The sequence below is a fragment of the Candidatus Villigracilis affinis genome (genome assembly GCF_016705895.1).
Lineage (GTDB): Bacteria > Chloroflexota > Anaerolineae > Anaerolineales > Villigracilaceae > Villigracilis > Villigracilis affinis.
Genome location: NZ_JADJKT010000036.1, coordinates 1 through 461,373 on the forward strand (window position 1 = coordinate 1; position 461,373 = coordinate 461,373).

Genomic DNA, 461,373 nt, shown 5'->3' on the forward strand with positions numbered 1-461,373 from the left:
CTTGTTCTATTACAATCCTCCGCATGTCTATCTGGGCTCGACTCCTGGCCGTGATAGGCTTGCGTCCCATATCCGCCCCTCGCAAATACAAGGTCAGTGAAAGCATGCAAGTCACCCTGGCCACTCTCGCACAGCACGAAGGGCGTCCTGAAGATGAGTTGATCCAAGACCTGCTGGCCGCTGGCCTCACCCAATACTATTCCTCCGATGTGTTATTGCAGCAATGGGAAACCCTCTCTCCACGCGAGCGCGATGTGGCCGCGCTGGCTTGTTTGGGCTGCACCAACAAGGAGATCGGGAGAAGGCTCAGCATTTCGCCAGAGACGGTCAAGACCCATTTGCGGAATGTGCTGATCAAGTTCAACCTGCGCACCCGTTCAGAGCTAAAGCTCAGCCTGCAGAAATGGGATTTCAGCGCCTGGGAATAACGTCCACTTGTATCTTTGCCTGTCTCGGTCACTCACCCCACATATAGCTCCCCTGCTCGGTTAAACAAATCTCCACCCACAAATCCCCCGTCAGGGGATTTTTTGATTCGTCTCCATCCATGTATCGTATTCCAATGGATCTCATTCCCCAACTCAAAACAGGCAGACTGGTGGTTGCCCTCACCAATCACAAACCAATTATCGCGGACCTCATCTCCGAACTTGCCCTGCGCGGACCCGTCACCGTGTTGGATGGCGGCAACTGTTTTCCTGCATACCGAATCGCCCAACTCGTTCGCAGGAAAAGCTTGCAGGTGGGTGTTATTTCCAAGCGAATCTTCGTGCAGCGCGCCTTCACTTGTTATCAAATGGTCAGCCTGTTGGAAAATGCATCCGCACTGAGCCAGCCACACATTATTCTCAATCTATTATCCACTTTTCAGGATGACCAGATACATCCAAAAGAGGCGGAGAGGCTGCTCACGATTTGTCTCGCTCATATCGAGCGGCTTTGCCTTGCCGCACCCGTAGCCATCACGCTTGAACCCGTCATTCTCGCAGAAAAGGAGTTCCTTTTGAAGCGCATCTGCGAGAAAGCCGATGAAGTCTTTACCCACCCGCCAGCATCCATTCCACAGGAAGAACAGCTTTCCTTCTTTCGGGGCGGATGAGCATGGGACGCACCCTCAGCACCATCACCCAATATCTGAACGAGACAGAAGCCATGCTGTCTTCGTTTCGTCGCGCTTTGCGCAAAAGCGACCAATACATTTTCGATGGCATCTTTGCCTCGGCCCGCAAGCACATCACCGCCATCAGCCAATCTGATTCGCTGCTGCCGTTCGAGACCATCCTGCTGGCCATGCTGCTTGAACAATCCAAAGAGATCGCTGCTCTTCGCCACGAACTTGAACAGAGGAGACATGGATGAAATCACAGGCTGGCTTTTCGATGTGTACAGCCACACTGAAAGCGGCGTTGTTCTGTGGGTCATTGCTGATTCTGGCGAGAGGCTTCAACTGCGCATGGAACTACCCATGGTCATGTATTTGGCGGGAGATTTCAAATTGCTGCGCGCGGCGTGGGTCTTTCTCAAAGGCAGGGCGGAACTCGCCCGCGTCAGGCGGCGGGATTTGTTCATGGGTGAACGCGATGTGATGCAGGTCACGTTTGCAGATAACGGCGATCTCATTCAAGAGTTGCAAAACCAATTTCCATCTTTGGATTATTACGACGCAGACATTCCCATCTCGTTGAGATTCATCGCGCTGACGGGAGTCCACCTGCTTGGGCGTTGCCGCATCAGGCTGGACCGTGAGCGGATTCAGGCCATCGAGCCTTTGGACTCCCCGTGGGAGTTGTCGCCAGAGCCGATTCCCTTGCGGGTGATGGAACTCTCTCCAGATGCTGATCCTGCCTTTCGTACGCCGAGCAGGTTGAAGGTCAGGGTGGAGCGGGGCGAGTCCTTCATCCAGATGGAACCGCAGCGCGCTTTCATGATCAGCCTGCAAGCGGACCTGCGTCGCTTCGATCCCGATCTGATCCTCACGGATCATGGCGATGGCTGGTTGATTCCAAAACTTGCGGAGTTGGAAATCAATCGAGATCGGGCGCGTGGGATCCAAACCAAAAAAGCGGACAGTTACTTTGCGTACGGGCAGACCATCCATCGCGGGGCGCAGAGTCATTTGTTTGGGCGCTGGCACATTGACCGCAGGAATGCGATGATGTTCAACGAATATGGGCTGGAGGGTGTGCTGGAGCAGACCCGAGTGACGGGCATCGGCGTGCAGGAGATGGCGCGCAAGTCACCTGGCGCAGGGATCACGGCCATGCAAATGCTGACGGCATTGAAGATGGGTGTGTTGATCCCGCTGCACAAGCAGCAGGCCGAGGGCAGAAAAACGCTGGCAGATTTGGTTCGCGCGGACAAGGGCGGGTTGATCTATCAGCCGATCCTCGGGGTGCATCGAGATGTGGCGCAGATCGATTTCGCTTCGATGTATCCGAGCATCATGGTGCATCACAATATCTCGCCTGAAACCATGGATCGGGAAGATATGGAGAAAGGTCTGATCCCGCAGACTTTACAACCTCTGCTTGAAAAGCGTTTGAAACTGAAAGCGCTGATTTCCAACTTGGAAAAACGGGATTGCCAGATGAAGGTGCTGACACAAAGGGCAGCCGCGCTGAAATGGCTGTTGGTGGTGTGCTTTGGGTATTTGGGATACAAGAATGCGCGTTTTGGGAAGATCGAATCGCACGAGGCAGTGACGGCCATCAGCCGCGAGTTGATGCTGCAGGCAAAGGAAGTGGCTGAGGAACTGGGCTTTACCGTCCTGCACATGTATGTGGACAGCCTGTTCGTGCAAAAGAGCGGACTGCAAGACAAACAGGCTGTTGAGCCGTTGTTACAGGCGATTGCAAAACAAACAGGAATTCCGATCATGACGGAGGGTGTGTATCGCTGGGTGTGTTTCCCACCTTCCAGACGGGATGCGCGCATCGCTGTGCCCAATCGCTATTTCGGCGTATTGACGAATGGGGATATAAAATTCCGCGGCATCGAAGCCCGCCGCAGAGACGTTCCCTTTTGGGTGAAGAAGATTCAACTGGAGGTTTTGACTTGTCTGGCGAAAGCCAAAACGCTGGATGAGGTCTCTGATTTTCTGCCTGAAATACAAGAACTGATCTGCAAGGCGAAGCGCGATCTGAGGAGCGGACTTATTCCGTTGGAGGAATTGGTGGTGACGCAAAGTTTGAGCCGAGCCGTGGAAGGCTATAAAACACCATCCCCCGCTGCACGGGCGGCAATGCAATACCAGCGTGCGGGTCATGCCGTTGCACCAGGTCAGTTCATGCGCTTTGTGTTCATTCGCGGCAGGGAACGGGTCCGCGTTTGGGAGTTGGGTGTGGATAGAAGGACTGTGGATGTAAAGAGGTATTGCATTTTGCTGGATCGCGCGGTGGCAGGGTTGGTGGGAGAGTTTGAGAAAGAGGAGGCAAGGTTGGCATTTTAGTTGTTGTTCCATACGGAACCATACATAAAAGAATATAAGGAGCACCCCAAAAGGGCACTCCTTATATTCTTTTATTAAATGCAGGCTAAATCTCAGTTACGGCACGTTTACCGTAAAGCCCCACACGAGGCGCCATGGGCAACGGGGAGGCTGGGGTAAAATAAGATATTATTGGTGTGGTTACAGTTAATGAGGAGTTGGCGGTTATGGCAAACACTCAACAGCCATCTGGCAAGCAGTCCGATTTATCAAGTATCTTAAAGACAATCTGGGCGCCAATTGTAAGTTTGGCGGGCACGGTCACGCTGGTCGTTCAGTTTATCGAACTCTGGCGTGGCGATCAAAACACTGTTACATTAATTATTGCGATCATGGGGGCGTTATTAATCCTTGCAGGATTGATCTGGGTGGGGTTCGGCAGAATTACTTTTGAAGTCCCTGATTTTGTTTCGCCCGGAAAGAATAAACTGAAAAGCGATTGGCGATATTCAAAAGGCATTCGCCAGCTGGCTTTTGCTGGCATAATTGCATATTTCATTACTGGAGGAGTGAGTGGCTATTTGTTAGTCCGTCATCGTCAGGAACTTGAAGCAAAGACGATCATCCTGATTGCAAAATTCGATGGCCCCGAAGAAAATTACGGTTTGACGGATGAACTTCTAGAACAACTCGATGATGCTCTTACGGGTTACGAAGATGTACAAGTCGTTCGTCTTGGTGAAGTTGTTACTGTTGAGAAGGGTAGCAAGTATGCGCGAAAAATTGGGGAAAGGTATTTGGCCGATATAGTTATTTGGGGATGGTACCGCCCAACTGAAAATCCAAATGTAACCATTCATGTGGAAAACCTGGTTCCAAAGCAAATAGAAATAATTGATGCCAGTGAGCAATTAAAACCAGCCTCCAGTTCAAGGGAACTGGAAAGTTTCGTGCTTCAACAAAGCATTGGTGAACAAATGAGCTCCATGGTTCTCATTATCAGCGGATACGCCTACTACGTAGCAGAAGACTATCAGGAAGCCTTGAGTCGTTTTGAGCGAGCATTAGCTTTGCAGGCGCCCTCAAATGAATTAATCAACCTTGCGGATATTTGGTTTTACACAGGGGAAATTCACTACAGTCGCAATCAATTACAGCAAGCCATAGCAGATTACACTGAGGCATTGACGATTGACCCAGAATACATTTGGGCCTTCAGCAGTCGCGGATATGCATACGCCAATCTTGGGCTGGATGAGATGGCAATTGCAGACTATACCAAGACAATAGAGTTGAACCCGCAATGTGCCTGTATATATTATTACAACCGCGGTGTTGCCTACGGTCACCTCAAAGAATATGAAAAAGCCATCGCAGACTACACCATGGCAATCAAGCTTGATCCAACAGATGACTGGTCTTACAACAACAGAGGAAATATTTATGACCGCCTTGAGAGATACAATGAAGCCATTGCCGACTATACCAAGGCAATTGAATTAAGTCCAAACGATGAACTTTACTACCAAAATCGCGGAGAAACATACACAGACCTTGGAAAATACGACAATGCTCTTAATGATTTCAACAAAGCCATTGAGCTTGCTCCAGAAAACGCCCATGGTTTTAATGCACGAGCGATTGGCTATGAGGAGATGAAAGAATATGAACATGCGCTGGCTGATTACAACAAGGCCATTCAATTGGACCCGGAATACCCCAGTGCATACTACAACCGAGCTTTGCTTTATGAAATTCTAGAACGATACGAAGACGCACTTGCCGACTACACAAAAGCCATTGGATTGAATTCAAAAAGCGCCTTGTACTACAACAGCCGAGGCGATCTTTATTACAACCACTTTGACAAATACAACGAAGCAATGGAAGATATCAACAAGGCAATCAACCTAGACCCAAAGTTTGTTGGAGCCTATCATAGCCGAGGTCGCATCTACGAAATTACTGGTGATTATGAACAAGCACTTGCTGACTATGGCGAGATCATCAAACTCGATCCGAAATACAAATTTGCATATTTGGGCCAGGGAAATATTTATTATCTTCTTCGTCAGTATGATAATGCGATTTCGGAGTATACAACTGTCATTGGACTGGACGAAAAGTATGCAGTCGCCTTTTACAGTCGTGCCAATTCTTACTTTGGACTTGGGCAGTATGAAAAATCAATTATTGATTACACAACAGCCATTAAAATTGACCCCAAATATACAAACGCCTATTACTATCGTGCCAGCTCTTATTATATGTCTGGACAGTATGATAATGCGATTGCGGATTACATTCAGGTTATTGCTCTTGACCCTGGATATGCAGCCGCCTACTGCTATCGCGGGTTTTCTTGTGCAGCTTGGCCAAAAGGATAATGCGCGAAAAGACATCAAACATTGTTTGGAATTGACAACAGATAATCAGTTAGCAACTTTTGCAGAAGACCAATTGAAGTTACTTGTCCAACCTTAATGCAGTAAAACCAGGGCGCATATACCGCTGTAAACCACGGCGAAGGTCATTTTGGGCGGGTTGACGGGCAAAACCCACTATTCCTCATCACGCTGGTCGCTTACGGAGGCAAGATCATCCAGAGCGGTAACATAGTGGTCGTACTCGCTTTCCACCACTCTTTCCAACTGCGGCTACGGTTGAGACACAACTTCCTCGGGCACATCGGGAATCACAATATCAATCGACTCAAACACGGCTTCACCAATGGATTCTATGCGTTCCGCATCGGTTGTCTCTAAAGCAAATTGAATCACAAAATGTTGCGGAACAGATTGTGAAAGTGGCTCGACCCTGGCAGGTTCTGATCTTGGAATATAGGATGATGGCCCGAGGGCTGGTCGAATCCGCAACGGGTGGATTGACAAGCGATTTGCAGTCAGACACGTCGCCAAAGATACGGAATGATCATCAACAGACGGTCGATGGAGTTTCCATTCACCAGCTATAGATCCGGGATCCACGCCTGGGAATTGGAGCAGGCATTGGACCCCGGAAGGTTGGATACGAAAGGATATTTCAGCTTGCAGGATCGGACATTGCCGGATCCCGTCAGGTCATTTCAACACTAGTCCAAATGTGCGGGGATGGTGAAGTTCACCTGAAAAGGCGTCCTTCCGCTGATCGGATTGAGAAGCACCACATAACGCCCGGCGGACAGGTTCAGCTTGACCGGGTCGATCGTAATGGTCGTCTCGAAATGCTGCGGTTTCAAAGTACAGGTTTTGGCCTGAACGCCGCGCACCTGCACCATAATTTGTGTTGCAGATCGGGTGTGTGGGTTTGGTCCCATAAGCACTGGCTTGCTCACTTCCAGCTTGTAGCAACCAGCGGGCAATACGCCGCGGACAAGGATGCGGGGCGGATATCCCCGCAGGAGTGTGGCTTTTTTGATAAGGGCCAGGGTGGTAATGGGAGAGGGTTGCTCTCCCTGTGCCTGGGCCGGAGCAGCCTGCAATCCCATGCCCATCAAGAGCATAAGGATCAGGCCTGTCATTAGAATTTTCTTGAACATGTTGTTCTCCTTGATTGTATAAAAGTGATGGTCGGGACTCAATTGCCCGGCCAGCCGATCTGTCCCTGCCCTTCGCGCACGGCCCAATAGATGAGCCCGCCCCAATTCCAGGAGCGCTGATAGATCGGGTTGTCCACATGGTTGTTTTCATCCATGCGCCGCAGGGTCAGGTTGTTATCCCAATAAGATTCGAAGGTGCCGTCATGGTTCACATCCGCCAGCAATGCAGACGGAAGTCCCTGCACCGCGTAAGGAGGGATCTCGCCGCCATCCCCGTGCCGACGCCACTCATAGCCCACGGTCTCACAGGTGGTGCCACCTGATTCATGGAAGCACTCCCTGACAGCCGTGTATTCGTAGTAGCGCAGATCCCAAAACAATTTATAAGGCGCACGCCCACTGCCAACATACAGCGGAATGTCACCGGGCAGTTCCTCCAGCCCTTCAATACTTTCCGCAGTGGGGCCACCGCCGGCAGCGGGATGGGAAGGCACCTCCCATTGGATCAGGGTGGGGGTACCGGTCCCGCCTTCGTCCGACAAAGTCAGACCGTCAATATTGGGCAGGTCCACGGACATCGGACCGGAAGGACGCAGGGTCAGGGTCAGGCGCAGATCGCGCCAGTCTCCCTCCTGCGGGTTGCCCGGCGATCCGCCCCCGTAGGCGATGTAGTCCACGCTGCCTGAACCGGAGGACTCCGACAACCCGCCATTGCGTACCGCGGTGGGCCAGCGCACCAGAGTTGCAGGATAAGGCCGCAGGTCAAGATAGATCTCGGGGAAATGCACACGGGCGCGCAAATTCCAGTCAAAGACTCCACAGGTAATTCCTCCGGAGGTCACAGAAAATTCATCACAAGGATGGTCCGGCAGCGAAAGCGCCAGCGGACATTCGGCGGTTCCCATGCTGGTGCCAAAGAGGACCGCACCGCTGCAATCGTCCACCCGGTAATCCCAGACGCTGCATTGGTTTTCGCCGAGAGAGGGCTCGGGACGATAGACCGTCTCTTCACGGACGGCGCCCGGTGTGCAAACATATTGTCCGGGGTCGCCCGGATCGCCGCCATTGCCGGGGTCGCCCCCTCCACCCGTCGTGCAGACAATGCTGCCGTCCGATTCAAAATGACAAGAGGGCGCGGACTGCGCATCCACGATGTGGGTATAAGGCTGCAGGATGCAGGCAAAGATCAGGAACAGAAAAAATCCAATCCGTTTCATGGCCGGGCCTCACTCAATCCTTCGGTCAGGGAATTCAGGATCATTCGTCCCTCGCTCTCATCGGTCTTCATCTGCCAGTCCTGCGGCGGAGGCTGCATGATCAGGTGATGGGTATTCAGGAGCCAGCTTGCATCCCAGGGCTGGGAGTCGTACATCGTGGCAACCGTCAGGCGCTCCCGTGCATTGATCTGCGCGGAAACGATCTCTTGTTTTGGATCCTCCTGGGTGCCCAGCCAGACCCACAGGCCATCCCCCACGTAACCGAAGAGTAAAAAGGAACGCATGGGAACGGCATCGGATGTGTACACATGACCATCCAATGCATAAACAATATGGGTGTTCTCGGCATCCTCCACCACCATGCAGATCACCGCATATTCCCCGCCCCATGTTTCCATGCGATTTCCAACAACACTGGAGGTCCTGAAACAACCGCGCAGGGCATACGTCACCGCAGCTTTGCCTTCGGCATTAAGTCGCCATTCGGTAAAGTCGGGGTTGGGGGGAATGAAACCAACCGGCACCGCAATCGGTTCCCTGCTTTCGGTAGGGAGCAACACCTGATCCAACCGCCTCATCGGCATTTCAGCGAATCCAAGTTGTCGGGTCGCCTCCGCGCGGCTGTAGCCCTCGCGTATCGCCAACGCCCAGGCGATGGTCTGCTCCAGCCCTCGATACACACAGGCAGGCTGGATGACGGCATAGGTTTTGCTGATATAGGTCGGGGTCAGGGACCAATCCATTGCATCGGTTGGGCACCCGCCTTGCTCAGGTTCAGATTCGGGCGGAGTGGTCGGTTGTGCGGTCAATAAAACAGGTTCTGCGGCAGCCTGCACCCTGCTCATCAACAGGTAACGATTGAGCGCCGCCATGCCACCTGTCGCCAGAAGCAGGAGCAGGATCAATCCGCTGATGATGGTGTGGGCACGCAGTTGCATGTGCCCGGCCAGATCCCGGTAGGTCAATCCGTTCAGGATCGTTTTCCAAAGTGACTTCATTATTATGGTTGACTCCAAAAATTCATTGATCGCCGCGGGTAACGCCATGTGCCAGATACCCAATGGCACGCACCGTCACCCAGCGGGCGGGCAGCAGATATCCCGCCGAACGCGTTCTGGCTGTCACAAAACAGGCGGGCCGTCCCTGATGACTTCCACAGGAAACCGAGAGCAGCTGGGCGCTGCCTGGCCGCTGGGCATTGAAATACTCTGCGGCAATCTCGTTGCCCGCAGCGTTGGCCGTGATCGTGCCATCCGGCAGAACCGTGATCTCCTGCGCGCCTGCATGGGCGGCGAGGTCGGCGGCTCCCACGGTCTCCATGACCCGCGCATTGGTCACCATGTAATCCAGGATGCCCAACAAAAACAGCGACATCAACGGAAGCAGGATCGCAAACAGCAGTGTGGATTGTCCGCGTTCGTTTCGTCTGGACTTCACTGCCATCTCGCTTTCCAGGCTTCGGATCGGGACATAAACCACGCATCATTCCAGCCGCCCGCACTGGATCCAATCAATCCGTTGAAAAGAATCGGCGCCTGATAGGAAACCAGACACTGACCGACGGACCCGGGCCCATCCGGCGGCGAAACCTGCACACGGTAGTTCACGCCTTGCGTTGCAGACCAGTCTGCGTTCAACGTTTCCCATGCGATGCGGACTGCATTGTGTTGGGCACGTGCGGGATCAGGGGATTGCGACAGGAACTGCGAACAGGCATAGGCGGCGGCGGTGGCGGCGGTCCGCGCACGATGGAGCGGGATCCAGGACAACAGACCGAACGCCATCAGGATGGCCAGAATGGCAAAGAGTGCAGTTTCGGGCATGGCCTGACCCCGTTCAGAAATTCTCTTCATTCGATGCCTCCCGCAGCGGGTGGTCCGGGGTAAAAGCGCCATAACCGAAAATACGCCGCGGCCCGCTGGGACTCGGTGAGGCGGATTCCAAAAAGCCAGCCGCGTGAATCCTCCACGCTGATCAACGAGCGGACCTGACGCGGGCCTTCCTCGCCTGCCATGATCTGATCCGCCAGGTCAGGCCATAACACGGTATCCCTGGCAGCCTCCGTGACCGGGGTCTCAAAGGAACCGCTGGCCACGCCTGTGACGAACACGCCCCAGTCCGCGGCGGCGGAACGGAAGGCTGCGAAGGCGGCAAAGGTCATGCCGAACAGGAGCAGGATCAACACCGGTAGAACCAGGGCGAACTCGGCGATGGCCTGTCCCTTTTCTTTCCTGCAATACATCTATCCGCCTCGCGCCATGCGCAGGGCATCAATGCCCGCCTGGAAGGCCGCGATCAATTCGGTTTTGTATTGCGAGATCACGGCAATGGCGACCACACCCACCGCACCCAGGATCAGGGCGTATTCTGCAAAATCCTGTCCCTCCTCTTCACGAACAAAGCGTTTCAACAACTTGAACATGGTGAACTCCTTTCGGGATAAAAAACGAATGTCTGTCAGTTGGAATCATATAGAATCAGGCATGGGGGTCGTCAGGGCGTGTCGGTATGGGTTGCCGCAGGCGGGGTTTCATCTGATGCTGTTGATGAAATGAATAACCTGCAAAAGGATGTCCGAATCAAAACATCGTTCTGGCGTACCCCGCGGTATTGGCTGTATCAGCAATGGAGCAGGGTGCATGATTTTTTCATGCGGAATTTCAGTTCACAGTGGAATGCCCCCTGCCCGTTTTGCGGTGAAACTGATCATCAAACAAAGAATCGTCCCAATCCGCAAAGGATGGGATTTTGAAAACAAATAAAAGGGAAGCTCCAGAGCAAGCTCTGGAGCTTCCCTTTTATTCATACATGTGTGACGCTAGTACCCAACAGGCAAGCCTTCAGCCCAATCCTCTCCAAGGCGAATCTCAAGGTCAACGGGTGAGGTTGGGTCTGGTTGAATCACAATCTGTTGACTCGCCACCCCAAAGACTTCCGCCAGATATCGCAAGGCATACAGTTTTGAAGAATACAGGACCAGTTTGGTGTGCCCGGATATGCCAGTGGGCGGACCGTACTCCACGATCTGCATTCCCCGGGCCGTCAAATAATTTGCGGTCCTCCTGTCCAGGTCCGCCGTGTAGGTATTATTGACAATGCGGATCCGCGCTCCATCCGTAGGAGCCAATTCAACAGGATCCCCCAGCGCCAGTGGACTCAGCGGCCCGCCGGGGACGAAGATCTCATCACGCAGGATACGGACCAGATCAGGGATCGGGCGCAAGACATTGGCCGGCACTCCATCGATGGTCGTGTCCGCTGGGATCGCCATGCTTGAATCGATCACTCCCGTTTGGATGGCCTCAACCGGAATATCCCTGGCAAGCAACGCCAGCTTCATGACATCCTCCAGCTGCATGTTGGTGCGGACTCCGGAGGAGAACTCCATGTATAGCTCCGGCATCCGCGACAGGAGGGTCGGGAAATATTCCGGAGCAAGCACCTTGTCACGGATCGCCAGGATGACCTGCTGCTGGCGTCTGGCGCGGCCCACATCCCCGCCGCTGCAGCCCTGGGTTTCGTAACGGCAGCGGGCATAGGCCAGGGCGCGCTTGCCGGTCAAATGGCGGAAGTCTCCGGGGATCAGCACAAAATGATCCTGTCCTGAACCGGCCGGGTCCAACACCATTTGTTCCTCCACATACACATCAATGCCGCCGATCAGGTTGACGAACGACACGAAGGTCCCAAAATCCACCTGGACATAATAGTGAACCGGCACCCCGATGAACTGGGAAACGGTTTCCATCGCGAGGCCCGCTCCGCCACCCGGCAGTCTGGCATTCTCCCCAATCGCCCAGGCCGTGTTGATGCGGCTGTATCCGGAGCCAGGGATGTTGACCCACAGATCGCGCGGAATGGACAACATGCCTGCCGTCCTCGAGACCGGGTCCACGGTCAGGAGGAGGATCGTATCCGTGCAAAGCGGGCAGCCTTCGTCTGCAGCGCTGCCGCGCAATCCAAAGAAGGCGATATTGACGCGGCTGCCGCCATCCCAGGCAGGCATCCCCATCTCCGCCGCAGACACATCGGATGGGAGGATCTCATGCGATGGTTCCACGTTATGAAGAACCGGCGCCCCAGGCGGCTGGATCGATTCCACCGCACAATCCGCTGGTGGAATGCCGGGCAGGGGCGTTAATCTCCAGCAGGCGGTCAGATTGCGCATGATGAAAAAAGCGCTAATGGCGGCCAGCAGGGCAAAGACCCAGTACGCCATTGAACGCCAATGGGAACGACCAACTTCGAGTGATCTGGATGAAGGGGACATGACCTTACATCAACCCGGATCCCACACCTGCACTTGCGCCAGGTGCAAGTGTGAACGGCGCAATGATCGCCAGCACCAACCCCAGCACCGCCAGCACACCGAACAAGCCGGCGCGCTGGCGCACGAGGGCAGCCCGCGCTTCCGTGACTTCCACCACGGAACGATGCACGGACTCCTGCAGCCCCTGCACGCTGGACAGGATCGGGCGGTTGTTGGCGAAGAAGTCGTGGATGTCGCGCAGGAAGAGGTTGGCCTCCACATCGGCGGGATCGGGAAGATGGGCGCGGGTGACTTCCACTGCTTTTGTAAAATCCTCCACTTCCATGCGCGCCACCAGCAGCCCGAGCAGGTTGCAGAACGGCCCGCCCACCGTGGAGGCGCGTCGCAGTGCCTCCTGCACCCCCACGCCGGAAGACAGCAGGGAACCCAGCACAGACAGGCCGATCAACATATTGTTACGCAGCGCCTCGGCGCGTTTCGCTGCCAGTGCCTTCATGCGGACATAGGGACGGCGCAGTCCCAAAAAGACAAAGACCAGGGCGAGGATGGGCGCTGCCACCAGCAGGTCCAGCGCCGCCATCGCCCCGGCCAGCAAACCACCCACCAACAGAAAGATCGAGAAATCTCGAATAGCCGCAGCATAGAATTCGCCCGGGGTGTCATGGGGATAACCGGCCCGCCTCAACAGTCCGATCACATCGTTCATGTTCTTCGCCTGCCCGGGATCAAAGCGGCCGGGCAGGACCGCCACCAGCAACGCCTCCCATGTGGATCGCCGCTGGGTATGCGGCTGGGAGCTGAAGTTCATCAGGCGGTTGGCGCCAAAGGGATTGAAGGCGGCTTGAAAGGCAGTCAGCAGTTCAAACGCGAGCACGCTCAGGCTCAACGCGCCAAGGAATGCAAGAAAGGTCATGGGGAGTCTCCTTTTGGAATGTCGAGGTGGAAGTCTAATAACTTCTGCAGCGGGGCTTCGCCGGGCTGTCGTCCGCGGAAGGGCTTGCTGTACAGGGCCTGTTTCAAGGCCTGCAGGTGTTGTTCATTGCGGAGCACATCCCGTGGGGGATGCGGCACGGCATGGGCCAAAGCGCCGCTGCCGGTCTCCCAACTTGTGCCGCCGTATTCCCGCGGCCAGAGCGGATGGGTGCACATATCCCAATCGCCTGGCAGTCTGTGATTCTTCAAGGCGCGGTGCCATTGCCAGAGGGCTTCGAAACGCGGTCCCCACAAGCCCCAGACCATGTCGAGCTGCAGGGACTCGTCCCGCAATAAATTCAAGGTCTCCGTGCAATGGTGGCAGATCGGGATGGCGTTCTCCGGTCGCTGGTAGCGCCAGAGAAGTTCCAGCGGTGCATTCGGGGCGGGAGAAAGGACCGGCCTCCAGGAGGCGGGCTTGCCGCAGCGCATGCAGTGATTGGGAAACTCGTGCCGCCAGGGAACACCGGCCACCGAGGCCGCCACGATCTCATCCAGGTAAGGCTCTTCGGCCTTCAGGACGGAGTGGGAAAGTTTCACCGCGCCGTTCGGCAGGTTCCAGACGCTGGAAAAATCCAGGATGAAACCAGCCGAGCTCACGATCTGTCCGCGTTCCCAGGCGGCAAACTTCTGTCTCTGGATCTCGGGGATGATCCCATCCTGGTGCGCTTCACGGATGCGGCGAATGTCGGCAACGGCTTCGGCCAGCAGGGAAAACAGGAGATGGTCCATTCCCGTGCCGGCGTGCATGGCCCCATAATCGGGGAGTTCAAGGGTTGATGAAATTATGCTGTCCATGAAGGGACGGTAATCCACCCCGGGCCCCGTCTCGATCACATAGCGGCAGGTCGGCAACCGTACCCACTGCCAGCGGGGGATGACTTCATCGAACACCACCTGTCCCGCGGCGCTCAAGGCCGCGATCCGCATCGGCGGGCAGAAGAAGGTGTGGAAGGTGCGCGTCCCATCGGATGGATACATGAACGCCAGTACAGTCTCGTCCAAAGACTCCATGAACATTGCCCCATAAGCACGTTGCTTTGAAGTGATCAGAAAATGCAATTGCATGTCATTCCTCCTCATCGGTTCCAAATAAAATGGACCGGGCTTGAGTCATCATGGGGTTGTGCGGCCCCATCGTCTTCCTCCAGGCATGCGCCAGCGGATGTTCCACTGGTTTTGGATGGGCATACGCACGGTGCGGTGTGGACTCCATCAACCTCCATAACTCGGCCGGCGGCAGGTCGGCAAATTGCCGAAAGACTCCGCGCGCTTCATGCAGGGGATGTTCGCGCAGGCGGCTGAGCGCATATCCCAGCGGGTCGGAAAGATTTCCGCTTTTCGGGCTGGCGACATACAACACCCAGGAGACGAAGGCATGCACGGATGCCTGAACCTCGAGCAGCTCCTTCTGTACTTTGGGATGCACGTCATTTTGTTGAAGCAAGACATCCAATTCCCAAAACGGCGGCACCGCCTCCTCCGTTTTTCCCGCGCCGCAGGCATGTTGGGTGGTCGATGTGTTTTTCTTTTCAGTGTTTTGGGGGTGTTTAAAAGAGTTTAAAACAGTCCCATTTGCGTCCGCCATATGACTCCCATTCGCGTCTGCTACTGCTTCCATTTGCGTCCAGTCTATCCTCCCATCTGCGTCTGCCATATTCGTCCCATTTGCGTCCAGCGGTTCATCCAGCAGCACCCGAAACGCACGCGGCATGGACTCGACCCGCAGATCGGCATAGGTGTTGGAATCGGGAATGGGCATCTCCATCAGGAAGCGCGAAAGGTTCCCGCCGCGCTGCTCTTTCCATTGCGGGTTGAGCCAGGCCTGTACGGTCTTATAGCGACCCGAGCCGATCAGTTCCGCCATTTCCTGATACCCCCCTTTAAAGGTCACCAGATCACGCCGCTCCCCGGTGCGGGAGTTGATGAACGCCATGTCACGCGCCACCGTGACCAGCCAGGCCTGCGCAGGGGTCAGATTTAATTCATGAATGCTGCGGGTGATGAAGAAGTGCGTGATGTGGATGTCGCCGAGGGCATTGATGATGCGACGATGCAGGGCTTGTGCCAATTGATCCGTCTCCAATGTATGGGCAGCCCCTGCCTCCAGACGGACGATATCCATCACCGTGTTCAATGGCACAGAGCTGCGCATGTCTTCCATCGGGGTAAGCAGTTCCATGACATCCTCCACGGACAGCAGTTCCTGCAGCGCTTTATGCAGATCCAGATTCCTTTCGGTCATGGACCTGATCCGTGCATGGATCGCAAGAGCATCCATGCGTGTCAGGCGCGGGGTCATGAAGACCTGGTAGCGGATCGGTGCACGGTGCGGGCGTCCATCGCGGCCACGGCGAAAGCGGCGCGTGTCGTTATCCTCAGCACGCTGCACCAGCCCATGCAAGTGCCCTTGAATGCTGGTGTGTTTTAGCAGACGCCAGAAGGCACCGTGACTCAGGGCGCTGAAACGCATGACCTCACGGCTGTGCAGTGGTTTGGCATCCGCCTGTTTCAAGCCCTGCACCCGCCAGGCTGCCTGATGAAATCCGATATACAACCAGATCGCCTTGGGCCCGATCTCCATCCCCAGTCTTCTCAAATAGCCCTTCACCACGACCTGCTTATGTGGCTGCACGATGCGGTCATAATCCAGCCACTGCACCGGCTGGATGTCAAATTCTGTTTCCTCCTCCGCTACCTTTTCCTGTTCATCCTCTTGCGGGGTTTCGCTTGCAACAAAGCGCACCGATACCGGCGGGTCCAGGATGCCTTTCAGGATGTTCTGAACTGTGGAGGTCAGGCGTGACTCCAGCCAGTCACGGGCATCGGCGTTGTGCGCTGAGATGATGAGTACATTTTTTTCAAGGGACACGACGTTTGTGTTGCGCACCCATGTATCGAAGGGGGCGCGCGGCATATCCGCTTGAAGTTGCTGCAATACCTGCTGCCATGTTTCTTCAAGGTTGATCATGCCGCCTCCCAGGTCAAAATCGGATCATTTCCCATCGCAGGTCGCACCCATCGCGTTTGGAAAAATGAACGGCTCCCGGTTTCACCTGTGACTTCAACGTGGGCGGCACGTGGACAAAGCGCAGGCGGCACATAGTCCGTGCCGCCTGACTTGATTTCATCAACCTGTTTGTTTTTTCGTTTTTGATGGAAGTTCATTTTGCACCTTCCAGGGGCAACGTGAAGGATGTGCGTTTTTGCACCGGGGTGAGCGTCAATCTGCCATGCTGAAATTCCTTCAATCCAAAACGCAGCAGGGCGGTGATCAATTCCCCAATCGGCACATTCAAGCCATCATCGGATGCAAGGGCAGATAGTTCGCGTTTGAGTTCAGGCGGAAAGCCGCGCCAGGTGGTGATCACCCGCCACAACGCTTCGGGCTTTTGTTTTGTATTTTTGGAATGGTTGTTGGCATGGGATCATGGGTTGGGAAAAGGGTCATGCGCAGGCGATACGGATTGGGTCTGGGATTGAGATCGAACTCACCACGCTCATAACAGCGCAGGGCATGTTCGATCACCGCACGTGCCACTTCGCCTTCCGGCACAAGCAGGTCGCTGGCGATGGACTTGACCCGCAACGACAATCTGGGATCCACGCCACGGTACACGGCCTTGTGGCTTTGATGCTGCTTCTCCCAGTGGCGGCTTCTCTTCCTTGGCTCTGCAATTCGCAGAGACTCATATAGATCCGGCGGCGCTGCCACGACCGGCATGGACTCGTTCGATGTTTCAAAGGGGGAACGGCGTTTGTTCATCCTGCCCTCCTAGTACTTCAACACGATTTGCGCCAATGCCTGGTATTCCCTGGCAGCCCGGCACAGCTCATTCATCTCGAAGATGGTCCGGCCCCGTGCGGCCCATTCACGTAGCAGGGTCGAGCAGTGGATGGGTGGCAATAAGCTGGATGCAAAGCGCTGCTCCAAATCTTCGATGGTTGCCTTGCTTTCGCAGGTCTGTTCGTCATAAAAGGTTGGCAGGATGCTCATTATGCCGAGCACCTTGCCAACGCCATCTGCGGAAAGGAATTCGGTGGCGGTTGGTACGATCACCAGATCGGAGGCCCAGACCGTGCGCTCCTCGCGTAGCGTGCCGCCCACACTCGGCGCGGTGTCGAAGAGGATATAGGGTCCTTCTTTAAAGAAGCGGCTGACCGTTTGTCGTATTGCGGAGACCGGTTTATCCTGCGCGCTCAAAACGGTCTGGGCCGCCATGGTCTGCTGATCGCCCGGCAGGATGTGCAGTCCCTCCCGTCCGGAGCAGAAAACCCAGGAGTTGATGAAATTGGTTTCCTGTTGCGACATGCCCATTGTGAGCAGATAAAAGACACCGGGCTCAGGGCTGCGCCCCAAGGCGATGGCGGATTGTCCCTGCGGGTGGGGATCGATCAACAACACACGTCCGCCCTTAACGGATAGACTATGCGCAAGACAGGCAGCGATGGCTGTCTTGCCCACACCCCCATTTGGATTGGCAATACAGATGATTTTTGTGGACATGTTGGACCTCCCCTAATCCCTGCGCAGGCTGCGCTTGATCTCATCGCGGATGACCACATACAGGATGGATCCGATCAACATGGAACCAAGAATCAGCGCCACTGCGATCAGGATGGCATGCATCGCTTCACTCATGGGAACCTCCCTGCTGGGTGGTAGAGTAAGGTTCTGTTTGGGACATGTTGGATGTGGGTTTGCCGGCTTGAATATTACTTTCCAATTTTTTTCGCTCTCTGCGCCAGCTTAGGATGAGGGTGTATACCTGACCGAGAATCTCGCGTTGTTCGGGGGTGAAGCGTGACGATGGGGTTGGGAGGGGTGTGGTCATGACGAGGCTCCTGTCTGTCTTTCAAACGGAGAGGGGGAATCCGATAATGGATGAAGATTGGGAAGCATGCCCTGCCGTACCAATTCCTGCCGGATGATGAGGGCAGCCTGTGCGCGTGGCACCCGCAATTCCCGTTGGGCGAGCTGCAGAAGCGCATTGCGTTCCTGATCCCCCAGATAGACGATGATCTTGGCCATAGGTCTCCTATTCGATGCTGAAATAAAATGAGCCGCGTTGCCGGCGGCTCAAATAAATAACATCTGGGAGTACGGGATCTCTACGGTTTGAAGTACGGAATGACTACGAAAATTTCATTTGTTATTTGACCATGTATTGGAGCCGAATGATTGGATGGACTGTCGTGGTTGGGGAATGCCTGCCCGGCTAGTGTTGGTGCTCGCTTGATTTGATCTCTTTCAAAATTCTGCGGCGCCAGTCATAGAACGTGGTGGTGGCCATCAGCAGGATGCCGTCCGGGCTGCTGCCAAATTCCTGGGCAAGGAATTGTTCAAGCGTTAATGCGGTTATGGAAGGATCACGGCGCTCCCACTTCAAGACAGCTTTATGTATTTGTTCCCTGGGGAAGCGTGGCGGTTTTCCGCGATGACGGTTGGGGGAAAGGTCAAAGAGTTTGGGGAGTTCGATTGCCCCCTGTGGGTTCTCTTCAACCGCCTTTATGTGTTTCCTTGTGGATGGATCGATCTTGAATAGCTTGAATAGCAAAGGCGTGGGTAGGTCCGGGATTTGATCAGTTCCATTCTGTTTTTCAATATCCCGCTTTAATTCACGGACCAGCCGGTGCGTATGCACAGCTCCCTGGACCACAAAGATCACGACGATCATGATGGTGAGTGTCAACGCAATCAATGCGGCTTCCTGCCCGAATTTGGTTTGAAAGAATTTATATACCCAGTAGATTGGGAATACGAGGGTGGCGATGAGGATCAGTAAAGCCAGATAATGCCTCCACAGCCGCTTGATATGATTCATTATTATTAACCTCAAGGATAAGGTAAGGCGGCATATTGTAGAAAAAAACAATTTGTAAGACAACTGATGTTTGGCATTATTTTGATGGGATTTAACTCATTATCAGTTGCAACTGGGAATATTCGGAGGCAATTCCGTAGGGGAACCGTACTCCCGCAGGCTATAACATCGGCAGGAACCTTACCAACGCAATACCACCAGTCGATTTCCAGTCATGGATAAGTTATTTAATACCCGTACTGGGTATAATCTCACAAGGAGACCCATTTCATGGAAGATTGGTTGACCACATACGAAGCCGTCCGCATCAGCGGTTATGAATTGGATTACATCCGAAAATTAGTGCGTGCCCAAAAGATCGTTGGGCGCAAGTGGGGACAGTCCTGGCAGGTCAGCCGGTCCTCCCTGCTAGCATTCCTGAAAACCAGGGAACACGAGGGGCAAAAGCGCGGCCGCAAGCCCATTCCACGGGACAACAAGTAGTCATTCATAAGGCATCAGCGACTTGATATTTAGAATAAATGTGCTATAATAATTTCATTGCTGGCAATGAAATTACCAGCCAGAGAAACGGGCCGCACTGGTGTTAGAGCACCGATACGACCCTTACCCAACCCACCGGCTAGAGCGGAAGGAAAGGCTGGTTTCATTATACAGCCCCTTTGATTCGCCCAGGTGGGATTCCATCAGGGCGATTTGTCTTTTCATCCCGGCTCCAGAAGCAAATCGCCCAATCCATCAAAGGAGATAGGTATGCTTCAAAACCCCGCAACCACACGTTTTCAACTTGTAAGCACGTTATCACGCATCCGTCAGGAATGGCAGGAGGCTACTGGTAGTTCCAGTTTGATCGAGGTGGAGGGCAACATGGGAATGTTGCTTGCCGACCTGATCAATGGTCTTGGATTAGGCCATGCTGAGCAGATGCATATTCTGGGTGAAGATCTTTTTCAGGAGATGCAGGATTTCCTGAAAACCCCAAATCAAAACTAGACAACCACAACCAGCTAAGGATATATATCATGAACAAACGAGCAATCATTTATGCAAGAGTAAGTACTGATGAGCAAGCAGAAAAAGGACATAGCCTTTCCTTCCAAGTGGAGGAGTGTCGCAGATACGCTGATCGCATGGGCTTTCATGTAGTCAAAGAAATAATAGACAATATATCTGGTGCCACTCTAAACCGACCTGGTTTTACAACACTTGAGATGATGATAAACAATCTTGAGGCTCAAGTTGTTATTGCATATACATCCGACCGTATTTCAAGAAACTATTACGATTATGTACCTTTGGTTGGCAAGTGGCAGGACAAGAACATCGAGCTTCATTTTGTAGATAGGGGCCAATCACAGAATGATCTTCAAGGCATGATCTCAGACGGAATATTTGCCATGCTGGCACACACAGAACGGCTAAAGATTTTGGATCGTACAAGAAATGGTCGCATCAAAAAAGCAAAGGATGATAAAAAACCGGTTATGAGCGGTGTTGTCCCCTATGGATATGGACGCATTGGAAAAGCGCGTGATGCCGAAATGATCATTGAACCAGATGAAGCAGAAGTAGTGAAGATGATTTTTCGATGGTATACAACAAACAAAGATGGCGGACCTCTCTCATTAAGAGGAATTGCCAATCGTCTCGACGATATGGGAATAAAGCCAAAATCTGCTGGTTTTTGGGGACCAAGTTCAGTACGCCTGATTGTTACAAATGAAATCTATGCAGGTCGAACATACTATGCAAAGACGGAAATCCTCAAAGATGGCCGACAAGTGGCTCGTCCTAAATCAGATTGGATTCCAATTGAAGTGCCGCACTTGGCGTTGATTAGCAGAAAAACCTACGAGATTGCATTGGCGAAGACAAAACGCAACAAGGAGCTTTCAAGTCGCAATAGAAAGCACGAATACCTCTTGGTCGGGCACTTCTCTTGTGGCAGTTGCAATTTGGCAATGTATGGTTTTCAAAAGAAGAAGCATTCCAAGCCTTATTACAGATGCGCAAGCTATTACCATAAAGTCATAACCTGCGGACATTCTATACGTGCCATCCAAATTGAAAAAGCAGATCAAGCCGTGTGGGGCTGGCTATCATCGCTTCTGGAAGACGAAACAGTACTTATTGAAGGTGTACGTTCAATGGCACAAAGGAGGGAAGCAGAATTGGGTCCAAAACGAGAACAGTACACCTATGTACTTAAAATGCTTGATGCAACCGCTGAAAAGATACGACGGTTAATTGACGAACTTGCTGATTTCAACGGCAATGCAGTGAAAGCAGTCATTAAAGATAAAATCAATCAACTGGAAGCAGAACAGAATTTTCTTTTTGAAGAAAAAACCAGACTCGAGGCGGAGTTAACCGAATTAGAAATCGATCCTGAATTTGAAAGCAAAATTACAGAAATTGCAGCAGCAGTAAAAGAACGGCTACCAATAGCAACTTTTGAAGGCATGAGGGATTTGTTGGAATTACTTAAAGTAAAGGTTGTTTATTATCGCCTTGATAACGGTGTGAAGCTGCGAGTATCTTGTGAAATTCCAGATAGCGAGGAGGATATTGTGATTACGTCTTATTGAAGGTATCGTCGGGGTGGGAGTTGCAGTAATCGCAGTAGGTTGTCATGGGCTAATTTTACTATATCAAAAACACCGCCTTAATCTCACCAGCAAATGAAGTCGCGAAGATATATAATACGACTAATTATGGAAACAACATCCATGAAATTACCTGTTCCACTAACACCATTGATCGGGCGGGAAGCGGAAATTCGTCAGATCGGCGAGCTGCTGCATCGGGATGATGTATGTCTGATCACCTTATATGGATTCGGTGGTTCAGGTAAAACACGTCTGGCAATGGAAGTTGGACATTTGGAAGCAGAAACCTTCACTGACGGAGTATGGTTTGTTGCGCTTGCTCCGCTTAGCTCGCCTGAGCACATCCTTACAGCAACCGCTTCAGCATTGGGGTTTGACTTTGGTAATTCCGTGGATCAAAAGAAACAATTGTTCAGCTATCTGCAAGAGAAAAACCTGCTGTTGATTTTCGATAACGCCGAGCACTTGCTCCCCAATGCGACTCTTTTTTTTGAAGAGTTTCTTCAAAATATTCCCCGTCAACCTAAATTGCGCCTGCTAGTGACTTCTCGCCAGCCGCTCAATATGCCCTGGGAATGGGCCTACCTCCTTCGAGGACTTGAATACCAAAAAGAATCGCCAAATGTGGAAGGTCAAACATCGGCTGCTGTCGAATTGTTTTTGCATCATCTACGCCGACAGGGCAATCCATTAGAGGCAGGGGATGCTGTTTGCGCGGCACAAATCAGTCAGCTGGTTAATGGTCTGCCACTGGCCTTGCTCCTCGCGGCAAGTTGGGGGCGCGTCCTCGGGTGTGACGATATTCTGAAGGAGATCAAACGAAATACTGGATTCTTAAAGGCTCAGGGGCAAACATCCACGGATAAGCACAGCAGTATGCAAGCTGTCTTTGATTATTCGTGGCAGCTACTATCCGAGATCGAACAGGCTACTTTACGAAAACTAGCTGTCTTCCGCGGAGGCTTTGACCGTGCGGCTGCCAGCGCAGTCACCGGGGCCGACCTCACAATAATTGCCAGATTGGTCGACAACGCCCTGATCGAACGCATTTCAAACAACCGCTATCAAATCCACGAATTGCTTCGGCAATACCTGCAAGATCGCTTGGAGGAAGCGAAAGAAGATCAAGCGACTTATGATACACACCTAGCCTATTACACGGGTCTCGCTGAACAAGCTGAAACACAACTACTCCAAGAACAACAATACACCTGGATCGATCAATTGAAATTGGAAATCGATAACTTCAGCAACGCATTGGAATGGAGTCTGGAAAATCCAAATCCTGCCCGTCTAAAGCTGGGGTTACAAATGCTGACAGCCACAGAACGCCTTTGGACTCTACCCTTGCTTACAAAAACAGGTTTTGGTTACCTGTTTAGGTTACTGGCCTTGGTTCCAGATAATCAATTCCAGCATACCTATGCACGGGGATTAAACCTGGCAGGATGGCTTTCTTTCTTGCTCGAAGATCTGCCAGAATCCCGACAATACACTGCACAGGCTTTACAAATCGGACTGCTAACGCATGACAGTCGGCTGGTTGCTGACGCTTATTATATTCAAAGCCTTGAGGCCTTTTATCGGAAGGAATTTAAAACCGCTCAGTCCTACGCTCAACAGGCGCTGAGCGGCTATCGGGAAATAAATTACGCCCATGGTATTGCGCAAGCTTTGGACAGCCTGGGACGTTGCGAGATGTACAGCGGCAATTTTTCAGCAGCCATTCCGAACCTGACCGACGCACTGGATCTAGCAAGGAAACTGGGAGACGTCCGTACACAATATTCCACATTGCGCGGGTTGGGAGAACTGGCATTGTTCGGCCAGCACATCGAGCTGCAACGGGCGCGGGCTTATCTTCAGGAAGCCCTTGAGTATTCACGCCAGTTCAAAGACAATTTTTATATCAGCCATATCTTGAATAGCCTGGGCGAAATTATGCGACTGGAGGGACAATTTGAGCAGGCAATTTCCTACTATGAAGAAGCAATATCAATTGAAAAAGAGCTGGGGAGAAAAGACGAGGTCATGCTCGAGGAAGAGAATCTGGCGTTTGTCTATTCCCGTTTGGGTCAATATGATCAGAGCAGGGTTCTATTCATTAGGAATCTGGAACTGGCTCTGAAATCTGACCATCTGGCAATTGAAATAACGACCTGTCTGCTTGGTTTGGCTGGCATCGTTGGGCTTAGCGACCAGGCAGTGGCAGAACGGTTGGTCATCAGCCCACGCACCGTGAACGCACACCTGACATCGATCTATAATAAACTTGGGGTCAAATCTCGCGCCGCCGCAACACGCTTTGCCGTTGAACACGGCCTGAATTGATCAATAGAGAGTACGCTTCAAATAAATTGAAGTGAGAACGTCCCGAAGGTTGATTGAGCTATTTTGGCCATCTTTCAAAACCTCACCGCACTGGCGTACGGCGCAAGTGTCGGGACGATTGTTTCATGGCAGACCAAAAGCTCTCACCAGGAAAACCGCCATCTCGGCGCGTGTCACATTTGCATCGGGACAGTAGTTACCGCCGCCGCATCCGCTGGTGATGCCTTCAGCCGCGAGCTGCTCGATCCATGCATCCGCAAAAGAGCCAAGCGGAATATCTCCGAAAACGGTTCCAGTTGCGGCTGGAGGAGTGTAGGCATTGCCATGCTCACCACGCAGAAGGAAGATTGCCATTTGTGCGCGGGTGATGGTCGCTTCCGGACAGTAGTTGCCGCCGCCGCATCCAGCAGTGACACCTTCAAGCGCAAGCTGCTCGATCCAATCTGCCGCAAAGGAACCGAGAGGCACATCTGTAAAGACTGTACCAGTTGCCGCTGGAGGTGTATAAGCGCTGCCGTGTATGCCTCGCAAAATGAAGATAGCCATTTGCGCGCGCGTGACGGTTGATTCCGGACAGTACATCAGCGGAGAGGCGCTGCACCCGCCAGTGATGCCAGCATTGTACAGGCGCTCGATATATTGCCATGCCCAATAGGAGGTGGGAACATCGGCAAAGGTCGTGCCACCACCTACAGCGTAGAGGAAAACATCATGCTTTGCATTTGTATCTCCGCCTACCAGATTAGAAGCAAAAGAACCAAATGCTACGTAACGTCCATCGGCAGAAATCAAGGCACCGGCTGAGTTGTTATCACCTTCCACGCCGCTCGAAGACACTGAGATACGTGTAGTAGTATTGGCCTGAGTATCACGAACAAAAACATCATCCAGTTCATTTGTATCTCCGCTCACCAGATCAGATGAACGAGACATAAACACCACGTAGCGCCCATCAGCGGAAATTGATGAGTCGCCTGAAATTGAAGCGGAATCCCCTACCAGTCCGCCCAAACCCAAGGAAATGCACGTGGTAGTGTTCATTACGATATCGCGGACAAAGATATCGGTGAATCCATTCGTATCCCCATCAATCAGGTTATATGCCACCGATGGAAACACCACGTAGCGCCCATCAGCAGAGATGAATGGACTGGTCGAGCCGGTCCAACCAAATTCCCCTGTAGTTTCCGCTTCTGCGCCGCTCGAAGATATCGAGACGCGCGTGGTGGTGTTCGCCGCCATATCGTACACGAAGATGTCGTTGCTCTCATTTGTATCCCCACTCACCAGGTTGCTGGCACGAGAGACAAACGCAACGTAGCGCCCATCGGCAGAAATGGATGGGTCAAACGATTGACTATTCCCTTCCAAGCCGCTCGAAGACACCGAGACCCGTTTAGTAGTATTCAACATGGTATCACGCACAAAAATATCCATCACCCCCCACCCATTCGTATCCCCACTTACCAGATTATTAGCCCCGGACTCAAACACGACGTAGCGCCCATCAGCAGAGATAGAAGGGTAAAGTGAGTAATCATTTCCTTCTGCACCGCTCGAAGACACCGAGACACGTTTGGTGGTATTCGCCACTATATCGCGTACGAAAATATCTTCATCAATATTTGTATCACCACTTACCAGATTGTCTGCGCCAGAAACAAATGCGACATAGCGCCCATCGGCGGAAATGGAAGGTTGAGATGAATCGTAATTCCCTTCCACGCCGCTCGAAGACACCGAGATACGTTGGGTGGTGTTCGCCACTGTATCGCGTACGAAGACATCATACATCTCGTTTGTATCTCCGCTCACCAGATTGTTAGCCTTGGAATAAAATGCCACATAGCGTCCATCGGCAGAGATGGATGAGTTATACGAGTCATTATCCCCTTCAGAGCCGCTCGAAGAGACTGAGATGCGCGTGAGATTACCCGCAGCGGCAAGGACTGGGACTGTCTGTGCCAACAAGAGGGCCAGTACCAGCATCAGAGAAAAGATATGAAACTTGCTTTTTTTATTAAACATACAAGCCTCCTTTTTCGATTGGTTTATGGATAGCTGATGTTACATATATTTTACGAATAAACTCTTCGACAAGCCCTACTCTAGGTGACTCAGCAACGCGAGTTAGAACAGCTTTGATTTTTTCTATACCAATTATTTTTCTCTTACAATAGATTGAATGCCCTCACCAAAAAGACGGCCATTTCAGCACGGGTGACCGGGCTATCAGGACAGTAGATGCCTGCGCCACACCCGCTGGTAATACCTTCAGCCGCGAGTTGCTCGATCCATGCATCTGCCCAGTATCCCACTGGCACATCGGTGAAAACGCCAGTTGCAGCGGGTGGTGAATATGACGAACCATGCTTGGCTCTCAAAAGAAAGATTGCCATTTGTGCGCGGGAGACAGTATCATCCGGGCAATAATTGCCATCACCACAGCCGCTAGTGACGCCTTCGCTGGCCAATTGTTCAATCCATGCAGACGCCCAATAGCTGGAAGGTACATCTGCAAATACGATTCCACTCGCATCCGTCGGTATGTAGGATGCGCCATGAATACCTCTTAATAAGAAGACAGCCATCTGGGCGCGGGTAACGGTATCTTCGGGGCAGTACTGTAACGGCTCGAGAATACAGCCACCAGTAATCCCGGCGCCATAGAGTTGATCAATCCATTGCCAGGCCCAATAGTTTGTCGGCACGTCGTAAAAGGTTGTGTAATCGTTTGCGCCGTCAGCGCAATTTGTGTCATTGCTCCAGATGAACTCATCCAGGAACACGCTTGAATCGAAGATGGAGTCGCCAACGTCCTGAATGGTGAATACAATTTCAATATTTTCTCCTGCTGTCACTGGCGCATGGGCGCGCAACAATGTTGTTCCTCCATCATATGTCGTCCCATTATTTGCAGTAACGCCAAAGACCGTATTGATGGAGATGATGTTTCCCTCGGAGTCAAATGCAACATTGAGAGGGGCCTCAGCAGTAAACGTATCATTGTATTGGGAACCAACAAACTCTGGAAATTCCTCTGAATAGAAAGCAAAGTCAAAACTGGCGCAATTTATGCCTTCAGGAGTATGAAGAGTTAATATAAATTGCGTCATATCATTTCCATCCGCGCTATTCAGTCCATCTAAATCGTAACTCAGGCTGTCTGAATCGTTTGGTGTATCCGCGCTTTCGGCAAGTCCAGTGGAAAGAATAGCGAATGTATTTCCTTCTCTTGGGAAAAATGTACCCAAAGGAGCTGAGCCAATACCCACTCCGAGCACATCACTCCCATTTAGGCTGGCCGATACAATATCCGAAGGCGCAATTCCCATTGCGATTGCCAGATCCTGGGGCGTGGTCGGCGGCGTGATGGACAACGAGTTTACCTGCAAAGGCGAAGCCATATGTGGCGTTCGGTCAGGCCCTTGATTAAGAGTGCCCGCTTTTGCAACATCAATTCCTGATGAGAATATGAGGGTTGCCATCAGGATCATAATTACCAACGCATTCATGCTTTTCATAATATTCTCCAGTAGGGTTTTACAAAAATAAAGGATATTATTTTGCTAATCGGGTTTTAATAGTTGAAATATGACAGTTTTTGAAGACACAGGCCTTGTGAGCTTTCAACCCGCAAAGCCTGCCAGAAAGATATTGAGGCGCATATTTACTAGATAACGATCTTTGGAGGTGGCCTTTTACCTGCCAGAAAGGTGCCGCTCGGCGCTCGCTGAATGATGATCCTCGGAGGCGGCCTTTTGCCTGCCAAGAAGGTACCGCTCGGCGCGTGCTGGACGATAATCCTCGGGGGCGGCTTTCTGCCCGCCAGGAAAGTACCACCTGGCGCGTGCTGGATGATGATCATCGGAGGCGGCCTTTTACCTACCATGAGAGTATTGCTTGGCACTTGCTGGATAACGGCAACAATAAGAAGTATCACAGCAATGGCGCAGATCAATCGGCGAAACCAGACTAGGTTATTAATTTGAATATATGTTGTTTTCATAATTTACCTTTCCTTTCATTGAGTGCCAGAATTGTATATAAAGGATAAATCTGAGATATCAGACGTTGGCCAAGATTTTAGGAAAAAATACGGCAAGATGTCTGAGGCGAACCTGAAGTTATCAAATGATAGTGATTGGCGTATTTCGTCCCTGCATAATCCCATGAGTTGGTGGTGCGATTGTAGAAATATGCTTCGGTTTTGATTGAGACGATTGAACCTCCGGGGGCAGGTACATCATAAAAACCACCCACTGTTCCGGTATAAGCCTGTATATACTGCCAAGTGGTCGGAGCGTAAACGTCGCAGATGATATCTTACCACAGTCGGAAGACCCACTGACCGTCGTATGTACCTATGAAACCTGGATTGAGACTGTATTTCGCAGGTAGGCAGGTAACCGAAGTGCCAATCCAGCCTACAGAACTGCCTGCTGCCTGAACTTGGCTAGGTGGGAAGGAAGCAAACATGATGACTAGAACCAACATAGCCAGCAAAATCCTTCTAAATGTTTTAACCGATTCATAAGAACCTGTATTTGTTAACATCTTAATCTCCTTTGGTTTAGGTTAGTAAAAATAAGGTGTACTCACCAACTACCGCGATTTTAGACAAACTGAGGAAAAGCCGCATCGGTAAAATAACTTAATTGGATTACTTAACTTTTCTCAGTGCCTCCACCCCCGGAAAGATGGCGGAGATGCCCAAATACAAAAAAGACAGTTGTTTGGAAAAAAGTCCCAAACAACTGTCTTTTGCTCTTCGAATGTTCTAAATTATCTCTGGTTCTTTACTTCACGATCACCCAATCGCTGCCGCTGCGGCCAAAGACTTCGGGAGAATACATCTCTTCAGCCTTGGAAGGCGGGGTGATGAATGTCCCCGGCGTGGTGGCGCGGACATAATAAACGTATTCATAAACGCCATCCCACAGCAGAGACGTGAAGGCCTCGGCGCGGTCATCGCGCATATTTTGGTGTTCGTACCACGGTCCCCACCACCACCAACCGTATTTGAAATCAGGGCTGGTTGGGTCTTGCGGCACGGGTTGCGAAACAGCCAGCTCGGAGTTGATGATCTCAAACCCGGCAGGCAATGGGTCAACCAGCGCAACGTGATAGCGGCGATTATCCGCAGCCATGGTGATGGTCACTTTCACGCGTGCGCCAGCTTTGATATGCCAGATGCCATCGGCATCCAACGTCACATCTTCGGGGTTGTCCACGCCTTCGTAGCGCCGCTCAACGACAAAACCCATATCGAGCGGATCAAGGTCCAGGTCGGTGGGAGCATATTGCAAGCCGAGGCGATAATACAATCGTCCAGGTCCATCCTTGCTCAGGATCAGATCCTGCATGCCGCCGCCCGATGATGTTTCTGACAGCACGTAATTCATCGGGATCAAGGTTTCAGAAGTATCCGTTGTGCGCCCGCGGAACTCGTTGCTGCCTGCGTAGGTATCACCCAGCCAAATGCGCGCCACAAAATCAGGCGTCTGCGATTCGTAGGTGTTGAAGTAGCGGTCAAGCGCCGTCAGCACAAAAACATTTTCTTGTGTGCTGCCCCAGCGTCCCTGCGTTTGACGCGCCGCCGCGAGCAAGCCATTGACCAATTTGGGGATCAAGTCGCTTTGCGGGTTATCTTCGATCAAGGCATCCAGCAAAATTGCATCGGTGCGGCGATCGGAACTGAGCAAGAGATAGGTTTGCTCGGTGTAGGCTGTGGTGAAATTGGCCGCGCCCGCTGTTTCAACAACATGATTGTTCACAAAGAGTCGAATCGCATCCAGTTGTTCTTCGTCATCAATAACAGACCACAACCAGCCAATGGCTTCCATCGAAAGATTCTCCAGCCCTGCTTCTTTCAAAAGATTTTCAGCCTTCTGCGAATCGCGGTCACCCATCAAGTTGCGCACATACAACGCATACGCGCTGAGCGTCTGCCGCGTTCCATCGTCATACCATGAAGGGTAATAGCTTTCGATATCGCGCAGGTAATTCAGCGAATTCTGCTGCATCTCCGCAGGGACATTGAATCCTTTTTCCTGTGCGCGGAACAGGGCATGAGCTACATGAATGGTATTGAATGGGATCGACTCGAATCCGCGCCGCCAATACGGATACCCGCCATCGTAGTTTTGCATGGACTGCAAGCGGTCAATATCCGCGCTGACAGCTGATTCCATTTCTGACGGTGTCGGCAGCCCGTCGGCTTTGAACGCCGAAAGCACATCGCGCAGCGAAGCCACCGCAAGGATTCGCGATGCCAGCTGCTCAGAGCAATCATACGGATATTCCACCAGATACAACACGGCATCGGTCAACGCCTGCAAAGCCGTGGATGATGTGCTGATTTCAAGTCCGCCGAATTGCGGGAACACGCCGCTCGGATATTGCACCGGCTGGGCAATCGCGCCATCATCGATGACCCCGTAGGTGGCAAAGGCTTCACTGGTTGCCGGGGTGTAAACGGGTAAGTCTGCGGTGGCGGCATCGGAGAAATCTCCTGAAGTTGCCGCAAACTGAATCTGAACATCACCCGCCATCACGGTCGAAGCCGCGAAGCGCACCTCCACCCTATCATTCGCTGGGACGGTCACACGCTGACCCGCATTGCCAAGTTCGAGGTTGGTTGCGCGGGCCACCACATCCACCACCATTGATTCATCGGTCTGGTTTTGGATCACGACTGGCAATTCGAATTTATCGCCAAAGTTAAGGAAGCGCGGCGCAGACGGACGCACCATCAGCGGCAGACGTGCAGTGAGATTGGATTCACCCATGCCAAATTGACTTCCGCCCTCATCCACCGCCACGACCATGACACGATACCGCGTGAGGTTATCGGGCAGTTGAATGAACACCCGAGCCTCCCCATTGGACCCGGTCCGCACGGTGGGTTCAAAAGTTGCCAGCGGATTAAAGTTCGAGCGCACATCAATGGCTGCCCCTTGCGGAAATCCATCGCCGCCACCTCCGGTTTGAGGTAATGCTTCAGCTGCCATGGCTGGAGCCTCGGTTGCGGCTGGCGACGCTGCAAAAAGCAAACTATCTGTGTTAGCCTGCCTTGCCAGTGCCTGCGGATTAGCAAGGATGATGCTGGCACGGCCGTAATTGCTTGAAAGATAAGAGGAGCGCGCTCCATAGAAAATGCTGAGCGGGTCTTTCATTTGATAATTCGTCAATGCGAGGATGGCCTCATCCACCACTACGACGGCCAGTTCCGCATCAGAGACCGGCAAACCGTTCGCATCCTTCACCAGTACGGTCAGGTTGGTTTCGCCGCCCGGTTCCAGCGTGGTTTGAGCGGGCATCAATTGCAGAGACAAGGTCCGCTGTTGGGGCGGGATGTTCAGGGTCATTTGTCCGCTGGCAAAGGCGGGGCGCGGTGGAATGTTTTCAAGCGTTTCGCCGTCATCACTGGTGCGCGGCGCGGAGCCGACCAAATCCACTTGAATGTTCAAATTGGGGATGTATTCCTCTTCGATGGGAATGTTCAGTGTCGCGGTGCCATCTTCGATGGTGAAACGCGTGGTGTATAAAATGCCGCTGCGTGTGACGGTCAGCAGGCCTTCGGCAGGACTGAATGGAGATTGAACAAGAATCTTCGCAGTGTCACCGGGCTGGTACTCATCTTTATCGGGAATGAGTGTGACATCCTCCTGTGCGATGCTGCGTGAAGGCGGTTGTTTCCCTCCGCTGACCCAACGGGTGATGCGGCTTTGATTCTTGCGTCCGAGTTCATCGGTCACAAGGGCGGTGATCTGATAACTTCCCCCGAGGGGAGTTTCAAAGGAACAGGTGTCAGGCTCGGGCGTGGAAAGAAGCGAGCAGGTTTGAACATCCACCACTTCTTCGACCCAGTTTCCATCCTTGAATTTCCAATCCAAGATACCGGCAGTGATCACAACTTCGCGGCCTTCGGCAGGGTTGCCATCGAGATCGGTGACAATGAAATCCACATCGAGCGGCGCGCCGCGTTCAACAAAGTAACCCGGAGTGCGCAAGCCGATATATACATCGGCCGGGTGAACCAGCAGCGTGGCACTGCTGGTCCATGACTGACGATTGACATCCATTACCGTTCCGTATGCAAACACACTGTATGGCTGCGGTCCGTTTTCGGGATCGCCCTGTGCTTTGAAATCGAGTTCAAGATAATGAGTGCCGGTTGCATCTGTTTTGCCGTTGAAGGTCTGCGTTTCATACAAACCGCCATCTTGATATGTGTAATCGAAATACCACCAGTATCTTTGATTGCCAAAAGTAAAATCGGGCCAGTTGGGCGGCGAATAGGTGCCGGGGCTGGTATTGACCTGCCAATTTACATCGGCGCCAGGCAGACCGCCCCCGGCGTAGTATTTCGCCTCCACAGCAACGGTGGCATGGTCTTCAGCAAAATATGGACCTGTTGTTTCATTGCGGGCGGTCACCTCGAATTCGGGGCGGCGAAATTCCTGTATCGCGATTTGATGGTAATACTGCAAGCCGCTCAAGTCACTCAAATTTCCATCGGCGGTCAGGTACAGTTGTGCATATCCCAAATTGGTAACTTCGGGCAGTGTGAAGGCAAGATCAAAACCGCCCAACGCATTCACATCCACTTTTCCTTCGCCAATAAGATTCCCCTGCGGTTCGATGATCTGATAACTGACCGAACTTAACGAACTCCCCACCAGACCCACATCACCATCCTGTTTGGCACCGATGCGCCGCAGCCAGCCTTTGACATGCACTTCCTCACCGGGGCGGTACATTTGACGGTCATCGAAAACATACCATTGCAAGTTATCAATGGGCGTGCTGGGCGTCCAGGCGTCATCGGCCCAGTAATAACTGTTGCGCGGCATGATCGCCCGATCCTCGCCAAGGGTGGCGGTGAGATAGGTTGCCCCGGAGGGGATATCAAATATTGCAGTGCCATCCGCTCCGCTCAAGATCGTTGTGCCGCCCTGATTTGCCTGAATGCTGACACCGGCCAAAGGCATGCCATCTTTGAGATTCGTTGTCCACGTCATCATCTCGCTGTGATCGGTGTACACATCGAAGCCGATCTGCGTGATCTGCACCCAGGTGATGACAGTTTGTGAGAAGCGCCGCCACTTATCATCATCGCTTTCAAACATGCCTGCGGGCGGTTCAAGGATGATGACGAAATGGCCGAAGGCTCCATCCATGTATTGACTCAGTTTTATATCCACTTCTGAAAGCGTGTCATCGGGGATGTCGAGGTCGAGGGTTTTATCTTCAACCAACACGCCCGGCATGGCTGGGGGCGCATCCGTCCTCTGCCAGTCGCGCAGATACGCCTTGTACTGCGGCCAATCTGAAGGCTGAACTTTATACACCCTCAATTTGAGTTTGTTGTAATTCATTGCATAAGCTGAATAAACCGGTTCGGTTGCCGAGGGATCGAGCGTGAGCAGCATCTGTCCGGGGTTCACCAGAAGCGAATCGGCTTTATCCACCTTGAATTTCAATTGCACATCATCGCCCAATTGCTGGCCGAAGGCATCTTGAATCTTTCCAGAGAGCGTCACGGTGTAGGTTGTTTGTCCCTGGGTCGCGCCACTGATCTGAATGGTGTTGCCGTACACATCGGCAGAAACACCGGGGATTTCAGGTGAAACGCTCAGCATGTCTTCGCTGAAAGATTCAAGGTCAAGCGGATTATTAAATGCGATGGAAAAGGGAGTCAACGGCGGGCAGCGGTCATCGTACCAGGTACAGCCATAATCTTCGATGCGCAACGGCGCATACGTGGAAAATTCAAAGGTCTGTGCTTCGGTCGTGGTCAACGGACCTTCGAGTGAAGGCGTCTGCGGGCCAACCGTGATCGAGATTCTGGTTTCAGGGTTGAAAGGTTCCACAGCGCGAAAAGCAAGCCAGCGTCCTTCAGGTGCATCTTTCACGATCGCACTCACCTGCTCATCCGCATCGATCTGCTCCTGCGTGGCAGGAGTAATTTCAACATTTTGATTCCCCGCCTTTACCGTGATGGTCTTCAACACTGCCGCAGGGTCAATGCGTTGGTCAAATTGAATGAAAAAGAGCGGCTCAAGCGGCTGGGGCACATCGCCGGGTTGAAACAGCACCACGGTCGGCGGCGGCGTCTTGAACGTCCATGTCACGGCGGTTGCCAGTGAGCCGCCATTGATGGAAGTCGTCCCTGCGGGAACGGTGACTCGAAATTCAGTTGCTTTGGGCAGGCGATCGATCAATTCGGAATCATATTCAAAGGTCAGGGTCTTCGTGCCAAGCCAGCGCCATGTACCGGGCAGGGATGGCTCGATCTGTACCGGCACATCCACCGCGGCAAGATCGCTCAACGTGCCGAGGGGAACCATGGATTGATTGAACGTTACGCTGATGAACGGCGCAATGGGAATCTCTCCTTCGGGTGCGAATCGCAATACCTCAAGTGGACCCGATTCAACCTCACCCGGAACTGGTTCTGTTTCAAGAGGCGGAAACGTTTCTTCGACAGTATTCCCCGGGCGTGGTGGCGGCAGGATATCTATCGGGAAGTTGAAGTCCACCGCGCCAGAATCAGTTGTCAGCGCGGGGAGACGCGAGAAGATCAATTCGATCTCTTCAGGGGATAGAGGTTCTCCGGTCGCCAGCGGCAATGACTCCGCAACCTCAGGCTGCGATTGCCCATCGCTTAATTCAACACCGATCCTGTAACTGTTGTCCTGTGCATCGGCCCCACTGGGCGATTCGGTAGCGTTGACATCGATGTGCGCGGAAGTCGTCGTGCCGGGTTGCAGCCGCCGAGTCAAAACAATGACGCCGCCGACCGCCAGAATAATAGCCCCGAGGATCATCAGGGCACGCCACTTACCAAATGAATTTGTATGATTATCTGTCATGGCAGAACCATCCTTCCCATATCACGACGCCGCAGGCAGGGGTTCAGTTCCCGTCACCCACCCCATTTTCATTATAGCGAATCTGATTCCCAAATACATTGTTTTTGGGAATCAGAAAAACGCCGCCGAGACTTTATAGGTAATAAGCAAAGAGCTTGTTTTGGACGCTGAAAACGCTGATTCAAAAAAGAAAATCTGCTCAATCAATGATGGAAGTTTTTGTATTTCGGAAAATCTCTTCGAAGGAAGCCAGTGAAAAAGTCCCGCCGCCAAATTCGAGCGCATTCGCCGCACCTGCGGCAACTGCTTTTTGCAAGGCAATTTCAGAGGACGCACCTTTTTCAAGCGCGAACAAAAGCCCGCCTAAAAATGCGTCGCCGCTGCCGACACTGCTGACGATTTCCAGTTGGGGCGGCTGTGCCACCCAAACACGGACATCTGAACTGAAAACGGCTCCATCTTTTCCAAGCGTGATGACTGCTTGTGAAATTCCCCGTTCTTGCAGTTGATGCATCGCTTTGGCCGCCTGCTCCGCATTGGAAATTTTCATACCGAGCGCCCCGCCCAATTCGGCGGCATTGACTTTGATGCAGATGCCATGCACGGTCAGCGCTGTTTTCAAGGCCTCGCCGCTGGTATCGGCCCAAACGGATTTTCCACGTTCCACCAACCCTGTGAGCATGGTTTGGTAGCGTTCGAGCGAAAAGCCAGGTGGCAGACTCCCGCTCACAGATATCAAATCAACCTGCGCCTGCACGTCCCCAGACATCGCGGATCAGGGCATCACATTCCTCTGCGTGGATGGGCTGACCCGATTCGTTGATGACTGTGGCATCTTGATTCGGCTGCACCAGAATGACACAAGTGCGGGTTTCGCTTTGCACCCGAGTCCAATGCGTGGAGAAGCCTTCGCGCTCCGCGAGGTCTGCGAGCAGATTCCCAGCGTGCCCGCCGATCGGACCCATGCACAGCGGATTCCCACCCAGCGTGCGGATGGCGCGCGCAACATTGATTCCTTTTCCACCTGCAACCGCCAGCGTCTTTTTCGCGCGATGCACTTCACCGATCTTCAATTCATCCACGTACAAGGAACGGTCGATGGCGGGGTTGGGGGTCAGGCAGAGAATCATAAAAAGGTCAGGGCTTCTTGCAAGGTGGGTTGACCTTCGGTGCCGCCCGCCTTTTGCGTGGATAAAGCTCCACACACGCAAGCCAGCCGCAGAGATTTTTGAAGCGGCCAGTCGTTGAGATAGCCAAACATAAATCCCGCATCGAAGGTATCACCTGCGCCGACGGTATCCACAACGTTGACTGAGATGGAATTCGAATGAACAACCACTTCCCCATTGCAAACAATTGCGCCGTCTGCGCCGAGTTTGATGACGGCGAGTTTGCATTTTTGGGCAAGTTGTTCCGAGGCTGATTCAACGTCTGCAGATTTTGTGATGGAAAGCGATTCGGTTTTGTTGGGCAGAAAGACGTCCGTTTTGGAAAGCAGTTCGTCGAAACCTATCCATTTTTCGGAGGGGTCGTAGTTGGTGTCGAGCGAGGTGGTGAGCCCCAATGAATGAGCGCGTTGGAACAGGGCGGGCAAATCGGGTTGGAGTTTCGTTTGCAGGAAGTAACTCGCCACATGCAGGTGGCGCGCTTGTGCCAGCAAACTGTCAGCGATGTCTGATGCCTGGAGGTCAGCGATCAGGCCGGGGTGAGTCAGAATCGCGCGGTCCACTTCGCGATTCAAGATTACGCTGAGTCCAGTCTGCCCATTGGGTCGGATAATCATGTTGTTGACATCCACATTTCGTTTTTGCATTTCAGCGAGCATGAAACGGCCAAAGACATCGTCGCCGCATACGCCGATGAAAGCAACCCGTAACCCAAGCCGCGCCGCCCCACATGCAAAAATGGCGGAAGACGAACCGACCGTGAGCGTTGCTGCATCCACCAGTTTTTCGACTTGATCGAATTCGGGCTTTACATCGCCCGTCAGAATCAAATCGGGGTTGATCTCGCCAGCGACAAGAATATCAAACGGCTTTTTCATGTTGAACAGCAATTCGTGGTTCGAGGAAAACATAAATCACGAGCATGACCAGTGTCATCGCGCCGAAGATCGCGTACATCATCTGGCCGCCAAGTTTTTCCAAAAGGATTCCGCCGAGGAATCCGCCTGTGGCCGCGCCGAAACCAAAGATCATCGTACCGAACACTGCCTGTGTGGTGGCACTCAGGCCTGCAGGCGCGTTGTCGTTGGCATAAGAAACGCCTGCCACCCACAATGCGGGAAAGGTCAATCCGTTGAGAAGTTGAAAGACCAAAATGCCCGTCAGGGAATCGAAGAGCGCGTACAACAACAAGACGTACACCTGTTGCCGCCATCGAAAGGATCAACAAACCGCGCGGCTTGAATCGAATTAACAATCGGTTGGCAAAGAAAAGCACGGGAATTTCGGCGGCTGTGGCAATGGTGAGCGCGTATCCCATGCGGGATTCGTCAATGTGAAGCTGGTTCATGTAAGCGAACAAATAATTATTGACCGTGGCAAATGCAGTGCCGCAAATAAAGGCCATGAACAGGAACAGCATCAACTGGCGATTGCCCAACAACACACGGAGGCCCTGCCAGAATGAACTTTCCTCTTTTTGCTCAGTGTACAGAAAATTCTGGCTGATCAAAAGAGCCACGAACATGGAAAAAGCATATACCCAAAACGCCCACGATAATCCATAACGGGCAACGACAATACCAGCCAGCGGGGCGGCCAGCGCCCAGCCAAATGTCCCGCCCATACGCACGCGGCCATATAAATGTTTTTCATCCCCCAACATTGACATGGCCGCACTATCGGCCAGCGAGTTGGCTGGAGCCGATACAAAAGAGAAGATGACAATCAATATCAGGACGGGAAGAAAGGCCTGTAAAAAAGGCAGTATGAACATGGATGCCGCCGCAACCCCCAGCGCGAGACTCATGACCAATCTGTGACGATTGCCAGAATCTGCCAGGCCTGTCATCAGCGGCCCGCCGACCAAAGAGACCAGCGGCGAGATTGCCACCAGCATCCCGATCTGCGTGCCCGAAAAGCCGAGGGTTTGGTAATAAAGAACGATGTACGGAATAAAAGCCGCCATCCCTGCAAAATAAATAAAGTAATAACTGAACGGCCAGATCTTCTTCAATCTATTCTCCGTAATTTTTATACCAATCGAATGACGGATCTGCGGTATAAAAATCAGTGTAGGGTTTGGCCAGCGCATGACACAACGAAGTGAGCCGTGAAATGCGCGGACGTGCAACGTTTCGCAAAAACTTTATGCGTTCGTTACTGCCCATCATAACCGCTTCCTTCCAAACTGCGCGACCCACTGCAATGCCGCTTGCGCCTGCGTTGCATGCAACGATCACCTGCTGGAGGAAGGTTTCAAATTCGACTGCGGCGGAGAGAAGAATCCACGGGATGTCAGTTGCGGCGGAAATTTCTTCGCACGCTTCTTTCCATAACGTTTGATCTGATTCAGTCACGTCAAGCGGGAACTCCGCTTTGAGAATGTCTGCGCCCAAAGGAGTCAGGCGTTTGGCGCTTTCGACCACGACATATCTTTTTTCTTCGGATGAAAGTTTTTTGCTTTCATCAAGTGAATAGGATAGCGGCTCAAGCATGAGAACGAGATCGTGCTTGGCACATTCGTCCGCAATATTTTTTGTGAAGGCTTCGATTTCGGACGCAGTGGGTGAATCGGGATGGTAATAGACGAGGAGTTTGATGGCGCTTGCGCCCATACGTTTTGCTTTTTCAACAGACCACCCTGGGATGATCTGTGCCTGACGGGCAGTCGCGTCACCTGCATAGCCCGTGGACTCTACGGCCACCACCAGACCTACATTATTCGGAATAGCGCGTTGGGCAATGGCTTGCGCCGCAGAGACTTCGGGGTCGAGCAACACGGCTGTTGACCTTGAAGCCAAAATAGCTGTCACATCCGTTTTGAAGCGGGAGAGTTCTTCGTTGCTGACGAAGGCGGGATTGGCTTTTCGTAAATTTTGACGATGATCCAATGCAAGCGCCGTGAATGTGCCGCGCTGGGAAGAAATTTGTTGAAGTCCGCGTAGTTTGCCGATGGTTATGGGTTTCATGTGTTAGGTTCCAGGTTAAAGGTTTCAGGCTTGAAGGTTTACAAGTTACAGGTTGCCCCATTCAACTTTCAACCTGTAACCTAACTTGTAACTGATTTATGGGCAGGTTTGTATCCACGCATCCAAGCCACGTTTTTTGAGGATGGTGCTGAAGTTGAGTTGTTTTGATCTTTCGCAAAACGCCGCGAAGTCGCCGGGCAGGTCGGTGTATTCGGCGGCGAAGACGGGTTTGCCTGCTTTGAATATATGGCAGCATGGATTCGGCTTCGTTGTAATAGAAGTAATCTTCGGTGATGGCAAAATCATAAACATCCACGAGTTGCGAAACCTGATCTGAGGCGTTCTTCTGGCCGATGGCGAGTCCGCGTTTGTGGGCTTCATCCGCGAGCCAGAGGGCGAACTTCAACTGATCTTCGTAGGTGAGTGGGAAGCCTGTGTCGTTGGTGTAGATTTCCATGTTGTCTGGCTCAAGCGCATCAAAGCCTTTGGCTTTGCACAGATCAAGGCGGGCAAGCATGATGGGGGCGAGTTTGTCTATCGCACGGATATCCAGCCATTTTTCACCTGGCCAGCCGTCGTAATCCTTGCCTAGTACTTCAGCGGGGAATTGGTCTTTGTCTGGCCGCCAATCTTCCCATGAGCCAACACTGATGTAACAAATGACCTTGCGTCCTTTGGCGTGGAGTTCGTCAATAATGGCTTGGTCAACGTAGAGGTCAATGTCGTAGACATCGGCTTCGATGGAGGTGTCGATATCGAGGTCGCCGATCTGCCATTGCCAGGTGAGTCCTGCAGTGGGATGCCACCAGTTGGTTTCAGGTGTCAGGTCAAAGGTTGAAGGTTGCGAGGTAGAAGGCATAAGGGTTGAGTCTTTCGTTGAAACAGGATCAGGTTCGGGTGAGTCCGAGGCGGATTCACATCCAACGAGAAAAGAGGAAAGAAGAAAGAGGATGAGAATCCTAGACCACATGATGTTTGAATTGCGGCAGATAGTCTTTGTGTTGTGCGAATAATTCGTTTGTCATCTTGCGGATTTCTGCGAGGGATAGAACCGCCGAGGTGAGAGGGTCGTGGGCGATTGCACGATAGATCATGGTGGGGTCGCCCTCGATGGAACCCGTGATCGCCATCTCTTCGATGCCGCTGGAGAGTTGCGTAAGCAGAGCGGTTTCAGCAGGCAGCGCGCCAACATGAATGGGATGAATGCCAGCCTTGTCCACAACAACAGGGACTTCAACGCACGCACCTTGTGGAAGATTGGTGATGAGATTTGTGTTGCGAACATTGCCATTGAACTTGAACATCTCGCCGCCTTTGAGAGCATTGATGATGTAGGCGGCATATTCATGCCCGCGTTGGAGATCTTCGTCGGTTAATTTTTCGGCGAGGCGTTCCTTGACCTGATCCTTCCAGGTGGCTTCATTGTGCTGATACTCTTTGAGGATGTAAGCATATTCGCCAGGATTCCAGTTTGTGCCTGTGGTGCAATATTTTTCAATGAGGTCGGGACGTTTGCGGAACCACGCGTTGTATTCGGAGTTGTGTCCGCTGGATTCGGTGACGTATTTTCCGATGGCGAGATACATCTCATTGCGGACCTGTTCGGCGTTATAAATTTCAGGTCGCTCGGTGATGGCTTTGTGAATGAGCGGGTAGGCGTCTTTGCCATTCCATTTGTATTCGAGATACCAAGCCTGATGATTGATGCCAGCGCAGACATAATCAATTTCGTTGAACGGCGCGCCAATCCATTCGGCGAGCATCATGGCTGTGCCTTGCACAGAGTGACATAAGCCTGTTACTTGAATGAAGGTCTGCCGCTGCAAAGATGCGCACAACATTGCCATCGGGTTTGTGTAATTGAGCAGAATGGCATTCGGGCAATATTTTTCCATGTCACGGACAATGTCCAGCATGGGGTTGATGGTGCGCAGAAAGCGGAAGATGCCGCTCGGCCCGCGCGTATCACCGACATTGATATCGATGCCATATTTTTTAGGAATCTCAATGTCATGCCGCCAGACTTCGGTGGAGCCTGCAAGGATCGTGGTGAGGACAACGTCTGCGCCTTTGAGCGCTTCGGCGCGGTCAAGAGTCGCTTCCACTTTTGCAGGACGGTTGCCAGCTGCGATGAGTTTTTCAACACCCTTCTTTGCCCATTCGAGACGTTCGGGGTGAATATCCATCAATGAGATGGTGGCGTCTTCCAAAAGCGGGAAGGTGAGAATGTCGCGCACGAGTTCGCCTGTAAAGCCGAGACTGCCTGCGCCGATGAAAGTGATTTTGGTCATGTTGTCTCCTGGTCGATTAGTCGGATGGTTTTTACCACGGCGTTCCACATAGGTCGATCTTGCCTGTAAGCCATGTTTGATTTTGTAACTGCAATATCATTACACTTGTATGCAGTTCCCTGCGTTGATTATCCTGATGATAGTAAAGCAGGTCAGCGGCGCGCTGCCAACGGGCAAGTTTATAAAATGGTTGCGTCTCGTCTGCGCAAATGAGCAGCCCGAACGAGACTTGAAGTTCATTACGCATAAATGTCTCTGTTGCTTTGAGTAACGCCGAGCCATATCCTTTGTGATGATGCTTGGGATGTGTTGCCATGCCGCCAATCCCTGCCACCCAAACTCTTTCCGTACCGACCATGATCTCGCGTTTGGGCATGGACAATTGCGTAACCAATTCTTCATTTAGAAAGCCAAGTGCCATCCAATCAGGGGTTGCCCATCGAATGTTTGCGAATTCCGGATCATTGTCAATGTCATCCCCCGCAAATGCCAGATGATCCAGTTCTTCAATCTTTATCCGAAGTTCTGGTGATATTTCCTGATGACGAATAAAACGGACTCGAAGGTTTGTCATTTTGATGTGCTGGATTCTGCCGATATGACCGTGAAATCTTTTCCGCGCTCAGACTCACCGCCAGCTGATTCTGTTATTGATACATTTCCCAATACGTTGAGTCCTGTCACTTCGTCCCAGAGGCCTTCGTTGGCAAATTGAATCGCATACAGTGGATTGTTGCGCAGAGACTCGTATCCATCAGGAAGCCAGAGCGCGAGTTGATATTCGCCTTCCCGTGCATTGGACGGGATGTGTAGCTTCACGGTGAATGTCGTGGTCCCAGGTTCCCAGGTGCGTGGGTCAATTTTAGCCGAACTTCAAGGCGTGATGCGCCATCTTCGAACAACCACAACATAGATGGCGTTCATTAATGATGGAAGCAAAACCTGTGTTTTGCAAATTGACGGTGAGATTCAATACACCGCCTGGACGTACTTGTTCATTAAAATCGGCAGAAGTGAGAGACAGGCGATAGCCCATTCGTTTGGTGATCTCATCCAGGCAACCGCCATCTTCCCAGCTTCGTAAAATCCCTTTGTGATAGGCTTCGTTGATGGCAGAGAAGTGCAGCAATTCCATTTCTTGAATGGCACTCGTACATTCAGAGCGAGGAGGGAAGGGAGCGCAAGTTTCGCCGCTCATGGGAGTGAAGCGGGTCAACTCGGCGAGATAGGCTTGGTCGCGTTCGATGGTAATCGTGCCATCGCGTTCATAGGTGCCAACATCTGTTTTGCTTGAAAGAAAACAATCGTTGTGATGGGCAACTCTTGCTTTTGCCGCATCTTCAGGATTGGGATACATCTCGATGATGTTGGCGGGATAACGGACTTGAACATAACGATCTGGAATGGCAGCAAGGATGGCGTTGAGAATTTCCTGCTTGTCTTGAATATTATCCAATCCATTCGTGGAGGTGTGCCATTCGCCCCACGCGCCAATGAAGCCTGCTTCGACCCATGCGATGACATCGGCATTGGTTTGCAGGAGCGGAGTCAATTGCTCAATGTGTTTCAATATCTGGGATTTGGATGCGTCGGGTTCAGAGTCGGGATATGGTCCCTTGTTGTAGGCGAAGCGGATGATGGCTTTGATGCCCGCTTCACGGATATCGTCGAAGTTGGTCTGTAGCCCGTCGAGCAGTTCCTTCGGGAGGTCTGATTCGCGGTAGTCGTCCAAATAAATGTTGAGGTGGGCGAGCGTGTTGCCTGTGATGCGCACAGAGCTAAAGCCTGCAGGGCTGGGCAATTCGTAAGGGGTGAAGAATCCGCGCTCGGGGTTGAGGATGGATGCGTCAGAGTAGATGTAGGTATGGGTCACGGGAGCAGGCTCGGGGGAGGTGGAGGCGGGTCCACATCCAAAGAGGAAAGAGGAAAGAAGAAAGATGCTCAAGAAGCGTCGCATGTTATTTGAATGCCGATGATGTGGCTTGATCAACGATCCATCTTTGCAGGAAGATGTAGACGATGAAGATGGGCAGGAGAGTCAGAATGGATGCAGCGAGGACAAGACCTTGATTGGAGACGTGTTGGGTTTGGAACCATACGACCAAAAGAGGAATGGTTCGTTTTTCTGGCGAGGTGAGGACGATGAGCGGCCAGAGATAATCGTTCCAGGTGGACATGAAAGTGAAGATGCCGAGGGAGGCGAGCGGCGGTCCCATTTGCGGGAGGATGATCTTGCTGTAAATGCCGAACTCGGAAGCGCCATCGATGCGGGCGGCGTCCATAAGTTCGGTAGGCATGGCTTCGATGAATTGCTTCATCATGAAGATGCCGTAGGCGTCAATGAAAGCAGGGATGATGAGCGCCCAAAGCGAGTCGATCAGGCCGAGTTTGACGGTGAGTAAATAATTGGGAATCATGACCACTTGAAATGGAATCATGATCTGAATGAGGATGATCCCGAAGGCGAGATTTTTGCCCTTGAAGTGATATTTGGCAAAGATGAAGCCTGCGTAGGAACTGGTGAAGAGCGTGATAGCCACGCGTGTAAGCGAAACAAAAATGCTGTTGAAAAGATTTTGCGCCAGCGGGATTTTTTCATCGGTGAGGATGGTGGTGTAATGTTCGAAGGTCGGCTTTTTGGGGAAGAAATCTGGCGGGGTTTGGCGCAGTTCGGCTGTGGTTTTCAATGAGGAAACCATGATATAGAAGAATGGCAGCAGTGTTCCAACCAGCCCAAGAATAAGAATGGCGTATGCACCAGATTTTCCAAGCAGGAAGCCGACAGATGGTTTTTTTGGGAGCGTCTGTTGTCATTCTAATACTCCCACTCGGTACGCAGAATACGGAATTGGGTGACAGTGAGGATCAAGATGATGATGAACAGAATCATGGACATGGCAGCAGATAAGCCAAGGTTATTTGCGAATTTGAAGGCGTTCTCGTAAATACTGAGCAGCATCGTTTGTGTTTGATTCTTGGGGCCGCCGCGTGTTAGGAGCTGGAAGATGACAAATACTTGCAGCGAAGAGATCACCGTCAGAACGCTGGTCAGCAACACGGTCCGACTGAGAAGCGGGACGACCACGAGCCAGAATTCCTGCCAGGTGTTGGCACCATCCACGCGGGCGGCTTCGCGCAGCGTCTTCGGGATCGATTGCAAGGCAGCAACGAAGATGACGAGGTTGTAGCCAAAGTCCTGCCAAACGTGCGCGACAACAACGCAGAGCATTGCCAGTGGAATGCCGAAGTAGACCGTGTTCGGGTCTTGCAGCCACGATTTCGGTGGGACGAGGCCGACTGCTTTAAACATGAGGCTGAGCATGCCCCAGCCTGGCGCATACATGTACGACCAGATGATGACGAGCGCCACAGAAGATGAAATTGTGGGTAGAAAATAAATTGCGCGGAATAAGGTCTTGAACCGCTCGCCAATGGATTCAAGGATGACAGCGAGGGGAAGCGTAACAATGAGGTTGAGAGGGAGAACGAGTGCTGTGAAAAGAAAGGTGTTTTTTACGGCAAGGCGAAAGACTTCGGCAGGTTTGCTTGTGCCAGTAAAGAGTTCGATGTAGTTATCAATGCCAATGAATGGATTCGCTCCACCCAAGCCGAGGAATCCGCTCCCTTCACGGATGGGGGTGTAGCTGAAGAAACTCATCACCACTGCCCATACAATGGGAAATAATGTGAACAGACCCATGTAGAGAAGGATGGGCGTAAGGCTTGTGTATGCAAAGCGTCTTTGCTTTGCCATCAGTTTGCCGCCGTTGCTAACAATCTCTTTTTTGAACAGGGATGTAATTTCCATGAGTGTTCCTTTATAAGAAGGATGAAGGCGGAAAGGCGAGCGATGAAAGTAGGGGCGGGGTAATCCCGCCCCTACAAAGAATTAATTATTTTTTATTGTGCTGCATCCACCATTGCATTGGCGGCTTCATTAATACTGTTGGCAGCTTCTTCTGCGGTGAGGTTGCCTTGTACTGCATCGAGAATGGTTGGGTAAACGATCTCATACGCCAATTGATCGGGGTCGGTCAGGTTGCCTTGATACGCACCCGCATCCAAGATCGGCAGGACAGCGGCAGCGAACGGAACGGCTTCCACGTACTTCGCATCGGCTGCCACAGACTTCATGGCAGGGATGGTGGCGGAGGTGGAGTTGAAATACAACACATTCGCCTGATCCGCACCGAGGAAGGCGGCAAGTTTCCAGGCAATATCAGGGTGTTGTGTGCTCTTGCCGACCACGTAGCCCCATCCACCGACAGAGACGAACTTGTGTTCCGATCCCATCATCGGGGGCAGGGGAACGTAATCAAACTTCAAATCAGGGTAGCCGATCTTTGCGTCACCTGCATACCATGAACCAAGCACGCCAATGGCGTTGTGTCCCTGCGCAAATGAATCACCGACCCATTCGCTATCGGCATTGAAGATGATCGGGTCAACTACACCGTCTTTCTGAGTCATGTCCATTAACTTTTGGATTGTGGCAATGGCTTCTGGGGAATTGAAGTTGAAATGTTTGCCATCCTCGGCAAAGTAATTGCCATTTTGCTCCAAAATACCAGCCAGGAAATACGTAAATAATTGGTCGCTGTTGGTGTAGTGCAGGCCAGCTATGGTCATCACGCCGTCTGAGCCAAGCACGGTCATCTTCTTCGCATCGGCCAAAACCGCATCCCAGTTTTCCCAAGCGGGCGGGTAGGCAACGCCTGCCGCTTCAAAGAGAGCGGGGTTCACATACGCGCCGCCATATTCAATATTGTATTCAGCGGGGAAGCCGTAGAGTTTTCCATCACAGGTTTGTCCGCCGAGCGGCGCATCGTAGAATAAATCCTTTGCAGCATCCAGGGTCATCACATCGGCAGGAACATCGAGTAGCTGTCCGCCAGCTGCGTAGCGACAGGTGTAACCTCCAGGTATAAGAATCACATCGGCCGTGTTGCCAGCAGGAAGCGAAGTCTGAATCGTCTGAATGAAAACATCCCACGGGAAGGTTTCGTATTTGATGGTCACATTCGGGTTGGCTGCCATGAAGTCATCAAACATTTTCTGATTGGCTTCATTGAACGCGGGTGCCTGATGTCCCCACACGCGGATCTCTACAGGCTCATTCGATGCCGTAGGCGCTTCGGTTGCGCTACCGCCACACGCTGTAAGCAACAGGCTTGCCATCACAAGAACAAAAAACAGTTTTTTCATGCTTCTCTCCTTTTGATTAGAAATCTAATTTCACGACCGCCGTCAAATTAGCGGGACGGTCGGGGTTCAAACCTTTTTTAACCGAACGATAGAACGCCATCAATTGCAGGATGGGAAGATATAAAACGCCGCGCACACTTTCTGGAATATTCGACTCAAAACAAACATCCGCTTCAGACTCGCCGATAGCTGATACTGTTCCCCCAAGCATTTTCATCTCTGAAAGCACCTTCGCCTCGTGGACTCGATTCGCGTCTGAGAGCATGCCCACTACGACTGCATTTTGATTTACCATGCTCATCGGTCCGTGGCGAAATTCTAAAAAGTGGAAAGGCTCGCTGTGGGTGAGGGTCATCTCTTTCATTTTTAGATTCACCTCACAGGCGAGTCCGTAGCGAAAGCTTGAGCCGAGAAAATAAAATCGGTCGAAGTTCAGGTTTTCGCCGATCTCTTTTGCATAAGACTCATAATTACCAATCAACAAATTACCAATCTCTGGCAATCGCTTCATTGCTTCAACTAAATCTTCCCGCCCTGCCATCTTTGCACACAAGGCAGTCACCGCCACGAACATCGAAGCAAAGGAACGAGTCTGCGCTACAGATTCTTCCTGTCCTTTATCAACTACAATGTTCACATTCGCCATACGCGAGAGGGCTTCGTCGTAATTGCTGATGACGACCACATCCCCGCGTTTTTCTGATTTGAATTTCTCAACTGCCTTCACAGTCTCGGTGGTTGTTCCTGAACGACTGATGGCAACCAGTAAAGTTTTTTGGTTTGTCAAAACTGTTTGCGAATTCAATAGCAATTCGCCGCCAGGTACGGCGCGAGCCGAACGACCAGTCAATTCCTGATATAGTGCCGCAGCGGATAATGAAAGGTAATAGGTTGAGCCGCAGCCTGTGAAAATGACCTGGTCGTAGTCACCAGCTTCCGGCAAGGAAGAAGCGTTTACTATATCCAGTGCCTGTGCCCAAGCCTGAGTCTGTGATTTGATTTCATTATAGGTGTGATAATTTTTCATCGAATCTTTAATACCTTCATCGCGTTTTCGCGATAGATTTTTTTCAAAACATCATCTGGCAAATACATGCCATGCACATACCAACGCCCCTGGCCGGGGACTTCACTGGTGTTGTAGTTGAAATATTCGTCATCCGTTTCTAGGAAGCGGTAAAACAGGCGGTACGAATCAATGTCCGGGCTGGCGTCAGTTCCGAACAAAATGCGGTCTTGATATTGAATAAAAAATTTCCGCGCGGTATAAGGCTGTCTTCCAAGCTCGCCCAAACGCGCAGAAAAATCGATGTAGTAATTTGGACACTCATCCAGCATTTGACCCACCCAGCCAAGATTTTCACCGTAACATCCCACATGTGCACCGATAAAAGTAGTTGACGAGTGACGGGATACGAGATTTTTAAAACAATTCATGATGTGCATGAATTTTGGAAATGGTGGGCTTGTAAACGCCCAATCAGGGTTTGCGCCGATCTCCTCCCAGCGTTCGTTGGTTTCATCAATTGGGTCGAAGAAGGCGACAGGATCAGCAACGTGAATCAAAACCGGGAAACCAAGTTCACCAGCCGTTTCCCAAATAGGAAAGAGTCTTTCGTCGTTTACATCCACCAATTTGCCTTTGTAGTCTTTCACATGTAAACCAAGCGGCTTCCAGATCTTCAACCCCTGTGCACCGCGCTCCTTTTGCGCATGTAATCGTTTCGCTGCCCATTCGGGAAATGAGTCACCCATCTCCTGCCACTTTGACCAATCCACGCCGCCGAAGATTTGAAATCGTTCGGGTGCACCTTCTTTGAAATGTTTCAAATGGGCATCGAGGATATCTTCGCCCCAGCCGCCGTCCAGATCCACATAATGAGTGACATTGACCTCATCCAGAAGGTCAAGTAATTCGTTGAGCGGCTTCTTGTCCCAGCCACCGCCGAAGGGTTCTCCCAGATGATCATGCGCATCAATGACGGGGAATTTCGGTTGGTTTACCAGTGTAGTTTTGGTTACCAGTTTTGATTGTGGACGAAAGTTTTCAAGCAGCATGACTCTCCGTTATGCAATGACAACTTTGATATTTTGTTTTTTCAATGCCTGAATAAATTTTTTGTCTGCTTTTGAATCTGTTACGAAAGTATTCATGCTGCTTAAAGGGGCAAGCAGTGCAGTGGACACGCGATTTACCTTTGAATGGTCAGCAACAAGGATCACTTCATGACCGATTTTCAAGATGGCACGATCTGTCAGAGTTTCCTGCAAATAGTCATTTGTCAGTCCATGTTCAAGGCTGAGACCGCGCGCGCCCATAATGACCTTGTCCACACGGACTTCTGCAAGCGCCTGCTCGGTAATATGACCGATAAAGGAAAGCTCACTCTCGCGTAACTGCCCTCCTAATGAGACGACGGTAATTTCCTTGATGCCTGCAAGAGCATTTAGCACAGGCAAAGAGTTGGTAATAACCGTGAGGTTTTTTCGTTCACGCAGATTCTTGGCAGTTTCAAGGACGGTTGTTCCTGAACCGAGAAAAACTGTCTCGCCATCGTTGACCAATTCAGCAGCGGCCTGCCCGATCATGGATTTTTCATCCGCCTGCTCGCCTTCACGTTGGAGGATGGGCAATTCAGGCGGAGCCTGTTCCACGGCAATGACGCCGCCATGCACACGTTGGGCCTTGCCTTGCGAAGCAAGAGATTCCAGGTCACGGCGCGCTGTCGCTTCGCTGATCGAGAATTGCTCTACGATCTCGGTCACGCTCAGGCGTCCCTGCCGTGTGAGCAGGGAAAGGATCTGTTTTTGTCGTTCAGGGGTGGGGGTAAATTCGCTCATAATCGCTCATAAATCAGTCATAAACAATCATAGCAGGTTTTCGTAAAATTTCAAGAGGGAAATCCCGGGAATCAAAAAACACATCTCGAAATATTAATTTCGAGATGTGTCATGGTTTGGATTTGCCGTCAAGCTTACACAGCGACTTCCATCACAGGCAGGGTGCGCGGCTGACCGAATACTTCGCTGTGATGTTCTCCTACTTTACGCGCGCCCATTCTTTCATAAAAACTTTGGGCATTGGGATCGGCTTCGATCTTCAAAACAGAAAAGCCAAGCCTGCGGGATCTTTCAAAAGTATGTTCAAAAAGCAGGCGGCCAATTCCCTGCCCCATGTGTTCGGGCAACACCCAAAGATTCCCCAGCCAAAGTTCATCATTGAGATACTCAAGCGAATAATATCCAACAACGGCATCCTCTGCCGTTACCATCCACACTTCGTGGTTTGAAATGTATTCTGCAGTAATGGTCAATTGCGGAAGCCAGAGATGGATCCATTTTTCGGGATATTTCCAATAGCGCTTGGCGGCGATGGTAATCTCAGTCAGGCGATCTGCATCAGCAGAAACAGCGCGGCGAATCGGATTGCACAAAGTCTAGCAACCCTGTTTATCCAACCACACGAATCTCACGCGGCATATCGCTCAGACTCTCCGCGCCGCTTTCTGTGATGACAACATTGTCCTCGATGCGGACGCCGTTGCGGTCGGTCAGGTAGATGCCAGGCTCCACTGTGTAGGCCATGCCAGTCTCCAGTAATTGCAGGTTATCACCGCGCATGTAGGGATCTTCGTGGCCTTCCATGCCAATGCCGTGACCGGTGCGATGGGTGAAGTATTTTCCATAGCCCGATGCTTCGATGACATCGCGCGTGGCCTTATCTACATTTGCGCAAGGCACGCCGGGACCTCCTGCAGCGCGACCTGCGGCATTCGCCTCCTGAACAATTTTATGGATCTTGTTGCATTCGTCATCCACCTCACCCACCGCGAAGGTGCGGGTCAGGTCGGAGATGTAGCCATCGTAAGCGGCGCCCCAATCGACGACGAGTAGATCGCCTGCCTGCAATTTTCTATCGGTCGGTGAAGCGTGCGGATTTGCGGCATTGGGTCCACCGGAGACGATCGGCGCAAAAGGCAATTCAGGGTCGGAGCCCTGCTTGAATAATTGAATGACCAGTTCGGAAGACAATTCGCGTTCAGTCATGCCAATTTTGATCAACGGGATGGTGGCTTCGAGAGCATCCTGCGCGATCTTCACAGCACGGCGCATTGCATCCACTTCGGCTTTATCCTTTTTCAGGCGCAGGCGGGAAAGCACTTCGCTTGCATCCGGGTATTCCGCTTCGGGCGCACCTGCTTTGACGTGACGGAAATCGAGCAAACGCAATTGGCGCGGCTCGACTCCAATGCGCTTCCCATCCAGACCGAGAGCCTGGGCCGCTTTTCGAAAGGCATCGTCCCACTCTGACGGATTTTCACCGTAGGCAAAAGCCTGCACTTTGTAGGGGAACAATCCCAGTTTGGGCATTTCAAGTTCGGGCAGCACGAGCGCCGGGTCGTGACCGGGCGCAACGAACAGCACCACAGGCCGCTCCATCAAATGAAAGCGGACGCCGGTCAGATGCGTCAGGGTTGGACCCGGATTCAGAATAACAGCATCCAGGTTCGAGGTCGGGAGTGAATCGATAAGGCTTTTGAGTCGGGCGGTCGTCATTTAAGTCTCCTAATCCATTTTATGTTTCTTTTTCGTGAAATAGTATGAAATCCAATCCACAAGGACGGGGAAAATTGCTTCGATCATGGCGAGGATGCGGAACCACCACGGAATGATCAAACTGCGGCGCGGACGTTTGGCCACATCCACCACGCGGCGGGCGACGTAACTTGAACTCATGTGAATTTTGAGGCGCGAGCGGACGGAACGATAGGCTTCGTTCTTGCCGACATGCTGACCGAATTCGGTGGAAGCAGGGCCGGGATAAATTCCGCTGACTTTGATTCCAAGCGGCGCAACTTCGCGGCGCAGGGCATCGGTGAATCCGCGCGCGCCATGTTTGCTGGCGGCATAACTGGTGATGAGCGGCGTGGCCAACAGCCCCGCAACCGAGATCATGTTGATGATGTGACCTTCGCCACGCGCAAGCATGTGCGGGAGAACCACGCGAGTGACTTGCATAAGGCTGATGAGGTTGACATGCACAAGCGTATCAAGGTCGCGCTCGAGGCTGTGATTCTCGAACCATTCCACGCGGCCGATGCCTGCATTGTTAAAGAGGATATCGATGTGACCGTAAAGATCGAGCGTGGTTTTCACCATGTTATCCACATCAGCGGAGTTGACGATATCCACTGGAATGGCAATGGCTTCACCGCCCGCAGATTGAATCCGCTCGGCGAGATTCTGCAAACGGTCCATGCGGCGCGCGGCCAGCACAACCCTGCAGCCTTCCTGCGCGAAGAGCATGGCGGCATCTTCGCCAAACCCTGAGGAGGCACCAGTAATGAGGACGACTTTGTTTTCCAGTTTCGGCATTTTTATTTTCCGTTGACAGGCTTTTTCATGTCATCCTGAGCCGCTCTGCGGCGAAGGGTCTCTACCCTAATGAGAGAGATGCTTCGCTGCGCTCAGCATGACATGACGAAACAAAAAGCGGTACGGTAATTTTATCACCGTGCCGCTTTGAGAGGTTTTTAGAATGGAATTTCAATCTTCCTGGCTGTCGTCGCGCGCTTGTTTCTTCGGGCGCGGAGGTTCGACGGTCACTTTTTCAGAGAGGGCCAGAGCCAGCACATCGTCCATGTGTTTGATCGGGACGATCTTCAATTCTGATTTGGCGGTCTTGGGGAGGTCGACCAAATCTTTCATGTTCTTTTCTGGCAGCAGCACGGTCTTTAGCCCGGCGCGGTGCGCGGCGAGGACTTTTTCACGCACGCCGCCGATGGGGAGCACGCGTCCGCGCAGGGTGATCTCACCAGTCATGCCCACATGATGGAAAATGGGACGCCCCGTCAGCGCAGAGATGATGGCCGTGGCCATCGTGATGCCTGCCGATGGACCATCCTTCGGAATGCCGCCTTCAGGCATGTGGACGTGAATATCCAGGCGTTCGAAGGCTTCCAACTCGATCTTCAATTTGGAAGCGCGCGATTTGATGTAGGTCAGCGCGGCTTGCGCGGATTCCTGCATCACTTCCCCCATCTGGCCGGTCATTTGCATGCCGCCCTTGCCTTCGAGCACGGCCACTTCCACAGCCATGATCTCGCCGCCGGTTTCCGTCCATGCAAGGCTGGTGGCAACGCCCACTTCATCGGAGCGTTCCGCTTCCGGGGGAAAGACCTGTTGCGGGCCGAGCAATTTTTCGATCAATTCGGGAGCGATGGAAAGCGGATACTTCTTCCCTTCCGCTTTCATGCGCGCGATCTTGCGGCAAACACGTCCGAGCTCGCGTTCCAAACCGCGCACACCGGCTTCATAGGTGTACTCGCGGATAATTCGCTGTAACGCGGCAGGTTCGAACACCAGACCGATATTATCGAGTCCGCTTTCTTCGATCTGGCGCGGAATCAGGTAACGGTTGGCGATCTCGATCTTTTCCTCTTCGATGTAGCCAGGGAACTCGATGATCTCCATGCGGTCCAAAAGCGGAGAAGGAATATTCCCCAGCGAATTGGCCGTGGTCACGAACATGACCTTGGAAAGGTCGAAGGGCAGTTCGAGGTAGTGATCGCTAAAAGCGTAGTTCTGTTCGGGGTCGAGCACCTCAAGCATGGCTGAGGCGGGATCGCCGCGAAAATCCGAATACAGTTTGTCAATCTCATCCAGCATGAAAAGCGGATTCGCCGTACCGGCCCGCTTCATCGTTTGAATGATGCGTCCGGGCAATGCGCCGATATAGGTGCGGCGATGTCCGCGGATCTCGGCTTCATCGCGCACGCCGCCGAGCGAAACGCGCACGAACTTACGCCCAAGCGCATCGGCGATGGAACGTCCGAGCGAGGTCTTGCCCACACCGGGAGGTCCAACAAAACAGAGAATCGGCTGACGTTCCTTTTTCGGTTTAAGCGAACGCACCGCGATGTATTCCAAAATGCGGTCTTTGGCTTTCTTCAAGCCGTAATGATCGCGTTCCAAAATCTTCGCGGCATTTTTTACATCGAGATTATCCGGTGAGGAATTGTGCCACGGCAGGTCGACGATCCAATCAATGTAGGTACGGATCATCCCTACTTCAGGGGCCATCGGCGGCATCTGACTGAGCCGCTCCAATTCCTTCAACGCCACTTTTCTAACCTCATCGGGCAAGCTGGCTGAATCGACTTTCTTCTTCAAATCTGAAGCATCGCGCGAAAAGACATCGCCTTCGCCCAGTTCATTTTGAATCTGTTTCATCTGCTCGCGCAGATAAAACTCGCGCTGACTTTTATCAACTTCATTTTGAACGCGGGAATGGATCTCATCTTCCAACTCAAGTACATCCACTTCCTGTGCGAGCAGGTTATTCAACAACCCCAGCCGCGCCTTGGGATCGAGGACGAGCAGCAAACGCAGTTTCGCTTCGTAAGTCAATGAAAGCGAGGTGGCGATCATGTCGCACAGCCAGCCTGGTTCCGCGATATTCATCGCGAACAGATGCGCTTCTTCGGGGATCGAACGATCCAACTGCACACAGCGTTCAAACAAACTCAATACAGAACGCATCAACGCCTGAGTCTGTCTGTCGGCAGTTTGAGTTTCATTGATCACGCGCGCGCGCACTTTGATGTACGGCTTCACGCGCAGGAATTCCACGATCTCAACGCGCTTGCGTCCCTGCACCAGCGCGGAGTATGAACCGTCGGGCATTTGCAGCATCCGCCCCACCGCCATCTCCACACCCACGGGTAAAAAGTCTTCGGCGTTTGGGTCGTTCAGGTCGGGGTCTTTTTGAGTCAGCCCGATCACGGTCTGCTCTTTGGCTTGCGCCTCGCGCACCGCCAACAGGGAAGCCTCGCGCCCTACAAAGATCGGCGAGACCATGCGCGGAAAAATGACCATGTCGCGCAATGGCAGCACCACCGCCTCGATCAAACCGTCGGCGTTGGGCTCCATATTCGGCACACGATACAGTTCCTCGGTCCGCTGTGAGAGCGTGAGGTCAAAGTTATCTTCATTTTCGTTCCAGTCGCTTTGATAATTCATTCGTTACTCTTTTTCCATGCAGACATGACTTCCGCGGTGACGAACATCGAACCAGCGGATAAGACAATGCTACCATCATTTGACGACAATTCCAGCGCCCGCATCAACGCGGACTTAACGGGAGTGACCGCTTCAGACTCCACCCCAGCCTGCTCTGCCAACTGTTGAATTTGCTCCACCTCAAGCGCGCGCGGATGATCGGCACGTGTGAGAATGATTCTTTTTATCTTCGGTTTCATCTCCGCGAACATGCCCGGAATATTCTTATCCTCCGACGCGCCGAAGATGAGATAGACCTGCTTGTCGGGAAAATACGCATCGAGCGTTTCGCGCAGTTTCGCAAACGAATCTTGATTATGTGCCGAGTCGAAGATCACGGGTGGTTCACGCCGCGCCACTTCGAAGCGGGCGCGCCATTGTACTTGAGAAAAGCCTTTTTGTATCTGCTCATCGGTGATGGGAATCCCGCTGGCTTTGAGCGCGGTATAAGCTGTGGCGGCGTTTTCGATCTGGTGAGAGCCAAGCAAGGGAATGATGAAGGATAAAGGATGAAGGTTGAAAGTTGAAGGTTGCAGGTTGAACTTCTGCCCATCCAAAGATGACCCGGTCAACTTGAATGTTACATCTCTGCCAACAAGGGTTAATGCCGCGCCCTTTTCTTTGGCTACACGCTCCAAGACCTCGAAAGCCTCATCCTTTTGCGGCGAGGAAACCACAGGCACACCTTGTTTGATGATGCCCGCCTTCTCCCCTGCGATCAGCGCCAGGGTATTTCCCAACACGGCCATATGATCGTATGACAATGAAGTGATGACCGAAACCTTCGGTGTGACGATGTTGGTGGCATCGAGCCGCCCGCCCAATCCCACTTCAAAGACCGCCGCACTGACTCCATATTTTGCAAAGGCCATGAAGGCCAATGCGGTTGTGATCTCGAATGTGGTCAACTTCTCGATCTTCGCCACATACGGTTGAATCTCTCCCACCAACTCAACCAATTGCTCATGCGAAATCGGCGCGCCATTGACCTGAATCCGCTCGCAATAATCCAATAAATGCGGCGAGGTATACAACCCAACCTGATAACCTGCGACCTTCAAACTTGACGCGCACAACGCCGAAACCGACCCCTTTCCCTTCGTCCCCGCCACGTGGATGATGGGATATTTACTTTGCGGGTTCCCCAAAGACTCCATCAACGCGAACATGCGGTCCAGGTTGAAATCTGCCTTCGCCAATTCGGAGGAATGTTTCAGGCTATAATCCACAAAGGAATAAAGGTAATCGAGGGCTTTGTTGTATGAGGTTTCGGTGTCCATGTGCGGGATTGTAAGTCGTAATGCGAAAATCGTAAACAGAATTCAAACAAAGGGAGTGCCATGAATATAATCACATCAAGACCCCAGACAATTAACTTCACCTACATAGTAAAGATCTTTTTCGCGATGATTTTTGCGGCAGTCTGTTTCCTGTCAATCAAAGCCACGGCAGACTTGGTGGATGAATTCGATATTTTCCCCATCTGGTTTATACCAAGTTTTGGTTTTGTAGTTTTTGTCTTGAATGCAATTTGTTTTTATCTGCTTCTTCAAATATGGAAAATCGAAAGCAATCCAAAGTTATTATCAGGAAAGCAGTCCTTGTTTCTCTGGTTACTTATGTCTCTCTCTTTCATTTGCACCACGGCAGTCCACAGTTTCTATCCATTTCGCCTCAACACCCCATCAATACTCCCCAGCGTTGACGCAATTATGAAAATCAACTATGGGGTAGCCATTTTGAGATTCCTCGTATCTGTCGCTCTGGCAGGCATTTACATTTTCACAAAAATGAAATCTCCAGCCATGATTGGGCTTATGACCATGGCCTTATTTATCCTTATCCCAAATGACAACTGCTCCAACCCATTTAATTATTGGTGGATCGAAACAATAGGAGCATCTCCACTAATGTATGCCCCAAACCTATATGCTGCATTATTTGTGACCTGCGGCCTTTATGGTATCCACTCCAGAATTGTCACCCTGCTGGTAATGTGTGTTTGTGGCGGCTGCCTCATCCTGGGCATTGGTCATCAACTAAGAATAATCTGGTAATAACGTGTCTCATGAAAAATCGACCTTCTGAAAACAATCAAATCGGCATTCTGTTCTCTGTCATCGTTGTCGTTATTCTGACTGCAACCCTGTTCAAATTCGTCCTTCCAAAAAGCACGAACTTCTTTTTCATCCTGTTGATCCTGTCTATCCTCGGTGCTGTGGTCTATTTCTCCAACAAACGCCATGAAAGAAAACATCGCATCCCGCAACACAAACAATATGAAGACAGCAGGCTGACCGATTTCATGATGGAGAAGTTGAAGGAATCCTACGACATTAAAGAAGAGACAACACCCATAATAGAAGAGTATGAAAACGAAGAGAAAGATGACGGCACCTTAATTTACACAAGCAAACCTGAGTACGGGGAAAACAGAGCGCAGTCCATTCTTTACGGTGAAGAAGAAGAGAAAGTAACAGGGTTCAAAGCATTATTTTCACCTGCGAAACTGCCAATCACCCTAGCCGAAGCATGGATTGTTACTGCCGTTATAATCCAGACATTCTTTCCGCAAATTCGAGAGGTGATTTCCAGTTTCGTCTCATTTTCCATATTTGTCATGTTTCCAGTGTTCTTTCTTTTAGGATTGAGCGGCTTGCTGGGAATCCTGTTTAAATCATCCAGAGAAAATATTGAAATCACACCTAAAGAAAGAATGGATTCCATGCTGAACATCCTCAAAATACTGGTCGGATGGGGCGTGGGAATTTATATTTTCTTGAAAAACTTTTCGTTATAACATTCTGCGCGCCCAATGCAGACTGAAGTCCGCAATCCAAACTCGTAAATCCGAAATCAAAAATCAAACCATGCTCGCTGTCCTCACCATCCACCTTCGACTGCCCTTATGTTCCTCGCTCAAAGAAAAGCGCGGACGAATCAAGCCGCTGCTTTCACGCTTGCATCGTGAATTCAACGTGTCTGTCGCTGAGATGGATTTGCAGGACAAGTGGGATGAGACCATCATCGCCTGCGCGATGCTCAATTCCGACGCGGTGGTCTTGCGACAGTCTCTGCAAAGTGTGGCAAAATGGGTGGAAGCAAATTGGCCCGATGGAGATGTTTGGGACAGCAAAATAGAGTTCGTTTGAAATTTTTCAAGTTAAGAAGTGAAAGGTTGAAAAGTTCGCAAGTTGAAAGGTTTCCCCAGTGACTTGCCGACCTTCAAACCTGCAAACCGATTAACAAGATTTACAAACACAGGAGACAACATGGATCTACAACTCAAAGACAAAATTGCCCTCGTCACCGCTTCTTCCCGCGGATTGGGCTACGCCGCTGCGCGGACATTGGCACAGGAGGGCTGCAAGGTCGCCATCAACGGGCGGGATGGAGCGAAGGTAAAGGAGTTGGCTGAAAAACTCAGCAAGGAAACAGGGGCAGAAGTGATCGGGTTGGGCGGCGATGTGAGCCTGCCTGATGTGCCTGAAAAATTGATCGCACAAACTGCCGAGGCCTTTGGCGGGCTGGATATTCTCATCACCAACACAGGCGGCCCGACTTCAGGCTCCATTGACGCCCTCGATGAAACCGCCTGGCAAAAAGGCATTGACCTGTGTTTGATGGCGCACGTCCGCTTGATCAAATCGGCGCTGCCACATTTGCGAAAATCAAATTCCGCCAGCGTTTTGACGGTCACTTCGTATTCGGTCAGACAGCCGATTCCTAATTTGCTCATCTCGAACAGCGTCCGTGCGGCGACGGTGGGGTTGACCAAATCGCTCGCGCTGGAGCTTGGCAGAGAGAATATCCGCGTCAACTCGATTTTGCCAGGCTGGACGGAGACGGAACGTGTCACAGAGTTGATGACTGCCCGGGCAAAAACGAACAGTTCCACGGTCGAGGAAGAAACGAAGCGGCAGGCGGCGGAGAGTCCGTTTGGGAGGATGGGTGAACCCGAAGAGTTCGCCAATGCCGCTGTGTTCCTCGTCTCCCCTGCCGCGTCATTCATCACCGGTGTAATGCTGCTCGTGGATGGCGGGACGGTTAAAGGGGTTTAAGAGTTTGAAGGTTACAGGTTGAAACCTTTGAACCTGCAACTTGTCAACCAGTAAACTTATCGCCAAAAAGGAAAAGACATGACCGAACAAAACGAAAAAAACTGTCTGAATTGCAATCGCACCGATGAACAGGTGCCATTGCTGCATTTGACATTCAAGAACGAAACGAAATATATCTGCCCGCAATGCCTGCCTGTGTTGATCCATAAGATCCATTTGATCGCAGATAAACTCCCCGGCGTGGAGATCGCGCCAGATGCGGCACATTAAACAATGAATAAACTTTCACGTCTTACCCGTAACTCGCTTATCATCGCGTTCTTCTTTTTAGTGGATAAAGTCCTCGCCTTTGTACGCACGGGCATCATCTCGCGTCAGTATTCTGATTCGGTGCACATGCTCGACACCTTCAACGCCGCGAACAATTTACCCGATGTGCTTTTCGCGCTTATCTCGGGCGGTGCGCTGGCCATGGCATTCATTCCACTGCTGACGGAATATCTCACCACCAAAGACCGCGCCGCCGCATGGGATCTGTTTTCGCGCGTGGCGAATGTCGCTTTCCTCGTGACAGGTTCCTTCGCGATCCTCATCGCCATCTTCGCACAACCCATCGTGGATGCGAAACTTGGCATCGCGCCTGGCTTTGATCAGGAACAGCGCACATTGCTTGCCGAACTCATGCGCCTCAATTTGATCGGCACGATCATTTTCTCCATCAGCGGTTTGGTGATGGCATCATTACAAGCCAATCAGCATTTCGTGTTTCCCGCGATGGCCCCCAGCATGTACAACATCGGGCAGATCTTTGGCGCGATCTTTCTTGTGCCGCGTTACGGCATTCAAGGGCTGGTCTACGGCGTCATCATCGGCGCATTCATGCACTTGCTGATCCAGGTGCCGATGCTGTTCAAGTTCGGATTCCGCTGGACGCCTTCATTGAATATCCGCCACACAGGTTTGATCGAAGCCTTGAAATTGATGGCCCCGCGTTTATTGACCATGGGCGGGATTCAAATCATCGTTCTAGCTCGCGATAACCTGGCCTCGCGCCTCGATCAAGTCGGCGCCGTGACATCGCTCACCTACGGCTGGATGATCATGCAGGTTCCTGAAACGATTTTAGGGACAGCCATCGCCACAGCCATGCTCCCCACTCTTTCAGAACTCGCGGCACGCGGCGACTGGACAGAATTCCGCTCCACAATTGAACGCGCCCTGCGGGTGTTGATCGCGCTCACCATTCCCATTGCGGCTGTGATGGCCGCGGGAATCCATCCACTCGTACGCGGAGTCTTCGGGTTCGATGAAGCCACCTCCACGCTCGTCACATGGACGACCCGCGCCTATTTAATGACGTTGACTGGTTTTACCATCCACGAGATCGCGGCGCGTTCGTTCTACGCCCGCAAGGAACCTCTCTTCCCGCTTTACGCCGTGTTATTGCGCCTTGCCATGTTCCTGGGCATTGGCGCGCTCGGCCTGACCTTCTTCAAAGAGATTGGCGCACCGATCATCGCCTTCGCGGAGATCGCGCTGTTGGTGGAAGCCATCATCCTGTTAAAGTGGCTTTCGAATCGCACGCATGAACCGATCCATGTGGGGGCATCGGTGGTCAAGGGGCTGATCGCGGCAGTCATCGGCGGCATTGTGACCTACGCCGTGGCCCTCTACTTGCCCGGCGGAGCTATCGTCACGGCCATGATTGGGATGGTCGTCGGCGGCTTGATCGCGCTGGCAATCGTCTGGTCTGATGCGAAAATGCTGTTGAAGTTGTAAATCAACTGAGTACGACGCACCCGGCCAAACCACCTGAACCCCAAATAAGAAAAATTTTCGTTAAATCAAAGGGAAGTATAATAACGCCCATGTCCGAACAAACTGAAAACACACAACCTGTAAGCCCGCAACCTGAAAATGCACAGCCCGAAATCTTGGAATCTGAAAGCGCAGCGGCTGAATCAACCCCCAAAGTGGATGATACCCAACCCATCAAACCGCCCAAGAAGCCTTCCCGCTGGCGCTCGATCCTGATCGGTCTTTTCGGTCTGCTCCTGCTGGTGGGTCTCGGCGCATACGGTGGGTATTCGTCCGGCATCGGCGTCCGCCAGAGCGCAGAAGACACCGTCATTTCAAAACAACTCACCGAGCAATATGCCTTTGCATTGACCGACATCCAGCTTGGCAACTACGAAACTGCGATGCAGCGCCTGAAATTCATCATCGCAAACGACCCCAGCTTTCCCGGCGCCCAGCAAAAGCTCACCGAAGTGATGGTGATAAGCGTCATCCCAACCTCCACCTTGGTTCCCACCCCCACCTCCACGCCTGATTTCAGCGGCATTGAAAGCGCCTATCAGCGCGCACAACAACTCGTCAACGCACAGGATTGGCCCGCCGCCCTCGAGGCGTTGGATATCGTCCGCAAACTGGATCCCGCCTACAAAGCCGCACAAGTGGACGGCATGTACTACTTCGCCCTGCGCAATTATGGCATAGCCCTCATCAACCAACAGGGAAATCTCGAAGGCGGCATCTATCACCTAACCCTTGCAGAACGCTTTGGTCCGCTCGATAACACCTCGGTCCAGTTGCGCGAAGGCGCACGCATGTATATCACTGGCGCGAGTTTCTGGGAGCTCGATTGGAAACAAGCCTACAACTACTTCAGTCAGGTGGGTGCAGGCTGGCCTGGCATGTGGGATGGCACCATGACCGGTTCGCAGCGCCTGTTCATCTCGGCCATGCGCTACGGTGATGACCTCTTCGACCAGCAGGCTTTTTGCGCCGCTTACGAGCAGTATCAGATCGCCTCGGGTCTTGGGACTTTGGACAACCGTTCCCAAAACCACTTCGCCGAAGCAGGGACACAGTGCTACCCGCCGACGGAAATTCCGCCCACACTTGAAAGCACGCCCGTTACTGATATAACACCAACACCCTAATTATGACCACGCCTCCTTCATGGGTGATGGCGATCATCTACTGGCTCCACATGCTCGCCACAGTCACGTGGATCGGAAGCCTCGCCGCCATTAACCTGCTCGTTCTGCCCGCGTCACAGCGGACCTTGAAACTGGCCGACCAACTCAGCTTTATCGCCGCCCTTCAAAAAAGACTCGAACCGCTGGCATGGTTCAGCATGGGATTATTAGTCGCGACCGGGCTTTTCCAACTGAGCGCCAATTCGCACTATAATGGCTTCTTTGACACCAGCACACAATGGTCATTGTCTATTTTGGTGAAACACAGCCTGAGTCTCATTATGGGAATTGTGAGCGCCGTCCAAACCTGGGAGGTCATTCCCGCCATTCATCGCACGCTGATGAAAAAGGAAAGAGCCAGCCCGGAGGAACTCGCCAAACTGCAAAGGCGCGAGGTCATCTTATTGAGAACAAACCTGATCCTCTCCGCGCTGATCCTTGGCGCAACCGCTTTTGCACGAGCATCGTAAAATCAAAAGCGGCCGATACTATAAAAGTATCGGCCGCTTTTTTGTAACGTAACATAAATGTCGCGATTATTTATCAAAAAAATATCAGGCTAAAGGTCTGGCCTACAGTTTAATGACGTGCTGCTGTGTCTGCGCCAGCACACCCGTCAAGTCATAGGCCATCGCGCCGCCGATCCGCACAGGGACGATCTCGCCCACTGTGGCCTTCCCTTCGATCAATACCATGCCATCGATCTCGGGCGCATCACGATAGGAACGTCCGATGGAAATACCGTTGTCGAAACCTTCCACGAGCACATCAAGGGTTTTGCCTACATAAGACTGATTCACTTGCAGCGAAATATTTTGCTGAAGCTCCATCAGGCGCTCATATCTTTCCTGTTTGACAGAAGCAGGCACCGGGTCGCCCAGAGGCGCGGAAGTCGTCCCCGGCTCGAATGAAAACTGGAAAGCTCCCACACGGTCAAAGCGGATCTCATTCACGAAATCATACAAAGCCTGATATTCCTCATCCGTTTCGCCGGGATAGCCGACGATGAAAGTCGTGCGAATGGACAATTCAGGAATCGCCGCTCGCATTTTCCCAAGTGTCTTGTGAACCCATTCGATATTCGAAGGACGCTTCATGCGATACAAAGTTTTGGGATGCGCATGTTGAAGCGGCATATCGAGGTAAGGCAAAATCTGTTTGCGCGTTGCCATCACTTCGATGAGGCGGTCGGTGACGTAACCGGGATAGGCATACATCACGCGGATCCAATCCATATCGGGCACAGAGTCGGTCAACTGTTCGAGCAAAACGGCGAGACCATCTTTCATGCCGAGGTCGTGGCCATAATCGGTGGTGTCCTGCGCGATCAACACCAGTTCACGCACGCCATTATCACGCAAAGTCCGCGCTTCGTGAATAATGGCTTCCACAGGTCGTGAAACTGCCGTGCCCTTGATCAACGGAATAGCACAAAATGCACATGGACGGCGACAGCCATCTGCCACTTTAATATAAGCACTGGCACCAGCCACGCTTACTCGCAAGGCATCCTGCTCATCTGCGCCGACAGTTGCGGCTTCAGGCAGGTGATACAACGGCTCAGGTCGCGGCCCCTTGCGGACTTCCTTCACCACTTGCACAATATCCATCCAGCGGCGCGTGCCGAGAATGCCATCGATGCCCTGTACTTTTTGGGCAACTTCCACGCCGTAACGCTGGGTCAAACAACCCGCAGCGATCAGAACCTGCCCATCGCGTTTGGATTTGGCAAGCTCACCCAGCACGCGATAAGATTCCTCTTTCGCCGGGCCGATGAATCCGCAGGTGTTGACGATCAACACTGAAGCCTTATCGGGGTCATCCATCGCACGATAGCCATCGCGTAAAAGCAGCTGGGCCATCGAATCAGAATCGACTGTATTTTTTGCACAGCCTAACGAAACCAAATGAAATGTATTTTTTGACATGTATTTTCCTAACTATAAATCGAATCTGTTCGTCCTGAGCCGTGCTCAGCGAGAATTATTATCCGCCATCCGGGGGTGTGACGGTTGGGGTGATCGACGGTGTGGACGACGGCACGGGCGTGATCGTCGCGGGCACAGTCACGGTCGGCGTCGGTGAAATGGTGGCGGTTGGCTCGGCAACGCCTGTGATCAAATACACACGGCTGACGACCTCACCAATATTACCAAGCAAACCGAGGTCGCGTCCATTATATGTCACCCGCAATCCTGCACCGTTACCGGTCAGGATCGCGATCTGTTCAGCGGCTTCGAACAACTTCGTTTCGCCCGGTATAAAACGGCCTTCAAAAACCACTTCCCCATCCACCGAGATTCTGGCAAAGGTACGCTCCACGGCAAAGATGCTCACTGCCACATTTGCATTTGAGATCGGCGTCGGTGCATCGGGTGTGAACAACGGGTCGAAGGTCGGCGTTTCAGCGGGAGTTCCTTCGATGGTTGCGGTGGTATCAAGAAGGATCGACGTTGGCAGCGGCGTACTTCCAAGCACCTGCACAATCGAAGGCGCAGTGGCATCGGCACTGGCTTCGTTTTGAGAAGTCACCACGCGCCCCACACCCCAAATGCCCAACGCCACCAACACGGAAATGATCACCACGCCAAAGATCAGATCGCCTGCAATAAAACTCCGTAGCATCGGCATGGACGTGACCACTTCCATTTGAATTTTTTCGCGCGGCGTTTCGGCATATTTTTCATGGCGGCGCGCCTGCAATCCATCTGCAAAACGCAGGAGCAGGGCATCCACATCCAGGTCGAGGAAGGTTGCATAATTTGCCAGCATTCCACGTGTTTGCACAGGCGACGGCAAGCGGTCGAGCGCGCCTTCCTCCAACGCCTTCACAAAAGCGGCGCGCAATTTGGTATGGCGTTCCACTTCATCGAACGTCAGGCTGATCAATTCACGACGCGAGCGAAGCTGTTGTCCGATCTCGGCAAAGATAATATCGGCAGGCTGTGACGGGGTTGATCGTTGTGGCTTTGTTTCGATGGCCGACTGAACTTCTGGTTCGGTTTTTACAGAACGGGATTGGAAGATGCCCATCAGCCTTGAGAGCAGACCTGGCTTCGCTTCTTCCATCACCTCAGCCTGATTCTCCTCAATGGAAGGAATCAGCTCCTCGGGTTTGATCTCCGTCACTTCCACCTGAGCAGGCGTTTCCTGTTCAAGTTTGATTTCCACCGTTTCAACTTGCAGAGGGACTTCCTCCACAACTATCTTTTTCTTTCTGCCACGTTTGGGTTTCTCGACCACTTCGATCGATTCGATTTCAGCCACAGGTGCAGAAGGCAATTCCACAGGCGCAGACTCTGTCACTGGAACAGGAGATTCTTCCAGCACTGGTTCAGTGGATTCTGCCACAGTGGAGACATCCACTTTCGGACGGCGACCAAACCGCGACAAGAGAGACCGTGACGGTTTTTCATCCTCAGCACTTGTTAAAGACGGGATTTCCGTTTCCGCCAAATTCACCTGCGGCAAAGGTCCGCTGACTTCCTGTGCAGATTCGGCGGCCCTCTTCTGCAATTCCGCGATCATTTCATCAATGTTCAAACCGAGATATTCGGCATAGTTTCGCAAAAAGCCGCGCCCCTGTGCGGCAGACGGCATCACCGAATAATCATCTGCTTCCAGCGCCTGTAAAAAGACAATGCGAATACGCGTTTCCGCAGACGCTCTTTCGAGCGTGAGAAAACGGTCTTCGCGTTCCTGTTTTAATCTCTGACCTATTGACTCGAACATAAAAGTATTTTACTGCGCTTCAGGGAATTCGCTAAAAGGGTCGCGTTCCATATTATAAACATCACCGACTTGCGCCGGTGATGTGGGGTGTTTCTTATTCGGCTGTGGCGGCTGGTGCTTCTTCGGCAGCAGCAGCTTCTTCTTTTGCTTTACCGCCGCTCTTCTTTGGCTTCTCAGCCTTTTCTTCTTCAACGGCGTGTTCGGCGGCTTCACCATCGCGATGGACAATGATCTTGACTTCGGGAACCAGATCCATGGTCAGGCGGATGTGAGCGCTGAATTCGCCCAGGGTGCGGATCGGCTGGATATCGACCTGCTGGCGTTTCACTTCGAAACGGACCTTCTCGGTCAACGCGGTGGCGATATCCTGTGTGGTAATGGAACCATACAGTTTGCCGGTGTCGCCTGCCTTGGCGGGGAAAGTGAGAACCACATCCTTGATCTGATCGGAGAGGCCTTTGAGTTCTTCATTCTGGGAGGAACGACGGATCTCAGCCTGAGCCTTGATCTTCTGTACCTGCTTCAAAGCACCTTCGGTTGCCAATACGGCGAAACCCTGCGGGATGAGGAAGTTGCGGCCATAACCATCAGCCACTTTCTTAATATCCCCGGCGCGACCTAATTTGTAGACGTCCTTAACAAGCATAACTTTCATTTTATTCAAGCCCTTTCTGGGAGTGAGATAGTCAGAACGAAGGGTACTACGTTCTGCGGGGGCAGATTGTACCATAAAGGGCACCTTTCTTGCCAATCAAGCCAAATCCGATTAAGATACAGGCATGCCAAATCTCCCCATCAACCTTCGGCGTGCCGCGACATTTTTTGGAATTTTCGTTTTGATCCTCGTGGTCATTGAATTCAATACGCGCCTCGAAGAATTGAACCGATTAAATGACCAGCGTGATCAGGTACGTACCATCGCCACGCAGGCCATGGAGACCCAGATTGCGCTCAACACGCAGGTGGCCTACGCGGAATCCACTGCAGCGGTGGATGAATGGGCGCGCACGCAGGGTCATTATGTGCAGGAGGGTGACCAACCCGTCATCCCGATCGGTCAACCGGGAAGCGAACCCGTGATCGTTGCCACGCCAATCCCCGCTGCCACTCCAATGCAAAACTGGGAAGTCTGGTGGAGTCTTTTCTTTAACGAATAAAGATCAACTTAATGCAAATCAATTTAGCGATATTCTCGTTTTGCCTTGTAATTCTGATCATACTTACTTCAGGCATTGCCTATCGCACTTTCCTGAATTGGAAGAAACCCGGGGCCAAGACTTTCGGTTTTTTAATGCTTGCCATGATGATCTGGGTCATATTTTACCTATGCGAGATCACGCTTCCATCCCTCCCCCTAAAGATCGCCTCTAGAAAAATCCTCTACCTTGGCATGGGCATATCGCCGCCGCTCTGGCTGGGATTCGCCCTGCGTTACACAGGCATCAGCCCATGGTGGTCGAAACGCGGACATGTTCTCTTGATGACCATACCAGGCATCACATCTTTTCTACTGGGGTTGACCAATGAAGCTCACAAGTTGATCTGGACATCTTTGGAAATGCCATCAAATGGTGAACTTGGACCGCTGCAGATCACCTTTGGACCTGGTTTCTGGTTCTTCACAGCCATTGCCTATCTCTTCATCGCCATCGGTTTTCTTGTTTACATCATCACATACATCCGTTCGCCGAAAATCTTCAGAACACAGACTGGCACCATGTTATTGGGGGCGCTCATCACCTTGAGCTTCAATCTGATATTTATCACCGAAACAGCCAATAGCAATCTCGACCCCACCCCGCTCTCATTTGCATTATCTGCTCCACTGCTTGCATTCGGATATTTCCGTTTCGGGCTGTTCAACCTGTTCCCAATTGCCGCGCCTCTCATCGTGGAAAACCTGCGTGATGCGATCATTGTGACCGATTCTCAAGACCGAATTAACGACCTGAACAGTGCCGCCAAAAAATGGCTTGAAATCAAGGAGAATGTGGTCGGAATGCATATTTTCGATGCCCTGCCTAAGCCCGAGTTATTCAGGGAACGCTGGGATTCTACAGACGAAGCGATCAAGCTCAAGTTGGTAAAAAACGGAACACCAATCTGGTATGAAATATCCATCATCCATTTAAATAAAGATGGCGTTGACCCGTTGGGCCGTGTTCTGGTCATTCATGACATTACACAGGAACATGAAATTCTCGAAGCGGAGTTTCGCCGCTCAGCCCAATTGGGATTGCTCGAAGAGGTCGGCAGGCAGATCGCAGACAGCTTCGATGAAATGGAGATCCTTCAGCGGTCCATTGAAGCGGTCGTAGAACGTTTTGGATATGCCGAAGCTGCAATCTCCCTGCTGGTTCCAGATAACATCATGGAAGTGACCGTCATCTCCGGTACGGAAGATTTCGGCTACTCTCCCGGTTTCAGGCAGGATGTGGGAAAGGGAATCATTGGTCATACAGCGGCGATACGCAAAACCTATATTTCAAGAAATGTAGCAGAAGATCCCTATTATTTCTCGAACGATGAACATTACGGCTCCGCAATCTGTGTTCCGATCTTTACGGGGAAGAATTTGTATGGCGCTTTGTACGTGGAAAGCATAGAAGCCGATGCCTTCAATCAGGAAGATGCCTCCACGCTGGAAACACTCGTAACGCAGATATCCGCCTCCCTTCAAAGAGCCAGGCTATATTCACGTGCACAGGAGCATTTGCGAGTCATGGCCGCGGTTCAGGCTGTTTCTCGGGTTGTGGTCAGATCTCTGGATCTGGAAACCACTTTTACAGCCGTCGTGAATGAGCTGAAAAATTCCTTTGGTTACAGCCATGCCAGCATTTATCTATTGAAGGAAGATTATCTTCACCTGGGTGCACAGGTCGGGTATCCACTGGAAATGGTAATTTCCAAGATACACATCAGTCAGGGCGTAAGCGGACGCACGATAAAAACAAAAACCGTTCAATTCATTCAGGATACGTCAAAGGAACCCGTCTTCCTCAGGACGGATCACACTGTCAAAAGTGAAATATGTGTTCCCCTATTGAAGGAAAATATCGTTCTCGGAACGCTCAATGTGGAAGGCGATGCAAGTCGTATTCTCACACAGGATGATGTTGAATTATTGACCACCCTCTCCAGCCCCATTGCTCTTGCAGTGGACAACGCCCGATTGCACGCACAAGTCAAGGCAATGGCGATGACCGATGCTGTGAGTGGACTTGCCAACCGTCATGCACTCGAAGAATACTTGACCGCCGAAGTGGAACGCTCCACACGGCTGGGATATCCACTCTCGCTCATTATTTTCGATATCGATTCCTTCAAGCAATATAACGACAAGTGGGGTCACCCCGCAGGCGATGTGCGCCTCAAGGCAACCGCAACTTTGATCCGCAGTAATTTACGCAAATACGACACTGCCGCAAGATATGGCGGCGATGAATTTGCCATTCTCCTGCCCAACACGAACAAAAGCGGCGCATTTGAATTCGCGCGGCGACTGCAAAACTCGGCACGTGCAAGTGCAAACGAAGCGCACGCTGAAAACTCAGTGGTCTCCGGGTATACATTAAGTATTGGAGTCGCCACTTTCCCGGAAGATGGGAATACGCTGGCAAATCTCCTGCTTGCCGCAGACCACGCCGAACTCATGGCCAAACGTCTCGGTAAAAATCAAATCTTTGTCGCGGGCAATCTAAATAAAAATGAACAGACTTGAACTCTTCCCTATTTCAACAACAATCGAAAAAGACACCCTCTTCATTGCCGGTCATGACCTTGAAAAGTTGACCGGGGAACATGGCACGCCTTTGTATCTATACGACAAGGTCACCATGGATGAAGCATCCACTGGATATAAAACCGCCCTCGCTTCGCACTACCCGGAAGCTGGTTCTGTTACTTATGCAGGAAAGGCATTCCTATGCACTGCCATTGCACAATGGGCGCATGGACATGGCTTATATGTCGATTGCACAGGTGAAGGCGAAATCGCCTTTGCGCTGGCAGGCGGCGTACCGCGCGAGCGTATCCTTGTACATGGGGTGAATAAATCCATCCATGACCTGAAGTCTGCGATCCAAAATGCGGGGACGATCGTCGTTGATAATCTGACCGAACTCAAGCAGATTCGCCAACTATTCACCGTATCCAATTCCCAATTTCCTGATCTTTGGCTTCGCCTGCTGCCCGGGCTGGCCGTTGAAACCCATCACGCCCACACACAGACCGGTCAACACGGCAGTAAATTCGGAATGACTGGTGCGGAAATTTTGGAAGCGGCGGAATTTTGCAAACAGCACAACCTGCCATTGAACGGAATCCATTTTCATCAGGGGTCTAATTTTCGCGATGCGAATCCACTGAAAGCGGCGATTAGCATTGGGCTTGACCTTGCAAGGGAGATCGGGTTTTCAGGTGAATGGCATTTCAGCCCAGGCGGCGGCTGGGGCGTGGCCTATCACGAAGATGAACTTCCACAGCCGAATACAGATGAATATGTGCGTGTGATCTCTGAGAATGTGATCGCGGGCTGTCAGGCACGCGGACTTGCCCTCCCCCATTTACATTTGGAACCAGGCCGCAGTTTGGTGGCGCGGGCAGGCGTGGCTGTGTACAGGGTTGGCGCGGTCAAAAGACGCGGTGAAAAAGTTTGGATATTGACCGACGGCGGCATGACGGATAATCCGCGGCATGCGATGTACGGGGCGAGATATTCTTGTTTACCGGTATCAGGTGTCGGCGGAGAGCGAAGCGAGGTTGTTTCCATCGCCGGTCCGTTTTGCGAATCGGGAGATGTCGTCATCGAAGATCTGCCCATGCCAAAAATCCACGAAGGTGGGTTGATCGCCATTCCCGCATCGGGCGCGTATCAATTAAGCATGTCATCAAATTACAACGGATCGAGGCGGCCAGCCGTGTTGTGGCTGGAAAAAGGAACAGCCCGCGTGATCCAACGCAGGGAAACGATTCAGGATCTCCTGGCGCGCGATGAGGGGATCTAATCGTTTTCGGCGATAACCGAAAAGAAGGCTTCGACGATCTGAGAATCGAACTGTTTGCCTGAACGTTCAAGGATGTATTCGCAGGTTTTCTCTTTTGACCATGCCTGTCGATAGGGGCGATCTGAAGTGAGGGCATCCCAAACATCGATGATGGAGAAGATCCGCGCGGAAAGCGGAATATCCTCCCCCTTTAACCCACGTGGATAGCCAGCACCATCCCAGTGTTCATGATGACAATAAGGAATATCAAGGGCGGCTTGAAGAAATGGAATGGATACCAACATATCATAGGCATACTGCGTATGCTGCTGCATAATCTTGCGCTCCTGCGCGGTGAATGCGCCGGGCTTGTGCAAAATGGAATCGGGAATTCCCATTTTGCCGATATCGTGCAACAATGCGCCGCGTCGAATATGAATGATTTCATTTTCAGGGATTTCCAGCGCACGCGCCAGTTTGAGGGTTAATTCCGTCACGCGCCGTGTGTGACCTTCGGTTAACTCATCGCGCAATTCCAACGCGCGTGCCCAGCCTGCGAGGGTGTTGTCATAGGCTGTGGCAAGTTCACTTGCATGTTCTAGAGTCTGCTCGAATAGAATGGCACGATGAATGGCGCTGCTGGTATTTTCCGCAAGAGCAGTGAGCAGGCGGATCTCAGTTTCGTTGAAGATGCGCGGCCGTGACGACCAGATATGCATGACGCCGATGATCTTTTCCTGCGCACGCAGCGGCAGGGAGATGCCGCCATGTACATGCTGGAGGCGCTCCCGTTCTCCATTCAAAATTACCAACACCGGGTCTTTTTGAATATCTTCTGTTACATAGATCTCACCTGTCAATGCTACGCGGCCAGTGATGCCTGTACCGGAAACATGCCTCACACTCGACTCGTCTGCCAATGTGAAATCGACATTGGATTCCATCGAATACCAGCCATGCGAAACGAATTCCTCTGTTTCAACATCGAGCAGGAAGATGGAGGCATAGGTTCCATCCACGGCGCGGAGGGCATGACGCGCAAGAATTGGAACCATCTCTGAAACGCTCTGTGCAGTACGCAAAGCCGAGGAGGAGGCGGCCAACACTTCAAGCTCCATTGCATGGCGGCGCAACGTATCTTCTGCCTGCTTGCGTTCGGTGATGTCCTGGAAAATAACAGTGAAAAATCTCTCCCCGCCCACCTCGGAGTGGGAGATGAAAGCCTCCATTGGAAATTCATCGCCATTCGCGCGTTTCCCGTATAAAGAATCCAGCAATCCTTTTCGACGCGCCGACACTCCGGTGGCGGCATAACCCTTCACATGCTGTGAATGAGAACCTTGAAAACGCTGTGGAATAAGAATTTCGAGAGGCTGCCCGACCACATCAGCGGCTGGGTAGCCAAAGATCCGCTCTGCAGATGGGTTGAAGAGGATGATGCGCTGATCCTCGTCAATGGTGATGATTCCGTTCAAGGCTGAGGAGATGACCGCTTCAAGTCGTGAGCGATTTTCCTGCAAAGCCTGCTCCGCCTGCTTGCGCTCCGTCACATCACGATAATTAACGACCACACCGGCGATATGCGGATCATCAAGCATATTATGACCGGTGATCTCAAAGTAACGCCATTCTCCATCCAGGCGCTGGAGACGATATTCAGCGGTTCGGACCGCGCCCGGAGTTGATACGCCTTCTTTGAAAACACTCAAGACCCTGGGTAGATCCTGAGGATGGATAAACTTGAATCCGCTTTCTCCTTGAACCTCTGAAGCGACATATCCCGTCAGGCGTTCATCGGAAGGAGCGAGGTAGCGAACAATTCCCTCCGCATCCAAAATGGCAACCCCCTCAGCAGAGTTCTCGATCATCGCGCGGAAATAGGCTTCACGTTCTGCCAGAGCTTTTTCTGCCTGCCTGCGTTCGCTAATGTCACGAACGATTCCCTGAAAGAACCCACTGGGCAGCATTCTTGCGCTGATCTCTACCGGCAGTGTACTACCGTCTTTTCGTTTGACGAGCTGCTCGACGATCATCGACTTTCCCATTCGCAAGTCGTCGATCATCAGGTTTGACTGGCCTGCGATCACAAAATCATCAACGTTCATGGTCAAGAGTTCTTCAACCGAATACCCGAGCATAGCCGCACCGCTTGGGTTTACATCCAGTAGATTTTTTTCGGGATCGACTAGGAATATCCCGTCCGAAGCCTGTTCCACCAGATTTCGATAACGAGTTTCAGACATGCGAACAGCATTCACAAGGTTGGCATTCTCAATGACCGAAGCAGCATGCCCGGCCATGGCTTTTGCGAGCCTGATATCCGCTGCACTAAATTCGCGGCGATGACGGCTCTCCCAGATCTCGATGTCACCGAACAATTGTCCATGGGCCATGATCGGCACAAACATCATGGATTGGATACCAAATTTGGCGAATTGCTCGCGCTCGGTTGCGGTCATGTCTTCATCATCTGAATGTAGAACGATCACCTCACCCGCGAGCATGGAACGCATAATAGTGGAGTATTCCCGGTTTGGGAATACCGTTCCCAGATCCGAATGAATCTCGCTCGTTGAAGCATACACACCCCAATATTCCCCCACAACTGTCATGGTTTCGGTTGCCAGGTCAATTGACATGATGTTCCCGCTGGTCACGGACAATGCCTCGGTCATGTGATATGCCAATTTCGCCAGCAATTTGGGTGCATCCAATAAACTGGATGACATGTCCTGGGCCGCGGCATACAAACGCTCAAGTTCAGCCGCCTTGGCACGGGTATCTTCATCAAGGCGCACCTTTAATATAGCCAGAGCAATCTGCCGGGCAGCCTGTTCTGCCAGCAAAATATCATCCGCAGAAAAGGAATGCGATTCGCGGAATCCGAGCACAAGTACTCCAAGTTTTTGGTCGTTCGCGATCAAGGGCAATCCCATTGCCGAGTGTACCGGAAGCATGGCAGCAAGGTGCGGGCTAATATGAGGGGTATTCAATACGTCATCCACCGCCAGTACATGACCGCTTTCGAAAATAGATTGACTGAATGTTTTATCGCCGGGTTTCAAGTCTGGAAAGGATCGCAGAATATCTTTGAACAACTCAGAACCGACAGACTTCTCCGTCTGCTGTGTATCCTCGCTCCAAAGTGAAAAATAATATCCATCCGCGCTTAATGCTTTTTCGAGGCCTTCAATGAACTTTTGCAGCATAGCCTCAAGGCGGGGAGTCTCAAGGGCGGTTTGTGTGATCTCATTCAGCAGAGTCTGGTGACGGGCGTAGACTTGAAGACGGTCGTTTACTTCGATCTTCTCCAGCGCGTAAGACAGGTCATTTGCCAAATCCTGAAGCAAATGGGTCTCCTCATCGTCAAACACGCCAGATGAAGTTGTGTGGTCAACGACCAACACACCCAGCGCCCGCTCGTCGCGAAGCAAGGGCAAAGCAACCCCGGCCCGTTGCGGATCCGTAAGACGACGCGGACACCCCATACAGGAGTCATCTTCTTTGCCTGGCGTAACACGGAAAAAGGACCGCGTCTTTATTGCATTGACCGCGCAAGACAATCCGCGGGCAGTCGCATCCATGCGAAAATTAAACAGCGATGGATCGATCTCATCGCCAGCTTGCGCGGCAAGTCTAAGCGTGACATGGTCGGGCTCAAGCAGACCAACCCATGCAAAGGAGTATTCCCGCCCTGACACAAGCAGGGCGCAGGCTTCAGACAAAAGTTTGTGCGGATCCTGTTCACGGACGATGAGTTGATTGATCCCTGTGACTGTGCGCAACAACTGCGAAAGTCTTTGCTCGCGCTTAAGAAGTTCCTGTGATTTATCGAGGTTGGCCCCCAGGACGCGCAATAGAAAAGTAATTGAAATGAGTACAGCAATGCTTAGGGTAAGAAAAACCACCACCCCACTGGTCCAAGATGAGACGTCTGCTGAGATGATCTGACGCTCGGGCGGAACAACAATAACGCCTTTCACCTGAAGGTACCCGACGATGAACATTGTCGCCAGGCTGATGGCAAACGCTGGCACACTGTAGCGAAGGTCAAAGAAAACAGCAGCAAGAATGACAAAAGCAAAAAGGAGAATCCGACCGTCACCACTCAGGGAGGACAATACAAGCCCGGTAGCGCCGATTATATAGATCGCGAGAAGCAATCCCCATGCGCGGATATGGTACGGGAGTTTACGACCAAAGGTCACCACCGCAAGGACAGTGGTAGCAAGCAGGTAAACTGCCAGCACAGATCCAGCCAACAGCAGTGGATTGGAAGTTTTCTCTTCCTCCAGAATGTATGCTTCAAAAACGTTATTCACTCCAGTGATCAGGGCTAGGGTCCAAATCAGCAAGACCACCCGGAGAACCCCAACCAAAACAAAAGCACGCCACTCTTGAAGGTCGCGCGATATGGATGGGTCAAAAGAGAAGATCGGGCGGAACAGAGATTTCATCAGCAAACTGGATTATAAGACCATGAATACGTAGAAAACGTTTCTTTTTCAATAACAAAACCCCAAAAACGCTGATTTCTCATCGAAGCAGGATTCAGGTTACAGGTCAGTAAAGATGCGGACATTCATCAAAAATGTGACTTTAGTTACAGTTTACCAAATCCATTTGTGCAATAATTCACATAGTTTGACAGACATCACAAAAGGAGAATTGAACGATGAAAGACGTTATCTTCCTGCTTTTGACAGGCTTGCTCGCCGCCTACTTATGCTGGTATTTTTACCAGCGATATCAGCAACACAAGGCACTGCACAACCTGTACTATCTGATGGGGTTTGCAGTGCTTTTGGTTTCAGGATTGCTGCTCATATTTCTCGGACTCGGTATTCTCTCCTCCCCTTACGTGTTGACCGTTGCAAGTTTGATCCCGCTTGGCATTTCAATGGGACTCGCCGAGGAATACTTCCCCTCTTGGAAAAAATATTTCAAATGGTTCGCGGCGATCGGTTTTCTGGCGATTGCCATTACCAGCATCGGCGGCATGGACTCGCTCAAGAAAATCGCGGTTCCGCTGTTCCACGGGGTATCAGGACTGGTGATCTTCATTGGCCCGTTTTACGCGAAGGGCGCGCCGAAGGGTTTCTTCTGGGTCGGCATCGGCGGACTGTTGATCGGCCTTGGCGGAATTGCGCTGGCCTTCATTACCATGGGCAAACAATTACTTTTCTTCAGCCCTGACTTTGTCATGCTCATCCTCACTCCCCTGCTCTTCCTGATGACAGGCGCGTACGTGCTGGGATTTGCAAAGAAGGGCTAATCCCTGACCATAGACAACAGACGGTGGACAATAGATTCATGATCAATGGTTTATCGTCCATTATCTCGGAGAGAACATGCAATTTATCAAAACCCGTTTCAATTATCTTTTCAACTCCACCAAGGGACTGATCCTTGTGGCAATTGCCATGGTGGGAATTGTCACCGCTGTGTGGGGCATGCTCTCAGGGCCGATGGCAGAGATGGGCGTGCGCGAGATCGTGATCAAAGCGTTCGGCATGAAGATCGTGCAAGCGGAGCGTGAAGGGCGCATTGTCATTTTGTATCACTCGATTGCCATGGCCATCATCGCCATTGAAACCTATATGGTGACTGGCTTGATCAAGATGAAAGCCTTTTTCAAAACAGCGATCAACGCCACCATCACCTTTGGCTATATCCTGACCATGGTCTTCGGCATGGGCTTTGCATACTTCGGGCGCAACTGGGCTTTTCATGGACTCTATATCACGGGGCTTTCGCTAATTTTCTTTGCGGGCTTGATGTTGATCGTCGCGCTCTGGCCGTGGGACAAGGAATACTTCATCACCGATAAAGAATACTCCCACACCAAAAGCGGACTCGACCTGGAGCGCACCGCATTTTTCGCTACTGCGGTCACAACGGTGATCTCATCACTTTTTGGCGCGGTACCGGGCTCGTATTATGGTCACGGCTTTGAAACATTTCTTGCCGAGAACATCATCCGCATTCCTGAAAAAACAGTCATGGAATTTTCGGTCATCGGTCACCTGCATATCATGCTGGCGTTGATCGGCATCATGATCACGCTCATCATCGGGCGCTGGTTGAACTTCAAAGGCATTCTTCATAAATTCGCCATGCCGCTGATGATCCTGGGGACCATCGTGCTTAATCTCGGCGTGTGGGGTGTGGTCACTCCGCTCGAACCTGTTGCGCACATGGTGATCTATGTCGGCGCGACTCCGTCCATGTTTGCGGCATTGCTTCTGCTCATTTGGGATTGGAACAAACTCATCAAGGATGGCACATGCCAATATCCAGAAACCAACCTTCGGTCAAAAGATCGGAGCGCTGCTGCGTGACCCGCTCAAATTCGGCCCCACCTGGCAAATGCTTTTCATGAACTTCACCACCAGCGGCATCGGCATTTTCATGGCGATCAAACTCGATGAAATTTTCCGCGTCTGGCCTGCCCGCGAAGAACGCATCGAACTCACAGGACACTGGCATGTGCTTTCCGCCATCATCGCCACGATCATCCTGCTTTACTTTGGTGACATGAACGGATTCAAAGGCAAACTGCGTCAGTGGTATGGCTGGAGCATCATCATCTTTTCGGATATCGCTTTTGGCGCAGTCACCGTTTTCGAGATGAAACGGCTCTTCGTCACCGAAGCCGCGCAGCAACCGCTTGTCAACGGCTTGATGTACGCCATTGATTTCGGCCTCGGCATGCTGCTGGTCATTCTCGCCGCAATGATGATCTATCGTTTGGTTGACCTCTTCAAAAATAAAGGACGCTGGATCGAAGAATTGGATCACGAACTCGCGCAGGAGGTGGACAAATGAAGCGCCTCATTCTGACCCTTTGCCTGTGTGCGGCGTTATTGGCATCCTGCTCCCCCGTGGATTTGAACGCTCCGATCCCCGCCTTCGACACAGGCATTGACCCGAACACGTGGGCGCAAGTCCCAGCGGGCGAATTCCACCACGGGCAGTTCGATGAAATCGCATCCACCGAAGCCTACGAGATCATGGTCACCGATGTCACCGCCGCGCAATATGCGGATTTCCTCAACACAGCACTCGCGGATGGAAGCGTAAAAATGGACGGCGAAAAAATCGTCGGGTTCTACCCAGGCGACAAGTTCCACGGGATCAAGCACGAGGAAAAGATAGAAGCGGGTGACTGGCTCTTCATCCCGCTCGATGACCCATCTCAAAGAATCAAATTCGATGGCTCAACTTTTTCTGTCCAATCTGGTTATGAAAATCACCCAATGACGAACGTCACCTGGTTTGGCGCATGGGGCTATTGTAAATATTTCGAAACCCGCCTACCCACTGAATTGGAATGGGAAAAAGCCGCACGCGGCACCGATGAACGTCCCTTCCCGTGGGGCGATGAAATTCAACGCGGCAACGCCAACTTCTACTCCAGCCGCGACCCGTTCGAAGATATGTCCACATTCGGCTCACGCACCAGTCCAGTTGGTTTTTATAACGGACAAACATACGATGGTTTTCAAACCGTCGATTCTGCTTCCCCCTACGGACTCTACGATATGGCAGGCAATGTCTGGCAATGGACAGGTGACGTGTACGAAGGGATGCACTACCGCTTCCTGCGCGGCGGCTCGAAAGACACCTACGATATGGATTTGCGCATCTGGGTTCGTAACAATGCCACGCCCACATACTTCAGCCCGGGTGTGGGGTTTAGATGTGTGCGGGATTAGTAACAAAGTAGACAAGTACACATGTACACAGGTATACTTGCGCTCTGTAATTTTATTCCCTGTTTACCAGTTACTATCAATCGCAGGAGTCCCCATGCTGGCGCAATTGTCCATTACAAAAATAAGATCAAAGCTTAGTCTTTATATCCCGCTCATCAAATCCCTGCAAACCAGTCTGCTTTTGCTTACAGGTGTGGCGGGCTATCTGAGCGCGCATACCACTGTGAACTGGCTTCACTTCTGGCAGATGCTTCCCAGTCTCTTCTTCGCGATTGCCGGTTCCACCATCCTCAATATGTGGTGGGATCAGGATATCGACGTAAAGATGAAGCGCACGCATAAGCGCCCCACCTCCGCAGGTCAGGTTACCCGAGAAGAAGTCTTGAAGCTTGGCATCATCGTCTCGGTCATTGGTATCGGCTGGGCGTTGATGGTCAACTGGTTTTACGGTGTTGTGGTTTTTGCGGGCCTATTCTTTGACGTGGTCGTTTACAGCATGTGGCTGAAACGCCGCACCTGCTGGAGCATCGTTTGGGGCGGCATCTCGGGCGCCATGCCGATCCTCGCTGGGCGTGTGCTGGCTGTCGGTCAGATCGATGCAATTGGCATTTTACTGGCATGCGCCGTGCTGTTCTGGATTCCAACCCACACCCTCACCTTCAGCCTCAAGTTTGCCGATGATTACAACAGCGCAGGTGTGCCCACCTTCCCATCCACCTACGGCGAAGCGGCCACCCGTTTTGCAATCGCATTCTCCAGCGTGGTTGCGGCGCTTACCATGGGCTGGGCCTCCGTCTGGATCGGCGTCACCGCTGGTGTATTACGGGTCATTATTGTTTTGAGCGCAGGCCTGTTCTTCCTTGCGGTCACCACTGTCTTCCGCCCGTCAGACCGTGTCAACTTCAGTCTTTTCAAATATGCATCCATGTACATGCTGTTCGCGATGCTGCTGATCATTCCGTAACGCAACATTTACGTTGTCCTGCATTGCCCAATGAAAATGACCTCCCTTGATCGCACCCTGCTTCTCCTTACTGGTTTTCTTGCCGCATACCAGATCGCCATCGGCATTGACCAGATGGACAGCGTCTCCATCACTGCCTACACCATCGCCTTCGGGGTCATTTTAGTGGCGGGACTTCTGCTCATCATCCTCGGGTTTGAAGTACTGGATGCGCCCATCGTTGTGATCATCTCGACGATCATTCCACTGGCCCTGTCACTCGGCCTCGTCTGGCAGCACCTCGCCTCCTATCGGACCGTTTACCTGATCTTCACCATCGTCAGTTTTCTCGCTGTGATATTGACCCGCTCGATCGTCATGCAAAATAAACTACCCGTCATCGTCATTGCCATCACACACGGCATTGCAGGCATGACCATCTTCCTGCTCCCCATCATTCTCTCAGCACAGGGACAGGTAATGCCGCTCTTTTCCCTCGTAGGGGTCGGCGGTGCCTTGATCGGCCTTGCAGGGTTATTACTCTCCTTCCTGAAAACAGGCAAACCAATCTTATCAAGGGATACGATCATGAGGTTGTTCCCCATGCTGCTCCTGCTGACAACGGCACTCTTTGTAGCAGGTTTCAAATTTGGATAATCAACTTGCAGGTCACGTATAAAGCGTGACCTGTTTTTTTACACAAAAGGAGTACACAATGTCTACAAACGGTTTCTTCGCAAAATTCCTGCGCTTCATCGGCATTGTCTTGATGGCGCTCACGGGCGGATTTACTTTCCTCGGCGGCGTGGGGACATTTTGTGCGGCGGTCTTCCCGCAGAAATATGAAAGCATGGCGGGGTTGATTCCCTATCAATGGCTGTATATCCTCTTCATGCTCGGCACGATCGCCATCGGCGTTTGGGGAATTTGGGCAGCCATCAAGCTCATCAAAGGCACAACGGATGCATATTGGATGAGTCTGTACGCATTGATCGCAGGCGTGTTGGTCGGCGGATTCCACATCTACATGTCGCGCATGTTACGCGGAAAATCCATGCCGGTGGATGCGGTAGTCTACACGACACTCCTCACGCTGGTCATCTTCCTGCTCTTCAAAATCCCCATGATCTGGCAGGGCGTGGATTTTTCCAAAGCGAAAGCCAGCGACAATAAAAAAGCGGGTGGCGCGGCGGCTATGTTGGTCGGCTTGTTCACGCTCACCATTCAATACACAATGGGTTCCACCCACACCTGGGGCGGCGTGAACTACGCGGATGCGTTCAACACGTCCATGGCTGTGATCGGGATTGGGCTGCTACTTTTGGGCGCGGGGATATTTGTCAGCTTGAGGAATGTTCGGGAAACAGCACTCAGGTTACAGGTCCAGCAATAATCGGGTGCAACGCACTTCCTTTCATCAAAAACAAAAAACAGCCCTGTCGTTTTGACAGGGCTGTTTGCTTTTATTATTCGGCCTTTTCAGGAATATTTGAGGATTTCCGCATTTGGTCTTCCTGCACCATGCGGATGCCATTGCTGACTTGTCCGCTTAGTTTTGCGATCTGATCCTGCAACTGCATCAGGGTATCGACCACGTAGTTATCGGCGTCGGCACGGGTGGCTTCGGCTTCGGCGCGCGCCTGGCTCACAATTTGATCGGCGCGGCGTTGGGCTTCCTGCACGACCATGTCTTTCTGGGCCAGTTGGTCGGCTTTATCACGCGCGAGCTGCAGGGTGCGATTGGCTTCTTCCTGCGCCTGCGCCATTACACGGTCACGTTGAGCCATGACCTGCTGGGCCTTTTTCACTTCCTCGGGGATGGCGATGCGCATCTGATCGATCAATTCCAGCATGCGATCTTCGTCCACAATGACGTTGTGCGTAAAAGGCACAGCCTTTGCGGCATTGAAGAGTTCTTCCAGGCGGTCGATAAGTTGCAGAATGTCCATAGTGCGCCTCTCGTGGGCGATTTCCTGATGAATGATTAATACTTTTCCAATTCTAGCACAAATTAATCACGAAGTGCGTTTGGTGGAGATTGCTCTCCCATGTTAATCACCTTGGCATGCAGGGCAGCCTTCACATGTGCAGGCACCATGCTGGATACATCGCCATTCAACATGGCGATCTCGCGCACTGTGCTGGAGGAAAGGAAGGTGTGCTGCTCGGCGGTGATCAATGCAACCGTTTCGATATCTTTTGCAAGGCGTTGATTTGCCAATGCCATGCGGAATTCGAATTCAAAATCTGAAAACACACGCAGGCCGCGCACGATGACCTGCGCCTCGATCTTGCGGGCGAAATCGATCGTCAGGCCGCTGTAGCCCGTTACTTTTATTTTGGGGTGGTCTTTGAAGGCTTCGGTTACCAATGAAATGCGTTCATCCGGCGAAAACATCAAGGTTTTCAACGGCTTGTCGTACACGGCCATGATCACTTCATCAAAGAGACGCGCCGCACGCGAAGCAATATCAATATGACCAAGGTGGACTGGGTCGAACGTACCGGGAAATAATGCTCTAACCATTTTTCTCCATGTGGCAATGCCGTGCCCTTACCGTGGGAATTTAAGAAACATCGCCCTTGCCTGCGCCCCAAAATCTTTCAAAGGCTTCTGAAAGCAGGGCGTGTTCGGGTAATTGAAGGTATGGATCGCGCTCGAACAGGGCCTGTGCCTGCGTGCGTGCTTTTTCGATCAAGGTGACATCGGTGATGCTTGCCATTTTCAAGGCATTGGCAAAACCCGCCTGACGTGTTCCTAAAAATTCTCCGGGGCCGCGAGTCTTTAGGTCAAGGTCGGCAAGCTCGAAACCGCTATTGGTTTTCGCCATGGCCTGCAGGCGTTCGTTCTCGGTGGCATCTTCACGGGTGGGAATCAGCAGACAATACGATTGCGCCGCGCCACGCCCAACACGTCCGCGGAGTTGATGAAGCTGCGAGAGACCGAATCGATCTGCTCCTTCGATCAGCATGACCGTGGAATTCGGAACATCCACACCCACCTCAACCACGGTGGTCGAAACGAGAATGTCATATTCCCTGTCGCGGAATTTCATCATCACTTCATCTTTTTCACTGGGCTTCATGCGCCCGTGTAAAAGTCCGAGCTTGAGGTCGGGAAAGACCTCATTCGACAACACTTCGAAATCATCCACCGCGGCGCGGGCTTCGATCTTTTCACTTTCATCGATCAACGGATAAACAATGAAGGCTTGTCTGCCATCCCTGATCTGTCCGCGGATCATCGTGAACGCGCGCTCGCGTTCCTGCGGACGAAGCACATAGGTATCGATCGGCTGGCGGCCGACGGGCAATTCATCGATCACGGAAAGGTCGAGATCACCGAACACCGTCAACGCGAGCGAGCGCGGGATCGGCGTGGCGGTCATCACCAGCAAATGCGGATTCGTACCCTTGCTGCGAAGTTCCTTGCGTTGTTCAACACCGAAGCGGTGTTGTTCGTCGATAACAATATATTCCAAATCCTTAAACAGGACATCTGGTTCGATCACCGCGTGTGTGCCGATGACGATCTTGATGGAACCATCTGCCAGACCCTGACGGATCGTTTCTTTCTCCGCCTCGGGCGTGCTCCCCACCAACAGGCAGATCTCGCCCTTTTGCAGCGGACCATTCTCTCCTGCAAGCAGGCTGGTGAAATTACGATAATGCTGTTCAGCCAAAATGGAAGTCGGGGCCATGATCGCAGCTTGCGCCCCATCCTGTGTAACGATCGAAGCACCCAACGCCGCCACAACAGTTTTCCCCGAACCGACATCGCCTTGAACGAGTCGATTCATCGGCTTGCCAGAGTCTAAATCCGCGCGAATATCTTCGAGGGCTTTTTGCTGGGCAGATGTCAGAGCGAAGGGCAGGCTGCTTAAACGCGTACCCAGCCACTCGGTCGAGGCTGGGAAACGGCGGGCTTCGGCATCCTTCCAATCACGTTTCTGGCGCAGCACTCCCATTTGCAGGTAAAAGATCTCATCAAACCCCAAACGTTCGCGCGCGGCTTTGAGCCTGCTCTGCGAAAGAGGAAAATGAACCTGTGTGAGCGCTTCGCTGAGTGAAACCAGCCGTGCTGAAAGTTTGATCTTTTCGGGAAGAGCATCCACCACCGAAGGCGCCCAATAAGACACCACTTCATTCATGATCTTGCGCAGCCATTTTTGCGTGACCTTTTCAGTCAACGCATAAATGGGAACGATGCGGGCAGTATGCAGGTTTTCCACTTCGATCGGTTCCCAATCCGGGGTGTTCATCACGAGGCGGCCCAGATATTGATCGACCTTGCCAGAAACGGAGATCGCTTCGCCTTCTTTGAAACGATTTGCAACCCAGGGTTGGTTGAAAAACGAAAGGCGGAGTCCGCCTGTGCCATCATTGATCACAACTTCCACAATGGATGATTTACCGCCGCGAATGGGACGGGTATGTACACTTTGAACCGTGCCAAGCACCGTGACCACTTCCCCATAGAAAAGAGATTTGATCGGTTTGAGCTGGCTGTAATCTTCGTAACGGCGCGGGAAATAATACAGCATGTCGCCAAGGGTTTGCATGCCAAGGCTTTTTAGCGATTCCGCATGCTTGGGACCAACGCCCTGAATAACGGTAATATCCGCATTGAATGCGGCTGGGGTTTGGCTGGTCCGCGCGCCGGGCACAACCTCAGAACGCGGACGCGGCGATGGTGGCGCAGGTCGCTGCTGCTGTTGCGGTTTGCGTTGTTCCTGAGGTCTCGGTTGGGATTTTTGTTCCTGCGGGATCGGAGCGGATTCTTCTTCAGGCGGAGGAGGTGTGGCTTGCTCGGGTCTGGGTGGACGGGGCGGCTGATTCACCCGATTGGGCTGTTGTTGTGTCTTTGGCTTTTGCCCCGCTTCAGGATATGTCTCTCCGATGCGTTTCCACAAGCCTTTAAGCGACTCAGCCCTTCCTTCCGGGCTGAGCTTTTCGTAGGAGCGCAGGCGGGCCGCAACGGCCTGAATTACTTCTTCGGCCACTCCATCCGCGCGGGCTTCCCCCTCCCAATAATCAAGCATTTTAGCGAGTCCACCGATAATCGCGGTGTTTTCGTATTTGTTTTCATGTTCCAGGCGAAAAAATTTACGTAGTTTTTCCAGAGATGGTTGCATGGGTCAATTTTATCATGGGGATGTGTTATTTCTTCACTGCCGCAAAACCGATGCCATTCGGCCCGAGATGGGTGCCGATCACAGCCGTGACATTGACGAACAAAATCTCGCGCGGAATGGATTTCCGCACGCGATTCATCAATTCATCGAGTAATTGTTTGGCGCGCGGTTCTGCATTGGTGTGCAAAATAGCGAGGCGTTCAAGCTCTCCCCTTTCGAGTAACAGGTTCAAGATACGCTCATCTGCCTGGCTGGTTGTGCGCACCGCCCCCACAGGTTTGACTACACCATCCTTCAATTCGATCATCGGTTTGATGGACAATAACCCGCCGAGGGTTGCCACCGCGCCAGGGACACGTCCGCTGCGTTTGAGATATTCCATCGTATCCAATGCGGCGAAGACATAAAGGCGCTCTTGTGTGGAGGTGATCGCAGCCAATGCGGGCTGCAATCCAAATTCCGCTTCTTCAGCGGCGGCGAGGATCTGAAAACCGATACCGAGGGAAAGCGAACCGCTATCCACACAGGTGACTTTGCCCGGGAATTCCTCGGCGGCCTTGCGCGCCACGTTGATAATGGTGGTCAATTGCGAGGCGGCATGGATTGAGAGGATGTGGTCACAGCCTTTCGAGAGCAGAGTCTCATAAGGGGTGGTGAAATCTCCAATCGAAGGCGCGGCAGTTGTCGGCGGGGTGCGAAGCGCGGGCAGGCGGTTGTAAAATTCTTCGCGCGTGATTCCGATCCCGTCGGCGTATTCCTTTCCTTCCAAAACAAGGATGGTTGGCACAACGATAATTTCGTATTGACCAACGAGGTAAGCGGGGAGGTCTGAAGTTGAGTCGGTGACAATTCCAAGTTTCATGATTAATCCAAATTTCGAATTGCGGGATGAGACAGCCCAATGAGAATCATCAAGATGGTGCCAACGCCGCCAATAAGGAATACTGTGGGAGAGCCAAGCTTATCAGTGCCCCAGCCTGCAAGAGCAAAACCGATCGGCAGCAAAATCCACGAGCCAAGCGAGTCGATGGCGTAGACACGGCCAAGCTTTTCGTGGGGAACCATTTCCTGCAATGTGCTGTTCCACACCAAGCCAAAGATATTGAAACAAAATCCGTAAACGAACATGGCGGCGATCAAAACAGGAATCGGGGATTTCAAGCCAAAGAGTAAAAGCATGATGCCATTAACCATGATAGGCAGGTATCCCAACAACCCGCGTCGACGCAGGCGTTTGTATTGACCGAGCCACAAGGCGCACACGACATACCCAACCGAAAAGGCAGAACCGAACCAACCCAATACTGCAACATCTGCGCCAAGTTCATCTTTGATAAGGAAGGGCATCGCAACCGCGCGCGGACTCCCTTCCATAATATTCAGAACCCCAAAGATAAGAATGGTTATCCATATCCATGGAATGGTGATAATGGCATTCCAACCTTCACGCAGATCAGCAATTCCGCGCTTGATCTCTTCTTTGATAGTGCGGCGCGGTTTGATTTCTGTAGCGGCTGAATCTTCCTTCTTTGGCATTTCATAAAGCCCTGCACGAAGAATCGGGAACACGCAAAATGCAGAGGCAAAGAATGACAGTGCATCCAACCCAAATGTGAGAGAAGTGCCGCCCACCGCAACTAATGAAGCGCCAACGATAGGCCCGATCACACCCATGATACGCTGGCTGAGTCCGTTCAATGAGTTGGCGCTTGTCAGCATATCAGGAGGGACAATCTGTGGAATGACCGCTTGATAGGCGGGGAAGAAAAAAGCTTCCACGAACCCAAAAAGCAGGCTGGCAATATAAATATGCCAGATCTGTAAAACATCCAGCCAGGAAAAAAGCGCGATCAATATAACGACTGTCCCGCTTAAGATATCCGAAAGGAACATGATGCGGATGCGCGGGAAACGGTCCACAACGATTCCACCGATAAGGATAAAAATAAGGAGCGGAACCTGTGAAAAGATAAGTACGGTCCCCATGGCTGTGGCGGAGCCTGTCTTTTCGAGCACCCACCACGCGAGGGCAATGCGATATAGGTTGTCACCAAGACGTGATGTTGTTTGACCTGTCCACAACAACGCAAAGGGACGATGTGAAAAAGCGCGCAGGATGTTCATAATTTTGACGAGTATAGCATAGGCAATTCGGTCTATACTTTCCTCTTGACATAGTGTATATCACACAGTATAATGCAATAAAGGTTGATATATGGCAAACACTGAATCACTTGAAAATGTTGTTCTCGAATTACGGCGCGGCGTGATTGTGCTGGCGGTACTCAGTCAGTTGAGCAGCGAGCAATACGGCTACTCCCTGCTCAAACTGCTCTCAGATCAGGGTCTGGAAGTTGACCAGGGAACGCTCTACCCGCTGCTGCGCCGTCTGGAAGCGCATGGGCTGCTCGAATCGGTTTGGAAGCTGGAGGAAGCTCGCCCGCGCCGCTATTACATCATCAGCGCGGAGGGAAAAAAGATCCTTCCGAAATTGAAAAAGGAATGGGCTGGCATCGTGTCTGTGATGGCAAAAGTGCTGGCGTAAGGAGAAGAAATGAACTTAATAGACCGCTATGTAACTGAAGTTGGAAAGAACCTGCCGCTCCTCAAAGGACGCGAGGATATCGAAAAGGAATTGAAGTCCACGCTTGAGGATATGCTGGAAGACCGCGTCGAACAAACGGGACGCCTGCGCGATGAAGCGATGGAGATCGATCTGCTAAAAGAATATGGATCGCCACAAAAAGTGGCCGCAACCTATAACCCACATCCATATTTGATTGGCCCGCGCCTGTTCCCATTCTTCCTGATGGTGTTGAAGATCGTGATCCCCGTCCTTGTAACTGTGTTGTTGGTTTTAACAGGCATTCGCGCCGCAACAGACACGCCTTTCATGGGCATGGATTTTGTGAACATTGTCGGCAAGGGATTGGGAGGAATTGTTTCGGCCGCAATTACAGCCTTTGGCAACATTGTGCTCGTCTTCGTCATCCTTGAGCGCGTGCTGCCAGACAAGGAAATCGGCGATTTCAGTGATGAAAAGGACTGGGATCCCGCCTCTCTGGCCAAGGAACCCGACCCTGATACGGTCAAACGCAGCGACTTGATCGCCGAAATCGTCTTTACTTTCGTAGGACTCGCCATTTTGAATCTATTCCCTGAGATCCTCGGCATGTCCTACTTTACTGAAGAAAAGGCATTCTTTATTCCCATGTTCTCGGTTGAATTCTTCAAATTCATGCCGTGGATCAATGCGATCTTTCTTGCCGAGATCGTGCTGGATATTTACCTGCTCCGCAGTGCAATATGGACTTCCGTCACCCGTATTGCAAAGATCATTATCGAAGCCGCCAGCATTGCATTGGCTGTCATTATCCTGCGCACGCCAGATATCTTCGGTTTTACAGCCGAGTCGTTCCAAAGCGTTCCCAACAGTTCGGTCAACGCGGAAATGCTGATGAAGATCTTCAATTTCTCATTCTCGATCGCCATAATCATTGTCATCATTGTGGCTGGGGTTGAAATGGCAAAAGCGGCCTTCGCTTTGTTGAGGGTCAATTACAAAAGAAAGTAAGTTAAACGAAAAGAGGCGGCGCCATGATGGCGCCGCCTCTTTTCGTTTATTCAATTATTCAATTGAGATAATGAACTGATAGTGCGGCTGTCCGCCTTCCTGCACTTCCACTTCAAGGGATGTATATTTTGTTACGATAATATCGGCGATGCGGTTGGCCTCAGCATGAGTCATGCCTTCACCATAATACAAGCTGACGAGTTCATGTTGATCGGCTTCGGCTTTTTCAAGCAATTCCATCACGCCCTGCTCCACCGATTCAGCAGAGATAACCAGCTTGCCATCCAGTAACGCAATGACTTGTCCATCTTTTACGCTGACACCGTCAATTTCCACGGTGCGGGTCGCAATGGTAACCTCGCCTGTCTTGACCGCGCTCAAGGCTTTGGTCATTTTCTCAGCGACAGAATCAAGTTCCCCGTCTGGGATGAGCGAGAGCATGGCGGCAAGTCCCTGCGGAACGGTGCGAGTCGGCACCACGGCCACCTGTTTCACAGTCACCTCTTTGGCTTGATTCGCTGCGAGGATGATATTTTTATTATTCGGCAAAATGATGACTTTATCGGTCGGCAGGTTTTCAAACGAGCTCAGAATATCCTGCGTAGACGGGTTCATGCTTTGCCCGCCAGCCACAACGGCCGCCACACCCAAACTTGCAAAAATGCGGCTAATGCCAGCGCCTGGCGAAACGACCACCACAGCGATCTGCCCTGGCTCCACTGTGGTAAATTGAATCTGTTTGCTTTTTTGAATATCGTCCATTTGGGCAAGCAGATTTTCGATGGCTACTTTCGTCACCGTGCCGATGCCCATGATGTAATCGATCGGCAGGTAACGGTTCTCGGTCGGCACATGGATGTGCATGCGGTACATGCCCTCACCCTCACCCACTTGAATGGAGGTACCCATCTCTTCAAGACGGCCATAAAATGAACCAAGATCAAGTTCTCCCGTGGGCACAAAGTCCACGACCACTTCGTAATCCTGCCCCTCTTCCACTTCATCCAGCGCACCCTGCAAATTCATGGCTGACATCGGCTGAACGCTCATCGTCGGCGTTTCAAGCGACTCACCATACACATACCTGAGCATACCTTCCAAAATAAAGAACAAGCCTTTGCCGCCCGAATCAACCACACCTGCCTGTTTGAGGACTGGGAGCAGTTCAGGCGTTTTTTTGACCGCCTCATCTGCGGCTTTGACCGCCACTTCGAGAATCTCTATCGCATCTTTCGCGGACCCCAAAGCTGCCTCTGTTGCGATGGCAACTTCTTTAATGACGGTTAAGATCGTCCCTTCCACCGGGCGGACGACTCCCTTATAAGCTGTGTCACGTGCTTCGCCAAATGCCTTCACCAAAGTTTGGACATCCAACGTGGCTTTTTCATGCACACCACGCGAAAACCCACGCAGGATCTGACTGGTGATCACACCCGAATTTCCGCGTGCGCCCATTAAGGCGCCTTTGGAAACCATGGCCGCCATCTCGCCCAGATTACGGGTTCCCGAATCCTTGACCTCATTCCATGCGGCTTGCAGGGTCAGCACCATGTTCGTACCTGTATCGCCATCCGGCACAGGGAATACGTTCAAGGCATTGACCGTTTCCTTGTTGGTACGCAGCCAGGTCAGGCCGGCATCGATCAGGCGCTTGAGCGATTGCCCATCGATCGGCACGCGAAGCGTACGGAATTTCTCTAAACGCGCAGTGTCCACACCCATAAGTTTTCTCGGCTCCTAATCTGTGTCACTGATGCGCAGCCCGGCTACATGCACATTGACAGAATTGACGCGCAGTCCAAGCGCTTTTTCCACATGGAAACGCACCGTGTTGGCCACACTTTCGGCCACTGAATTGATGCGGGTCCCATATTCAACAACGACATTGATGTCGATATCAATATCCTCGCCCTTGTAACGGACGGAGATTCCGCGTGAAGGTTCACGGGTAATGGTGGATACGATCCCATCCGCCAGGTTTTTCGGAGCAAGCCCCACCACCCCGTAGGATTGCAGGGTGGCGTAATATGCAATCGTCGCCACCGCGTTTGGCGAAATATGGATCCCGCCCAAAGTAGTTTTTTCGTCGCCCATAGGTTCCTCGATATAGTTTGTCATGCTTTGGGGCATAAAACCTTCCCAAAGCTTCTTCTCCAAGTTTAGACAAGCCTTCCGTGTCTATTTTAACATCTTATCTTGAAGAAGGTTGCGTTATATGGTAAAATCCCGTGCCTTTGAGTAAAGGCGCTGACCCTGTGGTATGTTGCCAGGTCAGGTATTGGAATCATTGTAATTGAAAGGATCTATTCAAAATGGCTAAATGCAACACCTGCGGTAAAGCAACCACCTTCGGCCACAATCGCTCATTCTCCCTGCGTGCCACCAACCGCACGTTTAAGCCCAACCTCCAGAAGGTTTCGGTCATGGAGAACGGTCGCCTGGTCAAGAAGACGCTGTGCGCCAAGTGCATTAAGACTCTCGGCAAATCTGCGGCTTAGTTTGTTTTTCCATCACATCAAAGGTCACGGCTTCGGGCCGTGATTTTTGTTTTAAACCACACTGGCACGCAAAGCCTTGATGCCCTGCCCCACTCCCTGAGGATGTTTGAAGGCGGCATTGCCAGCCACAAAAACATTTGCACCTGCCTGAACCATGAGCGGGATCGTCTTTTCAGACATGCCACCATCTACTTCCAAATGAGCTTTGGAACGCAGGGCATTTAATTTATTGCGGATCTCCTCCGCCTTGCCGATCATTTCGGGCATAAACACCTGACCGGAATAACCAGGCACCACGCTCATCACCAAAACAAGGTCGGCAAACGGCAAAGCAGAATCCAATGCAGAGGCGGGGGTGGCAGGATTGAGTGTAATGCCCGCAGTGCAGCCCAGTGACTTTATCTTCTTCACGGTTCCAGTCAAATCAGGACAGGTTTCCACGTGGACGGTGATATTGTTCGCGCCCGCTTTGGCAAAAGCTTCCAAATACTTCTCTGGTTCCGAAATCATTAAGTGGACATCAATGGGAAGTTTGGTGGCTCGTTTGCAGGCTTCGGTAAAAAGCGGACCAACGGTAATGGTGGGGACAAAATGGCCATCCATCACATCGACATGGAGCCAATCGGCGCCAGCAGATTCGCAGGCGGCGATCTCATCTGCGATATGGGTGAAATCAGCGGCAATGATGGAGGGGGCGAGGAGGAATTTATTCATGAGATTGTTGTACTTTGACAATGCGCAATGCGAAATCAACTATCGAACAGGGGGATTGTAGGCAAAATAAACCATCATCCAAAATGGAATCAGTCCGCCGACGGTGAGTACGGCAAATAGGGCGAGTCCCCAAAAGACCCAGTCAATTTCTTCGAAGGCAGCATCAGGCTCGGGGACGTCTTGAGGCGCGGGCGCGGGTTGAGTGTACTGCCTGGGAGCAGTGGCCTCTCGAAGCGGCGGAGAATCCCTGGTCGGGAGTTTATCCGAAATTTCTGGAGAAACGGCGATGACAGGTGCTTGAACTGGCACAGGCGTTGGTGTGGGAGCATCGGGCTGGGTGCCAAATTTGAGAAGAACGCGTCCCAATTGATCGGCGGTGCGATATCGCGCGGCAGGCTCTTTGGAGAGCACCTTCATAATGATCTCTTCGAGCGCGGTCGGGATATCGGGAATATATTCGCGGATTGGAATCGGACGGGCAGAAATATGCAAACGCGCCAATTCATCAGAAGTGGATGCAACGAACGGCGGCGTGCCGCACAGCAACTCATACATGACGACACCGATGGAATACACATCGGATGCGGGCGAAGGGGGCTCACCTTGAGCCTGCTCGGGCGCAAAATAAAGCGGCGACCCCCAAACGATGTCGGTGCGTTCGCCGGGTGTCATGGTGGCGAGGGCGCGGGCGATGCCGAAGTCCGTTACTTTGAGACGGTTATCGGGCGAGACCAGCATGTTGTGCGGTTTGACATCACAATGGACAAGGCCAGCACGGTGGGCATATCCCAACCCCGCACAAGCCTGGATAATGAGCGGAATGCCCGTCTCTACTGAAAAACGGCCACGTTCGCGGATGAGTTGCTTGAGGTCTTTGCCGGGGATGTATTCCATGACGATGTAGAGCAGGTCATCTGCAAAGCCAAAGTCATGCACGGTGACGATGTTGGGGTGCGAAAGATTCGCAGCCGAACGCGCTTCCATGCGGAAATGCTTCTGGAATTCTTCGTTGGTCGAATAATCCTTGCGCAGGACTTTAATCGCCACATAGCGATCCAGCATGAGATCGCGCGCACGAAAGACATCGGCCATGCCCCCGGTGCCAAGCCTTTCAAGCAATTGATAACGGTCGTTGAGAAGGGTCTCGTCGGTCATCGGTGAGGATTATATCGCAAGACCTCCGAGTTCTTAAAGAACTTAAACGTCTTAAGGCAGAATCCCCTCAGGTATAATCCTCTCCATGCGAAAGGGACTTCTCCTCTACAATCCAGCCGCGGGACGCTACCCTGTGAGACGTTACGTGCGCGGAATCATTCATCCACTCAAAGAAGCAGGCTGGAGCATCGAAATCGCCGAGACTCTCAGCGGCACGCACGCAACCCAGACCGCGCATCAAGCCGCCACAGAAAAATATGATGCGGTCTTCGCCATCGGCGGCGATGGGACGGTGGGTCAGGTTGCCAGCGGATTGTTGGATTCAGATACCGCCCTCGCTGTTCTCCCCGCAGGCACAACCAACGTCTGGGCCATCGAGCAGGGACAAAAACCGTTTAGCTGGTTCAACTGGTGGTCATTACGCGAGAATGCCAAATTGCTCGCCAATGTAGATGTGCAGCAAGTGGATGTGGGCATGTGCAACGACCATCCGTTTTTGTTGTGGGCGGGCGTTGGTTTGGATGCACATACAATCAACAAGATCGAACCACGCCATCGTTTTTTCAAACATATCTCCGTTCCGCATTTTTTCGCCACCACCGTTTGGGAAGCCACCTTCTGGCATGGCCTCGATCTGCGCGTGTGGACGGATGGTCAATTGGTGGAAGGTCATTATCTTGTGGCGGTCGCAACCAACATCCGCCATTATGCGGGCGGCATGTCGGTACTTTCACCCGAGGCATTACTCGACGACAACGAAATGGATATGTGGCTTCTCAGCGGCAACAGCGTCGCCGATGCGCTGCGTCATTTTTTTGATCTCGTTGCAGGCCGTCACCTCACCTCCGATCAGGCGCGGCGCTTGCCATTTCACACCGCGCGGGTAGAATCAGATGCGGCCTTCTCCATTCAAGTGGATGGCGATCCAGCCCTCGGCAGTTCCCATGCCGATATCAACATCAAACATCGCGCGCTGAAAATCCTCATGCCAAAAGACGCGTTATATTTATTGAAAAACCCAAACAAGAGTTAAACAAATGGATTTGAAACCATACCTCAATCGTTGGACGGTCTTTGGTGCAATCGCAGTTGCAGGGATTTTGCTCATCATTACGCTGATCATCATCGGCTGGACCTCTCCGCGCTTCACCCCTGACGTTGGGTTTGCTCCTGCCGATCTGACGATGATCCCCGCCCCGACACACACCCCCAACGTCACCATCGCACCAACCCTTGACCCAAGCCTCGTCACCCCAACTCTTGCCCCAGGAGCGATCGGCATCGGCGCCTATGTGCAGATCAGTGGAACCGAAGGCGAAGGCTTACGCATCCGCTCGATTGCGGGGCTGACAGGCGATACGGTCTTCTTCGGCGGCGAATCGGAAGTGTTCCTCGTCCGCGATGGCCCGCAGACCGCGGATGGATATACATGGTGGTATCTCGTCGCACCCTATGACGAAAACCGCGCAGGCTGGGCTGCCGCAGAATTTCTCACCGTCGTCCCTTCGCCGTAAACACTCACAAAAACCCTAAAGGTTTTGAAAACCCTTAGGGTCTCAATAATGAAAAGGAATGATATGTCTGAAAAACCAACAGGCGTCACCGCCAACAAAAGCAAGAAAGAATTTACCGTCACTTGGGATGATAACCACACAAGCGTTTATCCTTTTGGGCTGTTACGCGCGGCCTGTCCATGCGCCTCCTGCCGCGGCGGACATGAGAACATGAAATCGGAACCCGATGCCGAGGTGTTCAGCCGCAAAATGGAAGATACCTCCTCCACGCGGCTGGCGAACGTCGTTGCAGTCGGCTCCTATGCGTTGACTATTGTCTGGGAAGACGGCCACGATTACGGAATCTACAACTGGCACTATCTGCGGGCTTTATGTCCATGCGCGGAATGTCGGGGGAAAGCAGTAAAGCAGTAATCAGTGAAATAGGTATCAGTAAAAAGAGAGGCTACCCAAAAGGAGCCTCTCTTTCATCTTTTCACGTCCCCACCACTCTCTACTTTCCACTCACCTACTTCGGTGTCGGCGTAGGCGTACCCGTTCCACCCTTCGGTGTGGGAGTCACCGTGCCGCTTCTCGGAGTGGGTGTTCTTGGTGTGGCGGTCTTTGTGCCAGGCTTGGACGTATTCGTCGGCGTGACCATTGTCCTCAGATGCAATTCCGCATCTGAGCGCATTTTCTCTGTCATCACATCCGCATCCATTTTTAGCAGAGCCTGCCAATCCTTGATGGCATCCTTCACTTCGCCGCGTTTCTCCTGCACCAGCGCATGCCAGTACAACATCAGCGCAGTTTCTTCATCCGTCTCAGCCAGTGACCTGAGCGCCTCCGCTTTCTGGAAAGCACTGCCAAATTTCTCCTGCAAATAATATGCGCGCAGCAAACCGAGATTGATCACAAAAGAAGTATCGTCTGCACTGGCGGCTTTTTCGAGGTCTTCAACGGCTTTATCAAGGTTATTCAATTCGAGGTTCGCAAGGCCCTTATAAACAAGGAACTTCCGAATGCCGTTCTTATTGAGTGCCTCTGCCCTGTCGAAGTTATTTGTCGCAACTTCGTAATTTCCCATTTCATAATAGGCTTGTCCAAGCAAACCAAAAACCTGATCATCTTCGGTTTCATAGACCGCGTACACATCCAAAGCTTCAATAGCGCGTTCGTATTCGCCGCTTTCAATATGTAATTTACCGAGCAGTTTATACACATCCAGATTGGTGATATCCAGCGAATAAGCCGTTTCGGCGGCTTCCAACGCGCTCTTCTTGTCATCCAATGCCAGATAGGCATCGGCATAGGTCATGTACACAGTGGGTGAATTAGGAATAAGTCTATCCGCGCGGTCTAGGTCAACAATGGCGGCTTCGGGGTCGTTGTTGTTGATGTTGTAACGCGCCCGCTCAAGATACACTTCGCCAAAATCGGGATCGAGTTCAATGGCTTGCTCGAAAAGAGCATCCACATTTGCTTTGGGATTATCCAGCAATCTGGCACGCGCCAAACCCAGATAGGCAGGGCCAAAATCCTCATTGATCTTCAAGGCTTCATTATAGAAATCCAGAGCACTGTCAGCGTCACCTTTGAAACGATAGGCATCGCCGATCAGGTAGGGCACATCGGCGGCATCGGGTTCCAGCGAAGCGATGATCTGCATGTTGGAGATGTATTCGTCCCAGTTTTCTTCAGCATACGCGGCCAGCGCCAGGCGGTATTGATCGCCTGACTGCGCCGCCCGCGGTGTGTTGACGTAAACTGCAGTGGGTGTATAAGTTTGAGGAAGGAAATACGACAATGGTGTGGGGCCAAGCACTGCCTTGGTCGGGGGCGCTGTTGCCCCAAACAAGGTCGGTGTGGTGGTGAAAGTCGGTGACGGGCCAGGTGTGTTCGTTTCGGTGGGACGCACATTCGAGCGGCGCGGCAGGATGAGGCCAAAGATCACTGCAGAGACCAGCCCGGCGCCGATGAGCAATACAAAAGCCAATCGTGTGATCGGACTCTTCGCCAAAGCCTTGAAGCCCCGCTCCTTCGGCTTTTCATTTGCAAGTAAAAGTTTTTCCTCCCACGCCCGCGGACGGTTCATGGGGAATGGCTGAATGCTTTCATCGGGAGCCAATGCCCCGAGCAGGATCAAGCCGCGTTTCGCCGTACCATTTTCAGGGTCCAGTTTGAACGCTGTTTGCAGGCAGTAAATGCGTTCTTTGGTGTTATCCACTGCGGCGCTGAGCCAGATCCAATAGGTCGGGTTATTCTGATCCGCTTTCAAAAGAAGCGTGATCAACTCTTTGGCGCGCGTTTTGTCTCCGCGCCGCAGAGCTTCCACTGCATCCTGGAACATGGTGTCGTCGGGTCGGTCTTCAGCCATGGCTGGATTCTAATTCATTTCATGGAATTCTTCGACCTGATATGTATAAACTTGCAATTTTGTCTTTCGCCACAGATCACGCCTCGCACCCATCTTGGCGCACAAATGGTCAAGGAAATCTTCGGGGTCGGGGATCTGCTCCCAAACCTGCGGGAGGAAAGTGGCGCGGCGAAACTCATCCTTCAAGATGACTCCATCCACATGCGGACGCAGCTTCGCAGGCAGTTCTTCGCCCGAAGAATATTCCAGCGGATGAGGAACGGTCAATCGCGACACCTCCAGCTTGATCCTGCTTAATTCATTTTCAGTTACGGGACGAAAACGCGGGTCTTCAAGTGCGGCAGCGGCAGCGTGTTCGCGCACATCATCAACCAAAGGTTGATACGCTTCGATCGCGCCGATGCAGCCGCGTAAATTACCGTGGACCGTAAGTGTGACAAAGGTTGCACCATTTTCGCGCAATCGCGGTGTGAGGGATTCAACATCCAAAGGCGGAAAAATCTTTCCCCGCACAGCATGTTCCATTGCCTCGCGCGCAAGGCGCAGCAAGATTTGCTTTTCCCCATCGGTCAATTGATCTGTCACGGAAGCCTCCCATAAACAGACCCTAAAAGTTTTCCAAACCTTTAGGGTCTCAATTTATATTTCGGACAAATTCCAATATTTGCGGTTGTGATAGATCAGCGGCGGCCCATCGTTCGCTTCGTGCGCGGCGAGTACCTCGGCAATGAAAAGCGTATTCATGCCCGCATCGAAAGTTTGAACCACACGGCAATCCATCCAAGCCAGGCCACCTGCGATCAAAGGTGAACCTGTCACCATCGTTTCCGTTTTCAGGTTTGCAAAACGGTCTTCAGCACCAGCCACCTGTCCCGAAAAAAGATTCGAAATATCAGATTGTTCCGCCGAAAGGATCGTCAGGCCAAAAGCGCCAGATTTGGATACCAGTTCATGCGTGCGTGTGGATACTCGCAGGGAAATGGTGATCATGGCGGGTTCCAACGAAATGGACGTAAACGAGTTCACGGTCATGCCGTGTTTGTGACCTTCGTGCACGGCCGTCACCACCGTCACACCAGCCGACCAGGCACGCATGGCAGCACGTAATTTTTCAGGATCAAGGGTCATAAGTGTCGTATTTTTCATAATGTGAAATTCATCATAATTGTGAGATGGGAGAGCGTCAAGTCAAAAATGCGATTTTAGGACAAGGTCGTTTTTTGTTTTCTTACCAACAGGAGAATATTCGGAAAATTCGCCCATTCTAAAATTAAATTCCCATTCATGAACGCGTGGTAGACTCGCATGATGTCCAAACGTATTCGAAACATTATTATTGGGCTGGCAGGCTTGCTTCTGCTGGCTGTTTTGGTTTACCAAATTCCATATATCAAATCGGTTCTTTCGTGGCGCATCGAAAAATTCATGATCTACACAAGGAACGTGTTCGATCCAGTCGGCCCTGTGCCAACCGCTTTACCCGTTACACCCCACCCCATCACACCGACTGTCGTCATAACCGCCACGTCCACACCCATGATCGACCTCACTCCATCCATCACGCCCACGGCAACTTTTGCGCCGCTGCCCGCACAGGCATCAATCGCATCACCGCCGTTCGAACAGCAAACACCAAATAACTGCGGACCCGCGACACTTTCGATGGCTTTGCATATCTACGGCTGGGAAGGCAATCAGGCTGACATCGCGAACGTGATCAAACCCATTTTGCAGGATCGAAACGTCAACCCCGAAGAACTTCGATATTACGTCCGCACACAGGCGGGCTGGCTCAACATGGAGTATCGCGTGGGTGGAAGCATCGAAACCCTTAAGCGATTGATTGCTGCAAATTATCCTGTCATGGTGGAAAGCGTCACATCGCTTGACCCGAACGACGCGCTTGGCCCGAACGATGACTTATGGGCCGCGCACTATCTTCTGCTCACAGGCTACGATGATGCCGCACAAACCTTCACCATTCAAGATTCCTATCACGGCGCCGACCTGAGCATTTCCTATTCCCAACTTGAAAAGGAATGGAAACCGTTCAACAACCTGTACATCGTGATCTACTTTCCGCAATTCGAGGATGAGATGAAGAGCCTGCTCGCTTCCAACTGGGACCCGAGCCTGAATCGGCAATTGGCATTATCTGCGTCTGAAACAGACATCGCCCAAAACCCCACCGACGCATTTGCGTGGTTCAATCTCGGCAGTAACCTCGTTTATTTTGACCGCTACGAAGAAGCAGCACAAGCCTACGACAAGGCACGCGAGATCGGTCTGCCATTGCGGATGTTCCGCTATCAGTTCGGTCCGTTCCTTGCTTATTTTCATTCCAATCGCAATGAAGACCTGCTCGTGCTGACAGATTACGCGCGAGGCGTGACGGAAATGTCTGAAGAAGCCTGGCTGTGGTATGGATACGGTCTGTACCGCAACGGCGATTACGACGGAGCGCTCAAAGCCTGGCAAAAAGCAGACCAGATCAATCCCAACTTTTTTGAAGATCAGGCACAGAACGCCATCGATTTGATTCAATAACAATTCATCAACCTGGATTGCGGGCTAAAGTCCGCACTCCAAATATGCTGAATAAAATAACTTCAATGAAGAAAACACTCCTCCTTTTCATTCTCTTGCTCACCGCCTGTCAAAGCACTCCCACACTTGCTCCTGCGGCAACAGTCACCCTGATTCCATCGGATACACCTGTGCCGACAGTGATTCCATTTACAGCAACTCCTGAGGCTACGTCCACGCCTGTGCTGACTGCCACGCCTGAAACCATGAAAGTCTCCCCCACCGACGGCATGACCCAACTCTTCATCCCTGCTGGGACGGTGAAAATGGGCGGGCTGGATGTGCTGCTCGAAAATGACGAAATCCCCGCGCACGATGTGACACTCGCCGCGTTTTGGATGGATCAGGTGGAAGTGACCAACGGCATGTACAACTTGTGCGTGCAGGCGGGCGTATGCAGATTGCCCGTCAAACTCAACTCGGATAATCGCGGAGATTATTTCGGCAACGCCGAATTTCAGGATTACCCCGTCATTCAGGTGACCTGGTTCGATGCGAATGCCTACTGTCAATGGGCGGGGCGCAGACTGCCCACCGAAGCGGAATGGGAACGCGCCGCGCGCGGCGATGACCTGCGAACCTATCCATGGGGCGGCGAACCTCCGAATGAATTGAATTCGAATGCAAATAACATCGTCGGCGATGTAACGCGTGTGGGTTCGTATCCTGCAGGAGCAAGTCCGTTTGGGGTGCTGGATATGGCTGGCAATGTGTGGGAGTGGGTGGCAGATTATTATAGCGGCCGCTACTACACAGAATCTCCAAGTACAAATCCGCTGGGACCTGATAACGGCGGGTTGAATTTTCTGCGCGTGATCCGCGGCGGTTCGTTTCAGGATAATCTTTTTAATCTACGCGTGTCGAATCGCGGATATGAAACGGGTCCAGACCCATCGGCTTTTCCGGGAGAGGCTGAATATTATGGCCGCAGTTCGGTGAAGATCGGCTTCAGGTGCGTGCGTGCTGATTAAAACAGAATCAAGTTTCGGTTAAGCGCGAAGCGGTTTTTCATCTTCCTGAACATTTTTATCTTTACGCTGCAAGTCATCTATGATATTATCGCGACACAATTCAATAGCCCCAATACGGCGCTCTTATCCAGAGAGGCGGAGGGAACGGCCCTGCGATGCCTCGACAACCAGTCAGCGAAAGTTGAATATGGTGCCAAATCCGACAGAAGATTTCTGGGAGATGAGAGGGTAGATAAGCTTTATGCGATTGCCCTTTCACGTCGAAAGGGCAATATATTTTTAAGGAGAAACAAAAAATGAGTAATACTTTCATGTCTTCACCCAGCCTGATGTTCACATCAGAATCGGTGACCGAAGGGCATCCTGATAAGATCTGCGATCAAATCTCGGATGCAGTTTTGGATGCGTGCCTCGAGCAGGATCCGATGTCACGTGTGGCTTGCGAGACCGCTGTCAAGACGGGTTTCGTGGCACTCCTGGGTGAAATCACCACCAGCGCTTATGTGAACTTCGATGAACTCGTTCGCAAGGTGGTGAATGAGATCGGCTATGACAGCAGCGATAAAGGTTTTGACGGCAATACCTGCGCCGTGCTTTCAGCCGTGGCCAGCCAGAGCGCCGATATTGCGCTGGGCGTGGATCACGCGATGGAAGATAAAAGCGGTGAGATGAAGGACGTTGGTATTGAGCATGTGGGTGCGGGCGATCAGGGCATGATGTTTGGTTTTGCCTGCAATGAGACTCCGACCTTGATGCCGATGCCGATCTATATGGCGCACAAATTATCGCGCCGTTTGAGCGAACAACGCAAGAGCGGCGTGCTCCCCTGGCTGCGCCCCGATGGCAAGAGTCAGGTAACCGTGGAATATTCCAATGGCAAACCGAAGCGCATTGATACTGTTTTGATTTCCACACAGCACGCGCCTGAGATCTCACAATCTGAGATCATGGAACTCGTCAGCGAGCACATCATTTACCCGACCCTGCCCGAAGGCTTGGTTGATAAAAACTTGAAAGTCTTCATCAACCCGACCGGTCGTTTCGTGATCGGCGGCCCAATGGGTGATGCAGGCGTGACTGGACGCAAGATCATCGTCGATACCTACGGCGGCATGGGCCGTCATGGCGGCGGTGCTTTCTCCGGGAAAGACCCCACGAAGGTGGATCGCTCCGCCGCGTATGCGGCCCGCTATGTGGCGAAGAACATTGTCGCCGCTGGTCTGGCTGATCGCGTTGAAGTGCAGGTGGCGTATGCGATCGGTGTGGCTCATCCGCTTTCGGTGAATGTTGAAACGTTTGGCACCGCCAAGATTGCAGATGAAAAGATCTCGGCACTCGTCAGCGAATATTTTGATCTGCGCCCGGGCGCAATCATCCGTGACCTTGACCTGCGCCGCCCGATCTATCGCAAGACCGCCGCTTATGGCCACTTCGGCCGCGATGATATCGAATTCCCCTGGGAACGCACCGATAAGGCTGAGGCTCTGAAGAAGGCTGCGGGGTTGTAGGAAGTTTGAGTGAATAGGTAATAGGTAAAAAGAAAGAGCCGCGAGAATCTCGCGGCTCTTTTTGCTTCAAGTTCATTTGTTACGGCAAACTAAATGCTCTGACTAAAAAGACGGCCATTTCAGCGCGTGTCACATTGGCATCAGGACAATAGTTGCCGCCGCCGCATCCGCTGGTGACACCTTCGGCCGCGAGTTGCTCGATCCATGCATCTGCAAAGGAACCAAGCGGAACATCCCCAAAAACCGTTCCTGTTGCAACAGGAGGAGCATAAGAACTTCCATGTTCACCACGCAAAAGGAAGATCGCCATTTGGGCGCGGGTGATGGTTGCATCCGGGCAATAGTTTCCACCGCCACATCCAGCAGTGACTCCCTCTGACGCAAGTTGTTCGATCCAATCTGCGGCGAAGGAACCGAGTGGGACATCCGTGAAGACAGTTCCAGTTGCGGCTGGAGGAATATAGGAACTCCCGTGCACGCCGCGCAAAATGAAGATGGCCATTTGGGCGCGGGTGACAGTTGACTCGGGCAATACATCATCGGAGAGGCACTGCATCCGCTGGTGATGCCGGCGTTATACAATCGCTCGATATATTCCCACGCCCAATACGTGGATGGTACATCTGTGAATATGGTGGGAACAGGAGCCATACCTGATATATACACTGGGATAAGGCTTCTGATATCTGTTCCATCCCCCAATTGACCAAAGTCATTCGCCCCCCAACACATGCCTCCGCCGTCTGAGGTCAGCGCGCAGGTATGCCAACGTGCTCCTGTCATGTAACTAACTCCACTCGATAAACCAGATACATTCACCGGAACAGCACTGACGGTCAATGAATTATTTCCCAATTGTCCATTGTCATTATCGCCCCAGCACATCATCCCCCCAGTTGAAGTCAGCGCACAGGTATGATGTTCTCCCGTAGCAATGGAAACCACGCCACTGGGAAGCCCCACCACATCCACAGGCAGAAGGCTTTCATCAGCAAATGTGTTGTTGCCCAATTGTCCAAATTGATTATTACCCCAGCATTTTATGCCTCCAAGCGCAGTTAACGCACAAGTATGAGAACTACCAGCAGCAATGGCAACCACCCCGCTGGATAGCCCAACCACGTTGACTGGGATTGGGCTTGGGTTATTGGAGTTATTATTCCCCAATTGACCATTGCTATTACTTCCCCAACACATCACTCCGCCCGTTGCAGTCAACGCGCAGGAATGCCCTCCACCTACAGCAATGGCAGTCACCCCGCTGGAAAGTCCGCTTACATTGACTGGGGTGTAACCGCCGACATTTGAGTTATTCCCCAACTGACCATCCCCATTACTTCCCCAGCACATCACTCCCTCGGTTGTGGTCAACGCACAAGTATGCCAGTGTCCTGCCGCAATGGCACTCACCCCGCTGGAAAGCCCAAACACACTCACTGGCTCATAAGTTGACCAGAAAGGCGTGATGTTTCCCAACTGCTCCGCGCTATTATCCCCCCAACACAGCACCCCACCCGTCGTGGTCAATGCACAGACGTGCATCCCCCCAGCTGCGATGGCGCTCGCTCCACTGATAAGTTGGCTCATTACTGGAACATGGCTATGAGTCATCATGTTATTTCCCAATTGCTGAGACATATTATTTCCCCAACATGCCACCCCGCCCGAGGAAGTCAGTGCGCAGGTATGGTTCAACCCCGCCGAAATGGGTCCCATCTCACTACCAGCGGTCAGCGGCGCAAAGTCTCCCACTCCATTGGCAACCAATTGAGGAATTTCCCCTGTTTCACTTGCGCCAACCATCACTGGATTCATTAGAAACGACAACAACAAACCGCCCAATATGAAGAGAGTCAAACTTTTATTAAACATGGAAACCCTCCCAGGTTCACTATGTGACAACTTCACTTCCGCCCTTAAATCACTATACGATTTATCAAATCAAATATCAAGTATGGATTGGGCGGTATTGGCTCATAGGTACACAATCCCCACCGAAAACAGACGACTAACAACAGGAGCCGTGAGAACGACTCACGGCTCCTGCCAGTACAGATATTTTGATTTTTCGAATTACGGTGTCGGTAAATTCTTGGCTTTGACGATCAAGTACGCACCCCAGCCGCAATTGACCACAGGTTGCGCAGTTAAGAAAATATCCAACCTCCACTCACTACACGCGGAATTGCATCATTGCGACAATCATTATCGAAATAGATACAAAACCTCGCTGTAATCAGAGATCAGGCGCTGCCGGAAACATTGCAAATTATCACTTGAAATTACCGTCCAAACCTTGTAATATAAAAACACATTTAGAGTTATTTTGCATTTGCTTGAGAGGTAGGGATTCGCCTCGAAATGGCAAACCCATCGCGAGATGGGGACGCAAAGTCATGGGTCTACACGTATAGACCGCCAGACTGCCGAAAGGTTTTTACTTCGGCAGTTTTTAATTTCCATTTACAACCATCACGGAGGTGAAACGAAGAAATAAACCGCTTCTATGCAAGGGATATCGTTTTTGTTCAAATATATATACATAAGGAGAATCTGATGAACAGAAAGATCCTTGCCGTTATCGGCATACTAGCATTGACGATCGCCGTCATGCCCGGAACTGCATCTGCCGCGCCCAAACCAATCGACTACAGCCCGATGGATGCCGGCCCGGTCATCCGTGAAATGCCAGCAACCCCAGATATCATCAGCAACACACCGGAAGATGCGGCAAAAGAGGCGGGCTTTTCGAGCAATACGCCTTATACGAGTTGCGTCCTGGCTACCAAGACCTGGATGCGATTAAACAGTGTGACAGGCGCCTATGGATTTACGAACTATTATCTCGTAGCCGAGGGACCGCTGGCTCAAATTTGGGTGCAAAGCAGTTTGGCATGGCCTGCGGGTGATCCGCGCCCTACCCCAGAAATTACTTGTGAACAAGCCCAGTATATGCTTGGACAGTTTGAGAACAATATGTATCCGAAGGAGACATCCTTCTTCGGAATGCCCGCCGCACATGATGGGGCATATTCCCTGCTTGAAGCCTGGGGATATTTCCCGCCCGGATACTACTCCGATACGGCTGGCCGCCAGGTGGTGTTGGTTTCAAACGTCCGCGATGAGAATTATTTCGATCCGAATTACCCCATCTACATCGCAGGGTTCTACTCACCTTCTTATGAAGCCTATTTTGACCGCAATGTGATGACAATTGATGCCTACGATTGGGTCAATCGCACCGGGCCAAACGGCACACGACCCTATCTTTATGAAGGCGTCTTTGCCCATGAATATCAACACCTGCTGCACAGTGACTACGACTCGGATGAGGAGAATTTCATCAATGAAGGCATGTCGAATCTCGCCGAGTATCTGACCGGGTACGGTATCGCTGTCCAGGGTCATGTGGATGCCGCCGCGGCCAGGCCCGAGAATTCGCTAACGGTTTGGGGCGACCAGGGCGATCTGGAGATATTGACCGATTATGGTCAGGCTTACTTGTTCCAGTATTATCTCCTGGAGAAATATGGCAAGCCGTTCACCCAAGCTCTATTCCATGATGAGGGCAATGGGATCAGCGGTATCAACTCCACACTGGCCGCATTCAACATTCAAAAGAGTTTCGCCGACATTTTCCACGATTGGTCCGTGGCAATGTTGATTAACTCAAAGAACCCCGGCGGCGGGCTCTATCAATTCTATAATGTCGATCCAAAACTGAGCTATTACTTTGCGCCACTGAATATCGGCACACCAGCCGCGCCAAATCTCGAAGCCTTCAATACCCCCGGCGCGCCGCCATGGGGCACCGATTACATTTGGGTCAACGGCGACCCCAAGGCTCTTGGCAAATTCACTTTTAACGGGATCGCTTATAGCACATTCCCAACCGGCTGGACATCAGACGGCGCTGTGATATGGGGCGGTGCGGGCGATTTGCTGGATAATTGGGCCATCTTTGAAACGACGGGCGGCGGTACATTGACCTTCGATACTTACTACGATACCGAAGAGCTTTGGGATTATGGCTTCGTTCAGGTCTCAACCGACGGCGGATACACCTGGGCAAGCCTCGCCAACGCCTATACCACCTCCGATCATGACCCCAATGCTCATCCAACCGTCATTGCCAACCTGCCCGGCCTCACCGGCTGGAGCGGCACATGGGTTAACATGTCTTATGATCTAAGCGCGTACGACGGCCAGAATATTCTGGTTGCATTCCGCTATGTAACCGATTGGGGAACCTACTATGACGGTTGGTTCATAGACAACGTCTATGTGGATGGTACGCTGATCTCCGACGGCTCAAACACCGCGGCTTTCCATGATCTCACCTACTATCTGCCGGTTAACAATGATTACACCGTAACCTTTATCGGCATGAAGACTGTTGGAAAGGGGAATGAGTACAAGGTGGTCAGCATGAAGTTGAACCACGTAACCGAACAGGGCCTCTTCGAACTGAACAAGGTGTTGAAGTGGTCCACCAAGGTTGCCATGCTGGTTACCTTCGATGCGCCGGAAGGCACCACATCCTATGCTCCCTATACATACGACTTCACATATACAAACAAGGGACCAAAGAAGTAGCCTGCTTCTGTAACATTGAGCCTGCCTCGTGTGAGGCAGGCTCTTTTTATTTTGTCATCGTCATGGAACAGGCATCCAAGGTTGTCCGTCCTGGATTTCTCCCGGCGTGACCGGAAATTCAGGCCCGCCGCATTCCGCAACGTTTCCCTTCGTGTCAGATTGATAGGTATAGATCCTTTCATTCGCTTTCAACTGTATCATGTAGCCGGGTGTCAGTACCTGGGCATAGACCATGCCCGGTTGCGGGCAACCCAGACTGGTATCAGACCACGTTACCTCTGTAACATTCACTACTGTGATCTGATCGGCATTGATATTCAATCGCCGGCTCAAGTCATTCCGGGATGCCTGCACGGCAATCTCCTGCGTAGAGGAATGTGTAAGAGCAATTTGAGGGGTGGAGAGAGTCCCGTCGAAGGTGTCAGCAGGCTGAGGGGAAGAAAGAGGCGATGTGTCAACAAAGGTGGGATTCGATTGGCAGGTGGTCAAGACCATTCCCAGTACAAGTGTCAGTTCAATGGTTGATTTCATGGATTCCTCCATGCTATAGACGCCGCCGCGTATTTAAAGTTCATGGGAACAACGCAAATCCAAAAATGACAGCCGCCCAATCCATAAAGGCGACTGTCATTTTTCACTCCTGAAAATTACGGTGTGGGCAAATTCTTGGCTTTGACGATCAAGTACGCGCCCCAGCCACGATCCACCAATTCACTTGGGCAGAACATCGGTTTGCCAGTAACGCTGTCTGTGCCGCATGCGGGGAGCAAGCCATCCAGATAAGCTTGCTCGGCCCAATCAATTCCCCAGTAGCTCGGGTCACTAGACGGGAAGTCTGCAAACAAAGTTCCACTCGCGGCGGGAGGAGCGTAGCCCACGCCATATTTCATGCGCAGACCAAAGATGCTGGCCTCCACACGCGGAAGTTGATTCGCGGGGCAAAACAGCAACGGACTACTCTGGCAGCCTGTGGTCAGGCCTTCCTGATACATACCTTCCGCCCACGGCTGCGCCCATTCGAAACCAGTCCAGTTGTCGCCAAAGATGCCTGTGACGGCTGGCGGGGTATAGCCAGAGCCCATTTGTCCGCGCAGCATGAATACGGCGGATTGCGCACGGTCCAAAATCGTATCGGGGCAGAACATCATCGGGCTGCTGGAGCAGCCTGCGGTGTAGCCCGCATCGTACAGAGCTTGAATATACTTATATAAAGGATGTGTAGTCGGCACATCCACAAAGGTAGTACCTGAAGTGATTGAGCCTTCATATGCCCCAACATCGCATTGAGCGCCTTGTGGGCGAGTAACACCACGTTGATCTAAATTATTAACCGGAGCCGCAGAACAAGTGGCTGTATCTCCTACATCAATTGCAGGAGAGCCTGTGATTAATGCTATTGTTTGTGTAGGGCCGCCATTATCTGCGAGCGAACCAAGGTTGGGATCTCCGCTCAAGGAAGCCGAACACGATGCATCTTCAACCAAATTGTTCTTATTCGTACCGATACTGCCAACAACTTGAACACAATCTCCACCAGAGGTTGAATTAGCAACAATATTATTAGCATAATTCAATGTACTGGTATTATATAAACCACCTCCTGAGGAAGCAGAGTTATTTGAAAAAGTACTATTAACTATACTTAGTGTATTACCAATGTAAACACCTCCGCCATTTGATGACGCAGAATTACCAAAGAAAGTGTTGTTTGCTATGATGGAAGCATTTCCACTCTGTGAATAAACCCCACCTCCTTCCAAAGTAGCTATGTTATTTGAAAACGTGCTATTTTTTACAGTCATTGTACCGCTAGCACCAGAGTATAAACCGCCGCCCCTGGTACCTGAATTGCCAGAAAAAGTTGTATCAGACACTGTTAACGTGCCAAGGTTATAGATGCCTCCACCTGGATTTCCAGCAGTGTTAGTTGCAATGACACTACTATCAATTATTAAGACACCGCTATTATTATAAATACCGCCGCCTGAAGCAGATGTTGCGACATTGTTGGAGATGGTGCTATCAGTGATCGTCATTGCTCCATAGTTCCAAATACCTCCCCCGGAAGCGTAGGTTGTCGTAGAGTTACCAGATATCGTGCTGTTTGATATTGTCGCAATAGCGTTATAGCTGATAATACCGCCGCCTACCGGATTATTTATTATGGAACTATTCGTAACTATTAACATACCACCCCAATTTAGAATACCACCACCGCCATTTCCAGTACCGCTACTGCCCGAAATTGTACTGTTGTTAACCGTCAATGTTCCATAATTCAAGATGCCACCACCGCCAAACGCAGGGGATTTCCCTTTCGTAATTATCAGGTTATTCAAATTGGCTATAATCCCAGAATTGATAGTGAACACTCGTACATCAGCTCCCCCATTGTTACCAGTATCACCGCTTATCGAAATTTGTGATGCCAGAGAAGAACCATCAATCGTTAAATTTTTAGAGAGGGTTAAATCAGCAGCCAGGTAAATCGTCTGTCCAGAAAGGCTTGATGCAAAAGTAATGGTATCGCCGTCTGATGCCAAAGCCACAGCGCGTCGCAGTCGGCATGCCGTAGCATCAGGGCATGCACCAGTAATATCACTGCCATCATCCGCAAGGCTAGTCACAACCCAAGTGGTAGCGGCATGGGCAGGAGTAGATCCAATAGTGCTAAACGTTAATGCTATCAAAACCAGAAAGACCGCTAAAGATTTCACAACTGATTTTTTCATATATTATCTCCTCATGTATTGAAATTATTTTTAAAAGCACAATAATATAGGCAACATATGATCGTTGTTATTTTAATGTAACCTCCTGCAGTACAAAGTTTTTTCCTCCTATAGTGTACAAATGACAGTCACCTGCTATATAAAGGTGGCTGTCATTTGTAATATTTGAGAATGAATTACGGCGTCGGTAAATTCTTGGCTTTGACGATCAAGTACGCGCCCCAGCCGCGATTCACCAATTCACTTGGGCAGAACATCGGTTTGCCTGTGCCGCTGTCGGTGCCGCAGGCGGGGAGCAGACCATCCAGGTAGGCTTGCTCTGCCCAATCAATGCCCCAGTAGCTTGGGTCACTGGGCGGGAAATCAGCAAACAAAGTCCCACTCGCGGCGGGAGGAGCGTAACCCACACCATATTTCATGCGCAGACCAAAGATGCTGGCCTCCACACGCGGAAGTTGATTCGCGGGGCAAAACAGCAACGGACTGCTCTGGCAGCCTTGCGTTAAGCCTTCTTGATACATGCCTTCCGCCCACGGTTGCGCCCATTCGAAACCAGTCCAGTTATCGCCAAAGATGCCTGTGACAGCTGGCGGGGTATAGCCAGAGCCCATTTGTCCGCGCAGCATGAAGACGGCAGATTGCGCACGATCCAAAATCGTATCGGGGCAGAACATCATCGGGCTGCTGGAGCAGCCTGCGGTGTAGCCTGCATCGTAAAGCGCCTGGATATATTTATACAGCGGATGAGTCGTCGGAACGTCTGTAAACGTGGACGAAGATGAATTGGCAAGAATGTACTGCTGGGCAAAGGCTCCATACAAGGTCAGGCTCTTATCTGCCTTGAGGAGAGCAGGTGTCCAATCGTGGTGATACATCCAGGCCAGACTGCTCAAATTGTGACTATCCATCCACTGCGTGAATGGGTCACCATAGGAGGCTTCGGACCCCGGCCAGGTGGGATTTGACACATCCACATCTTCATAGCCCCACTCACTGACGATGACGGGCTTCACGCCGAGCAACCCGCCCATGTCTTTGTCCCACTCTGCAGGGGTGTTTAATCCGTTGATGGAATATTTATGATAAGCATAGATGACATTCGAATCTGCAAGCGGATTGTCCTTGATGCCCACCAGCCAACTGGCCCAACGGTTACCGGTGGCGATGATGATATTTTGTCCGCCGTTACTGCGCACCGTTTGAATGAGGGTCTCATAGTAGGCCTTGAGCGGCGCCCAGTATGGATTTGGATCGCTCCCAACGTAGTCCATGGCGTCGTGAACGGGTTCATTCCAAAGGTCAAAGATGATACGGGTATCCGCTCCGTAGATCTGCGCCATTTGCGTCCAGAAGGATGTTGCCACGCTCATGCTGGAATCATAGGTATCCGCCGGATTGCCCGGATATGCAGGCTGGGAATATCCATCCGGCCAACCGATGACGTGATAAGAAATGATCACATACATTCCGCTATCAAGCGCAGCATTGATCTCACTGGATAGACCGGCAAGCAGGGTGGGGCGATCCATGTTTTTCCATTGAGTTGGGAAAATACTGATTCGCACCACATTTGCGTGCCATGTCTGTGAAAGAGTAGTGTAGTCGGCTAGTGAATAGTTGTAAAAATTTGGGTCACGCGCCCAAAATGGGTCAGCCATGTTCACGCCACGTAATCGTATCGGCTGTCCATTCGCCACAATATTCAATCCAGAGATGGACAATCCGGGCAATGCCGCCGTTGGGCTTACCGCACGAACAGGAATCGTTGCAGTGATGAAGGAAAGTAGTACAACGACCAAAAAGAATTTTATAAAGCGGTTCATTGCTTCTCCTGCAACTTTACGGTGTCGGCAAATTCTTGGCTTTGACGATCAAGTACGCGCCCCAGCCGCGATCCACCAATTCACCCGGGCAGAACATCGGCTTGCCGCTGATGCTGTCTGTGCCGCAGGCGGGAAGCAGACCATCTAGATAAGCTTGCTCTGCCCAGTCAATACCCCAGTAGCTTGGGTCACTAGGCGGGAAATCCGCAAACAAAGTTCCACTCGCGGCGGGAGGGGTATAACCCACACCATATTTCATGCGCAGACCAAAGATGCTGGCCTCCACACGCGGAAGTTGATTCGCGGGGCAAAACAGCAACGGACTGCTCTGGCAGCCTGTGGTCAGGCCTTCCTGATACATGCCTTCGGCCCATGGTTGCGCCCATTCGAAACCAGTCCAGTTGTCGCCAAAGATGCCTGTGACTGCGGGCGGGGTATAGCCAGATCCCATTTGTCCGCGCAGCATGAAGACGGCGGATTGCGCACGATCCAAAAATGGTATCGGGGCAGAACATCATCGGGCTGCTGGAGCAGCCTGCGGTGTAGCCTGCATCGTAAAGCGCCTGGATATATTTATACAACGGATGAGTCGTCGGCACATCTGTAAAAGTGGACGACCCTCCCGAACTCACACAAGTATTGCCAACAGAAATTGTTGGGCCGGTGTACCCTGTAAAGGTCGGCACGCCATAGACAGAGTGGAACAATGTCTTGATCGATGAGATAACCCACGCATCCCAATCGGCATAACCACGCGTGCCATGCTCGCCGCCAGGCGGACAAATGCTAAAGACATTGGTATCGCCCTGCGCCTGATGTGCATCGCTCAACGTCCGCGCGCCGCAATTGCCCCAGGTGCAATCGTCCACAGGGAAGGTGCTATCGCCCAAATTCTCGATCATGGCAATGCCATAGGAAGCAGTATCAGCCAGGCCCGTCCGCTGGAAGTCGCCGGTAACGGGGTCGATCAAATTTCCCGGAGCGGCATATCCCGCATCCTCAGAAACAAACCCCAGGGCTTTTCCATCGTAACCATTACTGCGAATGTACTCGATCACGTAATAGTTCTGCGCACCTCCATACGAGCTTCCATCCAAAATAATGGCATCGCAATTGGCGGGGATGGAAGCATCGGCACACAGCTTATCCAACCCATCAGCGGTTTGCACGTCGATATCGCTGATCCAATCCGAAGGCGAATTGAACCCGATGGCCAGAGTGACATACCCCTGATTCACAAGATTCATATTTTGAGCGGATACTGCCGCATCAACCGACCCGCTTCCTCCCCACCCGGGCAGGAACACCACAACCGGCCGTTTCTCCCCGGCAGGAACGCCAGACGGCCAGGTGGCAATCGCCCTGCCGGGCGTCAGCACCACGCTATCCGATAAAGCCGGGGCAGCGCTCACTCCTGCAAACTGAGTCAGTAAAAACATAAAGATAAACAGCATTGAAAAAACACGGAAGATGGATATTTTGGTAGTCATACGAATAATCCCTTTCGGTCTGGATAGTGCAATTCATGACAAGTTCGCTGAACTGCATCTCGTATTAATATACAGGTTTTCCAAGCCCAATACAAGAGTACCTTTATCCACTTTGGGAGAATTATCCGTATCAAAACAGCCGCAAACAAAAAGCGCCTCACACTTGTGGAGGCGCCTTCGTTGTTATGCTCTTTAAATCCTATGGCAGGCTAAATGCCCTCACCAAAAACACCGCCATCTCGGCGCGTGTGACCGGGTTATCCGGACAGTAATTGCCGCCACCACATCCACTGGTGATGCCTTCTGCGGCTAACTGTTCGATCCAATCGGCAGCAAATGAGCCAGCGGGAACGTCGCTAAAGACCGTGCCCGTCGCTGACGGAGGAATATAGGTGCTGCCATGCTCGCCGCGTAAAAGAAAGATTGCCATTTGGGCACGGGTGATGGTCGCATCTGGACAGTAGTTTCCGCCGCCACAGCCTGCGGTCACTCCCTCCGCCGCAAACTGCTCGATCCAATCGGCAGCGAACGCCCCGAGTGGGACATCTGCAAAGACCGTGCCTGTTGCCGATGGAGGAGCATAGGTGCTTCCATGCATGCCGCGCAAAATGAAGACAGCCATTTGCGCGCGAGTCACAGTGGCTTCAGGGCAATACATCAAAGGAGCGGTGTTGCACCCGCCAGTAATGCCAGCGTTGTACAACCGTTCGATAAAGCTCCACGCCCAATATGTGGATGGCACATCCGTAAAAATGGAATCCGCATTCGCAGAATACACGCGGACATAATCCACAACCATGCTGGCAGGGAATACAGTCCCAGCGTCAGGCGAACCGGGCCAATCTCCACCGACCGCCAGATTGAGCAGAATATAGAAAGGCTCGTGGAATTCCTCGGTGCTGTTGATGTTGTCCAGGATATTTGCCTCACAATACAAAATTCCGTCCACATGCCAGGCGATCTTTTCCGCATCCCATTCAATATCGTAGGTATGATACTGAGTCACATCCACAGTGGGCACCACATCAGTGGATGGGCAGCCATAAGAGGCGTAACCGCCAGCATCCCAGTGTATGGTTCCATATACGGTCTCTTCAAGATTGATATGCTCCATAATATCGATCTCACCGGAGGCAGGCCAGCCAACCTGGTCGAAATTGCTTCCCAGCATCCAGAAGGCAGGCCATAAGCCCTGCCCGGTCGGCAGTTTCATCCGCGTTTCGACCTTGCCATACTTGAATTCCTGTTTTGCCTTGGTCGTCATACGAGTGGACGTATATTCACACGGGCCATACCAACAGGCATAGCCGCCGTTCTTGTTTTCGGCAGTGATCACCAACTCGCCGTTTGCCACGGTCACGTTCTGCCCATCGGTGTAATACTGCAATTCATTATTTCCCCAGCCTTCACCGCCGATATTGAAATTCCAATCATTGGTATTTACAGCAGTGCCATCGAACTCATCGCTCCAGATCAAATTCCACGCGTTACTGTTAGTAGACATGGGCATGTTCATTTCACTGCCAAGCGCGGCGCCCCCGGGCAAAGTCAAAACGATCATCAGGGTCAAGGCGACTGTTATACCCCAAAGGGATTTAATGGTTTTCATGGTCACATCCGTTTCAAAAGTTGTTTTACAAAAAAACAGGAACCGCAAAATTTTATGCGGCTCCTGTTCAACACAAATTGTTACACCCCATCTTCCTACGGCAAAGTAAACGTCCTCACCAAAAAGACCGCCATCTCTGCACGGGTCACATTCATATCGGGACAATAGTTGCCGTCACCGCATCCGCCGGTAATACCTTCGATTGCGAGTTGCTCGATCCAGTCAGCCGCAAAGGAGCCAGTCGGGACATCGCCAAAGACAATACCGGTCGCTACGGGAGGAGTATAAGCGCTGCCATACTTTCCACGCAACAGGAAGATCGCCATCTCGGCGCGGGTGACAGTTGCATTTGGGCAATAATTACCATCACCGCAGCCCGAAGTGATTCCTTCGAGCGCCAGTTGTTCGATCCAATCTGCTGCAAAGGCGTCAATTGGAACATCAGCAAAGACGATGCCCGTCGCCGCTGGAGGAATATAGGCACTGCCATGCATGCTGCGCAAAATAAAGATCGCCATCTGGGCACGAGTCACAACGGCATCGGGACAATAGAGCAAATGCGGAGTCGTTGCACATCCGCCTGTGACACCGGCATTATATAAAGTCTCAATCCAACTGTTGGCCCAATGCGCGAACGGGACATCCGCAAAGATCGGAGGGGTCGGCGGTGGGGTGGTTTCACCCGCAAATTTCACGATGAACGAATCGGTGCCTGCATCAAAAGCCTGTATCGGTGTACCCCATGTGTCATCGCTATTGCCGCCAACATACAAACTGCCGCCACTTAACCCGACGCCGGATCCGAAATCACTTCCACTGCCACCGAGGAAGGTATTCCAGGCGAGAGCGCCACTTCCATTTAGTTTTGCAGCGAAGCCATCGAATCCGCTGGTAAAGGCGCGATCCGGACTACCCCACGTATCGGTGCTATAGCCTGTGACATAAACATCGCTTCCATTTGCAGCGATGGCATAACCAGCATCACTCCCAGTTCCACCGAGGAAGGTATTCCATGTCAAAGCTCCGGAGGATGTTAGTTTTGCGGCAAAGACATCATTACCAGAGGTATAGGCCCGCACCGGGCTGCCCCATCCATCGGTGCTATATCCCGTTAGATAAACACCGCTCCCATCCAAAAAGATGGCAGAGCTGTGATCCTCCGCACTTCCACCGAGGAAGGTGTTCCAGGTTAGGACACCACTGCCATCTAACTTCGCGGCGAAGCCATCGTAATCTGCATCATAAGCGATCAATGGACTGCCCCAAGTATCATTGCTGTAGCCAGTAATATAGGCATTCCCGCTTACATCCACGGCGATGCCCCAGGTTTGATCATGGCCGCCGCTGCCTTGAAACGTGTTCCAGGTCAGTGCACCTGATGAATTCAACTTGGCGGCAAAACCGTCATAGTCGCCGCCAGCATGAGATTGAATCGGAGCGCCCCATGTACCGTCGCTTGCTCCTGCCACATAGATATTTCCACTTCCATCTACTGCGATGCCACGACCAAAGTCTGCGCCATTACTACCCAGAAAAGTAATCCAGCTCACGTTACCGCTCGAGTCAAGTTTTGCGGCGAAGGCATCATAGCCGAGTGTGTAGGCATTAACCGTGCAGGTGACGGGTGAGCAATCCCAAGTGTCATTACTATAACCCGCCACAAAAATGCTGCTTCCACTTGTGACAATGCTCAGCCCAACATCGTCTCCCCCGCCACCCAGAAAAGTATTCCAAAGCAGATTGCCCGATGAATCGAATTTTGCGACAAAAGCATCGTTTGCAGAATCAAAAGCACGAATCGGACTCCCCCAATCTGAATCGCTGTACCCAATGACATAAACATTCCCCGTGGCATCGACGGCCATATTCTGCGCAAAGTCCCCTCCGCTTCCTCCGAGGAAAGTACTCCACGTTAAAGCAGGATCAGCGAACGGCGCGGTAAGACCGCTTCCATCCTCCATTCGAGTTGACTCAGTGGCATGGACTGTATGCACTGAAGCCAGCATAAGAGCAGAAACAAGCAAACCAAGCAGAATGCGGAAAACAGATGATTTCGCGGACATGTGAAATGCTCCCTTCCGAAATAAATTGTAGGTTTACAAGGCGCTTTTATCACTATACAAGGTTTACTATGTGAATTCAAGAGCCGAAAAATAAAAAGCGTCTCTGTCAGAAACAGAGACGCTCTCATTAATTTATTTGAAAATCTATGGCAAGTTGAATGCCCTCACCAAAAAGACCGCCATTTCAGCACGGGTCACATTTGCATCGGGACAATAGTTGCCGCCGCCGCATCCGCTGGTGACACCTTCAGCAGCGAGTTGTTCGATCCAATCCGCTGCGAAGGCATCAACTGGGACATCGCCGAAAATTAATCCACTCGCCGCGGGCGGAGTGTAGGCATTGCCATATTTTCCACGCAAGAGGAAGATGGACATCTGCGCGCGGGTGATGGTTGCATCGGGACAATAATTGCCGCCGCCACAGCCCGCGGTCACTCCCTCCGCCGCAAGCTGCTCGATCCAATCAGCAGCAAAGGCGTCGACGGGGATATCGGCAAAGACCGTGCCCGTTGCGGCTGGAGGAACATAGGAACTTCCATGCATGCCGCGCAAAATGAAGATCGCCATTTGCGCGCGGGTTACCGTGGCGTCTGGGCAATACATCAACGGCGCTGTGCCGCATCCGCCGGTGATCCCCGCGTTGTACAATCGCTCAATGAAACTGCTCGCCCAATGTGAAGCAGGGACATCTGCAAACAAGCTGTTGCTGGCTACCTTCCAATACTCCAAAAGACTCAGCAAGGCTTGCGGCTGATTTTCCGGTGATGGGTTGCCGCTTTGATCCCGTTCATTCACCCCGTGGCAGGAAGTACAAACTCGGATCTCGCCCGGCTGAAAGGTGACCCAGACACGTTCACGGACCACGCCCACACCGGCAGGGTCTGTCAACTGCCAGGTCATCGCCCGACGGGCTGGCACAAAAGCCGCCATTGAACCATCTTCGCCAAGAACAACACTGGAGGGCGGCCCATCAGGGTTGGGCGGCTGGACAACGGCCACACCGGCATCATGCAGCAATTGGGCAAGGACACGCCTGCCTTCACGCGGTGATTGTGTACCGCCGATCCCGCGCAGCTGGTCTGCTTGAAAAAGCTGTAAATAGGCAACATCATATATCTTGCCAGACTTGTAAATGGTCTGCACACCATTAGGAATATGTAAATTAAGCGGCTGTTGAACATCGGCGTCATCGCGCGTGGTCACATTGTGACTGACAATGAGGGCAATGTTATTTGCTTTCATATACGCTTGGAATTCGGTCACGTTCACCCCGGCCTGATCGAACACCTGTTGTTCGGGCTGACCCAATGTGGAAGTATGCTTCGCAGGCCGCGTGCGGGCACGCACTTCAACGGGCTGCAATTCCCATAAGGCTCCGGAGTATGTGATCTTGGTATCCGGATCCCAAAAGCTGATGGTCTCTACAATACCAGAGGTCAATGTTTGATTGGCGGTGCGATAGCCATTGCCTGAAACCGTAAGTGTCTTCAAACGAAAATCATAAATGGATGGTCCGGACGAGGCGTCGTAGCCGGTCTGGCTGGTATGAGCGGCGATCAGGGTTCCATCGGCCAGCGGCAATGGGTCACGATAATGACCGCTATGATTGGCTGTAGCTGTTGTGCTGCTGGTATCGGGGTGAGTGATGTGGGTAACGGCAATATGGTCCGCATCCAATCCGGGAGGAGCCGTCATGCTGATGATCTGACCCGAAGCATGGGTGCCAAACTCCGGCATGGTGGAACCGAAATATGTCCCCGGGCTGGTGGGCGATTCTTTGATCTGCAGGAAAATATCGATCTTGTTTTGATTAAAGATCGGGCCTGGAGAGTTGTACACCACGTTGGGATCATCGGTAAAAGAATTCTGGATGTAATGGCTTAGTTCATGGCGGCCAATGTGATTGAGCGTTTCAGGCTCTGTGCCATCTTCGTTGATCTGCCAGGGCATGAACATGTTGAATGTATGCGGCATCAGGTTTGTCCCGGCGGCTTCTTCCTCGGCACGCGGCTCCGGGAAAATTTCGGTACGGGTGTTGAGCGGGGTGGACCCTGCCGACTCGTCCGACCAGTTGAAGGTTCCGTAGGTTCCGCCGTCGTATTTATCGGCATCCGCCTGCTGGTCGCGTTGGAGATGATCCCACTGCGTAAAGATGACTCGTCCGTAACTATCAACGATCGGCGTGAAATCACCGGACGGCGCATGATTCATCATAAAGAGATCGCCCGTACCTGGGTCAAGACTCCACAGCCCGCTGACAGTGGGAGCTTCTTCATATTCATCCAATTGCGGATACAAGTGCGCCGATCCATCACGCGGACGGTCGGTCGTAAAAATAATACGGTCGTCGGTGCCGTAAATGGGGGTGATGTTATTAAAGTTGGCAGGCTGATTTGGCACCTTGGTGATGACAGGGGTTTGATTCTTCCCCAGGCCGGTGATCTCATAAATTTGCCAGTAATAGGTTTCCCACACATACTGTTGTTCGGGCGCACCGATCACCATGCTAAAGAGCGCCTTTGTTCCATCCCAATAGACGGATGGATCTCGCACGGCAATGGCATTGTGATCCTGAAAACCATTTGCGCCCGTGCTGCCATACCCCGCGGCTTGCGTCAGGTTTTTCAACGAGCCGTCTCCATAACGGATCCAAAGATCGCCGCCGCGGCCGACATCCTGCATGCCTGATTTGTGATTCCCGAACACGGCACCGATCGTAGTGAAATCCTGCCGAATGGGAAGCTGTGTTACGAACAGAATGGGGTTGGGCGTGATCACAGCCGCATCGACAACTGAAGGAGCCGGTGTCCCTGCAAGATTGAAGAGCAAGGCAAAAAGGAAGAAAACTCTAAAAAGCGTGGACGGTTTTTGTTTATTCATTTTAAAAATTCCTTTGCATCAAGTATTAAAGTGATGAACAACAAATCAATCTGTATTAATAGAATGGTATGTTAACTGATTCGATATTTTGCATGTAGGCGACCTATGTACCAGTGCAAATGGCTTAATTAACATTTTTGCAAGCTCGGTTTAGATGGATGTTTAACTCGAAGTCTGCTGTGTGTCTTTTGAATACAAAAAGAGCTCCCTATGCGGAAGCTCTTTTTGTGTTCAAAGCATATCTGTCTTAGGGCAGATTAAATGTCTTCACAAGGAAAACGGCCATCTGATCACGGGTGACATTCTGACTGGGACAGAAATTCCCGCCGCCGCATCCACTGGTGATGCCTTCCGCCGCAAGCTGTTCGATCCAATCTGCTGCAAAGGAGCCAACGGGGACATCGGTGAAATCGCCACTAGCTGCAGGCGGTACATAGGTTGACCCATGTTTGCCTTTGAGCAGGAAGATCGCGATCTGGGCGCGGGTCACATAATCGTTCGGACAGAATTTTCCAGAACCGCATCCGGAGGTGATTCCTTCCAGGGCAAATTGTTCGATCCATGCGGCGCCAAATGTGCTGGTCGTCACGTCTGAAAATACGGTGCCGCTGGCTTCCGGAGGAGTGTAGCCGCTGCCATGAATACCGCGCAGAATGAAAATGGCCATCTGGGTACGGGTCACCGAGTCAAGCGGACAATACGTCAACGGGTTGGAACCGCATCCACGTGTGATGCCGGAGTTATACAATCGTTCAATATATGAGCGCGCCCAATAATCAAGCGGCACATCTGTAAAGGTGGGGATGGCTTCTGCCAGGGTAATGTCATCCAGATTGAAATTGACCATCTGCCCGGATGTGTTGGCGGCAAATGCAATGTCATGTGAAGCGCCATCGGCAAATGAGCTGACATCGAGATTCACCATCGTATAACTTGAGTAGGCGCTCATTTCCGTTGCATCTGCAGTGAATACCACCACGCCATCCACTGTGACTGTGAACTGGTCGGCCGCTCCCCTGCCAGAATCAGCGCGACCGATCCAAAGATAGAACCGAAGGTTGGCTGTGCCGGTGGGGAAGACAACCGTCTGCGTCACAGAACTGGCTTCATCTTTGGTTGTGCCGCCAAACCATGCCCAAACAGAACCAGTTCGCGGTCCGGGCGGTACGGCACCGTTGGTGCAGTCTGCAATTGTGCATAGCGGTGTCACAAAGTTTGTGGAAGTCTCCACCCAATGCGTGCTGGGTGTGTAATCTTCAAAGCTTGGGTCCTGCAACAGGTTGACAATGGGAACGGCCGCAGCGTAATTCTGATTAGGCTGATCCGCGCCAACACTGGTATAGCTTCTGCTGATAGGCGTGAATTCATAACCCGTTTTGGTTGGGGTCACTGTGCCAGACCAGCCAGAGGGAATTTGGAACGAGTACAGACCGTTGCTATCTGCTATGGTGGTCTTCACGGTTCCATCAGTGTAGGTAAGTGTCGCGCCGCCAATTCCGGCGTCGCCTGAAATGGTGAAACCCGACGTAGTCACCGCCTGCACGGCACGATATGCATTGACACGCCCATGTCCCATTTCAACATCATATCCGCCGCCATTCACATCATCAGCTGTGTTTTGGAGGATCGTCTGAACTTCGATGGCTGTCAAATTTGAATCGAGCGAAAGAACCAACCCGGCCACACCGGAAACAATGGGAGCGGCACCAGATGTCCCGTTCATTTCAGCGAAATAATTTCCAGGGGTATAACCAGCCGCTCCTGTGATGTCGGTTGAATACAACCAGACACCCGGCGCAGAAATATCAACCGGGCTGCCATAGTTGCTGCCCCACCAATATTCATATCCGTTGCAGACATCAGCAATCGGTTTTTTGCGCTGGTCGCACAAGTTTGATGCAACTACCGCGATCACGCTATCCAGATAGGCTGGGTAGGAAACCGACGAATTACTGTTCCCAGCCGAAAATACGACCACGGAACCTTTTCCACCGCGACCCAGGGTCTTCGCATTGGAAATCGCCGTATTGATGACAGTGGCTTCGAGTCCGCCGCCCCAACTATTATTCAAAATGGATGCGCCGTTTTGATAGGCCCAGGTAATGCCATTTGCAATGGTGGCATCGTTTGTTACCCAATATCCAAACATGTCGCTATAAGCAATGCGGACAGGCATAATGCGGCATTGTTGACATACCCCGGCTACACCGAGTCCGTTACTGCTACTGGCGGCCGCAAGACCACCCACGTTCGTGCCGTGAGCATCATCACCGGAAGGGCCGCCGCCGCTGCCAAGCCCGGTGGCATCATAACCAGCGACAAGCTTGGAACTTAAATCTTCATGCGCCAGATCCACACCTTCATCGATCACGGCGATGATGACCGACGAACTGCCCGTGGTGCGGTCCCATGCTTCCGGGGCGTCGATATCGGCGTCATTCGTCGTCCCAGACCCATATTGCTGGTTGTTATTCAAATGCCATTGGCTGGGATAATAAGTATCGTTCGTGCCCGCCATCGGTCCGACATATTGCCCCGTCTGTCCTTCCGTCGGATTGATCTTCACGATGCGGACAAAATTCGGTGCGGAATGAAGCGCGACCCCACTCTGCTGATACAGGTTCGCCATTGCAAGCACATCCACCCCGGTGGCAACACGCAGCAAAAAGGTATTGTCCTGTCCCAGGATAGAGTCAACCAATTCGACACTGTGAAAGGCATTGATTGCATCGATATCATCCATGCTGAAATCCGAAGGGAAGGTGGCGATAAATTCATCCGTAAGAGCCATTTCGGCATCTGGGGTCTGGAAGACTGGATTCACTTGCGAGAAGTTTTCTTTATCAGCGCGCAGCGATTGGATTCCTTCCAAAAGCGCTTGTTCCGTAACATTCGCCTTCAAAGGCAGCAGGGTGATATTGCCAAAAAGGATCGGCCGTGCCTGATCCAATGAACCAAGCATTGCGCCAAAACCTCCCACTGCAGCAGATTGAGCAGCCGGGTCGTCACTGGTGAATTTCACTGATATCCAACTCAAGGAAGGGGTTAATTGAATGCGTTTTCCTTCGGCAAAATAAAAAAGGGTGTTTCCATCCTCCTGGGTTGATCGCGCGGCTCTCCCTCCCAAAGCCTGTGCTGATCCAATATTCCCAGCCAGGAATGCGGAAAAGATCATGGCTGCCAAAGTAATTGCGGATAGCAGCTTTGAAAACAATTGTACCGATCGGGTATTACGCATATCTATTCTCCTTAAGTCGTAAATCAAAATTTTGACTGAACCATCTAACTAAAACCTATCTTGATTGCCATGCATAATAAATTATTTCAAATAATCGCATCCCATGATAATCCCAGTCAAATAGTTACCCAATGACCTTTCCATTACAACCTTCGCTTCGTGAATAGGTCAATATTATTCTCTTCCCCAAGATAAGTCAACGACTCCATCAATCCTTGAATCGAACTGGACTGATGGAGTCGTGTTTTCGTGAAAACGATTTTCCTACGGCAGGCTGAATATCCTCACCAAAAAAACAGCCATCTGATCACGGGTGACGTTTTGATCCGGGCAGAAATTCCCGCCGCCGCATCCGCTGGTGATGCCTTCGGCGGCAAGCTGCTCGATCCAATCCGCAGCGAACGAGCCTACGGGCACGTCCACAAAATCACCGCTGGCTGCAGGCGGGACATAGGATGATCCGTGCTTTCCTTTGAGAAGGAAGATGGCCATCTGTGCGCGCGTCACATTATCGTTTGGGCAGAATATTCCAGAACCGCATCCGGAGGTGATGCCTTCCAATGCAAATTGTTCGATCCAGGCCGCGCCAAAAGCATCGGCTGTCACATCGGTAAAGACCGCACCACTGGCATTGGGCGGTACGTAATTGTTGCCATGAATCCCACGCAGGATAAAAATAGCCATTTGCGTGCGCGTCACCGTATCAAGCGGACAGTAGGTCAATGGATTGGAACCACATCCGCGCGTGATGCCTGAGTTATACAAACGCTCAATATATGGGCGCGCCCAATAATCAAGCGGTACATCTTCAAAGGTGGGGATGGCAGAGGCCAGAGTGACATCATCCAGATTGAAATTGACCATTTGCCCGGATGTGTTGGCCGAAAATGCAATGTCATGCGAGGCGCCATCGGCAAATGCACTCACGTCAAGATTTACCATGGTGTAACCAGAGTAGGAACTCGATTCAGACGCATTTGCGGTAAATACCACGGCATGATCAATCGTCACTTTGAATTGGTCGGTCGTTTGGGCCGCATCCGCTTTCGTGATCCAGAGATAGAAGCGAAGGTTGGCTGTGCCTGCGGGGAAAACAACAGGCTGTGACAGGACAATCGATTCGGCTTTTGTCGCGCCACCGAACCACGCCCAAACAGAACCAGTTCTCGGCCCAGCAATACCGTTGCCATTAAGACAATCTGTCACTGTACATAAAGGAGTTACTGAGTTTGCAGAGGCTTCCACCCAAAAGGCGTTGGGAGTGTAATTTTCAAAGCTTGGATCCTGCATCAGGTTGGCAATAGAAGTTGAAGCGGTGTAATCCTGACCGGTCTGCGCCGCATCCACATTGCTGTAGATTTTGCTGACCGGTGTGAATTCATAACCTGATTTACCCGGAGTCACCGTACCAGACCAACCTGTGGGGACTCGGAACGAATAGAAGCCGCTGCCATCCGTTGTGACCGCTTTTGATGTCTCATCCATATAAGTAAATACTGCGCCGCCAACCCCGGCGTTGCCAGAGATGGTGAACCCCGAGGGAGTCACTGCTTGCACCGCCTGATAGGCATTGACGCGTCCATAGCCCATATCCACATCATAGCCGCCGCCATTGACGTCATCAGCTGTGTTTTGGAGAATGTCCTGAACTTCAGCAGCCGTCAGGGTGGGATTAAGCGAAAGGATAAGCCCAGCCACACCGGAAACGATGGGGGCTGAACCTGAAGTGCCATTCATCTCAGCAAAATAATTCCCGGTATCATACCCAGCAGCCCCGATAATATCTGTTGAATACAACCAGACACCCGGTGCAGAAATATCCACTGAACTGCCGTAGTTGCTCCCCCACCAATATTCGTTTCCATTGCAGACATCGTTCACCGGCTGTTTGCGCTGGTCGCATAAATTCGATGCCGAAACCGTGATCACGCTTTCAAGCTTCGCTGGATACGTTACAGTCATGTTATTGTTTCCAGCAGCGAAGATAACCACAGAGCCTTTGCCGTTGCGGCCAAAAGACTTTGCATTGGTAATTGCAGTGGTGATCGCTGTGGATTCCAGCCCACCACCCCAGCTGTTATTCAAAATCGAAGCGCCGTTCTGATAGGCCCAGGCGATGCCATTTGCAATAGTGACATCATCGGTTACCCAATATCCATATTTGTCCCCATAAGCAACGCGGACAGGCATGATGCGGCATTGCGGACATACTCCCGCCACGCCGAGTCCATTGTTTGCGCTGGCCGCCATCAAACCACCGACATTGGTTCCGTGGGCATCATCACCCACTGGTTCACCCTTGTTGCCAAGGCCGGTGGCATCATACCCAGCGACAAGATTGGATTTATAGTCTTCATGCGTCAAGTCCACGCCTTCATCGATCACTGCAATGATGACGGACGAACTGCCAGTGGTCAGATCCCATGCTTCTGGCGCATCGATATCGGCATCATATGTCGTCCCTGCCCCAAATTGTTGGATATTATTCAAATGCCATTGATTGGCATATAGGGGATCGTTCACATCCGCCATCGGCGCGATAGATTGAGGCATCTGCCCAACGGCTGGTCTGCTCATTAAGATGCGAACAAAATTCGGCGCGGAATGAAGCGCAACTCCACTCTCCTGATACAGGTTCGCCATCGCAAGCACATCCACCCCGCTGGCAACCCGCAATATAAAAGTATTGTCCTGACCCAAAATGGGATCGACCAGTTCAACTCCATGGAATGCATTGATCGCATGGATATCATCCATGCTGAAACCAACTGGGAATGTGACGATGAATTCATCAGTCAGGGCCATCTCTGCATCCGCAGTTTGAAAGACTGGATAGGCTTGAGAAAAATTCGCCGTATCTGCACGCATTGACTTGACGCCCGCCAAAACCGATTGCTCATTCATGTTCGCTTTCAAAGGCAACAGGGTGATGTCGCCAAAAAGGATAGGGCGCGCCTGATCCAGCGACCCGAGCATCGGAGAGAAATTTTCGAGCGCCGCAGTTTGAGCAGACAGGTTGTCGGAAAATTTCACAGAAATCCAATGGAGGGATGGAGTCAATGGAATGCGGTTTCCTTCTGCAAAATAATACAGAGTCTCACCGTTTTCCTGATTTGGTTCCGCGCCCACACTTAATGCTTGAGCTGACTCAATATTCCCTGCCAAAAAAGGCACAAACAATAGAATCGTCAGGGCGATTGAGGGCAGAACTTTCGGAAACAAATAAATTGACCTGGTTTTATACATATCGACCTCCTTGTGTTGTGAATCGGGTTTCGATCACAACCCTTGTTTGCAAACTGATTTTGTTTTTGTTTGTTTGCAGCAAGGTACATCCACTGAATTTTTTTCTTCTTACAATTTTTTTAGGTTCATCTACCGAAAAAATAAACGGCTTCATCAACCCCTGTGTCGAACTGGATCGATGAAGCCGTGTTTTCATATCAGAACCTCTCCTAAGGCAGACTAAATGCCCTCACCAAAAAGACAGCCATTTCGGCGCGGGTCACATTTGCATCGGGGCAGTAATTGCCGCCGCCACAGCCGCTGGTGATGCCTTCAGCGGCCAGTTGCTCAATCCAATCCACGGCGAAGGCACCGGCAGGAACATCACCAAAGACCGCGCCTGTACCAACAGGAGGAACGTAGGTACTGCCATGTTCACCGCGCAGCAGAAAGATGGCCATTTGCGCGCGTGTGATGGATGCATCGGGACAATAGTTGCCACCGCCACAACCAGCGGTCACTCCCTCCGCCGCAAGCTGCTCGATCCAATCAACAGCGAACGCCCCGAGAGGGACATCTGCAAAAACCGCACCCGAAGCAGTCGGCGGAACATAGGCGCTGCCATGAATACCGCGCAGGATGAAGATGGCCATCTGTGCGCGTGTGACGGATGATTCAGGGCAATACATCAACGGCGATGTATTACAGCCGCCTGTAATGCCAGCGTTGTACAAACGCTCAATAAAAGGCCACGCCCAATAACTTGAAGTTACATCGCCAAAGATGGTGTCAGACCCGCCGCCAAAAAATGCCCCCGGCGGGTTGCTGCCCGTGCGGGTCACGCCTTCAAAATCAATGGGAACTGCATTGCTGTTATCGCCGCCCGGTACGCCGCCGATATCCCAGACAAAATCGGGAATATCGTAGGTGGTGACACCCGCCGCCCAGGTACCATTGATGTGAAAATCACCAGTAGATGGATTCACCAGCAAAGGCTCGACGGTATTGATGGCATTATCGGCACGCAGTTGGGTTTCGTTACAAGTCGGGTTGCTGGCAGTGCAGGCATCGGAATTGCCTTCGATCCCCAACGCCATGCCCGAATCGCCATTCCAGATCACATTGCCGCGAATATTCAAATTCGTATCGGTATGAGCTGGGCTTGGAGCATTCGTCCCTGCCGGGTTTGTGCGTGAATCGTAGATGGCAAAATGCTGCCATTGGCTTTGAAAGCCCGCCGGGTTGTAGACAATATTGTTGTAGATAAAAACATTTCTATCGGGGATGTGAACCGAGTTCGAGCCGTTATCCACCGCTGTGGTGCCCCACCCGCCCAGGTTAAGATTTTGCTGACACAGTTCGCGGCCGGGGTCGCCCGCCTGACCGTCGCAAGTGCGGCCGCCAAAAACCACCTCGATCACATGCGATGTGCTGCCGACACGATACAGGGTGTTGTAGGCCATCAAAATGTTATAGCCGCCATTCACGCCCAACCCTGCGCCCTCGGTGTCATGGATGACGTTGTTCACAACTTTGATATCGTAGGTTTCATATTGAAGCCAGGGAGAGGTCATGTATTGGAACCCGGTCCCTTGCCCAGCCGTGAAACCGCCTGTACCGCAGTCATATACAACGTTTGATTCGAAACGCAGATAAGCGGAGCCGCCCTTGAAATACGCGCACCAATCATCCGCAGCATGAATCTGGCTGTTGACAACATGCCCGTATTGCACAGCAACATAATCAATGGCGTTTTCGTAGGAGCCTGAAATATCGCTGTTCTCAACATACAAGTATTGCGACTGGTTGACCTTGATGGTCTCGTGCGCGAACATGCCGCCATTCAAAACCGTATTCCGCAGCAGGATGTGATTGCACAACTCACAATGGAATACATCGCCGTTGAAGATCATGCTCAAATTCTCAAAGTAGATGTAATGCACGTTATACATATTGACCGTGCCCTGCAGGACAACTTCGCCCCGTGAAGAACCATTGCCGCGAATAAAGATCGGTGCGATGAAAGTTCCATAGCGATTTTCCCAATAATTGGGGATCATGCTTTCGGTGTAGGTACCGGGCTGCAGGTTGATACGCCGCCCCTGTGTAAGCGGATTGGTCGTGGGGATGCTGTTCCACGCGGCGGTGAGAGTGCGGAAGGCGGAAGCAGGCGTGGAGCCGTCGTTGGAATCACTGCCATTGACCGCGTCCACCCAAATATCGGTCAATACAGGGTCGCCTGTATCATACAAATCAGATACGAGACCGGGTTGTAAACCTATCTTTTTTGTTTGTGATGAAGCGGAAGCAACAGGCGCATTTGCACAAATGATCACCAGCATAATCATTACTAAAGCAAAACGAAAAAACCGCAAATGGTTTTTCATATCATCCTCTTTTTCAGTATCATAATTATCGGCATGTTCGAGTGAAATGTATATCGGGCATAATTGTTAGAATCGCCCACAATGTTGTTAGGGACAACATTTTATAAAAAACAAAAATGAAATGTCCGTTGGATTGCTGTTAACCAGTGATGAATTGGGGGAGAACCTTTCTATATGCTTACAAAATGACCCACTTTGACCATGCCTATCTTTTTTGAAATGACTTGGTTCAGATTCCATAACAGTCGCTCATTCATCCTGAATGAGCGACTGTTATTTGGTTTTCTGTTGGACTCTATGGCAATGGAAGATTCTTGGCGTTGACGATCAAGAATGCACCCCAACCTCGATCCACCAATTCGTTTGGACAGAACATTGGCTTGCCGCTGACCGTGTCGGTACCGCAGGCAGGAAGCAACCCATCCAAATACGCCTGTTCGGCCCAATCGATCGCCCAGTAGCTTGGGTCGGTGGAGGGGAAGTCGGCAAACAGAGTCCCCATTGCAGCGGGCGGGGTGTAATTCACGCCGTATTTCATCCGCAGGCCAAAAACGCTTGCCTCCACACGCGGAAGCTGGGTGGCGGGGCAGTACATCAATGGGCTTGTCTGACAGCCACCCGTTAAGCCTTCCTGATACATGCCTTCGGCCCACGGCTGGGCCCATTCGAAGCCAGTCCAGTCATCGGTGAAGGTATCCCACGGCGCGGGCGGAGGAGTGTACCCAGTGCCCATTTGTCCGCGCAGCATGAACACGGCAGATTGGGCACGGTCAAGGATCGTATCGGGGCAGTACATCAATGGGCTGGAACTGCATCCTGCGGTGTAGCCCGCATCATATAAAGCTTCGATGTATGCATACAGGGGATGATCGAGCGGCACGTCGGTGAAGGTGGTGGCTTGAACTTTGTAGATCACGCCACCGAAGAAATCCGCAACGTACAGTTCGCCATTTTCATCTTCACCAAAAGTAGTGACGCCATAATCAGTATCGGCCAATTCCACGGCAACCCACGAACCGTTGCTCGGCTCCGCACCCCAAATGCGGCCTGTGCAAAAATCGCCGTACAGGTAAACACCTTTCAGGCTTTGAAATTCACTTCCACGATAACGATAGCCGCCGCTGATGGAACAGCCGTTGGCATCGGATGCGCCATGCTCGTATTCGACCACGGGGCTGGTGATCGTTCCAATCGTACAGGTAGAAGTGTCACCGCTGCTATGCATCCCTTCGTAACAGGGCCAGCCGTAATTTTGTCCGCCCGTGCTGGAGGCGGGCTGAACGTTCACTTCCTCCCACGCGTTCTGGCCCACATCGGCGATGATCAAATCACCCGTCAAAGAATCGAACGAAAATCGCCAGGGATTGCGCAAACCCAACGCCCAAATCTCATCGGCGACGGCGGGATCGGACACAAAGGGATTATCGGCGGGAATTGTGTATGGTGCAGCTCCATTGACATTGATCCGCAGCATCTTGCCGAGCAGCGACGAGCCATCCTGCGAATACGCGCCGCCCGTGCCGCCATCACCAGTGCCAATGTACAAATATCCATCGGGGCCAAATTGCAACTGTCCGCCGTTGTGGTTCGAGGCTTCTGCATGGGGGATGGTCAACAAGATCGAGGCAGACCCTGCGTCGGCTATGTTTGGATCCGCTGAAACTTCGTAACGTGCGATGACCAGCGCCGCATCTGACAAGCGTGTGTAGTAGACGTAGAAATATCCATTGCTTTCATAGTTGGGATGAAAAGCCACGCTCAGAAGTCCCTGCTCATTGCCGCTGCGAATGAGCGGGGCAATATTCAAAAACGGAGTGGGCGAAACCTGCGAGCCATCATAGATGACGATCTGCCCGCCTTGCAGGGTGATGAACAACCGCCCGGAGGCATCGCCTGCGTTCGTGATGGAGACCGGCGATGACAATCCGCTGGCGATCTCAGAGAATCCAAGCGACGGCGGCGCATCACTCAACGCCGAAGCTGGCCGGGCGGAAACGACATGTGCCGCCCCGAAAGAAAACAGAACGATCAAAACAAACAGTATTTTTTGATTCATAAACACCTCCAGAATTTTTGAAAAATTATGACACACCCCATCTCAAAACAAATCCCCCATTGACCCTACCCAAAAACCATTTGCTTGCAAATTTGTTTTGTAAGAAAAAGAGCCGCGAGACCATGGTCTCGCGGCTCCAATGATTTGACTTTAGATTCTAAGGCAGGTTGAAAGTGCGGACCAAGAATACCGCCATTTGATCACGGGTGACTTCTGCATTCGGGCAATAGTTGCCGCCACCGCATCCGCTCGTAATTCCTTCCGATGCAAGCTGTTCGATCCAATCCGCGGCAAACGACCCAACGGGGACATCGGTGAAAACACCTGTCGCTACAGGCGGAACGTAAGCCGAGCCATACTTGCCTCTCAACAGGAAGATCGCCATCTGGGCGCGGGTCACGTTGGCATCCGGACAGTACATGCCATTGCCGCATCCTGAGGTGATGCCTTCTGATGCAAATTGCTCGATCCATGCCGCGCCGAAGGTGCTGATGGTGACGTCGCTAAAGACTGTGCCGGTGGCCGCCGGGGGAGTATAGGCACTGCCATGCTCTCCACGCAAAATGAAGATGGCCATTTGAGCGCGGGTCACCGGCGCAAGCGGACAATACATCATCGGCGAAGTACTGCATCCGCTGGTGATGCCTGCGGCATACAAACGCTCAATATAATCATACGCCCAGTAGGTGGATGGCACATCTGTAAAGGTGGTGTTGACCGCATTGACAGCCGCCAAAGCATTGATGAGCGGGAAGCTCAATCCATTTTTAGCATCCGTAACGGAAGTACCTGTGCTTTTCAAGGTCGCTTCAATGGTCGCGGGAGATAAGCCCGGGCTGGCCTGAAGCATCAACGCCGCAATGCCCGCCGCGGTCGGCGAGGCTTGTGACGTCCCCATGTAAGTAGATGTGCCGCCGCCCATGCCAGATGCGGTGATCCTTGCACCGGGGGCAACGATGTCCATCACTGAATTGCTGTTGGTGAAGCAGGTGATGGTTTGCAGGTTTGTGGTGTCATTGGCACAAGCAGGCCAGCTTCCGCCAAAGACGTCCTGATACGTGCCTGAGTCTGGTTCCCTGCCCAGGTCACTATCAAAGGTCGCGCCCACGGCAACGACTCCCGAGAGACAGGCGGGCATGGCCATTTGCGTAGCAGAGCCTTGATTCCCTGTGGAAGCGAAAATGACGATCCCCAGTGAATTCAATTGTGCAACTACATTCGCCACCGACGAATTATCCGCATCGCAATGGCCGCTATAAAGAGCAAAGGTTCCGAGGCTCATGTTGATGACATCAACGCCGAGGGTGCCTTGGTTTGTGCGAATCCAATCCAGCCCGGCCAGCCAATCAGAAACCCAGCCGCTGCTGTTTGCATCAAGCACACGCACTGCGACAATGCTCGCATCTGGAGCAAAACCAACGGAACTGACCACACCACCGGAAGAGATGATGCCAGAGACATTGGTGCCGTGTCCATTTTCATCTTCCGCGCTTGTGCCTTCAGCGGTGGATCCAGGTTTGCATTGGGAATCTGTAAAGCAGTGCTGGGCCACGAGATCATCGCTCAAATCAAGATGATCCGTGTCAATGCCGGTATCCAACACAGCGACGGTCACGCCCTGTCCCGTGTATCCATTCGAATGGACAACATCGGCGCCAAGCGCGGTCACACTTTCGGAGAGATGTCCTGCGCCCATTTGGTCAATATCAATGGAAGCGACATTCGGATCAGACATCAACACATTCAACCCGCTGGAGGTCAAATGACCCGCCAACGCTGGAACGTTCACATATTGACGAATCACCCTGAAATCTTGAGGAGTCAGCCTGCTCAATACGCTCCCTTGGATACGGGCAACTGCGGATTCACGTTCACTGGAGGGAGCGGCAATTGAAACCGGGTCGCGTAAATTGATGATGACGCGTGCCTCCCCTTTCTGCTCCAGGCTCGCAAACACTTCATTATCTATCTGTACCTGAGCCGTTCCACCGGGCAATATACTCGCATTGATCTCCCGAGCTTGAGCCGTGCCAAAGGTTGAAAAGATAACGCCCAGTATCATGAGCATATACAGGGTTTTTCGTGCGGACATAATCAGGGTTTTTCCAAACATTTATTCCTCCTATCATGAGTTTATATTTCAATTTCCAGTATATAACAAAGGGGAAGATTTTCAAGGTAGCCAACAAAAAAGCGTCCCTGAAAAGTTCAGGGACGCTTTTTTACTAATACAAGTCTAGCTTACGGAAGGTTGAAGGCCCTTACAAGGAACACCGCCATCTGATCGCGAAGCACGAATGAGTTCGGGCAGTAGTTTCCACCACCGCAGCCGCTCGTAATTCCTTCATTGTAGAGCTGTTCGATCCAATCCGCAGCGAAGGAGCCAACGGGAACATCCGGGAAGATGCCGACCGCAACGGGCGGAACAAAAGATGAACCATGCTCGCCCTTCAGAAGGAAGATCGCCATCTGCGCGCGGGTCACAAGATCATCCGGACAGAACCTGCCGCCACCGCAGCCTGAGGTGATGCCTTCCGCAGCAAACTGTTCGATCCACGCGGCGCCGAAGGTGCTTGTGGAAACGTCACTGAAGATGGTACCTGTAGCAGCTGGAGGTACGTAGGCGCTGCCGTGAATACCACGCAAGATGAAGATCGCCATCTGCGCGCGGGTCACGGAAGCGGTCGGGCAGTACATCATCGGGGAGGTGCTGCATCCGCTGGTGATGCCAGCGTTGTACAGTCGCTCAATGAAATCATACGCCCAGTACGTGCTCGGAACATCCGTGAATGTGGTGGAACCGCCTGCCGCAGCCTGAACAGCGTTATTGGCATTGACACGGCCATAGCCCATCTGAGAATCCCAGCCGCCACCATTGACATCATCTGCAGTGCTTTGCAGGAGTGACTGCACTTCATCAGAAGTCAGGTTGGGGTTGACAGACAGCACCAATCCAGCCACACCGGAAACGATGGGAGCAGCACCTGACGTGCCGTTCATTTGGTCAAAGTAGTTGCCGGAAGAATAGCCAGCGGCACCCGAAATATCTGTTGAATACAACCAGACGCCCGGAGCAGAAATATCCAGGTCGCTGCCGTAATTGCTGCCCCAAAAGTCTTCATATCCGTTGCACAGATTGTAGGTGGGCATCTTGCGCTGATCACACATATTCGAAGCAGCGACCGCAATGGCCGTGCTGAGGTATGCAGGATAGCTCACTACAGGAGAGTCATCATTGCCTGCAGAGATCACAATGACAGCACCTTTTCCGCCGCGTCCCAGGGTCTTGGCATTGGCGAAAGCGGTGTTGATCACAGTGGATTCCGATCCACCGCCCCAGCTGTTGTTCAAAATATCAGCGCCATTCTGGTATGCCCATGCAATGGCGTTGGCGATCGTGGCATCGCTGGTTACCCAATAGCCATTGGAATCGCTATATGCAATACGAACCGGCATGATCTTACAAGCCTGGCAAACCCCGGCCACACCGAGGCTGTTGTTACTGCCAGAGGCAGCCAAACCAGCAACATTTGTACCGTGGGCATCATTGCCCCAAGGTCCGCCGGAGCTTCCGCCGCCGGTAGCATCGTAACCAGGGACAAGTTTGGAACTGTAATCTTCGTGGAACAGATCCACGCCTTCATCGAGCACTGCAATGATGATGGTGGAACTGCCTGTGGTGTAGTCCCATGCTTCAGGGGCGTCAATATCCGCATCCAAAGTCATCCCAGATCCATACTGCTGGATATTATTCAAATGCCACTGATAGGGGTAATAGGTATCATTCGTTCCCGCCATCGGCCCAACAACATCCTGCTGGACCTTCGCTTCGGCCGGACGCTTGAAAACAATGCGGATAAAGTTCGGAGCGGAATGGATCGCGATTCCACTTTCCTGATACTTGTTCGCCATCTCAAGCATGTCGGCCCCGCCAGTGACTCTCAACACAAAAGTGTTTTCCTGTCCCAAAATGGCATCAACCATCTCAACGCCATTGGATGCATTTACAGCATTGATTTCATCCATTCCCATCCCAGCAGGGAAGGTAACGACGAACTCATCTGAAATAGCCATCTCGGCATCGGAGGTCTGGAAGACCGGGTTCACAAGTGTGAAAGCTGCATCCGCGCGCAATGCATGGATGCCATCACGGAGTGTCTTTTCTGTTACGCCCGCCCTTAGCGGCAGCAAAGACAAACTGGATGGTGTGATCTTACGCTCCTGTTCAATGGAACCAAGCAACACACTGGAATTCCCTACAGCTGCAGATTGAGCGCCCGGGTCATCACTGGCAAATTTCACAGCGACCCAGCTGAGAGACGGTGTCAGCTGAATCCGTTTCCCCTCAGAGTAGTAATAAAAGGAACTTGCATCAGCTGCTTGACTCGAAATCGAGGTCTCCGACCCTAATGCTTGAGCCGAGCCAATATTCCCCGACACAAAGGTCGAAAATACCATGGCTGTCAGCGCAATTATAGTTAACAGCTTTGAAAATAAACGAACCGATCGAGTATTACTCATGTGTATTCTCCTTTTTATATCAACTAATTTTTAACCAAAACTTCTGGTTAATTCACAAAATATGGATTTACTTGACACGCACAAAATTAGGAGCGGCATAAACCGCCACACCGCTTTCCTGATACAGGTTTGCCAGCGATAAAGTGTCCATCTTTGTCGCTGTTGTTGCCTTTAAAACGAATGTGTTTTCCTGCCCTAAAATGGGATCGCCCAACTCCACGCCATAAGATGCGTTGACGGCGTTGATCTCATCCATGCTCATCTCCGGAGGAAATGTAACAATGAACTCATCCGTCACGATCATTCCCGTATCACCCGCTTGGAAGACCGGATTCACCTGAAGAAAGTCAGCGGTATTGGCGCGAAGTAAATTGATCCCTTCTACAAGCGCTTCGAAAGTAATGCCCTCCTTTACCGGCAGCAGCGTCACCCCATAGCGGGAAAATTGTTCAGCCTGCTCCAAAGAATCGGCAATGGATCCCTTCAAAGCGGCAGATTGTTGCGACGGGTCCCCGCTCGCAAATTTCACCGCGATCCATTTCAAAGACAACGTCAGCGGGACACGATTTTCGCTGACGTAATAATAGAAAGAACTGCTATCCGAAGACAACGGCTGGAACTCCGCTTTATTGACAGGTGAAGCTGCATTTCCAGAACATCCCATCAAAAAAACAGAAGACAAAACAACAAATATCGCTGTTGTTCTAAGTATTCCTGAAAAAGATGTCCAAGTCATGGCTTTATATCCTTTAAGCTCTCTAGTTCTCTTGATAATATATTTCCCACAATTTTGAACGAAAAATATTCATTTCTTTTCCTAGTATAAACCCAATAAGCACAAAAATAAATAGGGTCAATGGCATGCATCACTCCCCCATTTGGGTCAGAGACTTGCAAGGTACGCATGGGTATAAACAACGGCCCATCATTAAGTAATAAAGGTGCTTCTGATAATATCAGAAGCACCTTTATAAGACATTTCTACTATATTACGGCAGGCTGAAAGCTCTTACGAGGAAGACAGCCATCTGATCGCGCAACACGTATGAGTTCGGGCAGTAGTTTCCGCCACCGCAGCCGCTCGTGACGCCTTCGTTTGCGAGCTGTTCGATCCAGTCTGCGGCGAAGGAACCGACGGGGACATCAGAGAACATTCCGGTTGCAACAGGCGGAACATAGGAAGAACCATGTTCACCCTTCAGCAGGAAGATCGCCATCTGCGCGCGGGTCACAAGATCATCCGGGCAGTATCTGCCGCCACCGCAGCCTGAGGTGATGCCTTCCGCAGCGAATTGTTCGATCCACGCGGCGCCGAAGGTACTGGTGGAAACATCACTGAAGACGGTGCCAGTAGCAGCTGGAGGTACATAAGCACTGCCATGCATGCCGCGCAGGATGAAGATCGCCATCTGGGCACGAGACACGGAAGCGGTCGGGCAGTACATCATCGGGGAGGTGCTGCATCCGCTGGTGATGCCAGCGTTGTACAGCCGCTCAATGAAATCATACGCCCAGTAGGTATCTGGTACATCCGTGAAGGTTGTGGATGAAACCTCCAAGGGCGGGTTATTCTCTGAAAAATACTCATGACTGTCTGCGTTCATGACCGCCTGGGCGGGGTTGCTGATCGCCAAAGCTTTGGCCGCAGTTTGACCATAAGCATAATCATCGGTGCCGCCAACCACGGTAAAGTGGGTCACTTCATGAATAAGAGTACCAGCCTTCGAGTCGGTACCGGTGGTGGGGGCGTTCCAAAATGCTCCGCACAGATAAATATTGAAGGGAGAATCGGGATACACATATGCGTAAACGCCAGGATCTGTACAGGTACAGTCGAAGGTCATTGGGTTGGCGGTATCCACAGCATACTGAACATTGGTGAAGTGAGTCTTCACCAGGTTGTATCGGGCTGAGTCGTACACGCCAAACCAGGTGACGTAACGCTCACCCTGCTTGTTCGCGGCAAAGTAGGCTACATCATCAGCCGCGTAGGTACTGGCAGCATTGCGAGCATTGATCAGGTCGGTCTGCTGGGAAGCGGAACAACCGAAAAATCCATTGGTGCCGGTCACAACATTCGGGATCACTTCCTGAAGAACGCGGGTCGTGCGGCCTTCAACGAACAGATCAACTGCCTCTGAAGCCAGAGAATCCGTGCTTTGAGCCTGCTCGCTTCCATACAAATTCGCCGAGGCGACATTGTATTTCACCGAATAATTTCCAGAAGCGGAAAGGTCATAATAATCAGCCAAATTGACATCACTTGTGACACTGCCTCCGGGGGCAATGGTGAGGTAATCAGACTCAGTAGGAGCGGCACGTTTGACAAGCTTGCCAAGGTAGGCAACCGCTTTTCCATCACGCGTGACGTTGAACAGGGAAGCTTCAACGCCCAGTGCAGGGGTGAGCCATTTGAGAATACGTACCTGGGAATTTGTCGGGTTGGAAATGTTCACTCGAACAACGACCCTGTCACCGGTCCCGAAAGAAGCGCTGTCAACTTTCAGGCTGACAGTTGCCCCGTTCATTGATCCCTGTGCGCGGGCGCTCGATACATCCCATGTACCAAACGCGGCGAGCACCATCAGCAATATCATGGCCCCGTAAAAGACTTTTCGTACAACTTGATTTCCTGACTTCATGTTTCCTCCGATCTGAAATTTTAAGAGCACGGCTGGCTTGCACTAGTGTGCAGGAGCCTCACGCCCTGTGATAAACATTTTTATCGGGACCGAACTCAAACGGCCGTTATTCAATTCGCCGATCTCCTTCTCCACATATAGTTGAAGCGAGGTGACATCATACATGACCTCATAATTATCGGAACTTGAAAGCTCATAATATTCCGAGAGGTTGACATCGGCAGTGACACTTCCACCTGCCTCCAGCGTGATGTAATCGGCTTCGGTCGGCTCGGCGCGTTTGATCTGCCTGCCGATATAGCGAACGGATTCGCCGTTGCGGGTGACGGTGAACAACGAGCGTTCGATCCCATTCAAAGGCGTGAACCATTTGAGAATGCGGATCGGGTAATCGTTCGGGTTTGTGATGGTGACGTGTACCAAGACATCGTCACTGCCATCGAAGGATTCTTTGTCAACGCTTAAACTGACGATTGCGCTCATCGGTGCTTTCGCTGAGGCTCCCTGGGTGCTGAAATTCCTGAAGGCAAAAGCGGCTGCGACAATTACAAGGACAGCCGCCCCGATCAGGATCGTGCGCTTCATGCTTTGATCTTTTCCGTTCATTTCTTCCTCTTCCACATGGGATCCGCCCCGCCTTAACAAATACAAATTGGACAAGGTAAATCCAGTATAAGTCAAAGCCGATAAAAATCAAGAGTCAAAAATGCCCCTTGCACGCACGGAAGAACTCGTTTGCCAAATTCCCATTTTCTGCTTTAGAATCAACCCAAGATGCGAAAAATATTCAGCGGAATTGGCTCATTTCTGCAGACACCGGTCGGTGTGATATTGACCACAAATGTGATCTGGAACATCGTGGTGTGGGCCGCGAAAATTCCATTTAGTTACATTGTGAGCGGCATTGTGCTCGCTTTGGATATTTTCGCCGCATTCTACCTGCGCGACAAACTAATCTACTTCTTCTCCCAATTCGTTCTACCCATCCAAAATCCAAAACATAGGCGTGAGATCGCAGCTCGTGTGAGCAATTTCGAATCAGGCTCCCGCGGACCTGCGTTGTTCGTCAAAAATGGACGGGTCATCCTGCATGAAGGCGAAGCAGGCAAACGCGGCGCAGGGGTGATTCTTCTCGATACCGCCAGCGCCCTCGTGCTGCGGACGGATACCGAGATCAAGGATACCGTTGGGCCCGGCATCAAATTCACGAGCGGGAATGAATACATCGCAGGCAGTGTGGACCTGCGCTCGCAGTGGCAATTCATCGGTCCACTGGCGAGCGATCAGCCTTTTCTAAACCCTGCGTCGGGTCCATCCAAAGCCAGCAACGAGCGTCGCCAGCAAACCAGCGGAATGACGCGCGACGGTTTTGAGATCTCCCCCACGATCAGCATCAAGTTCAGTATCAAGCGTCCCGTTGAAAAGAAACCGTCTGAGAGCGGTGTGACCTCGCAATATGGCTATGACGAAGAGGCGGTCCGCAATGCCATCACACGGGAAGTCATCCAACTGGGCACCACGGATAACACCAAGGTGCGCATGGAATGGAACAAGCTGCCGTCGCATCTTGTCGTGAATATCTGGCGCGAATACATCCGCAAATTCAAACTCAGTGAGCTGTTCACATCCACTGGAATCAGCGGCCTGCAAACCATCGAAGACATGATCAACAAGCGCGTCAAACAAAGCGACGTGGTGGCGCTGGACGATACGGGCATCCCCACAGGTGAATGGCTCGAAAGCCTCGAATTCAAACAACTCGAATCGCGCGGACTTGAGATCATGGAAGTGCGCATTCACAATGTGCTCTTCGAACAGGAGATCGAGAACCAGATCATTTCACAGTGGAGCACGGAGTGGATGAACCTCGCAAAGAAAGAGGAAAATCAACTCAAGGAAAAAGAGGCGTTGATCGAAACCGCCTCACGTGATGAAGCCAGCAAGAGTTTCGCAAAGATCGCATCCAGACAATTCAGCGGCAAGCCGACCCTGCCGCAGCAAAATCCATTCAAAACACTGCAATTGCTCATTCAGCCGCTCAAGGAATACATCCTCTTTGAGAGCAGCGCCAACACCGATATGGAAAAAGAGTTAAGAAAACTGGATGACATCTGGAAATGGCTTCTGGATAACAATCCTGACGCGCCGCGCAACCAACAGGGTGGAGGCCAGCCATGAAAAAGCCTTTACAGCGCGACGAACTCAACACCCTGCTTTTCGGCCTGACCGACGAGAGCGTGGATTTCAGAAACCGCTGGCGCAGCATTGCACAACTCGTTGTGTGGCTTGGGCTCAGCATCGTTTCGATGCTTCTCACTGTTTTCTTCGTGCAGGAAATATGGCAGGCCGCAGTTATCGTCGGCATGAGTCTCGTGAAATACGTTCCCCTGATGGCAGTGGTTTACAGCCTCGCCAGAAAAATGGCATCCCTTTATCTCGATGATATTTTCGAATTGCACGATGAAGACCTCGCCTCCCAATTTCTCGAAGAAGTGACCTTCGGCTACGGCAACGACAGAATTACGATCAATGAAGGCCGCGTCGTGGAAAAGGATGAGACCTCCCCCATCATCCTCATCGGTGGGCCTGGCGCGATCCAGGTTAATCTCGACAGCGTGGCCCTGCTCGAAAAAGTGAACGGCGAACCCAAAGTCATTCATCCGCGCAAGGAAGCGTGGGGACTCGGCAGGTTCGAACGCATTCGTGAGATCGGCAAATTCGATGAAGTCGGCAAGCGCGAATACGCCATCATCAATCTGCGCGACCAATTCGTCAGTGGGCTCACCGTCAAATCGCGCACTAAAGACGGCATACCGATCGAAGCGCAGGATATCAAGATCATCTTCAGCCTGTTGCGCAAGCCCAAACCAGAAGACGCCGATGCACACGATAGCTCCTATCTTTTCGATGAAGAGGCGGTCAAGGCGCTTGTCTACAATCAGACCATCATTACACCAGTACCGTCCACCCCATCTGCGGTCAGCTTCCCGTGGGATACCTCCGCAATTCCACTCATCACCTCCGAGCTGGAAAAATTGATCACCTCGCATTCCCTGAGTGAGATCCTCGTCACCATCGGCCAAAAGGAGATCGATCTCGCTTCCAACAATGACCAGACCATCGCGCAAATGCGCGTCGAATTGACGGGTCAGCAAACTGTGGCGGGCAAAAAAGAATCCTCCGCGCCCAGTTTCAAATCACGCTCAAAGATCACCGCCCAATTCTTTGAAAAATCATTCAAGGATAAAGCCGCAAAGATCGGCATCTCCATCGAATGGATCGACATCGGCACATGGCTGCTGCCCTCCACGCTCATTCTCGACAAACACAAAGAGGCCTGGAACCTCGCGCGCGAAAACGCCAAGAAATTCGCCAGTATCGAACGCTTGAAGAAACGATTCGAAACCGCCGAGATCATCAACATGATCGACCATGTCATCATTAGAAATTACGAAAGGCCGTCCAGCGCATCACGTTCCTCCTACAAAGACAAGGAACTCGACAAGGAATGGGAAGCCTTCGTCGCCGCCAATCCCGACCTCAAAGGTCAGGTGATGCAGCGCGACTCCAGCCGCAAGGATGCCACCGCCACCGCGCAGGAGATCCTCAAAGCCTTCCGCAAGGAATTGCTCGCGGGCAAGGAATTGATCGAAAAAGAACCCAAGCCGCAGGAAGAAAAACAAGCCGACCTCGCCCGCATCGAAAAGGCGTTGTTCGATATCTCTCATCTCACCCACCATTGGATCAGAAAATCATAGTGAAAAAAAATAACCTCACCCTCTCTCTTGAAATCGCGCGCGCGCTCAACAGCGGCACGCCGATCGTCGCCCTCGAATCCACCGTCATCACCCACGGCCTGCCCCGCCCGCAAAATCTCGAACTCGCGCGGGATATGGAAAAGCAGGTGCGCGAAGCAGGCGCGACTCCCGCCACTGTGGCCTTGCTGGATGGAGAGATCCGAATCGGTCTCTCAGACGAAGAACTGGTTCGGCTTTCTGAATCACAATCCACACTGAAAGTGAGTCACCGCGATTTCGCCACCGCCATCGTCAAAAAAATGAACGGCGGCACCACCGTCGCAGGGACAATGTTCGCCGCGGAAAAAGCGGGCATCAAAGTCTTTGCCACTGGCGGCATCGGCGGCGTTCACAAGGAATCATCCTTCGATATCTCCACCGACCTGCGTTCCCTCGCAGAGATTCCCACCATTGTCGTCTGCGCGGGCGCAAAAGCCATTTTGGATTTGCCCGCCACACTCGAATATCTTGAGACCATGGGCGTGCCTGTCGTCGGTTACCAAACCGATGAATTCCCCGCCTTCTACTCCCGCGAAAGCGGACTCGGGGTCAGCGCCCGCCTCGACTCCCCCAAAGAGATCGCGGACTTCGCCAAAGCCCATTGGAATTTGGGCATGAAGAGCGGCATCCTCGTCACGAATCCGATTCCCGAAGCAGAAGCAATTTCAAAGTCTGAAATGGAACCGATGATCGCTCAAGCATCCGCCGAAGCCATCGCGCAGGGAATCCACGGACAGAAGCTCACTCCGTTTTTGCTGGGCCGCATCAGCGAGTTGACCAAGGGCAAATCGCTCAAAGCCAACCTCGCCCTGCTGCTCAACAACGCCCGCCTCGCCGCCGAGATCGCAAAAGAGATGAATGCAAAAAAGAAGGAATGGGCGATTTAGGAGAGGGTGAAGGCTTGCAGGTTACAGGTTGGAAGGTTGGAGGTAATGATGAAAAATGAATTTACGCTCACGGCTGAGTTCAACACAAGCGCCGATAAAATCTACAAGGCGTATCTCTCCACGCAGGGACATACCCTGATGACCGGCAGCCCCGCCAAAGTGGACGGCAAAACCAACGGCGATTTCACCGCCTGGGACGGTTATATCTGGGGCACATTTTTGGAATTGGAAGAAAATAAAAGAATCACACAAGCCTGGCGCACAAGCGAATTCCCCGAAGAAGCCCCAGACTCGCGCGTTGAAATTTTATTGGAAGAAACGAACGGGAAAACAAAACTGACGCTTGTTCACACAAACATCCCCGCTGGGCAGGAAGACAGCTACAAAAAAGGCTGGGAAGATTTCTACTTCAAGCCGATGAGGGAGTTCTTTGGGGAGTAGAAAGTAGAAAGGAAATAGTAGGTGGTACCTGATAAACGTCCCGCATGGATGGGTCAATCGCATGCGGGACGTTTTGCATCCAAATACATCACACCAATTCACTTCCTGCTACTTTCCACTTCTTTCCTCTTACTTCTTTCTTTCATCCTTCATAATTCATCCCTCATCCTTTCCCTCCAGCAACTCCAACACCAAATGCTCTGGCACCTGCACAGCCACCACCTCCCCGCGCACGGTGACCACACCATTGGCGAGGATCCATTCCTCGATAACGACCTTGCGGCCTTTGATCTCTTTCACCTTGCCGCGCACCTCGAGGGTGGGCCCCATCGGCGTGGGTTTGAGATAGTCCACGTGTAATGAAGCGGTGAGATAGCGCAGGGGCGGCTCGGTAGTCATCTCACGGTTTTCGGCGCGATACCCTGCCGCCGCAGCCGTGCCCGTGCCGTGACAATCGATCAGCGAAGCCAGCAATCCGCCATACACATACCCGGGGATCGCCGTGTGATACGGCTTGGGCTGAAAATGGCAGACTGATTCTTCACCATCCCAAAAACTTTTGATCTGATGTCCAAGCTCGTTCATGCTGCCGCAGCCATAACAGTGGGCAAGGTATTCGGGGTAATGATCTTGAAATGCTTTGTCGGTCATGTGAGTCACCTTTGAGAAAATTTATCCACGAAAATTCACAAAGGGTCACAAAGAAATATACGGTTTTCCTTTGTGACCCTTCATTCCTTTGTGGTGATTTATTTACGGGGTCGGAGTCAGGGTCGGCGTGCTTGTTGGCGTGGGAGTAGCCAATTCGCCGAGCACGATGAAACGTCCCACCACTTTCCATTCATACCCCATGAAAATCTGCACTTCATAGGTACCAGGCTGCCAGCCGCCGATGGGGTCATCACATTCTGTGTAACCGCCGATGCCGCCCGTGCCGCCATTCCACGGGTTGGTTTCGTAGCAGACCAATTGATTATCGCGATACCACAGCGCAGTCCATTGCACGCCGGGGATCGTGTTGTTGTAATCAAATCCGCCATACATGGTTTGAACGGGAAGTTCGAAGACTGTCTTCGGGTCGATCGGATTCAAACCGTCGAACTCTGTTGAAAATTGAATGGCCGAAAACACAGCCTCGGGATTCGGTGTGACAGGTCCGCTGAACAGGGCTTCGATTGCAACAGGCAAAAACGGCGTGAGAGTCAAAGTCGGCGTATCGGAAACCGCAGGTGTAGGTGTCTGTGAAGGGATGAGCGTGATCGTGGGAGTCAACGTGATGGTTGGGGTCAATGTGATGGTCGGAGTCAGCGAAGCCGTTGGCGACGGTGGAAAATAGTTGTACACAATAGGCTCGCCGAAAAACGGAAGCCAGAACGAACAACCGAACAAAGCCAGCGCAAATAAAAACAGCCGCAGCGCATTTGCATTGTGCATTCGCCGCAGGCTGTAAAACGACATCTTCCGCGCATTCTGCATCACACGGATGGATGCGCGCACCACGAACAAGGCTGCAATCGCAACCAGTATCGCCGCAGCAAGGATTCCACCATGAATATCCATAAATGAAATTATAGCATGCGCCATCAACGGAGATCACAATCACAACCCCGAAACGTTGGTCTCCATCAAAAGATGTGGTTAAATTGAAGGATGAAAAATGAAATCGTTCTCCTCAAACTTGGTGGATCACTCATTACAGACAAGGATATCCCCTACACCCCCCGACTGGATAAACTAAAAGAACTCGCCCAGGAAATAAAAACGGTTCTGGACTCAAACCCGGGCCTGCTCCTGATTCTGGGGCACGGTTCTGGCTCCTTCGGACACGTCGCCGCGAAGAAACACGGCACGCGCGACGGAGTAAAAACCTCCGAGCAATGGCAGGGCTTCGCAGAAGTCCGCTTTCAGGCAGCGGAGTTGAACCGTTATGTAATGGAATCGCTTTTCAATGCAGGCGTGCCTGCCATTTCATTTCCACCTTCGGCTTCCCTGATCTCAAATAATAGAAAAGTCACACATCATAATTCTTTGACTATACGCAAATCGCTCGACTTTCATCTGCTTCCAGTTGTGTATGGCGATGTGGTATTCGATGAAACACTCGGCGGAACCATCCTCTCCACTGAAGATGTGTTCAAGTTTTTGATGGAGCAATTCACCCCCTCCCGCATTCTGCTTGCAGGAATCGAGGCGGGCGTGTGGGAGGATTTCCCAGCGAGGACAAAGCTGGTGAAACAGATTCAGTTGTCAGATTATGAAAAGATGCGGGCGGGCATCGGTGGCTCAGCCAGCACCGATGTCACCGGTGGGATGAAGGCCAAAGTCGAGGAAATGCTTGATCTCATCCAAAGGAATAAAGACCTGACTGTACAAATCTTTTCCGCCGAGGAGCATGGAGCGCTGACAAGAGCCTTGCAGGGTGAAAACGTTGGAACGCTCTTGAGATGAAAAATTTTAGTGACAAAATTAGGATGAAATCCTCTTGCGCTTTTCTATGAAAAATTAGATAATAGGAACGCTGGATTATATATAATCTTAAGGAGATTCTATGGCTACCAAAAAGTCTGCAAAAGCAAAAGCCGCGCCCAAAGCTCGGAAGGTTGTAAAAAAGGTTGCGGTGAAGAAGGCCGCTCCCAAGACAAAAGCCGCTTTCACGCCCACCAAGTTGAAGCTGGTGCGCCCTGTGCCATCAGATATCGATATCGCGCAGGCCGCGAAATTGAAGACGATCCTGCAGGTTGCGGAAGAGCTTGGCGTACGCCCCAACGAACTGGAGCTATACGGACCGTACAAGGCAAAGATCAAGCTCGAAATTTTGGAACGCCTTAAGAATAAACCAAACGGCAAATACATTGATGTAACTGCCATTACCCCCACTCCACTCGGCGAAGGCAAGACCACGACCACTGTGGGTCTTTCGCAGGCACTCGGCGCGCACCTCGGCAAAAAAGTGATCACTGCCATTCGCCAACCCTCGCAAGGCCCGACCTTTGGCATCAAAGGCGGCGCAGCAGGCGGCGGTTATTCACAGATCATCCCGATGGAAGATTTCAACCTGCATCTCACCGGTGACATTCATGCCATCACCGCGGCACATAATCTTGTAGCCGCTGCACTCGATGCGCGTGTGATGCACGAAAAACTGCAGGATGACGAGAAGATGTTCAACGCTCTTTGTCCATTGGACAAGAAGGGCAATCGCAAGTTCTCCCCCACCATGCTTCGCCGTTTGAAGAAGCTTGGCATCAAGAAGACCAATCCCAACGATCTGACAGTTGAAGAACGCTCGCGCTTCGCCCGCCTCGATATTGACGAATCCACCATCACCTGGCGCCGTGTGATCGACATCAACGACCGCTTCCTGCGCGAAGTGGAAGTTGGCCGCGGCAAAGATGAAGCTGGTCACGCGCATATGTCTGGCTACGACATCACTGTGGCCTCTGAGATCATGGCTGTGCTTGCATTGACCACAGGTCTCGAAGACATGCGCGACCGCTTTGGAAAGATGGTGGTTGCCACCAACAAGAGCGGCGAAGCTGTGACCGTTGAAGACCTCGGCGTGGCTGGCGCAGTGACCGTGTTGATGAAGGATGCGATCAAACCGAACCTGATGCAGACCCTCGAAGGCACGCCCGCTACCGTTCATGCGGGTCCTTTCGCCAACATCGCACATGGACAGTCCTCGATCATCGCGGACATGATCGCGCTCAAGCTCGTCGGCAAGGATGGCTTCGTGGTCACCGAATCTGGCTTCGGCGCAGACATCGGCATGGAAAAATTCTTCGATATCAAATGCCGCTATTCTGGCTTGATCCCGCAAGTGGTGGTGATGGTTGCCACGGTCCGCGCGCTCAAGATGCACGGCGGCGGTCCGAAGGTTGTGGCTGGCAAACCGCTTGCCCCCGAATACACCGATGAAAATCTCGAACTGCTCCGCGCGGGTCTGCCCAACCTCGAACGTCATGTTCAGAACGCGCTCAAGTACGGCGTGAATGTGGTCGTGGCGGTCAACTCATTTGCCACCGATACCAAAGCCGAAGTGGAACTCATCCGCGATGCTGCGCTCAAGATGGGCGCGATGGATGCGGTCGTTTCAACCCACTGGGCAGATGGCGGCAATGGCGCGAAGGCATTGGCCGAAGCAGTTGTCAGAGCGGCAGCGAAACCCAGCAAGTTCAAGTTCCTGTATCCGCTTGAGAATACGATCAAGACCAAGATCGAAACCATCGCGAAGGAAATCTATCGCGCTGACGGTGTTGATTACACTCCCGAAGCCGAAGCCCAAATCGAACGCTACACCCGCCTTGGGTTTGATAAGCTCCCGATCTGCATGGCGAAGACTCACCTCTCCTTCAGCACCGATGCTTCGAAGAAGGGTGCGCCCACAGGTTTCCGCATCAGCGTACGCGAGATCCGCGCGAGCGTTGGCGCTGGCTTCCTGTACCCGATCCTCGGAGATATGCGGACGATGCCGGGCCTGCCCACACGTCCTGTATTCTACGATGTCGATCTCGACTTAAAGACCGGCAAAGTACTCGGCTTGTTCTAAGCCTGATCAAAAAAGTACAGACCCCGGAGAGTTTTCTCCGGGGTCTGCCTTTTAATTTGATTCTTTTTTATGCTCTGCTCATCAAACCCATGCAGAACATACAGCTTTAATCTTTTCTAGTTAGGGCACTCACCCATATTGACCGTGATGGTCACTGAGCCAGCATCACCAGCGGTGAGGGGCGCGCAGCAATTATTCGCGGCATCGTATCCCAAACCTTCCTGGCATTGACCGGTTCCAGTCGCAAGGCTGTTTGCACTGCAGGCCGTATTAGTGAACTTCACCTGGCTCGCCCATGATTCAGTGCCATGGCACTCGACCACATGCTTGCCATCCACCATCGTTCCATTATCAACACAAGTCAATTTCGATGGGTCAAGCACTTCGAATATAACGCCTTCGTCAACGAGAATATTCTCGTACGGGACCTTCTCCACACAATACCTCTCTGCTGCCACGGTATCCTTTACAGCAGGAGCAGCACAGGAAGCGGCCACCTGACATGCAGGGGCAAAGGTTTGGACAGTTGCAAGGGGTTCGACGGGCGCGGCTTCAACAACAATGGCCTGGGTGGGCACAACTTCAACAACAGGGGGCACTGCGGCTTGAGTGGCGGGGGCGGCAGAGCCGCCGCAGGCTGAAACCCATAAGGCAAGTAGGACAGTCATTGCCAGCAAAATAGTTTTTGTCTTCTTCATTTTATGTACACTCCTTCTGAGTCGGTGATATTAAGACATCATCATTGTACGGTATCAGTACAGATAGGCTATGGGAGTATTGTCCTGTTTGGTTATAATTGACCTTACATGAACCTTTCATTTCTGTCCCTCACTGACCAACGTGATCTCATAAAAAGCAGGGAAATCAACGCTTCTGAACTTGCCGATGCCTGCTACCGTCAAATCGAGCGGCTCAACCCAACATTAAATGCGTTCATCACGGTCATTCCGCCCGAACAACTGTCCCTGCATGGAGAAACGCAAAGCGGCCTCCTGCATGGGATTCCTCTTGCTGTGAAAGACCTGTACGATACAAAGGGAATCCGCACCACCGCAGGGTCACGTTTTTTTGCCGAGCATATTCCGCAGGAAGATGCTTACGTGGTGCAAAAGGTCAAAAAAGCAGGCGCACAGATCATTGGAAAAACCAACACACATGAAATCGCACTCGGTGTGACCAACAATAATCCACACTACGGCGCGTGCAGAAATCCATGGGACACCACCCGCACGCCCGGAGGTTCATCTGGCGGCAGCGCGGTAGCCGTTTCAACAGGCATGGCCATGGCCGCGCTCGGAACCGACACCGGCGGCTCGATCCGCATTCCAGCCTCATTGTGCGGAGTGGTCGGGCTCAAGCCCACTTTTGGACGTGTTAGCTTGCGCGGGATCCTGCCGCTTTCATGGAATCTCGATCATGCAGGCCCGATCACACGTAAAGTTGAAGATGCCGCGCTCATGCTGCAAGTGATGGGCGGATACGATGAACTCGACCCCGCTTCAATGAAAACCCTGCCGGGTGATTACTACAGCCATTTACGCGACAGCATCAAAGACCGCAAATTCGCACTGGCAACTGGAAGTTTCATTGAAGAGTCAGATCCTGAAGTTTTGGAAGCGACTCGCAAAGCCGCTCAAGTATTGGAAGAACAAGGCGCAATCATCACCGAAATCAATGTGGACTTTCTCAAGGAAGCCGCACTCGCCAACGCCTTGATGACCCAGGCCGACGGCGCCGCCTTCCATCGCGAACGTTTGAAAGAACACCCCGACTGGTTCGGTGCCGATGTGCGTCTAAGATTGGAAACAGGCGCCGCATTCACATCCAGCGAATACATCCTCGCGAGGCGCACACAGGCAGAGATCAAGCGAAGGCTCGAATTGCTTTTTGAAGAATACGATGTGCTCCTGCTCCCCACCACACCCATCTCCGCACCCGTGCTGGAGGGAGAGAACGCCGTAGAACGCGCCCGTCAACTCACACGTTTCACCGCGCCCTTCAATCTTGCTGGTCTGCCCGCTCTTACCGTCCCATGTGGGTTTACAAGTGAAGGTCTGCCGATCGGCTTGCAGATCGTCTCGCGGGCATGGAATGAAGCGGGCGTCCTCCGCGCAGGCTACACATTTCAACAAGCCACAGAATGGCACACGCGAACCCCTGAAATCTAATCCGCGAAAAATCCTGTCTGATTGGCAGGATTTTTTTATTTCACCTGCAGGCCTTCTGCAAAGGTGACTTATAATTAATCCATGCTGAAACCCACAGACTTGGTGCTGGTCGCTCTTATCCCAACCGTGCGGGATATGGAGATCGCCCGCCTTTTGGGATGGTACCGCATTCCGCTTCGCACCGCGCCGAAAGTTGTTGCGGTCGACTATCTGGCTTTTTACCAACCCTCAGCATTCGGTGAGCGCAGCGGACAGATCGAATTCATTGCCCAGGTTAAAGGGCATGAACTCACCACACGCGGCGAACTGCTCAAAGATGAAAGAGACCATCCGCGCGCAAAAGAGGAATACTACAAAATTCAACTGGGCGGACTCGAAAAACTAAAAGAACCCATCAAAACCGACAAATGGAAACGCCTGACGTTTTTATATTCCACCGGCGAATACCTTTTCAACGCAAAGACCTTGAACGACCTCGTAGTGGCAGGTGAAGAACGTCAACTGCTGTGGAGGAATCTGCGCGAACGCGCCGAGAATGAGCAGCTATACAAAACCGATCTCCCCGAAGCGGATATTCCCCCCGAAGTGCTGATGGCCTTGCTGGGATTTAAAGGGCAGGGATTTGAGGTCTCTGAAGGACCTGATGTGTATGAAGGCGGATATTAATGGAAAAGGAATTAAAGGCGTTTAGAAAATTGATCGTCTGGCAAAGAGCACATGAATTAACTTTGCTGATTTATAAAGCAAGTGAAAAATTCCCAAAACATGAAATGTTCGGCCTTACCAGTCAAATTCGACGTGCTACTGTTTCGATAGAATCCAACATCGCAGAAGGATATGCGCTTGGCACTGCTCCAAATTATCTGCGGCACTTGAATATTTCCGTTGGGTCACTGGCCGAAGTTGAATGTCAAATCGAAGTTTCACATGACTTGAATTATTTAAACGACAAGGACTACAATCAACTAATCGAATTTCACGTGAAGTTGGCTACCTGCTATAACGTCTAAAAGCAGGCATTGAACGCAACTCACGGCAGAAACCCTAGACACATCAAAACATCAGGAACCTCCATCCATGAACATCCTCATCAAGAACGGCACCCTCATCACCGCCTCCGACACATTTGAAGCGGATATTCTGATCGAAGGCGAGACCATTGCCCAGATCGGCAGGGACTTGCAGCACCCCAACGCCGAAGTCATCGACGCCGCAGGCAAGCTCATCATGCCCGGCGGAATTGACCCGCATGTGCATCTCGACCTGCCTATGTTCGGCACCGTCTCATCCGATGACCATTACACCGGTCACAAGGCTGCCGCATTCGGCGGGACCACCACCGTGATGGATTTTGTCGTTCTGGAAAATGAAGGCTTCGACCATTCCGTGGACCTATGGATGAAGAAAGCGGAAAAAGCCGCCATTGATTATTCCTTCCACATGAATCTGACGAATTTCAATGACAAGATCGCCAAAGAGATTCCATCCTTGATGAAGATGGGCATTCAAACACTCAAGGTCTTCACTGCCTACAATGGCCGTTTGCGCATCGACGATGGCAGCATCTTCAAAGCCCTGCGCATCGCCAAAGAGAACGGCATGTTGATGATGGCCCATTGTGAAAACGGAGATGTCATCGAAGCGCTCATTCCTGAAGCGCTCGCCGCGGGGCATACCACCCCGGAATGGCATGCGTATACCCGCCCTGCTTGGGGCGCCGTGGAAGCGACTTTGCGCATGGCCGCCATGGCAGAGCAAGCCGACTCACCCGTTTACATCGTCCACATGAATGCGGGCGGCGAAGTGGATATGCTCAAGTACGCCCGTGAAAATGGTGTCAAGGTGATGGGCGAGACTTGTCCACAATATTTGTTCTTCACCATTGACCATCTCTACCGCCCTGATGGCGCAAAATGGATCTGTTCTCCCCCAATGCGTACCGATCGAGATAATGTCCGTTTATGGGAAGGTCTCTCAGGCGGCGTTTTGCAGACAGTCGGCACGGACCATTGCCCCTTTTATTTTGACGGAACCAGTCCCATCGTCTACGAAGGAAGCGAGATCGCCATCCCCGGAAAAGAACTGGGCAAGGACGATTTCACGAAAATCCCCAACGGTCTGCCAGGCATCCAAGATCGCATGCCCATCATGTGGACCTATGGCGTGCGCGCGGGATACATCACGCCGAATCAATTCGTGGCTTACAACTGCACGAACCCCGCGAAGATCTTCGGCCTGTATCCGCGCAAGGGAGCGCTCATTCCCGGCGCAGATGCGGATATTGTCATCTGGGACCCTGAGAAGCAGGTCAAATACGGGGTCGCACATTCGCATCAGCGCACAGACTACAATTTATACGAAGGCTGGGAACTCGCGGGCTATCCTGAAAAAGTTTTCCTGCGCGGAAAATTGATCGTGGATGGCGAAGAATGGAAAGGCAAACGCGGTGACGGTCAATTTTTGAAACGTGGCGAAGGCGAAATCCTTTAATCACCTTTGATATCCCAAAGTTTATTTTACAGGTAGGCTATGTCAACTAAAAAACCAATCATTCATTGTGACGCACTCGTTGTCCACTGTATGGACTATCGTCTGCAAAAATTCCTCCAGCCATGGATCACGGTCCGTTTTGGCTATGACAACTTCGATATCATCTCACTGGCGGGCGGTGTGCATGATTACGAAATGGTCTTGAAATATGTCCAACTCGCAGTGCTGATCCACAGCATTGAAACAGTTTGTCTTATCAATCATGAAGATTGCCGCGCCTATGGCCGCGATGGCACATACAAACGGCACAAACATGACCTGCAAGATGCGCAGACAAAGATCAAAGCTCTTTTCCCCGCTTTGCATGTGGAGACCTTCTATTTGCACCTGGATGGAACCTTCGAATCAATCTAACAATCGCATAAAGGAATCAACATCATGACCCACAAATGTCAGGCCATCGTCGTTCATTGCATGGACTACCGCCTGCAATCGTATATCAACCAATGGCTCGAAACCAAGTTTGAAAAAGGCACGTATGACCGCGCTGTGATGGCGGGCGGTGTTTACGATGTATACGATGTCATTCGTCAGGTGGATATTGCCGCGCGCCTGCATGGAATTTCAAAGGTCATTCTCATCAACCATGAAGATTGCGGCATGTACGGCCCCGGCGGCACCGAGGAACGTCACGAAGAAGATCTGGATAAAGCCGAAGACAAGATCAAGCGTCTCTTCCCCCATCTTGAAGTGGATACATTTTATTTAAATCTTGACGGCACATTCGAGCAAAATTCGTAGCCTTATTTCTTCGCAAGCGTTTCGATCGTCTTCAAAAAAGTCACTGTCATCCTTGCAGTCGCGCCCCACAACAATTCGCCATCGTAGGGATGATATGCGATCAAAGACCGGTCAGAACCACCGAAGGGGAATTCCCAATAATTATTTCGATCTGAAAGCCAGAGAAGCGGAATTGTAAACACACGCGCCACTTCGATACCCGCCACTTTAAAAGTATACGGCCATGGGATGACCCCCACGATCGGACTCACCCGAAAGCTGGTGACGGTTATCAATTGACTGAGTCTCCCGAGAACCTTGACGTCGGCAGGCCGCAAACCAACCTCCTCCTCAGCTTCGCGCAGAGCAGTTTGTTCCGGCGTGGTCTCACCTTCATCACATGCGCCGCCGGGGAAGGAAACCTGCCCCTTGTGTGACTGCACTCTTTCGGTGCGACGCGTGAACAGCAAATGCCATTCCCCATTGACTTGAGTCAGCGGCAAAAGCACCGCAGCGCATTTCAGGCGTGTTTCTGGGTTAATAGCGATCTCAGCATAGCCATCGGAATCAGTCGCCGTTTGCATGGCTGATTGAAGTTTTTCGGTAATGTATTGTTCAGATAGATTCATTTTTATAAACTAGCGCAGAGGGCTTCCACAATAAGCGCACTCAGCGGTAACTTCATCAAGCCATTCAACTTCATTGGGCCTCACCGCTGCGCCGCAGGAGGGACAATGTGTGGGCAGAACAGGCTTTTTCATTGGGGCAGGTGCTTCTTTTTCAACCAAATCAACTGCGGGGGTATTGGCACCTAACAACGCAGCGATCTCGTCCGCTTCGGCGTTCAGGCCTCGCGTCTGCAATTCGTCGATGGCACGCTCCCCCACCATCCGCATGCGATGCATGCGTCCCTGCGAAGCGAACAAGGTCAGGCCACGCCGCAGGTGGGCAATACCTGTCTTTATCTGCCCGCCCAAAATGGCAGCACGCCCAGCTTCAATGAACAGAAACGGCGCACGGTGTGGAAAACGATCCTCGGCGCGTTGACCAAGATCAGCGAAAAGGGAAGCAGCTTCCTCGTATTCCCCAGACGCCATCAATTGATTGGCCCGCTGGAGCACCGGCGGAACGTCCTGCCTGCCTCCGCGAAACATACGTTGTCCTCTACGACGAAACATATTGAACCTCCTGCATTTTTCAAATAATAAATTCGCGTTGAGCGCAATCGAAACGGCTATTCTTCCATGCCGATCTCTTCTTCGAGTTCCTTCCCGCGCGGATCGGTATTGGGTTCGATCCTTCTCCCGAAGATCAAAAATCCAGTATGGGCAACCATGCGATCGGTCGGTCGGATGCGGGCTGCGTCAGCCTTGTAATGACGCAGCATCAGTTCACAAACTTCCACAAAAGCGAATTTATTCTTCCGCAATGCAATCAACGTCTTTTCAACCTGATTAAATGTGGGAATCAAAGTGCAGAAAAAGCCGCCAGGCTTAAGCGCGGCGCGGACCTGCGGAATGTAATCGTAGGGATTTTGCACATCCAGGAAGAAGGCATCCACACCAGTTTCATCGAAGCCTTCCTGAATGTTGCGCAGTTTGAATTCCACGCGCGAAGCGAGGCCAACCCGCTCCAGATTCTTCTTCGCCAGCGTTTGCGTATCCTGTTTTTGTTCGTATGAGATCACACGTCCATCCGGGCCGACAGCCGTTGCCAGCGCGATCGTCATCGAGCCGGAGCCAGTGCCTGCCTCCATCACCCGCTGACCGGGGGCAACGCCCATTTGAATCAGAATGTAACCGATATCTTTCGGATACAGGATCTGCGTGGCGCGCGGCAGGTCATTGAGAATATCCGCAATGGATGGCTGCAACAAAAAGAATGGCGCGCCCGTATGGCTGAACACCTGCGAGCCCCACGGCATGCCGATCAGTTCATTGTGTTTGATCACGCCGCGGTGCGTGTGAAGTTCATCGCCAGCCTTGAGTGAAAAGATAAAATGCTTGTGGGTCAGGCCGACCAGTTGTACGAGGTCGCTATCATGTGCAATGGTTGAATCGATCATGCGGTTATTGTACCTTTTCTTCTCTTTCTTCATTTTCCGTCGGCAAGGCGGGAACGTGGACCAGATTGCTGTTCAATTTTTTATTCGAGGCGATCAGCACCACAAACATCCCGATGCCAAGCACGAGCATACCCGCCAGCATGGATGGAGTATATGCTGCAAGCCATTCAGGTTTGCCAATCGATTCTCCGGCTGCTGAAAGGCCTGCGCCAATCGCGCATGAATTCCAAAGCCCGTGAATGGCAACGGCGCTGATATATGCGGCGGGCAAACGTAAATAACGTTTCTCGCGAAACGCCGAGACAATCCCCCATCCGACCAACCCCGAAGCCACCATATGCAAAAGACTTGTGCCCGCGCGAACGCTGACGATCACCGACCATTCGGTTGACCCATTGCCACTCGCGTTGAGGCTTTCCACCAGCGCAAACGCCGCGCCGCTTAGCATCCCCATCGCAAATCCCTGCGCTGGCGATTCGATCTTGCGGGCAAAGAGCCAAACGCCCAATGGTTTCAGGAGTTCCTCGATCAACGGGACAATAAAACCTATATAACCAACAAGGGTTGCGATCACCAGCGTATTCGAAATATACGGAGCCAGCAGGCTTAGGATCACATCTTGATTTGTTTCCTGTTGAATAATCTTGCTGATGCTTAGAATTTCTTCAAAAAGCGCAGGCTGCCACACAGCGACCACAAGCGCACCGATAATTATGATTCCCACCAGAATGACAATTTCCAATACGATCATGATCACGGGGCCGACAGTCATTGCCAGACCTAAAATGCCAAAGACCCGCCAACGCGAACCAAACTCAAATCCTCTTGTGCCCAAGCCAAAGAAAATAAAGATCGGCGGCACGATCACAAACACAGTCAGCACTGGCAAAATCAACCACGTTAGCCAGGTGATCTCCGTATAAGCCACGCCCGCCCCGATCGCCACAGACATCCCAACCAACCCAAGCACAGCAAGGATCTGCCAATCTGCAAAGGGAAACTTGAAAGAATGGTCTGCCTGTTCACGTCCCATTGCCTTTTGCAGCACGAACCACACGCACACCAACAGAACCAGCAATTCAAAACCAAAGGCAAACGCGCCGATCATTTCACCGGCTGGGTCCGCGCCGTCAGTGAAAAGACTGAATATCGAACTGACACCCGCCGCCGCGGAGATCAGGAATACAAATGCCGCGCTCAAACCAAGTACGATCGCGATAAGAATTGACGGCCAGTGAGTCTTTTGTGTTTGCATTATTTCTCTTCTATTTCCACACGGAGGATCTCATCTCCGGGCGCAAGCGTGGTGACTTGATCCGGGTCGCGCGGTGTTAATTGCTCGGCTACATCCAAACCGCTGATCACCTGCCCGAAAATTGTGTAACCGCCATCGAGGTGTGGAACGGGTCCAAACGTAATAAAGAACTGACTTCCATTTAAGTTCGGCCCGGAGTTCGCCATGCCCACCATGCCAGGTTTGTCAAATTTCAAGTCACTGACTTCATTATTGAAAAAATATCCAGGGTTGCCCCTGCCTGTACCGCTCGGGTCGCCCGCCTGCGCAACAAAACCAGGCAGCACCCGGTGAAAGGTCACACCATCGAACCATCCCTGCCTTGCAAGGAACACAAACGAATTTACCGCCAGCGGCGCCTTATCCGCAAACAACTGCATGACAATATCACCCTTCCCGGTTTTGATCGTGGCGATGTATTGCTTCGCGGGGTTAATATCAAAAGGCGGACATTCTTTGAACTGTTTTTGCCCAAGCGCGATCAAACCAACCGTGTCACTCAGGTTACGGTAGTTAAGGATATTGGCAGATTGCGGAGTCCCATTGATGAGGACCAGCGGCACAGCGGGGATTCGCAGCTTCTTCCCCGCTTCATACATGGACCTCATGCTGGCTTCTGTTTCTGGGGCCTTCATCGCCGCCTCGAGTTTTTCGCCATCCAACCCCAAATTGACAGCTTCTCTCAATACCCAGGCATTGAATGCATCTGGATCCAGGTTTGCCCACTCTGGATAGCGAAGGTAAAGCAGATCATACATCGTCCAGAATTGGTCCTGCTCCCCTGCTGCAATCGCTGCAATGGTCGCCTTGTCAGATTTGTCCATCACATCCAGCAATGGGACGGGACGAAAAATGAAGCGGACATTTTCCTGACTGCGCAGAAATTCAGCAAAGACCAGCGCCGTGGCACTGCAGCCCGGTGATTGAAAATCGCAATATTCAACGATGGTCACAGGCGCATCGGCGGGACCGTAGGAAAAATCCGCCGCATTGACGGGAGGAAAATAAGAATCCGCACCCGGCGTCGGTGTCGGCTCGACAATGATCGCAGAGCAACTGGATTCAGAAATAGGCGTATTGGGCATGGTTGGCAATACTGCTGTCATGGTCGGTGCGGCTTCGGTTTCAGCAGCGCATGCACTCAAACCGATCATGCCTGCAATGGAGAATATCAAAATAAATACAATTCGTTTCATGGTTACCTAAATTCGGAATTGCAGATTGAAGTCTGCGCTCCGGCCTATTATTTTTTGATCGCTTCCTGCAATTGCTCGAATTTCGTCATCCATGAAATGGTGTTGACGAAATCTGCCAGCGAATCGCTTTGTTCACGCAAGGCTCGCACAGCAGGGCCAACCGGGTCTTCACCCGCCGCGCCGCCGGGTGAATCTGCATAGGCTCCGAAGAAGGCGAAATAAGCCTGGTTGATCTTGCGAAGCAAATATCCATTTTGCAGGAAGATGAGACGGCGTGCTTCCATGTAGGCCTCGGCTTCCTCGATCTTGCCCTCTGCCAGCATCGCATCCACTGTGGTGCGGGTTTCATGCATCTCCGCGCGGAAATCGAACGGGGGGCGCAAAAAATCTCCGGGTTCGGGGTGGTCAAACGGCGCAGAGATCAGGCCCAAGGTTAAGTGCGAAGCGGTTTTTAGTTCAGGGTAAAAGCGTTCGATAACGAGTCCACCGATCTCATTTCCAGCGATGGATGCGGTCGTCTCATTCATGGTACGAAGTTCGGGCGTGTTGGCGTATAAAAATCCAAGCGGGCGCAGGGTGAGGTAGTTATGAATCCATTCATGCGAAATGGTATTGAGTACCCACGGTAGATTCGTACTGCGCATGACCATCGTTGGGTAAACACCCACCCCCCCAACCGGCACCACCAGAGACGATGTATTGAGGTTCTCATCCACATGATTTTCCAGTACAACTTGTTCATCCAATGTAATATCGGTATCGATGGAAATATTTGCGATCTGCTCGATTCGATCACGAGGGGAAACAATGAGCGCATATGGCAGCGGTGTGGAGTGATACCAAACATTGGGCACGGGCTGACCCACAGCGGTAAGCCCAATCTCTGCAAGAATGACACTCACCTGCTCCTGCAAGGTTGCTTCGGCAAGTGGGGCAAGTTCTGTTTGCCTGGCATACAGACCATCAAGCTCAGCGCGTAACTCCTGCGAAGCAAGTTCCTTGTCCGTAACTGCAACATCGGCATAGATCTGCTGAAGCTGATATTCCTTTTCAAGAATGGACTGGGTAACACGCAGATATTCGGCGACGATCAATTTCCGCGCTTCGTGATCGAATGTATACGGCACGCCAATGGATGCGGCGCGGAGTTTGAGCATGGAAGCATTCCCCATCCATGCCATGTAGTTGAATTCGATCTGACGCGTGAAGGCGCGTACTTTTTCGATTTTATCTGTAAGGGATGGGTTGCTGTAACCAGTAATCGCGGCGAGAATAAACAAAAGAAGGGTTATTTCAAGCCCGCGTATGATGCGCTGAAACATGGGTTGGATTATACCCGTACGGGCACAACGTAACAAAAGCGCAGGGCAGGGCTACGCGCCCCGCCCTGCTTTTATACCCTGCCCTCACAACAGGTTATTTTTTATTTTTCAGGTACTCATCGATCGACAATGCGGCTTTTCTTCCACCGACCATGGCTGTGACGACAAGATCGGGGCCGGTAACACAGTCACCGCCTGAGAATACGCCCGGGCGCGATGTGTTGCCGCGTGCCTTGTCTTTTACGGTGATCAAACCCCAATCATGAACTTCGAGATCGGGAGTGGTTTTTCCGAGAATGGGATCAGGCCAATAACCGAGCGCCAAAATGGCGGTATCTGCGGCCACGCTAAAATTGGAGCCTTCCACCGGAACAGGCTTGCGGCGTCCCTTGGCGTCAGGTTCACCAAGTTTCATTTCGATGCATTCCACGGCGGCAAGTCGTCCATCTGACCCTGCGATGAATTTGACCGGCTGGGTAAGGAAGCGATATTTTGCGCCTTCTTCACGAGCCATCTTGCGGTCTTTCTTTCCGCCGGGCATTTCCTTTTCAGTACGGCGATAGAGACAGGTCACATCTTTGGAGCCAAGTCTCAGGGCTGTACGCAAACAATCGGAGGCTGTATCACCGCCGCCGATGACAACAACGCGCTTGCCCACTTCCAATGGCTCGCGCATATTTTCGGGAAGCTGGTCACGATCCACGTTGCCGCGGATGAGGAAATCTGTCGCTTCGTAAACACCGGGGAGATTCGTGCCCGGAGTATCTTCCATTTTCGCATCGATCTCAGAGCCGACCCCGATGAAAACGGCTTCGAAGCCTTCTTCGAAAAGACCGTCAATGGTTTTATCTTTGCCAATATAGGTATTGGGAACGAACTTCACACCGGCACGCTCAAACTCTCCCCATTTTTCCTCCCAAACTTCCTTGGAAAGTTTGAAATTGGGGATACCATACACAAGCAAACCGCCTGGCGCAGGCTTGGATTCAAAAATGGTTACTTCGTACCCTTTTTGAACGAGCATTTCGGCACACCCCAAACCAGCAGGGCCAGCGCCGATCACTGCAACCTTTTTTCCAGTGGGGATTCCGAGGGGGATGACATATCCTTGTGTGCGGCGTTCATAATCCACAGTAAACGCTTCCAATTCACCACACAACACGGGTTGATGATGTTTGTTCAAAACACAGGAACCCTGGCACAAAGCTTCGTGCGGGCAGACACGCCCGCATACTTCGGGAAGGGAACTTGTTTGATGATAAATACCGGCAGCTTCCACAAAACGTCCCTGCTCGATCAGCCACATGGCAGAAGGAATATCATTGGCTGTTGGGCAGGCCACCATGCAGGGGGCGGGGTCCGGACAATGAATACAACGCGCGGCTTCAACCATCGCGCGTTCGGGATCAAATTCAATGACTACATCTTCAAAATCGCAAGTACGTACTTCTGCCGGACGTAGATCAAGGTCAAAAAAAGGACGATTGGCGCGTTCTTTGCGGTCGATAGCCAAGAATTCGCTGGGAACAGCCTGCATAATGCCTCCAGAAACCAAAAAAAGGTTCCACTACATATAAAGTTTTACGACCTGTTATAGATGATACTAAATCTACTTGTTCAGACACAGGCTTATATGTCACCAAACCCGATGACAATCGTCACAATTTTATCATTAGACATTTCTTAATTCCTACATCCAAAAAGGCGCCTTTTCGTATTCCTAAATTAGAATAGAAACAATAAAACCTGCACAATTTCTACATATTAATTGGTTAAACTTATCAAGTTAAAAAAGTAAGAATACACGGAAGCAGATGGACTGTCTTCCTGGAGGATAAATCACAATGAAACAATTTTTTACAAAGATCTCCCGCAGAGCATGGATCATCATAGGTGTTGTTGCGGCTGTTGTGCTCGCAGTTGTATTTTTTAGCACAAGAGGAAGTGCGGAACCCCTATTCCAAACCGCGGCGGTAGAACGTGGCAACCTCGTAGCTATGGTTGGCGCCACGGGCAGTGTCCGCGCGAGGCAAAGCGCCATACTTATCTGGCAGACGACGGGCGTTGTCAAAGACATTTACAAGGAAGTTGGAACCCCGGTCAAACGCGACGAAATACTGGCCAGCCTCGATAAGAATTCCCTCAACCAAAGTGTGATCCTCGCAGAATCAGACCTTGCCAGTGCAAAAAAGGCGTTGGAAGATTTACTTTCTTCAGATACTGCCCGCGCACAAGCCCTGCGCGCAGTGGATACCGCCGAGGAAGCTTATAAGAAGGCCTATAATTACCGCCTTGAATTAAACGGTTTGATCTCGATCACCGAGACCTATCTCGTGCGAGGAGTCCCCAAAGTCCGCACATATAAAGGATATGCAGACGCCGAGACTATCGCAGATGCCGATGAAAAACTTGCCCTGGCAGAAGCCCAACTCAAAGATGCGCGCCGCAATTTGGACCGCCTGCAAAATGGCGTAGACCCCGCCGACCTGGCCGCAGCTGAAGGACGAATCGCCGCAGCGCAATCCACCTTGAATATGGCGCATATCATCGCTCCATTTGATGGAACCATTACCCAGGCTGAACCCTCCATTGGAGATCAAGTCACCGCCGGTACAGTAGCCTTTCGCATTGACGATGTCTCTCACATGCTGGTTGATTTGCAGGTCTCCGAAGTGGACATCAATAACGTCACCATCGGCCAGCCTGCCACATTGACATTTGATGCCATCCTCACGAAGGAATATCACGGCAAGGTGGTGGAAGTGGGACAGGCCGGTGATACGGTGCAGGGCGTTGTCAGCTTTACGGTTACGGTTGAATTGACCGATGCTGATGAACTCGTCAAACCCGGCATGACCGCTGCCGTCAATGTCGTCATCGAAGAACAAAAAGATGTATTGCTGATTCCCAATCGGGCAGTGAGGTTGGTGGATGGTGAACGAGTGGTGTACGTGCTTGTTGACGGCCAGCCTGTACAGGTCAAGATCAAGCTCGGCACTTCATCCGACACAATGAGTGTGCTGGTTGGAGGCGATATCAAGGAAGGCGATCAAATCATTTTGAATCCACCATCCAATAATGGCGGGCCGTTTGGAGGCTAACATGGATTTGGTGATCGAAGCCCGCAATCTTACGAAAACATATAAGATGGGCGAGTTTGACGTGCAGGCGCTGCGCGGCGTATCGTTTACGATCGAGCGCGGCGAAGTGGTCTCCATTATGGGACCTTCCGGCTCGGGCAAATCCACTATGATGAACACACTGGGCTGTTTGGATAGACCCACCTCAGGCGAATACATTCTGGACGGAGAATCGGTCGGTGAAATGAATGACGACCAGCTTGCCAGTGTGCGCAACCGCAAGGTCGGATTCGTCTTTCAAAGTTTCAACCTGCTCTCGCGCCTGACCGCTTTGGGAAATGTTGAACTGCCATTGCGTTATGCAGGGCTTACCGAAGGCCGCCGCGAACGCGCACAAGCCGCCCTCGAGGCGGTTGGATTAAAAGACCGTATGACGCATCGTCCCTACGAACTTTCAGGCGGACAGCAGCAGCGTGTGGCTGTAGCCCGTTCGCTTGTGAACAACCCCGCCATCATCATGGCCGATGAGCCAACAGGAAATCTCGATTCCAAAGTTGGCAAAGAGATCATGAATCTTTTGCTCAATCTCAACAAGGACCGCGGCACCACATTGATCATCGTCACGCATGATCCATTGATTGCCGAACAAACCCAACGTGTCATTCGCCTGCGTGACGGTGAACTTGACCCAGCTTCCGAACTGACAAGGAAGGGATGAAAACATGAACTTTACACAAGCCCTTCTCGAAGCCATTGAAAGTTTGAATGGCAACAAAATGCGCTCCGGCCTGACCGTGCTCGGCATTGTCATCGGCGTGGCGGCAGTAATCGCCATGCTTGCAGTCGGTAATGGCGCACAGGCTTCCATCACCGGTTCCATCAGCAGCATTGGTACAAATCTATTATTCGTATTCAGGGGCAGCGCAGATGGACCTCCCGGAGGACCTGGCAGCGGTGGAAGTGGAAATAATGACCGCCCTCTCACCCTCTCAGATGCTGAAGCGATCGCTGACCCACTGGCAGCCCCTTCTGTTGACCTTGTGGCCCCCGCCATTCAAGGCAATGGGACGATCACATTTTCAGGTGAAAACACCACCACGACGATCTCAGGCGTTACACCGGGGTATGCCCCTGTTCGCAACCTCGAACTTGCCGAAGGCGAATTCATTAATGAAGAACACATCCTCGGAAGAATGTCTGTCGTGGTGCTTGGCCCTGAAACCGCAATCGCCATCTTTGGTCATTCTGATGGAATCGTCGGCGAAACGATTCGTATTGAAGGTCAGCCGTTTCGCATCATCGGCGTATTGGTGGCAAAAGGCGGCGGCGCGTTCGGCAGCGAAGATAACAGCGCATATATTCCATTCACCACGGCGCAGGCACGCCTGATCAAACGCAGTTCGCTCGATGAAATTGATGTACTCTTCGTGCAGGCCACCACCGCAGAGTCGGTGCCTCAGGCCGCGGATGAGATTTCGAACATTTTACGTCAGCGCCACCGCACCCCTATTGGCGATGACGATTTCACCGTCTTCACACAACAGGACTTCCTGCAAACTTTCGAAACCATCACCGGCGTTCTCACCATCTTCCTCGGCGGTATCGCGGGTATTTCCCTGCTCGTGGGCGGCATTGGCATCATGAACATCATGCTCGTTTCCGTCACAGAACGCACTCGCGAGATTGGTCTGCGCAAGGCGTTGGGTGCGCGCAAAAAGGACATCCTCCTGCAATTCCTCACCGAATCCTCCCTGTTGAGTTTGATCGGCGGCATCATCGGCGTCATGTTTGGCTGGCTGATCGCATTCACGGTGGGACAGGTTGCCACCGCAACAGGAAACAACTTCGTACCGATTGTCGGAACGGATGCCATTTTGCTTTCAACAAGTTTCTCTGCTGTCATTGGCCTGTTCTTTGGGATCTATCCCGCCAGCCGCGCGGCAAACCTGGAACCCGTGGAAGCCCTGCGTTACGAATAGGCAAGTGAATGATCAAGTCATCCCAAATACAACGAAGGATACTCACCGCCACCCTGACCATTATGCTGCTTCAGGCATGTATGCAAGTCAGGGTGGACGCGCCTCCCGCGCTCCCCACCCCGCAGGATATCGAAACGGTGGCAATCGCGGAACAGCCTGCGGCGACCGCAACCAGCACGCCGACAACTGTCCCTGCCACAGCGACAGAGATCTCCCCGACAGCAACGACCCAGCCACGGGTCGTCATTAGCGCGGTCAAGGGCAATATCTTCATCCGCCGCGGACCGGACATGGCGTTCAATCCCATCGGCGTGCTGTACAAAGATACGAGCGCCCCGGTCATTGCCCGCGATGTACTTTCAAACTGGGTGCAGATCGTCATCCCGAATTCCGATCAAAAAGGCTGGATCTCCATTCAAACGCAATATTCAAAAGTGGACGGCGACCTGAAGACCTTGCCCGAATTCACCACCACCGAGTGGCCCACCCCGGCCTATTTGCGAAACTGTACCCATCATCAAATGTATATCCTGCCCGCCGAGGTTATCCTGCTTTCCTCGTTCGACCAGCCCGATAACATGGTCTGGCTTTATCCTGGCACCTACACCGTTTATGATTTGGAAGTGTCTGGCGAACCTGAAGTGACCACCGTGGAGGTACGCGAAGGCGTCACCGTGGAAATTTTGGATGACGGTGCGGGCGAGCACCGCAAATGCCCATAAACTGACTTTTGCAACAGCCACTTCTGAAAAGGATGGCTGTTTTTTTATCCGCAGGTTTCACAAATTTAGAAAAATTCCCTCAAAAGTCTGCAGATTGTTTATGCCATAATCCCTACGCGGGAGGGATGCCAAATCACTCCCCCATGGGATAAAATCAACCAAAGCGGAAATTAATTACAATTCCCACTCAGAATCACCCCTGACTTACAATTCAATACAATTTGTTGTAAAGTCATGCAATAAATAAATCTGGAGGTTTTTGTGTCTGAAAAATTGAATGAACTAAAGGAAATCCTCGGAGAAGTTCGTGACCTGTACCACGCGGCATCGGTGCTGGAATGGGATCAAAATGTAAGCATGCCGCCCGGCGGCAGTGAAGCCCGAGGCCAACAGCTTTCCACGCTGGGCAAGATCGCCCACGAAAAATCAACTTCCGATAAAGTCGGGAAACTACTCGATGAACTCAAAAAAGAATTCACCGATAAGGATTCGGATGAAGCCGCACTGATCCGTGTCACTGCGCGCAATTACGAAAAATCCACCCGCGTGCCCGCCTCATTTGTCGCTGAACAGGCCATCGTCACCGCCAAGGCGTTTGATGTCTGGGTCGAAGCAAAAGGCAAATCCGATTTCTCCATCTTCCAGCCGCATCTCGAACGCGTCGTGGAAATGACCCAGAAATATATTTCCTTCTTCCCGCCCGCAGACCATCCCTACGATGTTCTGCTTGATGACTACGAACCGGGCATGAAGACCGCCGATGTAAAAGAGATCTTCGATCATTTGCGCCCACAGCAGGTGAAACTGCTCAAGGCCATCCGATCTGCCAAACAGGTCAAGGATGATTTCCTCTTCAAGAAATACAATGAAAAAAAGGTCTGGGATTTCGGCGAAAAGATCATTACCAAGTTCGGTTATGAGTGGAGCCGCGGCAGACAGGACAAAGCCCCGCATCCGTTCCAAACCACTTTCAGTGTAAACGATACCCGCATCACCAATCGCTTTGAACCCAACAATCCGTTGTCTACTCTTTTCAGCGCGATGCATGAAGCAGGTCACGCAATGTACGAGCAGGGCAGCAACCCCGCCTACGAACGCACTCCCCTCGCAGGCGGCACCTCGCTCGCGGTGCACGAATCACAATCGCGCATGTGGGAAAACCTGGTTGGCCGTTCGCTTCCATTCTGGGAACATTTCTTCCCTGAAATGAAAAAGACTTTCCCATCCCAGTTGGATGGCATCAGCCTCAAGACATTCTACAAAGGCATCAACAAGGTCGAGCCTTCGCTCATCCGCGTGAATGCCGATGAAGCCACCTATAACCTGCACGTCATGCTGCGCCTCGAACTCGAGATCGGCATGATCGAAGGTAAATTTGCGATCAAAGACATGCCCGAAATTTGGAATTCGAAGATGCAGGATTATCTCGGCATCGTTCCCCCGGATGACGCGCATGGTGTTTTGCAGGATGTCCACTGGTCGAATGGCTTAATGGGATACTTCTCCACCTACGCACTCGGCAACCTCGTCTCGGCGCAGTTGTGGGAAAAGATCAACAAAGATATCAAAGACCTCGACGATCAGATCCGCATGGGCAAGTTCGACTCCCTGCTAAACTGGCTGCGTGGGAAGATTCACATCTTCGGCCAAAAATATGACCCGCAGGATCTCGTTCAAAAAGTCACCGGCTCCAAGATCGATGCAGCCGCTTACGTCCGCTATTTGACAAAGAAATACAGCGACATTTACGGTCTGTAAAAAATTTGTCCCGCAGGCAGTTTGGAAATTTAACCGAATTCCATCCCTGCCTGCGGGACAGTGATTCCTGTAGCCCATGAAAAAATACCTCATCCTTCTCGCCTCCCTACTTACGCTGTTATCTGCCTGCTCGCAATTGACAGAGTCAGCGCCCACAGCGGATTCTGCCAATTCACTTCCAACCGTTGTCGCGTTGACTGGTCAGGCCGCCTTCGCCACCGCCAGCGCGCTGGCTCCCACCACCATTCCGCCAACGGAAACACTCATCCCCACCGAAACACCCATCCCGACCACTCCACTGCCCTCCGCCACACCCACTGTCGCCGCGGGATTTGTCGATTTCGCAGAGATCCACTTCCTGTCGCCGGGGCCGATGTCCAGCCTTGTTTCCCCGATCAATTTACAAGTGATCCTCATCGCAGGCGAAAGCGAGATCGTACAAGTGGATCTGCTTGGTGAAGATGGCCGCGTGCTCGAACGGGTGCTGGAACGTGTTCAGCGCAATCTTGCAGGTAACTATCGCAGCTTTGAACTTTCATTTGAAACACGGGCCGTTTCTGAAAAAGGCTACATCCGTATCAGCTCAAAAGATGACCACGGACGCATTCAGGCACTTAACACCATGCCCGTGCTTTTGTATTCCATTGGCACCAATCAGATCAACCCGCTTGGGAACATGATCTACGAACGCATCATGTATGCAGGATTGGAAGATGGGGATGAGATTTTCGGCGGCGTCATCAACCTGAAAGGACGTTTCTGGCCCGTCAACGAACAGCCCGCCTTTCTCGAATTGATGCTTCCCGACGGCGAAGTCATCTCATCGCGGGTGCTTGATTTCAATGGCATCGATACGCAGGAATTCGAAACCACACTCCCCTACAAGGTCACTGAACCCACGCTCGCACGTCTCAGCCTTCGTCAGGATAACCCCGACATCACTATCAGCGATCCCGATCTCAAAAAATATGTCTACATCTACACCATGGAAGTGATGTTGTATCCGTAATTTCTTTATAAGATATGTCGTTTTGCCAACAAAAAAAACCGCCATCCAATGGATGACGGTTTTTGATTCGAGCAAAGCTTACTTCTTTTCTGCGCCTTCTTCGTCTTTCTTACCACGTTCCACGCTAAGGCCAGGAGCGGCGGCTTCAACGCCTGGAACCACGGCGCCTTCTTCAGCGACTTCTTCCTTGGCGAGGGTGGCGATGATCACAATCTCATCGGCATCTTCCAACACAGCCACATTCTCGGGAAGAGCAATATCGCGAACGCGGATGCTGTTGCCGATTTCCTTAATGGTGGAAATGTCAACAAGAATACGCTCGGGCAGGTCGGTGGGCAAACATTCCACTTCGAGCTGTTCCATGCGATGTACGAGCACGGCGCTGTAATCCTTCACCGCGGAGGAAACACCAGTAAAGGTAAGGTGCACCTTCGTGGTGATCTTTTCGGTCAAGTCCACAGCGAGGAAATCGATGTGCGTAAGATTACCTTTGATATAGTTGCGCTGCTTTTCGCGCACGAGGGCGGCATATTCCGTGCCGTCCACATCGATCGTCACGAGAGTGGACGATGTCAATTTGGCAAAAACAAGTCCGGTGCTGTGCGCTTCAAGCGAAATAGCGATCGGCTCAACGTGACGACCATAGATCACCGCGGGCAGCTGACCATCGCGGCGCAATGCCTTCACCTGCTTGCCTGTTACTTCACGCTTGGAAGCCTTCAATACTACTTTTTCCATCTTTACTCCTTGGGCGCCTCTCACCGCGATCACGCGGTTACCTTCACCCTATAAAATGAATTTCTGCAAAGCGGCTTATTCCGCTGAACATTTGATTTACTTTCGGCCGAACAACATGCGGCCCAACAATAACATGATCCCTGCAAATAATCCGCCAACCAGGCCTGCGATCAACGCGCCGCGCGTATCGATCACCGTGGTCACATTGCCTTCCACCCTGCGGGAAAGCAGAATGATCGACTCGATCTTCTCGCCGCGGACTTCACGGCCTGCCACAACGCCTGCGTAGGCATTGCCGAATTCGACGTTTCCTGCCACGACCACGCCTGCCACGCCATTAACAGAAATTGTCTCAGCCCGGACAGCCCCCACGAGATTATCCTGCATGGTCGCTTCCGCTGCCTGAACCAACCCAACAATGGAATCGCGAACTGCTGCATTGGAAGCTTTCACATCCACAGCGGCGCTCATCCCCAATTCCACATCCTCCGCCTCAATACTTTGTGCAGAGCTTTGATGCATCCGCACCAATTCAGCCTTGACCAACTCCACGTCTACATGTGAAAGGTTGCTTACCTGAGACTGGTCATTTTCGGGGCTGGCAGAAGGTTCGTTCATGGCACGCTCTTTTGTTTATGGCGGAAAAACGCGCCTCCGCGGAGGCGCAGGAACAACGGCTTGGATTTTATACGCGGGGGAAGGATTCGTCAAGGATATGCGCAAAAAGGGCTATTCTTCGATTTTCAGGCTGACTAAGGCAGGAAATCTAAATTACCTGAGTTTGCTAACATCTCAATAGATTATCACGATTTCCTGCCAGCACCCTCACCCTGCCCTCTCCCAACGAGAGAGGAGGAAACCCGTTCCGATTAAAAATTAGGCTAAATGGGATTAAGGGATGCTTTGGAAGACAATGTGCAACCTGAAATTAAATTAACCCAAGTTGCTATCTTTTTGATTTTTAGTTAAAAGCCAAACTTTCAGCCGCGAATTCCACGAATTTTCGCTAATTGATTTCCGAAAATTCGCGTGAATTGGCGTAATTCGCGGCAAAAATCCTGGCTCCTGCTTTTCAAGCACCCGAGTGGCAACTTGAGTTAAATTAGGTTGTATATGATCCAACCAGATATTGCAATCACAACTACAAGAAAAATCCGTTTTATGATTTGGAATTCTGTTAATCCAAAAAACTTGTCTTTGTAACGAATATTTTCATTTTTGGCGTCTGTTAATTTCAACAGAAAATCCTTGATGTGATCTGCCTCCACCTTGAAACTAACCATTACAAGTAAATACCCAAAGATAAACATTCCAAGCAATGGTAGATTTTTCCATAGCGACGACATCTGCCAAAGCCCAGTTTTGATCATCTCCAAAATCAGATTCGCCACCTCATTGAAAAACAGATAACTGATGGCCCCTAGCCAAAAAGTCCAGAATATAAGGGACAAAGAACTTAACCGCATCGAAATCAGGATGAAACTTCCTGAAACATCCTGTCGAATGGTGCCAGAAACTTCGGGAGTGAAGTTACGTGTTAATGTAGCAACCCGCACCATCCAAAAGGAATTTCTATTCACCACACCATAATATGATTTCTTAATAGCGAAAAGCGGTTTCCACCACGTTTTTTTCGTCTCTATAGCAGCGCGAAATCTATAAAAAATCTCATCGGAGTTTAGGGTAGTATATATCTCAAAATTTTCAAAGGGAAAATAATCCATTTCAAAAATCCCATCTAAACCAAATATACGCCTTAAGCAGGTTTTTACTCGCTTATTTGGCAGGGTGATATTTTCTACCGCGCCAGGTGACTCCCTGCCCCGAGATGACCTTCCATGCAGAAGCAATCATCATGGCGGCAAACACGCCTGCACCCAGCGGAACTGTCCATGCATACCAGGCAGAGATGTGCATTTTACGGGCTACTTGAGCGCGCGCCAAAAGCAGAACTCCCCACACAATCAATGCCTCGCTGACGATCCCAACCGCCAGCCATCCCCCACCCTGTAAATACCAAGCCACGCCCAACATCGGCCAGACAGGCAGGAACAAGGCCACAAGCAGGGCAAGGGTGGCACCAAAGGCACCCAACAACAACATGGCAGGATGGTCATGCAAGCCGAGATAAATATTCTTCGTCCAGCCTTCCCACATGGTTTCGAGAGAAGTGTACATGCGTGTGCGAATCACCTGCAACCCATCAGCCACGATCAAACGATACCCATTCCATTTGACCTGCTCAGAGATGGCCTTATCTTCCACGATCTGGTCTTTCACTTTTTCATGTCCGCCGATGGCATCGTAGACTGTGCGTCGGATCAAGATGAATTGTCCATTGGCGATGGCATCGCGGCGCTTCGGGTCGTTGACTTTTCGCGGGGAGAACCCCACTGAGAGAGCGGTCATCACCAGCGGCATGACCACCTTTTCCCAGAATGAGCCAAGTACCTGCTGAGTCAGGGTCGTGAACAAGTCCGCTTTGGTCTCGAGGGCTTTGGCATAACAGGAGGAAATGGCATCAGAGTTGAGGAAAGTATCGGAATCCACAAAGCACAGCCACTCGCCGCGGGCCACTGCCGAGGCCTGGAACAATGCATGCGGTTTGCCAGCCCAGCCTTCGGGCAGGTCTGATCCGCTGATTGGGAGGAGACGAGAGTCGCGGGATGCGATCTCTTTCAATTGAGTCAGAGTCGAATCAGTGGAGCGGTCATCCAAAACAATGACTTCGATGTTCGGATAATCCTGCGCAAGCGCGGATTCAACACAGTTACGGATATTTCTTTCTTCATTGCGGGCGGGGATGCAAAGCGAGATCAGCGGCGCATCAGCAGCAGGAGGTTTGGCAGGCGTAACAACAATATCAAGATGATATTGATTATGAATCCAATACAGAATGATGAGTGCGGCAACAAAGAGGATGGTGGATATGATGAAATAAGGCATGAGGTTTTGGATAAAAGTGATGGGTGAAAAGCGAAAGGTAAAAAACGTTTTTACAACTTCTCACTTTTTACTTCTCAATTTAGATCACTTTCACCGTTGAACCCCGCTCCGTCTTTTCCACTTCAATACGATTTGGAAAGGCGTCTTTGAGTTCGTCGAGATGAGTGATGACGAGGATCTTGGCAAAGTCATGTTTGATGAGGTTGATGGCTTCGATCAAACGCTGGCGGCCCTGCGCATCCTGTGAACCAAAGCCTTCATCGATGACCAGGGTTTGCAGGCGTGCGCCCTTACGCTGCGAAAGGATCTCGGAAAGCGCGAGGCGGATGGCAAAGTTCACACGGAAGGCCTCGCCGCCCGAATACATTTCATAATCGCGCAGCCCTGCAGAATCACTGATCTGAATGTCAAGCGTTTCTTTCAGGTCGTCGCGTTTTTTATCTTTATATTCAGCCTGCGTAACAAAACGGATCGACATGTGGCCATCGCTCAAGCGATCGAGCAGGTCATTTGCCTTTTGCTCGATCTGCGGCAGCGCCTGCTCGATCAACAAGGCAGGCACGCCATCCTTGCCGAATGCGCGTTCCAAATTTTTGTAGCGGACAATTTGCTGGTTGAGTTCTTCGCGCTGGGTGGAGTAATCGGCCTTGCGCGCGCGGAGCGTGACAAGCACTTCCACTTTTTGCCGCGCCGCGCCAACTTGATCGCGGGTTCGGTTTTCATCTTCACGTAAAGCGAATAATTCGCGCTCGGCTTCATCCAGATTCGGATTAAGCGATTCAGACTCAGCCAAAGTCTGCGCGGCAATACGATGTGTCTCTTCGCTTTCCCTCACTTCTTCTTTCTTCTTACTTCTTTCCTCTACCAGTTCGCTGATCTCTTTTCCAATCCGTTTGCTCAGCTCGCGGGCAGAATCAAGTTTGCGATACTCTTCCTCGATCTCGCGCAGATCAAATTCCTCTTTGCGTTTTTCCTCGTGCGCGGAAATATCGTAGCCAAGTTTGGCAAGTTCCTTATCCAATTTCGCCAGTCCTTTGCGCGCATCGGCAGCGAAGGATTCTTTTTCAAGAAGCTTGTTGACTTCCGCCAGTCGTTTTTTGCCAGACTTATCCCATTCCTTTGCCGCAGTCTGGAGAGTTTCGATGCGTTCGGTCAACTGGGAAATGGTGTTGGAATATTTCAATCGGTCATTTTCAGTATTTGCCAATTGGGTAATTTGTAATTCACAATTGGCAATTTGCTTTTCAGTGGTTTCGATCTCCGTTTTATTCGAGCGGAATCGGTCCCCCATTTCCTTCCCTATCGCCTTCAATTCCTTCAGGGTCGATTTTCGATGGGCTTCGCTCAACTCCTGCCCGCATAGCGGACAAGTTGCGCCGTCGGCTTCTTCGAGCGAGTCGAGGCGTTTTTTGGTTTCATCCATATCACTGCGCAGCGATTCATTCTCTGTTTTCAACGCCGCGAGTCTTTCGCGGGACTCGTTTCGCTGGTTCTCCAATTCACCGCGTTCTTCGATCTTTGCTTCCACTTCCTGCAAAGCAGATTGTGCAGATTCGATCTGCTGTTCCAATTCAGCGATCACAGAAACCTGTTCAGCGATCACGGAAAACTGGTCGTTCAAACTCTCCTGCTCCTGCTCCAGCTTCGCCTTTTCCACTTCGATCTCGCGCACCAAAGGCTGACGTTTTTCCTCATGTTCGCGGAATTCCGCAGCGATTTGGTCGAGCGATTCCAAGTCCTTGCGCGCTTTTTGCCACGCCTTGTACGTAGCTTCAATTTCTTTTGCGCGATCCACCAAATCAGCATACGCGGCACGCTCAGATTCCTTTTCAACAAGTCGGTTTTCCAACCCTGCCAGTGAAAAACGTGCACGCTCCAGCGCAGCGGACAAGGTCTCGGCCAGCTTACGCTGTTCGTTGATCAAAGCCGAATTCTTTCTGATCTTCTCAAGCTCCGCCTCTTGCACAGCACGCGAAGTTGACAACTGCTTCAGTGCGCTTTCAAGCTCCGCAAGCCGTAACTTGCGCAAATCTTCCTCAGCCAATTCCGAATCGATCTCTGCCACACGGCCGTCGATTTCATCCACTTCACGTTCGATGAGTTTTCTTTTCTCTGCGGCACGGTCTTTGTACTCATCCCAAATTTCCAAGCCGAGGATGGAACTCAAAACCGCTTTTCGGTCACCCGCCTTCTTTTGGGTGAATTCATCAGCCTTGCCCTGCAAAAAGAAGGAGGCATTGATAAAGGTATCGTAATCAAGCCGCAAAGTCTGTTCGATGCGCGCCTGCGTATCACGGGTCGTCTTTTCGGTAAGTGGCTTCCACTTTCCACTTTCCACCCCTGCCTTCTGTTCGCCCTCGTCTAAAACCTGAAACTCCAACAAGGTGCTTTTATTGCGCGGCAGAGTCCTTTGCACGCGGAACACATTGCCTTCGTATTTGAAAGTCAACGCAACTTCAGCGGCTTTCACATCGGTATTCAGGTTGATAATGTCGGTGCTTTTTCCGCGTGCCTCGCCGAACAACACCCAGGTGAACGCATCCAGCAGGGACGATTTGCCCGCGCCGTTATGCCCCGAGATGCAAGCCAGATCGAAGGAATCAAAATCCAATTCAACGGGATCGCGATACGAGAGAAAACCTGAAATTCGAAGACGTAGAGGAATCATAGGATGATGTTGGATTATAATCGACACGATATGTTTGAAACCGACGCACCCCGCACTCGCAACCGAATGAGAGCCCTTGCGGTCATCCTCGCCACCATTCCCTGCTATTGCATCGGGTTTATCTTTCTTTCACTTGCGCCAGATGCAAAACCGACCGCAACACCCACTGCCACCGTCCTCACGGTAACTGGCACGCCTTCCACACCCACCCAAAGCCTCACCCCATCCATCATTACGAACACCGTCACCCAGATTGTCATCGTCACCAATACACTGACGGCAACTCCCACTTTAACACTCACCCCATTCCAGCCGAACACGGTTACTTTAACGTTCACACTCACCCCCAGTATCACACCGACCTACACATTGACCAATACACTCACCCCCAGTATCACGCCCAGTGTCACCCTCACCCCTACTTCAACAAACACGTTGACCATTACACCTTCCCCCACCATCACATTGACCCCGTCTCTCACGCCGACGATCACGTTGACGCCCACCCCAACCAACACACCTCCCCATCTCCCACCGCATTTGGGGGATAACGCAATTCAAGCATCATAAAATTCTTTGAAAGCCATTAGGGTTCACCAATGAGCGATATTCTCCCATTTCTAAAATCAATCATCTCTGTTGCAGGCCTTTCGGGACATGAAGCCCCCGTAGCGGACCTCATCGAAAAGCAGTGGACTCCGCTGGTGGATGAGATCAGCCGAAGCAAACTCGGTTCTTTACATGGACTGAAAAAGGGTACGCCTTCGAAAGGCATTTCCAAACCCGAAAAAGCCCCCCGCCCTTCCGTACTCATCGCCACCCACATGGATGCCATCGGCCTGATGGTCACCCGCATTGTGGACGGATTTTTATACATCACCAATATCGGCGGCATTGATCATCGTGTTCTGCCAGGCACGCCCGTCACCGTCCATGCCACAGGGAGCGGAGAGGATTTGTACGGGGTCATCGTCATGCCGCCTGGCAGTTTACTGCCTGAGGGCAAGGGCGAAGGCGCTGTCAACTTGAAATATCTCATGGTGGATACAGGCCTCCTGCCTGCCGACGTCTCGAAGCGAGTCCGCGTTGGGGATAGAGTCTCCTTTAATACGGAACCAGTTGAAATGTCAGGTGGACTCGTGAGCGGACACAATCTCGATAACCGCGCCTCCGTCGCCGCGCTCACCGTCTGCCTTGAAGAATTACAATCCAAATCGCATATGTGGGATGTGTGGGCGCTGGCCTCCGTGCAAGAGGAAGTGACCTACGCAGGCGCTTACACATCTGTATTTCAATTGCGCCCCACCATCGCAGTCGCATTGGACATGACCTTCGGAACAGGCGCGGGCGCGAGCGGATATCAAACCTTCCCGCTCGGCAAGGGACTGACGCTTGGCATCGGCCCGAGTGTCCATCCGTTTTTGCATAAGCGCATGAAAGAAGTTGCTGAAAGAGTCGAAATCCCCGTCAAGGATGAAGCCATGCCAGAAATGTCATCCACCGATGCCGATGCCATGCAATTGACAGCGGAAGGCATCCCCACAGTGGTGGTCAGCATTCCGCAACGGTACATGCACACCCCTGTGGAGGTCGTTGCGCTGAAAGATATTCAACGCGCTGGCCGTTTGCTCGCCGAATTTATCGCTTCGCTCGAAGAAGATTTTCTTACCAGAATCGTGTGGGATTAATCAATATGCTTTCAATTGGCACACCTCAAATCAACCTGCTCGAAAAATTATGCAATGCCATGTCCGTTTCAGGAGACGAGGGCGAAGTGCGCCGTATTGTCCTCGAAGAAGTGAAACCCTTCGCCGATGAAGTCAAAGTGGATGCGCTCGGCAGTGTGCTTGTGCGCAAGAATGCGGCGGCTTCTGCTGGCAAAAAACCTTTGCGCGTATTACTCGATGCACACATGGACGAAGTGGGTTTCATGATCGTCAACGATGAAGGCGATGGCTTTTATCAATTCGAAGCAGTCGGCGGCATTGACCCGCGTCACCTCGTCGGCAAACAGGTCATCGTCGGCAAGGATCACAGCAAGGGCGTGATCGGCGCAAAACCCATTCACCTCGCCTCCAGCGGTGAAATGGACCATACCATCAGCATCGATTCAATGAAGATCGATCTCGGCCTCGAAGGCAAGGCCAAAGTGGGCGACCGTGCCACCTTTGCCACGAAGTTCAAAAAGGTCGGGCCTTCCATCATGTCCAAATCCATCGATGACCGCATCGGTGTGGCGATTTTGATCGAGTTGTTGAAAAACGCACCGAAGAACATCGAGCTTTGCCTCGCATTCAGCGTGCAGGAAGAGATCGGTCTGCGCGGTGCAAAAGTGGCGGCTCATTATTTCGACCCTGACCTCGCCATCGCCGTCGATTCCACGCCTGCGCGCGACCTGCCCGATTACGATGGAAATGAAAACACAAAATACAACACACAGCTTGGGCTTGGCCCCGCCATTTACGTGGCGAATTCATCCACGATCGATGACCCGCGTCTTGTAAAGTTTCTCGAAGACACGGCCGCCAAAAATAAGATTCCCTATCAATTGCGCCAGCCTGGCGGCGGCGGCACGAATGCAGGCGCGATCCAGCTATCGCGCGCGGGCGTGCCTGTGGTTTCGGTTTCGGTGCCGCATCGTTACACCCATTCCCCCATCAGCGTTTCGCGCGTGGACGATTGGAAGAACACGTTAAATCTATTGCACACGGCATTGAAGGCCATGTCACCTGATTTACTTAAAAGGTAGAAGATGAACGGATTGATCGCTTTATTGGGTTCTGGTGAATATCTTTCGGTCATGGATGATGTCGATCGTCATCTGCTGGCAAATTGCGGAGTGACCGACCGCAAGCCGCGTGTGGTCTGTCTGCCGACTGCAGCAGGAAAGGAAGGCGATGCAAGTGTGAATCGCTGGTCGAAAATGGGCGTGGAGCATTTCACCCGCCTCGGAGCTGACGTTCAAGCTGTTCCTGTCATCGACGCAGAGTCAGCCAATGATCTGAATCATGCGTCGGCTGTGGAAGATGCGGATATCGTCTATTTTTCAGGCGGCGATCCCTCGTATCTGCATCGCACCATGAAAGACAGCCTTGTCTGGCAGGCCGCTCAAAAAGCATGGGCGCGTGGAGCCGTGTACGCGGGCTGTTCGGCAGGCGCGATGATTCTCGGGCGCGAGATCCCCGATTTCCGCGCGATGGGGCTGCGTTCCATTCCAGCCTTTGGTTTGATCGCCGCCGCGTTCGTGATGCCGCACTTTGACGCCATTCCATTATTTGGAAAGCCGCTCGTCTCCGCCCTGCGCGGACGTTTAAAGGCGGGCGAAATAATGATAGGCATCGACGAAGACACCGCCATCGTCGGAAAACAGAATGAAGAATGGATCGTGCTTGGACATGCAAAAGCGCATGTGTTTACAAAGAATGAAAGCCGCAGTTACAGCGCAGGCGAAAAATTTTCCCTAGGAAATTAACCGATGAAACAATTGCTCAAAACACTCACTGAATCCTTTGGTCCGTCAGGCTATGAAGATGCCATCCGCAAGATCGTGGTGACAGAGGTGAAACCGCTCGCCGATGAAGTGCGCGTGGATGCACTCGGCAATGTGATCGCGCGCAAAAAGCCCGCCAGCGGGGCGAAGAATCCCAAAAAGATCATGTTCGCCGCGCACATGGATGAGATCGGTGTCATCGTCAGCCATATCGATAAAAACGGTTTTGTGCGTTTCACCAACATCGGCGGGACATTTGGCCGATATACGCTCGGGGCGCGCGTCCGCTTTTTGAATGGGGCCTCAGGCGTCGTTGGGTATGACCGTTTGGAGCAGATGGATCACTGGCTGCCCATCGACAAAATGTACATCGATGTGGGCGCAACCAGCAAAAAGGATTGTCCCGTCAAAGTGGGCGATGTGGCCGCATTCGAACGTCCCTTTGTTGAAATGGGTAATCGCATCGTTGCCAAATCGCTGGATGACCGCACGGGTGTGGTGGCATTGATCGAAGCCATGCGCGCGGTCAAATCCACGCCCAATGACTTGTATTTCGTGTTCACCACGCAGGAAGAGGTCGGCACACGCGGAGCAGGTACAGCCGCCTATGGTGTTGACCCCGACATCGGCATCGCGGTGGATGTGACCCCCACTGGCGATACGCCCAGCTCGCTCAAGATGGTGATGGAACTTGGCAAGGGTCCGTGCGTAAAATTCCGCGATGTAGGCATGTTATCTGATCCGCGTGTGGTGGATTGGATGCTCCAAACCGCAGAGAAGGCGAAGATTCCCCATCAACGCGAGGTTCTTTTGGTGGGCAGCACCGATGCGCGTGAGATCCAGGTTTCGCGGGCGGGCGTCATGGCGGGAGCGGTATCCATCCCGGTGCGCTACGTCCATTCTTCTTCCGAGATGGTGGATTACGACGATATGAAGAATACCGTTAAATTGCTTGCCGCACTGGCTTCAAAGCCTGTGACTTTCTAATCATGACAGACCCTAAAGGTTTCAGAAACCTTTAGGGTCTTTTCGTTAATATGCGAGGCAAAAATGGGTGACTATAACCGCTCAACCACCGAAATCAATTTTGCAAACATTTCCCCCGATATCTTGCAGGCCATTCACAAATACATCGAACTTCACAACCTCGGTGACATCCTCAACGGGGTGACGCACTGTATCGTTTCAACATCTGAAAAAATCAAAAAGGGATTGTTCAGCGGGCCAGGGCCAAAATTGCTGGTGGAGACCGCCATCCTGACGAACCGTTGGCTGATCCTCGCCGATCGGGTGGATCAGAACGCAGTATTTATCAAATCGATGCAGCTTCAGGATATCGTGATCGAAGATTACGAGAAGAGTCTCTTCTATTCAAAAATCCCCGATACAGGCCTGAACATCACAGGCCGATTCACAGATGCCAGCGAACAGGGCATGATCTTCCTGCCGCTCGGCAAGGACATTGCTGGTGACACATTTAAAGAAGCACTCATCCACGCTGCGCAGGAAGCGAAAAAGTAGTTCGAGGGGAGTTGACGATGGCAAAAAATAAGAATTTCGACCCATCCGATGCGGAAGATTATCTAAGCCAGATGAAATGGAAGAGCGATCATGCATATCGCCGCACCCCGTGGTATCTCATTCCAAAATGGAAATACAAACCTGTATCTCCGTATAAAAAAGAACGTCCAGATTCTGCCTTTTTACAGGTCGTTGTTGTCACCCTATTCGTGATTCCAGTGGGGCTTATCCTCTATTTGCTATTTAGCGGCTATTTCTGGAAAGCATTTGGCATCTTTGCTTTTACATCCTTCGTTGGGTCGATCTTGTTTCTCGCCATCCGCGACGCGCAGAAAAAATTAAAAGATAAAAACGATGATTGACCCTTAAAAGAGAATTGCCGCGAATTTCGCAAAAATCAGCGTAATCCGCGGCAAAAGCGGACTGAAGTCCACATTTCTCATCAACAGTCTATATCCACGCCCACAGACCCCAAAAGGCGATCATCACCACGCCGATGCCGAACCTTGCAGCCAGTGACCAGCCCCAGCCTGTCATCCAGGCTTTGGTGTTATCAAAGGCGGGCTGTTTTTCCTTGAGACGATACCATTCCGCCAGATACAACCCAAGCGGAGAGGCGATAATTCCCGCAATCGGAGTGAGGAACAAGCTGACCACGATCCCCGCCGCGAACGCCCAAATGATCGAACTCCAAGGCACATTCTTATCGCGCACATGCTTGGCGATAATGATGTTATCCAAAACATTGCCGCCGATCATCAACAGGGTGATGACGATAAAAAGCAGCCAACCCACCCACGTCATGTTTCCCACGGTTGCCCGTGCAAGAGCGTAGACGAGTGTGGCGATCCACATCACGGTCAGCCCGGGGAAAACGGGAATTAACAATCCAAACAAACCGAAAAGCAAAATGACGAATGTGGTCACTTCCAGAAATACTTCAACAAACAGTTTTACGGCTTCAGGGTCCATTAAGTCTCCTTCCACATGACTCCCATCTCCCGCGAAATATGGGAGATGGGTTTGAGGGCGGGGGCTACGGCTTGATCACATCAATGCCGCCCATCCACGGGCGCAGAACTTCGGGCACCACCACAGAACCATCAGCCTGCTGATAGTTTTCCAACACGGCGATCAACGTGCGCGGCAGGCCCAGGCCCGACCCGTTCAATGTATGTACGAACTTCGCCCTGCCTCCGTCGCTGGGACGGTACTTGATACTGGCGCGGCGTGCCTGAAAATCGGTCACATTGGAGATCGACGAAACTTCAAGCCACTCATCGCAGCCGGGTGCCCACAATTCAAGGTCATAGGTCATCGTCGAGCCGAATCCAAGGTCGCCGGTGCATAGACGCTTCACACGATACGGAACCCCCAACAAAGCGCAGGTCTCTTCCGCATCCTTCAGCATCTTTGCATGCTGGGCTTCCGACTCTTCGGGTTTGCAATAGGTGTACATCTCGACCTTGTCAAATTGATGTCCACGCTTGATGCCGCGCACATCGCGGCCTGCGCTCATCTTCTCACGACGGAAGCATGGAGTGTATGCCGTATAAAGTTTCGGCAATGCGGCTTCATCCAAGATCTCGTCCATGTGCAAACCAGTCAGCGGAACTTCGGCGGTCGGCACGAAGTAGTAATCCTCTTCGTGATCCTTGTACAAGTTGTCTGCAAATTTCGGCAATTGACCCGCACCGAACACAACCGCGGTCTTCACCATGAAAGGCAGGTACTCTTCCTGATACCCCTGGCGGGTGTGCAGATCAAGCATCCATGCGATCAGTGCGCGCTGTAATCTTGCGCCTGCTTTTTGCAGCACATAAAAACGGGAGCCGGTCAACTTCGTCCCGCGCTCAAAATCGAGGATTCCAAGAGCAGGCCCAAGGTCCCAGTGAGGAAGCGGTGTGAAATCGAATTTGCGCGGCTCGCCCACCGTCCTCAATATCACATTCTCGCTGTCATCCTTACCGTAGGGCGTGCGAGCATCGGGAATATTTGGAAGTGCGGATGTGAGGTCGTTCAATTGAGTTTCGACTTCAGCGACCTGCCGATCCAACTCTGCGATCTGATCACCGACCACACGCATCGCTTCGATCTTCGACTGTCGGGCTGCTGCATCTTTCATTTGCCCGATCTCCTTTGAGACAGCGTTCCGCTCCGCCTTGAGCGTTTCCACCTGACCGAGCAGGGCGCGTCGTTTTTCATCCAGTTGCAGAATGCCATCCACCGGGGAGGCATCCATCTGGCGATCCTTCAACGCCTTGCGGACGACATCGGGTGTTTCGCGAATAAGATTGATATCCAACATGTTGCACCTCCATGTGCATTTAACAGAATACGCCCCGGTCCATTGCAGGACGAGGGGGCGTCTCGTGGTGCCACCTGCTTTACCTGCCCCCTCCGTCCCGTTTCGCGGAAAACCTCCCCCATTTTCTACGAAAATGGAGGAGGCCAAGTGGGGTCAGGCCTCTTGGCTTGCGCAATAACGGGCGCACCCGACTCTCTTACGACGATGAACGTCCCTGCAAGAGCAACATAACGAAGGGGATTTCACTGCTTTGCCTGCCATCTCGCACCAGCCGATGGCTCTCTGAAAGGGAAGGCAGATACTTGTCTTCGCGTGAGTCTACTTGGGCTGAATTATACGCACGGGTAATGAGATGTCAAGCGGTCTTGTTGATCAGCGCATTAATTTCATGCAAAACCGTTCTATAAAAGAAAGCAAGCCAGAAGACGATGCCAAAGTATTTCAGCATGTCTCCAGTGGTCATAAACTGATCGAAGAAGGGAATGATCACCGCAATGCGGCGGGAAATCACCAGTAAAAAGAATGCCGCGCCGAACAAAAGATAATCATATTTCAGGATTTGGGTCGTGAAAAACATCAGATAAATAAGAAACGTGAAAAAATAAAGCAGGTAAAAGAACGACTCCGGCGCATGGAACATTCTGGGGAATATTTTGTCATGCAGCCGATACAAATCGTCAATTCCTAAAAACAGACTCAGAAGGCCCGAGCCTATGATAAACCTCAACGTATCCTTCGGCGCATTTTGTTTTTTCAATATCACAGCCCCAAATAAACAAATAACAGCGGTCGTGATCCATAAAATTACACTCCAATTGGAGAGCATCCCAATATACGGGGGGAAATTCATCACTTCGGCGGGATCTTTTGCCAGTTTCCAAATGGGATTATCGGTCAGTTCTGCAATCAGCACAGTAAACCCCGCACCGCACAGAGAAACAAGAATGCCAATGACTGTTGTCGGCCAAATCTCCAGCAACTGCTTTTTGATGTTTAAAATTGAGAAACGCGAAAAAATCTGTGACACGATCTACCTTTCCATTCCTTTGGTGGTTTGCATATCCAACCCATTTCTTTACGAGTCAGTTGTTGCAAATTTATCATAAATTACGTTCAAAGTGATGGTATTTTCAAAACAGCCAGACCCTCCAAAAGGAGGGTGCCGGAAAGCGGAAAATCCATATAATTCGAGCATTCAATTCATTGAGTGGAGGCTGCCCATGTTTACTGAAATTCAAAATTACAAGAAACTTTCGCCTGCCGATGTCCGCATCGTTGCGCAAAGAAAAGAAGAAGGTTACGAGAAACAACTGCTTGTTTTTCAAACACCCTTCGGGTATCGACGCATGGCAGAGTTGTTCCTGCCTGAGGGTGAAGGTCCGTTTCCTGCTATTCTATTTGTCCACTGGTATGAGCCTGAGGCGCACGACTCCAATCGCAGCCAGTTCGTCAGTGAGGCAGTGGAATTCGCCCGCAATGGAGCGATCTGTTTAACAGTTGAAACCTTATGGTCTGATCCTGATTTTTTTATGAAACGCACACAGGCTGATGATGCGCAAAACTCCATTGAAGAAGTGACAAACCTGCGCCGTTTTATCGATTTCCTATCTCAACAACCTAATATCGACCCAAAGCGTTTTGCTTATGTCGGTCACGATTTCGGCGGGATGTACGGCGTACTCGCAGGCAGTGCGGACCGACGTCCGACCCATTACGTCATCATGGCCGCCACGCCTCGTTTCTCTGACTGGTACCTGTATCTGCCCAAATTGGAAGAGTCAGCGCGGGAGGAGTTTATCAGCCAAATGTCAGAGATCGACCCGATCATGCATGTCGCAAATTTATCACCTGCGCCGATTCTCTTCCAATTTGGCAATGACGATTTCCACGTTCCGCTTGAGCGCGCCAATGATTTTTTTGAAGCCGCGCAGGAACCAAAGGAAATGAAAATCTACGAGTCAGGGCATGGATTAAATGAGGATTCCACCCGAGATCGCAAAGAGTGGCTGAAACAACAATTAGGGTTGTAAGTTTCGACAGGCAAATGATGATTTGTCAGCAAGGCCTCTGAGTTTTCATCTCAGAGGCCTTATTGATTCTCTATTTATCCCGAAATCGCGATCTGCACCTTAACCTGCCCAGTGGCGGTGCCAATAATGATCGAAGCTGTTTTCGAATCTGATGTGAAGTGTATGATGTTCGCCACCTCCCCATTGATGGAAGCATTTGGGTCAAAGGTCCAGCCAAGTTTTTCCATCTCGGTCATGTAAAACTGTGAAGCATCATCCTTGGTGTGCTGGGTGGTATACATTACAGAACTGGAAGAAGCCAGCATGTCTGTCGCATCGGGCAAAATGGGAATATCTGCAGGGAGATCTTCCACCCCAAACGAGAATCCACTCGATTCCGTCGGCTGCGGGTCGCTCACATCGCCCATGTTCTGTGTGGCGGCTGGCGCTGCGGTCGGCTGCGGATAGAACACCGTCGGCACAACTGTAGGGACAATCCGGGGAGTGGACATCGCATTGCAAGCCAGCGCAAAAACCGAAAACACAAGCATAAATACAAACATCAAACGTGATGATCTATGATTCATTCCAAATCTCCGTTATAAAATTTTTCTCCATTGTAGCGGCTGGAGAGGAAAAGTCAACAAAAATAGGAAGGATATACCAAACCGTACCCCGCAAAGCGGGTAGAATAGCCGTCCAAACTTCTTGAAGGGAACGTCGGTAAAAAAACAATGCGTATGAATAAGGATTTTGTCGCCGGAGCGCGAGGGTCATTGCCCATTTTGATCGGGGTGATCCCCTTTGCCATGATCACCGGCGTGGCGGCGGTCAGTGTGGGGCTGACCTTTTTCGAAACCGTGGGAATGTCTGTGCTGGTCTTTGCGGGAGCCTCTCAAATGGTAGTCTTCCAATTGATGACAGCAGGCAGCCCGTGGATCATCATGGTACTGACCGCCTGGGTGATCAATGTGCGCTTTACGATGTACAGCGCCACGCTTGCGCCTTATCTGCAAAAACTATCCACGTGGCAAAAAGCATTGCTGGCCTACATGCTTTCCGATCAGGCATTTGGCGTGAGCATGAGTCATTTTGTCACTGCAAAAGAAGAAGTCAATCACCGCTGGTATTATTTTGGTTCTGCATTAGTCATTTGGGTGGCATGGCAGATCAGCGCGATCATCGGCGCGTTACTTGGTTCACTCGTCCCGGCCAGTTGGGGTTTTGACTTTGCCTTTCCGCTCAGCTTCATGGCGCTGATGTTCGCCGCGCTGCGTGACCGTCCCACCGTGATCGCCGCACTCACAGGCGGACTCACTGCCGTGCTAGCCAAAGGCCTCCCCTACAACACCGGGCTGGTACTCGCCACCTCTCTAGGCATCGCGGCTGGCTATTTGGCTGAAAGCCTGAATCCCCAACAAGGAGCCGCACAATGAGCACAGTCTCCATCTGGCTTCTTTTCCTCGCCATCGGGCTGGGGACTTTTACACTGCGCTTCCTGTTCATTTATCTTTTCGGGAAAATCGAAATGCCCGACTGGCTGCGCCGCGCGCTTCGCTTCGTCCCGGCAGCTGCTCTTGCGGCACTGGTATTCCCTGCGCTGACACATCCCGCAGGCCACCTCGATCTATCCCTGCAAAACTTTCGCCTGCTCGCAGGCCTCGGCGGTGCAATCGTCGCCTGGAGAACCCGCAGCGTCCTATTCACCATTCTTTTCGGCATGGCACTGCTATGGATTTTGGAAGCAGCTCTTGGCATATAGAAAGAGAAGACCTTCAAGCAAAAGCCAGAAGGTCTTCTCTTTATCTTTTACTCACCGCTTTCTACTTCCCCAGTTTCTGATCGATAACTGAATTATTCAAGCAGGAATTTTCGCATCTCACTATAGACCAGTTCCTCCTGAACCATGAAACAGTAGTGATGTCCATCGCGGATCTCTACAACTTTCGCATGAGGAAATCTGTTTTGGAATTCAGAGATTACAGATTTTAAAATAGGCCCTCTTACATTTCGAAAATATTGATCAAACGCGGCCTTTTGCTCTTCGGTGTAGCCGTTCTCTAACGTGGGTGTTCCCAGCGCATAAAAAATGAGGTTTGGTATTTTGGCCTCCACTTTTTTGGGGATATATCCTTTGATTAGATTTTCAATCATCATTTTTTCAACAGATGCAGGCATTTTATCCACAAATACCCCGGCCTCGTTTATTTTTACGTTATGAGAAATTTCCTCTTCCCATACGTCACTCCATATTTCTGCGAAGTAGGGAAAATCCCTTTTCATATCGGCAATATATTCTTCAAACGTATGCGGGGAACTTTCCTCTTTTTTTATTTCTATATTTCTGAGCGGATTTTGTTGCTGAATTGCTTGAAGACTTCTACGGTCATCCAGCGCATCCAGATAGATCAATTTCTCGACTCGGGTCGGGTACGTCGCGGCAAAATGGGTGAGTTCCACTCCTGCAAGCGAATGACCGGCAAGGACGGCCTTTTCAACATGCAGAGAATCCATAAACTGGCGGATATCTTCCGTGAGCGTATCGGCGTCATAACCTGTTTCGGGGTAATCGGAATCGCCCTGTCCGCGGCGGGTGAGGGCAAGGACATGGAACTTGTCGGTAAAGCGCGGGGCAAATTTGTTGAAGATATAAGCGGAGGATCCCATTCCGGTGAGAAAAATCAATGTCGGACCGGATCCGCCCCAATCCAAATAATGGAGGCGGATTCCGTTTACCTGGACAAAGCCGCTTGCAGGATTCTGCATATTCATTTTTCTCCTCCCTGTCATGCCTTATCCGCCATTAAGTTTTCGATCTCTTCGATCGTTGACGGAATCGCCGCTGAGAGATTCTCGCATCCATCAGCCGTCACGAGCACATTATCTTCAATACGCAGCCCGATGCCCCACTCGCGCACATAGATGCCTGCATCCACTGTGAAGATCATATTTTCTGTAATTGGCTGTTCATAGCCACCGACATCATGGGTATCCAGCCCCACATGATGCACCGCGCCGTGCCAGACATATTTGCCAATGTCAGCAAAATCATTCAGCAAGCCCAGCGCTTTGAGCCCATCAAAGGACACTTTCCGACAAATGGGGTTCAGCGTTTGAAATGCTATCCCTGGACGCACCTGCTCCATGATCGCCCGGTTTGCGGCGTAGGCAACCTGATAAATCTGTGCCTGCCGCTCACTGAAGTGACCATTTGCAGGAAATACACGCGAGATATCTGTGCAGTATTCATCATAAGCCGCGCCGACATCAGAGAGGATCAACTCGCCATCTGTGATGGCAGACATGGGAGTTGTATAGTGCAAATAAAATATCCGCTCCCCTCCCGCAATGATGGATGGAAAAGCGGTGCGGCGCTGTCCATGGGCGGCAAGCTCGGAGTTGAATTCAGCTTCCAGTTCATATTCCATCACGCCGGGTTTCGCCACGCGCATCAATCGCCGAATTCCCGCATCGGTGATCTGCATCGCTTTACGAATGGCATCGATTTCACCGGGCGCTTTGATCTTTCGCATTGCAGCGAGCAGTGGATAACTATTCTTGACGACGATATGCGGATACCTGCCCTGGATTTGCTTTGCAAATTCGCGCTCGATATCAAACGAACGTTCCGATGCAAGTGCGTCAAAGCAAAGCCAAAGGGTCGTGATATTTTGAAAGGAGAGAAGTTCGTTCACCCTTCTGTTCAAGGTATCGATATCTTCAATCTCATTTACACCGCTGATTTCGTTAATCTCCGCATCTGTGAAACGCCTGCCTGTCCAAACCTCGCGTTCCAGATCGGGTTTGGTTACAAACAGGCACTCACTGACAAGGTCGCCCTTCTTTTGCAGCAGCAATGCAGACTGTTCCTGTTTGACGCCCGTCAAATAAAGGAAGTTGCGGTTTGTAAAAAAAGGAAAATTCTCATCCGCTGTTTTTCGTACACCTTCGCCGCTGAAAAACAACATGGCTTCATTGCCTATCATGTGCGCGGCTGTTTTTTGTCTGTTCTCAACGTAAAAATTCTTATCCATTTTTTTCTCCTTTAACCTGTTTGAACTTCTCTTAACACTTTTGCTTCACTGGCATTAACACCCTGTTTCATAAAGGATTTGCACAAAGAGCGAACATCCCTTTCCAGAAAAGTATTTGCATTGGGGTTGTTCTTGAATTCCATCACTTGCGGGAAATCAATGACAACCGCCTCGCCATTGTGCCACAGAATATTAAACGTGGAATAATCGCCGTGGACTCTGCCTGATTGTACAATCCGCTTCAGATTCTGAACGGATTGTCTGAAGGCTTCTTCCGCTTCATCCTGCTCCATTTTTAGGTCAGAGATGCGCGAAGCGGGATTTCCGTTTTCATCCCCGATAAATTCCATAATGATCGAAATCCCGTTGACTGCAATGGCTTTGGGCACGTTGACACCATGTTCATGGAGTTGTTTCATCTGCCTGAATTCCTCCTGCACCCAGAGAATCTGATGCGCATCGAGACCCGCCTCACTCCCCTGTTTGATCGCCTTCTCTATCCTTGCATCGCCGATAAACCTGCCTTCCCTATACGATGCATCCCGCTTGAATGACCGCACACGCAGATCGGTATATATTTTTACCGCCACAAGTCCCTCTGAATTTCTACCAAGAAAAACCGAAGCCTCTTTTCCCGTTTTAATGCCGGAGATCAACTCATCCAGAAAACCCATTTTTGAGAGAGCATTCAGATCAGGGTTTGCAAATTTTGAATTGGGATCTGAATTTTCAGCCCGGGAAACGAGCTGAGTCACTGACTGTTTGCCTGTCAGCTTGTGTTTTTTACTTTTGAATTTTATGAAATTTTGTACTTCCAGGTCTTCTACATCCAACTCGTTTAAAACAATTTTCATTTTTTTATTTTCCTGTACAAACCTCCTGCGGGAAATAAAATCGCAGGGTTACGCGCCCTGCGATGATACAGAATCAAAAACCGCAGGGTGAGTCACGCCTGCGGTTGAAGGATCGAAGTGAACGAAAAGAATCGTTGCTAAAATCCACTTGCGGGAGGCGCGCTCAAAACATAATTTTTAGGTGAGTGGGTGGTTGCCATATTTTTCGTGCCTCCTTTTTTGATTTTGGATAACGATGCTCGTATTTTATCTGAGAGAATAACCCGTGTCAAGAAACTCAGCCTGAATTTCGAGCACGCAATCGAATATTTTTTATGAACAAGACCTCCGAGTTTTTCTCGAAGGTCTTGTTCATTTCTTGAATTTTTGCTTACTTGCCCAGTTTCTTCTTCATCGCTTCTGTTAGCGCAGGAACAACCTGGAACAGGTCCCCTACCACGCCATAGCGGGCAACTTTGAAGATGGGTGCATCGGGGTCTTTGTTGATCGCCACGATGACTTTTGCATTTCGCATACCAACGATGTGCTGGATCGCACCAGAGACACCGCATGCAATGTACAGATCAGGTGAAACAACTTTGCCCGTTTGCCCCACTTGATGGGCATAGGTGATGTAACCGCCGTCCACGGCAGCGCGGCTTGCACCGACAGCACCGCCTAATAATGTGGCAAGGTCAGTGATGAGCGCAAAACCCTGTTGGGCGCGCCAGACTTCGGCTTGCTTCTCGTCCATGCCTGCGGGCGGGGTGAGGGATGGGTTGTTGGAGACACCGCGTCCGCCAGAAACGATAACACCCGCATCACCCAAATTGACAGCGCTTTCAGCAGCAGAGTAACCTTCCACACTAGAGATCGCTTCACCAGCGGCGGCGACTTTGGTGATGGTGCCGCCCTTGCCTTCTTCGCGATTCGGCTTCGGGAAGGCACGTCCGCGAATGGTTGCCATCACGGGCTTGCCAGAGCACACGGTCTTTTCGATCAACTTGCCTTCGTAAATGGGACGAGTCGCAATGAACGAATCGCCGTTCGCTTCCAAACCTGAAACATCGGTGAGCACGCCAGTGTTCAAGTCAATGGCCGCCATCGCCGCCATTTCACGGGTTCGAGCGGTCGTCGGAAGCAGGATCAGGTTCGGGCTATGAGAAGAAGCGAGCGCGGAAAGGGTGGAGGCGTACGTCTCAGCGCGATAATCTGTCAGCGCAGAATCATCCGCGAGCAGAACTTCATCCGCGCCATATTCCAACGCGGCTTTCGCTACATCATCTGCGCCTGTGCCGAAAACCAATGCAATGGCTGTGCCGAAACTTTTTGCAAGGCCAAGCGCCTCCCAGGATGCGGGCTGCACGTCACCTTTGAAATGATCGATATACACAAAAGTTTTCATAGCACTTTCTCCGCAAGGATTTTATCGGCGAGCTTTTCGGCGATCTCGGCGGGGGTTTCGCCTGTGATCATTTCAGTGATGGCTTCCTGGGCGGGCGGGTTCATCAACTCGGCGCGGGTTACGATGGGCGCGGGCGCAGTTGCGCCGACATCGCCCAACGACCATACGGGGATGGTTGCCTTCGACGCTTTGCGAATGCCCATGAACGATGGGTAACGCGGCTCGCCAATGCTCTGCACAACGCTGAGTACGGCGGGCAGATTCGCTTTCATGGATTGTCTGCCTTCTTCGAGGACTCGTTCGACTTGAACGCTTCCACCGTCGACTTTGATCTGGCCTGCCAACCCAAGCATTGGCCACCCGAGGACTCTCGCTGTTTGGGCGGGTGTCAATCCCGCGCCATTGTCGAGAGTTTGGCGTCCAAAGATGACCATGTCTGCGCCGATCTTCTTGATCGCCGCCGCGAGGACTTTCGCTGCGCCGACGGTATCAAGGTCATTGAGCGCAGGGTCAGAGACGAGGATGGCTTCATCTGCGCCCATGGCGAGCGCGTGCTTGAGTGCTTCCTTCGCAGACTCTGGTCCGATGCACAAGGCAGTAACGGTTCCGCCAGAGGCTTCCTTTTGCTGAAGCGCGCCTTCGACCGCGTACTCGTCGAACGGGTTGATGACCAGTGGCGCGTCCCCCCATGAGACCTGCCCACCCTCGGCTCTGACTTTCGCCTCCGAGTCGGGTACTTGCTTGATACATGCGATGATTTTCAAGTTGTACTCCTTGTTGAGATTCTTTTTTTACCACGAAGGGTCACAATGGGTCACGAAGGTTTAATGTTTTTTTCCTTTGTGTTCCTTTGTGACACTTTGTGGTTTGATTTTTTACCCGAAATACGCCATCACCACCAACACATCCACGCCAACAACAGCGACAATGCCCAGCAGGCTGAATAACTTCTGCTCCACTTCCCAGCGTTTGCGGTTTTGCAGCCGCTTCAAAAAGAAATCCCTGAATGGATAAGGGGTTTTCTCGTTGGTCAGGCTATTATAAATGTCCTGATAATAGGTGTCTGTCTTGAACCACAGCTTGTAGGTGTTCGAAAGGAACAGCAGACTGAAGAACAGAAAGGCAAGTACAAATCCGAAGGGAGGTTTGGTCATTTTAGTTTTGAATCGCGAAGCTCACCAGGTTTTCTTTGCGTCCCAAGTGAATTTTTATTATTGAATGCTGGTGAACGTGACCAGTTTCCCTGTTTTCAACTCAAGGTCACAGGCATGGCCGTTGACCGTATAGGCCGAAAAAGTCTCTCCATCTTCATTGAGCTTGACCTTCGAATAGAGAGTGCTCATGTCAGGTTTTTCAGCTTTCCAAAGGACATCCCCCCTTGGGCCAACCAGATACAAATTGGATTCGCCGCGTGGAAATCCACTCGGACTCTCCAATACGATCTGCCCGAGATTCACCTGAATGATCTTGTCGATCTTTGTATAAATGGCGGTAACTTCCATATGATGTCTTCCTTGCAAATCCTTTTGTTTATCCGTAGACGGTGCGCAACTTGTGTATTATATCCCAAACCACTGCCCCCTACCGCTCGGTAGGGGGCACAAATAAGTGAAGATTTCATACGTAACATTAATGTTTTCATCTGCAACATTTCTCACACACACGCATCCAATGGTTAAATCAAATTTTTGGAGGTATCGAGATGACAGATCAAAAAAATCAACCGAAGGTGGTCGTATTCAGCACCCCCACCTGTTCATTTTGTAATATGGCAAAAAGCTATTTTCGCGAAAAAGGCGTCAAATTCACCGACATAGATGTAAGTCGTGACCAGGCTGCCGCACGCGACATGGTGCGCCGCTCCGGCCAGATGGGCGTGCCCGTAATCGACATTGGCGGAAAGGTCGTGGTCGGATTCAACCGCCCGCAGATCAATTCACTGCTGGGAATCAAATAACATGGCAAAGATCAATATTCAACCCTTGGGGACTCGCGTTCTCGTCCAACCTTTGGAGCAGGAAAGTAAAACCGCTTCGGGCTTGCTGTTGCCTGAAACTGCGAAAGAAAAACCTCAAACAGGACAAATTGTCGCAATCGGCGACGATGAGGGCATCAAGCTCAAACCGAAGGATAAAATCCTGTTTGCCAAATACAGTGGCACCGAATTCAAATACGATGGAGTGGATTACCTTCTGCTCGAAGCCAGTGATGTACTCGCCCGTCTGAACTAAGCAACAAAAAAGCCCGACGCGTCTTTCAACATGCGTCGGGCTAGGGGATGGGATGGTCATCCATCATTGCTCTTGAACTCCCATATTGCTAAGTTCATCCGAGTTGTACTGGGCCACGAAAAGCTCAGAACCAGCCAGGGCGAGCAACAGAAGGGCAACCACTGCTGCGACTACGAACATAATGCAACTCCTTTCTCTTGTTTAACTATATAACGTTTTAAATCGCAAAAAGAGACCCCCCCAACAGTACTGTTAAGTGCACCGGACTTAAAACATTTTTGTTAGGGATGTAAAGTAAACGGATGACCGAACAGTTTTGTTCCCGATCGCGTCCTATTTTTATTGACATTCCAATTATTTGAGATAAAATACAACCCGCACAGCAAGCCGAAGTGGCGGAATTGGCAGACGCGCTACGTTCAGGGCGTAGTGAACTTACGTTCATGAGGGTTCAAGTCCCTCCTTCGGCACACAAAAAAGACCCGCAATTGCGGGTCTTTTTTGTTCGAACCCACTCATTAAAAAACGGACCGGGGTGGTATAATTGCCCTATTGAAAAGAGCTTCCTTCATCTAATGCAGACACGAAGTTTTCCCCCATCTTCGTGTCTTTTTGTGCCAATTTGATGAAATTTTCCCCACTTTAAGGATATTTTATGGCTGAAGAAAACTTGAACACAGGTAACATCGAATCCATCGATATTGACACCCAGATGCGGTCAGCGTACATCGATTATGCCATGAGTGTAATTGTGGCGCGTGCCCTGCCGGATGCCCGTGACGGGCTCAAACCAGTCCACAGGCGCATTTTATACGCCATGCACGAGCTGGGAACCCGATCGAACACATCATACAAGAAATCGGCCCGTATCGTCGGTGAAGTGCTGGGCAAATACCATCCGCATGGCGATTCGGCGGTTTACGAGTCCATGGCTCGCATGGCGCAGGATTTTTCCATGCGCTATCTGCTGGTGGATGGTCAGGGTAACTTCGGCTCCGTGGACGGCGACTCGCCCGCAGCCATGCGTTACACCGAAGCCCGTCTGCAAAAAATGGCTGAGGAACTCCTCGCCGACCTCGAAAAAGACACGGTCGATTTCGGCCCAAACTTCGATGACTCACTCGAAGAGCCGCTTGTCCTGCCTGCGCGTTTGCCAAACCTGTTATTGAACGGCTCGTCAGGTATTGCCGTGGGTATGGCGACCAATATCCCACCGCAAAATCTACGCGAACTAGTCGGCGCGATCAATTATTTGATCGACCATTACGATGACGTGGAAGACGTCACGGTCAATGACCTGATGAAGTTCGTGCAGGGACCCGACTTCCCCACTGGCGGCATGATCGTCGGGGTGGACGGGATTCTCTCGGCGTACGGAACAGGCCGAGGTCGAATCGTGATGCGCGGCATTGCCCACATCGAAGAATCCAAAGGCGGACGTTATCAGATCAACATTACAGAGATTCCGTATCAGGTCAATAAATCCACCTTGATCGAACGCATCGCCGAACTGGTGCGTGACGACAAGATCGATCAAATCTCGGACCTGCGGGATGAATCTGACCAACGCGGCATGAGCATTGTCATTGAGCTAAAGCGCGGTGCACAGCCCAAAAAAGTGCTCAACCAACTTTATAAATATACGGCTTTGCAATCCACATTCGGTGTGCAAATGCTGGCCCTTGTTGAAGGGGAACCGCGCACGCTGCCGCTCAAGCGTCTGCTGCAGATCTTTATCGAACATCGGCAGACGGTCATCACGCGCCGCTCCAAGTTTGAGCTTGCAAAAGCTCAGGCGCGTATGCACATTCTCGATGGCTACCTGATCGCGCTCAACAACATCGATGCCATCATCAAAGTCATTCGCGAAGCCGAGGATGTGGATACAGCCAAGTCAAATTTGATAAAACGTTTCAAACTTAGCGAGCTGCAAGCCCAGGCTATTTTGGACATGCAATTGCGCAGGCTGGCCGCCCTCGAAAGATGGAAGATCGAAGAAGAACACAAACAGATCCGCGCGACGATCGATTACCTTGAAGACCTGCTCGCCCACCCCAAGAAGATCCTGGCGCTCATCAAATCTGACTTAACCGAACTGGCAGTGACCTACGGCGATGACCGCCGCACACGCATCGCTGCCGAGGCTCAAGAGAATATTCACGATGAGGACCTAGTCGCCGACGAATCGGTACTGATCAGCCTCACCGAACGCGGATATATCAAACGCGTGGCGGCCAACGCATTCAAATCACAGAGTCGCGGCGGGCGCGGCGTGATGGGACACACCACTAAGGATGAAGATGAAGTGGTGATGCTCATCCCTGCGCGCACATTGAACACGATGTTATTCTTCTCGGATAAAGGCAAGGTGTATTCCGAGAAAGTGTATCAAATCCCAGATTCAGACCGTGCAACGAAAGGGATTCCATTGGTCAATGTTCTGTCGCTTGACCCGAACGAAAAAGTGACGGCAGCCATGGCGGTGGGAGCTTTTTCCTCGGATAGTTTCTGCATGTTGATGACGGGACGCGGCAAGATCAAGCGCGTTTCAATGGAAGAGTTCGCATCGGTCCGACCCTCTGGCTTGATCGCCATGTCGTTGGAAGAGGGTGACCAATTGGGCTGGGCTCGATTGACTTCGGGCAAAGATGAGATCATCATTGTCACCGAAAATGGACAGGCCCTGCGCTTTAGCGAGACCAAAGTACGCTCAATGGGACGTCAGGCCGCAGGCGTGCAGGGAATCAAGCTCAAGAAAGATGATGCGGTCACAAGTATGGACGTGGTCGAAAAAGACGGCGCTTTGCTGGTCATCACCACCAAAGGCTATGGCAAACAAACCCCGCTCACCGATTACACAGCCAAGGGACGCGCAACGAGCGGCAACTTTACCATTGATCCCAAAGCCTTGAAGGAAATCGGCAAGATCGCCGCGGCGCGCGTCGTGCAAAAGGCAGATGATTTGACCATTATGACCTCCAACGGTGTGACCTTGCGCTTGAAGGTAAAGGAAGTCAAACAGTCAGGCCGCGCCACGAAGGGTGTTCACCTCATCAAACCACAGGAAGGCGATAATGTTGCCTCTGTGGCACGCATCTCTGCGGAAGACCTAAAGAAAGCAGGCGCACAGATCGTGGAAAACGGTGAAAAGGAAGAAATGCAGCCCAAGTTGGTGTAATCGCCTTCCATCTGAAATGCAGATTGAAGTCTGCACTTCGATTAAAACGAAAAACTGCCTGACTCATAAATGAGTCAGGCAGTTTTTATGTCAGGTATTTTAGAAGCCGATCTTGCCTGTTATAAATAAAGCCATGACACCGATCACACACACGGCGATCATGAACATGAAGGCAAGGATGAACCGCTGTTGGGCTGTCATGCCAAGAATGCGCCTTGAACGCGGCTTGGCATTGAAAGTCGGCGCTGGGCCTTCAATGGCACGGGGGGCTGGCGTTTCGTCGTAGCTGGCTGCGGCATCATCACGGAGATTATCAAACATGGTCACCTCTTCTTATAAGTATTAAAAGTATATCACGCGCTGGGTCTCAGGCTGACATCCCCAAAGCGAACAACAACGGAATTGCGATGCTTATCGAGCAGGCGCAGGCTGCCATCAAGTTCGAGGCCGAGCAACTCCCCCATCACAGGGATATCCGTCCCCGCAAAAGTTTGGACTTGCTGACCGCGAAAAGCAAGCTGGTCTTCCCACGCTTTGATGAATTCATCTCTGCCCATGCGTTCGCGCCAACGTACGAGTGAATCCAAAACGCCGAAGAGAATATCCTCGCGTTTGAGTTCACGTCCAAGTTCATGTTCGAGGCTGGTGGCAGGGAACTGCAACAGTTCACGGGGCGGAATGGACGCCCTGTGAACATTGATCCCCACACCGATGACGAGTGAATCGAGTTCATCACCAGACCAGACGGTCTCCACCAAAATCCCTGCAATCTTTTTGCCGTCGATCAAAATGTCATTCGGCCATTTGATGCGCGGATCGAGTCCAGTTTTGGAGCAGGATTCTGCAATTGAAAGCGCAGCCAGTCCAACGGTCCGCGAGAGATACGGGCGCATGGCCTCGGAGGAGTGCAGGATCAAACTAAAGGCAAGAGCACTGCCCTTCGGGGTGAACCATTTTCGGTTGAGTCTGCCGCGGCCCTGCGTTTGTTCATCTGCCACAACGAGCGAGAAATCCGCGGCTCCCTCTGCGGCCCAGGCCAGCGCCTCGTCATTGGTGGAACCGATGGAATCAAAATAGCGCAGTCCGCCGAATTTTAATTTGGAAAGTGATTTTTTGAGAGAGGTTTCGTTCATGTAATTTAAACCCTAAAGGTCTCAGAGACCTTTAGGGTTTTCATTTTATTGAACAATATCATACGGATTGACGTTCGTACCGCCAATACGAATCTCGAAATGCAAGTGTGCGCCGAATGAATTACCCGTGTTGCCCGAGTAGCCAATCACTGCGCCCTGCCCCACGAATTGACAAACACTGACAACATACGAGCTTAAGTGGGCATAGACCGTCACGTATCCATTGCCGTGGTCGATTTGCACCACATTGCCATAACCATAATTCCAACCACCCTGCGCCTGCGTCACAACACCGCCGCCTGCCGCATACACATTCGACCCCTCGGGTGCAGAAATATCAATGCCGAGATGGCTGGGGCCATAGGGATTACCAGAAAGGGTGTGGTCATCTGCGGGCCAGCCGAATCCAGTGGCAACAGGTCCGCCACCGCAGGCATTGGTTGCATTACCGCCGCCCGTGCCTGTGCCAACGCCCCTTCCCATGGTTTGCAGGTCGGCAGCCCAATTCCTCAGATCACGCGTCCCGCCGGGAATCATCACGGTGGTGCCAGGGTCTATCGTCGGGTCAGTCAAGTCGACATCATTTCCGGGGAACGTGATGATCTCTTCTGGATCCGCACTGAATTTTTCAGCAACAGATTCAAAGGTGTCGCCGTCCTGCCATTCGTAATACACCCCATCCACAGGCGGGATGGTCAACTCCATGCCAGGCTTCAGGTTGTGCGGGTTATCTTCCAATTGATTGTTTGCAAAAAGGATCGACTCAGATTTGAGCTTGAAAACATCCGCGATCGAAAGCATCGCATCGCCGCGCGAAACGCGATAAACAGTGGGTTCATAGCGCGGCCGCTCGGGGATATTCGTCTTCAACTGCAATTTGCGGATGATGGACAAAACCCCGCTTCCACCCGACCCGAGAACTGGCAGCCCACCCTGAGGTTGACCAGCGCCTGGATCGTTTGCCGGGGTCGGCTGTACCATGATCGGCGCAGCATTTGCCTGTGTGCTCTTGTAAAAGATCGTCGACCCAAGCAGGGAAACCACGATAACCAAAGTCACCGCCCAACTGAGGATCGTAAACCGATCGACTTTGCGTTTCTCAACCTGCCCACGCGGCTTGGTGGGAGGCTCATTCACCGCCGACACTTCCTTTGGCTTGCGTTTGAACTTTCCGCCAAGAGAGGTGAAGAAGGATTTAATTTTCTCTAAAAGGTTTTTCATTCTCTATATTGTAGTGCAAATTGACAGTTCGCGTTACGCGTCCTTTGTCAGATTCTCAAGAAATTCTATATTATTCTTTGCGCGTTCCATGCGGGTAATAATCGCTTCTGTAGCCACAGAAATGTCCATGCCTGCGCCTTGGGGCGGCGGAGAGATCATTTGAATGAACATACGGCGCATGAGCCAGACGCGCTGGAGCAGATCGGGTCCGAGGAGCAGGTCTTCGCGGCGTGTGGACGAGCGTTCGATGTCCACAGCGGGGAAAATACGGCGTTCCTGAAGCTTGCGGGAGAGAATCAATTCCATATTGCCTGTCCCCTTGAATTCTTCGTAAACCACATCATCGAGGCGGGAGCCGGTATCGACAAGACAGGTGGCAATGATCGTGAGTGAACCGCCGTCTTCCACGTTACGAGCCGCGCCAAAGAAACGCTTGGGCGGGTAAAGCGCCGAGGGATCCATACCACCGGAGAGGGTACGGCCTGATGGATTCACCACAAGGTTATACGCACGAGCCAGACGGGTGATCGAGTCCATGAGGATGACCACATGACGGCCAATTTCCACCAAACGCTTGGCGCGTTCGAGGGCCAGTTCCGCCGTGCGAACGTGGGCGGTGACGGGTTCGTCAAAGGTGGAGGCAACCACTTCCGCATCCACAGAGCGGTCCATATCGGTCACTTCTTCGGGACGTTCGCCGATCAGTGCGATAATAAGATGCACATCGGGATATTTGGTTGAGATCGAATTCGCAATTTGCTTTAAGATCGTGGTCTTACCCGCCTTGGGAGGTGAAACGATCAATCCGCGCTGGCCACGTCCAATAGGGGCGATCAGGTTAATGAGACGGGGCGCGAGTGTGTCATGTCCAATTTCGAGATCAAAACGTACTTCAGGAAAAATAGGGGTGAGATTTTCAAAAACGACCCTGCGAGAACTTCCAGCTTCAGGTTCCAACCCATTAATCGATTCAACTTTGAGCAGACCAAAATGACGTTCGCTTTCACGCGGCGGGCGTACCTGCCCGATGACCAGATCCCCTGCACGCAAGTCGTACTTTCTCAATTGCGCCTGCGAGACGTAAACATCCTGGTCGCTGATGCGGTAATTGGTCGCCCGCAAAAAGCCGATGCCCTCACTCATTATTTCGAGAATACCGCCTCGCAGCTCGATGCCCTCCTTTTGCGCCTCCGCCTCGCGAATCATCATCGCAAGGGATTCCTTCTTCATGCGGTTATAACCGGGGATATTGAGGGTTTTTGCCATACCGCGCAGTTTTGATAGCGGCTCGTTCTCTAGTTCAAGTATTTTCATGTTGTGATCTCTTATGGGAATATGGAATGGGAATGTGAAAAGGACCAGATCCCTCTATATGGGCTGGCAAATTTCCTCAGGAAATTTTTGGAGAGTTTGGGGTTTTGGTCAAGGTTATCGTTACAATTTCCAGGCACAATTAATTTGTGACTGTTTCTGACAAATATCAATTGTCAAGTATCAGGGGAGATGGCAGGATTATAGCACTTACACCAAAGTGATGCAAGCATTCAATTATGATGTTTTCTCTTCGAGAATACGATTTTGTAAATCCAATAGACGGCGATACAAACCGTCGCTATTTTTTAATTCAGCATGTGTGCCGCGTTCCACGATCTGGCCGTGGTTCATCACGATGATCTCATCCATGTTTTCGAGACCAACCAAACGATGAGTGATGAGCAATGATGTTTTTCGCTTCATCACATTGAACAATGTTTCGAGCACCTGCTGTTCGGTGAGCGGGTCAAGGTTGGCGGTCGGTTCATCCAGAATCAAAATTGGCGCATCCTTGATGAGTACGCGCGCAATCGCCAGCCGCTGGCGTTCGCCGCCTGAAAGACGCAATCCCTGTTCGCCGATCATCGTGTCGTATCCCTTTGGCAGGCTCAAAATAAAATCGTGGATCTGTGCAGATTTACACGCCGCTTCAACTTCTTCTTTTGTGACTTTTCTACGGGCGAAGCGCAGATTTTCAAAAATGGATGTATTGAAGAAATAGGTGTTTTGGGAGACGAGACCGATTCTTTCCCGTACCTGATCCTGATTCTGCTCTTTGAGAGATTCTCCGCTGAGAGTTATTTCTCCCGAACTGTAATCCCAGAAGCGCAGTAAAAGATTGGCAAGAGTAGATTTGCCCGCACCGCTTGGCCCGACGATGGCGAGGGAGGTCGAAGGTTGAAGGTCGTTAACCAGTAACGAGTGATCAGTAACGAGTTGTTCTTTCTTGTCCCTTGTTCCTTGTCCCTTGTCACTAACCGCAGGCTCCGTATCCACCACTTCAAACAAACGCCGTGCCGCTTCACGAGAGGAGTTCCACATTTGGGCGGCGAGGGGCAGCGGGGTGACGGCTTCAAAGGAGGCGAAGGTGAGCAATGTCAGCGAGGCGAGCATGGGGCCAGCGAGGTTGCCATTTGTCACTTGTGGAATGCACAGGAAGAGGACTGTCCACATGCCGAGGTTGGTGAGCAGGGTGGATAAGCCCGCGTGGATGCCTGTCACGCGTGCCATGCGGCGTTGGGCATTGCCGTAGTCGAGTCCGTTGGATGCGATTTGTTTCAGGCGTTCGTCTGCGTGGCCGTAGGCGAGCAGATCGGCCATGCCTTGGATTCCGTCCACGAGGCGGGTGTGTAAATCTCCGCGCAGGGTGATCGTCTGTTCGGCGGATTTGCGGCTGGTGATCTGAGCGATGGCAGGAAGGACAATGCCGAGGCTGAGAAAAAATATCAGGAAAACAGGAGCAAGTATCGGGTAGAAAGATGCGAGAAATATCGAAGTGAAAATGCCGACGATGGCAGCGGTCAATGGGGGAGAGACAACTCGAACGTAGAAATTTTCCAGAGTTTCCACATCGCCAATGATGCGGGCGAGTAAATCACCTGCGCGGAATTCCATCAGGCGGGCGGGGGCGAGGGGTTCGAGTTTTTCGTAGAACCAGACGCGCAGGCGCGAGAGCAGGCGGAAGGTGACGTCGTGCGAGACGAGGCGTTCGAGGTAGCGGAAGATGCCGCGCGTGATGCCGAAGAGCCGCGTGCCAACGACGGAGACGCCGAGGTCCGCGACGGAGGTTGCGATGGCGGCGGTGGAGATGAGCCATGCGGATGTGCCCATGAGCGCGATGCTGGAGCCGATGGTGATGGAGCCGATGAGCACGGAGAGCGCGACGCGATGCCAGTTGCCTTTGAGGAAGGTGAGGAGGCGGGGGAGGATTGGTAATTGGTGATTGGTAATTGGAGATTGGTGATTGGTTGAAGGTTGAAGGTTGAAGGTTGTTGGAGCTGGTTCTGAGGTTGAAAGGTTTTCAACTTGTAACTTGGAACTTGTAACTTGGAACTCATATGTTTTCACCATGCTCGCATACATGCCATTGTTCGCAAGCAGTTCGCTGTGCGTGCCTTGTTCGATGATGCGGCCTTCGTCGAGGACGATGATCTGGTCGGATTGGAAGATGGTGTTGAGGCGATGCGCGATGGTGAGGACGGTGCGGCCTTGCATTAATTTGCGCGTGGATTCTTCGAGCAGGGATTCGGTTTCAGGGTCGAGGCTGGAGGTGGGTTCGTCGAGGATGAGGATGGGGGCGTCTTTGAGGAAGGCGCGCGCGAGGGCCACGCGTTGGGCTTGTCCGCTGGAGAGACGGGCGCCGCTTTCACCGACGATGGTTTCATATTTTTCTGGAAGCGAGTCGATAAATTCATGCAGGTGCGCGGCTTGCGCGGCGATGATAATTTCTTCGTGAGTTGCGTCCGCTTTGCCGATGCGGATGTTGGCGGCGATGGTGTCGTGGAAGAGGTGCGGGCGTTGGGGAACCCAGGAAATGGAAGGATGAATGATGAAGGGTGAAGGATGAATTGGGGAGAGTGCCTTGTGTGGGTTGGATGAAGCCGAGGAGGAGTTGAACGAGGGTGGATTTGCCTGCGCCTGTTTTGCCGACGAGGGCGATGTGTTGGCCCTGTTTGATTGTGAGGTTGATATTTTCGAGTGCGGGAGTTGTTTCGTTGGGGTAGGTGAAGGAGATGCCTTCGAGTCGAAGGTCAAAGGTCGAAGGTCGGGCAAGTTCTGACTTTTGACTTTCGACTTTTGACTCTGGTATTTCTGTATCCAAAATTTCATAAATCCGCTTTGCTGCGGTGGTGCCAGACATGCCTGCATGGAATCTTGCACCAAGGGCGCGCAGGGGCATGTAGAATTCGGGGGCGAGGACGAGGAGGAAGAGCGCGGGTTGGAAGTCCATTTTGCCGTAGAGCAGGCGGAAGCCAATTTCCACGGCGATGACGGCGGTGCTGAGGGTGGCGAGTAATTCGAGGGCGAGCGCGGAGATGAATGTGATGCGCAACACGCTCATCGTGGTGTCACGGAATTTTTCACTGACTTGTGCAATGGTTTGAGTCTGCGCTTTGGATTGGCCGAAGAGTTTGAGGGTGGTCAGTCCTTGCAGGCTGTCGAGGAAATGGGCGCTCAAGAGGCGCAGGGTTTCATATTGTCGTTTGGTAACGGCTTCAGCACCTTTGCCGATGATGATCATGAAGAATGGAATCAGCGGGGCGGTGATTAGAAAAATAATGCCTGAAAGCAGGTCAATTGGAAAAACGAAGAAAAGAATGGAAAGCGGGACAAGTGTGGTGATAACAAGTTGGGGAAGATATTGGCTGAAATATGCATCCAGCGCTTCGATGCCTTCCACGGCGGCGGCTGTCAGCTCGCCTGTGCGTTGTCCACGGGCGTAGGCGGGGCCAAGTTTGAGGATGTGCGCGAAGAGACGATTGCGCAAGTCCGTTTTGATTTTGACAGCGACGGCGTTTGCGGCGACTTCATTGAGCCAGCTTAGGAGGGAACGTCCGCTGATGGCGAGGAGAATGAAGAGCAGCGGACGCATCACCTGCGCGAGTGCCTGCTTCTCAAGGAAAACAGCATTTATCACGCTGCTAAGGAGCCACGCCTGCCAGATCGTAAGCAGACCAGCTAACAGTCCAGAAAGAATCGTTAATGTCAGGGCGAGGCGGGTGTCGCGGGTGAGAGTCAGAAGTCTGCGGTGCATGGTGGGGAGGTAGGTGCGAGGTGTCAGGTTAAAAAGTTGGAAGGTTGGCGAGGAGTATACCCCGCCAACCTTCCTGTTTTCAAATTACGCTTGGATTAATAAACCAGGGTCTTTTTGTCTGTGCTGATGCGTTTGCGGAACATGTAGTAGGTCCAGCCTTGGTAGGCGAGGACTATGGGGACGAAGATTAACGCAACGATGGACATCACGGTGAGTGTGTATTGCGATGAAGAGGCGTTGTAGATGGTGAGCGAGTAAGCAGGGTTGGTGGTGGAGAGCATCACGTTGGGGAAGGTCATCGAGAAGAAGGTGACCTGTGTTAGCACGATATTAAGTGCAACCATGATGAATGCCCAGCCTTCCATCTTTTGGTTGATGAAGTAGCCAGCAACGAGAAGCACGGCTACGGCTGCGATCGGGATGATTCCAGGGTTGACCACACCGCGCGCCCAGAAGCCAGCGACATAGGTGAAGACACCAAGTGCTACATACAAAACGCTTGCACCGATCCACAATTTTTTGGCAAAGGCATTGACGCGTTCGCGTAGTTCGCCTTCGAGCTTGAGGCCGAGGAAGTTTGCGCCGTGAAGCAGGAAGATCGCAACGGTAGTGAGTCCGCCAAGCAAGCCGTAGGGATTGAGAAGGGTGAATAGGTTGCCAGTGAACATCTTATTCCCGTCAATCGGTACGCCGCGTGCGAGGTTTGCAAATGCAGCGCCAAGCAGAAGAGCCGCAAGGAAGGAACCGATGGCGATCATCCAGTCAAAGCGATTGCGCCAGGCGGGGGCAGAGTCTTTTGAACGATATTCAAAAGAGACGCCGCGGATGATGAGGCCGATCAGCAAAAGGAAGAGGGCGAGATAGAAGCCGCTGAACATGGTGGCATACCAATGCGGGAAAGCCGCGAAGGTAGCGCCGCCTGCGGTGAGCAGCCAGACTTCATTTCCATCCCAAACAGAGCCGATGGAATTGATGATGGCACGGCGTTCCTCGTCTTTTTTGCCGAGGAAGGGCAGGAGCATTCCCACACCGAAGTCGAAGCCTTCGAGGAAGAAGAAGCCGATCCATAATACGGCAATGAGAATGAACCAAAGGATTTGTAAGAATTCGTATGACATGTTTTCCTCTGTTATTAATCTTGCGAGCCAACGCGTGCAGGAGCCACGTCAACTGATTCGTGCATGGCAGCGTCTGGACCAGCAATAGCATATTTCTTCATCAGGTAGACCATGGAGACGGCCAGTGAGCCATAGACAACGGTGTAACCGATGAGCGAGATGAGCAGGTCAACTGTGGTGAGATTGGGTGAGACCGCATCTTCCACTTTGAGCAGGCCGTAGACGATCCAGGGTTGGCGTCCCATTTCGGTCAGGATCCAGCCGCTGGCATTGGCGAGGTAGGGGAGAATGAGCACCCAGGGAACCCACTTCATCCATTTGGCTTTGGTAATGTCGCCGCGCATGTTTGCCCAGACGAAGTATGCTGTGATGAGGATCATCAAGACACCAAAGGCCATCATGATACGGAATGTCCAGTAGGTGACGATCATCAATGGGATGTAATCGCCGGGACCATATTGTTGTTCGTAGGTTGCTTGTAATTCGTTTACACCTTTGACTTCGCATGTGAAATTGTTACAAGCAAGGAAACTCATTGCGGCGGGAATGCGAATTGACCAGATTTCCTTTTTGCCGCTTAAGTCACCGATGGTGAGCAGGGAGAAGGAAGCGGGTTGCTCGGTTTCCCAGATGGCTTCGAGGGCAGCCAGTTTCATGGGCTGCACTTCAGCCATGTACTGTCCCATGGTGTGACCACCGAGGAAGATCAATACGCCAGCAATGAGTCCGCTGACGGCTGCGATGTTGAACGAGCGTTTGAAGAAATCCAGATTTTGTTTGCGGACGATGTGATACGCGCTGACCGCGATGATCAGGAATGCAGCCATTGCCACGCCATCGGAAATGGTGTGCCAGAAGAAGATCCAGCCTTTGGGATTGCCGATGAGGGCAAAGAAGTTGACGAGTTCAAGGCGTCCATTGGCTTCGTTGTAAACAAAGGAATTCGCGGGTGGGGCTTGCATGAAGCCGTTCGCGAGCAAAATCCACAACGCAGAGAGGTTGGAGCCGATGGCAGCCAGCCAGATGGAAGCTAGGTGAACCTTCTCTGATACTTTGCCTTCGCCGAAGATCCAGATTCCGAGGAAGGTTGATTCCATGAAGAAGGCCATGAGAGCTTCCACTGCGAGGGGAGCACCGAAGATGTCACCAACATAGCGGGAGTATTCAGACCAGTTCATACCGAACTGAAATTCCTGCACGATACCTGTGACAACACCAATGGCAAAGTTTATCAGGAATAGCTTTCCCCAAAACTTTGCCATCTTGCGCCAGGTCTCATCTTTGGTCTGGTAATAGCGGGTCTGGAAAAATGCCACATACCAGCCCAAACCAAGGGTGAGGGGAACGAACAACCAGTGATAGATGGTTGTGAGGCCAAATTGCCATCTTGAGAGTGTGATTGGATCCATATTTTCTCCAAAAAAATTAATCGGCAAACTTTATCCAAATTAGACCAAACATTGACTAAAGTGGTAAACGATTACCGCTATTGTAAGCATTACGCGAATAATTGCAATGTGTAAATTGTCACAAAAGGATCGGTACTAATGTAATATATAAATCTTTTTTTGTAAATTATTTATTACACATAGAATTATGCTTGTTCCCCACTTAAATCAAAGAGCTTCGGATGTGTAAATATCCGAAGCTCTTTGATAATTGATCGCTGTAGGTTTGTTATGAGCGTTTGCTTTGATACACCGCTGCTAAAATCTTCAGGTTCAGTACAACGAAACGCCAGAGCTGATAGAGTTTGAAGTTCATCCAGAATTTTTCGGCTTTTGAGAATTCCTGTGAGTTTTGCATGTTGTTTCTCCTATTCGGGGATGATGGTCCAGCCGGGTAGGGCTTTGAATTTCCAGATGAAGGTGTGATGAAGCATGAACTTCATCCACGCACCGCTGACGCCCATTTCGAGATGAGAGGTGAACAGGTCACGGCCAAACTCATTTGGGTATTTCTTGCGGTCTGGCACCACGGGTTGCATCACAATGGTCACAGCGTTGCCATCCCAAAGTGAGTCGCCCATGCTGGCGATGCAGGCGGCAACCATTTCAGTCATTGGTTCGCTATGGGTCATTTCACCTTTTTCGATGAGGTCAGCGATATTAAGTGCAACCACACGTCCGATCACGCCGCTGACCATGCCTGTGCGGGGAGGAGCAGGTGCGATCAGCAGGCTGTTCTTGTTCGTGAACGGTTTGGAGATCGGCCCAGGAGGGGCAAAGGCGATACCCGCTGCAAAAACGTTCTTATAAGTGGGATTCTGATATCGGGCAGGCCAGGCTTCGGGTGTTTGAGCAAGCTCAGGGTAGGGAAGACCGTATTTTCCATCCACCAGCACAAAACCTGCGGGGTTGGTCAGTTTGGAAGTGATGTCGGTGCCATCTTTTGCGATGTATTTGAAAGGCTGACCTTTGAATTGAGGAATAAGCATCGAGAAATCGAAATCGGTTGTGCCTTCGTCACCTTCATAGTTCTGCCAGTGGATCTTGCCTTCCTCGATCTTGGTCACGCCCGATTGCACTTGATAGCGGATGCCATGATCGTTGAATACCGATGTCAAAAACTCCTGACTTTTCATGACATGGCCGTTGCGTTTGACCTGCACACCGTTGACTCCAAAATCTCCCATGGCAGGTTCATTCGAAAGCCAGAGAATATCAGCCTTATCACGCAGGCCTTTCTTGACAAGGTCCTTGTGAACATTGACGATGTATTCAAACGCCGCACCCTGACAGGTTGCGCCGGGATGCCCTGTGCCGATGACGATCTTGACCTTCTCGCCTTTCTGCATGCGGTCGCACAAAGCGAGATAAGCATCGCGCGCTTTGATGGCATGCGGCAGGGAACAGATGGAATGGGTAAAACCATTTTCGGGTCCGAGACCGGGCGTGCCTGCAAAATTAAGCAATGGACCGGGGGCAATCACAAGATAATCGTAATCGAGGCGCACTTCTTTGCTCGAGCCGACTTCCTCACCCAGCACGTATTGGTCGCCATCATCGGGGTGGATCTCCTTTGCAGCGGCATGTACAAATTTGACGTTCATCTTGTCGTACACGGGCTTGAGTTTGAAAATGGTATTCTCGGGTTTCATGTGCCCGACCCCCACCCACACCCATGACGGAACATAGCCAAACACGTCGCGGTTGCTGATGACCGTGATCTCGTGTTTTTTGCCGAGACGGCTCCCCAAATATAACGCCGCAGTATGCCCGGCGAACCCCGCCCCTATCACAACAACTTTTGCCATATTGACTCCTCCTGAGGAGATTAAAAAATCAGGACAAACAACGGTTTACACCGCCATTTGTCCTGTTGACGAATAAGCTGAAACTTGCACACGCAAGAAGACATATCCCATAATCTGGGAGGGAATGTCCATATGCCTGAAAAGCCTGCCAGCGAGCATGGTGAATTACTCCATTCATCTAATTTGATGTGGAATTTTCACGACGGTCATCAAACGATAAAGTGATGAATCGTCTCTCGATATTCGGATATCAGCTCATATTAAATTGATTTTATTCGCAGTCATTATCTAACAGACCGTAATATATATGGTCTGTGATTTTTATCTATTTCGGGTTTGGATATGCGGTTTCCGTGCCAGGTATATCCAGGCCATTAATGGTGCGTGTGCCGTAAAGCTGACCTTCAACTGTGATCGTATATTCTCCCGTGCCCGAGATATCCTGGTCGGTTCCAGCAAGGCTTTTCCAGGTGAAGGTTAATTTATTGCCTGCAAGGGTACCTGTCCCCTCTTGAATACCGCCCGAGATCAGCCACTGAAATTTGTATTCGTTGGGCTGTCCGCCTTCGGTAATGGTGAGCGTGCCGCCATATTCCTCACCGGTTGGGTCGAAGGCATTCACGGCGTATGAGCCGACGATATTGGGGACGTTGTCAGCAGGGGCATCTGCGCCAAGCGGAGCAGGTTTATTACGAGCACAGGCCGAAAGGCCGATAGCTAATAGGAAGATCAGAATGCTAATTCGTTTCATGGTTCCTCAGTGTTTTTATGACTGAAGACGAAGGAGCATATTTATTATATCTCCTTCGTCTCCAAACTAGTCTTCGTCCAATGTCATCAGGAAGGCGATGAGGTCGTCAATTTCCTCTACGGTGAGAAGCTGTCCAAAATTCTGGATCATTTGTCCTTCGGGGAAGCCAGGGACGATATATGCATTGGGCTTAATAATTGACTGGCGAAGGTATTCCTCCGCGGTCATGCCTGATATACGCTCGCCAGCACGGTCAGCAATACCATAGAAGGAAGGTCCAATGATGGTTTCGCCTTCTTCAAGTGAATGACAAATACGACAGCCTGCATTCACGCCTGCGGCAGTTTCATAATAGATCTGTTCACCCACAATGGGATCGGGAAGATGCATGTCTCTGAAATTGATGGTCAGTGCTTGTCGCGGCGCAAGCGGAATGGTCTTGTCGAACAGCACTTGTTCAACGCTTGCATCTGGCCGATCATACATTTTTATCGTGATGCGATGTTTGCCAACAGGCAGTTGAACCTGCTGAAAAATACGCACGCCCTGATTAATGCCATCATCCTGGTGTTCGTAGGTTTCATCGAGGACAAGCTCACCATCCACTTCCAGCGTGATACGTGTCGGATGGTCAAGATCAGTTTCGAGGTCGGCTTGAGTCGCAATATCGTGAATGGCATATCCGCTGTGATGGGTCATCTGGATCGCCAGTGTGGCTGAATCCGCGCTGAAAAATTGGGTCGGCCAATCACTCAGCCAAATCTGAAACGCGGTGACAACCGCCATGACACCCAGCAGGGGGATGATAAAACGCAGATGTGCTTTATTGGGCGTAAATGTAAAAGTATTCGGGTCAGACTTAACCTGAGTCTTGATCGCTTTACCAAAATCAGTGGGCGCCACCCAGGCAGTGTGCACGAGCGGAATAAAGTTGGGCTTGAGTTTGGGGAGCCGCTCGCCCATCATACGATCATTCAACCAGGTGTTACCTTCACGGTTTGCGCAGTCTTCAGGCGGACAACCGATGAACTGCACATCGCTTGCACCGGCCTCGAGAGCTTGCGCCGCAAGATTGGGATTCGCCATGGCAATACAGGTAAGTGGGACGACGTAGGTATTCGGGTCTCCGAAGTGTTTTCCAGCGCCATGCAAGGCATGCCGTTCACAGGTAAAAACGACCTTGACATTTTTCTTTTCGGCAACTTCGCTCGAGCGTTGTTTTCCACAGCGGGTTGAGCGGAATATCGCCAAAGGCCAGCGCGTTATCGGGGCAGCTGCCAATACACACGCCGCAAGAAACGCAAAGATTGGGGTCAATATCCGCCTGGAATTTAGGACGTGCACCATCGGTGCGCGGAATCATTTTAATGGCAAGGTAGGGGCAGTCACGTTCGCAAAGGGTACAGCCGTCGCAGTTAGCCAAGTCCACTTTGACAGGTTCGAGTTTTTTTGCACGGGGCATGATCCACGGCAGGGCCGTGACCAGACCAATGATGAAAAGCAGCGCGCTCCAGAAAAGCGCCTGTGGTCCGCGCAGGAAGGTGGGAAGATAAAATAAATAGAATAAGTCAATCGGTGCCTGCTCAGGGAGTTGTGTGGCAGCGAGCGGCGGCAGCATACCAAGTGGAAAGAGTGCTGCGGAAAGCAGGAGCACGAAAACGGAAATCGCCATCCAGTATTTGGGTGGCAGCCATTTTGCGCGGCTCATGCGTTTGAGATGCAGCCAGAGGAAGAAAGCGGTCAACGCAGAGAGGCCGAGATGCAGCACAATCACGATCATCATGAAGATCCAGCCGGTGCCGGCGGCTTCGCCAGTGATGAAATCCACGATGAAAGTTTGTCCACCTTTGGAATTGCCAAGAATGCTAAATAAACTTTGATTCAATATCTGCGCGCGTTCATCCCAGATCAGCCAGTAGCCTGTGATACCGATCGCCCAAACCACCACCGCCATGCCGACACCCGTGACCCAGGCCAGCCAGCGCGGCCCTCGGAAGCGATCCTGAAAAAAAGTGCGCCATCCGTGCAGGAGAGCAAAAATCACCGCTGCATCGGAAGCGTAGCGGTGCATGGCGCGGATGATGCGCCCGATGAAGTTGGCTTCGATCTTGGATACAGCCAGATATGAGAAGGTGAATCCAAACGGGTAGAACATCGTCAGGTAGATGCCCGTGAGCAGGATGACTACCAGGAGGAAGATCGTGATCGTACCAGTGTGATAAAGCGGATTAAACCGCGGATCATTAATGAGCCAATTGACGGGAGCTTCAAGGCGCAGGGAAATGTTTTCGAAGAAATTGAGCAGGCGTCGGCTTGGAGAATTGAGTCGAGTCTTCCAATCCACGCTGGGGTTGCGCTCGGAGAGCGAATCGATGAGTTGCTTTTTTGTCGGAGATGATGTCATGTGCCTGGCTGTTGGTTACAAATGCTGCGCTAAATAATTTGCGGCATCCTGTAATTTCGCGTGAAGGATAATGAATAAAAATAAATTCAAGTAATAAAGTTTGCGAAAAAAAGAAGAAGGTGACAGTCACCTCGCAAAGCGTGTGACTGTCACCTGTTTTTAGAAGATTACCAGACTCGGAAGCCGGGGGAGGTGAGAGCAATGTTCGAGATCATGTCCACAAGCTGCGGACCATACACGATCACGACCAAAGCCAATGTGCCATAGATCCACGGGGCCCAGCGGTCAAGCCAAACGGGGGTGAGAGCGGGGTCTTGCATGGATTCTGCAATAGGTACCTGTACTTCTTCAGCAACCTTTTCCTTGTTCAGGGCGGTCATGAGCATGACGGTGAGGTACAAAGCGCCGCTGACGAAGAGGATGGCACCACCGACACCGACCTGTAAGAGGCGGCTGTTCCATTCAGCAGGAACGTAGGGGGCCAAACCGAGCGGTACGCGGCGGGGAGCACCGAGCAAGCCCAACACATGCATGGAGTTGGAGAAGATGATCATGCCAACAAACCAAGTCCAAGCCTGCGCGACAGCCCATTTGGGATTCCAAAGTTTTCTACCGGTGAGGTAGGGCAGTAGCCAGTAGGAAATGCCCATAAAGCTGAGGGTCACGCCGGTCGCCACGGTGAGGTGGAAGTGTCCTGGGATAAAAGCGGTGTTGTGCAACACGAGGTTGACGTTATAGGAAGCATTCGCCAAGCCACCGATACCACCGAAGAAGAACAGGATGCCAGCGAGGAGCTGGGCAGCCACGGAGGGATCGCTCCAGTTCAATTTTCCGATCCAGGCGAGAGCGCCCTTACCACCTTGCTTGCGTCCCGCATGTTCGAGGGAGGCCACTACGGTGAAGGCGGTCATCATGGAGGGGAAGAACACACCAAAAGTAAGCATGGAATGGATGAACTTCCAGACGGGCGGAACGCCGGGGTCCACATACTGGTGATGGAAACCAAGCGGTGTGGAAAGCACGAGGAAGATCCAGAAGGAAAGACGGGCGAGTGAATCGCTGAACATCTTGCCATTTCCAGCCTGTTTGGGGAGCATGGCATACCAGGAGATGTAAGCCGGGAGGAGCCAGAAATAGACCAACGGGTGACCTGTGAACCAGAAATAGGTACGAGCCAGCTGCGGGTCTACATTTTCAATTAATCCCAGCGACCACGGCAGAAGCATGGTGAGGATTTCGGTGGCAACGCCAAGTGTACAAATCTGCCAGAGCAAAGCGGTGAGGATGCTTGCAAAAGCAATGAACGGAGTGCGTTCGTTGGGATTTTCCTTGCGCCAGCCGAGATAGGTCGCAAAGAGACCCCAGCCTTCCACCCAGCTACCGACCACAACGAGGGTCAGGCCTAAATAGAAAGCCCAATTCGCCTTGAGAGGAGGATAGAAAGTGAAGAGCACGGTGGCCTGATTGGCAAGGATCGGGATCGCAGCGGTTACAACGCCCACGACCATCACCCAGAAACCGACCTTGTTCAAGGTGGGATTTCGGAGAGCGCGCTTCAAACCAAAGGTCACGTTGAAGGTCAGGAAGCCCATGATGAAGAAGGTGGTCCAAACCAGGGCGTTCAAAACGCCGTGAACAGTAAGGCCTTGATAGTAAGACTTGATCAAAGGCTTGATGTAGGGATAGATATCCCAGCCTGCATGTTCAAAGGCTTGCAATGGGCCAAACAAACTGCCGACAGCAAGCGCAAGGATGGCCACCAAAAGGTGTGAGCCAATGAATTTCTTTTCGCCAGTGGATAATTGATATTGTTTCATGGTGTCTCTCTTTACAGCCTATGGCGTAACAATGATCGCGCCGTACATCACGCCGTGCCCGCTGCCGCAATATTCGGTACAAATGAAGTTATACGTGCCGGGCTTATCAAACTTGATGGTCAACTTGGAAACCTGACCAGGGACCACCTGGAAGTTGGCGTTTGTATCCTGGATCTTGAAACCGTGCTGTACATCCGATGAGGTCACATAGAAGGACACGCTGGAACCGGCGGGAATTGTCATTTCCTTGGGCAAATATTCCCAGCTGGGAATTGCACGCGCCAAAACGTAGGCATCGTATTTGCCGGGTTCGATCTCGCGCAAACCGGGATTCGACCATGGGCTATTGGGGTCGGTTGCCACGGTTCTCGGATCAACGCGCTGCTCGGGGGCGGGAACTTGAATTCCCATACCAAATGCAGCCACGCTGACGGCTGTCGCAAACAAAACGAGCAGGATGGCGCTGATAATCATCCAGTTGCGCTCATAGGGGTCGATGTGGATCTGGTTGGTGCTCATAATGTGCCTCCTCTGCCGACAAGGATCATATAGATCGTTGCCCAGATTGCGATGAGTGTGACTACAAAAATCGCCAATACTGCGATCGTGCCAGTCGGGCGAAACTCATCGTCTTCTTTATCTTTTTTCGCCATGTTCATTCTCCTCTTAAAAATGATGGATTAGAATATCTGCCGCTTCAAACGGCGCCGCAAACTGCGGAGGGGGAAAAGGGGCTTTTCTTACGCTGTTGCAGTTCCACCTCCCTATTGCCTGAGCATGTACTTCAAATCATCGGCGATCTCATCAGCAGTGACGCCGAACGGAAATACCAATTTCAAATAACCTTCACGGTCGATCACCATCAGAGTGGCGGTGTGATCGATGAGGTAGCTTGTCGCTTCGCTGCCTTCCTTCTTCTCATAAAAAATGCCATACAGCGAAGTGACGGTATCCACCTGCTCCTGCGTGCCGGTAATACCGATAAAAGTAGGGTTGAAATGCGCCACATATTGCTCCAGCTTCTCGGGGGTATCACGCTGGGGATCCAGTGAAACCATGATGAGCTGGATATCTTCTGCCTTGGCGCCTATTTGCTTCAAAGCCTGATTCACATTTCCAAGCGTAGCGGGGCAAATATCCGGGCAAAAGGTATATCCAAAATAGATCAACACCAGCTTGCCGCGAAAATCGCTCAATGAAACGTCGCCGTTTCCACCGGTCAAGGTGAAATCGTAAGAAGTCTCCGGCGATTGAATGACCGTTCCATGAAAGGTATGAGGGCGGAAAAAATAAATTCCAGTAGCTAATCCTAAAATGATGGCAAATGTGCCGAGCAAAATCTTTGTTTTCATGTTTTATATGATCTATGGAGCGTAGCAGAGAAATAAATGCGCAGCTTCGTAGGCCAGCTTGGTAGTTCCCTTACTGTTGCGGACTTCTTCCGCCAGCACACCGAGGTGGCGAAGGATGCGATCTGCATTGGAAACTTCAGTGGCGTAACGATATTCCGCACGGACGATGCCCCAGCCATCCACCAGCACAAAGGATGGGTCAAAGGCAAAACTGCCATCTTCCTTTTTTTCGTAGTAGGTTTCAAAGCCCGAGCCAATAATGGTCTTGAGCAATGTTTCGTTGGTTGTGGTCGCAAATTTCCACTGTTCGGTATTCGCATTGATGGACTGGGCGTATGCGTTCAACGCTTCAGGCGTATCCCGCTGCGGGTCCATGGAAATGGTGACGAAGGAGACCGAAATGCCATCCAATTCCACTTCACTCAAACGAGATTGGACTTCCTTCATAGTGTCGTTGATAGCGGTGCAGGCTTCGGGACAATTGGTGTATGCGAATGTGTAAAGTACGAACTGTCCGCGCAGGTCTTCGCTGGTGAGGCGGGCGCTATCCTGATCCACAAGGCTGAAGGCAGGGGAAAGCTGCATGCGCGGCAATACCTTGATCGGTTGGAATATCTTGAAGGCAAAGGCCGAGATAACGATAAAGCCCAGTACGCTGTAGAGACCATTAAGGAAGTACTTGTTCATGCAGGTATTTCTGTGGGGAATAAAATTTTAATTGGGGCAGAACCAGATTTCGGCGCGGGCGAAGCGTTTTTCGTCAAGTCGGCATCAAGGACGCGCCCTTCTTCCACTAACTGTTCAAAAGTCGTGCGCGACATTTCGTCGCGCAGCATGTTCTTGAGCCTCACCCACTGACAGTGAACAGGGCAGCGTAGTTCAAACGGACACTCACCGGGCTTGAGAATACAATCGGAAAGGTAGAGTTCGCCTTCGAAATGCTCCACAATCTGAAGCAGGGTGATCTGTTTGGGCGAATGTGCAAGGGTGATGCCGCCATCGCGCCCGGCCTGGGTAAGGATGAAACCACCGCTTGCCAATTCGGCGACGATACGTTGCAGAAGCGCAGGGGGAATGAGCATCTCACGCCCAACCTCAGACGTGGAAACTCGTTTACCCTCTTCCTTTTTAGAGAGAGCCAGTATTACTCGAACTGCATAATCGGTTTGGCGGTTGATGCGAAGCATATTTTTTCCAGTTTAATGTTGAGTGTATTAGTCAATGTTTAGGGCTATTGTAAGAATTTCTTCGATATTTTTGACCTGCCATTAATCACATCGGCGCATGACAAATATCCCATCTTTTGTGGCATTCCGTGCGATATTTATTACACCAAGTTTATCCGAATTACCCACTACGTGAGAGGAAAAACGTGCCAACTTTGGATGATATAATCTTTTTAAAATTAAATCGCGAGGTAATACAAGTAATGGACCCTGTAATTTTTCAATTCAAATTGTTCAATTGGGAGATCGTTCTCCGATGGTATGGCGTGTTGGTCATGTTCGGTGCGGTGGTGGGCGCCTGGCTGGCCGAAAGAGAGATCCGCAGACGCGGGCAGGATGGCGATGTGATCTGGGACGCCATGGTTTGGATTTTGCCCGCAGGCATTATTGGTGCGCGCTTATGGTATGTGCTCAACAGTATTCTGGGCGGCAGTACCTACTACCTAGATACCCCCGCTAAGATTTTCCAGGTTTGGGAGGGTGGTCTGCATTTCTTTGGCGGCCTGCTCCTCGGTGCCCTAGCCTTGTATATCTTCCTGAAACAAAACGGAATGGATTTCTGGCTTTTCCTCGATGCGATCGCTCCCGCCGTGTTCATTGGACAGGCGCTGGCACGCCCTGCGAATTTCATTAACCAGGAACTGTACGGCCAGCCGACAAAGCTGCCGTGGGGCATTTCGATCGATGCTTCTCATCGCCTCGCGCAATACGCAGACTTGAGTCAGTTCCCGGTTGAGACGACTCGTTTCCACCCGACCTTTGCCTACGAAATGATCTTGAACATTCTTCTTGCTTTGTTATTGATCTGGGTTGCCCGTCAATATGAAGAAAGAATGAAGCCCGGTGCAATCTTTGCAGGTTGGCTTGTCCTTGCAGGTCTCGCACGTGCATTCATAGAGTTCTTCCGCCCAGACCAGCCTCGCATTGGCGATTCCTTTGTCACTTACACCATGCTGGTTTCTGTATTGATGGCGATTGCGGGTGTGATCATGCTATTGGTACGCTTCGGCAGATTGCAACTGGCTTTTGCTGAAGGCTGGGAAGAGGAATATCAGATCAAGAAGTTCGAAGTCAAACCTACGCGCAGACGCCCATCTGCCCCTGTCCAACCCATCATTGAGGATGACGAAGATGATGAAGACATCCTTGAAGAAGATGAAGACGACGAGATGGAAGAGGCCCCTGCTCCAGTAAAGAAGAGAAAGACCGCTGCTCAAACCAAAACACCTGCAAAAGCAAAAAAGGCGACAGAGAAGAAGAGCACGGCAAAAACTAAAACCTCCAAATAAGAATCAAAACCGCCCGGACATTTAATCCGGGCGGTTTTTTATGCCGTTCATTCGTTATCCCTCTCCCATCGTAAATCTCAACATGATAAAATCACACGCATGAATCGTTTATTTACTTGTATTTCCCTGATCATTCTCTTTACTTCAGCTTGCACTGCCGCGGCACCCACTGCAGCCGTGCCGCTGGATCAAGCCGCACCATCTGGAAGCGTGCTCTTTCAAGACGATTTTGCAAATCCAGCCTCAGGCTGGAATCGTTTTTCAGCCACCGAAGGTGTGATGGATTACGATGGCGGCAGTTATCGAATGTTGGTCAATGCATTGGATACGAACTTCTGGTCCACGCCGCAAAAGAACTTTGCCGATGTCCGCCTTGAGGTGGATGCGGGCAAGTTGGGCGGACCCGATGAAAACCGTATCGGCTTGATCTGCCGTTCTTCAGGTGCGGACTATTATTTCTTCATCATCACCAGTGACGGCTATTATGGAGTCGGTCTGTTCTCAGGCGGGCAGGCCGTGTTGCTCGGTCAAAGTGAAATGCTGACGAGCGGCAACATCAACAAAGGGCTGGCGGTCAACCACCTGCGCGCCGATTGCACAGGCGATCAGCTCACTTTCTACGTCAACGGATTCCAGATCGCGGCCGTACAGGATGGCACATTGAAATCAGGTGACGTGGGCATGCTGGTGGGAACCTTCACCAACCCCGGTGTGGATGTGATTTTGGATAACTTTGTGGCTTTGAAGCCATAGAAACTTGCTAAACAGTTATGATTTCCCAGGCCTCAAGAAAATATGCTTTTGGGGTTTGGGAAATCGAGTCAGCTTCAAAATCGGGATAAGTGTCACTTTTTGAAAAGGGGGAGAAAATGTATAATACTCGTGCAATCTTTCACAGTAAATTTGCAAAGGAGCAAAAAATGACAGCTCAAATCATTGATGGGACCGCCATCGCGCAAAAGGTTCGTGACGAAGTTAAAGCAAAAGTCGCCGCAAGGATCGCGGCTGGGAAGTCACAGCCCGGGCTGGCCACTGTGCTGGTCGGTGACCGCGTTGACTCTGCCGCTTATGTAGGCATGAAGCAAAAAGCCTGTGCCGAATTGGGCATGACTTCATATCATCACCCCGTCCCTGCAGATATCTCACAAGAAGACCTGGAGAAACTGATCAAGGAATTGAACGCCGACCCGAAGGTCAACGGAATTTTGGTGCAACTTCCCCTGCCCTCTCACCTCGATGAAGAGCGTGTCCTACAACTCATCAGCATCGAAAAAGATGTAGATGGTTTCTCGCCGATTAATCTCGGCCGCCTTGCCCAAAAAGGGACGCGAGCCGCTTTTTGTTCCTTGCACACCATTTGGATGCATTTATCTGTTGAAGGAAGCGGGCGTGACCATCAAAGGTGCCAATGCGGTGGTGTTGGGCCGTTCGAACATCGTCGGCATGCCTGCGGCTTTGCTGCTTGTGAAGGAAGATGCCACAGTGACGGTCGTTCACTCACGCACGAAGGATATCCCCGCTGTATTGCGCCAGGCTGATATCGTCATCGCGGCGATCGGCCGCGCAGAAATGGTGCGCGGCGACTGGCTCAAACCCGGCGCAGCGGTCATCGATGTGGGCATCAACGGCATTCCGATGCTCAACCCCGATGGCACTCCCGTCATCAGCCAGAAGACCGGCAAACCGCGCCAGAAACTCGTCGGCGATGTGAATTACGAAGAAGCCAAAGAAGTGGCTGGCTTCATCACCCCAGTGCCAGGCGGCGTGGGTCCGATGACCATCGCGATGTTGATGAACAACACATTGCGTGCAGCGGAAATTCAACAGCCGTAGAACGAAAGATCAAAAAAAGAGAAAAGTATAAGTCCCGCCTCACAGCGGGACTTATTTTGTAAAGAGGAGAGCAAAATGAAAAAGTTTTTGAAGTGGGTGGGGATGCCTGCAATCGTTGCCAAAATTGGAGTATTTAAAAAAAACAGTACTGTGGAACCATAAAACGCCCTTGACGTAGTATCAATCTTATACTAATATTGATTTATTAGTAGTAAAAACTTGATACTGCTAAGAGGAGCATAAATGACTGAGATTTCGTCACACACCAGAAAGTTTCAAAAAGAACTGAATGCAGGCACTTCCTCCCTTATCCTGCTCAGCGTTTTGAGCCGCAGCAAAGAGTCGATGTATGGATATCAGATCGCAAAAATGTTGGAAGAGAGCGGACCTGACATCCCCATGATGAAGCAGGGAACGTTATATCCCGTGCTTCGTTCACTCGAAGAGAATGGCCTGTTGGAAAGCACCGTGGAACCCTCCGTCTCGGGGCCGCCGCGCAGGTATTACAAGATCACCAGTGATGGGCGCGAAGCGCTAAAAGAATGGAATGAAATCTGGAAGATCACAAAGAAATTCGTCGACGCGAATTTGAAAGGATGACAACATGTTTAAAACGATGGAAGAATATCTGGATGCTTTGAAAAACGAAATGAAAGATGCCGATCCCGCCCTCGTGCAGGATGCACAGGCCGATGCACGCGAACACCTGAGCACTGCTCTGGCGGCAGTACGCGACTCCGCTCCTGAAACAAGCGAAGCCGATGCACTTGGCAAGATCATCGAGGAATATGGATCCCCCGAAGAAACCGCTTCCGCTTACCGTGAGGTGGAACGACGCACCTCCCCTTCCTTGAAACAAACCACAAAGCCGAGTTCGGCGCTTGGAAATTTTTTCGGTGTGTATCTTGACCCGCGCGCATGGGGTGCCCTGCTTTACATGTTGATCGCCTTCGTAACCGGTGTTTTTTACTTCAGCTGGGCAGTCACCGGGCTATCAGTATCCATCTCCTTTTTGATCTTCATCTTTGGTTTTCCGATTGCGCTGCTGTTCCTGCTCTCGGTGCGCGGACTGGCTCTGCTCGAAGGCCGTTTGGTGGAAGCTCTGCTTGGCATCCGCATGCCGCGCCGCCCGCTATTCTCACATCAGGGCATGAAATGGTTCGACCGCTTGAAGGCCCTCCTCACCGACAAAGCCACCTGGCTCATGCTGGTTTACATGATCCTGCAATTCGTGCTTGGGACTGCGTACTTCGTTGCGATTGTCACTGTGTTAAGCGTCTCGCTTGCCTTCATCGCACTCCCGTTCGTACAGGAAGTTCTGCATCAAGGCGCTGTTTATAACAACGGCGTTCGGTATTACTTCCCAAGCTGGTCCTACCCGCTTTTGGTGCTGGGCGGACTCCTGCTGTGGACGATCTTCATGAACATCGCCCGCGGAGTTGGTCAACTGCACGGACGATTCGCCAAATGGCTACTGGTCAATGAATAGGAAAAAATGAAGCAACTGCCCAGAGGCCGGGGGGGGGGGGGGGGGGGGGGGGGGGGGGGGGGTTTGGGTTGGGGGGGGGGGGGGGTGGGGGGTGGGGGGGGGGGGGGGGGGGGTGGGGTTGGGGGGGGGGTTGGGGGTGGGGTTTGGGGTTGGGGGGGTTTCGGCGGGGCGTCGGCCGGGGGGGGCGGGGCCCTGTTGTCATTTGTTGTTGCGGGCATTCTACCAGCTGGCAATCAAAAAAGGGAATTTCATCGAATCCGTTTGGATGCGACACAAATCCAACAAAACTGAAACAGAGTAAAATTGCCGCCATCTGGATTCAAAATCCCGCCCAACGCGGGATTTTTTCTTTTTCTGAAAAACCTCCTGCTTCGAGTAGAATTTCAAAGTCATCCAACCAGAAGGATTTGAAAGAGGCCTTGGTAATGAATAACTATTTGGAAATTACGCGCACAGGCAAAAATGAATGGTGGAGGTATCTACTCTCCCTTTCCACCATTCTAACCATATGGTTTGTGATCGGTTCCATTCCCATCATGTTACTTTTAGGCTATGTCATGTTGGATGGCGACCCCGCCACAAATTTCACAGCGACCGGCTTCACAGGCATCTCTGTCTTGCTGGATTTTTCAGCCACCATGCTGACCTTCCTCCCGTTCATCACAGCAACCTTGCTTGCAGTGCGTTTCATCCATGCGCGGCCTTTGAACACGCTCATCACCTCCGCCCCGCACATTCGTTGGAACAGGCTTCTTGCTGGCGCAGGAGCATGGTTCGCACTGGCGGTGCTGATCTCATTCATTGAAGCAATGCTCTACCCAGGCAGATACGTTCTTACATTTCAACCTCTGCTCTTGTTTTTTTATTTCCTGCTGGCAGTGATCCTCATTCCCATTCAAACCTCTGCCGAAGAACTTTTCTTCCGCGGCTATTTACTGCAATGGATGGGACTGAAGTTAAAAAACAAATGGATCCTCTCATTCATCAATGGTGTTTTATTTTTTCTACCGCACATGCTCAACCCGGAGATGGCAGTCAACGGCATATTGATGGCATTGGCTTATTTCGCATTTGGATTTTTTGCATGTTATGTCACACTTCAAGATAATGGGCTTGAACTCGCCCTTGGCATGCACGCAGCCAATAATCTTTTCAGTGCCTTGTTCGCCAATTACACAGTCACAGCGCTGCCCAGCCCGGCGCTGTTCACCATTCAAACCCTCGATCCGGCATATGGCTTTGTTGCCTCAACGATCGCGATGATCATCTTTTATGGAATCTTCTTTGGAAGAAATCCCCAACCCTCCCCGATTTTGGAATAAGAAAACCCGCGCATCATACCGACCTTTTACCTGCCCAGCTTTCAATGACATGACCAGCGCTTTGAAAGTGTTAAGTTTCACTTGACAGCATCCCATCATTTTGTTATATTCTGCGAATTCTTGTTGAAGGTAACAGAATATAACAAACATGACAACATCCATCGACCGCGAAAAAAAGATACTGGAACATCTGCAAAAACAGGGCAGCGCCTCCATACAGGAACTGGTGGAGGTCTTTAACGTTTCCAACATGACCATCCACCGCGAGTTGAACAAACTGGCCGAGGCAGGCTTGATCCAAAAGAAACATGGGGGCGTTGCACTTGTCACCCAATCCCCCACTGCGGGTATCAACCAATGCAGCATGTGCAACAAAACCATCTCAGAGCGGACCGTGTTTATCGTCCGCGCCGCGAATGGTGAACAAAAACGCGCCTGTTGCGCCCATTGCGGGCTGATGATCCATAGCCAGACCCAGGATGCCGCCCAATCGCTTACCGCCGATTACCTGCACGGGCATATTATCAGCGCTACTCAGGCCATCTACGTTCTTGGGAGCGATCTGAATATCTGCTGTGTACCCAGCTTACTGAGCTTTGGCTCAAAACAGGATGCGGAAAAATTCCAAAAAGGCTTCAGCGGCACGCTGGCCAACATGGAAGAAGCCATTCACTATTTACACGGAATGATGCACGCGCACCCATAAAGCACGTGATTCAGAAATATCAAACACACAAAGGAAGAGATAAATCATGAAGCGAATTTTGATGATGTTGGTTTTGGTGGGGACGCTGCTCTTAACTGCCTGTGGCGCCGCAGGTGATGAGCATACGGATGGAACAGACATCGAAGCGCACGACTTTTGGGCACGTACAGCATTGAAAGACGGCAACAGCGCCGCATATATGCTTTTGCATAACCACACAGAAACGGACGATGAATTGATCGGTGCTTCTTCCGACGTGGCCGCCTCTGTGGAAATTCACCTGAGCCAAATGAATGCGAACGGCACCATGGAGATGATTCCGCAGGAATCGATTGCCCTGCCTGCAGAAGGCGACCTGGAACTTAAGCCCGGCAGCTATCACATCATGATCATCGGCCTCAAGCAGGATTTAAACGTAGGGGATGAGATCACGTTGACCCTGCATTTCAAGAATCACAAAGATATCACCCTGACCATTCCGGTGATGGAAGCTCAGAACATGGGCGGCTCCGGCATGGACGGTCACATGCCTTAGTTTTTGAATTCGCACTTTCGCCGGTGCATTCTCCCCTTACGCCCCGCCATCAGCAGCGGGGCGTATTTTTTTAGCAAGTAACTGCGTGGGGAAAACAAAAGCCTCTTGAGGTGTAGCAGGCTCGAGCGGAGAGTGAAGCGAGTGTCACATCAAAAGAGGATGGTTGTCACTATATAAATAAGATAATTTTGGGTAAATTTATCCGATAATCCAAATCTGATTTCTTTTTCATTCTGTGACAAAAGTTACAAACAAATTTTGAAAGATATACTATATTAAGCGCACATTAATCTTTTTTGAGGACAGGCTATGTCAAAAACCCCATTCATTATTGCAATCGCGGCCACGATCCTTGCGTTCGGGTATTTTGCGTTTGTCACTGATGCCGCCTCTTACGGGGGGAGCGCGCCGGAGACCTGCGCAAATTGCCACGTAATGGATTCACAGTATGAAAACTGGTATCACGGTGCGCATGAGAATTTCGCAAAGTGTACCGATTGCCATTTACCGCACGACAATGTTGTGACCTACTATGCTGAGAAGGGCAGACAGGGCGCAAAGGATGTTTTTGCCTTTGTGACGGGAAGCATCCCCGTGCAGATACGCGCAAGCGACAAAACAAAGGAAATCATCCAGGCAAACTGCATTCACTGCCATGAAGATACCGTGGAAGCTATTGTGATGAGCGCCCAGCCGCTTGACCGTTATTGCTGGGATTGCCATCGCGATATTGCGCACGGTGTGCGCGGCTCTTCAGCTGTCCCCTATCAGGATTCAACACTCTACCCAATCAAGTAAGGAGAATCATTCCATGAAAAATTACACCAATCTTATTCTTGCAGGTCTTGTCATCGTTTTGGCTGCCGCGCTCGTGGGTGTGCTGACTTATGTAAAGAATCAGCCTGCTGAAGAACGCGCCGTACAACCATTGGTCGAGATCGCGCCGATGGAACCTGATTCATCGAAATGGGCAGTCAACTACCCCAATCAGTATGACTCCCTGATGAAGACCAAGACAAATAATATCGACACCACTTACGGCGGCTCATCCCAGTTCTCATGGCTGGAGCGCGACCCACGACAGGTGATTCTGTTTGCGGGATACCCGTTCAGCAAGGATTACAACGATGACCGCGGTCACATCAATATGCTGGAAGATGTGCGCGCGACCAAACGCTTGAACTTGAATGATGAAGATCCGAAGCACACCCCTGCCACATGCTATTCATGCAAATCATCTGACAACCCCGGTTTGTGGGCTGAGATGGGCATGGAAGCCTTTGACAAGATGTCTTTCAATGAAATGACCCCGAACATCAACAATACTTTGGGATGCGCCAACTGCCACGAAGCAGGGACCATGCGCCTGATCGTGACCAACCCCGCACTCGAAGAAGCCTTTGAACGTCAGGGCAAAGATTGGACCACCTTCACCCGTCAGGAAATGCGCACCGTCGTTTGCGCCAACTGCCATGTTGAATATTACTTCAAGGGCGATGGCAAGTACCTCACCTTCCCCTGGGATAACGGCACAAAGGTTGAAGAAATTCTTGCCTACTATGAAGAAGCGGGCTTCAAGGATTGGGTCTACCCTGAAACTGACACCCCCATGCTCAAGGCACAGCATCCTGAATATGAATTCTTCACCGCCGACAGCACCCACTACAAGGCTGGAGTCTCCTGCGCCGACTGCCACATGCCCTATACCCGTGACGGAGCCGCCAAGTACTCCTCACATGATGTGCACAGTCCCTTGCTTAATGCCGAAGAATCCTGCGGTCAATGCCACACAGATACGGAATACGTCGTCCGCAGAGTAAACACCATTCAAGAACAAGTCGCTACAACCAAGATCACCACTGAAGATGCGATCATTGATGCCATCAACGCCATCAAGGCCGCAGTCGCCGCTGGAAATGCCGACCCTGCCCTGCTCGATCAGGCTCGCAAACTGCATCGCGAAGCGCAATACATGTGGGATATCGTCTCCGCGGAAAACAGCACAGGCTTCCACAATCCCGAATACGCGCTGAAGATCCTGGCCGAATCAACCAATCGCGCACGTCAGGCACAGATGCTCGCCGCCCAATCCATCGGCGATACAAGCCTGTTGACAACGGGCACCTACTACGCAACACCCACTCCATAAACCTGCTTCGATCAGTTCAACTCCCCGTCAGCAATGGCGGGGAGTTTTTTAATTTAACTGGGAACTTATTATCAAATAATGTCGTCTATTGCTCAAGGAGAAAAAATGAAAAAGACAATCTTATTGGTTCTTGCACTCATCCTCACCGCCTGTTCTGCAAGCGCATCCGCTGAATTCGATAAAAATCGAATCAAATGGCAGGATGCAAACATTGTGCATTATCGCTACAACATATTCGTCAGTTGTTTTTGCGCATTCAGAGATGACATGCCCATGACCGTTGAAATCAATAACGGTGAAGTCGTTTCCATCACCTCGGTCAAGGGAAATGTCATTACCCCATCGGACAGTCTTTACGAGGTCGTAAAAAACTATGCAAGCATGGATACCCTGTTTACCCAATTGAAAGATGCACTCACAGAAGCGGACAAGGTTGAAGTGACATACGACCCGACCTATGGCTTCCCCGCTATTCTTGCCATTGACCAGATCGAGCAAGCAATGGATGACGAGCTTTACATTACGGTGGATAACTTCGAAATTCTCAAGTAACAAAAAAGCGGCCCGCAAAGGCCGCTTTTGATTTTAATACATCTTACTGCATCCACTGGCTGAAGATTTCCTGGTCCGCGATCTGGATGCGCCTGTCTTCCACTTTGATCGCGCCGCTGCGTTCGAGTTCCTTCATGGAACGCGCCACGACCTCGCGCACGGTTCCCAGCCTAGCCGCAAGTTGTTCCTGTGTCCAATGCGGCGCGGACTTTTCCTGAGGGAGCTCCGCGATCAAACGCGCAAGGCGATGGGTCACCTGATAGAATGCCATCTCGCTGACCATGCGAACCATCCCGCGCAGCATCCGCCCAAAATTGGTCAACACCTTCCGCGCAAATTGGGGATGTTGTTCAATCAACCCACGTAACAACTCGCCATCGATCACCCACACGCGGCAGGCTTCAAGCGCCTCCACATTCACGGGGTTTACAGCGCCATCAAAAGCGGGGACCTCCGCAAAGGTATCGCCTTCCTGCAAAATACGGACAATATACTGCCGTCCCTGCGGCGAAAGGCGAAAGATCTTCGCACTCCCCTGCTCAACAATGTGCAAACTGTCGCATGGGTCGCCTTCCCAAAAAAGCACATCACCACGCTGATATTCACGCAAGTGCATGTGTTCCGAAATCTCCTTCAACATAGGCTCTGGAAGATCGTCGAAATATTCATTTCGTTTCAACGTTTTTATACGGATATCGTGCCGCGTTTCAATCGTTTTCATTTAAGGAATCAAATCTCGCCGAGTAAAACCTTGTCTGTACCGCGATTCACTTCCCACGGGTACACAATATAGGCATCGGTGATCGCCGCGTAATAATCAGGGCGCGCATTGCCAAAAAGATTGCGGTATGGATTGAAATGCAGCACACAGGTTTCGGCGAAACCGCCCGCAGCGGATACGCGATTCTTCACAGCCGTAATCGTGCGCCCGGAACCCCAAACGTCATCCACGATCAATGTGGGACGTCCGCGTAGTTTATCCTCTGCGGGGAACTGAATGAACTCGGGCCACACCATCAGGCTGGATTTCTCTGTCTTGGATTGGGCAGGGAAATCCACCGCGGCTGTGAGGATATGCGTAATGTCCATCGCTTCAGCGAGCAAACCGCCGGGGATGATTCCGCCGCGCGTGATCATCACCATCGCGGTAAATTCGCGCTTGAATTGGGGAAGCAGGTAATCAATGAGACGGTCAATCTCTTGCCATGTGACCATTTCGCGGCGGGGTTCAGGTTGCATGTGTTCGAATTCTTCTTTCATCTTTCGTCTTTCCTCAACTATGAAAGAGGAAAGACGAAAGAAAATAAATTATGCTAAAGCTGCAGCCAACGGAGCGGGAGCGCGGACTTGTTCAGAACTGCCATGTGCGCGGGCGGTTTCAACCTGGCGCGCCCAGATATACAGGCAGGTGTGATAAGCAGTATTGGTATAGGAGCTAAAGATGCTTGCCAGCATGACAAAGGTAAAGAAGATCAGCGCGCCGATGACAATACCCACAACTGAAACCGCGGTGCTGCCACCAGAAACATATGCCGCGCCGCCGCCAATGGCAAAAGCAATGACGAAGCCAAGAGCACCAAACACAAAGCTGATCAACCCAGTCACCCAGCGAACCCCCACCGTACTGATTCCCACCAGCAACAGATTTTCCTTCGTGATCTTCAAAATGCGCTGCATGCCGACTTTGAGATTCAGATCATCAATGATCATGGCGGGCAGAATCAATAAAGCGGCTTCGGTCCACAAAACTTCGAGCAATCCTGTTGCCGCGCGCGCGATGCCGCCCACAACACTGCCTCTGCGGTTACGATTAGCCAGGCTGCGCAATAAATTCACAGCCGTGGATGCTGCAGCAAGAGTGAGAATATCAAAGAAGTCGCGGCGGACAATGGCCCAGGCCTTGCCCATGTCACCATCGCCTTCGGTGAGGTAGCCGTAGATCAGATGCACGGTCATGCCCGAAAAGACATAAGTGACCACAAACTGCACAAAGACCAGAATGCCGCCCAATACAAATAAAATGACATTCCCGACCTGTGAATTACCCACGACCATGGCCGCGCCAACGATGGGAATGATTCCGATCACCGAAACGATCATACCAACGACAAGAGCATAGATCGAAGGTTTGAGCAAATCCTTATCCTTGAAGGCCATCTCCCAGGCTTGTTTGAGAAAAGACCAGCCGCGCGAAAAACTTTGCATAATTCACTCTCCTATTTAAAGTTGAGTTGATTATAGCAAAGATGGGGAAAGAGAAAAGAGGAAAGATGCATGTATAATCGGGCAATTCAACTCTCAATTCAGGACAAATATGAAAAAAATAATTCCAATTTTGATCGCGCTCGCGCTTTCAGCTTGTTCCGCCATGTCACCTGCCGAGCCCACCCCCACCCCAGACCCGCTCGTATTGCAGGGACAGCAGGTCTTCAACGCCAAATGTGCCACCTGCCACGCCCTCGTCCCTGATACCATCATCATCGGGCCATCACTGAATGGAATCGCCACCCGCGCAGAGACCCGCGTTGAGGGACAAACCGCAGATGAATATATTCAGTTATCCATCCTTCGGCCCGGAGATTATCTAGTGGAAGGATTCAACAACGTGATGATCACCAACTTTTCCAAGGAACTCACCAATGAAGATATGAATGCGCTGGTCGCATTTTTATTGACGCTGAAATAACAAGCCAAAAGAGGAGAATGTATGAAAGTTTGGATGAAACGTATTTTTTCAGGACTGGGCATTTTGCTGCTCATCGGTATTTTGTACGCCGCATTTGCGCCGCTTCCGCAGGATGAAGTATTGCCGCCCGAAAAATGGGGCGCGGGTTCCAGCAGTGTGGAGCCTGCCTACAGCGGACTTCAACGCGATTTCCCTGCCACCAATGAAACGGACGCAAATGCCACCACGCCCGAAAAAGCGGAACTTGGCCGCCTGCTTTTCTTCGACCCGATCTTGTCTCAAAACGATGACATGTCCTGCGCCACCTGCCATAACCCCGATCTTGGTTTCAGCGATGGCATGCAGCAGGCACTCGGCGCGAACGGCAAGATCCTGCCGCGCAATGCAATGAGTTTGTGGAATGTTGCCTACAACACCAATTTCTTCTGGGATGGAAGAGCCGCCACCCTCGAAGAGCAGACGAATACCCCGATCACAAACGCGGACGAGATGGCTGGTTCGCCCGAAGAAATAGAATCTCAACTGAAAGCGATTCCTGCCTACGTTTCGCTATTCGAGAAGGCCTTCGAAAGCAAAGATGCCGTCACGTACGCGAATGTGCAAAATGCCATCGCCGCATTTGAGCGCACGCTCATCACGAACAACTCGCCCTTTGACCGTTACGCCGCAGGCGATGTGAATGCCCTCACCCCCGCCCAACGCCGCGGATTGGCCACCTTCCGCTCGGCAGGTACGCGCTGTTTTGAATGTCACGCCGCGCCCACCTTCAGCGATGACTCGTTCTCGGTAACAGGTGTACCCGACCTGCCCGGACAAGAGCATGATGCAGGCCGCGCCGAAGTGGAAAGTGAAAGTTTGGATGGCGCCTTCAAAGCGCCCACCCTGCGCAACATTGCCCTCTCGGCTCCATACATGCACAACGGTGCCTTTGCCACACTCGAAGAAGTCGTGGACTTTTATGCCAAAGGCGGCGGACGTGATGACGGCGTCGAGAATGTGGATATTCACGTTTTGGGCTTCGATCTCACCGAGCAGGAAAAATCTGACCTCGTTGCATTCATGTATGCACTCACCGATGAGACGAACCTGCCCGAGTTCCCCGAATCTGTGCCTTCGGGCCTGCCCGTGGTGGCGCATGTGGAAAACCCCGCGCGCGAAACCGTCAGCCAGATGAATGCCGGGGGAACAGAATCAGTTTCAACGTCTACGCATGAAGCGGTGACTTTGAGAGTCGAAAAAGGTCAAAGCATCCAATCTGTTGTAGATCAGGCGCTGCCCGGTGACACCATCGAAGTGCCGTATGGAATTTACAAAGAGCATGTCATCATTGACGTCAGCGATATCAAATTCTTCGGCATTCCAAATGAAGAAGGTCAGTGGCCTGTGATCGAAGGCGAAGGCAAGGGCGCCGATGGGGTGATCGCTTCGGGAAATAATTTTGAGATGGCGTTCTTTGCGGTCAAGAATTTCACAAGCAACGGTGTGCTGGTGGAAGGCGCGAAGAATGTTTACCTGCACGACATGTATATTGAAAATACAGGCGTGTACGGCGTGTACCCCGTGCGCTGTACCGATGTGTTGATCGAACGCATCGAAGGCACGCTGATGAACGATGCCGCGATCTATGCGGGCAAATCGGAAAATGTGATCATCCGCGATACGCTGACCTATGGCAACGTGATCGGCGTGGAGTTGGAGAACACGGTCAACGGTGAAGTGTACAACAATGTGGCGCACGATAACACCATCGGCATTTTCATTGACCTGCTGCCGCAACTGCCTTCGAAGGTTTCGATGTACACGAAGGTGCATGACAACCTGGTTGAAAACAACAACGGCGCGAATTTTGGCAAGTCTGGCACGGCGGTTTCGCTCATCCCGCCTGGGACGGGCATGTTGATTCTCGCGGCGGACCATGTGGAGGTGTACAACAACACCATCCGCGGAAATAAGACGGGCGGCATGGCGGTATTCAATTTGACCATCGGTTTTTCGGAAGAGGAGATCGATGTCGGTCCGAACCCCGAGCATAACTACATCCACGATAATATCTACGAAAACAACGGCTACGATGCGGATAAATTCGTGAAAGACATGCTGGGACAGGGCTTCGATATCATTTGGGATGGCACCTGGCGCAGACAATCGCTTCGACGAGCCGAACGCTTCATCCTCCTTTCCGCCTGTTTTGCCTTCGAAGAATTTGCCAGCGCCGTTGTATAACCTGTACTGGCGGGCGTTGAATTTTGTGGTGGGGTTGGTGGGGTAAAGTAAAAAGTAAGAGGAAAGAAGAAAGAGGCAGTGACGCGAGTTGCTGTCTCTTTTTATTTGTGGGCAGTGTCCCAAAAGCCGTGACATTCGCCACTTCAACGTGAGGCGTTTTTTCATATAATTCAGATTGCGTGGGGGAAAATAAGAATATTCCACGACCATTTTCAATCTCCCCATCCCATAGCCCGATTGCTCAGGTTATTATCTTCAATCTAAATCACAACAAACTGATCGGATCAACCTCCACCCTGCAATCGCTCAATTTCAGATCGCGCAATAGCGAAGCAGGGTCTGGGCCGCGCAGGATGATCTGCCAGCGGTGGATTCCATCCACTTTGGAGAAGAAGGCGGGGACGGGGCCGATCAATTCGGTTTGGCGGCGGTTTTCGGTTTCGATGCGCAGTTTGAGTTTATCGGCGGCTTTTTGTGAATCAGATTCGGCTTTGAGCGGGTCGGCATCGCGGAATTCCAACCGCACCAGTTTTGCAAAAGGCGGATAGCCCAACTGCTTGCGATAGTCCAACTCGCGTTCGTAGAATCCGTTCACGTCATGTCCCGCCGCAAATTGGATGGCGTAATGCTCGGGCATGAAGGTTTGCAAAACCACCTTTCCACCCAGCGACGAACGCCCCGCGCGGCCAGCAACCTGAGTCAGCGTTTGAAAGACCTTTTCACTTGCAAACGGGTCAGGCAGATTCAATCCCACATCTGCCAGCACGATTCCCACGAGAGTCACCAACGGCAGGTCGAGTCCCTTCGAGAGCATTTGCGTCCCCACCAGCACATCGGCCTGATGATTGGCAAAATGCGTGAGGATCATTTCATGCGCGTCCTTGTGACGGGTCGTGTCCCAGTCCCAGCGCAGGGTGCGCACTCCGGGGAACATCGCCTGCACTTCCTCTTCCACTTTTTCGCTGCCAAGCCCATACTCGCGGATCTGTTTTCCACTGCAATTCGGGCAGGTCTTCGGCTTTTGGCGGGTGTAGCCGCAGTGATGGCAAAGTAACGTTGGAACGTTTGAACGTTCAAACGTTCCAACGTGCAACGTCAGCGGCGTATCGCAGTTGGGGCATTTGAGCACAAACCCGCAGTCGCGGCAAAAAATGTAGGTGGCGGTGCCGCGGCGATTCAAAAACAAAATCGCCTGCTCGCCGCGTGAGATCGTTTCAGCGAGTGATTCGGCCAGCGCGCGCGAAAAGATTCCGCGATTGCCCGTCTTGAGTTCCTCGCGCATGTCCACCACTTGCACGGGCGGCAGCGCAGAATCGGTGACGCGATTCGGCAGAGTCAATTTTGTCAGCGTGCCATTTTCGGCGGCGAATCTTTGCTCCACAGTAGGTGTGGCAGAACCCAACACACACACCGCGCCGCACAAACGCGCATACTCCTGCGCGGCGGTCGCGGCATTGTAAAACGGCGGCTCGCCCTGATGATAGGAACTGTCGTGGCATTCATCCACCACGATCAGGCCGATATTCGGCAGCGGCGCAAACAACGCCGAACGCGCACCGATGATGACCTTCAACTTGCCCGAACGCGCGCGCCGCCACGTATCGTACCGCTCCCCCTCTGAAAGTTTCGAATGGATCAACCCCACCTGCCCGGGGAAGCGCGCTAAAAATCTACGCACCGCTTGCGGGGTGAGCGCAATTTCAGGCACGAGGATGATGGCCTGCTTTCCGCGCTTGATGGTTTCTTCGGCGGCGCGAAGATAGATTTCGGTTTTGCCAGAACCAGTCACGCCATGTAAAAGAAAAGATGAAGGCTGAAGGATGAAGGATGAATGCGTTATTTTTTCGAGCGCAGAGGTTTGCTCTGGGGTGAGTTCGAAAGCCTGTGTACCTGTTTCCTGCTCTACCTGTTTACTCGTCCGCTCCAGCGAATCACGGAAGATTTCGTTTTCAAACAGGCGAATCAATCCGCGCTCTTCGAGTTCCTGCAAGTCAGCGAGGTTGCATCCTGTTTCGGCATAGACCCATGAAAGGTTGATCGCTTCAGGCTGTTGGATGAGGAAACGCAATGCGGATTGACGACGGGCGAGAGTCTGCTTTGTGCCGAGGGAATCCATCTCCGCTTCAGCCGCTTCTGGCGTAACCGACAACTGGGCCACACGCACGAACTTTGATCTCACCCGAGGCGGAGGCAAAACGTGCTTCGTCGTGAGAATCCCTTTTTTCACGAGGGACTGCGCCGTTTTGCGCCAATCCACCCGCGAGAAATGGGAATCGATCTGACGTCCGCGCAAGGGTCCGCGCTCGCGCAAAAGGGTAAGCAAGCGAGTAGTGACGGTTGAGGTCTTGTCTTCGTAATTGGTAATTCGTAATTCGTAATTGACATCCGCTTGCTGGCTCAAGCCCACAGGCAGCATGAGGCTGATAATGGCGGCCAGTGGATTCAGGGTTGAGTCTGCCAATAGCATCGCAAGAGCAAGCTGCGGCTGAGTCAGAACGGGGGCAGGGTCGAGCAGGTCAATGATGAGTTTGGGATTCTCCACCGCAGGAGAATCGATCAAGGCGGTGACGATCCCCTGCACCGTCTGCTTTCCAAATGGGACAATTACAAAACTGCCCGCCTGAATTTGGAGGGCGAGCTCGTTCGGGATGGCGTAATCAAAGAGGCCGGAGATTACAGAAACGTTAACAGCAACGCGCGCAAACATGGTGAGATTATAATGTTGATAAGGTCGAAAAAGGAGGCAGATATGTTGACAGCAGTATTGATCCTGGGCGGGATTGTGATTCTGATTTCGGTGGGGTTGCTTGCCTTGATGTTCATGAAATCAAATGAAGTGAACCTGACGGGAAAAACCGAAGACAAGCCTGAGTGGATGAAATCGAATCCACCTAAAGAAACCGTGAATGCCACGCGCGTAGAAAATGAGGGCGTGACGCTTTTCGATCACGATGCGGGCGAAAGGATCGCTTCGCCCTTTGCCGAACAGATCGAAGATATCCTGCGTGCCAAATTGGAAAGTGACCCATTTAATAAATTCGATATTGATTTTGGGTCCGCGCCCGATGGCTCGCTGGAAATTTGGGTGAACGGCAGTATGTACCCCAGCATGGATGACCTGCCCGATGAAGGTCTGAAGAATGCTTTTCGGAATGCTGTGAAAGAGTGGGAGAGAGTAAAGTAAGAGAAGTGAACGGTGAATCAGTAGTGCGGAATGGAGATCATTCCGCACTATGTTTTTTAACTTCGCAATACAACCCCAGCGCCATACCCCACAACGGATGAATAATCCCCGGTGACATCGCCCGAGGTGGCGTATTTCAGGATCTGCACTTTGTTTGCGCCGAGTTCACGAGCCGCACTTAGCATGGATGCGACTGCGGCATGCCCGCAGGCGAATCCCAGCCCCATCTGTTCGGCTTCGAAGATGGACTCGGGATCGAAAGACTCAAATCGTCTGAGCATTTCCGAATCGAGGATGCCTGCGGTTTTCTGGTTATAAAAATGGGAAAGGTCTGTCGAGGCGACGATGATGGCGCTTTTTCCTTTGAGCGTTTGGGCGAGGGCATGACCGAGTTTTTGTGTGATCTCCACTTCCTGCGCGCGGACCATGACCGGCAGTAATTTGAACTCGTTTTTGAGCACACGCTGTAAAAATGGGAGTTCGATTTCGAGCGAGTGTTCTCTATCGTTTGCAATAGGCGTGATGGGAATATCGAGGTGGGTTTGCAATTCCGCGAGGGCAGATTGATCCACTGCGATATTTCCGAGCGGGGTGGAATAAGCCTGATGCTTTGTGGTGATGAGCGGGTAAGGCGCGTAGTTGTGGTACGGTGAAAGGATAGCGACCAGTTCGGGGGTGAGTCCGCGCAGCGCGGCGAAGGCATGCGCAGCAACTGCGCCCGAGTAGATGTGTCCTGCATGGGGGGCGATGAGGGCGATCACTTCCCCGCTTATTTCAGGCAGATTCGCATGGGCAAGAAAATCATCCACGCTGCGGGCAAGGGATTTTGGATTCCCTTCATACCATTGACCAGCGATCGGGGAAGGACGAAGATCAAGTGTGGTCATCAAAATTATTGTAGCACAAGGGGCTGGTCAAAATCCATTCGCAAAAATAAAATTAGTACTTCTGTACAATTTAGGGGGTATATTGTTCCGTGCATGACGCTGTTATAATGAATAAAAAAGGAGAGAGACATGAAAACTAGTAAAAATTTTTCAAGTGTAATTGCCATTTCGTCTTTGATACTCGCCATGCTTGCCTGTAATTTTGGCGCATCAGATGCAACCTCAACCCCATTGCCCCCCACCAACCCTCCTCCGACAACGGTTCCTACAGAGGTTCCTCCTCCCGTGGTAGAGTCATCCCCCACCCCTGAAGACACCACCCCGGTTATAGATACCAGCGCATTTGATGCCTTATTGCAGGATTTTGTAGAGAAGGGCTATGTCAGCACCACCGAAGGGGAGATCACACCCATCGATCCTTTCAAGGAAGAATGGGCGCAGCTCAACTACTATCAATGGTGGACGATCGATAAGCAGGCTTCCGACCTGGTGTTTTCGGGCCATTTCAAATGGTCATCCTCTAACTCGACCCCCGATCTCTCAGGCTGTGGTGTTGTGTTCGGCCTTCAGGATAGCGACGATCACTACGTAGTCATCCTCGATAAGGGACGAATCGCATTCTTCATGAGCCGTGGCTCAAATGTGTATGAAGTCGGTAAGACTCGCGGTCCGGGGCGCGTGAACTTTAGTAACCCTGCCGAAGCAGATTTTGCGCTGGCCGTGAAAGGCAAGAGTGCTTACGTATCTGTTGATGGCGAAGTGACGGAATATACCCTGTCGGCAGATCAGGGCACTGACGGTGATTTTGCCTTGACCCTGCTTTCAGGCACCAACAGCGGGTACGGCACGCGCTGCGAAATGACGGATATGTTCCTGTTCGTCCCCAAGTAAAACATCAATCCATGAATAAAAAGAGGCTGGATTTTTCTCCAGCCTCTTTTTGTATCTATTTGCTCCGATATTTTCGGCTATGGAATTGTATAGCTCGTAATGGCGTGGTCAAGGATATCGAGCATTGATTGGTCGGCATCATTTGCATAATACAGGGTAAACATCAGGAAGGTCATGCGGTCACCTCCGCGCAGCTCAAAGAAAGATACGCCGGAGTAGCCGCCGCTCTTTGAAGTCCAGGTGAGTTTCTCGGAGCCATCGGGCTGCATCTCATCGGCGGAAATGCTGATGTCACCTTCCTTGCCGGTGTTGCTGTAATACTGATGCAGCAACTGCAAAGCGAACCTGCCATTATCATTTCCCGTGAAAGGCTGACCATCGTTATACACAAGGCTGTCAATGATCGCAGAGCCATCGGGTGATGTGATGCTGTCAATGTAGGCATTTTCGTAGGTCTTTTGTTCGTAGTACCAGTCACCGGGGACTTCGAAGGTCAGCAGGTTGTTCTCATCAGTGAAAACGACAAGTTCCGAGCTATTGCCATTCGAAGGCGGCGGTTCATTCAACGCCGGGGGCTGGGGCACAATGGAGTTGTTATTGGAAGGGGGATTGTTCGACTGGGGCGGATTTGTGGGGAGAGGCTGGCTTGTAGGGAATACTGCAACAGTGGGTGTTGCGCCGCCATTACAGGCAAGGCTTACAAATAATAACAGGGCGGCAAACGCGAATAACGTACGGTACTGATTTTTCATGATCGTCTCCTATTCTCCTCTGATTCAAAATTTGCCCGCAAGGATACACCAGAAACAAAAAATGGAAAAAGGTACTTTAGTCATGCAAAACAAAAAGTCCTCTTGCAATGCCTTGTCCTATCGTGCTATTATGCTGAGACAAAATGTAATCTCTTATTATGAGTGACTGGAGGAGTCATGGGAAATTCAACTACAAAGTTTGGCATCCCCGCGATCATCGCAATCGTTGTCCTCTGTGTGGCATGTGTCTGCTGTGCGGGCGTTTTGCTATACATTTACGGGGATTCGCTTTTCAGCAGCGGAACCGGGGTCACCGACCCCACAGTATCCACAGACCCGATCATTCCCGCAGACACATCCAATCTCCCCGAATGGACGATCATTTACTACTCCGATGCGGATGACGACATCCTCGAAGGCGACCTGTGGTTCGACATCAACGAAATGGAGCTCGTCGGTTCAAATGCGCAGATGAATATCGTGGTACAGATCGACCGCGCCGAAGGCTCATTTGACGGCGACGGTGACTGGACCGATACGCGCCGCCTGTACGTCACCCAGGATTCGGACATCAACCGCATCAACTCACAGGTGGTGGAAAGCCTCGGCGAAGTGGATATGGGCAACCCGCAGACCCTCGTCGATTTCATGACCTGGACCATTCAAAATTATCCAGCCAAGAAATATGCGCTCATCATGTCTGACCACGGCGGCGGCTGGACCGGTGGATTCTCGGACCTGCAATCGGGCTCGAGTCTTTCCATGCCGCAAATCGTTCAGGCTATCGAACTGGTTCAACAGCAAATGGGCGGACAGAAATTCGAAATCATCGGTTTCGATGCCTGCTTGATGGGCATGGTCGAAGTGTACGGCGCACTATACCCGTACTCCAATTACATGGTCGCTTCCGAAGAGGTGATCCCCTCCACAGGCTGGTCCTATGCGGCATGGATGAATCAACTGGCGCAAAACCCCACCATGGACGGGCGCGGAGTCAGTCAGGCCATCGTCTCCACTTATATCGTTCAGGATACGCTGCTTACGTTAAGATCATCCAGCGCAGAGATCACCGAAGTGGAAGCCGCAACAACTCTCAGCGCAGTGGAGAGCGCGCGCGTCCCGGATGTGATCGGCGCCATGAATCAGTTCATCTCCGTCATGGCAACCGTTGACCAGCGCTACGTGGCACAGGCACGCGAATATACCCGCAGTTATTACAGCATCTTCGGTGAAGATACTCCCTCACCCTTTATCGATCTCGGGAACTTCGCAGAAATCCTTGCCAATGCAACGGGCGACCCGGCTGTCTTTCAGGCGTCCGAGCAGTTGAAGGCAGCCATCTCATCTGCCATCGTCGCCGAAAAACACGGACAGAGAATGTCTGGCTCGAACGGCATGTCCTTCCACTTCCCCATTTCTGATATTTACGCCTACACGGAATACAACTCGGACTTCCCGCCCTATTACGCCGAATCCGCTGCCAGATTCCTTGAGCAATCCACATGGGATGAATTCCTCGCCTTCCATTACACCGGGCAGGATTTCGCGCCGCAGGAAGGGCAGGCTTACACGCCGCCGCGCACCAACACCATCACCGCACCGGGCGCATCCCCATTGACCATTGCGCCGATCCAGCTTTCGGATAATGTGATCTCCGCCGATGAAACCCTGACACTCTCCACAACGGTCACTGGCGATGTATCTTACATCTACTTCATTCTCTACTTCTATAATCAGGAAGCCAACGTAACCTGGGTGGCTGATATGTCGTTTGTCAGTGCCGCGAACACGACCACCGTGGATGGTGTCAACGCGCCCGATTATGGTGAAAGCCCCATCGAGATCAGCTACGATTGGGAGCCTTATCTCTTCGTCCTCAAAGACGGGACGAATCAGGCCTATGCCCTGTTCGAGCCCGATGAATACGAAAGTGCCGACGGGGTCACCACCTATTCTGTGTACGGGCAATACACTCCCGTGAACGCAACATCTGCCACAGATGCCAAACTCACTTTCGATCTGGATGGCAACCTCTTGAACATCTACGCCCTGCCTGATTCAGACAGCAACGGCATCGACACCGCCGTAGCCATCTCCCCGCAGATCGGCGACCGTTTCAGTGATTACGTCCAGTACTATACCTTCGATGAAAACAACGTTGCCACCTATTCCTACGAACTAAGCGAAGACGTCTTCACCTACGGCGAGCAGGGTTTCTGGTTTGAATCCTATATCCCCGTGGACGGACAGTATTCCATCGGCTTCTACGCCGTGGATTTCGACAACAATATGACATCCAGCTACGAATACATCACCTATCAAAACGCGCCATAAATCATCCCCAAACAAAAAAGACTTCGGAGCAAAACTCCGAAGTCTTTTTTGTTATCCAGATTTTCCGCTCAAGCCGTCGCTTGGAGCGTTTATTATCACGCCAAAACTTTTTTAGTTGCATTGAAAGCCAGCGGCGGCAATTCACTTCGCAGAAACCACTCAGCCGCATCGGCATCATCCGCAGGAACCAACTCCCCGCCGGTCACTTCCGCATGATAAACGATGATGAAATCCGCGCCGCGTTCATGCTCACGGCCTGCGATCACATCCAGCACACCCAGTACACGCACAAACAAACCCGTCTCTTCAAGGCACTCGCGTGCGGCGGCCTCTGCCGGGTCTTCTCCACCGTTCACAAATCCCGCAGGCAAAGTCCACAGCCCGCGAAACGGTTCGTTGACGCGCCGCACAAGTAGAACCCGCCCATCCTGTTCAACAAGAATGGCCGCCGCCACCTTCGGGTCGATAAAATAAATCCACCCGCACTGCGGGCAGACCGGGCGCACCATTCCAAACTTTTCCTCGTGTGCAACCTCCGCCCCGCAACGCGGGCAGAATTTAATATGGCTATCTCGAGCCAACGCTTAACTCCACTTTTTCTTCGCGGAACGATTCATCACAAATGCCACCAACCCGCTGAGCAGACCAAACACCAGCAAACCAACCTGCCATGCGACTGAAATAAACGCTTCGCTCTCCGCCGGTAACTGGTCTTGCGGTGCTGATTCACTGACCGGCTCCTTGGGAGAAGCGGAAGGTGTCTCAATGATCCGCTGTGTGTCTTCTGTGACGAGCGGTAATTCAGTGGGCGCAAAGGCCAAATCCATGGTGGGCATGGGTTCCAAGGCGGGGGTCTGGGTCGTAGCAGGCTCTTCGGCCAGAGCGGGTGCTTCTGTTGCGGCAGGCGCTTCTGTAATAGCGAATGAATCCGCCGCGACAGCAGGCGCTTCCGTTGCGGCAGGCAGAGCCTCCAGATTGAAGGATTCAGGGCCGCCGCCACCGCCCAAACCACACGGGTCGCAGCCGCCACCCGAACCAGCAGGGGCTGTTGCAACTGTCATGCGCGGAACGGCATAATTCGCGGCAAAAGTAAGCATCAATAAAATCGTGGCAAACGCACTTGAAAGACGGAAAAAGGGATATGACTTCGGCACCGGCGGTTTCAATCCAACCATCTGTCGAGTCAATGTAAAGTTGCGCGGCGCTTTGCGCGCAGGCAGTTTTCTGAGAATGCCCCGGGCAGCGCGCAGGTCATTGTAAACAGAGGCAAGCTCCGGGTCAGATGAGATGCGAGACTCAATGCGCGCAGAATCAGATGGATTGAGCTGTCCATCTAAATAGGAAGAGAGTTGTTCAATATCGCGAAAATTTTTCATAATCTGCTTTCCTCTTCCAGACGAAATGAAGAAGGCAAAAGTTCCTCAAAGCTGCGCAAACACTCGCGCAACCGCAATCGCGCACGCGCAAGCCGACTCTTGATGGTGCCAAGCGGGACGTGAACAGCAGTTGCCACTTCTGTATAGTCGAGGCCCTGAAGGTCCGCCATCACAACCACCGTGCGGAATTCGGCGGGAAGTGCATCGAGGCAATGTTGAATGGCATGCTCGAGTTCATCCGCTTCCGATTTTTCGGCGGGGGTCATGTTGGGGTCGGCCAGCCAGCGTGGAGAGTCCATCTCCTCGCCATCGGCGGTATCTGGTTCTAGAGGGGTTGTGGGACGGCGTTTTTGGCGGCGCAGTTCGTCGTAACAGGCATTGGTTACCGTGCGCATGAGCCACGCTTTAAATGAGCCGCCACGAAACGAGTTGATACTCCGAAACGCGGAGATGAAGGCTTCCTGCGCCGCATCGGCAGCCTGGTCTTCATCGCCAAGGATGCGGAGGGCGGTGTTATAAACGCGGTCTTGATAATGAAGGATCAAGGTGTTGAAGGAATCAAGATCCCCATTTTGTGCGGTCTGAATAAGGGCTGGTTCGTCCATAAGTTTATTTTACCCGTGAATCGCTGACTCGCTGATTTGTTGAATTAGTGTGCGTTTCGTTGTATCACAAAGAGATAAATGGCACGCCATATCAGCATGCCAAATGCATTGGTACTGCCGAGAACGAGCGTAAAAATCGGAAGCGCGGCCGAATTCAAAATAGCCGCACGCAGGATCACAGCCAGCGGGGCAACAGCCAGCATGGCAGGGAGAATTCGCCACAATGACTTGGGGCTGGAGATTACCTGCTCATCAAATAAACCAAACCACGGCGCAAGCAAAAACCAACTGACCAGCACAGGGAAAAATGCTGCGCTCATACGCGGCAGAAAGGAAACATCGGCTTCGCCATGTGTGGCAAAGCCGATGAAGGTGAGAATGGCAATGGCCAGCAAGTCGCCAATGGCCAGAAAAACGATGTTCTTTTTCATTGAAAATTTTTCCAGTCTAAAAACCATACCGCAAAAACAGGAAGATCGCAGCCATCAGGATCAAAAACAAGGCCAGCATGATTAAACGGCGGGTACGGGTATTCTCTTCCTCGAACGGATCGTTACTGATGGGGATATTCATGGGGGATGATTTTGCGGGTGGTTGCGGCAACATCTGCGCCTCGATGGATTCCACGTAGTCTTTGGCTTCCTTCAAGCCAAGGTTGGTGGCGAGGCGATATATTTTGATGGCTTCGATTTTTTGTTTTTTTGCCAGCAAGGCACGAATCTGACCGTCCATCGAATCATCTGCCAAACTGGGAGCTGGCACAGGGATATGAACCGACTCTCCCCGTGCCATTGCCTCGACCGCATTCTTCGCCTCTTTCAATCCGGCGCTGGTCCAACTGCGATAGAGTTTAATTGCGTCGATCTCCCTGCCTTGTGACATTAGATCTAGGATTTGGCGTTCCTGAGATGACCCCGCCGACTGGACTGGCAGGCGCAGGGCCATCCACGTAATCTCCGCGCATGAGCGCTTCCACAGCACCCTTGGCATCCTTCAAACTTGCATTGGTCAGGAGGCGATATTCCTTGATCGCCTCGATCATCTTGCCGCTTTGAGCAATTTGCTTAATCTGCTGTTTCTTCTCTGGAGGAATGGAATACACAGGAACCTCACTCTTCCTTGCGAAGAGCAGGGAACAGCAACACCTCACGGATCGAGTGCTTATCTGTCAACAGCATGGCAAGGCGATCCACGCCCATGCCGAAACCGCCATTGGGCGGCATGCCGTAACGCATGGCACGCAAATAGTCCTCGTCCAGCGGATGCTTCTCTTCCTCATCATCGGTGTAGTCGCGTCCCATCTCAATGAAGCGTTGCTCCTGATCGAGCGGGTCATTCAATTCGGTGAAGGCGTTGCACAATTCGAATCCAGCCGCATAGCCTTCAAAACGCTCCACTGTCAACGGATCACCCGGGATGGATTTCGCCAGCGGAGAAATATCGCGCGGATAGTTATAGAGGAAAGTCGGCTGAATCAAGGTCGGCTCAAGGAACTCACCCAGCAGGAAATCGATCATCTTGCCGCGCGCCGATTTTGGATCGGGCGTCTTGTTCGGGTGTTTGGCTCTAATGGCTTTGAAAAGATCTTCAGCAGTCTTGTGCTCAGCAATATCGATGCCACTGGTCTCGAGAATACCTGTACGCATTTCCACTCGATTCCAAGGCGGCTTGAATTCCAATTCATGCTCGCCAAATTTGACTTTTGTGGAACCGGTCACCTGCTCGGCGGCATAGGCCACCATTTGCTCGGTCAATTCCATCACCTGCAAATAATCGGCGTAAGCCCAGTAAAACTCAAGCTGGGTGAACTCGGGATTATGTTTGAAAGATACGCCTTCGTTGCGGAAGTCACGGCCGATCTCATACACACGTTCCAAATTGCCGACAAGCAATCGTTTCAAATACAATTCGAACGAAATACGCAGGTACATATCCTGCTCAAGCTCGTTATGATGGGTTGTAAATGGCCGCGCTGCCGCACCTCCATACAAAGGCTGAAGAATCGGCGTTTCCACTTCGAGAAAATCATGATCATCGAGGAAGGTCCGCAGGGCTTTGATGAGTGTGGCACGCTTGCGGAAATTCTCGCGCACATCGGGGTTGACGGCGAGATCCGCATATCGTTGACGGGCGCGTAATTCAGGTGATTCCAAGGCGGCGTAACGGGTTACCGTGCCATCTTCCTGAGTCACATCCTTGTCAGCGGGCAGGGGTGTCACCGATTTGGCGAGCAGCTTGAAGTCATGGACATGCAGCGAGATCTCCCCTGTTTTTGTACGGAACATGACACCAGAAGCCTGAATAAAATCGCCCAAGTCGAACATCTTGTTGAGCAATTCCAGGCGTTCCTTGCCAAGCTCATTGCTGCGGAAGAACAACTGGATCTTCGCGCTGCCATCTTCAATATGAACAAAAGAGACCTTGCCCATCCCACGATTGGCGCGGATACGACCAACCAGCGTGGCCTTTACCTCCGGGGTTGAATCGGGCGCGGCTCCCTTCTCGGCAGCTTCAAATTCGGCAATGACCTGCGCACTGGTATGGGTGCGCTCGGCGCGCGTGGGATAGGGATCGATTCCCTCCGCGCGAAGCTCTTCAATTTTTTGCAGACGGATTTTTTCCAGAGATGTGTATTCTGCCATGATCGTATCTTCTTTCTTTTTCTTTCTTCTCACAGAAAGAAAGGATTGGGTCAAAATAAAAAGCCCCGCCTCCAACGCAAATTGGACGCGGGGCAAGTAATCTTTGCGCGTCCTGTTTAACCGACCTTGATGATCTTCACGTTGTAGGTACCACCTGGGGTTTCCACTTTCACAACATCACCCAGCTTGTGATTCAAAATCGCCTTACCGATCGGCGATTCGTTCGAGATCTTGCCATCGCGCGGGTTGGCCTCTGCGGCGCCGACAATGGTAAAGGTCTCGGCCTCAAAGTTACCTTCTTTAATGGTCACCTTTGAGCCGACATGAATTACATCATTCTTCTTGGCCTTGCCATTGGATTCTTCGATAATGTTGGCGGTGGCAAGCAAGATTTCAAGTTCCTGAATACGGCCTTCCACAAAAGCCTGTTCGTTCTTGGCCGCCTCGTATTCGGCATTTTCGATCAGTTCCCCGCCTTCCATAGCCTCGTGCAAGCGATCGGCTACTTCCTGTCGTTTCACTGTGCGCAAATGATCCAGTTCCTCTTGAAGCTTCTGAAAGCCCTCTTTGGTAAGGAAATTGGTTGTTGGCATGATATGTCCTGCTATATAGAATTTTGCACCCCAAGAAAGGGATGCAAGTGATTAAAAATTTCCGGTGGTATGGTCCGGAAAGTCGACAATACTATATCATAAATTAAAATCAGATACAAGCCCCAAAAGCATTACAAAGGTTTGTCTATGCAAATTTCCAAAAGCCGATTCCGTTCTTTTGTGACCAATATTGGTGGATTTTCTCCCGCATTTCTTCTGGACTGTCGAACAAAGTGCCGAATTGAGAGGTGTATGCAAGGATCGCATCTCCCCATAACCGTAGGCCTGCTTCGGTTATTCTTTGGGTGTTTTCCTTCATCTCGGCAGTTTTCAGCGCAAAATCCTCAGGGAAATTGAACAGGTACGGGATATCCACATCATAGGTCAGAGGGCGGCCGAGCAATTCCACGCCGCGACGCACGAGGGTATGGTCAAGGTGGGCACCCAGCGCGAGTTGGCAGACCAGTTCATCGTCAGGGTTGAGGCGGGCGGAGATGGCTTCTGCAATCTGGGCAGGCAAGCCGTCGTCATCTTCATGCGGCGGAATGAATACATCCGTATAAGTCCAGTCTCCGTTTTTGTCGCGCCTGTAAATGCAGTCCAAAAAGTCAAAGTGGACAACCTTTGCACCAAGGATGCCGGCAGCATGGGTATCTTCGGCACGACGTGCTTTGACCAGTTCGTCTGTATCCATGATCCCCCACTTTTCATGAACGATCTGGGCAAATGGAGAAAGCTGATTGGCAGGTGGGAAGCCGCAAAAAATCGTCCAGATTTCCACATCCATGCCTGCCTGTACCTGATCGTAGATCAGGCCGCCAGCAGAAAGTACGGTATCATCCAAATGAGGGGAGATGTATATGGTGCGCATCCGCCAGTTTTACCACAAAATCGCAATGAATCTTGATATGTTGTACTGTAGAATTAAACAATATAATAAGCAGGTGTAACGATCGTAACCAGATTTCGGCCTGCTCGAGTAAGAGGTGCAATGCAGGAAAGACGCAAACAACAACGAAAGAATTTGATGGCCTACACACAGGTCTTCGACCTGAACGGCGGGCACCTGCTCGGCTATCTGGGTGACTTGAATCTTCACGGGGCCATGGTGATTGGCGAAAAGGCCATTGTTGAAAATACAGAACTTACACTGGCCATTGAGCTGCCCGAGCTACCAAATGTCAAAATGCAGCGCATCACCATCCCTGTGCGTGTGGCGTGGTGTCAGCAGGATATCAGCCCGGAGTACTTCAATGTCGGGTTTGAATTCAAGGAAGTAACACCCAAACAAAAACCCGTTATTGAAGAGATCATGGAAAAGTACGAGTTCCGCCGTGATTTGCCCAGCTACCTGACCAAACCCGTCCCAGGAAAGTAAACGAAAGCCTAAAATGACAGCCATTCTCCTCACGAAGTGGCTGTCATTTTTATGTTAAACTCTGACCATGCCAACAGCGCGAACGCTTTTCTTCACCGCCCCAAAGAAAGTCGAAGTCCAGGAAACATCCATTCCCCCACTGAAAGATAATGAAGTCCTCGTGGAAACCATTTGCTCTGCCGTCAGCGCAGGGACAGAGATGCTGGTCTACCGCGGACAATTTCCGCATTTGGCCGATTCTCACGATGCGGTGAGCAGCAACTTGAATTATCCGCTAGCGTATGGATATGCCTCAGTAGGGAAAGTAAAGGAAATAGGAAAAGAGGTGAATCGGGAATGGGAAGGCAAACTCGTTTTTGCTTTTCACCCACACGCTTCATCCTTCATCCTTCATCCTTCATCATTAATTCCCATTCCTGATTCCCTAACACCCGAAAATGCCTGCTTCCTACCCAATATGGAAACCGCAGTAAATCTGGTGCAGGATGCTGCACCCATTTTGGGCGAGCGCGTTTTGGTGCTCGGCCAGGGGGTAATCGGCTTGTTGACCTCTTCTTTATTAAATGAATTCCCACTGGACACCTTGATCACCGCCGATTTTTATGAACTACGCCGCAAGGCCGCGATGCAAATCAAAGGTGTACATTCTCTGGACTCAGGCCTCAAAACCTTTCGCGCCGATTCTTTTGCCTATACGCAAAACAAGTTCGATTTGACTTTGGAATTGAGCGGCTCCCCTTCTGCCTTGAATGACGCGATTGAGCTGACCACCTTCAGCGGACGAATTGTCATTGGCTCTTGGTATGGGCAAAAACGCGGGGAAATCGATCTCGGCGGCTCGTTTCATCACTCGCGTATCAAATTGATCTCGTCGCAAGTCAGCACGATCTCACCAGAGTTGAGTGGGAGATGGGATAAGTCCCGCCGCTTCGATGTGGCGTGGAAGGCATTGGGCCGCATCCAACCTGAAAAATGGATCACACACCGCTTTTCAATAGAAGAGGCAGCCAGAGCCTATCAACTGCTGGATGAAAACCCGCAAAACACGATTCAAGTTGTGTTTGATTACTCAAAATGAGATTTAACTACACCACCCTCGAAACCTGCCACACCGCCACGGGCATCGTTCTTGTCATTGATGTACTGCGGGCATTCTCCACAGCGGCGTATGCATTTTCACGCGGAGCAAAAGAGATTCGGCTGGTCAGTACGGTGGAAGAGGCACTGGAATTGAAATCCAAAATTCCAAATGCAAAGGCGATGGGCGAAGTAGGCGGACTTCCACCCGCAGGTTTTGATTTTGGCAACTCCCCCACCCGTATCCTTGAACATGACTTGAAGGGAATTACCTTAATCCAGCGCACAGGCGCAGGTACACAAGGGGCGGTGCGCAGCGTCCATGCGGAGGTAATGTTCGCCACCAGTTTTGTCGTAGCGCAGGCAACGATGGATCATGTTCTGCGATTGCATCCTGAAGAGGTCACCTTCGTTGTCACAGGTGGAGCGGATAATGCCGAGGATTTGGCCTGTGCCGAATTTCTGGAGAAGCAGCTCACAGGTCAGACGGTTGATACGGAGGATCTCATCCGCCGTGTGGTGCAATCACGAGATGCCTTTCAGCACATGAACGATCACCCGCAATTCCCGAGATCTGACCTTGAATTTTGCACACGCATCAACGCCTTCGACTTTGCCATGCCCATTGAACGAAAGAACGGATTTTTGATCATGCAGGCGATCAACCTGAAACCTGGAACTTGACACCTGACACTTAACACAGGAGAACAACATGTACACGCTTGGAGTCCGACGGGAATTCATTGCACGTCACTTTTTGATCGGGGGAGATTGGGGGCCTGAGAACTTCCCGAACTCGCATCATTACATTCTCGAATTGCAGATCAAAGGCAGCGAGCTCGACCAGCACGGCTACCTCGTGGACATTGTGGATGTGGAAAAGCATCTCGACGATGTGGTGGGTTATTACAAAGAGCAGATGCTGAATGAGAAGCCTGAGTTTGCAGGTTTGAATCCATCTATTGAACATTTTTCGCGCATTCTGGCAGAGACCTTGAACGAGCGCATCCAAGCGAAGAACATTTCCAAACTCAAAGTGGTCTTGTGGGAACATGAGAATGCATGGGCGGCTTTTTCCGTGGACAGGTTGAAAGGTTAGCAGGTTTACAAGTTTACAGGTTTCAACCTTCCAACCTTCAAACTCTATAAAATATGAAAATCGGACTCGTCATCTACGGTTCAATCGACACACTCAGCGGCGGATATATGTACGACCGCATGTTGGTGGAGCATTTACGCGCGCAGGGAGACACAGTGGAGATCATTTCCCTGCCGTGGCGGAATTACGCCGCGCACCTGACGGATAACTTCACATTCAAGCTGCCACCGAATCTCGATATTTTGATTCAAGATGAACTCAATCATCCCTCACTCATCGGCGCGAATCGCGGAAAACACCCCTACCCTGTCATCAGTCTCGTCCACCACCTGCGCTGTTCGGAATTGCGCCCAAAGTGGCAAAATGATTTCTATCGTCCCATCGAAAAAAAATATTTGCAAAGCGTAGACGGGTTTATCTTCAATTCAAGAACTACAAAGGGAGTGGTGAATGGTTTAATAGGGAGTGGAAAACCTGATGTAGTTGCCTATCCGCCGACGGATCGGTTTGGGGAGGCGATTTCGGAAGAGGAAATAAAAGAAAGGAGTAAGAAGAAAGAATTGCATATTCTCTTCCTCGGAAATGTGATGGGGAGAAAAGGGCTGCATACATTATTGGAAGCAGCCAAAGACCTAAAATCGAAAGTCGTTGTGGATGTCGTTGGTTCACCATCAGCCGAACCCGAATACACTAAACAGATACAAAGCTTCATCGCAGACAATCATCTTTCTTCTTTCGTCTTTCTTCATGGCGCTCTCAACAACCAGCCGCTCATTGAGAAACTCAAAGCCGCCCATATTCTCGTCGTCCCTTCCAGCTATGAAGGCTTCGGCATTGTCTATCTCGAAGGGATGGGATTTGGTTTGCCCGCCATCGGAACAACGCTGGGAGCCGCGGGCGAGGTCATCGAAGATGGGGTGACGGGGTTTCTGATCCAGCCAGGAGACTCTCACTCGCTGGCAACCAAATTACAGATTATGAATGAGAGGCGCGATCTCCTCATCCAAATGAGTCTGGCGGCGCGTCGTCGTTATCTGGCACAGCCCAAATGGGAGCAGACCGCGAATCAGATCCGTGAATTTCTGCGTTCGTTTTTAAGATGAACGGCTGAAACGTTTGGGGGAAATATCCGTATAATGAATACGGAAAATGATACACACTTACCAGATCAACGGATTGGCTTTACAAACAGGCGACATCATCTGCACGATGAATGGCAAGCCCAATATTCTGCCGGGTGAATTTTGGCGGCTTGTCGGGCGGCTCGTGCCGGGCGATGTGGATCATGTTGCCATTTATCTTGGACCTGATGGGCGCTGTGCCGAAGCAGGCGCGCGCGGCGTGATCACATTCAATGTGCCGCACGGCAATTGGGATACTGAACGCATGGCCCGCCAGCGCGGACTTTTATTCGACACGTTTTATGGAATCGTTTCGCCGCTTGATACGCTGGGCGTACCTGAAGAAGAAGAGATAACCCTGCGTAAGGCTGTCGTAAATTACATTCTTGCGCAAGTTGGCAAACCGTACAATCTCAACTTCCTAAACCCCGAGACCGAAGATGCTTTTTATTGCAGCCAACTTGCCTACAAAGCCTACCAAAGCATCGGCATTGACTTGAACACAGGCCTTGCCATGGAACAACTGCCGGGCACAAACCAGATCATTTATCCGCAGGAAATTTGGGATGGTTTCTCGCACAGGCAAAGAGAAACACTTTCAATTTTAACGTCAGCATAAATCTCCCTGCACGGGAGATTTATTTTTGCCTGTGATATAGTTGCCCGTTATGAGAAGACTCATCGGCATCATCCTCATCGCCATCTCTGCCGCATCGTTTGGAACGCTTGCCATCTTTGGCCGATACGCCTACAACGACGGCATGAATATCTACACTGTCCTCTTTTTACGATTTGGAATTTCCGCTTCTTTCATGACCGTGATCCTGCTTCTGCGCAAGGAGCATTTTCCACGCGGACGGATTCTCGCCCAACTGATCGGCATGGGTGCGCTGGGATATGTGGGCCAATCTTTCATGTATCTCACCGCGATCAATTATGCCTCGGCTGGTTTGGTAGCTTTGCTTCTCTATCTATATCCTTTCTTCGTTGCGATTCTCTCCACCATTTTCCTGCACGAAAAGATCACGCGGATCAAGATCATCGCGCTCCTGCTTGCGCTCTTTGGCACGGCGCTCACCGTCGGCCCCGTCAGCGGACAGTTGATCGGCGCACTCATGGCCATCACAGCCGCGATCATTTATTCGATTTACATCATCGTCGGCACGAATGTGATGAAGCATGTCACTGCGGTGCAATCATCCACAGTGATTTTTGCTTCGGCAGGCGCTGTGTATGGGCTGCTGACTCTGGTCAACGGCGCGCATTTCCCTGCGACCAATTCAGGCTGGCTTGCCATGCTGGGAATCATTATCGTTTCCACGATCATCCCCGTGGTCACATTTCTCGCAGGGCTTGAACGCATCGGCCCGACCAACGCCGCCATGCTCTCCACACTCGAACCCATCGTCACTGTGCTGCTGGCCGCGTGGCTGTTTGGCGACAAGCTCCTGCCCATTGTCATGCTCGGCGGCGGGTTGATTCTGGTCGCCGTTATTTTGCTAACGAGAGCAGAGTTGAAAAATACCGCCGAAACTCAAACGCCTGCTTGATATCTTTGTAGATAGAGAAAGCGGCTTTTCCAAAAACCAATTTAAAAAAACAAAAGGAATACCCATGAATTTTATCGGTGAAGTCGCAGGACTTGCGACATCTTTCTTCTTCGCGATGACCGCACTCATCTTTACAAAAACGGGCCGCATGATCGGTTCGCAGGTCACCAACCGCATGCGGCTTTTATTTGCGTTGATCTACCTCATCATCTTGAACCTGATTCTTTTCCGCGAACCATTCCCATTTTCAGCAGATTCTTCCCGTTGGATATGGCTGAGTCTTTCGGGAGTTATAGGGCTTTCGCTGGGTGATGCATTTCTGTTTCAATCGTTTGTCTCAGTTGGTCCGCGCCTTGGCAGTTTGTTATTAAGCCTCGCCCCCATCTTCGGCTCGATCATTGCCTGGGCATTCTTCGGCGAAACGCTTACCGTCGTGCAGATCCTCGGAATCGCCCTCGCGCTTTCGGGAATTGGATGGGTGGTGATGTCACACGAAGAGCCTGCCGACACTCCGCACGGACAAACACGCCGCGGCGTGCTCTTTGGGGTGCTGGCCGGGCTTGGGCAAGCCGTGGGGCTTGTCCTCTCCAAGCAGGCGATGGCTGAGAATTTCTCTCCATTTCAAGCGAATGCCATCCGTATGTTGGCCGCTGCAATTTTCGTCTGGATTTGGGCGATGGTTGAAGGGCAGGCAGGCGCAACGATCACAACGATTCGCCAGCAACCAAAATCTCTCGGTCTGCTTGCGCTCGGCGCGTTGGTAGGGCCTGTGCTGGGCGTATCCGCTTCCCTGCTAGCGGTGCAGCATGCCGAAATTGGGGTTGCCAGCACGTTAATGGCACTTCCACCTGTGATTGTGCTCCCGATCAGTTACTTCTTCTTTAAAGAAAAGGTTGGCTGGCAGGCCATCGCAGGGACTTTGCTCGCAATCGTCGGGGTGGCGGTGTTGTTTCTGGCTTAATGCTTTCTGTCACGTTACAAACGCGACATATACTCTCGCACAACGAATATATGTTCTTTTCAGTGCTATAATCCCTTCACAATCCATTTATCGAGTCCCTGATTTACAAATCCGCTGACTCACTTATATCAGCAGTCCGCGCTGTTTTTTCCCCAACATTGATAGACTTCTGAAGAAAAGGAATATTTTGAACTTCGAACAATTTAATCTGGATTCCCGCCTGATGGTGGGCATCAAAAAAGCGGGGTACGACACCGCAACACCGATCCAGGAAGCGGCCATCCCTGCCGCGTCACGCGGGCGCGATATCATCGGCACCGCACAGACAGGCACAGGCAAGACCGCCGCATTCGTCCTCCCCATTTTGAACAAACTGCTGACTGGTCCACGCGGCGTGCCGCGCGCACTGATCGTTACCCCCACACGCGAACTCGCTGAACAAATTCACGATGTCATCCGCGTTCTATCAGCTGGGACCAAGCTGCGCAGCGTAACCATCTACGGGGGCGTTGGAGCGCATCCACAAGTCCAGGCATTGCGCAACGGCGCGGAAATCCTCGTCGCCTGCCCGGGCCGTCTGCTGGATCTGATCGCACAAGGCCACGCAAAAATGGGCAACATCGAAGTCCTCGTGCTCGATGAAGCTGACAGAATGTTCGACATGGGTTTTCTGCCCGACGTGCGCCGCATTGTAAAAGCCGTGCCTGAAAAACGCCAGACGATGATGTTCTCGGCCACCTTCCCCGCTGATGTGGAATTGCTCGCACAGCAGGCGCTCAAGCAGCCGCAAAAGATCGCGATGGGAATCGTCAAGCCCGCGCACACTGTTACGCATGCGTTGTATCCCGTGCCGCCGCATTTGAAATCGGCGCTGCTGCTTGAATTGCTCAAGCGCACCGATACAGATTCTGTTTTGATCTTCACCCGCACAAAATATCGCGCACAAAAAGTTTCACAGCAAATTTTACGAGCAGGATTAAAAGTGACAAGCCTGCATGGTGATCGTTCACAGGGACAGCGCCAAGCCGCGCTTAAAGGTTTCAAGGACGGCACGCACCCGATCATGGTCGCCACCGATATCGCCGCGCGCGGGTTGGATGTTGAAAGCATTTCTCACGTGATCAACTACGACATGCCCGACACCGCCGACGCATACATCCATCGCATCGGCCGCACAGGCCGCGCCCAACGCACCGGCGACGCATTCACACTCGTCACACATGAAGATAACGACATGATTCGGATTCTCGAACGCATCATGGGAAGTCCGCTCAGACGCGAAACCCTCGATGGATTCGACTACACCGCTCCCGCCCCGCCGAAATCTGACTCTGGCCGAGGAAGAGGCGCTCCCCGAGAAGACTCCCGCCGCCCGCCGCGCCCCGCCGCCACCCCAAAGAGTTATGGAAGAAATCGCCTGGCACCGAAGAGAAAGTAAATTAGTATACGAAAACCCGCCTCACTTGAGGCGGGTTTTCGTTATAATGCAGTTACCTCTATTTGGAAGTGTCTTCACGGAAACAAGTGAAAGGAGTTCGTCATGCCCGAATCAGAGACCGAAAGACTCAAGCGGCTGCGGGAAAAGCAGCTTAGAGACCGCGATCCGCTGGAACGCGAACGCAAATTCCAACGAAATTCCTCGATCAAAGAAAAAAGAATGCAAAAGCCCATCTCGCTTCGGGAGGATTGGCAGAAAACCCCGTATATCATAAAGATCCCACTGTACGCATTGATCTTCGGCGTCATTGGCACGATCATTCTCACAAATATATGGGTCTCACAATATTCGACCTACACTGGCGCAGGGGCCACGCTCATCCTGATCATATTCGGCGTCGTCCTGGGTAGTGCCATAGACCTGCGCGAAGATATCAAAAAACATTTGAAATAATAAGTGCTCTGCGATTCCAATTCACCGGTTCCTGGGAATCAAAAAGAGCCTGACGCTTTCGCATCAGGCTCTTTTTTAGTATTAAGCGAGAATGGTGACGTTGGTCGCCTGTGGTCCTTTGGGACCCTTCTCAACGGTGAATTCGACTTTCTGGCCTTCCTGGAGATTGCGATAACCATCACCCTGAATGGCGGAGAAATGGACGAACACGTCCGCTCCACCTTCACGGGCGAGGAAACCATAACCCTTGTCACCATTGAACCACTTTACCGTACCGATTATTCTGTCAGACATTTTTGCCTCCTTTGGCAATTAAAAAAATTTGTTTAGGTCAATCTGTTTGTTCCATCGGAGGTCAAAACAAAACAACCCACGGGTTAACCGTGAGCTGTTGATGTTCTTCAAACCAACGTAACTTACCGTTTTCCTATCGGCGACAAAGATAACACAGTACCCAGTACGAGTCAATCAAAAACAGCCACCAATATTGCGGTTATAATCTTTTTCCTATGAATTTTCTGATCACCGGAGCCGCGGGATTCCTCGGCTCTTCTCTTGCAAATCATCTCGCCCGCGAAGGACACCAGGTGCGCGGCCTCGATGACCTTTCCACTGGCGACCCAAAGGTGCTTGCACCCGATGTCCATTTCACACGCGGAGATGTGAGCGACCGCCCCAAATTATGGACGCTGCTACAAGATGTGGATGTGGTCTATCATCTCGCGGCGCGCGTTTCAGTGCAGGAATCCATTTTATATCCACGCGACTATAACGCGGTCAACGTGGGCGGGACTGTGGCTTTGATGGAAGCCATGCGCGACGTGGGAGTCAAACGCGTCGTTCTTGCTTCGTCCGGAGCTGTGTACGGCGACTTGGGCGACTCTACACTGACAGAGTCCACCAGACCCAACCCGCGCTCACCCTACGCCGTTTCCAAACTTGCGGCGGAATATTACGTCAACACCATCGGCTCACTGTGGAAGATCGAAACGGTCAGCCTGCGCATCTTCAACGCCTATGGGCCCGGACAACACCTGCCGCCCTCTCACCCCCCGTTGTGCCGCATTATCTTCGTCAGGCGCAGCGCGGAGGGACATTGGTCGCCCACGGTGATGGAAGCCAGAGCCGTGACTACGTATACGTGGATGACGTCGTCAGCGCAATGGTCGCGGCATCCACCGCGCCGAACATCAATGGAGCGGTCATCAACGTTGGCTCAGGGACTGAAACCTCGGTCAAGGATCTCATCCGCATCGTGCTGGATGTGACCGACAGCAAAGCCAACGTGGTCTACAATCCGCAAACTTCTGGCGGTGTCTCGCGCATGAGAGCGGACCTGAATCTCGCAAAAGAAAAATTACGTTTTACTCCTTCCATCAAACTCGAAGAGGGATTAAGACTCACGCTTCAGCGAGATGCAAGATTCAAATAAAATTCTTGTTTGAAGGTTTACAAGTTGGCAGGTTTGAACGTTCTAACTTGTAAACCTTCAAACCTGCAAACATTAACAATGACTCTCCCCCATAAATTCTACAACCGCCCAACGCTGACCGTGGCCCGCGAATTACTCGGGGCACGTCTGGTGCGAATCTCGGATGGCGTGAAACTCGTCGGTATCATCAGCGAGACCGAGGCGTATTTTGGCTTCGATGATCTCGCCAGTCACGCCAAGGCGGGGCGCACCATCCGCACGGATCCGATGTTCGGGCCGCCCGGACGGGCGTATGTCTACTTCACTTATGGCAATCACTGGATGCTGAACGCGGTCACTGAAAAGGAAGGCTTTCCTGCGGCGGTGCTCATCCGTGCGATACAACCGCTGGAGGGAATTGACGTGATGATGGAGCGTCGTCAGGGGCGGGATACACTCGGGCCAGGCAAGCTGACTCAGGCGCTGGGCATCACTAAAAGTGAGAACTATGCCGATCTGACAGAATCAACTTCCAGCTTAAGGATCGAAGCGGGGTTTAAAGTCCCCGATAAATGCGTGACGATTGGCCCCCGCGTGGGTTTAAATACTACGCCAGAGCCTTGGTTCTCCAAGCCGTGGCGATTTTTAGTCAAAGAGACGATAGCCGACATTCGATAATCGGGTATCCAAATCGATTTTTTAGGAGATGAACATGGGATTATTGGAAGGAAAGAACGCACTTATTTTTGGTCTTGCGAACGACAAATCGATTGCGTGGGGAATCACGCAGGCTTTCAAGCGCGAGGGCGCGAACATCGGCATCAGTTACGCTGGCGAAATGCTCGAGCGCCGCGTCAAGCCCCTGGCCGAACAGGTGGATTGCAAATGGGTGGAAGAATGCGATATTACCAAGGATGACCAGATCGCGCAGACCGTTGAAAAAGCCGCGAAACATTTTGGAAAGATCGATGTGCTGGTCCATTCAATTGCATATGCAGGCCGCGATGAATTGAGCAAACCATTTAATGAAACCAGCCGCGAGGGATTCAAAGTGGCGATGGAGATCAGTGTGTTCTCCCTTGTTGCGCTGACCAATGCTTTTCTGCCGATCATGAATCCCGGCGCTTCTGTCATGTGCATGACCTATTACGGCTCGGTGAAAGTTGCGCCGCACTACAATGTAATGGGCGTCGCCAAAGCCGCGCTGGAATCATCCACCCGCTATCTGGCCTATGAGCTCGGCCCGAAGAAGATCCGCGTGAATGCGATCTCGGCTGGCCCCATCCGCACACTGGCGGCGGCGGGCGTGGGCGGCTTCCGCGATATGTACAAGCACTTTGCAGATATGGCTCCCATGCGCGAAAACGTCACCATTGAAGATGTAGGCAACTCGGCCGTGTTCCTCGCCTCCGATCTCTCGGCCCATGTCACAGGCGAGGTGTTGTATGTGGACTCTGGCTTCAACATCATCGGTGTGCAAGTCAGCGAAAAGGATGAAAAGGGCGGGTAGGGAAAGAAGTAAGCAAAAGTCTATAACCAGTAAATCGGGTGCTGATACGCAATGAACGCAAAAGACGCGTTCGCAGCGTTTTCCGCGCCTGCCTTTTTCAAGGTAAAATTGCCTCCATGTTCAAACGCAACACCACCCCCACTGAAACCGCCCAACCTGTACAAGCTGTCGAAAGAATTACCTCCGTGTTGGGCTCCGGCCTGATCTGGCACGGAAGCATCAACGGTTCGGGCGGCGTCCGCATCGAAGGCGCGTTTGAAGGCGAGATCGCCCTGCGCGGCATGCTCGTTGTCGGCGAAACAGGGCGCGTCACCTGCCAAAACGTGCGTGCCAACACCGTCATCGTGGCGGGTGCAGTACGCGGCAATATCACCACCCAGAAACTCGAGATCCGCGCTTCAGGCCGTGTGTGGGGAGACGTGGTCACAACCGCTTTCGTGACCGAAGAAGGAGCCTTCCTGCGCGGCCAAATTCGGATGGAAGAAACGGTCGATCTGGACCTTGAGCCTGCTCCTGAAGCCACGCCTTCGGAGGCCGCTCAGGCAGAATCCATCGCCCAAACACCGATCCAGATACCCATCCCCGAGCCGACCATCCCGACGGATTCAACGCAAAAAATGATGCGCAACGGGAAGAAAAAAGGCGAAGTCTAACCTCACCCGAGTATAGGGACACGGCGACGCCGTGTCCTTACCTTATTAATCCCATGAAATACACCGACCTAAAAATCCAAACCCAGCGTGAAGCCCCCAACAACGCACGGACAGAGGGATTCGCATTCCTCGTCCGCGCGGGGTATTTGACCCGTGAAAGTGAAATCCTGCCGCTTGGCAAAGAAGCGCTTGCGCGGCTGGAAAGCCTCTCCAACGATCCATCGTTTTCAACAGTGGTTGACCTGCCGCGGCTGGTCAGTGAACAGGCGGTTTTCTTTCCGATGGCCACAGGCAATCTTGAAGTTGCCCATTGCCCTTCCTGCAAATACACTGAACTGCTGGATATGGCGAAATTCAAAAAATCTCCCCTGCCCCGCGAAGAGGAACGTCCGCTCGAAAAGGTGTTGACTCCCGATTGCAATACTATCGAGTCACTGGCGAATTTTCTCGGCCTGCCCAAAGAGAAGACCGCTAAAGCCTTGATGTACACCCGCAAAGAAGATGGGAAGTTCGTCTTTGTCGCCGTGCGCGGAGACATGCAACTGAGCGAAGCCAAACTGGAATACATCATCGGCGAGATACAGCCCGCTGACGCCGAAGCAATTGCAAGGTCAGGCGCGGTGGCGGGGTACGCATCGCCCATCGGCCTCAACGAGGCCCTCATCCTTGTAGATGACCTGATTCCCCGATCGCAAAATCTGGCGGCGGGAGCCAATGAGGCGGGATATCACCTGTTGAACACAAATTATCCGCGTGATTATTCGGCGGAGATTGTCGAAGACCTGGTGATGGCAAAAGCAGGTGACGCCTGCTCAAATTGTGGAAATCCCCTTGAAGTCGTTTCTGCAATTCCATTGGGGACGCGCTTCGGTCTTTACTACGAAAACTGGTTGCTGGCCCTCGCCGAGACTTATCACGACGAAAAAGGGTTGACCCTTCCCAAATCTGCCGCGCCTTTTGATGTATATCTCATGCATGTGCCTGGCAAACAAATGGATACCCGCGCCGAAGCCGAAAAGATTTACAACCAACTGCAAAATGCGGGGATTTCCGTCCTGTTCGATGACCGCGACGAGCGTGCAGGCGTCAAATTCAACGACGCAGATTTGATCGGTTGCCCGATCCGCGTGACGGTTGGGGAAAAGGCGCTCCAAAATGGGATGGTAGAATTGAAGCCGCGCAAGGAAAAAGAAAACAAACTCGTCCCGCTCGAAAAAATCATAGAGGAATTGTAGGGGCGGTGTAATGCACCGCCTTTAAAATAAAAATTATGACCCAATACAAAATCCCCATGTCTTCCCCCGATCTGACCGATGCCGACCGTCAGGCTGTCATCGAAGTGATCAACACGCCCAATTTGAGCATGGGCAAATGGACTCCCGCCTTTGAAAAGACCTTCTGTGACCTGACTGGCGCGAAGCACGCCATCTCCGTCAACTCAGGGACAGCGGGTCTGCATCTGTGCGTCCGTGCGGCGGGGATCGGCGCAGGGGATCTGGTCATCACCACGCCGTTTTCGTTTGTGGCGTCGTCGAACGCGTTGCTTTTTGAAAACGCGATTCCAGTCTTTGTGGATATTGATCCGAAGACTGGCAACATCAATCCTGAATTGGTGGCCGATGCAGCGAGGAATATTGAAAAATTCCTGCCGAGAAAAGGCGCGGACAAAAGCGGAAAATTGAAAGCGATCCTGCCCGTGGATGTATTCGGTCAACCTGCCGACATGGATGCGATCAATGCCGTGGCAAAAGAACATGGCTTGAAGGTCATCGAAGATTCGTGTGAGGCGCTGGGCGCAACCTACAAAGGCAAACAGGCTGGCACGCTCGGCGATTTCGGCGTGTTCGCGTTTTATCCCAACAAACAGATCACCACAGGCGAAGGCGGAGTCATCATCACCAGTGACGATCAGGCCGCGCATTTTATGCGTGCCTTGCGCAATCAAGGACGCGCCCCTGGCGATACCTGGCTGCAACACACCCACCTCGGCTACAACTACCGCATCGACGAAATGTCTGCGGCGATGGGGGCTTCGCAAATGACTCGGCTTGATGAAATTCTCACGAAACGGAATCAGGTTGCAGCTTGGTACGAAGCGCGGCTTTCCGAGATCCCAGGCGTCGAAACGCCATATATCGAATCCTTCACAACGCGCATGTCGTGGTTCGTGTACGTCATCCGCTTTGACAAAAGAATCAACCGCGACGAAATGGCAAAGAAACTCGACGCGCGCGGAATTCCCGTGCGACCATACTTTTTGCCGATCCATTTACAGCCGTACATGGTGGAAAGATTTGGATACAAGGAAGGCGATTTCCCCGTGACCGAAGACCTCGGCCAACGCGGACTGGCGATTCCATTCAGCGGCATCATGACCGAAGATCAAGTGGATTATGTTTCGAACATCATTCGTGAAGAAGTCATGAAAGCATAAATTCCTCCTTCATCATCCTTTCCCCATGAATATCGGACATTATCCCCCACCCAAACGACGCGGCTTGATCGTGCATGGCAGCATCATCATTGTATTGATGGTCGTTGCCTTTGTTGGGTTCATCAACCTTTCACGCGCAGAAGTTGGACCGCAGTTTCTGATCGCGTTGCTGGTCTTGTTATTTTCGTTTGCGCCGATTCCGTTTTTTGTGTATCGCGCCTATTCTCTCTGGCGCGCCGACTATCACATGGACCGTGACAGCCTCGCCATCAATTGGGGCTTGCGCGTGGAAGATATTCCGCTCAGCGACATCGAGTGGATGCGGCCCGCCGATGATCTCACCCGCCCGCTTGTGCTGCCCTCTTTCAGGCTGCCTGGCGGTTTGCTGGGCATGCGCCGCCACCCCGATCTCGGCGTGGTGGAATTCCTCGCTTCAGATGCGAAAAAACTTTTGCTGGTTGCCACCGCAAAACGTGTTTTCGTCATTTCACCCGAAGACCCCTCCACGCTTACGCAGACCTTCGCCCGCGCAACCGAATTGGGAAGCCTCGCACCCGTTGAAGCAAAATCGGTGTATCCGTCTTTCGTCGTCACGCAGGCCTGGGAAAGCGGACTCGCCCGTTATCTCTGGCTCACCGCTTTATTTTTGAATCTGGGATTGTTCATCTGGGCCAGCCTCATCATCCCATCCACACCGCGCGTCGCGCTCGGTCCGCAATTTGTCGGCAGCGCACTCGAAACCGTGCCATCGGCTCAACTCATCATCTTCCCCGTTGCGAGTCTTTTGCTGACGGTACTAGGCTGGGTTGCAGGCTTGTATTTCTACCGCTGGGACCGTGAACGCATCCTCGCCTTCATCGTGTGGGGCTCCAGCACTTTTTCAAGCCTGTTGTTTTTGCTGGCAGTGCTTTTCATTATCACAACCCCTGTGTAAGAAAGTTAACAAGTTTAAAAGTTATCAAGTTTACAGGTTAAACTCCAACCTTCAAACCTGTCAACTTTCCAACCTTCAACCCTTATGCAACTTCTCCTCGGCTTCCTCCTCGCAATCCTCATCGCATTTCTTGCATACAAAGCCCGCAGCTTAAACCAAAGCGGAGCCATCGCCGCCGCATTCACAGGCACGATCATCTTCGGCATCGGCGGCTGGCAATGGGCAGTTTTGCTGCTCACATTTTTCATCACATCGTCCGTGTTGAGCCGCGCCTTCAAAAAACGCAAACAAGGCCTCGACGAAAAATTCTCCAAAGGCCATGAACGCGACGCAGGGCAGGTCTTCGGCAACGGCGGCGTGGCAACCCTCTTCGCCGCGCTCCATTTCTTTTTTCCAGAATCAAGCCTGCCCTGGGTCGGATTCGCCGCCGCGCTCGCCGCAGTCAACGCCGATACCTGGGCCACCGAACTCGGCGTCTTGAATCCGAATCCACCGCGCATGATCACGAACTTACGAAAAGTTGTGGAAAAAGGCACCTCGGGCGGAATCTCATTAATCGGCACGCTCGCCTCGTTGACAGGGTCTGCCTTAATCGCAGTGCTCGCTTCGCTCTTAACCGACAACTGGTTTCTGCTTCCATTGATCACAATTTCAGGGCTGGCTGGTTCGCTCGTTGACTCCCTGCTCGGCGGTACAGTGCAAGCCATGTACTACTGCCCAACTGATAAAAAAGAGACCGAGAAACATCCCCTGCACACCTGCGGCACACCTACCGTCCACATCCGCGGCTGGAAGTGGCTCGATAATGATTGGGTCAATTTCGCCTGCGGTGCAGCGGGTACGCTGGTTTCTCTTTTGCTTTTCCTTTTCTAATTCGAATGAACAAGCCCGAGCAGTTACGTTCCTATACCTTCATCCTCGCTACCCTGCGATACAGAAAACTGATCGCATTCCTGACGCGGATCGTGATTGCGTTTCGCATGAAGAAAGTGATTCTGATCTTCGGCATGAGCCGCAGTGGAACCAGCATGCTCGGCAAATTCCTCTCGCTTGGCAAAACTTCCATCTACATGCACGAACCCGAAACCGAATTGATGAAGCAGCATTTCGGCCCCGACCGTCACTACACCCAGCAAAACTTCTGGGACTTTGTCCACGCCGAAGTGCCGACCGAGCTAAAGGTCCATACTTTGGTTTGTATTTCGCTTTTTGCCGTGCTCAAGGCGCCGTTTTTCTCGAAGGCCATCGTGATCAAACCCATTAGTTTTGTAGAAGTCATCGGCGAATCCAGTGAAGCATTGACCAACGCCAACATCGTCTATATTTGCCGTCACCCCGCAGGACGCAGCGAAAGCATCCTTCGGCAACTCCAGCACGATCAGGGCATTGAAGAAATCTCACTCGAAGCCCTCGAACAGATCAGCCAGGATTGGGGCCGCACCAACAAGACGATCAAGGAACTGCATCGCAAAAATCCAAAATGGCTGTGGGTCTTCTTCGAAAAACTGACGGGCGACCCCGTGACCGAATTCAAAAAACTTTACATCCAGCTCGGCCTGCCGTGGAATCAGTCCATTGCTGACGAAATTGAGAAAAGCACCACAGGCATGGACGGCGGTTACTACAACATCCAGCGCGACAGCCGCAAACAGGCCGACAAATGGCGCAACTCCCTTACCGCAGAACAGATCGAATCCGTCCGCAAAGGGACTCTGCCCTTTGAGACGGATTTGTACGAATCGTTCTAAACTTCGGTATGCGATATTTATTTCGCGTTTTATAAAAAGCGGACTGAAGTCCGCACTCCTACCAACATCAAGGAACAACACATGCCCTCCCCCATCCTCGTCACAGGCGCAAGCGGATTTGTCGCCATTCACACTATCATTCAACTGCTCCATCAGGGATATAACGTCCGCAGCACCATGCGGACTCTTGAGCGCGAAGCGGATCTCCGCAGCACCATCTCAAAGTACATACAGGCAAATGATCGGCTGGAGATTCTGCCTGCTGATCTGAGTCAGGATTCGGGTTGGGAAGAAGCGCTGAACAACATCGAATACGTTCTGCATGTCGCGTCGCCGTTTCCATTGTACGAACCAAAGCATGAAGATGAATTGATCATACCCGCTGTACAGGGGACCTTGCGCGTTTTGCGTGCCGCTCATAAGGCGGGCGTGAAGCGTGTAGTACAGGTCTCATCGGTGGCCGCGATCTCGTCGGGGCACAATGGCGAGAACAAAACCTTCAGCGAAGCCGATTGGTCTGATCTGACAAAAGACATTGGCGCGTATGCCAAAAGCAAAACCCTCGCCGAACGCGCCGCATGGGATTTCATCAACGGCAGCGAAAATACGAACAAGATGGAACTTGTTACCATAAATCCACCGCTGATCCTGGGGCCCGTGCCGAATAAGGACTTCCGCACCTCCATCGAATTGGTCCGCACGATTATGCTCGGACAGGTACCTGGTGTGGGGCACATCAAAATGGGTTCAGTGGATGTGCGTGACGTGGCATCCGCGATCATCCTCGCCATGCAAACACCCGAAGCCGCTGGCAAAAGATTTATCGTCGCAGCCGACAAATCCCTGTGGCTGAAAGACATTGCAAACCTGCTTCACAGCAAATTTTCATCACGCGGATATAAGATCAATAAGCTCGAATTCCCAAGTATTCTTGTGCGACTGATCGGCCTGTTTGATAAAAAGGTCGCGCGCGTCACCGAAAGCCTCGATTGGGACTACGAACTCTCGAACGGAAATGCAAAACGCATTCTCAAATGGACTCCGCGCCTCGCAGAAGAAGGTGTGCTAAGCATGGCCGAAAGTTTGATCGAACAAGGTGTGATCTAAATGCAGAAAAAACTCCCCTCCATTATCGTCCTCCTCGGCAACATTACCGTCCTTGCAGGACTCGCCGTGTTGGCCTATCTCGGCTTCTACAATCGCTACTGGGCCGATGACTGGTGTTACAGTGCCGATGCGCGCCAGCTTGGCACCCTCCCTGCTACACTGCAATATTTCGACACCGAAGACACGGGCTACTCCTCCAACCGTTATTCGCTCACTTTCTTCTCCGCGCTTACCGAAAACACGCTCGGCATGTTCGGCAATCAACTCGTCGCCACCCTCACCATTTCGCTATGGCTCATCGGCCTCGTGTGGACAGGTTGGAACGTTTCCAAACTCATCAAGCCGCTGCCATTCGCCGTCATCCTGTTTGCATCAGCGCTGCTGCTTTTTTACAATCTCTATCTTTCGCCGCAGCGTTTTCAAATTCTTTACTGGCGTTCGGGCGTGCTTCCCTACAGCACCGCCATCGTGTTCTGGATGTTGATCCTCGGCTTCGTCACCCACCAAATGAATCAAGAAACACCCGCACGCTGGGTAAACTACATCGTTGCGCCGCTCGCATTCTTGGCGGCAGGCCTCGGCGAGATCAGCTGCGTATTTCTTTTCAGCGGCACAACCCTTTTACTGGTCGCCACCTGGCGCGCAAAAAAACAGAATCAAGCCTGGGCTGAGCGCTCATTCGAAACCCTTTTCATCGCATGGCTGTTCCTCCTACTCGGCATGATCGCGCTCATCGTCTCCCCCTCCAACGCGCGCGTCGCGAACATGAACGTCAAACGCAGCAACCCGCTCATCGTCCCCTTCGTTTCGCTGAAACATGCCATTGACTTCATTGTTTTCTCTTTGAAGGACCTGCCCCTGCCTCACGCCGTCTTTATCGGGATGATGCTCGGCCTCGGCATCATCACCACCCAAGCAGACGATTCAATCTTAACTGTGAAACGGGTTGCCATTCTATTGGCATTCACTACCCTCATCACTTATCTGCTCATCACCGCCATTCAAGCGCCGAGCGCGTATTTCTACAGCGCCACCCCCGACCCGCGTGGACAATCCCTCTCGCGCTTCACCCTGCTGCTCGGCATCGCCATCATGGCATGGATCGTGGGCATGTGGGCCGCCAAAAACATCACAGGTCAATGGCTCGTGTTGGCATCTGTGGTCGTCATGCTCGCGGGCTTCGCCTACACCGCGCGCAGCATCACCAGCATCTACAGCGAAATTGACGGGTTCATCTACCGCGCCCGCGTCTGGGATGAACGCGATGCGATCATCGCCACCGAAAAAGCACAGGGCAACATGCTGATCGAAGTCCCAGCAATTGACACAGGCCTAATCCACACCCGCGACATGTTCGGCTCAACAGGCAAAGGCTGGAAGCAATTTTCCCTCAACTGCGGCGCCCGCTATTACGGCGTTGACGGATTGAAAGTGAAGCAGTAAAAAAATATAGGAGCAAGCATGAACTATCTTCCAAACGAATCCCGTTACAAAACCATGCGTTACAACCGCTCAGGCCTCAGCGGACTCAAACTCCCAGCCGTTTCATTGGGCTTGTGGCACAACTTCGGCGGCGTGGATACATTCTCCAACAGCCGCGCCATGGCCTTGCGTGCCTTTGATCTGGGCATCACCCACCTCGACCTCGCCAACAATTACGGTCCGCCTCCAGGCTCTGCCGAAGAAACCTTCGGCCAGATCATCGAAAAGGGATCTGCGCCCGCATCGCGATGAACTCATCATTTCATCCAAGGCGGGTTACACCATGTGGGATGGTCCCTACGGAGATTGGGGCTCGCGTAAATATCTCGTCTCCAGCCTTGATCAAAGCCTCAAACGCATGAGCCTCGAATACGTGGATATTTTCTACCACCACCGCCCCGACCCCGAGACCCCGCTTGAAGAGACCATGCAGGCACTCGATTACATCGTCCGCAGCGGGCGTGCGCTTTACGTGGGCATCTCCAATTATCCCGCCGACAAAACATCCGAAGCTGCCAGCATCTTGCGCGAACTTGGCACACCCTGTCTGATCCACCAGCCTGCCTACAGCATGTTCAACCGCTGGGTGGAAGATGGTTTGCTTGCAACACTTGAAGATGAAGGAATTGGCTGCATCGCCTTCTCCCCACTCGCACAAGGCCTGCTCACCAATAAATATCTCGGCGGTGGAATCCCTGAAGGCTCGCGCGCATCCAAGGCGCACGGCTTCCTCAAGCCTGCCAACATCACTGACGACAAACTGGACAAAGTCCGCAAGTTGAATGAGATGGCAAAAGCCCGCGAACAGACTCTGGCTCAAATGGCGCTGGCATGGGTTCTACGCCACAGCGTCATGACCTCCGTTTTGATCGGTGCCAGCAAAGTGGAACAGATCGATGATGCAGTTGGAACATTGAACCATCTCGATTTCACATTATCAGAACTGGAACAAATCGAAACAATTTTGAAATAATCATCACACTGGAGTTCTTTGAATGAGACCCAAGCGAATTATTCTGATTCGGCACGGTGAATCTGAAGGAAATCTGGATCGGTCACGATATCATACCGTTCAGGATTTCGCTTTGAAATTATCCTCCACAGGGATTCAACAAGCCCAACAAGCAGGTATGCGGCTCAAAGAGATCCTTGGAGACGAAAAAGTTTATGTGTATCTATCCCCATTTTTCAGGACCCGTGAAACCTTTCAGCATATTCGAGAAGCGATCAAACAGAATGTAGTCAAATCAATAGAAGATCCCAGAATACGCGAACAGGATTGGGGTCACTTACGCCACCCTGACGATAACAAAGGGATCATTGAAGAACGGGATAATTTCAGCACCTTTTATTACCGTATTCCCGACGGCGAATCAGGCGCAGATGTATATGACCGCGTCAGCAGTTTCCTCGATACGCTTCACAGGGATTTCAAAAAGGAAAATTTTCCCGAAAATGTTTTGATCGTCTCGCACGGACTGACGATGAGACTATTCCTAATGCGCTGGTTTCACTGGAGTGTTGAAGAATTTGAAAGCCTGCATAACCCAAAAAATTGTCAGATCGTTATCATGGAAAGGCAGCCAGATAACCATTACATCTTAAGCAGCGAGCTATCTAGAAAATAAAAGCAAAACCCCGAGTTTTTGAAGCTCGGGGTTTTGCTTTTAACCTCTCCAGATCTTGAAATCTTTCAAACTCGAGCCGCCCAAAAATTCACGAACGATGGAGTTGGCGGGGATCAAACTTGCATCCAATGGCAGGAACCATTCGAGGAAGGCAAGCAGCCTTCTGGCTTCGATGTACTCAGGTGAGCGATGTTGCACCTGCCGCAAAAGCGGCTCAGCTAATTGTTTGAGTGCCGCAAGTTCATACACCAGCGCAGAGTTGAACATCACATCCGCGTTTTCCTGATAAGGGAAGATGTGTCGCTTTTCGCCGCGGCGAACGGATTCCCAGCGGCTGATGGTCTGCGTGGCGGAATATCCGCGTTCGCGCGCGTCGCGCACCATGCGGCGGATGAGACGGGTATCGGTGGTGGAAACTCTATTATGGCGATCCAGGTTGAGTTGTGTCAGGGCGGAGACATAGACCCGAAACGCCGCACCAGACCAACGGTCAGGGATGAGGCGGGGGTTCATCCCATGAATGCCTTCGAGGATGAGCGGCTGTCCCTCTTTCAGTTGGATGACGTCACCCGTCTCGCTCATTCCTGTCTTGAAGTTGTATCTCGGCAATTGGACTCTTTCGCCGTTTAGCAGTTTCTCGATATCCAGCGCGAGGCGGTTTAGATCGAGTGCTTCGAGGACTTCAAAATCGGGACTGCCATCTTCGCCGAGCGGTGTTCTTGCGCGATCAATAAAATAATTATCCAGTTCGAGCGGATAGGGCGAGATGCCGCGCGCAAGCAGTTGGATGGCAAGGCGGCGCGAGGTGGTCGTTTTCCCCGAAGAGGATGGACCCGCGATCAGGATGATGCGCGAATTTTTGTACGCGATCTGCTGCGCGATGTCAGCGACATTTTGTTCGTGGAGTGCTTCCGAGACCATGATGATTTCATCAGCGCGGCCTGCCACAATGGCATCGTTCATGGAACCGACGTTATCAATATCGAGGCGGGTCAGCCAGTTTCCATATTGACGGAAGGTGCTCAATAATTTTGGATAATCGCCCATCGGCTCAAGATGTGTGGGCGCATGGCGGCGTGGAAATTGAAGGGTGAAGCCGCCCTCGATGGGATTAAGGTCAAACCAGCGCAAATAGCCCGTGGACGGAACCATGTAGCCATGCAGATAATCCATGCGGCCATTGAGAATGTAGAGCGTGAGATAATCTTTTTGGCGATGTGAAAATAAACGGACTTTGTCTGTGTAGCCAAGTTTTTCAAAATATTGAATGGCTTCCTGAATCGGAATTTGTTTACGCTCGAAGACCTGATCATCCTCAACAATTTTTTTCATGCGGGTCTTGAGCATATCAAGTTCATTATGCGTCAGCGCCTCGCGCTCAGTGACCTGACAATAAAACCCGCCCGATGAAACGGAATGGTCAATGGTGAGTTTGGCTTTTGGAAAAAGCTCGGCGAATGCGATCTCAAGCAGGAAAATGAGCGAGCGGCGATAGATACGTGCGCCATCGGCCCGGTCCATGGTGACAGGGGTGCAATCCGATTCGCGCTCAACGGGGTAGGTCAATTCGTGAATTTCGTTGTTGATGATGGCGGCGACGATGGGTGCGCCAAAATCATCTTTGACTGCGCGAAGGAACTCCCCCACCTGCGTGCCGCGCGGGCCTGACAGGATGCGTCCATCGGAGAGATGGAGTTCGACGTTTTGGTTTTGGGGAACGATTTGAATGGTCATTTTGGGTTTCAGGTTTCAAGTTACAAGTTTACAGGTTGGCAGGTTTGAAAGTTTGTTTTGTCAACTGGGAATGACTGAGAAAAAAAAGGTCATCAATTCAAGGGAGAGTTCTATGAAAGAGCCCAGCAAACGAAAGCGGTCTTAACCACGCCACCTTCATACATTTCACCAAACAACCCAAATTGATAACGACCATCCAATTCAACATTATCCATATTTCACTTTCCAACCTTCAAACTTGTCAACTTTTCTAATCTTTCCAACAACTTCTCCGGCTGCCCCGCAAACTCTTCCAGCGGAATTTCCTTGTTCGTCAACGCCAGCAGGGTCGTGGTCAGCACTTCGTTGACGGGGGTCGGCACGCCGCGGGCTTTGCCTTCGCGGACGACCGCCCCGTGCAGGAATTGGATCTCGCTTTGGCCGCGGCCCGAGTACAGGTCAATGTGGAAGGAGGGCATCTTGCCGCCGCGTCCACTGCCTGCGGCGCGGGAGAGGAAGGGCTTGGACAGCCAAAGCGGCAGTTTCGTGGCCAGCGCCAGCAATTTGACGGGCGTGCCGGGCAGGTCCACCACTTCGAGATTCTGCGCCTTCATCACATCAAGACATTCCTTCAGCATGGCGATCTCGAGTTTATATAATTTTCGATTCGCAAAGACTTCTGCGGCAGACATGTTCAAGATCGCCGAGGTTGGATTCGCAACAAGGTTGGTCAGCATTTTCGACCATTTCATGCTGTGCGCTTCGGGGTACAAGCGGCAATTGAGATAGGCATTCTGGAACGCGGCGACGAGTTTTTCCGAGAGGGCATGTCCCGCTGCGATGCCCGTGCCGCGCAATTTTTCGAGGACGATATCCCCCGCTCCCCTTCTACCGATGGCGGTTGTGACCGTGCCATAAATGACCTTGTCTGCGCCGAGGGCTCGGGCAATGGCCTGTTCATTTTCCACGCCATTCGAGAGGCATAGAATGGGCGGAAGTTTTTCCGCAAAGGGTTTCATCCCCTCCAGTGCGGCGGTGGTATCGAAGGATTTCAAAGCAAAGAGCGCCACATCAAAGGGACCGAACTTCAAGGCATCTTCCAAAGACGGCTCAATGACAAAAGAACGCGGTTCGACCACAAAAGCATCTTTGGTCTTTCTTCTTTCATCAATTGTCAAATCCAAGCGCAAGCCGCGCTCGCGCAACTGCTCCACCATTTTGGGTTGTTCCACGAAAACGATATGATGACCTGCAAGCGCAAGCGACCCGCCATAATATGTCCCGATCGCGCCCGCACCGAAGACGAGGACTTTCAATTGATCTGTTGCTTTTACATTGGAAATGGATGATTGCAAAGCTGCCTCTATAAAATTTTTATCTACTGGGTATTCGTAAATTGTTGATCATAGTCTGCACTGTCGAAATACGTTCTCGTTCCGCTCAGGACGAAATCAATCCGTATCCTTCCAATGCATGTGATCGTTGAGCTTATCAATTGCCCAGCGATGTTGATGTGGGTAATACATCAATTGGGCAAAGGCGGTATTTCCAAAACGAAATCGCGTGCCCGCATTGTTGGCTTGCGGAGCAACTCCCACTACGGCATGCATGACCTGATTCAACAATCCGCCGTGTGAGACGATCAAATAACGGGCAGGCTCACGTTTAAGCAATTGATGTAACGCCTGTCCCGCGCGCAGGAACAACTCCCAATCCCCTTCCCCGTCCACACCGACGGGATCGTACGGCGTGGAAAAAGCGGGATGCTGGAAATTCTGCCGCACTTCATGCGCGGTGAGTCCTGCAAATTCACCGTTGTCGCGCTCCAGCCACAGCGGGTCAAACTCGACCTTTAGATTCATCACCGAAGCAACGATCTCCGCCGTTTCCTTCGCGCGCACCAGCGGACTAGCGATCACAAAGTCAAATTTCGTGCCTTCCGCTTTCCAGCGCTCGGCCAGTGCGCGTGCCTGCGCGCGGCCTGTGTCGTTGAGCGGGAAATCGGCCTGTCCCTGCCAGCGCGATTCGGCATTGCCCACCGATTCGCCATGACGCAATAAAGTTATATAAAAAGGTTGAGGGCGAGGATCATTCATTCTTTTTCTCCCCTTTGATCAAATAGATGGGTCTGCGTTTGACTTCCTGAAAAATATAACCGACATAGATGCCGATGAAACCAAGCAGGGCCATCAACATTCCGCCCACGATCAGGATCACGAACATCAATGAACTCCAGCCCGGCGCAAGATTGGAAGTTTGCCCCGTTATCCAAAACGAAAGGACATACAGCATCTCCACCAATGCAAGGCAGAGCAAAATTCCACCAAGACTCAAGCCCACATAAAGCGGCACAAGTGAAAATGAAAAGACCGCATCCATCGCAAGGCGAATCATTTTATTAAGCGAATATTTCGAAACACCGCTGATGCGTTCTTCGGGCTGATACGGCAGGATCACCATTGAAAAACCGATCCACGAAACCATGCCGCGTAAAAAGCGATGATATTCGGGCATGGCTTTTAGCGCATCGAGTGCAGGGCGCGTGAGTGCGCGAAAGTCTGCCGCGCCGGGCAGCACCTGCGTACCGCTGATAATATTGATCAAGCGATAGAACAGGCCCGAGGTCCATTTTTTGAACGACGCGGGCTGGGCTTCATCCATGCGCTGGGTTTGCACAATGTCGTAACCCTGCGCGATCAAATTCAACATTTGTGGAATCATCTCGGGCGGGTGCTGACCATCGCCATCGAGCGTGATCGCCATGTCACTGCGCGACGCATCCATACCCGCCGTCAGCGCGGCCTGATGCCCAAAGTTGCGGCTGAGTTGGAGCAGGATCACTCTCGGGTCGGCATCCGCTATTTTTCGGAGCGTGGCAACTGTCCCGTCGTTTGATCCGTCATCCACATAAATAAAGTGAAAATCATAAGCAAGCGAATCGACCACATCACAGATCCGCTTGTGGGTGTGTTCGATCACGCCATCTTCATTGAAGACGGGAATGACAAGATCAACGGTTATTTTTTTGGAAGACATTGGCAGGATTCTACCATGCGCCTCAAAGCTGGACCCCGTGCCTGTCTCGGAGTAAACGGAGAGTTCTCTCCGCCTCGGCAGTTTTCTGCTCACTGCTCCAGCCAAGCGCATCCCCCAATACGTCGGCAGTTTCCAACACGATTTCTTTCGTCAGGCGGCCGAGCATAGCAAGCATGGTGCGGCGCAAAAGGAGATCGTCAAGACGGGAAATTTTTTCATATTGAGCAAGGAACATGATCTCGCGCCGTGTGTAGGAAGGCAGCGTTTTCAGCGGTTCATCTTCGGCGCGCTTCATAAATGTAGCCACCGCTTCAGTGCGCGAACCATAACGTGAATATAAAACTTGAAGTCTTTCTTTTTCAAGCCCGGTCCACGCGGCGAAGCCTTCGATCTGGCGCTTCTGTTCATTTTCATCGGTGGAAAAACCGCGCCCGCCGCCGATGGGCAAATCACGCGTATCCTTTTGGCGGGGCAGGCTGAAGAATGTCAGCACCTTGTCTGTCACCTGTTCCGAAAACGCGCGGAACGACGTCCACTTGCCGCCGACGAGCGAATAAATGGGGAAATCCAAATTTGTCCAATCGCCGTTCAACACTTCGATATGATGATCGCGGCTGTATTGACCTGTGGTCTTCGCCCCGCTGCTGCCCAATGGACGCACGCCCGTAAAGCGGAAGACGATCTGTTCGCGTGTGACTTTGATATCAGGAAAAACGCGCGCAACCAAACCAATGAAATAATCCACTTCCTCATCGGTGCAATAGGCTTCATCGGGGTTATCGATCTTGATATCTGATGTGCCGATCATCACACGATCCTGCAAAGGGAAGAGCAGCACAATACGGCCATCCTTGTTTTCAAAAAAGAATTCGTTTTCGCCGATCGCCGCGCGCAATTCAGGGTGATCGATGACGACGTGCGAACCCTTCGTCCCACCGATGGAGCGGGTGGAAAGCCCCATGCTGTGGTTGACGAAATCGATCCACGGGCCAGCGGCATTGATGACAAGCTGCGGACGTACTTCATAGGTTTGGTCGGTCAACTCATCGCGCAGGACGATCGTATCCTTTTCGCCTTTCACCATGCTGACGTAATTCAACGCGTGCGCATGAGGGTTGTCGGCTTCTCCATCCAGCATCACTTCCAATGCAAGCCGTTCAGGGTTGGAGATCAAACCGTCATAGTATTTGGCAGTATTCACAATTTCAGGATTCAAGCGGCTCCAACGACTCAATGATTCAGAGCGGGAGAAGAATTGATGGCGCGGCACCGTGCGGGTGTTGCCCGTGTAAGCGTCATACATGATCAAGCCGAGCTTGATGATGATCGATCCGCGTTCGGAGGGTTTATCGAGCCAGCCCAAAAATTTCAGCGGCGCATTGAGCAGCCCAGAAAAATATTTGAAGATCGGAATCGTCGTCGGCAGCGGCTGAACAATATGCGGCGCATTCTGGATCAAGCGGTTGCGCTCCCCCACCGCCTCGCGCACCAGGCGAAACTCGCCGTTCTCCAAATAGCGGATTCCGCCATGCGCCATGTGTGAAGAAGCCGCACTCGCCCCCGAGCAAAAATCACCGCGATCCACCATCAAAACATCCAGACCGTTCAATGCCAGGTCACGGAATGTGCCAATGCCATTAATACCCGCACCAACGATCAGCACGGAGACTTTTGGGTTTTCTTTTAATTGTTCGAGAATTTCATTTCGGTTCATTTTATTTTCCAATGTCAGGTTCAAGGTTGAAGGTTTCAGGTTGGGAACTTGCAACATTCAACCTGCAACTTGTAACGCATTATTCAACCCAATCAAATGTGCGCGTGACTGCTTTTTTCCAACCTGAGTATAAACCCGCACGCAGGCTCACATCCATTTTCGGAGTCCATTCCTTGTCCTTGCCCCAGTTGGCGCGGAGTTCATCGTAATCCTTCCAAAAGCCGACCGCGAGTCCAGCCGCGTATGCCGCGCCGAGGGCCGTTGTCTCTGCTACTTTCGGGCGCACCACAGGCACATCCAAAATATCAGACTGGAATTGCATCAGCAATTCGTTGAACACCATGCCCCCGTCCACTTTCAGCGCGGTCAATTTCACGCCCGAGTCTGCTTCCATCGCATCGAGCACCTCGCAGGTCTGATAGGCCGTCGCTTCCAATGCCGCCCGCGCGATATGCCCCTTCGTCACATAGCGCGTCATTCCCACGATTGCCCCGCGCGCATCCGACTTCCAATACGGCGCGAACAAACCTGAAAACGCAGGGACAAAATAAATGCCGCCATTATCTTCGACGGATGAAGCCAGCGTCTCCACCTCCGCCGACGACTGGATCAGTCCCAAGTTATCTCTCAGCCACTGAATCAGCGCGCCCGTAATGGCGATCGAACCTTCCAGCGCATAAACGGCTTTTTGATTTCCTATTTTGTAACCGAGTGTGGTCAGCAGCCCCGATTTCGAAGGGACAGGAATCTCGCCCATGTTCATCAACATGAAACAGCCCGTGCCATAGGTATTCTTCGCTTCACCCGCGCTGAAACAGGTCTGCCCAAAAAGCGCGGCTTGCTGGTCACCCAAATCGCCAGAGACTGGAATGCCTTGTAAGATGCTCGCGCCATCTTGAGCAACAGTGACATGACCATATACCTCAGACGATGACTTGATCTCAGGCAACATCGCACGCGGAACGCCCAGCAGGTTCAAAAGCTCATCATCCCAATCGAGAGTGTGCAAATTCATTAATAGCGTGCGCGAAGCATTCGTCACATCGGTAATATGGGCCCCGGTCAAATTCCAGATGACCCACGAATCCATGTTGCCAAAGAGCAGATCCCCGTTTTCGGCTTTGGCGCGCGCGCCTTCCACGTTATCCAGAATCCATTTTATTTTAGGGCCTGAGAAATAGGTCGCCAGCGGAAGTCCCGTCTTGGAGCGCAGCCTGTCCTGTCCGCCCACCTCAGCCAGTTCATTGCAGATGACATCCGTCCGCGTATCCTGCCAGACGATGGCGTTGTACACGGGCTTCCCCGTGGATTTATCCCACACCACCGCTGTCTCGCGCTGATTGGTGATTCCGATCGCGACAATGTCCGCGGGTTGAAGCCCGCTTTTTTGCAGGGCGCCTTTCATCACTTCCTGCGTACGCTCCCAAATCTCCAACGGATCGTGCTCCACCCAGCCTGGCTTCGGGTAAATTTGACGGTGTTCCTTTTGATCAACAGCAAGGACGTTCCCCCCGTGATCGAAGATGATAAAACGGGTACTGGTCGTACCCTGGTCTATTGCAGCAACATATTTTGGCATGGCATCCTTCCTTGGGTTAATTGTAAAACAAAACCACAAAAAGATGGCTGCAGATCCAATCAAACATACTTATCTTTAAATCAAAAACGGCGGTTGAAACAACCGCCGTTCATTTTGTATTTGGATCAATTCTCTGTGATATCCACGAACCGCAATTCTGGATTTTTATCCGCAAAATACTTAAGGAAGAAGGGAGTGCTGAACAGCGCTGTCCATTCGTTGCGTGAGTCGCGTGCAATAATGACCTCGCTGCGCTGCGGCATGTTCTCAATGGCCGAGTCGGGTCCCTTGATCCAGCGCATGAGCACGTGAGGCAATCGTTCCAATTCGGTGGGGACATTGTATTCGGCTTTCAAACGCGCCTGCACCACATCGAATTGCAATTGACCGACCACCGCGAGGATCGGTTCGCGCTTGAATGCATTGACGTTGTACAGCACCTGCACCGCGCCTTCGCTTTCCAATTGTTGAAGTCCCTTTGAAAATTGTTTCTGCTTGCCCAGGTCGGTGTTTCTCAGCAGGGCAAAATGTTCGGGCTGAAAACGCGGGATCGGAGCAAACTGAACCAGTTCCCCCGTACAGAGAGAATCGCCGATGGCGAATTCCCCGTTGTTTGGAATTCCAAGTACATCGCCGGGGAAAGCTTCGTCAATGATCTCGCGTTCGCTGGCAAACAGTTTATACGGGCGAACCAGCCGCACGGTCTTCCCGCTCTGCGCGTGGACAAGGTCCATGCCGCGCTCGAAACGCCCCGAACAAATGCGCAAAAAGGCCACACTGTCGCGGTGTTTGGGATTCATATTGGCCTGGATCTTGAAAATGAAGCCAGAAAAATTCGGATCTTGTGGAAAAACTGCTCCCCCGTTGCTCAAATAAGGCTGGGGCGGCGGAGCGTATTTTACGAACGTATCAAGGAAAAGACGCACGCCAAAATTAGTCACCGCACTGCCGAAGAAGACGGGGGTTTGCTTTTCCTTCAAAACGCTTTCATGGTCAAAGACAACTCCCACTTCATCGAGCAGATGAACGCTTTCCACCAATTCCTCATAACGCTTCTGCGATAAGACATTGTTCTTCATGAGGTCATCCAAAGTCATGAATACTTCGGGAGCCATGCGCTCATTGCGTTCGGTGCGTTCAAATAAATATACGCCTTCAGAAGCGCGATCATATACCCCGCGAAATTCAGGGCCATCACCGATCGGCCAATTCATCGGCACAGGCTCCATGCCCAGCACTTTTTTGATCTCATCCAGCAGTTCAAGCGGGTCGCGGGCGGGACGGTCCATTTTGTTGATGAAGGTAAAAATGGGAATTCCACGCTTGCGGCAAACTTCGAACAGTTTGAGTGTTTGCGGCTCAATGCCTTTGGCGGCATCGATCACCATCACAGCACTGTCCACTGCAGAAAGGGTACGGTAGGTATCCTCGGAAAAATCCTGATGTCCGGGCGTATCCAACAGGTTGACGATGTTGTTTTGATAAGGGAATTGCAGAATGGTCGAGGTGATGGAAATACCGCGCTCGCGCTCCATTTCCATCCAGTCGGATGTGGTCGAGCGCTGATTGCGGCGGGCACGGACATTGCCCGCTAATTCAATGGCATTGCCATATAAAAGCAGTTTTTCTGTCAGCGTAGTCTTGCCTGCATCCGGGTGAGAGATAATGGCAAAGGTCCGGCGCGCGGCGATGGATTCGCTTAATGGGGTATTTGAAACAGGCGTACCAACTGATACTTCTTCTTGCATAATTTTTTCTCCAAAGCTTACAAAGGCTGTGGATTTTAGCATAGATTTTATGGATGATAAAACGAAAAAGCTGACTGGCATTTGCCCAGTCAGCTTTTTATATCAAAACATTCTACCAGTTAGGCAAGGTCAAAGCGGTCGAGGTTCATGACCTTGTTCCAGGCGGCGACGAAGTCACGCACGAACTTCTCCTTGTTGTCGTCCTGGGCATAGACCTCGGCGAGGGCGCGCAACTGTGAGTTGGAACCAAAGACCAAATCCACGCGGGTGCCGCTCCACTTGACTTCGCCGGTCTTGCGGTCGTGGGCATTGAAAGTCTCGGCGGCTTCCGAAGTAGGATGCCAGACAACGCCCATATCCGTCAGGTTGACGAAGAAGTCGTTGGTCAGCTTGCCAGCCTGTTTGGTAAACACACCATGCTGTGCCCCGCCGACGTTGGCGCCAAGCACACGCAAGCCGCCGACGAGTACGGTCATCTCGGGTGCGCTCAGGGTCAGCAACTGCGCCTTGTCCACCAGCATTTCCTCCGCAGAGACCGTGAAGGTCGTCTTCTGGTAGTTGCGGAAGCCGTCCGCTTCGGGTTCGAGAAAGGTGAACGATTCCACATCGGTCTGGTTTTGTGAAGCGTCAGTGCGGCCCGGTGTGAAAGGCACTTTCACTGAGTGACCAGCCGCCTTAGCTGCGGCTTCAACCGCAGCACAACCACCCAACACGATCAGGTCAGCCAGCGAAACCTTCTTGCCGTCAGACTGGGCGCTGTTGAACTCTTTACGGATGCGCTCCAGCGTCTTGAGCACCTTCGCCAGTTGCGCAGGCTGATTGACTTCCCAATCCTTTTGCGGAGCCAGGCGAATGCGCGCGCCATTGGCACCGCCACGCTTGTCCGATCCTCTAAAGGTGGATGCCGAAGCCCAGGCTGTAGAAACAAGCTCCGACACAGAAAGACCCGAAGCTAGTATCTCCTTCTTCAATGCGGCGATATCCTTCGCGCCGATCAACTTGTGGTTGACCGCAGGAACGGGATCCTGCCAGATCAGGTCTTCCTTTGGGACTTCCGGTCCGAGGTAACGGACTTTGGGACCCATATCACGGTGCGTCAGTTTGAACCAGGCGCGGGCGAAGGCATCTGCAAACGCTTTGGGGTTTTTGTGGAAGCGACGCGCGATGGGTTCGTAGATCGGGTCGAAGCGCAGCGACAGGTCAGCCGTGGTCATCATCGGCGCGTGCTTCTTCGATGGGTCGTGCGCGTCGGGAATCATGTGTTCGGGCTTGCAGTTCTTCGCCTGCCACTGTTGAGCGCCAGCGGGACTCTTGACCAGTTCCCACTCGTAGCCGAAGAGCATGTCGAAGTAACCCATGTCCCATTGGGTGGGATTCGGTTTCCACGCGCCTTCGATGCCACTGGATGTGGTGTGGACGCCCACGCCGCTGCCGAGGCTATTCTTCCAGCCCAAGCCCACCTCTTCCAGCGGAGCGGCTTCGGGTTCGCGTCCGACCAGTTTCGGGTCGCCCGCGCCGTGCGCCTTGCCGAAGGTATGTCCGCCCGCGACAAGCGCGACGGTTTCTTCATCGTTCATCGCCATGCGGGCGAAAGTCTCACGCACATCAATGCCCGAAGCGACAGGATCAGGTTTGCCATCCGGGCCTTCGGGGTTGACATAGATCAAGCCCATCTGCACGGCTGCCAGCGGGTTCTCCAGGTTGCGCCCATGCATCTTCCCATCCGCCGTGTCGTCGGACACGAGCACCGCGCCCTCCTTTTCGACGCCCTCGGAACCGTGGGCGTAGCGAATGTCGCCGCCCAGCCATTTGTCTTCGCTACCCCAATAGACATCTTCCTCAGGCTGCCAGATGTCGGCGCGTCCCCCGCCGAAACCGAAGGTCTTGAATCCCATCGACTCCAGCGCCACGTTGCCTGCCAGAATCATCAGGTCAGCCCACGAGAGTCTGTTTCCATATTTCTGTTTGACGGGCCAGAGCAGACGACGCGCCTTGTCGAGGTTGACGTTGTCGGGCCAGCTATTGAGCGGTGCAAACCGTTGATTGCCGGTACCGCCGCCACCGCGTCCGTCTGCGGTGCGATACGTTCCCGCGCTGTGCCAAGCCATGCGGACCATCAAGCCGCCGTAGTGACCCCAGTCCGCAGGCCACCACTCCTGCGAGTCGGTCATCAGTTGGGCCAAGTCTTTCTTGACCGCAGCTAAGTTGAGCTTCTTAAATTCTTTGGCGTAATCGAAACCAGGATCCATTGGGTTGGAAGCGGGCGCGTGCTGGTGCAAGATGTTCAGGTTCAGTTGATTGGGCCACCATTCGCGGTTGGATGTTCCCCGGCTGGCAGAGGTCATGCCAGCGTGTCCAATAACAGGGCATTTGCTTTCTTCGCTCATTTTTATTCTCCTTTTGGAAAAAAGTTAACAGTTGTGATCAAAATAAAAAAGAGAGGTATTTATTTGCTCTTTTTTTGACAATCCGGGCACAATCCATAAAAGTCAAGTTGGTGTTTTACAACGCGAAATCCAAAGTTGTTTTCAACCTCCTGAACAATCTTCCCCACAGCTGCGTCAAGTTCCCCATCCATAATTTTTTGGCATTTCATGCAGATCAAATGCGGATGCGGATAAGGCTTATTGCCGTCATAATGGCTGTCATCACGCAAACCAATCTCAAGCACCTCACCCACTTCTTTCAGAAGATCAAGTGTCTTGTATACAGTAGCGAGACTCATGGTTGGAAACTGCACCTTGATCTGGTTATAAAGTTGGGATGCGCTTGGATGGCCCTCGCTCGCGGCGATCAAACGAATCAATTCCACCCGTTGTGGAGTTATACGATATTGTCTTTCCTTCAGCTTCGCAATTAATTGCTCAAACCTAACTTGCGGATCATTCATGTTTACTCATTATGGATAATTATTCTCTACAAATTATTATTATCAATTATAGCGATTCAGTTTCATTAAGTCAAACTTACACGTTGAATAAGCATCGCTTGAGCAAAGTCCAGATTATGATGAGCGCTTTTGCAATAAATTGTTTCCAATATCCAGCACTATACTTTTACAACACTCACAATGAAATTGTACAACCTTATGTCGACTATTACAATTTAAGCTGCTATTCGACATTTAAAATAAAAGCAGTTCCCGGGAAACTTATACGGGAACTGCTTCACTTCTAACTTCTTACCTTTTACTTTGTTGTCTTACGTGCAGCAGATTTCTTCTCAGCTTTCGCAGGCATTTCTTCAACAACAGGTTCTTCAACCACTACCACTTCTTCCTCTTCATCTTCTTCGATTTCGTCGGAGCTGGTGAAGAAGTTATACACAAGCACGGCAAGGGTTGCACCGATCAACGGGCCGAACAGATAGATCAAATAGGTGTTCGGGTTGGTAATGCTCGGGAGCGAGAAGATCGCGGGGCCAAACGTGCGCGCAGGGTTCAATGAAGCGCCGGTGAAAGGTGCGCCAGCCAGGATCGCAAAGGCATACGTTGTGCCGATGGCCCAACCTGCAAAACGTCCGCCCTTGCCGCCCACAGCAGTGTGCAGGATCGTGTTCAACAGGAAGAAGGTGAGAACCGCTTCCATCACCATTGCCAGGATGGGAGCTTTGTCTGTCAGCGCACCAACTGTTGCACCAGCATCAATGGGACCACCCAAAGCATCCAGGAATGTCTTAAGCAAGAACGCCGCCAAAATCGCACCTGCAAACTGCGCGATCCAATAAAAAATGGCCTGCCCCCAAGTCACAACACCCTTCAACGCGAGGCCGAAAGTCACTGCAGGGTTCACATGCGTTCCGGAGATATGTCCGTAGGCATAGGCGAACACAGCCAAAGTAAAGCCATGCGCGAGAGCCACACCAAGCAGCCCCGCATTAACGATCCCCGCACTCATGCCGACAAACACCAGCGCGAATGTGCCGATGAATTCGGCAAGAAATACTTTCGAATTGAACATTTTCTTCTCCAAAAAGATATGATTTGAGATTATAACCCGTGGGGTCTCGATACGCTACGCGCCCGCAACCCAATCCCGCGCGCCTGCCAGAAAGGATTTGCCCGGCATCGCCTTCTTGCCCGCAGGCTGGACTTCATCCAAAACCAGCGCGCCTTCGGAGGATTGAACAGCGGGTCTTCCTTCGACTGTGAATCTGCTTCCGCTTGCCAAACCTTTTTCGCCGCTGACAGTGGATGCGCGCAATACCTTGAGCGGATTCCCATTCCACTCGAACCACGCGCCCGGCCACGGATTCATCGCCCGCACACGGCGTTCCAAGTCAACCGCAGGCTGGGTGAAATCAAGCAGGCCGTCGGTCTTTTTCAACATCGGCGCATATGTGGAACCATCTTCAGGTTGTGGTGTGGCGGTGAGATTCCCAGCAAGATAATCGGGCAGGGTTTCGATGAGCAAGTCCGCTCCCAGCGTGGATAATGCTTGTGAAACCGAACCAGCTGTGTCGTCAGGTTTGATGCGTATGGACTTCTTCGCCAGCATGGGACCTGTATCGAGTCCTACATCCATTTGCATGATCGTCACGCCCGTTTCTTCATCCCCGTGCAAAATGGCAGCATTGATGGGCGCCGCACCGCGCCAACGCGGAAGCAGCGAGGCATGTACATTGATGCAGCCATAACGCGGCATTTCCAGCACATCCTTTTTCAGGATCTGACCAAACGCGGCTACGACAATCAGGTCGGGAGCCCATGCGCGCAGTTGCTCCATCGGTTCAGGCAGGCGCAATTTTTCGGGCTGCATGACAGGGATGTTCAATTCAAGCGCAAGGGATTTCACCGGCGGCGGCTTTAATTCTCGTCCGCGGCCTGAAGCGCGATCTGGCTGGGTGATGACACCAACAACTTGATAATTTGGCGCAGAGACCAGTGCAGAAAGAGAGGGTAATGCAAAATCGGGCGAGCCCATGAAGACAATGCGTAAAGACATGCGCTGATTTTACCGCTTGTTGAAAAAAATCAGGATTTGCAAATCAAAGTACGCGATCCTAAATAATATACAGTACTCTTGGGTGAAATGTGATTGGTTGCATGATAGGGGGATTGGTTGTAAAATACTGGAAATCCAAAATCAACTTATTCGGAGGAATAAATCATGTCTCAAGCACCAATGTCTCCTGATGTTACCAGTGACGATAAACTGTGGGCAATGCTGGGTTACGTATTCCCAATCATCGCTATCGTTGTTCTTTTCATGGAAGATAAAAAGAATCGTCCGTACGTCAAATTCAACGCTGTACAATCCCTCGTTGCCACTGTTGTGCTGTCTATTCTTGCGACAGTAACCTTCGGCTGCGGCAGCATCCTCTTCTTCGCCATGTTCTGGTGGGCCTATCAGGCTTATCAGGGCCAGGATGTGAAGATCCCCATGATCAGCGATTTCATTCGCAATCAGGGCTGGGCATAACTTTTCCCCCGCTCCACCAAAGACCCGCGGAAAACCGCGGGTCTTTTTGTTTATTTTTATATGTTAGACTCGCCAATATAAAAAAACAGGAGGATGTAATGAACGAACAAATACAACCGCCCCCTTCCCTGCCCCTCACTCCCGAAGAGGAGCGACAATGGGCCATGATCGCCCATCTGGGTGTGCTGGTGAATCTGGTTTCCGGGATTCTGGGACCCTTTGTACCCCTGGCAATTTACATGATCTATAAAGACCGTTCAAAGTATGTAGCCTACCAATCTTTGCAGGCATTGATTTTTCAACTCATCTGGTGGGTTGGCGGCAGCGTTGTGGCGGGAATCGTGTGGGCGATCACCGGTGTACTAAGCTCGGTCATCATCGGTATCGTATGCATCCCCTTTGCCTGTGTATTCAGCCTTATGCCATTGGTGGCGCTTGGGTATGGAATTTACGGCGGAATCCAAACCAGTCAGGGACAGGATTTCAAATATTGGCTGGTTGGTGATTGGACGCGCGGTACTTTAATTGGATAACAAAGAGAAGGGTGCGTCGCACCAGACTGAATGAAACAATTTGACCGAGAAGAACCTGCTAGTTAAAAAGATTCTGTCACCCTTCTGGTGCGACGCACTTCGGTATATAAAAAGGATCCCATCTCTTTTTCAACAGAGATGGGATCCTTTTACGTTTCAACTAAACTACGGGATGCTTCCCGCCAGATCAGCACCGAGGCGGATCTCAATGTCAACCGTCGATGCGGGGTCTGGGCTAAAGCGGATGTTCGAGGCAGGGATACCAAAAACCGCCTGAAGATATTTCACAGTGTAGACCTTGGGGCCGTATACAATGATGAATGTCGAAGAGTAGACTTCACTGGCTGGGCCAACTTCGGTCACATTCATGCCTTGGGACTGGAAGAATGTCCCTGCACGTTGGTCAAGCCCGGCGGTGAAGGTTCCATCCACAATGCGGACACGGGCTTCTTCATCGCGCATCAACGTGGCGGGTTCGCCTTGAGCCATCGGGCTGGTGGGGCCGCCACTGGTGAAGATCTCATCACGCAACACGCGGACCTTATCCATGATCGGCTTCATGACGCTGGCAGCCTGACCGCCGAGGACGGTATTTTCAAACGTGACCATATCAGTGCCGATGATGCCAGTCTTGATACTTTCGCGGGTGATGTCCTTGCCTAGAATGGCGAGTTTGATGGCCGTGTCCAGCGGCATGTTGGTGTGAATACCACTCGAAAGTTCCGAGTACATTTCGGGGGCCTGCGCGATCAAGGATGGAAATACTTCGGGGTCGAAAATCTTTTGTTGGAGCGCGAAGATCACCTGCTGTTGACGGCGCGCGCGATCCATATCGCCGCCTTCGGATTTGCGGGTGCGCGCATACGCAAGCACTTTCCAACCACACAGTTTGCGTTCACCGCCGGGAGTGATCACCACATGATCTGTACCGGGGCCAACGGGGTCAAGCACAAGAATTTCCTCTGGAACTACATAAATACAGCCAAGTCGATTCACCAATTCAGTGAAGGTGTTGAAATCCACCTGAGCATAATAATGAACGGGGACGCCCAACAATTGTGAAACGGTCTTCATCGCAAGGCCAGGACCGCCGCCGGGCAGCTTCGCACCCTCTCCGCTGGAGTAGGCAGTATTGATACGGCTATAACCAAAGCCTTCCGGAATGTTCACCCAAAGGTCGCGCGGAATGGATAACATACCCGCCGATTTTGTGACCGGGTCAATCGTGAAGAGGATCATCGTATCGGAGCGCGGCGGACCTTCATTTGCCTGCCAATCGCGAAAATCCAAACCGATGAAGAGGATGTTGATGCGGCTGCCGCCGTCCCATGCGGGGGGCAATTCCACGCCGGGGGCAACAGGGGCTGGTGTGGGAGGCAGGTCTACAACACCCGGCTGTTGCGTAGCCGATGTTAGATCAGGACCAGTCAATAGACCAGTTGAACCGCCGCAACTGGCTGGCATCATCCCGGGCAGACCGGTCAAATTCCAACAGGCGGTGAAATTACGCGCGAATACAAAGGTCGCCGCGCTTAATCCAATGACCACGGCGAAAAAGATAATGCGTCCCACCGAGGGAATTTTAGGTTTCGGCAGTTTTATTTTCTTCAGGAATTCAAATCGATTCATTATTTTCTGTACCTCAGGGCTTAACATATACCATATTTAGCCCAAGTCGTTCCAAGCCCTCCTGCGCCCAATATTGCAAAAGCGCGGAGTCTTCACTGAGTGATTTCATCAAAACAGGAATGGCGCGATGGTCTTTGATCTCGGATAGTGCCCGCAACGCCAGGATTTTGACGCTGACCGGCGCGTCTGTCATCACCTTGAGCAGGCTCGGCACCGAAGGAGCACCGATCTTGCCGAGGGCTGTCCCTGCCAAACCCGCTGTGAGTGAGTCTTCGTCGGCGAGAGTTTTGACCAGCGCTTCGACAGCCGCCTCATGTGGATGATTGCACAGGGCAAGGGCAGTGGCGGCACGCACTTCCGGCGCTGAGTCGCTGAGAAGCGGGAGCAGATCTTCGGTCCGCGTATGAGGCGAGGCGGCGAGGGCACGTACTGCCCACCAGCGTGAATCCACTTCCGCAGCCCGGGTCAAATCCAACAGGGCTGGAATGACCGCCTTCCCCATCTCAACTAGCGCGGGGATGACTTTCTCTGCGCGCTGATCGTCGCCACTGAGCAATTCAGCCAGCAAGTCACGCATTTCGACTGCGCTCAATGCGAACCTTTATTTTTCGGGTGGAGGAACGGGGAGGGCGTCCTGTGCGGTGTTGACCCATTTATCCCCTTCGTCGATCAACATCACGGGGATGTCGTCCACGATCGGATATTTGCGGCCACAATCCTGACAGATAAGCCAGGCATCTTTGTGCAAAACAAGCATGCCGCTTTTCTCGCGGACGCAGTTGGGGCATCGTAAAATTTCGAGCAGTTCTGAACTGACCATGTATTCTCCTTTTCGAGAAAAGATTGTACCATGCGGGAATATGATGAGTTTTACCCGCTTTTCTTAACGCAAAGGCGCAAAGGTGCAGAGTTTTTTTATTTAAGGTTTACGCACAACCCCAAGAGCAAGCCGCGGATTTACCCTGTGGGCACAATGTCGCCAATTCACGCGAATGATTTAAAAAATTAGCGGCAATTCGTGCAATTCGCGGCTAAAGATTTTGAACTAACTTGCCCCAACACAAATATCATTTCTACGCGCCAGTTTCTTCGGGTCTTCGGTGCCAGGCCCGTACTGACAAATGGCCTGCCATGGCTGGTAATGGGTTTGGAACTGGTCGGTGAAATAGATCTGTCCGTTGCGCCAGACCACGCGAGTGACGTTCACATCTGCGCCCTGTGCGGCATAATCCACCTGCTTTATTTGCTCGGCTTTCATTTCAGGGTTTTCTTCCAACAACGGCGGCGGCGCGGAGACAATATTGGTGGGGCCAGTGGTTTCCCACGTGACACTGCGCCCATCGGAGGTGGAATACAGTTTCCAAGTGAGGGTATCCCCGGACATATAGGTTTCCATCAAAATCCAGTAGGGAGTATCGTTCTGAAATTTGAAATCGACAAGTGGAAAGTAAACGGTCGCATCCATGCCTGCGAGTTGGGGATCCACCGAACCGCCAACGGTCTTTTCATAGTATGAAACACGATAAGCATGTGAGTAGCGTTCAACTACGGGGAAGCCCGCGAAAAATACTGTGCGGAAAAGCGTCGTACTCACCTGACACACGCCCCCGCCTACTCCTTTAATGGTACGTCCACCATAGATAATGAGCGCTTCGGCAAATCCGTTTTCGAGGCTGACATCACCGAGGATATTTCCCATCGAGAAGGTTTCACCCGGTGCCACGAGCACACCGTGGAAGCGGCTGGAAGCAGCCTCGATATTTTGACGACGCTCTGTGCTGGAGCCGTAAAAATAGGTACTTTCCTGGGCGATCAATTGAACGATTCCTAAATCCGCGCCGACAGCTGTATCCGCCACTAAAGGCTGCTGCTCAGCAATGACGAGGGATACGTTATGTTCGCCGCGCAAAAGCGCATCATTGATGGCGGCAATGCTGGCTTCCACATCCATGGCGCGGCCAATATTAGAGGCGGCAATGGGTTCGATCTGGCCTGTTTCATCGTTGAAAACGAATTTCGCATTCGTGGGCTGACGATCCACATAAACTTTGAGTTCGTTCAGCGACTGACGCAGAACGTTGGGATCGAGCCCGACTTGCATTTCGGCTGTACCGCCATTTTCAACGACGATCACAGCGATCATGTTTGCAACGACAGGAATATCATAAGTCCACGGACCGGGGTCGCCGCTGCGATAATTGGGCAGGCTGATGGTCAATGGCTGGCTGAGAATGCGGCGCGCGGCCTCGGCCTGCGAGGAAACATCCAGCAATTTCGGAGCGGCTTCCTGAATGACCAGAGGCACTTCGCCATCACGGAAGGTCTGCAATTGTGCGCCGAGATAGATCAGAGTTGCATCGAGGTTGAGCACCCTGCCCACTTGACCGGGCTGGGCAACCACATTCGTTCCTTCAAGGTGCAGGCTGGCTTCCACCACAGGCTGGTTCACCAGCACCCCAATATTTTGCAAATAGGTATAAGCTACACGCTGATCGAAGATGATGACCGGGGCAACATCTGAGCCGAGTCCGCGGGCGCTGACTTGACCCGATAACGCGCCAAACAAGCCGCCGGAACGTCCATAGCGGTAGGCGGCCAGGGCACTGGCGGTGGGGTCAAAGACCATTCCCAATTCCGCCGGAGATGCGACCCAGAGATTATCGCCTGCACGGAAAAGGATCTTGCCCGTATTCGGGAAGGACAAGGTCTGGCTTAATCTGAGCGCAGCGTCATTGATGGAAAGCCCGGAGACATCCACCCGGCCACGGAAACACCGGGAAAGATACGGCCCGCATACAATAATTGATAGCCCAATGTCCATGTGATGGTAACGGTAAGAAACAGCGAAAAACCGCCAACAAGGGTGGCGAGAATTTGCCTGGGCAAACTATGGTTGGAGGTCATGGTCGCATTCATGTTAAGGATTATAACGAAAAATCCGTTTCGTTTGTGATGTTTACATGAGTTTTCGATGAGGAATCCATCGGGAGGTAATTGAAACGGTTTCACCTACGTCAAATATTTTGGATAACTTCGGAGAATGCCATGTGGGACCAGACCCTCCTCGCAACGACGATATTATCAACATTTATTTCACGGTACAATTTGGACCTTTCAGAGGAGAGAACATGATCGAAGAACAATCCCCGCTCGAAGAACACCCCCCCATTGATGATCAACTGCAGGCGGCTTTTGAAGAACCGTCCAAATCGAACTGGAAGATGTGGCTCGCAGCAGGCGGATGCGCGGTATTGCTTTGCGCTGCAGTTTTTGTGGGCACTCTAATCTTTGTGGGGCCAAAATTCGTCCAGCAACTCTTCCCTGATCATGTTGAAGTGGCGGAAGAACTTCCGCGCGCCGTGACACAGACCAACACCATGGGTGATCCGCATGCGCCCATCCACATCATTGAATACGGCGATTTTCAATGTCCGTACTGCCTCAGATTCTGGAGTGAGACCGAGCCGCTGTTGATCGAGGAATATGTGAACACGGGCAAGGTCTATTTTGAATATCGCTCCTTCCCGTTCCTTGGGCCAGAATCTGTTTGGGCGGCGGAAGGCGCTTACTGCGCGGGCGATCAGGGCAAGTTTTGGGAATATCACGACACGCTCTACGCCAATTGGACAGGCGAAAACGTGGGCGATTTTACACAGGATAAATTGATCGAGTACGCCAAAACGATCAACCTTGAAATGGATACCTTCGAGGCATGTCTCAGCAACGAAACACATAAAGGGAAGGTGGAGCAGGACAAGGCGCAGGCAGAAGCGGACGGAGTCCACGCGACGCCAACCTTCCTGATCAACGGTCATGTCCTTGAAGGCGCGCAGCCGTTTTCCATTTTCAAGCAGATCATTGAAAAGCTTCTGGAAGGCAATTTGGATTCGCAAAGCGGATAAGGCGTCGGCTATAATCCGAGCATGAAATCATTTGGGATTCATTTTCAAAACGAGAGGTTCACACTCGTTCATGACGATATTTTGACCACATCGCTCGTGAGCACAAACAGCGTGGACCTTGTTGTTACCTCCCCACCCTACAATGTGGATATTCAATACAATTCGCACAAGGATGATGTTTCCTATGCGGATTATTTGGAGTTCAGCAGAAAATGGATGTCACGCTGTTTTGATTGGTTAAAGGATGACGGCCGTTTTTGTTTGAATGTGCCGTTGGATAAAAATAAGGGCGGCCAGCAAAGCGTGGGCGCCGACCTGACAACGATTGCCAAGGAAATCGGATTTCATTACCATTCGACCATCGTTTGGAACGAGGGTAACATTTCGCGCAGGACAGCCTGGGGGTCGTGGAAAAGCGCGTCGGCACCGTATGTGATCGCGCCCGTGGAATTGATCATCGTGCTGTACAAAAAGAATTGGAAGAAAACCAGCGGCAGCAAAATCTCAGATATCGAACGAAACGAATTCATGGATTGGACGAACGGCCTGTGGACGTTCAACGGCGAAAGCAAAAGCGCATCGGGCATCCCGCTCCTTTCCCGCTTGAATTGCCGCGCCGCTGCATCAAGCTTTTCAGTTATGTTGATGACGTGGTGCTCGATCCCTTCAGCGGAAGCGGCACCACCCTGCTGGCGGCAACGAACAACAACCGCAAAGGCATCGGCATTGATGTGGACAGGAAATATTGCGAACTGGCGCGCAAAAGAATTCTAGGCATCGTACCTAAAGTGAAGACAAAAAAGAAGCGCGTGGCGAAATAAATTACCCTCCTTTAAAATCAGGTAAAACCATATGGCCAACTCCCGCAACAAATTCGACACAAAAGATTCACTTGAACTCGGCGAAAACGCTGAAAATCTTTTCATCGTGCTGGCGGTCAGATCGGGCTGGAAAGTTTCGGCTTCATCGAAGGATGAGAATATTGACGATCACTGGGATTATTTGATCGAAAAAGCAGGCGAGGTCTTCAAAGTGGAAGTGAAAAGCCAGAAGCGAATCCGCAGGGGCGACAAAACCGAGCAGGCGGATTTCACCTGGGTGGAACTTCGCAACGTGCGCGGCAAGGTCGGCTGGCTTTTTGGCAAGGCAGACTTGATCGCATTCGAAAAGGAAACATCCTTCCTCTTCGTCAAACGGCTGGACCTGCTCGCTGTTATAAACAAGAAAGTCAATCTCGTAGCGAAGGTCCGCACCCCGACGGATGCTGTTTACAAGATCTATATCCGCGAAGGGCGCAAGGATAAAATCACGTTGCTGCCCACCCGCGATATTGAAGAAATTAAATTTACGGAATGGAAAAAGGCTTAATCATGAAACTCAATCCAGTCATTTCTTTTGCCCTGATCCTGCTTCTAGCCGCCTGTAATATGCCATCGTCCGCGCCAACGAATGCGCCCGCCGAGGCCGCCCCTGCCGTGGAGGCTACGTCCACTCCGCTCGAGGTCGCTGCGCCGACAGAGACCGCTGTTCCGCCCACACCCATCCCACCCACTGAAACATTCACCCCAACCATCCCCGCTCCCACGGCTTCGCCAACCAGCACGCCCACAGAGATTCCCGTTGTGGAAAGTTTGAAGGCAACCGTCACTGCCGATTTACTTAGCTGTCGCTACGGTCCCGGTGCAGAGTATTTATATTTATACGGCTTGAACAAAGGCGCAAAAATCGAACTGACTGGTCGAGCACACGGAAACAACTGGGTGATGGTGAAAGGAAAAAATTTATGCTGGGTCAACGCAAAATTTCTTGAAATTCAAGGCGACTCGCAAACCCTGCGAGCCACCTACCCTGGAGAATATGAACTTCCCGAGTCGCCGTACTATGCTCCTCCAGCGGTGTTAAGCGCTGAACGCAGCGGCGGTTCGATCACTGTGAAGTGGACGGATGTCGAACTCCGCGCTGGCGATGAAGAAGATGCCGATATGTTCATCTACATTATCGAAGTATGGCGCTGTGAGGGCGGCCAGATCGTCTTCGACGCACTGGCATCCAATTATCCTGAAGTCACCTTTGTGGATGAAGGCGGGTGCGCCGAACCATCACATGGCAGGGTGTTCTTTCAAGAGAAACACGGCTTTGCAGGCCCTGCCGAAATTCCGTGGCCGTAGAGAATTGGTACATTTACAGAAAATCCCGCTTCGGCGGGATTTTTGTTTAAGAATATTGAAGCCTGTATTGATATTATAAATACAGGTATTGACAAAATAAATATATTTTCGTACAATATTGAATATATCGAGCAAGAAAAGTAAATATTATCAACTTGAGACTAGATTTTCTTGAAGTCCGACCAAAAGGAGTGCCCCATGTCCGATTTTGCTATTGAAGCCAGCCAACTGGTCAAAAAATTTCCCGCCCGCGCTGGGACGGGAGATAAACCCGCAGAAGGTGCCGCCCCTGCCCCAAAACGCAAGCCCTGGTGGCAGCGCGGAAAAAAAGAACCGCAAGCCATGTTCACCGCTGTCAATGGCGTTGACCTGCAGATCAAACGCGGCGAGATCTTCGGCTTGCTCGGCCCGAACGGCGCGGGCAAATCCACCACCATCCGCATGTTATGTACCTTGCTCGAGCCCACCAGCGGCACGGCACGCGTCAACGGGTTTGATACGGTCAAGAATGCCAACGACGTCCGCCGCAGCCTCGGCACCGTGCTGGCAGGCGAGCGCAGCATTTACTGGAAACTCTCAGGACGCGAAAACCTCGAATACTTCGCGGCACTTTATCACATCCCCGCCGCGATCGCAAAAAAACGCGTGGACGAACTCATCGAACGCATGGAGATCAAAGACCGCGCCAATGAACTCGTTGAAAAATATTCGACAGGAATGCGCCAGCGGATCGCCATCGCCAAAGCCTTGCTTGCCCGCCCGCCCATTCTTTTATTGGATGAACCAACGCTCGGACTCGACCCTCAAGCTGCCCGCAACTTAAGAGAGTTGATCGCCACCTTGAAAGAGGAAGGCCACACCATCCTGCTAACCACGCATTACATGGAAGAAGCAGACCAACTCTCCGACCGAATCGGAATCATCGATACAGGCAAAGTCATCGCTTTGGACACACCTGAAAACCTCAAGCAGCGCATCAATCAAAAGGAAATCATCCGCCTTGAGTTGACTGGCTGGCATGATGACCTTGGCGATAAATTGAAGGGAATCACAGGTGTTGAAACGCTCACCACTCATCAACAGGGCGAAGCCGACTTGTGGGAAGTGAATATGCACTCTAACAACAGCCGCGCCACCCTGCCGCGCATCGTGGAAGCCATCAGCGGCAACGGCACGAGATTGGTCAACATGAACATCGTCAAACCCTCACTGGAGGATGTCTTCATCCAACTGACGGGGAAGGCACTGCGCGATTAGCAGAATCAGGCATGAGGTCCAAATATGAACGTTAACTCTTTGGCAGTACCAGGCTTCTCGTCGGATGTCCGTGCTTTTTGGGCGGTCGTCCGCCGTGAGTGGACAGTCTTCGTCCGCTACCCATCGTGGATCGTTTCGCTGCTCATCTGGCCGATCATCTTCCCGATGGGATATCTCCTTACCGCGCGCGCCCTCTCCGGCGTGGATGGAAGCGGGCTGACGACATTTCAAAACACAACAGGGCTGACGGATTATGTCGGCTATATCGCGGTTGGCACAATGATCTGGATGTGGCAGAACATTGTTTTATGGTCGGTGGGATATTCGCTGCGAAACGAACAGATGCGCGGCACGTTGGAATCAAACTGGCTCTCCCCCACTTGGAGGTTTTCCTATTTACTCGGCAGCAGTGTTCCGCAAATGGTTTCGATGATCACGCTGCTGGTGGTATCTGGTTTGGAATATGCGTTGTTCTTCGGTGTGAAATTCAATGGAAGTATTTTACTGACCATACTCGTCATTCTCGCATCCATCCCCGCAGTGTATGGACTTGGATTTGCATTTGCAAGTATTGTCATTACGATGAAGGAAGCCAATGCATTTGTGTTTTTGGTGCGCGGCATTGTGATGATCTTTTGCGGGATCACCTACCCAATGGCGATGCTGCCCGCATGGATGCAAGCCACCGCGCAATGGCTGCCGCAGACCTATATCATCCACGCTGTGCGGACAGCCTCGCTTTCTACGGAAGGCTTCGCAGGCATTTCGCATGACTTGAGCATGATCCTATTCTTCGGCGTGATCTGGCTGGCGATCGGTTATGTGTTGTTTGTCGTCATGGAACGCCGCGCACGCAAGACGGCGCGATCGGGCAGTATTAGCCACGGATGAATTGAATGAACGCAGATCGAACAACTGCGAATTTCAAATCATTTTTATCTGTGTTCATCTGTGATAATTCATGACAAGAGGCAAGCATGGAAATTCAAACTCTCTCCCAACCTACTTTATCGTCACACTTGCGGGCATTGTCCGCGCTGATTCGCAAGGACTGGAAACAATACTGGCGTTATCCGCTGAATGCGGTTTCTTCCGTATTTCAACCGCTGATCTGGATCGCGCCCATTTACTTCATGGGCCTGGCGTTCAGTGTAAATGGCAAGGCAATCGGGTTTTCGCAATACAGCGGCACGACCGATTTCATGTCCTTCATTTTGCTTGGAACGGTGCTGGAAAATTTCATCAACGCCGTATTCTGGGGCATGGGATACGCCTTAAAAAACGACATGGACTCGGGTGTAATGGAATCCAATTGGCTGACACCCATTCCGCGCCTGTTGATCCTTGTCGGGCATTCGGTGACCAATCTGCTGGTCACGATGATCACATCCGCTGGCATGCTGCTCTTCGGCGGGCTGCTCTTCGGCTTCCATGCTTCGGGCGATGTGTTCCGGGCATTTATCCCCATCATCCCGATGATGCTTGGCTTGTATGGATTTGGTTTCGCTTTCGCGGCAGTGGTCATGCTCCTGCGTGAAGCCAACGCCCTTGTGGATATGAGCAGTTTCCTCGTGCAGATATTTTCAGGCTCGAATTTCCCAGTCAATGCCCTGCCGAAATTCCTGCTCCCCATTGCGCTGGCGCTGCCCCTCACCTACGGCCTCGATGCGATCCGTCATTATTTGATCAAGACCCAGACCATCGTCTCCATTCAATTGGAATTGCTTCTGCTGGTTATCTTCATGTTCGTCATGCTGTGGATCGGCATCACAACATTCCGCTCACTGGAAAAACGTGTCCGCACATTGGGGACATTGGGTCAACACTAAATCGAAAAACACCGCTTCTCCCCTCCTCGGCGCCCTCACCGCTGCGGAGGGGATTTTTTGTTTAAAGTAAAAGTCCCTCATCGATTGAGGGACTTTATTGGCTCCTGGCCTAGGACTTGAACCTAGAACCTAGCGGTTAACAGCCGCTCGCTCTGCCGATTGAGCTAGCCAGGAAAGCGACCGACATTATACGGACAAGGCCCAGGAATGTCAAGTGAAATTAATAATGCACCGAACTCAAGTTATCCAATTTATCCGTGCTATGTGTGGCAGTGATGCGGCGGATGGTTCCCGTCAGGCCGCGTACCACGAGAGTATCAGTGGTGATGTGATTGCCGTAATAACGAACGCCTTTGAGCAATTCGCCGTCGGTGATGCCCGTCGTCGCGAAGAATACATCTTCCGATGAGACCAGGTCATGCATCGTCAACACCTTGTCGAAATCGTAGCCTGCTTCACGTCCGCGGCGCAATTCGCTTTCATCGCGGGCATACAACTTGCCTTGAATTTCGCCGCCCATCGCGCGCAATGCACAGGCGGTGATCACACCTTCGGGTGTACCACCGATGCCAAGCAAAACATCCACACCTGAGTCAGACCATGAGGTCATTAACGCAGCGGCCACGTCACCATCAGGTATCTGACGAATACGCGCGCCAGCCTTGCGGAATTTCCGCAACCATGTCATCATGACGCGGGCGGTCAAGTATGATCGTGGTCAGATCTTCGATCTGTTTGCCCTTGGCTTTCGCGATGGCTCTTAGATTTTCAACAATAGGTTTCTCGATATCAATCTTTCCCTTTGCTTCAGGTCCGACCGCAAGTTTGTTCATATAAAGAAAAGGCCCGGGGTCGAACATCGTTCCGCGCGGGGCAAGCGCCACCATCGCAAGCGAATTCGAGCGGCCAAATGCCAAAGGGCGGGTCCCGTCAATTGGGTCCACAGCCACATCTACGTCAGGTTCTGAACCGTTGCCTACTTTCTCGCCATTGAACAGCATCGGCGCCTTGTCCTTCTCGCCTTCACCGATGACGATGACCCCGTTCATATCCACGGTGCTGAGGACGAGCCGCATCGCATTAACCGCGGCCTGATCAGCGCCTTCTTTATCTCCTCGCCCCATATAGCGACCTGCCAACATCGCCGCCGCCTCGGTGACACGCGCAAGCTCAAGCGCAAGATTACGGGTTGGTGTAGCGCCACGAACTTCCATTTTGCCTCCAGATTTATATGATGAACCAGATGAGGAAGTAATAACCGATCGCGGCTCCCCAGATCCAGGAATCCACTCGGTCGAAGAAACCACCATGACCGGGAATCACATCGCTCGAATCTTTCAAGCCGGATTGCCGTTTGAACATGCTTTCACCAAGATCACCCAGCGTAGGCAGCGCCCCGAGGAGCAGACCAAGGACTGCGCCCTGCCAAATGGTGATATCACTGTGCAGGCTTCCAAACGTCGTATACACATACACATAAAATCCACCTGCGAACAACCCCGTAAATACGCTGGCGATGTAGCCTTCCCAACTTTTCTTCGGGCTGAGACGCGGTGCTATTTTGTGCCTGCCATATGCCCTGCCGATGGAGTACGCACCCGAATCTCCGAGCCACACGCAGAACATGACCAGCATGAACCACCAGCCACCCTGCGGAAGATTGCTCAGGTCGAACAGATATGAGCCGACCCAGCCAATATACACCACCCCCCAACGGTTATACAAAATCAAGCGCGGCCTGTTCACGGCCGCGCTCGTAAGCGATAAGATGATAGGTTAGGGCCACGAGGATGGTGGCGGCAAAGACCGGCATTGCGAAATCTGGAAGGAACATGCGCGATAGGGTAACAAGCGCCACGCCTCCCACGGTAATATGTATCTGGGGCTCAAATTTCACCGCACGGAACATGTGCACATATTCCCATGCCGCACCGATCAAAAATGTACCCATCAACAGGTAATAAAAGATGCCGCCTAAAATGATAGCCGGCAATCCAATAAACGCCAATCCAAGAGCAGTGATCAGCCTTCTACGCATTTGATTCCTGGAGTTCCCCCGAGGATACCTTTCCATAACGCCTGTCACGATGGGCAAAGGCTTCCAACGCGCGATAATATTCTTCCCTGTCAAAATCGGGCCAGAAGGTCGGGGTGATATACCACTCGGCATACGCCGCCTGCCAGATCATAAAGTTGCTGATACGCAGTTCGCCCGAAGTTCGGATGATCAAATCCGGGTCAGGCACGCCCGCAGTGAAAAGATACTGACTGACCAGTTCATCCGTCACCTGCTCCGGAGCAATCCCGTCCTTCATCATCTTTTGAATGGCAAGGACGATCTCATCACGGCCGCCATAATTGAAGGCAACATTCAAAACGAGACGGTCATTATTCTTTGTCGCTTCGATCGCATCCAACACTTTTTCCTGCAGGGAGGGCGCGAGCCTTTCCAGCCGCCCAATGTGGCGCAACTGAACACCTTCCTTGTTCAATTCATTCAACTCACGGTCGATGACATCTTCAAGGATGTACATCAGCCCCTTCACCTCTTCCGGCGGCCTGCCCCAATTCTCCGTGGAAAATGCATAGATGGTAAGGTACTTAACACCAAATTCCACGCTCGCGCGAATGACGCGGCGCAGATTCTCTGTCCCTGCCTTGTGACCAGCCAGACGCGGCAAGCCACGCTGAATCGCCCAGCGCCCGTTGCCATCCATGATCATGGCAACGTGTTGGGGGATTTTTTCAAGGGGAATCGCGGATGGGATATCAGCCATGTTTGAAACACTCTTCTCGATGCCCAAAACGGCATCTCAAATGATGCTACACTTCCATGATTTCTTTTTCTTTGTTATAGCCGTGTCTGGAAATATCTTCGACAAATTTATCGGTCAGTTTTTGCAGGTCTTCTTCACCGCGTTTGAGATCATCTTCCGTGATCAATTTTTCCTTCTCGTAATCACGCAAGTCGTTGTGCAGGTCGCGGCGAATATTGCGAACCGCCACACGCGCCTCTTCCAGACGATGATTCATCTGTTTAACAAGGTCACGGCGGCGCTCTTCATCAAGCGGAGGCAGGTTCAGGTGGATGACCTTTCCATCAGAATTGGGATTCAATCCCAGGTTCGAAGCACGGATCGCCCTCTCGATATCCTTGATCGAAGCCGCATCGAACGGTTTGATCATGATCGAACGTGGTTCGGGCACACTGATCGATGCAAGCTGCATAAGATGCGTGGGAGTCCCGTAATATTCCACAGAGAGTCTTTCCACAAGCGCGGGGCTGGCACGTCCGGTACGAATTCCGGCGAGGTCGTCTGTCAGGGAATGGATCGCGCCGGTCATACGGGTTTCAGCATCTTTCAACAGATCTTTAATTTCGTCGGTACTCACTATCTTCCTCCTACCGCATTTTGGTTATTTATGCGGCACTCTGTAAAAATAATTACTGTACAAGGATACCTTAAAACAAGGATTTATGCTATGGGAGCGTTCAAAAGGCGAGAGCAAATGTAAAAAATTGAGAGACTCTCATTTATATAAAACTTCCTCCTTCCATGCGCGAAGGAGGAAGTAAAGCTTTATGTCAATTCAGCGGGAATATTACGGCCCAACCAGAGTCCCCACCGCTTCACCGCGCAATGCGCCAAGCAGAGCCTTCGGGTCCCACAGGTTTAACACGAGAATGGGCAGGTTATTTTCCATGCACAGGGTGATCGCAGTGCTGTCCATGACCTCAAGGCGACGGTTGAGCACTTCAATATAGCTCAACTGGTCGAAACGTTTCGCATCGAGATTCTTCTTCGGGTCTGAATCGTAAACGCCATCCACTTTCGTGGCTTTGATAACAACATCCGCGTCTATTTCAGTGGCACGCAAGGCAGCGGCCGTATCCGTCGAGAAGAACGGATTGCCCGTTCCCGCGCCGAAAACCACCACACGCCCCTTTTCAAGGTGACGCACCGCACGGCGGCGGATATAAGGCTCGGCAATGGCGCGCATTTCAATGGCAGACATCACCCGCGTAAAAACGTTCTGACGCTCCAGCGCATCCATTAAGGCCATGGCATTCATTACGGTGGCAAGCATGCCCATGTAATCAGCAGTGGAGCGATCCATACCGCGTTCCAGTCCCTGCTTGCCACGCCACAGATTCCAGCACCGATCACCACCGCCACATCCACGCCCATTTCACGGACTTCTTTGATGCGGCTGGCAATCGATTCCGCCTCATCCACATCAATTCCAAATCCAGATTTTCCGCCAAGGGCCTCCCCACTCAACTTGAGCAGGACGCGTTTATATTTCAACTCAGCCATTTTATGCCTCCAGATATATTTTTCAAATGTGATCGTGAGCTTGCCGAAATGCCCGGCCCAGCCTGACAAACAATATTTATTACCTACTATAAAAAAAGCCAACCCGAAGGCTGGCTTTTAAAGATTAATCGTTACTGTTCGCGCTTTCACCCAGTTCCCATCGCTGGAACCGGCGCACGATCACACTTTCGCCGATGGCGGCGACATTCTGCAAAACGAGTTTTTCGATGGTGAGAGATTCGTCGCGGATGTAGGTCTGGCGCATAAGACAAACTTCATCCTTGTACTTCTCAACGCGGCCTTCAACGATCTTGGAAAGCATCTTCTCAGGCTTGCCTTCTTCGATGGCACGGGCGCGGGCGATCTCGGATTCGTGTTCGAGTTCGGCGGCAGGAATTTCGTCAGCGGTGACATACTTCGGGGCGCTTGCAGCAATTTGCAGGGCGATCTCATGAGCGAGGTTGCGGAACTGTTCAGCGCGGGCGACAAAGTCGGTTTCGCAGTTCACTTCCACCATTACACCCACACGTCCACCACCGTGGGAATACATTTCCACAATGCCATTCGAGGCGACGCGGTCAGAGCGCTTGGCAGCGGTGGCCATGCCTTTTTCGCGCAGCCAATCCACAGCCTTTTGAAAATCACCGTTTGCTTCCTGAAGGGCCTTGCGGCAGTCCAGCATGGGAGCGCTGGTCGCGGCGCGCAAGTCCTTGATCATCTGTGTTGTTATTTCCATTTCACTATCCTTACTTTCGTGTTCGTCTTGATCTCGATTATCCAGCCGCAACGTCTGTGGCAGGGGCAGCAGCGTCATCAGCCGCGGGGACATCATCTGCCTTGCGGGTGACATTCAACTTCGCGAGTGTGGAAGCGCCAAGCAGGGAGTCTTCACCCACTTCTTCGGTATCCACATCAACAACAGGCTTGCGCGGACCACGGGTCTTGGGCTTGCTTTCAGCCTGGGCATCAGCGGAAGCAGACTGTTCAGGATCTTCATCCTTGCGCATGGCCTTGCCTTCGAGCACGGCATCAGCAACTTTGGCAACCAACAGCTTGATGGCGCGGATGGCGTCATCGTTGGAAGGAATGACATAGTCAACGTTTTGGGGATTGCAATTGGTATCGACCAACGCCACGATCGGGATCTTGAGCAGGTTCGCTTCGCGAACGGCAGCTTCTTCGCGACCGACATCGATGATGAAAAGCAGGTCAGGGCGGCGCTTCAAAATGCGGGCGCCAGACAAACGAGTTGACAGGCGGACGATATCGCGCTCGATCAACAGGCCTTCCTTTTTGGTCAGGCGATTGATCTCGTCTGAATTGCGCACCTTCTCAAGGCGTTCCAGTTCCTGAATACGCTTGGACATGGTGTTCCAGTTGGTGAGCATACCGCCCATCCAGCGTTCGGTTACGTAGGGCATGCCGCAGCGGGCAGCTTCTTCAGCCACAGTTTCCTGCGCCTGACGCTTGGTCCCAACAAACATGATCGTACCGCCATTCGCAACAGTATCGCGAATGACGTTATAACCCTGATTCAACAACTTGACAGTCTGTTGCAGGTCAATGATATGAATACCGTTACGCTCTGTGAAGATGTACGGTTTCATACGGGGATCCCACTTGTTTGTGCGATGTCCGAAGTGGACGCCGCTCTCAAGCAGGGCTTTCATGGAAATGACAGCCATTATTACTCCTTAACTTGTGCTGTTCACCAGCGCGCAGTTTAACTGGCGTGGAACAGAATGAGTTTAGCGGGGATACAGCCTTATCAGCCAGACCCGCTCAGGGACGCTTTTGCCCGTCCCAAGCAGAATGTGCCTTTTTCAAGGCCGCAGGATTATACCACGGGAAAATGCTATACTTGGCGAAAAAAATACGGACAAATATGAAGCCAATCCTCAAACAACTCCTGCTCCTTTTCGTCATTAACCTGCTCTTTTCCTTCGCAATTCAGGGGATCACCAATTACTTCGAGTTGAAGAACAACAAAATGGCAGTGGACCACGCCATCTGGATCTTCACCAGCGAGATTGGCGACGATTCCTGGCGACCGATGAAACTGGCCTTTGACCATTGGAAAGAATCTCAGGGACAGAGTCTGATCTACTCGGAATTACTACTTACCAGCAAGGTTAAATTCCAGTACCCCCCCACTGCATTGCTGATCACCCGTTTTATCGAAAACAATCAGATCAACCTGCTGGTTTTTTCAACCACGACCACATTCATTTTCCTGTTTCTGATGGTCGCAAGCGTGATCGCAATGACCATGTACTCCTACAGAAAATTGGATGCACCGCAGCTCAGCACAGGTGAAAAGACCGTCGTTGGCATTTTGCTGACGCTTTTGCTTTTCACCTTCTATCCTGCCGTCAAAGCTGGGACCCTCGGACAGATTCAAGTGTGGCTGAATGCCTTCTTCGCGCTGGCCATCCTATGTTATTTCACCGGCTATGAGACCATTGCAGGCATCCTGCTCGGGATGATGGCCTCCATCAAACCACAATATGCATTATTCATCATTTGGGGCCTATTCCGCGGCAATAAACGACTGGTCATCGCCATGATCGTCACAGGCGCGGTGGGGCTGCTCCTCGGAATCCGCGTTTTCGGTCTGGGCATGTACGTGGATTATTTCCGCGGCTTGAGTTTTCTCGCCCAACACGGCGAATCCTACTATTCCAACCAATCTTTCAACGGGATGGCAGGGCGAATTTTCGGAATACGTTACCCGGAGGTCTTCAACAACACCAAATGGCGCGGATATTACTTCCCGCCATACAACACCTGGATCTTTGCCTTTACCCAGATCACGACCATCGCCATCCTGCTGGTCGGATTGATCAAAACAAACAGTCAGTCAATTGAAGCGCGACACGCTGACTTCCTTCTGATGGGTCTGGCAGCCACGCTAGCCTCTCCCATTGCGTGGGAGCATCATTATGGCATTCTCTTCCCCATTTTCGTTTGTTTGGGGCTGTTCCTCTGGTATGGGGAAAACCTGGGCAGGAATCTCTGGGCAAAGGTCATATTTGTCATTTGTTATTTGCTGGCGGCAAATGTGATTCCCTTTACAAAATTCGTCGCGGATTCTTATCTGAATATCCTGCAATCCTACCTGTTCCTTGCGGCAGGAGGGGTGTTCATCATTTTGGTAATGGTGAAGCATCAATTTCGTAGGTCAGGCTTTTAGCCTGACATGTGACAAATAAAAAAATCCACCTCGCAAGTGAGGTCGATTTTTGATCTTGAAAATTCCTGTTATTTTTTATGCAACCCTTGCGAACTGGACCTGTTGTTTAGGCGGCCATATATTTTCTGCCCGCCTTCTAAGTTTTTCATCACCTGCAATTTTCTTTATCCCATACAACACTGTGCTGTGATCACGTCCTCTAAATCAGACAAGGCCACTTCCACGAGGCTGGGTGTGAGGGCAGATCCGCTCAAGTCAGCAAATGCGATGATGCGATTCAATGCGCCTTCAAGTTCACGAATATTGGATTGCACCTGTTTGGCGATGCTTTCCAGAATTTCATCTGAAATATGACGGCCCGTGCGCTCGGCTTTGGAGCGCAAAATGGCGAGACGGGTCTCAAAATCGGGAGCTTGAATATCGGCGCTTAACCCCCACTCAAAGCGGGAGCGCAGGCGTTCTTCCAAAGTGACCAGGGACTTGGGAGGGCGGTCAGACGAAACGATGATCTGTTTGTCCTGTCCGTGCAAGGTATTGAAGGTATGGAAGAACTCCTCCTGTGTGGATTCCTTGCCGGCAATGAATTGAATATCATCGACCAGCAATACGTCGGCGGAGCGGTATTTGTCGCGGAAGGCCTGGGTGGTATGGGTGCGAATGGCATTGATCATGTCATTCGTGAATTCTTCAGAGGAAACATATAGGACGTTCAAGCCGCTGGCATGGCAGGCATTGCCAGTGGCATGCAATAAGTGCGTTTTTCCAAGCCCCACGCCCCCGTACAGGAAAAGCGGATTGTAGGCACGGGCGGGCTTCTCGGCCACAGCCTGACAGGCTGCATGAGCAAGCCGATTGCCTGAACCTACAACATAAGTATCAAAGGTATAACGCGGATTAAGGGTAACATGACGCGGTTTTGGTTCGGGGGAGGTAATTTCGATCGAAGCAGGAACAGCTTCGGCGTCAGCGTGTGAATCGATCTCATCCGCCTGAGAAACGACAAAATCGACAGCCACATTCGAGTTCAATATTCCGATCAACAAACGGCTGACACTACTCGCGAGGCGGCTTTCCAGCCAGTCACGTGCATAGGCATTGCGTACGCCAACGGTAATAACCCCGTTGTCATAGGCAATCGGACGTGTATCACGCACCCAGGTGTCGAAGGACGCGCGGGGCATTTCCATTTGAAGTTGTGCGAGTACTGATTGCCAGGCCTGCTCAGCGTTCATAAATTTTCCTTGGATAATGTCGATAGAGTGCAAAAATTCAACCCGCTTTTTTTCCGCGGTTCATTCGGAGGTGGTCATATTCTCTTTTTATTTTTTATAGAGATTTGGATGCGGAGGGCATAAATCCATTTTATCAGCGTGCCTACATTCTAGCAGATACTTTCCATAGATAACAAGGCGTTACACCTACGTTAAGTTAAAAAGATTTGTTTTTTTAAGGTTGGCTTACGTTAACGAAACATTATGCATTCAATTCTAATTATGTGGTGCAATAGAACAGGCGTTTCAGCCAAGCACACCGACTTTTGGTCTTCCACCCCCCATATATGGGTATCAGGGGGTATTGACTGGCTTCCGTCACATATCTATCTTAAAAAATCAAAAGGCCTAACATTTTTAAAACATATTAAATGAGACTCAAGTTCCCGGGATTCATTCTGCAATAAAACATGTTTCAGTTGATCACACGGCCAATGATGCGTGGAACCCATACAAGTATGGTTGTTCCTTCACCAAGTGTTGATGATATATCGAACTCACCTCCCACTGCATGTGCGCGAGTCTGCATGTTCGCGAGTCCATGGCCGATGGATGAATGCATCTTCTCTGTATCAAAGCCTTTTCCATCATCACTGATCTCCAACAAGGCGCGTTCGTTGGTGGTCCAGATGGCAACTTGAACATTTTTTGCCTTTGCATGCTTGGCTGCGTTGGCCAAAGCCTCCTGACATATATGAAACAGCGCTAAAGATTGAGAGTGAGGCAGGTCTTTCAAGTCTGATTCAGGTCCGGTGAAGTTCACTTCTGAGAAAGTATGGGCGCGATACTCTGCAATCAGGCGTTTGACTCCGTTCAACAAGCCTTCATTACCAAGTTGACGCGGTCTCAAGTCAAGAATATAAGCGCGGATATCGCGAATCGCCTGGTTTAGCCCGCCAATCGCTTGATGAATGCGCTCTTTCGCCGCTTGAGGGTCTTCATTCAACATGAGCTGCGCCCCTTCAAGCCCCAACCCCACCCCATAAATGGATTGAATGATGCCATCATGCAGGTCCATGCCGATGCGGTCGCGTTCTTCGAGCACGGCAAGACGGCGCGCATTCGAGTGCAGGCGCGCATTTTCTATCGCAAGCCCCGCCCATGCGCCTACCGCAATGAGCATTTGAATGTTTCTTTCATCCAGCGGCTCATTGGCGCGGGTGGCAACACTCATCACACCCATAAGATTCTCACCTGAAATCAAAGGAATACACGCAAGCTGTTGAAAACCAGCCTGAACCACAGCATCGCGCAAAAAATTTGTGTCACTAGCCAACTGCCTGCCAATCATCGGCTGGCGGCTTTTGGCAACAATGCCAGGGTATCCCTCGCCCACTGTAAAAATATTACGAGTCCAAAACGCCTCGGCAGCCTGACCGCGATGCAAAACCATGCGCAGGGTATTCTTATCCTCTTCCAGAAGGAAGATATCGCCAGCTTCCACTTTCATGTAGTTCATCACAAGCCCAAGGGTCTTGTTCAGAATCTCGTCGAGTTCTAGGCTTGAGGTCAGGGTGGATGCGATACCGTTAAGCAGGGACATATCCACGTTGCGGCGCGTCAGCGTCAGATCGCGCTGTTTCATCTGCTCGTATAATCGCGCGTTCTTGATGGCGGTGGCGGCAAACGAGGCCAGCATTTGGATGATCATTTCGTCATCGGCGCTGAATTCAGGCGCATCTATTTTTTCGGTGAGGTAGATCTGCCCCAGCTGCTTGTCACCAACGCGGATGGGCACGCCTAAAAACGAAACCATGCGCGGGTGATTCGACGGAAAGCCCACCGAGCGCGGATGGTCATGGATCACAGGAATGCGGATCGGGGTTTCGGTATTCATCAATGCGCCGATCAACCCAAGACCGATGGGCGGGTGTACTATTCTTTTTATTTCCTTATCCGTCATGCCCACGGAAATGAACTGGCTGAGCTTCCCATCATCATCCAACACACCCAGGGCGGCGTAACGCGCTTCGGCCTGCTCACAAGCAGTGGAGACGATACGCTCAAGCAAGGTCTCAAGCGAAACATCCTTCACCAGTTCAAGGCTGGCGCGATGAAGCGCGAATAAGCGTTCCTGCAATTGTTCACGGGTTAATAGCATAAAAGACACCTCCCAGACATTATAATCAATCCGTTGCTTTTTGATAGAATTTGAAAGAACGCCAATCCTATACTTGGGACAATCAAAATGACCAATTCGCGCATCCCCGGATTTTACAACCTGACCCTCGAAGAACGCCGTGCCAAACTGGCGGAAGCCTCGAATCGGACTCCCGAAGACCTGCTCCCGTGGACAACAGGCGGAATCTCCGCTGAATCAGCCGACCACATGATCGAAAACGTGGTGGGCCTGCATTCCCTGCCCCTCGGCATTGGACTCAATTTCATGGTGAACGGACGCGATGTGTTGATTCCGTTTGCGGTAGAGGAACCCTCGGTCGTGGCGGGCGCATCGTTCATGGCAAAACTTGCCCGTGCTGGCGGTGGATTCACAGCCACCACCACCGAGCCGTTGATGATCGGCCAGATGCAGCTCATCAACGTAGTCAACATGAACGAAGCGCGATTAAAAATTTACGAGCACAAAGCTGAATTACTTGCCATCGCCGATGCCATTGACCCTGTATTGAAAAAATTCGGCGGCGGCGCACGTGACTTGGAAGTGCGGACCATTGAAGAATCGGCTATCGGACCATTTCTCGTCCTGCACCTCATTTATGATGTGCGCGATGCCATGGGCGCGAACGCGGTCAACACCGCTTGCGAAAAACTCGCCCCGCAGATCGAAGCCATCACAGGCGGAAAAGTCCATCTGCGTATTTTGTCCAATCTGGCAGACCGCAGAATTGCGCGCGTGCGTTGTACCATACCAGTGAGCGAACTCACCGTCGGTTTTGAATCCTTCAAAGGCGAGACTGTGCGCGATGGCATTATCGCCGCGTACGCCTTCGCCGCATCCGATCCATATCGCGCGGCGACACATAACAAAGGTATTATGAATGGCGTGGACTCGGTGGTCATCGCTACGGGCAACGATTGGCGTGCCATCGAAGCAGGCGCACACGCCTACGCCGCCCGCAATGGAAAATACACCTCACTTTCCACTTGGGGCAAGGACAAGGACGGCAATCTTGTCGGAACGCTCGAAATGCCCATGGCGGTCGGTATTGTCGGTGGCGCGACTAAAGTTCATCCTGCCGCGCAAGCCGCTGTCAAATTAATGGGCATCAAAACCGCCAATGAACTGGCTGAGATCATCGTTTCGGTGGGACTCGCCCAAAATATGGCCGCCCTGCGTGCCCTCGCCACCGAAGGCATCCAACGCGGACATATGTCCCTGCATGCCAGGCAGGTTGCCATCGCAGCAGGCGCGAGCGGCGAATTGATCGAAAAAGTCGCCGCGCAGATGGTGGCTGAGAAGGTCGTGAGAAGCGACCGGGCTGAAGAGATTTTGAAGGCGATGGAAAGTGGAAAGTAGGAGGAAAATGGAAAAGAAGAAATTCCTCACCCCCGAAGAAATTTCCGCCATCGTGGATGGATTCGATCCTATTGATTGGGTACAAATGGAGTTGTTGGCGAAAATGCCGTTTGAAAAACGTCTTATCCCTGGCTTAAATGCGCAAGAATTTGCAATGGCTGGTTTACGAGGTACTTTTAAAAAAAAGTTTCCTGAATTAACTATGTCGGAAATCAACATGAAAGTATTGGCTTATTTAACTCCTGTGCGAATGGAGATCCAATGACGGCAGTTTCGTTTTACGTACAAATTGTCCAAGCACTGGATGAAATTGACGCGCCTTATATGATCGTCGGCGCATTTGGGGGCTATCCTTTTGGCATTACACGCGTAACTTTTGACATTGACATTCTTGTAGATTTACGCGAACAGGATTTTGAAGCCTTGTCACAAAGATTTCCATTACCACGTTATTATGCAGACCCTGAAATGATGAGAAATTCCATCCAAATGGGGATCATGTTCAACATTATAGATACAAATGAAGGTATCAAAGCCGATCTTGTACCGCTAAAACGAGAACCTGATTACGAGGTTGCATTTAAGCGCCGAGTACACCGTAATTTTGTTGACCCTGCGGGAAACACATTTACAGCCTGGGTCGCTCAACCAACGGATATCATCATCGGGAAATTACAGGCGTGGAATGAAGGCAGATCAGATAAACATCCTAAAGATATTTTTGCAATTCTTTTCTTTTGCCTGAGTGGATACAGCGATTACGAAGTTAACTTAGATGAAGTCACCAAAGAAGCCGCTCAGATTGGAAGAGAGACTCTTGATATGTGGAATAAAACACTTGCAAGAGCAAGGGGAGAAATCGAAAAGGGAGATTCACCGCGCAAATGGTAGATATCCTCTGGCAAGTACGGGCTTTTGTCTACAGCCATTTCGCGGACACAACCCGTCCGCCCAGCGTGGAGGAGACTGCTGCGCACTTTAACATCAAAACCGAAGAAGCTGGCGAACTTTACAAGGAATTGAACAACCGCCACTCCTTCTTCCTTGAACCAGAGACATTGACCATCCGCATGGCGAATCCGTTCTCTGGCATCCCCACGGATTTCAAGGTTCATGTGAATGGCAAGACGTATTTTGCCAACTGCGCCTGGGATATGCTCGGCATCCCCGCCGCCCTGCACAGTGACGCGGTTATTGACGCGATTTTCACCGAAAGCAACGAATCGATTCAATTGGAAGTAAAGGATGGCAAGGTTATAAATTATGCTCAAGGCGGCGTCCCCGCCGAGGACGGCGGCTCAAGCAGTTTGCTGATTCACTTCCCCCTGCCCTTCACCCGCTGGTACGACGACCTCGTCTTCACCTGAGCAACCATGCTGCTCTTCCGGTCGGAGGAATGGATTGAAAAATGGTGCAAGCGAAATCATCTCGAACGCGGAGAAATGCTGACAATCGATCAAGTTTGGGAACTCTCAAAACTCTGGTATCACAACCGCATGTCCGTGGATTATCACGGGCGAAGCATGGAGCAAGTCGCAGAGATTTTTAGGAAAGCCGGATTAACTTCCAAGTTTTGGTATCCACGGAGTTGAAAAATGAGAATAATAGTTTTATCTGATGTTCATGGCAATTGTCTGGCGCTCGAGACCGTAGTGGAAGATGCCAAAAAGAAAGGCTTCGACCAGATTGTCTGTAATGGCGACATGATTCAAAGCGGACCTCAACCGCACGAAACTGTCCAACTTCTGCGCGAGTTGAAATGCCCAGTCGTGATGGGCAATTCCGATGCCTGGCTATTGACCGGGATCGAGACCGATGCACATTTAATATCGGAAGAACGGCGCAAGAAACTGGACATCGTCCGCGAGTGGTCGTTGAGTAAGCTAAATGATGAAGACCGAGCTTTTATTAATTCCTTTCAACCGACTGTCATAGTTGAACTGGGAGGCGATAAACACCTGCTCGCTTTTCACGGCTCGCCCACATCGTTCGACCAGGCCCTTTTACCATCTACGCCCGAGGATGAATTTCAAGAAATTCTCAAACCGTATGCAGGTCATATCCTTACAGGTGGACACACGCACCTTCAATTTACACGCCGACTGCGCGACAGCCAGAATTTTTTCTTCAACCCCGGCAGCGTCGGTGTTGCGGTCAATCCCGAACATACGAACGAACAAAATCTGCTCGATCCCTGGGCAGAATACGCTATTCTAACGGTTGAAAAATTCAACACCCAGGCTGGAGTTTGTCCGTGTAATATTGGACATGGATAAGATGACTGAAATTTATCGTGCAAGCGACAGACCCTTTGCGGACGAAATGATGGACCAATATACATCCTATAAATAGAAAATAAGCCTGACCAAGTTGCAGAGGTTTTCAGGCAGGCTGGGCTGACATCGAAGTTTTGGCTCGGTTCGGGATAAATCCCTTCCTCAGTTCATGAAAGTCAGCTATCCACACGGTACTTCGCAAGAGCCGACTTGCTCATCAGCCCTCGATGCTTTACCGCAAAAATCGCCTCAAAGAAAGAGATCCTTGGGAAATGCAAATCAAAAAAACTTCTTGGAATCCCTGGTTAATCGTAGGTACAGGTTCTTTTGTATATGTCATTTGCTTAGTCTGCATATGTGCGGTTTTAGTTGGAAGCAGATTTCCATCTTCTAAAGATGTAGTCGTTGGCTTGATAACCCCTGTTCCTCTCATAACTCCCATCCCACTGCCAGGCACAATTGAAGAAGTTAAGTCCCAATGCGCAAATGGAGAATGCATTCAAGCTTGTTTAAATCATGTAGACAGTGAAATAAGAGAAACAAATTTGGTTTTGCCGAAATACCCAGAAGAAGATATCAACCTTGTATACTACGGGATAAACGACTTGGATGAACTGGACAAACCTAGAACATTTAACGTTCAACCAGATATCCTCCCTTTTCAGCAAGATACAGACAGTCACAAATTAATATGGAAATACCTTAAAACATTATTCCCCCAAGAAACCCGTCCAGACCTGGTGACATTTGGAATTTATGTAAGTTCAAAATCAGATGGAAAATTCGACACCACCCTGACCGAAAACTGGATCATGAAAATCAACCTTCTTGTTCTGGAAGATTCGTTCTACCTTACCAATGCTGTCATCCACGAATACGGACATTATTTGACGTTAAATATCTCACAAAGAGATGAAAGCAATATCTGCAGGCAGGAATGGCTTCACGGATGTCAAGCCGCAGATTCATACTTGCATCATTTTTATCTGAAATTCTGGGAAGATATTTACCCGGAACTAGACGAACTTGACTGGGACTCGCCAGAATATGAAAAAGAACTGGATTTGTTCTATCAAAAGTACAAAGACAGATTCATAAACGACTATGCCGCCACAGACCCGGTGGAGGACAGTGCAGAAACATGGACAGCTTTTATCCTCGAGCCCCCACCAGCAGGCAACTCAATACCTGAACAAAAAATCAACTTTTTTTATTCTTATCCGGAATTAGTACAATTAAGGTACCAGATCATTAAAGGCATATGCACATTTGAGCAAGCTCAATAGGTCAAGGATACAAAATCCATTTTTACAAAACTGCAAGGAAACTAAATGACAACCCCTCACCCTAATCCCTCTCCCACCCTCCTCAAACCCATCAAGCCCGTCGGCATTATCGGCTATGGCGCGTATGTGCCACGATACCGTCTGCCTGCAAAGGAAGTCGCGCGTGTATGGACAGGCAAGACCAGCGGAATGCCCATCAAAGAGAAAGCCGTGCCCGGGCTCGATGAAGACGTGATCACCATGTCGATCGAAGCGGCGCGGAATGCGATGGCGCGCGCTCAAATTGACCCAACCGAACTGCGCGCCGTGTGGGTCGGGTCAGAGTCGCATCCGTATGCGGTGAAACCAACTTCAACGTTGGTCGCAGAAGCGATCGGCGCCGTCCCCAACACCCAAGGCGCGGATTTTGAATTCGCCTGCAAAGCAGGCACCGAAGCCCTCGTCGCTGCGATGGGATTGGTTGGTTCGGGCATGGGACATTACGCCATGGCCATCGGCATGGACACTGCGCAAGGCAAGCCCGGCGACGCGCTCGAATACACCGCTGGAGCGGGCGGCGGCGCGTATATCATCGGCCCCGCCGAAGAGTCATTGGCGGTCATCAATTCGTCCTATTCCTACGTAACCGACACGCCCGATTTTTGGCGGCGCGAATATCAAAAATATCCCGAACACGGCATGCGCTTCACGGGCGAGCCCGCCTACTTCAAACACATCACCGAAGCCGCCACCCATCTCATGGAAGCCAGCGGCACCACCGCCAAAGATTACAAGTGGGCGATCTTCCACCAGCCGAACACAAAATTCCCGCAGCGCGTCGCAGGTCAACTCGGATTTTCGATGGAGCAGATCGAGCCCGGGCTTTTGGTTCCCATCATCGGGAATACCTACGCAGGCGCAGCCATGATCGGCTTGACTGCGACTCTCGACATCGCCCAACCCGGCGACAGGATTCTCGTCGTCTCTTTCGGCTCTGGCGCAGGGTCAGACGCCTTCGACATCACCGTCACCGACAAAGTGACTGCCAAGCAAAACCTCGCCACAACAACCCGTGAATACATCGCCCGCCGCAGTGAAATTGATTACGCCACGTATGTGAGATTCCGCGGCAAGCTGGCGATGAAATAAAAGGAATAGGGAATAGGAGATAGTGAATGGGATTTGCAAAACCCACTATTCACTATCCACTATTCACTACATACTGACATGGCCTTCTTCGACCTCCCCCTCCCCGAACTAAAAAACTACCGCCCCACGCGTGAAGAACCCGCGGACTTTGACTCATTCTGGAAATCCACATTGGATGAAACGCGGGCACATCCGCTCGATGCAAAATTTGAAAAAGTGGATTATGGCCTCGTTGCGCAGGAAACCTTCGATGTCACCTTCAACGGCTTTGGCGGACAACCCGTCAAAGGCTGGTTGATTCTCCCCGCACAAAGCGTAAGGGCACAGCGCGCTGTGCCCCTGCCCGTCGTCGTTGAATTCATCGGCTACGGCGGCGGACGTCAATTCGGATTCAATTGGCTGTTGTGGGCCAGCGCAGGCTACGCTCACTTCGTCATGGATACGCGCGGACAAGGCAGCACATGGTCCTCTGGCGACACACCCGACCTGTATTCCGATGGCGGCAATGCTCATTTCCCAGGCAGTATGACCAAGGGCATCCTTGATCCGCAGCACTATTACTATCGCAGAGTCTTCACCGACGCTGTGCGTGCCATCGAAGCAGCACGCAGTCATCCCGAAGTGGATGAAGCGCGTGTCGCAGTGACAGGCGGCTCTCAAGGCGGAGGAATCTCCATCGCCGCGGCAGGGCTTGTCCCCGATGTCGCCGTGGCCATGCCCGATGTGCCCTTCCTCTGTCATTATCGCCGCGCAACCGAAATCGTGGATTCCTATCCATATAAAGAGATCGCCGAATATTGCCATATCCATCGCGACAAAGTAGAGAATGTTTTCAACACGCTTTCCTATTTTGACGGAGTCAATTTTGCAGCGCGGGCCAAAGCCAAAACTTTATTTTCCACTGGCTTGATGGATCAGGTCTGCCCGCCTTCGACAGTGTACGCGGCCTTCAATCATTGGGCTGGCGAAAAAGATATCAAGGTCTACACCTACAACGGCCACGAAGGCGGACAAAGTTTTCACGATCTTGAGAAGTTGAAATTCTTGAAGAATATCTGGAAATAACCCTTTCGAACACGGAGAAAAAAAACATGTTACCTGAAACCATTCAGCTTGAAACCCTGCGCCAGAAGATCGAAGATTCTGAATACGAAGCGGGAGACCGCTCTGACTATCTTAGTTACGGAAAACCAAACCCCGCCCAGGCAAAGCAGGCGCAGGAATTGATCGAGAAACTCAAAGTGGAAAGCAAGTCAGCACGGGCAGAGTTAAACCAATTATTGGGCAGTCTGCGCGCGCAGCAGCCGCAGGCTGTTGAAGAATGGGTCAATTACCACGCTGGCCTGTTGCAAAAGATCATTGACGAAAAAACGGAAGCGGTCATCACACCCCGAAAAAACGTGGCGAAAGAAACCCTGCAAAACTGGGATAAGGTTCGCGCAGGCGAATTGGATTATGTAAACATCAACTGGCATTTTCTGAAAGATTACAAAGCCAGTGTCAGAACGATCACAGGCGGCAGTGCAAAAACGGCTGGCAAGACCAAAACCGAAAGCAAGTCATGGTTTCAATTTTGGAAGTGATCCAGGTTTTTGAAATACAGGAATCATAAAAAGATGACAGACGTCGTAATCGCAGGAATTGGACAAACAGAAGTTGGGGAACATTGGGAGATCGGTTTGCGTGATCTGGCCTATGATGCCATTCATGCCGCCATTCAAGATGCAGGCGGACTCAAGCCGCAGGCATTGTTTGTGGGCAATATGCTCGCGCCGAATCTTTCGCATCAGGCGCATGTCGGTGCGCTGCTTGCAGATTATGCGGGGCTGGGCGGCATCGAAGCCGTTACTGTCGAAGCGGCGGGCGCATCAGGCGGAGCCGCGCTTCGTCAGGGGTATCTTGCCATCGCAAGCGGCATGGTGGATGTGGCGCTCATCGTCGGCGTTGAAAAATTTACAGATATGGTCGGCTCCGAAGTGGATGAAGCCCTCGCCACTACCAGCGATTCCGATTTTGAAGCCGTGCAGGGTATGACCCCCACATCACAAGCCGCGCTTTTGATGAAACGCTACATGCACGAGAACGATGTCCCCGCCGATGGTTTCGCGGGCTTCGCGCTCACCGCGCACGCCAACGGCGTCGCAAATAAAAATGCCATGTTCCGCAAAGCCATCAAACCCGAAACCTACGCCAAAGCGGAAATGGTCAGCGAACCGCTCAACATGTTTGACATGGCCCCCAATGCGGATGGCGCTGCCGCGCTCGTTCTGACTCGCCGTGACCTGCTTCCGTCCAATTGGAAGAGTCAGCTCGTAAAGATCGCTGGCTCCGCCGCCTCATCAGACACGCTGGCATTGCACGACAGAAAAGACATGCTGTATTTTGACACGGCACAACTCTCCGCAGGCAAAGCCATGAAGCAGGCGGGCATCGTGCTCGGTCAGATCAACTTCTTCGAATACCACGACATGTTCAGCATCTATGCCGCGTTGCAGCTCGAAGCGGTTGGATTCGCCATCAAAGGCAAAGGCTGGAAACTCGCCGCCGATGGTTCGATTGGGTTGAAAGGAAAAATCCCCTGCGCCACGATGGGCGGCATGAAAGCGCGCGGATTCCCTGGCGGCGCTTCCGGGGTGTATCAGGCCGTCGAAGCGGCGATCCAGTTACGAGGTCAGGCAGAGGCGAACCAGATCGCAGGCGCAACCACTGCGCTGATCCAATCCCTCGGCGGGCCAGCCGCCACGGCGGTCAGTCATATCTTGCAAAGACTTGATTAGACAATGGACGGTAGACCATCTACCGTCCACTGTCATTTCCACTCTACGGCATTCCGCCTTCATAAGTCGCCAGATAAATTTGTGTCCGCTGGTTGATATCGCCTTCGATGAAAACGAAAAAGGTGTCGTCTACAAGCAGCACATTGTGAAACCAGAATTGATACGCGCCTTTGATCTCGGTGGGCAAAAAGACGGGATTAAGTGCGGACTTGCTCCAGTGAATGCCATCATCGCTGCTGGCAATGCCCAGCCCCATGTTGGCTTTGTTTTTGTTCGACCCTCGATAGATCATCACCCATCCCTCTCCATTTGGAAAGACACGTGGTTGATGCACCTGATCTGATTCCCAACTGTCTTTTTCACCGAGTAAAAGCACGGGGTCGCTTTCCTGATACTTAACTTCCGTGGTGGCGGGGTCGTTGTATTTCGTCCATTGAATTCCATCGCTGGAAGTGGCCATACCAATTTGCGATCCACCCATTCCATCCGTTCCGCTGTAGTACATCCTGTAGCCATCATCTGTCTTGATGACGTGCGGCGCGATCACATTTCTCGAATCCCACTCGCGCGCGGACCCCGGCCTGAGCACAGGCTCGGCATCGGGCACCCACGGACCGTTGGGACCAGGAGCGGTTGCCCGACCGATCACACCATCGGCGGGAAAGTTCATCGAATCAACGGTGTAAAAATACAGCACCCAGGTGCCATCGTCTTCAACCAGCGCGCTGGATGCGAACATCGCCACCTTGGCATAAGGCACATCCTTTGTCAGGAATACGGGGTCAGCGCCCTGCTTCGTCCAAGTGTAACCATCTGTTGAGGTGACATAGCCCACCTGCGATTCAGCAGGATACCCACGGAAACCATTGCGGAACATGTGAAAGACGCCATCATAAAAGACCACAGCGCCGGGGTCGGTGTAGCGATCATCCCAAGTACCCGACTCACCTTTTGAAACGATGGGTTCATCTCCAAACACTTTGAAGAACGACTGCGGCTCCGCAGTTGCGGTTGGGGGAATTGCAGTGGCCGTTGCGGGTGGCCGCGTGGGTTCTTCCGTCGGGGGAATCGCTTCCGTGGCGGGAGCGGCACAGGCGATCAGTGTGAGAGCCAGAAAAAGCACAATAAATTTTTTCATCAATTTATTCCTTTGCAGAGATGTTGTTTTTTGCGAGCCATTCCGTCAGCGGACCGTATAACGCCAGTCCGGGTGAATAAGGCATTTCCGAGAAGAGGCCATTGGGAGTGACGTTCAAACCATGATCGGAACTCGGGAAAACTTGATATTCGAAATTATCCTTACCGCCATCGATCAGAACCTGCAAATTTTCCCTGCTGAAGGTGACAGGCACACTTTTATCCACACCGCCCCATAACCACAGGCCGGGTTGTGTCAATTCGGCAAGGTACGGGATCGGGTTAAACCCACCGAAGCCCAAACTACGCAGCTTGCGGGTGATCTCCTCATCGTCATAATTCTCCGACGATTCGCCGTCATTGGTGTAGTTACTAAATATGTTTTCCTGTAACGTGGATGCCACAGGGCCTGAAATAATTACAAAAAAAGAAACATGTTCGGATTCAGCTACAGCGATCGGAATCAACCAACCTGCCTGACTCCCACCGATCAAACCGATTCGCTGCGCATCTATTTCTGGACGGGTGAGCAGATACTCGACCCCGGCATTTGCATCCGCTGCCAGATTTCTCAAATTTGCAGCATCGGCGCTCTCATGATAGATCCCCTCAGAATCGCCCACACCGCGCTTGTCATAATTCAAAGTGGCGATTCCGCGGCTGAGAAAATAATGCGCCGTCACTTTCGCGCCGAAGTTATCGCGTGTCCCCGCTTCGGAACCATGCGGCATCACAAACGCTGCATGCGGACCCGCCGATACGGGCATGGTGAGCCGTCCCACCAGTTTCGTTCCATCTGCGCTGAGGTAGCTGACGCCATCATCAATCACAAGAGGGACTCGCGCCGCATACTCGGAAGGCACAGGCGAAGAAAGAATGTCATTCGGGGTTTCCCACCACATCAAGCCTTCAATATTCCCCTGCTCGTCTTTCATGAATTGAATTCGTCCATCGAAGGGAGCGCCCACCACGCGCTGCACTCCAACCACAAAAGTGGAATCATCCAATGCATACAAACTGCGCAGGTCGCCGTTTTCGAAATCCGTCATCATCAGTGATCTGCCAAAGTATTCAAGTCCGCTGGATGAGAATTCGGGGCTGACGATGATGCTCAAGGCCCGCCCCGAATCAAAACGATAGACACCTTCGTATTCGGCAAGAATTTCCTCTGTCACAGAGACCAGTTGAATGAAATGAGTCTGGCTTGCATGTCCATCCCAGGTGATATTGCCAGTGATGCTCCCGTTTTCCGCCGTGCCGCTGAATTCGATCTTCTTGAACGGGTCGAGGGTACGGCCCTCAGTTGAAAGGCTGATCCTTCCGCCTTCCTGTTTCAATGCCAGTTTCCATTTGCGGGTCAACGGTTCGATGGTTAACTCGGGAGAAGTATCATCAAAATTCAAGATGACCGATGCAGTGGAGCCATCGGGCTTCGTAGCAGTACCGATCCACTCCCCCGTCAATGGCTGGGGCGTGGCGGTTGGGCTTGGAATGGGTGTGGGAATCGCTGTCGGGCTTGCACAAGCCGTCAGAAGACAGAGCAGGACAAAGGTCAAGGATAAGATGCGCATATTCCCAATATATCGGCGCATCTTCAAAAAGTCGCCCTCCAATTGGGGGGAAATCCAATTAGAGAAGTCTCATCTCACGCGCCTGCGCCGCGGCCTGTGTGCGATTATGCACCCCAAGTTTTCGATAAATATGTTTGACATACCAGCGCACAGTGCTGACCGCCAGCGAACGCTTCTGCGCGATCTCAGGATTGGAAAATCCCTGCGCCATCAGCCGCAAGATTCCAAGTTCCTGTTCGTTGAGCGGCTCGATCAACACATGCGGTCGTTGTGTTTTCTGGGTTGAAACATTGGCAAGGATGGTTTGCGCAAATGCGCGCGTGGGATGCGAACGCGGCACATGTCGCAGCAAGGCTTCGATCTCTTTCCCCGCATCAAGAAATGGGCGAATGAAAGTTTCAGACTCAGCCAGCGCCAACGCCTGAACCAACGCCGCCAGCGCCGCCTCGCTCTCTCCCTGTGCCTGATGCAAACAAACCTGCAACAAACGCACTTCAAGAATCACGCCCACCCGATTTTGCGATTCGGCATCGCCCAACCGCCATTCAAGCAACGCGCCCACCTTTTGATATTCGGTCGGCTTCGCCAATGCGATTCGATATCGGCAGGATGCATAAAATGATTCGTCATTAAAAAGCGGACCTGACCGAACGGGATCGAAGGAATCCCAGCCGCTGGATTTTGCCCAACGTGCCGCCGCTTCGATCTTCCCCGCCGACAACTGGTACAGCGCCTGCAAACCTTTTGCACGCTCATGCAGATCGGCAAAATGATATTTGTGCGCAAAACGGCGCGCCTTCTCCAGGGCTTCCTGCGCCTGCAAAAATTCACCCTCGGCCTGATACAGCATGGCAAGGTTAAGATACGCCATGATGCTGCTCGTCGGGTATTCTTTGAAATTTGGATTGTGGTTGCCCAACGCAGTATGCTGTCGCGACTCGGGCAATTTGTTCCAGAGATAATTCACCCATCCCAGGTGAACATGCGGAATAAACGCGAGGTGCTGCATGGATTCGGTTTCCGTGAGGCGCAGGGCCTCTGTGGAAACTTCGTACACTTTATGCAGTTGTCCGCGCAGCATGGCAAGCATTGACTCATTCATCAGCATGGAAAACGCGATGAAAGAATGCCCTGTTTGATAGGCCATGTGCCGCGTGGAGCTTGTTACGGAATCTGCCTGTACATAATCACCCACCTCGATCAGCGAAGTGGACAGCCCCGCCGATACGATCGTCAGCAAATGGACGTTGCCATCAGGCACGATCTTCAAAGCCTGTTCACCAAGTTTCACTGAGGTCTGATAATCGCGTTGATGCCGTGCAGTTGTTGCGCGAATCGCCAGGATCTGTGCATATGCGTTGCAAAGTTCAGGGCCGAATTTTACAGGGTCGGTCATGACGGTTTGTAGATCAGGTGAAAGGACCGCCTCAGCGCGGTCTGACCATAGATCGGCCAGTTGCGGCGAATCACCAAGCGAATACACCCAGCCATACCAAATGCAAAGTCCCGCGCTTTTGCGGACGATCTCATCGGGCAATTGTTTCATCTTTTGAAGGATGGTGGCAACTTCGCCGCGGCGCATCCATTCCTGTGATTGCGGGCCGATCAGCGCTGCGGCAAATTCATAGTCCTGCGCAGCGAGGGCGTGTTCGATGGCTTCGGTCACATATCTCTGCCCTGCCAGCCAGCGAGCGGCACGTTGATGCAAGGTCCGGATTCTTTCCGCAGGATATTTTGTCAGTGCTTGTTTGTAAAGAAAATCTGCGAACAGGTGATGAAAACGAAACCACTCGCGGGAGTCATCCAGTGAAACGAGGAACAGATTCTCCGAATCAAGTTCTTCCAAAACGCTTTGGCTGTTGCTTAATCCTGTCAGCGCGTTACACAAGGCAGCGCTGAATCGGGCAACGAGAGAGGTTTGCAGGAGGAAATCCTGTTTTTCAGGAGGCAATTGCCCGAGCACTTCGGCCATCAAATAATCGGAGAGATTGCGGCTGCCATCTCCCCATGACCAGTCCGCGCTTGGCTGTTTTCGGTTGCGTATGGATAGGGCCGCCAGTTGTAAACCAGCCGCCCAGCCCTCCGTCTGCTTTTGGAGGGTTTCTAATTCGGCGGAAGGCAGGTCGATCTTCATCACGCGGTGTAGAAATTCACCCGCCTCCTGTGCCGTAAATTGCAAATCGCTGGAACGAATCTCGACGAGCTGATGGCGCACCCGCCATCTCGCCAGCGGCAGGGGCGGGTCACTGCGAGTGGTGATGAACAGCCGCAGATACGGTTGGGTATGTTCAGCGATTTCGGCTACGAAGCGGTGAATCTCGGCGGATTTGATGAAGTGATAATCTTCCAACACCAGCGCGATGGGACGTTGAATCGCCGCGAGATCTTTCAACAGGCTGGCAATGATCGCTTCACTTTGCGGAGTTTGTCCATCACCGCCTGTGAGGGCCTTGGCCGTAGACCTCCCCAGCGAAGGGTCCAACGATTGAAGCGAGGCGATAAAATACGAAATAAAACGCGGAAATAGATCATCCCCATCTCCCAGAGAGAACCAGGCCGCTTTACGGTCTCTGTTTTGCAGCCAGTTGACAAGCAGGGTGGTCTTGCCAGAACCTGCGGGGGCAGAGATCAGGGTCAACGCTGTGGGAGCATCCCAGCCTTCATCGAGGATGCGGAAAATGCGCGGACGCATGACCACGTCCATGCGCGGGCGGGGGATATTGATCTTGGTGGGGATCATGGCAGGGACGGTCATATGCAAGTGATGGATATTATAGTTATAAAAAACACATCCCGCCGACATGTCATGGTCAGCGGGATGTGTGGTGACGGAAATCCGTTCTCTTATCGGCGGCTTGAGGTCATTTGAATGAGCGTGGGAATGGTCAGGCGCGGAGAAAAATGCGGCCAGCCCGAAAAAGAGGGCGGGCAGCAGCCAGCGGGCATTGACAATGAAATCCTGATAGAGAAGAATTCCCTGAATTTGCAGTTTCGCCAGCACAATCGGCGGGAGGTTTTGCGAGGTGAAGAATAGCGCGCCAATGGAAAAGTGATGACCAGACTCAATGGCAAAATCATTCCATGTGACCGGAACGGGGCGCTGTGCGGGAGAAGCCTGAATGCGGGCCATGACACTGGCGGTAATATCGCGCGGCATGGGCGCAAGTGGATAGGTTTGGAGTGCGTCTTCAATGAGCGCATCCTCTTGTTGGGGGGTTAGGCGGTAATCCATGATTCCTCCAGGTGGGCGAGTGTTTTTCGCAGTTGTTCCTTCGCGCGGAAAATGCCCGTTTTAACGGTACCAAGCGGCAGATTAAGAGTCGACGCGATCTCGTCGTAGGAAAGTTCATTTTGATATCTGAGATTGATCAGTAGTTGGTAATTCGAGTCAAGTGATCCAATCGCTTCCTGTAAATGCTGGCGTGTTTCATTTGATTCAAATTCGCTGGCGGGGTTGTCGAAATTCGGTTCGGGGATGTCTTCCATCACATCATCGCCGAGGTCGTTGAGCGAACGGCGCAGATTGGGCAGACGGTTGTAGCAAAGATTCGTGACGATGCGATACAGCCACGTGCGAAATTGGGATTGGCCTTTAAAATTCGGCAGCGCCGTCCACGCGCGCACGAAGGTTTCCTGTGCCAGATCGAGCGCCTCGTTTTCATCTTTGACGACGCGCAAGGCAAGGTTATACACGTATCGTTGGTGCTCATTTACGAGGGCGGCAAAGGCATCGGGATCGCCTTTTTGTGCCTTCTGGATGAGGATCTGCTCTGAATCAGCCATATCTGTAGGTTAGACAGGGAATTTGGGAAAAAGTTTCAGAAGAACAGGCTTCGTCATTGCGAGGACGTTTTTTGCCCAAAGCAATCTCGCGCATGGCACTGGGGATTGATAGCATCCACCTCGCAATGACGTACATTTCTTGAAACTTTTTCACTCGAAGCCTGTCAAACGTAGTGAGAAACATAATACCGCTTGTCTTTCAAAAAGGAAACTTTAAATGGCTTCACAAGCCAAAACTCAATTTTCAAGTTTACTTAATCCCGCGGTACTTTGCAAATAAGGAGAAAAAAAATGAAAAGACCCATCGTAATTACATTATTAGTTTTGGCACTGTTATTCGTGCTGGCTGGCATCGGCGCAGTGATATTCTTCACTGTCAATGGCGGCTTCCCGACCAACAGCCCATTTGATCGAAATAATGTTTCCTCCGTAGTGGAGGAAAGCAAGACCCTCAAAGTGGATGCGGATAAGCCCCTCACCCTGACAGTGGCTGATGAAGCAGGCGATGTCACCGTCACAGGTGGGGATGTGAAAACCGTGGAAGTCAAAGTGGTTAAGACCGCTTATGACTCCACACAATCCCGCGCAGACGAGGAAGTGAAGACCATCAAGTACGCCATCGAACAGAACGGCAATGCAATCACCATCAAATATGAAATACCCGATTCGATGAACTTCAACAACAATATCAACACCGTGGATTTCATCGTCACCGTCCCGACTGAAACCGCTGTAAACGTTGACACCAATTTCGGTTCAGTTGATGTACAGGATATTCAGGGTGCCGTAGACCTCACCAATGACTTTGGAAATGTAACAGCAAAAAACATCGAAGGCGAATTGGCGATTGAAAGCAACAGCGGTGAGATCAATGTTGAGGCTGTAGATGCTGGCGATAAGAATGTAGAGATCAACACTGAATTCGGAGATATCACACTGGAACAGATCAAGGCCAACGATGTCAGTGCCACATCGAACAGCGGTGTCGTGACGTTCACCAATGTCCGCGCTGCGGGAGATGCCTACATCAAGACCGACTTTGGCAACACGGTCTACGAAAATGGTTCTGCGGCAAGCCTCACATTGGATACCAATAGCGGCAAGATCAGCATTACCAAGGTCAACATAACGAAGGAATTGAATATCCAGAATGATTTTGGTGACATCGAATTGACCCAGGCAATGGCTGGCTCCTACGATCTGCATACCAACAGCGGCTCAATCACCGTCGATGGTGCGAAAGGCAAGCTCAAAGCCTATACCGATTTCGGAAATATCGAAATCACCAATGCAAAGTCCGTCACATTAGACATCAAAACGAACAGTGGCAATATTGAGTTCAGCGGCTCGCTCGGCGCAGGCCCGCATAACGTCAAATCAGATTTCGGTAATATTGACCTTGCCCTGCCCACAGACGCAAAACTTGATGTGGATCTCAAGACCGACTTTGGAAAGATCAGGTCTGACCTTCCGATCACCGTCACATTGACCGAAAGCTCCAGTTCGGAAGAAGATCAAATTGCAGGCAGCATCAACGGCGGCGGTGAAGAACTCATCGTCAACACCAGCAGCGGCGGCATCAACATCACTGCCATCAAGTAAAATAAAAGGGACTGGAGAAATCTCCAGTCCCTGACTTTTTCTAAAGGACTTTTCATGAACGATCTCATTCCCTGCCTCGGTGTTGTCGGCGCCCTCGCCATTATCTTCGGTTTTCTCGCCTTCATACGGTACATGAATTACAAGGAAACCATCGCCCTCGCCGAAAAGGGATTGACCCGCCCTGAAAGCAGATCTGGCAAAAAAGGTTTGCTGCGCTGGGGAATTGTCATCTCCGCGCTTGGATTTGCTCTCTCACTGGGACTCTATCCATTGGGCTTTGACTCTGGCAACAACTACCCGCTTCACCTCGGACCGTGGATGCTGGGCGGCTTCGTCCCGCTTTTTCTAGGCCTCGGCTTGATCCTGCTCCACTACCTGACGGAGAAGGAATAATCCACTAACAGATCCTCGGCAGCATTTCGCCTGGCAGCATATCGATCAATCGGGTTCCCCCGATGGCAGTCCGCAATCTCACTTGCGGATTTTTTGTTTCGATCACCTTCCCGATGATGCAAGCCTCTTCACCGTATTGCGTCTTTTTCATTACATTGAGAATGTTTTCTGCATCCTCCGCTTTGACAATGGCCAGCAGTTTGCCTTCGTTGGCAATATTCAATGGGTCAAAGCCGAGCATTTCACAAGCCGCCCGCACCTGCGGTTTGACGGGTAGAGTCGTTTCCAGCAATTCGATCCCCACTTTCGATTGCGAAGCAATTTCGTTCAATGTGGTGGCCACTCCGCCGCGGGTGGGATCGCGCAACACGTGAATTTCGCCCGCTCCCATCATCGCCTCAACCAAATGATTCAACGGCGCAACATCCGATTGCAGATCGGTCTCAAACTCAAGATTCTCACGGGCCGATAAAACCGCCACCCCATGATCGCCCATCGTCCCAGAAATAATGACAACATCTCCAATTTGTGCATTCGTGCCAGAGATATTTACACCCGCCTCCACAGAACCCACCCCTGAAGTGTTGATGAAGAGCTTATCCGCGCCGCCTTTTTGCACGACCTTTGTATCGCCTGCGGCAATATACACCCCCGCCTCTGCCGCCGACTCGCGCATGGATTTGACTACCCGCTGCAGAATCTCGAACGACAAACCTTCCTCGACCACAAATCCGCAGGTGAGTGCGATGGGTTTTGCACCCACCATCGCCAGATCATTGACCGTGCCGCAGACCGCAAGCCTGCCAATATCACCGCCGGGGAAGAACAACGGTGAAACGACATGCGAATCCGTCGTCAGCGCCAGCCGCTGCCCGTTGATATTCAACACAGCCGCATCGTCCAGTGCGCGAGGCGCAGCCTTTCCCAGATCAGGCAGAAAGAGTCGGTTGATCAAGTCGTGACTTAGTTTTCCGCCGGAGCCATGTCCCAGCACCACAGTATCCCGCGGTTGAACGGGAACAGGACAGGTGTAGCCTTCGAAATCAATTTCATTTTCCATCAATAACCTCTTTACCTACTCACTACTTTCTATTCCCTATGATACCGATAATATGCCGAGCATGCGCCTTCCGCCGAGACCATCGGCGCGCCAAGCGGAGAAGATGGCGTACATTGTTTTCCATATGCGGGGCATTGCGGCGGTTTCTTCATACCTTGCAAAATTTCTCCCGCGATACATAACGGCGATTCCTGTGTGACGATCTCCCCCACTGAAAAGCGCGTCTCGGCATCAAATTCGGCAAAATCGGGGCGTAATCCCCAGCCGCTTTGTGGAATCATGCCAATGCCGCGCCACTTTCGGTCTGTTGGCTGAAACACCGTGTTGACAACTTTTTGCGCGGCCTGGTTCCCTTCAAAAGTCACGGCGCGTTCGTAAGCATTTTCAACTTCCGCCTTGCCCGCTTCCAATTGCTTCACCGCCATGAGCACACCGCGCAATAAGTCCACTGGCTCAAAACCAGTGACAACGATCGGCACTTTGTACTTTTCCGCGATCACGGGATATTCGTGATACCCCATCACCGCGCAGACGTGCCCCGCGGCGAGAAAAGCCTGCACGCGATTATGCTTCGAACCCAGGATCGCCTCCATCGCAGGCGGCACACAGACGTGTGAAACGAGAACGGAGAAATTCTTGATTCCCCGTTTTTTGGCTTGCAATACAGCCATTGCATTCGGCGGCGCAGTGGTTTCAAAACCGATCGCAAAAAAGACGATCTCTTTTTCAGGGTTATCCTGTGCGAGCTTCAACGCCTCAAGCGGAGAGTACACCACCTTCACATTCCCGCCCTTTGCGCGCACGTTGAACAAATCCACAGTGGAGCCAGGGACACGCAGCATATCACCATACGAAGTGAAGATCACTTCGGGACGGGCGGCAATCGCCAGCGCCTTGTCGATCTGCTCCAACGGAGTGACGCAGACCGGGCAGCCCGGGCCATGCACCAATTCAATACCGCCGGGCAGCATTTCATCCAGCCCATGATGCAGGAATGCATGCGTCTGTCCGCCGCAGATTTCCATCAACACCCAGGGCTGGGTGACGATTTCGCCGATCTCTGCCAACAAGCCGCGCACCTTTGCAGGGTCGCGGTACTCATCAATGTATTTCATGCATCTCCAAATTCTTCTCCAAGTGCCTCGATCTCACGAAGCGTCTCCAGACGCACCTGCGCTTCTTCTTCATCCAGCACACTGATCGCAAAACCGACATGAATTAAAACGTATTCCCCAACTTTTGCTTCGGGAACGTAATCCAAACATACTTCCTTTACGATCCCGCCAAAATCCACCTTGCCCATGGTGAGCGAGCCTTCTTCATAAATCTTTTGAATCTTCCCCGGAATGCTTAGACACATATCTATCTCCTTATTTTTCGTCCTTCAATCACAGCCGAGAAAAAAATCGGCTTCCGTTCAGGACGAGTAATTTGCGATCACAGCCTGACCCAGCGCCAGACCTCCATCATTTGCGGGTGTTTGATTGTGCGAATACACAACAAAATTTTCGTTCGACAATCTTTCACGCGCCAACGTCAGCAGCGTTTGATTCTGCCAAACGCCGCCTGAAAGCGCGACCTCGTTGATGCCCGTATCATTGCGCGTACTTTTACAAATATCAACCGCCATCGCGCACAGGGTTTGATGAAAGCGCGCGCCGATCAACCCCGCAGGCTGATTTGATCTCACATCGTCGATCACACCTTGAAGCAGGTCACCCAACAGCATGATCCCATCCTTGATCTGATATGGATAAGATGCCGCCCCGTTGACGAATCGCTTCGACAGGACTTCCAACTCGATTGCGGCTTGAGCCTCATAACTGACATCGCTTCGCACTCCGCCCAGGCTTGCCACTGCGTCGAAAAGCCGACCCATGCTTGAAGTACGCGGCGCATTCAGTTCCTTGCGCACCTGTTGGCGGACAATTTCAACAGCTTTCTCGTCCAGGGCTTGCATGAAAGGCAGGTCATTGAGTTCGAGGCCGAGGGCTTCGGCATATCCCACCGCAATTCGCCACGGGTGGCGGGTGGCAGAGTCACCGCCTGGGAGTGGCAGATATTGAAGGTGTGCGACCCGCTCAAAGTCCGCGTAGGAAGCGAGTAGCACCTCCCCGCCCCAGATCGCACCATCCGTTCCATATCCTGTTCCATCGAAAGACAAGCCGATGACCTTCCTGTTATCGAGTTTGTTATCGGCCATACAGGCTGCGATATGCGCGTGATGATGCTGGACGGGGACACGCCGAACATTCAAGCGTTCAGCGAAAGTTGTTGTGAAATAACCAGGGTGCATGTCATGCGCAACGATCTCAGGCTCCACACGAAAGAGATGTGAAAGCTGCTCCACGTTTTTCTCGAAAGATTCGTACACCTCGGCATTTTCCATATCGCCAATGTGCTGACTCAAAAATGCATACCGATCACGCGTGAGGCAAAACGTATTTTTCAACTCGCCGCCAACAGCAAGTGTGGGTCTGGAATCAAAAGGCAGTGACACAGGATAGGGTGCATACCCCCGCGCGCGGCGCAGGAAAACGAGTTCTTCGCCATCCACTCTCGCCACCGAATCATCACAGCGCACATGAATATCGCGGTCATGCAAAAGGAATGCATCAGCCAAAGGAGCGAGTCTTTCGAGCGCATCTTCATTATCAATAGCAATCGGCTCCTCACTGAAATTTCCGCTGGTCATCACCAACACAGGCGGAGCATACTGCGCCTGTAATTTTTCATCCGCTTGATCAAGCAGAAGATGGTGAAGCGGCGTATACGGCAGCATTGCGCCAAGTGTATCCATGTCAGGCGCAACAAAATGAGCAATATTCGTCTTTGCCTTGATCTTCAATAAGACAATGGGCTTTTCGTGCCCTGTGAGCAGCGCGGCTTCTTCTTCATTAACTTCGCAATAGCGTTTCAGGGTGGTAAGGTTCGCGAACATCACCGCAAAAGGTTTGCCCGCCCTGCCTTTTCTTCTGCGCAATTCATTGACAGCGTTTTCATTCGTTGCATCGCAAGCCAGATGAAACCCGCCCAGACCTTTGACCGCAATGATCTTCCCCTCCCCCAAAAGTTGGCGCGTTTTCAAAATAGCAGTGAGGCGCATTTCGATATTCGAAATATGGCCGCTCGCAGGGTTTCTCAACTGCACGAGAGGTCCGCAATTGGGGCAGGCGACAGGCTGGGCATGAAACCTGCGGTCAAGCGGATTTTCATATTCGGCGCGGCAGTCATCGCACATTGGAAAATCTGCCATTGTGGTGGTTGGCCGGTCATACGGAAGGTCTTTGATGATGGTGAAGCGCGGTCCACAGTTAGTGCAATTGATGAAAGGATACAGATAACGCCTGTCATTCGGGTCGAAGAGTTCGCGCTCGCAATCTGCGCACAGGGCTACATCGGGCGAGATGGGTTGGAATGCACCTTCGATATGATTTGAAGGTTGAATGTTAAAGGTTGAAAAGTTTTCAACCAACACATCGTTGACCGTTATCGAATCAAGGCTTGCCAGCGGGGGCAATTCACTCGATAGTTTTTCGATAAACGAATGCGCATTCGCCTCTGCCCCTTCGATGTGAATATCCACACCAGCCGAAGTGTTAATCACCCAGCCGCACAGACCAAAGCGGGAAGCCAGCCCGTAAACGAACGGGCGGAACCCAACTCCTTGCACAATGCCTGTCACATGGATATGTTTCGCGATAATCATATTTGCAACCGCAGAGATTATTTCGTCTTTACCCGCTCCACCAGCCAATCGGTCCACGCGGCCATGCCTTCACCCGTTTTTGCAGAAACCGCAAATGTGACCAGCCCCGGGTTCAGCACTTCCACGCCCCTGCGGAAATATTCCATGTTGAAAGGCACATAAGGCAACAGATCGATCTTGTTGATGATGAGCGCCTGCACATCGCGATACATGCCAGGATATTTATAGGGCTTGTCATCGCCTTCGGGGATGGAAGCGATCAACACATTGAGATGGGTGCCGATCTGAAAATTCGCAGGGCAGACGAGATTACCGACATTTTCGACGAGGAGAAGATCGATCTCACTTAACGGGAGGGCTGGTAAAGCATCCGAAAGCATTGCCGCATCGAGATGACATTCCCCGCCCGTGTTGATCTGCACAGCGGGCAGGCCCGCCGCCGCGGCTTTTTCCGCATCGATCGAAGAGGCAAGGTCACCTTCGACGACACCGAGGCGAAGGCGTCCCTGCAGGGTTTCGAGCGTTTTCAAAATAACGCTGGTCTTCCCAGCTCCGGGCGAAGCCATGATATTGATGGCGAATACATCCGCCTGATCAAGGGTGTTCTGATTACGTTCCGCCATGCGGTCATTGGCAGACAGGATTTTTTCTACGACTGGGATACGTGTGGGCATTGATTCTCCAAACTATGTAAACGTCCTTCGGCTGTGCCTTGGACGGATTTATTCGACATCGATACTGTCTACACGAAACTCTTCACCTTGTGTGATCCGCACCTGTACACTTGAACAGGCGGGGCATTCAAAACTTATGTCGCCGGGGCGGAAGGTATGACCGCAGGCTTCGCAGGTCATTTCACCAGGGATGCGCTCAAAGTGAAGCGTTGCGCCGTGTGCGATGGTCCCCTCCGCGACAAGGTCCCAGTAGAATTTTACTGAGTCATCCACGATGGAGGCGAATTGCCCAATCACGATATTGATGTCGGTGACACGTTTCGCATCCGCCTCTTTTGCATGGCGGATGGAAATATCAAGGATGCTTTGGGTAACGGCGAGTTCGTGCATGATAACCAAACTAATTATTGCCATAAAAGGGATTTACATAAGTGAATAAAGTCATTGCATTAATGGACAACTTTCCTCTGATTTGTGCATTCTTTTCGAGGGCTTCGGGTGGAGAATTTTCGTTGAAACAGGAGCAGGTCAAAGGTCCAGTTTGAACGTGTTGAGGCTGGGTAAATGCAAAAGAGGAAGTATCGGCGTGGATGTTGAAAATTCCATAAACTTGTACAGTCATCCGCAGGGCTTACAACAACTTATCGGTTGGAAGTTGATAGGGTTTGAGAGTCCCGCCGCATAAAATTAGACTTGTAGAAAGGAAAATAAAAAAATGGAAATTCCACGACACTGGCGTCTAAAACAACAACGATACGGATTGGTGGGTGAAGTTTGCCCACATTGCGATTTCAAGATTTTCCCCCCGCGCGATGTCTGCCCGAACTGCGGCGATGAAGCCAAGGAATTATTTACTTTTAGCGGCAAAGGTGAGGTTTACTCGTACACCACTGTTTACGAAGCCCCCGCTGGTTATGATACAAATGCGCCATACACTGTGGCAATCGTGAAGCTTGATGAAGGCCCGATGGTCACCGCGCAATTAACCGATGTAGATAACTCTGCTGTGCAGATTGGCATGCCTGTTGAAATGGTCACCCGCAAGATGCGCAACGATGGCGATGAGCGTGGGTTGATCGTTTATGGGTATAAATTTAGGCCGCAAGCGTTGGCGGCAACGTAGGCGACATAAAAATACGGTATAGGAAAGAACAAAAAGAACCGATTTTCAGGTCGGTTCTTTTTTATTTTGGCGATGCCGATGTAGGAGAAATTAAGTTGCTCAGGCTAACGAGCCATGGAAAATCCCTGATCAAATTAATCCTAATTCACGTCCGTGCCGTGCGCCTGCGTTCGGTCTCTTGCGCCGATTTTTTGCAAACATTAGGGACATAGTTTTTCACTGTGCCTTCGGTGAGGCTGAGTTTATTTCCGATCTCGCGGTTGCTCATGCCCTCTGCGAGCAACCGTAAAGGCAAACCTTCCAATACGCAGGCTTCTTGTATACCTTCTTCCAGATTCGATGCTGGCTTGGATTTGATACCCGTCTATTTCCATGAACGCTCTGCGCCACGGAGAGCCTCTTCCAGGGTAGATCAACTTCGCATTCACCATCCCGTTCTGTGCCGCAGACGTGGCGCTAATCGCTATGACAAGAGACACAATCCCATTGGCGTGTCTTTGCCGCTGTAATAAATGCGTCTTTTATCGTTGGCATTCACGATGCCTGCCTGTGTCTGATATTTGCTGTTTTCAAAAGTACTTGGCCGCCTTTATCGGCAGCGATAGCTTTCAGAATTGGAAAAATTCTTAGAAACAGCGATTTCATATAACCTCCTTAATTAAAAGATGGGCGCGGATTAAAAAAACAATTCGAGAAAATTAGCGAAATTCACAGCAAAACACACCTGATTTGTGATTTGGGCTTGTGGATAATCACCAGTGAATTCATCATACAACGAAGCCTCCACCACTTGGGGGGGATGCCTTAAATGCAGTCGGGCATCTGCATGAACACCCCCACCACCTGCGGATCGAAGTGCGTTCCAGATGAGGCACGGATATGTTCGCGTACTTTATCTTCCGTCCACGCCAGGCGGTAAGGACGGTCTGAACTTAATGCATCCCACACATCCACCACTGCAAAAATGCGCGCAGTTAGCGGGATCTGATCGCCTTTTAGTCCTTGAGGATAGCCAGTGCCATCCCATTTTTCATGATGGCAATAGGGAATATCCAACGCCAGCCGGAGATAGTGAATGGGTGCGAGCATTTCGTAAGCAAAGGTTGGGTGTATCCTCATCTTGACCCATTCTTCTTCTGTCAGTGGGCCAGGCTTAAGCAGTATCCCATCTGGGACGCCCATCTTGCCAATATCGTGCAGCAGCGCACCCCAGCGAACTTGCACCAGTTCAGATTCACTCAAGCCGAAGGCGCGCGCAAGTTCTACCGCCATCTCTGTTACACGCTTACTGTGTCCCTCGGTCTCTTTGTCTCGCAAATCGAGGGCACGCGACCAGCCTTCGATTGTCTTGTCGTAGGCAATCAATAATTCGTCGTGAAGATTTTTCAAATCACGCTGTTGCTCAATGATGCGGCGATAACGGTTGAGGCGCAGAATAGTTTGCAGGCGGGCAAATAACTCCACGCTGTTGTAAGGCTTGGTGACGAAATCATCCGCACCGGAATGCAATCCTTGAATAAGTGAGTCATGGTCGTCAAGGGACGTGATCAGGATGATGGGGACTTCCGCCGTATCTTGTATGGCGCGGATACGCCGACACACTTCAAACCCATCCATTTTTGGCATCATCACATCCAGCAGAATCAGGTCTGGATGGATGGAAACCGCCATGGAAATTCCATCCATACCATCGTATGCGAAGTATAGTTCGTAGGGCTCGTTCGACAGCAACCCTTCGAGCGCGGCGCTGGCGATCTTGTCGTCGTCAATGATCAATATTTTTGGACTGGTGCTTTGCATAACTACCCTACTTTCTTTAGTTGCATTATGGTGGAAGCTGTCCCCGGCGAAACGTAAGCCTCACCCAGGTTCGTTCATTCATGGTTTTCCCTCCATCTCCTTTTGTATGATCTTTACGATCTCCTGCAACCTCACCGGTTTGCTCACATAATTATTCGCGCCCGCGCGCAGGCAGAGTTCCCTGTCGCCGGGCATTGCAAGCGCAGTGATCGCGATAATGGGTGTCGCTGCGATCACTGAGTCTGTATGGGCGCGTATACGGCGGATCGTTTCCAACCCGTCCATGCCGGGCATTTGAATATCCATCAGCATTACATCGGGATGGATCTCTGCAACTCTTTCAAGTAATTCGATACCACTGCGAACCTTTACAACGCGATATCGTTCCGTTTCGAGAAACTCCGCGATCATTTGCAAAACCATTTCGTCATCGTCTATGATCATGACCAGGGGAAATCGAGATGGTTCAACTTGATTTTTTGTCCCAGAGACCGCGTCAAGCTTGTGAAGCGGCACATAAGGGATGGGCGTTGTATTTTGAGGCGACCACGGCAGGTTGACCGTAAAGCGGCTGCCTTTGCCTATTACACTTTCCACTTCAATACCGCCTTTGTGCAATTCTGTTAATCGCTGCACCAGCGGCAGGCCGAGTCCTGTGCCCGAATATTCGCGCGCAAGGCTGCTATCCAGCTGCACAAAGGGCTTGAATAGTTCATGTATGTCGCCAGACGCGATGCCAATACCCTTGTCCCATACGGTCAACCGGACCCTTCTTCCGGCCTTATCTGCCTGTACTTCCAATCCCAACTCGCCATTTTCCGGCGTGAATTTAATGGCATTGCCCAGCAGGTTCACCAGAATTTGTTTCAGGCGGCGCGCGTCTGCATGGAGCATGATCGGTTCAGCCGGGGACTCGTAATATACCGTCTGCTTTTTTTGCTGCGCTATGCCTTTTGTCAATTGAATGCTTGCCTGACAGATATCCGCAAGGGCGCACGGTATGAACTGTAAATCCAGCTTGCCCGCTTCGATCTTGGAGAGGTCGAGGATGTCGTTGATCAAATCCAGCAAATGCCGTCCGCTATCCTCGATATACTTTACAGCCTTATATTGTTTCTCACTTAATTCGCCATAGGTTTTTAGCTGCAGGGTTTCTGAAAAACCCAGGATGCCGGTAAGCGGCGTGCGCAGTTCATGACTCATGCTGGCAAGGAATTCATCGCGCGCGCGAAGTGCACGCGCCAGGTCTGAGTTGGCGAGACTGAGTTCGGCTGTGCGTTCCTCCACGCGGAGCACAAGTTGATTTCTTTCATCGGCGAGCAACTCTTCCACCTTTTTTCGTTCGGCAATTTCCTGCCGGGCAGATTGAAACAGGCTGGCATTTTCAAAAGCAACCGCTGCCTGGTTTGACAGTGTGGCTACGAGGCGTTCATCCGCTTCTTTAAAAGCATTCGGTTTGTCACTTTCGATGCTGATCACGCCCAACACCCGTTCAGCGATTTTTATCGGTACATAAAGACCCGATTGCAAGCCGGGAAAGGTTTCGAAGTAACGCGGATCATTTTTTAAATCGCTGGAACGTACCGTTTGTCCGTGCTGAACTGCCCAACCACTTAAACCCTGATCGAAGCGGTGTATGGTCTTAAATCGTTTTTCCGTTGCGCCGTACTCTTCCTGACTAGTCAGCTTGGGCAGATTAAATGCAAGTAATTCAAGCGTTTTGCTTTCAGGGTGATACAGGCGGATGGCTGTATGATGCCAGTCCATTTCCTGATCGAGCAGGTTAATGATCTTTTGAGCAATGGTTTTAGGCTTCACAAGCTGGCTGAGGGACAATCCGCTTTGGTAAAGTACTTCCAGTTCGCTCAGGCGCTGGCGGATTTCCATTTCAGCCTGTTTGCGCCCGGTGATATCGCGTGAATTAATCAGCCCAACCATCTCTCCATGGTCATCCAGATAGGTTTTCCCCACGCCCTCGAAGACTCGCCAGGAACCATCCCTGTGTCGAAATCTGAACTCGGCGTTGGCTGTGCTCTCAGGCTTTTGGACATTTTGTGCAAAAATTTCCCCGACTTGCCCGCGGTCATCGGGATGTATAAAATCAAATGCGTTTGCACCGATCATCTCTTCCGGCTTGTATCCCAGTAGATGCTCAAAGGACGGGCTTTCGTATTGGATGATGCCGTCCAACCCCACAACAGTGACAACGTCCAATGAGTTTTCAATCCAGGCGCGAAACCGTTCTTCATTCTCGCGTAAAGCCTCTCCGGCGTGTTTGCGTTCGGTAATATCCTCTATTTGAGAGATGAAATACAAAGGCGCGCCCGCATGATCTCTTGCGAGCGCCACCGCCAAAAGTACCCAGATGATCTTTCCTTCCTTATGGAAATATCTTTTTTCCATCGTATAGGATTTTATTTCTCCAGCCAATAACTGGTTCAAATAGTTTAAGTCACCATCCAGATCATCGGGGTGGGTATATTCCTGAAATGTTTTCCCCAGAAGTTCATCTTCAGAATAACCAAGAATGGAACATAACATGGAATTGACTTTTAACGGTTTGCCTTCGAGCGAGACCAAAGCCATGCCAATGGCAGAATACTGGAATGCATTCTTAAAGCGATCTTCGCTTTCGTATAAGGCTTTCTCCGCCTGTTTGCGCTCGGTGATGTCGCGGATGGTGGAGAGCATCGCAATGCGCTGCTCGATCACGGTCAGGAAGGCCACGGTAGATTCGACGATGCGCTCGGAGCCATCCGCGCGGCGAATCGCGGATTCAAAGGTCGGAGGGATCACTTCGCTGGCAAAGACAGTCTTGTACTGTTCGACAGCTTGTGCCTGAATTTCTTCCGGGAAAATAACGGCGAAACTCCTGCCGACTACCTGTTCCAGCTTATAACCGTAGAGATCAAGATAGGCTGGGTTGGCTGCAAGCACTATCCCCTCGGGGTCAGATAACGCCATTGCGTCTGAGGTCGCCTCCCAGACCTGACTGAAACGCTGCTGACCTTCGCGGGCCGCGGCTTCAGCCAGTTTGCGCCCGGTGATGTCAAGCATGATGCCCTGCCAGTATTGAGGATTGCCTTGCGGATCGCTCACCAGGACGATTTGATCATGCACCCAAACCAGACGGCCATCGCGGGCGATCATTCGATATTCCATGTGGAATGGTTCGTTGCTCTGATCCGTACGGACGGCATGAGTCAGCACATCCTGACGGTCTTCAGGATGCAATGTTTTCAACCAAAATTTTGGATCGGCCAGCCATTCCTCAGGGGTATACCCCAACAGGGTCTCTATCTGCGGGCTGACGTAAAGCGTGGAGGTTGTATCTCCGACCGCGTTTATATAAACAACTGTAGGCAGGTGCTCAACCAGTACGCGGAATTTTGCCTCAGATTCCCGCAAAGCATCTTCCGCCCGCTTGCGCGCTGTGATGTCACGCGCGATTCCTTGAAAGCCGATAATATCCTCACCACTATAACGAGGGGCAGATATGACTTCCACATAATGTGTCTTTCCGTTCTTCCCACGCACCTCATATTCTGCCGCTTCCTTCAAACTCTTCCCTTCAAGAATTTTCGTCAGCCTTTCCCTATATTGATCCAAAAAATTATCCGGGACAATATCCCAAATGCTCATGGAGAGGAATTCTTCTTCGCTGAACTGAAGCTCCTTACACATTGCTTTATTGACGGTTAATATATTGCCCGACAATTCAATGATGAAATAACCATCTGGACTGTGGTTGATCAAGTCGTGATATTTCTTCTCGTTCTCCTGTAATGCGGCAATGATGCGCTTGTGCTCAGCGTTGTCACGGATATTGCATTGGATCACTTTTTCGTCACCCGCCAGATAAACGTTGCTAATGAATTCAACCTGGATCAGCCGCCCGTCCTTCGTCTTGAGCGGCAGGTCTTCGTAACGAATGTATTCATTCTCTTGCAATGCCTCAAAGGCATCCTTGCTGGCTTTTATATCCTTGAATGCCCCCACTTCCCAAAGCTTTTTCTCAACAAACTCTTCGCGCGAATAGCCCAGCATTTTTATCAAATACGGGTTAACGTCCTCGATCATTCCTGTTTTTGCGTCCAGGATTAATATCCCATCCTGGGCGGCTTCAAACAGGCGGCGATAGCGAAGCTCTGAGTCTTTTAGCTTTTGCATGATTAATATCTCAATTTTTTTTCACGCCTCAAATGCACATTGTTACTTAATCCTATAACGAACGCTCCCCAATCGCATCCGACGGTTGGGGAGCGTTCGTCTCCGCCACTTGGGGGAGGTTTAGAGTATCAGAGGGCAGCGAAGTGGTTATTGCAATTCTCTACTCTCTCCGACCACTCCGTGGCGTGAATACCATCGCAACCATGTGGCTCTTTAGGTTGGACATCTCCATTTGACAAAAACTGTTGATCGGGGCGTTCCAGTCACAAGTCTGGTATTTGGCGGTAAAATCCGCCCTGAAATTTGTAAGAATTTACCATCCACACCTATCCATTTACCAATCAACTCAAGGAGAGATTTTCAATGACAACCGTTCGTAACGATGTTTTCAAACTAGGCGATAAATTCGCAACCCTGCTTGGCGATGAGGTCGCTGTGGGGCAGGCCGCACCCGAATTTACCTCCGTGGTCACAGGCTGGGGAACCGTGAATCCTCTTCAGGAATCCAAGGGCAAGGTGATCATCCTTTCCGCCGTGCCCTCACTGGATACTGATACCTGTGACCGCGAGACCCGCCGTTTTAATGAAGAAGCCGCAAAACTGGGTGACGACATCATCATCTACACCATCAGCACTGATTTCCCGATGGCGCAAAAACGCTGGTGCGGCGCCGCAGGCGTGGACAAGGTGAAGGTCGTGTCCGATGTCATCGATGCCGATTTTGGTTTGAAGTATGGCATCCTCATCAAGGAACGCCGCTATCTGCGCCGCTCGGTCTTCATCGTTGGGCGCGATGGCAAGCTGACTTACGTCAAATACCTCCCCACTCTCGGCGAAGAGCCGAACTACGACGAAGTCATCAACGCCGCCAAAGAAGCCTTGAAGTAAATAACAACCTGTTTTCAACAAAAAAATTCCGCCTCTTTTGAAGGCGGAATTTTTTGTTTGACTTTACTCAGGTCTGAATAACTCTTAACCGTATTTCTTCCTCAACTCATCGGCGGCAGCATTTAACTCAACCGCATTCTTTTGGATCTTCTTTAGTGCCGCGACCGCGTCATCCACACCCTTTGTGCCTTCGCGAAAAATTGCCTCATCGAGCCAGACCGCCTCATGTTCGCAGGCGCGGGTGGCCTCGGGCAGGTTCATGTTCTTGAAATCGAAATATTCAGGGAAGGCATTCGGCACAGCCAATTTCGATCTCTGCGGCTGGAACAATTCGTAATTGTGCATCGCCTCATAACCGACCCAGCAATCAACGCCTTCCGCATCGAGTGCGCCGCACAGCACATCATGCTCCACGCCAAATTCCTGCGGATCGATCGCAAAGATATAGCGGTAGAACGAGCGGGTGGTATGGCGTTCATCATGTTTCATCACACGCACGCCTTTAATCTCGCTCAGGGCTTCGTCCATGTAAGCCGCCATTTCCTCGCGTTGTTTCGCCTGTGCAGGGAAACGCTCAATGCCCACAAGCGCCATCGCAGCCTGCAATTCGCTCATGCGGAAATTTCCGCCCTGCATCGCGAGTCCATTCTTGTCTTCACCGCCGCCGCCCAACGCATGCGGACGTCCACAGTCAATCACAGATGCGGCCAGCGCGGCAAACTCTGGCGTGCGGCACAGCAAAATTCCGCCTTCTCCCGCTGTCAGCGTTTTTGAAGATTGCAAACTGAACGAGCCGAAGTGACCAATTGTCCCTGCGCCTTTGCCGCGCCATTTCGCGCCGTGCGCATGCGCGCAATCTTCGATGACGATCAAATTGTGTTTTTCCGCCAATTCCATGATCGCATCCATATCGGCCATATTCGAACCGAGATGCACAGGGATGATGGCTTTGGTCTTGGGCGTGATGGCCTTCGCCACAGCCTTCACATCGAGACAATACGTATTCGGGTCCACATCCACGATGACAGGAATCGCCCCTGCACCCATTGGCGCTGATGCCGTTGCCTGAAACGTATAGGCAGGGACAATGACTTCATCCCCCCAGCCAATGCCCGCCGCACGCAAGGCAACTTCCATCGTCACCGTTCCGTTGATCATCGGCACGGCATACCCGCCGCCCTGCAGCTCCGCAAATTTCTTCGCCAGTTCCGCCGTCTTCGGGCCGGGGTAAGGGTAACCGCCCCAACGCCCCGATTTGACCACTTCGACCACCGCGTCAATATCACGCTGATCCCACACAGGCCACTGCGGATACGCTTCCGTCCTTGTTTTTGGTCCACCGAGTATCGCTAATTCAGACATGTTATTTCTCCTTTTTAAGAAGCCTGCAACTGAATCGCAGGTTTTCGTTGTGAAATGACCAACGCCAGCCACGCAAGGAGTGTCCCTGCGGCAGCGATGATGTAGAGTGGATAAGCGCCCACCCAGTCGAAGACGGCTCCGCTAAGGGGGGCGTTGAAGAGTGCGAGGATACCATTGAGGGTAACGTAATAAAGGGAAAGGATAGTAGCACCTTGTCCTTCGGGAGCGTTTTCAACCGCATAGCCGACCGAGGCAATGGCATAGAAGCTGTAATAAAATCCGCTCGCGGCGCGCATGAACATAATGGAAGCAATGGAAGGATAGACAACGATGGCGATAAGCGAGATACCTTCAAGCAAAATTGAAAGGGAGAGGATTTTCCCAGCGCCATGTTTGCGGACGAGTTTATCTGCCCACAGCATAATGGGTAATTCCATCAAGGCGGGGTAGGTGTATGCCCAGCCGATGAGCTGTTCGCTTGCGCCGAGTTGATGCATGTAGAGCGTTTCAAATTGGTGACGTCCGCCGTTGGACAGCCAGAAGATGGATAAAGCGATGGTGAGTCCGAGCAGGGTGCGTTGGGTGACCAAGGAACGCGCGACTTTTCCAAGGGGAAGATGATGTTCCTCGGCAGCAGAGGCAGGTTTCGGCGTTGTGATGATGCGTCCGAGCATGAGGATGCAGAGTCCGTATAAGGCGGCGTATCCCCAGAAGATGGAGACGAGTCCTGCGCGGCTGACCATCCACCCGCCAATAAAGGCTGTGATCGCCCATCCCAAAGAACCCCACAATCGAATGGAGCCGAAGCCTTCTTTTTCGCTGGAGATGCTGAGGGCTTGCGCGTCAGAGAGCGGATAAACGGGCGCGCCCACCAACGCTTCTATCGCAATGATGACAGCCATGGCAATAAAAAGATTTTGTTGACCGAGGGCGAGCATCAATGCGCCTGAGCCGAAGAGACAAAGTTGCAGCACGCGGCGCGGATTGATTGCATTGTCGCTGATGCGCCCGATGAACGGCGCGCTGATAAGCCCAATGAGGCTGCCAATGGTGGTGAGCCAGCCCATCTGTGTGCCGCTTAACCCTTTTTGTGCGTAGAAGAGGCTGATGAATGGGAAGACAAACCCGCCTGCGCCAGTCCAGAGCAGGTAGTAGGCGCGCATAAAAAAGAGGGAGCGAGGAGTGGGTTGCATAAGGTGGTGCTTACGATGGAGCTTTATGGTCTATTGTCCATCACACATTGTTTAGACTCCAAAGAACAACGGCAGATACTGCTTGTTGGCTTCAAGCAATTCATGAAGTAGCTGCCTGGCCTGTGGAATGGTAAGCCTGCCCGAAAGCGGATCGTTGAGCAGAACTTGCAGCGCGAGATCCCAATCCCCCGCCAGCGCAGAGCGGATGGTCATCTCCTGATTCGAAATGTGCTTTTGCAAAATGCTCTGCACTCCCGCAGGGACTTCTCCATATGAAGTAGCATGCGCACCCATCGAGTTAATGACGCCATAGGTTTCAACAACAGCGTCGCAGGGCAGATTTGAAACCTGGCCCATATTCGGTAAATTCATAATGCCGATGTAATTTTCTCCGCTTACCACTGCGCGGATGATCTTATTCGCCGCTTCGGTAGAGATATCTTCCATGAACGGCTTCAAATCGGTTTCGCCTTTCAGCACAGATTCGATCATCATTTTTGCGAAGGCTTCCAACGCCTCACGGTCTTCGATACTGGTGAGCTTTAGGTCATAGTCCGTGCCCCAGTGGGTGGACTCATTGATAAAGTGCGGAAAAAACTCGGCAATGTGACGGTCACCCGCGGCAGGCAGCGCGCCATACAACTGAAACAGCGTGGACTTTACTTTCGCATGGTCGGTGAAAACCGAGGTATCTTCTTCGTCCACTTTGATCTCGCCGCTCAGGATCTTCCCAGCAATCGCAGGGACCTCATCCCAAACCCGTTTGCCATCGGTATATAGGTCTGTGACCCAGATCAGATGATTGATACCCGCGATCTGTGCTTGAATATTTTCAGGTGCTGTGCCGAAGATCAACGCCAGTTTCTCACGCACACCGATCCACTCATGGCACAAGCCGACCACCTTCACGCCCTGCATGGCAAGCGTGCGCGTGAGCACGGTCATTGGGTTGGTGTAATTGAGGAAAAGCGCATTCGGACAAATTTCCATCACCTTGCGCCCAATCTGTGCAACGACGGGGATATTCCGCAAAGCACGCGCCAACCCGCCTGGGCCAGTGGTATCACCCACCGATTGTCTGATCCCATACTTCGCAGGGATCTCCAAATCAGGCCGCATGGATTCGAGTCTGCCTGTGGTGATGGTCAAAATCACAAAGTCTGCGCCTTGCAGGGCTTCTTCGAGAGAAAGAGTCTTTTCAAGATGAAAATCCAAACCGAAATCCCAAATCATCTTTTGACCGAGCGCATGCACCAAATCCACGCGCTCTTGAAGGATGTCGTGCAAAACGATGGTCGAGCCTTTGAGTTCGGGCGTGGCGAAAACATCCCGCATGAATGTGGGTCCCCACGAATACGATCCGCCGCCGATGATGACAATCTTTGTCATTGCGAGGAGCCGTTCTTTGGCGACGAAGTAACCCCCGACTCGCGTTCGGGGCTCGCAATGACTTCACGTAATGCATCCATCACGCTCGTTGCAATGCCCTTGCCGATGGAATTCGTTTCTTCATAATGCTTTCCAGGCTTGAACGGATTCAACGGATACTTGAAATCTTCCACGGGCAAAATGTAACCGACCTCATCATTCGCCAGCCCGATCACACCTGTGACTTGAGCCCCCGCTTCTTTCATCCACGCTTTGAGCTGCAAGCCCAGCTTTGGCAGCAACTCCCCTGGGACAGTTGCCAGCCACAACCCGCCGATCTTGATGAGATTGACTTCTGTAGTGAGGTATCCCTTTCTATCGCGCACATCGGGAATCAATTTTCGCAAAAAAGCAACCTTGTAAAGCGGATTTGTCAGCTTGGCTTTGATTTCCTTCTTCTGAATGCCAACCACTGAATACTGCTCACTGTTCACTGCATCTAACGCCTTTACACCCTCCTCCCCCAACTTCCTCCCCATAAACTCCGCCTCTTCAAAGGAATGATCTTTTACGTCGGGGGTCATCATGCCGCCCAGTGCACCCGAAAAGAAAATGCAGGGCGCACCTGTCTGCTTTTCCACTTCATCGCGCAGATAGCCGACATAATCCGCTGTGATATTTGGGTTGTGCTCCCACAACACTTCGGGATGACATGGAAAGTCAAACAAGGTGACCAACGGTTTGCCATCGTCAGCCGCGAATTGCAGCAAGGTCAATTCATCATCAAGGATCTCAGGGTTGCGGGCATTCTTCACCAAACCTGAAACGTGGACAGATGTCCATTTCGCAAAGGCAGGTTTGGGGTCAGAAAGCGAAGCGTTGATCGTATCCACGATCTTCTTTTTGATCGCAAACATATAATCCGAATCCACGCCGCAGGTTTTATCGTCTGGCCCCCAAAGCCCCATCGTGTCGGGTCCATGGTGTGTGTGCGTGGAAGCAATGACAACATGCAAATTCACATCAGAGACCTTTAACGCCTCCACGACATCCTTCATGTCCTGCTGAAAAAATCCAATCAGATCAAGCGCAACGAGCACAAGCGTGATCTCTTCCGTTTGAATTGTCAGCGCGCGCGCATATAGATCATCATGAACCGTTTCAGCGCGGCGGTTTTGCCCGAAGCCCGCAAGATATACGGGCTTATCGAGCGATGGCGTAATGACTGTTTGTGCATATCCAATTTTCATTTTTTCCTCACTGACCCTAAAGGCTTTAAAAACCTTTAGGGTCCAAATATCATTTCACAATTTCCTTCGCTGTCCGCACCACCACATCGCGCACGGCGTAACCATCGAAACCAGCCTGCTCCATGCCGAGAATGACCGCTCCCACCACAGGCGGACCATCGAGCCGAATCAACTTTGCGCGCGGGCAATGCCTTAGCACCACATCACGCATCGGCTTTATGATGATCTCACCCGCTTCGAAAATGCTGCCCGATTGAACGATCTCCACTTCATCATCTTCCATTTCGATTTGCCGCGCCACCGAAACCGCCAGCCAGCCCAACTCCTCCCCCGCCCAACGAATGATCTCCTGCGCGGCGGCATCGCCATTGCGCGCCGCATTGATCACTTCGATCGCAACAAACGGAAAGATATGATATTGACTGTTCGACACGCCTTCCATCAGATCGGCTTCATCTTTCGCACCCGTTGCTTCGAGCAAAACCTTTGTCAGCACAGTGGGTGGGGTACGTTTGATCCACGCATAGTTCACAGCTTGCAGCGCGCGATATGCGATCTCGATCCCGCCGCCATATTCGCCGAAGGTCGGTCCATTGCCGACGATGCGTCCTTCTTTTCCATTTTTATTTCGCCCGCGGCAATTGTTCGAAGACCCCGCCGTCACGTTGACTCCGATTCCGCGCGTTGCGCCAGCCAGCAATCCATTCGTGCCATCGTTGACGATTTCCACGGGGCAGGATAATCCCAGCTTTGAGATGGTCTGCAAATGAGATTCTCTGTCGGATGGAAAATCGTATCCAGCCACGCCGAAGCCTGCTCCTGCTATTTGAGCATTCCCCACCCCTGACATTTTCTTCGCGCCCTCAAATGACTCCTGCAAGACATTCAGCAAGCCATCATAGCCAACGCCTTGATGATTGCCGCCCCATGATTTTCCAAACCCCACACATTGACCCGTCTCATCGACAATCAGTGCGTGGGTTTTTGACGAACCTACATCTATTCCTAAAAAGTATTTCATAAATCTCCGTTTGAGGGTTACAAGTTTCAGGTTGAAAGTTGGGCGTGATGGGCAGCATCCCATTCTTTTGGCGCGGATTGCAAAACACCCACTGCTTTGAAGCCATCTTGAATCATGCGGTCAATGGCAGCTTGCATTTCGATCTCTCCGCGCTCCGAAGGGCGGATATTTGGCAGGTAGTCCCAAATTTGCGGCGGGAGGATGAACAGAATCGAAGCCGCGTAGGGACTCATGATTTCCTCGGGTTTTGGCTTCTCGATAATGCGTTTTACGCGCCACTCTGAATCCACGTCCACGCTGGAGCGGGCGGTGAGTTCTTCGATGGGACATTCCTTCAGGCTCATCACGATCTCTGCCTGAGATTTCTCTTTTGCCTGCACCAACTCAAGCAGGGAATTTTCTTCGAGGATGTAATCGGTCGCCACGACCATGACGGATTCGTTTTGAATCCATTCTTTTGGCACAGAGAGGAGCGCATCGCCATTGCCGCGCAATTCAGTTTGATGAGCAAACGAAGCGGAGAGATTCCATTTTGAGCCATCGCCGACGTACTCGAAGATTTTTTCTTCCAAGTGATTTGTCACAATGCAGACCCGTTCCACACCAGCTTTTGACACGGCACGCAGCACATAATCCAACGTGGCGCGGCCATTTATTTGCAATAGCGATTTGGGCGTGACATCGGTATGGGGGCGTTGACGTTTGCCGCGCCCTGCAGCGAGAAGAACGGCGGAACGGGTGACGGGTGATGGGTGACGGGTGGCAAGTCCATCGGCAGTTTCGACGACGAAAACTTTTGAATCCAATTCAGGGTGCGCGGATTTAAATTTCTGGGCGATTTCGGCACAGGCTTTTTCGGCGTGGCCCCGGCTTGCCAAGGCAACCACGCAACCGCCATATCCGCCGCCGCTGAATCGGCTGCCGTAAATTCCGCTGGTGGAACTGACAAGTTCATGCAATTCGATGAGGATGTCGCTGCCTGATTGGTAATTGGTAATCGAAGACTGACAGGATTCGTTCATCAACTGACCGAATCTTTCGAGGTCTGCATCCTTCCACATTTTCGCGCCCGCGTGGACTCTGTCCACTTCGGTGAAGAAATGCTCGGCTCGTTTGCGGAGGTTTTCTGGCAATGACATTTTCTTTGCTTCGAAGGTTTCACGCGGAATGTCGCCCAGCTTCCATGCTCCGTTTTGCAGTGTGGATGCGGCTTCATGGCACTCCGCCACGCGGACGTTGAATCCGCTTTTGGTGAGTTCGCGCGAGATGCCCGAATACGCCACGACCCAGGCGAAACTGCCCGAGGGTGGATCCATGATCGGGGAAACAGAACCAGTTACCGTGTCCATGAAAAGAAGCGCGTTTCTTTTTCCGTAGATGATGCTCATCGGGTCGAGCAATCCGTTTTGCAGACCCAGTTCGTTATGTTCGAGTTCAAAATCCAGATGAACGAATTGCTCATCGCTGAATTCCATTTGGTTGACATTTGCGAGCGCCTTGAGAAACGCCAACCCCACTGAAGCAGATGAACTCAACCCTGCGCCGACCAACGAACCAGTGACATGCGCCTTGATTCCGCGCTTGGCTTTCAACACGCGTGCGGCGGCTTGGGCATATCGCGCCCAATGATTGGTGTCGAGCGCCCCGATGGAAAATTTCACCTCGCCGAATTGGTCGCTGGTGATGTGAAGTTCGTTTGAATCAAGCAGCTCGTATTCAAGCGTTGTGCCGATGTTGATAGTGCGACCCAGCACCACGCCGCCTTGATGATCAATGTGCGCGCCAATGGGGCAAATGCGGTAGGGAGAAAATAAAGTGATGGGTGTCGGGTGTCGGGAGGTCATCAGTGAGTAGTAATTGGTAATTAAATATTGGAGGATTCTCTCTTTTGTTTGAGAGTTGTTTTGATCTCTTCCAAATATTTTCCATGCAGCGGATACAGCCACAATAAAAAGATGGCAAGCAAAAAGCCGATGGAAGTTGGCACAGTGAGGAAGATGCGGAAGCCGAGATCAACGGACGCGGGTTGAACTTCGAGAAGTGTGTCATAACCAAAAGCAGGCATGACCAGGCCAAACACAGATGAAACGAGCAAGCCGCTCAATGTGATGAGAAATCCGCTCATGCCAAAATACATACCCGCGCGTTGATGACCTGTTTTGACTTCGTCCTCGTCAACGACCTCGGTCATGATGACATCGCCAATGAGCACAAGTCCGCCGAGGCCGATGCCAAGCACAACCGCTGCTGCATAAGTAAAATAGATGTTGGGCGAGAATCCCATCGGCACAATACCAAAGATCATAATGACATTGGCAAGCATGAGCGTACGGCGCGAGTCGAGGCGATTCGCCACCCAATTCCGCCACGGATACAACGACAGCATGGCAATGAAAAACGCACCGCCGAGGATGACGGTTGCGAGGCTTTCATCCACCTTCAGGCTGTATTTGAGATAGAAGAGAATCCCTGTTTGCAGGGAACCTGTGGCAAAGAAACGCATGGTTTGCGCACCAGCAGCGGTGAGATAACTGCGATTGGCAAAAGTATATTTGAGCGCATCCACAAAGGGAAAGCTCGTGTCGGTATGAAGTTCCTTGCGTTCGAACATGGCTGGGTAGCCCGCATAGATCGCGATAACAGAGATCCCCGCGAACAGCATCGCCATTCCGCTCCAGCCCATGATGTTGGCCAGCATCGGCGGTAATGCTGCGCCGATAAACAGACCGATGATCTGAAAAATATTCATCTTCGCGGCGACATCTGTCCGCTCTTCGTAGGTGCCGAACATTTCAGGCAGCAAACCGTAATATCCCGTGGCAAGCGCAGTATATAAACCTTCCCACAAAACAATGGCGGCCCCGAAATAGATCAACAATCCGCGCGGGTCAGATTTTCCATCAAACGGCGCAGTAAACAACAAAGCAAATGCAAGTGCATAGGGCAGCCCGCCGAACAAAATATACGGGAGCCTGCGTCCCCAGCGTGAACGGGTGCGGTCAGAAAAATATCCGAGCGCAGGGTTATTCAAGGCATTGTAGATAGTATAGAAAAACCAAAAGGTCGAATACATTGCAACGGGCAGGTTCTTGATATCTACGATGTAAAACGCAATCACACCCGCCACCGCCTCCCCTGGGATCGTGATCCCCAAACTGGAAAGCGAATACAGGATGCGGGTTTTGGTGCTGGTCTGAAATTTTTTACTGACTTCCATGTGAACTCCTTTGGCGTTCTTTCTTGCTCATGAAAGAAGAAAGAGGAAAGAAAGAATTACTTCCGCATCGCGTCTCGTATCGCGCGATACCCGATCGGCTTGATGTCTTCGCTTTCGATGAATTTCTTCAACTCATCACTCATGAAAGTGTTGTAATTCGAAACGCGGCTTTCCCAATCGGGAGCAATGGCTCGCAATTCAGGCGTATCAATGGATGGATGCAAAATAAAATGCGTGATGCCTTCGGGTAAATTGCCCAAAAGATTTTTTGCAATCTCCATTTGACCATCGGGCTGGTCGAGCGGCATCGCCACAATTCCGTTCAGAGTCGGCACGCCAATCCCCTCCAACATTTCCATAACGGGCGCATACGAAATCATGTCCGCTTCACTTACGCCCATCATCTCGATTCCCTTTGCATCGAGTCGCGGCAGCATGTTCGGCAGCAATCGGCTTGATGCTGCTTGAACATACGATTGAATAAAAAGCGGACTCATGATCGTGCCCATGTGCGAATCGACATGCGTCGCATCAATGCCCGCCTTCAGCGCCATTTCGATTTGAGCATTGACCTCCGCCTCCACGTCTTCTGGACTGGCATTGTCGTACACTGCCTGATGCCACTGATGGAAGTACCCCGTCTCATCTCTTAAGCCCGAGCCTGCTCCTGCTTCTGAAACAGGACCCCACCGATAGTTTGTCCACTCCGCGTTGAGCGTCGCATGGACTCCCATGTCCATTTCGGGATTCTCGCGGCACATCTGCGCCGTGGCAGGGAACCACGGACACGGAACCATCACCGCGCCAGAGGTAATCGTCCCAACTGCCCACAAATCTTTGAACGCCTGCACCGAAGCATGGCACATGCCAATGTCATCGGTGTGGATAATGACGAGTCGGTCGGTATTGCTGTATCCCATTTTTTGCAAATACGGATTTGGTTTCATTTTTCTCCTTCGAAGAGACCAAGGACGAAAGACCGTTGACCATTCATCGTCCGTGGTCAATGGTCTCTATTTCCACAGTGTCTTATATTTCGCAACAATTTCATCTTCCCATTTCAACTCATCTGAATTGGGAATTCGCCCCTCGCGTTCCATCACTTCAAAGACCTGTGTCATTCCCTGCTCCAGAGAAATCTGCGGGTGAAACTCGGGCACATCGCGGAAAAGTTTTTCAGCGGAATAGTAATCGTTGAACGCGAATTCATCTTCCAGAATGCCGATTTCAGGGACGTTGAGCCGCCGCAAATCTTCGAATGGCACGCCGATGAGTTCCACGTCCCTGCCCAAAATCTTATTTGCAAGGCGGTGATAATCGAGCCATGTATAAAATCCGCGATTGACGGCGTTATAGGTCTGCCCAATCGTGTGTTCCTTGCCGATCACACCGACAAAGGCATGGGCGATGTCATCCACGTGCAGATGCTGATGAATGGCAAATCCATCGCCGCAGATGATGACAGGCTTGCCTTTTTTCACACGGTCAATCCACGAGAAATCCCAGCAGATTTGACGTAACATTCCCTGCACAGGTCCGTAGGTTGTGGAAGGCTTGATGATGACAACAGGAAATTTCTCGCGGTGATACGCTTCGAGATAAACATGATCCGCTGCCGCCTTATTCTGCCCGTATTCGGTATTCGGGCGCAGGGGATGAGTCTCATCCACGGGGAGATAGTCATATTGAATGCCGTAGGTGCAAACAGTAGAAGTCTGTACGAACCAGCCCACTCCCCGAAACGCGCGGACACTCGATGCGGCATCTTCTGCGGTGAAGCAAATCATGTCAATTGCCGCGTCGAATTTCTCGGCTTGCATCTTGCGTTCAAAGTCTTCGCGGTTACTGCGATCTCCCGCAATGACACGTACGCCATCAGGCGCTTTCGCTGTCTGCCCGCGATTGAATACAACGACTTCATGTCCCTTTTCGAGCAGAAGTTTTACGATAGGCTGGCTGATGTTTCCTGTACCGCCGACGATTCCAATTTTCATGATATATCCTTTCAAAGGTAGACGATGGTCAATCGTCTGTTGTTCATCGTCCTATATTCCGACATGCAACGCGCTGGTGTTCAACACCTTCAACGGTTCGCCGCGCGGAAATGATTGTCCCTGCGCCACTTGTTGTGACTTTGCATCCATGGCAACGAGCAATTGCTCCATGTCCTGTGGAGTGAATTGGGCTTCATAACAGCGCAGTGCGCCGATTTTCTCCTCCCACGTGGAAGAAATATCCGCAATGACATTCGGTTCACGGGTGAAGTAAAACGCTATCCCGTTGATGTCATGCGGCTCGTAGGCAGAATCAACTTTCGGGTCGGACGAAGCGATTTTCGTCAATCCAGCAAACATGACCGCTTCTGAGGCTGCCAATCCGGTTTGGATGTGATCGCGGTGTCCTTCGTACGTCAGCCACGGGTCACAGGTGAAAACAAAATCGGGTTTGATGATGCGGATGTATTTGAGCAGGTCGCGGCGCACATCGAAATAGTTGTACTCGCCCGCGTCGGGATAGCCGAGCCAATACTGCTCTTTCACACCGACAATTTCCGCCGCTGCAAATTGGTCGCGCTTGAGCGCCGCCGCGGCTTTTTCATCGGAGAGCGAAGAATCGACAACGCCCATGAGATCATTGGTGACCGTGAGATAAATAATTTCCGCGCCGTTTTTTGCAAGCTGTGCAAGGATGCCCGCCGCGCCGATGTCGTTATCATCGTAATGCGGCTGAATGCAAAGAATGCGCTTTGCAGAAAAAATATCGGGAGTGGGGAGAATGGTTTCGATTGTCACTTTGATTTCCACAGCCTTTCCAGTTCTGCTCGACTCATACGCCGCATCCACAACTTTCATATTCGTCCAGCCTTCCAAGCCGCCAGGGATTGGAGTTTGATTCTTCTCAACGCACTCGACAAAATATTTCAATTGGTCATCGTACAGGCTTTGCGGCTGATGCGATTCCTGCTGCGGGAAACCTGTTTCAATCAAGTCAATTCGTTGCTCTTCTTCATTTGGGATTTCCAAATGAGTGGGGAAGACCGAGCCGAATCCTTTGAGCCCATAGAGTTGCGCGCCCGCTTCGGGGCTGTCGGAATGCGGCTGCCACCAACCTGTTTCAATATAGGATGTTGTGCCGTTATCCCATTCAATGATGATGACACCTGTATCATCCACATCGTAACTGCCGTAGTGCGTGCCGATTTTTGCATAAACTGAAACGGGCTGCGGATCGCCAAGCAGGTAGCGCGTAGTATCGAGCGCATGCACACCCATGTCTGCCATCGCGCCGCCGCCCGCAAATTCTTTCTGAGCGAACCAGCCCGAAGGTCCCCAATGCACGTGGACGCTGTACGCCTTCGTGCGAATGATTTTCCCAAGTTTTTCAGATTGTTCCTTCAACCATTGCACTTCGGGATGAAATCGCCAGCAGTGCGCCACCATCAACAACGCGCCAGATTTATCCGCCGCCGCACACATTTGCTCGGCTTCACGCGCGTTCATCGCCATCGGCTTTTCAACCATCACATGCACGCCTGCATTCAACGCGGCAATGGTTTGCGGCGCATGTAAATAGTTGGGTGTGCTCACCACCACCGCGTCCACGCCGCCATCTTTGAGCATGGCTTCGATGGTTTCATATTGACGCGGGATGCTGAATTCCTTTGAAAACTCTGCCATCGACTCGGGTCTGTGATTCACAGCCGCTACGAGTTCCAATCCCAGCTTTTGCGCCCCCCGCGCATGGACTTTGTTGATTCCGCCTGTTCCAGCAAATGCAATTTTCATATTCAACTTCCTTTCATTCCTTGAAAAATTTCGGAGCATGTCCTGTCAATGCGAAGAACCGCTGCAACTCTGCTTTTGAAAGAATCAGCGTCGCCGTATTCACCAGCGGGTGACAAAGAAATTGTTCGCCGCGCCAGATTTCATCATCGATCCATAACTCAACGGCGTGTTCAGAATCATTCGCCAGGCCCATCATCGTCACCGAGCCGCGCGTCACGCCGAGCAGGCGCATCAGGTTTTCTTCCGAGCCAAAACGCAAATGAGCCACGCCCAACTGCGAAGTTAATTCATCCAGTTTCACGGTCTTCTCGCACGTTGTCACCGCCAGAAAGAATCGCCGCGCTTTTTTATCGCACAGAAATAAATTCTTGGTGCTCACCGCTTCCACACCCGCATGGTGCAAATCCGCTTCGGCGCAGGTGAACACAGCGGGATGTTCCAATCGTTCGTACAAAAATCCGTTGGCATCCATGAATTCGAGAAATTCTTTTTCAGTTATGATCATTGCTTCCCCAAAGTATGCGCCAGCCCAAAAGCAAGCCCGTGCTTTTCACAATACACGGGAAGTTCTGCCAATGTGCGCTTGACCACCTCAGGCGGAATCCTGTCCAATGGAATGTTGCACGCTTTGAGCGCCGCCTCAAGCGGACCCGCAGCCTGATCCTGCAACTTTGACATGATCATAATTCCAGGCCCCACCAGATCGCCATGCGGCAAGCCGTGTCCCATTTCGTTTTCGACGGCGTAGGCGAAGTAATGCTCACTCCCCTCTTCGGGGCGCGAGTGACCGACCTGATTGCACAGTTGCACTTCCATCGCAAGGCAATCGTACAAAGTTTTGAGTCCATCTTTATCACCGCGGCCTGCGGCTTCGGCGCAATCAAGCACACCGCTCAAAATGGATTGGGCGTTGTCATATACCCACGGAATGAATTCCATGCCAGCGGGATTCATTCCGCGTTCGTGCGCAAACTTCCAATCCCACGCGCCCGTGGCAATCGACATCACATCCGTAATTCCCGCCGCGCGGATCGAAGCGGGCGCTTTGGCGATGGTATCCAAATCGAGAATGAGCGTCTCAGGCACTTTTGTTTCCATGTAATAAACACATCCATCGCGGCGAATGCCCGATGCGGCAGTGATGAACGCATCCACAGAAAGCGCTGTGGGTAAAACCACAAGCGGCAGATTCAGTTTGGATGCAATGTACTTGGAAGCATCAGCAACCAGCCCGCCGCCAACTGCATATACGATTTCAGATTTTTGATTTGCGATTGACGATTGAAGATTATCCCAATAATCAGTTGTGGCTTCAGCTACTTCTATGGTTTCGATGATGTTGAGTCCACGCAGGTTTGCTTTGACCGCATTCCAGGCAGGCGCGGATGTAACCAAAAGAACAGATCGCTTCTCGTCAATTTCAGAGAAGGGCATGTTGTGAACAACTGGAAGGTTTGGAATTCTTTTCATGAATCCATTTGCATTGCCAGAGCAATGCAGCCCAATTCACCTGCACGCCCACCGAGCGCGGGCGGGACGATGTATTCATCAATATGATTGAGGATCATGTCGTGGGAAATATAGCCGTTCAACAATTCCTGCGTCTTTCTGCGCACAGCGGGAAACATGAAATCTTTTTGCATCACGCCGCCGCCGATGATGATCCTCTGCGGGGCAAGTGAGAGAATGAAGTTCACCAACGCATGCGCGATGTAGCCTGCTTCCATATTCCAGTAGGGATGATCATCAGGCAGGGTTTCGCCGCGCTGACCAAAACGAGCCAACACTGCGGGGCCAGCGGCGAGTCCTTCAAAGCAATCTCCGTGGTACGGACATGCCCCTTGAAACGGATCCAGCTCAAAGTTATGCGGGATGCGGATATGTCCCATTTCGAGGCTGGTGAGTCCGCGCAACGGTTTTCCATCCACAATGTGGCCGCCGCCGATTCCCGTTCCGATGGTGAGGTAAAGCGAGTGGCTGTCGTTTTTGCTGGCGCCCCATTTTGCTTCGCCCAACCCCGCAACGACAACATCCATATCCACCGCAAAAGGCAGATTGATTTTTTCACGCAGCATGCCGAGGATATTTGCGTTCGCCCAATTCGGTTTGGGCGTGGTGGTGATGTAGCCATAAGTTGGCGAAGCGGGATCAACATCGAAGGGGCCAAACGAACCCAGACCGATCCCCTGCAATTGATTTACATAGGGCGCGAAGAAATCACAGACCTGCCCGATCGTTTCTGCGGGTGTGGTGGTTGCGAAGCGCGCTTCGGCGATGATGTTCTCGGGGCCGTTGCCCACTGCGCAATTGAATTTTGTCCCGCCGCCCTCGATGCCGCCAAAAAGTTTTTCCATTTTATTGATCCTGTTTTGTTGGTATTTTTTTAGACATCAAAATATCAGGCTTGCCAGCGCCGTTCGCATCTGGCACAACACCTGTGATGCAATAACCCATTTTTTGGTAAAACTCAAAAGGGTGTCTTCCAAAATTTTTGATCTCGCTGATCTTTTTCCAGGGTTCCACATACAGATCGGTGTTCGATAAGGAAGTCCTGTTATCTTCGTCATCCGTGCCCAGCATGACGGTGAGTGCGCCGCGCATGCGAACCTGTTCTTCAAAATCCTGCACCAGCGCGCGGCCAATGCCGTTTCCCTGCAAGCCGGGCTTCACAACCAGCGGATGCAATTCCCACACGTGCCCATCGTATTGTTCGATGCCGCCGATCCAACCGATGACGGTTTCGTTTTCATCAAGCGCAACACGCAGAATGCGATCATCGGCGAGCATTTCATGCACTTCGGTCAGGCCGTCGGCCAAGGCAGGCCAGGCTTCGGGTGAATGATCTTTGAAGGCATCCACAAGAATCTGCGCGGCTTGTTGAATCAGTGCAGGTTGATCTGAAGCCAGTGAAATGATTTTCATTTTCTGAATTTCCCAAAGGTGTTCCCAACCACATCCCAGACTTTTTCAGGATTCTCGGAAGCGCCATCCCAGGCGGAATTTCCATGCATGCCCCAAATGGCGATGGATTGCGCGCCTCTTTCGACGGCGAGGCTGAATCCTGTTTCGAGTTCATTTTCCCTGCCCGATGGGATTCCAAAGCCCTGCGCCCAAAAGTGCGGAGTTAATCGGCGCGGTACACAAATTTGCATGGTGCGTTCCATTTGAGAGGAGACGTATTCTGTGCAGTCTTTGTTGTGCAAAAACCAGTATGGATCGGTGCCAAAAATGTCGAGTCCGCGAAGGTCGGCGATGCGATTCCATGGGAGAGATTCACTGGCTTCATCTTCAACGGGTAATAACGTGATGGCATTTCTTACACCTTTGTCTTTGGCGTAGCCGATCATCTCGGCCAGAAAATTCACCATAAGGTCTTCGCGGAAGAGGCGCATTTCGGCGGTCAATGTTTCGGGCATGGGTTGCCCGAAGCGATTCTGGAATGAGATTCTACATCTCGGACAGAAACAGGCAAAGGCGGAGTCAGGAGCGAAGCGCAGGTCGTCCCAATCTGGTATGTAAAGATGCGGTTCGTCCCAGAAAATGGTATCGGCGCCAAAATCAACCGCCATGTCGATCCAGAGTTTCATTGCGATTCTGGTTTCATCGGCAGAGGGGCAGGCGGCGGGCGCGCGCTGGCCTGTGGAAAGAATCTGGCAGGCTTCGGGGTTGCGGGGTACGAATGCGGAAAATTGTTCGCCGCCGAAAAGGCCCATCACTGCCCAGGGATTCGCCCAACAGCTGAGGCCTGCATCGCGGGTCATCTTGAAAAATTGCGCGGTGCGACTGCGGGCGAAGACCATTTCATTCTCGCTGAAACTGTGGACGATGTACGTGCAGTGATGCGCGAGAATATCATCGAGGTCGCGTTTGAAATGATGCGGCCAGCCGTTTGCAAAATAGGAAACGCCAGTTTCAGGTTTCAAGCTTCAGGTTCCAGAGACTTCATTCTTTCGTATCACTTCCGCGTACCAATCGCCTGAGTCTTTGAAGGTACGTTTCTGAGTTTCGTAATCCATGCGGATGAGGCCGAAGCGCTTGGTGAAGCCATGTCCCCATTCGAAGTTATCCATCAATGACCAGACCATGTAGCCGCGCACATCCACGCCATCCTGCATGGCGAGGCGGGTTTGAATGAAGTGCTGTTTCAAATAATCGAGCCTGCGCGGATCGTGAACTTTTCCATCAGCGCCGACTTCATCTTTGAACGCGGACCCATTTTCGGTGATATAGATCGGCGGCAGGCGATATTCGTTATTGATCTTCACGAGCATTCTGCGCATTGCCGGGGCACAGACTTCCCATCCCATTTCGGTATATTCCGAACCATGCACTTTATCGATATTGCCGCTGGCGCTGACAAGATTGCGTGAGTAAAAGTTAATGCCTACGTAATCGAGTTCCTGCGAGATCAAGGCCAGGTCGCCATCGTAGATCTTCGGCATGTTCTCTCCCACCAGGTCGTATGCGGCAAGCGGATAATGCCCTTTGAAGATGGGATCAAGGAAAAGGGTCTCACTGCGGTCCCACGCGGCGTTGGCCTCGGCAATGTCTTCGGGTTTATCGGTGGCGGGGTCTGCCATCCACAAATTGAGGACGATGCCCGCTTCCACTTTTGAATTCGCACTGCGGATGGCTTGCACGCCAAGTCCGTGTGCGACCATGAGGTTGTGCGCAACCTGATAAGTGATGCGCGGATCTTGATTCCCCGGGGCATGTTCGCCAGAAAGATTCCCATCGAACGCGACGACACTGGGTTCGTTGAACGTCGTCCAGTATTTCACACGGTCACCGAAGTGTTTCACCGCCAAGGCAGAATAATCGGCGAAGGCATGGCAGGTATTGCGATTCTCCCAACCGCCTTCATCTTGCAAGGCTTGCGGCAGATCCCAGTGATAGAGGGTGAGGAAGGGTTCGATATTGGCGGCGCAGAGTGAATCGATGAGACGGTCATAGAAATCGAGTCCCTTTGGGTTGATACGGCCGCGCCCCGCTGGCAGGATGCGTGTCCACGCAATGGAGAAGCGATAAGCTTTGAGGCCAAGTCGGCGCATGAGGTCGATATCTTCTTCATAGCGATGGTAATGATCGCAGGCAATATCGCCCGTGCTCTGATCTGAGATCTTGCCAGGGGTATGACTGAAGCGATCCCAAATGGATTCGCCTTTGCCGTCTTCGTTCCAGGCGCCTTCGATCTGATATGCGGCGGTCGCCGCCCCCCAGAGAAAGTTGTGTGGGAATTTGTAGGTTGTCATAGGTTAGGTTTTAGGTTTCAAGTTTCAGGTGAAATGACCGCGTTTGGAGCGCTGTGTATGGTCTATGGTCGGCTCAGCTTTATCCCTTCACGCCGCTGAAGACCACGCCTTGCGTGAATATCTTTTGGCTGAAGAAGAATAATAAAATCGGCGGGAAGATCATCAACACGGATACCGCCATGATGAGATGCGTGTTGATGGTGTAAAGGGCATCGAAGGTTTGCAAACCGACGGCAAGAGTCCAGTTTTCGCGGGTGTGCAGAAAGATGAGCGGCTCGTAGAAATCATTCCACGCATAAAGAAAGTGGAAGATACCCACCGAAACCAGCGCAGGGCGGGCCTGCGGCAGAATGATGTAAAGCAGCACCTGCAGGGGATTCGCGCCATCGATCTTGGCGGCATCGTCCAATTCAAGCGGAATGGTCATAAAGAATTGACGAAGCAGGAAGACATCGTAGGCATTCGCAAAGAACTGCGGCACGATCAACGGCAGAAGCGTATTCACCCAGCCAAGTTTTTGATAAAAAATGTAAATGGGAATCAGGCGCACCTGCGAGGGCAGCATAATAGTGGAGAGCAGGAGGAGGAAAAGCACATTCAACCAAGGGGGCACGGAAACGGCTAAATCCGTAGGCCACCAGTGAGCTGGAGAACAACATGCCAAACATTCCCACAAAAGTGACGATGAGCGTATTGCCCAGATAACGGAAAAAAGGCATGGCATTCAGGGCTTCGGGGTAATTCTCCCAGTGGATGTCGAAACTATAAAGGGCGGTCTGCTCGTTCAACTTGAGTTCGATCAATTCATCGGGTCTGGCTGGGTCGGCAAAAAAGGCCATGCCGCCCGGGGCTTTTTTGATCATCGCCATTTCAAGCGAAACACCATCCACTATGACCTGATACAGGTTGAATTTCTCACCATTGATCTCGACGGTCTGCGGTTTGCGCGGGATCAGGGTATTTGCATCCGAGCGAAGCTGGCCCGGGTCCTTCAGCGAAGTAGAAACCATGAACGCAAGCGGGATCATAATGATCACCGCACCCGCCGCCAGCAGAAGGGTCGTAATGCCTTTGAAAAGGAACTCACTTGCTTTTATACTTCCAGTGATCGAACCGAAGAAGCCAGCAATCCGTTTCATTGTTTACCTCTCAATTGACCTTCGTAATATACCCACATATCCGAAGAGCGGAAAATCAGCGCTGTAAGGGCAAGCACAATGATGAAAAGGATCCAGGCCAGAGTGGAGGCATAGCCCATGTCAAAATAGCGGAAGGCATTTTGATAAAGATATAAGTTATAGAAAAGTGTGGCGCGTTGTGGCCCGCCTGTGCCGCTGGTGGCCACGTAAACTTCAGTGAAGTATTGGAATGTGCCGATCATGCCCAACACGAGGTTGTAAAAAAGGACGGGAGTCATCATCGGAAAGGTGACATTCCAAAACCGCTGCCATGCGTTGGCACCGTCTACTTTGGCGGCATCGTACAAGTCCGTGGGAATGCCCTGCAAGCCAGCGAGGTAGATGATCATGGAACCACCCACCCCCCACAGGCTCATGATCACCAGCGCAGGGACCGCCCAATTCGGGTCCTGCAGCCAGCCCGGAGGGTTATTGATGCCGAGCACATTTTGCAAAAACGGATTCAAAATTCCCATGCGCGGATTGAGAATGCGGATCCAAAGCAAGGTAACTGCCACGCCCGAAATAATCGACGGCAGAAAATAAATGGTACGCCAGACATTCACGCCGGGCACCTTTTGATTCAATAGCACCGCCAGCGAAAAACTGAAGATGAGATTCAGAGGCAGGGCAAGCGAGGCAAAGTAAATGGTGACTTGCAGCGCCTTCCAAAAGATCGGGTCGCCCAATTGACGGGTATCGCCTGTTCTGAAAAATTCGGGAATGCCCGAAAACACACGGATATAGTTATCCAACCCAACCCAGTTCGGCGGGTCCACGATGTTGTAATCGGTGAACGAAAAATAAAGCGATGCCAGCATGGGACCAATGGTGAAGATCAAAAAGCCAATGATCCACGGGATGATAAATGCATACCCGGCCATGGCTTCGCGTCGGGCGAGGCTGATCGTTTTTATTGATTTCATGCGCCTCCAGAAAAAGACCGTTTTTCACGGTCTGGGCTTAAGAATAAAAAATAATTCCAATTGGATGGTGAAGGAAACTCCACCATCCAATTTAGCTTACGCCGCAGAGACATTACGTCCCTGCAGTTCATCACGTCAGCGGGAAACTCAATTACTTGCTTGCCCAATATTCATCGAGGATCTTCTGAACATCCTCATTGGTGAGGTTTATCAAAGCTTCAATATCCGCTTCCGAGTCGGTGTAAATAGTGGTCTGGGTGTTGTTCAACGTATCGTTGACCTTACCCCATTCGGGAACCCAGGATTCGTGACTTGGATCGTCCAGGTAGTCGATGGCAGTAAAGATCACATCATAGTCAATGCCCGGATAACGTTCATTCAAATACTTCAAGTAGGCTTCCTGTGAAGATTGACGGGCAGGCAGACATCCATAGATTTTACAGACATCAATGATCTGCTCGGGAGCCACAAGCCACTTCATCACTTCCCAGGCGGCATCCTTGTTCTTGGCGGTCTTGGGCATGGTGAACAGGTCAGCATGAATACGTGAAATACGGTCGCCGTTCTGGTTGTAGAACAACGGGGCAATATCATATTTGAATGGCAGATCGTTCAAACCTTCAGACATGTACCAGGTATGGCTGTACCACATGGCTACATGACCGCCACCGAATGGGTCGCCGGAGGCCGCATCGATCGCACCCTGGCCTGCCGCATCAGGAATGAAATGATCCTTGAAGACGCCATCGTGCAGCCATTGCGCGCCGAAGAGCCATTCAGCAGAATTCACCTGGGCCGTCTTGTAATCGTCGCTGGTCGGGCGTCCCTTGGTGGAAGCGCCGAACATCGTCATCTGTCCGCGGAAATCCGTCCACGTATCGGCATAGCCCCACTGCTTGATGGTGGCTGGGTCAAAATCGGCATCGGCGGGAGTTTTATCGTTGGCATCCAATGTCATCTTGATCGCCATTTCCTTCATGGCATCGATATTCCATGAAGTATCGGCATAGTCGTGCGTCGGGTACGCCACGCCTGCAGCATCGAAGGCATCTTTGTTATAAAAAATGAAGGAAGGATACAGACCCAGCGGCAGCCCTGCGTTCAAATCGGGATACTTATTGAGCGTAGTTGAAGGACCGTAGAAATCGCTCATGTCATATTTCTCTTTTTCAATGTAAGGCGTAACGTCTTCCCATTGATCCTTGAATTTCGCAATGGTGGAAATGCCATGCGGGCCCACCAACTGCGGGGCGTTTCCGCCAGCAACCATGGCTAGATAGCGTTCCGTGGATTCTTCAACGGGGACGATCAGAAATTCCAATTCGGTGTCCGTGTGCGATTCATTGAACTTCTTTGCAAGCGCTTCCTGCGCAGCGACTTGGTCGGGATCGGTACCTGTGCCAAAGCCTACGAAGATCGTCACCTTGGCTTTTTCAGCGGGAGCGGCTCCCCCACCACATGCGGTCAGCATCAGGGATGTCAACACGAGAACGGCCAGCAACTTAAAGAAATTACTTTTCATTTGCTCCTCCAGAGATGATTAATGGAATGGGTACTCTTCATTTCGTTTCTTCTCCTATATCTCTTTGCCGACACCTCCTCGGTCATTGATGATGATCGGATAGCGCACATCCACACGATCTGCGGATGACCAACTCTGTGCGCATCAAAACCAGACTTTGGGCCTGCTGTCCGTTCAACAAGTGGATCAGCTGGCGGACAGCTTCGCGCCCCACTTCTTCGATCGGCGCGCGGATCGTCGTCAGCGCGGGGGAAATGTATCGGGCAAATTGAATGTCATCGAAACCGACAACCGCTACATCGTCAGGGATGATGCGGCTGGTCAGCTTCAAAGCGCGGTACACACCCATCGCGGCGTCATCATCCCCGGCGAAGACCGCATCAAATTCAATCCCATCCGCGATCATTTGTTGCATGGTTGAACTGGCCTGTTCCTCATCGAATTCACCTTTAACAACGAGGCTGGGGTCAAAAGGAATATTGTGTTTTTCCAGCGCTTCACGATAACCGCGCTCGCGCCATTGCGAATCTTCGTGACCTTCGGGTCCCTGCATATAAACGATTCGACGCCGGCCATGCTTTTCGATCAGATGACTGACCAGCATTTCAGCGCCGTCTTTGTTTTCAATGGTGATGACTGGGATATTCAAGTCTGCGGGTGGGGTTTGATGCATCAACACAAGTGGAAAATTCATGCTGTGCAGCCGTTTGAGTTCATCGAGTTCAAGGCTGGAGGTGAAGACGAGCAACCCGTCTGTATTGTGTTCCCCCACTGCGCGGTGTTGATGTTGACGCACGCCCTGCGTGGAGTGAATCAGCAACTCGTAGCCCGCTGTACGCACTTCCGCTTCAATGCCTTTGAGCAGGTGCGGAAAAAACGCGCCGCCAATCTCGGAAAGGATCAAGCCAATGGTGTTCGTTTTACGGCTGGCAAGGGTGCGTGCCGCCGTGCGCGGAACGAATCTCAACTCGGCGATCGCGGCACGTACTCGCTCGGCAGTCTCCTCGATGACAGGCGTGTTCCCAGTCAGCACGCGGCTCACCGTGGCGATGGAAACCCCCGCATGTTCTGCAACATCAGAAATTGTGGCGTATTTTCTCGTCTTTTTCATGCGTGAAAGCGTTTTCAGAAAGCGTTTTCACAGTATATCGAAACTCCCCCACAATGTCAACGGGTTGAGTGTAATTTTGTTACTATGCTCTGGATTGTAGATACTTCTTCAAACGGGCAAATGAATTTCGTATGATCAGGTTGGTTTGCTTGATCAACAAAGGTTCAGCGAGTTGAACGATTCCACCCTCATCTGATTCGATACTCCAGGTAAGTTTCGTTACACCCTTGTCGGCTTCCAATAAAAATGTGACCTGAGCCAGAAAAGGCTTTTCCGTTTTCCAGCCAAACTTTCGATTGGCTTCATATATATTGCATGTATTCAACAGAAATAGCCTTTTTCCGAAACGATTGGCGTTCTGCTCCCACTTTGTGCCAAGTTTGGCAGGGCCGCCGATCAGGCTTGTTAATTCGATCGGTTCCTCCACCCAATCCACATGATGCGGAATATCAGCGAGGACAGTGAAAATGGCTTCAGGCGGAAAATTGAATGTTTCGGTAAGTTCCACTTTCATCATGTTTCTCCTGAGCTGAAAATCGTTGGTGAGAGACAGTCACCTTTTCGAAAAGGTGACTGTCTCTTTTTAACTCACTCTCCCGGAGAGGCTAAGGTGTGGGAAGACTCTTGGCTTTTACGATCACATAGGCTCCCCAGCCGCGTGTCACCAATTCACCCGGGCAGAATAAAGGTTTGCCTGTGCCGGGTCGGAACCGCAGGCGGGCAGTAAACCGTCGACATAAGCCTGTTCGATCCAATCCTTGGCCCAGTAAGTCGAGCCAACATCAGCGAATACAGTTCCGGTGCCGACGGGCGGAAGATAATTCACGCCATACTTCATCTTCAACCCAAAAATAACGACCTGTTCACGCGGAAGTTGGGTTGCAGGGCAAAACATCAATGCATCGAAAGATTTCACATTTCAAAGTCTTAAACCAGACAATTGCGATATAGACAGTCTACATAATGAGCGTATCAAGGGCGTATCATGAATTATGCAGGGCTCAGTTGGTAGTACATATAAAATTCAACAATTTCCCCAACAACCTATATTCTAGAAATAAGAACGTATTCGTAAGTAAAATTGGATTAAATTTTTCAGGGAGTGCCAACCTGGTCGGCACTCCCATTCAAAGTGATCTTATTTGCCTTCACCCCCACGCTGATCTGCAATTTTATTGCACAGCCAAAAAGTGATTCTTCAACGTGTAGTGAATGTAGTTTTGCCAAAGCGGGATGATATCTCCCTGCTTGTAATCATGGTCGGAGAAGGTCTGGATGATCACTCGCCCGTCATAGCAGGTGGCAAGCACACCTTCGTCGCTTTGCTTCGCTGAGAGTCCCGCCAGCATGGTGGCATTACCAGAACCACCGAGGCGGATCTGATCCCCCGCACCATTCGCCCAGAAGCGATCAAAGTGCAAAAGCGGAAGCACGGAATTGGGTTCGTTGAAAATGGGATGTGTAGGATCCCACCAGTAAATCGAATCGGAGAGTTCAAAACTCTTTCGGAAGCTGACCCCGCATCCGCTTAGGATCTTGCTGATCGGACCGTTGGCTTCGCTTTCCAGATACCAAACTTCAGCGATCAGGGCGGCTTTGTCACGAGTCAGGCGGGTGTTGATCACATCCCAGAACTCACCAGAAATAATGTCTTTTGATTCCGCATCAACAATGATCAGGTCATAGGGTTTGCCGGAATTCAGAAACTCCATGAAATGCCCACTATAGGAACCAGTCTGAGTGTATTTAATGCCCATGCCTTCGAGGGCATCCTGAACCCACATGCCGATGTTCAATTCATCTGTATTCTCATAAACGAGCACATTCGCGGCACGGATGCGCGCTTCCACATCTGCCGTGGCAGTGGGCTGAGGCAATGCAGGCGCAGTTGTTGCCACAGGTTGCTCTGCCGCTGGGGCGCAGTCGGCTGGACGGCGGCAGGCTGGGCATTAAGCGCCGACTGGGTCATCTGCAGCGCCACCGTAGTGGCCTGAAGCTCAAGCGCTGCCTTGGTCGGGTCAAATGCAGGCTGTTGCTGCACGCCACTGTTGGTTAAATTACAGGCCAGAATGAATACAATGGCAAACAGCCAGAAAAGGGCAGGAATCGCGCGTTTTTGTTTCTTTTGTATGGATTGTTTCATTTTTTTCTCCTTTATAAGTGTTGAAAAATTGTCACAACGTAAAATCTGATTTTGACCCTATAATGATTCATACTTAAAAAAACACATCGGTTACGAGTTTTCGTGTTTTAACACCTCAAATCAGACATTTGCGATAGTCACAGTCTACAAAGTGAGCGTATCAAAAACGTATCAAGGATCGGGTTCGGGCTGCCATTTCAGGCGGTGATTTAACAGAAATCTCGCGCTGGGGGCGGCCAAAACTGGAGACGATGATTGTCAGATGAATTGGAACTAAAATTTCTCGGTCCGCCCGAAGTTGCACTTGGCGGTAGAACGCTGAAATTTGCCACCCGCAAGGCACTCGCTCTGTTTGCCTATCTGGTGGTCGAAGGCGGCGTGCATCCGCGCGAAAAATTGCTGGCGTTCTTCTGGCCCGAAAGCGAAACGCATCTGGCACAGTCGGCCCTGCGCAACACCCTCGCACGAATCAAGGATGCCTTGCGCGGTGTGGATGAGCCGCTGCGGATCGAAGGCGACCGAGTCGGATTCAACGCTGCGCTCGCATCTTTCCTTGACCTTGAACTGGTTGCAAAAACAACAACAGAATCCCAGCCGCTAAAGGTTCCACAGCCCAACGTCGCTGGGTTGGAGAATGCCTCCAAAGCCTCACGCGGCCTCTTCCTGGAAGGATTCTCCCTGCCCGATTCTCCCGCCTTCGATGAGTGGTTAATAATCCAACGTGCCAACTGGGGGCATCGCCAAAATCTTCTCCATGACCGCCTCTCCCTGCACCAACTGGAACATCATCTTATTCAACCCGCCATCGAAACGGTCATCCGCTGGCTGATTTCGGATTCTCTTAATGAGTCCGCTTACCAGCGTCTGATACGTCTGCACTTCCTTAACGGGGATCGTTCTGCCGCGCTGCAAACTTATGAAACCTGCCGTACCCTGCTGAAAAAGGAGCTGGGCATTGAACCCTCAGCGGAAACAGAAGCAACGCTGGCGTACATTCGCTCGGGGGAGACTCCTGCTTCAGTTTTTGCCGAGCAGGCTGAGGCGCGGGAAGAAGCGTTCCACATTCCATTTATAGGCCGCTCGCATGAATATCAAGGTCTGGTGCAGGCTTTTCATCACATTCAAAAAGGCAGGCCGCAAGTTGTGGTCGTGTCTGGTGAATCGGGCATCGGTAAAACGCGCCTGTCGGAAGAGTTTCTGAAATGGGCCGGCACCGAAGGTGCAGATGTTTTGCGAGGACGCGCCTTCGAGACCAGCGGTCAACTCCTCCCCTATCAGCCCATCATTGACTCCCTGCGTGAACGGCTGGAGCGCGAGAACGCCCCGGAGGACCTGCTCGATGATGCCTGGCTTGCCGAGCTTACCCGCATCCTGCCCGAGTTGCGTGAGCGTTACCCTGATCTGCCGCCGACCGCTGGCAATGATGCCACCGCCCGCGCAAGATTGTTCGAGGCCATCGCACGCCTTGCCGAGGCGCTTTCTGCAAAACGGCCGTTGATCTGGCTGATGGATGACTTGCAATGGGCAGATGCGGAAACGTTGGAACTGCTTCATTACCTCAGCCGCAATTGGCGAAAAAGCCACAGCCGCATCCTGCTTTTGATCCTGATGCGCAGTGAGGCGCTGGGGTTTGGGGCCACCCTGCGTGATTGGATGAGCGGCCTGACCCGCGATATTCAGATCACGCGTTTTAGCCTTTCAGCCATGAATATGGACGATCTCGGTCAATTGATCGCTTCTATGGCAGGTGAAAACGCAGTGGGCACTTCTGAATTTTCCGCCTGGCTTACGGCGGAAACGTCGGGACAGCCTTTTTTTCTCACCGAGACCCTGACCGCATTGGATGAATACGGCGCATTGATATGGGTTGGCGAAGCACCCGCCAGCAAACTGGATATCCCTGCCACGCTTGCAAACTTAAAAACCATGGGATCGCAATCGTTGGCCCCTGCCATTCGCGATGTGGTGGTTTCGCGTCTTGAATGGTTGAGCCTGCCTGCTTCGTCCATTTTGGCGGCGGCGGCGGTGATCGGGCGCAATTGCAGTTTTGAACGCCTTTGTCAAATTTCAGGCATTGATGTGCAAGACAGCCTGAATGCGTTGGATGAATTGCTGTTGGCGCACATGATCCTTGAAATAAAAAATGAAGCCCGTCCCTACACCATTTCACATGACCGCATCCGCGAGATCGTTTACACCCAGCTCAGTGAGGCGCGCCAGCTGATCTTTCATCGGCGAGCTTTGGCAGGTCTGGCAGAATCAAAAGCGCCGCCTGCAGAATTGGCTCATCACGCATTGTCGGCGAAGGAATGGCCTTTCGCTTTTCAACACAGTTTACAGGCGGGGAAAGAAGCGATGCGTCTTTTTGCGACGGCAGGCGCCATCCAACATTTCGAAACCGCCCGTTCGCTGCTCTATGAGAAGAAAACAGACGCGGCGCCAGTCATCTTCGAACAGCTTTACATGAGCCTCGGCAAGGCATACGAGATGGAGTTTCACCATCGCGAGGCATTGAATGTCTATGAGGAGATGCAGGCACAGGCTTCCGCACGTGACAACCGTAAAATGGAACTGGCCGCACTGGTGGCGCGTTGTGTCATACTCCCCGGGCATTACGATACGCAAAATCTGGACCTGGCACGGGAATTAGCTTTGCAGGCTTTGCCACTTGCACAGGAGCTGGGTGATTTGAAGGCACAGGCAGAGATTGAGATGAGCCTTGCCATGATCCACAAGTATAGTGCCGAACAGATCGAGCCAACCATCGGCCACTTGCGTGCGGCAGAAGCACTGGCGCGCAAGGTTGGCTCACGCGAGCAGTTGGGGATGGCCATGCTGGAACTGGGCGTAGCGTTCCTTTGGTTGGGTCAACTCGAACAGGCCGAATCGCTTTTATTGGAAGCGACAAAGATCCATCGTGAACTCGATTACCGCCCAAGGGTATTAAGCAGCTTGCACAACCTGGCGATCATTTACATGGAGACAGGAAAATTCGACACTGCTCTCATTTCTTTGCAGGAGGCGTATCAAACAAACCAAGCGTTGGGAAGTTCCACCTCGGTCTATGCCCTGGCGACCACACATAATGTGATTCACATCTTGTGCGGCAAGTACGATTTGGCATTCGAATCACTCCTGCCTGCATTGGAGATGGCAGAGACACAGATCGTCGCCGGGCTGTGGATCGACATTTTTCAGCAACTGGCCTGGTGCTGTTACGATCTGGGCGCTTATGCTGCAGGCATCCGATATTGTCGTAAAGCAATCGAATACCACGACCATATCAACAGCACCGGGCGTTCTGCCGCATTTGCAATACTGGCCATTCTACAAGTACACTGCGGAGATTTAATAGAGGCAGAGGCGGCAGTAAAAACCGGCTGGGAGAATTTCGATATAAAATCACAGAACTATCCGGGCTGGTGGGAGACACATTCCATTTTAGCGGCGGAGGCAGAGTTGGCACTGGCAAAAGGTGAATTGGCCCGGGCAACTCGCTGCGTGGATCAACTTTTGGAAAAATTCAATGAACTAAATTTGCTGCATCTCAAACCAAGCATCTTGTATTTGCAAGCGAGGATTTTAAAGGCAGCCGGGAATCAAGCAGAGGCAGTTCAAAGCCTGACTGAGGCATTGGCGCTGGCCGATGAAATGGGCGCACACCGCGAAGTATGGGCGATGTGTTCGATGCTTGGGAATCTGGAAGCGGAACAAGGGAATAAATCAGCGGTGATTCAATTAAAGGAACGAGGCAACCGCGAGGCATTGCTCATCGCCGATCATGCAGGGACAGAAGAATTCAGGGAGATATTCCTCTCCCGCCCGGATGTGCAGAAGGTTTTGGTCAGCTAAAGGCAGGTTGAAATCTGCTTTTCATGTTTGGCGTACAAAACTGCTCGAACGATTCACCAGTGAACGTGCTACAATGAAATTGAGAGATCATGGGATCTGGAAGGGGATTTGTGGAACGTCTTCTCTCCTTAGAAAAGGAGTAACTTATGGACAAGAAAACTAAAAACCCCCTGCTGGCGGGTTTGATAAACGTTTTAATTCCGGGTCAAGCCAGTTATATGTAAATAACGATAGGGCCAAGTTCATCCGCGCTTTTGTGGTTGGAGCCATCGCACTTACGGTTGCTGTTCTATTGGGAAGCCTCATCCAAAACACGCGTGGATATTCCCTGCCGCAAGGTGTGTGTATGGGCAGTCTGGTCACTGCGGTGGCGGCTGTCTTGTTCATCAGCGGGCGAAAGGTGGCTGGAGAACGCAACAGCGAAAAAGACAATGCAGCCTATTACAACTCCATGCGGCGCGATAGTCATGAAGCAAAACAAACCGCAGCCAAAAAGGCTCAAGATGAAGGGTTGGCATCCGAGCAGAAAGATGCAGAACCTAAAACGAAGTAACGCAAGTCTAGAAAAGAGTTGAATGATCAATTTAAATATCAGTACGCTAATCTACCAGCCCATCAAAAAGGTCTTCGATTTTGTATGCAAGCCCGAGAATGACTTTCAATGGCAGTATGGGACATTGGCGTCAGCCACGCTTTCCGAAGGTACCGAAAACATCGGAACCGTTTTTCGCAGCGTAGGGCACTTGATGGGGCATCGGATTCAAAGCACGTTCGAGGTGACCGAATTCGAGCCGAATAAAAAATACGGCTTCAAATCCCTTTCCGGCCCATTGCTTTCACAAACCACGTACACATTTGAAATGGCCGAAGGCAGCACCAAAGTCAACATTTCGACGCAGGCCAATGTGGTCAATTTTTTCCAGCCCGATGAAGGGATATTGGAAAAAAAAATGAAAAAGCAACTAAAGGAAAACCTGGCAATACTCAAAAACCTTCTCGAAGTAAAGCGAGTCGTGACGGCTTTCGACACAGACCCTCAACCATCAAAAATGTGAACCTTTTAGTCAGGAGAAACTTATGAATTTTCACGAAGGCGATCCAGTCATGCACTGGACGTATGGATTTGGACAGGTCGTCCGCCTGGAAGAGCGGGATCTCGCCGGAGCGACGACCCTTTACTATGCAGTACAAGTTAGGGACCTGACCGTTTGGGTCCCGGCGGATGCCAAACTGGAAACCAGATTGCGCCCACCCACCCCACAGACAGAGTTCAAGAAAATGATCAACATCCTGTCGAGTCCGGGCAAACCGCTCCCTGAAGACCGCCACGAACGCAAGACCCGCCTGCAGGAAATGCAAAGGGATGGCCGTACCGAGTCGCTCTGTCACATCATCTGTGACCTTCATGCCTTCCAAAAGGCAAAATCTCTTAACGATAATGACCAGGTGGTTTTGAAACAGTCACAGACCTCCCTGCTTGGAGAATGGGGATTCGTGTTTTCCATTCCCTACGCCCAGGCCGAGCTCGATATGCATCGCGCATTGTCTCCCAAGGCGCATGAGATTAAGGAATAATATGTCATCAGAAGAAAAACAGATCATACATAGAGTTGTGGAAAATTTCGTCCGCACCGGAAATGCCACGGATGAACAGGTCAAGGTAACCTGCCTGCCAGTGAACAAGACCAGTTTTGTGGAACAAACCGGTAATGACGGCCGAACCATTTTATTGGATGAATACAAATTGGACGGTAAGGTGATCTGGGCAAGTTACAGCGCACGCAGCGGAACAGTTTACCTGAGTCTAAAAAGCACCCATTAATAAACCTGGCTTATCAGGCGCAAATATAATCCTTCCGACAGCCGAAACGAAGTTTCGGCTGTCTGAAGGATGTTTGTATTTACTGGGACGTCTGCGCAGTGCGATAGACGGGGAAGACAATTTATTTATTCAGGATTACTTTTTGGGAAGGACCACCACACGAAATCCATAGTCACTCCATGCCTTGTTGGGGCGGGAGAAATGGAAGAACTGTCGGCCGGAAACACGCTCGACGAATTGGTTGAGATACCAGGACCCGCCGCGGAACGCCAGCCATTCATAGTCTTTAATGAAAAAGTTGGCCTGCCATTCCCAAACATTCCCAACCATATCCATTATCCCAAATGGGCTTTTTCCCAACGGATAGGCGTACACAGGTGTTGGATGGCCGATCGCGCTTTCTTCTACATTGGCCCGCTGTAAGATCACCTTCAAGGACTTTGTCACAACCCCTTCTTCATCCCAGGGATAACGACCAGCGGGAATTACGCCGCCTGAAGCAGCCGTCCATTCCGTTTCCAGGGGTAAACGTATCAATTCCGGTTTTAATGATGGGTTTTCCCTACCCTCTGGCAGGCGATCCCAATTCTGCAACAACCACTCACAGTACGCATTGGCTTCGAACCAGGAAATTCCTACAACCGGGTAATGCGGATTCGATCCCCCAAAATCCTTGTGATCCCAAAAGCGCGGCAACAGTTTTCCAGTTTTTCCCTTTTTGATTTCCTCCTTGAGGAACTCAAACCCCTTATTCCCCCAGTTGGGCATCGGCTGGCATTTTTCGTCGAACTTTAAAAAATCCAGCCAGTAGATCGGGTTGGTAAAATCAGGAGCATTCAGAAAACGTTCATATTGCGAGTTGGTGACCGGGTATTTCCCGATCCAGAATGGATACGAAACTTTTACATCATCCAAAATTGAAATCTCAATAAAATGATGCAGTCCCAGTTCTTCGTCGCTAGGTGTCGGGGCCTTCGCCACATCCTCATTTTCGGGAATCTCGATCTTCAATGCCCGCGCACGGGCAGACAAGGATTTGATTAGCTTTTCGTGGGCATTCGGAGTGAAATAATCTGCCCAATGTAATTTTTTAAGCGCTCAAAGGAAGGCTCACATTCATCCAGCCGCAAGGGAATAATGTAGATCGCGCCTTCAGACTTCTCATCAGCCAGATCCAGAACACGCCTGATCTCTTTGTTGACATATCCCTCTTTGGCAACTGATACTTTTGAAAGACAAATAATAATGGCATCTGCGTTGCGGGCGGCTTTAATAATTTCCAGGTCAAAATCCTGCCCTGGCAACAGGTCTTCTTCATCGAGCCAGGGGCAATCCATTTTTCAGCGGAAAGTCGTTTTATATAGCTCGCGTACTGCGGGCTTATCTTGTGAAGCATGGCAAAGGAAAACGCTGAGAGCTCGCATCATGGGTTTGTATCCCGCAGATAGGGTGTGATGAATGGATTATAACCTTACCGATATAAAAGCGATATAAAGATGCAACTTCTTGTATTCACCCTTCCCATGCACTATACTCTTCTTTATTGATTGGTGCGTAAGATTTTACAGGAGATGGTATGAATCAAGACATGTCATTTGGTGGTTTTGTCAGGCAGCGCCGCCGTGAAATGGATCTAACGCAGGAGGAGTTGGCGCGGCGTGTGGGATGCGCAGCCATTACGTTGCGAAAGATCGAAGCCGATGACTTACGCCCCTCCGTCCAAATCGCAGAGCGCCTGGCAATGGCACTTGCCATTCCTCTGGATGACCGTGCCGAATTCGTGCGCCGCGCTCGTGCGGTACATCCTGAAGCCTCTGATTTCCCCGCCATCACCCCCGCCCCTTCATTAGATGAGATCGGCCGCGAAGACCTGACAGGTCGCGCCATCCGCGGATATGCATTGGCTGAACGCATCGGCATGGGGGGGAATGGGCTCTGTCTATCGCGCTGTTCAACCCAACGTTGAGCGTGAAGTGGCTGTCAAGATCATCCTGCCTGCCTTTGCCAACCATCCTGATTTCATTCGCCGCTTTGAGGCCGAAGCCCAGTTGGTGGCGCGGCTTGAGCATCCGCACATTGTTCCGCTTTATGATTACTGGCGCGAACCGGGTGTGGCATATCTGGTGATGCGCTTGTTACGCGGGGGAAACGTTCAAAACCTGCTCGGTCAGGGTCCGCTTTCTTTGGAAGCGACCACCCACATCCTTGAACAAATGTGTTCCGCCCTAAATGCCGCGCACCGTATTGGAGTCATCCATCGCGATCTCAAACCCGCCAATGTCATGTTGGATGAAGATCAAAACGCCTATCTCGCAGATTTTGGCATCGCCAAAAATATCAGCGACCCCGACCTGGAACATAAAACTCAAATCGATGAGATGGTCGGCACGCCGCATTACATGTCGCCGGAACAAATCCGCTCGCTGACCATCAAACCGCAAACCGACATTTATTGTTTGGGCATCATGCTCTACGAAATGTTGACCGGCGCCCTGCCTTTCGCGGGTCCCACGCCGATCGACTTTATTCAACAGCATATCAATGCACCCATGCCATCCTTGGCGGCGCACCATAGCGGCTTGCCTGCCTTGTTAGACAAGGTCATTGGGCGCGCGACTGCAAAAAACCCAGAGGATCGCTACGAAGATGCGCTGTCTCTCTATAAAGATTTTCGGCAGGCAACCAGCGGCCTGCTAAATGATCGTCCAACCATTATTCATATTGAAGAAGAAACTGATCTCGAAATCATTAATCCCTTCAAAGGATTGCGCGCCTTTAGCGAAGCCGATGCTGATAATTTTTTCGGGCGTGAAACGCTGGTTCAGCAATTGCTGGCGCGCCTCGGCGAGGGCGGCGATCTGAGTCGCTTTCTGGCAGTCATCGGCCCGAGTGGCAGCGGCAAGTCCTCAGTAGTCCGAGCCGGGTTGATTCCCGCACTTCGTCGCGGCGGCCTGCCCGGTTCCGAGAATTGGTTCATCGTGGATATGCTGCCGGGCAAACATCCGTTTGAAGAACTTGAAGCGTCTTTGCTGCGAGTGGCTGTCAATCCGCCGGAGCATTTGTTATCTCAAATGAAGGATGGCAATCGCGGCTTGCTGCGTGCGGTGCATCGCATTTTGCCTACGGATGCATCGGTGGAACTCGTATTAGTAATCGACCAATTTGAAGAAGTATTCACACTGATCGAAGATGAAGCCGAACGCGCGTTGCTGTTGGAAAACCTTGCATCCGCCGTGTTGGATGAACGCAGTCGTTTACGCGTGGTAATCACCTTGCGCGCCGATTTCACCGACAAGCCTTTGCGCTACGTGGATTTTGGTGAGTTGATGAATCGCCGCTTTGAATTTATCCTACCCCTCACAGCGGATGAATTGGAACGTGCGATTCTAGCCCCCGCACAGCGCGTCGGACTTAAGCTGGAAAAGGGTCTTGTCTCGACGATCATTCGTGAAGTTGGGAATCAACCCGGCGCATTGCCGTTGCTGCAATATGCGCTCTCGGAGCTTTTCGACAAGCGCGATGGACGCACATTAACAAACAAAGCCTATCAAGAAATTGGTGGTGTGCTTGGTGCGTTGGGACGAAGTGCGGAAACAATTTATTCCAGTCTGGATGAAGCCGCTCAATCTGCAACGTGCCAGTTATTCCTTCGCCTGGTGACACTAGGCGAAGGGACGGAAGACACCCGCCGCAGAGTCCTACGTGATGAAATTGAGTCACTGCATGAAGATCATCAATCCGCCATTCAAAAAGTAATTGAAATATTTGGCAAAGCGCGTTTGTTATCCTTTGACCGTGACCCGATCACGCGTAATCCCACCATTGAAGTAGCGCACGAAGCGCTCTTGCGCGAATGGACTCGTCTGCGCGAATGGCTCAACGAAAGCCGCGCGGATGTGCGCACACAAAGACAGCTTAACCATGCCGTGCAAGAATGGAATACTGCACAACGCGATGCAAGTTTTCTGATGGCAGGTTCGCGCCTGGAACAATTCGAGGGCTGGTCGTCGAATACCACCATCGCGCTGACACAGGACGAGCGCGCATTCTTATCTGCAAGTGTCGTTGAACGAGATCGCCGTGAATTGGAAGAACAGTCACGCCAAAGGCGGGAACTGGAAACCGCGCAAAAACTGGCAGAAACAGAAAGACGATCTCTGTTTACGACCCGCGCGGGCGCATCTCTGGAGCGCTGGCATTGGCGATCATTGGCGCATGTTGCGGCATTCTTGGAACCAAGCCACCCAGAAGTTCAAGTCGAAATGCACAACAGGCTCTGAATGCCCAGTCAATTGCACAAGCAGAACGCAACATCGCACAACAACAAGAATTGATCGCCTCGGTGCGCGAATTATCGAGTGAAGCAAATATTAATTTAGACATTGACCCGGAGCTCAGTATATTGCTTGCGCTACAAGCCGTGAATAAAACTTATACGATAGGTCAACCTGTTCTACCGGAAGCAGAAGATGCCTTACATCGCGCAGTACAAACCTCACGCCTGGAATTAACATTGAACGGGCATACAGATATTGTCTGGAAGGCGGTTTTTAGCCCGGATGGCAAACTTATCGCCTCAGGCAGTCAAGATGGTACGGCAAAGATCTGGGATGCGATCACCGGCAAGGAATTGTTTACGATAAAGGCTACAACCGAAGGTGATGCTGGAAACGTTGACTTTAGTCCAAATGGAAAATTATTGGCAACGGGAAGTGACGACAAAATTGCTCGTATTTGGGATGTGGCAACCGGGAAGGAACTTCTAGCCTTGCAAGGTCATTTGGATTGGATTTCACATGTGGCCTTTAGTCCAGATGGAAATCGCTCGCACTGCCAGTAACTGGATGGGTACGTTAGGATATGGGATAGTTCTGGACAAGAGAGGAACATCTTGCCCTTTCTGAAGAAGTGGTACGACAGCCTATTGGGTGCATTCAGCCCTCGATGGTAAGCTTAAACGCTGCATCAGGCGGTGGTACGAACAGCGTGTTGGCAGTACTCTGGGATGCCGCTGCGGAAAAGTAATATTAAACGGAAACTTCGGTCACACAAATCAAATTAGCGAAATTGCATTCAGCCCGGATGGGGCACCCGTGGCGCTGCCATGACCAGAAAGTGAGGATTTGGGATAGGGGCCACCGGGCAAGTGTATTACACGCTCTCGGTCACGCCAGGCACAATCCCTTTGGCTTTTCTTTTAGTCCCGATGGCGCCCGTCTGGCAACACAGCCAGTTGGGATGGCACTGCACGTGTCTGGGATCTTACGCCCAAAGAAGTGCTTTTATCCCTTTGTCGATACAGCGTAAGCGGTTGGTCGATGTATGTTATTACTGGCCCGGATGGAAAGCACATTCTGACGACTATACGGATGGGAATGCCCGGATTTGGGACGCATCTTCTGGTAAAAACTGCGCCAACTGAATGGCCCGCTCTTTATACAACGTACAGCCCGGATGGAAAATTGGCTGCCAGCGGAAATTACGACAAGACCATCATCATTTGGGATACGCAGACTGGCGAACAACTTAAAACCCTTTCAGGACATACAGATATAGTCTTGCAATCGGTTTCACCGGATGGGAGACCCGCCTCGCCAGTGCAAGCATTGATGGCACAGTCATCATCTGGATTTGGTAGAGGCAACGCCTGGTCCACACTTCAAGGAGACAGCGATTATCAGACATCCGTGGCGTATAGCCCCGGATGGAAGGTTTCTCGTCGCTGGCGGCGGTGATTTCAATACTATAATTGGGGTCGGAATTATTTGGAATGCAATCACGGGAGAGAGAATATTCACCCTTCCCAGTGATAGTCTCATTTCGGCTGTCGCTTATAGTCTGGATGGAAAACTAGCAATAATTGGCAGTTTCAACGGCACCATTCATATATGGGATGCATTCACCGGCAAATATGTATCGATTTTGAGAGGACACACTGGCGTAGTTAATTCGCCGCATTCAGCGGACGGAACACTACTTGCTACCTCACGTCTTGATGGCACTGCCCGTATATGGGATATGACCAATGGGGTCAATTTGTTGACACTTCCTGTTGATAGCGGCGGCATTGGCAAAGCTGTATTCAATCCGGATGGAAACGTCTCGCCGTAGGCGCAAGTCAGAGATTTCCATTTTCCTTCTGCCAATTCAGGATGTGATCGCACCGGCACAGTCCCGCGTTACACGCACGCTGACATTGGAAGAATGCCAGCAACTTTGCATATGGATGCATGTCCCGCATGCGCCGTAAGGAAACCCTTTCAATGGCAACCGAGAGTCGTGCACAACAACTCAGTTTTCTCTCGAAATCGGCGGACTAAAGTCCCTGCCTCAGTCTATGAAGCCCTTTCGGGCTAAGTCGGCTTTAGCCGACTTTCACGAACTGAGGCAGGGATTTATCCCGCACCGAACACAAGGATAGCCCGAAGTTCAAAATAGGGAAGTTTTTTTTACAGGACAAGTTAGGAAAATTGACAATGAATACAAATCATATTCTGACCAGAAGTGTTCCTTCCCCCAACGATCTGCAATTTCTTGAAGACCGTCTGTATGAATTCAATAGCGATCAAACAGGACAGGAGGATGGTCAGCTCTTTGGTTTCTTTATCCGTAATGAACAGGATGAGATTGTGGCAGGCTGCTGCGGTTGGACCTGGGCACATGCCTGTCAGATTCAATCGCTTTGGGTTCACTCCTCATGGCGCGGACATGGCTATGGGCGCACCTTGCTGGAATCCGCCGAAAACGAAGCCCGCGAACGCAATTGCAAAGTGATATTGATTGGCAGTTACAGCTTCCAGGCCCCTGCGTTTTATCAAAAATGCGGGTATGAACTTGCTTGGCAATTGAATGATTTTCCGCCCGGACATCAGCACTGTTACCTTATCAAACGGTTCGCAGAAACTGAAAACGACTCGATTCTCTCAACAAAACCTTGGACGTTCCTGATATATGAGGTAAAGAAAATGTCAAGCTGGCAAAGTCATATCATAAAACTATATTTGAATTACATAAAATTCCGGCGATTACAACGGCCCCACGAAAAGCTGCGCCAGCTAACAGATAGCGGAGCAGCTGGCAAATTTCGAAATCACTGCATGAAAACATAACCATTGACATGGTTGATCATTCCCCGGTGCCTTCGGCTTTTGGGGTATGCGCTGGGGTCCGTCAAATTCCGGCCACGAGGTCAACGCTGAAGCGGGAAAATTCATACCCTGATCATTGATTATCGAGGCCTCGAGATCCTTCCCTGCGGCTTACAGGATGCCTTAACGGCTTATGACTGGCTGCGAAAAATGTGTTGGCGGGGTGGGCTGGCGCTTTCCACTGCCATTCTCTGGGGATAACCAGACATGCCTTTACAGGTGATTTGCCTGTCACCAGTGATTGACGTGGAATGCACGGGCGATCTGTGATCCCAGGCGCGCGCCCTTCGTGCCTGAAGCGGCGCAGGCTATCACTGAAATTGGTGAGGTGATTAAACGTCGTATAAACCCGTATATCAATTTCCATTCTGTCGGCACAGTTGAAGGACAGTTTCAGGCGGAAGCCCTGAATAAGTAAACCAGAATCTAAAGGAGATACTCCCATGACTTCTAAACTACTTCCCCAATCAGAACACTTCACCTATCACGAACTGGCTGACGGTGTATGGGCGGCAATCGTGATAACAACTGGCCTGGCAGCGAGCAACTCAGGCATTGTCGATCTTGGTGACCGCACGTTGATCTTCGACACTACTTTCTCACCCGCCTCTGCCGCGGAATTACGCAACGTGGCTGAGAGTCTTACCGGGCGACCTGTAGATTATGTGCTCAACAGTCATTGGCATCAAGACCATGTTTTTGGAAATGCGGCTTTCGCTCCCGAAACGGAGATTTACGCCACCGTACGCACAAGCGAGATCATCGCTGAGAAGACCGAGGCGGATATTGTTGAATTCAAACAACATTGGCCCAACCAACTGAAAGAATGGGCTGAAAGCGCAAAGGTCGCGAAAGACGAAGCCGAGCGGTTGGATTTCGAAGACGGTGTGCGATTTGCGCAGTCAATCATTGATACCTTTCCGCAGTTGGAACTACGCTTACCAGATCACATCTTCACCGATCGAGTGGAATTCAAAGGAACCAAACGCACCGTCGAATTCGTCACATTTGGCGGTGGACATACCGACAGCGACGCATTTTTGCATTTGCCCATAGAGAAGATTATCTTCACTGGTGATCTGCTGGCGACGAAATTTCAACCTGGTATGTCCAGCGGTCACCCACACGAATGGCTCAACATCCTTGCAAAGATTAAAGCGCTTGACCCCATCCAACTGGTATCCGGTCACGGCGAACTCGCTACACTGGCAGATGTGGAACTTATTGAGCAATATATCAACGCACTATTGCAAATGGCAAAACAAAATCAACATGCAGGTGGCACCGCAGAAAGCGCCGCCGCTCTCCAACCTCCAGCGTTCACCGATGGCTGGAATAATTCCGAGGCATTCGAGGAAAACATGAAGTTCTTGCATGAACTCTTGCAACCAAAATAATTTTCATTCATTGAGAATCATAAGTCTGTGAGACTTCCGCCCGTCCCAGCATCAAGGCCCCCTTGAGGGGATGTTCTGCGATCTAAGACATGTCTAAACCGTTAGGTTCGTCAAAATATCAAAGGTGAGATATGTCCAATAAGAATATTCAAGCTATTGAAGATAATTTACTGACCGCTGTTTCTATCCATGGGATTCCAAAAAAATCCTATAACTTGATTAACAGAATGAAATACTTCCATGTCCCTGGTGTTAGTATCGCGGTTATCAACAATACGAACATTGAGTGGGCTCGTGGCTACGGCGTATTGGAAACGAATGGAAATACACAAGTATCGCCTGACACATTATTCCAAGCCGCTTCGATTAGTAAGCCGGTGTCAGCAATGCTGGTGCTCAGGCTCGCAGAACAAGGGAAATTGGATTTAGATATTGATGCAAATAAATATCTTTCTTCCTGGCAAATCCCAGAAAATGAGCATACAGAAAAAAATAAAGTAACCCTCCGTGGTATTCTTTCACATACCGCCGGATTAACCGTTCACGGCTTTCAAGGATATGGCTTTGATGATGAAGTGCCATCCCTATTACAAATACTCAATGGTGAGACGCCAGCAAATTCAGCACCGATACAAGTGGACGTTGCGCCCGGGAGTATGTTCAGATACTCTGGAGGGGGATATACGATCATGCAGCAAATTCTTGAAAATATATCTGATAAAGCTTTTGAAGAGTTATTACAGACCGAAGTGCTGGATAAACTAAATATGCATAGCAGCACTTTTGAACAGCCGCTTCCCATGCAACTGAGAGAAAAAGCTGCTACTGGTCATGTTGGCGCAGGGGTGCCTATCAAAGGAAAATGGCACACATATCCTGAAAAAGCTGCCGCCGGTTTATGGACAACGCCTACTGATCTGGCAGAATTCGCCATCGAGATCATGAAATCTTATGACAATCGGTCAAATAAGATACTCTCGGCAAGTATGGCTGACAGCATGCTTACGGCAGTCCAAGAGGATTATGGATTAGGATTGGCGGTAAAAAAGCTGGGGCATAATATTATTCGTTTTGGTCATAGTGGTGGAAACGAAGGCTTCCGTAGTTATTTAGCGGCTTACACGGGAAACGGAAAGGGGGCGGTTGTGATGACAAATAGTGACAATGGCGATCACTTAATGATGGAAATTGTGCGCAGCATTTCAAATGTCTACGAATGGTCTGATTTCCTGCCAATAGAAAAACAAGTTGCTCAAGTCAATCCGAATATTTATTCCCAGTATGAAGGAAAATATCAACATCCTGATTATCCGGACTTTGTCGTTCAAGTAGAAAGAGAAGGCCCCCACTTGTTAATCGAATCAATTCAAGGTGCATTCCGCTGGGAACTTTACCCTGAATCAGAAACAAGGTATTTTTTTGTTGAAAGTGAGGCAATTGTTGAATTTCAAAAGAATAATGCTGGCATTTTTGATGCCTTGATTTTATTATCAATGAGCTTGAAAAAGGTTGCATAACACCACCTGCACACGGATGCGCACTTCCCTGTTGGGCCGAATCAGCCCAACTAAATCACCTACAATCCGCTAAAACAAACCGAAAGTGACGCATTCCTGTACCTGCCCGCAGAACGGGATCATCCTGACCTGACGCATGGCAACCCACACAACTGGCTCAATATCTTTGCGAAAATAAAAATGCTTGAGCCTGCCCGCCTGGTGCCTGGTCACGGTGAAATCGGCACACTTGCAGATGTGACATTGATCGAAAGCTACATCAACACTCTGCTGCAAATGGCGGAACAGAATTGGCGCAAAGGCGGCACAACTGAAAGCGCCGCTGCTCTTCACCCTCCAGCTTTCACCGAAGGCTGGGAAAACGCCGATGCATTCGAGTTGAACATGAAATTCTTACACGAAATGGTTCAACAAAAATAACGTCCCCGCTCAAACCATTAAACTCCGTGTCAGTGTATACTGACACGGAGTTTTTATAAAATGCCAAACCTCATCAACCCCAATTGGGATGTCCTCATCGCGGGCGGCGGGCCTGCGGGTTTCTTTGCGGCCATTCGCTGTGCCGAGCTGAACCCGAACCTGCGCGTGCTCATTATCGAAAAATCCAGCCAGACGCTTGGCAAGGTGCTCATCTCCGGCGGCGGGCGCTGCAATGTCACACATGCATGTTTCGACCCCGCACAGCTCATCCATTTTTATCCGCGCGGCGGGAACGAATTGCGCGGCGCATTCACACGCTTTCAACCCGCGGATACGGTCAAATGGTTCGAGGAACACGGCGTGAGATTGAAAACAGAATCAGATAACCGCATGTTCCCCGTCACCGATGATTCGAACACCATTGCGAACTGTCTGCGCGAGGCGGCGAAAAAGGCCGGGGTGCGGGTGCTTCTGGGCACGACATTGCAGCGGGTGGAAAAAAATTCCTCGGGCAGATTCAAACTTGAGTTAAGAAAAGATGCGGAGGTTCTTTTCATCCAAACAAAAAAATTATTGATCGCCACAGGCAGCGATCCCAAAACGCGCGAGATCGTCAAATCGCTGGGGCATTCCATTGAAGAGCCCGTGCCTTCATTATTCACCTTCAACATAAAAGATAAAAGGATCGACGGCCTCGCTGGCGTTTCGGTTGAAAACGTGACCCTCAAAATGGATTCGGTCACGACACGCGGCCCTTTGCTCATCACCCACTGGGGTTTGAGCGGACCTGCCGTGCTGCGATGCTCGGCCTGGGGCGCGCGAATTTTGTTCGACAAAAAATACGCTTCGCGCTTAACTGTCAACTGGCTCGGCGACTACAAACTTGACTCTGCGCTGGAAGTTTTACAACGCAGCAAGGAATGGCACGAGAATGCCCGTAAAAAGATCGCCACGAATTCCGCATTTTCGCAAATCCCCATCCGCCTGTGGAAACAGTTGACCGATTTCATCGGCGATAAAAACTGGGCCGATAGTTCGAAAGCGGAATTAAGAAAACTCGCCGGGGAACTGACCGAAGGCGAATTCATGATCCAGGGCAAGGGACAATTCAAGGAAGAGTTCGTCACCTGTGGCGGCGTGAAATTAAAGGAAGTGGATTTCAAAACCATGCAAAGCCGCCTCGTGGAAGGGTTATTCTTCGCTGGCGAAGTGCTGGATATTGACGGCATTACCGGCGGATTCAATTTCCAATCATCCTGGACAACAGGCTGGCTGGCAGGGAGCGAAATGGGAAGCGGATAAACGAAGGCCGAAAAATAACGGGCTTGTACACCGGGGCAAACTATCATAAAATTCAACTCATAAATTCAAAGACCGTCTGGAGATGCCATGCCCGAAAGCACACATTTGCAAGCCATTGCCACGGCCATCATTGATGGTGAGGCGGAAGATGCCATGGAAGCCACAAAGGCAGCACTGGAAGACAATGTCGATCCGATGGAGATCCTCAATAGAGGGTTGATGGATGCTGCCGATGAAGTGGGAAAGCGTTTTGAGCGCAGCGAATATTTCCTGCCCGAATTAATGCTGACCGGGCGCGCGTTGAAAGGCGCCATGGAAATCGTCAAGCCTGTACTGCTCGAAAAATACGCAGACAACGACAGCCAGGTAAAAGGCAAGGTGGTTTCCGCAACCGTTCACACCGATATTCATGATATCGGCAAGAACATCGTTTCCTCCATGCTTACGGCGGCAGGCTTCGAAGTGACCGATATGGGCGTGGATGTTCCCATCAAATCCATCATCGATAAAGCCGAGGAGATCGAGGCAAGGGTTATTTGTCTCTCCGCCCTGTTGACCACCTCCATGCCATTCATGAAGGATTTGATCCAACTGCTGGATGCGCGCGGCATTCGCCAAAAATACATCGTGCTGGTCGGCGGAGCCTCTGTCACAGAATCATGGGCCATGCACATCGGAGCAGACGGCACCGCAAGGAATGCCGCTGACGCTGTCAAACTGGCCCGCGCAAAAATCGGAGCATGATCTTGAAGTGCACAGAATTTCTGTGCACTTATTTATTGTATTGGAGACAACGATGCTGAACTATCTTGATATTCTCGATCGCGCCCAAACGGGTCCCTACATTTCAGAAGAGAACTGGGATCTTGAAAAGATCGCCATGACCACACGTCGGCTGGTGAAGAAATACAAGCTCGAATGGAATCCCAACGAATTGGTCACGGACGATGCGGCGCTTTCCGAAGCCATTTGGAAGGCTGGCTACGAAATGGCCGTGGAACTCGGCTCCTACAGCCGCTCCACCGAGCGCATCATCCAGCTTTCACAAGATGAGATCGACAGTGGGATTCGCAACATGCCGCAGGAAGTGGTAATGGGCGAAGGCAAGGATGCCCGCACGCTGTATGCGCGTCACCTGAACGATGAGCGGGCTCCGTTATTCTTCGGCGGCTCGCCAGGGACGCCCATTCCTGAAAAGATATTCCTCGCCAATGTCATCTCGTATATGCAGGAGCCGTTGATCGACCTCGCCACCTGCGGCACGCTCGTTGAAGTGGACGGCCGCGAAGTGCGCACGGGGAATCCGATCGAGATCGTTTCCACGCGGCGCGAACTGCAATACATGCGTCAAGGATTGAAGCGCGTTGGGCGCGCTGGTATGGGCATGCTCGCCGCACAAAGTTCGGTTTCCGAATTGGGCGATCTCGCCGCAGCGCATCCCGATTATCTACGCTCGTGCGATTCGCATCTTGTGCCCATGTTGAATGAACTCAAAATGGATCATCGCAACATCTCGCGCGCAGTCAATTCTCTTGAATATGGAATGGTCAACGCCTCCCTGCCCTGCGTCATCGTCGGCGGGCTCGGCGGCGGACCTGCTGGCTCGGCGGTGATCAATGTCGCTTCGTATTTGATCGCGAACATCACCTGTCTCGCGGATTATCACATCCTGCATCCGATCCATGTTCGGCATGTTGCCACATCCACGCGCGATGTGTTGTGGGTCATCAACGCCACGGGGCAGGCATTTGCCCGCCATGCACCCTCCATCATCGTGGCAGATATTTACCCGAAGTCCGGCGCAGGGACAAAGGAACTGCTCTACGAAACCGCTGCCAATGCCATTGTCAACGCTGTGAGCGGAAATCATCTCGAAGGCTGCGGCGCTGCCGATGGCAACGCACCCAACTGCTCGGGCCTGGAAGCGCGACTCATGGCAGAGGTGGCGCTGGCTTCCCATCGCATGAAGATGTCCATGAAGGAAGCGAATGATTTCGTCCTCCAATTGCTCCCCAAATACGAACATGTTTTCACGCAGGATGGCAATCCCGGCAAGCCGTTCAATGAAGTGTACGATACCGTAAAGATCGAGCCGCTGGATTTCTGGCAAAAGATGTATGAGGAAGTCAAAACTGAATTAAAAGAAATGGGTTTAAAACTGTAGTGCATTGCAGGGCATTGGCTCTGTTGCAAAACCAAATCCTGTTTTAAAAAGAAAAGAGGAATCCATACCATGAGTACCCCCGTAATCCTTGTCATCAACATCGTGATCCTTGTTGTGCTCGGCCTCGTCGTCAAGACCGTCAAATCTGACCCGACTGCCAAGGGTGGTTTCAATTTCAATTACACCACATCCGACCTCGTCATCATGGCGGTACTGGGCGCGCTCGCGGGCGTGATCAACACCTGGATGGGCAACGTCTGGTATGCCGCCAACACCGTCAGCCCGATCTACGGCGCGGCCCTGCAAGGGACCTTCATGTGGGCATACATCCTCGCCTATTTCCTCGTACGCAAATCTGGTTCCATGCTTATCATCGGCATTATCGAAGCCAGTGTGGAAGCACTGCTCGGTAACCAAGCGGGTCTCTCCACGCTCGGCTGGGGCATTTCACAGGGCATCGGCGCTGAAGTGGTGATGGCCTTCTGCATGTACACCAAATTCGGCTGGCTGGCTCTTGGTCTCGCTGGCGCGGGCGCTTCCCAATTCGGCACCGTGTGGAGTTTCATTCTCTACGGATGGACTTCCCTCACCGATTACCTCATCGCCGCCCCCATCAACCTAATCTCTGGTTTCATTTTCTCTGGTCTGCTTGGCTACTTCCTCGGCACGATGATTGCCAAGACAGGACTATTGCGAGCAACACGGCGCGGGGCTGAATAATTTTACGCAATGTCATGCTGAGCGAAGCGAAGCATCTCTATCCAAGGCTAGAGACCCTTCGCTTTCGCTCAGGGTGACATATAAAACGAGTCTTCATTGAATCAACCCAAACAAGAACCGCTCGTGCGGTTCGAACAAGTCACCTATAAACATTACGGCAAAACCGCCCCCGCGCTCATGGACATGAATCTCACCATCCAGCGCGGGTCTTTTACGCTGCTTGTCGGTCCGTCCGGCTCGGGCAAGTCTACGCTGTGCATGTTGTTGAATGGAATCATTCCGCAGATCCTCGGCGGCAAACTGACAGGCACGATCACTGTGGATGGTCACGATATCGCAAAAACGCCCGTGCAGGAACTGGCACAGTCCGCAGGCATGTTGTTTCAAGACCCTGAGTGGATGTTCGCCACGCTCAAGGTCGAAGATGAAATTGCCTTTGGTCCCGAAAATTTACGCCGCGATCCCAAACAAATTTGGAAAGCGTGGAGCAGTCGCTCAATTTTGTGGGCTTGCAACGCCTGAGAAAAAATCTCGTCTGGGCATTATCGGGCGGTCAGACTCAAAAACTGGGGCTTGCTTCCGTCATCGCGATGGAGCCGCCGCTGATCATTCTCGACGAACCCACCGCCAACCTTGATCCCGCCACCACCCACTCCGTCCATCAACTCATCCTGAAATTGCGCGACGAAGGCAAAGCTGTTTTGCTCGTCACCAAAGACCTCGATGAATTCATGGCCGAAGCCGATGACATGATCCTGCTTGCCGAAGGCCGCGTCGTTGCTCAAGGCGCGCCGCGCGATGTGGTCGCACAACACGGTGACAAAATGCTCGAACTCGGCGTATGGCTTCCCGAACCCACCGAGATCGGTCTGCGCTTGAAGGCGGATGGAAAATTCAACAAGCCTGTTCCGATCACTGTGGAAGAAGCCGTGGATGTTTTTGCGGATGTGAAATTCAACGAATCAAAACCTGACGAAAAACTGGTCGCTGACCCCGAAATTTTGATCCACGCTGAGAATGTCGAATTCACGTACAGCAATAACTTCAAAGCCTTGCGCGGCGTTTCGTTTGACATCAAGCAGGGCGAGATCGTCGCCATCGTCGGTCAAAACGGAGCGGGCAAAAGCACGTTGAGCAAACTCCTTGTCGGGTTGCAAAAACCAACAGCCGGTGAAATGACCATGTTCGGGCGCAGTGCGAAGCGCTGGAAAGTCCAGGATCTGGCGAATCAGATCGCGCTCGTCTTCCAGAATCCCGAACATCAATTTTTATGCGACACCGTCCGCGAAGAGTTGGCGTACAGTCTGCTCGCGCAAGGTATTGACGATGCGGATGTGGTCAACAAACGCGTGGAAGAAATGCTCGCCCGGCTCGACATCACCGACACCGCAGACAGTCATCCGTTTTCGTTGAGCGCTGGCGCAAAGCGCAGACTCGGCGTAGCGACCATGTTGATCGGCGGCAGCGCAAAACTTTTGATCGTGGATGAACCAACCTACGGACAGGATCGCCGCCTCACTGAAAGACTCATTCAACTCATCAACAACCTGCGCGAAGAAGGCATCACCGTGCTGATGATCACGCACGACATGCGCCTCGTGGATGCACACATTGACCGCGCCATTGTGATGGCGAACGGCGAAAAGATTTTCGATGGCAGTCCGAACATGCTTTTTCAATCTCCCGAACTCGTGGAACGCGCCTCCCTGCGAACCACATCCCTGCGCCGCCTTGTGGATGGTTTGCGCGCACGCGGCGTATCTGTGCCCGAAGGTTTGAACACCGTGGATGATTTCATCGGAGCGATGCAATGAGCGAACATTCCCTGCGTTACATTGATAACGACTCCTTTTTCACCCGCATCGACGCGCTCAGTAAATTGATCTGGGTAATTCTCGTCATTCTCACCACGTTTCAATTGACAAGCAATCTTTCGCGTGTGGTCATGCTGGCGGTGGTGGTCTTCGTGATGATCATCCTCGCAAGAGTGCCGCTCAAAACTATTTGGCAGGCGATGCCGATCATTTTGATCATGGGCACGCTGTTATTCTTTGTCCATTTGTTTACCGCGCCTTCCACACAAACCATCAATGTTTTAGGGTTTTCAGTTGGCAAGGAAGGTTTCGATAAAGGCTTGCAATATTTTCTGCGCATCACCATCATGGTGCTGGCTTCCTTCATCTTGATCTGGACAACGGACATCCGCGACCTGATGGTGGGACTGGTCAGCATCGGCATGCCGTATCGTTACGCCTTCACTGTGTTCATGGCGCTGCGCTTCCTCCCCGTGGTTCAACAGGAAGTGGACGCCGTCAAAGCCGCCCACGCCATCCGCGGACGCGCCTCCAGCTCCCCCATTCGCCATCGCATTCGGCTATGGCAGAGATACATGTTCACGGTCATCGTCAACGGGCTGCGCAAAGCAGAGAACACCGCACTCGCAATCGAATCACGCGGCTTCGGCGCATTTCCCGATCGCACCTTCGTCAAAGAATTTCACTGGACCAAAACGGGGATCATCCTGCTTATTCTTTTTATCGTGTTTGCAATCTGGCTAATTTTCTGGGAAAAGAACCTTCCAATTTTGTAACCCCGCTCTGCGGGGTTTATTTTTGCATTGACCGCTTTGCCAACCTCACGTAAAATCGCTCTCAAAATTATATATAATTTTGAGAGGCAAATGACCATGGCAAAATATCGTATCTTTTACTGGAAGCACATCCCTTCTTCATTTACAGTGGAAGGAGATGGACGCACGGTAAAAAAACAACTTTCCGACAAGATCCAAAATAAAATCGACGCCTACGCAATGGCAGTTGGGTTAACATCCACTGAAGAATACAGCGCGCAATACAAACGCGGACCGTGGGTCGAGCGCGAAGGTACACCAGAAGATGTAGCAGAAGCGCTTCTCTCTGAACTGGAAACTGAGTTTGCCAAAATTGAAATTCCCCGCCGGAAGAAAGCATGACCAAAGAGGAAGAGGGAGGGAAAAAAAGAAAGGGGAAGGAACGGGGGGGGGTGTGCACTCTTAGCGGTTCAAAAAATGACAAAAAAACACAATATCATCCTGCAACCCTCCGGCCGCCGCGGACAAGTGGACGAAGGCATATCTGTCCGTTCGGCTGCGCGCGAACTTGGCGTGGAGATCGAATCCATTTGTGCCGAAAATGCCACCTGCGGCAAGTGCATGGTCTTAATTGAAGAAGGCCGTTTCGAAAAATACAATATCGATTCGAAGCGTGAAAATGTAACCCCTGTCACCACAGAGGAACGTGCCTATCTCGAACGCAGGCCCAAATTATTGAAAGACAAAGGCTGGGAGATCGGCCAAGTCCGCCTCTCATGCCAGGCAAAGGTCTGCGGCGATGTGTTGATCAATGTGCCCGAAGAAAGCCGCGGCAACAAGCAGATCGTCCGCAAGAGCGCAAGCAACCGCGAGATCGAAGTCAAACCTGCGATCCGAAAATATCTGGTTACCATGAGCCCGCCCAATTTGGAACGTCCCATTGCAGATTGGGAGCGTCTCGCCAAAGGGCTCGAAACATCCATGGCATTGGTGCGCGGCACAGATGAAAAACTTCCGCGCTGGCATGAGATGCAAATTGACTATCAATGCCTGCGGGGTTTATCCACCACACTGCGTGCCGCAAAATGGAACGTGACCGTTTCGGTCTGGCAGGACAAGGAAGTCATCGAAGTGCAGGCTGGATACGTGGAAGACAGCTACGGCGCGGCCGTGGATATCGGCTCGACGACAGTCGCCCTGTATTTGTGCAACTTGCGCACAGGCGAAATGCTCGCCGCAGAATCCGAAATGAATCCGCAGATCGTGTACGGCGAAGATGTCATGTCGCGCATTCAGTATGCCATCGAATACCCAGATGGTCTGGAGAAATTGCACAAGGCGATCATCGCCACACTGAATAAATTATTGAAGCAAGCTTCAAAAGCGGCAAAGATCAAAACCGAGGAAATATTGGAAATGGTGTTGGTTGGAAATTCCACCATGCACCACATCCTATTAAATCTCCATCCGAAGGATTTGGGGCTGGCACCGTTCGTACCCGCCATTCACAAATCAATGGATATCAAGGCGCGCGAATTGGGATTGCACATCAACCCCTCGGGCAATATCCACGTGCTGCCCACCATTGCATCCTTCGTCGGCGCAGATACCAGCGCCATGATCGTAGCCGAGGAACCTCACAAACAGGATGAAAACTGGCTGTTGATCGATGTCGGCACCAATGCCGAACTCGTGCTCGGAAATCGCAAGCGGCTGGTTTGCACATCCACGCCGACGGGGCCTGCGCTCGAAGGCGCCCACGTGGAATATGGAATGCGCGCTGCACCCGGCGCGATTGAGCGCGTCAATATTGACGAGAAGACGCTTGAGCCAAAATATAAAGTCATCGGCGTTGACGGCTGGAACACGGATCACGCTGACTTCAAGGGCCATGTGAAGGGAATCTGCGGATCAGCGATCATCGACTCGGTGGCAGAATTGTTCCGGGCAGGCATCGTTGATTCTCGGGGCAAGTTCAAGAAAGGGTTAGACTCGAAGCGCATTCGAGAGGGAGAAAGCGGCTGGGAGTATGTCATTGCCTGGGCGGAGGAAACTTCCATTGGCCGCGACATCCCCATGACCCAGCAGGATGTGCGTCAGATTCAACTGGCGAAGGCCGCCCTGTTCACTGCGGCACGGACATTATTAAAACGCAGTGGGATGCAATCTCCTGATAAAATAATCCTCGCTGGCGGTTTTGGAAGTTACATCGATAAAGAAAAAGCCATGCTGATCGGGTTGATTCCCGATTGTGCTTTGGAAAATGTATACGCAGTTGGAAATGCCGCTGGCGACGGGGCGCGCATCGCATTGTTGAACGTTGAGAAACGCAACGAGATTGATGAAGTAACACGCAAGGTGGAACGTTTTGAACTGCCCACCGATCCCGAATTCCAAAACAATTTCATGCTTGCGACGAGTTTTCCGCACATGAGTGAGCCATTCGAACACATCGCGCATTTGATCCCAAATCGTGTGGCGGACCCGATGGCGAAGAATTTTGTGGTCAAATAAAAAAACAGGAGAGCAGGATGAATCAGTTTTTGGAGCGATTGAACAGCGGGGAAATTCTTGTTGCGGATGGAGCAACAGGTTCGAATTTACAAAAGATGGGTCTCAAGCCCGGCAAGCCACCCGAGGATCTGATCATTGACGACCCCGATACGATTCTGAAACTTGCTTCTTCCTTCGCACAGGCAGGTTCGGATATTATTTTGACCTGCACCTTCGGCGGCACACGCATGCGGATGAAGGATTCGAAATATCAGGACCGCGCCCCGGAAGTGAACATCCGCGCGGCGGAGATCGCCCGCAAGGCGGCCTCACTTAACGGAGGGCTGGTCGCTGGATCAATGGGCCCGATCGGCGCTTTGGTCAAACCCTATGGCCCCGTGGATGCGGACGATGTGAAAGCGACTTTTGCTGAACAGGCCAAAGCCCTCGCCGATGGCGGCGTGGACCTGCTGCTGATCGAAACCATGTTCGCATTTGAAGAAACCAACGCGGCCTTCGAAGGTGCGCGTTCTGCCACCGACCTCCCCATCGTTGTCTCCTTCAGCTATGACCGCGGCACGCGCACCATGATGGGTGTCAAGCCGAAGGACGTGATAAAGAAATATACAGAACTGGGCGCGGCTCTCGTCGGCGCGAATTGCGGAACCACATTGGAAAATATGGAATCCGTGATCAAGGAATATGCAGCAACGGTGCCGAGCTTCCCGCTGTGGGTCAAGCCGAATGCGGGCGTCCCGCACATGGATATTGAGACCGAACAGGGCGTGTATGATATGGGTCCCGAAGACATGGCGACTTTCTCGAAGAAATATGTTGAACTGGGAGCAAAAGTCGTTGGCGGCTGCTGCGGGAATACCCCCGAACATATCGCTGCGATCGTGAAAGCTGTGAAGAGCTAGTGAATCGTAAGCAGTAAAAAGTAATCAGCTACGGATTATGAGTTGCGGAAAACGGAATTCATAATCCGTATTTTATAAAAGGAAGCAACATGCGTGAAAAAATCTTAGAATTGTTGTCAGGCAAAAAAATAGATACCCAACCCGCATTTAGCGGACTGATCCATATCACCGCTGAAGGTTTGGAACGCGAAGGGCTGGTCTTTCACGAGATACACAAGGATGCGGCCAAAATGGCGAAAGCCGCCGCAAGCACCTTCAAGCTGACGGGGATGCCTTCCGCGGCATTGCCTCTGGATCTGTGCGCACCTGCCGAGATGATGGGCGCGGAATTGAATTATTACGAAGGCGTGGACTATCAATTTCCACAAGTACGGAAGGCTTTGGTCCAGTCTTCGAGAGATATCACCCCGGAAAACACAATGGGCATGCTTGGTTCGGGGCGTTTGAATTTAATTTGTGAAGCGATCGGTTTGGTCAAAAATGAGATCGGAAAAGATGTGGTCATTTCAGGGCTAATCCCCGGGCCGTACACCCTGCTATTGTACGTGTGCAATCCCGCGAATATGTTTAAGGAAATGAAGAAGGAACCGCAAGTTGTACTTGATGCGCTCTTTCATCTTTCTTCTTTCCTTGCAAAAGTCGGACAAGCCTACCTCAACGCAGGCGCAGACTTTATCACCATCCACGATATGGGCGGCTCGCCTGGGTTTATCGGGCCAGCAAAGTTCGAACAATTCGTTTTACCTGCATTGAAGAAATTGAACGCCGAATTACCTGCGCCGCGTGTGTTATCGGTTTGCGGGAATACGAACACGTCCATGCATTTGCTGGCGCAGACCGGGGCAGATGCGATCTCAGTGGATCAATTAAATGACCTCGCGGCGTCCCGCACAAATTTGAAAGATATGCTGTTATTTGGGAATATCGACCCCGTTCAAACCCTGTGGCAGGGAGATCCTGCCCAAGTCGCTGAGGCAGTTATCGGCGCGAAAGAAGCGGGCGTGGATGCCATCTGGCCGGGCTGTGACCTCGTCCCGCAAACTTCCATCGAAAACATCCAGTCAATGAAAAGAGCCTGACAAAGCGTCAGGCTCTTTTTGTTTCAGTCGTAATTACTGCGAAGAATAGATCTGGTAGGTGTTTTTAATGCGGCCACAGAGGTCAATAAATTGTCCGCAGGTGGAGTTGGGGCCATCTGCCAACGGATCGATTTTTTCTTCGGCCTCGCCGCCTTTCACGTAACATCCCAGCGGCTCAGTGCCAACTGCCTGAAAACCGAGCGGCACACGGCAGGTATTATCAACAGCGGCAAGCTCCTTGAGCGGGTAGTTGGGGTCGTCGGTATTCGCGGCGCCTGCCTGCTCGGCAGTGAGATGATCATGGTAATAAAGCATGGTCGGGTTAATGGCTGCATCGCTGGAAAGCACGCTCCACATGAAGGCTTCCTTGCCATCCTTGAACATCCAGCGCGCAAAAGCGATCTCAACTGCTGGCAGTTCGCTGTCTGTGGTTTGGCGCACCCATATGAAATCAGGGTCGTTTTCGGGGTACACACCCTTGCTTAGGTCAAAGATGACCGCTTCGAATCCATTATCACCGAAGGTATCGGGACGGTTGATATTATTCCCGCCGACATCGCTGTTGATATCCAGATAAGCCGAGACATTATCGGCGCTGAATTCGGTGGTATATGGAGGGCGGGTTGTTAACAGCATTTCGGCGCGTCCATCTGCATTACGGTCGAGCTCGATCCCGTAAAAACCTGTCAGGCTTTGGGAAGCGGCATCAGGTCCAACCATCGAAATTTTGACGTAGAAAAAATTCTCATCGCTGGTGATCGAAAAATTCACGATATCCAGATCGGGCAGGTAATTCATATCAATGGAAGTGAAGGGACGCTCGAAACGATTCTTGTAAAACTCATCGCCTGTCTTGACCTTTTTCGTATCAAAGAACAACGAATTCTCATTATCATGGGCGGTGGCGCGGTCGCTCGTACCCGCAGACGGGATCACAACATGTGTCACAGAAACAACAGGCACGGCTGTTGCTTCGATTATCGGCGCAACTTCAGTTGCCGCAACCACAACTTCGCTCGCAACTGCGGTTGGCTCCGCAAGGGTCACTTCGGCTGTGGGGGCTGCGGTTTCACCGCAGGCTTGCAACAGCAAAGCTAATATCAAAAATAATATGTGAAGGATTCTTTTCATCTTTATTTCCTCTTTTTGAGATGCGTGCAACAATATATCATTAACTATAATTTCATCTTCTGGTAAAAAGGTTTAGAATAAAATCATTATACCTAACAAAAATGAAAGGTCTTCTCTCTTATAATTGCAAAAACATGATGAATATACGCCAACTGCAAAAATACCCCTCTTTGGTTTTCGCATCGATCACCCTTGCGGCTTACGGCCTGTTGCTGCCCTTCACCGGCTTCTATTGGGATGATTGGCCCTTCGCCTTCATTGCAAAATTCCTTGGGCCTGCTGAATTCAACCCAGCCTTCGCGCCCTTTCGCCCATTCCTCGGGCCGATCTTTTACTTCACCACCAGCCTCATTCCACCTGTGCCGTTTTACTGGCAGGTCTTTGCGCTTGTCATCCGTTTCATCATCGGCATCGCCGCCTGGTGGATGTTCAAACAGATCTGGCCTGAACGTCCACGCGTTGCGCTAATCGCCGCGTTTTTCATCCTCATCTTTCCCGGCTACAGTCAGCATTGGGTGGCATACACACACATCAATCAGGAACTCATTCCGTTAATTTTTTATTTACTTTCCTTTGGGTTCAGTTTCAAGGGATTGCGTACTCAAAAAAATATTTACATCATCATCGCATTGCTCCTGCAGTTGTGCGGCATCTTCCCCACCGAATATTTTTTCGGCATCGAAGGCATCCGCTTCCTCCTGCTTTTTGCTTTTTTTCAAGGCGGCCTGGTCGAACGCTTCATAAAAACGCTCAGGGCCTGGTGGCCCTTCCTCCTTGTTTGGATCCTCAATGCCGCATGGCTCATCTACTATTATAAATTCGGGCCTTATACATCCTACGAAGTCACCGCCACACAATCGCTGACGGTCCTTTCATTTTTACGGGAAGCGCTGGATGCCCTATGGAAAGCGGGATTCTACGCCTGGATACAAATCCTCCCATTGACGTTCACCTCCCTGCCTGCGCCCGCTTCGCTCTTAAGCCTTGGCCTGATCCTGCTTTCATTTATATTTCTCGTCCCGTATCTAAAAACCTCCGAGCAGACCACGGAAGATAACCAGAAAACGTTCGCCATTTCGCTGATCCTGATCGGCATCCCCGCCATTCTACTTGGAAGATTACCGTCACTCGCGGCGGGACTCCCACTCACCCTGCAATCGTCCTATGACCGTTTCATGGTCTCGATGATAATCGGCGGGAGTCTCTTCCTGCTTGGTATGATCGAGCTTTTATTTGGGAACAGCCGTGTAAAAAATTACATTTTCGCGCTGGTCATTGCACTTGGAATCGGTCAACAATTCTTCAACGCCAACATCTTCCGCCGCGATTGGGAAAACCAGCGCGATATCTACTGGCAAATGGCATGGCGCATCCCCGCGCTGAAGCCAAATACACTGCTCCTCACTCATCAAATGCCCATCGACTATGAAACCGACATCTCTTTCACCGCGCCAATCAATTGGATGTATGCGCCAGCCGAACCATCACGAGCAGACCTCCCTTATTTAATGCTGTACACCGAAAAGAGACTCGGCGGCACCACCCTGCCATCCTTTGCGCCAAATATACCCATCACCTTCCCCTACCGCACGCGGACGTTCAACGGTTCCACCTCCCAGGCAGTTGTCTTTTACATTCCGCAAAATGGATGCCTGCACGTATTTGACCCCTCCCGCGGCGACATGGATGTGTATTCCAAACTCCCCGATGTGCTGGTGGATGCCATTCCGCTTTCAGACCCGTCACGCATCATCACAAACCCAGAAACACCCGCCGCGCCCATGTTCTTCCCCGAACCAGAGCATGAGTGGTGCTACTATTTCACCAAAGCCGGGCTGGCAGAGCAGACCGATGATTATCAAACTGTGGTGTCGCTTGCCGACGAGGCCATCTCGCTGGGCTACAAACCAACCGACCCATCTGAATGGTTCGTCTTCATCAAAGCCTATGCGCTGACAGGAAATATTCGAGCCGCCGAAAAATTATCCACTGCCGCGCTGGCAGAGGACGCCCGCATTCGCAAAAGCTTGTGTACTGTTTGGGAACAGGTGCATGTTGACAGTCTGAAGGGAAGCGAAAATGAGATTCAGCAGGCATTATTGACATTTAAGTGCAATCCGCAATAACCGCTTGACGCTTTAAAGTTCATGTGCTACCATCGCCCACTGAGTATATTGAAACAGGAGAAACTATGAGTAATAAACAACGCGGCTTGCTAATCGTCAGTATCTTTGTAATATCAAACATGTTGATCTCTGCCTGTCAGATGTCAGCATCAAACGCGCCTGCCGCGACGCCAACTGCATTACCCACGGGGCAATTTGTTTCACCGCTTCCCTCTGCTGAAAATCCAATGGATTTGATCGCTGAATTTGCAAAACAAACTGCTGCTGCTCAAACCACAGTTGCAAACGGCGGTACACCGCAAGCTGTGGTGACAACTGGAACCGTCATCACCGCACAGCCGGGCACCCTGCCGTCTGCCACTCCGACTGTCGGCGCACCAAGCACCCCCACCAATGCGGTGCCAACAACTCCTGCAGCGTCCACCCCGAGCGGCCCAACCACCACGCCCGTTCCAGCCGGTGTGCGCCCCGCAACCTATACTTTGCAAAATGGTGAATTCCCCTATTGTATTGCCCGTCGTTTCAATGTGGACCCCGATCAATTGCTCAGCTTAAGCGGCCTCACCAGCCCTGACCTGTATTACCCCGGCTTGAAATTGACGATTCCCCAAAGCGGCGCCTTCCCTGGTGACCGCATGCTGGCGGCCCATCCCACAACCTATAGCGTTGTTTCTGCAGATGAAAATCTGTACAGCATTGCATGCAAATTCGGCGATGTTGACCCTGCCGCAATTGCCTCTGCGACCGGTATTTCGCTCTCGGCCACACTGACCGTTGGGCAGCCGATCAAAATACCGTAATCGTTTTAGTTGATTAAAAAGCCCAGGCAAATGCTTGGGCTTTTTTGATACCAAGGAGAACATCATGCCATTTGAACTCATCAAATCAGAACCACTGCTGCAGGGACGTGCCTTCAAGATCCGCCGCGATACGATGAAGACACCTGACGGCCGCGAAACAAAATTTGACATTGTTGAACACGGCGGCTCGGTGGTTATCATCCCTATAGACAGCGATGGTAATCTGCTTTTCGTCCGTCAATATCGCCACGCGGCAGGCATGGACATGCTCGAACTTCCCGCGGGAACCCGCGATGGCGATGAGCCTTTTGCCGAGTGCGCCGCGCGTGAAATCCGCGAAGAAACAGGCATGGAAGCGGGCATGCTGATTCAGGTCGGTTCGTTTTACCTTGCCCCCGGGTATTCCACTGAATTCATGGGCGTCTTTCTGGCAACCAATCTGAAGCACAATCCGCTCGAAGCGGATGATGATGAATTTTTATCGGTGGAGAAAATTCCCGTCCGTGAGGCAATTCTCAGCGCGGAACGAGGCGAACTTCCAGATGCAAAAACACTGGCGGCATTATTAATGGCAAGACCACAACTTGAAAAATATTTAGGAGTGTAAATGAACAGCAAACCCATGATGATCCTGATCGCAGGACCCTATCGTTCTGGAACCAATGACGACCCTGAAAAGATCGCAGCGAATGTCCACCTGATGGAAACCTTTGCACTGCCCATTTTTCGCAAAGGCCACATTCCATTATTGGGAGAATGGTTCGCGCTTCCGTTGGTTGCACTGGCTGGCTCAAAACAGATCGGTGATGAACCCTTCAATGAAATTTTTCATCCCATCGCTGTGATGCTGCTGGATAAATGCGATGCCGTCCTGCGCGTGGGCGGGGCATCTACAGGGGCAGATCAAATGGTCAGTGTGGCAAAGGAAAAGGGAGCGAAGATCTTTTATTCGCTTGAAGAGATACCTCAGGCATAAGCACGAAAAAAACGGCGGCGCAACCGCCGTTTTTTTATTTCCACCATTCCTGTCCAAAATGTGACAACAGGCACATATATTTAAGCGGATAATAACTAACCTTAGATTCGCAAGGGGGATACACTTGTTAATTGAAGAAATTCCCAGGTGTAAGCCTGCTTACAAAGGAGCAAGAATGAAACAACCAATCATTATGATTGACGGAAATGAGGCGACCGCAAGCGTTGCCCACCGTCTCAGCGAAGTGATCGCCATTTACCCGATCACCCCATCCTCCGGGATGGGTGAATTCTCCGACGAATGGTCTGCCAAGGGAAAGAAGAACCTTTGGGGAACCACTCCCCTCGTCATTGAAATGCAATCCGAAGGCGGCGCGGCAGGAACCGTACACGGTGCACTGCAAACAGGCGCACTGACCACCACCTTTACCGCATCTCAGGGCTTATTGTTAATGATCCCGAACATGTATAAGATCGCGGGCGAGTTGACCAGCACCGTCTTCCACGTCGCTGCACGCGCTATTGCATCTCACGCCCTTTCCATTTATGGCGACCACCAGGATGTGATGGCTGTCCGCCAGACGGGCTGGGCCTTGCTTTCCTCAGGTTCCGTGCAGGAAGCGCAGGATTTTGCAGCCATTGCACAGGCCGCTACCCTCAAAGCGCGTGTGCCTTTCATGCATTTCTTTGATGGATTTAGAACCTCACACGAAGTGACCAAGATCTTCCAATTGACGGATGAAGAACTCCGCCAAATGCTAGACGATGACCTGGTGCGTGCCCATCGAGCACGTGGACTCACACCTGAACATCCCACCCTGCGCGGAACCGCGCAGAACCCCGATGTGTACTTCCAAATGCGCGAAGCCTCCAACAATTACTACACCGCCACTCCCGCCATCGTGCAGGAGATGATGGATAAGTTCGCCAAAGTCACAGGCCGCCATTACAACCTTTTTGATTACAGCGGACATCCCGAAGCCGAACGCGTCATTATCATCATGGGCTCTGGCGGCGAAGTTGTAGAAGAGACCGTTTCTTATTTGGCTGCAAAAGGCGAAAAAGTTGGCGTTTTACGCGTTCGCTTGTATCGTCCATTCTCCATTGAACATTTCATCAAGGGCTTGCCCAAGACTGTGAAATCCATTGCAGTATTGGATCGAACCAAGGAACCCGGCGCCAACGGCGAACCGATGTACTTGGATATCGTAAACGCTCTCATGGAAGGCAAACGCGCCGATATCAATGTCATCGGTGGGCGCTATGGTCTTTCCTCCAAGGAATTCACTCCTGCCATGACCAAGGCGGTCCTCGACGAATTAGCCAAACCTGAACCCAAGAATCACTTCACCCTCGGCATCAATGATGATGTTTCGAACACCAGCCTGACCGTGGACTCATCCTTCTCGCTCGAATCAGAAGGAATGGTCAGTTGCGTGTTCTTCGGCCTCGGCTCCGACGGAACGGTGGGCGCGAACAAGAACTCGATCAAAATCATCGGTGAAGAGACTGAAAACTATGCTCAGGGCTACTTCTACTATGACTCGAAGAAGTCTGGCACGGTGACCATGTCTCATCTGCGCTTTGGACCCAAGGCCATCCGTGCTCCATATCTCATTGAAGCCAATCAGGCAAATTTCGTAGCCTGCCACCAATATGCATTCCTCGAACGTGTGGATATGCTCAAATACGCCAAAGAAGGCGGCATTTTCCTGCTCAACAGCATGTTTGGCCCCGATGAAATCTGGGATGAACTTCCCCAGGAAGTCCAGAAGGATATCATCACCAAGAAGCTCAAGTTCCATGTCATCAACGGCTACGATGTGGCCGAACAGACTGGCATGGGCGGACGCATGAACACCATCATGCAGACGGCTTTCTTCGCCATCAGCGGTATTCTTCCGCGCGAAGCGGCCATTGCGGAGATCAAGCATGCCATTGAAAAGAGCTATGGCAAGCGTGGTGAGGCTGTCGTGAAGAAGAATTTCGAGGCTGTGGATGCAACTGTCGCGAATCTTCATGAGGTCAAAGTCCCAGCGGCGGTAACTTCAAAGACGACACGCAGGCTCCCGGTCCCGAATGAAGCGCCTGATTTCGTCAAGAACGTGCTTGGGCAGATTATCGACTCAGATGGCGATAACATCCCCGTTTCCGCATTCCCCATCGACGGCACCTTCCCCACTGGCACAACCCAATGGGAAAAACGTAATCTCGCGCTCGAAATCCCTGTTTGGGACGCTGATATTTGTATCCAATGCGGTAAGTGCGTGATGGTTTGTCCACATGCAGTCATCCGCCACAAGGTGTACGATGAGAAGCTCGTGGCTGGCGCACCTGACACCTTCAAACACACTCCGTCGAAGTTCAAGGAATTTTCGACCGGGTTCGCCTACACGCTTCAAGTTGCACCCGAAGATTGCACAGGCTGTACCTTGTGCGTAGAAGTTTGCCCTGTGAAGGATAAGCGAGCCGTTGGCCGCAAGGCGATCAACATGGAACCTCAGCCCGCTTTACGCGAAGCAGAAGCCAAGAACTGGGATTTCTTCATGAATATTCCCGATATGGACAGGAAGTTGTTCAATCCTTCCACCATCAAGAACTCGCAGTTGCTGCGCCCATTGTTTGAGTTCAGCGGCGCTTGTGCAGGTTGCGGTGAAACTCCGTATGTGAAGCTGGTCTCGCAGTTGTTCGGTGACCGCGCCGTGATCGCGAATGCCACAGGTTGTTCCTCGATCTACGGCGGTAATCTCCCTACTACCCCGTGGGCCAAGAATGCCGATGGACGCGGCCCCGCATGGTCAAACTCGCTGTTTGAAGATAACGCCGAGTTTGGTTTGGGCATGCGCCTGACGATCGACAAACAGGCCGAATATGCACTCGAGTTGCTCAAATCCTTTGAATCAACTGTGAGCACTGAGTTGGTCGAAGCCATTTTGAATGCCAACCAGGAAGACGAAACAGGCATTGGCGCTCAGCGCGAACGTGTCGTCGAATTGAAGAACAAACTCAGCAAGTCTAGTGACAGCCGTGCCAAAGATCTAATCAGCCTTGCTGACAACCTCGTCAAGAAATCTGTCTGGATCATCGGCGGCGATGGCTGGGCGTACGATATCGGCTACGGTGGTCTTGACCACGTACTCGCCAGCGGACGCAACGTCAACATCCTCGTGCTGGATACCGAAGTGTATTCAAACACAGGCGGCCAGGCCAGCAAGTCCACACCGCGCGCAGCAGTTGCAAAATTTGCCATGAGCGGCAAAGGCTTACCCAAGAAAGACCTCGGTCTGATTGCCATGTCCTATGGATACGTATATGTCGCCCGCGTTGCAATGGGAGCCAACGACCAGCAAACCCTCAAGGCTCTGATCGAAGCTGAAGCCTATGATGGCCCATCCCTCGTCATCGCGTACAGCCCCTGTATCGCTCACGGCTATGATATGGCCAAGAGCCTCGACCAGACCAAACTCGCGGTGCAATCGGGTCACTGGCCGATGTATCGTTACAACCCGGCCCTTGCCGAGCAGGGACAAAACCCGCTCGTCATCGAATCCAAGGAACCAAGCATTCCGATTTCACAATATGCTTATAATGAGACCCGCTATAAGATGCTCACCCAAATGGATGAAGAGCGCGCTGAAATGTTAATGAAGGAAGCGCAGCACGACGCGAAATCCCGCTGGACCCTGTACCAGCAGATGGCATCCATGCATTATGATGAAAACAACGGTACCGAGGAGAAAAAATCATGATAGATCTTTCTACAACTTATCTTGGTCTGAAATTAAAGAACCCGCTCGTCGCCTCGGCATCTCCCCTATCAAAAAAACTTGATTCGGCAAAGAAGCTGGAAGAGGCGGGGATTTCCGCCATCGTGATGTATTCCCTCTTTGAGGAACAAATCATCCACGAATCGCTCGAACTCGACCATTATCTGACACGCGGCACCGATTCATTTGCCGAGGCCATGTCATATCTACCAAATAACGGCACATACTCGATCGGTCCTGAAAAGTATTTGAGCCAGGTAACCAGTTTGAAAAAGAACCTGAGCATCCCCGTGATCGGAAGTTTGAACGGTGTCTCAAAAGGCGGCTGGACTCGTTCCGCGAAGCAAATTCAGGATGCGGGAGCCGATGCGCTGGAACTCAACCTATACTATATCCCCACCGACACGAACCTCACCGCGCAGGAACTGGAAAACGCGCAGGTAGAGTTGGTGGCTGAAGTGAAGTCGGTCATTTCGATCCCGCTGGCGGTGAAACTGAGTCCATACATCACCGCCCTGCCGAACTTTGCCCGTCGCATCGTTGAAGCTGGGGCAAACGGTCTAGTACTGTTCAATCGGTTCTACCAGCCCGATTTTGACCTGAACGAGTTGGAAATCGTCCACAATCTGGATTTAAGCACTTCAGCAGACTTGCGACTCCCTCTGCGCTGGATCTCAATCCTGCATGGAAAAGTCAACGCCGATTTTGCTCTGACCAGCGGTGTACATACCGCCAGCGACGTTCTCAAATCCATGATGTCCGGGGCAAAGGTCGCCATGATGGCATCCAATCTCCTGCATAACGGCGAAAAAGTAATTCCGTCCATGTTGAGCGAGCTCGAAGCATGGATGAAGGAACGGGAATATGTTTCGATTGAGCAAATGCAAGGCAGCATGAGTCAAAAATCCGTCAAGGAACCAGCCGCATTTGAACGAGCCAACTATATGAAGGTCCTGACTTCATTCAGAGATCTGGTGTAACAAAGAATCGAATAAACGCAAAAAGTCCTCCATGTACATGGAGGACTTTTTATTTTTTCAAATCGGGGATTAACTCCCAACAGAAGAGGATGTAGGCGCGTTCTTACGTTGACGGAAGGTGATGCGGGCGCGGGTCAGATCATAAGGAGACATTTCCATTGACACGTGATCACCAAGAAGAATGCGAATATAGTGCTTGCGCATTTTCCCCGAGAGATATGCCAAAACTTCATGACCGTTATCAAGCCGTACACGGAACTGGGTTCCAGGCAGGGCTTCGATTACAAGACCATCAACTTTGATTTTGCCTTCTTCTTTTGTCATACACGCCTCTTGATTTATTCTGTATCCTTGAACGAACGTCGCTTGATGCGGCGGATCGCCTTCTTCTTTTCCATGCGGCGCGTCTCGCTCTTGGAGACGAACCAGCGCTTGTTGCGAATAGTGCTCAGGATGCCGCTCTTGACGATCTTTTTGCGGAAACGCTTGAGCAGTGAATCCTGGGATTCGCCGTTACGTAAATTAACTGAAGCCAATGAAATCACCTACTTTCTGCATAAAAATGTCCAAAAAAAATCGGCCGTTACACAGAATCAGCCGAGGACTTTATAACAAGACCTGAAACGAACTCGATGACCATACGATCAAAAGATGCGCTTCACACTCCTCATGATTTATGTGGAGAAGATGAAACATCCTCCACGCCGAAACTGCGTGTGTATTATACACGATACAGGCGCGAATGAGAAGATTTCCGCCTGATTTTATTAAAAAGAAAAGCCCCTTGGCAATGACCTACTCTCCCAGGAGGTCGCCCTCCAAGTACCATCGGCGCTGACATGCTTAACTTCCGGGTTCGGAATGGGACCGGGTGTACCCACGTCGCTCAAATCACCAAGGGACAATTTCACAAGATTGTCACCAAATAGCAAGAATAAAATGATGTAGTTTGTCTTTTTGAAAAGTACCAACTTCTCCGTATCACGAGAAGGAAGCCCTCGACCATTAGTACAGCTTAGCTTAACACATTACTGTGCTTACACATGCTGCCTATTAAGCAGGTGGTCTACCTGCGGTCTTACTCCATTAACTGGAATACAGGGATCTAATCTTAGGGCGAGTTTCCCACTTAGATGCTTTCAGCGGTTATCTCTGCCAGACATGGCTACCCAGCGATGCTCCTGGCGGAACAACTGGCACACTAGAGGTCTGTCCACTCCGGTCCTCTCGTACTAGGAGCAGCTCCCTTCAAATCCCTTACGCCCACAGCGGATAGAGACCGACCTGTCTCACGACGGTCTGAACCCAGCTCGCGTACCGCTTTAACGGGCGAACAGCCCGACCCTTGGGACCTTGTCCAGCCCCAGGATGCGATGAGCCGACATCGAGGTGCCGAGCGAGATCGTCGATGTGAACTCTTGGATCTCACCAGCCTGTTATCCCCGGGGTAGCTTTTATCCGGTAAGCCACAACCCTTCCACTCGGTATTGTGGGATCACTAAGCCCGACTTTCGTCTCTGTTCGGCGCGTTGGCCTTACAGTCAAGCTCCCTTATGCCTTTACACTCTATGGTGGGTTTCCATTCCACCTGAGGGAACCTTTGGGCGCCTCCGTTACCTTTTAGGAGGCGACCGCCCCAGTCAAACTGCCCACCTGGCACGGTCCCCCATCCGGATTACGGAATGGGGTTAGGATCTAAACATAATCAGGGTGGTATTTCACCGTTGACTCCACCGACGCTAGCGCGCCAGCTTCAAAGCCTCCCACCTATCCTACACAGATTATATCCAAATACAATGCCAAGATGCAGTAAAGCTCCACGGGGTCTTTTTGTCCTGCTGCGGGTAGGCCGCATCTTCACAGCCATTTCAATTTCACCGGGTCCCTCGTCGAGACAGTGCTCTAATTGTTACGCGGTTCGTGCGGGTCGGAACTTACCCGACAAGGAATTTCGCTACCTTAGGACCGTTATAGTTACGGCCGCCGTTCACCGGGGCTTCAGTTCAAAGCTTCGCTTGCGCTAACCTCTCCCTTTAACCTTCCGGCACTGGGCACGCGTCAGCCCCTATACATCGCCTTACGGCTTAGCAGAGACCTGTGGTTTTGTTAACCAGTCACCAGAGCCATTTCACTGCGACCCTCCGACGCTTTGACACGTCAGGGGGTACCCCTTCTCCCGAAGTTACGGGGTCATGTTGCCTAATTCCTTAACGAGGGTTCTCCCGTTCGCCTTGGTATACTCTACCCGTCTACCAGTGTCGGTTTGCGGTACGAGCACTAGAAAGTTATGCTTAGAGACTTTTCTTGGCAACAAGGCTCAGCCACTTCGCCTTACGGCCCGCTCCCACCTCAGCTCAACTGGCGGATTTACCTACCAGTCTCAACACCTAGATGGATCGAACCCAAATCCAATAATGGGCTGGCCTACCTCGTTGCGTCCTCCCATCGCACTCTCTAGCGGTTCCGGAATGTTGACCGGATGTCCATCACCTACGCCTCTCGGCCTCGGCTAAGGACTCGACTAACCCGACGCGGAATGACCTGGCGTCGGAAACCTTAGACTTACGGCGAACACGGTTCTCACGTGTTTGTACGCTACTCATGCCTGCATTCTCACTTCTGTCCGCTCCAGTCGCCCTTACGATCGACCTTCACCGCTGACAGAACGCTCCCCTACTGCCCCAACTTGCGTTGAGACTCATGGCTTCGGTACTATGCTTAGCCCCGTTAAGTTTTCCGCGCGAAGTCACTAGACCAGTAAGCTGTTACGCACTTTTTAAAGGGTGGCTGCTTCTAAGCCAACCTCCTGGTTGTTTAAGTAACCTCACCTCGTTTCCCACTTAGCATAGATTTTAGGACCTTAGCCGATGATCTGGGCTGTTTCCCTTTCGACCCCGAAACTCATCTCCCGGAGTCCGACTGCCATGCTATGGAGTACTGGCATTCCGAGTTTGATTGGGTTCAGTAAGCTGTAAGCCCCTTAGCCCATTCAGTGCTGTACCTCCAGTACTAAACGCATGACGCTAGCCCTAAAGCTATTTCGGGGAGAACCAGCTATCTCCGTGTTCGATTGGCATATCACCTCTACCCACAGGTCATCTCCTAACTTTGCAACGTTAGTGAGTTCGGGCCTCCACGAGTGTTTAGACTCGCTTCACCCTGCCCATGGGTAGCTCACACGGTTTCGGGCCTAATTCCAGCGACTATACGCCCTATTAAGACTCGCTTTCGCTACGGCTTCGGGTGTTACTCCCTTAACCTCGCCACTGAAATTAACTCGCAGGCTCATTCTCCAAGAGGCACGCTGTCAGGCATAACAAGGAACGTCCCTATTTCTAGGGGGCTCAACTTGTCGTAGCCCTTCAACTGCTTGTAAGCTTATGGTTTCAGGTTCTATTTCACTCCCCTAACAGGGGGACTTTTCACCTTTCCCTCACGGTACTAGTTCACTATCGGTCGTCAAGTGTATTTAGCCTTAGAGAGTGGACTCCCTAGCTTCCTGCCGGATTAGCGTGCCCGGCAGTACTCAGGAACACGGCGGAAGACGATCAGTTTTCGCATACGGGGCTATTACCCTCTTTGGCAGGCTTTCCCACACCTTTCCGCTAACTGATTGTTTTGTAACTTCCATATGCCGGTCCTACAACCCCGACTCTGCAAGCAGATTCGGTTTGGGCTTCTCCCCGTTCGCTCGCCACTACTGGGGGAATAATTTCTTTTCCTCTGGGTACTTAGATGTTTCAGTTCCCCAGGTTCCCGTCAACTGGCCTATATATTCAGCCAGAGACACTGTTGGTTCGCAACAGTTGGTTTCCCTATTCGGACATCCTCGGATATAACGCCTGTACACGGCTCCCCGGAGGCTTATCGCAGTGTCCCACGTCCTTCATCGGCACTTGACGCCAAGGCATTCACCATAAGCTCTTAGTAGCTTCTCCACGTGATACGGAGAAATTGATACTTTTCGCTTTATTAATTACTTCGATAAATTTCTTTATCGGCCTACATCATCTTGCTATTCAGTTTTTAAGGTTCATTTCACTGTTGACCAGTGACCGATGCTCTCGATCGCAATCAAGGGCATCGATTACCCTTCAACTCATTTTAGACACAAAGCGACCCGACGTTACACCGCCGGGTCATTAATTACCCATGCTTCACGCGGTGTGACTTCCTCTTTATGTTTGCGTACCGTTTATCAAACCTATTTTTACTCCGTTTGTTCTTGCTACGAACTCAGTGGAGATGGCGGGATTTGAACCCGCGACCTTCGCCTTGCAAAGGCGCTGCTCTCCCACTGAGCTACATCCCCAGGACTTGCCTGGTTAGTGGGCTTGACAGGATTCGAACCTGTGACCCCTGCGTTATCAGCACAGTGCTCTAACCAACTGAGCTACAAGCCCGGGATTCTTCCTTAGCAACTGAGAAGTGATAGGAAACTCGTTTTGCGATCCAGCGCCCAAGTTCACCGTGTGGGCAATTGTAGAGCGACTACCCCGTAGGGTGTGCTCACTTTCTCTAGAAAGGAGGTGATCCAGGCGCACCTTCCGGTACACCTACCTTGTTACGACTTCGTCCCAGTCACCAGCACCACCTTCGACGGCGTCCTCCTTGCGGTTAGACTACCGGCTTCAGGTGTTACCAGCTCCCATGACGTGACGGGCGGTGTGTACAAGGCCCGAGAACGTATTCAACGCACTATAGCTGACGCGCGTTTACTAGCAACTCCGGCTTCATGCAGGCGAGTTGCAGCCTGCAATCTGAACTGAGGCCGGCTTTGGGGGATTGGCTCCACCTCGCGGCTTAGCAACCCATTGTACCGACCATTGTAGCGGGTGTGTAGCCCCGGACATAAAGGCCATGCGGACTTGACGTCATCCCCACCTTCCTCCGGCTTGATACCGGCGGTCCTGTATGACACATGTAACATACAGCGAGGGTTGCGCTCGTTAGCGGACTTAACCGAACATCTCACGACACGAGCTGACGACAGCCATGCAACACCTGTGCAAGCTCCCTTGCGGGTCGTTCACCTTTCGGATCACTACCACTTGCATGTCAAACCCGGGTAAGGTTCTTCGTGTAGCATCGAATTAAACCACACGCTCCGCTGCTTGTGCGGGCCCCCGTCAATTCCTTTGAGTTTTAATCTTGCGATCGTAGTCCCCAGGCGGTAAACTTATCGCGTTAGCTGCGGCACCGATGGAGTTTAAGCCACCGACGCCAAGTTTACATCGTTTACGGCTAGGATTACCGGGGTCTCTAATCCCGTTTACTACCCTAGCTTTCGCGTCTGAGCGTCAGAAATGATCCAGAAGATCGCTTTCGCCACTGGTGTTCCTCCCGATATCTACGCATTTCACCACTACACCGGGAATTCCATCTTCCTCTATCACTCTCAAGTCCGGTAGTATTGAACGACCTCTCCTAGTTAAGCCAGGAGATTTCACGCCCAACTTACCGAACCGCCTGCACGCGCTTTACGCCCAGTGAATCCGGATAACGCTTGCCTCCTACGTTTTACCGCGGCTGCTGGCACGTAGTTAGCCGAGACTTATTCCTGAGGTACTGTCCTTGCTCATCCCTCAGAAAAGTGCTTTACGACCCGAAGGCCTTCATCGCACACGCGGCGTTGCTGCTTCAGGCTTTCGCCCATTGAGCAATATTCCCTACTGCTGCCACCCGTAGGTGTATGGACCGTGTTTCAGTTCCATTGTGGGGGGTCACCCTCTCAGGTCCCCTACCCGTCGTAGCCTTGGTGAGCCATTACCTCACCAACTAGCTGATGGGACGCAGGTCCCTCCCAAAGCGAATTGCTCCTTTAGATATCAGTTTCTAAATCCGATAACCACATGCGGTATTAGCAATCCTTTCGGACTGTTATCCCACACTTTGGGGTAGGTCACCAACGCGTTACTCACCCGTTCGCCACTAGGATACTCTCGTATTGCTACTCAAGCACCTCGTTCGACTTGCATGTATTAGGCACGCCGCCAGCGTTCATCCTGAGCCAGGATCAAACTCTCCGCAAAAAATTTTTCACTCTTGCGAGTGTTAAAGTTACGGAATTTACTGGTTCAACAAAAATGTTGTTTCCTATCACTTTTCAGTTGTTAAGGTGCTTGCCATTTGAGCGAGCGATATTCTACTCGCTACTATAACCGTCTGTCAAGGTTTTACACAGACTAAAATACCGATGCTTTTCTTTCGCATCGGTTCATCAGGCTGCAAAACTTATTTGCTTTGTGTCTCTGATGTAAGACGGTTACTCAGTTGTCAATGATTTGTCTGGGAGACGAAATCTTTTGTTTTGTACTGGCGAATGGCAATTATATGCATCTCGAAGACTTTGTCAATAGCTGCAAGACATTTCAACCTTAAAAAATCGCACCAATTTAAACACACTTTTTAGAACACAGAATCTAGATTCTTTTCGAACTCAAAAACATGCGACTCTATCAACATGATCGCATTGTTGATCCCATCCTCGTTTCTTATGCCTTGACCAAAGAATTGGGCGCGTTTACGAATGATATTTGAATCAGCTTCAACAATTGCTTGCGTTAAATTCTCAACAGAAAGTTTATCTACCAGAATCGGTTTCGGCCCAACACCAATTGCATTGATGCGATTTTCCAAAAGAGTTAATCAGCAGTGAATGGCACAACAATATTTGGAATACCCGCACGTAGCCCAGCGGACGTCGTCCCTGCTCCACCATGGTGAATGACCATCTTGCAGCGCGGTAACAACCAATCATGCGGTGCAGATTCCAGATAAAGCAAATCTTTCGATGATCGATTCTTTACACTCCCCAAACCTGAAAGGATAATCCCACGATTATTCATCTGTTTTAATGCTTCTCGAACAATTTGATCAATACGTTCTGCCTTGCGGTTAACCATACTGCCAAAAGAGATACAGACTGGCGCATCGCCGCTATCAAGAAAAGCGGACAGTTCATCGGGTGGCTGATACGATTTTTCTTTGAGAAAGAGGTATCCAGTCACGTGGACATGTTCGGCCCAGTCGTTTGGGCGCGGCAAAATGTTTGGGTTGCAGGCAAACAGCAACGGGGTCCGAAGGTGAAGCGGACGGTTATCAAAGGTCCAGCAAAGTTTCTTTGGAAAGGGAATATCCGTATCCGCCATTTCCTCCATACCAAAAAACTTGAGTGGCAAACCAATGCGAGAAATAGCGGAGCAGCAAGCTTTACAACGTGACCACGTTCCTGCAATCCACAGGCAAGAGCAAGAAATGGCTGCACATCTCCACGAGAACCGTAAGTGAGAATTGTGATGTTCATTCGATTAATTTTACTTGACCTCAATGCTATACTGAGCAAAAAGGAGCTGACCATGAGCAAAATTGGCATTTTACATCCGGGCGAAATGGGAGTTTCAATTGCTGCATCTGCCATAAACAGCGGACATGATGTCTTCTGGGCATCAGAAAATCGAAGTGAAGAAACCCGTACCCGTGCTGAAAAACATGGACTTGCGGACTTGAAATCCCTTGAAGAGCTTTGCAAAATATGTGAAATCATCATTTGCATTTGCCCGCCGCATGCGGCAGAGACTACAGCCAAGCAGGTAATTGAACATGATTTCAAAGGCTCTTATTTAGATGCAAATGCCATTTCCCCGGAAAACGCCATCAAAATTGGACAAATGCTCGGCTCAAAAAATATTCATTTTATTGACGGCGGGATTATCGGCGGACCGGCATGGGAGCCAAAGAGCACCTGGCTGTATCTTTCAGGAGAAAATGCAAGCCAACTCGCGGACTGTTTTTCAAACGGTCCACTCGAAACAAAAATAATAAGCGCCGAAATTGGCAAGGCATCCGCTTTGAAGATGTGCTATGCCGCCTACTCAAAAGGGACAACTGCCCTGCTGTGCGCAGTTCTCGGGGCGGCCGAATCTCTGGGCGTGCGTGAAGAGCTATATCAGCATTGGGACATGGACGAAGCAGGGTTTTCAGAACAGGTAAATCGTAGAGCAACCCGTGTCACTGCAAAAGCCTGGCGATTTGAAGGTGAAATGAAGGAAATTTCCGCAACTTTTCATGCAGCGGGTATGCCAGTCGGATTTCACGATGCGGCAGCAGAGGTTTATCATCGCATTTCAGGTTTCAAAAATACAAAACCATCTCCTGAGTTGACGGCGGTTTTGCAAGCATTGCTCTCAAAATAAAAAATCAGCCCCGCAATTGCGGAGCTGATTGCTAATTCATTTCCTGTCTTCCAGATAATGCTCTCAACAAGGTATTCTGATCGGCGTATTCAAGGTCACCGCCTACGGGCAGACCACGTGCAAGGCGCGTGACATGCACATCGTAATGCTTCAATTGCGTTTGCAGATATTGCGCGGTTGCATCGCCTTCCATGCTGGGATTGGTGGCGAGGATGATCTCCTTCACTCCCCCATTCGCAACACGAGCCACCAACTGCTTGATCTTCAAATCATCAGGGCCAATGCCTTCGATGGGAGATAAAACGCCCTGCAAGACATGATATTTTCCGTGAAAGCCGCCTGTACGTTCGAGGGCGAGGACATCCAAGGCTTCTTCCACCACACAGATGAGCGAGCCATCACGCTTGGTTGACTCGCACACTTCACAGCGTTCGCGGCCTGCGTCGGTGATGTTGAAACATTCCTGGCAAAAGGCGGTGTTTGCCTTGAGATTCGCCAGCGCCGTGGATAAATCCTGTGCCACATCTTCGGAGGCGCGCAGCAAATAGAAAGCCAGCCGCGAAGCAGACTTTGGCCCAATGCCTGGCAGGCGTTCGAGGGCGGTCACCAAATTTTGAATTGATTCAGGGAGCAGCATGAGTTATCTGTCGAAAGGTTGGAAAGTTAACAAGTTGAAAAGTTGAACATTCAAACCTAAAAAGGCAACCCACCCGCAAGCGGGCCCATCAACTTCTCTTGCAAGGCGCGCGATTCATCCAATGCCATGTTGACAGCGGAGAGAACCATGTCTTGAAGCATTTCAGCGTCTGCATCTTTGAGAAAGTCGGGGGAGATTTCGACGGATTTGCATTTCTGGTCACCTGTCATGGTGACTTTGATCGCGCCGCCGCCAGCCGTTGCGCTGACAGTTTCTTCGGCAAGCTGCGCCTGCGCGATTTCCATTTTCTTTTGCATTTGCTGCAATTGCTGCATCATGCCTGATTGCCCGCCCATTGCGGGGCCACGATTAAATCCTTTTGCCATAGTTAAACCTCGTTATTTGATATTTGTTATTTGGGAATCGGGATTTGGAAATCGGCCGGTTCCCAACTTCTATTCATCCATATCCACGATTTCGCCGCCGTGGTGAATGGCGGCAGCGACCATGCCATCCTGTGCTACGTTCGGGGGAATCTTGCCTTTGGCGTTGGTGACGATACATTTCACGGCAACATCCACGTGGAAATGGTCTTTGATCAATTTCTGGATCGCTTCGATCTGGTCGGGCTTATCGAGTTTCGAGACCAACACGTCACTGGCGAGGCCGAGCATAAGCGTTTTGCCTTGAATGTCAATCATCTTCACTGAATTTAACAGCGCAGATAAATTCGCCTGTGATTTTGGAAGCGATGCCGCCAGCGACTTCCACGATCTGACGATGTCATTGGAGTTGAGGATCGGTTTCTCAGGTGCGGATTCAATTTGGGCAGGCGGCGCTTCGCTCTTAACCTCGGGCTGGGATTCTGTTTTCGAAACAGGAGCAGGCCTCGACGGAGTCGGACGCGGCGCCCCCTGCGGGGATGATACGGCAATTTGATGAGATTCTGTCGGGGCGTCCAACGCTTCCGCGAGGGCAAGTTCCAGACTCAAAGAGGGTTGCCAGCCGCCGCGCAAATCCACCGCCGCGTTGTTGAATATCTTCATCATGCGCAGGACATCGGTGGAATGAAATGCGCTTGCATGTGCCTGCATTTGGGTTTTGACATCACGCGTGGCTTCGACCTGCTCAATATTGCCCATCTGAATGAGCATGAGCCCGCGCATATATTCAACAATTTGACGCGCCAGCGAGCGCGGATCTGCGCCGGAATCGAGAGCGCGATGAATGGTTTCAAGTCCGTGCGCGGGTTGGTTTTCAAGAATGGACGCGGCAACATCGAGAACAGTTTGACTCGTAGCCGTGCCAAGGACTTGCTGCGCGAGAGCCAGCGTGATCTTCGTGCCTGTGGATGCGAGTTGATCGAGCAGTGATTGCGCATCGCGCATACCGCCCGCTGACTGACGAGCAATGAGCGCAAAGGCTTCTTCATCCACTTGAATATTTTCAGAGGCGGCGATTTGCTTCAGGTTTGCAACGATCTCATCGATGGGCACGCGCCGAAACTCGTGACGCTGACAACGCGACAAAACCGTGGCAGGGATTTTGTGAATTTCAGTGGTGGCCAAAACGAAAATGGCATGCGGCGGGGGTTCTTCGAGCGTTTTGAGCAAGGCATTGAACGCGCCGCCAGAAAGCATGTGGACTTCGTCGATGACATAGACTTTGTATTTACCCTGCGAAGGTGAGAAGTTGATCTTCTCGCGCAGATCGCGGACGTCATCCACGCCATTGTTCGAGGCGGCGTCGATTTCGATCATATCCATGAAGCGGTTTTCGTTGACGGCTTTGCAATGGTCACATTCATTGCAGGGCCGCTTTGCGGGATCTTCGCTGAGACAGTTGACCGCCTTCGCCAGCAAACGCGCAACGGTGGTCTTGCCCGTTCCACGCGGACCCGCGAAAAGATAGGCATGACCCACGCGGTCAGCCTTGATGGAATTAATGAGCGTCTGGACGACGTGATCCTGTCCAATGACTGTATCCCATTGTTTGGGGCGGTATTTTCTGTACAGAGCTTGGGTCATGTGTTTAGGTTTCAGGTGTCAGGTTGAAGGTTTCAGGCTTTTTATGAATCTTGGCAGCTTTTGCACTCTTCGTGGTTGATTAAGGAACTCGATACACAGCCCTCAAATTGCCCTGCGCATCGAATAAGCGGGCATTCTCCCCAGAATTCCATACGGCGTCGCTGATGCCCCAGTACAGGTCAATGACGCTATCTGTGCCCGCGATGGTGTGAACCTGAACAGCTCCATTTTGGTAAAGAGTGAGTTTGGGGAAAGTGAAGGTGTTTCCGTCTTCGTCTTTTAGTTGCCAGGAGGCCAGATCAAGTTGATTCTCGCCTTCGAATTTGACCACAACGATCTCTGAGGTCACTGTGCCAGCGCCGACAACACTGCTGATCTTCACGGGAATGTCCGTTTGCAGGTCTGTTCCTGAGACAGGAGCCCCTTCACCGCTGACAGGCGTGGCCTGCGTCACCGCTGATTGGCTGACAGCGCGGTAATTGCGGTCGTACCAGAACAACATTCCCCCCGTCACGCTCGCCGAGACGAAAATATTGAGGAGAATGTACAGGAACATTTTACGGCGGTTCATGGTGTTCAAATCATAGCACAGAATAGCGTTGGCGGAAATTAAAAATCCTGTGGTCATTCAGACCACAGGATTTCAGTTCATGCATTTTCTACGGCAATTGCGTAATTATAAAATCATCGAAAGACACATCGGCTCCATTGGCCTGCTCACCGCTCAAGGCAAACAAGGCAAAGCCGCCTGACGGATAAGTGGTATCGTCGACAGAAGCAATTTGCTGTCCATCCACATACAATGTCAGTTTGCCGTTACCGCAATCCACACCGATGCGATAAGACTCGGCGTTTTTAGCGATCAAGTCCGACGTTTCCCAGCCGCCGTTGGTGAGGAAGTTGTCCTCCTGGGCAAGAGCCGCCAAAACAATGGCATATTCACCGGCCGGGGTGACGGCAAAGTAGTAGCGGGATTCGTCAATGAACTGTTGGTTACAAGTAATACCAAAAGCAGCATGCGGGTCAGTGTTACGATTGATGGCTGTGACTTCCATGTGGATATTGGTGTACGTCTCATCGTTGGGCATTGTCCACACAAAATAATTTGTAGCGGCGATTCTGATATTCAAGGTATCGTCCACATACTCTACCGTTCGGTCAGAATCGGAACCTGTGCCCCACTCACCACGGCCAGGGACAAAATCATCCTTAAACAAAATCTCACCACTATTGGATTGAGATTCTTCCGTGGGCACCGGAAGATCCACAACCGCAGTCGGTTCTTCAACAGGCACAGAGGTCGGGATAATGGGATCGGTAACCGCGGTCGGCGCTCCCCCGCCCCCAACGGCATTGCAAGCCAAAGCTGCAAATGCAAGACAGGTAATCGCTAAAAGTAAGTTATTGGCACGTTTCATTCTTCAATTCTCCTCGAAAAATATAATGCGGGATTTTATCAGCCTGTGCCAATAACTAAATAGTACATTATGGGGAATATTTTGACTTAACGCGACATGGAGATCGCCACCCAATCACCCATTTGGCGGATCTCGCCTCTTTTCAACCCTTTGGCCTGCCCAGCCCCAATGACCGACTCAGCTTGATGGTCGAGAATGCCACTCAAAATGATCTCGCCGTTGGGTTCGATCAGGTCGGCAAGTCCCGCATCAAAAAGGCGGATCAGAATCGGACCGAGAATATTCGCCACCACCAGCGGCGCAGATTTGAAAGCGAACTGGCCTGCCAGCACTTCCGTCACCGAACCCTGACCAAGGATCAATTCCTCTCCCACCTCGTTTGTATCTGCGTTCTCGCGCGAGTTTTTGACGGACTCAATATCAATGTCCACGCCGAGGACTTTGTTTGCGCCGAGTTTCAATGCAGCAATTGACAAGATCCCAGAACCGCAGCCAACATCGATTACGGACGATAGTTGACGATTATCGGCAGAAACTTCCATAAGTTCAAGGCACAACTGCGTCGTGGGATGCGTGCCTGTACCAAATGCCATGCCCGGGTCAATTTTGATCGGGATGCGTTTCGGCTCGGGGGATTCCAACCACGCGGGCAGGATCAGGAGTCTCTGTCCGATGAGAATCGGCTTGTAGTGCTGTTTCCAGGCTTCCATCCAGTTTTGATCCGCGATCTGCTTGTAGGTTGGGGTCGGCACAGGCTTGATCATCCCCAAATAGTAAAGCGACTCTTCGAGCTTCTGTCGCGTTTCTTCAAGCTGATCGTTCACCTCCAAATAAGCGCGGACAGTGATCGGGCCGGTGGCTGTGCCTTCATCCTCTTCATCGTTGAATTTGACGCCCTGTTCGGTCATCACGCCGTTGGGCGCAAAACGCGCCAGCACATCGGCAACAGATTCGGCGAGTTCGCCGTCTACAGTAAGGGATACTTCAAGCCAGTTCATGTACGATCTCCAGTGTTGAGTTTTCAGCGGGCGGTTTGATCGGCCCGATAGAATTTGATTTGCGCTTTTTCGAGAGTGACGAGACCCGCTTTGATATGTGGATCGATCAATTCGAGAAAGGCTTCAAGCTTTTCCTGAGTATCCACGATCTCGACCACCATCGGCATGTCTTCAGAAAGACGTTCGATCTTGAACGTGTGGATGATGCGGGTATTCGCGCCGAAGCCCATGATACCGCGTAAAACGGTCGCGCCTGCAAGTCCCTGCTCGCGGGCTTGCAAGACGATCCATTCATAAAGCGGTTTGTGCTCGTGCTTATCTGATTCACCGATGAAAATGCGGAGCAGGGAACCTTCTTCGGGCAGGTGCATGGTTATCTCCAAATCAAATACGAGACCGTGCGCCCCAACCACACGGCAAAGAGGCCGATGATCACATTCGCACCGATATTCGCCAGCGCGCTCATCATTTGACTATCACGCGCAAGGTTGAGCGTTTCGTTTCCGAACGAAGAGAATGTGGTGAATCCACCAAGGATTCCGACAAAGACGAACAGACGCGATTCGGTGGTAAAAAACCCGCGTGTTTCAGCAAGCTGGGCAAGAAAGCCGATGACAAAACAGCCGATCACATTGACCACGAGCGTGCCATAGGGAAAGCCCACGCTTTTCGAAGCCTGTTGAACGTATCCGCTTGCAAGATACCGCAGGATGGAACCGATAAATCCGCCGAAGCCGACGAGGAGAATATTGGTCAAATGATTTCCTTTTTAACACAGATGAACACAGATCAATTAGATGGTAGTGGATGAAAAGCAGGGGATAATTCTTATGTTTATCTGCGTTTATCTGTTTTCCGATTTTCCACCGCCCATTTTATCAATTCTTTTTCCGTGGTGAGCATCATCGCAGGCAATTCATCGACGGGGAAATATCTCATCTCTGAAATCTCATGAGATGCCTTGAACTCGCCGCTTAAAATCTTGCAGAGATAGATCACACCCAAATGATGATCTTCCCGCGCGCTGACAACGGTCAGCAGCTGCTCGACCTGGATCTGCATCCCCGCTTCTTCAAAAAATTCACGCTTGATCGCATCGACAGGCTGCTCACGATATTCCAATCCGCCCGCAGGGATGCCCCACTCGAATTTGCGGTAGGTGTGCTTGAACAGCAGCACTTGTCCCTGCTCGTTGAAGATCAGCGCCGCCACCGCCGCACGGAATCTGGGACGCACCAGCTTCGCCGCCAGAAAATGCACCCACAAAGGAAGAGTGCGCCAGATTCGCAAGAGGAAAGGTATCATGAATTCTCTTGCCCAGTTGAAAGTTTAGCTCTCAACTGGGCACTCAAATCACCTTAAATCTTCCCTGCCACGTAATCCAGCACATCGATCTTTGTGAGGATGCCGACAGGCTTGCCGTGGTCCACCACGATCAACGCATAGCCCGATGTGAGCGAGGGCATGGCTTCTTCGAGCGGAGTTTCAGGCGGGAAGACCGCGCCTGCATTTTGCACGAGCGCATCGATCTTTTCATCGTTGCTGTGTTCGTGCTTTTCGAGCATGTGATTGAGCAAGTCCACTTCTTCGATGAGACCAACCAACGATCCATCCGCGCCGACGACTGGCATTTGCGATACTGCATTCTGATGCATCACTGAAACCACCTTGCGGACCGAGTCACCAATTGTCGCGGTGATCAATGCCTTGTTTGGCTTGGCAATCAACAGGTCGCCCAGAGCCGTTTCTCCGAATTCCATCGAGAGGAATCCGAATTCACGCATCCACTTGTCATCATAAAATTTTGAAAGATAACGCGAACCAGAATCAGGGAGAATGACCACGGGCAATCGGTCGGGAGTCAGCTTGCGGCAATATTTGATCGCGCCTGCAATCGCGGAGCCAGAGGAACCGCCCGCGAAAATGCCTTCCTGCCGTACGAGTTGACGCGCCCAATAAAACGACTCTTTATCTCCCGCACGCTCGATGGCATCCACATAATTGATATCCATCGTGGACGGCAAGAAGTCTTCGCCAATGCCTTCCACTTTATAAGTTTTGGGATACGCGCCCGGAGGAATGATGCCTTTGTTCTGCCAGATCTCGGTGAGGATCGAACCTTCGATATCAATGCCCACAATCGTAATGTTCGGATTCTTGGATTTGAGATAACGCCCCACACCGGTGATGGTTCCGCCTGTGCCAATGCCGATGATGACATCGGTCAACTTGCCATCGGTCTGCTCCCACAACTCGGGGCCAGTGCTCAACTCATGCGTTTTCGGGTTATCGGGGTTGTGATATTGATTCGCTAAAATCGCATTGGGGGTTTCGCGCGCGAACTTCTTCGCCACTTCATAATACGAGCGCGGATCATCAGGTCCGACCGCGGTTGGAGTGATGACCACCTTCGCGCCATAGGCACGCAACAATAAAATCTTTTCGTTGCTCATCTTGTCAGGCATGACAAAGATGGTCTTGTAGCCTTTCAGCGCCGCCGCAATCGCGAGGCCGACGCCTGTGTTCCCTGATGTGGCCTCGACAATGGTTCCACCAGGCTTGATCTCGCCCCGCTTCTCGGCCTGCTCGACGATATTCGCCCCCACACGGTCCTTGACCGAACCGCCGGGATTCATAAATTCCAATTTCGCATACAGCGGAACAGGCAGGTCGCGCCCGATCCGCTCCAGTTTGACAAGCGGCGTATTGCCCATTGCGCCAAGTACATTATTAAAGACACGTTTCTCTTTTGATTCGGGTAATCCTGTTGTCATTCTCTCTCCTTTGGTTGTGGGTATTTTACCAGCGAGGAGTGAACAGTGAATAGTTATCGGTGGGGAGTGCGAGGCATAAAAAAAGCCTCTGGAGTTTTGAAACTCTCGGAGGTCTTGTTTTTACAATAAAACCCATCCACGAATTTTGCACGAATACTCGAATGACCATTCCTCATTCGTGGTTTTATTCGTGGATGGCCTCTTATGGTGAGCGGGAGCAACGAAAACCATGAAGGATACGCTTCGAATCCAGGATCGATCCATTGCGGTGGCAGAACGGACAAGATATAACCGTGTCCTCCCATGAGCCGCCCCGCAGCACCCGATATTGACCGTCAAGAAGATTAGGCCCTAATGGATTGGCTTCGGGTGAACTGACATAATAATTTTCATCATACCAATCATTCACCCATTCCCAAACATTGCCTGCCATATCCAACGCGCCATAAATACTCTGCCCGGATGGATAACTTCCAACGGGAGCAACATCGGTATAACCATCGTTGGACGATTTATCTGCATGACTAAAAGGACAGTTGTATCACAAAATTAACAATTGTCCCGTCAAACCATTGCCCCAGGGGTATGTGCGCCCATCTGCCGCGCGCGGCTTTTCCCATTCGGCTTCGGTAGGCAATCTGCGTCCGCCCAAGGGCAATAGGCATTTGCCATGTTCCAAGTCACGTATAGAACGGGATGATTCTCAAATTCAGATGCCGTAATAACTCAATTTGTCGACTCTGTTGGCAGCTTTACAGACCTTCACTTAACACATTTTGCATACATGGCATTGGTCACTTCGGTTTGGTCAATCCAGAAGGCATCCAAATTAACTTGATGAATAGGTTTTTCATTGGGGATAATAAGAATCACTCCCCATCGTAAATTCACCTTCTGGCACATAGACCAAAACCATGTCATCTTTTTCAGAAATCATGGTTGAACCAATTCCCAAGGTTGGCGTTGGAGTGAAGGCATGGGCTGTGGAGTGGAGGTGAGGTGAGGCAACGGCGTTGGAAGAAATAGGTGATAAGCACAGATGACAAGTAAAGATGGCAAACAATCCCCTCAGGTCAATACGACCAAAGTCTTATTGCAACAAGCCAGCAAAGGTTCTGAGAAGGAGAAAAATTTAGTCTTTTTCAGAACGCTTTTTCAACACAGGGCTCCTTCTTTCCCGTCCATTTATTCTTTCTGTCGCAATTTCCCTTTTCTTTTGCCTCTAACCTGCCTTCCAAGCGCATTTTTTGTTCGTAACGCAGTTTCAAGGCTTCCAACAAATCAGCATAGGAATTTTTCTTGTCAAATCCAAAATAATCCACCCAATGCAATGTCCGCAATTTGCGGGGAACGTTGCAATCATCCAAGCGCAAGGGGATTAAGAAAATCGTTTCTTCTGGTTTTTCCAGTGCAATATCGTAGGCATAACGGATTTCCCTCTGAACAAAGCCTTCTTTAGTAACAGACTGCCCCGAAAGACAAACAATCACCACATCAGAATCGTCTACAGCCTTCTCAATGACAAATTCCCAATCTTGCCCGGGCAGGATTTTTGCCTTATCTAACCACGGGTCAATCCAACCCTCTGACTTGAGCGCATTGTACAATTCCCGCACAGCGGGCTTGTCTTGCGAGGCATGACAGAGAAAAACGCGGAGAGGTCTCATGGGGAAAGGAGGAATGATGAAAAAATATCCCAATATTTGGATTATAACTGAACAGTCCTTCAAATCCAATTATGGTAATATCGCTAAAATCTTTATCAATTTGGAGCAAACCTTATGATCCGTACCGGACATGTCATCACCAACCCAAGTTCAAAGACCACGATTACCGTCCTTGAAACGGACGTGGAAACCAAGGGCATGGGCTTTTATCTTGAATATCACATGCCTGTGGGGGCAAGGCCGGATGTTGCCGAACACCTTCACATGACCTGGACGGAAACCTTCGAGATCATCTCCGGCGAATGCAAATACAGGCTGGATGGCAAAAAACGAAATGCAAAAGCGGGAGATGTAGTCGTATTGCCACCCACGCAAAAGCACATCCACCCGTGGAACAACGGTCAAACGGAATTGGTCATGCGTCAACGCTCGCAGTTTGATAAACCAAGTCCGCAGGCGGTACAAGATACGCTCGGCGTCTTCTCCACGATTGCAGACCTTGGACCGAATCAACTCAATGCAAACGGCCAGCCGAAAAATGCCCTGCTTTCCTTCGCCATTTTACGAACTTTGGGCAAGCATGGCGGTTATGATGGCCGTATTCCGATCCGCACGCAGAAAATTTTAAACGCCACGGTCGGCTTGCTGGCTGAGTTGATCGGAGTCCGCGCAGTGAGCAAGAAATACAGATAGAAATAACAGAACTCCCGCCGAAATCTCGACGGGAGTTCTTCTTCTTCTATTTTTTTCAAGACATGCTGGTCTCGATACGCCTTCGGCTACTCGACCACCAATTTCCAAACTTTCAAACCTTCCAACCTGCAACCTTCAAACCCTAATAAATCGGCAGCCTCGTATCCACTTCCTTTGCCCATGAATTGATTCCGCCCTTCAAGTTCTTTACTTTCTTGAAGCCAGCGCTGGCGAGCAATTCAAGCGCGCGCGCGGATCGAGTTCCGCCTTTGCAGAAGACGACCATGTCATCGGCGCTGTTCAATTCGGTTAATCGTCCCGCCAGTTGACCGAGGGGAATGTTCACGGCGTTGGGCAGGGCGGAGATCTCCAACTCGTGAGGCTCACGCACATCGAGCAGGATCAGGCTCGGGGTAAGTGAGATGCGGTCTTTTAATTCCACAGACGTAATATCGAGGCCTGCGCCAGCCGATCCTTCTTCGTGATCATGGCCGGGGACGCCGCAGAATTCTTCGTAGTCGATCAATTCCTTGATGTCGGCATTCGGTCCGCACACGCGGCATTTGGGATTCTTCTTGAGCTTGACGAAGTCAAACGACATGTCGAGCGCGTTGTACAACAGCAGGCGGCCGATCATCGGGTCACCGATGCCGAGCAAAACTTTCAGCGCTTCGGTGGCTTGCAGTGTGCCGATCGTGCCGGGCAGCACGCCGAGCACGCCGCCCTCCGCGCACGAAGGCACAAGCCCGGGCGGCGGCGGTTCGGGGAAGAGACAGCGATAGCACGGCCCTTCCTTGGCGTAGAACACGCTCACCTGCCCGTCAAAGCGGAAGATGGACGCGTACACATTCGGCTTGCCGAGAAACACCGCCACGTCATTGGTGAGATAACGGGTGGGAAAATTATCGGTGCCGTCGAGAATGATGTCGTAATCTTTGGCGATGCGCATCGCGTTTGCAGACGTGTACGGCTCGTTGTAGGTATCCACTTGAATATCGGGATTCAGATCGAGCAGTTTCGCCTTCGCGCTTTCCACTTTTAATTTTCCGATGGTGGATGTGCCGTGGATGATCTGCCGTTGGAGATTCGACGAGTCAACGGTATCGTAATCGACCAGACCGATGCGCCCCACACCCGCCGCAGCCAGATACAACGAAACAGGCGACCCCAACCCGCCAGTTCCCACAATCAACGCGGACGAATTCTTCAGCTTGCGTTGACCTTCCAATCCCACTTCGGGGATCAACAGGTGACGCGAGTAACGCAAAATTTCTTCGTGATTTAATTCGGGCAGCATGTTAACCTCCAGCAATGGACGGGATCAACATCACTCTATCGCCATCCTTGATCGGCGTATCCACGCCCTGCAAATCCTTGATGTTATGTTCACCAACGAACAAATTAACAAACGGACGCAGTTCCCCGCCGTCGTTGAATATATGCGGCTTGATCGTCGGAAATTGATTGGTCAGGTCAGTCAGCGCTTCTGAAATATTCGCGCCGCTGACAGTCACTTCAGATTGTCCGCTGGTATAAGCACGCAACGGGGTCGGGATTCGCAAAACGGGCATGTAGAGTCTCCTAAAATAATTTTGAAAAAACTTAAACACAAAGGGTACGAAATACACGAAGGAAACACGGACTTAAGGTTTTCCTTTGTGACCGTAGTGTCCTTCGTGTTTAATCGGTTTACAAAGTCTGTATCTGTTCCATCAACTTTTCAACCCGCGCCACGCCATTATTGACATAGCGTGCCTCGCCGCGGGAATTGAGCAAAAACGTGGTCGGGACGCTCATCACGCCCCAAGTCTTCGCGACCTCGGGCTGCTGGGTCGCGTCAATTTCAACGACGTGCAATTTTTCACCGAGCAGATTGGTCAACTTTTCAAGCGCAGGGCGCTGCACGGTTTTGCACGGCGCACAATCCGGCGTGGTGAAATAGACAATGGTGGGCTTGTTCGGCAAAGTGTTAAACAATGAGCCGATGCCGCCTTTTGCGCGTGAGATCAACCGCCTATTAAATAACCAGTTGACGCCCACGCCTAAAAATATAATACCAATTGCAAAAGCAAAACGCAACAGAATATCTGAACTCATGCCGCAGCTCCTGCTTTCGGCTTCATGCCGGGGAAAGTCCCTGTAGGCGGCTGTTTGCCAAAGCCAGGCACATTCAGGCGCACCAGCCAGTAGTACATGGCGCATCCTACGCAGAAACCGCCAAAGGCATTCAGCGAAGCCAGCGCAACGACGATCCACACCAGGGTCCAGCCCAGAACCGCCGAACCGAGGAACAATGCGGCGGAACCACCAGCCATGAACAGAAATCCGACGAATTGCGCAAAGCGATGCGGTTCGGGGTTGTCATCCAACACATCGGGTTTCATCCATCCGCGCGGCTTGAGCAGGGACGTGTAGATAAATCCAAAACCCGGTTTCTTCAAAACGGTGCCAAGCCCCATCATCAACGCGACAAAAGCCGCGAGTATCGGCTGGTTGAAAACAAACGCAAGCACGCCCAACGAAATGATGAAGTATTGGTTTGCCTTTAATGCAGAGTGATCCACTTTTTGTAAGGGTTGTGATGTCATGTTAAGGTATCCTGTTTTTTTATTTGGCGATTCTCAACCGCCAGAATTTTTATTGAACTGAAATCTCTTCTTCTTCATACTTCGAACGATCTTCCAGCAATCGCCATGAACGGTGACTGATCGATTTGCCCGCATCCACACGCGTGATGATGTAGGAGAAAAACGGCTGTGCCCATTCGCGGTCATATTCAGAGGGGACATTCGGGCAATCGGGGTGGGAGTGAAAAACACCGATCAGGCTCAGCCCGAGGCTATCGGCCTTCAACTCAGCTTTGAGATAATCTTCGGGCGTAAACAAAAACCGATTGTGGCGTGCCTCGTCCTCGCGCGCGTTGGGCAAAGATAATATCTGCTTCACTTCGCCTTCCACACCGATCAAAAAACCAGCCCCCTCTTCAGGGTAGGCTTCCTCTACGTGTTTGTTGATCTGCTCGATCAAATCATTTGAGACAGCCAGCATTACTTACCCTCCCATAACTTTTTATCGCTCAAATATTTATAGCCGGCATCGGGGAACAAGGTCACGACCACACCTTCATCCAATTCGCTTGCGACTTGAAGCGCAGCAACAGCCGCCGCCCCGGAGGAAATCCCCACGAAGAGACCTTCCTCCCGCGCCAATCGATTCACCATCTCATGCGCCGCTTCGGTCTGGACCTCAAGCGGGGTGCCCGCAACTGACTCGTCATAGATCCCGGGCTTGATCGCACTAGGCATGTGCTTCAGGCCTTCCAGCCCGTGGAAAGGTGCATCGGGTTGGAAAGCCAAAATCTTCACATCAGGTAATTGGTCGCGCAAATATCGTCCCGTACCCATCAACGTGCCGGAGGTGCCCAACCCTGTAATGAAATGAGTCACCAGTCCGTTGGTTTGGGCGAAAATCTCAGGTCCCGTTGACAGGTAATGCGCCTGCCAATTCGCAGCATTGTTGTATTGATTGGCGTACCAATACAGGTCTGGATTTTCCGCGGCCATTTCACGAGCTTTGAGGATCGCGCCATCTGAGCCTTCGAGCGGATCGGTGAGCACCAATTCCGCGCCAAGGGCTTTGAGGATGGTGATGCGCTCTGGGCTGGCACTGGCTGGCAACGCCAAAGTGACAGGGATTCCCAGCGCCGCGCCGAAGGTGGCATAGGAAATGCCCATATTTCCCGAAGTGGAATCAAGCAAACGCTTGCCATTATCCAGGTCACCGCTGATGATGGCGTTCTGGATAATGTTCAACGCGGGGCGATCTTTGACCGAGCCGCCGGGGTTGAACCATTCGGCCTTGGCAAAAACCTTTACACGTGGTGACAGGCCGAGGCCCAGCCTGCGAAGCGGGAGGAGCGGCGTGTTACCCACATGTGCAGGAAGTCCATCAAGGGGAACTGAATTTGTATCTATTAATCGAATATCCAGTAAGGTCATGTCATCCTTTTAAATCAAAAGCAGTCAACGGGTAAACAAAAAGACGGCGAACGAGCGCCACACTATGCAAAATTCTGCAAGCGGGGGTCGTCCAACCGTCTGTTTCCGTTGACTGCGGGGAGGTCTATCTCAGGCGGGTGGTTACGAGCCCCGCGATAGACACAAGCAATAGTTAAATGTTTTCATAGGTTTCCGATTAGATGCGCGTTATTTTACTTATCTTACCCGATTTGTCAATACTGAAATTCCGCATCACTCTGGAGGTAGCTTCTTTTTTAGAAAACCGAATCAGGCCCTCGTTAGGTATGATGCGTTTTATCCTCCAGCAGCGGAGGCCATTAAGATGACCTTATCGCCCGTTTGCAATTCCGTGGCAAGTCCATTTAATTCGCGCAGATGCACTCCGTTTACAAAAATATTGAAGTGCCTGCGCAGTTCGCCATTCGCATCATATAAATGCGGTTTCAAGGCTGGGTAACGCACGAGGATGTTTTCAAGCACTTCGGCAACGGTTGCGCCGTTCACTTCGAACTCGGTCTGATTATCGACATAGAATTTCATCAGGGCGGGAAAGCGGATAATTGGCATATTTTATTTTACTGCGAGTTGATTGCCTTTGGCGGAGAAATTTCATGTGAATAGGTGTTAGAAAACAAAAAAGTCCCAAAGCTAAATGCATTGGGACTTTTTACTGATTACTTTTTACCGTTCACTAAATTACTCTTCCTTCTTGGCTTCCATTTCCTTCTTGTGGGCTTCGATGATCGGACCGGTGATGTGGGATGGGACCGTATCGTAATGATCGAACTCCATGGTGAAGTATCCGCGCCCGCCGGTGATGGAGCGGAGTTGGGTGGTGTAGCGCAGCAATTCTGCCATGGGCACATGCGCCACGATGATCGTATTTCCGTGTTCCGAATCCGTTCCCTGTACGCGGCCGCGGCGTGTGTTGAGGTCGCTCATTACATCACCCATGTTCGCATCTGGCACCGTCACGCGGACGTTCATGATGGGCTCGAACAAGACCGGGCCCGCTTCATGCACGGCAAGTTTGAAGGCTTCACGTCCTGCAATTTCAAAGGCGACAGGTTTGGAATCCACTTCATGTTCCTTGCCGTCATACACAATCACTTTGACGTTGCTCATCGGATAGCCCGCGAACGCACCGCGTTCCATGGTGGCCTTAATGCCTTTTTCGATCGGGGGCAAATAGGATTTCGACAGGTTCATACCGACGAGTTCATCGGTGAATTCGAAGTCAGCAGAGGGCAGAGGTTCAATGCGAAGGTGCACTTCGCCAAACTGACCCGAGCCACCGCTTTGTTTCTTGTGACGATACTGGGCGCTGGCCTTGCGGGTAATTCCTTCGCGATAGGCGATGCGCGGTTCATGGGTGGATAAACCGACCTGGAACTTGGCCTGCGCGCGATGCAGCGCCACGTCAATATGCTGGTCGCCCATACCCTGCAATACGGTTTCGTGTGTGATCGGGTCGTTTTGCCAGATCAGGGTCATATCTTCTTCGCACAGACGTGCGAGTGTGGGTGAGATCTTGGCCGCATCAGCCTGGCTCTTCGGGGTGATCGCCACACGATACAGTGCGGCGGGGAATTTCGGTTTCTGGATCGTGAGCGGATGGCCTTTATCGCACAGGGTATCGCCTGTAGCAGTGACGGTCAATTTTGAAACGGCGGCAAGGTCACCGGCATGGATCACTTTCGCCGGGATCGCTTCCTTGCCGCGCTGGAAGTGCAGACCGGAGACGCGTTCATCGGCGCTCTTGATTTGATTCCAAACGTGTCCATCGGCCTGGACAGAACCAGAATACACGCGGAAGTAGGTCATTTTGCCAACGAACGGGTCGGCAGTGGTTTTCCAAACATAGGCTGCCAGCGGCTCAGAATCAGACGGCTTCAATTCCTCTTCGCCGCTCTTGCCTTGCGCCACACGCTTCGGCCCATTCAACGGAGAAGGCAGCAGGTCGATGATGTCATTGAGCAGGGCGATCGCGCCGACTTCATGTCCGCCAGCAGCGCAGAACACAGGGACAAATGCTCCAGCGTAGACCACATCTTCAAGTCCGCGTACCATTTCCGCGTCGGTCAATGAACCGTTTTCGAGATACTTCTCCATCAGTTCATCTTCGCCTTCGGCGGCTGCTTCCACCATTGCAAAATGAGCCGCTTCTGCCGCTTCCTTCAATTCGGCTGGGATATCCGCCGTGGTGTTTCCATCACCCATATAGGACTTCATTCCGATGATATCGACCACACCCTTGAAATTCTGTTTCTCACCGATCGGCAAATGAACCTTGATGGCACGTTTGCCATGCGCCTTCACGAATTCTTCGATGGCGTCATAAGTCGCTTCGAAATTCGCGTTGTCGCGGTCCATCTTATTAATAACAAAAAAGCGCGGCAGATTGAATTCATCTGCGTAGCGCCATGCAAGTTCCGTTCCAACTTCGATACCCGAGACGGCATCCACTAAAATAACCGCGCCATCAGCGACACTCAGGGCGGAGATGATCTCACCCACAAAATCGGTGTAGCCTGGCGCGTCTATTACGTTTATTTTATGATCGCGATGCTCGATGGGAATAATACTTGAGTAGATCGAAATCTTTCGGCGATGTTCCTCGTCATCATAATCCGAAACCGTGGTCCCGTCTTCGACCTTTCCCAGACGTGTGGTCGCCTTCGTTGCATGTAAAAATGCTTCTGCCAACATCGTTTTCCCCGCGCCTCCATGTGAAACCAGCGCGATGTTGCGAAGAAACTCGGTGGTATACTCTTTCATGAAAGTAGCCTTCCTATAAGTGTAGGATGTAAAGCAATTCGTTTTCTCGTCTCAAGTAAAGCCAAATTCGGACAAAACTGAAGGACAAGTTGCACGATTGTAAAAGAACTCAATTGAATTGTCAAAGTGTGAACCGTCACGGCCTGCGCATGACATTTACAGAATCGCATGACTTGATCGATTTCCTGTAAAAGTTCACTTTATGGATGAAACAAGCGATAATTCACCTCTCGGGGTGAATTCTTGAATTAAGAAAACAAGCCGTTCCACCGGCAACCAGAAAACTGGAGGAAACTTTTGATGGCGCTCTTTCGGGAATACTCATTCCTTGCGCTGGCCATCGGTCTGGTGGTCATTGCTGGAAGCATTCTGCTCACAAACAAACCAAAATGGAATGATTTCCTTGCCTTTGGGGTGGTTGTCACCGCCCTTATTACCGCATGGGTAATCCTGCATCCGCGCCAAACCCCGTTGATGGGCGATGCCGTGGCCGTCAAGGAACTCATTGGCGCGGGCACGCCCGTCCTGCTCGAATTCCAATCCCCCTTCTGAATTACCTGCACCCAAATTAAGCCCGTCGTTGACGAGCTCGAACAGGAATTGAATAACGAAATCAGCATTGGCAAACGCATCCACTTCATTCGCCTGAACATTCAGGAAGCCGCAGGCATGGAACTCGCTCCCGTGTACAATTTTGAATTCACCCCCACCTTCATCTTCTTCGATGCGCAGGGCAACGAAGTGTGGCGGCAGGTCGGCGAATTCGACCCGCAGTTGGTGCGCGACTCGCTCAAATGAATTTCTTCCGCCGCATCTCTTTCAATCTTTGGTATCTGCGCCGCCCGCCCTGGGATAGCGGCATCACCCCGCCCGAACTTTTCGAATTCATCCAAAGCCACCCCGCAGGCCGCGCGCTTGATATCGGCTGCGGCACGGGCACCAACGTCATCACCCTCGCAAAAACAGGCTGGCAGGTGCAAGGCTTCGACTTCGCCTCCCGCGCCATCCGCATGGCAAAACGAAAAGTAAAATCCGCAGGCGTGCAGGCCGATCTCTTCACCGATGATGCAACCCAAATGAAAAACATCAGCGGGCAATTTGACCTCGCGCTTGATATCGGCTGTTTCCACGGCCTCCCCAACAAAGCGGATTATCTGACTCAACTGGATCGAATCCTCGCCCCAAACGGATTCTGGCTCATGTACGGATTCTTTAAACAGACAGACGATCACACCGCGCCCGGGCTTGTCCCCGCGGACTTGGACCTGATCCCAGCCCAAACATTTACCCAAATCTCCCGCCGCGATGGATTCGACAAACGCGAGCGGAAATCGGCATGGTTTTTGTATCAGAAGGCGGGAAAAAGGTAATTGGTAATTATCGAAACACTCAACACATCATCTCATCATTCATCATTCATCATTCATCCCTATGAAAATTCTCTTCCTCTTCCTCGATGGCATCGGACTCGGCGAAAACAACGCGGAGATCAATCCATTTGCGCGCGCGAACATGCCGTATCTTGAGTCTCTGCTTGGGGGGCGGAAACTGCTCAAAGAATCAGCATCAAGCGAAGGTGAGTCAGCTGCGCTGTTTTCCGTCGACCCGAGGCTTGGCGTGAGCGGCGCGCCACAATCGGCAACGGGGCAGGCCGTTTTGCTGACGGGCATCAACATCCCCGCCGAGATCGGATATCACTATGGCCCCAAGCCCAACCCCGAGGTGGCGCAATATCTCGATGGCAAAACTGTTTTTGCAAAAACTGTGCAGGCTGGCAAAACTGCCGCGTTATTGAATGCGTATCCGCCGCGCTATTTCGAGGGGATCGATTCGGGCAAGCGGTTGTACTCTGCCATCCCGCTCGCGTTGACCAATGCTGGCTTGCCGCTTTTCACACACGAAGATTATTTTGCAGGCAAGGCGCTCTCGGCAGATTTCACGGGGCAGGGCTGGCACGAGTTTTTGAACTTTCCCGAAGCGCCGATCTTCGAAACCGAGGAAGCAGGGAAAAGACTCGCCGACCTCGCCCGTCAATACGATTTCTCTTTCTTCGAATATTGGGCCAGCGATTACGCAGGCCACAAACAGGATATGGGTTCGGCAGTGCGCCAGATGGAAAGATTCGACAGTGTGCTGAAAGGTCTGCTCGAACATTGGGACAGCCGCGACCTCGTCCTGCTCACTTCTGACCATGGCAACATGGAAGACCTCTCCACCCGCAAACACACCGAAGCCGACGTTCCGCTTTTATTATTCGGGGAAAAATCCATCCGCGATGAATTCGGAAAAGATATCCACGACCTCACGGGAATTGCCCCAGCGATTGAAAAGGGATTAGGCATTAGAAATTAGGCATTAGGGTTTTATTTTTTCATCCTCATCATCATCCTTCATCATTCATCCTTTCCCCCATGCTCTCCCCCGCTGACCTCATCCACCTCCCATACACGCCCGATCTCACCGAAGGCGGAATTGCGTATGCGCTGCGGACTCTGCCCAATCGTTTCGATCACGCCAATGGCAAGCCGTACGATCAACTCCGCCGCACGGTGGCAGGCGCGGCAGTGGAATTGGCGTTTCGGCGCTATCTTTCGCAGCAGGGAATTCCGTTCGAGATCGCCAGCGCCAATCCATTTACCAACCCCGATCAATATGATGTTTCGCTGGGCGGACGGCGCTGTGACGTTCAATCGTTTTTCATTTCACATCGCGACCAGATCGCGCAAATGCGGAGCGATTCGTCGCTGATTCTAAATGCGCCCGCGCTGGTGCCTTCGGATCATCACGTCAACGATGGGCACGCGGACAATGACCTGTATCTGTTCGCTTTTCTCTCAGGCTTGATCGCCGCCTCGCAAGATGACTTGAAAAAGGTGATCGAAACGAATCAGCCGCGCTATTTGATTCACCTCATGCCCGAAGCATGGCGGCGGCCGTATCAATGGACTCCGCTTGCGCCGTTGGCCTTGAAATCTGAATCAGACGAGGAATTGATCGTCGAGATCAGCGGACAGGACGAAGGTCGAGGGTTTGTGACGCGGGTTCTCAGTCTGCCGCCCAAAGTGCGTGTGACTGTGGATGCTCCGTTTTATTCGGTCATGGCGATCCATGTCAGAAACATCCCTTCAGCGCGGATCGGGATTCACAGCCCAGCTTTCAAAGAGGCGCATGTCATCGCGCCGTTGGAGTGGGGCAACCTGTGGCTCTACGGCATGGACATCACGCTGACGGGCTGGATCACCCGTGAAGAATTCCGCCGCCGCGCAAAGTTGATCGCGCCGAATTCGCGCGTGTTTCAATATGACCGCACCAAAACAAAAAACCTCGCTGTGCCTGTTTCGAGTTTGAATCCGCTGGGGGAACTTTTTGTCCGCGTGCGGGAGTGGGAGGCAGGGCGGAAGGCGTGACGCTTGACACTTCCGCCAAAAGCGGACCCTGTATAATTTGGGTTGAAATTCTTGTGGGGATAATTGAAGCGATGCACCACCCCGAACAAACAAAAAAGGAGGACTTCATGAAAAAAACGCTATTTGCGGCGTTGTTGACCTGCATACTGGTCAGTTGCGCGCCCAATGTGACTGTCAACCCGCAGGCGATAGAAACATCAACAGGTCCATCAACCCTTGCCCCGCCACCGACGTTTACGCCGCCGCCATTCATTGCCTTTCCAAATTTGCCAGATTTGCCACCCATAACCGTTACACCGATGCAAACTCCCCTGCCAGCCGTACTGCCAAAGTTCTCATGGGATGGATACGTCCTAACATTTATCAAAGACGGCGATTTGTATTTTCAAGATGGAAATAATCAGCCTGTCAAATTAACCCATGTCGGCGAGAAATCTCATTTGGCAATAGTTTCAGATGATATAAGATCGTTTTTAGTAAAAGCTATTTTTCTCAAGGGAATTATGATAAAGAACCAACTTTACTCCATCAACACAGATGGAGCAGGAACAGGTCCTCATTTCAAAGGAATGGCGATCCCTTAGGAAAGACCAAGACATATTTACCCACCTTTTACCTCACCACAAATTCTCAAGACCCGTTGCGGTTCGGAGTGGAGTTCCCCTGCTCCATGGACTTTATCTTCGCCGACACAGATACGGGCGAAATCCGGAATTCATACGCCTAGGCAGACCAGGCAAAATAACCATAATGAGGAAATTTCAAGCGCCTTCGCCTGACGGGAGCAATGATCTGGTATTGGCCAGGGCATATGGATATATACGACATGGACGGCAATGTCATCCGTGAAAATATCCTCCCTACACACCCAGCACCCCTTCGAGATTCATTCTTCCATCAAAATTGGCTTCCCGATTCAAGCGGGACTCATCATAGCGATCCCAGATAGCGCCCAAATTTGCGGATCGGCTTTCCTGTACATGTCGCCTTCTGCATTTGGCATTATTCAGTCGCCAACAATCTATCAGTTCAAACACCATTAGACCCCGCATCTCGCAGGGGGCAGGAGGGTGTTTCCGGATGAAGTGGATTGTCTCGCGGACGGCAGAGTGGCATTTTCAGATGCCTTTGGGCATCTCGATAATGGAGCACGCAGTTGTTTGAGGGGGACAGCCGAGGAACTCTCTCCATGGAGCCCAGACAGTAAATACATCGCTTATAACCCCTACTATTTAGCTGGCATCGATGGCCCACATATTCGTATCGGTGGATACTTTCTAAAGTGGGTTGATGCCAACCATTTCTTTTATGCCAATGTAAAAGATGAAAACATTACCACCCTCATGGGAGAAATCATTGGCGGGAAGATCCTTACATATAGTTTCGATCCTTCTACGTTTATCAAACCAAAGTAGTGCCTGCATGTTTTGCATGCAAGCTTAATCAAGGAGATTCTGAACAAAAATCAAACCGAATCTGGATCAATGCCGAATGATTTCTTTGGGGTATTTCTTCTCAGTTTTGAACATTTCGCTTCTTTTGGCCCCGCTCACGCCGGCCCGGCGGCGATCTATGGACAAATCCTCTACAGCAACATAAAGCAAGCAAACCCGCATACAAATTTTAGGCCAAGCCTTTCTTTCACTGCCCGTTTTTGCGGTAAGATTACGCCATAGAACATGGAATCTACAAACCCGCAGCCCATTCCTGAAACTGAATCAAAACCGCCCGCGCCCGAACAAGAGGTGCGCGAGGCTCCACAGGCCAAGCCTGCCGTCCGCAAGCCGCGCGCGGTGAATGCCTTTGCCACCACACTGGGAGTCGCTGTGTTGCTGGCGACCCTCTTCACCGCATGGACTCCCAACAGCCTGTTCGCCAGCAATTTGCAAGACCAGCTCAACCTCATCCTCACTCCACAGGCGGGGCAGAACACCGTCATCACTTCGCCCCAGCCCCAGTTAAGGATCGGAATCGTCGCAGGTCACAATGGCAACGACTCGGGCGCAGTCTGCTACGACGAAAACGGCGAGGTGGATCTGAAAGAAGCCGACGTCAATTTTGAGATCGCCACCCTTGTGCAAAAAAGCCTCGAAGCGCAAGGTTATCAGGTGGATCTGCTCAACGAATTCGATACGCGTCTCAACGGCTACCGCGCCGTGGCGCTCGTTTCCATTCACAACGACTCATGCGAATACGTCAACGATGAAGCGACGGGCTTCAAAGTGGCGTCCTCACTTGAAACGCGCGATGTCAACCGCGCCCAACGCCTGAACGCCTGCCTCGTGGACCGTTACGAACGCATCACCGGCATGATCTTCCACGCCAACAGCATCACTGGCGATATGCGCGAATATCACGCCTTCTCCGAAATCGATCCCAACACCATCACCGCCATCATTGAAACAGGCTTCCTCAACCTCGACCGCGAAATCCTCACGGAAGATACGCCGCTGGTCGCCGAAGGCGTGACCCAGGGCATTCTCTGCTTCATGAACAACGAAAGCGTCCTGCCCACCGCCATCCCCACCTTTTTCCCATGAAAAAATCCCCCGCCCTCCCGCGACGCAGTTTGCTGATTCCCATTTCGATCTTCGTCTTGATCGCTCTGGTGGCCCTCGCCGCAGCATGGACGGCAACCAACTCCCCCGCACTCGGCCTGACGACGCCCCCCACCCCAACCGTCCGCGCACAAGCCTTTGCCTTCGCGCAGATCGCAAAGCCTACTTACACCGTCACCACCGCCGCGCCCACCGACCTGCCAACTGCTTCCCCAACTTTAACTTTGGAATCCGCACCGACTGCCGAATCCACAGCGACGACTGAAGCGATGGTCATTGCCGAGATCGTGGAGGAGGCAGCGGTCATTGACTACCCCGCACCTGTTACACAACCGATTGAAATTTCCGCACCGGGATATGGTGGGAACAAATACATCCTCGTTGACATCTCAGAACAGCACATGTACGTCTACGAAGGCGACATGCTGGTATACAGTTTTGTCTCATCCACAGGCATGAACAACGCCACCCGCGTCGGCTCGTTCAGCGTGCTCGACAAAATTCCCAATGCCTACGGCGCCACCTGGGATATCTGGATGCCCAACTGGCTCGGCATCTACTGGGCGGGCAGCCTCGAAAACGGAATCCACGCCCTGCCGATCCTCTCGAACGGCGCGACCTTATGGTCTGGCTATCTCGGCATTCCCATCTCCTACGGCTGCGTGGTGCTCGGCAGCTACGAATCTCAACTGCTCTACGACTGGGCCGATGTCGGCACCCCAGTGGATATTCAATGGTAAAAAACGAATCGTTTCGCACGTCGAAGGCGTATAATTCAATTGTCCCATCCTGAAAAAGCCAAAGGATGGCGTTTCTCGGAAATCACTCGTCACTCCGCTCGCATTGTCCCAATGTTTTTTTGAGAGAATCGTTTTATTTATTGAAGGTGACCCATGAACAATCGCTTACCAACCAACAACTCAAACGGCCGCCCCAGCCCGGAGAAACAGAAGCAGGCCAAGGTCAACGCAGGAAGCGGAAAAAAGAAACGCGGTCTGTTGCTTCCCATCCTCCTCGTCCTGGTGGGCTGCACAGTTTTTGCATTCGCGGCATGGTCGGCGATCAACTCGCCTGTACTTGCATCGATTCTAAATAGCGCGCCGTCGGTTCAGCCGGCCCAGCCTGTGCGGCAGCCCTTTGCTCAGGTAAGTATTGCCAAGCCATCCTCCGCAGTTGTGCAGCAACCGTTGATTGAAGTTGCGATGCCCACCGCCACACTCCCAGCGCTGCCCGTGGAAAACACGGTGCAGGAACCGCAGCCGCAAGTCGTTGCGCCGATCGTTGAACCCACCCTTGAAGTGGCAATCGTCCCAGCAGAGAACACCAGCGCCGAAGCCGCGGTCGTCACCGCGCCGACAGATGTTCCGCCTGCCGAACAGGCAGCGGCTCAACCCGAAACAAGCAGCGAGTCTGGAACCGTGCTGGCCGAGATCGTTGCAGATACCCCCACGCCCGAATACACCGCCCCGACCGCTGTTGCGAATGTCCCTGTTTCGATCGGCACAGATAACGGCGGCGAACACTGGATCGATGTTGACCTTTCGCAGCAGCGTGTCTATGCCTATGCAGGCGATACGCTGGTGAATTCATTTGTCGTTTCCACGGGTACCTGGCAAACCCCCACTGTGACAGGCAAATACAAGGTCTGGGTCAAGCTGCGCTCCGCCGCAATGTCTGGACCTGGGTATTACCTGCCTGATGTGCCCTACATCATGTATTTCTACGGCAGCTATGGATTGCATGGCACGTATTGGCATAACAACTTCGGCACGCCCATGAGTCACGGCTGTGTCAACCTCACCATCCCCGATGCCGAGTGGTTGTATAACTTCTCGTCAGTAGGGACGGTGGTGAATGTGCATTATTAGATCCTCAAAAATAGAGTGCGTCGCACCTTAATCAATAAGATAAATCAACCCGTTAGATTTCACTGATTAAGAGAAAAATCTCACCCGTTTGGTGCGACGCACCCAATCATTAATAAATGAAGTCATCCAAAATATCGCGACGTGATTTTCTAAAACTGGGCGGATTGGGTCTTGCTGGCTTGTTGACCCCTCCGCTCAATTTTCATTTTGACGATCCCTTTGCCGCCGTGCAGGGACGTGTCACCACGCGCATGGTCTGGATGTACGACAAGCCATCCACCGAAGCCACACAAGTCACCTTTTGTCACCGCGATAAACTGCTCAACATCACCAATGCCGTCATCAGCGACGATGTCAACTCGCACAACCGCGTATGGTACGAGATCGGCAAGGAAGGCTATGTCTATTCGGGCAATATTCAACCCGTGCGCACCCTGCTCAACGCGCCGCAATTGAACCTTCCCAAAGACGGTATACTCACCGAGATCAGCGTGCCTTACACCGACGCCTACGAAGCGCCCGATAAAACCTCCAAAGTGGCTTACCGCATGTATTATGAAACCACCCACTGGGCGAAGGCCGTCGTCACTGCGGAAGATGGTCAGGTCTGGTATCAGGTCCGCGACGATAAATTCGACAAACTGTATTACGCCCGCGCCGAACACATGCGCCCGATGAACGAAGCCGAACTCGCTCCCATCTCCCCTGATGTAGACAAAAAAAAGATCCAGGTGCAATTGGATGAGCAAATGCTCGTCGCCTATGAAAACGACCTGCCCATATTCGTCGCAGCGGTATCCACGGGCGGCATCTTCCGTGTGGGCACCTACACCACTCCGCAGGGCGCATTCATCACCTACTACAAACGTCCATCACGCCACATGGCCGCAGGCGACATCGCCGCGAGCGGCTTCGACCTGCCCGGCGTTCCCTGGGTGCAATACATAACCGAAGGGGGCATTTCGTTCCACGGCACCTTCTGGCACAATGACTTCGGCCGCCCGCGTTCGCACGGCTGTATCAACCTCTCCATGTCAACCGCGAAGTGGCTGTACCGCTGGTCCGCACCGCAGGTTTCCATGAACAAGGAATTTTCCTTCGGCGGCGTGGGCACCAAAGTGGAAATCGTCCTGTAAGAATATGACTGGAAAATCGTCTGCAAAAAATAATGATGAACAAACTTAACCTTTCCCGCCGCGACTTTTTGAAACTGTCCGCTTCTGGCGCACTCGCGCTTGCTCTCTCCGAAATGGGCATTGACCGTGCCTTGGCCGCTCCCCCCTCCTCGCAGGGACGCATCACCTGGAGCGGCGTTCCGCTTTACGATGCACCGTCATTCAAAGCAAAGGAACTGCATCTTTACGGCATCGATCAAGTGGTCGAACTCAGAGCCGAAGTGGAAGGCGATGAAGGCAATCCCTTTAACAAAGCCTGGTATCAATTGGACGGTGGTTACACCTACTCCGGCTGGCTGCAACCCGTGGAAACCAGACTCCAAAAGCCTGTGTACGAGATCCCAGCAGAAGGCCAGCTCGGCGAGATCGTTGTACCGATGAGCGAAACCCGTCTGATCCCATTTACGTATGCCAAGAACGGATATCGCCTGTATTATGGCAGCACCCATTGGGTGAAGAAAGTCGTCGTGACGCGTGAAGAGAAAAGCATCTGGTACGAGATCTTCGACAACCACATCAAGAAATCCTTCTACGTACCGCATTACAACCTGCGCCTGATCCCCAACGAAGAATTGACCCTGCTTTCCCCGGATGTGCCCGAATCCGAAAAACTGATCCACGTAGACCTCGGCGCGCAAATGGTCACCGCCTTTGAAGGAAGCACCATGGTATTCCAATCGCGTTGTTCCAGCGGATCAAAAGGTACACGCACCCCAACGGGTGAATTCCTCACTTATCATAAAGGCCCATCCGTCCATATGACGAATCAGGACGAGGAAGGAATCAAGAATTACTATGATCTGCCCGGCGTGCCGTGGTGTACCTTCTTTACAGGCTATGGCAATGCTTTTCACGGGACCTACTGGCACAATGATTATGGTCGTCCGCGCAGCCATGGCTGCGTAAACCTGCCTTCAGAAGATGCAAAATGGGTATATCGCTGGAGCCGACCCAACCTCGCCCCCAGCGAAGATTACCTGCACGTGCCGGGTGAAGGAACCCGCGTTCAAATCGTTTAATTTTATTTTGGTTAATATCAGGAGCTAATTATGAATCCCGCATTTCAATTCAATCAATATCTGCTCAAGCGTCAGGTCTTTGCGCTGGCTGGAAAATTCCGCTTCTTCGATCCGAGCAACAGACTGGTGTTGTACAGCGAGCAAAAAATGTTCAAGATCCGCGAAGATATCCGCGTATATTCGGATGAAAGCAAAACACAGGAAGTGTTGATGATCAAAGCCCGTCAGATCATTGATTTCTCCGCCGCCTACGATGTCGTTGACAGCGCCACCGGTCAAAAGGTCGGCGCACTCCGCCGCAAAGGACTCGCATCCATTTTGCGCGATGAGTGGGAGATTCTCGATGTGGGCGACAACGTCATCGGCAAACTCTTCGAAGACAGCATGGGTATGGCTTTGCTGCGCCGCTTCCTGAGCAACCTCATCCCGCAAAACTACGATATCACCCTCGGCACGAACCGCGTGGCTGACCTCAAACAGAATTTCAATCCCTTCACCTACGAATTGAACCTGGATTTCAGCATGGATATTGGCCGCCTGCTGGATCGTCGCATGGGGCTTGCCGCAGGAATCCTCCTCGCCGCAGTTGAAGGCAGGCAGGGTTAATTCTCCCATGCCCAATCAGCCTCTTTTCGCCGGACTCGTCATAGATGAAGATGGGCACCCCGCAGAAAGTTCGTTTATCGGGAGCGAACCCTGCTACGTAGTCGATGATGCGGGATTCCGTCGTCACATCCCTGCTGAACAGATCGACCGCGCCGTACTCGCTCAAATGGCGGAAATGATGAAAGGCAGTGAAGACATCCTTTCGGAACAGACCGCCAAAATGCTCGGCCAGGAAGATCCTTTCTCCAAAGCGATCATCGAACAGCAGTTGAAGAATATCGACAAACAATTCGATACGCTGATGCAGACCGGCATCCCCGAAGATATGCGCGCCTATCTCGGTATGATGGGTTTCAAAGTGATCATCAACTACCACGGTGAACTGGTGCGGGTGGAACAACCCGGCAGCGCAGGCGGCGACGAATAAAATTTTCACTTTCAAACTTCGGAAGTTACAAAGACTTCCGAAGTTTTTTATTAAGAGACCAGTGCGCGTGGACTTGACCCTGAGCGATGGGCTCTACGATTTTCCAGAGCTTCGCTCCGCTTAGGATGAAGGCTTTGCGACAAAAGTGGAGACAGATGATTTTTCTTCTCACAGCCGAAGCGCGGGTACACAATGCCTGATATAATTTTGCGCATGAATCCAAAGCGCTTATTTATCTTATTCACATTAACCTGCTTGGTTTTGTTCGGACTGTGGCTGCCCGCAAATGCTGCCCCCAACATGCAACAAACCGACCCCACTGCTACTCCGCTTATCGATGGTCGTATCCTTTATATTGTAAAAGCAGGCGATAACTGTTTCCGTGTGGCTGCTTTGCATGGGATTACCATCGAACAACTCCGCCAGTTGAACAAAGAGTTGGATGAAAATTGCAGCCTGACCGAGGGACAGGAATTACTGATTAGTATCGTTTCGATCGTGGGAACACCAACAGCAGGTCCCTCCCCCACGCCTCTCCCTCCCACGGTCACCCCCACGCCGTTCACTGGTACAACTGAAATATGCGTCCTGCTCTTCGAAGACACCAACGGTGATGCACTCCGCCAGGAAACCGAACCTGCCGTTGCCGGGGGAGCGGTCAGTGTGACGGAAAATAACGGCGAGTATTCCGCAGCGCAAGAGACATTTATCCCTGCCGATCCTGATGTATATCAGGGCATTTGCTTTCTGGATGTCCCCGAAGGCAATTACAACATCACCGTGGGTATTCCAGATAACTATAATCCCACCGTGGACCTGAACTATTCACTGGATGTCAATGCTGGCGACCGTGCCGAAGTACCATTCGGCGTGCAAAGGAAAGATGTAGTGGTGGATCCAGGCGCAGCCGACCAAGCCGATTCAGGGACATCCCCCATATTCGGCATTATCGGAGGCCTGCTCTCTGTTGGGCGGCGCAGGGCTTGGCTATTATGCATGGAAGTCAGGCAAGCCTGAAAGCAAATTGGCTGGTGGAAGCGGCATCTTGAAATAATCTGAAACAAAAAAAATAAACTCCAAAATCTTGTGATTTTGGAGTTTATTTTTTTAATTGAAATGTTTTGCGGTGAATGGGGGAAAAGCCAAGTTGTATGATCGCCCTGCGATGGGACAAGGTTCCATATCCCTTGTGAATCCCCAACCTGTAGTTGGGATATTGGGAATCAAGTTCGCGCATCAAGTCATCGCGGGCGGTCTTTGCGAGAATGGATGCGGCAGCGATGCTCAAGGAACGTTGGTCGCCTTTGACGAGTGCGGCCTGTGAAACGCCCAGTTCGGGGAGTTCAAGACGAAAATCGGTTAATAGGAATTCAGGAAAGATGGAAAGTGCTTCAATTGCGCGATTGGCGGCCAGCCGTGTGGCAGGGACAATTCCCAGTTCATCGATCTCATCAGCCGAGGCGAGGCCGATGCCCCAGGTGAGGGCGGTTTCTTTGATGCGCGGTGTAAGTTGGTGGCGTTTACGGGGAGTCAACTGTTTGGAATCATGGACCCCGCTCAAGGTTTGAGTCAGATGCGGGTCGTCATCGGGCAGGATCACTGCACCAACGCAGACCGGTCCAGCGAGTGCGCCGCGCCCGGCTTCATCCAATCCAGCAATGTATTTATAGGCAGGCCATAATTCCTGTTCATGAGAAAGGTCAGGGCTTGAGATCATAGCGGCCGCGCGCCGAGTTTAAGTGAATTTGGAAAATGTCGCCGATCATGCGCAGGGCATCGCGCACGGCGCTTACCTTGCTATCGGGATCGAAATACCAATGGATGGGGATTTCCTTGATGCGCAGTCGTTTTCGACGCGCAAGATAAAGGAGTTCGATATCGAAGGACCAGCCCATCAATGTTTGACGCGGAAAAAGATCTTCGACCACATCGGCGCGAAAACATTTAAAGCCGCATTGGGTATCGTTCAAGCCAGGCAGGATCAACAGGCGAATAAGCAGGTTGATGGCGCGTCCACCCCAGTGACGGTAGGAAGGTTCGTTGTAGCGAATGGCTCCCGGCGCTTCGCGTGACCCGATCGCAAGATCGAAATCTTCGATCGCGGGCGGAAGGAATTTTTGAACCTCTTCAATAGGCATGGAAAGATCGGCGTCACAGATAAACCGATATTCGCCGCGCGCTTCCAACATACCGCGCCGCACAGCATTTCCTTTGCCGCGCTTCTCTTCGCGGATGATATTCATGTTGGGATGGTGTTCTGAAAACTCGTGCGCTACTTCCAGTGTACGGTCGGAACTTCCATTCTCCACGACAATGATCTCCGAGGAAAAGGGTTGTGTTTTAAGGAACACAAAAACCCGCTCCAGAGTACGAGGCAGGCGGCTCTCTTCGTTATAAGCCGGGATGATGATGGACAAAAAGGGAGTTGTCAAAGTAATTTATAGGCTGGTGTAAAGAAGGACGCCGAATCCGATCAGGACACAGCATTCCACGATCAACATACCAGCCAGCAAAACAATTTGTGTATTCCCCAAACCCATCAGACCCTTTTTCGGCGCCGCAGGTTTTGAGCGCGAGGCTGGAAGAGGCTGTTGCGGGTTGGGTATGTTTGAATTCTGTGAAGCAGGTTGTGCTGTGCCGTCTTCAAAATCAAAGCCGAGATCATTTGCGTTAAATCCCTGCGCTGATTCATCAAAGCCGCCTTGCGAGCGCAGCCCAGACTCAGGCGAACCTGATTTGACAGGTTCCAATTCAGCGGGTGGGGTGGGGTCGATGATGCGGTCGGCAAGTTCGTGAATAAAATCGGTACGCCAGACGGGACGCGCCTGCAAAAGCGAGGTTGCGAATTGCTTGATCGCATCGCTGCGCACCACGCGCGCAATCGGCCGTACAGATTCGATCTGCGCGCCGGGGTCGGCAGCGATCAACACCGCTTCGATTGGGCTGGGCAGTTCGATTTTTTGGATCTTCAGGTACTTCTGCAAAGCGGTGGTCAATTGCGCAACACGGCCGATGAAATTGATCGGGGCGGGCTGGGCACGCCCATTGTTATCGAGCGTATTCCACTGATCGCCCTTCGCTTCGAAACTTCCCTTTTCCTTCGTTACATAAATGACCCAGATTCCCCCCGCGCCGATCAAAATGATCGGGATCACGATCTCACTATTCGGCAATGTGAAATTGCGGATCAGCACAAAGCCCTTCTCGAGCAGGCGATCCAATTGGGTGATCACCGCCTTTTGGGCCTCCAGCTCGGCAAACCAACTCAGCCCATATTTCAGTGTTCCCTGAACACGGGCAATCGGGTTGATATTTCCACTGGCATCTTGTAACGGAGTCTTATCAATGATCTTCATTGAAATCCACTTTTAGAAAAGAGGTGCATCCTCAAGCTCATCACGGGTGGCATTTGCATTCGTGGCAAGCAGGTCATGTCCATCCTGGGTCACAAGCAACACAGACTTGCCATTTTTGAACGTGCTGGCAAGCAACTCCTCACGCGAGCCGGTAATATATTGCTGACCCTTTTTCAATCGTTCCAAAAGCGTTTTGCGTTCCAGCAAAACACGATCTGAAAATGTCGCGCCGCGCCGTTCATAGGCACGCACAAGCACGATCTGTCCGTTTTTATAGCGAACTGCTTCGATCACACCATCTATCTTTTTTGCCATGGAAGTTCCTTTTGAGTAATTTTAACACACGCGGGTTAAATTTACAGAGACACAAGTCACAGAGAAGTTACCTCCGTGTCCCTGTGTCTCTGCAGGTTTTGTCGGGGCGATAGGATTCGAACCTACGGCCTCTTGCTCCCAAAGCAAGCGCGCTAGCCGGACTGCGCCACGCCCCGATCAAATGAACTGGACGAGTATAATGCGAAGAATGATAACCCGTCAAGGAACTCTTTTTTTTGCCATTCTCCCGCTTCTCTTCGGACTTTCAGCCTGCCAGCCAAAAAATGAAATAATCCCCACCCAAACAGTGCTTCCATTCACAGCCACAGTTCCAGCCACAGAGACTTCTTTACCAGTTCCTGCCTCCCCCACCCCGGAAAACTGCCTTGCAAACCCCGGCATCCTCAAACAGGATGTCGTCTCAACCACAAAACCTCCGCAACAATTCATCATCTACCTGCCCCCGTGTTACGACCATGACAGCGAAGCCCGCTTTCCAGTGCTTTACCTGCTCCACGGACAGACCTATACCCAGGATCAATGGGTGCGGCTGGGCGTGCCAAACGTGGCTGACCAACTCATCCAAAGCGAAAGGGCAACCCCATTCATCATTGTCTTCCCCGATGACCGTTATTGGAATGTGGAAGCAGGCTCAGGCTTCGGCGACCGCTTCATCAACGCTCTCATCCCATACGTGGACGAAAACTACCGCACCCTGACAGACCGTGCCAACCGTTCCATCGGCGGACTTTCACGCGGCGGCGGCTGGGCGGTACAACTCGGCTTCGAACACCCCGACTTGTTTGGGGCAATGGGCCTGCACTCCCCCGCTATTTTCAAAGACAACGCACCTTATTTGGACATGATCATCAAGGCCACACCGGAAGAGAATCATCCACGCCTTTGGATCGACATCGGCGATGCCGACATGGAACTCTCACGCGCCCTTCTGTTCGAGGAAATCCTCACCCAAAACAGTTACATCCACGAATTCCATCTCTATTCCGGTGACCACACCGAAACCTACTGGAGCGCGCATGTGGACGAATATATGCTTTGGTATGTCAAACAATGGCAAAAAGAGCCGACCGAACAATAAGATATAATTCTTTTATTGAAATTGAATTCAGGAGCATCAATGAAAATCTTTATCACAGGCGGCGCGGGTTACATTGGATCTGCCACAGCCGAAGCCCTCATCCAGGCAGGTCATTCCGTCACGGTATATGACTCGCTTATTACAGGCCATCGCGCTGCAGTTCCCGCAGGCGCAAATTTCATCCACGCCTCATTGGATGACAGCCATTCGCTTGCCGAAGCCCTCCTTTCCCAAAAATTTGACGCTGTCATGCACTTTGCCGCATTCATCGAAGCAGGCGAAAGCATGAAGGATCCTGGCAAATTCTTTCGCAACAACTTCACCAACTCCTTGCAATTGATGGAAACCGCCGTTCAAGCTGGAGTAAAAAAGCTTGTGTTCTCTTCCACCGCCGCAGTCTATCAATCCAGCGAAGAGCCGTTGACTGAAGAATCCCCCATCGGGCCGACCAATGTCTACGGCCACACCAAGTTGATGACCGAACAGGCGCTCGAATGGTATCGCAGCATCCACGGATTACATTTCGCAGCGCTGCGTTACTTCAACGCCTGCGGAGCGTTACCCGGGCGCGGTGAAGCACACCAACCCGAGTCACATCTCATTCCGCGCGTGTTGCAGATCGCACTTGGGCAGGCTGAGTCTGCCACCATCTTCGGCACGGACTATCCCACCCCCGATGGCACCTGCATCCGTGACTACATTCACATCGCGGATCTGGTTTCGGCGCACATCCTTGCCTTGGGTGCATTGGAATCCAAAGATAAGATGATCTACAACATCGGCAGCGGAAACGGATTCTCCGTCCGCGAGGTGATCGATACGGCAAGACAAGTAACCGGTCACGCCATCCCGACCATTGAATCTCCGCGCCGCCCAGGTGACTCGGCGCGATTGGTCGCTTCACCGAAGAAGATCATAAGCGAACTCGGCTGGAAACCCACCCACACCAACATGCAGGAAATCCTCTCCAGCGCATGGGAGTGGCACACATCGCATCCGAACGGGTACGAGAAATAATGTCTTTTACTTTTCACCGCATCCCAGTTGGAATTTGCAATAGCTTCCTGCTCCGCGGCGAGCGGACAATTCTCGTTGACGCGGGTGCATGGGGCGGCACATCCGCTTTTGTGCGCGAAATGAAGAACCTTGGCGTTGACCCAAAGTCCATTGACTTGATCCTGCTCACACACGGGCATTGGGACCACATCACCTGTCTGAGCGATATCCGCGAGATGACTGGGGCGAAGGTCGCTATTCATGGACGGGACCAGTTCATGGTCGAGACAGGCGAACCGCCCTTCCCTGCTGGCACAACTCCGTATGGGCGAATGATGGCGGCATCAGCCAAGGCACTGCTTCATCCGCATCTGCCAAAGATCAAAGTGGACATGGTTTTGGATGACAACGGCATGTCGCTGGCTGAGTATGGTATTCCAGGGAAAGTGGTTTACACGCCAGGTCACTCGATGGGGCATTCGAGCATCCTGCTCGATTCAGGCGACGCGATCGTGGGCGACATGGCAATGAACGATTGGTACCTGCGCCTCACACCAGGTCTGCCTGTGCTGGCAGATGACATCAACCTTGTGGTGCAAAGCTGGAAGAAAATTTTGCCGATGGGAATCAAACGCGTGTATCCCGCTCACGGCATGGATTTCCCTGCCGAAGTAATGGAGCAGGAAATCTCAAAGTTTGGATCATGACCGAGACCAGAATCAGCCCTCCCGTAGAAAGAAGCGGGAGGGCTTTTTATTTTCAGAATGCAGACTTCAATCCGCACTTGAAACAGGCATTGTATCCACTTTGGGAGCAGGGCGGCGTGTCATATTTCCCATCATCATTCCGCCAGCGAAGAAAACGAATCCCAGCGAAACAACGCACAAACTGCCGAAGATCACCGGGGTCACCCACTCAGCTCGTGCAACGGGGATCTGAAACGCGCCTTCGAGGGCATGGACAACATCCATGTAAAAGTTATCACGGGAAGGGCGGACGAAATAGAACGGGTCTTCGGGCTTGCCGATAAATGGACTTAGCCGCCAGGTCATTTGCGTGCCAACGAAACCGTAGAGCAGAATCCACAAAAACAAAATACGTTTGCCAATGACCTTCATCGCATCATCACGGGTTGTTTCGACAAGGGTCATGCCGCGCCAGAGAAAGTACACACCAATCCATGCGCTGATACCAACGAACGCCACAGCCAGCAACTGAAAGAATTCGTAATTGGTGGAGGTCAATACGAAAAACAACGTAATGGGCGCGAGACCAAGCAGGAGAAATGCCGTAACACTGATGCCTGAAAGCACCACGGCGAGAACCTGCATAAATTTCAATGGCGTCCCCAGCAATGCCAGCGAAAAGAAGTACAACGCGGGCAAACAAAACAACATGGTGGAGAGAAATAGAATCGGAACTTTGACCGCTGCTGAAACCGCTTGTAACGGTTCCTTGGCAAGCCCTACCATGAAGCCATAGACCATGAAAGAAAAAAGCGCCACCAGGCTTAATGTCCAAGCTTTGGCGTTGACATCTTCGTTACGCTGAATGCTTCTGAAAAATTCATCAGGGTTGCGCAGAAAGTCAGGCATGATGGAAAAGATGTTTTTCATTTTGTCCTCCAGAAATTTTGGTATTTCGATTTTCATGGGGGAAAGCTCGCAGGTGCTGACAAAGCCTCTCAGGGAATTTCATTTGCTATCTGGGTAGACATTGAACACGGACCAAGTCCGCGTTCCATCCAGTACTAACTTCCTATCGTGAAATTATTTACAAATAAGACAGTTTTGGTTATAATAATTGTGAAATAAATCACTTTTTAGATCTGAGGCACTATGAACACAACTCTACTCCCCCATATCGTCATCATTGGCGCAGGATTCGCAGGACTCGAAACCGCGCGTGGACTTGCAAAAGCGCGTGTGCGTATTACGCTGATCGACAAAAACAATCATCACCTCTTTCAACCTTTGCTGTATCAGGTTGCCATTGCGGGCTTGCTGCCTTCGCAAATTGCCCAGCCTGTCCGCACCATCTTTCGCAAACAAAAAAATCTCGCCTTCCAAATGGGCGAGGTGACAGAGGTTGACCTCAACGAAAAATACATCAGGCTCAACGGCTCTGTCATCGCCTTTGATTATCTGGTCATCTCAGCAGGCGCGCGCACAAATTTCTTTGGTTTCGATACGCTTGAAGAACATGGCCTGCAGCTCAAAGACCTTGATACCGCGGTGAAAACGCGCAACCACTTGCTGTCCATGTTCGAGCAGGCCAGCCACGAAGGCGATGCCGAAAAGCGCAAAGCCAAGCTCACCTTTGTCATCGTGGGTGGCGGGCCAACAGGTGTGGAAACAGCAGGGGCATTGAGCGAACTCATCACGCATGTGATGCGAAAGGATTTCCCGCGGTTGGATCTCAAAGACGCGCAGGTCATTCTTTTGGAGGCTGGCCCCAGCCTGATTGCTGCCTATCCCGATGAATTGCGCGAGGCCACCTTCAAACTTTTGCGTAATAAAAATGTGGATATTCAATTGAATACAAAGATGCAGGATTTCAACGGTCAGCGTGTGACGCTGGGGGATGGGTCAACCATCGAAACGCAAACCTTGATCTGGACGGCTGGCGCGAAAGCGGCTGAGATCATTGACTCGCTTGGCATGGAACAAGCCAGCATGGGACGTGTCCGCGTCACTCCAAGCCTGCAACTGCCTCTGTTTCCTGACGCATTCGTCATCGGCGACGCCGCTTTCCTCGTCAATGGAAATGGTCAACCCCTGCCCATGCTCTCGACCGTTGCCATTCAGCAAGGCAAAGCCGCCGCGAAGAACATCCGCCGCCTGATCGAAGGCAAAGAACCGCTGCCATTCCATTACAAAGACCCTGGCCTGCTCGCCACCATTGGACGCAACGCCGCCGTGGCGCGCATCTTCGGCATCTCCTTCAGCGGATTCATCGCCTGGGTGATCTGGGTCTTCCTGCACATCTACCGCATCGTTGGCTTCCGCAACAGAATTCTTGTGATGTTCAACTGGGCGTGGGATTATTTCTTCTATGACAATCAGGTGAGGTTGATCACGAAGGAGTAGCGCAAGGGTGCGTCGCACCAGACGGGTGGAAGATTTCCATTAATCAGAATTACTTACTCGACAGGCATTTTCTCGTCGAGTTTGGTGCGACGCAATTGGTTATGCCAACTCCCGATACAAGAACCATTCCCCTTTGCGTCTATCCACGCCTTTCATGGCACGGTCGTAATAAATTTCAAAGATCTGGCCTGAATCCACTTTTACTTGAAAATAGAATCTGCCCACATTCAACGACCCGCGCGTGGATGCAACCGCCGCGTGCTCGGGACGCATGTTATTAGCCATCTTCCCGCGCCGCGAAAAATCTACCCACTCAGAAAGTGATTCGGTGATGTGGAAGGTTTTGCCATTCCAAATCATCCCATTCGGGCAGGGCGGAGTTTTCTCATGCACAGGCGGCGTATTGAAAATCACGTCAATGTGCTCATCGTAAAAGTGGATGGGAGTGTATTCAGGCATTGGCCCGGCCCGGGGGGGGGGGGGGGGGGGGGGGGGGGGGGGGGGGGGGGGGGGGGGGGGGGGGGGGGGGGGGGGGGGGGGGGGGGCCGGGGGGGGGGGGGGGGGGGGGGGGGGGAGTTTGCCCGCCGGGGGGGCCGGGGGGGGGGGGGGGGGGCCCCGCGGGGGGGGGGGGGGGGGGGGGGGGGGGGGGGGGGGGGGGGGGGGGGGGGGGGGGGGGGGGGGGGGGGCCGGGCCGGGGGGGGGGGGGGGGGGGGGGGGGGGGGGGGGGGGGGGGGGGGGGGGGGGGGGGGGGGGGGGGGGGGGGGGGGGGGGGGGGGGGGGGGGGGGGGGGCGTGGGGGGGGGGGGGGGGGGGGGGGGGGGGGGGGGGGGGGGGGGGGGCGGGGTTGCCCAAAATTTATAAGAGTTCTTGTTGCGCCGCCATCAACATCGAGGATGGCGCCTTGGATGTAGGAAGCTTGCGAAGAAGCGAGGAATGCCACTGCTTTGGCGATTTCGTCTGGTTCGCCGAAGCGGGGGATGTTGAAGTTCTTTGCCATTTGCAGGGTCGCTTCTTCATGGCTGAGATTGTGTTCACTGGCGAAAGAGTTGATGCGGGTTTGCAGGCGTTCGGTGGCAATGGAGCCAGGGTTGATGGCGTTGACGCGTACTCCGTCTTTGACGCCGCGGTCTGCGAGGACTTTGGTGAGGTTCATCAACGCGGCGTTGACTGTGCCGCCGATGGCGAATTCAGCGGAACCTGTCCGCCCGCCGATGCCGATGATGTTGATGATGCTGCCTTTGCTTTTCATCAGGTGCGGCCATGCAGCGCGGGAGAGACGCATGGCTCCGAAGAATTTGAGGGCATATCCATCGTCCCATTCTTCATCGGTGAGGGTGAGGAAGTCACCGCGTTTGGTGGCGCCTGCGTTGTTGACGAGGATGTCGAGCCTGCCAAATTTTTCGAGGGTGGCGTCCACTACGCGGGACGCTGAATCAGCGTGGCGAAGGTCAATGGACAGAGGCAGGCTTTCGGCGGGGAGAGAGGCGCTGAACTCTTCGAGGGGCGAACGAGCCGCGAGAGTCAGTTTCACTCCTTCGGCAGATAAAATCTGCGAGATGGAGTTTCCGATCCCGCGGCTTGCGCCTGTGACGATGGCAACTTTGTCTTTTAGGTTTAATTCCATGCAGTCAATTATATGCGACGAACGAGCAATGGGATGCCGATGGACAGGACGATCATGCCGAAGGAAACAGGGCAGAGAATGGCGGGCAGGAGCCAGAGTTCCCAAAAGCTGTTTTGGCGTGCCTTGTTTGGTTTGTTCGGATCAACGAGAAGTGTTTCAACGTCGCCTACTTCGTTGGCGGGTGGGTTGGAGGAATTGACACTTTCGTATTCGTATTGTTGACCTTCATAGGTGTAGCTGAAGACGGGCGAGTAGGTTGTGCTTCCATCGGAGCTTGAAGATTCCAAACGGGTAACTGTGCCTTGCACTTCAATTCCTGTGGTGAAGAACATGTAGCTCGTGTATGTGTACCAAATGCTGACGGCAACCAATATGATGGCGCTGATCGGCAGAAGTATGAAGGCGCATCCTAATTTGCGTGGACTTTTTTTGTTGGTGTTCGATGGAAAAGCTTGATCTGCAGATTGCATGTTTCACCTCTAAAGTTTGGATTTTTAGACAAATGACGGAAGCCATTTGTCTGGATTGCTATTCGTATAAAGAATCATCGCCCCGTCTCCAGGCGCGGAAAGAGAAAAAGTTGGTGATGAGTGCGGCGAAGATCATGGATGGGATGATGAGAACTGGGAACAGCCAGCGCTCAATGACATTATCAATTTGTGCGGTGTTGGGGTTTGCAGGGTCGTAGCGGACATTGACATCGCTGCCGACTGTGTAGTCCACTGAGTCAGAGGCGCTGCCGTTCTCGAAGGAGTAGGTTTGGCCGTTGGCTTGGAATTCCACGACGGGGGTGTACAGGCAGCAATAGCCTTCGCTGGTTTTGCTTTCTTCAAGGCGGGTGACTGTGCCCGTGGTGACTTCCCCTGCGGTTTGTAATTTCCAACTGACGGATGCGGCGTAGGCTCCCCACAAACAAAATGCCGCGAAGAATAGATTTACGAATAGCGTGATACAGCCAATTCTCAGGCGGTTTACACCAGTTGCTACTTTGTCTACGGTGTTTGCGACCTTGTCGAAATTCTTTTCGTAACTTTCAACAGCTTTATCCAAATTCTCGTCAAAGTTATTCATGTATCACCTCTAAAGTTGGTTGAACTGTACGACGGAACGAAAATCAATATGGACAGGTTGAGTATAATTTACAAACTATGATTATTCTGTATCGTGAAGAGAAAAGTTCGTCAGCGGATGCGATCGAAGCGGAGTTCCGTGAGTTGGTGCTGGGGGGGGGGTGAACGCCCTGCGTATCAAGACAATGAGCGCGTGGTGAGCGGGGATGATATTCCTGTCTATTTGAAGGAACTGACCAAGCTAATGCACGATTGGCAGTTGTTTCAGAATCATTGTTGTTCTGTGGGTGATGACGGCGAAAGCAAGTAGGAAAAGTTTTTTCGTACACGGAGAAAAATATTTTTGCCGGAATACAGAAATTATTCATTGGTTAAAATTCGTGTCAATTCCGTGAAATCCGCGGCAAATGGTTTTAAACAAATATCGTTTTATCCGCGCAGGGCGATGGACACGATTTGCGGATTGGCGATGCGGAAGTAATCTTCCATTTTCATAAAAATTGATTTTTCCAAACTGCCCGCGTTGAAGACAACTTCATCGTTCTCTTTGATCATCGGGTCAGCAAGCAGGCCGAGTTTTTCGTTGAAGGTGAACGGGGGAATGGAGCCGATGACGCAGCCCGTGAGCGCTTCCGCTTTTTCGCGGGGAGCCATGCCGATGCCCGCTGCATTGAAGTGCGCTTTAATGGCGTCAAAGTCCACGCGGCAATCGCCAGGGACGTTGGCAAGGTAATACAGATTCTCCTTTTTGCTCATACGCACCTGCACCACCATGGACTTGATGGCCTGCTCAATGCGGTTGCCGCGGATCTGGGTGATGACTTCTGTGCGGCCTTCGGCTTCGTGTTCAAGGACGCGATAGACTGCGCCTTCTTTATCCAGCAATGCGCGGAGTTGTTCGTGGATGTCGGTCATGAATTCGCAGCTTTCACATCCGCGCTGGCAGGTTCGCGGGAAAGTGTGAGACGGTCAAGATAGAAGATCTGCAAGATCACCAAAACGGACAGGAATCCGAGGAACACAGGGAATCCGAACAGGGTAATGATCGAAGTCGTCGGAGCTGAGACGCCAGTTCCATACAACCGAAGGATCATGGTAGTGGCGGTGGATTGGTCGAGGCTCATCCCATTCAAATATGGAACGATCAGGTCCTGGGTTGCGGCAATAAGCGAGAAGGTCACCATGAGCACAACAATGGGCAGGGAGGGGACGATCAAATGCTTCATGGTCGCGTTCAGCATGGACATTCCGCTGGCACGGGCTTCGCGCCATTTCGACTCCACTCCCCTAAAGAAGAGGGTGAAGATAAACAGCATCGGTACGCTGATCAAAATTGGAGGAGCCAAAGCGATGAATGAATCCACAAGGTCGGCTTTTCGCAAGTTCATAAAAGCCGCAAAGGCAACAGGCAGGGAGGTGACAAACAACCATGGGCTGAAAAGCAAAAGCAGCCATTGGCTCGCTTTTCCAAACGGCTGTACCGCACCGATTCCAAGCGCACCGAGGTAGGCAACAGGTAATTGAATAAAGAGGATCACAAGCAACGGAGGCAAAATCGAATTGACCCAAACCTGGAAAAGGGTCGAAAGTTCAATATTGGAAGAACCGCTTGGGGAAGTGAGCATTTTTACAACGCCTAGAATCATGGGAACCAGCGTGACCATTAAAGCGGCGATGCCTCCAAGGACGATCACGATCCAACCTGGGATGGTGAGTCCGCTTCGGGTAGGTTGGACTGCGGGCTCGATATCAGGCTCGTGCTTCAACTGTACCCTGCCAAGGATTATGATCACAGTTGCAACAATGCCCAGCAAAGCGACAAGGAGGAACACTAGATAGGAAAGGGAAAAGGTCAGTCCGCTTTGAGCGTTTCGCATGGTCAGAAAAACGGCACTGCCGAGAGATACGCTGTCTCTGGCTGGCAGCATGTTGGAAAATACAGAGAACGATTGAAGGGTGAAGGCCATCGTCGCCAACTGCGTGATTAACCAGGTGACGATGAACGGTGCAGAAAACAGCTTCCCACCTTGTTCCGATTCCTTTTGCCCACGCAGAACCATGGAATAGACCAGCAATCCCAGCGCGGAGGTGACTGCAAGGATGGCCGCTCCATCAAGAAGCAGGTAGGTACCGCCAGGTGATCCCATGTCCCACATTCCGCGCGCAAAGGCGGGTCCGAGCATGATGAGGGCGGGGCCAAAGAAGGCGAGCGGCAATGTGAACAACATGCGAAGCCTAAACTGCAGGTTTTTTCCGAGGGCATTCACGGCAATGGCCAGCAAAGGCGGAAGGAAGGCGGCGATCAACCCGTGGATAAAGACGAGCAGGAATGTGGTTCCAAACGAGGAGAGATATTTTTGATCGGTGAATAATTTTTCATAATTCAACAAGCCGACAAAATCCCCCGCGCTTTGCAAGGTGGAGGAACGAAAGCTGCCGAGAAAGGTATTGGTAGTCAGCAAGAACAGATTTGAGACGCATAATCCACACGCGGGAAGAAGCAACAACAGCCCTAACAGGGCGCGAAGAAGCGGATTTGTTTTGGCGGGATGGGAGTTGGGTGTCATAGATTTCTCCTGAATTGAACAGCGTGATCTTCAGAAATCACCTTTGTTACGAGAAGATTTTGATTTGGCTCTAGACAGGCTGATTATAATAGCGATACGAATCAGATGCAGGCTTGAAAAAAAAGAGAAAGAGAATATCCCGCAAGTTGACGTCGCGGGATATTTTTATTTCAGGGCATACACTGCGTATCCGCGCGGAGGGGCGAAAAACTGTCCACGGCCATCGGAACTTGTGGATTGTTCAACAGGGCGGGAAAGGTCGTTTTTGCTCCACCAGGCCACGGGTTGAAAAGATGCGTTTGTCCATCGCGTATTGACCCATTCTCCCTGCCATCGTTCACCATGATTATTAAGCACGTAGATCAATCCAGGTTGATTTCCGTAACCGCCGCGCTGCATGATGTAGAGATCATCCGAAAGATAAAGCGTGGAGATATCTCCGCCCGCATATTTTTCATGCACGCCGACGAGCGCATCGATGCCGTTGGGCGTATCGCGCAGGGCAAGGTTGTAGTTGAAGTAATCCTTCCAAAAAACGCAGGGATAGCCCTCATGGGTGAGGATGTAGGAATAGGCGAGCAGTTTGTCGTTGGTGATGGGACGGCCTTCATCACGCAGATCGTGATTTTCAACGAAGGTCACGGTGCTTTGCGGCTGAGCCTTCAAAATGGATTCGCCGTTGACGAGATTCTTCAAGCTGAATCCATACGAATCACACAGGCCTTTGAGCAATTCACGCAGTGGAAAATCAAACGCATCCACAGGGTTCGCGTTGGAAAAGTTCGCCGCATTGACCCAGTTGAGCGTGTTGGCCGCATTGTCCCAATATTCGGCCACGCCATAGGGTTTGTGATACGCGCCGTTCTTCATATAGCGATATTCCTGAATGGCGGTGATGGTGTTCGCGCCATAGCCTTTGACAAAGTCATAACGAAAACCATCGAAGCCAACTTCTTCGATGAGCCAGCGCGCCAGGCTGAGCAATTCGGCATACACATACGGATTTCGATGCGAAAGATCGGGCATATCGCCGAAGGTCATTTCATCCCACGACTCGTACATGCTCGGGTGGAACGATTCCCAATTGCGCGGAAATTTTCCACTCTTCGGATTAAATAAAGTCCAGCGCGAATGCCCCGTGATGGGATTGACTTCCTGCGCATCTGCTCCGCTGTTGTGATTGAGGACCATATCTGCGATCACACTTAACCCGTGCCTGTGTGCGCTTTCAATGAGTTGACTCAGCTCCGAGCGCGTTCCAAACCAGGTGGGGACGCTCCCCTTCTGGTCGAATTCGCCGAGGTCGTAAAAATCGTATGGGTCGTAGCCCATCGAAGGTCCGCCCAAATTGGCGGCCTTGTGGACAGGCGGCAGCCACAACGAAGTAAAACCCGCCTTCGCAAGATAGGGAATCTCACGGTTGATATAGTTCCACCACTGGAATTCTTTTCCATCCACTCTGGGGCAATCCCAGTAGAAAGTTTGCATCATGACGCCCATTTGTATTGCTCCTTTGTCTTTTTATCCGCAGATGGACGCGGATTTCAGGCTGGTATTTTAATGGGGTTTTTAAAGGGGGAAAGCGGACGAAAGTCCTAATAGACGGTGCGGCTATTCTACTTATCTGGGTCTCTATACTTGATCTTTGGCTATAAGTACACATGGAATTCTTCGGCCAATTTTCACCCCAACCTAAGCAAAACATATCCAGTCAACACCGCGAGCAAAGATGCAAATATCACGGAAAAGACCATGAACTCAAATGTCTTCTCACTGGTTCTCCCCTCCCTAAATCTTGCATCGTCACGTATGTTTCTACCCAAATTACCCGATACCGATAAAGTCAATTTTACTCTCAGTATCCCTGGAAAATCAGGATACACCCACATCCACCCTCACCACCAACGCGGACTTGGCCCACTCGCTCGGACTTCTACCTTCCCACTCGTTGTACTTGATCGCCATCGCCATCCGCACAAGCGGCTCGGTCAGCTTGTCATCCAACAGACTCGCCACAGCGGGAAAGGTTTGCCCTGCGATTCGCACGGTGACATTCGGGTCTTTGAGCAAATTCCTCACCCAATCAGATTTGTCCATGCCGCCCGATAAAAGATAAAGCGAATTCTCATGCACGCAAAACCAGATCTCGATCTCATGTGGATCCCCCGTTTTACGTCCACGGGTGGTGAGGTAACAGTATTGTTCCTTTTCGAACTGGGAAAGGTCAATGGGCATATGTATACAGCCTCTTATATATCGTACTGTCCGATATTGATATCATCATTCGAGAGGAAGTACGTCTGCGCGGGGAGCAAAATATGCTGGCGCTTGCCTGCCGCGTAAACGGTGGTACAGCGTGAGCGCGGCAGGCGTTTGATCAACGCCGAATCATACAGCAAAATGGAACGGCTGGTGATCTTCTCGATCACCGTCCAGTGGTCGTGATAGCCCTGCAATCCCAGCACAATCGCGCGGCCCGGCGTTCCGTCCAAAAAGTTTTGCATGGACTTCCAAAAAGTGGTCAGGTCGGGATTGGGCACGCCCCGCCACCGAATCTCCGCGTTGGAAATACGCTTCTTGCCCACCACCTTTTTGAGGACCACCAGCATCTCGGTGTGGATGATGCCGCCGATCAAAAACTTGGTCAGCAAACCGCGGCGCGAAAGATAATGGATGAGGTCATCGAATAACTGCTGGGTCTCTTCATCAGAAGAATGGTTGATGATCCGCTCGGCATTGACAATGCTATAAAGTCCGCACAGCGAATCCAAACCGCCTTGTTGAAAGGGTGGGTATCCTATTCCAAGTCTTGTATAGTTCGTCATAAACATTAATCCTGAATCATGTAAGCAAAGTGCGACGCACCCATCAAATCATTAGACCTCTTGCATAAGTCACAATACAATTGTGTGAAAACCTTTTAAAAACCCGGGAACAGAAAAACAAAAAGAAAAAAAAAAAAAACCCCCCCCGCCCGGGCGCGCCGGGGGGAAATTAAAAAAAAAGGGGGGGGGGGGGCTATTTAATAACTCTCCACAACAAAATGCCAGCAACCAGGGCCAGCGCCGCGCCGAAAAGAAAAGGCGCCGAAGGGCCGAATCCTGCCCATTGACCGAGTCCCTGCCACAACAGTCCAGCAAGAAGCGAGGCGGGTAGAGCCGTGATCCCAATCGCCGCGTTGAACCATCCATAGGCCGCGCCGCGCTGTGCATCGGGAACCAGATCCGCAACGAAGGCTTTTGCCACACCCTCCGTCGCCGCATAATAAATTCCGTACAGGCCGAACAGCAACCAGATCTGCCAGCCCGCGCTCGCGAACGCAAATCCCAAATACACCAGCCCATACGCGATCCACCCGCCGATCATCAACTTCCGCCGCCCAATTTTATCGGACAGCGCGCCAAGCGGCCCCGAAAGAATCGTGTAGATCGCAGTAAAGGTCATCAACATAAAAAGGGTTTGCAGCACATTCAATCCGCGCTCCTGTGCGCGTAAAATAATAAAAGAGTCAGATGAATTTCCGAGCGTGAACAGGATCGTGATCAAAAGGAAATTTCTAAACCGCGGATCAACCTCCTTAAACGAAAGACGCTTCTTCTCCTCGCCTTTGCCTGCCCCAGCGACATCGACAGCGCCCACCCCGAGAACGATCACCGCCAACACCGCGGGAATGATACTCGCCAGCACCGCCATCTGAAACGCTTCGCGAGTGATCTGCAATGCGCCCTTCTGCGTCAGCCACACGATCCACGCCGCGATGGCAATCCCAAGAAAAGCGCCCGCCGTATCGCCTGCGCGATGCAGCCCGAAAGCCAGCCCGCGATTTTCCTTATCTGTGCTTGCAGCCACCAGCGCATCCCGCGGAGCCGTACGGATGCCCTTCCCCACGCGGTCTGAAAAGCGCACGCCCAATACCCATCCCCACGAATTCGCGAAATACAAAAAAGGTTTCGCGATCGTCGAAATGCCGTAGCCCAGCACCGCCAGCCATTTGCGTTGCCCCAGCTTATCCGAAAGCGAACCCGAATACACCTTCAGCAGGCTCGCTGTCGTTTCCGCCACCCCATCGATCAAACCGATGAACGCCATCCGCACACCGAGCACATTCGAAAGAAAAAGCGGAATCAAATACACGATCATCTCCGAGGAGATATCGGTGAGAAAGGAAGTGACCGTCACAATCCAAATATTTGGGTGCAACTTACGCAGTTTGCCTTGGGGCTTCATTTTTATCCTTTTGTCATTCGTCTATTGGTCATCACTCCCCCATCGATGTTTCGCCACGAAACACAACCTGCTCTCCGCTCTTATCCTTCATCATTCCAAAGCTCAATCCTTCTTCCCAAAATACCCGAATGCGATCAAAACCGCAGACATCACCGCTGTGGCAAGCCCAATCCGCAATAGATCGTTCGTATCTTTCACTTCCAGTAATTTCTGCAGGAACTTCACTCCCATTACCAGCACGATCATACTGCTGAGCTTCCCCTTCAATTCATACAGATTATGCGCCAGCATCCACTCTGGCAGCTCCAGCGGACCGATGAACAGCTCATACAAACTGACCGCAAAGATCAAAATGGCCGTTGCGATCAAAAAGCTGTCCACGATCTCGATGAACTCGATGGTAATGCCCGCGTCTTTGCCCGCAGATTCAAAAACAAGCATGACCGCGGCAACCGTCTTCAATGTCCCCCATGCAAAAGCAGCCACAGCCGCAACAAGCAGCGAAATCACGCCCACAATGGCGAGATATTTGGATTTCTCAAGAAGTGTCTTCATATCGTCAGAAAGAATTCCCAGTGAAAATTATTCGCCGTTCATCTGACGATACAAGGCGCGCAGGTTACGCCTGTGCAATGTCTCTGCCAGGCCGCCGAGGTACACGCGGCTCTTTCCGCATTCCTCGATCGTGATCGCATCCAGATATTCGTCCGCGTTCTTGCGCTTGCCAGCGGCTTTCACGAGCTTCTTGATGTTATTCAAGTAATTCATATTCTCTTTGACCGCCGCATCGATCTCACCGCGCAGGATGATATCGCCGTGGCCTTGGATGATATTCTCAAGTCCCATGCGCCCGATCCGCTTGACCGAGGCGATCATTTCGTCGATATCTCCATCCACAATATAAGGCAGGGACATGAAAGCATCGCCTGCAAAAAGCACGCGATCTTCCTCCACCAGAACCGAAATTCCGTCTTCGCTGTGGCCGAAGGACTGCGAGAACACCAGGTTTTTCTTCCCGACCCGCATTGTCAACTCACCCGAATCAAACGTCAGATGCGGGGGAATGATCTTCACCTGCCTCAAATTCGGATTCTGTTTACGCGCACCCTCCAGCGAAGGAATCCCGTGCTCGATCAACAATTCGCGGCATTTCGCGTGACCGATCACAGTAGCCCCGGGGAAGAAGCAGTTGCCCCAGGTGTGGTCGGCATGATAGTGGGTATTGATCACATAGCGCACCTGCACACCCAGTTCATGCTCGATGAATTCGCGCATGCCAAGCGTCTCCTCAGGCAACGCCAGTGTATCGATGACCACCGCCCACTGCGGCCCGACGATCACACCGGCTGTTACCTGAGCATACACTTCACTTTGAAACCAGAACACATTTTCCGAAACTCGTTCACGATGCATAAATCACCCTTGTATGAATATATTTTCATTATTAATAGCATACTCCAGCTTAAAATACAAGTTGAATAGACAACTTGAGGGATTTTCATTAATGTAAACACACCCAAAAAATTTGACTTGATTAGCCTTCTTATAAGTGATAAACTCTATGCAATGCCTGCGGATATTCTTGTAGTCACCTCTTCTTCACAACTCGGAGAGTCAGTCCGTCGCATCCTTGAAGAGACGGATCTTTATCGCATCCATGTTGTCAACAACAAGTCATCCGCCATTGTTCGCGCGGATGAGGTGGGTGCGCCTCTCTCCATGCTTGACCTCGCGCTTGGTGAAGGCGTGATCCGCGAGATCGGACATTCCCTTCGCACCATTCGCCCCGGCATCAACATCATCATCCTTTGCGATGAAAATGTCACCCCTCCCCCATTTGACGAATTGCGTCCCTGGATTCTTGTTCGGAAACCATTCAAGATGTCAAACTTTATGACCGCGATCAGTCAACCCCAACCTACCGCAACCACCACTACCGCCACACCAGCGGCCACGCCGCCGCAAAGTCCTGCAAATCCCACTTTGCCCTGGCTAAGTGACCCAACCCGTGCGGCGCAGCACCTCACCCGCCTGACCTTGGAATCTTCCGCGCAGGCGGCCTTGATTACCCGCAAAAGCGATCTGTGGGCGTATGCGGGCAGTCTCTCGCAAAGCGCGGCAAAGGAAGTGGCGCAAACCATCACCCGCAACTGGGATGGGCAAAAGGGATTCGACCTCCTGCGATTCATTCGGCTCGAAAGCACCAAGGCCGAGCACATGCTCTACGCCACCCGCCTCGCCGCCGATACCGTGCTTGCTCTTGTTTTCGACGCAGAAACTCCCTTCAGCACGATCCGCGCTCAGGCCAGTCAGCTTGTCACCAACCTTGATAACGAAGCCCTCGAACCTCAAAAACCCATCGCTCCTTTTGCATCTGAAAAACAAGCCGTTGAAGCAAATGCAGATACCGACGATGACGACGAACCGAATATCCCTCCCATTTCGGATATTCTCAACAATGTACCGGCACCGAATCCCGAACCCGCAACCACACGTGACTTCAACCTGCCACGCAAAAAAGAAGTATTCGACCCGAATCAGACGCGTGTCTCCGAATCGTTGTCGAACGCATCCGTTTTCAAACGCGAGGCGTCACCCTCCGTACATTACGGCAGTATCCCCGTCCTCAACAAGAAACCAGCCCCAATACCTGAAGTAAGTGCCCAACCCAAAAATCAAACCGTGCTCGACGAAGTCGATGTCACTGCTCCTTCTCGAATCAGACAACGACCCGAAACTCCGGTGGTCAAACCCGCCCCCGGCGAATTGGATGTCACCCGTGAAAGCCCCACCACCGAAGCCGCCCGCAAACTCGTGGTGGAACCGACAACCGCAGGCTTGTACCACCTGACCTATGCCTGTCTGCTCGTGCCGCGCTTTTCTGCCCACTACCTCACCGGCGACTTGGCCGACCAGGTTGGCGAATGGCTCCCCAATATCTGCATCGCCTTCGGCTGGCGTCTGGAATTCCTCTCGGTGCGTCCTGAATATTTGCAATGGGTGGTGAACGTACAACCCAACACATCCCCGGGCTATCTCATGCGCATCATGCGCCAGCAAACCTCGGAAAAGATATTCACCGATTTCACCCGCTTGAAGAGGGAAAATCCCTCGGGCGATTTCTGGGCTCCTGGTTACCTCATCATGGGAGGCACGCAGCCTCATCCGCAGCAATTGGTCCGCGACTATATCCGTCAGACCCGCCAGCGCCAGGGACAGGAAATCCCCTCCGAGCCGCGACGCAAGTAAATTTATCAAAACATAAATAAAAGCGCAGAGTATAATCACCTCTGCGCTTTTATTTTTCACATCACACAGCGACATCCATGTCGCTTTTGAAAACCTGCCCAGTCACCCCACACAAAAAGAGAATCCCAATGCCCCCTACCTTTTATCTAATTGACGGACACGCTCTCGCATATCGCATGTACTTCGCCCTTACTGCGGGCGGAGGCAGTCAACGCTGGCAAAATTCCAAAGGCGAACCCACTGCTGGCGTTTATGGTTTTGCGCGTGAATTGGTGCGCGTGCTCGAACAGGAAAAGCCCGAATATCTCGCCGTTGCATTTGACGTGGGCAAAACCTTCCGTGACGACATCTTCCCCGAGTACAAGGGTACGCGCGAAAAAATGCCCGATGACCTGCGTCCGCAGCTTGACCGCATCCGCGAAATGGTGGATGCCTTCAACATTCCGCGCCTCGAAATGGACGGCTACGAAGCGGACGACGTCCTCGGCAGCGTTGCCCGTATCGCCGTCGAAAAAGGACTCGGGGTGAAAATCATCACGGGTGACAGAGACCTGCTTCAGTTGGTCAATGAACGCACCGCTGTTTACCTCGCAGGCGATGATCAGACTTATGTCACAGACGCGGATGTCATCAAAAAATTGGGCGTACGCCCGAATCAGGTGGTGGATTACAAAGCCATCGTCGGCGATACATCCGATAACATTCCTGGTGTAAAAGGTGTGGGTGAAAAGACCGCGATCTCATTGCTCGAAAAATTCGGCACGCTTGATGCGATCTACGCCAATCTCGATCAGGTCGAAAATCGTTGGAAGGGAAAATTCGAAGCCAGCAAAGAGTCGGCGTATATGAGTTACAAACTCGCGTTGATCGAAGTGAATCTCAAGATCGATTTAAATCTCGATCATGCTGCCGTCAAACCATTTGATCCAACCTTACTCGAAGCCTTCTTCAAGGAAATGGAATTCAAGACCCTGCTTTCCAAGGTTCCCGCGATCAGCGGACACGCCTCTGCAACCGAAGTTGCGGTTACACCGAGAAAGGGCAAAGCGGGCGAACAAATTCCCATGTTCGTGAATGCGCCCGTGATTGTTTCCACTCCATCGAAGATCGATGTGACAGTTGTTGATTCGGACGAAAAACTCAACGCGTTGAAAAAAGAACTGGCAAAGGCGAAGGTCATTTCCTTCGACACTGAAACAACTTCCACCGAAGAAACGACCGCGGAACTTGTCGGCATTTCGCTTGCCATCAAAGAAGGTCAGGGTTATTACATCCCCGTTGGTCACGTGACTGGCGATAATCTGCCCGTTGACAAAGTGATCGCCGCGCTCACACCTTCGATGACCGATGCGAAGATCGGCAAAGTGGCACACAACGCAAAATATGATTACATCATGCTCGCGCGTTACGGACTGACCATTTCCCCGCTCACCTTCGATACGATGCTGGCTGAATTCATCGTTGACCCGTCATCGCGCAACCTAGGTTTGAAGAATTTATCTGAATACCGCCTCGGCGAAGAGATGACCCACATCGAAGAACTGATCGGCAAAGGCAAGAAGCAGATCAGCATGGCCGAAGTTGCAATTGAAACCGCCGCAAATTATGCCGCCGCCGATGCAGAGACCACACTGCGCCTCATGCCCATCATGCAAAAGGAATTGGAACGCGTCAACGGCACGAAACTGCTTGCCGAAATTGACATGCCGCTCACGCCCGTGCTTGCCGATATGGAAATGACAGGCGCGTTGATCGACACGAAATTCTTCGCCGAAATGTCACAGGAATTGGCGAAGCGTCTGGCGGAGATCGAGAAGCAGGTCTTTGACCTGGCAGGCAAGACTTTCAATTTGAATTCTCCGCAGCAATTATCGGATGTGCTCTTCAATCACCTGCGCCTCGAACCACCCGATAAAAGCCGCAAAACAACAACTGGCTTTTACTCCACCTCGGCAGATGTGCTTGATGCCATGCGCGGAAAACACCCCGCGTTGGATTTCATTCTCGAGCACCGTGAACTCTCCAAATTAAAATCCACTTACGTGGATGCGCTGCCTGCCGCAATGGATCCGAACACAGGCCGCGTGCATACCTCTTATAGCCAGATCGGCGCGGTGACGGGACGCCTGTCATCGAATAACCCAAACCTGCAAAACATCCCCATCCGCACTGAAACGGGACGCCGCGTGCGCAACGGTTTCATCGCCGATAAAGGCAATGTACTGCTCTCCGTCGATTATTCGCAGATCGAATTACGCATTGTGGCGCACATGGCCAAAGATGAAGCCATGCTCAAAGCCTTCCGCGCGGGAGAAGACATCCACTCAACTACCGCCGCCGCGATTCACGATATTGAATTGAGCGCCGTCACAAAAGATATGCGCCGTCACGCAAAGGCCATCAACTTTGGGTTGATCTACGGCATGTCGGCATTCGGCCTCACCCGTTCCACCGATCTGACACTGGCCGAGGCCGAGGATTTTGTCAAAGCCTATTTCACAAAATTCCCCGGCGTGAAAAAATATCTTGATGGCATGCGTCGTCAGGCCGCAGAGATCGGCTATGTGGAAACCTTGTTGGGACGAAAACGCTACTTCCCCGCTTTGCAGGGCAAGATCAACATGCAATTGAAGAACCGTGAAGAACGCGAAGCCATCAACGCACCCATTCAAGGCACAGCCGCAGATATCATGAAACTCGCCATGCTGAAAATCCCCCCCGCTTTACAGGCGGCGGGGTTGAAAGGCAAAATGCTCCTGCAGGTGCACGATGAACTCGTGCTCGAATGCCCGAAAAAGGAAGTGGAAAAGACCGCGAAGGTCGTGCAGGAAACCATGACCAATGCCTACCCGATGAGCATTCCCCTCGAAACAGAAGCAAGAGCGGGCGTGAGTTGGGGCGAAATGACGGTACTAAAGTAGGCCGTGCCGTCGCTTCATCCAGCCCACATAGACGGTTATAATTACGTGATAATTTGTCATCAATCGCAAATGCGAAAGTAGAATACACATATGCCTGGACGAGAAGATATCTTCCAAAAAGCAATGAATGACGGCCACTCAGCGGCCTGGGATCAGGAATGGGACAAAGCCTGCGCCGCGTATCGTCGCGCCTTGGAAGAGTTTCCTGACCACCCGAAAGCCATGAACAGCCTGGGGCTGGCCCTTTATCAACTCGGTAATTTCGAGGAAGCCCTGCAGATCTATATGAGCGTGGTCAGGCTTTCGCCAGACGACCCCATCCCTATGGAAAAAGTCTCGCAGCTTTCCGAACGCACCGGCGATCTGAAAACTGCCGTGGATGCGGCCATGCGCGCAGGCGACCTCTTCCTCCAACAACGCGACACCGAAAAGGCACTCGAAAATTGGGTGCGAGTCACCAACGTCAACCCCGAAAACGCCGTTGCCCATTCACGTCTTGCGCAAGTGCATGAAAGACTCGGCCATGTTCAACAGGCCGTCATCGAATACCTTGCCATTGCCAGCATCGTTCAACGCGCGGGCAACGCCGAAAAAACACAAGAGATGGTCAGCAAAGCCCTCTCGCTTTTGCCCAACAGCCCAGAAGCAAAACAGGCGCAGACCTCATTGAAGATGGGACAATTGCTCCCGAAGCCCATGCGCGGAAAAGGCGGGACGGGTCCCATCCGCATGGCGCTGGTCAAACAATTGCAGAAACCCACTGCTTCACAAAGCACCTCAGGGCTGGACCCTATTGCTGAGGCGCGCCAAAAATCATTGACTCAGCTGGCAGAGCTTCTCTTCGAATTTTCCGACGATAATCCATCCGCGCAGGAAAAACGCGGCCTCTCCGCCATCATGAAAGGCACAGGCGGACTCTCGCTGCAACAATCCGAACAAACCAAAGCTGTTCTGCACCTCGGCCTCGCCATCGATGCGCAGACCAAAGGCAACGAATCGCAAGCCGCAGAAGAATTGGAAGGCGCGCTCGAAGCAGGCTTCAAACACGCGTCGCTTTATTTTTCACTTGGCCTGCTGCGTTACAAAGGCAATCGCCTCGAAAGCGCCCAGCGCTTTTTACAGAACTCCGTCAAACACAACGATTACGCGCTCGGCACACGCCTGCTGCTCGGTCAACTGCTGGTCAAGAAATCCCTTTACGACGAAGCTGCACTGGAATATCTTGAAGCATTGAAACTCGCAGACTCGATCACCGTGCCAGCCGAAAAGGCCGATGAAGTCAGCCAGCAATACGAACCCCTGATCGAAGCCCACCAAAGCCAGAAGGATGAAAACATCCTGCGCAAAGTGTGCGAGAACATCAACGGCCTTTTGATGCGCCCCGACTGGCGCGAACAACTTCACAAAACGCGCGATCAAATGCCCAAGCAGGAAGGCGAAATGATCGCCCCGCTGGCCGATGTGATCCTCGAAGCGCAATCCAGCTCGGTGCTTGAATCGATGAATCGCATCAATCAGCTGGCGCGTATTGGCAGCCTTCGCTCCGCGATGGACGAAGCCTACCATGCCGTTCAGTACGCCCCCACCTATCTTCCCCTCCATGCATTGATGGGCGACCTGCTCGTTCAGGAAAACCGCGATGCAGACGCGATCGCAAAATACAGCATCGTGGCACACGTCTACAGCGTGCGCGGCGAAGTGATGCAAGCCACCAAACTGCTGCGAAGGATCATTCAACTTGCGCCGATGGATCTTGGCTCACGCAATCGCCTCATTGACCAGCTCGTCGCACGCGGACAAACCGATGAAGCGGTTCGCGAATATCTCGAACTGGCCGCCATTCATTACCGTCTCGCCGAACTCGATCTGGCGCGTAAAACCTACACCACCGCGCTCAGGCTCGTACAACAAGGCAATGCCAATCGCGATTGGAACGCGCATATCATGCAGCGCATGGCCGATATCGATCTACAGCGCCTCGATTGGAAACAAGCCCTGCGCATTTACGAACAACTCCGCAGCATCACCCCCGATGACGAATCCACCCGCAGGCAGTTGGTTGAGCTCAACCTGCGCATGGCCCAGCCAGACAAAGCCATGGGCGAGCTTGAAAATTACATCACCTATCTCGAAGGCCAGGGCAAGAACGACCTCGCCATCAGCTTTATTGAAGAGGTCATGCAGGAACATCCAGACCAACCGATTCTCAAACGCGCACTCGCCGCGCGCCTTCACTACGCAGGCCGCACCGACGAAGCCATTGCCATTTTGGATGTCCTCGGTGAAAACCTCATGCAGACCGGCGACAAGCATGGCGCACAGGAAGTGATCAACCAGATCATCCTGATGAACCCGCCCAATGTATCTGACTATCGACAACTGCTCATTCAGATGCAAAGCAGCTAAAATGAAAAAATCCCCGCCCGATCAAAACGGCGGGGATTTTTTTCGACTCATCATTTAACTTTTGGCCTGATTCTGTCCATTGGGGAGAGTCTCAGCTTGTACATTCTCACATGCTATAATCCGTGCGATTTCAAAAACGGAGAAACTCAATATGCTAAAAACCCAAAACACCGCCGTGATGAAATGGCTGTATGTCTTTGCCTTCGTCGTGGCTTTTCTCGTCGTCTTCGGGGGATTTGTACGCCTCACCCGCTCTGGCCTTTCCATCGTGGAGTGGAATCCGATCAGCGGCGCCATGCCGCCCAGCGGTCAGCAAGCCTGGGAAGAGGAATTCGCCAAGTATCAGGAAACACCCGAATATAAACTCATCAACACCGGCATGACCCTGCCCGAATACAAATTCATTTTCTACATGGAATGGATCCATCGCAACATTGCACGCCTTGCAGGGCTGTTCTATGCATTCCCCGTGTTTTACTTCCTCTTCAAAAAGACGATTCCCTTCAAGGAGTTTGGCATCTATTTTGTGATGGGCATCCTCTTCATCTCTCAAGCCGTCGCAGGCTGGATCATGGTCGCCAGCGGATTGGACCAACGCCCAGCCGTCAGCCATTTGAATTTGACCCTTCATTTGCTTCTCGCGCTCACATTATTCAGCCTCGCCCTGTGGACCGCGTTTGGACACAAATACGGATTCCACGATACAAGCAAAAAAGTGACCTGGTCGCTTCCTTCCAAACTCGCCGCGTTCTCTTTTGTCATCCTTATCATTCAAGTTTCGTACGGCGGATTTACGGCTGGCCTCAAAGCGGGGCACGTTTCAGATACCTGGCCGTTGATGCTTGGCAAATTAATTCCACCCAACTTGTTCAACTCGTGGATCAACATCTTTGAATCCCCACAGACCATCGTCTTCATTCATCGCTGGTTCGCATGGCTGGGATTGATTCTTGTGCCGCTGGTATATTACATCGTAAAAAAACAAAATTACCCCGCCGATATCCAAAACGGGCTCAAATGGTTGATCGGTGTGGTGGCGCTCCAGATCACACTCGGCGTGCTTACCATCCTGTCCTACGTCAATATCGTCATTGCACTGATCCATCAAGCCAATGCCATTGTGCTCGTCGGCCTTGCGGTTTTCTTCATTCACAGGTTCAGGGCAGTGGACAGGAAGTAGAAAGTGAAAAGTAAAAAAGCGATGGCAGGCACAACTGTCATCGCTTTTTTTAACGACCTAATATCACTCGCGACGGCGGGCAGCCATGAAGGTAGCGCCGATCATGCCGAGCGCAAGTCCGATCACAGACGAAGCCCATGAAAAGAAATTAACAAAGAACGTGGACTCGATCACGTGAATGACCATCGAAAAGGGCAGGGCAATGCCCAGGAGCATCAGAAACAGGCCGAGGCCAAGAAGGAAGCGCGGAGATTTCATTGCGGTTGATACAGCCAGCAGGCCACAAAATGTTCGGGCTCAGGTTCAAAATCCACAGGTTCCTTTTCATCGCATAAACCTGCAATGGCCCTCGCACAACGCGGATGGAAACGACAACCCTTCGGCGGGTTCACCAGACTCGGCGGTTCACCAGGCGGCACCTCCTTGTACGAATCTGCGTTGCGGGCATCAGGGTCAGACGTCGCTGCAAGCAAGGCCATGGTATATGGGTGCAGCGGATTATCGAGCAGGCGGCGTGTATCGGCTTTTTCGATCAAGTTGCCCGCGTACATCACAAAAATACGCGAGGAAAAATATTTCACTGTGGAAAGATCATGGGTGATGTAAATGACCGAAAGCCGATGTTGTTCCTGCAAAGCCTTCATCAACTTCAAGATCTCAACACGCACCGACGCATCAAGCATCGACACAGGTTCATCGGCCACGATCATTTTCGGCCCAAGGATCATGGCGCGCGCAATGACAATGCGCTGCTGTTGGCCGCCGCTTAACATATGCGGGAATTTCTGCAAGAAATCATCGGCGGGATACATTTTCACTTCATCCATCGCCTTGCGAATGCGGTCAAGCCGTTCGCCTTTATCCTTCACGCCGCTGATAATGAGCGGCTCTTCCAGAATTTGTTGAATGGTCATAAAAGGCGGCAGCGCGCCATACGGATCCTGCTGCACATAACCAACTTCAAAACGGTATTCGCGCAGAAGATTGCCTTTCAGCGCGGCCAGATTGACGCCGTCAAAAATGACTTCTCCGCTGGTTGGGATATTCAGCCCAAGGATCGTCTTCATCAAGCTGGATTTGCCGCAGCCACTCTCGCCGACAATGGCTACGGTTTCACCTTCGGCAAGGTCAAAGCTGACACCATCCACCGCCTTGACGTAACCAGCATGGCCGAACCCAAAGCGGCGCAGTTCATACCATACATGCAGATCACGAATGGATAGCAAGGTTTCCTTCGGTTCCTCGAAATTAACTGTCATCTTGTTCACCTTTCGTAATTCAGTGATCACATCTGTATTCATGGATATCCGTCACTTTCTATTTTCTGTTGCAGAACCAAAGCCTGTTTGCAGGCCCTTCAAACATTCCATCATGCCGAGGTGGCGGCAATCGTGAGTTAGAAAAACCAGCAGGTTCAAGCGAATATTCTGCAGTTTCTTTTTCAACTCTTCATCCACATTCTCAAAATCTGGATAACGTTGATCGAGCCGTTCAACGAATTCTTCAACTGCATCATAAGAACGCTGCAGGTAATCCATCAATTCATCCTTGCGTGGAATGGGCAGGGTCTCAACGGCCTCATCACTCAAACCCGTGCCAACCGTCGCATTCAAACCAGTGGGGAAGCCCCACTTCTGAGCGAGGCTTTCTTTCACCCAAATTTCCACGGGGCTGCCAAACTCAGGAACAAGCTGGGGCGTCCGTTCCAAAATGATCGCCTTGAGATAATCTGACTCGCGCGCCAGATGCCAAAGATGGAATCCAATGGATGTGCTGTATCCGCGCGGACGCCAATGAAGCTGGTCGTCTTCAAGTCTGGAAGCAAAATCGAGGACAACGCTGTGAATATCCTTGAACATGTAAAGAACATCATAAAGAGCCTGTGGCGACATATTTGTCCTTTTTATTTATGTGAGAATGCGTCGCACCGAGATTGCTATTCATGCAGCCAGCACTTGACCTTCCGATTTCCTTTTTGGAAAACAGGAGGTTCCTCGCTGCATTTCTCAAAGCGATACGGACAGCGCGACGCAAACCGACAGCCTTTTGGCGGGTTCATCAAACTCGGCGGCTGCCCCGTGATGAACATCGGGTCTGAATCCGTGCGCAAGCGCGGGACACTTGCCATCAACATTTGCGAGTATGGATGCAGCGGTGCAGGGAAAAAATCCCTGGCATCGCCTGTTTCCACGATCTGGCCCGCGTACATGATGGCAACCTCATCGGCAAGCTCGCTGGAGGTGGCGATATCATGCGTGATCAAAATGAAAGATGTCCCAAGCTCATGCTTGATGCGTTTGAGGACATTCATGATGTTCGCCTGCGTGAGAAGGTCCAACGCCGAAGTCGGTTCATCCAGAACGATGAGGCTGGGTGAGGTCACGAGAGCCATCGCCAGCGCCACACGTTGGCGCATCCCGCCGCTCAATTCAAATGGATAACGTTCCACAAAATCAGCAGGGACGCCCACATGCTGGAACATCTTGTAAACAAGCACATAGGCCTCGGCCTTGCTTAATCCCAAATGCACCATGGCGGGTTCAGCAACCTGGTCACCCACTTTCAAAACGGGATTAAGCGAATTCATGGCGGCCTGCGGCACAAGCGACATCCCTACCCAACGCACATTTTGGCGGTATTCCTCGTTATCGAGGGTCATTACATCCGTACCTTGTAAAAAGACTTTGCCGGAATATTTATCTACATTGCGCGGCAGGAGGCGTAACAATGCCTTCGAAAGCGACGTCTTCCCGCAGCCCGATTCGCCGAGAATAACCACGGCACGGTTGGAATCCAGATCAAAATCCACACCGTCCACGGCTTGCACGCTTCCGCCTGCAGTTTTGAAATGCAAGACAAGGTTCTCGATATGAAGAAGTTTTTCAGGTACGGTGTTCATACATCCCTCAACTTTGGATTGAATACACGATCAAGCGCAAAACCGAGGAAAGCGAACGCAAGCCCCGTGATCATCAGCAACATGGCTGGCTCCAACACCCAGTAGTAATAACCTTTGTAAAGCGCGCCATTGGAATTGGCGTCCTGAATGATCTTGCCCCACGTGGGCAGTACAGGATCGCCCAACCCGATCACCGCAAGTGACGCCTCCAAAAACACGAACGCAGGCACAGATTGGACAAGGCTCGGAATCAACAACGGGATCATGCGCGGGATTAGGTACAGGAAAATAATGCGCGGGCTGCTGGCTCCATACGCCTTGGCTGCCTCGATATACATCGATTCTTTCACTTGAATAAAAATGGCACGATACGCTTTGATCGATCCTGTAAAAATGCTCAATATAATCGTCGCGCCAAGGATGACCCAGATGCTGCGTGAATAGAACGTACCGATCATAATGAGCAGTGCATAGAACGGAAGCACCAGATTCACCTCCGTAATGCGCTGGATCAATTCATCCACCCAGCCTGTGTACCAGGCACCAACTGCCGCAATGATCATCGTTAAGATCGAAGTTCCCATCGAAGCGATCAACCCGAAGGCCAATGCCACGGGGACTCCCCACAACAATGGCAGAACCAGATCACGGCGGGCATGATCCGTGCCTGCCCATCCAAAGACCTGACCATGCGAAACAAA

The 461,373-nt window shown here is 51.7% G+C and carries 432 protein-coding genes, 5 tRNA genes, 3 rRNA genes, 8 pseudogenes and 2 riboswitches (1 of these 450 only partly in view); of the genes and pseudogenes, 189 read left to right on the top strand and 259 right to left on the bottom strand.

All coding sequences use genetic code 11. The features are described 5' to 3' along the window. The 5 genes from IPI86_RS15130 to IPI86_RS15150 all read left to right on the top strand — a co-directional run. Positions 1 to 428: LuxR C-terminal-related transcriptional regulator (locus tag IPI86_RS15130; RefSeq protein ID WP_345298844.1), on the top strand; the 428-nt coding region annotated here is incomplete at its 5' end. A gap of 119 nt (positions 429 to 547) precedes the next feature. After that, positions 548 to 1,099, top strand: a complete 552-nt coding sequence (locus IPI86_RS15135; protein ID WP_345298845.1) for a hypothetical protein — start codon at positions 548 to 550, stop codon at positions 1,097 to 1,099. Positions 1,100 to 1,101: 2 nt separating this feature from the next. Further along, positions 1,102 to 1,359 carry a hypothetical protein gene (locus IPI86_RS15140; protein WP_345298846.1) on the top strand — a complete coding sequence of 86 codons (258 nt, stop codon included), beginning with the start codon at positions 1,102 to 1,104 and terminating at the stop codon, positions 1,357 to 1,359. Continuing rightward, positions 1,352 to 3,448 (top strand): DNA polymerase domain-containing protein, encoded by a 2,097-nt coding sequence (locus IPI86_RS15145; protein ID WP_345298847.1) that lies wholly within the window; start codon positions 1,352 to 1,354, stop codon positions 3,446 to 3,448. The genes IPI86_RS15140 and IPI86_RS15145 overlap by 8 nt, the downstream gene beginning before the upstream one ends. A 206-nt stretch (positions 3,449 to 3,654) precedes the next feature. Next, positions 3,655 to 5,814, top strand: coding sequence for a tetratricopeptide repeat protein (locus IPI86_RS15150; protein WP_345298848.1), 2,160 nt, complete (start codon positions 3,655 to 3,657; stop codon positions 5,812 to 5,814). Positions 5,815 to 6,518: 704 nt separating this feature from the next. On the opposite strand, the gene IPI86_RS15155 is transcribed toward IPI86_RS15150, so the two are convergent. The 19 genes from IPI86_RS15155 to IPI86_RS15245 all read right to left on the bottom strand — a co-directional run bounded on the left by IPI86_RS15155 (position 6,519) and on the right by IPI86_RS15245 (position 19,249). Continuing rightward, positions 6,519 to 6,965 (bottom strand): hypothetical protein, encoded by a 447-nt coding sequence (locus tag IPI86_RS15155; protein WP_345298849.1) that lies wholly within the window; start codon positions 6,963 to 6,965, stop codon positions 6,519 to 6,521. Positions 6,966 to 7,003: 38 nt separating this feature from the next. After that, the gene (locus IPI86_RS15160) at positions 7,004 to 8,182 is read right to left on the bottom strand and encodes a hypothetical protein (protein WP_345298850.1); all 1,179 of its coding nucleotides are present in this window, start codon (positions 8,180 to 8,182) and stop codon (positions 7,004 to 7,006) included. Beyond that, the gene (locus tag IPI86_RS15165) at positions 8,179 to 9,180 is read right to left on the bottom strand and encodes a hypothetical protein (protein ID WP_345298851.1); all 1,002 of its coding nucleotides are present in this window, start codon (positions 9,178 to 9,180) and stop codon (positions 8,179 to 8,181) included. Before IPI86_RS15165 ends, IPI86_RS15160 begins: the two co-directional genes overlap by 4 nt. A 22-nt stretch (positions 9,181 to 9,202) precedes the next feature. Beyond that, positions 9,203 to 9,625, bottom strand: coding sequence for a pilus assembly protein TadG-related protein (locus IPI86_RS15170; protein WP_345298852.1), 423 nt, complete (start codon positions 9,623 to 9,625; stop codon positions 9,203 to 9,205). Beyond that, positions 9,616 to 10,035: a hypothetical protein gene (locus IPI86_RS15175; protein WP_345298853.1), complete on the bottom strand. Its 420-nt coding sequence runs from the start codon at positions 10,033 to 10,035 to the stop codon at positions 9,616 to 9,618. Before IPI86_RS15175 ends, IPI86_RS15170 begins: the two co-directional genes overlap by 10 nt. Beyond that, positions 10,032 to 10,424, bottom strand: a complete 393-nt coding sequence (locus tag IPI86_RS15180) for a TadE/TadG family type IV pilus assembly protein (RefSeq protein ID WP_345298854.1) — start codon at positions 10,422 to 10,424, stop codon at positions 10,032 to 10,034. The genes IPI86_RS15175 and IPI86_RS15180 overlap by 4 nt, the downstream gene beginning before the upstream one ends. Next, positions 10,425 to 10,604 carry a Flp family type IVb pilin gene (locus IPI86_RS15185; RefSeq protein WP_345298855.1) on the bottom strand — a complete coding sequence of 60 codons (180 nt, stop codon included), beginning with the start codon at positions 10,602 to 10,604 and terminating at the stop codon, positions 10,425 to 10,427. Positions 10,605 to 11,000: 396 nt separating this feature from the next. Beyond that, a complete protein-coding gene (locus IPI86_RS15190; protein WP_345298856.1) occupies positions 11,001 to 12,452 on the bottom strand; it encodes an LCP family protein in 1,452 nt (483 codons plus the stop codon). 4 nt (positions 12,453 to 12,456) lie between these two features. Next, positions 12,457 to 13,365, bottom strand: coding sequence for a hypothetical protein (locus IPI86_RS15195; protein WP_345298857.1), 909 nt, complete (start codon positions 13,363 to 13,365; stop codon positions 12,457 to 12,459). Continuing rightward, entirely contained in the window at positions 13,362 to 14,492 is a 1,131-nt protein-coding gene (locus tag IPI86_RS15200) for a hypothetical protein (RefSeq protein WP_345298858.1), read from the bottom strand. The genes IPI86_RS15195 and IPI86_RS15200 overlap by 4 nt, the downstream gene beginning before the upstream one ends. A 1-nt stretch (position 14,493) precedes the next feature. Then, positions 14,494 to 16,395, bottom strand: coding sequence for a DnaA N-terminal domain-containing protein (locus IPI86_RS15205; RefSeq protein ID WP_345298859.1), 1,902 nt, complete (start codon positions 16,393 to 16,395; stop codon positions 14,494 to 14,496). Beyond that, entirely contained in the window at positions 16,392 to 16,592 is a 201-nt protein-coding gene (locus tag IPI86_RS15210) for a hypothetical protein (RefSeq protein WP_345298860.1), read from the bottom strand. The genes IPI86_RS15205 and IPI86_RS15210 overlap by 4 nt, the downstream gene beginning before the upstream one ends. Further along, a complete protein-coding gene (locus IPI86_RS15215; RefSeq protein WP_345298861.1) occupies positions 16,589 to 16,795 on the bottom strand; it encodes a hypothetical protein in 207 nt (68 codons plus the stop codon). Before IPI86_RS15215 ends, IPI86_RS15210 begins: the two co-directional genes overlap by 4 nt. Further along, a complete protein-coding gene (locus IPI86_RS15220; protein WP_345298862.1) occupies positions 16,792 to 17,190 on the bottom strand; it encodes a hypothetical protein in 399 nt (132 codons plus the stop codon). Before IPI86_RS15220 ends, IPI86_RS15215 begins: the two co-directional genes overlap by 4 nt. A gap of 9 nt (positions 17,191 to 17,199) precedes the next feature. Then, entirely contained in the window at positions 17,200 to 17,931 is a 732-nt protein-coding gene (locus tag IPI86_RS15225) for a ParA family protein (protein WP_345298863.1), read from the bottom strand. Positions 17,932 to 17,943: 12 nt separating this feature from the next. Next, positions 17,944 to 18,066 carry a hypothetical protein gene (locus IPI86_RS15230; RefSeq protein WP_345298864.1) on the bottom strand — a complete coding sequence of 41 codons (123 nt, stop codon included), beginning with the start codon at positions 18,064 to 18,066 and terminating at the stop codon, positions 17,944 to 17,946. Further along, a complete protein-coding gene (locus IPI86_RS15235; protein ID WP_345298865.1) occupies positions 18,059 to 18,259 on the bottom strand; it encodes a hypothetical protein in 201 nt (66 codons plus the stop codon). The genes IPI86_RS15230 and IPI86_RS15235 overlap by 8 nt, the downstream gene beginning before the upstream one ends. After that, entirely contained in the window at positions 18,256 to 18,456 is a 201-nt protein-coding gene (locus IPI86_RS15240; protein WP_345298866.1) for a hypothetical protein, read from the bottom strand. Before IPI86_RS15240 ends, IPI86_RS15235 begins: the two co-directional genes overlap by 4 nt. Before the next feature lie 187 nt (positions 18,457 to 18,643). After that, a complete protein-coding gene (locus IPI86_RS15245; RefSeq protein WP_345298867.1) occupies positions 18,644 to 19,249 on the bottom strand; it encodes a hypothetical protein in 606 nt (201 codons plus the stop codon). A gap of 270 nt (positions 19,250 to 19,519) precedes the next feature. Between IPI86_RS15245 and IPI86_RS15250 the strand changes: the two genes are divergently transcribed. From IPI86_RS15250 to IPI86_RS15265, 4 genes are all read left to right on the top strand, one after another. Further along, entirely contained in the window at positions 19,520 to 19,732 is a 213-nt protein-coding gene (locus tag IPI86_RS15250; protein ID WP_345298868.1) for a hypothetical protein, read from the top strand. A gap of 270 nt (positions 19,733 to 20,002) precedes the next feature. Then, positions 20,003 to 20,242: a hypothetical protein gene (locus tag IPI86_RS15255; RefSeq protein WP_345298869.1), complete on the top strand. Its 240-nt coding sequence runs from the start codon at positions 20,003 to 20,005 to the stop codon at positions 20,240 to 20,242. Between the two features lie 29 nt (positions 20,243 to 20,271). Further along, positions 20,272 to 21,837, top strand: a complete 1,566-nt coding sequence (locus tag IPI86_RS15260) for a recombinase family protein (RefSeq protein WP_345298870.1) — start codon at positions 20,272 to 20,274, stop codon at positions 21,835 to 21,837. A 141-nt stretch (positions 21,838 to 21,978) separates the two neighbouring features. Next, the gene (locus IPI86_RS15265) at positions 21,979 to 24,189 is read left to right on the top strand and encodes a tetratricopeptide repeat protein (protein ID WP_345298871.1); all 2,211 of its coding nucleotides are present in this window, start codon (positions 21,979 to 21,981) and stop codon (positions 24,187 to 24,189) included. A 123-nt stretch (positions 24,190 to 24,312) separates the two neighbouring features. Here IPI86_RS15265 and IPI86_RS15270 read toward each other — a convergent pair whose 3' ends face one another. The 25 genes from IPI86_RS15270 to IPI86_RS15390 form a co-directional block, all read right to left on the bottom strand. Next, a complete protein-coding gene (locus IPI86_RS15270) occupies positions 24,313 to 26,217 on the bottom strand; it encodes an S-layer homology domain-containing protein (RefSeq protein WP_345298872.1) in 1,905 nt (634 codons plus the stop codon). Positions 26,218 to 26,360: 143 nt separating this feature from the next. Then, the gene (locus IPI86_RS15275; protein ID WP_345298873.1) at positions 26,361 to 27,713 is read right to left on the bottom strand and encodes an S-layer homology domain-containing protein; all 1,353 of its coding nucleotides are present in this window, start codon (positions 27,711 to 27,713) and stop codon (positions 26,361 to 26,363) included. A gap of 149 nt (positions 27,714 to 27,862) precedes the next feature. Continuing rightward, positions 27,863 to 28,198, bottom strand: a complete 336-nt coding sequence (locus tag IPI86_RS15280; RefSeq protein ID WP_345298874.1) for a hypothetical protein — start codon at positions 28,196 to 28,198, stop codon at positions 27,863 to 27,865. A 790-nt stretch (positions 28,199 to 28,988) separates the two neighbouring features. Next, positions 28,989 to 35,069 carry an Ig-like domain-containing protein gene (locus IPI86_RS15285; RefSeq protein ID WP_345298875.1) on the bottom strand — a complete coding sequence of 2,027 codons (6,081 nt, stop codon included), beginning with the start codon at positions 35,067 to 35,069 and terminating at the stop codon, positions 28,989 to 28,991. A 199-nt stretch (positions 35,070 to 35,268) separates the two neighbouring features. Then, the gene (locus IPI86_RS15290; RefSeq protein ID WP_345298876.1) at positions 35,269 to 35,838 is read right to left on the bottom strand and encodes a PfkB family carbohydrate kinase; all 570 of its coding nucleotides are present in this window, start codon (positions 35,836 to 35,838) and stop codon (positions 35,269 to 35,271) included. Then, positions 35,810 to 36,199, bottom strand: coding sequence for a PfkB family carbohydrate kinase (locus IPI86_RS15295; RefSeq protein ID WP_345298877.1), 390 nt, complete (start codon positions 36,197 to 36,199; stop codon positions 35,810 to 35,812). The genes IPI86_RS15290 and IPI86_RS15295 overlap by 29 nt, the downstream gene beginning before the upstream one ends. Beyond that, a complete protein-coding gene (locus IPI86_RS15300) occupies positions 36,196 to 37,113 on the bottom strand; it encodes a carbohydrate kinase family protein (protein ID WP_345298878.1) in 918 nt (305 codons plus the stop codon). Before IPI86_RS15300 ends, IPI86_RS15295 begins: the two co-directional genes overlap by 4 nt. Then, complete coding sequence (locus IPI86_RS15305) at positions 37,110 to 38,249, bottom strand: MFS transporter (RefSeq protein ID WP_345298879.1); 1,140 nt, start codon at positions 38,247 to 38,249, stop codon at positions 37,110 to 37,112. The genes IPI86_RS15300 and IPI86_RS15305 overlap by 4 nt, the downstream gene beginning before the upstream one ends. Position 38,250: 1 nt before the next feature. Further along, positions 38,251 to 39,204 carry a tagatose 1,6-diphosphate aldolase gene (locus IPI86_RS15310; RefSeq protein ID WP_345298880.1) on the bottom strand — a complete coding sequence of 318 codons (954 nt, stop codon included), beginning with the start codon at positions 39,202 to 39,204 and terminating at the stop codon, positions 38,251 to 38,253. A gap of 61 nt (positions 39,205 to 39,265) precedes the next feature. Further along, complete coding sequence (locus IPI86_RS15315; RefSeq protein WP_345298881.1) at positions 39,266 to 40,063, bottom strand: endo alpha-1,4 polygalactosaminidase; 798 nt, start codon at positions 40,061 to 40,063, stop codon at positions 39,266 to 39,268. Positions 40,064 to 40,163: 100 nt separating this feature from the next. Continuing rightward, positions 40,164 to 41,495 (bottom strand): alpha-galactosidase, encoded by a 1,332-nt coding sequence (melA, locus tag IPI86_RS15320; protein WP_345298882.1) that lies wholly within the window; start codon positions 41,493 to 41,495, stop codon positions 40,164 to 40,166. Between the two features lie 31 nt (positions 41,496 to 41,526). Beyond that, complete coding sequence (locus tag IPI86_RS15325; RefSeq protein WP_345298883.1) at positions 41,527 to 42,069, bottom strand: GNAT family N-acetyltransferase; 543 nt, start codon at positions 42,067 to 42,069, stop codon at positions 41,527 to 41,529. Continuing rightward, a complete protein-coding gene (locus IPI86_RS15330; RefSeq protein WP_345298884.1) occupies positions 42,066 to 42,314 on the bottom strand; it encodes a DUF4832 domain-containing protein in 249 nt (82 codons plus the stop codon). The genes IPI86_RS15325 and IPI86_RS15330 overlap by 4 nt, the downstream gene beginning before the upstream one ends. A gap of 43 nt (positions 42,315 to 42,357) precedes the next feature. After that, positions 42,358 to 43,440: a DUF4874 domain-containing protein gene (locus tag IPI86_RS15335; RefSeq protein ID WP_345298885.1), complete on the bottom strand. Its 1,083-nt coding sequence runs from the start codon at positions 43,438 to 43,440 to the stop codon at positions 42,358 to 42,360. A gap of 13 nt (positions 43,441 to 43,453) precedes the next feature. Next, a complete protein-coding gene (locus tag IPI86_RS15340) occupies positions 43,454 to 44,182 on the bottom strand; it encodes a carbohydrate ABC transporter permease (RefSeq protein WP_345298886.1) in 729 nt (242 codons plus the stop codon). A gap of 128 nt (positions 44,183 to 44,310) precedes the next feature. Then, the gene (locus IPI86_RS15345) at positions 44,311 to 45,303 is read right to left on the bottom strand and encodes a sugar ABC transporter permease (RefSeq protein WP_345298887.1); all 993 of its coding nucleotides are present in this window, start codon (positions 45,301 to 45,303) and stop codon (positions 44,311 to 44,313) included. 92 nt (positions 45,304 to 45,395) lie between these two features. After that, entirely contained in the window at positions 45,396 to 46,700 is a 1,305-nt protein-coding gene (locus IPI86_RS15350) for a sugar ABC transporter substrate-binding protein (RefSeq protein WP_345298888.1), read from the bottom strand. Positions 46,701 to 46,716: 16 nt separating this feature from the next. After that, positions 46,717 to 47,727, bottom strand: a complete 1,011-nt coding sequence (locus tag IPI86_RS15355) for an SIS domain-containing protein (protein ID WP_345298889.1) — start codon at positions 47,725 to 47,727, stop codon at positions 46,717 to 46,719. Continuing rightward, entirely contained in the window at positions 47,724 to 48,758 is a 1,035-nt protein-coding gene (locus tag IPI86_RS15360) for an amidohydrolase family protein (RefSeq protein WP_345298890.1), read from the bottom strand. The genes IPI86_RS15355 and IPI86_RS15360 overlap by 4 nt, the downstream gene beginning before the upstream one ends. Before the next feature lie 9 nt (positions 48,759 to 48,767). Continuing rightward, complete coding sequence (locus IPI86_RS15365; RefSeq protein WP_345298891.1) at positions 48,768 to 49,541, bottom strand: DeoR/GlpR family DNA-binding transcription regulator; 774 nt, start codon at positions 49,539 to 49,541, stop codon at positions 48,768 to 48,770. Positions 49,542 to 49,675: 134 nt separating this feature from the next. Then, entirely contained in the window at positions 49,676 to 50,134 is a 459-nt protein-coding gene (locus tag IPI86_RS15370) for a GNAT family N-acetyltransferase (RefSeq protein WP_345298892.1), read from the bottom strand. A gap of 16 nt (positions 50,135 to 50,150) precedes the next feature. Then, positions 50,151 to 51,257: a Xaa-Pro peptidase family protein gene (locus IPI86_RS15375; RefSeq protein WP_345298893.1), complete on the bottom strand. Its 1,107-nt coding sequence runs from the start codon at positions 51,255 to 51,257 to the stop codon at positions 50,151 to 50,153. Between the two features lie 9 nt (positions 51,258 to 51,266). Further along, entirely contained in the window at positions 51,267 to 52,076 is an 810-nt protein-coding gene (locus IPI86_RS15380) for an SDR family NAD(P)-dependent oxidoreductase (protein WP_345298894.1), read from the bottom strand. Between the two features lie 171 nt (positions 52,077 to 52,247). Continuing rightward, positions 52,248 to 54,722: an endopeptidase La gene (gene lon / locus IPI86_RS15385; RefSeq protein ID WP_345298895.1), complete on the bottom strand. Its 2,475-nt coding sequence runs from the start codon at positions 54,720 to 54,722 to the stop codon at positions 52,248 to 52,250. Beyond that, positions 54,719 to 56,041 (bottom strand): folylpolyglutamate synthase/dihydrofolate synthase family protein, encoded by a 1,323-nt coding sequence (locus IPI86_RS15390; protein WP_345298896.1) that lies wholly within the window; start codon positions 56,039 to 56,041, stop codon positions 54,719 to 54,721. The genes lon and IPI86_RS15390 overlap by 4 nt, the downstream gene beginning before the upstream one ends. A 60-nt stretch (positions 56,042 to 56,101) precedes the next feature. Here IPI86_RS15390 and IPI86_RS15395 point away from each other — a divergent pair, with 60 nt between their 5' ends. The 8 genes from IPI86_RS15395 to IPI86_RS15430 all read left to right on the top strand — a co-directional run bounded on the left by IPI86_RS15395 (position 56,102) and on the right by IPI86_RS15430 (position 62,276). Beyond that, positions 56,102 to 56,818: a hypothetical protein gene (locus IPI86_RS15395; protein WP_345298897.1), complete on the top strand. Its 717-nt coding sequence runs from the start codon at positions 56,102 to 56,104 to the stop codon at positions 56,816 to 56,818. Between the two features lie 11 nt (positions 56,819 to 56,829). Then, positions 56,830 to 57,561: a hypothetical protein gene (locus tag IPI86_RS15400; RefSeq protein WP_345298898.1), complete on the top strand. Its 732-nt coding sequence runs from the start codon at positions 56,830 to 56,832 to the stop codon at positions 57,559 to 57,561. 70 nt (positions 57,562 to 57,631) lie between these two features. Next, on the top strand, positions 57,632 to 57,913 hold the full coding sequence (locus tag IPI86_RS15405) for a DUF503 domain-containing protein (protein WP_345298899.1): 282 nt from the start codon (positions 57,632 to 57,634) through the stop codon (positions 57,911 to 57,913). Between the two features lie 120 nt (positions 57,914 to 58,033). After that, a complete protein-coding gene (locus tag IPI86_RS15410; RefSeq protein WP_345298900.1) occupies positions 58,034 to 58,822 on the top strand; it encodes an SDR family oxidoreductase in 789 nt (262 codons plus the stop codon). A 78-nt stretch (positions 58,823 to 58,900) separates the two neighbouring features. Next, a complete protein-coding gene (locus IPI86_RS15415) occupies positions 58,901 to 59,092 on the top strand; it encodes a hypothetical protein (RefSeq protein WP_345298901.1) in 192 nt (63 codons plus the stop codon). 3 nt (positions 59,093 to 59,095) lie between these two features. After that, a complete protein-coding gene (gene murJ, locus IPI86_RS15420) occupies positions 59,096 to 60,601 on the top strand; it encodes a murein biosynthesis integral membrane protein MurJ (protein ID WP_345298902.1) in 1,506 nt (501 codons plus the stop codon). An 89-nt stretch (positions 60,602 to 60,690) separates the two neighbouring features. Continuing rightward, entirely contained in the window at positions 60,691 to 61,767 is a 1,077-nt protein-coding gene (locus IPI86_RS15425; RefSeq protein ID WP_345298903.1) for a hypothetical protein, read from the top strand. A 2-nt stretch (positions 61,768 to 61,769) separates the two neighbouring features. Then, positions 61,770 to 62,276 carry a CopD family protein gene (locus IPI86_RS15430; RefSeq protein WP_345298904.1) on the top strand — a complete coding sequence of 169 codons (507 nt, stop codon included), beginning with the start codon at positions 61,770 to 61,772 and terminating at the stop codon, positions 62,274 to 62,276. 102 nt (positions 62,277 to 62,378) lie between these two features. Here the strand turns inward: IPI86_RS15430 and rimO are convergent, their stop codons facing one another. The 3 genes from rimO to rplI all read right to left on the bottom strand — a co-directional run bounded on the left by rimO (position 62,379) and on the right by rplI (position 66,184). After that, on the bottom strand, positions 62,379 to 63,734 hold the full coding sequence (gene rimO, locus IPI86_RS15435; protein ID WP_345298905.1) for a 30S ribosomal protein S12 methylthiotransferase RimO: 1,356 nt from the start codon (positions 63,732 to 63,734) through the stop codon (positions 62,379 to 62,381). Between the two features lie 58 nt (positions 63,735 to 63,792). Next, positions 63,793 to 65,538 (bottom strand): RodZ domain-containing protein, encoded by a 1,746-nt coding sequence (locus tag IPI86_RS15440; RefSeq protein ID WP_345298906.1) that lies wholly within the window; start codon positions 65,536 to 65,538, stop codon positions 63,793 to 63,795. A gap of 94 nt (positions 65,539 to 65,632) precedes the next feature. After that, positions 65,633 to 66,184: a 50S ribosomal protein L9 gene (gene rplI / locus IPI86_RS15445; RefSeq protein WP_345298907.1), complete on the bottom strand. Its 552-nt coding sequence runs from the start codon at positions 66,182 to 66,184 to the stop codon at positions 65,633 to 65,635. 133 nt (positions 66,185 to 66,317) lie between these two features. Here rplI and IPI86_RS15450 point away from each other — a divergent pair, with 133 nt between their 5' ends. The 3 genes from IPI86_RS15450 to lysA are packed head-to-tail and all read left to right on the top strand — an operon-like array spanning position 66,318 to position 70,544. After that, positions 66,318 to 66,695: a hypothetical protein gene (locus tag IPI86_RS15450; protein ID WP_345299559.1), complete on the top strand. Its 378-nt coding sequence runs from the start codon at positions 66,318 to 66,320 to the stop codon at positions 66,693 to 66,695. Between the two features lie 11 nt (positions 66,696 to 66,706). Continuing rightward, positions 66,707 to 69,259: a histidine kinase N-terminal 7TM domain-containing protein gene (locus tag IPI86_RS15455; protein ID WP_345298908.1), complete on the top strand. Its 2,553-nt coding sequence runs from the start codon at positions 66,707 to 66,709 to the stop codon at positions 69,257 to 69,259. Then, positions 69,246 to 70,544: a diaminopimelate decarboxylase gene (gene lysA, locus IPI86_RS15460; protein ID WP_345298909.1), complete on the top strand. Its 1,299-nt coding sequence runs from the start codon at positions 69,246 to 69,248 to the stop codon at positions 70,542 to 70,544. Before IPI86_RS15455 ends, lysA begins: the two co-directional genes overlap by 14 nt. Here the strand turns inward: lysA and IPI86_RS15465 are convergent. After that, positions 70,541 to 74,980, bottom strand: coding sequence for a PAS domain S-box protein (locus IPI86_RS15465; protein WP_345298910.1), 4,440 nt, complete (start codon positions 74,978 to 74,980; stop codon positions 70,541 to 70,543). The genes lysA and IPI86_RS15465 overlap by 4 nt on opposite strands. A 218-nt stretch (positions 74,981 to 75,198) precedes the next feature. Between IPI86_RS15465 and IPI86_RS15470 the strand changes: the two genes are divergently transcribed. The 7 genes from IPI86_RS15470 to IPI86_RS15500 all read left to right on the top strand — a co-directional run bounded on the left by IPI86_RS15470 (position 75,199) and on the right by IPI86_RS15500 (position 80,577). Next, entirely contained in the window at positions 75,199 to 75,798 is a 600-nt protein-coding gene (locus tag IPI86_RS15470; RefSeq protein ID WP_345298911.1) for a hypothetical protein, read from the top strand. Positions 75,799 to 75,874: 76 nt separating this feature from the next. Beyond that, positions 75,875 to 76,864, top strand: coding sequence for a hypothetical protein (locus IPI86_RS15475; RefSeq protein WP_345298912.1), 990 nt, complete (start codon positions 75,875 to 75,877; stop codon positions 76,862 to 76,864). Continuing rightward, on the top strand, positions 76,803 to 77,351 hold the full coding sequence (locus tag IPI86_RS15480; protein ID WP_345298913.1) for a hypothetical protein: 549 nt from the start codon (positions 76,803 to 76,805) through the stop codon (positions 77,349 to 77,351). The genes IPI86_RS15475 and IPI86_RS15480 overlap by 62 nt, the downstream gene beginning before the upstream one ends. Then, positions 77,348 to 78,241 (top strand): SUMF1/EgtB/PvdO family nonheme iron enzyme, encoded by an 894-nt coding sequence (locus IPI86_RS15485; protein ID WP_345298914.1) that lies wholly within the window; start codon positions 77,348 to 77,350, stop codon positions 78,239 to 78,241. The genes IPI86_RS15480 and IPI86_RS15485 overlap by 4 nt, the downstream gene beginning before the upstream one ends. A gap of 94 nt (positions 78,242 to 78,335) precedes the next feature. Then, positions 78,336 to 79,205 carry a heme o synthase gene (cyoE, locus tag IPI86_RS15490; RefSeq protein WP_345298915.1) on the top strand — a complete coding sequence of 290 codons (870 nt, stop codon included), beginning with the start codon at positions 78,336 to 78,338 and terminating at the stop codon, positions 79,203 to 79,205. Between the two features lie 30 nt (positions 79,206 to 79,235). Further along, positions 79,236 to 79,841, top strand: a complete 606-nt coding sequence (locus IPI86_RS15495) for a hypothetical protein (RefSeq protein WP_345298916.1) — start codon at positions 79,236 to 79,238, stop codon at positions 79,839 to 79,841. Between the two features lie 58 nt (positions 79,842 to 79,899). Then, positions 79,900 to 80,577 (top strand): hypothetical protein, encoded by a 678-nt coding sequence (locus IPI86_RS15500; RefSeq protein WP_345298917.1) that lies wholly within the window; start codon positions 79,900 to 79,902, stop codon positions 80,575 to 80,577. 73 nt (positions 80,578 to 80,650) lie between these two features. Here the strand turns inward: IPI86_RS15500 and IPI86_RS15505 are convergent, their stop codons facing one another. The 5 genes from IPI86_RS15505 to IPI86_RS15525 form a co-directional block, all read right to left on the bottom strand. Further along, entirely contained in the window at positions 80,651 to 81,133 is a 483-nt protein-coding gene (locus IPI86_RS15505; RefSeq protein ID WP_345298918.1) for a hypothetical protein, read from the bottom strand. Positions 81,134 to 81,195: 62 nt separating this feature from the next. Then, positions 81,196 to 81,711, bottom strand: coding sequence for a pantetheine-phosphate adenylyltransferase (coaD, locus tag IPI86_RS15510; protein ID WP_345298919.1), 516 nt, complete (start codon positions 81,709 to 81,711; stop codon positions 81,196 to 81,198). Between the two features lie 40 nt (positions 81,712 to 81,751). Then, the gene (recG, locus tag IPI86_RS15515) at positions 81,752 to 84,319 is read right to left on the bottom strand and encodes an ATP-dependent DNA helicase RecG (protein WP_345298920.1); all 2,568 of its coding nucleotides are present in this window, start codon (positions 84,317 to 84,319) and stop codon (positions 81,752 to 81,754) included. Between the two features lie 25 nt (positions 84,320 to 84,344). Beyond that, the gene (locus IPI86_RS15520) at positions 84,345 to 85,181 is read right to left on the bottom strand and encodes a DegV family protein (RefSeq protein WP_345298921.1); all 837 of its coding nucleotides are present in this window, start codon (positions 85,179 to 85,181) and stop codon (positions 84,345 to 84,347) included. Positions 85,182 to 85,183: 2 nt separating this feature from the next. Further along, positions 85,184 to 86,443, bottom strand: a complete 1,260-nt coding sequence (locus tag IPI86_RS15525) for an MFS transporter (RefSeq protein WP_345298922.1) — start codon at positions 86,441 to 86,443, stop codon at positions 85,184 to 85,186. 91 nt (positions 86,444 to 86,534) lie between these two features. Between IPI86_RS15525 and IPI86_RS15530 the strand changes: the two genes are divergently transcribed. Together IPI86_RS15530 and IPI86_RS15535 are read left to right on the top strand one after the other, a co-directional pair. Next, positions 86,535 to 86,864 carry a helix-turn-helix transcriptional regulator gene (locus tag IPI86_RS15530; protein WP_345298923.1) on the top strand — a complete coding sequence of 110 codons (330 nt, stop codon included), beginning with the start codon at positions 86,535 to 86,537 and terminating at the stop codon, positions 86,862 to 86,864. A gap of 9 nt (positions 86,865 to 86,873) precedes the next feature. Beyond that, on the top strand, positions 86,874 to 87,893 hold the full coding sequence (locus tag IPI86_RS15535; protein ID WP_345298924.1) for a hypothetical protein: 1,020 nt from the start codon (positions 86,874 to 86,876) through the stop codon (positions 87,891 to 87,893). A gap of 54 nt (positions 87,894 to 87,947) precedes the next feature. On the opposite strand, the gene IPI86_RS15540 is transcribed toward IPI86_RS15535, so the two are convergent. Then, on the bottom strand, positions 87,948 to 89,615 hold the full coding sequence (locus IPI86_RS15540; RefSeq protein WP_345298925.1) for a DAK2 domain-containing protein: 1,668 nt from the start codon (positions 89,613 to 89,615) through the stop codon (positions 87,948 to 87,950). 15 nt (positions 89,616 to 89,630) lie between these two features. Then, positions 89,631 to 90,011, bottom strand: a complete 381-nt coding sequence (locus tag IPI86_RS15545; RefSeq protein WP_345298926.1) for an Asp23/Gls24 family envelope stress response protein — start codon at positions 90,009 to 90,011, stop codon at positions 89,631 to 89,633. Between the two features lie 194 nt (positions 90,012 to 90,205). Here IPI86_RS15545 and rpmB point away from each other — a divergent pair, with 194 nt between their 5' ends. Next, a complete protein-coding gene (rpmB, locus tag IPI86_RS15550; protein WP_345298927.1) occupies positions 90,206 to 90,391 on the top strand; it encodes a 50S ribosomal protein L28 in 186 nt (61 codons plus the stop codon). A gap of 51 nt (positions 90,392 to 90,442) precedes the next feature. On the opposite strand, the gene rpe is transcribed toward rpmB, so the two are convergent. Next, positions 90,443 to 91,105, bottom strand: coding sequence for a ribulose-phosphate 3-epimerase (gene rpe / locus IPI86_RS15555; RefSeq protein WP_345298928.1), 663 nt, complete (start codon positions 91,103 to 91,105; stop codon positions 90,443 to 90,445). A 39-nt stretch (positions 91,106 to 91,144) separates the two neighbouring features. Continuing rightward, positions 91,145 to 92,260, bottom strand: coding sequence for a protein kinase (locus tag IPI86_RS15560; RefSeq protein WP_345298929.1), 1,116 nt, complete (start codon positions 92,258 to 92,260; stop codon positions 91,145 to 91,147). Positions 92,261 to 92,345: 85 nt separating this feature from the next. Here IPI86_RS15560 and IPI86_RS15565 point away from each other — a divergent pair, with 85 nt between their 5' ends. From IPI86_RS15565 to IPI86_RS15575, 3 genes are all read left to right on the top strand, one after another. Next, on the top strand, positions 92,346 to 93,293 hold the full coding sequence (locus tag IPI86_RS15565) for a diacylglycerol kinase family protein (protein WP_345298930.1): 948 nt from the start codon (positions 92,346 to 92,348) through the stop codon (positions 93,291 to 93,293). A gap of 4 nt (positions 93,294 to 93,297) precedes the next feature. Further along, positions 93,298 to 93,774: a hypothetical protein gene (locus tag IPI86_RS15570; protein WP_345298931.1), complete on the top strand. Its 477-nt coding sequence runs from the start codon at positions 93,298 to 93,300 to the stop codon at positions 93,772 to 93,774. A 63-nt stretch (positions 93,775 to 93,837) separates the two neighbouring features. Then, complete coding sequence (locus tag IPI86_RS15575; protein WP_345298932.1) at positions 93,838 to 94,188, top strand: DUF971 domain-containing protein; 351 nt, start codon at positions 93,838 to 93,840, stop codon at positions 94,186 to 94,188. A 94-nt stretch (positions 94,189 to 94,282) separates the two neighbouring features. Here the strand turns inward: IPI86_RS15575 and IPI86_RS15580 are convergent, their stop codons facing one another. Genes IPI86_RS15580 through IPI86_RS15590 form a run of 3 tightly spaced genes read right to left on the bottom strand, consistent with a single transcriptional unit; the run spans position 94,283 to position 97,276 of the window. Continuing rightward, the gene (locus IPI86_RS15580; RefSeq protein WP_345298933.1) at positions 94,283 to 96,130 is read right to left on the bottom strand and encodes a tetratricopeptide repeat protein; all 1,848 of its coding nucleotides are present in this window, start codon (positions 96,128 to 96,130) and stop codon (positions 94,283 to 94,285) included. 9 nt (positions 96,131 to 96,139) lie between these two features. After that, positions 96,140 to 96,715, bottom strand: a complete 576-nt coding sequence (gene amrA, locus IPI86_RS15585; protein WP_345298934.1) for an AmmeMemoRadiSam system protein A — start codon at positions 96,713 to 96,715, stop codon at positions 96,140 to 96,142. Positions 96,716 to 96,769: 54 nt separating this feature from the next. Next, positions 96,770 to 97,276, bottom strand: a complete 507-nt coding sequence (locus IPI86_RS15590; RefSeq protein ID WP_345298935.1) for a flavin reductase family protein — start codon at positions 97,274 to 97,276, stop codon at positions 96,770 to 96,772. A gap of 159 nt (positions 97,277 to 97,435) precedes the next feature. On the opposite strand from IPI86_RS15590, the gene IPI86_RS15595 reads away from it, so the two are divergent. The 3 genes from IPI86_RS15595 (at position 97,436) to metK (ending at position 101,195) form a co-directional block, all read left to right on the top strand. Beyond that, positions 97,436 to 98,677, top strand: coding sequence for a C39 family peptidase (locus tag IPI86_RS15595; RefSeq protein WP_345298936.1), 1,242 nt, complete (start codon positions 97,436 to 97,438; stop codon positions 98,675 to 98,677). A gap of 65 nt (positions 98,678 to 98,742) precedes the next feature. Further along, positions 98,743 to 99,687: an SUMF1/EgtB/PvdO family nonheme iron enzyme gene (locus IPI86_RS15600; protein WP_345298937.1), complete on the top strand. Its 945-nt coding sequence runs from the start codon at positions 98,743 to 98,745 to the stop codon at positions 99,685 to 99,687. Positions 99,688 to 99,807: 120 nt separating this feature from the next. Then, positions 99,808 to 99,914: riboswitch (SAM riboswitch) on the top strand. Positions 99,915 to 99,983: 69 nt separating this feature from the next. Continuing rightward, complete coding sequence (metK, locus tag IPI86_RS15605; RefSeq protein WP_345298938.1) at positions 99,984 to 101,195, top strand: methionine adenosyltransferase; 1,212 nt, start codon at positions 99,984 to 99,986, stop codon at positions 101,193 to 101,195. 129 nt (positions 101,196 to 101,324) lie between these two features. Here metK and IPI86_RS15610 read toward each other — a convergent pair whose 3' ends face one another. Next, complete coding sequence (locus IPI86_RS15610) at positions 101,325 to 103,067, bottom strand: S-layer homology domain-containing protein (protein ID WP_345298939.1); 1,743 nt, start codon at positions 103,065 to 103,067, stop codon at positions 101,325 to 101,327. A gap of 481 nt (positions 103,068 to 103,548) precedes the next feature. Next, a riboswitch (cyclic di-GMP riboswitch) is annotated at positions 103,549 to 103,626 on the top strand. A 125-nt stretch (positions 103,627 to 103,751) separates the two neighbouring features. Here IPI86_RS15610 and IPI86_RS15615 point away from each other — a divergent pair. Further along, positions 103,752 to 105,791 carry a choice-of-anchor J domain-containing protein gene (locus tag IPI86_RS15615; RefSeq protein ID WP_345298940.1) on the top strand — a complete coding sequence of 680 codons (2,040 nt, stop codon included), beginning with the start codon at positions 103,752 to 103,754 and terminating at the stop codon, positions 105,789 to 105,791. A gap of 60 nt (positions 105,792 to 105,851) precedes the next feature. On the opposite strand, the gene IPI86_RS15620 is transcribed toward IPI86_RS15615, so the two are convergent. The 17 genes from IPI86_RS15620 to IPI86_RS15700 form a co-directional block, all read right to left on the bottom strand. Continuing rightward, the gene (locus IPI86_RS15620; protein WP_345298941.1) at positions 105,852 to 106,322 is read right to left on the bottom strand and encodes a hypothetical protein; all 471 of its coding nucleotides are present in this window, start codon (positions 106,320 to 106,322) and stop codon (positions 105,852 to 105,854) included. 116 nt (positions 106,323 to 106,438) lie between these two features. Beyond that, on the bottom strand, positions 106,439 to 108,523 hold the full coding sequence (locus IPI86_RS15625) for a choice-of-anchor Q domain-containing protein (RefSeq protein ID WP_345298942.1): 2,085 nt from the start codon (positions 108,521 to 108,523) through the stop codon (positions 106,439 to 106,441). 176 nt (positions 108,524 to 108,699) lie between these two features. After that, entirely contained in the window at positions 108,700 to 110,346 is a 1,647-nt protein-coding gene (locus IPI86_RS15630; protein WP_345298943.1) for a cellulase family glycosylhydrolase, read from the bottom strand. 16 nt (positions 110,347 to 110,362) lie between these two features. Beyond that, entirely contained in the window at positions 110,363 to 110,560 is a 198-nt protein-coding gene (locus IPI86_RS15635) for a hypothetical protein (protein ID WP_345298944.1), read from the bottom strand. Next, complete coding sequence (locus IPI86_RS15640) at positions 110,538 to 111,836, bottom strand: hypothetical protein (protein ID WP_345298945.1); 1,299 nt, start codon at positions 111,834 to 111,836, stop codon at positions 110,538 to 110,540. Before IPI86_RS15640 ends, IPI86_RS15635 begins: the two co-directional genes overlap by 23 nt. Before the next feature lie 199 nt (positions 111,837 to 112,035). Then, complete coding sequence (locus IPI86_RS15645; protein ID WP_345298946.1) at positions 112,036 to 113,445, bottom strand: family 16 glycosylhydrolase; 1,410 nt, start codon at positions 113,443 to 113,445, stop codon at positions 112,036 to 112,038. Between the two features lie 95 nt (positions 113,446 to 113,540). Beyond that, entirely contained in the window at positions 113,541 to 115,508 is a 1,968-nt protein-coding gene (locus tag IPI86_RS15650) for an SBBP repeat-containing protein (RefSeq protein WP_345298947.1), read from the bottom strand. 144 nt (positions 115,509 to 115,652) lie between these two features. Further along, positions 115,653 to 118,388: an S-layer homology domain-containing protein gene (locus tag IPI86_RS15655; RefSeq protein ID WP_345298948.1), complete on the bottom strand. Its 2,736-nt coding sequence runs from the start codon at positions 118,386 to 118,388 to the stop codon at positions 115,653 to 115,655. 247 nt (positions 118,389 to 118,635) lie between these two features. Beyond that, on the bottom strand, positions 118,636 to 121,626 hold the full coding sequence (locus tag IPI86_RS15660; protein WP_345298949.1) for a S8 family serine peptidase: 2,991 nt from the start codon (positions 121,624 to 121,626) through the stop codon (positions 118,636 to 118,638). 264 nt (positions 121,627 to 121,890) lie between these two features. Further along, positions 121,891 to 124,872, bottom strand: a complete 2,982-nt coding sequence (locus IPI86_RS15665) for a S8 family serine peptidase (protein WP_345298950.1) — start codon at positions 124,870 to 124,872, stop codon at positions 121,891 to 121,893. A gap of 209 nt (positions 124,873 to 125,081) precedes the next feature. Then, the gene (locus tag IPI86_RS15670) at positions 125,082 to 127,238 is read right to left on the bottom strand and encodes an S-layer homology domain-containing protein (RefSeq protein ID WP_345298951.1); all 2,157 of its coding nucleotides are present in this window, start codon (positions 127,236 to 127,238) and stop codon (positions 125,082 to 125,084) included. A 295-nt stretch (positions 127,239 to 127,533) separates the two neighbouring features. Further along, entirely contained in the window at positions 127,534 to 129,294 is a 1,761-nt protein-coding gene (locus IPI86_RS15675) for a PQQ-dependent sugar dehydrogenase (protein ID WP_345298952.1), read from the bottom strand. 157 nt (positions 129,295 to 129,451) lie between these two features. Then, positions 129,452 to 131,407: a S8 family serine peptidase gene (locus tag IPI86_RS15680; protein ID WP_345298953.1), complete on the bottom strand. Its 1,956-nt coding sequence runs from the start codon at positions 131,405 to 131,407 to the stop codon at positions 129,452 to 129,454. Positions 131,408 to 131,535: 128 nt separating this feature from the next. Next, the gene (locus IPI86_RS15685) at positions 131,536 to 133,815 is read right to left on the bottom strand and encodes a S8 family serine peptidase (RefSeq protein ID WP_345298954.1); all 2,280 of its coding nucleotides are present in this window, start codon (positions 133,813 to 133,815) and stop codon (positions 131,536 to 131,538) included. A gap of 67 nt (positions 133,816 to 133,882) precedes the next feature. Further along, the gene (locus IPI86_RS15690; protein WP_345298955.1) at positions 133,883 to 134,551 is read right to left on the bottom strand and encodes a hypothetical protein; all 669 of its coding nucleotides are present in this window, start codon (positions 134,549 to 134,551) and stop codon (positions 133,883 to 133,885) included. Positions 134,552 to 134,804: 253 nt separating this feature from the next. After that, the gene (locus IPI86_RS15695; RefSeq protein ID WP_345298956.1) at positions 134,805 to 136,457 is read right to left on the bottom strand and encodes a M35 family metallo-endopeptidase; all 1,653 of its coding nucleotides are present in this window, start codon (positions 136,455 to 136,457) and stop codon (positions 134,805 to 134,807) included. 42 nt (positions 136,458 to 136,499) lie between these two features. Beyond that, entirely contained in the window at positions 136,500 to 137,063 is a 564-nt protein-coding gene (locus IPI86_RS15700; RefSeq protein ID WP_345298957.1) for a hypothetical protein, read from the bottom strand. A gap of 168 nt (positions 137,064 to 137,231) precedes the next feature. Here IPI86_RS15700 and IPI86_RS15705 point away from each other — a divergent pair, with 168 nt between their 5' ends. From IPI86_RS15705 to IPI86_RS15720, 4 genes are read left to right on the top strand one after another with little or no spacing between them, the layout of a single operon-like run. Next, complete coding sequence (locus IPI86_RS15705; protein ID WP_345298958.1) at positions 137,232 to 138,635, top strand: hypothetical protein; 1,404 nt, start codon at positions 137,232 to 137,234, stop codon at positions 138,633 to 138,635. Then, positions 138,632 to 140,215: a hypothetical protein gene (locus IPI86_RS15710; protein ID WP_345298959.1), complete on the top strand. Its 1,584-nt coding sequence runs from the start codon at positions 138,632 to 138,634 to the stop codon at positions 140,213 to 140,215. The genes IPI86_RS15705 and IPI86_RS15710 overlap by 4 nt, the downstream gene beginning before the upstream one ends. After that, on the top strand, positions 140,215 to 141,141 hold the full coding sequence (locus IPI86_RS15715) for a pseudouridine-5'-phosphate glycosidase (RefSeq protein ID WP_345298960.1): 927 nt from the start codon (positions 140,215 to 140,217) through the stop codon (positions 141,139 to 141,141). The genes IPI86_RS15710 and IPI86_RS15715 overlap by 1 nt, the downstream gene beginning before the upstream one ends. Before the next feature lie 45 nt (positions 141,142 to 141,186). Further along, positions 141,187 to 141,582, top strand: coding sequence for an SRPBCC family protein (locus IPI86_RS15720; protein ID WP_345298961.1), 396 nt, complete (start codon positions 141,187 to 141,189; stop codon positions 141,580 to 141,582). Positions 141,583 to 141,738: 156 nt separating this feature from the next. Here IPI86_RS15720 and IPI86_RS15725 read toward each other — a convergent pair whose 3' ends face one another. Both IPI86_RS15725 and IPI86_RS15730 read right to left on the bottom strand, forming a co-directional pair. Beyond that, positions 141,739 to 142,233, bottom strand: a complete 495-nt coding sequence (locus tag IPI86_RS15725; protein WP_345298962.1) for a PaaI family thioesterase — start codon at positions 142,231 to 142,233, stop codon at positions 141,739 to 141,741. A gap of 102 nt (positions 142,234 to 142,335) precedes the next feature. After that, positions 142,336 to 143,142: a hypothetical protein gene (locus IPI86_RS15730; protein WP_345298963.1), complete on the bottom strand. Its 807-nt coding sequence runs from the start codon at positions 143,140 to 143,142 to the stop codon at positions 142,336 to 142,338. Positions 143,143 to 143,232: 90 nt separating this feature from the next. Here IPI86_RS15730 and IPI86_RS15735 point away from each other — a divergent pair, with 90 nt between their 5' ends. Both IPI86_RS15735 and IPI86_RS15740 read left to right on the top strand, forming a co-directional pair. Continuing rightward, positions 143,233 to 144,030, top strand: coding sequence for an isopentenyl phosphate kinase (locus tag IPI86_RS15735; protein WP_345298964.1), 798 nt, complete (start codon positions 143,233 to 143,235; stop codon positions 144,028 to 144,030). Positions 144,031 to 144,130: 100 nt separating this feature from the next. Then, positions 144,131 to 146,131 carry a formate--tetrahydrofolate ligase gene (locus tag IPI86_RS15740; RefSeq protein WP_345298965.1) on the top strand — a complete coding sequence of 667 codons (2,001 nt, stop codon included), beginning with the start codon at positions 144,131 to 144,133 and terminating at the stop codon, positions 146,129 to 146,131. A gap of 116 nt (positions 146,132 to 146,247) precedes the next feature. Here IPI86_RS15740 and IPI86_RS15745 read toward each other — a convergent pair whose 3' ends face one another. Further along, positions 146,248 to 146,829 (bottom strand): hypothetical protein, encoded by a 582-nt coding sequence (locus tag IPI86_RS15745; protein WP_345298966.1) that lies wholly within the window; start codon positions 146,827 to 146,829, stop codon positions 146,248 to 146,250. A gap of 108 nt (positions 146,830 to 146,937) precedes the next feature. Between IPI86_RS15745 and IPI86_RS15750 the strand changes: the two genes are divergently transcribed. The 6 genes from IPI86_RS15750 to IPI86_RS15775 all read left to right on the top strand — a co-directional run bounded on the left by IPI86_RS15750 (position 146,938) and on the right by IPI86_RS15775 (position 151,590). Next, complete coding sequence (locus tag IPI86_RS15750; protein WP_345298967.1) at positions 146,938 to 148,299, top strand: amidase; 1,362 nt, start codon at positions 146,938 to 146,940, stop codon at positions 148,297 to 148,299. Positions 148,300 to 148,380: 81 nt separating this feature from the next. Then, complete coding sequence (locus IPI86_RS15755; protein ID WP_345298968.1) at positions 148,381 to 148,965, top strand: hypothetical protein; 585 nt, start codon at positions 148,381 to 148,383, stop codon at positions 148,963 to 148,965. Beyond that, the gene (locus IPI86_RS15760; protein ID WP_345298969.1) at positions 148,965 to 149,309 is read left to right on the top strand and encodes a four helix bundle protein; all 345 of its coding nucleotides are present in this window, start codon (positions 148,965 to 148,967) and stop codon (positions 149,307 to 149,309) included. The genes IPI86_RS15755 and IPI86_RS15760 overlap by 1 nt, the downstream gene beginning before the upstream one ends. Before the next feature lie 67 nt (positions 149,310 to 149,376). Continuing rightward, on the top strand, positions 149,377 to 150,789 hold the full coding sequence (gene hydA / locus IPI86_RS15765) for a dihydropyrimidinase (protein ID WP_345298970.1): 1,413 nt from the start codon (positions 149,377 to 149,379) through the stop codon (positions 150,787 to 150,789). A gap of 39 nt (positions 150,790 to 150,828) precedes the next feature. Continuing rightward, positions 150,829 to 151,203 carry a carbonic anhydrase gene (locus tag IPI86_RS15770; protein ID WP_345298971.1) on the top strand — a complete coding sequence of 125 codons (375 nt, stop codon included), beginning with the start codon at positions 150,829 to 150,831 and terminating at the stop codon, positions 151,201 to 151,203. 24 nt (positions 151,204 to 151,227) lie between these two features. After that, complete coding sequence (locus IPI86_RS15775; RefSeq protein WP_345298972.1) at positions 151,228 to 151,590, top strand: carbonic anhydrase; 363 nt, start codon at positions 151,228 to 151,230, stop codon at positions 151,588 to 151,590. 2 nt (positions 151,591 to 151,592) lie between these two features. Here the strand turns inward: IPI86_RS15775 and IPI86_RS15780 are convergent, their stop codons facing one another. The 7 genes from IPI86_RS15780 to IPI86_RS15810 form a co-directional block, all read right to left on the bottom strand. Next, positions 151,593 to 152,198: a CoA pyrophosphatase gene (locus tag IPI86_RS15780; RefSeq protein ID WP_345298973.1), complete on the bottom strand. Its 606-nt coding sequence runs from the start codon at positions 152,196 to 152,198 to the stop codon at positions 151,593 to 151,595. A 9-nt stretch (positions 152,199 to 152,207) separates the two neighbouring features. Continuing rightward, on the bottom strand, positions 152,208 to 152,747 hold the full coding sequence (locus IPI86_RS15785) for a hypothetical protein (RefSeq protein ID WP_345298974.1): 540 nt from the start codon (positions 152,745 to 152,747) through the stop codon (positions 152,208 to 152,210). A 56-nt stretch (positions 152,748 to 152,803) separates the two neighbouring features. Continuing rightward, on the bottom strand, positions 152,804 to 153,634 hold the full coding sequence (locus tag IPI86_RS15790) for a tRNA (adenine-N1)-methyltransferase (RefSeq protein WP_345298975.1): 831 nt from the start codon (positions 153,632 to 153,634) through the stop codon (positions 152,804 to 152,806). A 4-nt stretch (positions 153,635 to 153,638) separates the two neighbouring features. Next, a complete protein-coding gene (locus IPI86_RS15795) occupies positions 153,639 to 154,889 on the bottom strand; it encodes a PrsW family glutamic-type intramembrane protease (RefSeq protein WP_345298976.1) in 1,251 nt (416 codons plus the stop codon). Next, positions 154,889 to 156,124, bottom strand: a complete 1,236-nt coding sequence (locus tag IPI86_RS15800; protein ID WP_345298977.1) for a peptidylprolyl isomerase — start codon at positions 156,122 to 156,124, stop codon at positions 154,889 to 154,891. The genes IPI86_RS15795 and IPI86_RS15800 overlap by 1 nt, the downstream gene beginning before the upstream one ends. A gap of 47 nt (positions 156,125 to 156,171) precedes the next feature. Beyond that, entirely contained in the window at positions 156,172 to 157,446 is a 1,275-nt protein-coding gene (locus IPI86_RS15805; RefSeq protein ID WP_345298978.1) for a hypothetical protein, read from the bottom strand. A gap of 94 nt (positions 157,447 to 157,540) precedes the next feature. Next, positions 157,541 to 158,983 (bottom strand): NAD(P)-dependent oxidoreductase, encoded by a 1,443-nt coding sequence (locus IPI86_RS15810; protein WP_345298979.1) that lies wholly within the window; start codon positions 158,981 to 158,983, stop codon positions 157,541 to 157,543. A 307-nt stretch (positions 158,984 to 159,290) separates the two neighbouring features. Between IPI86_RS15810 and IPI86_RS15815 the strand changes: the two genes are divergently transcribed. From IPI86_RS15815 to IPI86_RS15840, 6 genes are all read left to right on the top strand, one after another. Then, positions 159,291 to 160,547, top strand: coding sequence for an efflux RND transporter periplasmic adaptor subunit (locus tag IPI86_RS15815; protein ID WP_345298980.1), 1,257 nt, complete (start codon positions 159,291 to 159,293; stop codon positions 160,545 to 160,547). 1 nt (position 160,548) lies between these two features. Then, entirely contained in the window at positions 160,549 to 161,244 is a 696-nt protein-coding gene (locus tag IPI86_RS15820; RefSeq protein WP_345298981.1) for an ABC transporter ATP-binding protein, read from the top strand. A 4-nt stretch (positions 161,245 to 161,248) separates the two neighbouring features. Further along, positions 161,249 to 162,505, top strand: coding sequence for an ABC transporter permease (locus tag IPI86_RS15825; protein WP_345298982.1), 1,257 nt, complete (start codon positions 161,249 to 161,251; stop codon positions 162,503 to 162,505). An 8-nt stretch (positions 162,506 to 162,513) separates the two neighbouring features. Next, the gene (locus tag IPI86_RS15830) at positions 162,514 to 163,227 is read left to right on the top strand and encodes an SH3 domain-containing protein (protein ID WP_345298983.1); all 714 of its coding nucleotides are present in this window, start codon (positions 162,514 to 162,516) and stop codon (positions 163,225 to 163,227) included. 261 nt (positions 163,228 to 163,488) lie between these two features. Beyond that, positions 163,489 to 164,985 carry a carboxypeptidase M32 gene (locus IPI86_RS15835; RefSeq protein ID WP_345298984.1) on the top strand — a complete coding sequence of 499 codons (1,497 nt, stop codon included), beginning with the start codon at positions 163,489 to 163,491 and terminating at the stop codon, positions 164,983 to 164,985. Between the two features lie 76 nt (positions 164,986 to 165,061). Beyond that, on the top strand, positions 165,062 to 165,994 hold the full coding sequence (locus IPI86_RS15840; protein ID WP_345298985.1) for a hypothetical protein: 933 nt from the start codon (positions 165,062 to 165,064) through the stop codon (positions 165,992 to 165,994). A gap of 78 nt (positions 165,995 to 166,072) precedes the next feature. Here IPI86_RS15840 and IPI86_RS15845 read toward each other — a convergent pair whose 3' ends face one another. The 5 genes from IPI86_RS15845 to IPI86_RS15865 form a co-directional block, all read right to left on the bottom strand. Next, positions 166,073 to 166,732 (bottom strand): 50S ribosomal protein L25, encoded by a 660-nt coding sequence (locus IPI86_RS15845; protein WP_345298986.1) that lies wholly within the window; start codon positions 166,730 to 166,732, stop codon positions 166,073 to 166,075. 96 nt (positions 166,733 to 166,828) lie between these two features. After that, the gene (locus tag IPI86_RS15850; protein ID WP_345298987.1) at positions 166,829 to 167,350 is read right to left on the bottom strand and encodes a hypothetical protein; all 522 of its coding nucleotides are present in this window, start codon (positions 167,348 to 167,350) and stop codon (positions 166,829 to 166,831) included. A 479-nt stretch (positions 167,351 to 167,829) separates the two neighbouring features. Continuing rightward, complete coding sequence (locus IPI86_RS15855) at positions 167,830 to 168,456, bottom strand: hypothetical protein (RefSeq protein WP_345298988.1); 627 nt, start codon at positions 168,454 to 168,456, stop codon at positions 167,830 to 167,832. 52 nt (positions 168,457 to 168,508) lie between these two features. Then, positions 168,509 to 169,678, bottom strand: a complete 1,170-nt coding sequence (locus IPI86_RS15860; protein WP_345298989.1) for a glycosyltransferase — start codon at positions 169,676 to 169,678, stop codon at positions 168,509 to 168,511. 79 nt (positions 169,679 to 169,757) lie between these two features. Next, the gene (locus IPI86_RS15865) at positions 169,758 to 172,346 is read right to left on the bottom strand and encodes an SMC family ATPase (protein WP_345298990.1); all 2,589 of its coding nucleotides are present in this window, start codon (positions 172,344 to 172,346) and stop codon (positions 169,758 to 169,760) included. Positions 172,347 to 172,376: 30 nt separating this feature from the next. Between IPI86_RS15865 and IPI86_RS15870 the strand changes: the two genes are divergently transcribed. The 7 genes from IPI86_RS15870 (at position 172,377) to IPI86_RS15900 (ending at position 177,719) form a co-directional block, all read left to right on the top strand. Then, the gene (locus IPI86_RS15870; RefSeq protein ID WP_345298991.1) at positions 172,377 to 172,916 is read left to right on the top strand and encodes a hypothetical protein; all 540 of its coding nucleotides are present in this window, start codon (positions 172,377 to 172,379) and stop codon (positions 172,914 to 172,916) included. A gap of 29 nt (positions 172,917 to 172,945) precedes the next feature. Beyond that, a complete protein-coding gene (locus tag IPI86_RS15875) occupies positions 172,946 to 174,034 on the top strand; it encodes a M20/M25/M40 family metallo-hydrolase (protein WP_345298992.1) in 1,089 nt (362 codons plus the stop codon). Positions 174,035 to 174,039: 5 nt separating this feature from the next. Next, the gene (locus IPI86_RS15880; RefSeq protein WP_345298993.1) at positions 174,040 to 175,095 is read left to right on the top strand and encodes a M42 family peptidase; all 1,056 of its coding nucleotides are present in this window, start codon (positions 174,040 to 174,042) and stop codon (positions 175,093 to 175,095) included. A gap of 3 nt (positions 175,096 to 175,098) precedes the next feature. Continuing rightward, positions 175,099 to 175,818 carry a Type 1 glutamine amidotransferase-like domain-containing protein gene (locus IPI86_RS15885; protein ID WP_345298994.1) on the top strand — a complete coding sequence of 240 codons (720 nt, stop codon included), beginning with the start codon at positions 175,099 to 175,101 and terminating at the stop codon, positions 175,816 to 175,818. Positions 175,819 to 175,821: 3 nt separating this feature from the next. Continuing rightward, positions 175,822 to 176,823 carry a M42 family metallopeptidase gene (locus IPI86_RS15890; RefSeq protein WP_345298995.1) on the top strand — a complete coding sequence of 334 codons (1,002 nt, stop codon included), beginning with the start codon at positions 175,822 to 175,824 and terminating at the stop codon, positions 176,821 to 176,823. A gap of 63 nt (positions 176,824 to 176,886) precedes the next feature. Beyond that, positions 176,887 to 177,357: a hypothetical protein gene (locus IPI86_RS15895; protein ID WP_345298996.1), complete on the top strand. Its 471-nt coding sequence runs from the start codon at positions 176,887 to 176,889 to the stop codon at positions 177,355 to 177,357. A 17-nt stretch (positions 177,358 to 177,374) separates the two neighbouring features. Beyond that, complete coding sequence (locus IPI86_RS15900) at positions 177,375 to 177,719, top strand: hypothetical protein (RefSeq protein WP_345298997.1); 345 nt, start codon at positions 177,375 to 177,377, stop codon at positions 177,717 to 177,719. A gap of 88 nt (positions 177,720 to 177,807) precedes the next feature. Here the strand turns inward: IPI86_RS15900 and IPI86_RS15905 are convergent, their stop codons facing one another. The 3 genes from IPI86_RS15905 to IPI86_RS15915 all read right to left on the bottom strand — a co-directional run bounded on the left by IPI86_RS15905 (position 177,808) and on the right by IPI86_RS15915 (position 180,692). Continuing rightward, the gene (locus IPI86_RS15905) at positions 177,808 to 178,329 is read right to left on the bottom strand and encodes a DUF456 domain-containing protein (RefSeq protein ID WP_345298998.1); all 522 of its coding nucleotides are present in this window, start codon (positions 178,327 to 178,329) and stop codon (positions 177,808 to 177,810) included. A gap of 64 nt (positions 178,330 to 178,393) precedes the next feature. Beyond that, positions 178,394 to 179,665 (bottom strand): serine--tRNA ligase, encoded by a 1,272-nt coding sequence (serS, locus tag IPI86_RS15910; RefSeq protein WP_345298999.1) that lies wholly within the window; start codon positions 179,663 to 179,665, stop codon positions 178,394 to 178,396. Positions 179,666 to 180,020: 355 nt separating this feature from the next. Beyond that, positions 180,021 to 180,692 carry a hypothetical protein gene (locus IPI86_RS15915; protein ID WP_345299000.1) on the bottom strand — a complete coding sequence of 224 codons (672 nt, stop codon included), beginning with the start codon at positions 180,690 to 180,692 and terminating at the stop codon, positions 180,021 to 180,023. A 193-nt stretch (positions 180,693 to 180,885) separates the two neighbouring features. Here IPI86_RS15915 and IPI86_RS15920 point away from each other — a divergent pair, with 193 nt between their 5' ends. Then, the gene (locus tag IPI86_RS15920) at positions 180,886 to 181,695 is read left to right on the top strand and encodes a prolyl oligopeptidase family serine peptidase (RefSeq protein WP_345299001.1); all 810 of its coding nucleotides are present in this window, start codon (positions 180,886 to 180,888) and stop codon (positions 181,693 to 181,695) included. Positions 181,696 to 181,769: 74 nt separating this feature from the next. Here the strand turns inward: IPI86_RS15920 and IPI86_RS15925 are convergent, their stop codons facing one another. Then, on the bottom strand, positions 181,770 to 182,261 hold the full coding sequence (locus IPI86_RS15925; RefSeq protein WP_345299002.1) for a hypothetical protein: 492 nt from the start codon (positions 182,259 to 182,261) through the stop codon (positions 181,770 to 181,772). Positions 182,262 to 182,414: 153 nt separating this feature from the next. Here IPI86_RS15925 and IPI86_RS15930 point away from each other — a divergent pair, with 153 nt between their 5' ends. Beyond that, the gene (locus tag IPI86_RS15930) at positions 182,415 to 183,110 is read left to right on the top strand and encodes an AzlC family ABC transporter permease (protein ID WP_345299003.1); all 696 of its coding nucleotides are present in this window, start codon (positions 182,415 to 182,417) and stop codon (positions 183,108 to 183,110) included. Further along, positions 183,107 to 183,436: an AzlD domain-containing protein gene (locus IPI86_RS15935; RefSeq protein WP_345299004.1), complete on the top strand. Its 330-nt coding sequence runs from the start codon at positions 183,107 to 183,109 to the stop codon at positions 183,434 to 183,436. Before IPI86_RS15930 ends, IPI86_RS15935 begins: the two co-directional genes overlap by 4 nt. Before the next feature lie 92 nt (positions 183,437 to 183,528). Here the strand turns inward: IPI86_RS15935 and IPI86_RS15940 are convergent, their stop codons facing one another. From IPI86_RS15940 to IPI86_RS15970, 7 genes are all read right to left on the bottom strand, one after another. After that, positions 183,529 to 184,446 carry an alpha/beta hydrolase gene (locus tag IPI86_RS15940; protein WP_345299005.1) on the bottom strand — a complete coding sequence of 306 codons (918 nt, stop codon included), beginning with the start codon at positions 184,444 to 184,446 and terminating at the stop codon, positions 183,529 to 183,531. 14 nt (positions 184,447 to 184,460) lie between these two features. Continuing rightward, positions 184,461 to 185,708 carry an aminopeptidase P family protein gene (locus tag IPI86_RS15945; RefSeq protein ID WP_345299006.1) on the bottom strand — a complete coding sequence of 416 codons (1,248 nt, stop codon included), beginning with the start codon at positions 185,706 to 185,708 and terminating at the stop codon, positions 184,461 to 184,463. Between the two features lie 11 nt (positions 185,709 to 185,719). Further along, on the bottom strand, positions 185,720 to 186,562 hold the full coding sequence (locus tag IPI86_RS15950) for an RIO1 family regulatory kinase/ATPase (RefSeq protein WP_345299007.1): 843 nt from the start codon (positions 186,560 to 186,562) through the stop codon (positions 185,720 to 185,722). Positions 186,563 to 186,932: 370 nt separating this feature from the next. Beyond that, a complete protein-coding gene (locus IPI86_RS15955) occupies positions 186,933 to 187,946 on the bottom strand; it encodes an electron transfer flavoprotein subunit alpha/FixB family protein (RefSeq protein ID WP_345299008.1) in 1,014 nt (337 codons plus the stop codon). Continuing rightward, entirely contained in the window at positions 187,943 to 188,710 is a 768-nt protein-coding gene (locus IPI86_RS15960; RefSeq protein ID WP_345299009.1) for an electron transfer flavoprotein subunit beta/FixA family protein, read from the bottom strand. Before IPI86_RS15960 ends, IPI86_RS15955 begins: the two co-directional genes overlap by 4 nt. Before the next feature lie 111 nt (positions 188,711 to 188,821). Beyond that, entirely contained in the window at positions 188,822 to 189,100 is a 279-nt protein-coding gene (locus IPI86_RS15965) for a hypothetical protein (RefSeq protein ID WP_345299010.1), read from the bottom strand. Between the two features lie 57 nt (positions 189,101 to 189,157). Next, the gene (locus IPI86_RS15970; RefSeq protein ID WP_345299011.1) at positions 189,158 to 189,448 is read right to left on the bottom strand and encodes a hypothetical protein; all 291 of its coding nucleotides are present in this window, start codon (positions 189,446 to 189,448) and stop codon (positions 189,158 to 189,160) included. Positions 189,449 to 189,648: 200 nt separating this feature from the next. Here IPI86_RS15970 and IPI86_RS15975 point away from each other — a divergent pair, with 200 nt between their 5' ends. The 4 genes from IPI86_RS15975 to gyrA all read left to right on the top strand — a co-directional run bounded on the left by IPI86_RS15975 (position 189,649) and on the right by gyrA (position 193,355). Beyond that, positions 189,649 to 189,903, top strand: coding sequence for a glutaredoxin domain-containing protein (locus IPI86_RS15975; RefSeq protein WP_345299012.1), 255 nt, complete (start codon positions 189,649 to 189,651; stop codon positions 189,901 to 189,903). A 1-nt stretch (position 189,904) separates the two neighbouring features. Beyond that, a complete protein-coding gene (locus IPI86_RS15980) occupies positions 189,905 to 190,177 on the top strand; it encodes a co-chaperone GroES (protein ID WP_345299013.1) in 273 nt (90 codons plus the stop codon). A 386-nt stretch (positions 190,178 to 190,563) separates the two neighbouring features. After that, positions 190,564 to 190,647: transfer RNA gene (locus tag IPI86_RS15985), tRNA-Leu, on the top strand. Between the two features lie 185 nt (positions 190,648 to 190,832). Continuing rightward, the gene (gyrA, locus tag IPI86_RS15990; protein WP_345299014.1) at positions 190,833 to 193,355 is read left to right on the top strand and encodes a DNA gyrase subunit A; all 2,523 of its coding nucleotides are present in this window, start codon (positions 190,833 to 190,835) and stop codon (positions 193,353 to 193,355) included. Between the two features lie 99 nt (positions 193,356 to 193,454). Here the strand turns inward: gyrA and IPI86_RS15995 are convergent, their stop codons facing one another. The 19 genes from IPI86_RS15995 to IPI86_RS16085 form a co-directional block, all read right to left on the bottom strand. Beyond that, complete coding sequence (locus IPI86_RS15995; protein WP_345299015.1) at positions 193,455 to 193,676, bottom strand: hypothetical protein; 222 nt, start codon at positions 193,674 to 193,676, stop codon at positions 193,455 to 193,457. Between the two features lie 32 nt (positions 193,677 to 193,708). Further along, a complete protein-coding gene (locus IPI86_RS16000; RefSeq protein ID WP_345299016.1) occupies positions 193,709 to 194,488 on the bottom strand; it encodes a biotin--[acetyl-CoA-carboxylase] ligase in 780 nt (259 codons plus the stop codon). A 45-nt stretch (positions 194,489 to 194,533) separates the two neighbouring features. Next, complete coding sequence (locus tag IPI86_RS16005; RefSeq protein ID WP_345299017.1) at positions 194,534 to 195,709, bottom strand: LysM peptidoglycan-binding domain-containing M23 family metallopeptidase; 1,176 nt, start codon at positions 195,707 to 195,709, stop codon at positions 194,534 to 194,536. A 33-nt stretch (positions 195,710 to 195,742) separates the two neighbouring features. Further along, positions 195,743 to 197,023: a transcription termination factor Rho gene (rho, locus tag IPI86_RS16010; protein WP_345299018.1), complete on the bottom strand. Its 1,281-nt coding sequence runs from the start codon at positions 197,021 to 197,023 to the stop codon at positions 195,743 to 195,745. A 234-nt stretch (positions 197,024 to 197,257) separates the two neighbouring features. Continuing rightward, positions 197,258 to 199,516, bottom strand: a complete 2,259-nt coding sequence (gene cydC, locus IPI86_RS16015; protein ID WP_345299549.1) for a thiol reductant ABC exporter subunit CydC — start codon at positions 199,514 to 199,516, stop codon at positions 197,258 to 197,260. Continuing rightward, on the bottom strand, positions 199,434 to 200,777 hold the full coding sequence (gene cydD / locus IPI86_RS16020; RefSeq protein ID WP_345299019.1) for a thiol reductant ABC exporter subunit CydD: 1,344 nt from the start codon (positions 200,775 to 200,777) through the stop codon (positions 199,434 to 199,436). The genes cydC and cydD overlap by 83 nt, the downstream gene beginning before the upstream one ends. 95 nt (positions 200,778 to 200,872) lie before the next feature. Next, positions 200,873 to 201,895 carry a cytochrome d ubiquinol oxidase subunit II gene (gene cydB / locus IPI86_RS16025; RefSeq protein ID WP_345299020.1) on the bottom strand — a complete coding sequence of 341 codons (1,023 nt, stop codon included), beginning with the start codon at positions 201,893 to 201,895 and terminating at the stop codon, positions 200,873 to 200,875. A gap of 14 nt (positions 201,896 to 201,909) precedes the next feature. Continuing rightward, on the bottom strand, positions 201,910 to 203,304 hold the full coding sequence (locus IPI86_RS16030) for a cytochrome ubiquinol oxidase subunit I (protein WP_345299021.1): 1,395 nt from the start codon (positions 203,302 to 203,304) through the stop codon (positions 201,910 to 201,912). Positions 203,305 to 203,572: 268 nt separating this feature from the next. Continuing rightward, positions 203,573 to 203,701 (bottom strand): hypothetical protein, encoded by a 129-nt coding sequence (locus IPI86_RS16035; protein ID WP_345299022.1) that lies wholly within the window; start codon positions 203,699 to 203,701, stop codon positions 203,573 to 203,575. Positions 203,702 to 203,711: 10 nt separating this feature from the next. Then, positions 203,712 to 205,151, bottom strand: coding sequence for an FAD-dependent oxidoreductase (locus IPI86_RS16040; protein ID WP_345299023.1), 1,440 nt, complete (start codon positions 205,149 to 205,151; stop codon positions 203,712 to 203,714). Positions 205,152 to 205,476: 325 nt separating this feature from the next. After that, a complete protein-coding gene (locus IPI86_RS16045; RefSeq protein WP_345299024.1) occupies positions 205,477 to 205,902 on the bottom strand; it encodes a hypothetical protein in 426 nt (141 codons plus the stop codon). Between the two features lie 66 nt (positions 205,903 to 205,968). Continuing rightward, complete coding sequence (locus IPI86_RS16050) at positions 205,969 to 207,183, bottom strand: hydrogenase iron-sulfur subunit (protein ID WP_345299550.1); 1,215 nt, start codon at positions 207,181 to 207,183, stop codon at positions 205,969 to 205,971. Continuing rightward, positions 207,065 to 208,306 carry a cytochrome b N-terminal domain-containing protein gene (locus IPI86_RS16055; RefSeq protein ID WP_345299025.1) on the bottom strand — a complete coding sequence of 414 codons (1,242 nt, stop codon included), beginning with the start codon at positions 208,304 to 208,306 and terminating at the stop codon, positions 207,065 to 207,067. Before IPI86_RS16055 ends, IPI86_RS16050 begins: the two co-directional genes overlap by 119 nt. Positions 208,307 to 208,473: 167 nt before the next feature. After that, the gene (locus tag IPI86_RS16060; protein WP_345299026.1) at positions 208,474 to 210,123 is read right to left on the bottom strand and encodes a b(o/a)3-type cytochrome-c oxidase subunit 1; all 1,650 of its coding nucleotides are present in this window, start codon (positions 210,121 to 210,123) and stop codon (positions 208,474 to 208,476) included. A gap of 18 nt (positions 210,124 to 210,141) precedes the next feature. Next, positions 210,142 to 210,642, bottom strand: a complete 501-nt coding sequence (locus tag IPI86_RS16065) for a cytochrome c oxidase subunit II (RefSeq protein ID WP_345299027.1) — start codon at positions 210,640 to 210,642, stop codon at positions 210,142 to 210,144. Further along, positions 210,639 to 210,776 carry a cytochrome c oxidase subunit 2A gene (locus IPI86_RS16070; RefSeq protein WP_345299028.1) on the bottom strand — a complete coding sequence of 46 codons (138 nt, stop codon included), beginning with the start codon at positions 210,774 to 210,776 and terminating at the stop codon, positions 210,639 to 210,641. The genes IPI86_RS16065 and IPI86_RS16070 overlap by 4 nt, the downstream gene beginning before the upstream one ends. 111 nt (positions 210,777 to 210,887) lie before the next feature. Beyond that, on the bottom strand, positions 210,888 to 211,475 hold the full coding sequence (locus tag IPI86_RS16075; RefSeq protein ID WP_345299029.1) for an SCO family protein: 588 nt from the start codon (positions 211,473 to 211,475) through the stop codon (positions 210,888 to 210,890). A gap of 12 nt (positions 211,476 to 211,487) precedes the next feature. Next, complete coding sequence (locus tag IPI86_RS16080; RefSeq protein ID WP_345299030.1) at positions 211,488 to 212,162, bottom strand: SCO family protein; 675 nt, start codon at positions 212,160 to 212,162, stop codon at positions 211,488 to 211,490. Next, positions 212,159 to 212,662 (bottom strand): Rrf2 family transcriptional regulator, encoded by a 504-nt coding sequence (locus IPI86_RS16085; protein WP_345299031.1) that lies wholly within the window; start codon positions 212,660 to 212,662, stop codon positions 212,159 to 212,161. The genes IPI86_RS16080 and IPI86_RS16085 overlap by 4 nt, the downstream gene beginning before the upstream one ends. A 242-nt stretch (positions 212,663 to 212,904) precedes the next feature. On the opposite strand from IPI86_RS16085, the gene lgt reads away from it, so the two are divergent. The 11 genes and pseudogenes from lgt (at position 212,905) to IPI86_RS16140 (ending at position 222,576) form a co-directional block, all read left to right on the top strand. After that, the gene (gene lgt, locus IPI86_RS16090) at positions 212,905 to 213,990 is read left to right on the top strand and encodes a prolipoprotein diacylglyceryl transferase (protein ID WP_345299032.1); all 1,086 of its coding nucleotides are present in this window, start codon (positions 212,905 to 212,907) and stop codon (positions 213,988 to 213,990) included. Positions 213,991 to 214,089: 99 nt separating this feature from the next. Beyond that, entirely contained in the window at positions 214,090 to 214,743 is a 654-nt protein-coding gene (locus tag IPI86_RS16095) for a hypothetical protein (protein WP_345299033.1), read from the top strand. A 167-nt stretch (positions 214,744 to 214,910) separates the two neighbouring features. Next, positions 214,911 to 215,823, top strand: a pseudogene (locus IPI86_RS16100) (bifunctional 5,10-methylenetetrahydrofolate dehydrogenase/5,10-methenyltetrahydrofolate cyclohydrolase). 243 nt (positions 215,824 to 216,066) lie between these two features. Further along, the gene (locus tag IPI86_RS16105) at positions 216,067 to 216,423 is read left to right on the top strand and encodes a PadR family transcriptional regulator (protein WP_345299034.1); all 357 of its coding nucleotides are present in this window, start codon (positions 216,067 to 216,069) and stop codon (positions 216,421 to 216,423) included. 4 nt (positions 216,424 to 216,427) lie between these two features. Then, complete coding sequence (locus IPI86_RS16110; RefSeq protein ID WP_345299035.1) at positions 216,428 to 217,312, top strand: sensor domain-containing protein; 885 nt, start codon at positions 216,428 to 216,430, stop codon at positions 217,310 to 217,312. 425 nt (positions 217,313 to 217,737) lie between these two features. Beyond that, the gene (locus IPI86_RS16115; protein ID WP_345299036.1) at positions 217,738 to 218,634 is read left to right on the top strand and encodes a type II CAAX endopeptidase family protein; all 897 of its coding nucleotides are present in this window, start codon (positions 217,738 to 217,740) and stop codon (positions 218,632 to 218,634) included. 148 nt (positions 218,635 to 218,782) lie between these two features. Continuing rightward, complete coding sequence (locus tag IPI86_RS16120) at positions 218,783 to 219,340, top strand: DeoR family transcriptional regulator (RefSeq protein WP_345299037.1); 558 nt, start codon at positions 218,783 to 218,785, stop codon at positions 219,338 to 219,340. A 46-nt stretch (positions 219,341 to 219,386) separates the two neighbouring features. After that, complete coding sequence (locus tag IPI86_RS16125) at positions 219,387 to 219,875, top strand: copper chaperone PCu(A)C (protein WP_345299038.1); 489 nt, start codon at positions 219,387 to 219,389, stop codon at positions 219,873 to 219,875. A 309-nt stretch (positions 219,876 to 220,184) separates the two neighbouring features. Next, positions 220,185 to 220,673, top strand: coding sequence for a cytochrome c nitrite reductase small subunit (gene nrfH, locus IPI86_RS16130; RefSeq protein ID WP_345299039.1), 489 nt, complete (start codon positions 220,185 to 220,187; stop codon positions 220,671 to 220,673). 13 nt (positions 220,674 to 220,686) lie between these two features. Further along, positions 220,687 to 222,024, top strand: coding sequence for an ammonia-forming cytochrome c nitrite reductase subunit c552 (locus tag IPI86_RS16135; RefSeq protein ID WP_345299040.1), 1,338 nt, complete (start codon positions 220,687 to 220,689; stop codon positions 222,022 to 222,024). A 105-nt stretch (positions 222,025 to 222,129) separates the two neighbouring features. Continuing rightward, positions 222,130 to 222,576, top strand: coding sequence for a DUF6174 domain-containing protein (locus IPI86_RS16140; protein ID WP_345299041.1), 447 nt, complete (start codon positions 222,130 to 222,132; stop codon positions 222,574 to 222,576). Positions 222,577 to 222,619: 43 nt separating this feature from the next. On the opposite strand, the gene IPI86_RS16145 is transcribed toward IPI86_RS16140, so the two are convergent. Genes IPI86_RS16145 through IPI86_RS16155 form a run of 3 tightly spaced genes read right to left on the bottom strand, consistent with a single transcriptional unit; the run spans position 222,620 to position 224,781 of the window. Then, positions 222,620 to 223,297: a Crp/Fnr family transcriptional regulator gene (locus IPI86_RS16145; protein ID WP_345299042.1), complete on the bottom strand. Its 678-nt coding sequence runs from the start codon at positions 223,295 to 223,297 to the stop codon at positions 222,620 to 222,622. 8 nt (positions 223,298 to 223,305) lie between these two features. Next, positions 223,306 to 223,836 (bottom strand): phosphoribosyltransferase family protein, encoded by a 531-nt coding sequence (locus IPI86_RS16150; protein WP_345299043.1) that lies wholly within the window; start codon positions 223,834 to 223,836, stop codon positions 223,306 to 223,308. 48 nt (positions 223,837 to 223,884) lie between these two features. Then, positions 223,885 to 224,781: a hypothetical protein gene (locus IPI86_RS16155; RefSeq protein ID WP_345299044.1), complete on the bottom strand. Its 897-nt coding sequence runs from the start codon at positions 224,779 to 224,781 to the stop codon at positions 223,885 to 223,887. A 109-nt stretch (positions 224,782 to 224,890) separates the two neighbouring features. Here IPI86_RS16155 and IPI86_RS16160 point away from each other — a divergent pair, with 109 nt between their 5' ends. Then, a complete protein-coding gene (locus IPI86_RS16160) occupies positions 224,891 to 225,262 on the top strand; it encodes a c-type cytochrome (protein ID WP_345299045.1) in 372 nt (123 codons plus the stop codon). Between the two features lie 21 nt (positions 225,263 to 225,283). Then, the gene (locus IPI86_RS16165; protein ID WP_345299046.1) at positions 225,284 to 227,485 is read left to right on the top strand and encodes a parallel beta-helix domain-containing protein; all 2,202 of its coding nucleotides are present in this window, start codon (positions 225,284 to 225,286) and stop codon (positions 227,483 to 227,485) included. Between the two features lie 265 nt (positions 227,486 to 227,750). On the opposite strand, the gene priA is transcribed toward IPI86_RS16165, so the two are convergent. Continuing rightward, complete coding sequence (gene priA / locus IPI86_RS16170; RefSeq protein WP_345299047.1) at positions 227,751 to 230,192, bottom strand: primosomal protein N'; 2,442 nt, start codon at positions 230,190 to 230,192, stop codon at positions 227,751 to 227,753. Positions 230,193 to 230,234: 42 nt separating this feature from the next. On the opposite strand from priA, the gene IPI86_RS16175 reads away from it, so the two are divergent. Then, positions 230,235 to 230,669: a hypothetical protein gene (locus IPI86_RS16175; RefSeq protein WP_345299048.1), complete on the top strand. Its 435-nt coding sequence runs from the start codon at positions 230,235 to 230,237 to the stop codon at positions 230,667 to 230,669. Positions 230,670 to 230,725: 56 nt separating this feature from the next. On the opposite strand, the gene amrB is transcribed toward IPI86_RS16175, so the two are convergent. Next, on the bottom strand, positions 230,726 to 231,556 hold the full coding sequence (gene amrB / locus IPI86_RS16180; protein WP_345299049.1) for an AmmeMemoRadiSam system protein B: 831 nt from the start codon (positions 231,554 to 231,556) through the stop codon (positions 230,726 to 230,728). Between the two features lie 129 nt (positions 231,557 to 231,685). On the opposite strand from amrB, the gene IPI86_RS16185 reads away from it, so the two are divergent. Further along, a complete protein-coding gene (locus IPI86_RS16185) occupies positions 231,686 to 232,447 on the top strand; it encodes a hypothetical protein (RefSeq protein ID WP_345299050.1) in 762 nt (253 codons plus the stop codon). 77 nt (positions 232,448 to 232,524) lie between these two features. Here IPI86_RS16185 and IPI86_RS16190 read toward each other — a convergent pair whose 3' ends face one another. Further along, complete coding sequence (locus IPI86_RS16190; RefSeq protein ID WP_345299051.1) at positions 232,525 to 233,199, bottom strand: hypothetical protein; 675 nt, start codon at positions 233,197 to 233,199, stop codon at positions 232,525 to 232,527. A gap of 177 nt (positions 233,200 to 233,376) precedes the next feature. Here IPI86_RS16190 and IPI86_RS16195 point away from each other — a divergent pair, with 177 nt between their 5' ends. Then, positions 233,377 to 235,533, top strand: a complete 2,157-nt coding sequence (locus IPI86_RS16195; protein ID WP_345299052.1) for a clostripain-related cysteine peptidase — start codon at positions 233,377 to 233,379, stop codon at positions 235,531 to 235,533. Between the two features lie 95 nt (positions 235,534 to 235,628). Here IPI86_RS16195 and IPI86_RS16200 read toward each other — a convergent pair whose 3' ends face one another. The 9 genes from IPI86_RS16200 to IPI86_RS16240 all read right to left on the bottom strand — a co-directional run bounded on the left by IPI86_RS16200 (position 235,629) and on the right by IPI86_RS16240 (position 241,620). Further along, complete coding sequence (locus IPI86_RS16200) at positions 235,629 to 236,042, bottom strand: NUDIX domain-containing protein (RefSeq protein WP_345299053.1); 414 nt, start codon at positions 236,040 to 236,042, stop codon at positions 235,629 to 235,631. 75 nt (positions 236,043 to 236,117) lie between these two features. After that, positions 236,118 to 236,909 (bottom strand): hypothetical protein, encoded by a 792-nt coding sequence (locus IPI86_RS16205; RefSeq protein ID WP_345299054.1) that lies wholly within the window; start codon positions 236,907 to 236,909, stop codon positions 236,118 to 236,120. Further along, positions 236,906 to 237,514: a sigma-70 family RNA polymerase sigma factor gene (locus IPI86_RS16210; RefSeq protein ID WP_345299055.1), complete on the bottom strand. Its 609-nt coding sequence runs from the start codon at positions 237,512 to 237,514 to the stop codon at positions 236,906 to 236,908. Before IPI86_RS16210 ends, IPI86_RS16205 begins: the two co-directional genes overlap by 4 nt. Positions 237,515 to 237,558: 44 nt before the next feature. Beyond that, positions 237,559 to 237,945 carry a DUF3054 domain-containing protein gene (locus IPI86_RS16215; protein WP_345299056.1) on the bottom strand — a complete coding sequence of 129 codons (387 nt, stop codon included), beginning with the start codon at positions 237,943 to 237,945 and terminating at the stop codon, positions 237,559 to 237,561. A 16-nt stretch (positions 237,946 to 237,961) separates the two neighbouring features. Then, the gene (locus IPI86_RS16220) at positions 237,962 to 238,396 is read right to left on the bottom strand and encodes a ribosomal protein L7/L12 (RefSeq protein WP_345299057.1); all 435 of its coding nucleotides are present in this window, start codon (positions 238,394 to 238,396) and stop codon (positions 237,962 to 237,964) included. Then, entirely contained in the window at positions 238,365 to 238,616 is a 252-nt protein-coding gene (locus tag IPI86_RS16225) for a hypothetical protein (protein ID WP_345299058.1), read from the bottom strand. The genes IPI86_RS16220 and IPI86_RS16225 overlap by 32 nt, the downstream gene beginning before the upstream one ends. A 7-nt stretch (positions 238,617 to 238,623) precedes the next feature. After that, positions 238,624 to 240,210, bottom strand: a complete 1,587-nt coding sequence (lysS, locus tag IPI86_RS16230; RefSeq protein ID WP_345299059.1) for a lysine--tRNA ligase — start codon at positions 240,208 to 240,210, stop codon at positions 238,624 to 238,626. Between the two features lie 62 nt (positions 240,211 to 240,272). Further along, positions 240,273 to 240,749: a transcription elongation factor GreA gene (greA, locus tag IPI86_RS16235; RefSeq protein WP_345299060.1), complete on the bottom strand. Its 477-nt coding sequence runs from the start codon at positions 240,747 to 240,749 to the stop codon at positions 240,273 to 240,275. 145 nt (positions 240,750 to 240,894) lie between these two features. Continuing rightward, entirely contained in the window at positions 240,895 to 241,620 is a 726-nt protein-coding gene (locus tag IPI86_RS16240) for a PIG-L family deacetylase (RefSeq protein ID WP_345299061.1), read from the bottom strand. 120 nt (positions 241,621 to 241,740) lie between these two features. Between IPI86_RS16240 and IPI86_RS16245 the strand changes: the two genes are divergently transcribed. From IPI86_RS16245 to IPI86_RS16290, 10 genes are all read left to right on the top strand, one after another. Continuing rightward, entirely contained in the window at positions 241,741 to 242,127 is a 387-nt protein-coding gene (locus IPI86_RS16245; protein WP_345299062.1) for a PilZ domain-containing protein, read from the top strand. A gap of 67 nt (positions 242,128 to 242,194) precedes the next feature. After that, positions 242,195 to 243,205, top strand: a complete 1,011-nt coding sequence (locus IPI86_RS16250; protein WP_345299063.1) for a zinc-binding alcohol dehydrogenase — start codon at positions 242,195 to 242,197, stop codon at positions 243,203 to 243,205. Next, positions 243,202 to 243,888 carry a 2-phosphosulfolactate phosphatase gene (locus tag IPI86_RS16255; RefSeq protein ID WP_345299064.1) on the top strand — a complete coding sequence of 229 codons (687 nt, stop codon included), beginning with the start codon at positions 243,202 to 243,204 and terminating at the stop codon, positions 243,886 to 243,888. The genes IPI86_RS16250 and IPI86_RS16255 overlap by 4 nt, the downstream gene beginning before the upstream one ends. Before the next feature lie 28 nt (positions 243,889 to 243,916). Then, positions 243,917 to 244,303 carry a 6-carboxytetrahydropterin synthase gene (locus IPI86_RS16260; protein ID WP_345299065.1) on the top strand — a complete coding sequence of 129 codons (387 nt, stop codon included), beginning with the start codon at positions 243,917 to 243,919 and terminating at the stop codon, positions 244,301 to 244,303. A gap of 53 nt (positions 244,304 to 244,356) precedes the next feature. Continuing rightward, positions 244,357 to 245,406, top strand: a complete 1,050-nt coding sequence (locus tag IPI86_RS16265; protein WP_345299066.1) for a glycosyltransferase family 4 protein — start codon at positions 244,357 to 244,359, stop codon at positions 245,404 to 245,406. A 46-nt stretch (positions 245,407 to 245,452) separates the two neighbouring features. Then, positions 245,453 to 246,043: a YiiX/YebB-like N1pC/P60 family cysteine hydrolase gene (locus IPI86_RS16270; RefSeq protein WP_345299067.1), complete on the top strand. Its 591-nt coding sequence runs from the start codon at positions 245,453 to 245,455 to the stop codon at positions 246,041 to 246,043. 49 nt (positions 246,044 to 246,092) lie between these two features. Continuing rightward, positions 246,093 to 246,974, top strand: coding sequence for a DMT family transporter (locus IPI86_RS16275; protein ID WP_345299068.1), 882 nt, complete (start codon positions 246,093 to 246,095; stop codon positions 246,972 to 246,974). Between the two features lie 64 nt (positions 246,975 to 247,038). Next, positions 247,039 to 247,935, top strand: a complete 897-nt coding sequence (locus IPI86_RS16280) for a DMT family transporter (RefSeq protein ID WP_345299069.1) — start codon at positions 247,039 to 247,041, stop codon at positions 247,933 to 247,935. Positions 247,936 to 248,122: 187 nt separating this feature from the next. After that, positions 248,123 to 249,373: a DEAD/DEAH box helicase gene (locus tag IPI86_RS16285; RefSeq protein WP_345299070.1), complete on the top strand. Its 1,251-nt coding sequence runs from the start codon at positions 248,123 to 248,125 to the stop codon at positions 249,371 to 249,373. Between the two features lie 102 nt (positions 249,374 to 249,475). Next, entirely contained in the window at positions 249,476 to 249,826 is a 351-nt protein-coding gene (locus IPI86_RS16290) for a hypothetical protein (RefSeq protein WP_345299071.1), read from the top strand. A gap of 81 nt (positions 249,827 to 249,907) precedes the next feature. Here IPI86_RS16290 and IPI86_RS16295 read toward each other — a convergent pair whose 3' ends face one another. After that, positions 249,908 to 250,120: a cold-shock protein gene (locus tag IPI86_RS16295; RefSeq protein WP_345299072.1), complete on the bottom strand. Its 213-nt coding sequence runs from the start codon at positions 250,118 to 250,120 to the stop codon at positions 249,908 to 249,910. A 215-nt stretch (positions 250,121 to 250,335) separates the two neighbouring features. Between IPI86_RS16295 and IPI86_RS16300 the strand changes: the two are divergent. The 14 genes and pseudogenes from IPI86_RS16300 to IPI86_RS16365 form a co-directional block, all read left to right on the top strand. Beyond that, positions 250,336 to 250,803, top strand: a pseudogene (locus tag IPI86_RS16300) (NAD-dependent epimerase/dehydratase family protein); the annotation flags it as partial. 80 nt (positions 250,804 to 250,883) lie between these two features. Then, positions 250,884 to 251,258 (top strand): NAD-dependent epimerase/dehydratase family protein, encoded by a 375-nt coding sequence (locus IPI86_RS16305; protein ID WP_345299073.1) that lies wholly within the window; start codon positions 250,884 to 250,886, stop codon positions 251,256 to 251,258. A 33-nt stretch (positions 251,259 to 251,291) separates the two neighbouring features. Continuing rightward, the gene (locus IPI86_RS16310) at positions 251,292 to 251,915 is read left to right on the top strand and encodes a DNA-3-methyladenine glycosylase (RefSeq protein ID WP_345299074.1); all 624 of its coding nucleotides are present in this window, start codon (positions 251,292 to 251,294) and stop codon (positions 251,913 to 251,915) included. A gap of 34 nt (positions 251,916 to 251,949) precedes the next feature. Continuing rightward, a complete protein-coding gene (locus tag IPI86_RS16315) occupies positions 251,950 to 252,747 on the top strand; it encodes an enoyl-ACP reductase (protein ID WP_345299075.1) in 798 nt (265 codons plus the stop codon). Positions 252,748 to 252,863: 116 nt separating this feature from the next. Further along, positions 252,864 to 253,400: a polymer-forming cytoskeletal protein gene (locus IPI86_RS16320; RefSeq protein WP_345299076.1), complete on the top strand. Its 537-nt coding sequence runs from the start codon at positions 252,864 to 252,866 to the stop codon at positions 253,398 to 253,400. Between the two features lie 53 nt (positions 253,401 to 253,453). Further along, positions 253,454 to 254,635: a His/Gly/Thr/Pro-type tRNA ligase C-terminal domain-containing protein gene (locus IPI86_RS16325; RefSeq protein ID WP_345299077.1), complete on the top strand. Its 1,182-nt coding sequence runs from the start codon at positions 253,454 to 253,456 to the stop codon at positions 254,633 to 254,635. 35 nt (positions 254,636 to 254,670) lie between these two features. Further along, a complete protein-coding gene (locus tag IPI86_RS16330; protein ID WP_345299078.1) occupies positions 254,671 to 255,834 on the top strand; it encodes a DegT/DnrJ/EryC1/StrS family aminotransferase in 1,164 nt (387 codons plus the stop codon). Positions 255,835 to 255,859: 25 nt separating this feature from the next. Continuing rightward, the gene (locus IPI86_RS16335) at positions 255,860 to 256,768 is read left to right on the top strand and encodes a PH domain-containing protein (RefSeq protein WP_345299079.1); all 909 of its coding nucleotides are present in this window, start codon (positions 255,860 to 255,862) and stop codon (positions 256,766 to 256,768) included. A gap of 84 nt (positions 256,769 to 256,852) precedes the next feature. After that, positions 256,853 to 257,641 (top strand): DUF92 domain-containing protein, encoded by a 789-nt coding sequence (locus IPI86_RS16340; protein ID WP_345299080.1) that lies wholly within the window; start codon positions 256,853 to 256,855, stop codon positions 257,639 to 257,641. A 5-nt stretch (positions 257,642 to 257,646) separates the two neighbouring features. Then, positions 257,647 to 258,516, top strand: coding sequence for a sulfotransferase (locus tag IPI86_RS16345; RefSeq protein ID WP_345299081.1), 870 nt, complete (start codon positions 257,647 to 257,649; stop codon positions 258,514 to 258,516). Positions 258,517 to 258,597: 81 nt separating this feature from the next. After that, positions 258,598 to 259,623 (top strand): aldehyde reductase, encoded by a 1,026-nt coding sequence (locus tag IPI86_RS16350; RefSeq protein ID WP_345299082.1) that lies wholly within the window; start codon positions 258,598 to 258,600, stop codon positions 259,621 to 259,623. Continuing rightward, the gene (locus IPI86_RS16355; RefSeq protein ID WP_345299083.1) at positions 259,624 to 261,066 is read left to right on the top strand and encodes a hypothetical protein; all 1,443 of its coding nucleotides are present in this window, start codon (positions 259,624 to 259,626) and stop codon (positions 261,064 to 261,066) included. It begins immediately after the preceding gene. 18 nt (positions 261,067 to 261,084) lie between these two features. Then, a pseudogene (locus IPI86_RS16360) lies at positions 261,085 to 262,078 on the top strand (aldo/keto reductase). 22 nt (positions 262,079 to 262,100) lie between these two features. Continuing rightward, the gene (locus tag IPI86_RS16365; protein WP_345299084.1) at positions 262,101 to 262,733 is read left to right on the top strand and encodes a histidine phosphatase family protein; all 633 of its coding nucleotides are present in this window, start codon (positions 262,101 to 262,103) and stop codon (positions 262,731 to 262,733) included. 39 nt (positions 262,734 to 262,772) lie between these two features. Here the strand turns inward: IPI86_RS16365 and IPI86_RS16370 are convergent, their stop codons facing one another. From IPI86_RS16370 to fmt, 11 genes are all read right to left on the bottom strand, one after another. Further along, on the bottom strand, positions 262,773 to 264,467 hold the full coding sequence (locus tag IPI86_RS16370; RefSeq protein WP_345299085.1) for a nucleoside kinase: 1,695 nt from the start codon (positions 264,465 to 264,467) through the stop codon (positions 262,773 to 262,775). A 218-nt stretch (positions 264,468 to 264,685) separates the two neighbouring features. Then, positions 264,686 to 265,801, bottom strand: a complete 1,116-nt coding sequence (locus IPI86_RS16375; protein ID WP_345299086.1) for a 2-dehydropantoate 2-reductase — start codon at positions 265,799 to 265,801, stop codon at positions 264,686 to 264,688. Positions 265,802 to 265,897: 96 nt separating this feature from the next. Then, on the bottom strand, positions 265,898 to 266,542 hold the full coding sequence (locus IPI86_RS16380; protein WP_345299087.1) for a histidine phosphatase family protein: 645 nt from the start codon (positions 266,540 to 266,542) through the stop codon (positions 265,898 to 265,900). After that, on the bottom strand, positions 266,535 to 267,482 hold the full coding sequence (locus tag IPI86_RS16385) for a glycosyltransferase family 2 protein (protein WP_345299088.1): 948 nt from the start codon (positions 267,480 to 267,482) through the stop codon (positions 266,535 to 266,537). Before IPI86_RS16385 ends, IPI86_RS16380 begins: the two co-directional genes overlap by 8 nt. Positions 267,483 to 267,504: 22 nt before the next feature. Further along, entirely contained in the window at positions 267,505 to 269,196 is a 1,692-nt protein-coding gene (locus IPI86_RS16390) for a glycerol-3-phosphate dehydrogenase/oxidase (protein WP_345299089.1), read from the bottom strand. Positions 269,197 to 269,275: 79 nt separating this feature from the next. Then, a complete protein-coding gene (gene glpK / locus IPI86_RS16395) occupies positions 269,276 to 270,775 on the bottom strand; it encodes a glycerol kinase GlpK (RefSeq protein ID WP_345299090.1) in 1,500 nt (499 codons plus the stop codon). 125 nt (positions 270,776 to 270,900) lie between these two features. Next, on the bottom strand, positions 270,901 to 272,523 hold the full coding sequence (locus IPI86_RS16400; RefSeq protein ID WP_345299091.1) for a peptide chain release factor 3: 1,623 nt from the start codon (positions 272,521 to 272,523) through the stop codon (positions 270,901 to 270,903). Positions 272,524 to 272,642: 119 nt separating this feature from the next. Continuing rightward, a complete protein-coding gene (gene katG / locus IPI86_RS16405) occupies positions 272,643 to 274,910 on the bottom strand; it encodes a catalase/peroxidase HPI (protein WP_345299092.1) in 2,268 nt (755 codons plus the stop codon). Between the two features lie 59 nt (positions 274,911 to 274,969). After that, entirely contained in the window at positions 274,970 to 275,413 is a 444-nt protein-coding gene (locus IPI86_RS16410) for a Fur family transcriptional regulator (protein ID WP_345299093.1), read from the bottom strand. Positions 275,414 to 275,711: 298 nt separating this feature from the next. Continuing rightward, positions 275,712 to 276,482 (bottom strand): aquaporin, encoded by a 771-nt coding sequence (locus tag IPI86_RS16415; RefSeq protein WP_345299094.1) that lies wholly within the window; start codon positions 276,480 to 276,482, stop codon positions 275,712 to 275,714. A 54-nt stretch (positions 276,483 to 276,536) separates the two neighbouring features. Then, positions 276,537 to 277,466 carry a methionyl-tRNA formyltransferase gene (fmt, locus tag IPI86_RS16420; RefSeq protein ID WP_345299095.1) on the bottom strand — a complete coding sequence of 310 codons (930 nt, stop codon included), beginning with the start codon at positions 277,464 to 277,466 and terminating at the stop codon, positions 276,537 to 276,539. A gap of 165 nt (positions 277,467 to 277,631) precedes the next feature. Between fmt and IPI86_RS16425 the strand changes: the two genes are divergently transcribed. Then, positions 277,632 to 277,943: a hypothetical protein gene (locus IPI86_RS16425; protein WP_345299096.1), complete on the top strand. Its 312-nt coding sequence runs from the start codon at positions 277,632 to 277,634 to the stop codon at positions 277,941 to 277,943. A gap of 98 nt (positions 277,944 to 278,041) precedes the next feature. Continuing rightward, positions 278,042 to 278,476 carry a DUF4870 domain-containing protein gene (locus tag IPI86_RS16430; protein ID WP_345299097.1) on the top strand — a complete coding sequence of 145 codons (435 nt, stop codon included), beginning with the start codon at positions 278,042 to 278,044 and terminating at the stop codon, positions 278,474 to 278,476. A 165-nt stretch (positions 278,477 to 278,641) separates the two neighbouring features. Here the strand turns inward: IPI86_RS16430 and IPI86_RS16435 are convergent, their stop codons facing one another. From IPI86_RS16435 to IPI86_RS16455, 5 genes are all read right to left on the bottom strand, one after another. Next, on the bottom strand, positions 278,642 to 280,105 hold the full coding sequence (locus IPI86_RS16435; protein ID WP_345299098.1) for an LCP family protein: 1,464 nt from the start codon (positions 280,103 to 280,105) through the stop codon (positions 278,642 to 278,644). 13 nt (positions 280,106 to 280,118) lie between these two features. Beyond that, entirely contained in the window at positions 280,119 to 280,697 is a 579-nt protein-coding gene (locus IPI86_RS16440) for a HEAT repeat domain-containing protein (protein WP_345299099.1), read from the bottom strand. A 9-nt stretch (positions 280,698 to 280,706) separates the two neighbouring features. Continuing rightward, positions 280,707 to 280,925, bottom strand: coding sequence for a Trm112 family protein (locus IPI86_RS16445; protein ID WP_345299100.1), 219 nt, complete (start codon positions 280,923 to 280,925; stop codon positions 280,707 to 280,709). A gap of 225 nt (positions 280,926 to 281,150) precedes the next feature. After that, positions 281,151 to 282,809: a VanW family protein gene (locus tag IPI86_RS16450; protein WP_345299101.1), complete on the bottom strand. Its 1,659-nt coding sequence runs from the start codon at positions 282,807 to 282,809 to the stop codon at positions 281,151 to 281,153. Between the two features lie 8 nt (positions 282,810 to 282,817). Then, a complete protein-coding gene (locus IPI86_RS16455; RefSeq protein ID WP_345299102.1) occupies positions 282,818 to 283,009 on the bottom strand; it encodes a hypothetical protein in 192 nt (63 codons plus the stop codon). A gap of 224 nt (positions 283,010 to 283,233) precedes the next feature. On the opposite strand from IPI86_RS16455, the gene IPI86_RS16460 reads away from it, so the two are divergent. The 7 genes and pseudogenes from IPI86_RS16460 to IPI86_RS16490 all read left to right on the top strand — a co-directional run bounded on the left by IPI86_RS16460 (position 283,234) and on the right by IPI86_RS16490 (position 289,261). Further along, positions 283,234 to 284,007, top strand: coding sequence for a DsbA family protein (locus IPI86_RS16460; RefSeq protein ID WP_345299103.1), 774 nt, complete (start codon positions 283,234 to 283,236; stop codon positions 284,005 to 284,007). Between the two features lie 21 nt (positions 284,008 to 284,028). Further along, positions 284,029 to 284,828: pseudogene (locus IPI86_RS16465) on the top strand (site-specific DNA-methyltransferase). A gap of 31 nt (positions 284,829 to 284,859) precedes the next feature. Further along, the gene (locus tag IPI86_RS16470; RefSeq protein ID WP_345299104.1) at positions 284,860 to 285,375 is read left to right on the top strand and encodes a hypothetical protein; all 516 of its coding nucleotides are present in this window, start codon (positions 284,860 to 284,862) and stop codon (positions 285,373 to 285,375) included. Between the two features lie 2 nt (positions 285,376 to 285,377). Continuing rightward, positions 285,378 to 286,175 (top strand): hypothetical protein, encoded by a 798-nt coding sequence (locus IPI86_RS16475; protein ID WP_345299105.1) that lies wholly within the window; start codon positions 285,378 to 285,380, stop codon positions 286,173 to 286,175. A gap of 198 nt (positions 286,176 to 286,373) precedes the next feature. Further along, on the top strand, positions 286,374 to 287,432 hold the full coding sequence (locus IPI86_RS16480; protein WP_345299106.1) for an ATP-binding cassette domain-containing protein: 1,059 nt from the start codon (positions 286,374 to 286,376) through the stop codon (positions 287,430 to 287,432). 24 nt (positions 287,433 to 287,456) lie between these two features. Further along, complete coding sequence (locus IPI86_RS16485; protein WP_345299107.1) at positions 287,457 to 288,323, top strand: ABC transporter permease; 867 nt, start codon at positions 287,457 to 287,459, stop codon at positions 288,321 to 288,323. An 86-nt stretch (positions 288,324 to 288,409) separates the two neighbouring features. Continuing rightward, positions 288,410 to 289,261 (top strand): ABC transporter permease, encoded by an 852-nt coding sequence (locus IPI86_RS16490; RefSeq protein WP_345299108.1) that lies wholly within the window; start codon positions 288,410 to 288,412, stop codon positions 289,259 to 289,261. A 98-nt stretch (positions 289,262 to 289,359) separates the two neighbouring features. Here the strand turns inward: IPI86_RS16490 and IPI86_RS16495 are convergent. The 9 genes and pseudogenes from IPI86_RS16495 to rpsB form a co-directional block, all read right to left on the bottom strand. Further along, positions 289,360 to 289,435 (bottom strand) — tRNA-Asn (locus tag IPI86_RS16495). A 46-nt stretch (positions 289,436 to 289,481) separates the two neighbouring features. After that, a pseudogene (gene glpX / locus IPI86_RS16500) lies at positions 289,482 to 290,475 on the bottom strand (class II fructose-bisphosphatase). Positions 290,476 to 290,488: 13 nt separating this feature from the next. Then, entirely contained in the window at positions 290,489 to 291,007 is a 519-nt protein-coding gene (locus IPI86_RS16505; RefSeq protein WP_345299109.1) for a phosphatidate cytidylyltransferase, read from the bottom strand. Beyond that, on the bottom strand, positions 290,979 to 291,299 hold the full coding sequence (locus IPI86_RS16510) for a phosphatidate cytidylyltransferase (protein WP_345299110.1): 321 nt from the start codon (positions 291,297 to 291,299) through the stop codon (positions 290,979 to 290,981). The genes IPI86_RS16505 and IPI86_RS16510 overlap by 29 nt, the downstream gene beginning before the upstream one ends. Next, entirely contained in the window at positions 291,292 to 292,038 is a 747-nt protein-coding gene (locus tag IPI86_RS16515; protein ID WP_345299111.1) for an isoprenyl transferase, read from the bottom strand. The genes IPI86_RS16510 and IPI86_RS16515 overlap by 8 nt, the downstream gene beginning before the upstream one ends. A gap of 46 nt (positions 292,039 to 292,084) precedes the next feature. Further along, entirely contained in the window at positions 292,085 to 292,654 is a 570-nt protein-coding gene (frr, locus tag IPI86_RS16520; RefSeq protein ID WP_345299112.1) for a ribosome recycling factor, read from the bottom strand. A 210-nt stretch (positions 292,655 to 292,864) separates the two neighbouring features. Then, a pseudogene (gene pyrH / locus IPI86_RS16525) lies at positions 292,865 to 293,580 on the bottom strand (UMP kinase). Between the two features lie 124 nt (positions 293,581 to 293,704). After that, on the bottom strand, positions 293,705 to 294,316 hold the full coding sequence (gene tsf / locus IPI86_RS16530) for a translation elongation factor Ts (protein WP_345299113.1): 612 nt from the start codon (positions 294,314 to 294,316) through the stop codon (positions 293,705 to 293,707). Between the two features lie 37 nt (positions 294,317 to 294,353). Beyond that, entirely contained in the window at positions 294,354 to 295,265 is a 912-nt protein-coding gene (gene rpsB, locus IPI86_RS16535) for a 30S ribosomal protein S2 (protein ID WP_345299114.1), read from the bottom strand. A 200-nt stretch (positions 295,266 to 295,465) separates the two neighbouring features. Between rpsB and IPI86_RS16540 the strand changes: the two genes are divergently transcribed. Beyond that, positions 295,466 to 296,773, top strand: coding sequence for a glycosyltransferase family 87 protein (locus IPI86_RS16540; protein WP_345299115.1), 1,308 nt, complete (start codon positions 295,466 to 295,468; stop codon positions 296,771 to 296,773). Positions 296,774 to 296,937: 164 nt separating this feature from the next. Here IPI86_RS16540 and dnaA read toward each other — a convergent pair whose 3' ends face one another. Both dnaA and IPI86_RS16550 read right to left on the bottom strand, forming a co-directional pair. Further along, positions 296,938 to 298,005, bottom strand: coding sequence for a chromosomal replication initiator protein DnaA (gene dnaA / locus IPI86_RS16545; RefSeq protein ID WP_345299116.1), 1,068 nt, complete (start codon positions 298,003 to 298,005; stop codon positions 296,938 to 296,940). A gap of 454 nt (positions 298,006 to 298,459) precedes the next feature. After that, entirely contained in the window at positions 298,460 to 300,145 is a 1,686-nt protein-coding gene (locus tag IPI86_RS16550; RefSeq protein ID WP_345299117.1) for a GAF domain-containing sensor histidine kinase, read from the bottom strand. An 87-nt stretch (positions 300,146 to 300,232) separates the two neighbouring features. On the opposite strand from IPI86_RS16550, the gene IPI86_RS16555 reads away from it, so the two are divergent. The 10 genes from IPI86_RS16555 (at position 300,233) to IPI86_RS16600 (ending at position 308,989) form a co-directional block, all read left to right on the top strand. Continuing rightward, positions 300,233 to 301,522 (top strand): hydroxymethylglutaryl-CoA reductase, degradative, encoded by a 1,290-nt coding sequence (locus IPI86_RS16555; protein ID WP_345299118.1) that lies wholly within the window; start codon positions 300,233 to 300,235, stop codon positions 301,520 to 301,522. 7 nt (positions 301,523 to 301,529) lie between these two features. Next, positions 301,530 to 301,787, top strand: coding sequence for a hypothetical protein (locus IPI86_RS16560; RefSeq protein ID WP_345299119.1), 258 nt, complete (start codon positions 301,530 to 301,532; stop codon positions 301,785 to 301,787). After that, positions 301,784 to 302,413: a hypothetical protein gene (locus IPI86_RS16565; protein WP_345299120.1), complete on the top strand. Its 630-nt coding sequence runs from the start codon at positions 301,784 to 301,786 to the stop codon at positions 302,411 to 302,413. The genes IPI86_RS16560 and IPI86_RS16565 overlap by 4 nt, the downstream gene beginning before the upstream one ends. Further along, complete coding sequence (merB, locus tag IPI86_RS16570) at positions 302,407 to 302,889, top strand: organomercurial lyase (RefSeq protein ID WP_345299121.1); 483 nt, start codon at positions 302,407 to 302,409, stop codon at positions 302,887 to 302,889. Before IPI86_RS16565 ends, merB begins: the two co-directional genes overlap by 7 nt. A 228-nt stretch (positions 302,890 to 303,117) precedes the next feature. After that, complete coding sequence (locus tag IPI86_RS16575; protein ID WP_345299122.1) at positions 303,118 to 303,798, top strand: metallophosphoesterase family protein; 681 nt, start codon at positions 303,118 to 303,120, stop codon at positions 303,796 to 303,798. 272 nt (positions 303,799 to 304,070) lie between these two features. Then, a complete protein-coding gene (locus tag IPI86_RS16580) occupies positions 304,071 to 305,084 on the top strand; it encodes a hypothetical protein (RefSeq protein WP_345299123.1) in 1,014 nt (337 codons plus the stop codon). A 45-nt stretch (positions 305,085 to 305,129) separates the two neighbouring features. Continuing rightward, positions 305,130 to 306,212 carry a hydroxymethylglutaryl-CoA synthase gene (locus IPI86_RS16585; protein ID WP_345299124.1) on the top strand — a complete coding sequence of 361 codons (1,083 nt, stop codon included), beginning with the start codon at positions 305,130 to 305,132 and terminating at the stop codon, positions 306,210 to 306,212. A 78-nt stretch (positions 306,213 to 306,290) separates the two neighbouring features. Beyond that, on the top strand, positions 306,291 to 307,277 hold the full coding sequence (locus IPI86_RS16590; protein ID WP_345299551.1) for an acetylxylan esterase: 987 nt from the start codon (positions 306,291 to 306,293) through the stop codon (positions 307,275 to 307,277). A 26-nt stretch (positions 307,278 to 307,303) separates the two neighbouring features. Next, a complete protein-coding gene (locus IPI86_RS16595) occupies positions 307,304 to 307,795 on the top strand; it encodes a hypothetical protein (protein ID WP_345299125.1) in 492 nt (163 codons plus the stop codon). Between the two features lie 33 nt (positions 307,796 to 307,828). Beyond that, positions 307,829 to 308,989 carry a thiolase domain-containing protein gene (locus tag IPI86_RS16600; protein WP_345299126.1) on the top strand — a complete coding sequence of 387 codons (1,161 nt, stop codon included), beginning with the start codon at positions 307,829 to 307,831 and terminating at the stop codon, positions 308,987 to 308,989. A 43-nt stretch (positions 308,990 to 309,032) separates the two neighbouring features. Here IPI86_RS16600 and IPI86_RS16605 read toward each other — a convergent pair whose 3' ends face one another. The 4 genes from IPI86_RS16605 to IPI86_RS16620 are packed head-to-tail and all read right to left on the bottom strand — an operon-like array spanning position 309,033 to position 315,480. Continuing rightward, positions 309,033 to 310,127: a hypothetical protein gene (locus IPI86_RS16605; protein ID WP_345299127.1), complete on the bottom strand. Its 1,095-nt coding sequence runs from the start codon at positions 310,125 to 310,127 to the stop codon at positions 309,033 to 309,035. Positions 310,128 to 310,131: 4 nt separating this feature from the next. Continuing rightward, positions 310,132 to 311,718, bottom strand: coding sequence for a prolyl oligopeptidase family serine peptidase (locus tag IPI86_RS16610; RefSeq protein ID WP_345299128.1), 1,587 nt, complete (start codon positions 311,716 to 311,718; stop codon positions 310,132 to 310,134). Positions 311,719 to 311,755: 37 nt separating this feature from the next. Beyond that, on the bottom strand, positions 311,756 to 314,929 hold the full coding sequence (locus IPI86_RS16615) for a LuxR C-terminal-related transcriptional regulator (RefSeq protein WP_345299129.1): 3,174 nt from the start codon (positions 314,927 to 314,929) through the stop codon (positions 311,756 to 311,758). Continuing rightward, a complete protein-coding gene (locus IPI86_RS16620) occupies positions 314,914 to 315,480 on the bottom strand; it encodes a sigma-70 family RNA polymerase sigma factor (RefSeq protein WP_345299130.1) in 567 nt (188 codons plus the stop codon). The genes IPI86_RS16615 and IPI86_RS16620 overlap by 16 nt, the downstream gene beginning before the upstream one ends. Positions 315,481 to 315,771: 291 nt before the next feature. Here IPI86_RS16620 and IPI86_RS16625 point away from each other — a divergent pair, with 291 nt between their 5' ends. Together IPI86_RS16625 and IPI86_RS16630 are read left to right on the top strand one after the other, a co-directional pair. Then, complete coding sequence (locus IPI86_RS16625) at positions 315,772 to 317,082, top strand: DUF4097 family beta strand repeat-containing protein (RefSeq protein ID WP_345299131.1); 1,311 nt, start codon at positions 315,772 to 315,774, stop codon at positions 317,080 to 317,082. A gap of 54 nt (positions 317,083 to 317,136) precedes the next feature. After that, positions 317,137 to 317,475, top strand: a complete 339-nt coding sequence (locus IPI86_RS16630) for a DUF6249 domain-containing protein (protein WP_345299132.1) — start codon at positions 317,137 to 317,139, stop codon at positions 317,473 to 317,475. 4 nt (positions 317,476 to 317,479) lie between these two features. On the opposite strand, the gene hypE is transcribed toward IPI86_RS16630, so the two are convergent. From hypE to hypA, 6 genes are read right to left on the bottom strand one after another with little or no spacing between them, the layout of a single operon-like run. Further along, positions 317,480 to 318,535 carry a hydrogenase expression/formation protein HypE gene (gene hypE / locus IPI86_RS16635; protein ID WP_345299133.1) on the bottom strand — a complete coding sequence of 352 codons (1,056 nt, stop codon included), beginning with the start codon at positions 318,533 to 318,535 and terminating at the stop codon, positions 317,480 to 317,482. A 29-nt stretch (positions 318,536 to 318,564) separates the two neighbouring features. Next, positions 318,565 to 319,650: a hydrogenase formation protein HypD gene (hypD, locus tag IPI86_RS16640; protein WP_345299134.1), complete on the bottom strand. Its 1,086-nt coding sequence runs from the start codon at positions 319,648 to 319,650 to the stop codon at positions 318,565 to 318,567. Then, the gene (locus tag IPI86_RS16645) at positions 319,647 to 319,895 is read right to left on the bottom strand and encodes a HypC/HybG/HupF family hydrogenase formation chaperone (RefSeq protein WP_345299135.1); all 249 of its coding nucleotides are present in this window, start codon (positions 319,893 to 319,895) and stop codon (positions 319,647 to 319,649) included. Before IPI86_RS16645 ends, hypD begins: the two co-directional genes overlap by 4 nt. 57 nt (positions 319,896 to 319,952) lie before the next feature. Further along, positions 319,953 to 322,244: a carbamoyltransferase HypF gene (hypF, locus tag IPI86_RS16650; RefSeq protein ID WP_345299136.1), complete on the bottom strand. Its 2,292-nt coding sequence runs from the start codon at positions 322,242 to 322,244 to the stop codon at positions 319,953 to 319,955. A 17-nt stretch (positions 322,245 to 322,261) separates the two neighbouring features. After that, positions 322,262 to 322,918: a hydrogenase nickel incorporation protein HypB gene (gene hypB, locus IPI86_RS16655; protein WP_345299137.1), complete on the bottom strand. Its 657-nt coding sequence runs from the start codon at positions 322,916 to 322,918 to the stop codon at positions 322,262 to 322,264. A 48-nt stretch (positions 322,919 to 322,966) separates the two neighbouring features. Next, positions 322,967 to 323,332, bottom strand: coding sequence for a hydrogenase maturation nickel metallochaperone HypA (gene hypA / locus IPI86_RS16660; protein WP_345299138.1), 366 nt, complete (start codon positions 323,330 to 323,332; stop codon positions 322,967 to 322,969). Positions 323,333 to 323,633: 301 nt separating this feature from the next. On the opposite strand from hypA, the gene IPI86_RS16665 reads away from it, so the two are divergent. Next, positions 323,634 to 324,041, top strand: coding sequence for a Zn-ribbon domain-containing OB-fold protein (locus IPI86_RS16665; RefSeq protein WP_345299139.1), 408 nt, complete (start codon positions 323,634 to 323,636; stop codon positions 324,039 to 324,041). A gap of 145 nt (positions 324,042 to 324,186) precedes the next feature. Here IPI86_RS16665 and IPI86_RS16670 read toward each other — a convergent pair whose 3' ends face one another. The 3 genes from IPI86_RS16670 to IPI86_RS16680 all read right to left on the bottom strand — a co-directional run bounded on the left by IPI86_RS16670 (position 324,187) and on the right by IPI86_RS16680 (position 330,011). Further along, a complete protein-coding gene (locus IPI86_RS16670) occupies positions 324,187 to 324,309 on the bottom strand; it encodes a hypothetical protein (protein WP_345299140.1) in 123 nt (40 codons plus the stop codon). A gap of 536 nt (positions 324,310 to 324,845) precedes the next feature. After that, on the bottom strand, positions 324,846 to 325,841 hold the full coding sequence (locus IPI86_RS16675) for an HD domain-containing phosphohydrolase (protein WP_345299141.1): 996 nt from the start codon (positions 325,839 to 325,841) through the stop codon (positions 324,846 to 324,848). 78 nt (positions 325,842 to 325,919) lie between these two features. Next, the gene (locus IPI86_RS16680) at positions 325,920 to 330,011 is read right to left on the bottom strand and encodes a PAS domain S-box protein (protein WP_345299142.1); all 4,092 of its coding nucleotides are present in this window, start codon (positions 330,009 to 330,011) and stop codon (positions 325,920 to 325,922) included. Positions 330,012 to 330,374: 363 nt separating this feature from the next. On the opposite strand from IPI86_RS16680, the gene tpx reads away from it, so the two are divergent. Beyond that, positions 330,375 to 330,899, top strand: a complete 525-nt coding sequence (tpx, locus tag IPI86_RS16685; protein ID WP_345299143.1) for a thiol peroxidase — start codon at positions 330,375 to 330,377, stop codon at positions 330,897 to 330,899. Positions 330,900 to 330,983: 84 nt separating this feature from the next. Here the strand turns inward: tpx and IPI86_RS16690 are convergent, their stop codons facing one another. The 17 genes from IPI86_RS16690 to IPI86_RS16770 form a co-directional block, all read right to left on the bottom strand. Continuing rightward, positions 330,984 to 332,261 (bottom strand): DegT/DnrJ/EryC1/StrS family aminotransferase, encoded by a 1,278-nt coding sequence (locus IPI86_RS16690; RefSeq protein ID WP_345299144.1) that lies wholly within the window; start codon positions 332,259 to 332,261, stop codon positions 330,984 to 330,986. Positions 332,262 to 332,275: 14 nt separating this feature from the next. Beyond that, the gene (locus IPI86_RS16695; protein WP_345299145.1) at positions 332,276 to 333,454 is read right to left on the bottom strand and encodes an MFS transporter; all 1,179 of its coding nucleotides are present in this window, start codon (positions 333,452 to 333,454) and stop codon (positions 332,276 to 332,278) included. 51 nt (positions 333,455 to 333,505) lie between these two features. Continuing rightward, a complete protein-coding gene (locus IPI86_RS16700) occupies positions 333,506 to 334,843 on the bottom strand; it encodes a hypothetical protein (RefSeq protein ID WP_345299146.1) in 1,338 nt (445 codons plus the stop codon). Beyond that, on the bottom strand, positions 334,840 to 336,072 hold the full coding sequence (locus IPI86_RS16705; protein WP_345299147.1) for a neutral/alkaline non-lysosomal ceramidase N-terminal domain-containing protein: 1,233 nt from the start codon (positions 336,070 to 336,072) through the stop codon (positions 334,840 to 334,842). The genes IPI86_RS16700 and IPI86_RS16705 overlap by 4 nt, the downstream gene beginning before the upstream one ends. 49 nt (positions 336,073 to 336,121) lie before the next feature. After that, positions 336,122 to 337,093: a BadF/BadG/BcrA/BcrD ATPase family protein gene (locus IPI86_RS16710; RefSeq protein ID WP_345299148.1), complete on the bottom strand. Its 972-nt coding sequence runs from the start codon at positions 337,091 to 337,093 to the stop codon at positions 336,122 to 336,124. Positions 337,094 to 337,119: 26 nt separating this feature from the next. Continuing rightward, complete coding sequence (locus IPI86_RS16715; protein ID WP_345299149.1) at positions 337,120 to 338,937, bottom strand: sugar phosphate nucleotidyltransferase; 1,818 nt, start codon at positions 338,935 to 338,937, stop codon at positions 337,120 to 337,122. A 20-nt stretch (positions 338,938 to 338,957) separates the two neighbouring features. Beyond that, positions 338,958 to 340,310 (bottom strand): MFS transporter, encoded by a 1,353-nt coding sequence (locus IPI86_RS16720; RefSeq protein WP_345299150.1) that lies wholly within the window; start codon positions 340,308 to 340,310, stop codon positions 338,958 to 338,960. 56 nt (positions 340,311 to 340,366) lie between these two features. Then, positions 340,367 to 341,257: a polysaccharide deacetylase family protein gene (locus tag IPI86_RS16725; RefSeq protein ID WP_345299151.1), complete on the bottom strand. Its 891-nt coding sequence runs from the start codon at positions 341,255 to 341,257 to the stop codon at positions 340,367 to 340,369. Positions 341,258 to 341,323: 66 nt separating this feature from the next. Beyond that, on the bottom strand, positions 341,324 to 342,304 hold the full coding sequence (locus IPI86_RS16730) for an NAD-dependent epimerase/dehydratase family protein (protein WP_345299152.1): 981 nt from the start codon (positions 342,302 to 342,304) through the stop codon (positions 341,324 to 341,326). 51 nt (positions 342,305 to 342,355) lie between these two features. Beyond that, positions 342,356 to 344,095 carry a Gfo/Idh/MocA family oxidoreductase gene (locus IPI86_RS16735; protein WP_345299153.1) on the bottom strand — a complete coding sequence of 580 codons (1,740 nt, stop codon included), beginning with the start codon at positions 344,093 to 344,095 and terminating at the stop codon, positions 342,356 to 342,358. Positions 344,096 to 344,108: 13 nt separating this feature from the next. Then, positions 344,109 to 344,600: a prolyl-tRNA synthetase associated domain-containing protein gene (locus tag IPI86_RS16740; protein ID WP_345299154.1), complete on the bottom strand. Its 492-nt coding sequence runs from the start codon at positions 344,598 to 344,600 to the stop codon at positions 344,109 to 344,111. Next, positions 344,597 to 345,565, bottom strand: a complete 969-nt coding sequence (locus IPI86_RS16745) for an iron-containing alcohol dehydrogenase (protein WP_345299155.1) — start codon at positions 345,563 to 345,565, stop codon at positions 344,597 to 344,599. The genes IPI86_RS16740 and IPI86_RS16745 overlap by 4 nt, the downstream gene beginning before the upstream one ends. Further along, complete coding sequence (locus IPI86_RS16750; RefSeq protein WP_345299156.1) at positions 345,562 to 346,449, bottom strand: ROK family protein; 888 nt, start codon at positions 346,447 to 346,449, stop codon at positions 345,562 to 345,564. Before IPI86_RS16750 ends, IPI86_RS16745 begins: the two co-directional genes overlap by 4 nt. Position 346,450: 1 nt before the next feature. After that, entirely contained in the window at positions 346,451 to 347,017 is a 567-nt protein-coding gene (locus tag IPI86_RS16755; RefSeq protein WP_345299157.1) for a GNAT family N-acetyltransferase, read from the bottom strand. Continuing rightward, positions 347,014 to 348,018, bottom strand: a complete 1,005-nt coding sequence (locus tag IPI86_RS16760) for a hypothetical protein (RefSeq protein WP_345299158.1) — start codon at positions 348,016 to 348,018, stop codon at positions 347,014 to 347,016. The genes IPI86_RS16755 and IPI86_RS16760 overlap by 4 nt, the downstream gene beginning before the upstream one ends. Before the next feature lie 3 nt (positions 348,019 to 348,021). Then, positions 348,022 to 349,347, bottom strand: coding sequence for a GH1 family beta-glucosidase (locus IPI86_RS16765; RefSeq protein WP_345299159.1), 1,326 nt, complete (start codon positions 349,345 to 349,347; stop codon positions 348,022 to 348,024). Positions 349,348 to 349,426: 79 nt separating this feature from the next. Then, positions 349,427 to 350,071 carry a carbohydrate ABC transporter permease gene (locus IPI86_RS16770; protein WP_345299160.1) on the bottom strand — a complete coding sequence of 215 codons (645 nt, stop codon included), beginning with the start codon at positions 350,069 to 350,071 and terminating at the stop codon, positions 349,427 to 349,429. 25 nt (positions 350,072 to 350,096) lie between these two features. Here IPI86_RS16770 and IPI86_RS16775 point away from each other — a divergent pair, with 25 nt between their 5' ends. Beyond that, a complete protein-coding gene (locus IPI86_RS16775) occupies positions 350,097 to 350,504 on the top strand; it encodes a hypothetical protein (RefSeq protein WP_345299161.1) in 408 nt (135 codons plus the stop codon). On the opposite strand, the gene IPI86_RS16780 is transcribed toward IPI86_RS16775, so the two are convergent. The 7 genes from IPI86_RS16780 to IPI86_RS16810 all read right to left on the bottom strand — a co-directional run bounded on the left by IPI86_RS16780 (position 350,483) and on the right by IPI86_RS16810 (position 356,227). Further along, a complete protein-coding gene (locus tag IPI86_RS16780; protein ID WP_345299162.1) occupies positions 350,483 to 351,451 on the bottom strand; it encodes a sugar ABC transporter permease in 969 nt (322 codons plus the stop codon). The genes IPI86_RS16775 and IPI86_RS16780 overlap by 22 nt on opposite strands. Before the next feature lie 151 nt (positions 351,452 to 351,602). Then, positions 351,603 to 352,973 carry an extracellular solute-binding protein gene (locus tag IPI86_RS16785; protein WP_345299163.1) on the bottom strand — a complete coding sequence of 457 codons (1,371 nt, stop codon included), beginning with the start codon at positions 352,971 to 352,973 and terminating at the stop codon, positions 351,603 to 351,605. Between the two features lie 82 nt (positions 352,974 to 353,055). Then, positions 353,056 to 354,084: a LacI family DNA-binding transcriptional regulator gene (locus tag IPI86_RS16790; protein ID WP_345299164.1), complete on the bottom strand. Its 1,029-nt coding sequence runs from the start codon at positions 354,082 to 354,084 to the stop codon at positions 353,056 to 353,058. 82 nt (positions 354,085 to 354,166) lie between these two features. After that, positions 354,167 to 354,601, bottom strand: coding sequence for an SRPBCC family protein (locus tag IPI86_RS16795; RefSeq protein ID WP_345299165.1), 435 nt, complete (start codon positions 354,599 to 354,601; stop codon positions 354,167 to 354,169). Between the two features lie 144 nt (positions 354,602 to 354,745). Beyond that, a complete protein-coding gene (locus IPI86_RS16800; RefSeq protein WP_345299166.1) occupies positions 354,746 to 355,000 on the bottom strand; it encodes a hypothetical protein in 255 nt (84 codons plus the stop codon). Positions 355,001 to 355,256: 256 nt separating this feature from the next. Beyond that, complete coding sequence (locus IPI86_RS16805) at positions 355,257 to 355,982, bottom strand: hypothetical protein (protein ID WP_345299167.1); 726 nt, start codon at positions 355,980 to 355,982, stop codon at positions 355,257 to 355,259. Then, complete coding sequence (locus IPI86_RS16810; protein ID WP_345299168.1) at positions 355,877 to 356,227, bottom strand: hypothetical protein; 351 nt, start codon at positions 356,225 to 356,227, stop codon at positions 355,877 to 355,879. The genes IPI86_RS16805 and IPI86_RS16810 overlap by 106 nt, the downstream gene beginning before the upstream one ends. A gap of 255 nt (positions 356,228 to 356,482) precedes the next feature. Here IPI86_RS16810 and IPI86_RS16815 point away from each other — a divergent pair, with 255 nt between their 5' ends. The 5 genes from IPI86_RS16815 (at position 356,483) to IPI86_RS16835 (ending at position 361,901) form a co-directional block, all read left to right on the top strand. Next, positions 356,483 to 360,079: an AAA family ATPase gene (locus IPI86_RS16815; RefSeq protein ID WP_345299169.1), complete on the top strand. Its 3,597-nt coding sequence runs from the start codon at positions 356,483 to 356,485 to the stop codon at positions 360,077 to 360,079. Between the two features lie 256 nt (positions 360,080 to 360,335). Beyond that, positions 360,336 to 360,632 (top strand): hypothetical protein, encoded by a 297-nt coding sequence (locus IPI86_RS16820; protein WP_345299170.1) that lies wholly within the window; start codon positions 360,336 to 360,338, stop codon positions 360,630 to 360,632. A 22-nt stretch (positions 360,633 to 360,654) separates the two neighbouring features. Continuing rightward, positions 360,655 to 361,134 (top strand): SRPBCC family protein, encoded by a 480-nt coding sequence (locus IPI86_RS16825; RefSeq protein ID WP_345299171.1) that lies wholly within the window; start codon positions 360,655 to 360,657, stop codon positions 361,132 to 361,134. A 22-nt stretch (positions 361,135 to 361,156) separates the two neighbouring features. Then, positions 361,157 to 361,654, top strand: coding sequence for a CarD family transcriptional regulator (locus tag IPI86_RS16830; protein ID WP_345299172.1), 498 nt, complete (start codon positions 361,157 to 361,159; stop codon positions 361,652 to 361,654). Position 361,655: 1 nt separating this feature from the next. After that, complete coding sequence (locus IPI86_RS16835) at positions 361,656 to 361,901, top strand: hypothetical protein (RefSeq protein ID WP_345299173.1); 246 nt, start codon at positions 361,656 to 361,658, stop codon at positions 361,899 to 361,901. 135 nt (positions 361,902 to 362,036) lie between these two features. On the opposite strand, the gene IPI86_RS16840 is transcribed toward IPI86_RS16835, so the two are convergent. Further along, entirely contained in the window at positions 362,037 to 362,933 is an 897-nt protein-coding gene (locus IPI86_RS16840; RefSeq protein WP_345299174.1) for an SUMF1/EgtB/PvdO family nonheme iron enzyme, read from the bottom strand. Positions 362,934 to 362,941: 8 nt separating this feature from the next. Then, positions 362,942 to 363,238, bottom strand: coding sequence for a toll/interleukin-1 receptor domain-containing protein (locus IPI86_RS16845; RefSeq protein WP_345299175.1), 297 nt, complete (start codon positions 363,236 to 363,238; stop codon positions 362,942 to 362,944). Between the two features lie 239 nt (positions 363,239 to 363,477). Here IPI86_RS16845 and IPI86_RS16850 point away from each other — a divergent pair, with 239 nt between their 5' ends. From IPI86_RS16850 to IPI86_RS16940, 19 genes are all read left to right on the top strand, one after another. Next, positions 363,478 to 363,867 carry a helix-turn-helix transcriptional regulator gene (locus IPI86_RS16850; RefSeq protein WP_345299176.1) on the top strand — a complete coding sequence of 130 codons (390 nt, stop codon included), beginning with the start codon at positions 363,478 to 363,480 and terminating at the stop codon, positions 363,865 to 363,867. Then, the gene (locus tag IPI86_RS16855; RefSeq protein WP_345299177.1) at positions 363,830 to 366,181 is read left to right on the top strand and encodes a protein kinase; all 2,352 of its coding nucleotides are present in this window, start codon (positions 363,830 to 363,832) and stop codon (positions 366,179 to 366,181) included. The genes IPI86_RS16850 and IPI86_RS16855 overlap by 38 nt, the downstream gene beginning before the upstream one ends. After that, positions 366,100 to 366,741: a hypothetical protein gene (locus tag IPI86_RS16860; RefSeq protein WP_345299178.1), complete on the top strand. Its 642-nt coding sequence runs from the start codon at positions 366,100 to 366,102 to the stop codon at positions 366,739 to 366,741. The genes IPI86_RS16855 and IPI86_RS16860 overlap by 82 nt, the downstream gene beginning before the upstream one ends. A gap of 478 nt (positions 366,742 to 367,219) precedes the next feature. After that, positions 367,220 to 367,636, top strand: a complete 417-nt coding sequence (locus IPI86_RS16865) for a hypothetical protein (RefSeq protein ID WP_345299179.1) — start codon at positions 367,220 to 367,222, stop codon at positions 367,634 to 367,636. Positions 367,637 to 368,377: 741 nt separating this feature from the next. Then, positions 368,378 to 369,010 (top strand): GNAT family N-acetyltransferase, encoded by a 633-nt coding sequence (locus IPI86_RS16870; RefSeq protein ID WP_345299180.1) that lies wholly within the window; start codon positions 368,378 to 368,380, stop codon positions 369,008 to 369,010. Between the two features lie 482 nt (positions 369,011 to 369,492). Continuing rightward, positions 369,493 to 370,446 carry an MBL fold metallo-hydrolase gene (locus IPI86_RS16875; RefSeq protein ID WP_345299181.1) on the top strand — a complete coding sequence of 318 codons (954 nt, stop codon included), beginning with the start codon at positions 369,493 to 369,495 and terminating at the stop codon, positions 370,444 to 370,446. A 131-nt stretch (positions 370,447 to 370,577) separates the two neighbouring features. Beyond that, positions 370,578 to 371,963 (top strand): serine hydrolase, encoded by a 1,386-nt coding sequence (locus IPI86_RS16880; RefSeq protein WP_345299182.1) that lies wholly within the window; start codon positions 370,578 to 370,580, stop codon positions 371,961 to 371,963. 180 nt (positions 371,964 to 372,143) lie between these two features. After that, complete coding sequence (locus tag IPI86_RS16885) at positions 372,144 to 372,383, top strand: hypothetical protein (protein WP_345299183.1); 240 nt, start codon at positions 372,144 to 372,146, stop codon at positions 372,381 to 372,383. 60 nt (positions 372,384 to 372,443) lie between these two features. Then, positions 372,444 to 373,685: an NAD(P)/FAD-dependent oxidoreductase gene (locus tag IPI86_RS16890; RefSeq protein ID WP_345299184.1), complete on the top strand. Its 1,242-nt coding sequence runs from the start codon at positions 372,444 to 372,446 to the stop codon at positions 373,683 to 373,685. Between the two features lie 87 nt (positions 373,686 to 373,772). Then, the gene (locus tag IPI86_RS16895) at positions 373,773 to 374,429 is read left to right on the top strand and encodes a corrinoid protein (RefSeq protein WP_345299185.1); all 657 of its coding nucleotides are present in this window, start codon (positions 373,773 to 373,775) and stop codon (positions 374,427 to 374,429) included. 52 nt (positions 374,430 to 374,481) lie between these two features. Next, the gene (locus IPI86_RS16900; RefSeq protein WP_345299186.1) at positions 374,482 to 375,849 is read left to right on the top strand and encodes a monomethylamine:corrinoid methyltransferase; all 1,368 of its coding nucleotides are present in this window, start codon (positions 374,482 to 374,484) and stop codon (positions 375,847 to 375,849) included. A gap of 69 nt (positions 375,850 to 375,918) precedes the next feature. After that, positions 375,919 to 376,569 carry an ECF transporter S component gene (locus IPI86_RS16905; protein WP_345299187.1) on the top strand — a complete coding sequence of 217 codons (651 nt, stop codon included), beginning with the start codon at positions 375,919 to 375,921 and terminating at the stop codon, positions 376,567 to 376,569. 96 nt (positions 376,570 to 376,665) lie between these two features. Further along, positions 376,666 to 377,091 (top strand): ABC transporter ATP-binding protein, encoded by a 426-nt coding sequence (locus IPI86_RS16910; protein WP_345299188.1) that lies wholly within the window; start codon positions 376,666 to 376,668, stop codon positions 377,089 to 377,091. Continuing rightward, positions 377,052 to 378,383 (top strand): ATP-binding cassette domain-containing protein, encoded by a 1,332-nt coding sequence (locus IPI86_RS16915; RefSeq protein WP_345299189.1) that lies wholly within the window; start codon positions 377,052 to 377,054, stop codon positions 378,381 to 378,383. The genes IPI86_RS16910 and IPI86_RS16915 overlap by 40 nt, the downstream gene beginning before the upstream one ends. Then, positions 378,380 to 379,159 carry an energy-coupling factor transporter transmembrane component T gene (locus tag IPI86_RS16920; protein WP_345299190.1) on the top strand — a complete coding sequence of 260 codons (780 nt, stop codon included), beginning with the start codon at positions 378,380 to 378,382 and terminating at the stop codon, positions 379,157 to 379,159. The genes IPI86_RS16915 and IPI86_RS16920 overlap by 4 nt, the downstream gene beginning before the upstream one ends. A gap of 90 nt (positions 379,160 to 379,249) precedes the next feature. Then, a complete protein-coding gene (locus IPI86_RS16925) occupies positions 379,250 to 379,540 on the top strand; it encodes a virulence factor (protein WP_345299191.1) in 291 nt (96 codons plus the stop codon). Positions 379,541 to 379,615: 75 nt separating this feature from the next. Further along, positions 379,616 to 381,652, top strand: coding sequence for an ASKHA domain-containing protein (locus tag IPI86_RS16930; RefSeq protein ID WP_345299192.1), 2,037 nt, complete (start codon positions 379,616 to 379,618; stop codon positions 381,650 to 381,652). A 17-nt stretch (positions 381,653 to 381,669) separates the two neighbouring features. After that, positions 381,670 to 382,551 carry a homocysteine S-methyltransferase family protein gene (locus IPI86_RS16935; protein WP_345299193.1) on the top strand — a complete coding sequence of 294 codons (882 nt, stop codon included), beginning with the start codon at positions 381,670 to 381,672 and terminating at the stop codon, positions 382,549 to 382,551. Positions 382,552 to 382,640: 89 nt separating this feature from the next. Further along, a complete protein-coding gene (locus IPI86_RS16940) occupies positions 382,641 to 383,630 on the top strand; it encodes a uroporphyrinogen decarboxylase family protein (RefSeq protein ID WP_345299194.1) in 990 nt (329 codons plus the stop codon). A gap of 33 nt (positions 383,631 to 383,663) precedes the next feature. Here the strand turns inward: IPI86_RS16940 and IPI86_RS16945 are convergent, their stop codons facing one another. Beyond that, positions 383,664 to 384,761 (bottom strand): hypothetical protein, encoded by a 1,098-nt coding sequence (locus tag IPI86_RS16945; RefSeq protein ID WP_345299195.1) that lies wholly within the window; start codon positions 384,759 to 384,761, stop codon positions 383,664 to 383,666. Positions 384,762 to 384,895: 134 nt separating this feature from the next. On the opposite strand from IPI86_RS16945, the gene IPI86_RS16950 reads away from it, so the two are divergent. From IPI86_RS16950 to IPI86_RS16975, 6 genes are all read left to right on the top strand, one after another. Then, positions 384,896 to 386,887 (top strand): hypothetical protein, encoded by a 1,992-nt coding sequence (locus IPI86_RS16950; RefSeq protein WP_345299196.1) that lies wholly within the window; start codon positions 384,896 to 384,898, stop codon positions 386,885 to 386,887. A gap of 65 nt (positions 386,888 to 386,952) precedes the next feature. Beyond that, positions 386,953 to 387,687 carry a LysM peptidoglycan-binding domain-containing protein gene (locus IPI86_RS16955; protein ID WP_345299197.1) on the top strand — a complete coding sequence of 245 codons (735 nt, stop codon included), beginning with the start codon at positions 386,953 to 386,955 and terminating at the stop codon, positions 387,685 to 387,687. Positions 387,688 to 387,751: 64 nt separating this feature from the next. Further along, positions 387,752 to 388,294, top strand: a complete 543-nt coding sequence (locus tag IPI86_RS16960; RefSeq protein ID WP_345299198.1) for an NUDIX hydrolase — start codon at positions 387,752 to 387,754, stop codon at positions 388,292 to 388,294. Continuing rightward, a complete protein-coding gene (locus IPI86_RS16965; protein WP_345299199.1) occupies positions 388,295 to 388,663 on the top strand; it encodes a DUF4406 domain-containing protein in 369 nt (122 codons plus the stop codon). It begins immediately after the preceding gene. Positions 388,664 to 388,838: 175 nt separating this feature from the next. Further along, on the top strand, positions 388,839 to 392,411 hold the full coding sequence (gene nifJ / locus IPI86_RS16970) for a pyruvate:ferredoxin (flavodoxin) oxidoreductase (RefSeq protein ID WP_345299200.1): 3,573 nt from the start codon (positions 388,839 to 388,841) through the stop codon (positions 392,409 to 392,411). Continuing rightward, positions 392,408 to 393,409: a dihydroorotate dehydrogenase-like protein gene (locus IPI86_RS16975; RefSeq protein WP_345299201.1), complete on the top strand. Its 1,002-nt coding sequence runs from the start codon at positions 392,408 to 392,410 to the stop codon at positions 393,407 to 393,409. The genes nifJ and IPI86_RS16975 overlap by 4 nt, the downstream gene beginning before the upstream one ends. Positions 393,410 to 393,478: 69 nt before the next feature. Here IPI86_RS16975 and infA read toward each other — a convergent pair whose 3' ends face one another. From infA to IPI86_RS17025, 10 genes and pseudogenes are all read right to left on the bottom strand, one after another. After that, positions 393,479 to 393,733: a translation initiation factor IF-1 gene (gene infA / locus IPI86_RS16980; RefSeq protein WP_345299202.1), complete on the bottom strand. Its 255-nt coding sequence runs from the start codon at positions 393,731 to 393,733 to the stop codon at positions 393,479 to 393,481. Between the two features lie 14 nt (positions 393,734 to 393,747). After that, positions 393,748 to 393,954 carry a 30S ribosomal protein S21 gene (gene rpsU, locus IPI86_RS16985; RefSeq protein ID WP_345299203.1) on the bottom strand — a complete coding sequence of 69 codons (207 nt, stop codon included), beginning with the start codon at positions 393,952 to 393,954 and terminating at the stop codon, positions 393,748 to 393,750. Between the two features lie 237 nt (positions 393,955 to 394,191). Then, positions 394,192 to 394,308, bottom strand: a 5S ribosomal RNA gene (gene rrf / locus IPI86_RS16990). An 87-nt stretch (positions 394,309 to 394,395) separates the two neighbouring features. Next, positions 394,396 to 397,347, bottom strand: a 23S ribosomal RNA gene (locus IPI86_RS16995). A gap of 302 nt (positions 397,348 to 397,649) precedes the next feature. Beyond that, a tRNA-Ala gene (locus IPI86_RS17000) sits at positions 397,650 to 397,721 on the bottom strand. Positions 397,722 to 397,738: 17 nt separating this feature from the next. Then, a tRNA-Ile gene (locus IPI86_RS17005) sits at positions 397,739 to 397,812 on the bottom strand. Between the two features lie 119 nt (positions 397,813 to 397,931). Beyond that, positions 397,932 to 399,441: ribosomal RNA gene (locus IPI86_RS17010) — 16S ribosomal RNA — on the bottom strand. The 16S, 23S and 5S rRNA genes sit together here with 2 tRNA genes alongside, the layout of an rRNA operon. 376 nt (positions 399,442 to 399,817) lie before the next feature. Beyond that, positions 399,818 to 400,048, bottom strand: coding sequence for a hypothetical protein (locus IPI86_RS17015; protein ID WP_345299204.1), 231 nt, complete (start codon positions 400,046 to 400,048; stop codon positions 399,818 to 399,820). 5 nt (positions 400,049 to 400,053) lie between these two features. Next, entirely contained in the window at positions 400,054 to 400,560 is a 507-nt protein-coding gene (locus IPI86_RS17020) for a nucleotide disphospho-sugar-binding domain-containing protein (protein WP_345299205.1), read from the bottom strand. A gap of 53 nt (positions 400,561 to 400,613) precedes the next feature. Next, a pseudogene (locus tag IPI86_RS17025) lies at positions 400,614 to 400,715 on the bottom strand (glycosyltransferase); the annotation flags it as partial. On the opposite strand from IPI86_RS17025, the gene IPI86_RS17030 reads away from it, so the two are divergent. After that, complete coding sequence (locus IPI86_RS17030) at positions 400,708 to 401,604, top strand: DUF1932 domain-containing protein (protein WP_345299206.1); 897 nt, start codon at positions 400,708 to 400,710, stop codon at positions 401,602 to 401,604. The pseudogene IPI86_RS17025 and the gene IPI86_RS17030 sit on opposite strands and share 8 nt — an antisense overlap. A 31-nt stretch (positions 401,605 to 401,635) precedes the next feature. Here IPI86_RS17030 and recR read toward each other — a convergent pair whose 3' ends face one another. The 12 genes from recR to IPI86_RS17090 all read right to left on the bottom strand — a co-directional run bounded on the left by recR (position 401,636) and on the right by IPI86_RS17090 (position 411,125). Next, positions 401,636 to 402,241, bottom strand: a complete 606-nt coding sequence (gene recR / locus IPI86_RS17035) for a recombination mediator RecR (protein ID WP_345299207.1) — start codon at positions 402,239 to 402,241, stop codon at positions 401,636 to 401,638. A 56-nt stretch (positions 402,242 to 402,297) separates the two neighbouring features. Next, the gene (locus IPI86_RS17040) at positions 402,298 to 402,627 is read right to left on the bottom strand and encodes a YbaB/EbfC family nucleoid-associated protein (RefSeq protein ID WP_345299208.1); all 330 of its coding nucleotides are present in this window, start codon (positions 402,625 to 402,627) and stop codon (positions 402,298 to 402,300) included. 69 nt (positions 402,628 to 402,696) lie between these two features. After that, on the bottom strand, positions 402,697 to 404,268 hold the full coding sequence (gene dnaX / locus IPI86_RS17045) for a DNA polymerase III subunit gamma/tau (protein ID WP_345299209.1): 1,572 nt from the start codon (positions 404,266 to 404,268) through the stop codon (positions 402,697 to 402,699). 79 nt (positions 404,269 to 404,347) lie between these two features. Continuing rightward, entirely contained in the window at positions 404,348 to 404,839 is a 492-nt protein-coding gene (locus IPI86_RS17050; RefSeq protein WP_345299210.1) for a lamin tail domain-containing protein, read from the bottom strand. Between the two features lie 88 nt (positions 404,840 to 404,927). After that, entirely contained in the window at positions 404,928 to 405,686 is a 759-nt protein-coding gene (locus IPI86_RS17055) for a hypothetical protein (protein WP_345299211.1), read from the bottom strand. A gap of 86 nt (positions 405,687 to 405,772) precedes the next feature. Continuing rightward, a complete protein-coding gene (gene prmA / locus IPI86_RS17060) occupies positions 405,773 to 406,684 on the bottom strand; it encodes a 50S ribosomal protein L11 methyltransferase (RefSeq protein ID WP_345299212.1) in 912 nt (303 codons plus the stop codon). 23 nt (positions 406,685 to 406,707) lie between these two features. Further along, entirely contained in the window at positions 406,708 to 407,055 is a 348-nt protein-coding gene (locus tag IPI86_RS17065; RefSeq protein WP_345299213.1) for a DUF190 domain-containing protein, read from the bottom strand. Between the two features lie 2 nt (positions 407,056 to 407,057). Beyond that, on the bottom strand, positions 407,058 to 407,441 hold the full coding sequence (gene crcB / locus IPI86_RS17070; protein ID WP_345299214.1) for a fluoride efflux transporter CrcB: 384 nt from the start codon (positions 407,439 to 407,441) through the stop codon (positions 407,058 to 407,060). A gap of 77 nt (positions 407,442 to 407,518) precedes the next feature. Further along, positions 407,519 to 407,989, bottom strand: coding sequence for an NUDIX domain-containing protein (locus IPI86_RS17075; RefSeq protein WP_345299215.1), 471 nt, complete (start codon positions 407,987 to 407,989; stop codon positions 407,519 to 407,521). Positions 407,990 to 408,042: 53 nt separating this feature from the next. Beyond that, positions 408,043 to 409,458 carry a pyridoxal-phosphate dependent enzyme gene (locus IPI86_RS17080; protein WP_345299216.1) on the bottom strand — a complete coding sequence of 472 codons (1,416 nt, stop codon included), beginning with the start codon at positions 409,456 to 409,458 and terminating at the stop codon, positions 408,043 to 408,045. A gap of 762 nt (positions 409,459 to 410,220) precedes the next feature. Next, on the bottom strand, positions 410,221 to 410,379 hold the full coding sequence (locus IPI86_RS17085) for an SUMF1/EgtB/PvdO family nonheme iron enzyme (protein ID WP_345299217.1): 159 nt from the start codon (positions 410,377 to 410,379) through the stop codon (positions 410,221 to 410,223). Between the two features lie 221 nt (positions 410,380 to 410,600). Beyond that, complete coding sequence (locus IPI86_RS17090; RefSeq protein WP_345299218.1) at positions 410,601 to 411,125, bottom strand: toll/interleukin-1 receptor domain-containing protein; 525 nt, start codon at positions 411,123 to 411,125, stop codon at positions 410,601 to 410,603. 114 nt (positions 411,126 to 411,239) lie between these two features. Here IPI86_RS17090 and IPI86_RS17095 point away from each other — a divergent pair, with 114 nt between their 5' ends. Then, complete coding sequence (locus tag IPI86_RS17095) at positions 411,240 to 411,818, top strand: cupin domain-containing protein (RefSeq protein ID WP_345299219.1); 579 nt, start codon at positions 411,240 to 411,242, stop codon at positions 411,816 to 411,818. Between the two features lie 142 nt (positions 411,819 to 411,960). Here IPI86_RS17095 and moeB read toward each other — a convergent pair whose 3' ends face one another. The 8 genes from moeB to fusA all read right to left on the bottom strand — a co-directional run bounded on the left by moeB (position 411,961) and on the right by fusA (position 418,615). Then, positions 411,961 to 413,115 (bottom strand): molybdopterin-synthase adenylyltransferase MoeB, encoded by a 1,155-nt coding sequence (gene moeB / locus IPI86_RS17100; RefSeq protein ID WP_345299220.1) that lies wholly within the window; start codon positions 413,113 to 413,115, stop codon positions 411,961 to 411,963. A 1-nt stretch (position 413,116) separates the two neighbouring features. Further along, a complete protein-coding gene (locus tag IPI86_RS17105) occupies positions 413,117 to 413,389 on the bottom strand; it encodes a MoaD/ThiS family protein (protein ID WP_345299221.1) in 273 nt (90 codons plus the stop codon). Positions 413,390 to 413,507: 118 nt separating this feature from the next. Continuing rightward, positions 413,508 to 413,915 (bottom strand): thioredoxin family protein, encoded by a 408-nt coding sequence (locus tag IPI86_RS17110; RefSeq protein ID WP_345299222.1) that lies wholly within the window; start codon positions 413,913 to 413,915, stop codon positions 413,508 to 413,510. Then, positions 413,912 to 414,406, bottom strand: a complete 495-nt coding sequence (locus IPI86_RS17115) for a DUF4395 domain-containing protein (RefSeq protein ID WP_345299223.1) — start codon at positions 414,404 to 414,406, stop codon at positions 413,912 to 413,914. The genes IPI86_RS17110 and IPI86_RS17115 overlap by 4 nt, the downstream gene beginning before the upstream one ends. A gap of 49 nt (positions 414,407 to 414,455) precedes the next feature. Continuing rightward, positions 414,456 to 414,866, bottom strand: a complete 411-nt coding sequence (locus IPI86_RS17120; protein WP_345299224.1) for a M67 family metallopeptidase — start codon at positions 414,864 to 414,866, stop codon at positions 414,456 to 414,458. Continuing rightward, complete coding sequence (locus IPI86_RS17125; protein ID WP_345299225.1) at positions 414,866 to 415,816, bottom strand: cysteine synthase family protein; 951 nt, start codon at positions 415,814 to 415,816, stop codon at positions 414,866 to 414,868. The genes IPI86_RS17120 and IPI86_RS17125 overlap by 1 nt, the downstream gene beginning before the upstream one ends. 315 nt (positions 415,817 to 416,131) lie before the next feature. Further along, on the bottom strand, positions 416,132 to 416,404 hold the full coding sequence (locus IPI86_RS17130; protein ID WP_345299226.1) for a MoaD/ThiS family protein: 273 nt from the start codon (positions 416,402 to 416,404) through the stop codon (positions 416,132 to 416,134). A gap of 129 nt (positions 416,405 to 416,533) precedes the next feature. Next, entirely contained in the window at positions 416,534 to 418,615 is a 2,082-nt protein-coding gene (fusA, locus tag IPI86_RS17135; protein WP_345299227.1) for an elongation factor G, read from the bottom strand. Between the two features lie 300 nt (positions 418,616 to 418,915). On the opposite strand from fusA, the gene IPI86_RS17140 reads away from it, so the two are divergent. The 15 genes from IPI86_RS17140 to IPI86_RS17210 all read left to right on the top strand — a co-directional run bounded on the left by IPI86_RS17140 (position 418,916) and on the right by IPI86_RS17210 (position 430,692). Further along, the gene (locus IPI86_RS17140; protein ID WP_345299228.1) at positions 418,916 to 419,167 is read left to right on the top strand and encodes a hypothetical protein; all 252 of its coding nucleotides are present in this window, start codon (positions 418,916 to 418,918) and stop codon (positions 419,165 to 419,167) included. Positions 419,168 to 419,215: 48 nt separating this feature from the next. Further along, the gene (locus IPI86_RS17145; protein ID WP_345299229.1) at positions 419,216 to 419,413 is read left to right on the top strand and encodes a hypothetical protein; all 198 of its coding nucleotides are present in this window, start codon (positions 419,216 to 419,218) and stop codon (positions 419,411 to 419,413) included. Beyond that, positions 419,410 to 419,985, top strand: a complete 576-nt coding sequence (locus IPI86_RS17150) for a class I SAM-dependent methyltransferase (protein ID WP_345299230.1) — start codon at positions 419,410 to 419,412, stop codon at positions 419,983 to 419,985. Before IPI86_RS17145 ends, IPI86_RS17150 begins: the two co-directional genes overlap by 4 nt. 61 nt (positions 419,986 to 420,046) lie before the next feature. Continuing rightward, entirely contained in the window at positions 420,047 to 420,967 is a 921-nt protein-coding gene (locus IPI86_RS17155) for a hypothetical protein (protein ID WP_345299231.1), read from the top strand. A gap of 59 nt (positions 420,968 to 421,026) precedes the next feature. Continuing rightward, on the top strand, positions 421,027 to 422,022 hold the full coding sequence (locus IPI86_RS17160) for a hypothetical protein (RefSeq protein WP_345299232.1): 996 nt from the start codon (positions 421,027 to 421,029) through the stop codon (positions 422,020 to 422,022). A 107-nt stretch (positions 422,023 to 422,129) separates the two neighbouring features. Next, positions 422,130 to 422,606, top strand: a complete 477-nt coding sequence (locus IPI86_RS17165; protein WP_345299233.1) for a hypothetical protein — start codon at positions 422,130 to 422,132, stop codon at positions 422,604 to 422,606. Between the two features lie 525 nt (positions 422,607 to 423,131). After that, positions 423,132 to 423,437, top strand: coding sequence for a hypothetical protein (locus IPI86_RS17170; RefSeq protein ID WP_345299234.1), 306 nt, complete (start codon positions 423,132 to 423,134; stop codon positions 423,435 to 423,437). A 264-nt stretch (positions 423,438 to 423,701) separates the two neighbouring features. Next, on the top strand, positions 423,702 to 424,562 hold the full coding sequence (locus IPI86_RS17175) for an N-acetylmuramoyl-L-alanine amidase (RefSeq protein WP_345299235.1): 861 nt from the start codon (positions 423,702 to 423,704) through the stop codon (positions 424,560 to 424,562). Then, a complete protein-coding gene (locus tag IPI86_RS17180; RefSeq protein ID WP_345299236.1) occupies positions 424,559 to 425,320 on the top strand; it encodes a L,D-transpeptidase in 762 nt (253 codons plus the stop codon). Before IPI86_RS17175 ends, IPI86_RS17180 begins: the two co-directional genes overlap by 4 nt. A 153-nt stretch (positions 425,321 to 425,473) precedes the next feature. After that, positions 425,474 to 426,448, top strand: a complete 975-nt coding sequence (locus tag IPI86_RS17185) for a L,D-transpeptidase family protein (protein WP_345299237.1) — start codon at positions 425,474 to 425,476, stop codon at positions 426,446 to 426,448. Between the two features lie 116 nt (positions 426,449 to 426,564). Next, positions 426,565 to 427,584, top strand: a complete 1,020-nt coding sequence (locus IPI86_RS17190) for a L,D-transpeptidase (RefSeq protein ID WP_345299238.1) — start codon at positions 426,565 to 426,567, stop codon at positions 427,582 to 427,584. Positions 427,585 to 427,616: 32 nt separating this feature from the next. After that, positions 427,617 to 428,642, top strand: a complete 1,026-nt coding sequence (locus IPI86_RS17195) for a L,D-transpeptidase family protein (protein WP_345299239.1) — start codon at positions 427,617 to 427,619, stop codon at positions 428,640 to 428,642. 30 nt (positions 428,643 to 428,672) lie between these two features. Continuing rightward, positions 428,673 to 429,248 (top strand): hypothetical protein, encoded by a 576-nt coding sequence (locus tag IPI86_RS17200; protein WP_345299240.1) that lies wholly within the window; start codon positions 428,673 to 428,675, stop codon positions 429,246 to 429,248. Between the two features lie 7 nt (positions 429,249 to 429,255). Continuing rightward, positions 429,256 to 429,675, top strand: coding sequence for a hypothetical protein (locus IPI86_RS17205; protein WP_345299241.1), 420 nt, complete (start codon positions 429,256 to 429,258; stop codon positions 429,673 to 429,675). A 192-nt stretch (positions 429,676 to 429,867) separates the two neighbouring features. After that, positions 429,868 to 430,692 carry a LysM domain-containing protein gene (locus IPI86_RS17210; protein WP_345299242.1) on the top strand — a complete coding sequence of 275 codons (825 nt, stop codon included), beginning with the start codon at positions 429,868 to 429,870 and terminating at the stop codon, positions 430,690 to 430,692. Between the two features lie 82 nt (positions 430,693 to 430,774). Here the strand turns inward: IPI86_RS17210 and IPI86_RS17215 are convergent, their stop codons facing one another. The 5 genes from IPI86_RS17215 to IPI86_RS17235 all read right to left on the bottom strand — a co-directional run bounded on the left by IPI86_RS17215 (position 430,775) and on the right by IPI86_RS17235 (position 433,522). After that, entirely contained in the window at positions 430,775 to 431,392 is a 618-nt protein-coding gene (locus tag IPI86_RS17215) for a ribonuclease HII (RefSeq protein WP_345299243.1), read from the bottom strand. Continuing rightward, positions 431,376 to 432,107: a dolichyl-phosphate beta-glucosyltransferase gene (locus tag IPI86_RS17220; protein ID WP_345299244.1), complete on the bottom strand. Its 732-nt coding sequence runs from the start codon at positions 432,105 to 432,107 to the stop codon at positions 431,376 to 431,378. The genes IPI86_RS17215 and IPI86_RS17220 overlap by 17 nt, the downstream gene beginning before the upstream one ends. 6 nt (positions 432,108 to 432,113) lie before the next feature. Further along, positions 432,114 to 433,031 (bottom strand): NERD domain-containing protein, encoded by a 918-nt coding sequence (locus IPI86_RS17225; RefSeq protein ID WP_345299245.1) that lies wholly within the window; start codon positions 433,029 to 433,031, stop codon positions 432,114 to 432,116. A gap of 12 nt (positions 433,032 to 433,043) precedes the next feature. Next, entirely contained in the window at positions 433,044 to 433,346 is a 303-nt protein-coding gene (locus IPI86_RS17230) for a hypothetical protein (RefSeq protein WP_345299246.1), read from the bottom strand. A 101-nt stretch (positions 433,347 to 433,447) separates the two neighbouring features. Continuing rightward, positions 433,448 to 433,522, bottom strand: a tRNA-Pro gene (locus IPI86_RS17235). A 32-nt stretch (positions 433,523 to 433,554) separates the two neighbouring features. Here IPI86_RS17235 and IPI86_RS17240 point away from each other — a divergent pair. From IPI86_RS17240 to IPI86_RS17250, 3 genes are read left to right on the top strand one after another with little or no spacing between them, the layout of a single operon-like run. Next, a complete protein-coding gene (locus IPI86_RS17240) occupies positions 433,555 to 434,445 on the top strand; it encodes an alpha/beta hydrolase-fold protein (RefSeq protein WP_345299247.1) in 891 nt (296 codons plus the stop codon). Positions 434,446 to 434,484: 39 nt separating this feature from the next. Then, a complete protein-coding gene (gene galE / locus IPI86_RS17245) occupies positions 434,485 to 435,462 on the top strand; it encodes a UDP-glucose 4-epimerase GalE (protein ID WP_345299248.1) in 978 nt (325 codons plus the stop codon). Continuing rightward, entirely contained in the window at positions 435,462 to 436,148 is a 687-nt protein-coding gene (locus IPI86_RS17250; RefSeq protein WP_345299249.1) for an MBL fold metallo-hydrolase, read from the top strand. The genes galE and IPI86_RS17250 overlap by 1 nt, the downstream gene beginning before the upstream one ends. 66 nt (positions 436,149 to 436,214) lie before the next feature. Here IPI86_RS17250 and IPI86_RS17255 read toward each other — a convergent pair whose 3' ends face one another. After that, entirely contained in the window at positions 436,215 to 437,057 is an 843-nt protein-coding gene (locus IPI86_RS17255; protein WP_345299250.1) for a hypothetical protein, read from the bottom strand. A 222-nt stretch (positions 437,058 to 437,279) separates the two neighbouring features. Here IPI86_RS17255 and IPI86_RS17260 point away from each other — a divergent pair, with 222 nt between their 5' ends. After that, positions 437,280 to 438,530 carry an NAD(P)/FAD-dependent oxidoreductase gene (locus IPI86_RS17260; RefSeq protein ID WP_345299251.1) on the top strand — a complete coding sequence of 417 codons (1,251 nt, stop codon included), beginning with the start codon at positions 437,280 to 437,282 and terminating at the stop codon, positions 438,528 to 438,530. A gap of 99 nt (positions 438,531 to 438,629) precedes the next feature. Here IPI86_RS17260 and IPI86_RS17265 read toward each other — a convergent pair whose 3' ends face one another. From IPI86_RS17265 to IPI86_RS17320, 12 genes and pseudogenes are all read right to left on the bottom strand, one after another. Continuing rightward, entirely contained in the window at positions 438,630 to 438,989 is a 360-nt protein-coding gene (locus IPI86_RS17265; RefSeq protein WP_345299552.1) for a DUF6504 family protein, read from the bottom strand. A 468-nt stretch (positions 438,990 to 439,457) separates the two neighbouring features. Beyond that, a pseudogene (locus IPI86_RS17270) lies at positions 439,458 to 440,153 on the bottom strand (SDR family NAD(P)-dependent oxidoreductase); the annotation flags it as partial. Between the two features lie 8 nt (positions 440,154 to 440,161). Then, a complete protein-coding gene (locus IPI86_RS17275; RefSeq protein ID WP_345299252.1) occupies positions 440,162 to 440,623 on the bottom strand; it encodes a DUF3592 domain-containing protein in 462 nt (153 codons plus the stop codon). 58 nt (positions 440,624 to 440,681) lie between these two features. Continuing rightward, positions 440,682 to 441,224, bottom strand: a complete 543-nt coding sequence (locus tag IPI86_RS17280; protein ID WP_345299253.1) for a DUF3592 domain-containing protein — start codon at positions 441,222 to 441,224, stop codon at positions 440,682 to 440,684. Positions 441,225 to 441,652: 428 nt separating this feature from the next. Beyond that, positions 441,653 to 442,138, bottom strand: a complete 486-nt coding sequence (locus IPI86_RS17285) for a YbaK/EbsC family protein (RefSeq protein WP_345299254.1) — start codon at positions 442,136 to 442,138, stop codon at positions 441,653 to 441,655. Further along, entirely contained in the window at positions 442,135 to 443,790 is a 1,656-nt protein-coding gene (locus IPI86_RS17290; RefSeq protein ID WP_345299255.1) for a hypothetical protein, read from the bottom strand. The genes IPI86_RS17285 and IPI86_RS17290 overlap by 4 nt, the downstream gene beginning before the upstream one ends. A 165-nt stretch (positions 443,791 to 443,955) precedes the next feature. Next, the gene (locus tag IPI86_RS17295) at positions 443,956 to 445,290 is read right to left on the bottom strand and encodes an alpha-amylase domain-containing protein (RefSeq protein ID WP_345299256.1); all 1,335 of its coding nucleotides are present in this window, start codon (positions 445,288 to 445,290) and stop codon (positions 443,956 to 443,958) included. Positions 445,291 to 445,662: 372 nt separating this feature from the next. After that, positions 445,663 to 446,025, bottom strand: coding sequence for a nitroreductase family deazaflavin-dependent oxidoreductase (locus tag IPI86_RS17300; protein ID WP_345299257.1), 363 nt, complete (start codon positions 446,023 to 446,025; stop codon positions 445,663 to 445,665). A gap of 14 nt (positions 446,026 to 446,039) precedes the next feature. Beyond that, positions 446,040 to 446,615, bottom strand: a complete 576-nt coding sequence (locus IPI86_RS17305) for a hypothetical protein (protein ID WP_345299258.1) — start codon at positions 446,613 to 446,615, stop codon at positions 446,040 to 446,042. Positions 446,616 to 446,808: 193 nt separating this feature from the next. Then, positions 446,809 to 448,017 (bottom strand): MFS transporter, encoded by a 1,209-nt coding sequence (locus IPI86_RS17310; protein ID WP_345299259.1) that lies wholly within the window; start codon positions 448,015 to 448,017, stop codon positions 446,809 to 446,811. A 102-nt stretch (positions 448,018 to 448,119) separates the two neighbouring features. Continuing rightward, positions 448,120 to 448,572 carry a YqhA family protein gene (locus IPI86_RS17315; protein ID WP_345299260.1) on the bottom strand — a complete coding sequence of 151 codons (453 nt, stop codon included), beginning with the start codon at positions 448,570 to 448,572 and terminating at the stop codon, positions 448,120 to 448,122. A gap of 27 nt (positions 448,573 to 448,599) precedes the next feature. Next, complete coding sequence (locus IPI86_RS17320; protein ID WP_345299261.1) at positions 448,600 to 449,430, bottom strand: MBL fold metallo-hydrolase; 831 nt, start codon at positions 449,428 to 449,430, stop codon at positions 448,600 to 448,602. 153 nt (positions 449,431 to 449,583) lie between these two features. Between IPI86_RS17320 and IPI86_RS17325 the strand changes: the two genes are divergently transcribed. From IPI86_RS17325 to IPI86_RS17340, 4 genes are all read left to right on the top strand, one after another. Then, complete coding sequence (locus IPI86_RS17325) at positions 449,584 to 451,266, top strand: transposase (protein ID WP_345299262.1); 1,683 nt, start codon at positions 449,584 to 449,586, stop codon at positions 451,264 to 451,266. Between the two features lie 128 nt (positions 451,267 to 451,394). Next, positions 451,395 to 454,187, top strand: a complete 2,793-nt coding sequence (gene polA, locus IPI86_RS17330; protein ID WP_345299263.1) for a DNA polymerase I — start codon at positions 451,395 to 451,397, stop codon at positions 454,185 to 454,187. A gap of 90 nt (positions 454,188 to 454,277) precedes the next feature. After that, positions 454,278 to 456,593: a tetratricopeptide repeat protein gene (locus IPI86_RS17335; protein WP_345299264.1), complete on the top strand. Its 2,316-nt coding sequence runs from the start codon at positions 454,278 to 454,280 to the stop codon at positions 456,591 to 456,593. A gap of 151 nt (positions 456,594 to 456,744) precedes the next feature. Then, entirely contained in the window at positions 456,745 to 457,773 is a 1,029-nt protein-coding gene (locus tag IPI86_RS17340; protein ID WP_345299265.1) for a COX15/CtaA family protein, read from the top strand. A 63-nt stretch (positions 457,774 to 457,836) separates the two neighbouring features. Here the strand turns inward: IPI86_RS17340 and IPI86_RS17345 are convergent, their stop codons facing one another. The 5 genes in view from IPI86_RS17345 to IPI86_RS17365 are tightly spaced (at most 51 nt apart) and all read right to left on the bottom strand, a layout consistent with a single transcriptional unit that may run on beyond the window. After that, positions 457,837 to 458,031, bottom strand: a complete 195-nt coding sequence (locus IPI86_RS17345; RefSeq protein WP_345299266.1) for a hypothetical protein — start codon at positions 458,029 to 458,031, stop codon at positions 457,837 to 457,839. Next, complete coding sequence (locus IPI86_RS17350) at positions 458,028 to 459,032, bottom strand: ABC transporter ATP-binding protein (protein WP_345299553.1); 1,005 nt, start codon at positions 459,030 to 459,032, stop codon at positions 458,028 to 458,030. Before IPI86_RS17350 ends, IPI86_RS17345 begins: the two co-directional genes overlap by 4 nt. 51 nt (positions 459,033 to 459,083) lie before the next feature. Then, positions 459,084 to 459,665 carry a DinB family protein gene (locus IPI86_RS17355; protein WP_345299267.1) on the bottom strand — a complete coding sequence of 194 codons (582 nt, stop codon included), beginning with the start codon at positions 459,663 to 459,665 and terminating at the stop codon, positions 459,084 to 459,086. 44 nt (positions 459,666 to 459,709) lie between these two features. Then, a complete protein-coding gene (locus IPI86_RS17360) occupies positions 459,710 to 460,672 on the bottom strand; it encodes an ABC transporter ATP-binding protein (RefSeq protein ID WP_345299268.1) in 963 nt (320 codons plus the stop codon). Next, on the bottom strand, positions 460,669 to 461,373 hold the 3' portion of the coding sequence (locus IPI86_RS17365) for an ABC transporter permease (RefSeq protein ID WP_345299269.1). It continues 633 nt past the right edge of the window; only the last 705 of its 1,338 coding nucleotides appear in the window; its start codon lies off the right edge, out of view; its stop codon occupies positions 460,669 to 460,671. Before IPI86_RS17365 ends, IPI86_RS17360 begins: the two co-directional genes overlap by 4 nt.

Bases quoted from the DNA above. Each gene is read 5' to 3' on its own strand.
- IPI86_RS15135 (WP_345298845.1), top strand. From the start codon at position 548: ATGTATCGTATTCCAATGGATCTCATTCCCCAACTCAAAACAGGCAGA.
- IPI86_RS15140 (WP_345298846.1), top strand. From the start codon at position 1,102: ATGGGACGCACCCTCAGCACCATCACCCAATATCTGAACGAGACAGAA.
- IPI86_RS15145 (WP_345298847.1), top strand. From the start codon at position 1,352: ATGGATGAAATCACAGGCTGGCTTTTCGATGTGTACAGCCACACTGAA.
- IPI86_RS15150 (WP_345298848.1), top strand. From the start codon at position 3,655: ATGGCAAACACTCAACAGCCATCTGGCAAGCAGTCCGATTTATCAAGT.
- IPI86_RS15155 (WP_345298849.1), bottom strand. From the start codon at position 6,965: ATGTTCAAGAAAATTCTAATGACAGGCCTGATCCTTATGCTCTTGATG.
- IPI86_RS15160 (WP_345298850.1), bottom strand. From the start codon at position 8,182: ATGAAACGGATTGGATTTTTTCTGTTCCTGATCTTTGCCTGCATCCTG.
- IPI86_RS15165 (WP_345298851.1), bottom strand. From the start codon at position 9,180: ATGAAGTCACTTTGGAAAACGATCCTGAACGGATTGACCTACCGGGAT.
- IPI86_RS15170 (WP_345298852.1), bottom strand. From the start codon at position 9,625: ATGGCAGTGAAGTCCAGACGAAACGAACGCGGACAATCCACACTGCTG.
- IPI86_RS15175 (WP_345298853.1), bottom strand. From the start codon at position 10,035: ATGAAGAGAATTTCTGAACGGGGTCAGGCCATGCCCGAAACTGCACTC.
- IPI86_RS15180 (WP_345298854.1), bottom strand. From the start codon at position 10,424: ATGTATTGCAGGAAAGAAAAGGGACAGGCCATCGCCGAGTTCGCCCTG.
- IPI86_RS15185 (WP_345298855.1), bottom strand. From the start codon at position 10,604: ATGTTCAAGTTGTTGAAACGCTTTGTTCGTGAAGAGGAGGGACAGGAT.
- IPI86_RS15190 (WP_345298856.1), bottom strand. From the start codon at position 12,452: ATGTCCCCTTCATCCAGATCACTCGAAGTTGGTCGTTCCCATTGGCGT.
- IPI86_RS15195 (WP_345298857.1), bottom strand. From the start codon at position 13,365: ATGACCTTTCTTGCATTCCTTGGCGCGTTGAGCCTGAGCGTGCTCGCG.
- IPI86_RS15200 (WP_345298858.1), bottom strand. From the start codon at position 14,492: ATGCAATTGCATTTTCTGATCACTTCAAAGCAACGTGCTTATGGGGCA.
- IPI86_RS15205 (WP_345298859.1), bottom strand. From the start codon at position 16,395: ATGATCAACCTTGAAGAAACATGGCAGCAGGTATTGCAGCAACTTCAA.
- IPI86_RS15210 (WP_345298860.1), bottom strand. From the start codon at position 16,592: ATGAACTTCCATCAAAAACGAAAAAACAAACAGGTTGATGAAATCAAG.
- IPI86_RS15220 (WP_345298862.1), bottom strand. From the start codon at position 17,190: ATGAACAAACGCCGTTCCCCCTTTGAAACATCGAACGAGTCCATGCCG.
- IPI86_RS15225 (WP_345298863.1), bottom strand. From the start codon at position 17,931: ATGTCCACAAAAATCATCTGTATTGCCAATCCAAATGGGGGTGTGGGC.
- IPI86_RS15230 (WP_345298864.1), bottom strand. From the start codon at position 18,066: ATGAGTGAAGCGATGCATGCCATCCTGATCGCAGTGGCGCTGATTCTT.
- IPI86_RS15235 (WP_345298865.1), bottom strand. From the start codon at position 18,259: ATGACCACACCCCTCCCAACCCCATCGTCACGCTTCACCCCCGAACAA.
- IPI86_RS15240 (WP_345298866.1), bottom strand. From the start codon at position 18,456: ATGGCCAAGATCATCGTCTATCTGGGGGATCAGGAACGCAATGCGCTT.
- IPI86_RS15245 (WP_345298867.1), bottom strand. From the start codon at position 19,249: ATGAATCATATCAAGCGGCTGTGGAGGCATTATCTGGCTTTACTGATC.
- IPI86_RS15250 (WP_345298868.1), top strand. From the start codon at position 19,520: ATGGAAGATTGGTTGACCACATACGAAGCCGTCCGCATCAGCGGTTAT.
- IPI86_RS15255 (WP_345298869.1), top strand. From the start codon at position 20,003: ATGCTTCAAAACCCCGCAACCACACGTTTTCAACTTGTAAGCACGTTA.
- IPI86_RS15260 (WP_345298870.1), top strand. From the start codon at position 20,272: ATGAACAAACGAGCAATCATTTATGCAAGAGTAAGTACTGATGAGCAA.
- IPI86_RS15265 (WP_345298871.1), top strand. From the start codon at position 21,979: ATGAAATTACCTGTTCCACTAACACCATTGATCGGGCGGGAAGCGGAA.
- IPI86_RS15270 (WP_345298872.1), bottom strand. From the start codon at position 26,217: ATGTTTAATAAAAAAAGCAAGTTTCATATCTTTTCTCTGATGCTGGTA.
- IPI86_RS15275 (WP_345298873.1), bottom strand. From the start codon at position 27,713: ATGAAAAGCATGAATGCGTTGGTAATTATGATCCTGATGGCAACCCTC.
- IPI86_RS15280 (WP_345298874.1), bottom strand. From the start codon at position 28,198: ATGAAAACAACATATATTCAAATTAATAACCTAGTCTGGTTTCGCCGA.
- IPI86_RS15285 (WP_345298875.1), bottom strand. From the start codon at position 35,069: ATGACAGATAATCATACAAATTCATTTGGTAAGTGGCGTGCCCTGATG.
- IPI86_RS15290 (WP_345298876.1), bottom strand. From the start codon at position 35,838: ATGTCTGGGGACGTGCAGGCGCAGGTTGATTTGATATCTGTGAGCGGG.
- IPI86_RS15295 (WP_345298877.1), bottom strand. From the start codon at position 36,199: ATGATTCTCTGCCTGACCCCCAACCCCGCCATCGACCGTTCCTTGTAC.
- IPI86_RS15300 (WP_345298878.1), bottom strand. From the start codon at position 37,113: ATGAAAAAGCCGTTTGATATTCTTGTCGCTGGCGAGATCAACCCCGAT.
- IPI86_RS15310 (WP_345298880.1), bottom strand. From the start codon at position 39,204: ATGAAACCCATAACCATCGGCAAACTACGCGGACTTCAACAAATTTCT.
- IPI86_RS15315 (WP_345298881.1), bottom strand. From the start codon at position 40,063: ATGCCTTCTACCTCGCAACCTTCAACCTTTGACCTGACACCTGAAACC.
- melA (WP_345298882.1), bottom strand. From the start codon at position 41,495: ATGACCAAAATCACTTTCATCGGCGCAGGCAGTCTCGGCTTTACAGGC.
- IPI86_RS15325 (WP_345298883.1), bottom strand. From the start codon at position 42,069: ATGACAAACCTTCGAGTCCGTTTTATTCGTCATCAGGAAATATCACCA.
- IPI86_RS15345 (WP_345298887.1), bottom strand. From the start codon at position 45,303: ATGGAAATTACATCCCTGTTCAAAAAAGAGATTGTTAGCAACGGCGGC.
- IPI86_RS15350 (WP_345298888.1), bottom strand. From the start codon at position 46,700: ATGAAAAAACTGTTTTTTGTTCTTGTGATGGCAAGCCTGTTGCTTACA.
- IPI86_RS15355 (WP_345298889.1), bottom strand. From the start codon at position 47,727: ATGAAAAATTATCACACCTATAATGAAATCAAATCACAGACTCAGGCT.
- IPI86_RS15360 (WP_345298890.1), bottom strand. From the start codon at position 48,758: ATGCTGCTTGAAAACTTTCGTCCACAATCAAAACTGGTAACCAAAACT.
- IPI86_RS15365 (WP_345298891.1), bottom strand. From the start codon at position 49,541: ATGAGCGAATTTACCCCCACCCCTGAACGACAAAAACAGATCCTTTCC.
- IPI86_RS15375 (WP_345298893.1), bottom strand. From the start codon at position 51,257: ATGACGACCGCCCGACTCAAAAGCCTTATCGATTCACTCCCGACCTCG.
- IPI86_RS15380 (WP_345298894.1), bottom strand. From the start codon at position 52,076: ATGCCGAAACTGGAAAACAAAGTCGTCCTCATTACTGGTGCCTCCTCA.
- lon (WP_345298895.1), bottom strand. From the start codon at position 54,722: ATGAATTATCAAAGCGACTGGAACGAAAATGAAGATAACTTTGACCTC.
- IPI86_RS15390 (WP_345298896.1), bottom strand. From the start codon at position 56,041: ATGGACACCGAAACCTCATACAACAAAGCCCTCGATTACCTTTATTCC.
- IPI86_RS15395 (WP_345298897.1), top strand. From the start codon at position 56,102: ATGAATATAATCACATCAAGACCCCAGACAATTAACTTCACCTACATA.
- IPI86_RS15400 (WP_345298898.1), top strand. From the start codon at position 56,830: ATGAAAAATCGACCTTCTGAAAACAATCAAATCGGCATTCTGTTCTCT.
- IPI86_RS15405 (WP_345298899.1), top strand. From the start codon at position 57,632: ATGCTCGCTGTCCTCACCATCCACCTTCGACTGCCCTTATGTTCCTCG.
- IPI86_RS15410 (WP_345298900.1), top strand. From the start codon at position 58,034: ATGGATCTACAACTCAAAGACAAAATTGCCCTCGTCACCGCTTCTTCC.
- IPI86_RS15415 (WP_345298901.1), top strand. From the start codon at position 58,901: ATGACCGAACAAAACGAAAAAAACTGTCTGAATTGCAATCGCACCGAT.
- murJ (WP_345298902.1), top strand. From the start codon at position 59,096: ATGAATAAACTTTCACGTCTTACCCGTAACTCGCTTATCATCGCGTTC.
- IPI86_RS15425 (WP_345298903.1), top strand. From the start codon at position 60,691: ATGTCCGAACAAACTGAAAACACACAACCTGTAAGCCCGCAACCTGAA.
- IPI86_RS15430 (WP_345298904.1), top strand. From the start codon at position 61,770: ATGACCACGCCTCCTTCATGGGTGATGGCGATCATCTACTGGCTCCAC.
- rimO (WP_345298905.1), bottom strand. From the start codon at position 63,734: ATGTCAAAAAATACATTTCATTTGGTTTCGTTAGGCTGTGCAAAAAAT.
- IPI86_RS15440 (WP_345298906.1), bottom strand. From the start codon at position 65,538: ATGTTCGAGTCAATAGGTCAGAGATTAAAACAGGAACGCGAAGACCGT.
- rplI (WP_345298907.1), bottom strand. From the start codon at position 66,184: ATGCTTGTTAAGGACGTCTACAAATTAGGTCGCGCCGGGGATATTAAG.
- IPI86_RS15450 (WP_345299559.1), top strand. From the start codon at position 66,318: ATGCCAAATCTCCCCATCAACCTTCGGCGTGCCGCGACATTTTTTGGA.
- IPI86_RS15455 (WP_345298908.1), top strand. From the start codon at position 66,707: ATGCAAATCAATTTAGCGATATTCTCGTTTTGCCTTGTAATTCTGATC.
- lysA (WP_345298909.1), top strand. From the start codon at position 69,246: ATGAACAGACTTGAACTCTTCCCTATTTCAACAACAATCGAAAAAGAC.
- IPI86_RS15465 (WP_345298910.1), bottom strand. From the start codon at position 74,980: ATGAAATCTCTGTTCCGCCCGATCTTCTCTTTTGACCCATCCATATCG.
- IPI86_RS15470 (WP_345298911.1), top strand. From the start codon at position 75,199: ATGAAAGACGTTATCTTCCTGCTTTTGACAGGCTTGCTCGCCGCCTAC.
- IPI86_RS15475 (WP_345298912.1), top strand. From the start codon at position 75,875: ATGCAATTTATCAAAACCCGTTTCAATTATCTTTTCAACTCCACCAAG.
- IPI86_RS15480 (WP_345298913.1), top strand. From the start codon at position 76,803: ATGGCACATGCCAATATCCAGAAACCAACCTTCGGTCAAAAGATCGGA.
- IPI86_RS15485 (WP_345298914.1), top strand. From the start codon at position 77,348: ATGAAGCGCCTCATTCTGACCCTTTGCCTGTGTGCGGCGTTATTGGCA.
- cyoE (WP_345298915.1), top strand. From the start codon at position 78,336: ATGCTGGCGCAATTGTCCATTACAAAAATAAGATCAAAGCTTAGTCTT.
- IPI86_RS15495 (WP_345298916.1), top strand. From the start codon at position 79,236: ATGAAAATGACCTCCCTTGATCGCACCCTGCTTCTCCTTACTGGTTTT.
- IPI86_RS15500 (WP_345298917.1), top strand. From the start codon at position 79,900: ATGTCTACAAACGGTTTCTTCGCAAAATTCCTGCGCTTCATCGGCATT.
- IPI86_RS15505 (WP_345298918.1), bottom strand. From the start codon at position 81,133: ATGGACATTCTGCAACTTATCGACCGCCTGGAAGAACTCTTCAATGCC.
- coaD (WP_345298919.1), bottom strand. From the start codon at position 81,711: ATGGTTAGAGCATTATTTCCCGGTACGTTCGACCCAGTCCACCTTGGT.
- recG (WP_345298920.1), bottom strand. From the start codon at position 84,319: ATGCAACCATCTCTGGAAAAACTACGTAAATTTTTTCGCCTGGAACAT.
- IPI86_RS15520 (WP_345298921.1), bottom strand. From the start codon at position 85,181: ATGAAACTTGGAATTGTCACCGACTCAACTTCAGACCTCCCCGCTTAC.
- IPI86_RS15525 (WP_345298922.1), bottom strand. From the start codon at position 86,443: ATGAACATCCTGCGCGCTTTTTCACATCGTCCCTTTGCGTTGTTGTGG.
- IPI86_RS15530 (WP_345298923.1), top strand. From the start codon at position 86,535: ATGGCAAACACTGAATCACTTGAAAATGTTGTTCTCGAATTACGGCGC.
- IPI86_RS15535 (WP_345298924.1), top strand. From the start codon at position 86,874: ATGAACTTAATAGACCGCTATGTAACTGAAGTTGGAAAGAACCTGCCG.
- IPI86_RS15540 (WP_345298925.1), bottom strand. From the start codon at position 89,615: ATGGGTGTGGACACTGCGCGTTTAGAGAAATTCCGTACGCTTCGCGTG.
- IPI86_RS15545 (WP_345298926.1), bottom strand. From the start codon at position 90,011: ATGACAAACTATATCGAGGAACCTATGGGCGACGAAAAAACTACTTTG.
- rpmB (WP_345298927.1), top strand. From the start codon at position 90,206: ATGGCTAAATGCAACACCTGCGGTAAAGCAACCACCTTCGGCCACAAT.
- rpe (WP_345298928.1), bottom strand. From the start codon at position 91,105: ATGAATAAATTCCTCCTCGCCCCCTCCATCATTGCCGCTGATTTCACC.
- IPI86_RS15560 (WP_345298929.1), bottom strand. From the start codon at position 92,260: ATGACCGACGAGACCCTTCTCAACGACCGTTATCAATTGCTTGAAAGG.
- IPI86_RS15565 (WP_345298930.1), top strand. From the start codon at position 92,346: ATGCGAAAGGGACTTCTCCTCTACAATCCAGCCGCGGGACGCTACCCT.
- IPI86_RS15570 (WP_345298931.1), top strand. From the start codon at position 93,298: ATGGATTTGAAACCATACCTCAATCGTTGGACGGTCTTTGGTGCAATC.
- IPI86_RS15575 (WP_345298932.1), top strand. From the start codon at position 93,838: ATGTCTGAAAAACCAACAGGCGTCACCGCCAACAAAAGCAAGAAAGAA.
- IPI86_RS15580 (WP_345298933.1), bottom strand. From the start codon at position 96,130: ATGGCTGAAGACCGACCCGACGACACCATGTTCCAGGATGCAGTGGAA.
- IPI86_RS15590 (WP_345298935.1), bottom strand. From the start codon at position 97,276: ATGAAAAATACGACACTTATGACCCTTGATCCTGAAAAATTACGTGCT.
- IPI86_RS15595 (WP_345298936.1), top strand. From the start codon at position 97,436: ATGATGTCCAAACGTATTCGAAACATTATTATTGGGCTGGCAGGCTTG.
- IPI86_RS15600 (WP_345298937.1), top strand. From the start codon at position 98,743: ATGAAGAAAACACTCCTCCTTTTCATTCTCTTGCTCACCGCCTGTCAA.
- metK (WP_345298938.1), top strand. From the start codon at position 99,984: ATGAGTAATACTTTCATGTCTTCACCCAGCCTGATGTTCACATCAGAA.
- IPI86_RS15610 (WP_345298939.1), bottom strand. From the start codon at position 103,067: ATGTTTAATAAAAGTTTGACTCTCTTCATATTGGGCGGTTTGTTGTTG.
- IPI86_RS15615 (WP_345298940.1), top strand. From the start codon at position 103,752: ATGAACAGAAAGATCCTTGCCGTTATCGGCATACTAGCATTGACGATC.
- IPI86_RS15620 (WP_345298941.1), bottom strand. From the start codon at position 106,322: ATGAAATCAACCATTGAACTGACACTTGTACTGGGAATGGTCTTGACC.
- IPI86_RS15625 (WP_345298942.1), bottom strand. From the start codon at position 108,523: ATGAAAAAATCAGTTGTGAAATCTTTAGCGGTCTTTCTGGTTTTGATA.
- IPI86_RS15630 (WP_345298943.1), bottom strand. From the start codon at position 110,346: ATGAACCGCTTTATAAAATTCTTTTTGGTCGTTGTACTACTTTCCTTC.
- IPI86_RS15640 (WP_345298945.1), bottom strand. From the start codon at position 111,836: ATGACTACCAAAATATCCATCTTCCGTGTTTTTTCAATGCTGTTTATC.
- IPI86_RS15645 (WP_345298946.1), bottom strand. From the start codon at position 113,445: ATGAAAACCATTAAATCCCTTTGGGGTATAACAGTCGCCTTGACCCTG.
- IPI86_RS15650 (WP_345298947.1), bottom strand. From the start codon at position 115,508: ATGTCCGCGAAATCATCTGTTTTCCGCATTCTGCTTGGTTTGCTTGTT.
- IPI86_RS15655 (WP_345298948.1), bottom strand. From the start codon at position 118,388: ATGAATAAACAAAAACCGTCCACGCTTTTTAGAGTTTTCTTCCTTTTT.
- IPI86_RS15660 (WP_345298949.1), bottom strand. From the start codon at position 121,626: ATGCGTAATACCCGATCGGTACAATTGTTTTCAAAGCTGCTATCCGCA.
- IPI86_RS15665 (WP_345298950.1), bottom strand. From the start codon at position 124,872: ATGTATAAAACCAGGTCAATTTATTTGTTTCCGAAAGTTCTGCCCTCA.
- IPI86_RS15670 (WP_345298951.1), bottom strand. From the start codon at position 127,238: ATGAAAAACCATTTGCGGTTTTTTCGTTTTGCTTTAGTAATGATTATG.
- IPI86_RS15675 (WP_345298952.1), bottom strand. From the start codon at position 129,294: ATGAATCAAAAAATACTGTTTGTTTTGATCGTTCTGTTTTCTTTCGGG.
- IPI86_RS15680 (WP_345298953.1), bottom strand. From the start codon at position 131,407: ATGTTTGGAAAAACCCTGATTATGTCCGCACGAAAAACCCTGTATATG.
- IPI86_RS15685 (WP_345298954.1), bottom strand. From the start codon at position 133,815: ATGAGTAATACTCGATCGGTTCGTTTATTTTCAAAGCTGTTAACTATA.
- IPI86_RS15690 (WP_345298955.1), bottom strand. From the start codon at position 134,551: ATGACTTGGACATCTTTTTCAGGAATACTTAGAACAACAGCGATATTT.
- IPI86_RS15695 (WP_345298956.1), bottom strand. From the start codon at position 136,457: ATGAAGTCAGGAAATCAAGTTGTACGAAAAGTCTTTTACGGGGCCATG.
- IPI86_RS15700 (WP_345298957.1), bottom strand. From the start codon at position 137,063: ATGAACGGAAAAGATCAAAGCATGAAGCGCACGATCCTGATCGGGGCG.
- IPI86_RS15705 (WP_345298958.1), top strand. From the start codon at position 137,232: ATGCGAAAAATATTCAGCGGAATTGGCTCATTTCTGCAGACACCGGTC.
- IPI86_RS15710 (WP_345298959.1), top strand. From the start codon at position 138,632: ATGAAAAAGCCTTTACAGCGCGACGAACTCAACACCCTGCTTTTCGGC.
- IPI86_RS15720 (WP_345298961.1), top strand. From the start codon at position 141,187: ATGATGAAAAATGAATTTACGCTCACGGCTGAGTTCAACACAAGCGCC.
- IPI86_RS15725 (WP_345298962.1), bottom strand. From the start codon at position 142,233: ATGACCGACAAAGCATTTCAAGATCATTACCCCGAATACCTTGCCCAC.
- IPI86_RS15730 (WP_345298963.1), bottom strand. From the start codon at position 143,142: ATGGATATTCATGGTGGAATCCTTGCTGCGGCGATACTGGTTGCGATT.
- IPI86_RS15735 (WP_345298964.1), top strand. From the start codon at position 143,233: ATGAAAAATGAAATCGTTCTCCTCAAACTTGGTGGATCACTCATTACA.
- IPI86_RS15740 (WP_345298965.1), top strand. From the start codon at position 144,131: ATGGCTACCAAAAAGTCTGCAAAAGCAAAAGCCGCGCCCAAAGCTCGG.
- IPI86_RS15745 (WP_345298966.1), bottom strand. From the start codon at position 146,829: ATGAAGAAGACAAAAACTATTTTGCTGGCAATGACTGTCCTACTTGCC.
- IPI86_RS15750 (WP_345298967.1), top strand. From the start codon at position 146,938: ATGAACCTTTCATTTCTGTCCCTCACTGACCAACGTGATCTCATAAAA.
- IPI86_RS15755 (WP_345298968.1), top strand. From the start codon at position 148,381: ATGCTGAAACCCACAGACTTGGTGCTGGTCGCTCTTATCCCAACCGTG.
- IPI86_RS15760 (WP_345298969.1), top strand. From the start codon at position 148,965: ATGGAAAAGGAATTAAAGGCGTTTAGAAAATTGATCGTCTGGCAAAGA.
- hydA (WP_345298970.1), top strand. From the start codon at position 149,377: ATGAACATCCTCATCAAGAACGGCACCCTCATCACCGCCTCCGACACA.
- IPI86_RS15770 (WP_345298971.1), top strand. From the start codon at position 150,829: ATGTCAACTAAAAAACCAATCATTCATTGTGACGCACTCGTTGTCCAC.
- IPI86_RS15775 (WP_345298972.1), top strand. From the start codon at position 151,228: ATGACCCACAAATGTCAGGCCATCGTCGTTCATTGCATGGACTACCGC.
- IPI86_RS15780 (WP_345298973.1), bottom strand. From the start codon at position 152,198: ATGAATCTATCTGAACAATACATTACCGAAAAACTTCAATCAGCCATG.
- IPI86_RS15785 (WP_345298974.1), bottom strand. From the start codon at position 152,747: ATGTTTCGTCGTAGAGGACAACGTATGTTTCGCGGAGGCAGGCAGGAC.
- IPI86_RS15790 (WP_345298975.1), bottom strand. From the start codon at position 153,634: ATGATCGATTCAACCATTGCACATGATAGCGACCTCGTACAACTGGTC.
- IPI86_RS15795 (WP_345298976.1), bottom strand. From the start codon at position 154,889: ATGCAAACACAAAAGACTCACTGGCCGTCAATTCTTATCGCGATCGTA.
- IPI86_RS15800 (WP_345298977.1), bottom strand. From the start codon at position 156,124: ATGAAACGAATTGTATTTATTTTGATATTCTCCATTGCAGGCATGATC.
- IPI86_RS15805 (WP_345298978.1), bottom strand. From the start codon at position 157,446: ATGTTTCAGCGCATCATACGCGGGCTTGAAATAACCCTTCTTTTGTTT.
- IPI86_RS15810 (WP_345298979.1), bottom strand. From the start codon at position 158,983: ATGCAGGCTGTTCCCAGCGAATTCTTGGCTATCGACCGCAAAGAACGC.
- IPI86_RS15815 (WP_345298980.1), top strand. From the start codon at position 159,291: ATGAAACAATTTTTTACAAAGATCTCCCGCAGAGCATGGATCATCATA.
- IPI86_RS15820 (WP_345298981.1), top strand. From the start codon at position 160,549: ATGGATTTGGTGATCGAAGCCCGCAATCTTACGAAAACATATAAGATG.
- IPI86_RS15825 (WP_345298982.1), top strand. From the start codon at position 161,249: ATGAACTTTACACAAGCCCTTCTCGAAGCCATTGAAAGTTTGAATGGC.
- IPI86_RS15830 (WP_345298983.1), top strand. From the start codon at position 162,514: ATGATCAAGTCATCCCAAATACAACGAAGGATACTCACCGCCACCCTG.
- IPI86_RS15840 (WP_345298985.1), top strand. From the start codon at position 165,062: ATGAAAAAATACCTCATCCTTCTCGCCTCCCTACTTACGCTGTTATCT.
- IPI86_RS15845 (WP_345298986.1), bottom strand. From the start codon at position 166,732: ATGGAAAAAGTAGTATTGAAGGCTTCCAAGCGTGAAGTAACAGGCAAG.
- IPI86_RS15850 (WP_345298987.1), bottom strand. From the start codon at position 167,350: ATGAACGAACCTTCTGCCAGCCCCGAAAATGACCAGTCTCAGGTAAGC.
- IPI86_RS15855 (WP_345298988.1), bottom strand. From the start codon at position 168,456: ATGGATTATTTTCCCTTTGAAAATTTTGAGATATATACTACCCTAAAC.
- IPI86_RS15860 (WP_345298989.1), bottom strand. From the start codon at position 169,678: ATGCCTTATTTCATCATATCCACCATCCTCTTTGTTGCCGCACTCATC.
- IPI86_RS15865 (WP_345298990.1), bottom strand. From the start codon at position 172,346: ATGATTCCTCTACGTCTTCGAATTTCAGGTTTTCTCTCGTATCGCGAT.
- IPI86_RS15870 (WP_345298991.1), top strand. From the start codon at position 172,377: ATGTTTGAAACCGACGCACCCCGCACTCGCAACCGAATGAGAGCCCTT.
- IPI86_RS15875 (WP_345298992.1), top strand. From the start codon at position 172,946: ATGAGCGATATTCTCCCATTTCTAAAATCAATCATCTCTGTTGCAGGC.
- IPI86_RS15880 (WP_345298993.1), top strand. From the start codon at position 174,040: ATGCTTTCAATTGGCACACCTCAAATCAACCTGCTCGAAAAATTATGC.
- IPI86_RS15885 (WP_345298994.1), top strand. From the start codon at position 175,099: ATGAACGGATTGATCGCTTTATTGGGTTCTGGTGAATATCTTTCGGTC.
- IPI86_RS15890 (WP_345298995.1), top strand. From the start codon at position 175,822: ATGAAACAATTGCTCAAAACACTCACTGAATCCTTTGGTCCGTCAGGC.
- IPI86_RS15895 (WP_345298996.1), top strand. From the start codon at position 176,887: ATGGGTGACTATAACCGCTCAACCACCGAAATCAATTTTGCAAACATT.
- IPI86_RS15900 (WP_345298997.1), top strand. From the start codon at position 177,375: ATGGCAAAAAATAAGAATTTCGACCCATCCGATGCGGAAGATTATCTA.
- IPI86_RS15905 (WP_345298998.1), bottom strand. From the start codon at position 178,329: ATGGACCCTGAAGCCGTAAAACTGTTTGTTGAAGTATTTCTGGAAGTG.
- serS (WP_345298999.1), bottom strand. From the start codon at position 179,665: ATGTTGGATATCAATCTTATTCGCGAAACACCCGATGTCGTCCGCAAG.
- IPI86_RS15920 (WP_345299001.1), top strand. From the start codon at position 180,886: ATGTTTACTGAAATTCAAAATTACAAGAAACTTTCGCCTGCCGATGTC.
- IPI86_RS15925 (WP_345299002.1), bottom strand. From the start codon at position 182,261: ATGAATCATAGATCATCACGTTTGATGTTTGTATTTATGCTTGTGTTT.
- IPI86_RS15930 (WP_345299003.1), top strand. From the start codon at position 182,415: ATGAATAAGGATTTTGTCGCCGGAGCGCGAGGGTCATTGCCCATTTTG.
- IPI86_RS15935 (WP_345299004.1), top strand. From the start codon at position 183,107: ATGAGCACAGTCTCCATCTGGCTTCTTTTCCTCGCCATCGGGCTGGGG.
- IPI86_RS15940 (WP_345299005.1), bottom strand. From the start codon at position 184,446: ATGAATATGCAGAATCCTGCAAGCGGCTTTGTCCAGGTAAACGGAATC.
- IPI86_RS15945 (WP_345299006.1), bottom strand. From the start codon at position 185,708: ATGGATAAGAATTTTTACGTTGAGAACAGACAAAAAACAGCCGCGCAC.
- IPI86_RS15950 (WP_345299007.1), bottom strand. From the start codon at position 186,562: ATGAAAATTGTTTTAAACGAGTTGGATGTAGAAGACCTGGAAGTACAA.
- IPI86_RS15955 (WP_345299008.1), bottom strand. From the start codon at position 187,946: ATGAAAACTTTTGTGTATATCGATCATTTCAAAGGTGACGTGCAGCCC.
- IPI86_RS15965 (WP_345299010.1), bottom strand. From the start codon at position 189,100: ATGACCAAACCTCCCTTCGGATTTGTACTTGCCTTTCTGTTCTTCAGT.
- IPI86_RS15970 (WP_345299011.1), bottom strand. From the start codon at position 189,448: ATGGAAGTTACCGCCATTTATACAAAGATCGACAAGATCATTCAGGTG.
- IPI86_RS15975 (WP_345299012.1), top strand. From the start codon at position 189,649: ATGACAGATCAAAAAAATCAACCGAAGGTGGTCGTATTCAGCACCCCC.
- IPI86_RS15980 (WP_345299013.1), top strand. From the start codon at position 189,905: ATGGCAAAGATCAATATTCAACCCTTGGGGACTCGCGTTCTCGTCCAA.
- gyrA (WP_345299014.1), top strand. From the start codon at position 190,833: ATGGCTGAAGAAAACTTGAACACAGGTAACATCGAATCCATCGATATT.
- IPI86_RS15995 (WP_345299015.1), bottom strand. From the start codon at position 193,676: ATGTTTGATAATCTCCGTGATGATGCCGCAGCCAGCTACGACGAAACG.
- IPI86_RS16000 (WP_345299016.1), bottom strand. From the start codon at position 194,488: ATGAACGAAACCTCTCTCAAAAAATCACTTTCCAAATTAAAATTCGGC.
- IPI86_RS16005 (WP_345299017.1), bottom strand. From the start codon at position 195,709: ATGAAAAACCTTTTAGAGAAAATTAAATCCTTCTTCACCTCTCTTGGC.
- rho (WP_345299018.1), bottom strand. From the start codon at position 197,023: ATGAAAATACTTGAACTAGAGAACGAGCCGCTATCAAAACTGCGCGGT.
- cydD (WP_345299019.1), bottom strand. From the start codon at position 200,777: ATGCACCGCAGACTTCTGACTCTCACCCGCGACACCCGCCTCGCCCTG.
- cydB (WP_345299020.1), bottom strand. From the start codon at position 201,895: ATGTCATACGAATTCTTACAAATCCTTTGGTTCATTCTCATTGCCGTA.
- IPI86_RS16030 (WP_345299021.1), bottom strand. From the start codon at position 203,304: ATGGATCCAATCACACTCTCAAGATGGCAATTTGGCCTCACAACCATC.
- IPI86_RS16035 (WP_345299022.1), bottom strand. From the start codon at position 203,701: ATGCAAAACTCACAGGAATTCTCAAAAGCCGAAAAATTCTGGATGAAC.
- IPI86_RS16040 (WP_345299023.1), bottom strand. From the start codon at position 205,151: ATGGCAAAAGTTGTTGTGATAGGGGCGGGGTTCGCCGGGCATACTGCG.
- IPI86_RS16045 (WP_345299024.1), bottom strand. From the start codon at position 205,902: ATGAAACGAATTAGCATTCTGATCTTCCTATTAGCTATCGGCCTTTCG.
- IPI86_RS16055 (WP_345299025.1), bottom strand. From the start codon at position 208,306: ATGACATCATCTCCGACAAAAAAGCAACTCATCGATTCGCTCTCCGAG.
- IPI86_RS16060 (WP_345299026.1), bottom strand. From the start codon at position 210,123: ATGAAACAATATCAATTATCCACTGGCGAAAAGAAATTCATTGGCTCA.
- IPI86_RS16065 (WP_345299027.1), bottom strand. From the start codon at position 210,642: ATGAGCACCAACCAGATCCACATCGACCCCTATGAGCGCAACTGGATG.
- IPI86_RS16070 (WP_345299028.1), bottom strand. From the start codon at position 210,776: ATGGCGAAAAAAGATAAAGAAGACGATGAGTTTCGCCCGACTGGCACG.
- IPI86_RS16075 (WP_345299029.1), bottom strand. From the start codon at position 211,475: ATGAAAACAAAGATTTTGCTCGGCACATTTGCCATCATTTTAGGATTA.
- IPI86_RS16080 (WP_345299030.1), bottom strand. From the start codon at position 212,162: ATGAACAAGTACTTCCTTAATGGTCTCTACAGCGTACTGGGCTTTATC.
- IPI86_RS16085 (WP_345299031.1), bottom strand. From the start codon at position 212,662: ATGCTTCGCATCAACCGCCAAACCGATTATGCAGTTCGAGTAATACTG.
- lgt (WP_345299032.1), top strand. From the start codon at position 212,905: ATGGACCCTGTAATTTTTCAATTCAAATTGTTCAATTGGGAGATCGTT.
- IPI86_RS16095 (WP_345299033.1), top strand. From the start codon at position 214,090: ATGAATCGTTTATTTACTTGTATTTCCCTGATCATTCTCTTTACTTCA.
- IPI86_RS16105 (WP_345299034.1), top strand. From the start codon at position 216,067: ATGACTGAGATTTCGTCACACACCAGAAAGTTTCAAAAAGAACTGAAT.
- IPI86_RS16110 (WP_345299035.1), top strand. From the start codon at position 216,428: ATGTTTAAAACGATGGAAGAATATCTGGATGCTTTGAAAAACGAAATG.
- IPI86_RS16115 (WP_345299036.1), top strand. From the start codon at position 217,738: ATGAATAACTATTTGGAAATTACGCGCACAGGCAAAAATGAATGGTGG.
- IPI86_RS16120 (WP_345299037.1), top strand. From the start codon at position 218,783: ATGACAACATCCATCGACCGCGAAAAAAAGATACTGGAACATCTGCAA.
- IPI86_RS16125 (WP_345299038.1), top strand. From the start codon at position 219,387: ATGAAGCGAATTTTGATGATGTTGGTTTTGGTGGGGACGCTGCTCTTA.
- nrfH (WP_345299039.1), top strand. From the start codon at position 220,185: ATGTCAAAAACCCCATTCATTATTGCAATCGCGGCCACGATCCTTGCG.
- IPI86_RS16135 (WP_345299040.1), top strand. From the start codon at position 220,687: ATGAAAAATTACACCAATCTTATTCTTGCAGGTCTTGTCATCGTTTTG.
- IPI86_RS16140 (WP_345299041.1), top strand. From the start codon at position 222,130: ATGAAAAAGACAATCTTATTGGTTCTTGCACTCATCCTCACCGCCTGT.
- IPI86_RS16145 (WP_345299042.1), bottom strand. From the start codon at position 223,297: ATGAAAACGATTGAAACGCGGCACGATATCCGTATAAAAACGTTGAAA.
- IPI86_RS16150 (WP_345299043.1), bottom strand. From the start codon at position 223,836: ATGAAAGAAGAATTCGAACACATGCAACCTGAACCCCGCCGCGAAATG.
- IPI86_RS16155 (WP_345299044.1), bottom strand. From the start codon at position 224,781: ATGCAAAGTTTTTCGCGCGGCTGGTCTTTTCTCAAACAAGCCTGGGAG.
- IPI86_RS16160 (WP_345299045.1), top strand. From the start codon at position 224,891: ATGAAAAAAATAATTCCAATTTTGATCGCGCTCGCGCTTTCAGCTTGT.
- IPI86_RS16165 (WP_345299046.1), top strand. From the start codon at position 225,284: ATGAAAGTTTGGATGAAACGTATTTTTTCAGGACTGGGCATTTTGCTG.
- priA (WP_345299047.1), bottom strand. From the start codon at position 230,192: ATGTTTGCGCGCGTTGCTGTTAACGTTTCTGTAATCTCCGGCCTCTTT.
- IPI86_RS16175 (WP_345299048.1), top strand. From the start codon at position 230,235: ATGTTGACAGCAGTATTGATCCTGGGCGGGATTGTGATTCTGATTTCG.
- amrB (WP_345299049.1), bottom strand. From the start codon at position 231,556: ATGACCACACTTGATCTTCGTCCTTCCCCGATCGCTGGTCAATGGTAT.
- IPI86_RS16185 (WP_345299050.1), top strand. From the start codon at position 231,686: ATGAAAACTAGTAAAAATTTTTCAAGTGTAATTGCCATTTCGTCTTTG.
- IPI86_RS16190 (WP_345299051.1), bottom strand. From the start codon at position 233,199: ATGAAAAATCAGTACCGTACGTTATTCGCGTTTGCCGCCCTGTTATTA.
- IPI86_RS16195 (WP_345299052.1), top strand. From the start codon at position 233,377: ATGGGAAATTCAACTACAAAGTTTGGCATCCCCGCGATCATCGCAATC.
- IPI86_RS16200 (WP_345299053.1), bottom strand. From the start codon at position 236,042: ATGGTGCGCCCGGTCTGCCCGCAGTGCGGGTGGATTTATTTTATCGAC.
- IPI86_RS16205 (WP_345299054.1), bottom strand. From the start codon at position 236,909: ATGAAAAATTTTCGCGATATTGAACAACTCTCTTCCTATTTAGATGGA.
- IPI86_RS16210 (WP_345299055.1), bottom strand. From the start codon at position 237,514: ATGGACGAACCAGCCCTTATTCAGACCGCACAAAATGGGGATCTTGAT.
- IPI86_RS16215 (WP_345299056.1), bottom strand. From the start codon at position 237,945: ATGAAAAAGAACATCGTTTTTCTGGCCATTGGCGACTTGCTGGCCATT.
- IPI86_RS16220 (WP_345299057.1), bottom strand. From the start codon at position 238,396: ATGTCACAAGGCAGGGAGATCGACGCAATTAAACTCTATCGCAGTTGG.
- greA (WP_345299060.1), bottom strand. From the start codon at position 240,749: ATGCCAACAACCAATTTCCTTACCAAAGAGGGCTTTCAGAAGCTTCAA.
- IPI86_RS16240 (WP_345299061.1), bottom strand. From the start codon at position 241,620: ATGCGCACCATATACATCTCCCCTCATTTGGATGATACCGTACTTTCT.
- IPI86_RS16245 (WP_345299062.1), top strand. From the start codon at position 241,741: ATGCAGGAAAGACGCAAACAACAACGAAAGAATTTGATGGCCTACACA.
- IPI86_RS16250 (WP_345299063.1), top strand. From the start codon at position 242,195: ATGCCAACAGCGCGAACGCTTTTCTTCACCGCCCCAAAGAAAGTCGAA.
- IPI86_RS16255 (WP_345299064.1), top strand. From the start codon at position 243,202: ATGAGATTTAACTACACCACCCTCGAAACCTGCCACACCGCCACGGGC.
- IPI86_RS16260 (WP_345299065.1), top strand. From the start codon at position 243,917: ATGTACACGCTTGGAGTCCGACGGGAATTCATTGCACGTCACTTTTTG.
- IPI86_RS16265 (WP_345299066.1), top strand. From the start codon at position 244,357: ATGAAAATCGGACTCGTCATCTACGGTTCAATCGACACACTCAGCGGC.
- IPI86_RS16270 (WP_345299067.1), top strand. From the start codon at position 245,453: ATGATACACACTTACCAGATCAACGGATTGGCTTTACAAACAGGCGAC.
- IPI86_RS16275 (WP_345299068.1), top strand. From the start codon at position 246,093: ATGAGAAGACTCATCGGCATCATCCTCATCGCCATCTCTGCCGCATCG.
- IPI86_RS16280 (WP_345299069.1), top strand. From the start codon at position 247,039: ATGAATTTTATCGGTGAAGTCGCAGGACTTGCGACATCTTTCTTCTTC.
- IPI86_RS16290 (WP_345299071.1), top strand. From the start codon at position 249,476: ATGCCCGAATCAGAGACCGAAAGACTCAAGCGGCTGCGGGAAAAGCAG.
- IPI86_RS16295 (WP_345299072.1), bottom strand. From the start codon at position 250,120: ATGTCTGACAGAATAATCGGTACGGTAAAGTGGTTCAATGGTGACAAG.
- IPI86_RS16315 (WP_345299075.1), top strand. From the start codon at position 251,950: ATGGGATTATTGGAAGGAAAGAACGCACTTATTTTTGGTCTTGCGAAC.
- IPI86_RS16320 (WP_345299076.1), top strand. From the start codon at position 252,864: ATGTTCAAACGCAACACCACCCCCACTGAAACCGCCCAACCTGTACAA.
- IPI86_RS16325 (WP_345299077.1), top strand. From the start codon at position 253,454: ATGAAATACACCGACCTAAAAATCCAAACCCAGCGTGAAGCCCCCAAC.
- IPI86_RS16330 (WP_345299078.1), top strand. From the start codon at position 254,671: ATGACCCAATACAAAATCCCCATGTCTTCCCCCGATCTGACCGATGCC.
- IPI86_RS16335 (WP_345299079.1), top strand. From the start codon at position 255,860: ATGAATATCGGACATTATCCCCCACCCAAACGACGCGGCTTGATCGTG.
- IPI86_RS16340 (WP_345299080.1), top strand. From the start codon at position 256,853: ATGCAACTTCTCCTCGGCTTCCTCCTCGCAATCCTCATCGCATTTCTT.
- IPI86_RS16345 (WP_345299081.1), top strand. From the start codon at position 257,647: ATGAACAAGCCCGAGCAGTTACGTTCCTATACCTTCATCCTCGCTACC.
- IPI86_RS16350 (WP_345299082.1), top strand. From the start codon at position 258,598: ATGCCCTCCCCCATCCTCGTCACAGGCGCAAGCGGATTTGTCGCCATT.
- IPI86_RS16355 (WP_345299083.1), top strand. From the start codon at position 259,624: ATGCAGAAAAAACTCCCCTCCATTATCGTCCTCCTCGGCAACATTACC.
- IPI86_RS16365 (WP_345299084.1), top strand. From the start codon at position 262,101: ATGAGACCCAAGCGAATTATTCTGATTCGGCACGGTGAATCTGAAGGA.
- IPI86_RS16370 (WP_345299085.1), bottom strand. From the start codon at position 264,467: ATGACCATTCAAATCGTTCCCCAAAACCAAAACGTCGAACTCCATCTC.
- IPI86_RS16380 (WP_345299087.1), bottom strand. From the start codon at position 266,542: ATGAATGATCCTCGCCCTCAACCTTTTTATATAACTTTATTGCGTCAT.
- IPI86_RS16385 (WP_345299088.1), bottom strand. From the start codon at position 267,482: ATGTCTTCCAAAAAAATAACCGTTGATCTTGTCATTCCCGTCTTCAAT.
- IPI86_RS16390 (WP_345299089.1), bottom strand. From the start codon at position 269,196: ATGAACCGAAATGAAATTCTCGAACAATTAAAAGAAAACCCAAAAGTC.
- glpK (WP_345299090.1), bottom strand. From the start codon at position 270,775: ATGCCAAAATATGTTGCTGCAATAGACCAGGGTACGACCAGTACCCGT.
- IPI86_RS16400 (WP_345299091.1), bottom strand. From the start codon at position 272,523: ATGCAAGAAGAAGTATCAGTTGGTACGCCTGTTTCAAATACCCCATTA.
- katG (WP_345299092.1), bottom strand. From the start codon at position 274,910: ATGAGCGAAGAAAGCAAATGCCCTGTTATTGGACACGCTGGCATGACC.
- IPI86_RS16410 (WP_345299093.1), bottom strand. From the start codon at position 275,413: ATGAATGATCCGCAAGTTAGGTTTGAGCAATTAATTGCGAAGCTGAAG.
- IPI86_RS16415 (WP_345299094.1), bottom strand. From the start codon at position 276,482: ATGTTCAATTCGAAAGTATTTCTTGCCGAATTCATCGGCACATTCGCG.
- fmt (WP_345299095.1), bottom strand. From the start codon at position 277,466: ATGTCTTTACGCATTGTCTTCATGGGCTCGCCCGATTTTGCATTACCC.
- IPI86_RS16425 (WP_345299096.1), top strand. From the start codon at position 277,632: ATGTCTCAAGCACCAATGTCTCCTGATGTTACCAGTGACGATAAACTG.
- IPI86_RS16430 (WP_345299097.1), top strand. From the start codon at position 278,042: ATGAACGAACAAATACAACCGCCCCCTTCCCTGCCCCTCACTCCCGAA.
- IPI86_RS16435 (WP_345299098.1), bottom strand. From the start codon at position 280,105: ATGAATCGATTTGAATTCCTGAAGAAAATAAAACTGCCGAAACCTAAA.
- IPI86_RS16445 (WP_345299100.1), bottom strand. From the start codon at position 280,925: ATGGTCAGTTCAGAACTGCTCGAAATTTTACGATGCCCCAACTGCGTC.
- IPI86_RS16455 (WP_345299102.1), bottom strand. From the start codon at position 283,009: ATGACCTCCAACCATAGTTTGCCCAGGCAAATTCTCGCCACCCTTGTT.
- IPI86_RS16460 (WP_345299103.1), top strand. From the start codon at position 283,234: ATGATCGAAGAACAATCCCCGCTCGAAGAACACCCCCCCATTGATGAT.
- IPI86_RS16470 (WP_345299104.1), top strand. From the start codon at position 284,860: ATGGCCAACTCCCGCAACAAATTCGACACAAAAGATTCACTTGAACTC.
- IPI86_RS16475 (WP_345299105.1), top strand. From the start codon at position 285,378: ATGAAACTCAATCCAGTCATTTCTTTTGCCCTGATCCTGCTTCTAGCC.
- IPI86_RS16480 (WP_345299106.1), top strand. From the start codon at position 286,374: ATGTCCGATTTTGCTATTGAAGCCAGCCAACTGGTCAAAAAATTTCCC.
- IPI86_RS16485 (WP_345299107.1), top strand. From the start codon at position 287,457: ATGAACGTTAACTCTTTGGCAGTACCAGGCTTCTCGTCGGATGTCCGT.
- IPI86_RS16490 (WP_345299108.1), top strand. From the start codon at position 288,410: ATGGAAATTCAAACTCTCTCCCAACCTACTTTATCGTCACACTTGCGG.
- IPI86_RS16510 (WP_345299110.1), bottom strand. From the start codon at position 291,299: ATGCGTAGAAGGCTGATCACTGCTCTTGGATTGGCGTTTATTGGATTG.
- IPI86_RS16515 (WP_345299111.1), bottom strand. From the start codon at position 292,038: ATGGCTGATATCCCATCCGCGATTCCCCTTGAAAAAATCCCCCAACAC.
- tsf (WP_345299113.1), bottom strand. From the start codon at position 294,316: ATGGAAATAACAACACAGATGATCAAGGACTTGCGCGCCGCGACCAGC.
- rpsB (WP_345299114.1), bottom strand. From the start codon at position 295,265: ATGGCTGTCATTTCCATGAAAGCCCTGCTTGAGAGCGGCGTCCACTTC.
- IPI86_RS16540 (WP_345299115.1), top strand. From the start codon at position 295,466: ATGAAGCCAATCCTCAAACAACTCCTGCTCCTTTTCGTCATTAACCTG.
- dnaA (WP_345299116.1), bottom strand. From the start codon at position 298,005: ATGAACGCTGAGCAGGCCTGGCAATCAGTACTCGCACAACTTCAAATG.
- IPI86_RS16550 (WP_345299117.1), bottom strand. From the start codon at position 300,145: ATGCTATTAACCCGTGAACAATTGCAGGAACGCTTATTCGCGCTTCAT.
- IPI86_RS16555 (WP_345299118.1), top strand. From the start codon at position 300,233: ATGACCAATTCGCGCATCCCCGGATTTTACAACCTGACCCTCGAAGAA.
- IPI86_RS16560 (WP_345299119.1), top strand. From the start codon at position 301,530: ATGGAAAAGAAGAAATTCCTCACCCCCGAAGAAATTTCCGCCATCGTG.
- IPI86_RS16565 (WP_345299120.1), top strand. From the start codon at position 301,784: ATGACGGCAGTTTCGTTTTACGTACAAATTGTCCAAGCACTGGATGAA.
- merB (WP_345299121.1), top strand. From the start codon at position 302,407: ATGGTAGATATCCTCTGGCAAGTACGGGCTTTTGTCTACAGCCATTTC.
- IPI86_RS16575 (WP_345299122.1), top strand. From the start codon at position 303,118: ATGAGAATAATAGTTTTATCTGATGTTCATGGCAATTGTCTGGCGCTC.
- IPI86_RS16580 (WP_345299123.1), top strand. From the start codon at position 304,071: ATGCAAATCAAAAAAACTTCTTGGAATCCCTGGTTAATCGTAGGTACA.
- IPI86_RS16585 (WP_345299124.1), top strand. From the start codon at position 305,130: ATGACAACCCCTCACCCTAATCCCTCTCCCACCCTCCTCAAACCCATC.
- IPI86_RS16590 (WP_345299551.1), top strand. From the start codon at position 306,291: ATGGCCTTCTTCGACCTCCCCCTCCCCGAACTAAAAAACTACCGCCCC.
- IPI86_RS16595 (WP_345299125.1), top strand. From the start codon at position 307,304: ATGTTACCTGAAACCATTCAGCTTGAAACCCTGCGCCAGAAGATCGAA.
- IPI86_RS16600 (WP_345299126.1), top strand. From the start codon at position 307,829: ATGACAGACGTCGTAATCGCAGGAATTGGACAAACAGAAGTTGGGGAA.
- IPI86_RS16605 (WP_345299127.1), bottom strand. From the start codon at position 310,127: ATGAAAAAATTTATTGTGCTTTTTCTGGCTCTCACACTGATCGCCTGT.
- IPI86_RS16610 (WP_345299128.1), bottom strand. From the start codon at position 311,718: ATGCGCCGATATATTGGGAATATGCGCATCTTATCCTTGACCTTTGTC.
- IPI86_RS16615 (WP_345299129.1), bottom strand. From the start codon at position 314,929: ATGGATTACCGCCTAACCCCCCAACAAGAGGATGCGCTCATTGAAGAC.
- IPI86_RS16620 (WP_345299130.1), bottom strand. From the start codon at position 315,480: ATGGCTGATTCAGAGCAGATCCTCATCCAGAAGGCACAAAAAGGCGAT.
- IPI86_RS16625 (WP_345299131.1), top strand. From the start codon at position 315,772: ATGAAAAGACCCATCGTAATTACATTATTAGTTTTGGCACTGTTATTC.
- IPI86_RS16630 (WP_345299132.1), top strand. From the start codon at position 317,137: ATGAACGATCTCATTCCCTGCCTCGGTGTTGTCGGCGCCCTCGCCATT.
- hypE (WP_345299133.1), bottom strand. From the start codon at position 318,535: ATGGAAAATGAAATTGATTTCGAAGGCTACACCTGTCCTGTTCCCGTT.
- hypD (WP_345299134.1), bottom strand. From the start codon at position 319,650: ATGAAATACATTGATGAGTACCGCGACCCTGCAAAGGTGCGCGGCTTG.
- IPI86_RS16645 (WP_345299135.1), bottom strand. From the start codon at position 319,895: ATGTGTCTAAGCATTCCGGGGAAGATTCAAAAGATTTATGAAGAAGGC.
- hypF (WP_345299136.1), bottom strand. From the start codon at position 322,244: ATGATTATCGCGAAACATATCCATGTGACAGGCATTGTGCAAGGAGTT.
- hypB (WP_345299137.1), bottom strand. From the start codon at position 322,918: ATGCCCACACGTATCCCAGTCGTAGAAAAAATCCTGTCTGCCAATGAC.
- hypA (WP_345299138.1), bottom strand. From the start codon at position 323,332: ATGGCAATAATTAGTTTGGTTATCATGCACGAACTCGCCGTTACCCAA.
- IPI86_RS16665 (WP_345299139.1), top strand. From the start codon at position 323,634: ATGGAAATTCCACGACACTGGCGTCTAAAACAACAACGATACGGATTG.
- IPI86_RS16670 (WP_345299140.1), bottom strand. From the start codon at position 324,309: ATGAGCAACCGCGAGATCGGAAATAAACTCAGCCTCACCGAAGGCACA.
- IPI86_RS16675 (WP_345299141.1), bottom strand. From the start codon at position 325,841: ATGCAAAGCACCAGTCCAAAAATATTGATCATTGACGACGACAAGATC.
- IPI86_RS16680 (WP_345299142.1), bottom strand. From the start codon at position 330,011: ATGCAAAAGCTAAAAGACTCAGAGCTTCGCTATCGCCGCCTGTTTGAA.
- tpx (WP_345299143.1), top strand. From the start codon at position 330,375: ATGACAACCGTTCGTAACGATGTTTTCAAACTAGGCGATAAATTCGCA.
- IPI86_RS16690 (WP_345299144.1), bottom strand. From the start codon at position 332,261: ATGTCTGAATTAGCGATACTCGGTGGACCAAAAACAAGGACGGAAGCG.
- IPI86_RS16695 (WP_345299145.1), bottom strand. From the start codon at position 333,454: ATGCAACCCACTCCTCGCTCCCTCTTTTTTATGCGCGCCTACTACCTG.
- IPI86_RS16700 (WP_345299146.1), bottom strand. From the start codon at position 334,843: ATGACAAAGATTGTCATCATCGGCGGCGGATCGTATTCGTGGGGACCC.
- IPI86_RS16705 (WP_345299147.1), bottom strand. From the start codon at position 336,072: ATGAAAATTGGATATGCACAAACAGTCATTACGCCATCGCTCGATAAG.
- IPI86_RS16710 (WP_345299148.1), bottom strand. From the start codon at position 337,093: ATGAAATACTTTTTAGGAATAGATGTAGGTTCGTCAAAAACCCACGCA.
- IPI86_RS16715 (WP_345299149.1), bottom strand. From the start codon at position 338,937: ATGACCTCCCGACACCCGACACCCATCACTTTATTTTCTCCCTACCGC.
- IPI86_RS16720 (WP_345299150.1), bottom strand. From the start codon at position 340,310: ATGGAAGTCAGTAAAAAATTTCAGACCAGCACCAAAACCCGCATCCTG.
- IPI86_RS16725 (WP_345299151.1), bottom strand. From the start codon at position 341,257: ATGAAACCAAATCCGTATTTGCAAAAAATGGGATACAGCAATACCGAC.
- IPI86_RS16730 (WP_345299152.1), bottom strand. From the start codon at position 342,304: ATGAAAATTGGAATCGTCGGCGGTACAGGAAACATCAGCCAGCCTATC.
- IPI86_RS16735 (WP_345299153.1), bottom strand. From the start codon at position 344,095: ATGAAAATTGCATTTGCTGGAACAGGCGGAATCAACAAAGTCCATGCG.
- IPI86_RS16740 (WP_345299154.1), bottom strand. From the start codon at position 344,600: ATGATCATAACTGAAAAAGAATTTCTCGAATTCATGGATGCCAACGGA.
- IPI86_RS16745 (WP_345299155.1), bottom strand. From the start codon at position 345,565: ATGAAAAGAATTCCAAACCTTCCAGTTGTTCACAACATGCCCTTCTCT.
- IPI86_RS16750 (WP_345299156.1), bottom strand. From the start codon at position 346,449: ATGGAAAAACTTTTTGGCGGCATCGAGGGCGGCGGGACAAAATTCAAT.
- IPI86_RS16755 (WP_345299157.1), bottom strand. From the start codon at position 347,017: ATGAAAATCATTTCACTGGCTTCAGATCAACCTGCACTGATTCAACAA.
- IPI86_RS16765 (WP_345299159.1), bottom strand. From the start codon at position 349,347: ATGACAACCTACAAATTCCCACACAACTTTCTCTGGGGGGCGGCGACC.
- IPI86_RS16770 (WP_345299160.1), bottom strand. From the start codon at position 350,071: ATGCCATGCCTTTTTTCCGTTATCTGGGCAATACGCTCATCGTCACTT.
- IPI86_RS16780 (WP_345299162.1), bottom strand. From the start codon at position 351,451: ATGAAATCAATAAAAACGATCAGCCTCGCCCGACGCGAAGCCATGGCC.
- IPI86_RS16785 (WP_345299163.1), bottom strand. From the start codon at position 352,973: ATGAAAAGTAATTTCTTTAAGTTGCTGGCCGTTCTCGTGTTGACATCC.
- IPI86_RS16790 (WP_345299164.1), bottom strand. From the start codon at position 354,084: ATGAAAAAGACGAGAAAATACGCCACAATTTCTGATGTTGCAGAACAT.
- IPI86_RS16795 (WP_345299165.1), bottom strand. From the start codon at position 354,601: ATGATGAAAGTGGAACTTACCGAAACATTCAATTTTCCGCCTGAAGCC.
- IPI86_RS16810 (WP_345299168.1), bottom strand. From the start codon at position 356,227: ATGAAACAATCCATACAAAAGAAACAAAAACGCGCGATTCCTGCCCTT.
- IPI86_RS16825 (WP_345299171.1), top strand. From the start codon at position 360,655: ATGATCAATTTAAATATCAGTACGCTAATCTACCAGCCCATCAAAAAG.
- IPI86_RS16830 (WP_345299172.1), top strand. From the start codon at position 361,157: ATGAATTTTCACGAAGGCGATCCAGTCATGCACTGGACGTATGGATTT.
- IPI86_RS16835 (WP_345299173.1), top strand. From the start codon at position 361,656: ATGTCATCAGAAGAAAAACAGATCATACATAGAGTTGTGGAAAATTTC.
- IPI86_RS16845 (WP_345299175.1), bottom strand. From the start codon at position 363,238: ATGGATTGCCCCTGGCTCGATGAAGAAGACCTGTTGCCAGGGCAGGAT.
- IPI86_RS16850 (WP_345299176.1), top strand. From the start codon at position 363,478: ATGAATCAAGACATGTCATTTGGTGGTTTTGTCAGGCAGCGCCGCCGT.
- IPI86_RS16855 (WP_345299177.1), top strand. From the start codon at position 363,830: ATGGGCTCTGTCTATCGCGCTGTTCAACCCAACGTTGAGCGTGAAGTG.
- IPI86_RS16865 (WP_345299179.1), top strand. From the start codon at position 367,220: ATGTATGTTATTACTGGCCCGGATGGAAAGCACATTCTGACGACTATA.
- IPI86_RS16870 (WP_345299180.1), top strand. From the start codon at position 368,378: ATGAATACAAATCATATTCTGACCAGAAGTGTTCCTTCCCCCAACGAT.
- IPI86_RS16875 (WP_345299181.1), top strand. From the start codon at position 369,493: ATGACTTCTAAACTACTTCCCCAATCAGAACACTTCACCTATCACGAA.
- IPI86_RS16880 (WP_345299182.1), top strand. From the start codon at position 370,578: ATGTCCAATAAGAATATTCAAGCTATTGAAGATAATTTACTGACCGCT.
- IPI86_RS16885 (WP_345299183.1), top strand. From the start codon at position 372,144: ATGCTTGAGCCTGCCCGCCTGGTGCCTGGTCACGGTGAAATCGGCACA.
- IPI86_RS16890 (WP_345299184.1), top strand. From the start codon at position 372,444: ATGCCAAACCTCATCAACCCCAATTGGGATGTCCTCATCGCGGGCGGC.
- IPI86_RS16895 (WP_345299185.1), top strand. From the start codon at position 373,773: ATGCCCGAAAGCACACATTTGCAAGCCATTGCCACGGCCATCATTGAT.
- IPI86_RS16900 (WP_345299186.1), top strand. From the start codon at position 374,482: ATGCTGAACTATCTTGATATTCTCGATCGCGCCCAAACGGGTCCCTAC.
- IPI86_RS16905 (WP_345299187.1), top strand. From the start codon at position 375,919: ATGAGTACCCCCGTAATCCTTGTCATCAACATCGTGATCCTTGTTGTG.
- IPI86_RS16920 (WP_345299190.1), top strand. From the start codon at position 378,380: ATGAGCGAACATTCCCTGCGTTACATTGATAACGACTCCTTTTTCACC.
- IPI86_RS16925 (WP_345299191.1), top strand. From the start codon at position 379,250: ATGACCATGGCAAAATATCGTATCTTTTACTGGAAGCACATCCCTTCT.
- IPI86_RS16930 (WP_345299192.1), top strand. From the start codon at position 379,616: ATGACAAAAAAACACAATATCATCCTGCAACCCTCCGGCCGCCGCGGA.
- IPI86_RS16935 (WP_345299193.1), top strand. From the start codon at position 381,670: ATGAATCAGTTTTTGGAGCGATTGAACAGCGGGGAAATTCTTGTTGCG.
- IPI86_RS16940 (WP_345299194.1), top strand. From the start codon at position 382,641: ATGCGTGAAAAAATCTTAGAATTGTTGTCAGGCAAAAAAATAGATACC.
- IPI86_RS16945 (WP_345299195.1), bottom strand. From the start codon at position 384,761: ATGAAAAGAATCCTTCACATATTATTTTTGATATTAGCTTTGCTGTTG.
- IPI86_RS16950 (WP_345299196.1), top strand. From the start codon at position 384,896: ATGATGAATATACGCCAACTGCAAAAATACCCCTCTTTGGTTTTCGCA.
- IPI86_RS16955 (WP_345299197.1), top strand. From the start codon at position 386,953: ATGAGTAATAAACAACGCGGCTTGCTAATCGTCAGTATCTTTGTAATA.
- IPI86_RS16960 (WP_345299198.1), top strand. From the start codon at position 387,752: ATGCCATTTGAACTCATCAAATCAGAACCACTGCTGCAGGGACGTGCC.
- IPI86_RS16965 (WP_345299199.1), top strand. From the start codon at position 388,295: ATGAACAGCAAACCCATGATGATCCTGATCGCAGGACCCTATCGTTCT.
- nifJ (WP_345299200.1), top strand. From the start codon at position 388,839: ATGAAACAACCAATCATTATGATTGACGGAAATGAGGCGACCGCAAGC.
- IPI86_RS16975 (WP_345299201.1), top strand. From the start codon at position 392,408: ATGATAGATCTTTCTACAACTTATCTTGGTCTGAAATTAAAGAACCCG.
- infA (WP_345299202.1), bottom strand. From the start codon at position 393,733: ATGACAAAAGAAGAAGGCAAAATCAAAGTTGATGGTCTTGTAATCGAA.
- IPI86_RS17020 (WP_345299205.1), bottom strand. From the start codon at position 400,560: ATGGCGGATACGGATATTCCCTTTCCAAAGAAACTTTGCTGGACCTTT.
- IPI86_RS17030 (WP_345299206.1), top strand. From the start codon at position 400,708: ATGTTCATTCGATTAATTTTACTTGACCTCAATGCTATACTGAGCAAA.
- recR (WP_345299207.1), bottom strand. From the start codon at position 402,241: ATGCTGCTCCCTGAATCAATTCAAAATTTGGTGACCGCCCTCGAACGC.
- IPI86_RS17040 (WP_345299208.1), bottom strand. From the start codon at position 402,627: ATGGCAAAAGGATTTAATCGTGGCCCCGCAATGGGCGGGCAATCAGGC.
- dnaX (WP_345299209.1), bottom strand. From the start codon at position 404,268: ATGACCCAAGCTCTGTACAGAAAATACCGCCCCAAACAATGGGATACA.
- IPI86_RS17050 (WP_345299210.1), bottom strand. From the start codon at position 404,839: ATGAACCGCCGTAAAATGTTCCTGTACATTCTCCTCAATATTTTCGTC.
- IPI86_RS17055 (WP_345299211.1), bottom strand. From the start codon at position 405,686: ATGAAACGTGCCAATAACTTACTTTTAGCGATTACCTGTCTTGCATTT.
- prmA (WP_345299212.1), bottom strand. From the start codon at position 406,684: ATGAACTGGCTTGAAGTATCCCTTACTGTAGACGGCGAACTCGCCGAA.
- IPI86_RS17065 (WP_345299213.1), bottom strand. From the start codon at position 407,055: ATGCACCTGCCCGAAGAAGGTTCCCTGCTCCGCATTTTCATCGGTGAA.
- IPI86_RS17075 (WP_345299215.1), bottom strand. From the start codon at position 407,989: ATGATACCTTTCCTCTTGCGAATCTGGCGCACTCTTCCTTTGTGGGTG.
- IPI86_RS17080 (WP_345299216.1), bottom strand. From the start codon at position 409,458: ATGACAACAGGATTACCCGAATCAAAAGAGAAACGTGTCTTTAATAAT.
- IPI86_RS17085 (WP_345299217.1), bottom strand. From the start codon at position 410,379: ATGACATGGTTTTGGTCTATGTGCCAGAAGGTGAATTTACGATGGGGA.
- IPI86_RS17090 (WP_345299218.1), bottom strand. From the start codon at position 411,125: ATGAGACCTCTCCGCGTTTTTCTCTGTCATGCCTCGCAAGACAAGCCC.
- IPI86_RS17095 (WP_345299219.1), top strand. From the start codon at position 411,240: ATGATCCGTACCGGACATGTCATCACCAACCCAAGTTCAAAGACCACG.
- moeB (WP_345299220.1), bottom strand. From the start codon at position 413,115: ATGCTGCCCGAATTAAATCACGAAGAAATTTTGCGTTACTCGCGTCAC.
- IPI86_RS17105 (WP_345299221.1), bottom strand. From the start codon at position 413,389: ATGCCCGTTTTGCGAATCCCGACCCCGTTGCGTGCTTATACCAGCGGA.
- IPI86_RS17110 (WP_345299222.1), bottom strand. From the start codon at position 413,915: ATGAGTTCAGATATTCTGTTGCGTTTTGCTTTTGCAATTGGTATTATA.
- IPI86_RS17115 (WP_345299223.1), bottom strand. From the start codon at position 414,406: ATGACATCACAACCCTTACAAAAAGTGGATCACTCTGCATTAAAGGCA.
- IPI86_RS17120 (WP_345299224.1), bottom strand. From the start codon at position 414,866: ATGCTGGCTGTCTCAAATGATTTGATCGAGCAGATCAACAAACACGTA.
- IPI86_RS17125 (WP_345299225.1), bottom strand. From the start codon at position 415,816: ATGACCTTACTGGATATTCGATTAATAGATACAAATTCAGTTCCCCTT.
- IPI86_RS17130 (WP_345299226.1), bottom strand. From the start codon at position 416,404: ATGCCAATTATCCGCTTTCCCGCCCTGATGAAATTCTATGTCGATAAT.
- fusA (WP_345299227.1), bottom strand. From the start codon at position 418,615: ATGAAAGAGTATACCACCGAGTTTCTTCGCAACATCGCGCTGGTTTCA.
- IPI86_RS17140 (WP_345299228.1), top strand. From the start codon at position 418,916: ATGGCGCTCTTTCGGGAATACTCATTCCTTGCGCTGGCCATCGGTCTG.
- IPI86_RS17150 (WP_345299230.1), top strand. From the start codon at position 419,410: ATGAATTTCTTCCGCCGCATCTCTTTCAATCTTTGGTATCTGCGCCGC.
- IPI86_RS17155 (WP_345299231.1), top strand. From the start codon at position 420,047: ATGAAAATTCTCTTCCTCTTCCTCGATGGCATCGGACTCGGCGAAAAC.
- IPI86_RS17160 (WP_345299232.1), top strand. From the start codon at position 421,027: ATGCTCTCCCCCGCTGACCTCATCCACCTCCCATACACGCCCGATCTC.
- IPI86_RS17165 (WP_345299233.1), top strand. From the start codon at position 422,130: ATGAAAAAAACGCTATTTGCGGCGTTGTTGACCTGCATACTGGTCAGT.
- IPI86_RS17175 (WP_345299235.1), top strand. From the start codon at position 423,702: ATGGAATCTACAAACCCGCAGCCCATTCCTGAAACTGAATCAAAACCG.
- IPI86_RS17180 (WP_345299236.1), top strand. From the start codon at position 424,559: ATGAAAAAATCCCCCGCCCTCCCGCGACGCAGTTTGCTGATTCCCATT.
- IPI86_RS17185 (WP_345299237.1), top strand. From the start codon at position 425,474: ATGAACAATCGCTTACCAACCAACAACTCAAACGGCCGCCCCAGCCCG.
- IPI86_RS17190 (WP_345299238.1), top strand. From the start codon at position 426,565: ATGAAGTCATCCAAAATATCGCGACGTGATTTTCTAAAACTGGGCGGA.
- IPI86_RS17195 (WP_345299239.1), top strand. From the start codon at position 427,617: ATGATGAACAAACTTAACCTTTCCCGCCGCGACTTTTTGAAACTGTCC.
- IPI86_RS17200 (WP_345299240.1), top strand. From the start codon at position 428,673: ATGAATCCCGCATTTCAATTCAATCAATATCTGCTCAAGCGTCAGGTC.
- IPI86_RS17205 (WP_345299241.1), top strand. From the start codon at position 429,256: ATGCCCAATCAGCCTCTTTTCGCCGGACTCGTCATAGATGAAGATGGG.
- IPI86_RS17210 (WP_345299242.1), top strand. From the start codon at position 429,868: ATGCCTGATATAATTTTGCGCATGAATCCAAAGCGCTTATTTATCTTA.
- IPI86_RS17215 (WP_345299243.1), bottom strand. From the start codon at position 431,392: ATGATCTCAAGCCCTGACCTTTCTCATGAACAGGAATTATGGCCTGCC.
- IPI86_RS17225 (WP_345299245.1), bottom strand. From the start codon at position 433,031: ATGAAGATCATTGATAAGACTCCGTTACAAGATGCCAGTGGAAATATC.
- IPI86_RS17230 (WP_345299246.1), bottom strand. From the start codon at position 433,346: ATGGCAAAAAAGATAGATGGTGTGATCGAAGCAGTTCGCTATAAAAAC.
- IPI86_RS17240 (WP_345299247.1), top strand. From the start codon at position 433,555: ATGATAACCCGTCAAGGAACTCTTTTTTTTGCCATTCTCCCGCTTCTC.
- galE (WP_345299248.1), top strand. From the start codon at position 434,485: ATGAAAATCTTTATCACAGGCGGCGCGGGTTACATTGGATCTGCCACA.
- IPI86_RS17250 (WP_345299249.1), top strand. From the start codon at position 435,462: ATGTCTTTTACTTTTCACCGCATCCCAGTTGGAATTTGCAATAGCTTC.
- IPI86_RS17255 (WP_345299250.1), bottom strand. From the start codon at position 437,057: ATGAAAAACATCTTTTCCATCATGCCTGACTTTCTGCGCAACCCTGAT.
- IPI86_RS17260 (WP_345299251.1), top strand. From the start codon at position 437,280: ATGAACACAACTCTACTCCCCCATATCGTCATCATTGGCGCAGGATTC.
- IPI86_RS17265 (WP_345299552.1), bottom strand. From the start codon at position 438,989: ATGCCTGAATACACTCCCATCCACTTTTACGATGAGCACATTGACGTG.
- IPI86_RS17275 (WP_345299252.1), bottom strand. From the start codon at position 440,623: ATGCAATCTGCAGATCAAGCTTTTCCATCGAACACCAACAAAAAAAGT.
- IPI86_RS17280 (WP_345299253.1), bottom strand. From the start codon at position 441,224: ATGAATAACTTTGACGAGAATTTGGATAAAGCTGTTGAAAGTTACGAA.
- IPI86_RS17285 (WP_345299254.1), bottom strand. From the start codon at position 442,138: ATGACCGACATCCACGAACAACTCCGCGCATTGCTGGATAAAGAAGGC.
- IPI86_RS17290 (WP_345299255.1), bottom strand. From the start codon at position 443,790: ATGACACCCAACTCCCATCCCGCCAAAACAAATCCGCTTCTTCGCGCC.
- IPI86_RS17295 (WP_345299256.1), bottom strand. From the start codon at position 445,290: ATGGGCGTCATGATGCAAACTTTCTACTGGGATTGCCCCAGAGTGGAT.
- IPI86_RS17300 (WP_345299257.1), bottom strand. From the start codon at position 446,025: ATGCCCATTGACCTTTCCCAGTTCGAAAAGGAACAATACTGTTACCTC.
- IPI86_RS17305 (WP_345299258.1), bottom strand. From the start codon at position 446,615: ATGACGAACTATACAAGACTTGGAATAGGATACCCACCCTTTCAACAA.
- IPI86_RS17310 (WP_345299259.1), bottom strand. From the start codon at position 448,017: ATGAAGCCCCAAGGCAAACTGCGTAAGTTGCACCCAAATATTTGGATT.
- IPI86_RS17315 (WP_345299260.1), bottom strand. From the start codon at position 448,572: ATGAAGACACTTCTTGAGAAATCCAAATATCTCGCCATTGTGGGCGTG.
- IPI86_RS17320 (WP_345299261.1), bottom strand. From the start codon at position 449,430: ATGCATCGTGAACGAGTTTCGGAAAATGTGTTCTGGTTTCAAAGTGAA.
- IPI86_RS17325 (WP_345299262.1), top strand. From the start codon at position 449,584: ATGCCTGCGGATATTCTTGTAGTCACCTCTTCTTCACAACTCGGAGAG.
- polA (WP_345299263.1), top strand. From the start codon at position 451,395: ATGCCCCCTACCTTTTATCTAATTGACGGACACGCTCTCGCATATCGC.
- IPI86_RS17335 (WP_345299264.1), top strand. From the start codon at position 454,278: ATGCCTGGACGAGAAGATATCTTCCAAAAAGCAATGAATGACGGCCAC.
- IPI86_RS17340 (WP_345299265.1), top strand. From the start codon at position 456,745: ATGCTAAAAACCCAAAACACCGCCGTGATGAAATGGCTGTATGTCTTT.
- IPI86_RS17345 (WP_345299266.1), bottom strand. From the start codon at position 458,031: ATGAAATCTCCGCGCTTCCTTCTTGGCCTCGGCCTGTTTCTGATGCTC.
- IPI86_RS17350 (WP_345299553.1), bottom strand. From the start codon at position 459,032: ATGACAGTTAATTTCGAGGAACCGAAGGAAACCTTGCTATCCATTCGT.
- IPI86_RS17355 (WP_345299267.1), bottom strand. From the start codon at position 459,665: ATGTCGCCACAGGCTCTTTATGATGTTCTTTACATGTTCAAGGATATT.
- IPI86_RS17360 (WP_345299268.1), bottom strand. From the start codon at position 460,672: ATGAACACCGTACCTGAAAAACTTCTTCATATCGAGAACCTTGTCTTG.